Source organism: Serratia sp. KG1D (assembly GCF_037150675.1).
Classification (GTDB): domain Bacteria; phylum Pseudomonadota; class Gammaproteobacteria; order Enterobacterales; family Enterobacteriaceae; genus Serratia; species Serratia nematodiphila.
On sequence record NZ_JBAGIH010000001.1, the window covers coordinates 800036 to 1250858 of the forward strand.

Consider the following 450823-nt stretch of genomic DNA (forward strand, 5'->3'; position numbering starts at 1 on the left):
CTATGCGGCGGGCAGTGCGCTGGGGCGGGATATTCAGGGGGTAGTGACGGAGCGTCAAAGCTGGGGCGTACCGGTGGACCGCGACAGCCTGTTGGCGGGCGTCATCGATAGCGTGTCGGGGCGTTTGCAGCTGCCGCCGGATGAACTGAATGCGCTGACGGCGCAGGCGGATGCCACCGCCATGGCCGCGCGTGAGAAACGCGTTAACGAACAGCGGCGGCGTGATGAAGATTACCTGGCGCAGTTCAGTCAACAAAAGGGCGTAAAGCAGTCGGCGATGGGCTTTTGGTATCGGGTGGATTACGCCGGGGAGGGCGCGCAGGCGCCAACGGCGGTGGTCGATGTGGTCGTGAAGGAGACGTTGACCGACGGCACGGTGATCCAGGATATGGAACTGAGCGGCAAGGTGCTGTCGCAACCGCTGTCCGAGTATCCGCCGCTGTTCAGGGAGGCGATAAGCCATCTGCACAACCACGGTTCGCTGACGATGGTCGTGCCGCCGGCGCTGGCCTACGGCGAAACCGGCTATCCGCCGAAAGTGCCACCTAACGCCACCATGATTTATGAATTACGCATCGACAACAGTCAGGCGCCGGCAAAGGGCGCCCAGGCGGTTAAACGGGAAGCCGGAACGGCGGGAGGGCAGGGATGAACACGATGATAAAAATCGCGCTATTTGATGAAAACCGTTACTTCAGCGCCGGTTGGCAGGAGGCCTTGGCGCTGCACTTCAGCACTTATGGCAAGCGCACGCTGTTACTGGATGCGCAGCAGGTTCACGAAGCCGATTTGGTGTTCTGCTATTTTCCTCCCGGCGTGCAAAGCTGTTTTTGTCACTTCTTTGAGGCGCAGACCGCAGGGCGCAAAACGCTGTATTTCTCGTTGCGAATGCCGGAGGGGCGGTATAAACGCACCGTCGGCACCCGCTGCTCGCTGGAGGCCGGCGTCATTTACCACGATACGCCGCTGGTATCGGCATTGTATCAGGTGAGCGCCGAACTGGAGCGGCGCAGCAAATGGCCGAACCGGCCGGGTTGTGGCAGGAACTGCATATGCCAGCACCGTGGCCTGACGCTGCGCGAACAGGAGATCATGCGCTGTATGACGCGCGAGATGGGGGTGACGCAAATCGCCCGAATGCTGGACATCAGCGTGAAAACCGTCAGCAACCACAAGATGAGCGTGATGCGCAAAATGGGATTCCGGCGTAATGCCGAACTTTACGGTTGGCTGCGGCACAGCGCTCGTCCCGGGGCAGTGGGGCCTCGCGCGGGCATTCAGGTGGGCGTTGCGGCAGGAAAGGATCGCTATTGAAACGGCGCCGGCCAAGTCAGACCGGCCGGCGCCTTTAGTGCCTCGCCGTGGCGATCAGTTACAGGCCACGACCTTGATCGCCAGCCCGCCCTGTGAGGTTTCGCGGTATTTGGCGTTCATGTCTTTGCCGGTTTCGTACATGGTTTCGATCACCTTATCCAGACAAACCCGCGGCTCGCTGGTGCGGCGCATCGCCATGCGCGCGGCATTGACTGCCTTGACGGCGGAAATGGCGTTGCGTTCGATGCAAGGCACCTGTACCTGGCCGGCGAGCGGATCGCAGGTCAGCCCCAAATGGTGCTCCATGGCGATCTCCGCCGCGATGCACACCTGCGCCGGGCTGCCGCCCAGCAGCTCGGTCAACCCGGCCGCCGCCATCGAACAGGCGACGCCCACTTCCCCCTGACAGCCCACTTCGGCGCCGGAGATCGAGGCGTTCATCTTGTACAGCGCGCCAATCACGCCGGACGCCAGGAAGTAGCGGGTGTAGGAGTTGGCGTTCACCGGGCGGATGAACTTGTCGTAGTAGGCCAGCACCGCAGGGATGATGCCGCAGGCGCCGTTGGTCGGGGCGGTAACCACGCGGCCACCGGCGGCGTTTTCTTCGTTGACCGCCAGCGCGAACATGTTGATCCAATCGACCACGTTCATCGGGTCGATATTGTTCTTGTCTCCGGTCACCAGAATGCGGCGCAGCGCGGCGGCGCGGCGCGGCACTTTCATCGGGCCGGGCAGCAAGCCTTCGGTGTTGATGCCGCGTTCGATACCGGCGCTCATCACCTGCCAGACGTCGGCGAAGTGTGCGTCGATATCCGCTTTGCTGCGCAGCGCCAGTTCGTTCTGCATCACCAGGCCGGACAACGACAGCCCGGTCTCTTTGCAATGCTGCTGCAGATCGTGCGCCGATTTGAATGGGTAAGGCACCGGCGTTGCGCCCTCGGCGGACTGGCCGAAGTGCTCTTCGTCGACGATGAAACCGCCGCCGATCGAGTAATAGGTTTTGCTGTGCAGCAAGCGTTCATCGGCGAAGGCGCGGATGCGCATGCCGTTTTCGTGCAGCGGCAGGTTATCGCTGTGGAAATTCATGCCGCCGTGCAGCGGGAAATCCACCTCGTGATGGCCGTTGGCCAGCGGCAGGCGGCCGCGTTGTTCGACGTCGCGGATAAAGCCCGGAATGCTGTCGATGTCCACGTCGTGCGGCAGGTTGCCGGCCAGGCCCATGATAATGGCGATATCGGTGTGGTGGCCTTTACCGGTCAACGACAGCGAACCGTACACGTCGACCACCACGCGGGTGGTGTCCTGCAGCTGCTGGTGGGCGATCAGATCGTCGACGAACTGTTTGCCGGCTTTCATCGGGCCAACGGTGTGGGAGCTGGATGGGCCGATGCCAATTTTGAAAATATCGAAAACGCTGACCATGGTCTCGCCTCCTTCTTCAGGTTTCAGGCGGTGAATACGGGAAATGGGGGAGTGCGGGAGGGCCGGCGCGCAGCGGCGCCGGCCGGACGTGATTAGCCGAGCAGGCTGAACACGATAGCAGAGATGGCGATCAGACCCATCACAACCACAAACACGTTGCTGATGTGGCCGCTGTACTTGCGCATGGCAGGCACTTTACGGATGGCGTACATCGGCATCAGGAACAGCAGCATGGCGATGATTGGGCCACCCAGGGTTTCGATCATGCCCAGGATGCTCGGGTTCAGGGTGGCGACGATCCAGGTGGTCACCAGCATGAAGATAGCGGTCATGCGGTTCAGCTTGGCGGTGCTGACGGTTTTGCCGCGGCTCTTCATCGACTTGGCGACCAGGCCGTTGAAGCCTTCACGGGCGCCCAGGTAGTGGCCCAGGAACGATTTGGTGATGGCGACGAAGGCGATAACCGGCGCGATGTACTCGATCATCGGGTTGTTAAAGTGGTTAGCCAGGTAAGACAGAATCGAGATATTCTGCGCCTTGGCTTCCGCCAGGTTTTCCGGCGTCAGGCTCAGCACGCAGCTGAACACGAAGAACATCACGGTCAGCACCATCATGATGTGTGCGTAAGCCAGAATGCGGGAGCATTTCTTCTCGGCGTCTGCGCCGTACTCTTCGCGTTTGGCGACGGCGAAGGCGGAGATGATCGGCGAGTGGTTGAAGGAGAACACCATCACCGGGATCGCCAGCCACAGGGTCATGATCAGGCCGTGACCCATGCCGGTACCGCTGCCGGACAGCGACACGTTTTCGAAGATGGCGCCGGTCCAGTTAGGGATCAGATACACCGCCAGCAGCATCAGCACCGCCACAAACGGGAACACCAGGATGCTCATGGTTTTCACGATGGCCTGCTCACCGAAGCGCACGATGGTCATCAGGCCGACGATCAGGATCAGCGACAGGATGGCGCGCGGCGGCGACGTCATGCCCAACTGGTGGGTGATGAAGCTGTCGACGGTGTTGGTGATCGCCACGCTGTAAACCAACAGAATCGGGTAGATGGCGAAGAAGTACAGCAGGGTAATCAGCTTACCGGCGGTGATGCCGAAGTGCTCTTCTACCACGGCGGTGATGTCTTCACCGGGATTTTTGCCGGACAGAACGAAACGGCACAGGCCGCGGTGGGCAAAGAAGGTCATCGGGAAAGCGATGATGGCCATGATGATCAAAGGAATCAAACCGCCGATGCCGGCGTTGATGGGCAAGAACAGGACGCCTGCGCCGATGGCGGTGCCGTACAGGCCCAACATCCACATGGTATCCGTTTTACGCCAGGTACTGCTGGAGCCCGAAGCCGCAGAGGCAATTGTGCCGGTCTGTGTAGTGTCCATAAATATCTCCGAAGTGAACACGAATTTAAAATTAAAAGGCAAAACTTAAGGTTAAACCGTCAAACGTCCTATTCAGGCAACGCTTGCGGTAAGAATCAGGTGTTGCTTGCGGGGATGTTTTGGCGTCCCCCTGGTTGTTTATTGCGTTCATTACCAAGGCACAGCGCCGGGTAATTCACTAAAGACTTTTCACCGTCGCGGGCGATAAAAGTCGTTACCGCTGCCGACAGGTCTTTGCCTGTCGATTTTTGTTGGCGGCAAGATAACGATTTACAGTAGAAACAACCGTGATCCTGCTCTCAAATGCGCAATATGTGCAGTTATCAGCTTTTTTATCGATTTTTCGCGCATTTGTTGCACATTTGTGTAAGATTTTGTGCTGAGAACGCTCTCATGAAAGTTTCTGCGATTATGCGGCTTGTACAATAATTAGCCGGATAAAGCGCTGTGCTCAGCAGCAAGCCGAGCAATATATTTTATGCGTGGTTTTGGATCTAGCGAAAAACCCGGATTAAGCAGTTTTAGTGATGTAGATCACATTATGTTTTTAAGGTAAATAACGTTTATCTTTTTGTTTTTATTTTGTTTTTCTTGAAAAGCACCGCTAGTAACGAAGGGAAATTAATTACGTTGTTAGCGGATAAAAATGCGTAACCATTCATCATATAAATAACAGATACCTAACAGGTATTGGCGAGATTTGCTGCAATCGCGTAAACCGCCGTTTATTTAAACTTCCTGGCCTTTGGCTCGATTTATCATATAAAAGCCATAAATAGCCGTTAATTCACCCAACCGACTGCGTGGTTAGCCTGCGAAAAAATAATCACGCGGGTGAGCTGTTGCATTTTATTAACCTGATGTTGCGTGCGGATAAGCGAAAAACGCGAATTGATTGCGCATTATTTGTTCATTTTTCGGCGGGGAAAGAGGGATATCGAAGCGGCGCGCCGCCGGTTTCGACGGCGCTGAAGGCGGATTAATAGCGGGTAGCGATGGCGTTATCGTTGAAGAACGCCATGAAGTCGGCGTCCGGCTGGCGATCGGTGATCACCCGATCGAACTGCGTCAGCGGGCCGATGCAGGCCGGCTTGGTTTTGCCGAACTTGCTGTGATCTGCCACCAGGATCTTTTGCTGCGCCATCGCCATGGCGCGATGCTTCATCTCCAGCTCGTCGAAGTTGAAGCAGGTGGCGCCGTGCTGCAGGCTGAGGCCGGCGGCGGAGATAAAGGCGATGTTCGGGCAGATGTGATCGAGCTCGTTGCGGCCGCCGACGCTGGAAAAGATGTAGTTGTTCGGCTTGAACTCGCCGCCGCACAGCACCACCTTGCAGTTCGGTTTGTCCTGCAGCGCCAGGAAGGTGTTCAGCGAATGACACACGGCGGTGAAAGCCAACTCGTCGGCGATGGCGTCGATGATCGCCGGCGTGGTGGTGCCGCAGTCGAAAAACACCGTGTCGTTTTCATTGATCAGCGGCGCCGCCAGCAGGCCGATGCGCCGTTTCTCCGTTACCTGTTTGGCTTTTTGATCGGAAACGAAGTAGTTGGTCACGCCATTGCTGCGCGGATCGGTCACCACGTAGCCGCCGAGCAACACCACGGCCGCCGGTTCGGCGCTCAGATCGCGGCGAATGGTCATCTCCGAGACCCCCAGCAGCACGGCGGCTTCTTTCAGGTGGATCTTGTCAGCGCGTTTTAACGCCTGAACTAGCCGGTTGATACGTTCTTCGCGCCGCGTTTCCATAGATCCGTCTTCCCACAGGTAGTAGAGATAAAAGGCGAGCCGGCATTTCCGGCGCTAAACAGAACGATGCGGGGCAATATCGGGCCGCATCAACCGCCCGTATTGTCCCGCATCGGAGTGTATTGGCTATGCCCCTCAGGGCATGCCGACGATCAGTAGCTGCCAGCCGCCGCCTGCGCGCCGGATACGATGGCAACGCCGGAGCTGGTGCCGATACGCGTGGCGCCGGCGTTGATCATCTTCTCGGCGGTGGCGCGATCGCGCACGGCGCCGGAAGCTTTCACGCCCATTTCGCTGCCCACGGTCTCGCGCATCAGTTTGACGTGCTCTTCCCGAGCGCCGCCGGTGCTGAAGCCGGTGGAGGTTTTCACGAAGGCGACATCGAGTTCGCGACACATTTCACAAACCTGGACGATCTGCGCATCGCTGAGCAGGCAGGTTTCCAATATTACCTTCAACGGGATCGCCGCGCAAACCTCGCGCACGGCGGCGATGTCGGCTTTCACTTCGTCCAGCAGGCCGCTCTTCAGCCAGCCGACGTTGATCACCATGTCGATCTCTTGCGCGCCAGCGGCGATCGCCGCTTTGGCTTCAAAGGCTTTGGCGACGGTCAGGCCGGCGCCCAGCGGGAAACCGATCACCGAGCAGACTTTCACCGTGCTTTCCTGCAGCAGCTGGGCCGCCAGCGGCACGTAGCCGGAGTTGACGCATACCGCATAGAAGTTGTGCTGCTGCGCTTCTTCGCACAGTTTGGCGATCTGCATTTCGGTGGCGTCCATGGCCAGCAGGGTGTGGTCAACATAGCTGGCGTAATCGATGTTTTCGGTGGTCATCGCGGTTCCTTAGTGAAGTTGAGAAAAGAGCATGGATAGGTAATGTGAAAATAATAACATTGCAATATCGATAAACCTAGCGGGATTTGAAAAATGTCGACGAGATCATAGTTACTTCACTGTTATGCGTATAACTTATGGAAGAATGATTTGTTATTTAAATAACATTTTCAGTGGCCGCTCGCGGCCTGCGCGGGCGAAACGTCGAGGGAAAAAAGATGAAGATCAACATCGACCTGGCTCCTGAAGCTTTCGGGACGTATCGGCAGGAACTGTTCCGCAACGCGGATTTCGCGGTGAGCGCGCATCGCTGCGCAGAACGCGGGCCGATGCTGACGCTGGCGAACTGCCGTGGCGCGCTGACGGTTTTGCCGTATCAGGGCCTCGCGATCTGGGACGCCGAGTTTGACGGTCATTCGCTGAAATCGGGCCGCCGCAGCGTGCGGGGCGCCGGAAGAAAGCACGCTGACGACGCCGCGTTCTGTCCCGCCTGGCCGAGTCACGACGGCGCGCCGCTCCAGATGCAACGCGTGTGGCTGCAGCTGGCGGGCGATGAGCTGACGTTGCACGGTGAAGGCGAGCGGCTGGGCGGGCGTTGGCGCATCGGCCCGGCGCTGCGTCTGGCGGCCCAGAGCGCGCAGTTCGCCATAGAGATGAAGGTTACCAACCTGGCCGATCGGCCGCAGCCGCTGCGCTATGTGTGCCGCCTCAACTACGATTGCATTCCCGACGCGGTGTTCCGCCAGAACCTGCCGACGCCGGCGCTGTTGGGAGAGGCGCTCGGGCAGGAACTGCTGTGCTCCGACGATCTGACGCGCTACGTGGATCAGGCCGAGTTCTTTATGCTGGCGCCGCAAGGCCGCCGCTATGTGACGCGTTTTGCCACCGGGCAATTCAACTATGGCCTGCGGCGCATCGCTGTCCAGGGCAACAGGCGGCTGCTTGCTTTTATCCAGCCGGCAAACTGCCGGCCTAATGCGCCGGAAGGGGAGGCGGGAGTGATGCTGGGAGCGGGAAAAACGCGGGCATTTTGCGTGACCACCGGCGTGGTGTGAAAGCAGGGGCGGTAACGCCCCTGTCATGTTATGCGGTTATTCTTTCACCCAGCCGCGGCGAATGGCGAAGGCAAACAGAAAGCGATACAGACGCGACAGCCTGTCGGCGAGGACATCGCCGAACAGATTCCATACCAGCTGAGCGAACAGACAGCCGACCAGGCCGAGCAGGAAACCGCCGACCATATCCAGCGGCCAGTGCACGCCGAGGTAAACGCGTGACCAGGCGATGCCGACGGCGACAATCATCAGCAGCGCGCCGGACCAGACCCGGTGCCAGAACAGGAACGCCAGCGCAAAGGTAAAGATGGCGGTGCCGTGATCGCTGGGGAACGAACTGTCCGGCACGTGCGCCAGGAAGGTATAACCCACGCCGGCGACGAACGGGCGCTCATGCGGCAGCAGCGCGCCGATAGCGGAGGCGGCAAGCATGGCGAACAGCAGCGCGATCGTGGTTTTCGCCACCACTTCGCGCTGCGAAACCAGTTGGCTGCGCGGCCCCCACAGCCACAGGCCGACGATCAGCAGCGGCACGATAATGATAAGATCGCGCGCCAGAAAGGTGGCGAAATCGATCATCCATTCGGGAGATGCCGGGGTCGCATTGATCCAGGCGAAAAGAACATGGTTTAACTGCTCCATAACCGTTACCTCATCTTGCGGCGCCAATAGCCGCTAACTATCCAATAAATTGCCAACTGGCTTAACCAAACCCACCAACCTGCCCACAGGTTATGGGTAAGAAAATGTGCGCCGCGCATGATCTGACCAAAGCCCATCAACATGCCGAGCGCAATACCGCCGCACCAGCAGCACCAGGCCAGGCGCGGGCGCTGCGGATAAAACAGGAAAAACAACGCCATGACCGCGAAACCGCTCGAGGCGTGCCCGCCGGGGAAACAGCGACCGGGGCCCGGCAGGGCCGGTACCGCGCCGAACAACGGGAAGGACATCGCCTTGCCACCGTACTCGATCAGATCCCACGGACAGGAGTGCGCGCTGGTGGCCTTGAGAATGCCCACCACCAGCGGGCCGATGCCGAGAAGCAGCATGCTGACAATCAGGCGCGCGCTGCGGCGATAGATGCCCCAAAACAGCGTCAGCACCGCGCCCACGATCACTATCTGCTTCAACAGACGGTGATTGATCAGATCCAGCCAGTAATTGTTTTGCCACGGGAAATGCCCGCTGGCGGCATCGTACCAATAGTTGCTGATCGCCCAGTCCAGCTGTTCGTTGCGGGAGAGCCACAGGAACACCAAACCGCTGATCAGCAGGCCAAAAACTTGCCAACGGTAAAAGGATGTCGGCAGGGAGTAAAGGGCGGTTGTCTTAATTTGCTGTGCCGTTGAGGATTGATTTAATGACGATTCTGGATTCACGCGCAGGCTCGGTGACAGTATTGAATAGCGCCACTGTAATAATTCTGTCTTAAGAAAACCTTAGTCCGCCGGCAAGAAAACCCTATCTGATACACCCGGTTGTGCGCAGGTCATCACTTGTTTATCTCGTCTTAATCGGCGGTTTTTTCTGGTGTATTGCTCCGGTTAACGGGGAATACCAGTCGATTGTCACTATTTATAACCTATTGTAAAGAAGATTAAACCTGTGGCGAGCTTGGCGGTAGTGTATTAGTTTATAGGCGGATTATTTGACAAAAAGTGTAGGGATAAAACATGAACAAGGCATCCGTTGTATTTTCCGGCCTGCTGATGGCCGTTTCCGCCAGCGCCATGGCGGCCACCTCTGGCGACGATGCGGATATCAGCAAACAGCCGCTGGAAAAGGTCGCGCCTTATCCGAAAGCCGAGAAGGGCATGAACCGCCAGGTGATCTACCTGCCGAAGCAAGAGCACGAAGAGAACTATAAGGTAGAGCTGCTGATCGGCAAGACGCTGGAAGTGGACTGCAACCGCCATATGATTGGCGGCACGCTGGAGACCAAAACCCTGTCCGGCTGGGGCTACGACTACCTGGTGCTGGAGAAGCTGTCCGAGCCGGCCTCGACCATGATGGCCTGCCCGGATAACACCAAGAGCAAGCAATTCATCGCCGCCAACCTGGGCGACGCCGCGATGCAGCGTTACAACAGCCGCCTGCCGATCGTGGTGTATGCGCCGAAAGACGCGGAAGTGAAATACCGCATCTGGAAAGCCGAAGACACCGTAAGCCAGGCTGAATCAAAGTAATCCGCGATTAGCGCTGTGAATACATGATCTTGTACAAAACCGTTTGAAGAGCATTTTGCGATGATATGCGGCTCTGCAGGCGGTTTTTTATTTTCAGGCAGGAAAGCCGGGCGCTTAGCCAAATTTTTTCAACCGACAGAGGGAAAATGGAAAGTGACTCAAGCTAACAAGGTTAACATCCTTGGTTTAAGGGCATTTTTTTAATTCTCACTCGTAATATCCTCATTTTTATCTCCCTTCATCTTTGATTATATTATTGTGAATTGCAATTATTTCGGCAATAACAAACCGTGTTGGTTACATAAATAAAAATATTCTTATTAATCATTTTATTGTTGTTTTATTGATTTTATTTAATGGCGAAGGAATGGAAATTAATTACTGTGCTGCTAGATTCATCAATGTAATTAGCTCCACGGCAATTACATTGTTCGCTAATTAATATCTAAAAAACTTACGAGGATATTCCAATGGCTGATTGTAAATGCAATGAACAAGATCCGCACGGTCAAAATGAACATGTTGCTGATTTTACTGCGGTTGGATTTTCGCAAAAAACACCGGCGCCGGTACCTGTAGACCTTAAGCAGCAGGGCGTGTTGGCGCTTAAACTTTCGGTTTGCGTTGGGGCCAGTTATAACCCTGCAAACAACCAAATTTGTTTTACCATTCCTATCTACGGTGACTTTTGCGTTTCTTCGCCGATTCCAATTCCCATTGGTGGGCAGCTTAAAGTGTGCGCAGAGACCTGTGGTTCCTTTATTCCTACGGGATTGAAGGCCACTATTTATCTGAACGGTTCCGTTCTGTTCTCTGTCGTTCTTTTTGGCGCTTGCTAATGTAAAAAGAAAAGCAAGGCACCGTAGGTGTCTTGCTTTTTTTGATATTAAGATATTGATAAGGCCGTTGTTGAGTTCAGCCCCACTTGCTAATTAATACAGTTACTCCGCTCTCATTCCTTCTGAAATCAAACCTTGGGAAATCATTGTCTGATAGCCGACCACCCGACACTAAACGTTAAGAGAAACGATGTTTCAGGAAGGAGCGGACGCGGCGCTGTACGCCGTCAGTTGAGGTGTTGCTGCCATCTGATGGTGGTCCCGCGGGCGGTGGAGTGCAGGCAACAAAAAACCCGATTTCCTCACTACAATAATAAAATCAATAAGTTAGTTGTTTATTAAGGGTTTTTTACCCTGGTTAAGGGTGAGGAAATGCGGGCATTGCCAACCTATGCCGCCACTTTGTCGCCACTTGGCATCGTCGCCAGAGGATTAAATTGCAGGGTGGTTTCGAGGTGTTCCGGCGCAAGGTGAGCATAGCGCATCGTCATCTTAATATCATGATGGCCGAGGATACGTTGCAACACCAGAATGTTGCCGCCTGACATCATAAAGTGCGCCGCAAAAGTATGGCGTAGCACATGGGTTAGCTGGCCTTTGGGCAACTGAATGCTGGTGTTTTCGAGTGCGGCCATAAAGCGGAAATAGCATTCGCTGAAAAGTCTGTCCTCACCCCGTGCTACCAACTTCTTATACAGTGTTTTGCTGATAGGCACGCTGCGGTTCTTTTTGCCTTTTGTACGAATGAAAGTGATCTTATGCGGTGTTATCTGTGACCGGGTGAGATTTTCCGCTTCTCGCCAGCGTGCGCCGGTGCTGAGACATACCTCTACCACAAGCGGCAAATCAGTATCGCCTTTGCTGCAGGCTGCTAATAGCTCCGTGATTTGTGCGTGGGTAAGCCACGCCATTTCCTTTTCTGCGACAGTAAACTTACGCATGTTCTCTAGCGGATTGGGTTGGTTCCATTCGCCTAACCGCGCTAGCTCGCTGAACATGCCGCTTAGGTAACTTTGTTCAAGATTAACGGTGACTGGTTCTGCACCGTTCTTCCACTTCTCGGAAAAGTAGATTTCACCGGACAGACGCTTATCGCAGTAATGCGCGAAGTCTTTTGCGGTGAAGGTAGCAGCAGGGGGATCGCCCAAGGCCTCAATGACAAGGCATAGTTTTTTGTAAGTGCGTTCACCCGCGGTGAGGGATTGACCGTGTAGGTTATACCAAAGTTTGGCAACCTCACTTAGCTTACGGCGATCAATTGCTTCGCCTAACCACGGCTTATTATCCACCTGCTCCATAGTGAAGCGCTCAAATGCTAAGGCTTCACCTTTGGTTGCGAACTGCTTACGTAGCCTGCGGCCTTCGCGGCCAGCAGGGTAGCACTCGCATAACCACTTACCGGATGATTGTTTACGTACTGCCATCGTAGTCCTCCTAAATTGAGGCTACACTTTTACTGTATGTAAACACAGTGGTAAATGTGTGATTTATAAAATAAAAGCATTATTAATTTACTTTTCTTCATCTTCATCTTCATCTTCATCGAGATTGTTGGCTTTTTTATTCTTAATTTCAACCTGTTCAGATTTTGGTGATTTCTCTGTGGTTTCATCAGGAATTGTTTCTTTATAACTCGGAGGTGGGAAAGCGAGGCTTTCAAATAACGCTTTATCTCTTTGAGAGCCAAAACCGCCACTTTCAAGTAAATCTTTATATTTTTGAGATGCAAGACCAGTGCTTTCAAGTAGTTCTTTATATCTTTGAGAGCCAAAACCGCCACTTTCAAGTAAGTCTTTATACTTTTGAGATGCGAGACCAGTGCTTTCGAGTAGTTCTTTATATCTTTGAGAACCGAAGCCACTACTTTCAAGTAAGTCTTTATACTTTTGAGAGTTAAACACGCTGTTTGCAATTTGTTCGTTATATTCCTGGATTTTATTTTTCTTCTGTATCAATGGCTTGATGGTTTTTCTTTCAGGTTCTGAAATATTTATAGCATTGTTTAAAATGATGGTTTCTTTTTCTTCATCTGGAACTTCAATTAAGTTAAGCTTGCCTATTGCAGATAATATAATGGGTTTTACTATCCCAGACAGTCTAACCAACTCATCGAGATCGTTTTTTGTGAATGATTTGTTATGAGCAACTTTGCATCTTAAAATATATAACTCACTCCAGTTTTTTTCTAATTCGTTTTCATCCAGATTTATATGTTCTTTAAAATACCGCTCCCAGTTTGATTTTGGCAGCATTTCAATGATTGATTGAATGTCATCAGTTGTTTTAGAGTTGTGTATTTTTTTGAAAATTGATTGGACGTCATGTTTGGTATATTTTGAAAATAGAATAATACTCAGGTCAATAAAGTCAGTTCCGGCAAGATAATTACTGTCTGACTCGTTAGTGTTTCTTTGAAATTTAGAGTTTAGTTCGCTTGGTATTGTTTCTTTAATCCACCCAAGACCTGCATTTACTAAACAAAATTGTGTTAGGCACTTACGCATCAAATTTTCTATATCTTTAATGATAAGGTATGCTTTCTCTGAGTAGTGTGTATCAATATCATCCCATATTATTTGAGGGGGAGTTCCTAGAACGCTCTTGAAATGATGTATAAGTAAGTTTCGTAAACTTGAAAGCCTCTCAATATTATCTATATTTCCTTCGACTATCATATGAAAGCATTTGTGATTGGCACTAGAGGCTTTCAATGTTGAAATTTTAAGTGAAAATTCAGTGTTTAGATATTTTAATTTTGAACCTGATATGATGATGTTACTATCAGATTGTAATAAGTGAGTGAATGATTTTTTATCTTTGCAAAGATTTGACTTACTTGCTTGCGTAATGAGAATTTCTACTTTCATGTGGCCTCATTAGATTGGTTTTATTTGTGAGACGACTTTTGCAATAAATTGCACATCATTCATGTTACATTCAAAACCGATCTTCCCATTGTCAATTTTTAACTTATTATTGGGGGTTTTTATAATATCTCTTAGGCTAACGGCATCATCAAATTTCACAAGCCATTTACCATCATTAAATTTATCAAAATCTAAATTAACTATATAAATAATATTGCCATCGAGTATGGCTTGCGCATTTTTCACATCAGACGGTAATAAAGCTTTATCAAAAGAGTGGTAATTGGAATCGTATAATATTCCATCAAGAAGTTTTTTCCGTGGAATATCTACAATATCTAAATACTTGCTATCAAACATTGAGCCTTCACCAGAGGCAAGCCAACGAAGGGCTACTCCAGTTTCAATTGCACATTGTATAACCCATTCAGCAGGAAAAATGTCGCGCATATAGCGAGTAGCAAGCGTACTTTTCGATACGCCCAAATGGTCGCAAAGTGCCTGTCTTGTACTGAAGCCATAAGCCTCTATGAGGCGTTCTATTACTTCCCGCCCTCCAGTTTTGAAATCCATAAAGTTCTTCCGATCGAACAAAGCAGTCTGACAGATTCCCGTTACGATCTTAAGGTTTGTCTTGAAGTTCTATTTGGGAACCTTCACGAGTAATCACAATTAACGACGGCTCACCACAAGCCGATGAAGAGGAATGTTGCACCATGCGACCTAACATTTCAATCACTCTGATCACACCTCACGTCACTATAGAACGCTACAGCGAACTCACTGGTTTGGCTGAGGATACTATCAATGACATGTTGGCCGATGGGCGTTTACCCCGTCACCGTCTGCGTAAAGACAAAAAGCGTGAAAAAGTCATGATCAACATCGCACAGTTGACTGTTGACGCTCTCTCAAATTGCGATATTGCCGCTGCATAGTTCGATTTTGCGATAGGGGGAGGGAAACCGCTATGTTTGATTACCAAACGTCTAACCGTGTAGAAATTGAACAAACAAGAAAGCCAACACCAGGAAGCACCAGCCCGCCCCGCGCGGGCTTTTTCATGCCCGCAATCTGGCCGCCTGTGCGCCATTCTGAGCCGCTTTCCAGCCCGGCAACAATCACACGCGAATAAATCCGATCACCGCAGCAGAGTGCCGCCAGCGCGGCAGAAACCCCACGAAATAAACATCTTGCCCACGAAAACGGCACTACACCGCACCCGCCTGCGCAATTTGGATCAGGAAATTTTTTCAGTTCTGATTTTCTACAAAACACCCCGCCGGGCCGCGCCACGCCTGGGGCTTTGCGAGCAATCCCAAACTGAAAAGAATTTCAGTGTTTTTCAGTTTTCGGATCGTGCGGCGTTATGGGTGTAAATCACAATGCATTGAAAAATATAAAATAAATTGAATTACGTGGATCGCGGATAATTTGGAATGGATCGCGGGGAAAAGTCGCCAAAACGTGGCAGGTCAGACGCCGCAAGGGGTTTGAGGGCATGATGTTGCTTTGGTAAAACTGAAATCCAGATGATGAGAGTTATGCGGTAAAGCTAAACTAGCGTTAGTCTGTGGCTTGGTCATACTTTAGCAGTGGGCATGTTTCAGTAGTGAAAGCTCAGTAATCTAATGGTATGGTTAGTAACGCAGTTCTACACACGTAATGATTTTAGAATTATTAAATTTATATAATAAAAGGAGTTTTTATGGCCTCGAAAAGAATAGTCGTTTTCAATCATAAAGGTGGTGTCAGTAAAACCACATCAGTTTATAACATTGGTTGGATGTTAGCAGGAAATAAACGAGTATTATTGGTAGATGGTGATCCTCAATGCAATCTATCGAGTTTAATACTCGGAGATGCTTTTGAAGAATATTATTTAAATGAGTGTACTAAACTACAAAATATCAAAGATGGTGTTGAATCAGCATTCAAAGCAAAACCTAAGTTGATAGAACCGGTTACTTGTATGTCTCCACCAAGAGCACCGAATTTATTCTTGCTAGCTGGACATGCTGACCTATCTGCAAATGACGCACCATTAACTTTTGCTCAGACAGCAGGAAATGCAATATCTACACTACAAAACTTACCAGGTGCATTTCATAATCTAATTAAACTTACTGAAGAAAAGTATAATATAGATTATACCATAATTGATTTGAACCCAAGTTTAAGTGCAATTAACCAGAACCTGTTTTTAAATTCAGATGCATTTATCGTCCCGACGAATCCAGATCCATTCTCCATTATGGCTTTGGAAACTTTAAGAGAGACCCTACCAAGATGGATGAAGTGGAAAAGAGAAAATTTAAATATTTTTTCTGACAGCGCATATCCATTAAGTAATTCTGAGCCTAAGTTCTTAGGTACTTTAATTCAGAGATTCAATATCAGAAAGGGACGTGCTGCGAGGCCTTACAGAGACAATATTGATGAAATAAAAAGAAAGGTAAGTGAGGATTTAATACCCGCGTTCGATATGGTTGGTATGACACTTGCTGCTGATGAATACCCGCAACATTTAATTGAAAGTGGCTATTGTTTATCTGAAATTCCGGATTTCCAAGGTCTACTTCCAAAATCGTTTAATGCGGAGGTTCCTGTCTTTGCTCTGAGAGATGAGGATATTCAGGAAACGGGGCCGGTGCTAGAACAAATGTCTACCAAACGGGATCTATTCCAAAAAACTTTCAGTGAAATTACTCAGGAATTAGAAGGGCTGTTGAGAAATGTATAATGCTTTTTTGAACTTCAAGAAAAACTTGGAAGAATCAAAAGCCTTAGCAGTTTTATATAATTATTTGGATGAGGCTGTCAAAGGGCCTGTCTCTTATGAGGATTTACTTAGAGCTCAAGTCGTTTATAGTGTTAGCGCTTTTGATAAGTTATTGCATGATTTAATATTGATTGGGTTGGTTGATATCTATATGGGGAGACGACAACCTACTGATAAATATTTGGGGGAGGCATTAACAATTAATACTGTAAATAAAATGACAGCAGCGACATTACCCCCAGCAGAGTTTCATTTTAAGGAGGCAATGCTTTCTAAATTAAGAATAGTGTCTTATCAAGATCCTGGCAAGATTTCTGATGGCTTAGCATATATATGGAAAGAGAGCCATAAATGGGTTAAAGTTGCCGATAAAATGAATATGAGTGATAGAGATGTGAAAACTCAATTACGATTGATTGCCGATAGAAGAAATTCAATTGTGCATGAAGCTGATGTTCACCCAGTAACACATACTAAAAACTCTATTGATGCCGTCACTTCAAATGAAGTGACTGGGTTCTTAGAAAGATGCGGCGAAGCTATTTATGATTTAGTTAAATAATAAATTTATTCGCGAATGTTATTTTATTTAATAACCCTCCATCCTATATGGGGGGTTATTCATGCCCTGGTTTTTTCCTATATGCAACATCCATGCAAAATATATTAAAAAGGAAGTAGAACATAGCTACTACACCTATAATTAAAGCGATGTTTTTTCCATTTTCAAAACGGGCACTGATGTTTTTTAATAGTTCTTCAGTTAAATTCGGAGTTGAACTTATATAGTCATTAAGTAATGATGCCGCTGCATAAGCTCCACATGCGGAGAAAAAAATTATACCAACGATTATTGTAATCACTTTCTCTATATAACTCAGGTAGAAGGCCGGATCTTTGTAGGCTAAAGTCAGCATACCGAGAGCCGCAGCCCCACCAACTCCTAGAAAGTATCTAATCAAGTCAATTGATATCATTGTTTCCTCATTGAATGGCTGTCGCCATTTTGTCGCCACTTGTAAGAAAAAGGGGCTACGTTTTCACGTAACCCCTTGTTTTATTTGGTGGGGCTGGGGGGGGATTTGAACCCCCGTCCGAAATTACTACAAGTTCGGAATGTCTCATACAAATAATTTGGGGTGATGCAAAAGTTCGGTATGAGTCACAGAATATCAGTGGTAGATGACTCTCTCTACTTGGGGTTAGCGGGAACACAAAGTCGGCAGCCTTCATTCGTCAGTAGGACTAAAGTATTGTCACTGATCTAGCGCCCGGTTCAATTTTCCTCACTCATGCATCTGTCCATTACCGCTTTTTACAGCTAAAAGCCAACTACCGTATAATTTTAGGCCGAACTAAAAATCTAAAGCAGTGTGCAAAAATTGGGTCAAGAAATCCTCCTTTTGCATTTTTGTTAAGGACGAGTACATGTTACTAGAGAGGTAAGGGGGGAGGCAACAGGTTGATCATAAAGCAGGTTGTTGAAGTTGTGTCGCCACTTTATCGCCATAGGATAATCGCCACTCTTGTAGCTACTTGTTTAGTAATGATATTTTTTAAAGGCAACAAAAAACCCGATAATCTTGAACCTAAAAGGCGGGATTATCGGGCTCCACAAAATGGGGACATCAAAGAAAAGCAGTGGCACTAATTCAGACTGCGGCCCCCAACGAAAGTTCTGGCCGGCGACAAAAAAATCAAAATATTTTTATCGCCGATCCATCTCTCCCGCTAATCGATCAGCCGAGTATGCCCGGCCATAGCACTACGATGAGCGAACCCGCCAGCGTTAACAGCACGTTAGCGATGGCGTAGGTGCCGGCGTAGCCCAACGCCGGGATGTTGCTGCGCGCGGTATCGCTGATGATCTCCATCGCCGGCGCGCAGGTGCGGGCGCCCATGATGGCGCCGAACAGCAGGGCGCGGTTCATGCGCAGCACGTAGGCGCCGAACAGGAAGCAGATAATCACCGGCACCAGGCTGACGATCAGCCCGGCGATCAGCATCTGGCCGCCGACCGCGCCCAGGCTGTGGCCGATGCCGGCACCGGCGCTCAGACCCACGCCCGCCATAAACACCATCAGGCCGAACTCTTTCACCATGTTCAGCGCGCCCTGCGGAATGTAGCCGAAGGTCGGGTGGTTGGCGCGCAGGAAGCCGAGCATGATGCCGGACATCAGCAGGCCGGCGGCGTTGCCGATGCCGAACGAGAAGTTGCTGAACTGAATGGTGATCTGGCCGATCAGCAGGCCGATGATGAAGAAGGCGCAGAACGCCAGCAGATCGGTCACCTGGCTGTGGATAGAGATAAAGCCAATCTTCTCCGCCACGCTCTTCACCCGGCGCGCGTCGCCGCTCACCTGCAGCACGTCGCCCTTGTTGAGCACGATGCTGTCGTCGATTGGCATTTCGATCTGGCTGCGGATCACGCGGTTGAGGAAGCAACCGTGGTCGGTCAGCTTCAGCTGGCTCAGGCGTTTGTTCACCGCGTTGCTGTTCTTCACTACGATCTCTTCGGTCACGATACGCATGTCGAGCAGATCGCGGTCGAACACTTCCTTACCGTTGCGGAAGCTCGGATCCAGCCGCGCGTGGGCGTCCGGATAACCGACCAGCGAGATCTCGTCGCCCACCTGCAGCACCGCGTCACCGTCCGGGTTGGCCAGAATGCCGTTGCGGCGGATGCGTTCGATGTAGCAGCCGGTCTGGCGGTAGATGCCCAGTTCGCGCAGGTTCTTGCCGTCGGCCCAGGCCACCAGCTCGGGGCCGACGCGGTAGGCGCGGATCACCGGCAGGTAGACCTTGCGCTGGCTGTCGGTGTCCAGGCCGCGTTCGCGAGCGATTTGCTGGGCGGAGGTGGACAGATCCTGGTGCTGCAGTTTTGGCAGGTAGCGCGCGCCGAAAATCAGGCTGACCAGACCGATCAGGTAGGTGAGGGCATAGCCGAGGCTCAGATGATCCTGCGCCGCCAGCAGCGCCGGGCCGTTGACGATGGTGTTGCGCAGCGTATCGCCGGCGCCCACCAGCACCGGCGTCGAGGTCATCGAGCCGGCCAGCATGCCGGCGGTCAGGCCGATGTCCCAGTGGAACAGCTTGCCGAGGCCGATGGCGATCACCATGGCCGAACCGACCATCACCAGCGCCAGCATCAGGTAATTCTTGCCGTCGCGGAAGAAAATCGAGAAAAAGTTAGGCCCGGCTTCCACCCCGACGCAGAAAATAAACAGCATGAAGCCGAGATTCAGCGCCTCGGTGTTAATGGCGAAGTGTTGCTGGCCGAGCAGCAGAGAAACCACTAAAACGCCAATGGAATTACCGAGTTGGACGGAGCCCAGACGGAGTTTACCGAGGCACAGCCCCAGTGCGAGTACCACGAACAGTAACAGAATGTAGTTACCGTTTAACAAACTAGCGACGTTTATGTTCACGGAGGATAACTTATTGTTTACCAGTAAGTGCTTGATATAGATAACTATAAGAGATAAATTCAGCCTTAAAACGACATCATAAATCACCACCAGCGTAAGGCGAAGCGAACCATCGTTCGGCGGCGTTCATTCTAGACGCTATGACCGATGACAGCCAGCACAGAAAGCTGATTTCCTGCGCCGCCGGGCGCATTTAACTCTCTTTTGACCAAGGAAAAAATTCGGTTCAGCGTCACCGCACGGGTGACCGAGCCGATTTCTATTGATGCGGTAATTGGGCGGGGGAGAATTCGCATGACGAGTTATAGATATTGGCTGGGCATTCTCAGCTGTTTTCTGTTGTTCAGCCTGGTGTTTCTCGGCCAGCAAACCGGCCTGTTCGGCAGCACGGATCATGAGCACCACGGTGAAACCGGCCTGCTGCTGTTTGTGATCCCCGGCGCGATCGCCAGCTATTTGTCGAGCCGCAAGCGGCTGCTTTGCCCGTTGCTTGGCGCGCTGTATGCATTGCCGCTGTGCCTGCTGATCCGCCACTTCTGGCTGACGCCGTCCTCGTCGTTTTGGCAGGAACTGGCTTACGCCACCAGCGCGGTGTTCTGGTGCGTGTTCGGCGCGATGCTGATGCTGTTCGCCCTCGGTTTGTTGCACACGCTTCAGCAGTTGCACCGGCGGCAGCGGCAATAAAAAAAGGCGCATAAAGCGCCTTTTTGCCGTTCAAAAACTTACTGGAACAGGTTCAGGTGTTCTTTGGCGTAAGCTTCGAAATCGGTGCAGCCACCGATGTGCTTCTCATCCAGGAAGATCTGCGGCACGGTTTCAACCGGTTTGCCGACGGTTTTTTCCAGATCGGCCTTGGTGATGCCTTCCGCGTGGATGTCAACATAACGGAAGTTGAAATCGTCGCGTTCTTCAGTCAGTTTTTCCGCCAGTTCTTTAGCGCGGACACAATAAGGACAGCCAGGACGCCCGAAGATTACTGCAAACATGCAACGCTCCTTAATTGGATTTTCGATAAATTATTCGCGATTGCAACGACATCCCGTCACCGAAAAAGTCATTACCTGCGTCAGATGGCGCCTACTATGCCCGTTGAGGCGGTGAAAAAAAAGCAGGAATTACCTGTTAATCTGATTCATGTAACCAATTAGTCTGCCGGGGCTGTCACCGTCGGCGGGAATTCACTACACTGGGGGCAGACCTTCTGGAGAGGAAAAATATGCGTTCATTCGGTGACTTACCGCGCCCGGTGCTGGTGTTGGAAGGGCTGGGCATCGTGATGCTGGTGCTGGCCTACCTCAGCATTCACGGCCACCTGCAACTGCCGGGCTGGCTGGCGTCGCAGCAGGCGGCGGTCGGCATGATTTTCCTCGGCGTGGCGCTGATGGTGCCGGCGGCGGCGTTTCTGGTATGGCGCGTGGTGCAGGGCTTCGGGCCGCTGATGCGCGGCGGCTTGCCGCCGGAAAACGATCGCCGCAAACCGCAAGATGCAGACGCATCGAAAGATAATCAGGATCGCGATCCGCGCGCCTGAGTGCCGCGGCCGCTAACTCGCCTGCCGGGCAGGCGTTGGCTTTTGGGGTGACGAGTGAAAATTGCCATTCTTTCTCGCGACGGATCGCTCTATTCGTGCAAGCGGCTGCGTGAAGCGGCGGAAGATCGCGGGCACAGTATCGATATCATCGATCCGCTCTCCTGCTATATGAACATCAATCCGGCGGCGCCGACCATTCATTATCGCGGCCGTCAGCTGGAACGTTACGATGCGGTGATCCCGCGCATCGGCTCTGCCATTACCTTTTACGGCACGGCGGTGCTGCGCCAGTTCGAGCTGCTCGGCAGCTACCCGCTAAACGAATCCGTGGCCATTACCCGCGCCCGCGACAAGCTGCGTTCGCTGCAGCTGCTGGCGCGGCAGGGCATCGATCTGCCGATCACCGGTTTTGCCCATTCGCCGGACGACACAGGCGATCTGATCGAGCTGGTCGGCGGCGCGCCGCTGGTGGTCAAACTGGTGGAAGGCACGCAGGGCATCGGCGTGGTGCTGGCGGAAACCCGTCAGGCGGCGGAAAGCGTGATCGACGCCTTTCGCGGCCTGAACGCCCACATCCTGGTGCAGGAGTACGTGCGCGAGGCGCAGGGGTGCGATGTGCGCTGTCTGGTGGTGGGGGGCCGAGTGGTGGCCGCCATCGAGCGGCAGGCCAGGCCCGGCGAGTTTCGTTCCAACCTGCACCGCGGCGGCACCGCCCGCAAAGTGACCATCACCGCCAGGGAGCGGGCGATTGCGGTCAAAGCGGCGAACACGCTGGGGCTGGACGTGGCCGGGGTGGATATCCTGCGCGCCGAGCGCGGCCCGCTGGTGATGGAGGTCAACGCCTCACCGGGGCTGGAAGGGGTGGAAACCACTACCGGGCTGGACATTGCCGGCATGATGATCGAATACATCGAGCAGCGCGGCCGGCCGGGGTTCCGCCTGAAATCGGGCGGCTGACGGTACGCGCGTTGCGCTTTTCCCGCCGAGCAATATCTTAATTAGTGAATTAAGCCGCATTGATCGTGGCGTATCGGGTGAATATTCCGTAAGCTATGCGCCTTTTCGCGTTTTGAATATTGTGAGGCTGGTTATTATGGATTCACTCATTGTCCCCGATTTGGCGCTGTTGCGGCGCTGGCTGGATCAGTCGGGCATTTCTTTCTTTGAGTGCGATTCCTGCCAGGCGCTGCACCTGCCGCACATGCAGAACTTCGACGGTGTGTTCGACGCCAAGATAGATCTGGTGGACAACGTCATTCTGTTCTCCGCGTTGGCCGAGGTGAAGCCGACCGCGCTGATCCCGCTGGTGGCGGACCTGAGCCAGATCAACGCCAGCTCGCTGACCATCAAGGCGTTTGTCGACATTCAGGACGACAACCTGCCGAAGCTGATCGTCTGCCAGTCGCTGAGCGTGGCGGTCGGCATCACCTACGAGCAGTTCACCCACTTCATGCAGCAGGGCGAAGAGCAGGTCTCGATGGTGATCCTCGAGGCGCGGGCGAACGATCTGCTGTTTATGGGGGACGAAGAAGAGATCCCCGCTGGCGCCGTGCGTCAGCCGATGCTGCACTGACCCTCGCCATACCTTAAGCATGCCGTCGCTCCGGCGGCATGCTGCCGTGACTCCCCTCCGCAATAAAATATTCTGCACTTTGGCCTTTGCCGCCCGATCTTTCTCGCCTTTTGTGCCGTTAATGGCGTATCACATAGAGAAAACTGCATAAAAAATCGATAAAAGGCGTTTTTTACCCTGGGGGCTGGCGGGTTGCGATGGCAGCGGCTATGCTGCTGATTCTGCAAAGGGCTTGCGATTTCCCTTGTGACCACGCGAGCAGGGCAGTGAAAAAGGCGCATGCAATCATATGCATAGCCATTCAATTCGCGGTTGCAACGATTGCGCTCAATCAGGAAAGGTTTTGTATCGCTGCAGATACAAGTTCAATTCTATGATTCACCCTGTTTTGGAGGAAGTTACGGATGGTCACCCAACGTAAAAAGTGGTTATCGGGTGTGGTTGCCGGCCTGTTGATGGCCGCGTCCGTCAATGCGTCAGCCGAAGAGAAAACGCTGCACGTGTATAACTGGTCCGATTATATCGCGCCGGACACTTTGGCTAATTTCCAGAAAGAAACCGGCATCAAAGTGGTGTACGACGTCTTCGACTCCAACGAAGTGTTGGAAGGCAAACTGATGGCGGGCAGCACCGGTTATGATCTGGTGGTTCCTTCATCCAACTTCCTCGAACGCCAGTCGCAGGCCGGCATCTTCGAACCGCTCGACAAGAGCAAAATGCCCAACTACAAGAATCTCGATCCCGAGATGCTGAAGCTGGTTGCACACAACGATAAAGACAACAAATACGGCATCCCATACCTGATGGTGACCACCGGCATCGGCTATAACGTCGACAAGGTGAAGGCGGCATTGGGCAAAGACGCGCCTGTCGACAGTTGGGATCTGATCCTCAAGCCGGAAAACCTCGAGAAGCTGAAAAGCTGCGGCGTCTCCTTCCTCGATGCGCCGAGCGAGGTTTACGCCACCGTGCTGCACTACCTGGGCAAGGATCCCAACAGCACCAATGCGGCGGACTACACCGGCGCGGCCAACGATCTGCTGCTGAAACTGCGGCCGAACATTCGTTACTTCCACTCTTCTCAGTACATCAACGACCTGGCTAACGGTGATATCTGCGTGGCGATCGGCTGGTCCGGCGACGTGATGCAGGCGGCCAACCGCGCCAAAGAGGCGAAGAACGGCGTGAACGTAGCCTACGCGATCCCGAAAGAGGGGGCGCTGACCTACTTTGACATGTTCGCCATGCCGGAGGACGCCAAGAACAAAGACGCCGCGTACCAGTTCCTGAACTTCCTGATGAAACCTGACGTGATGGCGGGCATAAGCAATTATGTCTATTACGCCAATGCGGTGAAAGACTCCACGCCGCTGGTGAACGCCGAAGTGCGCGAGAACCCGAACGTCTATCCGCCGGCCGATCTGCGCGCCAAGCTGTTCACGCTCAACGTGCAGTCGCCGAAGCTGGACCGTGTCATTACCCGCGCATGGACTAAAGTTAAAAGCGGGAAGTGATGATGGGGGGGATCCCCCCATCGTCGGTAAACCGGCAGGCGGGCGCTCCCCGCCTGCATTGCCGTTTTGGGCCACGGCGCTCGCCGTGGTTTTGTGCCGCTTTACGCCGGAGAGCACCCCGATTGAACGACGCCATCCCTCGTCCTCAAGCCAAGTCGCAGAAGGTCTTCACCCCTCTGCTGGAAATCCGTAACCTCACCAAAACCTTCGACGGACAGAATGCGGTCGAAGACGTCAGCCTCACCATCTACAAGGGCGAGATCTTTGCGCTGCTTGGCCCATCCGGCTGCGGCAAGTCCACCTTGCTGCGCATGCTGGCCGGCTTTGAACAGCCGACGGAAGGGCAGATCGTGCTCGACGGGCAGGATATGTCGCACGTGCCGCCGTACCAGCGGCCGATCAACATGATGTTTCAGTCGTACGCGCTGTTTCCGCACATGACCGTGGAGCAAAACATCGCGTTCGGCCTGAAGCAGGACAAAATGCCGCGGGCGGAGATCGCCGAACGGGTGGCGGAAATGCTGGCGCTGGTGCACATGCAGGAGTACGCCAAACGCAAACCGCACCAGCTTTCCGGCGGCCAGCGGCAGCGGGTGGCATTGGCACGCAGCCTGGCCAAGCGGCCGAAGTTGCTGCTGCTGGATGAACCGATGGGCGCGCTGGACAAGAAGCTGCGCGATCGCATGCAGCTGGAAGTGACCGACATTCTCGAGCGCGTCGGCGTGACCTGCGTGATGGTGACGCACGATCAGGAGGAGGCGATGACCATGGCGGGGCGTATCGCCATCATGAACCGCGGCAAGTTCGTGCAGATCGGCGAGCCGGAAGAGATCTACGAGCATCCGAACAGCCGCTTCAGCGCCGAATTTATCGGTTCGGTCAACGTCTTCGACTGCGTGCTGCAAGAGCGCCACGACGATGCGCTGATCCTGCAAAGCCCCGGGTTGCGCCATGCGATCAAGGTGGATCCGGACGCCTCGGTGGTGGACGGCGTGCCGATCCAGGTGGCGCTGCGGCCGGAAAAGATCCTGCTGTGCGAACGGGTGCCGGAAGACGGCTGCAACTTTGCGGTGGGGGAAGTGGCGCACATTTCCTACCTGGGCGATCTGTCTATCTACCACGTGAAGCTGCACAGCGGGCAGATTATCAGCGCCCAGCTGCAAAACGGCCATCGTTTCCGCAAGGGGATGCCCACCTGGGGCGATGAAGTGCGTCTGTGCTGGGAAACCGACAGCTGTGTCGTGTTGACGGTGTAGTGGCGCTGGTAAGGAGTAACCCGTATGACCCTGCTTTCTGAACGCACGCCGGAACCGCCGGCCAAAACGCCCGCCACCCTCAAGGTCCTGTTCCATCGCCTGCTGATGGCTCACGGCCGCAAGCTGGTGATCGCATTGCCGTATTTATGGCTGACGCTGCTGTTTATGCTGCCGTTCCTGATCGTGTTCAAGATCAGCCTGGCGGAGCTGGCGTTGGCGGTGCCGCCCTACACCGAGCTGATGAGCTGGGTGGACGGCAAGCTGAACATTGCGCTCAACTTCGCCAACTATCTGCAGCTGACCGACGATCCGTTGTATATCGATGCCTACCTGCAGTCGCTGCGCGTGGCGGCGGTTTCGACGCTGTGTTGCCTGATCATCGGCTATCCGTTGGCCTGGGCGGTGGCGCACAGCAAGGCGTCGACCCGCAACATTCTGCTGTTGCTGGTGATCCTGCCTTCCTGGACTTCGTTCCTGATCCGCGTCTACGCCTGGATGGGGATCCTGAAAAACAACGGCACGCTGAATAACTTTCTGATGTGGCTAGGGGTGATCGATCAACCTCTGGTGATCCTGCACACCAACCTGGCGGTGTATATCGGCATCGTTTATTCCTATCTGCCGTTTATGGTGCTGCCGATTTACACGGCGCTGATCCGGCTGGATTACTCGCTGGTGGAGGCGTCGCTGGATCTGGGCGCCCGGCCGCTGAAAACCTTCTTCAGCGTGATCGTGCCGCTGACGCGCGGCGGCATCATCGCCGGTTCGATGCTGGTGTTCATTCCGGCAGTGGGGGAGTTCGTGATCCCGGAACTGCTCGGCGGGCCGGACAGCATCATGATCGGCCGCGTGCTGTGGCAGGAGTTCTTCAATAACCGCGACTGGCCGGTGGCCTCGGCGGTCGCCACCATCATGCTGCTGTTGCTGATCGTGCCAATTTTGTGGTTCCACAAACACCAGAACAAGGAAATAGGGGGGCAGGAATGAACAACTTGCCGGTAGTGCGTTCACCGTGGCGCATCGCCATCCTGACTGTCGGCTTTACCTTCCTGTATGCGCCGATGCTGATGCTGGTGATCTACTCCTTCAACAGCTCCAAGCTGGTGACGGTGTGGGCCGGCTGGTCCATGCGCTGGTATAGCGAACTGTTCCACGATTCGGCGATGATCAGCGCGGTGGGGCTCAGCCTGACCATCGCCGCCGCCTCCGCCACCGCCGCGGTGGTACTGGGGGCCATCGCCGCCGTGGTGATGGTGCGATTCGGCCGCTTTCGCGGTTCGACCGGCTTCGCGTTTATGCTGACCGCGCCGCTGGTGATGCCGGACGTGATCACCGGCCTGTCGCTGCTGCTGCTGTTCGTGGCGATGGGGCATGCCTTCGGCTGGCCGTCGGAACGTGGCATGTTCACTATCTGGCTGGCGCATGTCACCTTCTGTACCGCTTATGTGGCGGTGGTCATCAGCTCGCGTCTGCGCGAGGTGGAGCGCTCGATTGAAGAGGCGGCGATGGATCTGGGGGCGCCGCCGCTGAAGGTGTTCTTCGTCATCACCTTGCCGATGATTGCGCCGGCGCTGATCTCCGGCTGGATGCTGGCGTTTACCCTGTCGCTGGACGATCTGGTGATCGCCAGCTTCGTCTCCGGCCCGGGCGCCACCACGCTGCCGATGCTGGTGTTCTCCAGCGTGCGGATGGGGGTGAACCCGGAAATTAACGCGTTGGCCAGCCTGATCCTGCTGGTGGTGGGCATCCTCGGCCTGATCGCCTGGTGGTTTATGGCGCGCTCGGAAAAACAACGATCGCGTGAATTGCAGCGGGCGGCCCGTAGCTGAATCGTAACAAACCTGCTATTTTTGCAATCAATAAGTATTGCGACTAACTACCTGACTTTACATGCGCCACCTGTATAGGTGGCGCGTCGTAGCGGAACACGGATATGTCAGACATGCTGAAAAGCGGGCAGGGAATGGGATCGACTTCGGATGCGCCGGTGCCGGTGATGGTGGCGGGCACCGCCATGGTGGCGATCAAGTGTATCAGCGTGCTGCTGCTGCTGGGTGAGCTGGGCGTCGACGGCGCGCAGGAGTTCGTCAACACCAGCGCGCAGGCGTGGGATTCCACCTTTATCTTTCTGGCCGGCCTGATGCTGCTGTGCCTGCAAATCAGCTGCGGCTTTGCGGTGATGCGCGGCCGCAATTGGGGGCGCTGGGGCTATGTGGCCTGCCAGTGCATCGTGGTGCTTTACCTGCTGTTGGCCACCATCGGCAGCGTCTTCCCAGAGGTGTTCACCGTGGAGGGGGAAACCAGCGGCCAAATCTTGCACGTTCTGATCCTGCAAAAGATCCCCGACGTGGTGATCCTGGCGTTGCTGTTCGTTCCTGCCGCCAGCCGCCGCTTCTTCACCGCGCGCAAGTGAGATTTTAGGCGCGCGGAGTGGTAAACTCTGCGCCCTTAATTCGTCATCCTGAACTTCACGGTAATCTTCATGCATTGCGCTTTGTATACGGCGGGCACCTGCCGTTCCTGTCAGTGGCTGGAAAAGCCCTATCCGCAGCAACTGGCCGACAAACAGCATCACCTGCAATCGCTGCTGGCCGGGCGCGACGTCGCGCAGTGGCTGCAGCCGGTGGCGGGGGAACTGAGCGCATTTCGCAATAAAGCCAAGATGGTGGTCAGCGGCAGCGTGGAGCGACCGCTGCTCGGCATGCTGCACCGCGACGGCACGCCGGTCGATCTGAGCGACTGCCCGCTGTACCCCGCCGGTTTTGCGCCGATGTTTGCGGTGCTGAAAAGCTTTATCGCCCGCGCCGGCCTGACGCCGTATAACGTGGCGCGCAAACGCGGCGAGCTGAAATACCTGCTGCTGACCGAAAGCACGCTCGACGGCGGCGTGATGCTGCGTTTCGTGCTGCGCTCGGAAACCAAACTGGCACAGCTGCGCGCCGCGCTGCCATGGCTGCAGCAGCAGCTGCCGCAGCTCAGGGTGATCTCCGCCAATATTCAACCGGTGCATATGGCGATCATGGAAGGGGAGCGCGAGATCGCGCTGACCGAACAGCAGGCGCTGGAGGAACAGTTCAATCAGGTGCCGCTGTTCATCCGCCCGCAAAGCTTCTTTCAGACCAACCCGCAGGTGGCCGCCGAACTGTATGCCACCGCCCGCGACTGGGTGCGCGCGCTGGGTATCGACAGCATGTGGGATCTGTTCTGCGGCGTCGGCGGTTTCGGCCTGCACTGCGCGCAGCCGCAGACGCGCCTGACCGGCATCGAAATCAGCGCGGAGGCGATCGCCTGTGCGCGCCAGTCGGCGCAGCGGTTAGGGTTGTTGCAGGTAGATTTTCAGGCGCTCGATTCCACCCGCTTCGCCACCGCCGAAGGCCAGGTGCCGCAGCTGGTGCTGGTCAATCCGCCGCGGCGCGGCATCGGCCAGGCGCTGTGCGACTATTTGAGCCGGATGGCGCCGGACTATATTCTTTATTCGAGCTGCAACGCCGAGAGCATGGCGAAAGATATCGAGATGTTGCCGGGGTATCGCATCGAACGGGTGCAGCTGTTCGACATGTTCCCGCATACCTCGCACTACGAAGTGCTGACGCTGCTGGTGCGGCGTTAAAGGCGCTTTTTGGCAGCCGTGTAAGCCGCTGAACGTTCGCGTTTGCCCACAGACAGGACCAGAACCACGATCTCCGTTTCCATGACGCGATATACCAAACGAAAGCCTGAGGCTCTGAGTTTGATTTTGTAGCAATCAGGCAAACCGGCGAGTTTGTTGGCGGGGATGTGGGGATTAACCAGCACCGATGCCAGCTTTTTTTTGAACTGTTCCCGGATCACCGGGGACAGTTTTTTAAATTCCTTCAGCGCATGTTCTTCGAATTCAAGCTTATAAGTCATCCAAATTGACCTTAATGCGTTTGCCGTTCATCCGTGAACGAACGATTTCAGCGAGTTCGATATCTTCCAGGTACTCCGCGATCGCCTCCCAGGTTTCCGGAGAGACGTAATATCCCGAAATCTTACCGTTGGTCAGGACGGCGACCGGTTGCCCTTGTGCCTCTTTAAGGGCGGCGTTGGGCGATTTCTTAAAATCGCTGATGCTGACTGCCGAGTCGGCAAGAATGGGTTGAACCGTCATGATGTTATCCTTGATGCTAAATTCAGTATCAAATTTAGCACTAACCGGATGGGGTGGCAATTAGATGGAGCCGCCGAAGGAGGGCGACTCCACACGCGGACTTACTGCGGGAACCACTTGTCGTTGATGGCTTTGTAGGTGCCGTCGGCCTTGATGGCGTCCAGCGCGGCGTTCAGCTTGGCCAGCAGCGCCTGGTTGTCTGGGCGCACCGCGATGCCGAGACCGGTGCCGAAGTATTGCGCATCGGTGATGTGCTCGCCCACCGGCGCCAGCTGCGGGTTGGTTTTCAGCCATTCGTTCACCACGGCGGTGTCGCCGAACACGCCGTCGATGCGGCCGTTTTTCAGCTCCAGAATGGCGTTCTGGTAGCTGTCGTAAGAAACGGTGTTAATCTCCGGATGCTTGTCCTGCATGTATTTCTGGTGGGTGGTGCCGTTTTCCATGCCGAGCTTTTTGCCTTTCAGATCCGCCAGCGAGCTGAACTTGCCTTTTTGCGCGATCACGATCGCCGAGTTGGCGTAGTAAGGCTGGGTGAAAGCGACCTGTTTGCTGCGCTCCGGCGTGATATCCATGCCGGAAATCACCGCATCGTATTTCTTGAATTTCAGCGCGGCGATCAGGCTGTCGAACGCCTGGTTGGTGAAGGTGCACTGCGCCTGCATTTGCTTGCACAGCGCGTTGGCCAGATCGATATCGAAGCCGACGATCTGGTTGTTGGCGTCGAGCGATTCGAACGGTGGGTAGGTGGCGGAGGCGGCGAAGCGGATGGTTTCGGCCGCGGTGGCGTTAAAGGTCATCCCGGCTAACATCGTCGCGGCAAGCAGCAGTTTTTTCATGCGTAGAGCTCCTGTCTGGATCCTGAAAGTGATTATTCGCTATCGTTTGTTTTTACTGGTAATCGCCAGAGGTTTTTGCGCGAATGCCTGTTGTTAACCCTGCCATTGAGTGAATTAAAATGCAATATAAATGATTAAGTATTGCCTTGAGGATAAAAAAAGCCCCGCACAATGGCGGGGCTTATGGGGGCGGCGGCCTCAGTTGCGACGCTCAAACGCCAGCGCGCGACGCTCCACCAGGCGCATCAGCAGCGTCAGCAGGCCGTTGACGCACAGGTACACCAGGCCGGCGGCGCCGAACACCATCACGTCGTAGGTGCGGCCGTACATCAGCTGGCTGTAGCCCATCACTTCCATCAGCGTGATGGTATAGGCCAGCGAGGTGCTTTTGAACACCAGCACCACTTCGTTGGAGTAAGACGACAGCGCGCGCTTGAAGGCGAACGGCAGCAGAATGCGCAGCGTCTGCCGGCGCGACATGCCAAGCGCTTCGCACGATTGCCACTGCCCGGCGGGAATGGCGCGCACCGCGCCGTAGAACAACTGCGTGGTGTAGGCCGCGCTGTTCAGCGCCAGCGCTATCATCGCACACAGCCAGGGCTGCGACAGCAGGTTCCACAGCCAAGGGTAGTCGCGGATCGCCGGGAACTGGCCGGGGCCGTAGTAGATCAGGAAGATCTGCACCAGCAGCGGCGTGCCGGTGAACAGCGTCACATAGGCCTTGACCAGCGGCGTCAGGATCGGCGTTTTCAGCGTCAGGATCACCGTCAGCAGCAGCGACAGCACCAGCGCGACGATCAGCGCGGCGACGGTCAGCGTCAGGCTGGTGTGCAACCCTTTGAGGATCTCCGGCAAATATTCAATCATCAGGCCGGCCCCCGCTCAAAGCGCGTGGCGCGCAGCTCAATGCGTTTGATGACGTATTGGCTGAACAGCGTCACCAGCAGGTAGATGGCCGCGGCGATCACATACCAGGTAAAAGGCTCCTGGGTGCGGGTAGCGATGCTCTTGGTTTGCAGCATCAGATCGTTCACGCTGATCAGCGACACCAGCGCGGTGTCTTTCAACAGCACCAGCCACTGATTGCCGAGGCCGGGCAGGGCGTGGCGCCACATCTGCGGCATGATCAGGCGAAAGAAGATCGCCGCCTTACTCAGTCCAAGCGCCTGACCGGATTCCCACTGCCCCTGCGGCACCGCTTTGAGCGCGCCGCGCAGCGTCTGCGAGGCGTAGGCGGAATAGAGCAGGGCCAGAGCGATCACCCCGCACAGGAACGGGCTGACTTCGAAATTGTCGATCGCCAACTGAATCGGCAGCTGGAACAGACCGAGGTTGAGGGTAAAGCCGTCGGAGAGCATCAGCAGCAGCTGCGACGAGCCGAAATAGATAAACAGCACCACCAAGATTTCTGGCAGGCCGCGCAACACGGTCACCCAGGCGGTGCCGAGCCAGCTGACCGCTTTCCAGCGGGACGATTCCCATACGGCGAACAGCATCGCCAGAATCAGCCCGAGGATCAGGGCGCAAACGGCAAGGCCGACGGTCATGCCGGCGGCGCTTGCTAAAGGTTGTAATTCATTCATTTGGGCGTATTACTGCTGGAACCATTTTTTGTAGATGGTTTCATAGGTCCCATCCTGCTTGATCTTGTCCAGAGCGGCGTTGAACTTGCCCTGCAGATCGGTGTTCTTCTGGCGCACCGCGATGCCAAGGCCGGTGCCGAAGTAGTCTTTGTCGGTCACTTTGGCGCCCACTGCCGCCAGCGCGTCATTCTGCTTCAGCCACTCGTTGACCACCGCGGTATCGCCGAACACCGCATCAACGCGGCCGTTCTTCAGATCCAAAATGGCGTTCTGGTAGCTGTCGTAAGGCACGGTGGTGATTTCCGGGTGCTTGTCGGTCAGGTATTTCTGGTGGGTGGTGCCGTTTTGCACGCCGACTTTCTTGCCTTTCAGCGCCGCCACGTCAGCGATTTTTCCTTTCTGCGCGATGAACAGCGCCGAGTTATCGTAGTAAGGCTTGGTGAACAGCACCTGCTTCTCACGCTCCGGCGTAATGTCCATACCGGCCATCACCGCATCGAAACGCTTGAACTTCAGGCTTGGGATCAGGCTGTCGAACGCCTGGTTGGTGAAGGTACACTCGGCCTGCATTTCTTTGCACAGCGCGTTGGCCAGATCGACATCAAAACCCTGAATCTTGTTGCCGGCGTCAATAAATTCAAACGGAGGATAGGAGGCTTCGGTAGCGAAACGGATGGTTTCGGCTGCGGAGGCGGAAACGCTGATGCCGGCCAGAACGGCGGCGATTATTAGTTTTTTCATCGCAAACTCCCCAAATTACAGCAAGTTAATTGTTAGTGTGATAAGTAGTTGGCAAACTCGGTGGTCCGCGGCTGCGTGAAGTGGCTGCTGTCGCCTTGCTCCACTACGTGGCCGTTTTCCATGTACACCACGCGGCTGGCGGTTTTGCGCGCCACTTCCACTTCGTGGGTGACGATCACCTGCGTGATGCCGGTGCCGGCCAGTTCGCGAATGATGCTGACGATCTGGGCGGTAATTTCCGGATCCAGCGCTGCGGTCGGTTCATCGAACAGCAATACCTGCGGCTCCATCATCAGGGCGCGGGCGATCGCCACGCGCTGCTGCTGGCCACCGGAAAGGTGCAGCGGGAAGCGATCGGCGAAGTCGGTCAGGCGCAGACGCTTGAGCAGCTTGTCGGCGCGCTCCATCGCCTGAGCCTTGGTCAGACCCAGTACGCGGCAAGGTGCCTCGATCAGGTTCTGAACCACGGTGAGGTGAGGCCACAGGTTGTATTGCTGGAACACCATGCCGACGTTTTGGCGCAGTTCGCGAATGGCTTTCTCGCCCGGCGCTTGCCTGAAGTCGAATTGGTTGCCGGCGATCTGCAGTTGGCCCGAACGCGGCATTTCCAGCAGGTTCAGCACCCGCAGCAATGAACTTTTCCCGGCGCCGCTTGGGCCAAGCAGCACCAGGGTTTCCCCGGCTGGACATTCCAGCGTGATGTCAAACAGCGCCTGGTGAGCGCCGTAATAGCAATTGATACCGTTAAGTTGAATACTCATGCGCCAGAATTGAATAGACATTGATGCCGCAAATGTTAACTTCCACAGAATACTTATGCAATCTTTGTGCGTTAAAATTTATGAGTGTGCGGCGGGACAGTAAAAGATTAGCACAAGATACCGCGACTCAAGCCGAGGGAGGGGATTTGTGGCGCAGGCTGTGAGATCGGTAGCGAAATTTTTTCTATTGGACGAAATTCGAGCGGTAGACGGGCGGCGGGATGACCGACGCGGCCAGCCCGCGTCGGCCGGGGGAAGCGGGTTACTGGTTTTCCAGCACCTGGCGTACGCTGCCGTTGGTGGCGTGCGCAGGAACATTCAGGTAGCGAATATCATCAACCACCCAGCAGGTGCCTTCGCGCACCATTAGCACTTCGTCCTGCCAGTTCACGGTGCTGTTGGCGTCTTTCTGGTAGCTCAGGTCAACGCGCAGCGGGATGTTCTTCGCATCGGTGTTGGGAATGGTCGAGGCGCTGGCGACGGATGCGCTGCTTGGCCCCTGCGCATTGCCGGAGAACAGATCGCCGGTAATCTGATGCTTGCCCGGGTTTTGAGCAGTGCTGACCAGATCCTGATACAGCACTTTGCTCAGATAAGGCTGCAGCTGCGCCAGGCGGTTGCTGTCCGGCAGGCCGGCGCCCTGCTGGATGCGCAGGTCATAGAACTTTTGCGCGACCGTATCCGGGCCGCCTTCCACACAGCTGCCGCTGCGGGTGCCGATATCCTTGTATGCCGGTTCCACCGTGGTACAGGCACTCAGCAACAGCGCTAAGGGTAAAACAGCCGCAATCGTTTTTGTTTTCATCTTATTACCTTATGTGAAAGTCTCTACCATGAAGACCGATAGCTTACAGTATAAATGCGTTTTTTGGCCTTGCATTCGTACTGCGTGCCATTGATTAAGCGAACATAATGTCAATCTTCTGGTCATAGATACGTTGAATTAATCAAACAAGGAGTTCTGATGCAGCTTTCAACTACCCCGACCCTGGAAGGGTTTACCATCACTGAATACTGCGGCGTCGTCACCGGCGAAGCGATTCTCGGCGCCAACATTTTTCGTGATTTCTTCGCTGGCGTGCGCGATATCGTCGGCGGCCGTTCGGGCGCTTACGAGAAAGAGCTGCGCAAGGCGCGCCTGATCGCGTTCGAAGAACTGGAAGATCAGGCGAAAGAGCTGGGCGCCAACGCGGTGGTCGGCATTGATATCGATTATGAAACCGTTGGCAAAGACGGCAGCATGCTGATGGTGACCGTCAGCGGCACCGCGGTGAAAGTCAGCCGCTAATCCCATGCCTTAACGCCCTGGCTCACGCCGGGGCGTTTTTACTTTGTCGGCGGGTGGCTTCCGTGGCGACTATTGCTTAACGTTAACGTTAGATCAAATCACCAAACCACAGGGAGGATAAGTGAAAATTTGGCCAGGGATCATCGCCGCCGCGCTGTTGGCTGGGTGCCAAAATCCGCAGCAGGACACGCTCGTCGATCGCGGCGCTTACCAGCTCGAAACCTTGCATCAGGCGCAGGGCGCCGATCGGCGCATTCGCTTTCTGGTGATGCACTACACGGCGGAAGATTTCCATTCATCGCTGAAAACGCTGACCGATGAACACGTCAGCGCGCACTATCTGTTGCCGGCGCATCCGCAGCGTGAACACGGCAAACCGACGGTGTACCGGCTGGTGCCGGAAGCGATGCGCGCCTGGCATGCCGGCGCCAGCGGCTGGCGAGGGCGCAGCAATCTCAACGACACCTCGATCGGCATCGAAATCGTCAACAAGGGGTTCACCCGCAGCATGCTGTTCACCCACTGGCAGCCCTACACGGCGGAGCAGATCGCCGTGCTGATTCCGCTGAGCCGCGACATCATCCAACGCTATGGCATCCAGCCGCAGGACGTGGTGGGGCACAGCGACATTGCGCCGCAGCGCAAACAGGATCCCGGCCCGCTGTTCCCCTGGCGGCAACTGGCGCAGGCCGGCATCGGCGCCTGGCCGGACGAGGCAGACGTGCAGCGACTGCTGGCGGGGCGCGACAGACAGGCGCCGGTGCCGCTGGCGCCGCTGCTCGAAAAGCTGGCGCGTTATGGCTACGCGGTTGATTCGTCATGGGATGCGCGGCAGCAGCGCAATGTGCTGGCGGCGTTTCAGATGCATTTCCGGCCCGACGATGTTCGCGGTGAGCCGGATGCAGAGAGTGAGGCGATTATCGATGCGCTGCTGGTGAAGTACGGCGCGTGGCGTTGATTACAGGCCGTGCAGTTTGCCGTGATCTTTCAGCCAGCGGGCGGTGCGCGCGATGCCTTCTTCCAGCGAGACGATCGGCTGATAGCCCAGCTCTTGCTGCGCGCGGGTGGTATCGAGCGTGAGGTCGAAGTTGAGTTTGGCGACGCCGTAGTGGGTCAACACCGGCTCCTTTTCACTTTTGCTGCCCAGGCGCTCCATGCCGCGCGCCATCATGTCGAGCATCGGGTAGGGGACGGAGCGGATGCGGCACTTCATGCCCAGATCGTCGATCAGCTGCTGCACCACGGTGCGAAGCGGGCGCGGCTGCTGGTTGGTGATGTTGTAGGCGCGGCCGGACGGCGTGTCTTCTTTTAGCGTCGCCAGCCACATGGCGTGCACCGCATTCTCTAGGTAAGTCATGTCCACCATCGCCGCGCCGCCGCGCGGCAGCAGCAGGTTGCCGTAGCGTTTGATCATCTGCAGCAGCCGCGGCAGCATCACCTTGTCGTGCGGCCCGAACAATCCCTGCGGGCGCAGAATGGTGAAATGGGTCTGCGGATTGGACAGCGCCAACTGCTGGATCACCTGCTCGCCGGCGGCCTTGCTGCGCGCGAACTCATTGGCGTAGCGCTGCGGGCGGAAGTCTTCGGTTACGTTGCGGTGATGGTGGTAATCGAAATAGATCGCCGGGGAAGAGATGTGAATGAACTGCGCCACGCCATAGGCCGCCGCCCATTCACCAAGGCGGCGAGTGGCGCGCACGTTGGCCAGCTCGAAGGCTTCTTCGGTGCCCCAGGGCGAGGTAAAGCTGGAGCAGTGCCACAGCACGTCGACATCCGCCAGCATCGCCTTGGCCTGCGAAGAGATCAGATTGGTGAGATCGGCATGAATGAACTCCGCGCCCATTTTTTCCAGCAGGCCGCCCATCGCCTGGTTGCGGCCGGTGGCGCGCACTTTGATGCCCTGACGGCGCAGATATTCAACGGCGTTACGGCCTAACCCACTGGTGGCACCGGTGACCAATACCTTCATAACGGACTCTATTCTCACCCAAAATCGGAATACCGGCGGGCGCTTGCGGCGCTCCCAGCAAATAAGATGCCATTCTTCCGTGATTTCGTGCGCTATGCAATCGGAAAGCCCCGAAGCACAGCGGCAAACTGTGCGGTTGATCGACAAATGAGCGCCGTTCAGCGCTGTTGGCGGTCCAGGTTCTCGGCAAGCTCGGCGATGCGCTTCGCCATGCCGCGAAAAATAAACAGATGCGCGGGCATCATGGCGAACCAATACAGCAGCCCGCTGAAGCCGGCCGGGTGCCACCAGGCGCGCACGTCCAGCGTGCGGCGATCGCCGCGATCGGTGATGGTGAAGCTCAGCCGCCCCAGGCCGGGCGCCTTCATGCCGAACAGCAGCGCCAGCTGCCGCAGCGGCTTCAGGGTAATCACTTTCCAGCCGTCGATCTCGTCACCCAGCGCCAGGGCCGCGCGCGCCGGGCGGCCATAGACCACGCCGTTGCCGATCATGTCGTCCATGCGGGCGCGGATCCGCCACAGGATATTGGCGTAGAAATAGCCTTCTTCGCCTCCCAACTGCTGCACCGTTTGCCACAGGGCCTGGCTGGAGGCGGCGGTGTCCAGCGCGCAACCGGCCTGTTTGGGGTAGTAGCCGTAGCCAGGGCGCCAGCGAGCCCGCGCCGCCGGATCGTAGCCCCAGTCGGCGGAGTCGACCACTTCCAGTTCGCGCTGCAGCGTGGCGGTGACCGCCTGATCAAAAGTGTGCAGACGCTGCGGGATCAAGGCTTGCAGCGGCCGGCCGTCGGCGGGCAGATCGTGCTTCAACCCCTGGATCAACGCGCGGGCGATCGGCGTCGGCACCGAGGTGATCAGGCTGATGAACCACACCGAAATCAGCCGCGTCGGCAAGGGGATCGGGATCAGCCAGCGCCGTTTGCCGCTGATGGCGATAAAGCGTTGGAACATGTCCTGATAGCTGAGGTATTCCGGCCCGGCGACATCGAAGATGCGGTGTTCCTGCGCCGGATGCGCCAGCAGATCGGCCAGATAAACCAGCAGGTTCTCCAGCGCCACCGGCGACGATTTCGAACGCACCCAGCGCGGCGGTGTCAGCACCGGCAGGTTATAGACCATGTCGCGCATCACTTCGAACGCTGCCGAGCCGGGGCCAACGATGATGCCGGCGCGCAGCTCGGTGACCGGTACGCCGCTTTGGCGCAGGATCTCGCCGGTCAGGCGGCGGGCCACCAGGTGCGGCGAACTGTCGTCGTTCGGCTGCAGCGCGCCAAGGAAGATCACCTGCCTGACGCCGGCATTGCGCAGCGCGTCGCGCAGATTTTCCGCCGCCTGGCGCTCCTTTTCGATAAAGTCGTCGCCGTCGCCCATCGCGTGCACCAGATAGTACAGCGTATCGATTTCCCACAGCGCCGCGCTCAGGGTGTCCGGGCGGTACAGATCGACATACAGGCAGTTGACCTGCGGCCAGTTCTGCTCCTGCAGCCACTCGATGCGCCGCGCGGCGGCGGTAATCTGGTGCCCCTGTTCGATCAGGTGCGGGATCAGGTTCTGGCCTATATAGCCGCTGGCTCCAAGAACCAGTACGCGTTGGGGTATCATCGGGCCGCCTTGTGCGGTGAAAGAGTCGCAGAACGACAGGATGCCAAATTCAGGGTTTAAATGCACTTTTTGTATGGGTATAAGCCGGTTGCATCCGCCGCGACGCAGGTTCACACTACGCGCCCCTTATCGAACGAAGACCGGATGTCATGAAGCTCAATGTGATTTGTTACGCCCTGCTGGGCCTGGCGCTGATCGCCAGTTTGTTCTCGCCGCATCCGGTGTGGATGGGGTTGCTGCTGGCGAACCTGCTGACGTTTCTGATCTACGGCGGCGATAAGCTGGCGGCGCGCAAAGGGTGGCGACGGGTGCCGGAGACGACGCTGTTGCTGTTCGGCGCGCTGGGCGGGTGGTTGGGTGCATTGCTGGCGCAGCAGCTGTTTCGCCACAAAACCCAGAAACAGCCGTTTAAAACCTGGTTCATCCTCAGCGTCGCGCTCAACCTGGCGGCGGTGCTGGGGCTGTGGTACTGGGTTTACGGCCGCTGGATTTTCTGATTGCGGGGCGCGGCCTGCGCCCCAAGCGATCAGGCGTGCTGCTGAAGAAACTCCCGCCACAGTTCGACCACCCGCTGCAGATCCTGACGGCTGACGTCGAGGTGGGTCAGAATGCGCGTCAGCGGGCCACTGCTGATCAGCACGCCGCGTTCGCGCATCCACGGACCGAATTTGGCCGCCAGCGCCGGTGGTTGGCGCAGGTACAGCACGTTGGTCTGCGCGCCGGGAGCGGCGATCTCCACGCCGATCTGCCGCAGCTGTTGCTCCAGCCAGGCCGCGTTGTCATGGTCTTCGCGCAGCCGCGCAACGTTATGCTCCAGCGCGTAGAGGCCGGCCGCCGCCAGGATGCCGGCCTGACGCAGCCCGCCGCCGGTCATCTTACGCCAGCGCAGCGCACGCTGAATGAAGGCCTCGCTGCCGCACAGCAGCGATCCGACCGGCGCGCCCAACCCTTTCGACAGGCAAATGGTGAAGGTGTCGCAGTATTGCACGATCTCTTTCAGCGGCAGGTTCAGCGCCACGGCGGCGTTGAAGATGCGCGCGCCGTCGATATGCAGCGCCAGCTGCCGCTCGCGGGTAAACTGCCACGCCTGCTGCAGGTAGGCCTGCGGCAAGACTCTGCCGCTGATGGTGTTTTCCAGGCTCAGCAGCCGGGTGCGGGCGAAGTGGATGTCGTCGGGTTTGATGGCGGCGGCGAGCTTGTCCAGCGGCAACGTGCCGTCGGCGTCGGCCTCGATCGGCTGCGGCTGAATGCTGCCCAGCACCGCTGCGCCGCCGGCTTCGTATTTGTAGTTGTGCGCCTGCTGACCGACCAGGTATTCATCGCCGCGCTGGCAGTGGCTCAGCAGCGCCACCAGGTTGGCCTGGGTGCCGCTGGGCAGAAACAATGCCGCTTCTTTGCCTGACAGGCGCACCGCCTCGGCCTCCAGCGCGTTGACCGTCGGGTCATCGCCGTAGACGTCGTCGCCGACCTCTGCCTGAGCCATCGCCTGGCGCATGGCGGCGCTGGGGCGGGTAACGGTGTCGCTGCGTAGATCGATAAGCATAGGGTTCCTGGAATGTAAGGGAGAGGAAAAGGGTACATGGCATCATATACCCTTTATTTTACCGGGGCAGCTTGCTTAACGCAGCCAGTTGGTTTTCGCCAGTTCAACCACTTCGTCGCCGCGGCCGTTGATGATGGCGCGCAGCATGTACAGGCTGAAGCCTTTCGCCTGTTCGAACTTGATCTGCGGCGGCATCGCCAGCTCTTGCTTGGCGGTGACCACGTCCAGCAGCGCCGGGCCGGGATGCGCCAACATCTCCTGCAGCGCGCCGTCCAGATCGGAGGCTTTTTCCACGCGGATGCCCTTGATGCCGGCGGCGTTGGCGATCGCCGCGAAGTCCGGATTATGCAGGTCGGTGCCGTCGGTCAGGTAGCCGCCGGCCTTCATCTCCATCGCCACGAATCCCAGCACGCTGTTGTTGAACACCACGATTTTCACCGGCAGCTTGAGCTGCGCCAGCGACAGGAAATCCCCCATCAGCATGGTGAAGCCGCCGTCGCCGCACATGGCGATCACCTGTTTATCCGGCGCGGTGGCCTGAGCGCCGATCGCCTGCGGCATGGCGTTGGCCATCGAACCGTGGTTGAACGAACCGAGCAGGCGGCGCTTGCCGTTCATTTTCACGTAGCGGGCGGCCCACACCGTCGGCGTGCCGACGTCGCAGGTGAAGATGGCGTCGTCGCTGGCGTACTGGCTGAGCTGCTGCGCCAGATACTGCGGGTGGATCGGCTGGTCGTCGTTGGCGGTCGCCAGCCCGTCGAGATCCTTGCGCGCGTTGCGGTAATGTTCCAGCGCCTTGTCGAGGAACGCCCGGTCGCGCTTCGGTTCCAGCTGCGGCAGCAGGGCGGTGAGGGTGGTGTGGATATCGCCCACCAGCGCCATATTGACCGGGCAGTGCGCGCCGATGCTGCCGGGGTTGATGTCGATCTGAATGATGTTGGCGTTGGTGGGGTAGAACGCGCGATAGGGGAACTGGGTGCCGAGCAGCACCAGCGTGTCGGCGTTCATCATCGCGTGGTAGCCGGAGGAGAAGCCGATTAGCCCGGTCATGCCGACGCTGTAGGGGTTATCCCATTCGATATGCTCTTTGCCGCGCAGCGCGTGCACCACCGGCGCCTGCAGCAGCTCGGCCAGCTTGACTACTTCATCATGCGCGCCGGCGCAGCCGCTGCCGCACATCAGGGTGATGTTCTTCGCCTTGTTCAGTGTTTCCGCCAGCTTGTTCAACTCGCTCATCGGCGGCTGCACCAGCGGCAGCGCCGGGGTATGCCAGGTCAGGGTCGCGTCTTCCGGCGCCATGCGCAGCGCCACGTCGCCCGGCAAGACCACCACCGAGACGCCGCGATTGAGGATCGCCTTGCGCATGGCGATCTCCAGCACGCGCGGCAGCTGTTCCGGGTTGGAGACCAGCTCGCAATAGTGGCTGCATTCGCGGAACAGCTCCTGCGGATGGGTTTCCTGGAAGTAGCCGCTGCCGATTTCGCTGGAAGGGATGTGTGCGGCGATCGCCAGCACCGGCACATGGTTGCGGTGGCAGTCGAACAGGCCGTTGATCAGGTGCAGGTTGCCGGGGCCGCAGGAACCGGCGCACACCGCCAACTGGCCGGTAAGCTGGGCTTCGGCGCCGGCGGCGAAGGCGGCCACCTCTTCATGGCGGGTGCCCAGCCATTCGATGGTGCCCATGCGGTGCAGGCTGTCGCTAAGGCCGTTGAGCGAATCGCCGGTCACGCCCCAAATGCGTTTTACGCCGGCTTGATCCAGCGTTTTGGCGATCAGTGTGGCTACGGTTTGCTTCATGGTTCCCCCAAACAAGGTTTGAAAAACGATGTGGACTCGATCCGGTGAGTGGCAGCAGAACAACTGCAAGCATAGCTTACCGGCTGTGGACGAGATGCGGTCAGGAAGGGTAAAGAGCGTAGGACGGGGAAAAGTGTAACCGGGCTGGCCGCGGGGAGCTTGCCGATAAATGCCCCATCGCGGCGATGGGGCCAGGGGATCACGCCAGCGTGACGTCGCCCTGCAGCTGGCAACTGCAGGCCAGCACGTAGCCTTGCGCTATCTCTTCCGCGCTCAGCGTCATGGTGCTGGTGGTGGTGTAGTCGCCCTCGAGGATGCGGGTTTTGCACGAGCCGCACACCCCGGCGCGGCAGGCGGCGTTGACCGGCAGGGCGTGGGCCTCCATCGCCGCCAGCAGCGTGCTGCCAACCGGTACGCGGAATTCGCGCAGCGGGCGCGCGGCGCGCAGCGTCAGCCCTTCGGTGGCGTCGGCCTGCGCCGTCGGCGTGTGGAACTGCTCTTTATGGAAACGCTCGGCCGGCACGCCGAGCCGGCGGCACAGCTGCTCCACCTGATCCATGTAGGGCGCAGGGCCGCAGGTCATCACCGTGCGTTCGGCGATATCCGGCGCCGCCTGCCGCAGCGTCTGTTCATCGATGCGGCCGCTGAGGTAGCCGGGCTGCAGATCCTGCTCGGCCATCAGCGTCAGGCGCAGCTGCGGATGGGCGGCGCACAGCGCGCGCCATTGATCGGCGAAGATCGTGTCGGCGGGAGTGCGCACGTTAACGATCGCGACGATATCGCAGGCCGGACGGTTGGCGGTCAGCCAGCGGCACATCGAGACGATCGGCGTCACGCCGCAGCCGGCGGCCAGCATCAGATAACGATCGGCCGGGTGGCGCTCGCAGCTGAATTCGCCCTGCGCGTCGGACAGCCACAGCGTGTTGCCGGGCTTGACCTCTTGCGTCAGCCAACGCGATCCCACGCCGTCCGGCAGGCAGCGCACGCTGATGCTGAGAAAGCGGCTCTGGCCGGGCGAGGAGGAGAGCGTATAGGCGCGCAGTGTCTCCTCGCTGTTGCGGATGCTGACCAGCGCAAACTGGCCGGCCTGGTAAGGATAAAAAACGTCGCAGATCAGGTTCAGCGTCCAGACGTCGGCGGTTTCACGCTGGATGGAATGCACCTGCATGCGATTCGGGCAAAGCGGAGTGGGTTGAGTCATCGGGGCACCTCAAAAAGCAAAGGGGCCGGCGCAGGCGGCCCCATAACGTAACGGCATCAGGCGAGCAGCGCGGTGATATCCTGCTCGACGGTAGTGATCGGGCGCAGGCCGAATTTCTCGTTGAGGATCGCCATCAGGTTGTCGGTCAGGAAGCCCGGCGCGGTCGGGCCGGTGACGATGTTTTTCACCCCCAGCGACAGCAGCGTCAGCAGAATGACGATCGCCTTCTGTTCAAACCACGACAGCACCAGACTGAGCGGCAGCTCGTTGACGCTGCAGCCGAGCGTGTCCGCCAGCTTGACCGCCAGCATGATGGCGGAGTAGGCGTCGTTGCACTGGCCGACGTCCAGCAGGCGCGGCAACCCCTCCAGCGTGCCGAAGTCCAGCTTGTTGAAACGGTACTTGCCGCAGGCCAGCGTCATGATCAGGCAGTCTTGCGGCACGCTGCGGGCGAAGTCGGTGAAGTAGCTGCGCTCGTCGCGGCTGCCATCGCAGCCGCCGACCAGGAAGACGTGGCGCAGTTTTTTCTGCGATACCAGGTCGATGACCGTGTCGGCGGCGTTCAGCAACGTCTGGCGGCCGAAGCCGACGGTGATCAGGTGTTCGATCTCGGTGTAAGGGAAGCCGTTCATGCCCTGTGCCTGGCGGATCACGGCGCCGAAGTCGTCGCCTTCCAGATGGTTGACGCCCGGCCAGCCGACGATGCTGCGGGTCCAGATACGATCGCCGTAGTTGCCGACGTTAGGATCGATGATGCAGTTGGAGGTCATCACGATCGGGCCGGGGAATTTGGCGAATTCCGTCTGCTGGTTTTGCCAGCCGCTACCGTAGTTGCCCACCAGGTGCTTGAATTTTTTCAGTTCCGGATAGCCGTGCGCCGGCAGCATTTCACCGTGGGTGTAAACGTTGACGTTTTGCCCTTCGGTTTGCTCGAGCAGCATGCGCAGATCTTTGAGATCGTGGCCGGAAATCAGAATGGCTTTCCCGGCCACCGGGCGCACGTTGACCGCGCTGGGCTGCGGATCGCCGTAGGCCTGGGTTTCGCCGCGATCGAGGATCGCCATCACGTTGAAGTTCATCTTGCCGATGCCCATGGCGTTGTTCAGCAGGGTGTCGACGTCGCGCGGCCGGGTGCCGAGCCAGGCCATAAAGGCGTGGTAGTCGGCATAGAGTTGCTCGTCGAACTGGCCGAGCACGTGCGCGTGTTCCATATAGGCCGCCGCGCCTTTCAGGCCATACAGGCACAGCAGGCGCAAACCGTGTACGTCGTCGCCGACCTCGGCCTTGTCGCTGTTGAGGGCAAACTGCGCCGCCTGTTGCAGCAGCGCAGGCATATCGTCACCGGCCAGCTGCAGGGCCGCCATCGGGTGATCGACGCGCACGCCGGCATCCAGCAACCGGCAACGGGCGGCCAGCGAGTCGCGCAGCAGCAGAGTTTCCCGCGCGTAGCCGATGATGCGCTGGGAATCGAAGTTGACGTTGGTCAGGGTGGAGAAGAAGGCGCGCGGGGCGAAGCTGTCGATCTCGTGGTCGACGATGCCCAGCGAACGCGCCTGCAGCGCCCAGGCGGAGAGGCCCTGCAGCGCCGCCACCAGCAGATCCTGCAGGTCGGAGGTTTCCGCCGTTTTGCCGCACATGCCCTGAGCATACGCGCAGCCGTTGCCTGCCGGGGTACGGATGGTTTGTTCACATTGCACACAGAACATAGTCGCTTCCTTTTATTTTAAAGTTGCATTTGTAATGCTTGTTTAAAAGCATAGATCGGCGATCGGGGTTGCAAAAGGCTTTTGTGCGACTACTGCGGGCAAGTTTGATTTAGCGCAATTTTGCCGTGCGGATGGGAATTATTACGCTTTGGGGGCCGGGCGGCCCCCAGGGGAAAGGATCAGGAGAACAGGGCGATCAGCACCGGCGCCAGCAGGCTCAGCAGGAAGCCGTGCACGATGGCGGGGGGCACCATGTCCAGTCCGCCGCTGCGCTGCAGCACCGGCAAGGTGAAGTCCATCGAGGTGGCGCCGCACAGGCCGAGGGCGGTGGAGCGGCTGCGGCGCACCAGCGTCGGGATCAGCATGATCGCCACCAGCTCGCGCGCCAGATCGTTGAAGAACGCGGCGCTGCCCATCACCGGGCCATAGGCGTCGGTGATCAGAATGCCGGACAGCGAGTACCAGCCGAAGCCGGAGGCCATCGCCAGCCCGGCCTTGACCGGCAACCCCAGCAGCTGCGCCGCCAGCGCGCCGCCGGCCAGCGACGCGACGGTCACCACCAACGCCACCAGCGTGCCGCGGCGGTTGAGCACGATCTGGCGCAGCGTCATGCCGCTGTTGCGCAGCTGAATGCCGACCAGCAACAGCAGGAAGATCAGCGCATATTCGCTGCCTTTATGGGCGAACTGCAGCCATTGCCACTGCGTCAGGCCGAGCAGGAAGCCGCCGAGCACCACGCCGCACAGCTTGAGCGACTCCAGCGCCATGTGCACGCGCGAAGGCAGCTTTTCCTGTTTATGGCTGCTGCGCCACGGCATGCGCCGCTCCAGCAGCGCCAGCAACAGCAGGTTGGCGCAGAGAATGCAGAAGAAGAACACCGCGCTGTACTGGAAGATCAGCACCAGGTTGCTGCTGAGATCTTCCATGAATGCCAGGCTGATACCCATGAAAAACAGGATCACGTACACCATCCAGCTGAGCAGCCGGTTGATCAGCACCAGCAGCGGGCGATGGCGTAAGGGAATGAGGTAACCGACAATCAGCGGTAACAGAATAATCAACAGTCCTGAGTACATGGTGCAGCTTGTGTCCTTGAGTTTTGAAGCGCGCCGAACGCCGACGAGGAGCACACGCTAACCAAAAGCCCGGCCGGAGTAAAGCGGCAGATTTGACGTTGGCCGCTTGACCTGCAAGGGGTTTTTTGACCATGCTCTGTGAAGGTCACCTCATTGAAGAGGCGACGGCGCGCACGGGAGGCGGCGGATGTTCTTGGAGCGTATCGAAATTGTAGGTTTTCGCGGCATTAACCGGCTGTCGCTGATGCTGGACGACAACACGCTGTTGCTCGGCGAAAATGCCTGGGGTAAATCCAGCCTGCTGGATGCGCTGACGCTGCTGCTGGCACCGGAGCAGAAACTGTATCGGTTTGAAGCGCACGACTTCCATTTCCCTCCCGGTGAGGAGGCGGCCAAAGAGCGCCACCTGCAGGTGGTGTTCACCTTCTGCGAAAAAGACATCGGCCATGCGCACCTGCCGCGCTATCGCCACCTGACGCCGCTGTGGGTCAAGGGCGAAGATGGCCTGAGCCGCATTCATTTCCGCTGCGAGGGCGAGCTGGCCGACGACGGCACGGTGTGCACCTGGCGCGGTTTTCTCGACGCTGACGGCAACGCCTTTCAACTGCACCATATCGAACAGCTGGCCCACGCCATTATCCGCATCCATCCGGTATTGCGCCTGCGCGACGCGCGCTTTATTCGCCGCCTGCGCCCCAGCAGCCTCGGCGATGAACGCAAACCCGATACCCAGGCGCTGGCGCAGCAGTTGGATCAGCTGACGCGCGAGCTGGTGCGCAATCCGCAGAAGTTGACCAACGGTGAGCTGCGTCAGGGGCTGGCGGCGATGCAGCAGCTGCTGGAGCACTATTTCGCCGAGCAGAGTTCACAGGTGACGCGGCCGCGCCGCCGCGGCGGCGAACCGGAGCAGGACGCCTGGCGCGCGCTGGACGGCATCAACCGCATGGTGGCCGAGCCGAACAGCCGCAGCATGCGCCTGATCCTGCTGGGCATGTTTTCCACCCTGCTGCAGGCCAAGGGCGACGTCAAGCTGGATCCCCATGCCCGGCCGCTGCTGCTGGTGGAGGACCCGGAAACTCGCCTGCATCCGATCATGCTGTCGGTGGCCTGGGGGCTGCTCAATCAGCTGCCGCTGCAGCGCATCACCACCACCAACTCCAGCGAACTGGTGTCGCTGGTGCCGGTGGAGCACGTCTGCCGGCTGGTGCGCGAGTCGGGGCGGGTTGCGACCTACCGTCTCGGGCCGCGCGGGCTGAGCGCCGAAGACGGGCGGCGCATCGCGTTTCACATCCGTTTCAATCGGCCGTCGTCGCTGTTCGCCCGCTGCTGGCTGCTGGTGGAAGGCGAGACCGAAGTGTGGCTGCTGAACGAGCTGGCGCGCCAGTGCGGCTACCATTTCGAGGCGGAAGGGGTGAGGGTCATCGAATTCGCCCAGTGCGGCCTGAAGCCGCTGCTGCGCTTCGCCCGCCGTATGGGTATCGAGTGGCATGCGTTGGTGGACGGCGACGAGGCGGGCAAAAAGTACGCCAATACCGTGCGCAGCCTGCTGGACAATCATGAAGACAACGAACGCGATCGGCTGACCGCGCTGCCGGCGCCGGACATGGAGCACTTCATGTTCCGTGAAGGGTTCGGCCCGGTTTATCACCGAATGGCGTCGGTGCCGCTCAACGCGCAGATGCCGGTGCGCAAGGTGATCCTGAAAGCGGTTCACCACTCGTCGAAGCCGGATCTGGCGATTGAGGTCGCGATGCAGGCCGGCGAATGGGGCACGGACTCGGTGCCGCCGCTGCTGAAGAAAATGTTCTCACGGGTAATCTGGCTGGCGCGCGGCCGGGCGGACTGACGGCCCGCCGGGCGTTATCGGGCGCAGAAATGCGCCGCCAATCCCTGTTCCAGTTCGTCCAGCAACTGATAGCGGCGGCGATACTCGGCGCGCTTCTTGCTGGCAATCTCTTCGATCGGCTTGCGGGCGATGCGCTCGGGCAGCAGGAAATAGCCGCTGTCGAGCGGTTTGGCGCCCATCGACAGCCAGAACTGATCGTAATCGGCGTGCAGTTGGTCCTTCTTCTTGCTCTGGTAACGCCAGTTTTGATAGATATGGGTGGCATTGCCGACGGCTACGATCCGGCGGATGCCGAGATGCCGAGCCAGCGTGCAAACGCCTTCCAGCACCAGTCGTTTAGGGAACAGACCGTGACACTCCTTGGTGGTGTGCTGGATCTCGGCGTGCGGCACCTCATGGTTCGCGCCCTGCAGGCCGCCGATGAACAGCGTCGGCTGCTGCTGATAATGCATCAGCGCAAAGGTGATTTCCGCCAGCATCACGCCGTTGGCGTTGCGCAGCAGCAACGTGGCTTCCCCTTCCTTATTCAGTTTGTCGATCGCCGCCAGTTCCAGCGAGATCGGCGCTTCGTTTTTGCCCATCGCGCGGGCCAGCACGAAAGGCTGTGGGCCGAGGTGGCCGAGACGCATCTTCAGCGGCATGCGCTGCACGATGAGATCGTAATGATCGCGCAGGGCGAACAAGCATTCGATCTTGCTCATGTTGGCCGCCAGGTAGGGGCGATGCAGCTTGCACGGCAGGTTCGGCTGCGCGTTCAGGATCTCTTCCAGCAGCGGGTTGCTGGCCAGGGTACTGAGCAGGCCGCTGGTGGTGCGCCAGTTGAGCAGCGAACGGCCGAGAAACTTCAGGCGAAACGAGGTTTTTTTCCAGGCGTTGCTTGGCGCCTTTTCGCCATTGATCAGCGCCGTCATCAGTTGCCAGCCGTTAAGCGGCCGGGGGGAGGCGAGTGGGTAGCTGAGCTGTGACATGATGAAATCCTTGGCTGTGTTGAATGGCGATATTTCATCAAGGTTTCACTAAACGGGAGTTCAATGCTGAACTGTAACCAGGCGTGTCTCCACATTGTGTTGAGCTAAGGTTTAGTTATTCCCTACGTTGCATGCTAATTTAGCTCCGCCGCCGCAATGGGCGGTGGATATTCACAAGCACAGGCAGGTCCATTTTGACAGGGTTTAAAGGACATAAACGCCGCTGGATACTCGTTCTGGCGGTGATTGCGGCGCTTGCCGCGGCGGCCGTTTGGCACTTTCGCCATCCGGCGCCAACCGATTTCAAAACGGTGAAGGTCACCCAGCGCGATCTGCAGCAGAACGTGTTGGCGACCGGCCAGCTGGACGCGGTGCGCAAGGTTGACGTCGGCGCGCAGGTCAGCGGGCAGTTGGAAAAACTGTATGTCGAGATCGGCGACAAGGTGAAAAAAGGCCAGTTGCTGGGGGTTATCGATCCGCAACAGGCGCAGAACAGCATCCGCGAAGGCGAGGCGACGCTGCGCGAACTGCATGCGCAGCTGCTGCAGGCGCAGGCGGAACAGCAGCTGGCGGCGGTCACGCTGCAGCGCAACCAGGCGCTGGCCAGGCTGCAGGCGGTGTCGCGTCAGGATTTGGATCAGGCGGCGACGCAGCTGGCGGTGAAGAAGGCGCAGGTGGGCACCATCAATGCGCAGATCGCGCGGAATCAGGCCAGCCTGGACACCGCCAAGATCAACCTGGCCTACACCCGCATCGAAGCGCCGATGGATGGCGACGTGGTGCAGATCACCACGCTGCAGGGCCAGACGGTGATCGCGGCGCAGCAGGCGCCGAACATTCTGACGCTGGCGGATCTCGGCACCATGCTGGTGAAGGCGCAGGTCTCGGAGGCCGACGTCATTAACCTCAAGCCGGGTCAGAAGGCCTGGTTCACGGTGCTGGGCGATCCGACCCGGCGCTTCGACGGCGTGCTGAAAGACATCCAGCCGACGCCGGAAAAGGTCAACAACGCCATCTTCTATTACGCGCGTTTCGAAGTGCCCAACCCGGAAAGGTTGCTGCGCTTGCAAATGACGGCGCAGGTGCATATTCAGCTGGCCGGCGTTCAGCAGGCGCTGGTGATCCCGCTGGCGGCGCTGGGCGATCAGATCGCCGACAATCGCTACCACGTCTCGGTGTTGAAACAGGGCAAGGAAGAGAAGCGCGAGGTGGCCATCGGCCTGCGCAACAATATCGACGTGCAGATCCTCCGCGGGCTTGAGGCGGGTGATGAGGTGATCGTCAGCCGCGGCGGCGTGGAGGCCGGCTGATGGCGGCGCTGTTGCAGCTGAGCGGCATTCGCCGCAGCTACCGTTCCGGCGAGCAGACGGTCGAGGTGCTGAAGGGGATCAGCCTGAGCATCGATGCCGGTGAAATGGTGGCGATCATGGGGGCCTCCGGCTCCGGCAAATCGACGCTGATGAACATTCTCGGCTGTCTGGACAAGCCGAGCGCCGGCGTGTATCGGGTGGCCGGGCAAGATGTGGCGACGCTGAGCGACGATGCGCTGGCGCAGCTGCGGCGTGAGCATTTCGGCTTTATCTTTCAACGCTACCATCTGCTGCCGCACCTGAGCGCGGCGCACAACGTCGAGGTGCCGGCGGTGTACGCCGGGCTGGGCAAAGCGGCGCGGCGCGAACGGGCGGAGGCGCTGTTGAGGCGGTTGGGGCTGGGGGAGCGCGTCAACTATCGGCCGAGCCAGCTTTCCGGCGGCCAGCAGCAGCGCGTCAGTATCGCCCGCGCGTTGATGAACGGCGGGCAGGTGATCCTGGCGGATGAGCCGACCGGCGCGCTCGACAGCCATTCCGGCGAAGAGGTGATGGCGATCCTCAAACAGCTGTGCGCCCAGGGGCACACGGTGATCCTGGTGACTCACGATCCGGCGGTGGCGCGCCAGGCGGAGCGAATCATCGAAATCCGCGACGGCGAGATCATCGCCGACTCGCGCCCGGCGCCGCCGGAGAGTGTGCAGGCCAAGCCGCTGGCGCTGGCCGCAACGGCGCCTTCCTGGCGGCAGATGGGCGGCCGTTTCCGCGAAGCGCTGATCATGGCCTGGCGCGCGATGGCGGCCAACAAGATGCGCACCGCGCTGACCATGCTCGGCATCATTATCGGCATCGCCTCGGTGGTGTCGATCCTGGTGATCGGCGACGCCGCCAAGCAGATGGTGCTGGCGGACATCAAATCCATCGGCACCAATACCGTCGATATCTATCCCGGCAAGGATTTCGGCGACGACGATCCGACCTATCGGCAATCGTTGAAATACGGCGATCTCGACGCGCTGCGCGAACAGCCGTACATCAGCGCGCTGTCGCCGAGCATCAGCAGCAGCATGCGGCTGCGCCTGGGCAACGTTGATGCGGCGGCCAACGTCAACGGCGTCAGCGAGCAGTTCTTCCGCGTGTACGGCATGAGCTTTACCCAGGGCGTCGGCATCGATCCGATGCAGGTGCAGTCGCAGGCGCAAACGGTGGTGATCGACGCCAATACCCAACGGCGGCTGTTCCCGCACCAGAAGAACGTGGTGGGGGAAGTTATCCTGGTGGGCAACATGCCGGCGACGGTGGTCGGCGTGGCCAAGGAGAAGCAGTCGATGTTCGGCAGCAGCAAGACGCTGAACGTGTGGGTGCCGTACAGCACCATGGCCAACCGGCTGATGGGCAACAGCTATTTCGACTCGATCACCGTGCGCATCCGTGACGGTTACGACAGCAAGGAAGCGGAGCAGCAACTGTCGCGCCTGTTGACGCTGCGTCACGGCAAGAAGGACTTTTTCACCTATAACATGGACAGTCTGGTGCAAACCGCGGAGAAAACCACCCGCACGCTGCAGCTGTTCCTGACGCTGGTGGCGGTGATTTCGCTGGTGGTCGGCGGCATCGGCGTGATGAACATCATGCTGGTGTCGGTGACCGAGCGCACGCGCGAGATCGGCATCCGCATGGCGGTGGGCGCCCGTTCCGGCGACGTGTTGCAGCAGTTCTTGATCGAGGCGGTGTTGGTCTGCCTGGTGGGGGGCGCGCTGGGGATTACGCTGTCGTTCGCCATTGGCCTGGCGGTGCAGTTGGTATTGCCGGGCTGGCAGATCAGCTTCCCGCCGGCGGCGTTGCTGAGCGCGTTCCTCTGTTCCACCGGCATCGGCGTGGTGTTCGGCTATCTGCCGGCGCGCAATGCCGCGCGGCTGAATCCGATCGATGCGCTGGCGCGCGAGTAAGTAAAAGGCATAAAAAATGCCAGTCACACGGCGGCTGGCATTTTTATCGCAGTCAGGGTCAATGCAGCGCGACGCTGCTGGAGGCGTTCAGGACAGCGCCTCGCTTTCCACCGGCACAATCAGACTGGCATGGTTCCCTTTTGGCCCTTGATGCACGTCGAAGCTGACCTGCTGGCCTGCCTTCAACGTTCTGTAACCATCCATCTTGATGGTGGAATAATGCGCGAAAATATCTTCGCCACCGCCGGCTGGGCAGATGAAGCCAAAGCCTTTGGCGTTGTTAAACCATTTAACAGTACCCGTCTCCATGCTTTTACATCCCTCGCAACGCTATTTTAAGTGAGATGAATAACTGAATTCGCACCCGCCGTGGGCGGGTAGCAGGGTGGACAAGGGGTGGTTAAAAGACCACCAGCCACGAATTTACACTCTAGAGCAAATGATCGGGGCGTCAAGGGATCGGCTTTTGTCGGCGGGGAGCAGTTCACCAAAGTTTGAAGCAGGTAACGCTATTGCCACGATTCAGTCACAATTGGCCCGTTTTTTTGCGCACGTTACAGTGCGGCGGGACGATGGCGAAGATGATAAAATAGTAACTATCCCCACTTTGAATAACCGAAACCTGTCCCCATATCAGAGGGCAGAGCAGAGAAGATGAGCAGCGATGGGCAATAACAACGACTGGCTAAATTTTGAACACTTGGCCGAAGAAAAACAAATCGATGCGGTAAAACCGCCGTCTATGTATAAAGTTATACTTAACAACGACGATTACACACCGATGGAATTTGTGATTGACGTTCTGCAAAAGTTCTTTTCTTATGATATTGAACGCGCAACGCAACTGATGCTCACGGTCCACTATCAAGGCAAGGCGATCTGTGGTGTTTTCACCGCCGAGGTGGCGGAAACCAAAGTCGTCCATGTGAACCGGTACGCAAGGGAGAACGAGCATCCGTTGCTTTGTACGCTGGAAAAAGCCTGAATAAGGCAATCTATTGGGGAGGTGCTTATGCTCAATCAAGAACTGGAACTCAGTCTCAACATGGCTTTCGCCAGGGCGCGTGAGCACAGACACGAGTTTATGACCGTGGAGCACCTGTTGCTGGCGTTGCTGAGCAACCCTGCCGCGCGAGAAGCGCTCGAGGCATGTACGGTGGATCTGGCCGCGTTGCGCCAGGAGCTGGAAGCCTTCATCGAACAAACCACACCGACGCTGCCCGCCGGCGAAGAAGAGCGCGACACTCAGCCGACGCTCAGCTTCCAGCGCGTGCTGCAGCGCGCGGTCTTCCATGTGCAATCTTCCGGCCGCAGCGAAGTGTCCGGCGCCAACGTGTTGGTGGCCATCTTCAGCGAGCAGGAGTCGCAGGCGGCCTATCTGCTGCGCAAGCACGACGTCAGCCGTCTCGACGTGGTGAACTTCATTTCACATGGCACGCGTAAAGACGAGCCGGGCCAAGCGCCGAATGCGGAAAACCCGGTGAACGAAGAGCAGTCCGGAGGGGAAGACCGTATGGAAAACTTCACCACCAACCTCAATCAGTTGGCCCGTGTGGGCGGCATCGATCCGTTGATCGGCCGCGATCGTGAGCTGGAGCGCGCGATTCAGGTGCTGTGCCGCCGTCGTAAAAACAACCCGCTGCTGGTCGGCGAATCCGGCGTGGGCAAGACCGCCATCGCCGAAGGCCTGGCCTGGCGCATCGTGCAGGGCGACGTGCCGGAAGTGATGGCGGACTGCACGCTGTATTCGCTGGATATCGGTTCACTGCTGGCCGGCACCAAATACCGCGGCGACTTCGAGAAGCGCTTCAAGGCGCTGCTCAAACAGCTGGAACAGGATCAGAACAGCATCCTGTTCATCGATGAAATTCACACCATCATCGGCGCCGGTGCGGCTTCCGGTGGGCAAGTGGATGCCGCCAACCTGATCAAACCGCTGCTGTCGAGCGGCAAGATCCGGGTGATCGGCTCGACCACCTACCAGGAGTTCAGCAACATCTTCGAAAAGGATCGCGCTTTGGCGCGCCGCTTCCAGAAGATCGATATCACCGAACCGACGGCGGAAGAGACCGTTCAGATCATCAACGGCCTGAAGGCCAAGTATGAAGCGCACCACGACGTGCGTTATACCGCCAAAGCGATCCGCGCCGCGGTGGAGCTGTCGGTGAAATACATCAACGATCGTCATCTGCCGGACAAGGCGATCGACGTGATCGACGAGGCGGGCGCCCGCAGCCGGTTGATGCCGGCCAGCAAGCGCAAGAAAACCGTCAACGTGGCCGATATCGAATCCGTGGTGGCGCGCATCGCGCGCATCCCGGAGAAAACCGTGTCGGCCAGCGATCGCGACGTGCTGAGAAACCTGGGCGATCGCTTGAAGATGCTGGTATTCGGCCAGGATCAGGCGATCGAGGCGCTGACCGAAGCGATCAAGATGAGCCGCGCCGGCCTGGGCCACGAGCGCAAGCCGGTCGGTTCCTTCCTGTTCGCCGGGCCGACCGGGGTCGGCAAAACCGAGGTCACCGTACAGTTGGCCAAGGCGATGGATATCGAGCTGCTGCGTTTCGACATGTCCGAGTACATGGAGCGGCATACCGTCAGCCGCCTGATCGGCGCGCCTCCGGGCTACGTCGGTTACGATCAGGGCGGGCTGCTGACCGATGCGGTGATCAAGCATCCGCATGCGGTGGTGCTGCTCGATGAGATCGAGAAAGCGCATCCGGACGTGTTCAACCTGCTGCTGCAGGTGATGGACAACGGCACGCTGACCGATAACAACGGCCGCAAGGCGGATTTCCGCAATGTGATCCTGGTGATGACCACCAACGCCGGGGTGCGGGAAACCGAACGCAAGTCGATCGGTCTGGTGCAGCAGGACAACAGCACCGACGCGATGGAAGAGATCAAGAAGGTGTTTACGCCGGAGTTCCGCAACCGTCTGGACAACATCATCTGGTTCAACCATCTGTCTACCGAGGTGATCCAGCAGGTGGTCGACAAGTTTATCGTCGAACTGCAGGCGCAGCTGGATGCGAAGGGCGTCTCGCTGGAAGTGAGCGACGAAGCGCGCGATTGGCTGTCGGTGAAGGGTTACGACCGTGCGATGGGCGCTCGTCCGATGGCGCGCGTCATGCAGGAGAACCTGAAGAAACCGCTGGCCAACGAGTTGCTGTTCGGCTCGCTGGTGGACGGCGGTTCCGTGAAGGTCGAGCTGGACAAGGACAAGAAACAGCTGACCTACCACTTCCTCAGCGCCGCCAAGCGCAAAGCGGACGAGGGCGCGGTGCACTAAGGCCGCCTTCAGGCAAAGAAAAAGCGATGCTTCGGCATCGCTTTTTTTATGGGTGAGATTCACCGTATAACAGAAACGAGTGAGCCCTCTCAGTTTACCTGCGCACCTGCAACCCGTTGTGTAACGTCGCTGCGGGGGTAAACGGAAAGGGCTCCCGAGGGATTACATCCTCGATGCCGCCAGCGTGTGGCGCGCGGTGAGCCGATTAACGGCTACGGAAGACAATGCGGCCTTTGCTCAGGTCGTACGGGGTCAGCTCTACAGTGACTTTGTCGCCCGTCAGGATGCGGATATAGTTTTTACGCATTTTACCGGAGATGTGTGCGGTTACCACGTGCCCGTTTTCCAATTCAACGCGGAACATGGTGTTCGGCAGCGTATCAAGAACGGTGCCCTGCATTTCAATATTGTCTTCTTTGGCCATCGAATCCTCTAGGTCTAACTACCTTAGTTTTTAACCGGCAAGATAATGCCGAAAAACCCCCATTATGTAAAGATGTGTCGGTGAACATTGCACCGTTTCCACCAATTAGTTTGCTGGGCAGGGCGGTTCAACCGGCTGTGGGGATATGACTTGCGGCGCCCAGCACGCCGGTGCCAAAGGCCGCCGTTGAAGGGTGCTGAGCTGCTGCAAAAATTGACGGCGCGGAATTTCACGCGCGCCAAGGCGGGCAGTGTGAGCGTTCAGCACCTGGCAGTCAATCAATTCCCCGCCATAAGCGGCAAAATGGCGGCAAAAGGCCATCAATGCGCATTTTGAGGCGTTGGTGACGCGGCTGAACATCGATTCGCCGCAGAACAACGCGCCTTGCGCCACGCCGTACATGCCGCCGACCAGTTGATCATCCTGCCATACCTCCACCGAGTGCGCGTAGCCGAGGCGATGAAGATGTTGATAGGCGCGCTGTACCTCCGGGCCGATCCAGGTGCCTTCATCCGGCCGGTGGGCGCAGGCGGCGATCACTGAGGCGAAGTCGTGATTAAGCGTGATGCGAAACGGATCGTGGCGCAGAAAGCGTTTCAGGCTGCGGTTGAGATGAAACTCGGCCGGGAACAGCACCGCACGCGGATCGGGTGACCACCACAGAATCGCTTCCCCCGGCGAATACCAGGGGAAGATGCCGCGCTCGTAGGCTGCCAGCAGCCGCGGCGCCGTCAGGTCGCCGCCGATCGCCAGCAGGCCGTTGGGATCGCGCAGGGCGCCCTCAGGCGAGGGAAACGCCAGCGACTGAGGGGAAAGCTTAACGATGCGCATACAGGGTTTCTGCGTCCTCTACGGGCCGATTACGGCGCCAGGTTGCTGATACGGTTGCGAAAGCGGGCATAGCGGCCCTGCTGGCGCATTAGGGCGGCGTGATCGCCCTGTTCGACAATTTGGCCGTCATCCATTACGCAAATGCGATCGAGATGCTCCAGGCCGTACAGGCGGTGCGTCACCAGGATCAGCGTCTTGCCCTGACAATGCCGGCGCAGCAGCGCCAGGATCTGCTGCTCGGTCTCGGCGTCCAGCCCTTCGGTCGGTTCGTCAAGCAACAGCAGCGGGGCAGGGTGCAGCAGCGCGCGGGCGATGCCCAGCCGGCGCTGTTCACCGCCGGACAGCTGCCGGCCGCCTTCGCCCAGCCAGGCGTTCAGCCCGCCGTCGCTGTCCAGCAATTTGCCGAGCCCCACCTGCTGCAACACCTCGCTCAGGCGAGCGTCGTCGGCATCCGGTGCGGCCAGCCGCAGGTTTTCCCGCAGCGTATCGCTGAAGATATGCACTCGCTGGCTGACGACCGTGGTCATTCGACGCAGCGTGGTTTCATCATAATCTTCCAGCGGTTCGCCGTTGAGCAGAATTTTTCCGCCGTCGGTGCGCCAGGCTCGGGTCAGCAGCTGCAGCAGGGTGGACTTGCCGCAGCCGGTGCGGCCGAGCAAGGCGATGTGTTCGCCGGCCGCGACCTCGAGCGTGACGTCGCGCAGTACCGGCTGCGGCTGATCGGGGTAGGTGAAACTCAACTGCCGCAGGCTGAGCTGAGCCCGGTCGGCGGCCGCCGGACCGGTGGCAGGGAAGGAGACTTCCGGCTGGCGATCGATGATCTGTTTGACCCGCGTGGCGGAGGCGATCACCTGGCCGAGGTGCTGGAAGGCGCCGGCCACCGGCATCAGCGCTTCGAACGACGCCAGCGCGGCGAAGACAAACAGCGCGATCAGCGCGCCGGGTTGGGTATCGCCGCCGATGCCGGCGGCGGTCAGCCACAGCAGCAGCGTCACCGTCAGCCCGCTGGCGAGGATCATCAGCGCCTGCGCCTTGCCGCTCAGCGAGGCTTGCTGCCACTGGCGGCGTTGCCACAGCTGTTCGGTGGCGTTCAGCGTCTGGCGGAAGTCGTTGACGGCGCCGAACACCACCAGCTCCGCCTGCCCCTGCAGCCAGGCGGTCAGGTCGGTGCGGTATTGGCCGCGCAGTGCGGTGAGTTGCCCGCCGATCGGTTTGCCGGCGCGATAGAACACCGGCGGCACCAGCAGCAACAGCAGCAACAGTATGCCGCCCAGCGTCAGGGCGAGCGCAGGATCCAGCCAGCTCAGGCCGTAGGTGACCACCAGGATCACCACCGCCGCGCTGATCAGCGGCGAGATCACCCGCAGATAAAGGTGATCCAGCGTGTCCACGTCCGCCACCAGGCGATTGAGCAGGTCGGCCTGGCGGAAACGGGCGATGCCGCCCGGCGTCAGCGGCAGGATCTTGCTGAAGGTGAACACCCGCAGGTGCGACAGCACGCGGAAGGTGGCGTCGTGGCTGACCACGCGCTCGGCGTAGCGCCCGGCGGTGCGGAAGATCGCCGCGCCGCGCACGCCGGCGGCCGGCAACATATAGTTGAAGGTCAGCAGGCCCGCCAATCCGGCCAGCGAAGAGGCGGCCAGGAACCAGCCGGAGAGCGCCAGCAGGCCGATGCTGGCCAGCAGGGTGACGATCGCCAACAGGATGCCCAGGCTAATCAGCAGGCTATGGCGGCGATACAACGCCAAAAACGGCAGCAAAACGCGCATGATTAAAGCTCCCCGCGGCGGTGGGCGATAAGAGTGGCGAACAGGCCCGGCTGGGCGCTGAGGGTGGCGTAATCGCCCTGTTGCACGATGCGCCCGTTATCCATCACCCAAATCTGATCGTAGTCTTCGGTATCTTCCAACTGGTGCGTCACCAGCAGGGTGGTTTGCTGATGCGAAGCGGCATTCAACGCCTGCATCACCCGTTGTTCGCTATGGGCATCGAGGCTGGCGGCCGGTTCATCCAGCAGCAGCAAGCGGCGCGGGCCGATCAGCGCCCGGGCGACCGCCACGCGCTGCGCCTGGCCGACCGACAGGCGGGCGGCGTTATCGCCCACTTCGGTGTCGAGCCCCTGCGGCAGATACGGTAACAGTTCGCTGACGTAGGCGAGCTCCACCGCCTGCTGCAGCTGCGCTTCGTCGGCCTGCGGGCAGCCCAGCAGAATATTGGCGCGCAAGGTTTGCGCCGGCAGGTGCGGGTTTTGCCCTACCCAGCTCAACTGTTGCCTCCAGTTTTCTGCGGACAGTTCACGCAGCTCGACGCCGTTGACGGTCAACGACCCACGGTAGGGCAGAAAGCCGAGCAGCAGATTGAGCAGCGAACTTTTGCCGGCGCCGCTCAGCCCGACCAGCGCCACGCGCTGTTGCGGTTGCAGGGTGAAACTCAGCGGCCCGGCCAGCAGCACGCCGTTCGGCGACAGGATTTCCAACGCGTTCGCCTGCAGCGTCAGCGGTTGATCGGCGGGCAGCTGCCGCGTGCCGTTGCCCATCTGCTCGCCTTCGGCGCTGAGGAAGGTTTCCAGCGCTTCCGCCGCGCCGACCGCCTGCGCCTTGGCATGGTAGAAGGTGCCGAGATCGCGCAGCGGTTGGAAGAACTCCGGCGCCAGAATCAGCACCAGAAAACCGGAAAACAGCGTTACGCCGAGGCCGTAGCTGCCGAAATTGAGTTCGCCGAGGTAGGAAAAACCGAAGTACACCGCCACCACGGCGATGGAGATCGACGCGAAGAACTCCAGCACGCCGGAGGAGAGGAAGGCCATGCGCAGCACTTCCATGGTACGGCTGCGGAAGTCTTCGGAGGACTTAGCGATCTGCGCGGTTTCGGCCTGCGCGCGGTCGAACAGCCGCAGGGTATCCAGGCCGCGCAGGCGGTCGAGGAAGTTGCCGCTCAATCGCGCCAGTGCCACGAAGTTGCGGCGGTTGGCGTCGGCGGCCCCCATACCGACCAGCGCCATGAACAGCGGGATCAGCGGCGCGGTCGCCAACAGAATCAAACCGGCGGCCCAATTGATCGGGAAAACGGCGATCAGGATCAGCAGCGGGATGAAGACCGCCAGATACATCTGCGGCAGATAGCGCGAGTAATAGTCCTGCATATCCTCGATCTGCTCGACGATGATGCTGGCCCAACTGCCCGCCGGTTTGCCCTGGATCCAGGCCGGGCCGAGCTGCTGCAGCTTATCCAGCACCTGCTGGCGCATGCGCTGACGGATCACCTGGCCACACTGGAAACCGACCCGCTCCCGCAGCCAGCTCAACAGCGCCCGCAATGCGAACGCGGCGGCCAGCCAGATAAACGAAGGGAGCAGCTGTTCGCGTGGGGTATGCTCGATGATCAGGGCGTGCAGCAGGCTGGCCAGCAGCCACGCCTGCGCCACGATCAGCAGGCCGCTGAACAGCCCCAACAGCATGGAAAGGCGCAGCCAACGCTGCGCCAACGAACTCTGGGTTTTAAGCCAACGGGTTAACTGTTGCTGTCTGGTTTTTTTCATCAGATATGCGTCTGCGTCGCCGGTGCCCGTTTGTTACAGGCTGGGTTAACGTACTGTTAAATAATAGTGTTTGGCGCAATCGGCGACAAACAAGCGAGGCCCCATGTTACCTCGTCACCCGGCAGACTGAAAATAATAAAGCGGCCAAATGTGGCTATAACAGACGCGTTACCGACTATTTGACTTCCTCACTTGCGGCCTCGGCCTCCAGAGCGGCGCGCACCGACGCTCGCTCCGCGATCCGCGCCACATAATGCTGGAGCGGCGGCCACTCGCTCAGCGAAATCTCGAAGCGCGCCATCCAGCGCAACACGGTAAACAGATAAGCGTCAGCGACGCTAAAATGTGCTCCCAACAGATAGGTTTGTTGTGCCAAAACTTGCGCGAGATAACCCAATCGCCGCCTCAACTTGTCGCGCAGCAACGCCTTGGCGCCGTCGGGCAGGGCGTCATTGAACAAAGGGGCGGCACCGGCATGGATCTCGCTGGTGATGAAATTAAGCCATTCCTGCAGCCGTACCCGCTCAAAGGCCGTCGGTGGCGGCGCCAGCTGGCTTTCTGGGCGCAGGTCGGCGAGGTATTGAACGATGGCGGGGCCTTCGGTGATCACGTTGCCGTCGTCCAGCAGCAGGGCGGCGACGTAACCTTTGGGGTTGATGCAATAGAAATCCTCACCGTCGGCGCAGCGCTTGCTGCGATTGTTCACCCTGATCAGGGTGAAGGGGAGCGCTAATTCGCGCAGGACGATATGTGGGGCAAGCGAGCAGGCATCGGGAGCAAAATACAGCTTCATGCTATTTCCTTGTGGGTCAATGAGAACGCTTGCCACAGCATGCCGACGCGGGCACCGGCGGAAAAATGGAAATTTCAGAAAGCCGCTATTAGCTCAGCGACTGGCCTGAGCTTGCTCCTGTTCTCGCAGGTAACTCAGCAGGGTTTGGACGGGGGGCTGGGCCGCCGCATCGGATGAGCACGCGAGGCCGAAACGGCGATAAATCGGCGCAACGAGCGGCAGAGCGCAAACCCCGAGCGCGTCGGGCGGGATCACGGACGCGGGCATCAGCGCAACGCCCGTGCCCTCCCTGACCAGCGTCAACGCCGTTTGCCAATCGCTGACGGTGGCACGGATATCGGCCAGCGCCAAACCTGACTGCTGCGCCAATCGTTGCGCATTCACATCACACCCGCCGGTCGCCAGGATAAAAGGCAGCCGGAACAGGGCATCCAGCGCCACCGGCCGCCGCGCTCGCGCCAGCGAGTGCGCGCTGGGCACGACCGCCAGCCAGGCATCCTCTCCCAAAGGGAAGCACAGCCGCTCCGGCGCCGGATTGAGCACCACGCCGATGTCTGCCGTTGCCGATGTTAACCAGCTCTCCACTTCGTGGTCGGTGCCCTCGAGCGTAATCAACTCAATGTTGGGGTACAGACGGCGAAATTTGCGCAGCAGCGGCGGTAACAGCTTGCTGAATGCCGACGGGAAACTGGCCAGGCGTATTTTGCCCGCGTGCGCGTTGCCGGCTTGTTGCGCGCACTGCTGAATGGCTCGCAGTGCTTCCAACATCGTGCGGGCATGGGCGACGATCTGTAGGCCGCTTTGGGTCAAGACGACATTGTGCGGTTGGCGAACCAAAAGCCGGGTGCTCAGCATTGTCTCCAGTTGAGCGATGGCCTGGCTGGCGGCAGACTGCGTCATACCGCAGAGCGCGGCAGCCTGAGTGATGGTGCCGCTGTCGGCGACGGCAACCAGCAGGCGCCAGTGAAGAAGATTATGCATCGGCGTGCATCCTCTTGAGGAGCGAAGACAAAAAAAGCGGCCCGAGAGCCGCTTTTTGCTGATGACGAGAAAGTCTTAGCAGACTTCTGCGCCGGCGATGCCGTCTAGGTAACGTTCTGCGTCCAGCGCCGCCATACAGCCGGTGCCGGCGGAAGTGATCGCCTGGCGGTAGACGTGATCCATCACGTCGCCTGCGGCGAAGACGCCGGGGATAGTGGTTTGGGTCGCATTGCCGTGAATGCCGGACTGTACCTTGATGTAGCCGTTTTCCAGCTCCAGCTGGCCGCCGAAGATGCCGGTGTTCGGGCTGTGGCCGATAGCGATGAACACGCCGGCCAGTTCCAGTTCACGGGTTTCGTTTTCCGCTTTGGTGCTGCGGATGCGCACGCCGGTCACGCCCATTTCATCGCCCAGCACTTCGTCCAGCGTATGGTCGGTGTGCAGCACGATGTTGCCGCTTTTCACTTTTTCCATCAGCCGGTCGATCAGGATCTTCTCCGAGCGGAAGCTGTCGCGACGGTGGATCAGGTGAACCTCGGCGGCGATGTTGGACAGGTACAGCGCTTCTTCAACGGCGGTGTTGCCGCCGCCGACCACCGCGACTTTCTGGTTGCGGTAGAAGAAACCGTCGCAGGTCGCGCAGGCGGAAACGCCTTTGCCCTTGAAGGCGTCTTCGGAAGGCAGGCCAAGGTAGCGGGCGGAGGCGCCGGTCGCGATGATCAGCGCGTCGCAGCTGTATTCGCCACTGTCGCCGAACAGGCGGAACGGACGCTGCTGCAGATCGACGCTGTTGATATGATCGAAGACAATTTCAGTCTGGAACTTCTCCGCGTGCTCGCGCATGCGCTCCATCAGCGCCGGGCCGGTCAGGCCTTCGGCGTCGCCCGGCCAGTTTTCCACTTCGGTGGTGGTGGTCAGCTGGCCGCCTTGCTCCAGACCGGTGATCAGCACCGGATTCAGGTTGGCGCGCGCCGCGTAGACGGCGGCGGTGTAACCGGCCGGGCCGGAGCCCAGAATCAGTAATTTGCTATGTTTAGCCGTGCCCATGAATAACCTCTTTATTCCACAATGGCGGACAATGAAGCCGATTGTAGGGAAAATGGCGCAGTAAAAAAAGCGCCGGGCGACGTTGTTAACGATTTGTATGATAGTTGTCGCCTATTAATGCACCCGCTGTCGGCAAATCGTACGCCGAACGCAGAAATTTACCTTATCAAAGCCGCATTCGGCCGCTGAATCGCCAACCGCGCAAAAACGGCGCATTCTGCGACTTCAGCCGCTCCCCGCCGGGGTTTATCTGCCAGCGATTCATAACCAAAAATGGGATGCAGACTTTTCGTGACGGTACGTTGTTCTGATTTTGCTTCTTTTACTTTGACAATCCGCTGCGCATTTGCGAAAACATCATAGGAAGAAGAAATTATCCCCGTAACACCAGCAAATCGTACGTATTTGCGCCGCGAGGCGGCAATGCGCGATGGGTGTGCGGAGCAGAGCGCGCAAGCGTTTGCTGATTTTTTCTCGACCTAAACGTCGTTACCTGCATCGCGCGGGGTTGGACAGACAGGCTGCGCGGCGTGGAATGATGGTAGTGAAGAAGCATATGACAGGCATCGGGTCTTCGCTTGGAACGAACCCTTACACATTGACGTTGGCTAGGGTGTGGCAAGTGCACGGAAGAAAATAAGAGAGACAATAATAATGGCAGACAACAAGAAACGCCCGGGTAAAGATCTTGACCGTATCGACCGCAACATCCTGAATGAGCTGCAGAAGGATGGGCGTATTTCGAACGTCGAGCTTTCGAAGCGCGTGGGGTTATCCCCGACACCATGTTTGGAACGCGTGCGCCGTCTCGAGCGCCAGGGTTTCATTCATGGCTATACCGCATTGCTTAACCCGCATTATCTGGATGCGTCCCTGCTGGTTTTCGTGGAGATCACGCTGAACCGCGGCGCGCCGGATGTGTTTGAGCAATTCAACTCGGCAGTGCAGAAGCTTGAAGAGATTCAGGAGTGTCATCTGGTTTCCGGCGATTTCGACTACCTGTTGAAAACCCGCGTACCGGACATGTCGGCTTACCGCAAATTGCTGGGCGAAACCTTGCTGCGTTTGCCGGGGGTTAACGACACCCGTACCTACGTAGTGATGGAAGAAGTGAAACAGAGTAACCGTCTGGTTATCAAAACACGGTAAGGTGCAGGTGCAAAACCTGATTAAATTGGTTACACTCCTGTTTATTCATACAGTTTCGGCGCCGGGGCAGTTTCTCGGCGCTGTTGCTATGTCAGCTAACAGGAACCTGGAGAGCCTTTCTTGAGCCAGGAATATACAGAAGATAAAGAAGTTACCCTGAAAAGACTCAGCAGTGGCCGGCGTTTGCTGGAAGCTGTGCTTATCGTGGTAGCGATTTTTGCCGTTTACCTCATGGCTGCGTTGGTCAGTTTCAATCCGTCTGACCCAAGCTGGTCGCAGACCGCGTGGCATGAGCCGATTCACAATCTGGGCGGCGGTGTCGGGGCCTGGTTGGCCGATACGCTGTTCTTCACCTTCGGGGTGCTCGCCTACGCGATACCGCCGATCATGCTGCTCCTGTGCTGGGCGGCTTATCGCCAACGCAGCAACAGAGACTACATCGACTATTTCGCGCTTTCCCTGCGCCTGATCGGCACCCTGGCGTTAGTGCTCACCTCCTGCGGGCTGGCGGCGCTGAACGTCGACGATCTCTATTACTTCGCTTCCGGCGGCGTGATCGGCAGCCTGCTGAGCAACGCCATGTTGCCGTGGTTCAACGGCATCGGCGCTACGCTGGCGCTGCTGTGCGTATGGGCGGCGGGGTTGACGCTGTTTACCGGCTGGTCCTGGCTGGTGATCGCCGAGAAGATCGGCGGGGCGGTGCTGGGCGTCGCGACGGTGATGACCAATCGCTCACGTCGCGAAGAGCGTTATTTTGAGGATGACGAGCGTTACGTCGACGACGAGCCTGAGCAGGCAGGGAAGGGCGCCGCCGTAGCGGTTGCCGCGACCGCCGCCGGAGCCGCGGCCGCCGATGACGACGTGCTGTTCTCCGCGCCTTCGGTCACCGAAAGCGCCAAAGCGGCGGCGGAAGACGCCGCCGATCCGTTGCTCAGCGGCCTGCGCGCCGACGATGGCGAGCTTGAAGCAGAAGCCGCATCCATCGCGCCGGCGGCTTCGCCTGCACCGGCGGTGAAGGCAGAGATCCACGAGCCCGTTGCCGCGCCGATCGCCACACAGGCGCCGTCGGTGACGGTGGCGCCGGCCGCGCCGGCCTCTGTCAATCAGCACCCGGTGAGCGCCCCGGCGCAAGACGCTACGCCGCCGCTGTATTCCTTCGAGATCCCGGAAGAAACGCCTGCGCCTAAGGCGACGCGTCCTGTCGATCCTTATCAGGATGACGATGAGCCGCGCCTCGGCAACTGGCAAGAGCCGGCCGCGCCGCAGCCGCCGGCGCGTTCTCCCTTTGATTTTACCGCCGCACAGCGTGACAGCGTCGACATCGGCAGTTCGAGCGGTTTCAGCGCCACCGGCGCCAAACCGCAGCCGGATACGGCGGCAGCCGCTGCTGCTGCAGGTGCCGCGGCGGCGACCTTTATGCCGGCCTTTACGGCGACCAGCGACGACAATCCGCAGGTTAAGCAGGGCATCGGCCCTGAACTGCCGCGGCCGAATCCGGTGCGCATCCCGACCCGTCGCGAACTGGCTTCCTACGGCATCAAGCTGCCTTCGCAGCGTGCGGCCGAACAGGAGCAGCGCCAGACAGAGGCGGAGCCTCAGCAGCCGGCGGCGGTGAACCCGCAGGAAGAAGAGGCGCTACAGGAAGCCGCGCTGCGTCAGGCGTTTGCCGAGCAGCAAAGCCAGCGCTATGGCGAAAGCTACGCGCCTGAGCAACAAGATGACGAGAGCGCATTGCAGGAAGCCGAGCTGAGCAAGGCGTTTGCCGAGCAGCAGCACCAACGCTACGGCGAAGGCTATCAACAGGACGACGAAGAGGCGCAGCAAGAGGCCGCGCTGCGCCAGGCGTTTGCCGAGCAGCAGCAGGCGCGCTACGGCCAGCAAGCATCTGCTCCGCAGGTGCCGGCCGCCAGCCCGATCGATACCCGCAATGCTTTCAGCTTCTCGCCGATGGCGGATCTGGTGGACGATGGCCCGAGCGAGCCAATGTTCACGCTGTCCCCGCAGCTTGAAGAGCGCATTGAACAGCAAAGCGAGCAAGAGGACGATGTGCCGTTCGGTCAGTTTGAGCCTGTGGCGCCTGCGGCTCAACCTCAGCAATCGCATCAGCCGCCTCAACAATACCAACAGCCGCAGCAACAGCAGCATCAACAGCCGTCGCAGCAGCAATATCAGCAGCCGCAGCAACAGCAATATCAACAGCCGTCGCAGCAGCAGCCTCAGCAAGCTCAGGCAGAGCAACATCCTGCGATGGACAGCCTGATTCACCCGTTCCTGATGCGCAACGATCAGCCGCTGCAGAAGCCGACCACGCCGCTGCCGACGCTGGATCTGTTGACCGAAGCGCCGAAAGAGGTGGAGCCGGTCGATTCCTTCGCGCTGGAACAGAAGGCGCGCCTGGTGGAGGCCAGCCTGGCCGATTACCGAGTGAAAGCCGACGTGGTGGACATCCTGCCGGGGCCGGTCATCACCCGCTTCGAGCTGGATCTGGCGCCGGGCGTTAAAGCGGCGCGCATTTCCAACCTGTCGCGCGATCTGGCGCGCTCGCTGTCGACTTCGGCGGTGCGCGTGGTGGAAGTGATCCCCGGCAAGCCTTATGTCGGTCTGGAGCTGCCGAACGCCAAACGGCAAACGGTGTATCTGCGTGAAGTGCTGGATTGCCCGGCTTTCCGTGACAATCCGTCGCCGCTGTCCATCGTATTGGGTAAAGACATCTCCGGCGAACCGGTCGTGGCCGATCTGGGCAAAATGCCGCACTTGCTGGTCGCCGGTACCACTGGTTCCGGTAAGTCGGTCGGGGTCAACGCCATGATCCTGAGCATCTTGTATAAGGCCACGCCGAAAGAAGTGCGCTTTATCATGATCGACCCGAAAATGCTGGAACTGTCGGTTTACGAAGGCATTCCACACCTGTTGACCGACGTGGTCACCGACATGAAAGACGCCGCCAACGCGCTGCGCTGGTGCGTGGGTGAAATGGAACGCCGCTACAAGCTGATGTCTGCCCTGGGCGTGCGTAACCTGGCCGGCTACAACGAGCGCGTTGATCAGGCCGAAGCGATGGGGCGTCCGATCCCGGATCCATTCTGGAAGCCGACCGACAGCATGGACATCACGCCGCCGGTGCTGGAGAAAGAGCCGTACATCGTGGTGATGGTCGACGAATTCGCCGATCTGATCATGACGGTGGGCAAGAAGGTCGAAGAGTTGATCGCTCGCCTGGCGCAGAAAGCGCGTGCGGCGGGCATCCATCTGGTGCTGGCGACCCAGCGTCCGTCGGTGGATGTGATCACGGGTCTTATCAAGGCCAACATCCCGACGCGTATCGCCTTTACCGTGTCGAGCAAGATCGACTCTCGCACCATCCTCGATCAGGGGGGCGCCGAGTCCTTGCTGGGCATGGGGGACATGCTTTATCTGGCGCCGAACTCCTCGATCCCGGTGCGCGTACATGGCGCATTCGTGCGCGATCAGGAAGTGCATGCGGTGGTCAAGGATTGGAAAGCGCGCGAGCGGCCCCAATATAAAGAGGGCATTCTCAGCGGCGGTGAAGACGGCGAGGGCGGTGCCGGCGGCGGTATGGACGGTGACGAAGAGCTGGATCCGCTGTTTGACCAGGCGGTGGATTTCGTGGTGGATAAACGCCGCGCCTCCATCTCCGGCGTACAGCGCCAGTTCCGTATCGGCTACAACCGCGCGGCGCGCATCATCGAACAGATGGAGGCGCAGGGCATCGTCAGTGAGCAGGGGCATAACGGCAACCGCGAGGTGCTGGCGCCGCCGCGGCACGATTGATGGTCGTTTAGCCATTGCAATTCAATAAGAAAGGGCCGCTTAAGCGGCCCTTGTGCAAAGAAGCGTAAACCCGTTTCTTCTCGGAACATTGGCCTACCGGCCGATCGCCGGCTTCAGGTAAAGTAACGGGAGTAAAGGGTTGATTGACCCGCACGGCGTCGCCCTGCGGTTAACGCATTTCATAAGGTATCTGGAATAATGAAAAAACTGTTAGTTGCCTGCTGTCTGCTCTCGGGATTCGCTTCTACCTCCGTGCTGGCCGATGCCGCACAGGATCTGCAAAGTCGCCTGGCGAAGGTGAACAGTTTCCACGCCAGCTTCTCGCAAACCGTGACCAGCGCCGAAGGCGCCGCGGTGCAACAGGGTGAAGGCGAGCTGTGGGTGAAGCGGCCGAACCTGTTCAACTGGCACATGACCTCACCCGATGAGAGCGTGCTGGTCTCCGATGGCCAAACCCTGTGGTTTTACAACCCGTTCGTCGAGCAGGTGACGGCGACCTGGTTGAAGAACGCCACCGGCAATACGCCGTTTATGCTGATCACCCGCAATAATGCCAGCGACTGGAAACAGTACAACGTGAAGCAAAAGGGCGATGATTTTGAATTAACGCCGAAATCCGCCAGCGGCAACCTGAAGCAATTCGCCATCAGCGTGACCAACAGCGGCACCATCCGCAGCTTCGCCGCGGTGGAGCAGGATGGCCAGCGTAGTGCTTATACGCTGAAAAGCCAGCAGAACGTCGCCGCCGATCCGGCCAAATTCAAATTTACCCCGCCGAAGGGGGTGACGCTGGACGACCAGCGCCAGTGAGGTGCAAGTGAGTAATAATCTGTCGCTCGATTTTTCCCAGAACGAGTTCCAGCCGTTGGCCGCGCGCATGCGGCCGACCACGCTGGCGCAGTATATCGGCCAGCAACACCTGCTGGCCGCCGGCAAGCCGCTGCCGCGCGCCATTGAGGCCGGGCAACTGCACTCGATGATTTTATGGGGGCCGCCGGGCACCGGGAAGACGACGCTGGCAGAGCTGATCGGCCGTTATGGCCAGGCGGATGTCGAACGGATCTCCGCCGTGACCTCCGGCATCAAGGAGATCCGCGAGGCGATTGAGCGGGCGCGGCAAAACCGCGACGCCGGCCGCCGCACCATCCTGTTCGTCGACGAAGTGCACCGCTTTAACAAAAGCCAGCAGGACGCTTTCCTGCCACATATCGAAGACGGCACCATCACCTTTATCGGCGCCACCACCGAAAACCCGTCGTTCGAACTGAACTCGGCGCTGTTGTCCCGCGCCCGCGTTTACCTGCTGAAGGCGCTGACCGCCGAAGATATCGGCCAGGTGCTGGATCAGGCGATGAGCGACAAGGCGCGCGGCTTTGGCAATCAGAACGTCGAGCTGCCCGCGGAAACGCGCCGCCTGCTGTCGGAGTTGGTGGGCGGCGATGCGCGCCGGGCGCTGAACAGCCTGGAAATGATGGCGGACATGGCGGAGATCGATGCCAAAGGCGTGCGGGTGCTGACGCCGCAGCTGCTGAAAGAGGTGTCGGGCGAGCGCAGCGCGCGCTTCGACAACAAGGGCGATCGTTATTACGACCTGATTTCCGCGCTGCATAAATCAGTGCGCGGTTCGGCGCCGGACGCCGCGCTGTACTGGTATGCGCGCATCATTACCGCCGGCGGCGATCCGCTCTATGTGGCGCGCCGTCTGTTGGCGATTGCCTCTGAAGACGTGGGCAACGCCGATCCGCGCGGCATGCAGGTGGCGATCGCCGCCTGGGATTGCTTCACCCGCGTGGGGCCGGCCGAGGGCGAACGCGCCATCGCGCAGGCGATTGTTTACCTGGCCTGCGCGCCGAAAAGCAATGCGGTTTACACCGCGTTCAAGGCCGCCATGCGCGATGCCAAAGAGCAGGCCGATTATGACGTGCCGGAGCACCTGCGCAACGCGCCGACCAAGCTGATGAAGGAGATGGGGCTGGGGGCGGAATACCGTTACGCCCACGACGAACCCAACGCCTACGCCGCCGGCGAGAACTATTTCCCGCCCGAAATGGCCCATACGCGCTACTACCAACCGACCTCGCGCGGGCTGGAAGGGAAAATCGGCGAAAAGTTGGCATGGCTGGCTGAGCAGGATCAAAATAGCCCGACAAAACGCTACCGCTAGCGTGGCCGTTGCGGTAAGGTTAGCGGGTATCACTCTTCTTTTATGCGGCTATAAATCAGCCGCATAGAACAACAACACTTCTTTCAATAACAACAAGCACAGGATTAGCATGCTCGATCCCAATCTGCTGCGTAATGAGCTAGACGCAGTCGCCGTCAAACTGGCTCGCCGAGGTTTTAAACTCGATCTGGATCTGCTGCGTTCGCAGGAAGAACGCCGCAAAGTTCTGCAGGTAGAAACTGAAACGCTGCAAGCGGAACGCAACTCCCGATCGAAATCCATCGGCGCGGCCAAAGCGCGTGGGGAAGACATCGAGCCGCTGCGTCGCGAAGTGAACGAGCTGGGTGACAAGCTGGATGCCGCCAAGGCGGCGCTGGATGCGCTGCAGAGCGAGATCCGCGATTACGCTCTGACGCTGCCTAACCTGCCGGACGACGCGGTGCCGGATGGTAAAGACGACAGCGAAAACCTGGAAGTCACCCGCTGGGGTGAACCGCGCCAATACGACTTCGCGGTGCGTGATCATGTCGATCTGGGCGAAATGGCCGGCGGGCTGGATTTTGCCGCCGCAGTTAAGCTGACCGGTTCACGCTTCGTGGTGATGAAAGGGCAAATCGCCCGCATGCACCGCGCGCTGTCCCAGTTCATGCTGGATCTGCACACCGAGCAGCATGGCTATCTGGAGGCCTACGTGCCTTATCTGGTCAACCACGCCACGCTGTATGGCACCGGCCAGCTGCCGAAGTTCGGCGAAGATCTGTTCCATACCCGCCCGCTGGAAGAAGAAGCCGACAGCAGCAACTACGCGTTGATCCCAACGGCGGAAGTGCCGCTGACCAACCTGGTGCGCGACGAGATCGTGGAAGAGGAATCTCTGCCGCTGAAGATGACCGCACACACGCCATGCTTCCGTGCGGAAGCCGGTTCTTACGGCCGCGACACCCGAGGTTTGATCCGTATGCACCAGTTCGACAAGGTTGAAATGGTGCAGATCGTCCGTCCGGAAGATTCGATGGATGCCCTGGAAGAGCTGACCGGCCACGCGGAAAAAGTGCTGCAGTTGCTGAACCTGCCTTACCGCAAGGTGCTGCTGTGCACCGGCGACATGGGCTTCGGCGCGTGCAAGACTTACGATCTGGAAGTGTGGCTGCCGGCGCAGAACACCTACCGCGAGATCTCGTCCTGCTCCAACATGTGGGACTTCCAGGCGCGTCGCATGCAGGCGCGCTGCCGCAGCAAGGCCGACAAGAAACCGCGTCTGGTTCACACGCTGAACGGTTCCGGCCTGGCGGTCGGCCGTACGCTGGTGGCGGTGCTGGAAAACTACCAGCAGGCCGACGGCCGCATTCAGGTGCCTGAAGTGCTGCGTCCTTATATGGGCGGCCTGGAATACATCGGTTAAACGGCAAAGCATTTGAAAAAAGCGCCTGCGGGCGCTTTTTTTATGTCGGAAATTCAGTCTGTCGCCAGCGCGTAGGCTTGTTTAATGTAGTCCGCCAGGTGCTTGCTTTTCACTTCGGCGGGCGAGTGAAGCTTGATGTGCCGCCGATATTGGCCGTTGCCTTCAAGTTGCTGATAGCGATCTTCCAGTCGGTGCCCTTGGCCGAATTCCACCGTGACGTGATTGCGGTAGGCGAAAACGCCGCAGAAAAATTGAGTATGCGAGAACATGATGCCGCCGTATTTGACCGATTCGGTGACGCCACTGCCGCTCGCCGCGGCGACCCGGCGCACCTGTTGTACGATCTCCAGCAGCTCGCCGTGCGTGCTGCCGATGTCCGCCAGCAAGGTCTCGACCGCCGCATTATTTGCCTGACTCATCTTGCTTCTCCGTCGTGAAATCCGCTCTGCGCTGAGCATAACGCTTTTTCGGTCGTTTGGTCGGAAACAAATCGTGCGCTGGAATGATAAGAGGCGATTGACTTTTTTATCGCCAGTGGCATGATGCGCGCACTCTCATTGCGCGTTCGGTCACAATTTCACTATGTCCGCATACTCCCGCCCAGTGCTCCTGTTGCTCTGCGGCCTGTTGTTGCTCACGGTATCCATTGCCGTTTTGAATACGTTAGTGCCTCTTTGGTTAACCCATGCTCAGCTGTCGACCTGGCAAGTGGGAATGGTCAGCTCCTCCTATTTCAGCGGCAACCTGTTGGGCACGTTGGTGGCGGGCAAACTGATCCAGCGCGTCGGCTTCACCCGCAGCTACCATCTCTCCTGTTTGTTGTTCGCCGCCGCGACCGCCGGCATGGTGCTGTCGATCGATTTCTGGAGCTGGCTGGGCTGGCGCTTCTTCGCCGGCGTCGGTTGCGCCTGGATTTGGGTGATTGTGGAAAGCGCGCTGCTGCGCAGCGGTAATCTCAGCAACCGCGGCCAGCTGCTGGCGGCCTATATGATTGTCTATTACCTCGGGACGGTGACCGGCCAATTGCTGTTGAGCATGACCTCGACCGAATTGCTGCACGTGGTGCCGTGGGTGACCGCCATCGTGATCAGCGCCATGCTGCCGATGCTGTTCGCGCGGGTCAACCGCCATGAAGACGAGCCGCAGCAGGCGGCGGTGTGGTCGATGCTGAGACGCCGCAGCGCGCGCCTCGGCATCAACGGCTGCATCATCTCCGGCATCGTGCTCGGTTCGCTGTACGGCCTGATGCCGCTGTATCTCTCCCATCAGGGCATGAGCGATGCCAACGTCGGCTACTGGATGGCGCTGCTGGTCAGCTCCGGCATCGTCGGCCAATGGCCAGTCGGGCGCCTGGCCGATCGTTACGGGCGCCTGCTGGTGCTGCGCATTCAGGTGTTCGTGGTGATCCTCGCCAGCGTGGCGATGCTCGGCAACTACGCCATGGCGCCTTCGCTGTTCATCCTCGGCTGCGCCGGCTTTACCCTGTATCCGGTGGCGATGTCCTGGGCCTGTGAGAAGGCGATGCCGCACGAGCTGGTGGCGATGAACCAGGCGCTGCTGATGAGTTACACCATCGGCAGCCTGCTGGGCCCATCGATGACGGCGCTGCTGATGCAGAACTACTCTGACCGCGTGCTGTTCGTGATGATCGCCGCCGTGGCGCTGGTTTACCTGCTGATGCTGCTGAAGAAGCAGAAACCGGATCGCCACCATACGCCGTTCGCCGCCGCCTGAGCATAAAAAAACCGGCCATGAGCCGGTTTTTTCTTGTGGCGCGCGCCAATCAGTAGATCACTTTGTGGCCGTAGCTTTCCAGGATGCCTTTGACGCGATCCATGGTCTCGGCCTTCGGCGGATGAACGCCGTCCAGCTTGTACTCTTCCCCCATCGCCACCCATTTGTGCTTGCCCAGTTCGTGGTAGGGCAGCAGCTCGATTTTCTCGATGTTGGTCATGTCTTTGGTGAACTCGCCCAACAGATGCGCCGATTTGTCGTCGTCTGACCAACCCGGCACCACCACGTAGCGGATCCAGGTGCGCTGGTTGCGTTTCGCCAGGTAGCGGGCGAATTCCAGCGTGCGATGGTTGGAGACGCCGACCAGATTCTGATGGATCTCATCGTTCATCTGTTTCAGATCCAGCATCACCAGATCGGTGGTGTCCAGCAGCTCGTCGATCACCGGATCGTAGCGGCGCACGAAGCCGTTGGTATCCAGGCAGGTATTGATGCCTTCGGCATGGCAGGCGCGGAACCAGTCGCGCACGAATTCAGCCTGCAGGATCGCTTCGCCGCCGGATGCGGTCACGCCGCCGCCGGAAGCGTTCATGAAGTGGCGGTAGGCCACCGCGTCTTTCATCAGCTCTTCGACGGTCACTTCTTTGCCGCCGTGGGTATCCCAGGTGTCGCGGTTATGGCAATAGAGGCAGCGCATCAGGCAGCCCTGGAAGAAGACGATAAAGCGGATCCCTGGCCCGTCGACGGTGCCGCAGGATTCGAAGGAGTGGATGCGACCAGTTACTGACATTGCGGGGTTTTCTCCAATATTGACTGTCAAACGCAGTCTAAAAATAGGCGCGTGGCCGCCGGCCAGGTATCTGCGATGCAGTGGCGGAGTGAGCCCGCCACCGGGGGTAATGATGCCTGTCGGCCGGTCAGTTGCCGGATAACTGTTTTGCCGGCTATCCATTCAGTATAGATGTCCGGCAAAACAGACTCGTACAGAGTCAGGGGAGAGCGGTGGGAGAAAAGGGCCGGCAGAACCGGCCCTGACGTTGCTACCGAGCGGTTTCCCGCCCGGCTGGCGCATTACATCGTTTGAGTGAAGGTACGAGTAATGACGTCCTGCTGTTGCTCTTTGGTCAGCGAGTTGAAGCGCACGGCGTAACCGGAGACGCGGATGGTCAGCTGAGGGTATTTCTCAGGGTTTTCCATCGCGTCCAGCAGCATTTCGCGGTTCATTACGTTGACGTTCAGGTGCTGGCCGCCTTCGATGGAGGCTTCATGGTGGAAGTAACCATCCATCAGGCCCGCCAGGTTGGCTTTACGCACGTCGTCGTCTTTACCCAGCGCGTTAGGCACGATGGAGAAGGTGTAGGAGATCCCGTCTTTCGCGTAGGCAAACGGCAGTTTGGCTACCGAGGTCAGGGAGGCTACTGCGCCTTTCTGGTCGCGGCCGTGCATCGGGTTGGCGCCTGGGCCGAATGGTGCGCCGGCGCGGCGGCCATCCGGGGTGTTACCGGTTTTCTTACCGTACACCACGTTGGAGGTGATGGTCAGTACGGACTGGGTCGGTACCGCGTTGCGGTAGGTGCGCAGTTTCTGAATTTTCTTCATGAAACGCTCAACCAGGTCGCAGGCGATGTCATCGACGCGGGCGTCGTTGTTACCGAACTGCGGATACTCGCCTTCCACTTTGAAGTCGATAGCCAGGCCGTCTTCGTCGCGAATGGTGGTGACTTTCGCGTACTTGATGGCGGACAGGGAGTCGGCCGCCACGGACAGACCGGCGATGCCGCAAGCCATGGTGCGATAAACGTCACGGTCATGCAGCGCCATCAGCGCAGCTTCGTAGCTGTACTTGTCGTGCATGTAGTGAATGATGTTCAGCGCGGTCACGTACTGCTTGGCCAGCCAATCCATAAAGTGGTCCATGCGCGCCATGACTTTGTCATAGTCCAGCACTTCGTCCATCATCGGCGCTTCTTTCGGGCCGACCTGCAGTTTCAGTTTTTCGTCAACGCCGCCGTTGATGGCGTACAGCATGGTTTTCGCCAGGTTGGCGCGGGCGCCGAAGAACTGCATTTGTTTGCCGACGATCATCGGGCTGACGCAGCAAGCGATGGCATAGTCATCGTTGTTGAAGTCAGGGCGCATCAGGTCGTCGTTTTCGTACTGTACGGAAGAGGTGTCGATGGACACTTTCGCCGCGAATTTCTTGAAGTTCAGCGGCAGCTTCTCAGACCACAGGATGGTCATGTTCGGTTCCGGAGACGGCCCCATGGTGTACAGGGTATTCAGGAAGCGGAAGCTGTTTTTGGTGACCAGGGTACGGCCGTCGACGCCCATACCGGCCAGGGACTCAGTCGCCCAGATTGGGTCGCCGGAGAACAGCTCATCGTACTCAGGGGTACGCAGGAAGCGCACCATACGCAGTTTCATCACCAGGTGGTCGATCAGCTCCTGCGCTTGTTCTTCGGTCAGTTTGCCCGCCTTGATGTCGCGCTCGATGAACACGTCGAGGAAGGTGGACACGCGGCCGAAGGACATGGCGGCGCCGTTCTGGGATTTCACCGCGGCCAGGTAGCCGAAGTAGGTCCACTGCACCGCTTCTTGCGCGCTGGTGGCTGGGCCGGAGATGTCGTAACCGTATTTGGCGGCCATCTCTTTGATCTGAGCCAGAGCGCGATGCTGTTCAGCGATCTCTTCGCGCAGCTGGATGGTCATTTCCAGATCTTCGCCGTTTTCCAGTTTTTCCTGCAGCGATTTGAACTGGTTCAGCTTGTCGGCCATCAGGAAGTCGATACCGTACAGCGCCACGCGGCGGTAGTCGCCGATGATGCGGCCGCGGCCGTAGGCGTCCGGCAGACCGGTCAGCACGCCGGATTTACGGCAGTTCAGGATGTCTTTGGTGTAAACGTCGAATACGCCCTGGTTGTGGGTTTTGCGGTATTCGGTGAACACTTTTTTCAGCTGCGGATCCAGTTCGCGGCCGTACACTTTGCACGAACCTTCGACCATTTTGATGCCGCCGAACGGGATCAGCGCGCGTTTCAGAGGGGCGTCGGTCTGCAGACCCACGATGGTTTCCAGCTCTTTGGCGATGTAACCCGCGTCGTGAGAAACGATGGTTGAAGCAACGTTGGTGTCGAAATCAACCGGCGCATGAGTGCGGTTTTCCAGTTTGATCCCTTCCATAACCTTGTCCCACAAGGTGGTGGTGGCTTGAGTAGCGCCAGCCAGGAAGGATTCGTCACCCTCATAAGGCGTGTAGTTTTTCTGGATGAAGTCACGAACGTTGACTTCATTCTGCCAGTCACCCTTGCTGAAACCTTCCCAAGCGTTGGCTAATTTCTCGTTAAGTTCGGTCATTGTACACCTACCTTTGATTGTGGATTTCTAACTCTGCGCGCGGTTACTCACAGCTTAGTGCTGCTCGCGGCCCCCGCGCAGATAAATTACCCAGTAAGTCAACCCAACCAGCAGACCACCGCCGATGATGTTACCGAGGGTGACCGGAATCAGGTTGTCGATGATGAAGTTGCTTACTGTCAGATGAGCGAATTGCTCAGGTACCGCCCCTACGGCTTGCCAGAATTCCGGCGTGGCGAAGTGTTTGACCACGATGCCCATAGGGATCATAAACATGTTGGCGATGCTGTGCTCGAAACCGCTGGCGACAAACATCCCGACCGGCAGCACCATGGCGAGCATCTTGTCGGTCAGGGTGCGGCCGGAGTAGCTCATCCAGACCGCCAGGCAGACCATCAGGTTGGCCAGAATGCCGAGGCACACGGCTTCGATGAAGGTGTGATGCAGCTTGTGGTCTGCGGTTTGCAGAACATTCAGGCCCCACTGGCCGTTGGCGACCATATACTCGCCGGAGAACCAGATCAGCGCCACGAAGAACAGCGCGCCGACCAGGTTGCCGAGATAAACGTTCAGCCAGTTGGCGCCCAGCTGGCCCCAGCTGATGCGGCCGCTGGCCTTGGCGATGACGATAAGCACGGTAGAGGTGAACAGGTCGGCGCCCGACACCACCACCAGCATTAACCCGAGAGAGAAGCAGATGCCGCCGACCAGTTTCGCCAGCCCGAAAGGCACGCCGGCGGTGCCGGTGGTCGCCGTGATGTAGAAGACGAATGCGATGGAAATGAAGACACCGGCGGTGATCGCCAAATAAAACGTTTTCAGCGGATGTTTGGTGGCTTTATACACGCCGGCATCTTCAGCGATTTTCGCCGTTGCCGCAGGTAAAATCAGATCGAAGGGGCTGTCAGTTTTCAAACTAACTCTCGCTCTTAAGGGTTAAAACAACGCAATGAGATACTAGCAAAGCAGTATAGGGGAAAATTTGATTTGGATCATAAGGCGGGGAAGTAGAGCGGTGAAATGACGTGTTTTTTGTGTGGTTTTTATAGTTAATTTATTGATTTTTAATAAAAAACAATTTTTTAATGTTTGCAAATTTTTTTGAATCCACCGAGTGGTCGGCGTGGAGTAAAGTTAAATTTTTAGGCGTTTTGTCGCCGCGCGGCGCTGAAAGTTTAATTATCGGTTAATTATTATTTCACCGTCCGGCAACAATTGACGGTTTATTTATTTTTATGATCGTTTAACCACCTATTTCCCGGCGAAAAAATAAAACCGAATGCGTTGAAATAAACCGCAAAATTGAAAACGCCGCAACGGAGTGCGGCGTTTGGCAACAGGGGTACTCCCAAAGTGGCAGTATCCCCTGATGATGCTTAGGCCTTGGCCCAGTGGCGGCGTTTGGCCGCCTGCAGTTTCTCGTAAGCCGCCAGCAGCGCCTGATGGGCCGGCAGCGCCTTCAGATCGGCATCGACGGCGAACAGCCCGTTGAAGCGCTCTTCACCGCTGATGGCGGCGGAGGCGGCGTCGACCGCTTCCTGGCCGTACATCTTCACGAACGCGGTATAGTACTGCGCCGCTTCGCGTTCAGGCTCCTGCGCCAGCAGCAGCAGCGTTTGCAGGCAGCGGTAGTAGTTGCTGCGCGCCGGGCTCAGCACCGAGGCGTTGAAGTCCTGCGTCCATTCGGTCCAGATCAGCGCCTGATCCAGATCGCCGCCCGCCAGCGCCAGCATCGACTTCAGCTCGCCCACGCGCAGGGTATACCAGGCGTTGTCTTTGCCGCTGGCAATGCCAAGCAGTTCGCGTACGCGGGTGAAATCGTCCAGCCCTTCGTCGTCCAACTGTTCGATCAGCGCCAGGTATTCTTCCGGCTCCCACTCGCTGCCCGGCAGCGCCAGCAGCGTATCGCGCAGGTGCGCACCCATGCTGTTGTTAGCCAGCAGCAGGTCTTCCGCCGGGTAGATATCGGACATGCCCGGCACGATGATGCGGCAAGCGTAGACGCCCAGGTGCTCGTAGTCGGCGATGTACACTTCCGCGTCTTCCTTGTCGAAGATGCTCATCAGGGTGGCGAACTCTTCCTGCGTGCTGCCGCTGAAGTTCCAGTCAACGAACGGATAGTCCGCGTCCTGCTTGAACAGATCCCAGGAGATCAGGCCGCTGGAGTCGATGAAGTGCGTTTCCAGGTTGGTGTGTTCCGCCACTTCTTCGTCATCGAAGGTCGGCGCGGTGAACACGTCGAGATCTTTCAGGCTGCGGCCCTGCAGCAGTTCGGTTACCGTGCGCTCCAGCGCCACGCCGAAGTCCGGGTGCGCGCCGAATGAAGCGAAGCAGGTGCCGTTGGTCGGGTTGAACAGCACCACGCAGATCACCGGGTAGTTGCCGCCCAGCGAGGCGTCATAGGAGAGGATCGGGAAACCTTCCTCTTCCAACTTGGCGATGGCTTCCACCACGCCTGGGTAGCGGTTCAGCACCTCGTCCGGGATCGCCGGCAGGCTGATGGATTCGGCGATGATGCGGTTTTTCACATAACGCTCGAACACTTCCGACAGGCCCTGCACGCGCGCTTCGTTGGCGGTGTTGCCGGCGGACATGCCGTTGGAAACATACAGGTTGCCGATGATATTCATCGGGATGTACACGGTTTGCTGGTCGGACTGACGGGTAAACGGCAGTGCACACACGCCGCGATCGGCGTTGCCGGACTGCAGATCGACCAGATCGCTGGCGCTCAGCTCTTGCTGCGGATCGTAGAAGGCGTGCAGACGTTCGTCGAGGATGCCGGCCGGCAGCGCGTCGTCTTCAGGGATCGGGAACCATTTCTCATTCGGATAGTGCACGAAGTCGCCTTCGGCGATCTGCTTGCCCAGATAGAAATCGGCGAAGAAGTAGTTGGTGGACAGGCGCTCGAAATATTCACCCAGCGCGGAGGCCAGCGCGGCTTTTTTGCTGGCGCCTTTGCCGTTGGTGAAGCACAGCGGGCAATCGCGATCGCGGATGTGCACCGACCACACGTGCGGCACCGGGTTCAGCCAGGAGGCTTCTTCGATGTTGAAACCGAGATCGCTCAGCTTCTGCTGGAAACGGGAGATGGAGTCTTCCAGGGCGGCGTCTTTACCGGGGATAAAAGTTTGCGTCATTGTCTTCACTTTTTGCGCGTACTAAAAACGCGCAATGATACGGGGTTTTACGCTGGAGCTCCACGTATTCCTAAAGCGGTGGCAAAGTCACAGTTTTTTTAAGGATAAAGACCATAATTCAGCAAGTTATCTGTCACGGAGAAATCTAATGAAATCAGTGAAACTCAGCGCGTTAACCCTCTTGTTGACCGGTGTCAGCGCCTCGGCGCTGGCGCTGCCCAACATCACCCTGCTGGCGACCGGCGGCACTATCGCCGGCGGCGGCGATTCGGCGACGAAATCCAACTATACCGCGGGCAAGCTTGGCGTCGAGGCGTTGGTCGATGCGGTGCCGGCGCTGAAGGATATCGCCAACGTGCAGGGGGAGCAGGTGGTGAACATCGGCTCGCAGGACATGAACGATCAGGTCTGGCTGACGCTGGCGAAGAAAATTGACGCCGACTGCGGCAAAACCGACGGCTTCGTCATCACTCACGGCACCGATACGCTGGAAGAGACGGCCTATTTCCTTGATTTGACGGTGAAATGCGACAAGCCGGTGGTGTTGGTGGGGGCGATGCGGCCGGCGACGGCGATGAGCGCCGACGGTCCGTTCAACCTGTATAACGCGGTGGTGACGGCGGCGGATCCGCAATCGGCCAACCGCGGGGTGCTGGTGGCGATGAACGACACCGTGCTGGACGCGCGTGACGTCACCAAGACCAATACCACCGCCGTGCAGACCTTCCAGTCGCCAAACTACGGCCCGCTGGGGTATATCCACAACGGCAAGATCGATTACCAGCGCTCGCCGCAGCGTAAGCATACCCGGGAGACGCCGTTCGACGTCAGCAAGCTGAACGAGCTGCCGAAGGTCGGCATCGTCTACAACTACGCCAACGCCTCCGATGCGCCGGCCAAGGCGCTGATCGCCGAAGGCTATCAGGGCATCGTCAGCGCCGGGGTCGGCAACGGCAACCTGTATAAAACCGTGTTCGACACCCTGGCGACGGCGGCGCACAACGGCGTGGCGGTGGTGCGTTCTTCGCGCGTGCCGACCGGCGCCACCACCGAGGATGCGGAAGTGGACGACGCCAAGTACGGCTTCGTGGCCGCCGGCACGCTGAATCCGCAAAAGGCGCGCATTCTGCTGCAGCTGGCGCTGACGCAAACCAAAGACGCGAAGCAGATCCAGCAGATGTTTAATCAGTACTGATCGTTTCCTCTCCTGCGGGGACCATCCGGGCTCCCGCAGCCATCTTGGCTGAATACAGCATAAAACACCGCGTTAACCCGCTGAATTTCCCCATGTCACAGGGTTTTATCGTCCAAACAATCGCGACGGCCGCAGAGCCTGTCATCACCCGGCACGGCCGTTTGCCGCCGACGGGCGAATAAGCGTTGCAGCCATGGGGCGTGAGTGATAAAACCGATGGGTTGGTTAACGCGAGCGTTAACTTCGGGCGTCTTTTCGACAGGTCGCTTTTCTGCGGCGAACAGTGAATGTGGTGAGGGGAAATGACTCAGGTTTATAATTTTAGCTCTGGCCCGGCGATGCTGCCGGTGGAAGTGTTGCGTCGTGCGGAACAGGAACTGTGCAACTGGCACGGCCTGGGAACGTCTGTGATGGAGATCAGTCACCGCAGCAAAGAATTCATCGCCGTTGCCGAGCAGGCGGAACAGGATCTGCGCGATCTGCTGAAAGTCCCCTCCAACTATAAAGTGCTGTTTTGCCACGGCGGCGCCCGCGCGCAGTTCGCAGCGCTGCCGCTGAACCTGCTGGGCGACAAGGCCACCGCCGACTATATCGACGGCGGCTATTGGGCGCACAGCGCCATCAAGGAGGCGGAAAAGTATTGCACCCCGAACGTCATCGACGTGAAAACCCGCATCGACGGCCTGAGCGGCATCAAGCCGATGAAAGAGTGGCAGCTGAGCAACGACGCGGCTTACGTGCATTATTGCCCGAATGAAACCATCGACGGCGTGGCCATCGATGAAACGCCGGACTTCGGCGACAAAGTGGTGATCGGCGATTACTCCTCGACCATTCTGTCCCGCCCGCTCGACGTCAGCCGCTTCGGCGTGATTTACGCCGGCGCGCAGAAAAATATCGGCCCGGCCGGCCTGACGCTGGTGATCGTGCGCGACGATCTGCTGGGCAAGGCGCGCAAAGAAGTGCCGTCTATCCTCGATTACACCGTGCTGGCCGAGAACGACTCGATGTTCAACACCCCGCCAACCTTCGCCTGGTACTTGTCCGGGCTGGTGTTCAAATGGCTGAAAGAGCAGGGCGGCCTGGTGGAGATGCAAAAACGCAATCAGGCCAAGGCCGAGCTGCTGTACGCGACCATCGATAAATCCGACTTCTACCGCAGCCAGGTTGCCATCGCCAACCGTTCCTGGATGAACGTGCCGTTCCAGCTGGCCGATGCGGCGCTGGACAAGGTGTTCCTCAGCGAAGCCGAGGCCATCGGCCTGCAGGCGCTGAAAGGCCACCGGGTAGTTGGCGGCATGCGTGCTTCTATTTACAATGCCATGCCGCTGGCCGGCGTGCAGGCGCTGACCGACTTCATGGCCGACTTCGAACGTCGTCACGGTTGATTCCGTCAGCCCGCCAGGCGCGGGCTGCTCAGGCTGTTGTCCTTTTGCATTAAAGCGGCTCCGGCATTATTCCGGAGCCGTTTCGTTTATCAGAATTGGAGAGTTTTGTTCACATGGTGGATTCCCTGACGTTACAACCGGTCGCCCTGGTCAATGGCACCGTCAACTTACCCGGCTCGAAGAGCGTTTCTAACCGCGCTCTGCTGCTGGCGGCGCTGGCGGAGGGAACGACCCGGCTGACCAACCTGCTGGACAGCGACGACGTGCGTCATATGCTGAATGCGCTGCAGGCGTTGGGTGTGAACTACCGGCTTTCCGCCGACCGCACCGTGTGTGAAGTGACCGGCGTGGCCGGGCCGTTGGTGGCCAACCAACCGCTGGAACTGTTCCTCGGCAATGCCGGCACCGCGATGCGCCCACTGGCGGCGGCGCTGTGCCTCGGTGAAGGCGACGTGGTGCTGACCGGGGAACCCCGCATGAAAGAACGCCCGATCGGCCATCTGGTGGACGCGTTGCGCCAGGGCGGGGCGCAGATTGATTACCTCGAACAGACCGATTACCCGCCGATTCGCCTGCGCGGCGGTTTCCTGGGCGGCGACGTCACCGTTGACGGCAGCGTCTCCAGCCAGTTCCTGACCGCGTTGCTGATGACCGCGCCCCTGGCGCCGCAGGATACGCAGATCCACATCAAGGGCGAGCTGGTTTCCAAGCCGTACATCGATATTACGCTGCATCTGATGCGCACCTTCGGCGTATCGGTGAGCCACGACAACTACCGGGTATTCCATATCCAGGGGCGCCAGACGTATATCGCGCCGGGCGATTACCTGGTTGAGGGCGACGCTTCTTCCGCCTCTTACTTCCTGGCGGCGGCGGCGATCAAGGGCGGCACCGTGCGCGTGACCGGCATCGGTCGCAAAAGCGTGCAGGGCGACACCAAGTTTGCCGACGTGCTGGAGAAAATGGGCGCGCGCATCACCTGGGGCGACGATTTCATCGAGTGCAGCCGCGGTGAACTGCGCGGCATCGACATGGACATGAACCACATTCCCGACGCGGCGATGACCATCGCCACCGCAGCGCTGTTCGCAGAGGGGCCGACCACCATCCGCAATATCTACAACTGGCGGGTGAAGGAGACCGACCGTCTGGCGGCGATGGCCACCGAGCTGCGTAAAGTGGGGGCGGAAGTGGACGAAGGCGAAGACTACATTCACGTCGTGCCGCCGGCCAAACTGCAGTTCGCCGAGATCGGCACCTACAACGATCACCGCATGGCAATGTGCTTCTCGCTGGTGGCGCTGTCGGATACGCCGGTCACCATTCTCGATCCGAAATGCACCGCGAAGACCTTCCCGGATTATTTCGAACAGCTGGCGCGCATCAGCCAGCCGGCGTAACCCGTCAAATCGTTTATTTTAAGGCCCCTTTGCGGGCCTTTATCGTTTTTAACCTTTGGCGACCGGCGTTTCTTCTATACTTTTTCGCGGTTGTGCGCTTATTTTCAACAACCGGATAGTTCCAGGGTAACAGATCGCCGTAGGGCAGCGTATAATACGCCACCGTATTTGCCCCTGATTGGGCAGGTGACAGAGCTCACGGGCTTCGAGTCGAAGCACGCCGTGTCTCTGTGAGGTTTTCTACCTGAAGGAGAGAGAAATGACGGCTACAGCCCCGGTGATAACCGTTGATGGACCAAGTGGCGCGGGCAAAGGCACGCTGTGTAAAGCGTTGGCCGAGTCCCTTGGTTGGCGTTTGCTGGACTCCGGCGCGATCTATCGCGTGCTGGCGCTGGCGGCGTTGCATCATCAGGTGGATATCACTTCTGAGGAAGCGCTGGTTCCGCTGGCCGCACATCTCGATGTTCGCTTCGTTGCCCAGGACGGCAAGCTGCAGGTGATTTTGGAAGGTGAGGACGTCAGTAATGAGATCCGCACCGAAACCGTCGGCAACACCGCGTCGCAAGCTGCGGCGTTTCCGCGCGTGCGCGAGGCGTTGCTGCGCCGCCAGCGCGCATTCCGCGAGGCGCCCGGCCTGATTGCCGATGGCCGCGACATGGGCACGGTGGTGTTCCCTGACGCGCCGGTCAAGATTTTCCTCGACGCCAGCTCGGAGGAGCGCGCGCACCGCCGCATGCTGCAGTTGCAGGAGAAAGGCTTTAATGTTAACTTTGAACGTCTTTTAGCCGAGATAAAGGAACGGGACGACCGTGACCGTAATCGGCCTATCGCGCCTCTGGTGCCCGCTTCTGACGCCCTCGTGCTGGATTCTACCAGCATGTCGATCGAAGAAGTGATCCGGCAGGCGTTGACGTATGCACAGAAAGTGTTGGCGTTGCCGCAGCAATAAGCGCGGCGGCGCTATTGGCTTTTTGTCATATTTGTCATAGCGGTATCGCAATATATCGGGTAAAATTTTATCCCTGTAACCTTAAACCCTGTCGGCATGGAGCCAATGGCGGGGTATGTGAAACAACCCCATTCGGCGGGACGCTAAATGGACGTTAAACTAAAGAACCCTGAAGATTAACAACATGACTGAATCTTTCGCTCAACTCTTTGAAGAATCCTTAAAAGAAATCGAAACCCGCCCGGGTTCCATCGTTCGTGGCGTCGTTGTTGCTATCGACAAAGATATCGTACTGGTTGACGCCGGTCTGAAATCTGAGTCTGCCATCCCGGCTGAGCAATTCAAAAACGCCCAGGGCGAGCTGGAAATCCAGGTTGGTGACGAAGTTGACGTTGCTCTGGATGCTGTTGAAGACGGCTTCGGTGAAACCCTGCTGTCCCGTGAGAAAGCTAAGCGTCACGAAGCTTGGATCACGCTGGAAAAAGCCTACGAAGAAGCTGAGACTGTAACCGGTGTTATCAACGGCAAAGTGAAGGGTGGCTTCACCGTCGAGCTGAACGGCATCCGCGCGTTCCTGCCAGGTTCCCTGGTTGACGTGCGTCCGGTACGTGACACTCTGCACCTGGAAGGCAAAGAGCTTGAGTTCAAAGTCATCAAGCTGGATCAGAAGCGCAACAACGTTGTCGTTTCTCGCCGTGCGGTTATCGAATCCGAGAACAGCGCTGAGCGCGATCAACTGCTGGAAAACCTGCAGGAAGGCATGGAAGTTAAAGGTATCGTTAAGAACCTCACTGACTACGGTGCATTCGTTGATCTGGGCGGCGTAGACGGCCTGCTGCACATCACTGACATGGCTTGGAAACGCGTTAAGCACCCAAGCGAAATCGTCAATGTTGGCGATGAAATCACTGTTAAAGTGCTGAAGTTCGACCGCGAGCGTACTCGTGTATCCCTGGGCCTGAAACAGCTGGGCGAAGATCCATGGGTTGCTATCGCGAAACGTTACCCAGAAGGCACCAAGCTGACTGGCCGTGTAACCAACCTGACTGATTACGGCTGCTTCGTAGAAATCGAAGAAGGCGTTGAAGGTCTGGTACACGTTTCTGAAATGGATTGGACCAACAAAAACATCCATCCGTCCAAAGTTGTTAACGTGGGCGACGTAGTGGAAGTGATGGTTCTGGACATCGATGAAGAACGTCGTCGTATCTCCCTGGGCCTGAAGCAGTGCAAATCCAACCCATGGCAGCAGTTCGCAGAAACCCACAACAAGGGCGACCGCGTTGAAGGTAAAATCAAGTCTATCACTGACTTCGGTATCTTCATTGGCCTGGACGGCGGCATCGACGGCCTGGTTCACCTGTCTGACATCTCCTGGAACGTTGCAGGCGAAGAAGCAGTACGTGAATACAAGAAAGGCGACGAAATCGCTGCGGTTGTTCTGCAAGTTGACGCAGAGCGCGAGCGTATCTCCCTGGGCGTGAAGCAACTGGCTGAAGACCCGTTCAATAACTACCTGTCTATGAACAAGAAAGGTGCTATTGTTACTGGTAAAGTCACTGCAGTTGACGCCAAAGGTGCTACAGTTGAATTGGCAGGCGGCGTAGAAGGTTACCTGCGTGCATCTGAAGCCTCTCGCGACCGCATTGAAGATGCAACTCTGGTTCTGAACGTAGGTGACGAAGTTGAAGCTAAATTCACCGGCGTTGACCGTAAGAACCGCGTTGTAAGCCTGTCCGTACGTGCTAAGGACGAAGCTGACGAGAAAGACGCCATCGCAACTGTTAACAACAAACAGGAAGAAGGCAACTTCTCTAACGCAATGGCTGAAGCTTTCAAAGCGGCTAAAGGCGAGTAATGACGGGGGGCGGTCGCTGACCGCCCCGATACGGTAGTTTAGCTGCAAAGCTTGGAGGTACTATGACCAAGTCTGAACTTATTGAAAGACTTGCTGGCCAGCAATCTCATATTCCGGCGAAGGCCGTTGAGGATGCAGTGAAAGAGATGCTTGAGCACATGGCCGCTACGCTGGCCGAGGGCGAACGCATTGAGATCCGCGGATTCGGCAGTTTTTCTCTTCACTACCGTGCCCCGCGTGTAGGCCGCAACCCGAAAACCGGTGACAAAGTCGAGCTGGACGGCAAGTACGTTCCTCACTTCAAACCAGGCAAAGAGTTGCGTGACCGCGCCAATATCTATGGCTAGTCGCTGACTGATCATAGCGTTGTTGCTTGTAAAGAATATAAAACGGTGCCTGTAAGGCGCCGTTTTTTTTCGCCTGCGATTCTCCACGATACGCTTGTGAATTGCGTACTGCGCCGCATTTGCGGTGTAGTTGCTGCATAAACCTCTCTTACCCTGGCGCGCTCGCCGCATTCTCGCTAAAGCCCGCTGGTCGCGGCATGCCGCTTGACTCATCCTGTTTGCCTGCCGTAACGCGCTTGTGCGCGTGGCGGGTGCGATGGGAGAAGAACGATCAAAATTTCGCTGGATCTGGCGATATTCGCCGTTATCTGCGGCATCCTGCCGCTGCTGATTTTACCGCAGTTGCCAGAACTATGGCTGCTGTGGCCGATGCTGTTTGTCGGCTGCTTGCTGTTGCGCGCGCGTTGGCCATTCTGCCGCTATTTGGCCTGCCTGGGATTGGGATTCATATGGGCGGTTTTCAACGCCGGCAGCCTGATCGGGCAAATGGAGCGCTTAACTCGCATGCCGGACGTGACGGCGGTGGTGCTGGTGAGCAGCGTCGCGCTGGAGCCCGCCGCCAGTAAACAGACGCTGATGCGCATCGAGCGGGTCGACGGTCATTGGTTGGCGCCTGCGCTGGCGTTTACCACGACGTGGGCTCCAGAACGGCAGCGGCTGTGCGCCGGGCAGCGTTGGCAATTGAAACTGCGCCTGCGGCCGGTACATGGCAAGCTCAATGAAGGCGGATTTGACAGCCAACGTTGGGCGATCGCCCAGCGCCAGCCGTTGACGGGGCGGGTCAGGCAGGCTCGTTTGCTGGATGGCGATTGCGGGCTGCGCCAGCGCATCATCAGCCATGCGGAAACCAACATCGGTGCATTGCGTTACAAGGCGGTATTGCTGGCGCTGGCGTTTGGGGAACGAACCGCGCTGGAGCAGGCTTTGCGCACGCTGATGCTGAAAACCGGCATCGCTCACCTGATGGCCATTTCAGGGTTGCATGTGGCGATGGTCGCCATTTTGTTCTGGGCCGCGTTGCGAGCGCTGCAGTTTTTTCTGCCCGCCCATTTGATTGGCTATCGCTTTCCATTGGTCGCAGGCTGGGTGGCGACGCTGATCTATGTTTGGTTGGTGGGCGCCCAACCGCCGGCGGTGCGTACCGCGTTGGCGATGACGCTGTGGATGCTGCTGCGCTTGCGCGGCGTTCATTGTTCTTCCTGGCAAGTGTGGCTGTGGTGTATCGGGCTGATTTTGCTGTGCGATCCGTTGGCGGTTTTGTCAGACAGTTTTTGGCTGTCGGTGCTGGCGGTGGGGTGTTTGATTTTTTGGTTTGAATGGGCGCCGCTCAGCGAGCGATTTCGCTCGGCCTGGTATTGGGCGCCGGTACGCTGGCTGCATATTCAGCTGGGCATGACGTTGTTGCTGGTGCCGATGCAGGTCACGCTGTTTTTAGGTCTGACGCTGACCTCGCTGCCCGCCAATCTTTGGGCTGTGCCCATCGTCTCATTGGTGACGGTGCCGTTGATTTTGCTGGCGGTGATCGGCGGCGCCTTCCCCTCGCTAAGTTACGGGCTTTGGTGGTTGGCAGATTTCACGTTGAGCGGGGTGTTTGTGCCGCTGCATTATCTGCAACGCGGTTGGGTGGATTTGGGGGCCGCCTCGCTGCTGGCCAGCATAGCGGGATGGCTTATCGTTATCTGCTGGCGCTTTCATTGGTGGTGGCGCTATGCGCCGGGGCTGGCGGCGGTGGCGATATGCTGCGTGTTGTGGCGTGGCAAAGCGCCGGACTATCGCTGGCGCGTCGATATGCTTGATGTCGGGCACGGGTTGGCGGTGGTTATCGAGCAAAACGGCAAGGGGATACTGTACGATACCGGCGATCGTTGGCCCGCGAGCAGCGCCGCCGAACGGCATATCTTACCGATGTTGAACTGGCGGAATATTGAACTGGAGCAGATCATTATCAGCCATATTCACCTCGATCATATCGGCGGGCTGCCGGTGATGCGGCGGGCATTTCCTCAGGCGACGGTGCGCAGCCCGATACGCGGGGAAGGACACTTGCCCTGCGTCGCCGGTGAGCGTTGGCGCTGGCAATCGCTGCAATTCGAGGTGCTGTGGCCACCGAAAACGCGCAAAAGGCCGGTCAATGACGACTCCTGCGTGATCCGCATCGACGATGGGCAATTCAGTCTGCTGCTCACTGGCGATGCGGAAAAGCAGGCGGAGGCGCAGCTGTTACGGTTGCGGCGCGATCGCTTGGCGGCAACGGTGTTGCAGGTGGGGCATCACGGCAGCAAGACGTCCTCGACGCCGCCGTTTCTGCGCGCGATCAATCCCGAAGTGGCGCTGGCCTCCGCATCGCGTTACAACAAATGGCGATTGCCGGCGCGGAAAGTGGTCGCCAGATACCGGGCAAATGGCATCCAATGGCGCGATACGACGCGCTCCGGTCAGTTATCGGTACTTTTTTTCGACAACGATTGGCAAATTAAAGGCTTTCGCGAACAATTAATGCCCCGTTGGTACCATCAGCGGTTTGGCGTAGAGGGTGATAATGAGTAAAATAGGCCGCTATTTCTTCCGATGCTGGTATTTGCATGATGAATGATAAAGATCTCTCGACCTGGCAGACGTTCCGTCGACTCTGGCCGATGATCACTCCTTTTAAGACCGGGCTGATTGTGGCCGCCATTGCGTTGATTATGAACGCAGCGGGGGACACGCTGATGCTGTCTCTGCTTAAACCGCTATTGGACGATGGGTTTGGAAAAACCGACAGCAGCGTGCTGGTATGGATGCCGTTGGCGGTGATTGCGCTGATGTTGATGCGCGGCGTGACCAGTTTTGTTTCAAGCTACTGCATTTCCTGGGTTTCCGGCATGGTGGTGATGCAAATGCGCCGCCGCCTGTTTGGCCACATGATGAGAATGCCGGTGGCCTTCTTCGATCAGCAGTCCACCGGGACTTTGCTGTCGCGCATTACCTATGATTCCGAGCAGGTAGCTTCCTCCTCTTCCAGCGCGCTGGTGACCGTGGTGCGTGAAGGAGCCTCGATCATTGGCCTGTTCATCATGATGTTCTACTACAGCTGGCAACTGTCGGTGATCCTGATCGTGCTGGCGCCGATCGTCTCCATCGCCATTCGCCTGGTGTCCAAGCGTTTTCGCAACATCAGCAAGAACATGCAGAACACCATGGGGCAGGTCACCACCAGCGCCGAGCAGATGCTGAAAGGCCATAAAGAAGTGCTGATCTTCGGCGGCCAGCAGGTGGAAACCGAGCGCTTTAACTCGGTGAGCAACCGCATGCGCCAACAGGGCATGAAACTGGTCTCCGCGTCTTCCATTTCCGATCCGATCATTCAGCTGATCGCTTCGCTGGCCCTGGCGTTCGTGCTGTTTGCCGCCAGCTTCCCAAGCGTGATGGAAACCCTGACCGCCGGCACCATTACCGTGGTGTTCTCGTCGATGATCGCGCTGATGCGTCCGCTGAAGTCGCTGACCAACGTCAATGCCCAGTTCCAGCGAGGGATGGCGGCCTGTCAGACGCTGTTCTCCATTTTGGATATGGAACAGGAAAAAGACACCGGCACCCGCGAAGTGAAGCGTGCGAAAGGCGATATCGAATTCCGCAACGTCACCTTCTACTACCCGGCCAAAGAAACGCCGGCGCTGCGTGATATCAACCTGAAAATCGCCGAAGGCAAGACCGTCGCGTTGGTGGGCCGTTCCGGTTCGGGTAAATCCACCATCGCCAACCTGCTGACGCGCTTCTACGATATTCAGGAAGGCGAAATCCTGATGGATGGCCACGATCTGCGTGAATATACCCTGGCCTCGCTGCGCAATCAGGTGGCCCTGGTTTCGCAAAACGTGCACCTGTTCAACGACACCATCGCCAACAACATCGCCTATGCGCGTGAGAGCGAATACAGCCGCGAGCAGATTGAGAAAGCGGCGGAAATGGCGTACGCGATGGACTTCATCAACAAGATGGAAAACGGTCTGGATACGGTGATCGGTGAAAACGGCGTGATGCTGTCCGGCGGCCAACGTCAGCGCATTGCCATCGCGCGTGCTTTGCTGCGCGATTGCCCGATCCTGATCCTGGATGAGGCGACGTCTGCGCTGGATACCGAATCCGAGCGTGCCATTCAGGCCGCGCTGGACGAGTTGCAGAAAGACCGCACTTCACTGGTGATCGCGCACCGTCTGTCGACCATTGAGAAGGCGGACGAGATCCTGGTGGTGGAGGACGGCCGCATCGTTGAACGCGGTGAACACGCCGAGTTGCTTGAGCGGCAGGGCGCCTATGCGCAGCTGCACCGCATGCAGTTTGGTCAATAATGATTGAGCGCATCTGGTCCGGCGGTTCGTTGCTTTATCTGGCGCTATTGCCGCTCTCGTGGCTCTATGGCTTGTTCAGTTGGCTGATCCGTCTCAGTTACCGCTGCGGCCTGCGTAAAAGTTGGCGTTCGCCGGTGCCGGTAGTGGTGGTGGGTAACCTCACCGCCGGCGGCAACGGCAAAACGCCGATGGTGATTTGGCTGGTGGAACACCTGCAACAACGGGGCTATCGCGTTGGCGTGGTGTCACGCGGCTACGGCGGCAAGTCGGCGGTTTATCCGCTGGTGCTCGGTCAGAATACGTCGACCCGCGTGGCGGGCGATGAGCCGGTGCTGATTTATCAACGTACCGGTGCGCCTGTGGCGATCGCGCCCAAGCGAGCCGAGGCGGTGCAGGCCCTGCTGCAACAACAGCCGCTGGATGTGATCATCACCGACGACGGCTTGCAGCACTACGCTTTACAGCGTGACTTCGAGCTGGTGGTCATCGACGGCGTGCGTCGTTTCGGTAACGGCTGGTGGTTGCCGGCCGGGCCGATGCGCGAGCGCGCTGCGCGGCTTGGCAGCGTCGATGCGCGCGTCGCCAATGGCGGCGTGGCGCAGGCCGGGGAAATTGCCATGCGCCTGCAGGCGCGTGATGCGGTGAACCTGCTGAGCGGTGAACGTCGCCCGGCGGCCGAGCTGTCGCGCGTGGTGGCGATGGCGGGTATCGGCCATCCGCCGCGTTTCTTCGCGACGTTGGAAAAGTTGAACGTCGAAGTCGTGCAGGAAGTGGCGTTTGCCGATCATCAGGAATATCAGCAGGAACAGCTGGCGGCGTTGGTTAATGCAGATCAAACGCTGTTGATGACGGAGAAGGACGCGGTGAAGTGTCGCGCCTTTGCCCAGCCCAATTGGTGGTATCTACCGGTTGATGCGGTGCTACCGTCCGCTCAGGCTGAGCAACTGCTGCAGGATATCGAGTCCCTGCTGACTAAGTAATCTCAGGATGCCAGCGTGGCAAGCCCCAGGGCTTGCGCGCAGGCTTCCAGCGAACGCTGCTGGGTTTGCTGATATAGCGCCAGCTCGTCGATCACCTCACTGCCCAACGCTTGTTCAAACGCTGCCCGGCTGGAAGCGGCATTGTACTGCGCGTGGCGGCTGTCACCCAGATTTGACTGGAAAATCCCCGCTGCGCTGACCGGCAGAAAATCTTCATACACCAGAGGCTGGAAGCGAACGTGTTCTTTCTCGATCAGTTGTTCCAGGGTGCTGTGCTTGTCCAGCGACTCTTTGGCCGCCAGGCCGCATTCGGTCGGGAAATAGCGGAACCAGGCCAGCTGTTGCTCACGCAGCGTGGCGTAATCATCCGGAAACGCCCGGAAGTTTTCCTCCAGCAGTTGATAGTAGCGCTCGGCATTCTTCTCGCTCGGCGGCGCCTGTAACGCATCGTTGGTCGCCTGCAGCAAACGGTCGTAAAGTTCGCGTCCTTTAGGCGTTAGCGCCACGCCGCGTTGTTCGATCTCGCCGAAGCGCGCGGTATGGTGACCGGCGATGGCGTGGCCGTCGTGCTCAACGAAATCGACGCTTTCTTCCAACGCTTTGAAGCTGGTTTGGCGCAGCAGGATCGCGCGGCGGCGGCGCGGCGGGCCCTCGATGACCGCTTTGGGCGTAATACCGCGGCCGGGCATCGCTTGCTGAACGCGATCGATATCTAGCGTACGTGGTGTCAGATGGTTGATATGCGGCCCTTTAAACGCCACCACGTCGGCGATCAGGCGATGCTGATCGTGCAGCTGCCGGTATTCTTCGGCGCTGACCGTCGCCTGGTTATGCCAGCGGAAAGTTTCCAGCGCTTGTTCGACAAATTCTTGCGCCTGCACTTCATTCAGCCCGCCTTGCGCTTCCTGCAGCGCCATCAGCTCCAGCGCGCGATCGGTAAAGATACGGCGGCGCGCCAGCAAGCGCTCGGCCAGCGCACGCAGCGCGGGATCTTCTATCAGTTCCAGGCGCAGCAGGGAGGTGAACACGCGGAAAGGACTGATCTGCAGCGCGTCTTCGTGTATGGCGCGAAAAGCGGTGGAGTGCACCGGAACGCCCGCCACCGACAGGTCATAGTAACCGACCGGCGCCATGCCCATCACCCGGAACAGGCGGCGCAGGGTGGCGAGTTCGTCCGCCGTGCCGACCCGGATCGCGCCGTGGCGCTCCATGGCCAGGCGTTCGATCTCGCCGGTGATTTGCAGTTGATGAGCCAGTGCGGCATCTTCGCGTAGAACCTGCCGGTTGGTTTCCGCCACCAGCTCCAGCAGATCGCCGTACAGCGGTACCTCTTTTTGATACATGTCCGACATCGCGTGAGAGAATCTGGCGCGGATTTCATTAGGTGAAACGAACTGCTGGGCGGTCATGCGCATAGCTCCTTGATTCAGCATAATCTGAAAAATCGTGTTTTTAGCGGCAAAAGTGCTGGTGAAAAAGCCGTCTGCCTTGTTTTCCCCTCAAGTTTAGCCATCTGATTTGGGATTTGTTATAGCGGCGTCAAGCATATTAGAGTTTTATGCGTTAGCTCTCATTTGCAGCGCTCAGACGGGAAAATGATGCCCCGGTGAGGAGAGGAACGCGCTGGAGCGGCTGCGGTGAGCGTTAAATTAAGTCATGTATATTCATGGGGATAAAAATAAATTCGGCGCAATGATGAATTTATTGCAATAAACCTCTTGTGCATTCACCATTTTTATGAGTAAATGCAAGTCGGCCTGTAACCCAGACCTATTTATGTTCGAGTTTAGAGTTAAGCAGTTCCTCCAAAAACGTTATCATCCGATTCCGCTTCAAAGACGAACCTTCTAAGTACCTCCCATAAGTAATGTTTCTGAAATGGCCGCAATTGCCTCTTATGGCAGGTTCTGTAAATATATTTAAAGGTAAAAGTAATGTCTAAGAAGACGGGTCAAGTTAAGTGGTTCAACGAAAGCAAAGGTTTTGGTTTCATTGAGCAGCACGACGGCGGCAAAGATGTATTCGTACACTTCTCCGCAATCATGACCGACGGTTTCAAGACCCTGGCTGAAGGCCAGCGCGTCGAGTACACCATCCAGGACAGCCCGCGCGGGCCGGCTGCCGCCAACGTAGTTGCTCTGTAAGAAGACAGGGAACGCGTATAAAGAGATCTTAATACAACCATGGTGACGCTTCAGCGCTGAGTCATGCGGAAGATATTAAGTTCAACAAGCCCGCCTTAGTGCGGGTTTTTTATTTTTTTGCTCACGAGAGGTTTGTTACGAAAAACTTTAGGATGGGCTGGTAGCGTCCAGACAATATAAAAAATGACGTTGTCAAGGATGCTCAAGTAAAAGGATATAAGTTATGTTTAAAAATACTGTGTTAAAAATGGGTCGTGTGAAATGGTTTAATCAGGCCGAAGGCTATGGTTTTATTTCACCGGTAGATGGCAGCGACGAAATCTATGTCAACCGCAACGCTATCGCCAACACCAAAAATAAGTCGTTGAACGAAGGTCAGAACGTTGAGTTCTCGATCTATCGCAGCTCGCATGGGCTGTCCGCGGCAGACGTTATCGCGTTCTGATCGCATCCTCCTTCCTCGCCAGTGCCGGTGTCGCCACCCGCAAGCACTGGCGAAGATAAATCCCGCGATATCCACTATTATCAGGCCATTGCCTACTCGCCACGGATATCAGGATGACCACCCCGACCATTTCCCTTACCGCCGCTCGCGCACTGCACCTTGCCGCCCAGGGGCTGCTTTCTCCGCTTAAACGCCAGGCTCGGCCCGATGATGTCGTGAGCGCGATCCAGCGCATGGGGCTGTTACAAATCGATACCATTAGCGTCGTCGCCCGCAGCCCGTATCTGGTGCTGTTCAGCCGTTTGGGGGCCTATCAGCCGGAGTGGCTGGAGCAGGCGCTCGCCGGCCGCAAGTTGTTCGAGTATTGGGCGCACGAGGCCTGTTTCCTGCCGATCGAGGATTTTGGTCTGTTGCGGCATCGCATGCTGGCGCCGCATGATATGGGCTGGAAATACTCGGCCGACTGGGTGCAGCAGCACCAGGCGGCGATGGACAACCTGCTGCGGCATATCGAACAACAGGGGCCGGTACGTTCCGCCGATTTCAGCGCCGAGAAGAAAGGCAACAGCGGGTGGTGGGACTGGAAACCGGAGAAACGGCACCTGGAGATCCTGTTTACCGCCGGCAAGCTGATGGTGGCCGAGCGTCGCAACTTCCACCGGGTTTACGATCTAACCGAAAGGCTGCTGCCGGCCTGGGACGATGCGCGTCATGCGCTGCCTGCGGAGCGGGCGCGACGGCAGATGTTGCATCGCACCTGCCGCTATCTGGGCATTTTCCGCGCCGAGTGGTTGGCGGATTATTATCGGCTGAAACGCGTGGCGCCAAAAGCCTTGCTGGCAGAGCTGCAGGCGCAGGGGGAAATTTCGCCGGTGCAGGTAGAGGGGCTGGAAGGGCAGTTCTATGTGCATGAATCACTGGCGGAACTGCTGCCGCTGGCGGAGCAGGGCAAACTGAAATCGACGGTCACCAGCCTGCTGTCGCCTTTTGATCCGGTGGTGTGGGATCGCCGCCGGGCGCTCGAACTGTTCAACTTTGACTATCGGCTGGAGTGTTACACGCCGAAAGAAAAACGTCGCTATGGTTACTTCACGTTGCCGGTGCTGCATCGGGGCGAACTGGTGGGGCGGATTGACGCCAAGGCGCACCGTCGCCAGGGCATCTTCGAGATCATCAGTTTCCATGCGGAGCCGCAGGTGCGCTTCGGCAAACAGCGAACGCAGGACATCCGGCAGGCCATCGCGCGCACGGCCAAATGGCACGGTGCGCAACGCGTCGCGCTGGGCGACATTCCGGCCGCGTTGGCCGCGGAATGGGGTGCCGGCTGGGAAGTGGGATAACGAGCGACGCCGTCGGTGGGGTAAAACGAAGTGAAGCGTCGCTCGTTACAAAGGGGCTCAGTGGCTGAAGTTAGCGAACAGAGCGATGATTTTATGCAGACGTTTGATCATGTATCACGGCTTTCTTTTGTGATTTGTGTCACAAAATTCTACGCCGGGATGCGCCGCAGTTCAAGCTGTCGCGCTGACGCAGTGAGGAAATATCGGCACCTTGGCGCCGCCGATGATTAACCTGAGGCCGGGCGTTATGCTATCCTCACTGCCTTTCCCAGATGACCTATCCCCTAGCGGAGGATGCATGGACCACCGTTTACTCGAAATCGTTGCCTGCCCGGTATGCAACGGCAAACTCTATTTCAATAAAGAAAACCAGGAACTGGTGTGCAAAGCGGACGGGTTGGCTTACCCGCTGCGCGACGGCATTCCGGTGCTGTTGGAAAATGAAGCGCGTGCGCTGTCGCTGGATGAGAAGCACGCATGAGTTTTATCGCTATTATTCCCGCCCGCTACGCCTCAACCCGTTTGCCGGGCAAACCGCTGGCCGATATTCACGGCAAGCCGATGGTGGTGCATGTGATGGAGCGCGCCCGTGAGTCCGGCGCCAGCCGCGTCATCGTGGCGACCGATCATCCTGAAGTCGCCAAAGCGGTGGAAGCCGCCGGCGGCGAAGTGTGCATGACCAGCCCGGATCACCATTCCGGCACCGAGCGTTTGGCGGAAGTGATCGCGCACTACGGCTTTGCCGACGACCAGATCATCGTTAACGTGCAGGGCGATGAGCCGCTGATCCCACCCGTTATCGTGCGGCAGGTGGCGGAAAACCTGGCGGGCAGCCAGGCCGGCATGGCGACGTTGGCGGTGCCGATCGAGAGCGCCGAAGAGGCTTTCAACCCCAATGCGGTGAAGGTGGTGATGGACGCGCAGGGCTACGCGCTCTATTTCTCACGCGCCACCATTCCGTGGGATCGCGAGCGTTTCGCCGCGTCGAAAGAGAGCATCGGCGACAGCCTGCTGCGTCATATCGGCATCTACGCATACCGCGCGGGCTTCGTGCGCCGCTACGTCAGCTGGGCGCCGAGCCAACTGGAGCAGATCGAGCTGTTGGAACAGCTGCGCGTGCTGTGGTACGGTGAAAAGATCCACGTGGCGGTCGCGAAAGCGATCCCGAGCGTGGGGGTCGATACGCCGGAAGACCTCCAGCGCGTGCGCGACAGCATTCAACCCTGAGCCTGATTTCGTCGGCGCGCCGCGCAACGCGCCGACGATGCAATACCCCCATTATTGATCCCCGTTTTGTTGATCTGCGTTGAAGAATTTTTCCGCTCGCCGTTCGATGATGTTACGCATCCCCCCTAATTAGCCTGAGGTGAATGCCTTATGGAGCAGTTACGCGCCGAACTGAGCATTGTGCTGGGTGAGTCCATCAGCCGGCTGGAGCGGGTGAGCGAACAGCCTTATGCGCATATGTATTCGCTGTACGATCGGCAGGGCAACGCGATCCCGCTGATGGCGAAAAGCTTTATCTGTCGGGGCATCGCCCAGCAGGAGGCGTACAAGCTGTCGATGCTGGCGCGCGACGGGGATATTCGCCTGCCTACGGTGTATGGTGTGGTGTGTACCCACCAGGCGCCGTATACGGAAATCCTGCTGATCGAGCGCCTGCGCGGCGTGTCGGCTGAGGCGCCGACGCGCTCGCCGGATCGCTGGAATATGCTGATGGAGCAGATCGTTGACGGGATATTGGCCTGGCACCGCATCGACAGCCACGGCAGTGTCGGCAGCGTTGACAGCACGCAGGAGAATGATTGGTTTTGCTGGTATCAACAGCGGGTCGAAGTGCTGTGGGCGACGGTGGTCAATCTCACCACCCCGCAGTTGACCATGGCGGATCGGCGTTTGCTGTACCGCACGCGCGAAGCGCTGACCCATTTCTTCGTCGGCTTCGATGATCCCTGTGTTCTGGTGCATGGTAACTTATCGCTGCGCAACATGCTGAAAGATCCCAAAAGCGATCAACTGCTGGCGATGCTCAATCCCGGCGTAGTGCTGTGGGCGCCGCGTGAATACGATCTTTTCCGCCTCTGCGAGGCGGGCATGCCCAGCCAGCTGCTGTTCAGCTATCTGCAGCGGGCGCCGGTCGCCGACGCTTTCCTGGCGCGGCGCTGGCTATATGTGGTGTGGGAAGCGGTAGGGCGTTTGATCCATACCGGCAAGCTGGAGCGGCGGCCGTTCGACTATGCATCGCAACAGCTGCTGCCCTGGCTGGCCGGTTGAACGAGCTTTACTCTGCGCCGGCGCTATCTGCGCCCTTCAGCCATTGCCACAGACTACCCAGCGTTTCATACCAGGCGCGCTCGGTATGGCCGAGGAACATTGACGACGGTGTGGCGCGATCCCAGATATTCAGCGGCGAGTCGATCGCCAACTGGTTGGCCGGCGCCGGGATCGGGTGCAGCCCCTTAGCCTTGAAGAAACGCATGGCGCGCGGCAGATGGTTGGCGGAGGTCACCAGAATGAACGGTTGCTCGCCGACCAATTTGGCGACCTGAGCGGCCTCTTGCTCGGTATCGCGCGGTTCCCCCAAGATCACCATATCACTGCGCGGCACGCCCAGGCTTTCGGCCACCAGCGCCGCAGTGGCGGCGTTGCTTTGCATGGGGCCGGCGGACGCGCCGGTGAACACCATCCTGGCGCCGGGATGTGCAAGGTAGAGCCGCACGCCTTCCGTCACGCGCGGCAAACTGTTGCCGAGCAGGTTTGAACTGGGCGCCCAATCGGGATTGTAGGTATAACCTCCGCCCAACACGACGATGTAGCTGACCGGATCGTTACCGCGATAAGTCTGGTATTCGGCTTCGATCGGCCGCAGCAGTCGGTCGGCCACCGGTTGCAGGCTGAAAAGCAGTAAAAACAACCAGCTCAGCGTGAAAATCGTCTTACCGCTTTTTTGCCAGCGGGTGAACCACAGCAGCAGCAGCGCCAGCCCCATCAGCAGCATCAACAGCGGCAGTGGCATCAGCAGGGCGCCAAAGAACTTTTTCAGGTTGAACAGCATCGAAAATCAGATCCTTTTGGGTGAAAAAGCGGCATCCAGGTATAAACAGGCCGCAAGAAGATACATTCTAAGTCAGTCTGTGCCAAAATAGCAGGTTTGAATGGGCGTGCGCTTTGCCGCCGACAAGAATGAGATCAGCGGAGCCGTTGTCCATGCAGGATCGCAATTTTGACGATATTGCTGAAAAATTTGCGCGTAATATTTACGGCACCACGAAAGGAAAAATCCGCCAGGCGGTGGTTTGGCAGGATCTGACCGGGCTGCTGGCGCAGTTGCCGCAGCGGCCGCTGCGCATTCTCGACGCCGGGGGCGGTGAAGGCCATATGGCCTGCCAACTGGCAGAATTAGGACATCAGGTGTTGTTGTGCGATCTTTCTGGTGAGATGATCCAGCGCGCCGCGCTGCTGGCGGAGCAGAAAGGTGTGAGCCAGAACATGCAATTCGTACAAAGTTCTGCGCAGGATATCGCTCAACATTTGGAACAGCCGGTTGATCTGATATTGTTTCATGCAGTGCTTGAATGGATCGCCGAGCCCGAAGCGGCGCTGCAGGCGTTGTATGACTGCCTGACGCCGGGCGGCGCGCTGTCGCTGATGTTCTTCAACGCCAACGGCCTCTTGATGCGCAACGTGGTGTTGGGTAATTTCCAACTGGTGGATCCCGAGGTCAGACGGCGCCGCAAGCGTTCGCTGTCGCCGCAATATCCGCACGATCCGCTATTGGTCTACGGTTGGTTGGAACAACTGGGCATGCGCATCGGCGGCAAAACCGGCGTGCGGGTGTTCCACGACTATCTGCAGAGCAGACAGCTGCAAACACAAAAATTTGAAGAGTTACTGGCGCTTGAACAGCACTATTGCCGGCAGGAGCCGTACGTGAGTTTGGGGCGCTATATTCACGTCATGGCGCATAAACCAAACCTGAAGGACGAACTATGAGTGAATTTTCCCAGACAGTACCCGAACTGGTCGCCTGGGCACGGAAAAATGATTTCTCTATTTCGCTCCCTACGGAGCGTCTCGCATTTCTGCTCGCCATCGCCACCCTGAACGGCGAACGACTGGACGGCGAGATGAGCGAAGGTGAGCTGGTTGATGCATTTCGCCATGTCAGCAAGGGTTTTGAACAGACGCATGAAACGGTGGCGATGCGTGCCAACAATGCGATTAACGACATGGTGCGCCAGCGCCTGTTGAACCGTTTTACCAGCGAGCTGGCGGACGGCAACGCGATTTACCGCCTGACGCCGCTGGGTATCGGCATTACCGATTACTATATTCGCCAACGCGAATTCTCCACGCTGCGTTTGTCGATGCAGCTGTCTATCGTGGCGCAGGAACTCAAACGCGCCGCCGATGCCGCCGACGAGGGCGGCGACGATTTCCATTGGCACCGCAACGTGTTCGCGCCGTTGAAATATTCGGTGGCGGAAATCTTCGACAGCATCGACATGACCCAACGCGTGATGGATGAGCAGCAGCAGAGCGTGAAGAACGACATCGCGGCGCTGCTGAGCAAAGATTGGCGGGCGGCGATCTCCAGCTGCGAGATGCTGCTGTCGGAAACCTCGGGCACCCTGCGCGAGCTGCAGGATACGCTGGATGCGGCGGGCGATAAGCTGCAGGCCAACCTGCTGCGCATCCAGGACGCAACCCTCGGCAACGTGGAGCTGGGTTTCGTCGATAAGCTGGTGTTCGATCTGCAAAGCAAGCTGGATCGCATCATCAGCTGGGGGCAGCAGGCGATCGACCTGTGGATCGGCTACGATCGCCACGTGCATAAATTTATCCGTACCGCTATCGATATGGACAAAAACCGCGTGTTCGCCCAGCGCCTGCGCCAGTCGGTGCAAACCTACTTCGACCACCCATGGGCGCTGACCCATGCCAATGCCGATCGTCTGCTGGACATGCGCGACGAAGAACTGGCGCTGCGCAGCGATGAAGTGACCGGGGAACTGCCACCGGATCTGGAGTTCGAAGAGTTCAGCGAGATTCGCGAACAGCTGGCGGCGATGATCGAAGAGGCGCTGAAGGTGTACCAGGAACAGCAGATGCCGCTCAACCTTGCGGCGGTGATGCGCGATTATCTGGCGCAATATCCGCGTGCGCGTCATTTCGACGTGGCACGTTTAGTGGTCGACCAGGCAGTGCGCCTCGGTGTGGCTGAAGCAGATTTCTCAGGGTTGCCGGCGGAATGGCAGGCAATCAATGATTACGGAGCCAAGGTCCAGGCCCATGTCATCGACAAATATTGAACAAGTAATGCCAGTCAAGCTGGCCAAGGCGCTGTCCAACTCGCTGTTTCCGGCATTGGATAGCCAACTGCGCGCGGGTCGTCACATCGGTATCGATGAGCTGGACAACCACGCCTTTTTAATGGATTTCCAGGATGAGCTGGAAGAATTTTACAACCGTTACAGCGTCGAGCTGATTCGGGCGCCGGAAGGTTTCTTCTATTTGCGCCCGCGCTCCACCACGCTGATCCCGCGTTCGGTGCTGTCCGAGCTGGATATGATGGTGGGTAAGATCTTGTGCTACCTGTATCTCAGCCCCGAGCGCCTGGCGCACGAGGGCATTTTCAGCCATCAGGAGCTGTACGACGAGCTGCTGAGCCTGGCCGATGAGAACAAGCTGCTGAAGTTCGTCAACCAGCGTTCTACCGGTTCGGATCTCGATCGGCAGAAGCTGCACGAAAAGGTGCGCACCTCGCTGAACCGTCTGCGCCGCCTCGGCATGGTCTATTTCATGGGCAATGACAGCAGCAAGTTCCGCATTACCGAGGCGGTGTTCCGCTTCGGCGCCGACGTGCGCAGCGGCGACGATCCGCGTGAAGCGCAGCTGCGCATGATTCGCGACGGCGAGGCGATGCCGGTTGAAACCAGCCTGTCGCTGAACGATGAGAATGACGCTGAGGATCAGCAGGTTGATAACGCTCCTGACGGTGCAGAGGATGAACAGGAATGATTGAACGCGGTAAATTTCGCTCGTTGACGCTGGTTAACTGGAACGGCTTCTTCGCCCGCACCTTTGATCTGGATGAGCTGGTGACCACGCTGTCCGGCGGTAACGGGGCGGGGAAATCCACCACCATGGCGGCCTTCGTCACCGCACTGATCCCCGACCTGACGCTGCTGCACTTCCGTAACACCACCGAAGCGGGCGCCACCAGCGGCTCGCGCGACAAAGGCCTGCACGGCAAGCTGCGCGCCGGCGTGTGTTACTCCACCCTTGACGTCGTCAATTCACGCCACCAGCGCGTGGTGGTAGGCGTGCGTCTGCAGCAGGTGGCGGGGCGCGACCGCAAGGTCGATATCAAACCGTTCACCATTCAGGGGCTGCCGACCGCGGTACAGCCGACTGAATTGCTGACCCAGACCGTGGGTGAGCGCCAGGCGCGCGTGCTGTCGCTGCAAGAGTTGAAAGAGCGCGTGGAAGAGATGGAGGGCGTGCAGTTCAAGCAGTTCAACTCCATCACCGATTACCACTCGCTGATGTTCGATCTGGGCGTGATCCCGAAACGCCTGCGTTCGTCCGCCGATCGCAGCAAGTTCTACCGTCTGATTGAGGCGTCGCTGTACGGCGGCATCTCCAGCGCCATCACCCGCTCGCTGCGCGATTACCTGTTGCCGGAGAACAGCGGCGTACGCAAGGCGTTCCAGGACATGGAAGCGGCGCTGCGCGAGAACCGCATGACGCTGGAAGCGATCCGCGTCACCCAGTCAGATCGCGACCTGTTCAAGCATCTGATCTCCGAGGCCACCTCCTATGTGGCGGCGGACTATATGCGTCATGCCAATGAACGCCGAATCCATCTGGACGGTGCGCTGGCGCTGCGCAGCGATCTGTTGGGCAGCCGCAAGCAGCTGGCCGCCGAACAGTATCGCCATGTGGAAATGGCGCGCGAGCTGAGCGAACAGAGCGGCGCCGAATCCGATCTGGAAACCGATTACCAGGCCGCCAGCGACCACCTGAATCTGGTGCAGACGGCCATGCGTCAGCAGGAGAAGATCGAACGCTATGAAGCCGATCTGGAAGAGCTGACTTACCGTCTGGAAGAGCAGAACGAAGTGGTGGCCGAGGCGAGTGAGCAACAGGCCGAAAACGAAGCGCGCGCCGAAGCGGCCGAGCTGGAAGTGGATGAGCTGAAGAGCCAGCTGGCCGACTACCAGCAGGCGCTCGATGTGCAACAGACCCGCGCCATTCAGTACCAGCAGGCGCTGCAGGCGTTGGAGCGCGCACGCGCGCTGTGCCAACTGCCGGACCTGACCGCCGATAATGCCGAACAGTGGCTGGATACCTTCCAGGCCCGCGAGCAGGAAGCGACCGAAGCGCTGCTGATGCTGGAACAGAAGCTGAGCGTGGCCGACGCCGCGCACGGCCAGTTCGAGCAGGCCTATCAGCTGGTGGGTAAAATCGCCGGCCAGGTCAGCCGCAGCGAAGCCTGGCAGTGCGCGCGCGAATTGCTGCGCGACTGGCCTTCGCAGCAACACCTCGCCGAGCGCGTTCAGCCGCTGCGTCTGCGCCTGAGCGAACTGGAACAGCGCCTGCGCTCGCAGCAGGACGCCGAGCGCCTGCTGCAAGAATTTTGCAAACGCCATGGTCAGGAGTACCAGCCGGACGATCTCGACATGCTGCAGCAGGAGCTGGAAGAGCGCCTGGAAGCGCTGTCGCAGAACGTCAGCGAAGCCGGCGAACGCCGCATGGAGATGCGCCAGGAGCTGGAGCAGATCCAGCAGCGCATCCGTGAGCTGACGGCGCGCGCCCCGGTGTGGCTGGCGGCGCAGGACGCCCTGAGCCAGCTCAGCGATCAGAGCGGAGAGCCGCTGGAAAACAGCCAGCAGGTGACCGAATACATGCAGCAGCTGCTGGAGCGCGAGCGTGAAACCACCGTCGAGCGCGACGAAGTGGCGGCCCGCAAGCGCGAAGTGGAAGCGCAGATCGAACGTCTCAGCCAGCCGGGCGGCGCGGAAGATCAACGCCTGGTCACTTTGGCCGAACGTTTCGGCGGCGTGCTGCTGTCGGAAATTTACGATGACGTCACCATCGACGACGCACCTTACTTCTCGGCGCTGTACGGCCCTTCGCGCCACGCCATCGTGGTGCCGGATCTGTCGCTGGTGCGCGAGATGCTGGAAGGGCTGGAAGATTGCCCGGAAGACCTTTACCTGATCGAAGGGGATCCGCAGTCGTTTGATGACAGCGTGTTCGCCGTCGAAGAACAGGACAAAGCGGTGGTGGTGAAAATCGCCGATCGCCAGTGGCGTTATTCCCGCTACCCGGAAGTGCCGTTGTTCGGCCGCGCGGCGCGCGAAAACCGCCTGGAAGTGCTGCATGCCGAGCGTGAAACGCTGGCGGAGCGCTATGCCACGCTGTCGTTCGACGTGCAGAAAACTCAGCGCTCGCACCAGGCTTTCAGCCGCTTTATCGGCACCCATCTGGCGGTGGCGTTCGACGCCGATCCGGAAGCGGAGATCCGCGGCCTGAACGCCCGTCGCGGCGAGATCGAGCGTGCGCTGAACAATCACGAAGCGCAGAATCAGCAGCAGCGCCAGCAGTACGATCAGGCCAAAGAGGGCATTTCCGCGCTCAACCGCCTGATGCCGCTGGTGTCGTTGCTGAACGATGAAACGTTGCAGGATCGCGTCGACGAGATCCGCGAAGAGCTGGAAGAAGCGCAGGACGCCGCGCGCCACATTCAACAGCACGGGGTGTCACTGACCAAACTGGAGCCGCTGCTGTCGGTGCTGCAGAGCGATCCGCAGCAGCATGAACAGCTGCAGCAGGACTACGCGCAGGCGCAAAGCGTGCAGCGTCAGGCCAAACAGCAGGCGTTCGCGTTGACAGAAGTGGTGCAGCGTCGCGCACACTTCAGCTATACCGACTCCGCTGGCATGCAGAATGCCAACAACGATCTCAACGACAAGCTGCGCCAGCGTCTGGAACAGGCGGAAGCCGAACGCGCCCGCGCCCGTGAGCAGCTGCGTCAATATCAAACCCAGTTCACCCAATACAGCCAGGTGCTGGCCTCGCTGAAAAGCTCGTATGACGCCAAGCGCGACATGCTGAAAGAGTTGAGCCAGGAGCTGGTGGATATCGGCGTGCAGGCCGACGCCAACGCCGAAGCGCGCGCGCGTCAGCGCCGCGACGAGCTGCATGCGGCGCTGAGCAACAACCGCGCTCGCCGCAATCAGCTGGAGAAACAGCTGACCTTCTGCGAAGCCGAAATGGATGGCCTGCAGAAGAAACTGCGCAAGCTGGAACGCGACTACCATCAGCTGCGCGAGCAGGTGGTGACCGCCAAGGCGGGCTGGTGCGCGGTGATGCGCCTGGTGAAAGACAACGGCGTGGAACGCCGTCTGCATCGCCGCGAGCTGGCGTATATGGATGGGGACGAGCTGCGCTCGATGTCGGATAAGGCGCTCGGCGCGCTGCGTCTGGCGGTGGCGGACAACGAACACCTGCGCGACGTGCTGCGTCTGTCGGAAGATCCGAAGCGGCCGGAGCGTAAGATTCAGTTCTATATCGCGGTGTACCAACACCTGCGCGAGCGTATCCGCCAGGACATCATCCGCACCGACGATCCGGTCGAGGCCATCGAGCAGATGGAGATTGAGCTGGGCCGTCTGACCGAAGAACTGACCGCGCGCGAGCAGAAGCTGGCGATCAGTTCGAAAAGCGTGGCCAACATCATTCGAAAAACCATTCAGCGTGAGCAGAACCGCATTCGCATGCTGAACCAGGGGTTGCAGGCCGTGGCTTTCGGCCAGGTGAAGAGCGTCCGTCTGAACGTCAATGTGCGCGAAGCGCATGCCACTCTGCTGGACGTGCTCTCCGAGCAGCAGGAACAGCATCAGGATCTGTTCAACAGCAACCGCCTGACCTTCTCCGAAGCGCTGGCCAAGCTGTATCAGCGCCTGAATCCGCAGATCGACATGGGGCAGCGCACGCCACAGACCATTGGCGAGGAGTTGCTGGACTACCGCAACTACCTGGAAATGGAAGTTGAGGTGTACCGTGGTTCCGACGGCTGGCTGCGTGCGGAAAGCGGCGCGTTGTCTACCGGTGAAGCCATCGGTACCGGGATGTCAATCCTGGTGATGGTGGTGCAGAGCTGGGAAGAAGAGTCCCGCCGCCTGCGCGGTAAAGATATCTCGCCGTGTCGCCTGCTGTTCCTCGATGAAGCGGCGCGTCTGGATGCCAAGTCGATCGCCACGCTGTTCGAACTGTGCGATCGTCTGGAGATGCAGCTGATCATCGCGGCGCCGGAAAACATCAGTCCGGAGAAGGGCACCACCTATAAACTGGTGCGTAAGGTGTTCCAGAACCACGAGCATGTGCACGTGGTGGGGCTGCGCGGTTTCGCTGGCGAGCCGCCGGCGCTGGGCACTGCGCCGGTTGAGACGCCGTAACGCAGAAAAACGCCCTAAAAATCCGAAAATAGCCGCCGCAGGGTGGCTATTTTTTTGTGCGCGTGGATGATAGTCCTGCTTTTTTATCCGTTGAAAAGCGGTTAGTTTAATCAGATAAACAGTAATTCGACGTCCTCAGGGCGAAACGGCCTTTCTGTTTGTATACTGAAACTATATGCAATTTTTGACGTTTTTTTTGTGAGCATACAGGGGGCAAGGGATGTTGCTTAAAAAGGGAAACTCTCTACGACGTTTGGCGCTGAGTGGCGCTATCGCCTGTAGTCTTGTGTCGTCGTTTTCCGCCTTGGCCACCGTAACGGCGTTACCGGTGGCATCAGCAGGCATGTCCGTTGCGCAGAGTCGTTCTGAACTGCTGGCCGCGTTGCCGCGCGGTATGGATCTGCACTACCTTTCCACGCTGGCGCCGCTGTATGCGGCGAATCATATGCAGCCGATGTGGCAGGATCGCGAGGCCGTTCAGCAATTTCAACAGCAGCTGGCCGAACTGGCGATGTCCGGCGTACAGCCGCAGTTCACCCAGTGGGTGAAGATGTTGACCGATCCGGCGCTCAGTGAAGCGGGCCGCGATGCGGTGTTGTCCGATGCGATGCTGGGCTATTTGCAGTTTGTATCCGCCATCGGCGCCAACGGCAACAACTGGCTGTACAGCAATATTCCTTACAAGCTTGGTTTGCCACCCACGGCGGTGATCAATCAATGGCAGCTGGCGGTGCGCCAGGCGCGAACCCTGAGCTACGTGAATTCGCTTGCGCCGCAGCATCCGCAATACGCCAAGATGCATCAGGCGCTGCGTGACATGCTGGCGGACAACCGCCCCTGGCCGCAGGTGGGCAGGGGCCCGAGCCTGCGCCCAGGCCAAATGAGCAACGATATCCCGGCGCTGCGTGAGATCCTGACGCGCACCGGCATGCTGGCCGCCTCGGCGCCGGAAGCGGAGCCGGAACCGGCGGTGGTTTCGGCGAAGAGCAATGAACCCGACGACGGCGGGCTGACGGTAGACGAAGAGAAAAGCCGCGTGACGGTCAGCCCATCGGCGGCGCCGGTGACGGAGTTGACCGCGGAACAGACGCCGCCGCAGATCGGCAGCGTGGTGAGCGACAACCTCTATACCAACGAGCTGGTGGAGGGCGTCAAGCGTTTCCAGAAATGGCAGGGGTTGACGGCGGACGGCGTGATCGGCGTGCGCACCCGCGAGTGGCTCAACGTGTCACCGAAAACCCGCGCCGCGCTGTTGGCGCTGAATATCCAGCGCTTGCGCATCTTGCCGGGGCATGTCGGCACCGGCATTATGGTGAACATTCCCAACTACTCGCTGACCTACTATCAGAACGGCAACGAAGTGTTGTCCTCCCGCGTTATCGTCGGGCGGCCGAGCCGTAAGACGCCGTTGATGAGCAGCGCGTTAAACAACGTGGTGGTCAACCCGCCTTGGAACGTGCCGACTACGCTGGTGCGTGAGGATATCGTGCCGAAGGCGATGCGCGACGGTAACTATTTCCAGAAACACGGCTATACCGTGCTGTCAGGCTGGAGCAACGATGCGGAAGTGATCAACCCGGCGATGATCGACTGGAGCATGGTTTCTGCGCGCAACTTCCCGTATCGCGTCCGTCAGGCGCCGGGGGCCACCAACTCGCTGGGGCGTTTCAAGTTCAATATGCCGAGCTCGGATGCCATCTACCTGCACGATACCCCGAACCACAGCCTGTTCCAGAAAGACATCCGCGCGCTCAGCTCCGGCTGCGTGCGGGTGAACAAGGCTTCCGATTTGGCGAATATGCTGCTGCAGGATGCCGGCTGGAACAATAGCCGCGTTTCCTCCACGCTGAAAGAAGGCAATACCACTTATGTGAATATTCGCCAGCGTATTCCCGTAAAACTGTATTATCTAACCGCCTGGGTTTCGGATGATGGCCAACCGCAATTCCGTACAGATATTTACAATTATGATAATACGGTGAGATCGGGCGCACAAATTTTGGCTCAGGCCAAAAAATTAATGCAGTAAATGCAGTAATTATAAATAAATAACGGTCAGAATGTTTGGCTATACCGCAGGCCCTCGTAGGCGGGGGCCTGTAAACCTAGGCGTATCGCGGGTTGACTCAGCATACGCAGGCGGTTATGGTTCGGACAGTGCGCTGCTTTGTGCATTTATTTTGACATTCTTGCCGGGTTTAACAGAGTCATGGACAAAATTGATCATCATCGCCGTAAATGGCTGGCGCTAGGTGGCGCCGCTATGGGCATAGCGCTGCTTCCAGGGCAGGCATTTGCCAGTCTTTCCACCGCTCGACCGCGTATTTTAGTGCTGAATAACCTGAATACCGGTGAATCTATTAAAGCCGAGTTCTTTGACGGCAAAGGCTACAATAAAGAAGAGTTGGTTCGGCTAAATCATCTGTTCCGCGATTATCGCGCCAACAAGGTTAAATCGATCGATCCCAGCTTGTTTGATCACCTCTATCGCCTGCAGGGGCTGCTGGGTACCAGCAAGCCGGTGCAGCTGATCTCCGGTTACCGTTCCGTAGATACCAATAACGAATTGCGCGCGCACAGCCGTGGTGTGGCCAAGCACAGCTACCATACCAAGGGCCAGGCGATGGATTTCCATATTGAAGGTATCCAATTGAGTAATATCCGTAAAGCGGCGTTAAAAATGCGCGCTGGTGGTGTAGGATATTACCCACGTAGCAACTTCGTGCACATCGATACCGGCCCGGTTCGGAGCTGGTAATCGCGGTGCCCTCAGTGAATAACGCCGCTCCTTGCGGAGGCGGTGTTATTGTCGTTGGAGCCTTATGAAATACCATCTTATTCCCGTTACCGCCTTTAGCCAGAATTGCAGCCTGATCTGGTGTGAAAACACGCAGCAGGCGGCGTTGGTCGATCCCGGCGGCGAAGCGGAAAAAATCAAAGCGGAAGTGGCGAAACAGGGTGTGACAATCACGCAGATTTTGCTGACGCACGGCCATTTGGATCACGTCGGTGCGGCGGCGGAGCTGGCGGAACATTATCAGGTGCCGATTTACGGCCCGGATAAAGAGGACGCTTTTTGGCTGGATGGTTTGCCGGCGCAGAGCCGGATGTTCGGGCTGGAAGAGTGTGCGCCGCTGACCCCGACCCGTTGGTTGTCGGAAGGCGATGAGATGCAGGTGGGCGAGATGACGCTCAAGGTGTTGCATTGCCCTGGGCACACACCGGGCCACATCGTCTTTATCAATGAGCAGGCGCGTTTGGCGCTGGTGGGTGACGTGCTGTTTAACGGCGGCGTGGGACGCAGCGACTTCCCGCGCGGTGATCATCAGGCGCTGATCGCCTCTATTCGCACCAAGCTGCTGCCATTGGGCGACGATATGCGCTTTATTCCCGGCCACGGCCCGATGTCGACCTTTGGCCACGAGCGCCAGACCAATCCGTTCCTGCGCGAAGAGCCGGCGGTGTGGTAACGATTATTTCCCGGCCGAAATAATCAAGGGCGCATAGAGCGCCCTTTTTTTATGATTTATGACCTGCGTCGATGCTTTTAGAGCACGGCGACGATGGCTTCACACAGCGGCGCCATATTGTCCGGCGTCATGCCGGCCACGTTCACCCGGCCCGAGTTTACGGCGTATACGCCGAACTCTTCACGCAGACGCAGCACCTGTTCTTTGGTCAGGCCGCTGAATGAGAACATGCCGTTCTGCTGGATGATAAAGCTGAAGTCCTGTTGTGCGCCTTTCTCCTGCAGGGTGTTCACGAACAGCTGACGCATGCGGTGAATGCGCTGGCGCATGTCGGTCAGCTCCTGCTCCCACATCGCGCGCAGGGCGTCGTTGCCCAGAATGGTGGCGACAACGGCCGCGCCGTGCGACGGCGGGTTAGAGTAGTTGGCACGAATGGCCGCCTTCACCTGGCTGAAGGCGCGATCGGCGGTTTCGGCATCGGCAGCTACAATGGTGCAAGCGCCGACGCGCTCATTGTACAGGCCGAAGTTTTTCGAGTAGGAGCTGGCGACGATCAGCTCTTGATGTTTGGCGGCGAAAATACGCAGACCCTGCGCATCCTCTTCCAGACCGTTGGCGAAGCCCTGGTAGGCGAAGTCGAACAGCGGCAACCAGCCATTGGCGGCGGAAAGCTCAGCCAGCTGTGCCCACTGTTCCGCCGTTGGATCGATACCGGTCGGGTTATGGCAGCAGCCGTGGAACAGCACGACATCACCGGCCTGAGCCTGTTTCAGGCTGTTCAGCAGGCCGTCAAAATCCAGCGCGTGGTTGGCAGCGTCGTAGTAGGCGTACTCCAGCACTTCCAGACCAACGGCGCTAAAGACGTTCTTGTGGTTCGGCCAGCTTGGGTTGCTGATCCAGATGCGCTTGGCGCTGGTCTGGTTGGCGATAAAGTCTGCCGCCACGCGCAGGCCGCCGGTGCCGCCTGGCGTCTGTGCGGTGCGCGCGCGACGATCGGTGACGATCGGGCTCTCTTTACCGAACAGCAGCTCTTGCGTGCAGCTGGCAAACGCCGGGATGCCTTCAATGCCGAGATAGTTTTTGGTGGTCTCGTTTTCCAGCAGATACTGTTCAGCTTTTTTTACGCTGGTCAGCACCGGGGTTTTGCCGGTTTCATCTTTATAAACGCCAATGCCTAAATTGATTTTATTCGGGCGGGCGTCGGCGCGGAAAATGTCGGTCAGGCCCAGGATCGGGTCGGCGGGTGCGGCGGTGATTTTTTCAAACATGTCAGGTGCTTCCAAATCTCGGAGTTAAGCAGACAGAAGCATCAGGGTAGCGCCAGTTATCGGCTTTGCCAACCGTTTGCGATAAAAACACCGCGATCTTGTGAACGGGAAGGATTCGACAGAAAAAATGAGGGATAAGGGGAAATCTGCAGGATAAAACGTTACCGGCAGACACAAATAAAAACAGGGCCGAAGCCCTGTTTTTTAACTTAGCCGACGGTGAACCGCCGTTAAGCGAGACAACTTAGAACTGGTATACCAGACCAACAGCTACGATATCGTCGGTAGCGGTGCCGGTTGCTTTGGTGAACTCGTTGTCATCCAGCAGGTTGATTTTGTAATCAACGTAGGTGGACATGTTCTTGTTGAAGTAATAGGTGGTACCAACAGAAACATATTTAACCAGATCCTGGTCAGAACCCACGCCTGGGACGTTCAGGTTTTTACCTTTAGATTGCAGGTAAGACACTTCTGGACGCAGACCGAAGTCGAACTGGTACTGAGCAGTCACTTCGAAGTTCTGAGTTTTGCTCGCGAAGCCGCCGCACTTGTCATCGGTAGCTGCACAGCCTGCACCGAAGTTACCGCCGCCGAACGGAGTCATGTTACGGGTTTCTGCGTACATCGCCGCCAGGTAAACGTTGTTGGCGTCGTATTTCGCACCCACGGTCCATGCGTCAGCCTTGTCGCCACGCTCGTTGGAACGCAGTTTTTGGTCGTCGGTACGGTTAGAGGATGCGTATGCAGCGCCGAAGCTTACGCCTTCGCCGATGTCATAAGTAGAGGAGATGCCCCAGCCGTCGCCGTTTTGTTTCTTGACGTTACGGCCGTCGTTCTGGTTTTTGCCCTGGTACTGAACGGCGAAGTTCAGACCGTCAACCAGACCGAAGAAGTTGTTGTTACGATAGGTCGCAACGCCGTTGGTACGGCCGGTCATGAAGTTGTCGGTGTAGGTGTAAGTATCGCCACCGAACTCTGGCAGCATATCGGTCCAGCCTTCCACGTCGTACAGTACGCCGTAGTTACGGCCGTAGTCGAAGGAGCCGTAGTCAGCGAATTTCAGACCCGCGAAGCCCAGACGGGTTTTGGTGCCTTCGGTGCCCTGAGATTCGGAGTGGTTAGCCTGGACGTTGTATTCCCACTGGCCGTAACCGGTCAGTTGGTCAGTAATCTGAGTTTCACCTTTGAAGCCGAAACGAACATAGGTCTGATCGCCGTCATTACCTTTGTCGTCGGAGAAGTAGTGCAGACCGTCAACTTTGCCGTACAGATCCAGCTTGTTGCCGTCTTTGTTGTAGATTTCAGCTGCGTTTGCTGCACCAGCAGCCAACAGAGCCGGGATAACCACTGCAAGAATGTTGCGCTTCATCATTATTACCCTCATTGGTGTTATTCGGACACCTTTGCCACTGCCGCCAATAATTCCTTGGGAACTATTGTTGATAGATTGGTGTCGTCCTGTGTCTGAACGCAGTGTTCCATTCACAGGCGGGTTAATCTAGGACGAAAATGATACCAATGTCGCAATGAGGTTGCAAAAGGAAAGTATGTGTAACCAAATGTAATTTTTCGGGAACTTTGTGACGTGCGTCAATATTAAAAAATGCGAAAGGCCAGCGAGGCTGGCCTTTGTTTTGTAACGAAATCGTTTAAAAAACGTGAGATCGTATAAATTAGAAGCTTGCGTTACGTGGGGTGCGTGGGAACGGGATCACATCGCGCACGTTTTGCACGCCGGTGACATAGGCGATTAAACGTTCAAAGCCCAGGCCGAAACCGGAGTGCGGCACGGTGCCGTAACGACGCAGATCGCGATACCACCAGTAGTCTTCCTTATTCAGGCCCATCTCTTCCAGACGCTGATCGAGCACGTCGAGACGTTCTTCACGCTGAGAACCCCCGATGATTTCACCGATGCCCGGCGCCAGCACGTCCATGGCCGCGACGGTTTTGCCGTCTTCGTTCATGCGCATATAGAACGCTTTGATGTCTTTCGGGTAGTTTTTCACCACTACCGGCGCCTGGAAGTGTTTCTCCGCCAGATAACGCTCATGTTCGGAAGAGAGATCGATACCCCAGGAGACCGGGTTTTCGAAGGTTTGGCCAGAGGCCAGCAGGATCTCAATGGCGTCGGTGTAGTCTACCTGGGCGAAATCGGAAGAGACGAAGCGCTCCAGACGCGCGATAGCGTCTTTATCCACGCGCTCGGCGAAGAATTTCAGATCGTCTGCACGTTCATCCAGCACCGCCTGGAACACATACTTCAGCATGCTTTCGGCCAGGCCGGCGACATCGTCCAGCGTCGCGAAGGCCACTTCCGGCTCGATCATCCAGAATTCAGCCAGATGGCGGCTGGTGTTGGAGTTTTCAGCGCGGAAAGTTGGGCCGAAGGTGTATACCTTGGACAGCGCACAGGCGTAGGTTTCGCCGTTCAGCTGGCCGGAAACGGTGAGGAAGGCTTCCTTACCGAAGAAGTCCTGGCTGAAATCGACCGCGCCCTTGTCGGTGCGCGGCAGGTTTTCCAGATCCAGCGTGGACACGCGGAACATCTCGCCGGCGCCTTCGGTGTCGGAGGCGGTGATCAGCGGGGTAGATACCCAGAAATAGCCATTTTCATGGAAGAAGCGGTGGATCGCCTGCGCCAGGGTATGACGCACGCGCGCCACGGCGCCGATCAGGTTGGTGCGCGGGCGCAGGTGGGCCACTTCGCGCAGGTATTCGATGCTGTGACGTTTGGCCGCCATCGGGTAAGTATCCGGATCGTCGACCCAGCCGACCACTTTGATCGCGGTGGCCTGCAGCTCGAAGCTCTGGCCTTCGCCCGGTGAGGCGACGACCTTGCCGGTAACTTCAACCGAACAGCCGGTGGTCAGGTGCAGCACTTCATCTTGATAATTCGGCAGAGAATTATTAACGACGGCCTGTAACGGATCAAAGCAGGAACCGTCATAGACGGCCAGGAAGGAGATACCAGCTTTTGAATCTCTCCGGGTACGTACCCAGCCGCGTACGGTGACTTCACTGTCAACCGCAGCACGACCTTGCAGTACGTCGACTACAGGCACTACGCTCATAGATTTCTCTCTTTAATAATTTGGTTTAGAAATAGCTTACAACCCAAGAATATGGGGGTAATGGCTATGTTACTTGCCGCGGTGCAGAGCACAAGTAGAAATCATCGGATTGGCGCAACATTTATCGCGGCTGACTGAAAAGAGGGCGTTCGGGATAAAAACAAAAAAGCCGGCGCGTGAACCGGGCCGGCTTTCTCTCTTTATATAAAGAAGGCTCAGCTGGCTTTCTTCACCAGCGGCAGATCGAAGGCCTTGCGCAGGGCCCTGACGAACGCCTGATCCTGGCAGATGGTCTTGCCGGGGCTGTCGGAGAGTTTGGCCACCGGCTTGCCTTTGCACTCGACCAGCTTGATCACGATATTTAACGGCTTAACGCCGGGAATATCGCAGGTCAGGCGCGTGCCGATGCCGAAGCCGAGATTAATGCGCTGATAGAAATGGCGATAGAGCGCCAGCGCTTTTTCCAGATCCAAGTTGTCCGAGAACACCAGCGTTTTGCTCAGTGGGTCGATGCCCAGTTTCTGATAGTGGGCAATGGCCTTTTCACCCCACTCGACGGGATCGCCCGAATCGTGGCGAAGCCCCTGATAACGCTCGGCGAACTGCGGGCCGAAGTCGCGCAGGAAGGCATCCATGGTGATGCAGTCGGTGAGCGCGATGCCAAGCTGGTCCGGATATTCATCCAGCCAGGCCTGCAATGCGGCGCGCTGGCTGTTGGCCAGCACCGGGCTTATCTGCTGATGCGCCTGGAACCACTCATGCGCCTGCGTGCCGACCGGCGCCAGACCCAGCTGGTGCGCCAGATCGTAATTGCTGGTGCCCGACAGGTACGGGAATTCGGCCTGCAAGGTGCTGACGATGGCCTGTTGCACGCCCTGAGAGAAACGGCGGCGGGTGCCGAAGTCCATCAACTTGAAGCGCGAAAGATCCAGATCGCCCGCCAGCGTCTTGAACTGCGCCAGCTTGGTTTGCAGATGCGCCACCGCCTGTTCCGGCGTCGCCAGCGGCGAGCGCCGGCGGTGCACCACTTCGCTGATCACCGCCAGCAATGGGACTTCCCACATGATCACTTCACGCCAGGGGCCGGCGATGCGGATTTGCAGCTTGCCGTCGCGGTTGTCGATGGTGACCTGCTGCGGATCGTAGCGGAACGTTCGCAGCCAGTTCAGGTAATCTTGACGGAAGAAGGGCAGGCCCGAAAGATAAGCGAATTCGGCGTCGGTTAGCGCCAGCCGGCTCATCAGCGCCACCTGCGCGCGGATCTCGTCGGCATATTCGCCTAGCAGTTCGTCGCCGCGGCAGCGGAATTCCGCCGCCACGCTGATCGCGGGATAGCGATGGAACACTGCTTGCTGCATATGAAGCTTATAAGCATCGGTATCAAGCAGTGATGTCAAAATCGGGGAAGCGTATTGAGTCATAGCGCGTTACAGCATCCTCGTCAGGCGCGTGTCCAAATCCGGATAATCATAAAAGTGGGGGTGGAGTATACCCGGATTATCCTGTTATTGAAGCTGCATCACACCATAAATCACCGAAGCGGGTCGAGGATTAAACGTGCCTTTATGGCAGCCGGATAGCGGCGGGGAGGAAAAAAAGCCAGATATGCCTGTAAGGTGAATGACTTAGCCTAATTAGTCATAAAAATTATAATGTTAATTATTTTAAACAGCGAATCAGATAAAGCCGGCCTGGGTATGCACGCTGACCCGATCCTTGCCGTTCTTTTTGCAAAAGTAGAGCGCTTCGTCCGCCTGTTTGATCGCCGCCTGCAGCGCGGTGAACGCGCTGACTGGCGCAATGCCGCAGCTGGTGGTGAAACGCACTTGCCGTCCGTCGGCCAGATGTAGCGTCAGGCGATGAGTACGGGCGCGCAATTGCTCCATGATGTCCCGCGCGTTGTCCAACGAACAGTTGCCCAGCAGCACCGCGAACTCTTCGCCGCCATAGCGGCAGAAGATGTCGCTGGCGCGGAACGCGCGTTGCAGCAGGTGGCCGAAGGCCACCAGCGCCCGGTCGCCCACGTCGTGGCCGTAGCTGTCGTTGAGTTGTTTGAAATTATCGATGTCGATCAGGCAAAAGGCCTGTGGGTAGCTGGCGTTGCCCAGCAGTTGACATTCAAGGAAGAATTTACGGCGGTTGTAGATATTGGTGAGCGGATCGAGGAAGGAAGAGGCCTCGAGCTCTTTAATCAGCAGTTGTTTCTCGCTCTCCAGCGAGACCTTGTCCAGCTGGTATTGCCTGAGCTGCTGAATGGCGTCGCTGATGGCGATCAATTCCTGGCTGTAGAAGGCGTCGTTGCGATCGATATTCATCTCACCGCGCGACAGCCGCACGATATTGTTGTGAGTCTTGGTCAGCCAGCGGTTGATGCTGGTGCAGAACACCAACGCCGGCAAAATGAACAGCAAAACCACCAGGCCGGCGAGTGCGATCATGCCGTAAATGGTCGTCTGGCTGTCGTAAATCTTGTGGCGCGAGGCGAGGGTTTCCAATTCGAAACTGCGTTGATACAGCGCCTGCGAAAGCCCGCTCACATCGTCGACATAGCGCGAAATAAGCGCTGTGGGATAGGGCTTATGGGTATCGATAGCGGTATACAGCCCATTGGTAATCTGCTGGAGGCGTTCAGCGGACACCTGGGCGAGCAACGCATTGACGATGTTGGTGATTTGTCCATCGTCGTAGTTGATCTTCATGAAGATCAATCGGGTGCTCAGCGCGTTCAGCACGCCGGTTAGCTGAATGGACTTCAGATAGGCGTCTTTGCGAACGAGCTGGCTGACGTTGACGTCGATAATCTGATCGCTCAATTCCGTCAATGACATATTTAGCCGGTTATTGAGGCGGATGGCCTCGAGAAACATAAAGGAGTCGGTATCCACCATCCGGGTATCGTAGGTGTAGCGGTAATAACTCTTGCTGGTTTGCGAGATGTAATAGGCGCTATTGATGTTGAACAGATTGGCGTTGGTGTTATTGACCTGCGAAAGCTGCAGGTTGTCATTATCCAGCAGCTGTTCCATTAAAGCGATCATCGACAGCGCGGCGATTTTTTGCCGAACCCCGAGCTGTCTGGCGACCTCATCGTCCAGATGTTCGCGGATCCGGGTGATTCTCTCACGCGCCACCCGATCGGCGGCCAAACATTGCGCACGGGTGATTTGCGGATCGATCAGGCTCAATCGTTTGAGGCGATGAGCCAGCAACGCAGCCTGAAAAGCTTCGGAAATTTCTTTGGCGCGATCAATTTTGTACAGGTTTAGCTGGTTGTCGCGGTAGTCGGTATGGGCTTCGAGCAGCTCATCGACGATGAACAGAGAGAAGGAAGTCATCAGGCACAGGGTAAAAAAATAGATTGCGTATTTAATTTTCATAGTGCGAGTCATCCCTGAGCCTGATGCCGCAATTATACCACCATGCCGTCGGTGTCGCCTCAACTATGCCGGCGCGCCGCGATGGCGATTTTTTAGCATTAAATGCTGATTTTTATTTGGCCATTGGTCACCCGCACTGCCGCCTGCCGGGCGATTTATGATTTGCCTCTGATTTCTCTCTCCTGGTCGCCCTGCGGCTCTGGGCTTTTCGGCCAGCTGTGATACAGTTTATTCACAATTCAGGCTCACCGCGCGCCGCAGGGGAACATACCGGCTGCGGTACGAAGGAGAAGAGCGGCCTGGCACCTATAACTCACTGAGACGTTTAAGGGTTTTTATGACACAACAGCCACAGGCAAAATACCGCCACGATTATCGCGCGCCCGATTACACCACGACCGATATCGATTTGGACTTCAGTCTGGACGCGGAAACCACGCGCGTGACCGCCGTCAGCAAAATCAAACGTCAGGGGGCGGCCGGCGCACCGCTGGTGCTGGATGGCGAAGATTTGACGCTGGTGAGCATTCAGGTGGACGGCCAACCGTGGAACGCCTACCGTCAGCAGGATAACCAGCTGATCATCGAAGAGTTGCCGGCACAATTCACTCTTACCATTGTCAACGATATTCACCCGGCGAAGAACACCGCGCTGGAAGGGCTGTACCTGTCCGGCGATGCGCTGTGCACGCAATGCGAAGCCGAAGGCTTCCACCACATTACCTATTACCAGGATCGCCCGGACGTGCTGGCGCGCTTTACCACCCGCATCGTGGCCGACAAGACGCGCTATCCGTTCCTGCTGTCGAACGGCAACCGCATCGGCCAGGGCGAATTGGCCGATGGCCGCCACTGGGTGCAATGGCAGGATCCGTTCCCGAAACCTTGCTACCTGTTCGCGCTGGTGGCGGGGGATTTCGACGTGCTGCGCGACAGCTTCACCACCCGTTCCGGCCGTAAGGTCGCACTGGAGCTGTTCGTCGATCGCGGCAACCTGGATCGCGCCGACTGGGCAATGACTTCGTTGAAGAACTCGATGAAGTGGGACGAGACCCGCTTCGGCCTGGAATATGATCTCGACATTTATATGATTGTGGCGGTCGATTTCTTCAATATGGGCGCGATGGAGAACAAAGGGTTAAATATCTTTAACTCCAAATATGTGCTGGCGAAGGCGGAAACCGCGACCGACAAGGATTACCTGAACATCGAAGCGGTGATCGGCCACGAATACTTCCACAACTGGACCGGTAACCGCGTGACCTGCCGCGACTGGTTCCAGCTCAGTCTGAAAGAGGGGCTGACGGTGTTCCGCGATCAGGAATTCAGTTCCGATCTGGGATCGCGTTCGGTCAACCGCATCGACAATGTGCGCGTGATGCGCGGCGCGCAGTTTGCCGAAGACGCCAGCCCGATGGCGCACGCCATCCGCCCGGACAAAGTCATCGAGATGAACAACTTCTACACCCTCACGGTGTATGAAAAGGGTTCCGAGGTGATCCGCATGATGCATACCCTGTTGGGGGAGGAGAACTTCCAGAAAGGGATGCAGCTCTATTTCGAACGCCACGACGGCAGCGCCGCTACCTGCGACGATTTCGTGCAGGCGATGGAGGATGCGTCTAACGTCGATCTGTCGCGCTTCCGCCGTTGGTATAGCCAGTCCGGCACGCCGCTGTTGACGGTGCGCGACGAGTACGATGCGGAAACTCAGCAATATCGCCTGCATGTCAGCCAGAAAACTGCGCCGACTGCCGATCAGCCGGAGAAGTTGCCGCTGCATATTCCGCTGGATATCGAACTGTACGACAGCGAAGGCAATGTCATTCCATTGCAAAAAGGCGGCCTGCCGGTCAACAACGTGCTGAACGTCACCGAAGCGGAGCAGACCTTCGTGTTCGACGGCGTGGCGCACAAGCCGGTACCGTCGCTGCTGCGCGAATTCTCCGCGCCGGTGAAACTGGACTATCCGTACAGCGATCAGCAACTGACCTTCCTGATGCAGCACGCACGCAATGAATTTGCACGTTGGGATGCGGCACAGAGCCTGCTGGCGACCTATATCAAGCTGAACGTGGCGCGGCACCAGCAGAAGCAGCCACTGTCGCTGCCGCTGCACGTGGCCGATGCGTTCCGTGCGGTGCTGCTGGACGAAAAACTGGATCCGGCGCTGGCGGCGCAGATCCTGACGCTGCCGTCGGAGAACGAAATCGCCGAGCTGTTTGCCACTATCGATCCGGAAGCGATCGCCGCGGTGCACGAAGCGATCGTACGCTGCCTGGCGCGGGAGTTGGCCGAAGAGTGGCTGGCGGTGTATCACGCCAACAAGACCGACGGCTACCGCGTGGAGCATGCCGAGATCGCCAAGCGCGCCTTGCGCAATGTGTGCCTGGGCTATCTGGCGTTCGGCGAAGATGAGGCGCTGGCGGACCAGCTGGTGAACGAACAGTATCGCCAGGCGGACAACATGACCGACTCGCTGGCGGCGCTGTCTGCCGCGGTCGCGGCCCAGCTGCCGTGCCGCGATGCGCTGCTGGCGGCGTTCGACGAGCGCTGGCATCAGGATGGCCTGGTGATGGACAAATGGTTCGTGCTGCAGGGCGGCAGCCCGGCGGCAGACGTGTTGAGCAAGGTGCGCGCGCTGTTGCAACACCGCTCGTTCAGCCTGAGCAACCCGAACCGCACCCGTTCGCTGATCGGCGGCTTCGCTTCCGGCAACCCGGCGGCGTTCCATGCCGCGGACGGCAGCGGCTATCAGTTCCTGGTGGAGATCCTCAGCGATCTCAACCAGCGCAACCCGCAGATCGCCGCGCGCCTGATCGAACCGCTGATTCGCCTGAAGCGTTACGATGCCGGCCGCCAGGCGCTGATGCGTAAGGCGCTGGAACAGCTGAAAGGGTTGGAAAACCTGTCCGGCGATCTGTACGAGAAGATCAGCAAGGCGCTCGACGCCTGATTTTTTCGCGCTAGAGACATCAAGGGACGGCCTGGGCCGTCCCTTTTTCATTCATTCAATTCGCCGCCCGGCGCGCGGCGTCCGTCGCGGCAGGCGGCGATAACACCCGTTCCAGCACTTCGGCCTCCAGTTCCGCCAGCCTGGCCGAGCCTTTGCGGCGCGGCCGCGGCAGATCGATGCTCAGATCCAGCCCGATATGCCCCTCTTCAATCAGGATCACCCGATCCGCCAGCGCGATGGCTTCGCTGACGTCATGTGTGACCAGCAGTACGGTAAAACCGTGTTGTAGCCACAGCGTCTCTATCAGACCTTGCATCTCGATGCGCGTCAGGGCATCCAGCGCCCCGAGCGGTTCGTCCAGCAGCAGCAGGCGGGGGCGGTGGATCAGCGCGCGCGCCAGGGCGACCCGCTGTTTTTGTCCGCCGGACAGCGCCGCCGGCCAATCGCGGGCGCGATCCGCCAAACCGACCGCTTCCAGGGCTTGCAACGCCGCGTCGCGCCACTGGCCGCGCAGCCCCAGACCCACGTTATCGATCACCGTTTTCCATGGCAGCAGGCGCGCATCCTGAAACATCAACCGGGTATCCTCTTTAGCGGCGGCGAGCGGCGCGTTGCCGCTGAGCAAAGCGCCGCTGCTGGCCTGTTCCAGGCCGGCCAACAGGCGCAGCAGGGTGCTCTTGCCGCAGCCGCTGCGGCCAACCACCGCCACGAACTGCCCGGCGGAAATGCGCAGCTGAATATTGTCCAGCACCGTGCGGTTGCCGTAACGTTTGCCGATAGACTCCAGCGTCACCGGCGTGCCTTGCGCAAGGCGAGCGGGAAGGGTCATAGCGCTTCTCCCTGTTTCAGTTGATAGGCCGGATGCCAGCGCAACCAGACGCGCTCCAGCAGCTGCGCGCCCACGTCCGCCAGCTTGCCGAGCAGGGCGTACAGCACGATCGCCACCACCACCACGTCGGTTTGCAGAAATTCACGCGCGTTCATCGCCAGGTAGCCGATGCCCGAATTGGCCGAGATGGTTTCGGCGACGATCAGCGTCAGCCACATGAAGCCGAGAGCGAAACGCACGCCGACCATAATCGACGGCAGCGCGCCCGGCAGCACCACCTGTGTAAACAGGCGAAAACCGCTCAGGCCGTAGCTGCGGGCCATCTCCAACAGGCCGCGATCGATGTTTTTGATGCCGTGATAGGTATTGAGATAAATCGGGAACAGCGTACCGAGCGCCACCAGAAAGATCTTGGCGGATTCATCGATGCCGAACCACAGGATCACCAACGGGATCAGCGCCAGATGCGGCACGTTGCGGATCATTTGCACCGAGCTGTCCAGCAGGCGTTCGCCCCAGCGCGACAGCCCGGTAATAAAGCCGAGTATCAGTCCGATGCTGCCGCCGATGGCGAAGCCTAACAACGCGCGCTGGCTGCTGATGCTCAGGTGCTGCCACAGTTCGCCGCTTTGGCTCAGGCGCCAGAAGGCGGCCAGCACCGCACTCGGCGCCGGCAAAATGCGGTTGGACAGCCAGCCGGTTTCGACGGCGATTTGCCAGATGATCACCAGCGCCAGCGGCAGCGTCCAGGGGGCCAGCCGATACAGGATGCGTTGTACGTTATTTGCCATCGGGGCGCTCCTCAGCTCTGCGATACTTTTTGCGGAACATAGATGTTGGCCACCACTTCGCCCTGCGGACGCACCGGCTGAAGGCGAGCGGGCGTTTCCTCCTGCGCTAGATCGAGGTGCGGGAACAGCAGTTCGCCGACGCGGTAGGCCTCTTCCAGATGCGGATAGCCGGAGAGAATAAAGGTGTCGATGCCCAGATCGGCATATTCCTGCATGCGCGCCGCGACCGTCGGGCCATCGCCCACCAGCGCGGTGCCGGCGCCGCCGCGCACCAGGCCGATGCCGGCCCACAGGTTCGGGCTGATCTCCAGGTTATCCTTTTTGCCGCCGTGCAGCGCCGCCATGCGCCGTTGGCCGACGGAGTCGAAGCGCGCAAAGGCCTGCTGCGCGTTGGCGATGGTTTCCTCATCGAGGTGGGCGATCAGCCGGTCAGCGGCGCGCCAGGCTTCTTCGGTGGTTTCCCGCACGATGACGTGCAGCCGGATGCCGAAACGCACCTGGCGGCCTTTCGCCGCCGCTTTGGCGCGCACCTCTTCGATCTTCGCCTTAACCTGCGCCGGCGGCTCTCCCCAGGTGAGATACATTTCTACCTGCTCGGCGGCCAGATCCTGCGCGGCGGCGGAGGATCCGCCGAAATAGAGCGGCGGGCGCGGCTGTTGCACCGGCGGGAACAGCAGTTTGGCGCCTTTCACCTGAATATGCTTGCCGTGGAAATCGACGGTTTCCCCTTCCAGCACCCGGCGCCAGATGTGGGTGAACTCGGTTGAGGCTTCGTAGCGTTCTTCATGGCTAAGGTGCAGCCCCTCGGCCGCCAGCTCTTCCGGATCGCCGCCGGTGACCAGATTGAACAGCGCGCGCCCGTTGGACAGGCGATCCAGCGTCGCCGCCTGGCGCGCCGCCAGCGTAGGGGAGATGATGCCCGGCCGCAGCGCGACCAAAAATTTCAGCCGCTGGGTGACCGGGATCAGCGAGGCGGCCACCAGCCAGGAGTCTTCGCAGGAGCGGCCGGTGGGGATCAGCACGCCGCCGAATCCCAGCCGATCCGCCGCCTGGGCGATCTGCTGCAAGTAACCGTGATCGACGCTGCGCGCCCCTTGTGCGCTGCCAAGATAGTGGCCGTCGCCGTGGGTGGGTAAAAACCAGAAAACGTTCAGGCTCATCGTCAATGCTCTCCCGTATTTATTGCGCGCTAGGGCGCCAGATGCGTTGCGAGATGTCGACCTTCACCGGCACCAGCCGGTTGGTGTAAAACAGGTCGGCGGTTTGCTGCTGCGCGGCGATGGTATGCGCATCGAGCGGTGTGATGGCGGTCGGGGGGCGGTGATCCAGATAGCTGGCGATCACCGGTTCCGGCAGCCCCATGGCGTTGGCCAGCAAGGTCACGCTTTGCGCCCGGTCGCTGCGGGTGAGCGCATCGGCCTGGGTCAGCACCGTCAGGATCTGGCTGATAAAGGCGCCGTTGGCTTCGACATAAGGGCGCGCCGCCAGATAGAAGGAGCCGGTCTGGTTCAGATCGGTGCCGTCGCCGAGCACCCGCACGCCGCCCTGCAGCAGCGCGGCGGAATAATAAGGATCCCAGATCGCCCAGGCATCGACGTTGCCCTGTTGGAATGCGGCGCGCGCATCGGCGGGCGTCAGATAGGCGGGCTGGATATCCGTAAATTTCAGTCCGGCTTTTTGCAGCGATCGCAGCAGCAGGTTATGTGAGCTGGATCCTTTCTGGAACGCGACCTTATGGTCTTTCAGATCTGCGACGGTTTTGATCGGGCTGTTTTCCGGCACCAGGATCACTTCCGCCTTCGGTTTGGGCGGCTCAACGCCGACATACAGCAGATCGGCCCCGGCGGCCTGCGCGAAGATCGGCGGAATATCGCCGGTGCTGCCCAGATCGATGCTGCCGACGTTCAGGGCCTCCAGCATTTGCGGGCCGGCGGGAAACTCGATCCAACTGATGCGGGTGGCGGGGAAACGTTCCTCCAGCAGCCGGTGGCTCTTCGCCAGCACCAGACTGACCGATCCTTTTTGGTAGCCGATGCGGAACTGCGCCGGATCCTGAGCGACGGCGGCGTTGGCCCAAACCAGCGACAGCAGGCCGGTGAAGGCGGCGGCGCTCAGCCAACGCCGCAAAGCAATGCGTTGTTTCATTCAGGCTCTCCTTTTCCAGGCGTTTCAGGCGGTTTGACGCGCCGCCAGTGGCGAGGCGACGCGCAGCGCCGGCGGTTTGCGGCGGCCAAGTGCCAGATAGAAACTGGCCAGTGCCTCTTCCAGCCGGGCGGCCACGGCGTCGGTGAGCGTGGCGCCTTCGTCGGTCAGCTGGATCTGGCTGTCGTCGGCGAACACGCCGTGCAGCACCTCTTGCGCTTTCAGCGCCGCCAGTACCGGTTTCAACGCATAGTCCACCGCCAGCATGTGGCCGATCGAACCACCGGTCGCCAGCGGCAACACCACCTTATGATCCAGAGCGCGTTCCGGCAGCAGATCCAGCAGGGTTTTCAGCGCGCCGGAGAACGACGCTTTATAAACCGGCGTGGAAATCAGCAGGCCGTCGGCCTGCGCCAGCTGCTCGGCAAACGCCTTGATCGCCGGACTGTTGAAGTTGGCGTACAGCAGATCTTCGGCGTCAAAGTCGTGCAGGGTATAGGCCGTCACTTCCACCCCTTGCTGCCGCAGCCAGTTCTGACTCAGCGAGAGCAGCGCGGCGGAACGTGATGGGATGCGTGGGCTACCGGCCAGTGATATAACGCGCATTGCCACTCCTTATAACTAAAAGTTAGGTTTAATTAGAAAATCAATAGGAAGTGTTTTAAACCTACCAGCAACCCGGCGCGTTTTTTAAATCTCATTTTTTGATTTGGATATGCGCAAAAGCGGATTAGCGCCGATTTGGCGGTGAAGAGGGAAAACGATTGCGTAAAAACGGCTTTTTTTGCCTTTAATCAATTCCAATTAGGCGGGGGATACCGGATAATACGCCCCCGGTTTGCAACCGGGAAATCAGGAGAGTCCATGTACTACCCCCTCATCAGGAAAGCGTTGTTCCAGCTCGATCCGGAGCGCGCGCACGAAGTGACCTTTCGTCAGCTCAGCCGTATTACCGGCACCCCATTAGCGTTTCTTGTCCGTCAGTCCGTGCCGACCAAACCGGTCAACTGCATGGGGCTGTCGTTTAAAAACCCGCTGGGATTGGCCGCCGGTCTGGATAAAAACGGCGAATGCATCGATGCGTTCGGCGCGATGGGCTTCGGCCATGTGGAAGTCGGCACCGTGACGCCGCGTCCGCAACCGGGCAACGACAAGCCGCGCTTGTTCCGCGTGGTTGAGGCGGAAGGCCTGATTAACCGCATGGGGTTCAATAACCATGGCGTGGACAATCTGGTTGAAAACGTTAAGAAATCCCATTTCGGCGGCATTCTTGGGATCAATATCGGCAAGAATAAAGACACGCCGGTCGAGCAGGGCAAAGACGATTATTTGATCTGCATGGATAAAGTTTATCCGTATGCCGGATATATCGCGATTAACATCTCTTCACCGAATACGCCGGGGTTACGATCCTTACAGTATGGCGAAGCGCTGGACGATCTTTTGGCTGCGATTAAAAATAAGCAGCAGGAATTACATGCGCGTCATCACAAATATGTGCCGGTGGCGGTAAAGATCGCGCCGGATCTTTCAGAAGAAGAATTGATCCAAATTGCCGATAGCCTGGTGCGGCATAATATCGATGGCGTGATCGCCACCAATACCACGTTGGATCGAAAATTGATCCAGGGGTTGAATTACTGCGAACAAGCGGGCGGGTTAAGCGGGCGTCCGTTGCAATCACGCAGCACCGAAGTTATCCGTCGTCTCTCCACCGAACTGCAGGGGCGCCTGCCGATTATTGGCGTAGGCGGCATCGATTCGCTGACGGCGGCGCGCGAAAAAATGGAGGCCGGCGCGAGCCTGCTGCAAATTTATTCCGGATTTATCTATCACGGCCCGCGTTTGATTAAAGATATCGTTACCCATATCTAATATTTTTCCTCTCATTTTATTCCGGGGGTTTATTTCTGCCCCCGGCTCGTCTATATTTTGTTCGTTAGCTTAAATATCGTTCGCGGAATTATCCGATGTTTAAGCGATTTCATCGGTGATAAAATCGCCTTTTAGGGTGAGTGCGGCGTTGGCATAGGCAGCGAGAAGGATACGAAATGAAGATAAAACCTGACGATAATTGGCGTTGGTATTTTGATGCCGAACACGATCGGCTAATGCTGGATTTAGCTAATGGTATGATCTTTCGTTCACGTTTCCCGGCCAAAATGTTAACGCCGGACGCCTTTGATGAATGTGCTTTTTGCGTGGATGACGCCGCCCTTTATTTCACCTATGAAGAACAGTGCAAGCAGGTCAAGCTTAGCCATGAACAGCGCGCCGAGCTGGTGCTGAATGCGCTGGTCGCCTATCGCTTCCTGAAACCGCTGATGCCAAAGAGCTGGCATTTCTCGCAGCAGCATTACCCGCTGCAGCCGAAAAACGGCGAGCTGGCGGCGGTGAAAGTGATGGAGAGCGGCGCGGAAGCGCGCTTGCTGGTGGTGGAGGCCGGGGATAACGCCAGCCTGTGCCTGCTGGCGCAAAATCAGCTGACGGTCGCCGGCCGTACCATGGTCTTGGGCGACGCCATCAAGGTGATGCACGATCGGCTGAAGCCCTGCGCACAGGATGAAAGCGCCGCCCCGGCTTACGACAGGGCGGTATAAGGCGGTTTACGCCAGGGTCAAATCACTTTTCGGGATGCAGCTGCAGCACAGGATGGTGCCGTTGTCGCCCAGCGCGCTTTTCTTCAGGGGCGCGACTTCACCGTTCAGCAACGTAATGCGGCAACTGCCGCAAATCCCGGCGCGGCAGGAGTAAGGTACGCGGATGCCTTGCTGTTCCAACTGTTCGAGCAAGATCTGCTGGTTGTTGCCGGTAAACACCTTTCCTTCATATTCGATCGTGACGCTGTGCGCGCTGTCTTGCGGCACCTGCACGCTCTCCACCACTTTGCCTGCGCCATAAGGGCGCGGCGGCTTGGTCGACAGCACTTCCACCGTATCGCCCACGCGGATGATGCCGCTGTTGCGGGCGATCATATTCTGGCCGAAATCGATATCGCCGTTGTCGGCGGAGCGGAATTTTTGCAGCGTGCTGAGCGGTTCGCCGCTCGGGTGCTTGCGGCCGCGCTCGGTGCTGACGGTGGTGAGCACGCAGCGGCTGCAGGGTTTCACCAGATCGAACATCACGTCGCCGACGCGGATCACCTGCCAGCCGTCCTCGGCCCAGGCGGTGGCGCCGCTCACCACCAGATTGGGGCGGAACTGTTCCAGCTTGATGCTGCCGGGGCAACGCTGCTGCAGATCGTTAAACGAGGCCTGGTTAATCAGCAGATAAGGATAGCCGTCGGCAAACGTCAGTGGGATTTCGGGGTGCTTCTTCACCCGGCGGGTCAGCTCCGGCCCCAGCCAGCGCAGCTGCACGTCGCGCTGGAAATAGCCGCTTAGCCAGCGGTTGATCTCATCTGGCGCGATCAGCGCGGTGAAATGGTTGCCCCACACCTCGGTCGGCTGCGGCGCGGCGGCGAAGTCGCTGAAGCGAATGGCGGCGCTTTCGCCGTCCGGCGCGGTCAGGAATAGCCCGTCCGGCAACAGCGCCGGCGTGAACAACACCATCTGCGGGTATTGGCGCGCGGTAATAAAGGTGCCGTCCGGCTCGGTGATCATAAAGTTGCGGTCGAAGGCCAGACCGCTGCTGCCGACCTGGGCGTAGGAAAGCTGCAGGCCGCGCAGTGATTTAACCGGATGGACGTAGAGTCTGGAAAGCGTGATCACCCTTATCTCCGTGCGATGATTAAATAGAAGGGAGCAACTTTATGACAAGCGGTGCGGATTAGCTATAATGCGCAACAATTTTCTTTTTGGTGATAAGTACGATATGAACTCTCTGTTTGCCAGCACGGCGCGTGGATTGGAAGAACTGTTAAAAAGCGAGCTGGAAGCGCTTGGCGCTCACGACTGCAAAGTGGTGCAGGGCGGGGTACATTTTCAGGGTGACGATCGTCTTCTGTACCAAAGCCTGCTGTGGAGCCGCCTGGCTTCGCGCATTCTGTTGCCGCTGAACGAATTCCGCGTGCACAGCGATCTGGATCTGTACCTCGGGGTGCAGGCGATCGACTGGCCGAGCATTTTTGGCGTGGATAAAACCTTTGCCGTGCATTTCAGCGGCGTGAACGAAGAGATCCGCAACAGCCAGTATGGCGCGCTGAAGGTGAAAGACGCCATCGTCGACAGCTTTACCCGTAAACTCGACCAACGCCCGACGGTCGCCAAGCAGCAGCCGGACATTCGCGTTAACGTCTTCCTGCAACGCGATATGGCCAGCGTGGCGCTCGATCTGAGCGGCGAAGGCCTGCACCAGCGCGGCTACCGCGATCTCACCGGCCAGGCGCCGCTGAAGGAAAACCTGGCGGCCGCCATCGTGTTGCGTTCCGGCTGGCAGCCGGGCACGCCGATGCTTGATCCGATGTGCGGCTCCGGCACGCTGTTGATCGAAGCGGCGATGATCGCCGCCGATCGCGCGCCGGGCCTGCACCGTCAACACTGGGGCTTCAGCGCCTGGAATGGCCACAACGCCGACCTGTGGCGTGAAGTCACCACCGAAGCGCAGGTACGCGCGCGCCGCGGCCTGCAGGAAACCGCCTCTCGCTTCTTCGGCTCCGATATCGATCGCCGGGTGATTGAAATGGCGCGCGGCAACGCCCGCCGCGCCGGCGTCGCCGAGCTGATTACCTTCAACGTCGGCGACGTGGCGCGCTTGACCAACCCGCTGCCGGAAGGCCCGCACGGCACGGTGATCAGCAACCCGCCGTACGGCGAGCGTCTGGAAAGCGAACCGGCGCTGATCGCGCTGCACAATATGCTGGGCCGCGTGATGAAAAGCGCCTTCGGCGGTTGGCAGCTGTCGCTGTTCAGCGCCTCGCCGGAGCTGTTGAGCTGCCTGCAGCTGCGCGCCGAGCGCCAGTTCAAGGCGAAGAACGGCCCGCTGGAGTGCGTGCAGAAAAACTATCAGCTGGCGGCAAGCCCGGCCGGCACCGCTACCGGCGGCGTGCAGGTGGCGGAAGATTTCGCCAACCGTCTGCGCAAGAATTTGAAGAAGCTCGACAAGTGGGCGAAGCAGCAGGGCATTGAATGCTACCGCCTGTACGATGCCGATCTGCCAGAATATAACGTCGCGGTGGACCGTTACGGCAGCAAGGTGGTGGTGCAGGAATATGCGCCGCCGAAAACCGTCGATGCGCAGAAAGCCCGACAGCGCCTGTTCGATGTGATCAACGCGACGCTGGCGGTGCTGGAATTGCCGTCGAATCAGCTGATCCTGAAAACCCGCGAGCGGCAGAAGGGCAAAAACCAGTACGAGAAGCTGGCGCAGAAGGGCGAGTTCTTGCTGGTGGAAGAGTATAACGCCAAGCTGTGGGTCAACCTGACCGACTATCTCGATACCGGCCTGTTCCTCGATCACCGCATCGCGCGCCGTATGCTGGGCGAGATGAGCGGCGGCAAGGATTTCCTCAACCTGTTCGCCTATACCGGCACCGCCAGCGTGCACGCCGGGCTGGGCGGCGCGCGCAGCACCACCACGGTGGACATGTCGCGCACTTACCTGGAATGGGCGGAGAAGAACCTGCGCGCCAACGGCCTGACCGGCCGCCAGCATCGGCTGATCCAGGCCGACTGCCTGTCGTGGCTGAGCAATGCCAATGAACAGTTCGACGTGATCTTCATCGATCCGCCGACGTTCTCCAACTCCAAGCGGATGGAGAACACCTTTGACGTGCAGCGCGATCATCTGGCGCTGATGAAAGATTTGAAACGGTTGCTGCGCCGCAACGGGACCATCATGTTCTCGAACAACAAGCGCGGTTTCCAAATGGATATGGCAGGGCTGAGCGCGTTGGGTCTGGAGGCGAAAGAGATCACCGCCAAGACGCTGTCGCAGGATTTTGCCCGTAACCGTCAGATCCACAACTGCTGGCTGGTGACTCACGCCGGCGAAGGAAAATAATTACTATGTCGTTAATCAGCATGTCCGGCGCCTGGCTCTCTTTCAGCGATGCGCCACTGTTAGACAACACCGAAATTCATATTGAAGACAACGAGCGCGTGTGTCTGGTCGGGCGCAATGGCGCCGGCAAATCCACGCTGCTGAAGATCCTCGGCAAAGAGATCCCGCTGGACGACGGCCGGGTGATCTACGAACAGGATCTGATCGTGGCGCGTCTGCAACAGGATCCGCCGCGCAATATCGGCGGCAGCGTGTTCGACTTCGTGGCGGAAGGCGTTGCGGAGCAGGCAGAACACCTGAAGGCCTATCACGCGATCTCCCACCTGGTGGAAAGCGACCCGAGCGAGAAAAACCTGGCGCGCATGGCGCAAATCATGGAGATCCTCGATCACCAGGGGCTGTGGCAGCTCGACAGCCGCATCAGCGAAGTGCTGCTGCAGCTGGGGCTGAACGGCGACGCCGAGCTTTCCTCACTGTCCGGCGGCTGGCTGCGTAAAGCGGCGCTGGGCCGCGCGCTGGTGAGCTCGCCGCGCGTGTTGTTGCTCGACGAACCGACCAACCACCTGGACATCGAAACCATCGACTGGCTGGAAGGTTTCCTGAAAGAGTTCGACGGCAGCATCGTCTTCATCTCGCACGACCGTTCGTTTATCCGCAACATGGCGACGCGCATCGTCGATCTGGATCGCGGCAAGCTGGTTTCCTGGCCGGGCAACTACGATCTGTATCTGCAGAGCAAAGAAGAAGCGCTGCGGGTGGAAGAGCTGCAAAACGCCGAGTTCGACCGCAAGCTGGCGCAGGAAGAGGTCTGGATCCGTCAGGGCATCAAGGCGCGCCGCACCCGCAATGAAGGCCGCGTGCGCGCGCTGAAGGCGCTGCGCGTCGAGCGCTCGCAGCGCCGCGAAGTGATGGGCACCGCCAAGATGCAGGTGGAAGAGGCGACCCGCTCCGGCAAAATCGTGTTCGAGCTGGAAGACGTCAATTATCAGGTTGGCGAAAAGGTGCTGGTGCGCGGTTTCTCCGCCCAGGTGCAGCGCGGCGACAAGATTGCGCTGGTGGGGCCGAACGGCTGCGGCAAAACCACGCTGCTGAAACTGATGCTCGGTCAGCTGAAAGCCGACAGCGGCCGCGTGCACTGCGGCACCAAGCTGGAAGTGGCCTATTTCGACCAGCACCGCGCCGATCTCGATCCTGAGCGCACGGTGATGGACAACCTGGCGGAAGGCAAGCAGGAAGTGATGGTCAACGGCCGTCCTCGCCACGTATTGGGCTATCTGCAGGACTTCCTGTTCCACCCTAAACGCGCGATGACGCCGGTGAAGGCGCTGTCGGGCGGTGAGCGTAACCGCTTGCTGTTGGCTAAGCTGTTTCTGAAACCGAGCAATCTGTTGATCCTCGATGAACCAACCAACGATCTCGACGTCGAAACGCTGGAGCTGCTGGAAGAGCTGATCGACGGCTATCAGGGCACCGTGCTGCTGGTCAGCCACGATCGTCAGTTCGTTGACAACTCGGTGACCGAGTGCTGGATCTTCGAAGGCAACGGCGTGATCAATGCCTTCGTCGGCGGTTACTACGATGCGCATCATCAGCGCGCGACGGCGAAACCGATTCGTCAGGCGGCGCCGAGCGCGAGCAAACCGGCGGCGGAGAAAAAGGCCGAACAGCCGAAGAAAACGGCGGCCAAGCTGAGTTACAACCTGCTGCGTGAGCTGGAACAGTTGCCGCAGCGGCTCGAACAGCTGGAAGCGGAAATCGAAGCGCTGCAGGCGCAGATGAGCGACGCCGACTTCTTCACGCGGCCGCATAGCGAAACGCAAGAAGTGCTGACAGCGCTGGCTGATGCCGAGCAAGCGCTGGAACAGGCTTTCGCCCGTTGGGAAGAGCTGGAAGCGATGAAAAACGGCTGACCGTTGCGATGCCGCCCGCGCGCTGCTGCGGGCGGCATCGACGTGCCGGTGAGCGACGTTATTTAGGAGGAATATGGTGTGTTCCCACAACAATCATCAGCAGCATAGTCATTCCGCACCCTCGGCGGCGCAGCAGGATAACCTGATGCTGTGTCCGCAGTGCGACATGCTGGTGGCGCTGCCGCCGCTGGCCTATGGCAGCAAAGCGGTATGCCCGCGCTGCAAAACCACGCTCAGCGCCCGCTGGGACGAGCCGCGCAAGCGGCCGATCGGTTACGCGCTCAGCGCCTTGTTCATGCTGGTGCTGGCCAACATTTTCCCGTTTATCAACATGCGCGTCGCCGGCCTCGGCAACGAAATCCGGCTGATCCAAATCCCGGAAGTGATGGTGGCGGAAGACTACGCCAGCATGGCCACCTTGTTTATGGTGTTCGTGCAGCTGATCCCGGCGTTTTGCATGGTGGCGATTATCCTGCTGTGCGCCAGAGTGCGCTTGCCGCTGGGGCTCAAAGAGTGGATGGCTCGGGTGCTGTTCCAGTTCAAGACCTGGTGCATGGTGGAAATTTTCCTTGCCGGGGTGCTGGTCAGCTTCGTCAAGCTGATGGCCTACGGCGATATCGGCATCGGCAGTAGCTTCGTGCCTTACTGCCTGTTCTGCCTGCTGCAGGTGCGCGCCTTCCAGTGCGTGGATCGGCGCTGGCTGTGGCAGGATATCGAACCGGCGCCGCGACTGCATCGCCCGCTGACGGTGGGGCGCACCGGCATGCGCCAGGGCGTGCGCTCCTGCGCGTGCTGCACGGCGATCCTGCCGGCCGATCAGGTGCGCTGTCCGCGCTGTCACACCAAGGGCTACGTGCGGCGTCGTCACAGCCTGCAGTGGACGCTGGCGCTGCTGGTGACCTCTGTCATGCTGTATATTCCGGCCAACCTGATGCCGATCATGGTGACCGAGGCGCTGGGCAACAAGATGAACTCCACCATCATGGCGGGGGTGATCCTGCTGTGGGGGGACGGCTCTTATCCGGTGGCGATGGTGATTTTCATCGCCAGTATCATGGTGCCGTCGCTGAAAATGTTGGCGATCGGCTGGCTGTGCTGGGATGCGAACGGCAGGAAGAAACCGCGCGCCGACAGCGAGCGTATGCATCTGATTTATGAAGTGGTTGAATTCGTTGGCCGTTGGTCAATGATCGACGTGTTTGTGATCGCCGTGCTGTCGGCGCTGGTGCGAATGGGGCAGTTGATGAGCATTTATCCCGCGACGGGCGCCGTGCTGTTCGCGCTGGTGGTAATCCTCACCATGTTCGCCGCCATGACATTTGATCCCCGGCTGACCTGGGATCGCGCAAGTGAAACAATCAACAAGGAGCCGCAAGGTGACGGAAAATAATCATAGCGTCGCAGACGTTGAGAAGATCAAACGCTGGTCGCCGGTGTGGATCATTCCCATCGTGACCGCGCTGATCGGCGCCTGGATCCTGTTTTACCACTTCAGCCATCAGGGGCCGGTGGTGACGCTGGTGACCTCGACGGCGGAAGGGCTGGAAGCGGGTAAAACCAAAATCAAAAGCCGCAGCGTTGACGTCGGCGTGGTGGAAACCGTCACGTTGAGCGATGACCTGAGCAAGGTGATGGTGCAGGCTCGCCTCAATTCCGGCATGGAAAAATTGCTGCGCCAGGATTCCGCTTTCTGGGTGGTGAAGCCGCAGATCGGCCGTGAAGGCGTCTCCGGGCTGGGCACGCTGCTCTCCGGCGCCTATATCGAACTGCAGCCGGGCAACAAAGGCAAAGACGGCAAAGACAACTATCAGCTGCTCGATGCGCCGCCGCTGGCTTCCCCGGATGCCAAAGGGTTGCGCATCGTGCTGGACAGCGAGAAATCAGGCCAGCTCAACGCCGGCGATCCGGTGCTGTTCCGCGGTTATCGCGTCGGGTCGGTGGAAACCAGCTACTTCGATCCTAAAGAGCGCGCTATGCGCTATCAGCTGTTCATCACCGCGCCTTACGATCAGTTGGTCACCACCAACGTGCGCTTCTGGAAAGACAGCGGCGTGGCGTTTGACATGTCGGCGCAGGGCATGCGGGTGGAGATGGGCTCGTTGACCACGCTGTTCAGCGGCGGGGTCAGTTTTGACGTGCCGGACGGTTGGGATCGCGGCGATCAGGCGAAAGAGAAGGCGGAATATCAGCTGTTCGACAACCAGCGCAGCACGCAGGATTCGCTGTATACCGTGCATAAGGATTACCTGCTGTTCTTCTCCGACTCGGTACGCGGCCTGCAGCCGGGCGCGCCGGTCGAGTTCCGCGGCATCCGTCTGGGTACGGTGGCGCAGGTGCCGTTCTATAAAGACGGCATGGCGCAGCGTCTGGATAACGATTACCGCATTCCGGTGCTGATCCGCATCGAGCCGGATCGCTTCCAGAAACAGCTGGGCGGCAACTTCGATATTGAAGGGCACCTGAAAGATGCGGAGTCTCGCGGCATGCGCGCCTCGATGAAGTCCGCCAACCTGCTGACCGGTTCTCTGTACATCGATCTCGACTTCTATCCGCAGGAAAAACCGTGGAAAGGGCCGCGCGAGCTGTTCGGTTATCCGCTGATGCCGACCACCAGCGGCGGTCTGGCGCAGATCCAGCAGAAATTGATGCAGACGTTGGATAAGATTAATTCGATGCCGATCAATCCGATGATCAACGAAGCGACCAAGACGCTGGCGGAAAGTCAGAAAACCATGAAGTCGACGCAGCAGACCATGAAGTCGCTGAACGACATCATCGCCAGCAAAGAGATGCAGGCGCTGCCGCAGGACATGCAGAAAACGCTGCTGGAGCTGAACCGCAGCATGAAAGGGCTCCAGCCTGGTTCACCGGCTTACAACAAGATGGTGGGCGACATGCAGCGCCTCGATCAGGTATTGCGTGAGCTGCAACCGGTGCTGCGCACCCTGAATGAGAAGAGCAACGCGCTGGTGTTTGAAGCCGCCGGCAGCACTGACCCTCAGCCGAAGAAGGCCACGAAATGATGAAATGGATCCCGGTAGCCCTGGCGCTGTTGCTCAGCGCCTGCAGCAGTTCGCCACAGAAGACTTACTATCAGTTGCCGGCGCTGGGTGCGCCTGCTGCGGCCAGCAGCAGCGGCGCTTCCACGCGCCAGCTGTGGCTGGAACACGTGAGCGTGGCGGATTATCTGGCGCAGAGCGGCGTGGTGTATCAGACCAACGACGTACAGTATGTGATAGCCCAGAACAACCTGTGGGCCAGCCCGCTCGACCAGCAGCTGCAGCAAACGCTGGTCACCAACCTGAGCAGCTCGCTGCCGGGCTGGGTGGTCTCTTCACAGCCGATGAGCAGCGATCAGGATGTGCTGAACGTGACCATCAGCGGCTTCCACGGCCGTTTTGACGGCAAGGCGATCATTCGCGGCGAGTGGGTGCTGAATCGCCAGGGGCGTTTGATCAAACGGCCTTTCAGCCTGGAATTGAAACAGGGTGAAGACGGCTATGATGCCCTGGTGCGCACTCTGGCGCAGGGATGGCAGCAGGAAGCTCAGGCTATCGCAGCACAGATGGGCGGCATTTAGTCATAATTTGGTCTAAAATCGTCTAATCCCTGTCGGCGTGAAAATCCGTTTTTTTTCGCTGGCAGGGATTTATATTTCATTTCAAACAGTTAACCCCTTTCCCAGCAGATCAGCCACTTAGCACTTTCCTCGGGCGTAGCTCACAAATATGACATTGGCGTGAATTTTGCGCATTGATCTTCTCTTCTTTTAGCGCTATTGATTACTCGTGGCTGCGCAAAAAGCAGCCATTGTTTTCTTTCCACCAGACCAAAATGAGGGAAACGAGGCATGAAGAGACAGAAACGCGATCGTCTGGAAAGGGCGCATTCGAGAGGGTATCAGGCAGGTATTTTAGGGCGTTCCAGGGAACATTGTCCCTACCAATCATCGGTGGACGCCCGGTCTCAATGGCTGGGAGGTTGGCGAGAAGCCATGGAAGACAGGGCTGTGACCGCTTAAGCGGCTCCCTGTCAAATAAAAGGAATAACCTCCGCCCTTGGCGGAGGTTTTTGTTTGTGCCGTTTACTCGTCCTGCCAGCGTTTCAGTAGAATACTCGCATTCACGCCGCCAAAGCCGAAGCCGTTCGATAAGGCGTAGGTTATGCTCATCGGTTCAGCCCGTTTCGCGACCAGGTGTAAACCTGCCGCCGCCGGATCGGGATTGTCCAGATTCAGCGTCGCGGGGGCGATCTGATCGCGCAGCGCCAAGGCGGTAAAGATGGTTTCCAGCCCGCCGGCGGCGCCGAGCAGGTGCCCGGTGGCGGATTTTGTCGAGGTTACCGCGACGCTTCCTGTCGTGCCAAACAGGTGTTTGATGGCATTGATTTCGCCCAGATCGCCCACGGGCGTTGAGGTCGCGTGTGCGTTTAAATGCTGAACCTCTTCTGGGGCGACGTTCGCCTGCTTCAACGCGATTTTCATCGCCCGATAAGCACCGTTGCCGTCTTCGGCACCGGAGGTCATGTGGTAGGCGTCGGCGCTGGTGCCATAACCGACGATTTCCGCGAGCGGTGTGGCACCGCGCGCCCGCGCGTGTTCCAGCGTTTCAATCACCAGCATGCCGGCACCTTCCCCCATGACAAATCCGTCCCGCGCACTGTCGAAAGGCCGGGAAGCCTGCCTTGCCAACTCGGCCGGTACGGTGGACATAGCGCGCGCGGCGGCGAATCCGCCCAGGCTGACGGTGTCGATAGCGGCTTCGGTACCGCCGCACAGCGCGATATCGGCCTCATCATTGCGGATCAGACGCACAGCGTCGCCAATGGCTTGCACGCCGGCCGCACAGGCGGTGACCGGTGCGCCAATCGGGCCTTTGAAGTGATGCTTGATGGAAACATGGCCGGCCGCCAGATTGACCAGAAAAGAGGGGATGGTGAAGGGCGACAGGCGCTTGGCGCCGCGGTTGTCGGTGGTGCGTACCGCCTGGGCAATCGCCGGGAAGCCGCCAATGCCCGAGGCGATGACGGTGGCGGTGCGCTCTTGTTTTTCCTCCGTATCGGCTATCCAGCCGGCCTGACGAACGGCTTCATCCGCCGCCGCCATGGCAAACAGGATAAAGCGATCCATTTTCTTTTGGTCCTTGGGGGCGACGGAAGCGTCGGGGTTGAAGCCCGCTTCAGCATCCTGCGCCAGCGCCGGAACCTGACCTCCGACCTTGATCGGTAAATCTGCAACGATCTCGTCAGGCAAAGCCCGAATGCCGGACTCTCCTTTTAACAAACGTTGCCAGATGGTCTCCACGCCGCGCCCTAACGGTGAAACGGCGCCCATGCCGGTAATAACGATACGACGATTGCTCATGACTACTCCTTGGTAAGTTCGGATAAATCGGCGAGGCGCCGTTGCCGCATCAGTGCGGCGCGTTGATGTATGCCTTCATTTGCCGCAGGCCCTGGTGCCAGCGTAATAAACTGCGGCGGCACCTGCTGTTGGGTATCGACATTGACCAATTGGACCTGGATCGGCCGATCGGTGCGGCCGTCGACTAACAAGGCGCTGATGTCACCGTCGATCAAATGGCGATTGCCCCATTCTGAGAGAGCTGCCAGCACGGGGAGAAAATCGTTGCCGCGTTCGGTGAGCAGATACTGATAGCGAACCGGCCGCGTTTGATAACGTTGCTTATGCAGAATGCCGTGGGCTACCAAATCCTTCAGTCGCCGGGCCAGGAGAGTCGGTGACATCCCCAGACTTTGTTGGAATTCGTCGAATTTGGATAACCCCTGAAAGGCATCACGCAGGATCAGGATGCTCCACCATTCTCCGACACGATCTAATGAACGTGCGACGGGGCAAGGTGCATCGCTAAAGCGGGTTTTTTGCATATCGGCCCTTGGTTGGTACATTTATTGTAGTTACATGGGTGGCTATACTAGGTGATTTTAAGGGGCAAGAAAATAACCGGATGCAAAAAACACTATCGTGTCGATAGCTGGCTGTGGGGAGGGTGCGCTCAAACTGGCCTGTGGCTTTGACCGTTTCGGGTAGGAAAAGGGTAGAGACAGGAGGGATAAATCGGTTCGGTAGCGGGCGATTAAAGGAGGTGGGTAGTCTTTAAAAGGTAAGAGAAAGAAATGCCATCACGCTGGGCGTGATGGCATGCGAAGAGCATTAGCAAAGAAGACGATGGCCGCCCTCTCGTCTGCGTGATTAGAACGCAGTGGTATCCTTGAACAGACCCACTTTCAGATCGGTGGCGGTATAGATCACTTCGCCGTCAACCAGTACTTCGCCATCGGCGACGCCCATGATCAGCTTACGGGTGATGACGCGTTTGAAGTTAATACGGTAGGTCACTTTTTTCGCGGTTGGCAGCACCTGGCCGGTAAACTTGACTTCACCAACGCCCAGCGCGCGGCCTTTGCCTTCGCCACCCAGCCAACCGAGGTAGAAACCGACCAACTGCCACATCGCATCCAGGCCCAGACAGCCTGGCATGACCGGATCGCCGATAAAGTGGCAACCGAAGAACCATAGGTCCGGATTAATATCCAGCTCCGCTTCCACATAACCTTTGTTGTGAGTCCCGCCGTCTTCGGTCATCTTGACCACGCGGTCCATCATCAACATGTTACCTGCCGGCAACGGTGGGCCACCGGCGCCGAACAGCTCGCCACGGCCGGATGCTTCGAGGTCTTCTTTCGTATAGGAATCGCGTTTATCTACCATGTTCTCAGTAAGCCTTATTTTAATGAAGGACGCAGGTTAGCTAACACGTGTACGCTGAACAAGTCCGATCAGCCGTGGTTGAACCAGTTGAGCCAGCGCAGCGGCCACGGACGACGGCGTTCCTGCAGGCTCACCTGCGCAATCCGTTCCTGAATGGCCGCCAACAAATTCGGCTGTTGTTCGTCAGAGTAGAGGCAACCTGTGAGCAAAGGCAAGGCTTCCGCCGCGCTCTCTACCGCCCACAGATGGAACTGCCCCTCTCGCACCGCATCGACGATATCCTGGCGCAGACACAGATGGCGCACGTTGGTCACGGGCAATACGACACCCTGTTTGCCGGTCAGGCCGCGGCGTACGCAAACCTCGAAGAAGCCTTCGATCTTTTCGTTAACGCCACCTATCGGCTGTACGTTGCCGAATTGGTCGACGGAGCCGGTGACGGCGATCTGCTGGGTGATAGGTTGCTGTGACAGGGCGCTGACCAATGCGCATAGCTCAGCCAGCGAGGCGCTGTCACCATCCACTTCACCATAAGATTGCTCAAAGACGATGGAAGCGGAGAAGGGCAGCTGCTGATCAAGATCCAGTTCGGCGATCAGAAACGCCTGCATGATCATCATGCCTTTAGCGTGCAGGTTGCCGCCCAGTTCGGCTTTGCGCTCGACGTCGGTGAACTCGCCGTCGCCGAGATGCACAACGCAACTAATGCGCGACGGTTCGCCAAAGCTGCGTGGATGACCGGGATAATCCAGGACTGACAGACCGTTGATCTGTCCGACCACTTCACCCTCGGTCTCAATCAGGATCTGACCCAACTCAATCTCATCCTGCATACGCTCGGCCAGATAGCTTTCGCGCCATTCTCGGGCATTTAACGCCGCCTCGAACGCTTTGGCCGTAATGCGATCTTCTTCGGCATACAGTGCGGCTTCGGATAGCTGCTGGCCAAGCCAAACCGGCGAGAGTGGCAGAATGCCCTGATCGCCACTGTAACGCACCGCCTGGACGATCAGCGGCGGCCAGGCGTCGTTCGCCAGCATCGGCAATTGCTGGTCGGCAATCACGCCGTTGACGTAACCGCACCACTGCGCCATATCATCAACTTCAGTCAGCTGCAGATCGTCTTCGAATTCACCGTAGATCGCTTGTTCACTCAGTTCCGGCTCGATATCGTGAAAATCGGCCAGGCCGTGACGGTCGCCGACTACAATCAGCCGCAGATCCAGCGGCATCGGTGGAATGGCTACCGGCAGCGGGCGGGTTTCGTCTGGCGAAACCCAGTGGAACTGGCGCTGACCGATCATTTGCTTCAGCCGCAGCCACAGCAACGGCTGAGCAAGCAGCGCTCGCGCCGACAGAATCAGAATGCCGCCGTTGGCCTGGTGCACCAGACCCGGCTGCAGGGTAATGTCGCCATTGTGGATCCGTACGCAGCCAAACAGCTGTTCCGGTTCAATCCACTCCTGGAACAGACAAGCGCCGCCGGCGGCAAAAGGTTCATCGCCACGGCTGGCTGTCTCGACGCTGACCTTGCCATCCTGAATGACATAGTGGCTGCCGCGGCATGCCGTATTTTTCGGCAGCAGTGGTTTGACGGCGTGAGCGATCAGTTCCAGATACTCTCGCGTTTCTTGCGCTTTCAACAGCATGAAACGCGGTGGCGATTGGGGGTGGCAAAATAGCGTCAGGGCATTTTCCAGCCGAGGCTGAATGGCGGAAAAGGGCACGGGTGCCAACTGAGCGGCGGTATCAAATATCGCCTGATAAGGCGTTACGTCCGGCAATAAAGATTGCCATTCAAGTCGGTTATTGGTCAAAGTGTTAGATGCAATCGTTAAAAAGGGAAAGGGCGATTATACAAGAATAACGGCGGCTTGATACATGCGGAGTGCCAGTTGGCATCAGGGAGTTTGACATCGCGCGGTGACTGTGCAAAAAACAGTCTAAAAGACGGTTTAATTGCCGGGGAAATTCGGCGCAAAGCTGTTATGCTTATTTGAAGTTACGCGGTCACTGAAGAGCTCAAGATGAAATATCAGCAACTGGAAAATCTGGAGAGCGGTTGGAAATGGAAGTACCTGGTGAAAAAGCATCGGGAAGGGGAACTCATTACCCGCTACATTGAAAACAGCGCTGCTCAGGAGGCGGTTAACGAGCTGCTGAAGCTGGAAAATGAGCCGGTAAAGGTACTTGCATGGATTGCCGCTCATATGAATCCGGAACTGGATAACCGGATGAAACAAACGATCCGCGCCCGCCGCAAACGTCATTTTAACGCAGAACATCAGCATACGCGTAAAAAATCTATCGATCTGGAGTTTTTGGTTTGGCAACGATTGGCTGCCCTGGCGCGCCGCCGTGGCGTTACGCTGTCGGAAACCGTCGTGCAGCTTATCGAAGACGCTGAACGCAAAGAAAAGTATGCGAACCAGATGTCGTCGTTGAAAGAAGACTTGAAGGCGATTCTTGGCAAAGATCCCAAGTAAGCGCGTGAGAACGCCCCTATGGCGCCAGGCATTGAATGTTCTGGCAACAAGAGGACGAAAAAAAAACCCCGCATTGGCGGGGTTTTTTATTAGGCGAGTAAACTTAGCCCTGAGGCTGAGTTACAACGTCTTTGATACCTTTAACTTCGATCTCTACGCGACGATCTGGTGCCAGGCAAGCGATCTGAGCTTTGGTAGCGCGGCCAGATTTGTAGCCACAGGTGTTGCCTGTAACTGCATCTGCTTCACCCATACCACGTGCAGAGATTTTGTCTGACGGGATGCCTTTGGAGACCAGGTAGTCAACAACGCTCTGTGCGCGTTGTTCAGACAGTTTCTGGTTGTACTGGTCAGAACCAACTGCGTCGGTGTAACCCAGAACAACTACGGAGCCGTCTTTAGGATCCATGGAGCTCAGCTGGGTGTACAGCTGATCCAGAGCCTGCTGGCCTTCTGCTTTCAGAGTAGATTTGTTGAAGTTGAACAGCACGTCAGACTTCAGAGTGAAACGCTTGGTTTCAACAACTGGAGCTGGAGCCGGAGCTGGTGCTGGAGCAACTACGTCATCCTGACCGAAGCGGTAAGAAACGCCCAGGCTCAGCATGGTGTTGTCTGGACGTGCGCCAACGGTACCTGCGTCACCGATGTTGCTTACGAACTGGTAATCCAGGCGAGTAGCCCAGTTTTTGGTCAGTGCGTATTCAACACCAACAGCAGCCAGCGGAGAAACGCCGGTGTCGTGGTCGCTCAGACGCTGACCAGTACGGCCGTAGTTAGCTTTGGAGTCTGCACGCCATACCATACCACCCAGACGAGTGTAGATGTCCAGATCGTCAGCAATTGGGTAGCTCAGTTTAGCGGCCAGTTGAACGCCCTGCGCTTTGAAAGCACCGTTGTTCACGCTGCCTTTGTAAGGCATGCGGCCGAGCCAGTCATAGCCCAGCTCGAAGCCCAGGTATTGGTTTGCCTGGTAGCCCAGGAACGCGCCGGCACCCAGCTGATCTTTATGGGTTGGGCCGTTGCCGATACCGTTCTGGTAACCGTTGCCGTAGAAACCAGTGTCATGGTACTGGGACCAGCCCAGTTTAGCACCGGTGTACCAGGTGTTATCTTTTGGAGCGGCTTGCGCTACGGTAGCGAAACCTGCCAGTGCCACTGCTAATGCGATAGCTGTCTTTTTCATTTTGCGCCTCGTTATCATCCAAATAGGCAATGAGCTTTAAAGCTGTTTAAGCCCTTGGTTAAATTCCTTCGCCAAGGTTTAAGCCCTCGTTTGTTACTCGCCAGTTTTTCTGACGTTATAGAGCAACCTTGGCGATGTAAAGTCTACAACGTGGCGCGAAAGTTACAAGTGTGATGTGATAAGGCTCTAAAAAAAAACGCGGAATCGTACATATTTGCTAACATTCTTAGCCTAAAAAAGCGGCGATCCATCGAGCGTTTTTGCCTGCCAAACCGCAGCCGGACTCGCTTTTTGCCTTCCCCCGCAAAGGTTCCGCTTAGGGGGTGCGAAAATGATGGGAAAAATCCTAAATTTACTTAATGATACAAAGAAGAGTGAATTTTTAGGGTGGAACAGTGTCCGGGAGTCGGGCTAATGTCACGTTGAGGGCGCATGATAAACCCATAGGCATTACCCAATTCTGCCGCACGTCTTAATTTTAGACGATCCTCCTCCGTTAGCTCGGGCAACCAGCCGAGAACTACGCTGTAATTTCCCGTTTGCAGCGCTTTTTCCATAGCCTCGACCGTATTCACCGGGCTGATCTGGCTCAATTGCACCATTTTATCTACAGGCAGGCCGGATTGCTGCAGCCATTGCTTGCTTAATTTTTGCTGCGGCGTCAGCCACAGAAGCCAGCGAGACTGCTTGCCCAATTGCAGCAGCAGGGGCAACAGTAATTGGGCCACTGCGGGCTGGCGCTCGTTGTAAACAAGTTCACTGATCAAGCCATTCTCTTTGCCGATATCCGTGTTCTTCGCAACATTGCGCGTTGTATAAGAGCCATGGCCGAAATGAGGTTGGTAGAGTGATTGAGTACGCATAAAGTTCCCGCCCGTCGTGTTACTGTATGTTTGTACAGTATCTCTGATTTAGGATAAGATCAACCCAAATTTTCGTAGCGGCTCGCATAATTGCGATCATTTTTTGTACTGGCGGTTTTTGTGATTGGCAGGCGGGCGGATAGTGCGTATTTTTCTAATTAGTTGTTCACGTTACTTTTTTCATTGATGAGAGAAATAATACGGCCAGAACCTAAAAAGGAGGAACGCTATGAAAAGGATGTCGACGAGAAGGATCGCGCAGGCTAAAAATTGCTTTGCGGCGCTGGGCGCTATCACAACACGATCACAGTTTGGCGGCTATGGGCTGCTGGCTGAAGGGATAATGTTTGCGGTAGTAGCGGAAGGGGAATTGTACTTGCGGGCTACGGCGAGCATGGAACCGGCCTTTCGCGCCCGGGGCATGGTCAATATGGTCTATTCCAAGCGCGGTGTGCCCATCACGTTGCGCTATTACTGGGTTGACGAGTCGCTGTGGCGGGAACGCAACGAGCTGGTAGGGTTGGCCTGGCAGGCCATCAGGGAAGCGCGCCGAGAGCAGCGGCTCAAGGCCGGCGATCACGGCAGATTGAAGGCGTTGCCAAATATAGATGTCAACATGGAGCGCTTGCTATGGCGAGCGGGTATCCGCAATGCCTATGACCTGCGGCTGCATGGCGCCAAACGTAGCTATCTTCGCCTGCTGCAACAGCAGACCAATCTGGGGTTGCGCGTGCTGCTGTCGCTGGGCGGCGCGCTAGCCGGCTATCATCAGGCGGCATTGCCGACCGAATTGCGCAACGAACTGGTACGCTGGTTCGATCATACGATGGCTATGCGCCGCCATGGGCATGAGCCAGTAGTTCAGGGCCCATCGAGCGGGCCCTGAATAATTAGGTTGCCTTATTGATTTGGGTATGGAGTGCGGTGAGTTCCGGCAGCAGCTCGAGCATTAGCCCCACCTGCTGCAAAACCAACTGTTCTTTGCTTTCAGGTTCCGGAACGGCTGCGCGAATGCGCTCCGCCAGCTGTTCCAGCGCTTGCGCAATACGCTGGCTGTTCCGTTCTTCCTGATGCAAGGCGCCGTCCACGTAACACACGGCATCATTGAGCAGATCGAGTGTGGCAGGGGTATTCAACCGCTCGCGGTGCGCCCCCAACGCCGAGATATAACTCAGGAGAGTGTGGTTCAGGCAGAGCAGACGGAAGGCGGCTTCCTGCAACGCCTTGTCGGCCTTGGGATCGGCGGACATGTTGGAGATGACCGAAGCCAGTTCTGCATCGCTGTTGTGGGCATCTCGCCGCGCGATGCGGTAAGCGAGCCCGTTATCCTTACCCTGATGATATTGCACCAGAATGGCGTCCAGATAGCGACAGTTGGCATTCAGCGTTTTATCCACCACCGCCGGCAGCTGGCGGAATTTCCAGTCCGGCCAGATAAAGCTGACCGCCGCCCAGGCGATGGCGCAACCCAACAAGGTATCGTAAACGCGCGGGGCTGCTACTTCGAAACCTTCACCCAACAGGTTAAAGCACAGCAACACAAGCAGCGTGATGAACATCGTTGCATGGGCATACTGTACGGTGCGAAAAGCGAAGAACAGGACACCGGTGATGACGATCAACACCAGTTGTCCTTCTACGGAAGGCACGAAATAGAGGATTGGCAGGCCGATCAGGATACCGGCCAGAGTGCCGATGATGCGCAGCGCCAGGCGCCGGCGGGTCGCGTTGTAGTTCGGTTGGCAGACGAACAGGCTGGTCAACAGGATCCAGTAACCGTGTTGCATGCCGGTGAACTGGATGAAGGCGTAACCCACGCACAGCACTACCGACATGCGGATCGCATGGCGGAACAGGGCAGACTGCGGCGTCAAATGGCGGCTGATGCGCAGTCGGATGTCGCTCCAGCCGGTTAAGCGATCGTCGGCCAGGCTGTTCTCTTCCGCCTGCCCGCTGGCCAGCGTCTGCTCTGACTCGATATTGGCCAGCTGCGCATCGATCGCATGCAGGTTTTTCAGCAGGTGCGCCAGCGCTTTGGTTTGCTCTGAATTGCCCTGGGTTTCGGTTATGCGTGCCAAGGCCTCCTGAATGCGGCTGAAGGCTGGCTCAAAACGCGGGTTGTGCTGGTATTTTTGCCGCAGCAGGATCGATTGTGCCAGCTGGCGGCAGGCGCGCGCCTGCATGCTCAGCAAACGCTGGAAGCGAAATAAAATATCGCTGTGACGGAATTGCCGGCTGAGCGCGTGGTACTGAACATGGGAAGAGCTGGCGCGTTCGTGGATATCCTGCGCGACAAAATAGTAGTGCAAGGTGCGGCGGGTGCCGCGTTGGCCGCGATCGCCTTTCAGGCGCGTCAGCAGCGAGGCTTTGGTCTGGTTCAGCAACGCGACCAACGCGCTGTTGGCCATCGCGACATCCATCCATGGCAGGTCGGCGTCGCGTTCGGCGTCGGGATCGAACAGGTTGGCCTTGGCATCCAGATAGTTGGCCAGCTGCTCGTAGCAGCGCGCCAGGTTCTCTTGCAGCGGGCGGATAGGGAACAGCAGGTGGCCCGCCAGCGTCAGCAGGTTATACCACAGCGCGCCGATCACCAGCAGCAGCGGTTGCTGATACCAGGCATCGTACATGGCGGTGCCGAGCATGGTGTAAACCGCGATCAGCAGCGCGCCGAAGGCGATGGTGGCGTAACGTTGCCCTAAGGCGCCCAGCAGGATAAAACCGCAGGTTGAGGTGGTTAAGCCAAGGGCGAACAACCAGGGATAGGGAAACAGCAGCTCGATTGAAGCGGAGGCGACAAAGAAGCACACCAACGTGATCAGCAGGTTGCGTAACCTGCCGGCCAGGCGGTCGTCCAAATCGGTCAGTGCCGCTGCCACCACGCCCAGCGTCAGCGGGATAGTCAGCTTGGGAATGCCCAGCCACCAGGGAACGGCGGTGGTGCCGATCAGCGCAATAAGAATGCGCAGGTGGTACAGCAGATTGCTGTTGTAGGTATAACGACGTACTGCGGGTGCAAAAGAGAGCACAAAAAACTCCTCAAACGGAGAAAAAATTAACGCTGATGATAGTGGCGGCGAGCATTCTCAATACGCGCTTGCTGAGCCATTTCTACCGAGACGACGCGGCGCCCCACCGGCCACAGCGCGATGGCGGCTATTTTGAAATTGGCGATACCGACCGGAATGCCGATGATTGAAACGCATTGCACGATACCGGCGGCGATGTGCGACAGGCACAGCCACCAGCCGAACAGCACCAGCCAGATAATGTTGAGCAGTGAGCCGCCGGCGGAGAGCAGCGCATTGCTTTTCTCCGGGTACAGTTCATCGACATGTATCGCCTCGTTGCCGAACGGCACCAGCGACAGCTTGGTTATTTCCCAGCAGGAGCGAGTGAGCGGCAGCGTGATGACCAGCAGCACGCTGAACACCGTAGCAATGAGCCAGCCTAGCGTGGTGAAGAAACCGCCCAACACAAAATTAAGAATATTCAGTACAGTACGCATAGACGTCATTCTGCTCTAATGATAGCCAAACCGCGATGCGGGCGTATTCACGATAAAAACGCAAAATCTATTCTACCCTTTTTTTAGCGCTAGAGTGCCACTGCTTATCGCAGGTAAACTGGCAGATATCCGTTATTTACTCTCAACATAGTCATGGCGCGACGATATGGAACTTAAAGCGACATCGCTGGGGAAACACCTGGCTCAGCACCCTTATAACCGCGTGCGGTTGCTGCACGCCGGCGTTGAGGTGAGCGGGGAAAAACATGAATACCTGATCCCCTTCAATCAACTGATTCAGGTCAGGTGCAAGCGCGGCATCGTCTGGGGCGAGCTGGAATTTGAATTGCCGGACGAAAAAGTGGTGCGGCTGCACGGCACTGAATGGCAGGAAACGCAGCGTTTTTATCACTATCTGCAGCAGGCGTGGCAGCACTGGAGCGCCGAAATGAGTGAGGTCAGCGCCGGCGTGCTGCAACAGCAGGTGGCGCAGATTCAGCGCATAGAGCAGCAAGATAAATGGTTCAAAAAGTCTGAGCTGGGCAAGCTGCAGCAGCAAATTCGTGAGGCTTTCTCCGCGCTGCCGATGCCGGTAGCGCGCCTGGATGAATTCGATAACTGCCGGGCCGATTACCATCTGTGTCTGCAATGGCTGCAGCAGGGGCAACGCAGCGTTGAACAACGCAACCGGCAGTGGACCGATCGCATGCTGGAGCAACATCACGACTTCTTCCAGACCGTCGAGAGCTCGCCGCTCAACGACGCCCAGAGCCGGGCGGTGGTCAATGGCGAGGATTCCGTGCTGGTGTTGGCCGGCGCCGGCAGCGGCAAAACGTCGGTGCTGGTGGCGCGTGCCGGCTGGCTGCTGCGCCGTCAGGAGGCGGAGCCGGGGCAAATCTTGCTGTTGGCGTTCGGCCGCCAGGCCGCCGGCGAGATGAACGACCGCATCAAAGAACGTTTGGGCGATGTCGGCATTCAGGCCAAGACCTTCCATGCCTTGGCGCTGCAAATCATTCAACAAGGCAGCCGCAAAGCGCCGGCCATCAGCCGGTTGGAAACCGATGCCAACGCGCGCAAAGCGCTGCTGATTACCCATTGGCGCCAACAGTGCGCGGAGAAGAAAGCCCAGGCCAAGGGGTGGCGTCAATGGTTGACTGAGGAGCTGGAATGGGAAGTGCCGGAAGGCGACTTCTGGCAGGATAAACGCCTCGCGGATCGGCTGGCGGGCCGGCTCGAACGGTGGCTGGGGTTGATGCGCATGCACGGCGGCAGCCAGGCGGAAATGATCGAGCAGGCGGATGAAGAAATCCGCGATCTGTTTTCAAAACGCATCCGGCTGATGGCGCCGCTGCTGAAAGCCTGGAAAAGCGCCTTGAAAGAGGAAGGGGCGGTGGACTTCTCCGGCCTGATCCATCAGGCAGTCAACATTCTCGACAAGGGGCGCTTCGTCAGCCCGTGGAAACATATTCTGGTCGACGAATTTCAGGATATCTCACCGCAGCGTGCGTTATTGCTGGCGGCATTGCGCCGACAGAACAAGCAGACCTGCCTGTTTGCGGTGGGGGATGACTGGCAGGCGATTTATCGCTTCAGTGGCGCAGAGTTGACGTTAACCACGGCTTTTGCCACCCACTTCGGCGAAGGGGCGCAGTGCGCGCTGGACACGACTTATCGCTTCAACGAACGTATCGGCGAGGTGGCCAACCGGTTCGTGCAGCAGAATCCGCACCAGCTGAAAAAACCGCTCAACAGCCTGAGCAAGGGCAATAAAAAGTCGGTGGCGATCCTGCCGCACGAGCAGTTGGAACCCTTACTGGACAAGCTGAGCGGCTACGCCAAGCCGGATGAACGCATTCTGGTGCTGGCGCGTTACCATCATCTGAAACCGGAAGCGTTGGCGAAAGCGGCCACCCGCTGGCCTAAACTGAATCTGGAGTTTATGACCATCCACGCCAGCAAGGGGCAGCAGGCGGAATACGTCATCATTGCCGGTTTGCATGAGGGGCGTGACGGTTTCCCCGCCGTGGCGCGCGAGTCGGTGTTGGAAGAGGTGCTACTGCCGCGGCCGGAGGATTTCCCGGATGCCGAAGAACGCCGTCTGCTGTATGTCGCGTTAACTCGCGCTAAACATCAGGTATGGCTGTTGCAGGATCGTGAGCACCCTTCGGTATTCGTTGAACACCTGCAGGATCTTGGCGTACCGGTGCAGAAAAAACCGTGAGCTCGGGCCTGGCGGCAGCCAGGCCGTGAGGACTACTGCAGGCGGTCTTGCAGGTAGCGCTGATAGTCGGGAATAGCGATCTCCACCTCGCTTTTGAACAGCGGAGAATCGATCAGAAAGTCCGCGGTCGAGCGGTTGGTGGCCACCGGAATATTCCATACGGTCGCCAGCCGTAGCAGCGCCTTCACGTCCGGATCGTGCGGCACCGCGTTCAACGGATCCCAGAAGAAGATCAGCATGTCTATCTTGCCTTCCGCAATCAGTGCGCCAACCTGCTGATCGCCGCCCATCGGGCCACTCAGCATGCTGGTGACGGGAATGCCGCTGGCGCGCTGGATCAGGTTGCCGGTCGTACCGGTGGCGTAAAGCTGATGCTGCGTCAGAATAGCCTTGTGGCTTTCTACCCACTCCAACAGGGCCTGTTTGCGGTGATCGTGCGCCACCAGCGCAATGTGTTTGCGCGCGGCGATAGTGCGGGTAGTCAATTCCATCTCGGTGTCCTTCGCTAATCGGGGGGATGTGCGACAGATTACTGAAACTGTTTTTCACTGCCTAGCGTTTGCGCCTGAAAATGCGAAGAAAAGGCGCCTTTGCGGGGAAAGACGCCGGGAGGGATCAGCGAATCGGTTGTTTATTGGCCCAGCGCAGGAAGCGCTTCTGTGTTTCCTTGTCGGCCTGTTGGAACCAGTATTGCAACATCTGTTCCGACACGTTTTCACCTTTCAACGTCACCGTCGGGGCATTCAGCGGCGCGCCGGCCAACGCGGGGGTTGAGGGATTGCCTGCGTTCGCCTGCACAAAGGCCGGAACGGAGGCCGGGCGGTTCTGGCGGTTGTAATCGGTCATCACCTTTTCCAAATCGGTATTGAAGGTGACGCTGTCGGGATGCAGCGCATCATGCCGGAATGGCAAGGCGTTGCCGTCTTTATCGACCACCAGATAATTTAACGTTCTGTCAAAGCGTTGCGCATCACGATCGTTCTCGATGCGCGGCAGCTCGATCGCCACTTGGCTGATCTTTTGCGTATTGAAGCTGGCAACCAGCGGCAGGGAGGTATAGGCCTGTGTATGCTGGCCGGAACGTACGGTTTTGGTCACTTTAAACAGCAACTGGTGCTGCCCGCCATCCAGTTCAAGGCTGTCGGCACCTTTTAACAACGAACCTGTCATTTTCTTGCCGTCGACCACCAGCAGGTCGATGTCCGGGGAGAGTTTCAGGGTCGTAGCCGCGGCAGGCATACTGATGCTGAGCAACGCCGCAACCACCAGACCAAATTTCATCATTATCTCCTTATAAAGTGACGTAGCTCTAAGTGTTGAACACGGCATAGGTTGTGTCAAAATTTTTCAATCGGGTATTTTGTTTACATTTTTACATATTTTATCGCGATTAGACACGACCGTGCGCAGCTGAACCGCGACAGCCTCTGACCATAAGATTGCGGTGAAGTTTCCTTCGCATTAGCGTTTAACCGAGCGAATGCCGATCGGTTACACTCGAAATGGAAAGTGACGCAGTGATAAACGGGAGTTGAAGATGCAAGATCAAGAGATTGTTGAGCTGTTGCAGCAGGTGAAAACCATCGCGCTGGTCGGCGCCAGCGATAACCCATCTCGGCCCAGCTATGGTGTGATGGCATATCTGTTGGCACAAGGGTATCAGGTGATCCCGGTCAGCCCAAAACTGGCGGGGCAGACGCTGCTGGGGCAGCAGGTTTACCCTACGCTGGCCGCTATCCCACAGCCGGTGGATATGGTTGACGTGTTTCGCAATTCGGAGGCGGCTTACGGCGTGGCGCAAGAGGCGATAGCGATCGGCGCCAGGGCGCTGTGGTTGCAGATAGGGGTGATCAACGATCAGGCGGCAGCGCTGGCGCAACAGGCTGGGCTGCGCGTAGTGATGGATCGCTGCCCAAAAATAGAAATCCCGCGTTTAGGGCTGGAGCGCTAAATAAAAAAAGGGCCTGGCGCGATGCCGGGCCCTCTCGGGGTTTCTCAGGTCTTGGCGCGGTCAATTGCGCAAACGTGGCGCCTGTAACTGGTGACGGATGGATTCCGCCAGTTCATCCAGCGATGGCTGCTCGGGATGTGCTTCCTGGGGCTCGCCATCCAGCTGCGCTTCCGCCAGATAGGTGTGCACCGGTTGGCCTTCCTCGTCTTCCATCACCACGTGGTACCAAGGGGCGGAACGCAGTTCGTCGTTCGCCGCTATCTCGTCAGCTTTGGGTTGTTCTAAAGAGTATTCCGGGTCGATATCGATAACGACCCCCAAATACCCCAGCAGTTTATGCCTAACCTGTTGTCCGATACCGAATTTGCTGGCAATCATGATGACCTCCTGAGAAACAATGCCTTGCTCATATATGGGGGCAAGACAGCGCATTTCAAGTTACATCACCCGACAAGCGAAGCCTTTCAGATACAGCCCCTCAGGATACGTGGCGATCACCGGGTGATCGGCAGCCTGGCGGAACTGCTCTATAAATTGTACATCACGTCCGGCATCTACAGCGGCATCGGCCAAAATTTTCTGGAACAGGTCGGTCGGCATCAGGCCGGAGCAGGAGAAGCTGAGCAGAATGCCGCCTGGATTCAGCAACTGCAGCGCCAGCATGTTGATGTCTTTGTAGCCGCGGCAGGCGCTGGCCAGCTGATTCTTGTTCTCGACGAACTTAGGCGGATCCATGATGATCAGATCGAATTTTTCGCCTTGAGCGCGGTAGTTGCGCAGCAGCTGGAACACGTCATCGCGAACGAACTCCGCCTTGTTCAGATCCAGCTTGTTGAGTTCGACGTTCTGTTTGGCGATGTCCAGCGCCGCCTGCGAGGTATCCACGCTGATCACCTGCGCGCAGCCGCCCATCAGAGCGGAAACGGCGAAGGCGCCGGTGTAGGAGAAGCAGTTCAGCACTCGGCGGCCGGCAGAGTAGTTCCGCGCCGCCAGGCGGCTGTCGCGTTGGTCGAGGTAGAAACCGGTCTTGTGCCCTTGCTGAATGTCCACCAGCAGCTTCATGCCGTGCTCGGTAATAGGCAGGAGTTCCGGCGGCAGATCGCCCAGCACCGGACCCTGCGCCAGCGGCAGGCCTTCTTTTTTACGCACCGCAACGTCGGAGCGATCGTAAATCGAACATTCCGGGTAGCAATGCTGCAGGGCGGAAAGCAGGGCCGGGCGCTGGTATTCGGCACCGGCGGACAGCAGCTGCAGCACCAGGAAATTCTGGAAGCGATCGATAGTGATGCCCGGCAGGCCGTCGGACTCGCCGGCGATCAGGCGGTATCCGTCCAGACCGTCACGCTGCGCGACCCAGTCGCGCCAGCTTTGCGCTTGCTGCAGGCGGCGAATGAAGAAATCGATGTTAATCTCTTCATCCTGCTGGAAAGTCCAGACGCGTGCGCGGATCTGCGACTCGGGCGAATAGGCGCCGCGCGCCAGCCACTTGCCCTGGCTGTCGAGGATATCGATGGTTTCACCGGAGAGGGCTTTACCCTCAACGCGTTGAACGGCGCCGGAGAACACCCAAGGGTGGCGACGGAGTAAGGACTTTTCACGTCCTTTGGCGAGAAACAGGCGTACGGTCATAATTAATAATGCTGCCAGCTAGGATAGAAAGAGTGACACGGCGGTGCAAAGGCACGGCAATGCCATAATGAAAACTGAATTAAGGGGGCGATTATGACACAAGTTTGCATTGCTGCGTATGTGTATGGCGTGGTACAGGGGGTAGGGTTCCGCTATTCCACTCAGCGGCAGGCCGAGGCGTTGGGGGTGACCGGCTATGCGCGCAATCTCGATGACGGCAGCGTTCAGGTGGTGGCCTGCGGCACACAGGCGCAGGTGGATAAGCTGGTGGAGTGGTTGAAACAGGGCGGCCCGCGCAGCGCGCGCGTTGAACGCGTGCTGGTGGAACCGCAGGGGGTGGCCGATTACGCCGGGTTTGGCATTCGCTATTGAATGCTCGCCTGCAGCGGCGCTGCGGGCGGCGCGGTCAGATGCATTTCACCGGTTTCGGCAAGCCGGCGATTTTGGTGGCTTGTTTGGCCGGCCCTTTCGGAAACAGGCGATACAGATAGCGGCTGTTGCCTTTTTCTTCGCCGTATTTCTGCGCCATGGCTTTGACCAGCATGCGAATAGCCGGCGACGTATTGAATTCCTGATAGAAGTCGCGCACGAAGCGCACCACTTCCCAGTGTGCTTCGGTGAGCACGATCTCTTCCTGCGCGGCCAGCAGCGGCGCCAGGCCCTCATGCCAGTCGGCGCTGTTTTTCAGATAGCCCTGCGCGTCAGTGTCGATAACCTGACCTTCAAACTCCAACATACTGCCTCGATAACGGATAATTCGGAACGGCCGCCAGTTTAGCAAATTTTTTCGGCCGCCAAAAACAAAGCCCCGCCGGAGCGGGGCCTGGAAGGCATGCGTAACGCGCGATCAGTTGCTGCGGGCGAAGCCCAGAATGCTCAACAGGCTGATGAACATGTTGTAGAGCGACACGTACAGGCTAACGGTGGCGCGAATGTAGTTGGTCTCGCCGCCGTGAATGATGTTGCTGGTTTCCCACAGGATCGCGCCGGCGGAGAACAGGATGAACAGCGCGCTGATAGCCAGGTGCAGAGCAGGGATCTGCAGGAACAGGTTGGCGATCACCGCCACCAGCAGCACCACAAAACCGGCCATCATCATGCCGGACAGGAACGACATGTCTTTACGGGTGGTCAGCACATACGCCGAGCAGCAGAAGAACACTGCGGCGGTGCCGCCCAGCGCCAGCATGATCAGATCGCCCGCGCCGGCGTTCAGGAACGAACTGAGGATCGGGCCGAGGGCGTATCCCATGAAACCGGTCAGCGCGAAAGCCGCCAGAATGCCCGCCGGGCTGTTGGCCAGTTTATGGGTCAGGAACATCAGGCCGTAGAAACCGACCAGCATCAGCAGCAAGCCTGGTGCAGGCAGACCCAACATTGTACTGGCGGTCGCGGTCAGGGCTGAGAAAGCCAGGGTCAGGGATAACAGGAAATAGGTGTTGCGCAGGACTTTATGCGTGCTGAGCAGCGAGTCGCGCGAAGAAGATGAGACGACAATGCGGTCCATAATGCTCTCTCTTATCAGGCCATCACAAAATAATCCCGATGATAGGCAGCGCAAGGGCTTGATTAAAGTTTGTTTACCAATCTTTACCCTTAGTTATCATTATGGCAACAGCGGGGTGGGTGTTCGTTTGATCGCCGCTTGCTTTGCCTGCGGCGATTTTTCGCGCGGTTGAACGCGTTCGGGCTTTACAAGCGAATAAGGTCTGTTTATAGTGCGCGTCGTTGCGGAGGGGTGGCCGAGTGGCTGAAGGCAACGGTCTTGAAAACCGTCGACGGGAAACCGTTCCAGAGTTCGAATCTCTGCTCCTCCGCCATACATTCTGACCCCGTGCTCTCTGAGCACGGGGTTTTTTGCGTTTGCGTGCGGATAAACCGGGGCGCTTCTGCAGGAAACGCGATCGGCTATTGATAAGGGCCATGCGTCGGTGAGATTATGCACCTATCAAGGCTGGCCGCTCGGATGCCTGCTGTTGCCAGGCGTTACCGCTGCGACAAGCAACGTCGCCTTATCAATTTTGCTTAATGCTCTTATGGAGACAGAGATGAACTGGTATCAAGTCGCCTTATGGACCATGATCTTTTTGAAGTCCGGCGCTTTCCTGGTGTTCGTATGGTGGTGGATGTTCAAACGCGCGACCAAACCTTATGTCCGCCCGCAAGACGTCGTGGTGGACGATACGCCGTACGATGAGAACCTCACCATGGAAGAGGTGATGAAAAACCATGGCATCGTTCGCACGGATATGTCGGTAAAATAGTCCTCCCGCCTCCCCAACCGTTATCTGGGGCGTGTTTGCCAAGAGCGCGCCCCCTTGTGTTTCTTCGCTGTTTCTTTATGGCATTCTGCTTTCACGTTAACGGCATAACGTGATCGGGAAAAGCACGCCATGAACGATGTACGCATCCTGTCGCACTTTACGCATCGAAAAAACGCCGTTCTTAATGCCGAGAGAGATCATGGGGATTTCTTTGGTCAGCTCATCCGGCGCGTTATCGTCGGGGGCTTTGCTGATTTCTCGGTGGGTGGTCATGTAAAACCCGTGATCCAACCTCTTTATATCAAAGTTTATTTTTCTATCCAGGCTGTAGGTTTTTCCTCCCACGGTAATGTCCCCACGTTGAACGATCATGGCGCGATGCTCGTCATAGATGAATAAACTGCCCGTCACTTTTAGTTCCAGGTCATCGCCTGAAGCTAATCGTTTTTTTGTGATCGTATCGGCTTGGCAATTCATATGTACAGGTGCGTCGGGTGTGAAAACGCGAAGCAGGACAATGAAGAGAATCATTGCCAAAAATCCGATAATCAGTATTTTTGGGTTGCGCAATGCGGCCATTTATTTTCCATTGAGAATTTTGTAGGTAACACACTGGGTATATCGACCTTGCGAGCCGAGATAGCATACACCGAGGAAGGTGTTATAAATCAACGTATGTTTTTCGGAGGAAAAATAGATATCCGCCTTACTGGCTAGACAATCCACACCGCTGCCTTCTAATGCCTGGTTGACCATGCGCTTTTCCAGTTCGTCATCAATATGTTTATCTGCATCCAGAGAATATAAGGTGCAATTTTCTTTTTTTCCTAACGCAACTAAATTCTCCCGAGGTTGATCAGCAGGTTCGATAGGATAAAGCATCGCTACGATCAACAGAGGAATAAATACGCAGCAGACAGTGGCAACAGCGCTAACCTTTACCTTTTTCTGCGGCGGCACGTTGTGTGGTTCGGCAACAGGAGCCAGGGGAGAAAGCGGCTCTGAAGCATAAGAAGGCGGCGTTTCGCTGACGGTTACCTGCGGTGGCGGATAAATTTCAATCATAGCGGTGAAACAAAAACCGACTTTCGCCAGGGTCTTTATTGGAGAGGTTTCTCTACCCAGAAGCTTGAATGCTTTCCTTATTTCACTGACGGCCACATTTAGACTGATCGATGAGCCTGAAAAACCATACTCTTCCCATACCTTTTTTATCAACATCTCACGTTTCAATGGGATATTGGGGTGAGTCAGCATTTCAATTAACAGGCGTGAAGCCGGGTTGGATATCCGTATCGATGACTCATCATTATCAATGAGTTGGAGACGACACGCGTTTGCGTCATAGATCACGCAGAGGTCGATAATATATTTCATGTATTCAGGTTTTTATAATGATATAGGCTTCCAGTTCGCGGCTAGTATTTAGTGAAACTTCGGGTAGGTCAAGGTTCTGGGCGGAAAACATAAATAACCAAGGGCGTTTTTTTATTTTCTCGGCGAACGGAAAACGCAGTCCTTTGCCGTTTTTTATGTCATTTTTGGTGTTAAATCCTAAAAAAATTAGTTTTTACAGATTATAATAATTAAAATTTAGGTTAATAAAAATAATGTTCCTGTCGTTAATGATTTGATGCAGAATTATCTTAGTGTTTACGGCGCTTGTTTATGTGCCAATCGCTTATTGTTTGCTCCCGAACGGCAATGTGAGTTTTCCAAGGAAAACACAGGTATTTAGTGCAAAGTATCGACGTTGTCCTTGGCTATGGATGGAGTAAGTATGCTCAGTATCGGTATCGTATCTGAAAACATTTTCTTCAGAGAGGCGATAAAAAGAATATTGATGCCAAGGATTTTTCATAAAGATCACGTTATTGCCTACTATGACGATCTGCCTTTGGCTATGGGGCGAAATTGCCACGATATTCTGATCGTCGATGATGCGGTAAAAAGCATGTTGCGTTTCAGTATGGCTGTGGCGTTATTGTCTGCTGTTCATGGTGTAAAGATTTTTTTGACGACGGAAGAGAAGCGCCGTCTGTTATTTCGCTCTGTCTCGCATGATGTCGTCGTGCTCGATAAAAAAGGCAGTGTCCCCGGCATCAGTAAAGAGCTGTCTTTTCTGATGGATAATATCTCGCAGCGCCCTGCATTGAATGGAGGCGTTGCGAGTGGAGTGGGCCGCCATACGAAAAGTTGTCTGACGGAAAGTGAAGTGGAAACGCTCCATTTGCTTTCCTTCGGCTATACGGTGACTCAGGTTTCCAGGATTCTTGATAAAAGCGTAAAAACGGTCAGTACGCAGAAATGCAGTGCATTACGCAAAATGGGATTGAAGAATCGGGTGCACAACTTACTGGAAATCTCATCCGGTTTCTCGGAGGTTCCCTAGAGATTCGTTATTTTCATCGTTTTTATTGTCGGGTGATTAATAACGCTATTGCTTGATTTTATAAAAACAGGAATGTGTTCATCCTTTTGCCTCTGTATTACGGGGAGGGATTTCTTTATCCCGCCGGCAGCGGCTGATTTTTATTTATTCTCTTAAACCAAACTGTTATGGAGTTTTATCTCATGATGAAGAAGATGTTTTCTGTTGCAATCATGGCGGCTGCGGTCGCTGCGCCTACGGCTTTTGCTGAAGACAATTCCGCCGGTGGCATCATTAATTTTACCGGTGCCATTACCGACACCACCTGTACGATTAACGGCGGAAAAAGCGCGGATTTCACCGTTGCGCTGAGCCCGATCTCGGTGACCGACGCGGGTAACGCCGTTGGGCCAATCACCAAGAACAAGAAGTCCTTCTCGCTGACCTTCTCCGGCTGTTCGCCGGCGGCCGGCACTGCAGGCACCCCGCTGAAAATCTACTTCTCCTCCGCGGATAACATCTCCACCGACGGCAAATATTTGCTGAACAACTCGGTCAACGAGAACGACGCTTCCGTTGCGAAGAACGTGGGCTTCTCTCTGGCTGAAACCGGTTCTTCCACCCCGATCCAGCTGAACGTGCCTTATGTCACCGACATCATGGGCGATAAAGCGGCACCGGATTCAGAAACCCTGACGCTGGACGCGTACTACTACAAAACCAACGCCGAAGCGGCAAAAGTGGGCGCTCTGAGCTCCAACGTGACTTACACCATTTCTTACCTGTAATCGCGCTGAAAGCCAGGCCCTTGATGGGCCTGGCCACCCGGGGGAACGATGAAAAAATATATGATGATAGCGGCGCTGTTGCTCGGTTCCATTGGCGCGCAGGCCAATGTGGTGGTTAACGGTACGCGGGTGATCTACCCGGCAAACAACAAGGATGTGATTGTCCAACTGCTGAATAACGGTGCCGATCCCTCACTGGTTCAGGCCTGGATCGACGACGGCGACATCAATTCCACCCCGGAAACCGCCAACGTACCGTTTTTGCTATCGCCACCGGTGGTGAAAGTGAACGGCAACAGCGGGCAGCAGCTGCGCATTCAGAAAGTCGGCGCCGCGTTGGCGGCGGATCGTGAATCGGTGTTCTATCTCAACGTGCTGGATATCCCGCCGACGCCGGAAAACCTGCAGGGTACCAATACGCTGCAGCTGGCGATCAAATCGCGCATCAAGCTGTTCTACCGCCCGCAGGCCTTAACCCGCGGCGTAGAAAACGCATTGGAAAAACTGACGCTGCAAGCCAATGGCAAGGGGTTCAACGTCATCAACAACAGCCCGTATTTCATCACGGTAGCGAATATCGGCCAGGGTGAGGACAAGCATCTGCTGGTTGATTCGTTGATGGTTGCGCCGTTTTCCACCCAGTTTGCCTCCAGCAAACGATCGGTCAGTAAAAACGCGCGTTATGACCTGATGTATATCGACGATCTGGGGGCTTACAAGTCTAAAGCCATCACCGCACACTAACCTGAAAGAACAACAATGAAGCTGAATAAAAAAGTCCTCTCGCTGCTGACCGCCTCTTCATTCTTGTTGCCGGATACGGCCTGGGCGGTGACGTTCGATACTTCGCTGTTGGCCGGCGAATCGCGCGATTCCGATCTTTCGCGTTTTTACCTCAACAATGACATGCCTGCCGGCCGGCAGGAGATCGATGTGTATGTCAATCATGACTGGAAAGGGCGCTACACGCTGCTGTTTGGCACGCAACGCGACGATATTCAAATTGCCTACCAGGATGCGCAGCGGTTGGGCATCGATCTGAGTCAATTGCCGACACCTCAGGCGCCCCAGACGACGCTGTCGATCGCCTCGCTGGTACAGGGCGGGCGGTTCGATATGGACGTTGGCGCGCTGAGCCTGCGGTTGACGGTGCCGCAGGCGCGGGTCAACCGATCGGAAGCAGGGTACGTGGATCCGGCTTTCTGGAATCGTGGCATCTCCGCGTTGACGCTGGCCTACAACGCGACCTACTACCACGCCGAGGCGCGCGGCGAAGGCAATCGCAGCAACAATGACGATTTTTATACCGGGCTGGAGTCCGGGATCAATCTGGCCGGCTGGCAATTTCGCGACAGCAGCAGCTTTCGCCACGGCAGCGGGCGGGGGAGCCAGTGGCAGAACAACACGCGTTATCTGCAGCGCGGGTTCGCCGACATCAAATCCAACCTGACCGCCGGTGATTTTTATTCGCCGGGGGAGCTGTTCGACTCGGTACGCATTCGCGGGGTGGCGCTGGCGTCGGATATCAGCATGCGGCCCAACTCGCAGCAGGGTTTTTCACCGATTGTGCGTGGCGTGGCGCAATCCAACGCCCTGGTGAAAGTGGTGCAGAACGGCAACGTGATCTACCAGGAAAACGTGCCGCCGGGCGCCTTTACCCTCGACAGCATTCAGCCGACCGGTTCGGCGGGCGATCTGTGGGTGACGGTCAAAGAGGCTGACGGGCGCGAGCAGTCGTTCAGCGTGCCGTTTTCAGCCGTACCCAACATGTTGAAACAGGGTGTCAGCCAATACAGCGTACTGGCCGGCAAGGTAAACGAAAGCAATACCGATTACGGACCCGGCTTTGTACAGGGCACCCTGCAGTACGGTTTCAACAATCTGGTAACGGGTTATGCCGGCAGCATTTTGAGCGACGACTATCAGGCCTGGCTGCTCGGCAGCGGCTGGAACCTGCCGATAGGGGCGGTGTCCATTGATCTGACGCATGCCGATACTCGCCTGAAAAACCGCCGTGAAAGCGGGCAGAGCTTCCGTATCGCCTACAGTAAATTTCTCGATGTCACCGCGACCAACTTCACGCTGGCTGCCTATCGCTATTCCACCCGCGGTTACTACAGCTTTACCGACGCCATTTACTCCAATGACGGCTATCGCCAGCTGGAGCGTCAGTTTGATCGCTGGCGCGACGAGGAGGGCGTGTCCGAACTGGATATGAACACCTGGGATGCGCTGCGTTCGGCTCGGCCGAAAAATACCTTTACGCTCAACCTGAACCAGCGTCTTAACGAAGGATGGGGCACGCTGTTCTTCTCCGGCTCCCAGCGTGATTACTGGACGGCCAATGCGAAAAGCCGCGAATACCAGCTGGGGTACTCCAACAATCTGGGGCGCGTCAGCTACTCCGTTTCAGCCAGCCGGGTGCGCAATAGCCAGCGTGAGGAAGAGACGCGCTATTACCTGTCGTTCAGCCTGCCGCTGTCGGTGTTCGATAACAACGCCTACCTCAGCACCGGCCTGTCTGCGACAGACTCCCACTATCAGCAAAGCACGGTCAGCCTGAGCGGCAATGCGCTGGAGTCCAACCGCCTGAGCTACTCGCTGAGCGGCAGCAATCGCAGCGGCGGTGACAATATGGCCAGCGTCAATGCGGCCTATCGCGCCCGCGCCTCGACGCTGGGCGTCTCCTACAGCGAAGGCAACGATTATCGTCAGAGTGGCCTCAGTGCGCGCGGCAGCCTGGTGGCGATCCCCTGGCATCTGCTGGCGTCGAACGAGATCGGCAACACCATGACGGTGGTCGAGGCGCCGCAGGCCGAAGGGCTGATGGTCAACGGCGACGAAAGCATCGTGACCAATGCGCAGGGTTTGGCGCTGGTGCCTTATGCCACGCCGTACCGGCAAAACTCGGTCACGCTATCGGATACCGGCCACAGCAGCGGGGCGGAAATCAGCGGCAACGTCGCCAACCATGTGCCTTACTACGGCGCGGTCAGCTACCTGAAATTCGAGACCGATCAACGTCGGCCATTCCAGCTGCGGGCGCAGCGCGCCGATGGTGCGCCGCTGCCGTTCGGCGCCGAAGTGATGGATGAAAACGATCGGTCGGTAGGTTTTGTCGGCCAGGCCAGCGTGTTGTACCTGCGCGCCGAACAGCCGCCAACGGCGTTGACGGTGCAATTGCGCGACGGCAGTTGCCACATCGCCAAACCGACTCTGGCGCTGGATGCGTCGCCCGGCGTTTGCCGTTAATACAGGATAACCGAATCTATGATCAGGCTGATTTTTTTGCTGCTGCTGTCCGGGTTGTTCAGCGGCTATAGCTATGCTTCCTGCTATGGCAAGGGAGCGGAGTTTGCGTCCCCGATTTTTGTTGATCTCTCCGATAAGCTGAGCGCCAATATGCCGGTCTGGGAGGCGCAATATAATACCCAGTACACCGGCACATTTAACTGCAGCAAGTCCAAAAGCAACTTTTCCTACACCATCAAGCTTTCGCCGAAAGATTCGCAGGCCGCGATTTTCGGTTTTAACAACGGTCAACAGTGGATCCGAGCGGAAATCACCAACAAGATAAGCGACAGAACGTTGAGAGGGCGCGGGGAACACTCCGCGTCAGAGTTAAACTCGCCGATGACCATTCGTTATTCGCTGGTGCAAAAACCCAAGGATGGGCGGGTGGTGCCGGGCGATACCTTGATGCTCGATGACGTTTTACTGGTGAGCGATGTGACCGGTATCGGCATTCTGGAATTGCCGTTCTGGTTGTTGGAGCAAGTGGGGAAACTGCTCACCTGGTTGCTTACCGGCAACTGGCCTTATGACGATCGCGACATGTACGGCCAGCCGATGAACATCAAATACGCGCCGAAAACCACCACCTGTCGTTTCGACAATGCCGGCCTGACGGTCAGGTTGCCCAAAATGGGCGTGGCGCAGGTGCTGAATAACAATCAACCCGGCTACACGCCGTTCTCGCTGAACATCAGCTGCCAGAACATGCAGCAGGAAGGCATCGCCGATCGCGCCGTTGAGATGTTCCTGTCCAGCAATAACCTGCTGGCCTCCGACGCCAGCGTGTTGATCAATGCCAATGCGGGCGGTGCGCAAGGGGTGGGGCTGCGCCTGGTCAAGCGCGACATGCCGAGCTCGCCGGTGGTATTGTCGCCTTCCAACGTCGATCGCGGCAGCGCCACCTCGCTGTTTCATGTCGCCGCCGGCGGCAGCCTGAACAGTCATTTCATCATCGGCATGGGCGCTTATTATTACCCTTATCAGCGCGATGGCGTCACGCAGGGGGAACTCAACACCTCGGCCACGTTGAACATTATTTATCCCTGATGAATGGGGAGGCAAAAAAACCGGCAGCTGCCGGAGAGGGTTATTGATAAGTCATTGCGTTGGCGTGCAGCTTGTTATTGCCTACGATCGCGATGATTTTGTAGTAACGGGCACCGGTCTTGTCGGTTTTGTCTGCCAACATCTTTTCCGCATCGCTCAGATTCGCGGCACCGCTAACGGTAATCACTTGGCGCGGCGTCAGGGCGTCCGCCTGTTGACTATTGATTTGCGTTGCCGCGATTGTTGCGCCTGAAAAGACAAAAGCGCCCAGCAGCATCGTTTTAAACATGACGTTCTTCATGATGTTCTCCTCAATCGCAATACGCTTGTTCTTTGCTATGGTTGAATCTTTTTGTTTCGTTATGCTAAAGGATAAGCAGCGGGGTGCCGGCGCGGTAGTGCCTGAAAGCGTAATGCATCGTTTCCAAACTGGAAACGATAAGGAGGGGGCATGCAGGATTTGAACGATCTTCAACTGTTTGCTTTGGTGGTGAGACATGGCGGTTTCGCCGCCGCGGAGCGGGCGAGCGGCGAGGCCAAATCCAAACTCAGCAAACGCGTGGCTCGTCTGGAGGCGAGTTACGGTGCGCGGTTAATCGAACGTTCGACGCGCAGTTTCCGCGTCACGGATATTGGCCGCGATGTGTATCGGCAGTGTGAGGCGATTATCGAGCGATTGGAGGCGGCCGATGCCATTGTCGCCCGTGCGCGTGCCGAAGTGAGCGGCTGCCTGCGCATCAGTTCACCGCCCGGTTTGATGCAGTATTATAATTCCCATCTGCTGTTGGATTTTATGGCGCGTTATCCGGACGTGCGCGTGCAACTGTTGATCCATGAGCGCCATGTGGATCTGATCAATGAAAAGATCGATGTGGCGTTTCGCATTACGAGCCATTTCGACCAGGATCAATCATTGATTAAACGCGATCTTGGCGTGCGGCAACGCATTTTGGTCGCCGGCGCGCAGCTGGTGGAGAAAGCCGGCGGCTTGCCGCAGTCGTTCGAACAGCTGGCCAGTTTGCCGACGTTGTCGATGGGAGAATGGCTGGATCGCGATCGCTGGGAATTCGAGGACAATGCAGGCAATCAACGTACGTTCGTACATGTACCCCGGATGTGTTGCGGGGATTACAGTACGTTGCATAGTGCGGCGATTGCCGGGATCGGCGTAGCATTTTTGCCGATCCATTTGTGTGCCAACGAATTGCGGACGGGTCAACTGCTGCGCCTGCTGCCGCAGTGGCGTGCGCCGAACAGCATTGTTCACCTGGTGTTCACCAGCGGCAAAGGCCTGTTGCCGCCGGTGCGGGCATTTATCGATCACAGCGTCGCGGTATTCGCCGAAGCCAATCGCCGCCTTTCCATGATGCCGGTTGCCTAGCCGCTTATCATTGCCCATCCGGGTGTTCGAAAATATGCGCGCCGGCCCCTTGCCGGCCCAATATATCGTTCGGGTTGCGCAGCGGGCAGTCGGTGAGCGACAGGCAGCCGCAGCCGATGCAGCTGTCGAGATGGTCGCGCAGCACCGTTAGCCGTTGAATACGCTCATCCAGCGTTTTGCGCCAGGCGGAGGACAGCACTCCCCATTGTTCTGAGGTCAGCTTGCTGCCGATGGGGAAGCGGCTTAGTGCGGCGCGGATTTCTTCCAGCGGAAGGCCCGCGCGCTGCGCGATCTTGATCACCGCGATATAGCGTAATACCACCGACGGATAACGCCGCTGATTGCCGGCGTTGCGCGTCGCCTGAATCAACCCTTTACTCTCGTAGAAGTGCAGTGCGGATACCGCCACGCCGCTGCGTTTCACCACTTCCCCGACGGTCAATAGCCGATTGGCGTCAATCGGTTCATTTCTTGCCATTTTATCTTTCCTCAACTTGACCTCAAGTTAACCTGAGGTTTTATAGTTCAGCCTGCCGGGCTTGGCAACCGGCATCTCTCAAGACCTGCCCCCGTCTTATCGGGGAGAAGGATGGCTCGGCTGTAAAATCAGGAAGAAACCGTTATGCAACGCTTTATCAACACCGCTCTGGACAGTTATTGGCTTTGGCTGCTCGCACGTCTGTGCTTGATGGTGATTTTCATCTCGTCGGGGCTCGCCAAGCTGTTCGACATCGAAGGGAGCCTGGCGGAGATGCGCGCCGCCGGTTTGCATCCGGCCTGGCTGTTCAACCTGGCGTCGGCGTCGGTGCTGCTGACAGGTTCGGTATTGATCTTGCTGAACCGCTGGGTGTGGCTGGGCGCCGGCATGCTGTCGGCGTTCCTGATCCTGACTATCGCGATCGTACACACCTTCTGGAATATGTCCGCTCCCAACATGCAGATCTCCCTCTACTTCGCGCTGGAACACATCACGGTGATCGGCGGGCTGTGGGTGACGGCCATCGCCAGCCGTTTGCGTCAACGGCTGGCCAACACGCGTGAGGCTGCATGATGAAACGATATCTCATTATTGCCGCGCTGCTGGCGGCGCTCGCCGTCGCTGCGGTAGCGATGCGATCCACCGCGCGGCAAAGCGAAGGCGCGCCGGCCTATCCGCCGGTGAAAGTGGCGCTGGCGCCCGCCCTGCGTGAACAGGCTGCGCGCAGTTACGCCGGCGTAGGCGAGCTGGAGGCGGCCAGCCAGGTGGAAGTGGCGGCAGAGACCAGCGGCCGCATCACGCGCATCCTGTTCGAATCCGGCCAAACGGTACGGCAGGGGCAACTGCTGGTGCAGCTCAACGATGCGGTCGAGCAGGCTGAGCTGGTGCGCCTGCAGGCGCAGCTGCGCAATGCCGATCTGCTGCTGACGCGCATGCGCAAGCTGATGAACCTCAACGCCACCGCGCGGCAGCAGTTGGACGATGCGCTGGCTGAACGGGATATGGCGCTCGGTGCGGTGCAGGAAACGCAGGCCAAAATCGCGCAAAAGGCGATCCGCGCGCCGTTCTCCGGCGTCATCGGCATTCGTCGCGTGCATGAAGGGCAATACCTCAACGCCGCCGAGGCGGTGGCCAACCTGGTGGATGCCGATACGCTGCGCGTCAATTTCTCGCTGGACGAACAAAGCAGCGCCGGACTGGCGTTGGGGCAGGCGGTGTCGGTGCAGGTCGGCGCCTATCCCGAGCGCGCTTTCCCCGCCGTTATTACCGCTATCGACCCGATGATCGGCAAATCCCGCACCGTGCAGGTGCAGGCGACGTTGACTAACCGCCAGGGATTGCTGAAGGCCGGCATGTACGCGGGCATTCGCGTCACGCAGCAACAGCGCGTGGCGGTGCTGACGGTGCCGGAAACGGCGCTGACCTATACGGCGTACGGCGATACCGTGTTCGTCGCGCAACAGGGTGAAAAGGGCATGACGGTCAAGCGCGTCTCGGTCACCGTGGGCGAACGCAATGACGGGCGCGTCGAGATCGTCAGCGGCCTGCAGGAAGGCGAGCGGGTGGTGACCTCGGGCCAGCTCAAGCTGAGCGACGGCATGGCGGCCGAGCCGGTGGCGCAGGATGCTCTGAACGCCGCCCAGGCCGGTTCCTGAGGAGAGACCGATGACATTTACCGATCTGTTCGTGCGCCGGCCGGTGCTGGCGCTGGTGGTCAGCACCTTGATTCTGCTGTTCGGCGCGCTGGCGCTCAGCAAACTGCCGATCCGCCAATACCCGCTGCTGGAAAACTCTACCATCACCATCAGCACCGACTATCCCGGCGCGTCGTCCGAGCTGATGCAGGGCTTTGTTACGCAGCCGATCGCCCAGGCGGTGTCCTCCGTCGAGGGCGTTGACTACCTTTCTTCCTCCTCGGTGCAGGGGCGCAGCGTGGTGACGGTGCGCATGGCGCTGAACCGCGACTCCACCCAGGCGCTGACCGAAGTGATGGCCAAGGTCAACCAGGTGCGCTATAAGCTGCCGGAGCAGGCTTACGATCCGGTGATTGAGCGTTCCGCCGGTGAAGCTACCGCCGTGGCCTATGTCGGTTTTTCCAGTAAAACGCTGTCCACGCCGGCGCTGAGCGAATACCTGACGCGGGTGGTGGAACCGATGTTCACCACCATCGACGGCGTCGCCAAGGTTGAAGTGTTCGGCGGGCAAAAAATGGCGATGCGCCTGTGGCTGGACAGCGATCGGCTGGCCGGCCGCGGTCTGACCGCTGCCGACGTGGCCGATGCGGTGCGGCGCAACAACTACCAGGCGGCGCCGGGCAAGGTGAAAGGGCAGTATGTGGTTGCCAACGTGCGGGTGAATACCGATCTCACCAGCGTAGAGGAGTTTCGCAATCTGGTGGTGCGCAACGACGGCAACGGTCTGGTGCGCTTGAAAGACGTCGGCACCGTGGAGCTGGGCGCCGCAGCCACGGAAACCAGCGCCTTGATGGATGGCGAACCGGCGGTGTTCCTTGGCGTCTTCCCTACGCCGACTGGCAACCCGCTGGTGATCGTCGACGGCATTCGTCACCTGATGCCGGCGATCGACAAGATGCAGCCGCCGGGCGTGAAGATGGCGCTGGCGTTCGAGACCGCGCGCTTTATTCAGGCCTCGATCGATGAAGTGGTGCATACCCTGCTCGAAGCGCTGGCGATCGTTGTGGCGGTGATCTACCTGTGTCTGGGGTCGCTGCGCACCGTGTTGATCCCGGTGGTGACGATTCCGCTGTCGATACTTGGCGCCGCCGGGCTGATGCTGGCCTTCGGCTTCAGCGTCAATTTGCTGACGCTGCTGGCGATGGTCCTGGCGATCGGTTTGGTGGTGGACGACGCCATCGTGGTGGTGGAGAACGTGCATCGCCATATCGAAGAGGGGAAAACGCCGCTGGCGGCGGCGATGATCGGCGCACGCGAGGTGGCCGGGCCGGTGATCGCCATGACCCTGACGCTGGCCGCGGTCTATGCGCCGATCGGCCTGATGGGCGGGCTGACCGGCGCGCTGTTTCGCGAATTCGCGCTGACGCTGGCCGGGGCGGTGGTGGTGTCCGGCGTGGTGGCGCTGACGCTGTCGCCGGTGATGAGTTCACTCCTGCTGCCGGCCAAACAGAGCGAAGGGCGCGTGGCGCACGCCGCCGAGTGGTTCTTCGGCGGCCTGACGCGGCGCTATGCGCGCGCGCTGGATTTCTCGCTGCATCACCGTTGGCTGACCGGTACGCTGGCGCTGCTGGTGATGATCAGCCTGCCGCTATTGTACCTGATGCCGCAGCGCGAGCTGGCGCCGACCGAGGATCAGGCCATCGTACTGACCGCCATCAAGGCGCCGCAGCAGGCCAACCTGAACTATGTCGAACGCTTTGCCTACAAGCTGGACGAGGTTTACAACCGCATGCCGGAAACCGAAAGCCGCTGGATCATCAACGGCAGCGACGGCACGGCGTCCGGCATCGGCGGCATCAACCTGACGCTGTGGCAGGCGCGCCAGCGCTCGGCGTCGGCGGTGCAGGCCGATCTGCAACGGGCGGTGAACGATGTTGAAGGCACCAGCATTTTCGCCTTCCAGCTGCCCGCCTTGCCAGGCTCCACCGGGGGGCTGCCGGTGCAGATGGTGCTGCGTACGCCGCAGGACTACCCGCAGCTGTACCGCACCCTGGAGGAGGTGAAACAGAACGCCAGAAACAGCGGCCTGTTTATGGTGGTGGACAGCGATTTGGACTACAACAACCCGCTGGCGGAGGTGCACATCGATCGCGCCAAGGCCAACAGTCTGGGGATACGCATGAGCGACATCGGTGAATCGTTGGCGGTGCTGGTGGGAGAGAACTACCTCAACCGCTTCGGGATGGACGGGCGTGCTTATGACGTTATCCCGCAGAGCCTGCGCGAACAACGGCTGACGCCGCAGGCGCTGGCGCGGCAATATGTTCGCGCCCAGGACAATACGCTGGTGCCGCTCTCCACCGTGGTATCGGTGGCCGTTAAGGTCGAACCGAACAAGCTGACCCAGTTCAACCAGCAGAACGCCGCCACCCTGCAGGCGATTCCCGCGCCCGGCGTTTCGATGGGCGAAGCGGTGGCTTTCCTCGAACGGCAGGCCAATGCGCTGCCGGCCGAATTTAGCCACGACTGGCAGGGGGATTCGCGCCAATACACCCAGGAGGGCAGCGCGCTGGCGTTCGCGTTCCTGGCGGCGTTGGTGATCATTTACCTGGTGCTGGCGGCGCAGTACGAGAGCCTGAAAGATCCGCTGATTATCCTCATCACCGTGCCGCTGTCGATCTGCGGCGCCTTGCTGCCGCTGGCGCTGGGCTACGCCACGATGAATATCTATACCCAGGTCGGTCTGGTGACCCTGATCGGGCTCATCAGCAAGCACGGCATTCTGATGGTGGAGTTCGCCAACGAGCTGCAGATGCATCAGGGGCTGACGCGGCGCGCCGCGATTTTGCAGGCGGCGCAAATTCGTCTGCGGCCGGTTCTGATGACCACCGGGGCGATGGTGTTCGGTTTGATCCCGCTGCTGTTCGCCAGCGGCGCCGGGGCTGCCAGTCGCTTCGGCCTGGGGCTGGTGATCGTCTCCGGCATGCTGGTGGGCACGCTGTTTACCCTGTTTGTGTTGCCGACGGTGTATACGCTGTTGGCGCGCGATCACGCGGTAGCCTCACCTCGTCAGCGTGAGTTGGCCGCCGCGCAAAAGGCGCTGACGGAATAATCCGCCGGCGCCCGCGTGAAGAATAAACCCGCTTCGGCGGGTTTTTTCGTCAGTTTTTGCAGCCCATCAACTCCGGCAGAACGCCGGGTTTGCTCTTCAGCGAAGCCTGCACGTCGTCCGGCAGACCGGCCCAGATGATCAGGCCGGTGCGTTTCTCGATCTCGTCCACCGTCACGCGGAATTGGCAGAAATCGGCGCCCTTCGGCGTGTTCTGGTCGAACAGGAAGGCGGCATAGTGGTTCACCGCCGGGCTGTTGTTGATGAAAATCACCTTCCAGTAGGCGCTGGGGATGGTGTGCGCTTTCTGGGTGCCCGGCAGTTTGCCCATATCGCGCTCATACAGCGGCCCGGTCACGGTATAGACCGAGGAGATATCGGCGCGATCGATCAGCTTGCGTTCCTGATCTTCCAGCCGCGCCCAGGCGCCCTGGTTCAGATCGGACTTTTGCGGCGTGATGTTGGACAGGTAGTTCAACGATTCCCAGTCGGAGACGCCCGCCAGCGAGGCCAGCGGCGCCTGATGACCGCGATCGACCTTCAGCGCGGCGTTGGCGCCGGTGTAATCGGCGGGCGCCAACGTGTCCGCCGGGTTGAGCGCCGGATCGGTTTTCCAGTTGCGCGTCTTGCCGCTGGCCGGCGTGTCTTTGGTGATGTGATAGGCCACCCAGTTGGCGAACTTGGTGGTGCTGTTGTTGTTCAACGTATAAGCATGACGCACGATAGACACGTTGCTGCTGCCGCCGGTCGGGCAGCCGACCGCGCAGTTGTCGATGGATTCGAGCGTGTCGGCCGACGCCTGCGCGGCGAACAGCAGGGCGGCCAAGGCCAACATCTTGTTGTTAAAGCGCATATTCATATCCTCAATAAGTTAAAAAAGTACTGTATATATTTACAGTAAATTAAACTTATCGCAGTGAAACGAATACAACAATGCAACATATTCATGTTGTGAATGTGTCAGTCATGGCAAAACGAAACGGCATCCTGCGCATTGTTAGGCGGATCAAAAACGCCAAAATGTGCGTGAACAAAGGATCAACATCGGGTAGATCTCGAGGCGCCCGAGCAGCATGGCGGCGCACATCAGCCATTTTGCCGCATCATTTAGCGTGCCGAAACCCGCGGCGGTTTCCCCGTATCCCAGCCCCATATTATTGATGCAGGCGGCGACGGTGGCGAAGGCGGTGACCAGATCATAGCCCATTAGATTCAGCAGCCAGATAAACAGGCAGGTGAACAGCACGTAGAGAAAGAAAAAGCTCCAAACGGAGCGCAGCACCCGATCCTGGATCGGCGCATTACCGACCTTGATGGTATATATGGCGTTGGGATGCACCAGTTGATTGATCTCAAGCCGGCTTTGCTTGTACATGATCAGAAAACGCAGCGCTTTAATGCCGCCGCAGGTAGAGCCGACGCAGCCGCCGAAGAAACTCGCCGCCAGCAGCAGCATGATGGTATGGGACGGGATCTTGATGTAATCGGCGATCGCCAGGCCGTTGTCGGTCATCATAGAACTGGTGAGGAAAAAGCCATGTACGAAGGCGTCTTTGACGCTGTACATGCCCGAACGGTAAAGCTCGATACACACGATCGCGATGACGATGGACAGAATCAACAGGAAAAAGCGCAGCTCTGGGTTACGGTACAGCGGTTTCACGCTGCGGCGGCCGATGGCGACGAAATAGAGCGTGAAGTTCACCGCCGCCAGAATAGAGAAAATGCCGCCGACCATTTCCACCGCTGAGCTGTCGTAGTATCCCAGACTTTCATTGCGGGTGGAAAATCCGCCGAGTGAGACGGTAGAGATGCCGTGGCACAACGCATCGAACCACGGCATGCCCGCCAGGCGAAAGGCGACGGTGCAGGCCAACCCCAGTCCAAGGTAAATCAACCACAGATTTTTCGACGTATCGGCCAAGCGTGGCGTCAACCGTTCTTCTTTGAATGGGCCGGGCATTTCCGACTGATAAAGTTTGGCGCCGCCGATGCCCAGCAGCGGTAGCACGGCCACCGCCAACACGATAACCCCCAGACCGCCGATAAAATTAAGCTGCGAACGATAGTAGAGGAATGATTTGGGCACGCTGGAAACGTCGTTCAGCACCGAGGCGCCGGTGGTGGTGATGCCGGAGACACCTTCAAACATCGCGTCAACCAGCCGGACGTTCAGCGTGTCATCCAGCCACAGCGGCAGGGCGCTGATCGCGGAAAACAACAGCCAGAACATCACGATAATCAGAAAGCCGTCCTGGGTGCGCAACTGCACTTTTGACTGCCGGGTGCCGAGCCAGCCTAATCCGCCGAGCGTGGCGGCGAGCACCAGAGTATAGAAAAACGAGAAGGCGCTTTTTTCTTTATACAGCAGGCCCATCAACAGAGGCGGGATCATTGAAAGGCTGTAAAGAAGGACTAAAAAGCTGCAAAGATGAATAACGACCAGTATTTGTTTGGTTTTGACCATGCTGTTGCTCGGAGTGCCCGCCGACGATGCGTCAATTTTTTGAAGTGTATCAAGCATAAAACAGGCGATATAAAAATAACGTAAAAATTCATATCGCCGAATAAGCATGGCGTGGAGGGGCGGGGAGAACGCTATTCCAGCAGGTCGTTGACCGTGCGGCGAACGTAGTGCGTCATCTGCGCCAGATCGCCCGGTGACACCGGGCCGCCGCCGGCGCGCACCACCTGCTGTTCGATCTGGGCGATCTCTTGCTCGACCTTGTTGGCGATCTGCACTTTGACTATCTTGTCCACCGAAGACAGCAGCACCTTCAAGACGACTTTCAGCGCGATGTTTTCGCAGAACGAGTCGTAGTGATGAACCGGCGGCGGCGGGGCCGGAGCCGGCTCGGGCGCGCGCGGAGCCAGAGCCTTGAAGCTGTCTACATTTTCAATAATAAGATCCATGTCTCTTATTAGTTCATCAAAATCTTTAGACACTGACTTATTCCCTTCGCTGTGCGCAAAAAACAGAACGCCCGTCCTCGGGCTGAAAGCGGATGAGTGACGGGCAGAACGAATTCGGGCCTGGCCTTCAGACGCTGAATGGCCGGGGGAGGGGCATTCTAACCTTGCGGCGGGTCGGCAACAAGATGGGGCCGTGCGAATGCGCGGCCCTTTGGATCACGAGGCTGGAGGGCGCTTAACTTTTCAGCTTGGCGGTGATTTTGGCCACGTGTTCGCCCTGATAACGGGCAATGGTCAGCTCTTCGTTGCTCGGCTGCCGCGAACCGTCGGCGCCGGCGATGGTGGTGGCGCCATACGGGGTGCCGCCGCGCACCTGTGAAACGTCAAACAGCTCCTGCGTCGCATAGCCGATCGGCACGATGATGAAACCGTGGTGTGCCAGCGTGGTCCAGGTCGAACTGATGGTCTGTTCCTGGCCACCGCCGGTGCCGGTGGAGGAGAAGACGCTGCCTACCTTGCCGTACAGCGCGCCGGACGCCCACAGGCCGCCGGTCTGATCGAGGAAGGTGCGCATTTGCCCGGCCATATTGCCGAAGCGGGTCGGCGTACCGAAGATGATGCCGTCATAGTCCGCCAGCTCTTGCGGGGTGGCGACCGGCGCCTGTTGATGTTGTTTGCCCCCGGCCTTGGCGAAGGCCTCCGGCGTCATGGTTTCCGGCACGCGTTTAATCGTCACGTCCACGTTATCGACCCGATTCGCCCCTTCGGCCACCGCCTGCGCCAGGCGTTCGATGTGGCCGTACATTGAGTAATAAAGCACCAACAGTTTCGTCATGTTCCGTACTCCCGCTCAGATGATTAACAAAAACCCCTGATAAGCATAGAAGCGAATGACGAACTTGGCGTTGCGGCGTTACTTGATGCCGGCGATCGCCAGCAGGGCGCCAAAGGCGATCAGCAGCCCGCCAAAGGTACGATCGATGCCGCGGCGCAAACGTAAAAAGCGCGCATTGACGCCCGGTGCGGAAAATAGCAGCGCGACGGCGGCAAACCAGAAGATATGGACGGCGGCGATAAAAAGACCATAGCCGATTTGCACGCCGAGCGGGGTGTGCGGAGAAACCACCTGCATGAACAGGCTGACGATGAAGATGGTGGTTTTCGGGTTTAACGCGTTGGTGAAAAAACCGGTTTTCAAGGCGGCGAAATCGCTGATGGCCGCCGGCGCTGTTGTGGGGGCTGCGTCATGATGCGCCGCGTTGCGCAGCAGCGTAATGCCGAGGTAGATCAGGTAGGCGGCGCCGATGGCTTTAAGCAGGTTAAACAACCAGGGCGACTGTTGAATCAACACGCCGACGCCAATCAGCGTATAGCTGACATGGACCAGCACCCCGGCGCCAATGCCGCAGGCGGTCAAGACGCCGGCGCGGCGCGAAAGCAACAGGCTATTGCGCGAGACCATGGCAAAGTCCGGCCCCGGGCTTATCACGGCGAGTAAAGTAATGGTGACGACAGCGATGAGTTCAGTCATAGTTATCCTTGCGGTGTTTATCAATAGAGTGACTGATTTATAAGAGTAATTTTTCTCGGTGACAAACGATGAATAGTGACAATATCGGTGAGAAAAACTCACGCAAAACCGGCAGGCCGTTGCCGTTGGGCGGGCTGCGTTGCTTCGAGGCCGCCGCGCGGCTGGAAAGTTTTACGCAGGCGGCGCAGGGGCTGAATTTGACGCACGGCGCCGTCAGCCGGGCGGTGCGGGCGCTGGAAGAGGAACTTGGCGTGGCGTTGTTTGAGCGCCGCCATCGGCGGGTACTGCTCACGGCGGCGGGGCGCAAGCTGTTTCAGGCGACGCAGCAGGCTTTCGGCATTCTGGATCATACCGCGCTGGAACTGCGCCAGCAGGCGCTCGATGCGCCGCTGGTCTTGTCCTGTGAACCGACCTTGTTGATGCGTTGGCTGATCCCGCGTCTGCCGGCTTTTCAGCAGGCGCACCCGGATATCAACTTACAGCTGGTGGCCGGTGGCGGGCCGTTTTCGTTCCATGACGGCATTACGGCGGCGATCAGGCGCAATGACTTCGATTGGGGAAAGCAGGTGCATAGCCTGGCGCTGTTCAGTGAAAAGGTTGGGCCGGTGTGCCAACCCGAGGCGTTGGCAAGGATGACGATCGCCGAGGGCAGCCTGCGGAGTTTGCGGCCCGGCACTAAACTGCTGCATTCCGCCACCCGGCCGGATGCCTGGCGGCACTGGGCGCAGCAGCAGGGGATGACGTTGGCAGGGCATTCGGAGCAGCGCTTTGATCATTTCTATTTCAGCCTGCAGGCGGCGGTCGCCGGTCTTGGCATTGCGATCGGCCCGTGGTTGCAAGTGCGAGACGATCTGACCGCCGGTTTGTTGAGTGCGCCGTTCGGTTTTACGCCCGACGGCAGCGGCTATTATCTGCTGTCGCCGCAGGCGATCGTGCCGGGCAGCGCGTTGGCCCGGCTGGCCGAGTGGCTAACGCTCACGGCAGGCGCCTGAGTTTTTGCGCCAGCCGCTGTTCCTGCCAGCGGCTGAAGACGTTGCGCAGCAGCAGAGTGCGCACCGCCCGCATGATCAGCGCGAGGCTCATGCCGCCGATCGCCCACAGCGACCAGAGATAGTGCGGGTGGGTAAACCAATTAATGGCGAACAACATCACGCCAATCACGGCGAAACGCACCGCCATGCTCAGCAGTTTGCCTTCTGCCGCGACCTGGCGACGAATGCGCTGTTCGTCAGGCTCCTCCTCCTCCATTGTCTGTTGCGGCTGTGCGTTGAGATCGCGGACCTGCACGCCCAGCGCGGCGGCGATCGCGGTCAAGGTTTCCAGGCTGGCCTGTTCGCCGTTTTCAATCCGCTGTACGGTGCGGGTGCTGAGGCCGGCGATGGTCGCCAACTGCTCCTGCGACCAGCCTTTTTCCAGACGTAACGGCCTGATGCGGTACTTTTGCATGATGCACTCCCGAGTTCGCTGTCACTGTCATCCAGTGTAGGGGGCGCGGGGTGGCGGCGCCACGACAGCGGCACGACAGCGACGCGACATCCACCGCCGGCGCGGGCTGGCGGGCAGTCAGAAGGCGACGTTGCGGATAAAGCGCAGCGGGAGATCGCCGTGGTTGGCGTAAGCGTAACGTTGATCGCTGTTGAAGGTTTGCGCCGCGCCGGCGCTGAGCGTCAGCGTGCCTTGTTCCAGTTCCAACGTCAGGGTGCCGGCAATCACGTAGATCATTTCACTCCAGCCTTCGGCGTCCGGCGCCGAGTCATAGCGCTCGCCCGGCATCAGCGTCCATTCCCACAGCTCGGCCCGTTGGCGCGCCGGCACGCTGGCGGCGAACAGCGCCTGGCTGCCCGGCTGTGCGCCTTGCCAGGCCAACTCTCCCACCAGGTGGCTGCCGCGCGCTTCCGGCGCCTGAATCAGATCGGTAAAGGAAATCGCCAGGGCGGCGGCGATCTTGTCGAGCACCGCCAGGCTGACGTTGCGATCGCCGGCCTCGATGCCCGCCAGCATGCGGCGGCTGACGCCGGAAAGCTCGGCCAGCGCCATCTGGCTCAGGCCCGCCTGTTGGCGGTAGCCGCGCAGATTGCTGCTCAGGTACTGCAGCACTTTGGGGGGATCGGTTTTCGCGTTATGCGCCGTATTGCTCATCGCCGGACTTTATCTCATACTGGCAGGATCTGTGCATTATATTGCACTCAGCAGGAAGGGCAAGCCGGTGTCAGCAGCAAAAAAATCCTTTATTTCCGCCGTGGTTCCGCAGATCAGGCTGCCGGAAGCGGTGTTGATTTTCATCACTATGATCTGGGGCGGCACCTTTTTGGCGGTGCACCACGCGATGCAAGTCAGCGGGCCGTTCTTTTTTGTCGGCCTGCGTTTCGCCACCGCCACGCTGGCGTTGACGCTGTTTTCGCTGCGCGTGCTGCGCGGCCTGACCCTGTATGAACTGAAGGCGGGCGTGCTGATCGGGCTGGCGATCATGTTCGGCTACAGCATGCAAACTGTCGGCCTGCAGACCATCACCAGCAGCCAATCGGCGTTTATCACCGCCATGTACGTGCCGATCGTGCCGCTGTTGCAATGGCTGGTGCTGGGGCGGTTCCCCGGCATCATGTCGTGGATCGGTATTCTGCTGGCCTTTACCGGCCTGATGCTGCTGGCGGCGCCGAGCAGCACCGACATGACGCTGAGCCTCGGCGAAATTCTGACGCTGGCCGGCACGCTGGGCATGGCGGCAGAGATCATCCTCATCGGCGCTTTCGCCGGCAAGGTGAATATCCGCCGGGTGACCATCGTGCAGCTGGCGACCGCCTCGCTGGCCTCATTTTTGATGATGGCGCCGACCGGCGAGTCGCCGCCGCCGTATTCGGATTACCTGCTGTACAGCGCCATAGGGCTGGGGCTGGCCAGCGCGTTGATTCAGCTGACCATGAACTGGGCGCAGCGCAGCGTTTCACCCACGCGCGCTACGGTGATCTACGCCGGTGAACCGGTCTGGGCGGGCATCGTCGGGCGGCTCGCCGGTGAGCGTTTACCGGGCGTGGCGCTATTGGGGGGCGCGTTGATCGTGATTGGGGTGGTGGTCAGCGAGCTGCGCGTGCGGCGCAAGGATAAAGCGGCGGTGGCGACGGAAGCGGATTAGCCCAGAGGCGTAAAAAGAAAGGGGCGGAGAGAGCCGCCCCTTTTTGCATCACGCGATTTTCTTCTTGCGCAGAAACACGTAAGACAGGCCGAGCACGATGAACCACAGCGGGGTGACGATCAGCGCCTGGCGGGTGTCTTCGCGCAGCGACAGCAGCACCAGCACGAACACGAAGAACGCCATGCACACCCAGCACATCAGTTTGCCGGCAGGCATTTTGTAGATCGATTTCTGGTGCAGCGCCGGGCGTCGTTTACGGTAGACCAGGTACGAGCACAGAATGATGGTCCAGACGAACATGAACAGAATCGCCGATACGGTGGTCACCAGAGTGAAGACCGTCATCACGTTCGGGATCAGGTAAATCAGCACCACGCCGCCCAGCAGGCAGATACAGGAGAAGGTGAGGCCGTTGGCCGGTACCGCGCGCTTGGACAGGTTGGCGAACGATTTCGGCGCGTCGCCTTCCTGCGCCAGCCCGAACAGCATGCGGCTGGTGGAGAACACGCCGCTGTTGGCGGAGGAGGCGGCGGAGGTCAGCACCACGAAGTTGATTACGCTGGCCGCGGCCGGCAGGCCGATCAGCACGAACAGTTCAACGAACGGGCTCTTGTCAGGCACCACGGAGTTCCATGGCGTCACCGACATGATAACGATCAGGGCGAACACGTAGAACATGATGATGCGGATCGGAATCGAGTTGATGGCGCGCGGCAACGATTTCTCCGGATCCTTGGTTTCCGCGGCGGTGGTGCCCACCAGTTCAATGCCGACGAAGGCGAATACCGCGATCTGGAAGCCGGCGAAGAAGCCGCTGATGCCTTTCGGGAACATGCCGCCGTCATTCCACAGATGGGTGAATGAGGCCACGGTGCCGGTCGGCGACTGGAACTGCATGGCGATCATCACCAGCCCGGCGACAATCAGCCCAACGATGGCGACGATTTTAATCATCGCAAACCAAAACTCCATTTCGCCGAACATTTTCACTGTCGCCAGATTAAGGCCGAGCAGTAACAGCACGCACAGCAGTGAAGCGATCCACTGCGACAGCTCGGGGAACCAGAACTGAGCGTAGGCGGTGATCGCCACGACGTCGGCGATGCCGGTGACCACCCAGCAGAACCAGTAGGTCCAGCCGGTGAAGAAACCGGCCCACGGGCCGAGCAGATCCGCGGCGAAATCGCTGAACGATTTGTATTCCAGATTGGACAGCAGCAGCTCGCCCATGGCGCGCATCACGAAGAACAGCATAAAGCCGATGATCATGTACACGAAGATGATCGAGGGGCCGGCCAGGCTGATGGTTTTACCGGAGCCCATAAACAGACCGGTGCCGATGGCGCCGCCGATGGCGATCAGTTGAATATGTCGGTTAGTGAGGTTTCGCCGTAGATGATCTTCTGAAGCGGGCGTCGCGTCAGTCGCTATTTTAGAGTGATCTACCATCTGATGATGTCCTGTTTTACCTGTCATTAGTGAAGTCGTGAGCTCTGAAGTGGCTCTTTTTTATACATTTATCCGGTTGATCCGGCTTTAGTAAGGTAGTGCAATAACGCCACCTTTGTGCAACATGTTTACAACATTTATACGCGGGATAAAAGTCGATCACTCTTTACACGGAGGAGGCAAATCGGACGTTCAGGGAGCGGAAGATTACTCTTCAAAAGAGGGGATTAATAGACCTTATGCGGCTTATCTCGTTGATTAAACAAAGGGTTGTAAAATTCACATGAGAAAAAGTAATGAGTGTAAGCGTTTGACAGCGCCGCCGACGAGGAGGACAATTTACCGCGTTGGGTCGTTAGCTCAGTCGGTAGAGCCGTTGACTCTTAATCAATTGGTTGCAGGTTCGAACCCTGTACGACCCACCAACCAAATCAGCGTGTTACGCTCAGGCTTTTCTCTGCTTGTTTCCTCATTGCGCCGTTTTAAGCGCGCTTTTTGCAAAAAAATTCGCATTTTTCGACTGATGTTCAGAAAGGTGATCTGGCGCAAACTGCGGTGTCGCACCGCAGTTTATACGGCAAGAGAGGCTGTGCGCTGGCGCAACCTCGGCGGAGGGGAGAGCCATTTGCCCAAGAATCTTTCAGGTCAGGAAACGGGGAATAAATGCGCCGCCGACATCAAGAGCAGCGCCCAGACGGCGGCCGAGAGCGCGGCGGTGGCATAGACGCGCCGCACCGGCAGTTGCAGCATGCCGGCCATCAGCGGCACGGTGTAACGCATCACCGCCAGAAAACGCGAGGCGAACAGCAGCGGCAGCCCGCGCTTTTGCAAGGAACGTTGCGCTTTGCGCAGCGGAGCGTGAAAGCGTGCCGGCAGCCGGCGGCCAAGATCTCGGCGGTGCAGCCGTGCGCCGCAGTGGAACGACAAGATTGATCCCAACGCGGCGCCGAGGGCGATGGCCGCCCAAACCGCGCCGAGGGGCAGCGCATGCTTGCCTGCAACGATGCCCATCAGCAGCGTCACCGAGGCGGGCGGCAGGGCGGAAGACACCACGATCACCGACTTTCCCAGCGCGAACAGGAAAATCAGCAGCAGCAACATCTCCGGTTCCGGACTGTATTTGGCGATAATGTGCGTCAATTCATCCATTTAACACCTGCGAGCGAGAGGGCTGAGTGCCAGTGTCCCATCCGCAGGTTCAATAAGGGTTAAATAACGCGCCGCTATCCGGCGATCTCCGCGTCTTGCTTGCTCACGTCGGTGCGCCGGTTTCTGAGCGCCCACAACAGCGTGGCGCACAGCAGCGAAAAGGCGGCCAGCACCAACGGCCCGGCATGCGGGCTGTGAAAACGCTCTTCCGCCTCGGTGCGGATCAGCGGGGCTAAAAAGCTGAATGCGGCGCCAAGCGTGGTGCAAAAACCGATGCCGGCCGCCAGCGCCGGGCCGGTGAGCACCTGCGCGGGAAACGTCCAGAAAATCGGCTGTACCGCCAGGAAACTGACTGCGCAGCAGCTCAGGGCGACGATGGCGAGCAGAGGGCCGGCATAGGAAGACACCACCAACCCCAGCGCCGCCGCGACCATGCACCCGACGGCGATCGGTAATCTTCTGGCGGTGTTTCTGTCGGCATAGCGCGGCAGGAAATAGACGCCCAGCGCGGAGAACGCCCAGGGGATGGCGGCCACCAGCGAGGCCTTGAAGCCGAGATGGGTGCCCATCAGCGAGGCGACCTGCGACGGCAGGAAAAACATCAGGCCGTAGACGCCAATCTGCAGGGTGCCGTAGATCAACGCCAGATGCCAAACGGTGCCGCTGCTCATCGCCGCTTTGACGCTGCTGGTTTCGGTCTGCTGCTGTTCATCGGCCAATTGTGCCACCAGCGCCGTGCGTTCTTCCTCGGTCAGAAAGCGGGCCTGCCGTGGGCTATCGTCGAGATAGAAAAAGGCGAAGACGCCGAGGGCGACGGCCGGCAATCCTTCCAGCACGAACATCCAGAACCAGCCGGGCTTGCCCAACACGCCGTGCATCTCCAGCAATGCCCCCGATAGCGGTGAACCGAGCGTCAGCGCCGCCGGCACGCCGAGCACGAAAATGCCAATGACCGAGGCGCGCACCTTATTGGGAAAATAGATCGACGCCAGCAGCAGGATGCCGGGGTAAAAGCCGGCTTCGGCGATCCCCAGCAGAAACCGCAGGACGATAAATTGCTGTTCATTGGTCACCAGCCCGGTGCAGGCCGACAGCGCCCCCCACAGCGCGGTGGTGGCGCTGAGCCAGCGTTTGGCGCCCCAGCGGTTCATCAGCAGGTTGGCCGAGATGCCGAACAGCGCATAGGCGGCAAAAAATATTCCGGCGCCCAGGGCAAAGGCGGATTGCGACAGCGCGATATCGATGGCCATCGCGTCCTTGGCAAAGCCGACGTTAACCCTGTCGATAAAGGCGATGAAGTACATGGCGAACATCAAGGGCACCAGTCTGCGCCAGGTTTTGCGAATGGCGGCGTTGAGCGCAGGAACGGCATAGGTGGCGTGATTCACTGGCGGTAACCTCTCTTCTGAGAATGACAAGCGTCGGTCATAAGGACCGTCCTGGCGCCGTTGCCCTCAACACGACGGTAACAGCGGACTTTTTTCGCAAACCTCAAAGGTCTAATGGTCAGGCCTTTAGGGGCGAAAAAAACGCCGCGTATTGCGACGGCATATCGGTACAGACATCACCATGGTGAATGGTGTGTTGCTTTTTTGTTAATCAGACGTTCACACAGGGCCAGGGCGCGTTCAAGCGCTTTGATCGAGATCTGTGTGCGCTATCACCGAATTGGCAACCCGGTGTTAGAGCTGGAGTGTGGCGCTTTCATCTCGGGAGTGAGGACGATAAGGTGAGGCACGGCAAAACAGAATGCAGGAGCGCAACATGCTGAAGGTCATCGCTGAAGATTTTATCCACCCGGAACACATTGACACCGTTATGCCGTGGTATCGCGAGCTGGTGGAGAAAACCCGTCAAGAGCCGCTGTGCATCAGCTATGAACTGTGCATCGACCAGCAGGATCCCGGGCATTTTATTTTTATCGAAAGCTGGCCGGATCGCGCCGCCCTGGATGTGCATTGTCAGACCGAGCATTTCACCCGGCTGGTGCCGCAGATCAACCACTATCAGCGCAAGCCTTGCACCTTCCTGTTTATGCAGGCGTTCCCTGAAACAGGCGATAAATAGGCGAAAAAATCCCCGCAGGGGGCGGGGTCAATGGCTTCTCAACACTATCTTGTTGTGATTAAAAAGTAGGCTGATAATGATTTTCATTCTCTAAGAATGCTCTTAAATTAATCAATCTGGTGAATGATTCGCCGTCTGCTTTTCACTGGCGGTTTTAATGGCGCGCAGCATGCGGCGCCGTATCAACCCGCTCACCAGGCGAATCGCATACCAATAGGGGGTAAACCGCCGCCGGCTGGCGTCGTCGGGGCAGAAGATGCGCGTTTCCGTCACCAGACGACAGCGCCCACCCTCGGAGGGGCTCACGACATAACCCAGCGCCAGTTTGGCGACGCCGGGCTGCGCGAAGGCCAGAAACCCCGCCCCGTCGGCGACCTGCTCCAGGCCGTATTCAGCCTGCCAAAATCGGCCGATCAGGCCATAGACCAACGCGCTTTCATCCTGCTCAAGCAGGCAAAAGTTATGTAGGCCAAACGGCGGCGGGCTGGGTTTATTGCGTGGCATCAGGCGCGCGGGCAATTCGCGTAGCGCTATCATGCTGCGGAAAAAGCGATCGTGCCTGGGATCATAAGCGGCCACGGCCTCCAGGATCCGCGCCTGCGGTGCGGCGATGGCGATGGCATGCCGTTCCGAGAACTGGTATTGCCCAAGGTATTTATTCAGTAGCGTCATGCTTTGCATTCTCCCGCCATTCACTTTGCAGCAGGGCGAAACCGAATTCGTCGCCCCATGCGCCTTTGAAAAACACGTTTTGCCGCCAACAGGCCTCACGGCGAAAGCCCAGCTTACTGAACAACGCGGCGGCGCGAAGATTACGCGCGTCCACCACGGCGGTAATGCGGTGTTTCGCCAGCGGCCCGAACAGCAGGGCGATGACGGCGCTTAGCGCCTCGCGCGCTTGTCCTTGCCGTTGATGAACCGGATCGAAGGTCACGCCCAGTTCAGCCTGACGCCCTTCATCGAAAAAATGCACCGCGACATCGCCCAGCAACGCGCCGTCCTCGCGGCGCTCGATCGCCAGTTGAAACCAGCTGTCGTCACGGTTGAATTCGAGCTGCCGTTGCTGTGCGAAAAAGGCCTGTGCCTCGGCGGCGCTGTAGTCGCTCCAGCTTTGATAGCGCGCCACGTCAGGGTGGCTGCGGTAGGCGGTAAAGTGGGGCAGATCGTCGGCGGTGAACGGGCGCAGGATCAGTCTGGGGGTTTGTAGAGGCAAATGGCGCATTGTTTTTCCTTATCAGCGCATTAGGGCTACCGGCAGTGTAGCCCAGCGCCGACAGGCAGGCTGTGTAAAATGAGCGGTGGAGGACAAACGGGAAATGCCGGTTCAGGCGAACCGGCTGGGGCATTATCGATGGGCGGCAGCCTGACGCAGGCGCTCGACCGGGCCTTGTTGAAAATCGAATGAGGGGGCTTCTTGCCGCGCCAGCCCCTGACGCACGATGGCCTTAACCGCCTGGCTGGCGGCAAGATCTTTTCCGGCGATCTGCTCGGCGATGCGCAACGCTTCTTCCCGGGCCGAACTTGCGCTGATGCGGGAAATGGCGCCGTGTGACAACGCTTCCTGTGCGCCGACGGTTCTGCCGGTCAGCAGCCAGTCGAGCGCGACATAGGGGGAAATACGCGCCGGCAAGCGCGCGCACCCGCCTTGTGCGGCGACTAACCCGAGCCCGGTTTCGGGGAAGCTGAAGCGTGCGTTCTGGCCGGCGACGATCAGATCGCACGCCAGGGCCAGCTCAAATCCGCCCCCGTACGCGATGCCGTCAACGGCGGCGATGATCACCTTGGCGATCTGTGCATGGATCAGCCCGCCAAACCCCTCCGGCGTGACGATGGGCAGTTCACCCTGATGAAAGGCGTTGATATCCATGCCGGCGGAAAATACCGCCGGTTGACCGGCCAGGACGATCGCTCGCACCGAGTCATCGTTATCTGCCTGCCGCAGGTAGGTGCGGATCAGCTCGGCCATCTGCAGGTTGATGGCGTTCTTTTTTTCCGGCCGATTGAGAGTGATGACCGCAACCTGCTCGCCATGGCGTTCGTAAAGCACCGGCGGTGATTCACTCATCGCTGGCCTCCCCGCGGAAAAACAGCAGCGTCAGCAGCAGGGCGATGGCGCCGAGCGGCAGCGAAAACAGCGGCAGGTAATAGGCCGGCAGCGCGTAGAGCGCCAGGCCGCCCAGCATGCCGCCCGCCGCGATGCCGGCGTACAGCACCGAGCTGTTGAGCGATACGGTCAGCGCGCCAAAGCGTTTCGATAGCGACAACAGGTGATGCTGGATCGGCACCAGATACATCCAGCCGGTAATACCCCAGACCAGAAAGATGGCCAGTACCCACCAGGGGGAAGTGACATAGAAGGCCAGCAGAAACAGGGACAGCGTCTGGATCGCCACGGAAAACAGCAGCACGAACTTGCTGCCGAGGGCATCGGTTAACGCGCCGGAGGCAAAATTGCCGATCACCGCGCCAATGCCGAATACCAGCAGCGCGAGGGGCAGGATCGCCTGCGGGCCGAACTGGGTGTTTTTCAGCAACACGCTGACGTAGCTATAGACGATGTGTTCCGAGCAAACGGCAAAAAAGGTGATCAGTAGTGTGGTCAGCACCGCCTTTTGTTTCAGCGGGGCGAGCCGCTCTTTCAGCGAATGCTTGCCCGGTGGCGCAATGGCCCGCAGCGCCAGCGACAGGCCCAGCAGCGCAATTGCCCCCAGCAGGGCGATGAACAGGAAAATTTCACGCCAGCCGATCAGTTTGGCGAGAAAGGTGCCGAACGGAATACCGAGCGCAATAGCCAACGTCATGCCCCCATAGACGATGGAAATGGCCAGGCCGCGGCGTTTTTCCGCCACCAGCCCCACCGCGGCGGCGGCGGCCTGCGGCGTGTAACAAGCCGCCCCCAATGCCGCCAGCACTCTGCCGAACGAGATCTGCAGGTAGCTGGTGGCCCAGGCGCAGGCCAGGTTGCCGGCGATGAACAGCACCAGCGCCAACTGCAGGATATGCTTGCGGTTGACGTTGCCCAGCAGCCAGGCGGTGAGAGGGGCGAACAGCATATAAGCCAGCGCGAATACCGATATCAACTGCCCCGCTTGCGCGGGGCTGACGGCAAAGGTATCGGAAATGTCGCTGAGCACGCCGGCGACGATAAAGGCGTCGGTGCCGATGGCGAACGTGCCGGTCGCCATCAGACAGAGCGTGATCAGATGGCCGTTATAATCCGCTAACTTCATCCCGCCCTCCGCAGATCGTTCGCCGCCCAGACTCGTCCCAGCGCCGCCAGGAAGGTCTCCACGTCGGCATGGGAGTGCGCCGAGGTCGGCGTCACCCGCAGCCGCTCGCTGCCTGCGGGCACCGTCGGTGCATTGACCGGTTGCACGTAAATATCGTGCTCATCGAGCAGCACTTTACTGATGTGTTTGTTGCGGTGCGGATCGCCGACCAGCAGCGGCAGGATATGGCTGTCTGCCGACACCAGCGGGATACCGGCGGCGCGCAGGCCGGTTTTCAGGTGATCGACGATCGCCAGCAGGTGTTTGCGTTGGGTGTCATGCTCGAGGTTGTATTTAAAACTGGCCAGCGCGGCGGCCACCACCGGCGCCGGCGACGAGGTGCTGAAGACGAATGCCGGGGCCCAACTGCGCACCGCCTCCACCACCGAACGGGGCGCGGCGATATAGCCGCCCGCCGCACCGTAAGATTTGCCGAACCCGCCCTGAATAATGGTGATTTTATCCAGCAGGCCCAGTTGTTCGGCGTAGCCCAGCCCCCGTTCGCCATAGACGCCGGCGGAGTGGATCTCGTCGAGATAGGTCAGCGCCTGATACTGCTCCGCCAGCGCCACGATCTGCGCCAGGGGGGCGAAGTCACCGTCCATGGAATACAGCGACTCGAAAGCGATCAGCTTTGGCCGCGCCGGATCGGCGGCCTGCAGCAGCTCGGCGAGGTGTGCCACATCGTTGTGGCGGAAGATTTTTTTCTCCGCTTTGCTGTAGCGGATACCGTAAATCATTGAGGCGTGATTCAGCTCGTCGGAGAACACGATCAGATCGGGAATGGCGTCGCACAGGGTGGATAAGGTGGCGTCGTTGGCGCCGAAACCGGTGGTGAACAGCAGCGCCGACTCTTTGCCGTAGGCGCTGGCCAGCAGCGTTTCCAGCTCGCTGTGGTAGACCGAGGTGCCGGAAATGCTGCGGGCGCCGCAGGTGCCCAGCCCGACCCGATTAACCGCATCGGTGGTGGCCAGCAGCACTTTGGGGTGGTGGCTCATCGCCAGATAGTCGTTCGAGCACCAGACGTTGAGACGGCGCTCACCGTGATGGCCGTGGCTGGTGGCCCAGGGTTTGTCCTGCACGCCGCGTTCAAGGTTGAGGAACTCGCGAAAACGCCCCTGTTTTTTGGTTTCCGCCAGCTTTTCTTCAAGAATGTTCAGTACGCTCATCGTATGTTCCTTGTGTTAAACGGCTTTAAGGTTTAATGACAGCCCCTGACCGACGCCAACGCACATCGTCACCAATGCGTTGTTCGCCTGTTGGTCGCGTAATTCCAGCGCTGCCGACAGCACCAGACGCGCGCCGGACATCCCCAGCGGATGACCGAGTGCGATGGCGCCGCCGTTTGGGTTGACCCGCGCGTCGTTGGCGCCGATACGCCAGTGTTTCAGCGCCGCCAGAACCTGTGAGGCGAACGCTTCGTTAATCTCGATGATGTCGAAGTCGTTCATGGTGAAGCCGCCGCGCTGCAGCAAGCGCTCGGTGGAGGCGATCGGCCCCAGCCCCATCAGCGCCGGTTCCACGCCGGCGGCCGCGCTGTCGCCGATCTCCGCCAGCGGTTGCCACCCCTGGCGCTTCACGTAGCGACCGGAAGCCAATAGCAGCGCGGCGGCGCCGTCGTTGATGCCGGAAGCGTTGCCTGCCGTGACCGAACCGCCGGCGGAGAACGCCGGTTTCAGCGCCTGTAGCTGTTGCAGCGTGCTGAGCCGGGGAAATTCATCCTGCGCGAATGTGCGGGTCGTTTTACGATCGGCCGGCACGTCCACGGGCGTGATTTCCCGCGCCAGCCGGCCGCTTTCGATCGCCCGGCGGGCCTTCTGCTGCGAGGCCAGCGCGAACAGGTCCTGTTCCTCGCGTGAGATATGTTGCCGTTGGGCTACGTTTTCCGCCGTGATGCCCAGCGGATCGCTGCCGTAGCGCTCCGCCAGCCGCGGGTTGACAAAGCGCCACCCCAGCGTGGTGTCGTACAGCTTCACGCCTTTGTCGAACGGCGTTTCGCCTTTGCTCAGCACATAGGGCGCGCGGCTCATGCTTTCCACACCGCCGGCCAGAATCAGTTCGCTGAGGCCGCTGCGGATTTTCGCCGAGGCGTAGATCACCGCATCCAACCCGGAGGCGCAAAGGCGGTTGAGGGTGATGGCAGGCACCGACGGATCCAACCCGGAAAGCAGCGCCGCCATGCGGGCGACGTTGCGGTTGTCTTCGCCGGACTGGTTGGCGCAGCCCAGAACCACTTCGTCCAGATCGGCTTCCGCCGCCGGATGGCGCTGCAGCAGGCCGCGAATGATCGTCGCCGCCATGTCGTCGGGGCGGGTATGCGCCAGGCTGCCGCCATAGGCGCCGATCGCCGTGCGCGTGCCGTCGATCAGATAAACGCCGTCATCTTTAATGCTCATCATGGATCCTTAAGGCGTGGTCGTCAGCGCCGGTTGCGCGGCGTGCAGAAGGGTGTAATGCGGCGCATAGCGCGCCGCGTGCAGCAGCTGCGCCAGATTGCTCAGCGTCGTCCTGACGTTTTTCTCCCCCAGTTTGCCGAGCCAGTCGAAAATGCCGCCGGCGTAGTTAACGCCCGCGACGGCGGCGACATCGATGTCTTCCCGGCTGCAGACGCCGCTTTCCACCATGATCACCGACTCATTGATCAGGCTGCTGAGGACGCGGGCGACGATAAGCGCCGGAGAGTCCTTGATAAATTCAACCTGCGGGATTGCCGTGTGCAGCAGGCGTAAAAACAGCGCCTTATTGGCCGCAGAAGCGTGGCGGCTGTGCGCCGCCACCAGATACGTGGTGTCGGCGTAGTTCAGGGCGAGATCGACCACAAAGGCATCCGCTGCCGTCTGCTCGGCCAGTTGGCTCGCCGTGCGGCCATCGGTGATGCTGACGGTGAAAGCGTCATTGATCTGGACGGCCGCTCCCAGCCCCGGTAATGCCGGCCGTTGTTCCACGCGCAGCTGTGGCCACTGAAGCGCGGCTCGCTGCTGCAACAGGGTAAAAAAAGGATGCTCGCCGTAAACGCGCAGCGTCTCGACGTCTGCATTGTTGGCGGCCGTCACCGGCGGGGCGGTTTCTTCGGCGGCAAAATAGGAGCGGCCGTTCTTTTTCCCCAACAGACCGGCATCGACCAGTGAACGCTGCAGATGACCAGGGGTATAGCGCGGGTCGTATTGCATGTCCTGCCAGATTTGCCGGCTGACCTGATAGTTGATGTCTTGGCCGATAAAATCGGTCAGCTCGAGCGGCCCCATGCGGAAGCGCCCGCCAGCCTTGAGGGCGCGGTCGATCTGCGCCGCGCGCGCCACATGTTCTTCCAACAGGCGGAACCCTTCCAGGTAGTAGGGGCGGGCCATGCGATTGACGATGAACCCCGGCGTGGCCTGGCAGACGACATCGCGTTTCCCCAACGCCGCCACCAGTTGGCGGCAGCGTTCCGTGGTGGCGTGCGCGGTAAAGTAGGCCGGAATGATTTCAATCAGCTTCATCAGCGGCGCGGGGTTGAAAAAATGCAAACCGATAAAGCGTTCGCTGTGCGTTACCGCCGTTGCCAGCTTGTTGAGCGACAGTGAGGAGGTATTGGTGGCGATCAGCGTGTCGGGCTTGACCACTGCGGCGATGGCCGCCAGCACCTCAAGTTTGGTTTGTTCTTGCTCGGCGATGGTTTCTATCACCAGCTCGCTGTCGGCGATGGCCTCAAACACGGAAGTGAACATCAGATTGGCCAGCACCGCGTCTTTATCCCGCAGCGCGATCTTGCCCTGTTCGACTTTCTTATTCAGGTCTTGCGCGATATATTCGCGAGCTTGATTGAGGGTATTGCCGTTGCGATTATAAAGCATCGTGGGAATGCCTTTTTGCGCGAAAAGATAAGCGATGCCTCTGCCCATCGTTCCCGCGCCGATAATCGCAGCCGATTGAATTGCCGCATTACTTTCTGCCATAGAAAATCCCCGTCACTGTATGCCATGCGAAATTCGCAAATGCTTATTATCTCTTTGGATTTACGGCGGCACTGGGTGCCTGTCTGGAAAGTAATTGGTGGTGTCCTGGCTGTCTAACGGTAGAAATGACAGGTTTACGTGTCGAGGAGAGTATGCTATTCGCGTAGTTTTCCTGTTCGGCGTAATAAAAAGGCTTATTTTAAGGGGAATAGCTGTTTTCGTTATAGCGTTGGTATTTTTTATTATATGAAACGGCTACTGGCGCCGGGCGGCGATATTCTATAGTGAATCTGACCTATCGATAAATCGGCATCGCTATCTGGAGAACCTGCGTTATGGATACCCGCACTCAACGGCTCATGGCGGAGGTGATTGGCAGCCTGGCCGATCGCGAATGCTTTCTGACGCAGCTGGGGCCCTGCGCCGAGGCATTGGGGTTTGATTATTTCTCCTACATCGTGTTTTCCTGTTATCCGGCCAGCAGCCCCAAGATGCTGATCGAAGGGAATATTTCAACGAACTATCTCGAGGATTATCGGCGGCAGCGGGTATATTTGCAGGATCCGGTTATTGAGCGTGCTCACCATTCCACGCTGCAGTTTCAGTGGGACGAAAGCTTTTATCATGAGCGGCCGACGCTTTGGCGGCGTATGGCGCAATTCGGCTTGTGCGCCGGTTGGTCGCAGTCGGTCAAGGATTGCTATGGCAGGTTGGGGATCCTGACGTTTGCCGGTAAAGCGCTACCTGAGCAAACGCCGCAAGCGCGTGCCGCAAATGAAACTTTTTTCCTTTGGCTGGCGCAAACCGCCCATAAAACGCTGCGGGAGGCCTTGATATCGGTGAATGATGACGCGATAAAAGATGTGCTGACGCTGCGCGAAAAAGACATTTTACGCTGGAGCAGCGAAGGAAAAACGGCGGAAGAGATCGCGTTGTTGATGGGGGTGAGCGAGCGCACGATCAATTTCCACATCGGCAACTCGATTAAAAAGCTTTCTGTCGCCAATAAGACCGCCGCTACCGCCAAAGCGGTTTATTTACAGCTAATTTAATCTCGAGTAATAAATAATTAATCGCCTATCCGTTATCGGTGCAATGTTTATATTTTGTTAAATTAAAAACTATCCTTGTCAGTATTTACCCCTCGATCACAAAAGCGTGATAAAGCGATTCACCGCGCCCGTGCGCGGCAGTATTCTGTTGGCACCCGGTTTACATAGAAAGGATGTGATATGTACAAGACTATTTTAGTGCCGATCGATATTGAAGAGGATCTGTTGACCGAGCATGCGCTGAAGCATGTGGAATATTTGGCGAAGATGTCCGGCGCTAAAGTGCATTTCTTCCATGCGCTGCCGGATGCCTCGGCTTTTGTTACTGCCTATTCGTTCGGCCTCAAGGAGTTTGAGAATCAGGCGGAGGTGAAGGCGGTGGATAGACTGAAGAAAATCATGTCGGAAATCGATCTGCCGTTGGACCGCCTCAATTACACCGTCAGCTTCGGTTCTGCACGCGATCAGGTGTTGGAACTGGCGGAAGAGATCGACGCCGATCTGATCATCATCGGTTCGCGTCGCCCGAGCGTGAAAACCTATCTGCTGGGGTCCAATGCCGCCGCTATCGTTCGCCATGCCAATATTTCGGTGATGGTGGTCAGATAATTCATCTTAAACTCACCGTTTTCGGGCACGTTCTGCGGTTACCGACCGGCTGCAGAGCGTGCTTTGCGTTTTATTGCCATCCCAGTCTGAACTGCTACGATTTTAGCTGACGTTTTTATGCCAACCGGGCCACCGGCCTTGCGCATATTTTTCATTTCAGCCAGAAGAGGGGCAGCTATGCCATTAGAAGTCGATGGGATTATCAGAGGCGATCGGGGCAGTGAACCGAGCCGTTGGCAACATGCGTCAACCAAACCGCTTATCACGCTGACCTGGCATCACACCATTCCCTGGAACTGTTTGCGTAATGTCTGGAATGGTTTGGTGGCGGGGCAGCATTGGAACGCGCTGGACGAGTTTATGAACCTGATCGGTGTGCCAAACCGCGCCGCGGTGCTCAAACAGATCCAGAATAAAAACCTGCAGGATCGCGATGGATTACACACTCTGGTGACCTGGCAAGGATGGAATATCGTCGAGGGGCCAGGTAATGAGTATCGCGCGCAGGGGGACGATCCCGGTGAAAACTTCGACGGTTGGTCGGGTAAGGGGATGAGCACTAATCAGCAAGCGACGCTGCAGCAGGTCAACGTGTTGTATCAGGTGATGGCGCCGCTGGGAAGCCGTGCGCTGGACGCCGCCAGACAGGCGCCGCCCATTACTGCGGAAGAAGCAGACGTCTTGCAACGGACGATTAAACAGACCCGCCCAACGTTGCGAGGAAAGGAACCGATCCGGTGGCAAGAAGACATGTGGCATCAGGTGCAGCCGGGTAAAGAGGCGAAACACTTTGCACGCTGGGACACCAAACCGGTGTGGCGCAAGCGCCTGCACAGCGACATGGCTCAGGCTGGATAAGCCTCTCCCCGCGCCGGGTTGCTGGCGCGGGGCATAAATCCAGCGTTAATCGCACAGCGCCACTATTTCGTCGTACAACGCCTTGGGGATTTCCACGCCGTATTGCTCGCTCTGGTGCCGTTGCCGATAACGGCGTTCGCCGGGGATGCGGGCGCCTTGCGCCTGCATATCGGCAAACATCGCCTCCGCTCCGGCGAAATATTTCGCCTTATCCGCACCGAGAAAACGCTCGGGATCCAACGCGATGACCAGCTCACCACCGTAAGGCGACGAACCGGTGCCATCGTCATAGGCCAGCGATTCCTTGCTGGTCATATCGCCGATCAGCGGCCCTGCCAGCAATTCAACCATTGCCGCCAGCGCCGAGCCCTTATGCCCGCCGAAGGTCAGCATCGCGCCTTCCAACACGCTGGCGGCATCGGTGGACGGATTGCCTGCCTTATCAATGCCCCAGCCTTCAGGCAGCGGGGTGCCGGCGCGGCGGTGTAATTCGATTTCGCCGCGCGCCGCCGCGCTGGTGGCCATGTCGAACAAAAACGGCGGCCGATCCGGACGCGGCCAGCCGAAGGCGACGGGGTTGGTGCCGAAGAGCGGTCGCGAACCGCCGGCCGGCGTCACCCAGGCGTGGCTGGGCGTGCAGGCCAAGGCCACCAACCCCTGCTCGGTCAGCGGTTCGATATCGGCCCACAGCGCGGAGAAATGCACGCAGCGGTTGATCGCCAGCGCGGCGACACCGTTGGCGCGCACTTTCTCGATAAAGGCCGGCAGAGCGGTGCGGTAGGCCAGCAGGGAAAACGCGCCGCCGGCGTCGGCACGCAAGATGGCCGGCGCCTGGTCGAGCAACCTGGGCATCGCATCGGCAGAGACCTTGCCTGCCCGCAGCGATCGTACGCAGCCCAACAGCCGGTACAGCCCGTGAGAAGCGCAGCCGTCGCGTTCGCCCTGGGTGACATTTTGCGCCACCGCCTCGGCATGCGCCTGATTGAAACCGTTGCTGCGCAGCGTACGCAACGCCAGTTGATAAGCCTGTTCCAGCGACAGCACATGCATGGATGTCATTTCGATGTCCTCCCTGGGTTCATTCTTCTTCATCGCCGATAAAATTGGCCTGGGGTAAACAGGTATAGGCGCCCCAGTAGTAAATCGCCAGCGCAATCACCGCCATGGTGAGGGTGTCCCATGGATGAGCAATAGCGCCGATGCCGCCGAAGCTGCTGAGGTAGGAAAGCCCGATCACCAGCGCATAGAAGACGATCAGCCACAGCGAGGACCAAATTTGCTGTCGGAGACTAACGGCGTGGGTCGGCACCTGATTCTTGAACAGGATGTAGATGAAGAACATCAGGATCTGCAAGCCGAGCAGCCAGGAGACGGTGTCCCAGCCGGACCAGAAGACGATCAGCGCCGAAATGATAAACGACAGCGGGCCGAGCACGCAGAAACCGCGGACCCGGAACGGACGCGGCATATCGGGCGCATTGCGCCGCAGCCCGGCGGCGGTGACCGGGGCGATAGCGTAGCTCAGCACCAGTGCGGCGGACACCACGCCGATCAGTTTTTCCCAGGATGGGAACGGCAGCGTCCAGAATACCGAGAGAGCGAAGGTCAGCCACAGCGCCGGGCGAGGAATACCTGACTCGGCGTCCACTCGGGTGAACAGTTTGAAGAAGGTGCCGGCGCGCGCCCAACCGTAGATCACGCGGGGCGTGGCGTTCATATAGATATTGCCGGTGCCGCTCGGCGAAACGATCGCGTCGCTGACCACCAGAAACGCCAGCCATCCCATGCCCAGCGTGATGGCGATGTCGCGGAACGGCAGGGAGAACTGTTGGCTGATGCCGGCCCAGCCACCGCTCAGCATCTCGCTGGGGATACTGCCGAGAAACGCTATCTGCAGCAGCACATAGATGATGGTGGACAGCACCACCGACAGGATCAGCGCGATGGGAATGGTGCGCTGCGGCCGTTGCACCTCGCTGGCGACCGAAATGATCGGCGTCAGGCCGAGGTAGGCGAAGATGATGCCGCCGGCGGAAATGGCGGCCTCAACGCCGGCGGAACCGAAGGGAGCAAAGCCCTGGCTGTGCAGGTTTTCCGGTTTGAAAAAGCTGAACAACACCACGATCACCAACAGCGGCACCAGAAACTTCAGCACGCTGATCAGGTTATTGGATTTGGCGAAGGTTTTGACGCTGTAATAGTTGAGCGCGAAGAAAAAGCACAGCAGCGCCAGCTGCACCAGCCAGCCGATCGCGGTTGGATCGCCGGAACCCGGCTGACTGAGGAACGGGAACCAGGCGGCGGCGTACTGCCGGGCGGCGACGACTTCGATGGCGATCAGGCTGGAGAAGGCGATCAGCGTGATAAACCCCAGCAGATAACCCATCAGTTCGCCGTGCGAGAATACCGGATAGCGAATGATGCCGCCGGCGCGCGGCAGGGCGGCGCCCAGCTCGCAGTAGACGATGCCGAGCAGCAGCACCGCCAGGCCGCCGATCAGCCAGGAATAGATGCCGGCCGGGCCGGCGATGGAGGAGACATGGCTGGCGGCGAACAGCCAACCGGAGCCGAAGATGGCGCCCAGACCGATGAACGTCAGGTCGGTGAGCGTAAGCTGCTTCTTGAATTTGCCTTGGGTTGTCATGGTATTACCCTTTTGTTATTGAGTGGCAGGCAGATGCGGCCGGGCTAATTTGGGGCAGGTGAAACCAGGGGGGCTCGGGTGTAAACGCCGTTCACCAGCCGCAGCAGGTTGAGCGGGTTGGCGTCCTGCAGCGCCGGCGGCAACAGCGCCGCAGGGGTGTTTTGCAAACAAACCGGCCGCAGGAAACGCTCGATGGCCAGCGTGCCTACCGAGGTGCCGCGTGCATCGCTGGTGGCCGGGTAAGGGCCGCCGTGCACCATGGCGTCGCACACTTCCACCCCGGTCGGATACCCGTTGAACAGCACCCGACCGGCTTTGCGCGCCAACAGTGTCGTCAGCCCGACGGCCACATCGAGATCGTCGTCGTCCGCCAGCAGCGTGGCGGTCAACTGACCTTGCAATGCCGCCAGTGTCGCATGCAGCTGCGCTTCGTTATCCACCGCCACCAGGATGCTGACCGGGCCGAAGACCTCTTGTTGCAGCAGCGGGTCAGCCTGCAGCAACAGCGCCTCTTCCGCCTGATAAAGCTGCGCCGCCGCCCGAAGCGTGGGCGTTTCGCTTCGGCCTGCGAGACGCCGCATACCTGGATGGGCATCGAGGGCCGCCAGCCCGTGACGGTAGTGCTCCAGCGTGCCGGCATTCAGCATCGGCTGCGGCTCGGCGGCGTTGACCAGGGCGCTCATCGTTTCGGTTAACCGATCGAAGGCGGCGCCGCGCAGCGCGACGATCACGCCGGGCTTGGTGCAGAACTGACCGCAGCCGAGTGTGAAGGAAGAGACCAGTTCCTGCGCAATGCGCTGCCCGCGCCGCGCCAACGCCTTGGGCAGGATCACTACCGGATTGATGCTCGACATTTCTGCGAAGACCGGTATAGGTTGAGGGCGTTGCATCGCCAGATCGAAGAGCGCCCGGCCGCCTTGCAGCGAGCCGGTGAATCCCACTGCCTGAATCGCCGGATGTTGTACCAAATCGGCCCCCACGCGGTTGCCGAAGATCATGTTGAAGACGCCGGCGGGCATCCTTGTGCGTTCCCGAGCGCGCTCGATCGCCTGAGCGGTCAGCTCGGCGGTGATCATATGGCCGCTGTGCGCCTTGAACACGACCGGGCAGCCGGCGGCGAGCGCGGCGGCGGTATCACCGCCCGCGGTGGAAAACGCCAGCGGGAAGTTGCTGGCGCCGAAGACCGCCACCGGGCCGAGCGCCGTGCGGTATTGACGCAGATCGGGGCGCGGCAGGGGGGAACGCAGCGGCAGCGCGCAGTCGATGCGCACGCCCTCGACGTCGCCGCGCCGCAGCAGCGTGGCGAACAGCCGCATCTGGCCGCTGGTTCTGGCGCGTTCGCCGCTCAACCGCGCAGACGGCAAGGCCGATTCCTGCATGGCGAAGGTGAAGAAAACATCATCCAATGCGTCTAACTCTTCGGCGATGGCGTCGAGAAAGTTCGCGCGTTGTTCTGCACTGAGCTGTGAATAGGGCGCAAAGGCTGCTGCGGCGGCTTCTGCGGCGGCGGCGGTTTCTGCCGCCGTGGCCTGGTGGAAGCGGTAGCCGGTTGGCTGACCGTCGTCGGCGCGCAGGCTACACAGCGACGCTTCCCCTTCGGCGCGGCGTTGGCCGCCGATAAATTGTTGGCCGCTGATGGCGGCGTAGCGATCGTTGGGCATCGGTTCCCCCGGTGGATAAAGCATGACGCCCGGCATGGCCGGGCGATGAAGGCGTCACAGGCCGACGTTCGGCAGCGCAGGGCGGGTGGCCAGCGCTTTATCGATCACGGCGTTGATCTCGGTGAGCGTTTCTCCCTGCAGCGCCAGGCGCGGAGGGCGAGTGACAGCGCTGCCGCGGCCGACCCGCTGTTCGCAGAGTTTGATGCACTGCACCAGATCGGGGCGGGCATCGAGGTGCAGCAGTGGCATAAACCAGCTGTATAGCGCCAACGCTTCCTCATAGCGTCTTTCCTTCGCCAGCCGGAACAGGGTTTCCCCTTCGCGCGGGAAGGCATTGGACATGCCGGAGATCCAGCCTTGCGCGCCGACGGCGATGCTTTCCAGCACCACATCGTCCAACCCGGCGAACAGCACGAAGCGATCGCCGACTTCATTGCGCAGGTCGATAAAGCGGCGGGTATCGCCCGACGAGTCTTTGAAGCACACGATGTTCTCGCAGTCGACCAGCGAGGTCAGAATGTCGGGCGTGACGTCATTTTTGTAAATGGGAGGGTTGTTGTAGACCATTATCGGCAGATCGGTCGCGCCAGCGACGCTGCGGAAGTGCGCGGCGGTTTCGTGCGGTTTGGCGGAGTAGACCAGCGCCGGCATCACCATAATCCCGTCGACGCCGGCCTTTTGCGCTTCACGCGCCATGTTCTGCGCGAAGGCGGTGGTGAACTCGGCGATGCCGGCGATCACCGGCACTTTACCGCCGGCGGCGTCTTTCGCCACCTCGATCACCGCCAGCTTCTCCTGCACTGTCATCGAGGTATTTTCACCGACGGTGCCGCACACCACCAGGCCGGAGACGCCGTCGCGCACCAGGTTTTTGATCACCGTATGGGTGGCGTCGAGATCCAGAGAGAAATCGTTGCGAAATTGGGTCGTCACCGCCGGGAATACGCCGCTCCAGCTTAGAGTTTTATGGCTCATCGTGTTTGTCCTGTCGTCCGAAAGTGTTAATGAAAAGTGAATCTTTGGTAAGGCTCACCGACAGATTGACCGGTATTGCGCAGGGAGGCTTGACGCTTTTCGCCGATTGCCGCGACGAAATTGGCACAATCGCGGCGGAAAACGGGCGTGAAAAATCGGGCGTCGGTACGCCGTGAGAAGAGAGGGTTAACGGGGTAAATCAGCGCGTTAAGCGGAAAGCGTCAGGCGAAAATCGCGCGGCGTGGAGCCGGTCATCGCTTTGAACTGACGGCTGAAGGCGCTGTGATCGGTATAGCCGCACTGCAGCGCGATGTCCGTGATCGGCAGATCGCCGGCCAGGAGTTCCGTGGCCTTTTCCAGCCGCACTTTGTGGATCATCTGGCGCGGGGTGAGGTGGAAGATACGTTTGCAGTAGCGTTCGATCTGCGCCACCGATAACCCGGTCAGCGCCGTCAGCTCTTCAAGCGCGATCGGTCTGGCGTAGTGGCGGCGGATATGCACGTCGATCGCCGCCAGCCGCTGGTAGGCCGGGTGATTGGCTCTGGCCTCCTGCAGATCGTGAGAAATACCCGCCATACCGATGATTTTTCCCTGCGCGTCATACAGCGCCAGCTTTTGCGTCAGGCACCAGCCGGTTTCTCGGCCGTTGTACAGGTGCATTTCCAGCTGATCCTGGATCAGCACGCCGTGGCGCAATACCCGCAGATCCTGCTCGGTATAGCCGGATCCGAGCTGAGCGGGAAAAACGTCGGCGGAGGTTTTGCCCAGCAGCGGCGTGACGGTTTTGAAACCGCAGCGCCTGGCCAGCGTCAGGTTGGCCAGCAGGTAGCGAGCCTGGGCGTCTTTGATAAAGAACACCACGTTGGGGATCGCGTTCAGCAACGGCGCGATCAGCGCCAGCGTATTCAGCAGATCGCGCAGGTTGTTCGGGCGCTGCTGCGCCAGTCCGTCGCACAGGCGCGACAGATGTTCGACGGCAAAAACGTCCTCCTGCTCCGGCAGCCCCACAAGCGAAGGCGGCGAGAGAGAAACCGGAGGCGGATAGTCTGAAGTGGATCGCATAACAGTCCCTTTTCGGTCGTTAGCCGGAAAAACAGGCGAGCCAGGTTGGCGCTTTCGCATCAATATTAACTTTTTTGTAACGAAGCAAGCGCTATTTCCGGCGGGCTGCCAAATATGCGGATTGCCGCATACTTTTGCCGGACGGTGTTTGGCGGTTGCTTGAAAACTGCGGCGTTTCTCGCTACGCAAGGGTTTAGCATGAAAATAACGACATGATAAATAAGTCATTATTATGACAACCGTTAAACTCATACCCGCGACGCGTCAGGCCTGACGTTTGTCACTGTGCTGATTTCTTCATTCGCTGCGCCGAAACGCATCAAGCCGTCATGCTCACATTCGTTCAGGCTAATGCCATTGGTAACATCTCATTAACCCAGGAGACGCCGATGGCACTTTCTGCGCATATCACCGCTTTGCGGGCGATCGATTCTCATACCGGCGGAGAGCCGACCCGCCTGATCGTGGAAGGTTTTCCCGATCTCGGCGAGGGTAGCATGGCGGAACGGCGGGCGCGTTTCGCACAACATTATGATGATTGGCGCTGCGCGGTGATGCTCGAACCGCGTGGCAATGACGTGCTGGTGGGGGCGTTGCTGTGCCGCCCCTGCTCGCCACAGGCCACCGCCGGGGTGATCTTCTTTAACAACAGCGGCTATCTGGGCATGTGCGGACACGGCACTATCGGGCTGATCGCTTCGCTGGCTCATCTGGGGCGCATCCACGCCGGGCGCCACCTGATCGAGACCCCGGTCGGCCCGGTAAGCGCCACGCTGCATGATGACGGCAGCGTCACGGTGGAGAACGTGGCGGCTTATCGCTATCGCCGCCAGGTGCGGCTTGAGGTTGCCGGTCACGGGGCAGTGACGGGTGACATCGCCTGGGGGGGCAACTGGTTCTTCCTGATCGGCGAGTCACCGTTGCCCATCGATAAACACAATCTGGAGGCCTTGACCGCGTTCACCTGGGCGGTGCGGCAAACGCTGGAACAGGCGGGCATCCGCGGTGAAGACGGCGGAGCGATAGACCATATCGAACTGTTCGGTGACGATCCGCAGGCCGACAGCCGCAGCTTCGTGCTGTGCCCCGGCAAAGCCTATGACCGTTCTCCGTGCGGTACCGGCACCAGCGCCAAACTGGCGTGTCTGGCGGCGGACGGCAAACTGCCGCCGGACACGCAGTGGCGGCAGGCCAGCGTGATCGGCAGCGAATTCCAGGCCTATTATCGTTGGAACGGCGATCGCATTGCCCCCTTTATTCGCGGGCAGGCCTACGTGTGCGCCGATAGCCAACTGCTGCTCGACGAACGCGATCCCTTCGTCTGGGGGATACGCTGATGGGCGCCGAGCGGGGAGCCGATGTCATCGTGGTCGGTGCCGGTATCATCGGCGCCGCTTGCGCCTGGCGGCTGGCGCGGGAAGGGTATCGTGTCTCGGTGGTGGACGACCGCCGCGCCGGCGCCACCGCCGCCGGTATGGGGCATCTGGTTTGCATGGACGATAATCCTGCCGAGCTGGCGTTGAGCGCTTATTCGCTGCGGTTGTGGCGCGAAGTGACGGGGCGCATGCCGGAAGCCTGCGCCTGGCGTGGCTGCGGTACGCTGTGGTTGGCGGATCAAGCGGATGAAATGGCCATCGCCGAGCAAAAGCGGGCGCGGCTGGCGGAGCAGGGCGTGGCCGCGGAACTGCTGACGGCAGAGCAGATCGCCGTCATGGAGCCGATGCTGCGGCACGGCCTGGCCGGCGGACTGCGGGTGCCGGGCGATGGCATTCTGTATGCGCCGCTCGCGGCTCGCTGGCTGTTGGCCGACCGTGGTGCGGCAATTGACGTGGTGCATGGTGAAGCGACAGCGTTGGAAGAGGAAGCCGTGCGGCTGGCGGACGGCAGACGTCTGGCCGCGCCGGTGGTGGTCCTGGCCTGCGGCCTTAGGGCCAATAGCCTATTACCGCAGACTTTGCTTCACGCCAAGAAGGGCCAACTGGCGATCACCGATCGCTACCCGCCGCGGGTGCGGCATCAACTGGTGGAGCTGGGGTATGGCGCCAGCGCGCATGCCAGTAACGGCACGTCGGTGGCTTTCAATGTGCAGGCGCGGCCCACCGGACAATGGCTGATCGGCTCTTCCCGCCAGTTCGACGCCGTCGATTCGGCGTTGGACATGCCGCTGTTGGCGGCAATGCTTACGCGTGCGCAGCATTTCTTGCCCGCACTGGCGCAGATGAACATCATTCGCTGCTGGACCGGGTTGCGCGCCGCCTCTGCCGACGGGCTGCCGCTGTTGGGCGTGCATCCGCGGCATTCCTGGCTGTGGCTGGCTTTGGGGCATGAGGGATTGGGCGTCACGACTGCGCTCGGCAGCGCTGCGCTGATTACTGCGCAGATTGGCCGGCAAACGCCGGAGATTGACGATTCCCCGTATTTGGCTGCGCGGGCGTTTGCCGCCGAGGAGTTGCCTGTATGAATGAAAGACAAAATACGATCGCGTTGAGCATCGATGGAGAACACCGGCGGGTGCCGGTTGGTCTCAGCGTTGCTGCGGCGCTCAGCCTGTGCGGCGACGATCGTTGTCGGTTATCTGTTTCACACCAACCGCGGGCTCCCTTTTGTGGCATGGGCCTTTGTCAGGAGTGCCGGGTGACCATTAACGGCCTGCGTCGGCTGGCGTGCCAAACGCTGTGCCAAGCCGGCATGCGCATAGAGAGGAACGATGATGAGTAACTTCAATTGTGAGGTGCTGATCGTCGGTGCCGGGCCGGCCGGCATGGCGGCGGCGCTGGCCGCTGCGGAAAGTGGTGGCCAGGTGCGAATGATTGATGATAATCCGCATCCCGGCGGGCAAATCTGGCGCGACGGGATGCAGGTGGCTTTACCTGAAACGGCGAACCGCTATCGGCAGGCGGTGGCGGCGCGGGAAAATATTGCGCTGCAGTCTGGCTGCAAGCTGGTGGCGCAGTGTGGCGCTAACCGATTGGCATATGAAGACGCCGAGGGCTGCGGCGTGATTCGCTATCAAAAGCTGATTTTATGCAATGGCGCGCGTGAACTGTTGTTGCCGTTTCCCGGCTGGACGCTGCCGGGGGTGACCGGCGCCGGTGGTTTACAGGCGCAAATCAAGCAGGGGTTGGCGATCCGTGGCGAGCGAGTGGTGATCGCCGGCAGTGGTCCGCTGCTGTTGGCGGTGGCCGACAGCGTGAAACAGGCCGGCGGAGAGGTGGTCATGTTGGCGGAGCAGGCGCCGCTGTGGCGGTTGGCGGCTTTCGCCGGCGGCCTGTGGCGCTGGCCGGCCAAGCTGCGTCAGGCTTTCTCTCTGATGCCAAGCCATTATCGTGCCGGTAGCCGGGTGCTGGCGGCCTTGGGGCAAGAGCGCTTGGCGTCGGTGCGTGTCAATAACGGCGGGCGGGAAAGTACGGTGGCCTGCGACAGGCTGGCCTGCGGTTTTGGTCTGGTGGCGAACATTGAGCTGGCGATGCTGTTGGGGTGTCGGATAAAGCATGACGCCGTAGCGGTGAATCATTGGCAGCAAACCAGTCAGGTGCAAATTTTTGCTGCCGGGGAGTGTACCGGCATCGGCGGCAGTGAATTGGCGCTCACTGAAGGCGCCATTGCCGGTTATGCCGCCACCGGGCAGCGGGAAAAGGCAGAGCGCCTGGCGGCGCAGCGGCGGCGGTGGCGTCGTTTCGCCACGGCGGCGGCAAATGCCTTCGCACTCGATGAGCGCTTGAATTCGCTGGCCAATCCGCAAACGTTACTGTGCCGCTGCGAAGACGTTACGTTGGAACAGGTACGCCATCAGCCGGATTGGAACACGGCTAAGATGAGCAGCCGCTGTGGTATGGGGGCATGCCAGGGTAAAGTCTGCGCAACGGCGGCGAGGCAGCTTTTGGGCTGGCCTTTACCGTCGCCGCGTGTGCCTTTAACGCCGGTCAGGACGGAAACGCTGGTTGCGCTGGGGCTGAACCGATGTGATGACGATGGTTGAATGGGTTAGCGGCATCTCGCCCCAGGCAAACGCCGCCACATTACCATTGCGGCCAATAGTAGGTTTTCTCCCGCCAGCCTTTGCCGTACATACAGGCTTCGATGGTGGCGTCTCGGGCGGACTGATTGCGATCGGTCTGCACTGTTTTAATCGACGGCTCCTTGTCGTAGCGGTATCCCGATGGACAGTCTTTCTTATTCTTCTCGCAAGGAATGTATTTGTTTTCGTAGCTGAACTCCACGTCCCGCACCACGTCCGGGGGGAAGCGATCGTATCCGCGGCTGCGGCATTCGGCATATTCGGCATTCCGGGTACTCTCAACCGCGCCAGGCCTTTCCCATTGGGTGCAGGCGGTCAACATCAATAACGGCAAAACAATCAAACAACGGCAATTCTTCATGGTGTCCCTAACTCTTTCTCTATCCTGAGGCTCGCAGCCTAGGAATGTTCCTAACTGACGAGGTAGGAAAGTGTAATAAACTGGCGGAACAATTGGAAATGATAATGGTTATTGTTTAGGTGTGATTGAGGAAGTGCCGCGTTGAGAGAGGATGTGGCGCATTGAGGGCAGTCTGTAAGGATCCGCGACCTCACGGCGAGGGCTGGACGATGTGGCATTGATTTTATTCATTCTCTTTATGCCGCAATGATCTGACCGCAATTGCATCGTTTTAATGAGGGAAATAATATGCAAGCTAAGCATTTTCTTATCGGGTATGAATATTATTTTTATTTAGGATATTTACCCATACCAAGGATTTAATGCTCGGTATTAATACCTTATTTTTTTATTTCTGTTTTTTTATTGGGGTTTTATTTTCAGGTTTTTTCTGGGGAAGACTTTTTAGTTACAGGGAATTCATTTGCATTTTAAATTTGGATTTTTTAAATTCATTTTAGAGGAAGGATAACCGTACGCGACAGAGTCAAAAAAGGAGTTTATTTTGTCTGGGATAAAGAAAACGCCTGAAAGTCATGACGGTTTACCTTCACCATCAGAGGATTATGATACTTTTAAGCACCTCTCCGATGTTGGCGCCGTGTTGGGATATGGGCGAACCCGCTTTTATCAGTGGTGCCGTGGGCGCGGATTTCTAACCCCGATGAACGTTCCGTCCCATGAAATGATCAGCCTGGGATATATGGTGGCGGTGTTATCAGAGACCGGTCATACCCGGGTTTATGTCACGCAGGATGGTTTCAGTTACGTCAGTGGTGCTTTTGCGGCAGATATCCAACGTGGCATGATCAAGTTTTAAATCTGCAAGAATCGCCTTTATTTCAATGGCTTTAATGCAGAATCTTCTTATCCCTGCAGGTTCGTGAGAGGAGTGGGAAGTTATCCGATTTTTTCGTCTCTGCGGTATGAAGGCTACTGGAGACAGCTATTCTCTTGTTACGATAAGCATTATTTTCTTCAGGAGCCAAGGATGAAGCATTACGCCGCGTTGTTATTTGCCTCTGCACTGCTGACGGGGTGTGCGACTCAAGCCGTACCGCCGCAACAGGCTGAGTTGCCCCCCCCAAGCCGTCTGATGCTCTATCAGAATATCCCGGATACGCCTTACGCTACGGTGGTCGTGGTGCGCGACAGCGGAATGCTGGCGGGCAGCTGCCGCACTGGCGTCTATGTGAATGGGGAGTTTGCCGCTTCACTCGAGGCAAAAGAAAAAGCAGAGTTTCGCGTGCCGCCAGGCAATATTTCGGTCAGTATCGGGCAAGATATGATCGAGAACTCTCTATGTATTTGGCGTGAAACCAGCGGCAGCGTGCCGATGACGCTGCGCGCCGGTGAAAGCCGCTATCTGCGCATCGCCGGCGATCGGCAGCGAGGCTTCGTGTTGCAGGCAGGGCGGCCGTAACAGCCCAGGCAAGGGCGTTAACGCCCTTGCCACCATCCCCACAGCGTAATTAATAGCCACGCCGCCGCAATCCAGCACAATACCGCCGCACCCAGCGCTAACGACAGCCGCAGACTGTTAATCAGGAAATACAGCGAAATCAAATATACCAGGTAGGGCAATACCGCCCACATGCCGAAAATCAGCGTCGTTTTCAGTGCCGCAATTGAACGTTCGCTGCCGACAATGTAATGCGCAATCAGGGCGAAAGTGGGAAAGAGCGGGACTAAACCGGCGATATAATAGTTGCGCGTTTTGGCCAACAGGCCGATTAGAACCACGACCAGCGCGCCGATCAGCGCTTTGACAAGGATGCCCATAACGGTCTCGGGTGTGGGGGGGAAAGTCAACACACTGCCCGAAAGCGCGTGCAAGATCAATGGGGTGTGGCGTAGCGTGGTGAAAAGCAGACCCACAAGAAGTGCGGGTCTGGGGCGCAACGCTTACTGACGGTAAGCGTGCTTGATTTGCTGAATGCTGTTCTTGAAGATTTCTGCCTGAGTCGGATCTTCAATCTGCGCGATGAAACGTTCCATGTTGATGATGACTTTCCCGGCGTCGGCCTGGCCGATCGACTTCAAGATCAGCGTCAGCGTAGCTTTGAGGCAGGCAACCTCGGTCGCCAAGATTTCCGGGTTTGCAGACGTAGTGAAATCAACGTTGCTCATTTTCTCTCCTGATTTTTTGAGGCCGTAGCCTGATACAAGCTGCTTTGGCGCACCGCGCGCGGGCTAAAAAGTAGCCCCGGGCGCGGCGGCGAATTTAACTGGGCGCGGAGTATAGCATAGCATGAGTCTGTCATCTGCACCGGGCTTGCTCAGGTCTCGCGGGTGGGCAACGTTCGCTCGTTGCCTGTCTGAATCATCTACTCTCGGCAAGTTATTTCGAGGTGGTTAACAAGTATTTTTCCGGTACGTTATTGTTGAACAATCGGGGTTATTATAATTACTGGGGGCGGAGGCGCCGATTTTACCGGCGTTTGCCGGGAATAATAGTTTCGACCGAGGGTTGCCGGACCCACGTTGGCCGCGGATTTTGTTACGCCTTTAAATATCAAATGATTACAAACAGCCAACAGCCGTGTTAATATTATTCATGTCGTGATTGCTTACACAGATTTCTCCCTCGCGGCATGATTGTCGCGCTATCCTGTGTCAGACGCAGCGCGACGAAATTATTTTCGTCGCCCGATCTTTTCCGACGTGACGATTTATCGGCGGCATAGACGGCTAAAATTGAAAAATCAGCTCTGCTCCGCAAAGTTATTCGGAAGTATGTATTAATCTGTGTTCATTCTTGTCTGAAAAACAAGTAATATCTCTGGCGAAAACAGAGGCCGATTGCGTTACTCCCTTTTTTTGGAGATTTTTCCTTGATTAGCGTTCTTCTTGTTGATGACCACGAACTGGTGCGCGCAGGGATACGACGCATTCTTGAAGATATCAAAGGTATAAAAGTTGTCGGTGAGGCTCAGTGCGGTGAAGACGCCGTAAAATGGTGCCGCGGCAACGCTGTCGATATCGTGCTGATGGACATGAATATGCCGGGCATTGGTGGGCTGGAAGCCACGCGCAAGATTGTGCGTTATGCACCCGACGTCAAAGTCATCATGTTGACCATCCATACTGAAAACCCTTTGCCCGCGAAGGTGATGCAGGCGGGTGCCGCCGGTTACCTGAGCAAGGGCGCCGCGCCGCAGGAAGTGATTAACGCCTTGCGTTCCGTGCATGCCGGGCAGCGCTATATCGCGTCTGATATCGCACAGCAGATGGCCCTGAGTCAGTTGGAACCGCAGGCTGAAACGCCGTTCAGCTGCTTGTCTGAACGCGAGTTACAGATCATGTTGATGATCACCAAAGGCAAAAAAGTGAATGAGATCTCGGAACAACTGAGTCTCAGCCCGAAAACGGTGAACAGCTACCGTTACCGCATGTTCAGCAAACTGAATATCAGCGGCGACGTCGAATTGACTCACCTGGCCATCCGACATGGATTGTTCAATGCGGAGACGTTGTTAAGCAGTGAATGACCGTTTTGATGCCAAAGCCTTCCTGAGTACCGTCACCAGCCAGCCCGGCGTCTACCGTATGTATGACGCCACGGGTACGGTGATCTACGTCGGTAAAGCCAAAGACCTGAAAAAGCGTCTCGCCAGCTATTTTCGGCAGCAGGTCAGCAGCCGTAAAACCGAGACGCTGGTTAAAAATATCGCGCAAATAGACGTAACGGTTACCCACACCGAGACAGAAGCGCTGCTGTTGGAACATAACTACATTAAATTGTACCAACCGCGATATAATGTTCTTTTGCGAGACGATAAATCTTACCCGCTGATTTTTCTCAGTGCGGATACCCATCCCCGTTTGGCTGTGCATCGCGGCGCCAAACACGCCAAAGGCGAATATTTCGGGCCTTTCCCCAACTCTTACGCCGTGCGCGAGACGCTGGCGCTGCTGCAGAAGCTGTTCCCAATCCGCCAGTGCGAAAACAGCGTGTATCGCAACCGTTCGCGTCCGTGCCTGCAGTATCAGATCGGCCGCTGTCTGGGGCCTTGTGTTGCCGGGCTGGTGAGCGAAGAAGAGTACCGGCAGCAGGTGGACTACGTGCGGCTGTTTCTTTCTGGCAAAGATCAGCAGGTATTGCACCAGCTGATTGAGCGTATGGAAGAAGCCAGCAAACTGCTTAATTTCGAAGAAGCGGCGCGCATTCGCGATCAAATTCAGGCTGTGCGCCGCGTTACCGAACGGCAGTTCGTGTCGGGCGACAGCGACGATCTGGACGTGATCGGCGTGGCGTTCGATGCCGGTATGGCGTGCCTGCACGTGCTGTTCATCCGTCAGGGCAAGGTGCTGGGCAGCCGCAGCTATTTCCCTAAAGTGCCGGGCGGCACGGATATGGGTGAGGTGGTGCAGACCTTTGTCGGCCAGTTCTATCTGCAAGGCAGCCAGGCGCGTACGCTGCCCGGCGAGATCCTGCTGGATTTCAGCCTGCCGGAAAAAGACCTGCTTGCGGAATCGCTCTCCGAGTTGGCGGGGCGCAAGATCCAAATTCAAAGCAAACCGCGCGGCGATCGCGCCCGTTATCTGAAACTGGCGCGCACCAACGCGGCAACGGCGTTGACCACCAGGCTGTCGCAACAGTCGACGATCCATCAGCGGCTGGCGGAATTGGCCAAAGTGCTGAACCTGACGGAAATCAACCGTATGGAGTGCTTCGATATCAGCCATACCATGGGTGAGCAGACCGTGGCTTCGTGCGTGGTGTTCGACGGAAACGGCCCCGTGCGAGCGGAGTATCGGCGTTACAATATCAGCGGCATTACTCCTGGCGATGACTACGCGGCGATGACGCAGGTGCTGAAGCGCCGTTACGGCAAGGCGCTGGAAGAGAAAAAGATCCCGGATGTCATCTTCATCGACGGCGGTAAAGGGCAGCTCGGCATGGCGATCGACGTATTCAAATCGCTGAATGTTACCTGGGACAAGAATAAGCCGCTGTTGATCGGCATCGCCAAAGGCGCCGACCGCAAGGCAGGGTTAGAAACGTTGTTCTTCGTGCCGGAAGGTGAAGGGATTTCTCTGCCGCCGGATTCGCCGGCGCTGCATGTGATCCAACACATCCGCGACGATTCGCACAATCATGCCATTACCGGTCACCGGCAGAGAAGGGCGAAAGTCAGGAATACCAGCGCATTGGAGCTGATTGAAGGCGTAGGGCCGAAACGGCGCCAGGTGCTGTTGAAGTATATGGGCGGACTGCAACCTTTGTTGAACGCCAGCGTGGAGGAAATTGCAAAAGTGCCGGGTATTTCACAAGCATTGGCAGAAAAGATCTACAATGCATTGAAACACTGAGGGCAATGTAGCAACATACTCTTAATTTCCACTCTAGCCAGATAGTTACCGTAGCATTATGCAATTGAATATACCGACTTGGCTTACCCTGTTTCGCGTAGTTCTGATCCCATTCTTTGTGCTGGCGTTTTATCTGCCGTTCAACTGGGCTCCGATGGTTTGCGCCGTTATCTTTGTGTTTGCCGCCGTCACCGACTGGTTTGACGGCTTCCTGGCACGTCGCTGGAAACAAACGACGCGCTTCGGGGCGTTTTTGGATCCGGTCGCGGACAAAGTGATGGTGGCGGTGGCGCTGGTGCTGGTGGCGGAGCACTACCACAGCTGGTGGATCACGCTGCCGGCGGCCACCATGATCGCCCGTGAAATCATCATTTCGTCGCTGCGCGAGTGGATGGCGGAAATTGGCAAACGCAGCAGCGTGGCGGTGTCCTGGATCGGCAAAGTGAAAACCATGGCGCAGATGATGTCGCTGGTGGGCTTGCTGTGGCGGCCGGATCGTTCCGTAGAGTATGTGGCGATTGGCTTGTTGTATATCGCGGCGGTGCTGACTTTCTGGTCGATGTTCCAATATTTGAACGCGGCACGCAACGATTTGCTGGAACCGTGATCGATACGCTGCAAAAAGCGGCAAACGATCGTGGTGTGCCAACAATTTTATTGACTCATCACGTCAGGTAAGTAGAATGCATCGCATCAGACGACAACGATGAATTGCCGAAAGATAGCAAAGAAATCAGTCAGTTCTGGTAATGCGGGAATAGCTCAGTTGGTAGAGCGCAACCTTGCCAAGGTTGAGGTCGCGAGTTCGAGCCTCGTTTCCCGCTCCAAACATTAGCCTGTTGAATCTTCATGATTCGGCAGGTAAGAAAAAGGGGCTTTGGCCCCTTTTTCGTTTTGTCCTCCGGTAGCCGTCGTGCCCCCTTTTTCAATACGATTTCAATCATTTGATTGACTCTGCAACATTTTGCCGATTGTCATTCCAACTGCTTGCCTTTGATTTCAGGTAACAACAGGGTTATCAGTAGCACTGCGCCGCAGGAACATGCCTATAGCGGCGCCCAGGGCCGCTGCTTTGGCCCAGATAGCCGACCAATCCTGGAAATAAAGCACCGCTCCCGTGCCTGAAACTGTAGGGGAGTCTTTACCTGATGGTGCGTGCGTTCCGCTGATGGGGGCGCTCGGTCAGAAATGCCTGAAGGCAAGGTGAATATCAGCTGGCGCTGCCTGTCGCGGCCAATAAAATCTCTGCGCGGTCGACGATGGTACTCAGGATGGATTCATCGTATGGTAGCCAAAAGATCGGCGACTTGCCGCCCGATTTTGGGGTTGACGGTAATTCCGCCGGTGCGCCGGCGCGGGTGACTCGGCCCGTCGCCAGATGCAACGCATAGTCGGCGATGCGCAGATGATTTGTCTCTACGGTGAGCCTGCCTGCGGCGATGGGCTGGTGGAAAATGTGGCGTAGCGTTTCACGGCGCAGGTTAGCGATGTTAGAGGTTTCCGTCAGATAACTCAGGTGACGCGCCCGCTGTTGCGGCGAAGCGCCGGAGGCCAAGGCATCGCCCTCCGCTAACGCCGTGCGGCTGATTAGCAGATCTGCGGCGCGGCACATCTCCGAATACGTGATTGCCGGCAGAGCCTCGGGGGCGATACGCTCCCACTGCCCGTTGATTTGCCGATTGACCGTCAATGCACCTGACGCTCCCCAGCCATCGGCTCCAGGATAGAGTTTGGCATTCACGGCGAACAGCGCCTGATACTCACCGAAGCGGCGCGCAAGGCCCACGCCGCCGGCGTCGATATGCCATCCTTGCTGCCGGGCAAGGCCCAACAGTGGGCGAAGTGCCAGTAAATACCCGGAAAAATCGGCGGAGCGGAAGTAATACTCGCGGTAGGCCTGACGGAACGGCTGGGCGATGCGACGTGAGATAATGAATGTGCGCCACGCCTGCCGTTCACCTTCATCCGCCATCAACGGATGCCACAGCAGAATCTCGGCGTCATTCGGCAAGTCCAGGGGCTGCCCGTGAGCGTCCAGAGCGCCGTCCAGCGGCACAAATACGCGGTCGGGCTGGCCCGGGCAGCGAGCCAGCCAAATCAGAGAATGCGCTAACGGCGCGCCGGCCGGAGAGTTGTGCAACTGTGAATGCCAGTCATGATAGGTGAACTCACTGCCTAGCCACATACTGGCCTCGAGGCAAGATGCGAGCATGGCGGTTTGCCTTTTCCCGGCGGGCAGTTGGCCGCTTAATTTCAGCGCCATATCGGGGCGTTCGGCCAGGTTGCGTTCTGCGGGTTTTACATTGCGCCCCAGTTTCTTTTTAATCCCGGCATGACGAACCGACTCTAGCGTATAGCGCAGTGCCTTGACACCTTCCGGCGTGGGTGCCGCCTGAATTGAATGTCCCAGGGCGATGGCCAGTGCCTGAGAGGGCGCGGTCTTGGCCATGGTGGGCGCAACGGCAACCTGCGGCAATAGCTGTTCGATCAACGGACCGAACCAGCGCTCATCTCGCCACGCCGTAATGCGAGCCGCCCGGGCAATAATATGCGCGTCATCGACTGAGAAGGCGCAGTCGGCCTTATAGGGTAGCTCGGCCCGCCGGATGGCTTCGAGGTGCCTGAGCGCCTGTTCCAACGCGGTCCGGGCAAAATCCATATAGGCAGGCTCGTCGCTCAGAATCTGCATGTCGTTCCTGTCGTCGTAGAGCGACTGAGGTTGATAGTAGGCGGTTTGCGACTGGCAGAGCGTCAGGGCGCCGGCGAGGCTGAGGCGAGAGAGCACGGCGAACTCACTTAACACATACGGGTCCTGGGCGTGCTGCGTCATCACGGCCTGCTGCAGGCGCGAGCGAATCTCATCATCGGTATATCTGGTTAATACGTGGGCTTCGTAACGCCGTAACGCCCAGAAGGCCGGCTCCTTTTGTTGCGGGGCGCCCGTAGTCAGGATCCGGCGCAGCTCTGTGGCCAGTGTCGGCGATGGCGATGCCGTCAAGCCGGCAATGCAAAGTACCGCGTCTTCCCAACAAACAAGGTTGCGCAAAACGTCAATGGCGGTAGCGTTATCAAAGGCGGGAACCTTGCCTAACGTTTTGGTGTGTTGCCTGATATGGTACGCCAGCGTCCTGAACTCCGGATGCTCGACATCGTTCGCCAGACGGTGAATGTCCGCCCACAGTTTTCCAAGTTCTTGCGGGGGGAAAGGGCTGATGTCCGGCGGCTCACCCAACCGCGCTTTTAACTGAGCTAATAAGGTTGCGTGCGGCATGATGAAATCCTTTTTATCGTAGAGGCGATCGCAGGCTAACTGCACCGCCACATTTAATAAAGCGGCGGTGCGATAAAATGCCCTTCAACTTACCACAACGATTGGGATCAGACTGCGGTTTGAGATGCGGCGGGTACAGCAACCGCATCGATTTCGACCAGCACATCTTGTCGGAACAGAGTTTCTACGCCGATCAAGGCGCTGGCGGGTTCATGCCCTTTGAGCCAACGATCGCGGATCTTGCGAATTGTGGCCAACTGTTCGGGACGATAATTGCGCACGTACAGCGTCATTCTGACAATATTTTCGGGTGAACTGCCCGCATGCTGCAGCGTGTCGTTCAAATTCTTGAATGCCAATTCCAATTGCTTCTCCAGCCCTAAAGGAACTTTGTTGTCAGCGGTTACTGGGACATGGCCACTGAGAAACAGCAGACCACTCTGTGTTTGCGCAGCGCCGGAGACGCCGGGGATTTTCTGGCCTGGGGCCGTCAGCAGACGCAGCGATTGTGCGGGCTCCGGGGAGTTGGTGGATCTCGCTTTCAGCGCTGTCTGATCGCCGAAAGACAGAGTTTCGATAAACGCTTGTGTCATCATGGCCCAGCCAAAATGATGCACTACGTCGTTCAGAACGTGTTGCTGTTGCTGTGCGGTGAAAGCGGCCGTCGCGTCGCTGAGGATCACTGGCTCATAGCCCAGATCGTGTGCGGCGCGTAATGTGGACTCGATGCAGACGTGGGTGGCGTAACCGGCCAGGTACAGCCGGGTTATGCCTTGCCCGCGCAGATAGTTGTCCAAATCGGAGGCGGCGAATGCGCTGGCACCCGCACGCCCGCTGATGACAAACTCATTTGATCGCGGAGCGAATGGTGGATAGAACTGCCAGCCTTTATCCTGTTTTTGCCAGGTGCCGGCTTTGGGGATGGCGCCGCGTAGCCCAAATGGTTTGCGCCCGAGTTCACGGTAGTCTGGCGACAGTTGCAGCGTAGCGTGAATGACTGGCATCCCCGCCTGGCGAGCAGCCTCCAGGGCGCGTTTGCCCGCTTCCTGGGAACGGGCGAGCGATCGCTTGTCCTGGATCAAACCATGCAACTTACCTTGCGGATCCAGCCACTCATTGACGAACTCGATCATGACCAGCGCCGCACGCTCTTCTTTCGGCTGTTGTTGCGGTATTAAGTTAGTCGCAGCTGCTGCGGCTTGGCTTGCCGTTACAGCCATAGTAGAAAGCAAACATAGTCGCGAAAACAGACCGTTGGTAAATTTCAACATGTTGTATCCCTCATCAGTTAGTGGAGGAATAACTATATGGATGATGAACAGGAATGATAATGCCTTTATAATCAAAGTTACTGTGAATTAAGGGAATAATAAGAATGGATCCATTCAGTGATATCAGCACCTTTGTCAGAGCCGCCGAAGCCGGTAACTTCACGCGCGCTGCACGTGTGCTGCGTATTACGCCTTCTGCGGTGAGCAAGTCGGTGGCGCGTCTGGAAGCAGAACTTGGCGTGAAATTATTCCACCGCTCACCGCGGCAGATCACATTGACCGGCGATGGCGAAGTTTTCTTCGACGTTTGCCGGCACGGCATGACGGCCATTGAGGACGCACGCAGTCTGCTGGGTGGTAGCGCCCAACCGTGGCGCGGAAAACTGCGGATTTGTGTACCAGTGAGTTTTGGTCAATGCGTGGTTGCGCCGGCACTCAGCGAGTGGCTGGTTGCCCATCCGGGACTAGATATCGAGCTGACATTGACCGACCGACATGTTGACATGACGGCCGAACGTTTCGATCTGGCTGTTATGTTGGGCGAAGTGCCGGATTCTCGTCTGGTTGCGCGCGCTTTGCCGCCACATCGTTTCCTGACCGTTGCGGCGCCGGTTTATCTGCAGCAGCATGGTGCACCCAGTTTCCCCGGCGATCTTGGCGAACATGCTTGCCTACGCTATATCATGGCCAATAGCGGCCAGTTTCGTACCTGGACATTCTCCCGATCCGGGGAAGCATATCGCCACTTTCCTATCGGACCACTGGCCAGCGATCACGTCGCCGTGCTGCTGGCATTGGCTGAAGGTGGGCAGGGCATTCTTCAGGCGCCGCATTACGTTGTGGCACCGGCGTTAGCTGCAGGCAGGCTTGTCACCGTTCTGAACGAGTTTGACAGCGTTGGCGCGCCGTTGTCTGTTGTGTATGAAAAGGCGCGTCATGCTTCTGCCCGAAACAGACTGGCTGTTGATTTCTTACTCGAACTCGGTAGCCGGCTTTAGCCGGCTTGATGTATCGGCCGAACGATGCGGCAATCGCTGTCAGGGGCGAGGGATTGCGGTCAGGGAAAGCAGAAGGTGTGACGGGGCAGATAATCTGTCTCACCGTTGCCGGCGACTCTATGCGTGTGCATCGAAGATTACGCGATGTCCCCATGATGATGCTTTGCCCGGTACCCCATGATCATAAGCAAATGAAAAGCCGGGGAGGGCACGGGTAAGCGATTCCTGTCGAGAAAAAAGATCCGATTTGCCCGTGAATCCCTGAGCCAATGCATATAAAATCAACATTCCGCTTGCCTTTCCGTTGGCATTGTGAACAGTGCGCCCACAAAATAAGCAGTTGAAAGCGTTAGAGAACTTTTTGCTATTTCGGGGGGTTGCCAAGGTGGGGGGTTTAGTCCATAATGCAGTCCATCGATTCGGCGATAACGAAATAAATTACTTAAGAATCAGATGCTTAAGATAAGCAATTTCAACATCGCGATTGAAAAGAACAAAACGAAGTGGGTGAGTCACCGGCTTTGGCCTGAAAAGGCAAACAGAATAAAGGCGCGTTAACAAAGCGGTTATGTAGCGGATTGCAAATCCGTCCAGTCCGGTTCGACTCCGGAACGCGCCTCCAACTTTCCCGAGCCCGGGTGGTGAAATCGGTAGACACAAGGGATTTAAAATCCCTCGGCTTATGGCTGTGCGGGTTCAAGTCCCGCCCCGGGTACCAGGGAATAAAAATACCGAATAATCAAAGCAATAAGTAGTAATGTCGTAGACCGCCGAGAGGCGGTTTTTTTGTTTTTGTAATTCGCATTCCCCCCGCATTCCTTCCTGTCTTGTCATGCCTTATACCCATGGATTGTCATCCTGTTTGCAGGGAGCCCCGCAGGGCTCCGAAGTACAACTCATAAGAAACCGAACGCCGCAGCGAGGATCCAGCCGAAGACGCAGGAGACGCTGACGCCGATCAGGCCGGGCAGAATAAAGCTGTGGTTGATCACGAAGCGGCCGATGCGGGTGGTGCCGGAGCGATCGAACTGGATTGCCGCCAGATCGCTGGGGTAGGTTGGCAGAATGTAATAGCCGTAACAGGCCGGCGCCGAAGCGACGATATAGGCGGGGTTAACCCCGATCGCCAGCGCCACCGGCACCAGCGCCGCCAGTGCGGCGGCCTGCGAGTTGACGAATTTCGACACCAGCAGCAGGATCAGCGCATAGGCCCAAGGGTACTCTTTCACCAACACACCCAGTGTGGCCTCGATCTGCGCCAGGTGCGCGCCGAACATGGTTTCCGCCATCCAGGCGACGCCATACACCGCCACGATGGCGATCATGCCGGAACGGAACACCTCGTTTTTAGAGATAGACGCCGGGTTGGTGCGGGTAATGATAACGATCAACGCCCCGGCCATCAGCATGCACATCTGGATCACCAGAACCATGGAGAGCGGCTTGCCGCCGAAGCTGGGCCGCAGGCCGGAAAAGGCTCCCAGCACCGCCACCAGGGCGATGGTGGCGAGGAAAATCCACATGGCGATCCAGTTGCTGCGCGGCAATACCCGATCCAGCAGGGTAGCGGCGTCGCCGTAGACATAGCGATGGTTCTCCGGCACCGAGATGAACTTCTGGAACTCCGGGTCTTTGTCCAGGTCTTTGCCGCGGAACCAGCTGAAGATGCCGATCGCCAGAATGCCGCACAGCGTCGAAGGGATGGTGATAGACAGCAGATCGAGGAATTCCAGATGGCGGCCATTGAAGGTGTAGCTGCTGAGCATTGCCACCAGTGACACCACCGCCACCGAGACCGGGCTGGCGATAATGCCCATCTGCGCGCCGATCGAACTGGCCGCCATCGGCCGTTCCGGGCGGATATTATTTTTGATCGCCACGTCATAGATGATCGGCAAGATGGTGTACACCACATGGCCGGTGCCGCACAGGATAGTGAGAATACAGGTGACGAAGGGGGCGATGATCGAGACATAACGCGGGTTGCGCCGCAGCATCCGCTCGGCGATCTGCAGCATGACGTCCAACCCGCCTGAGGCCTGCAGGGTGGCGGAGGCCGCCACCACCGCGATGATCACCAGCATCACGTCTACCGGCGGTTTGCCGGGCTGCAGGTGAAAGCCAAACACCAGGATCATCAAACCGATACCGCCCAGTAACCCCAGCGCAATGCCGCCCTTACGCGCCCCATACAGCAGGCATGCCAATATAACCGCTAATTGCAGAAAGAAATCCATGATAGATACGCCTTAATAATGTTGAACTTAACTGCGTTCAGTTTCCGGCGGTGTTTACAGTAGAAAGTTGTTTTAAATCTAAAGGCGCTAAAAAATTGTGGTTATTAGCTCTAAAGAGTGATGACGGTCACGTTCAGAGAATCTGAAGAGCAGGCGGCTGACGACATCAGCACGAAAAAGCAAGTTAAGAGGTCAGACCTCTCCTATATAACCGGTTTACCACCAGAGGAGAGAGCAATGGATCCGACAAAAATGACCGGGCTGGCGTTATTACAGGCTGCGATGGCTGGCAAGATCCCACCGGCCTCGATCGCTGAAACCGTGCCCATGAAACCGGTCGCGGTGGAAGAGGGATATATTCGCATCGCGGCGCGGGCCGACGGGCGCCATCTGAATCCACTGGGGGGCGTACATGGCGGTTTCGCCGCCACGGTTTTGGACTCGGTGACCGGTTGCGCGGTGCACAGTACGCTGGGCGCGGGGATTGGCTATGGCACCGTCGATCTGCAGGTTAAAATGTTGCGCCCTGTGCCGAAAGAAACTGATCTGATCGCCGAGGGGCGTCTGGTCTATGCGGCGAAGAACGTCGCTTTCGCTGAAGGCACGCTCAAAACGGCGGAAGGGAAGCTGCTGGCTTCGGCAACCGCCACTTGTTTTATTATTCGCCCCACCGAACAAGCACCGCAATAACCTGCTTTTTTATCGGGCTTCGGGCTATCAACCCGGAGCCGGATGCATTTATCTTCGGCTGCATGCCTTGCTGCGCTACGATGGCAGGCGCGATACGCCATTGTGGTCTAGTATTCTTGGGTGAAAATTTATCGGGGTGATTATGCAGCCGTATAAAGAGGTTGAGTTTGATCATGAGCTTTGTCTGGCGATCGGCAAAGCCGTATTAGACGTGGTGGCGCAGGGGGAAGAAACCAGCGCTCCGGCGGTGATGAACGCGATTGAGCGGTCGGTGGCGCAGGGTCTGAATGACGACGAAACCGCCATCGCCGACGACGCCCTGGATGTGATGGCTCGTCTCATCCACGGCTTCAGATTCATTAATCTCGCGGGTGAAGAGGATACTCCCCATGCATTGGTTGAATTTCAAGCGCTACAAGAGTGACGTTGCCAAACAGGCCGTGCCGCCGCATTTGAATGCGGCTGAGTTTGCGCGGCATTACGCCGACAAGCCGCAAGCCGATACGGAAGAGTACCTTTCGTTGAGCGGGGAGATGTGCTGGGATGCGGTGGTGCTTTGCGCCCACCGTTCAGGCGCGCTCAGCAAGGCGAAATACAAGCAGCTGTGGCTGACGGTGTTCGATAAGCAATATAAACATTTCGTCAGCCCTGATGATACCGAGATCCGCACCATGGCGGATATGCTGCGCGCGCCGCAGGGATGTTTTATCGGTATATTTTCCATGCGCGACGCGGCGGCGCCCCGATTGCTGCATGCCATGATCGGCACCGGTGCGGGATTTGCCGCGGGCAATAAAAATCTTTGCATCGGCGTGGGCGGCGCGGTCGGTTGGGAAAATCTCAATCTGGCGCGCGATCTGCGCTGGCAGCCGGAAGGCGGTTTTTCACGCCAGGGCGACAACGAAGTGCTGCGCATTTTTTATCGGCCTTTCCCCGCCTGAACCACCGGCCGCAGGCTTTTTAGGATAAAAAACCGCCGCCCGGCGGTTTTTTGTTGCTTACTTAAACCCGCCGTTGCGTATGAACTCGAGACCGGCGGTGGTGATCCGCGTTTGGTGCGGATCGATATCATAGTTGTTCTCGTCGATGTCGCTCATCACATAGGCTTGTATCAGCCCCTTGGTTTTAAGATAGGCGAAGGGATCGGCGAAGGCGTGCGGGCTGGTGGCGTCCTGCTTCCACAGTTCGTAGGTTTTTTCATCCAGCGTGCCAGGGTGATTGGCGGCCAGGCGGGTCAGGATCTGATTGTAGAACTCATAGTCGGTCATGATGCGGTCCTCTTTATCGCGAGCGACAGTCTCGGAAAATGGCGTAACGTCTATCAATCATAGCCGAAGTTTCCCACCGCCTGCGGCGGCGTCGGGTTAGCCGCGTTGGCTTTCAATCCAGTGAAACAGACGTGAAATGTTGAAGGTGATATCGCCAATGTTGAAAAGCGCGCCGAGCCACAGGGTCAGCATCACCAGGATGCCGATGATGATGGGAAGGTTCATTTTGCTCATGATCATGTTCTTCATCAATAAAGAGTGTGCGGCAAAACGTACCACCAATCCTGATTGTCATAAAAATGCGCTGCGCATTATTTCTTTTGAAATCAAAGTAAAAAAGCCACCCAAACGGGTGGCTTTCAGCGGCGATCAGTCCAGCTTGGGGTGCTGGTCTATCAGGATCTGCTTTTTCTTTTCCAGCTCGGCGATCTGCGCGTTGATGTCCTCGACTTTCTGTTCGATGTTGTCGTAGGTCTCCTGCAGCAGTTCTTTCGCTTCGGTACGGTCAGAAGCGGCCGGTGTCGCGCCGCGCAGCGGCTTGTTGGCGGTCTCTTTCATGTACAGACCGGTGATAAGACCGATCACCGCCACAACCATCAGGTAGTAGGCCGGCATGTACAGGTTGCCGGTCGCTTCGACCAGCCAGGCAGCGACGGTCGGTGTCGCACCGGCGATCAGTACCGAAATGTTGAACGAAATCGCCAGCGCGCTGTAGCGGATGTGCGTCGGGAACATTGCCGGCAGAATCGAGGCCATTACCCCGGTGAAGGAGTTGAGCAGGACCGCCAGCACCAGCAGACCGACGAAGATCAGGCCGATGACGTTGCTGTTGATCAAAATGAAGCACGGGATCGCCAGCGCCAACAGGCCGATGCTGCCGCCGATGATAAACGGCTTACGACCGATACGGTCGCTGGTCAGGCCGATCACCGGCTGCACGAACAGCATGCCGATCATGATGGCGATGATGATCAGAACGCCGTGATCCTCCGAGTAGTGCAGGTTATGCGACAGGTAACTCGGCATGTAGGTCAACAGCATGTAATAGGTCACGTTGGTGGAAATCACGATACCGACGCACACCAGCAAACTTTTCCAGTGTTTGGCCGCGATCTCTTTGAACGAGGTTTTCGGCGGATTTTCGATGGCGTTGCGATCCTCTTTCTCCATCTTATCCACGTGCTGCTGGAACGCCGGGGTTTCTTCCAGCGCATGGCGCAGATAGAGACCGATCAGGCCCAGCGGGGCGGCGATGAAGAACGGAATGCGCCAGCCCCAGTCGAGGAAGTTGGCTTCGCCGACGATGCTGGAGATCAGCACCACTACGCCTGCGCCCATCACAAAGCCGGCGATGGAGCCGAAATCCAGCCAGCTTCCCATAAACCCGCGTTTGCGGTCCGGCGAGTATTCGGCGACGAAGATCGCCGCGCCGGAATATTCACCGCCGACGGAGAAGCCCTGCGCCAGTTTGGCCAGCAGCAGCAGGATCGGGGCCCAGATGCCGATCGACGCATAGGACGGGATCAGGCCGATACAGAAGGTGCTGACCGCCATGATGATAATGGTGACCGAGAGAACTTTTTGCCGGCCGAACTTGTCGCCCATAGCGCCGAAGAACAGGCCGCCGAGCGGACGCACCAGGAAGGGCACGGAGAAGGTCGCCAGCGCGGCGATCATTTGTACGCCGGGAGAGGCGCCGGGGAAGAAGACCTGGCCAAGCGCATAGGCGACAAAGCCGTATACGCCGAAGTCGAACCACTCCATCGCGTTGCCCAGGGCCGCCGCGGTGATCGCCTTCTTGAGTTTGCTGTCATCGATGATGGTGATGTCGTTAATGTGCATCGGTTTATGTCGTTTTTTTCTTAACTTCATATAATCATCCCTTAATGAATTATTCGTTGTTCGTGAAAGCGTCATCTCCGTTCACTGTTGTTTTCGAGTTATCAAATCGGCTAATCGAATCGCGATTCAAAACGATTCATTATCCACATTTAAGTTGAGATGTGGATCACAAAATATCGTCGTTTATGCCAAGGTTATGTCATTTAGGTGACTAATTATTTTGCATCTATAGCTTAACGTTATATCTTGCGGCGATCAAATTCAGCAGTTTAACTTAAGTATTTGCACCGATTTGGTGCGAGAATAGTCTAATAATTGTGCTATTTGACGGTTTTTCGTCTGATTGACGATGTTTCAAGTATAGAGAGTACGGGAGATAAAACAGGAAAAATTGATGTGTTCACCGCTAAAAAAACGCCTGGCCAACTGGCCAGGCAGTTTGGATTAGGGCGCCGACGAACCGCCGAACTCCAGATAGATTTTCGCCAGGTTCTGGTACTGCGCGAAGCGGTTTTCGTCTACCGCCAGTTCCGCCTGACGGCGTTGCTCCTGAGCGTTTAGCCAGTCGGTAATGGTGACGGCGCCCTGCCGGTAGCGCACCTCGTTCAGCCGCTCCGATTTGCGCGCCAGCGCCAATGAAGCGCGCAACTGCGTCTCCTGCGCCAGCAGCTGCGTACGCAATGACAGGGCGTTGTTCACATCGCCCATCGCCTTGTACAGCGCCTGTTTGAACGCCAGCACCTGCTGTTCATAGTCGTTGCGGGCGATCTTGATCTCCACGCCCATTTGCCGCCACTGCAGGAACGGCAGCGTCAGGCCGGCGCCGAGGCTGCCCGTCGGGTTGCGCAGGAATTCCAGCAGCGCGCTGCTGCTGGCGCCCAGCGAGCCGGTCAGGCTGAACGCGGGATAGTATTGCAGCCGTTTCTCGTCGACGTTGGCCAGGGCGGCGCGCAACCGCAGTTCTTTAGCGCTGAGATCCGGGCGGCGGCTCAAGACGCTGGCGGGAATGCCGGTGTTGATCTGCGGCATCGCCGCCGTCGGCAGGCGTGCGGGCGCGATGGCGGCCTGGCCCGAAGGCGCACCCAGCAGCACCGCCTGTTCGTTCAGCGCCTGTTGGCGTTCGTGCTGCAACGCCAGCAGTCGACTTTCCTGCGTCAGCAAGCTTTGCTCCGCGTTCACCACGTCCAGCGCCGAGATGCTGCCGGCCTGATAACGGGCGTTGGCCAGCCGTAGCGTCGTTTTGGCATAGGCGATGCTCGCCCGGCTGACGTCGATCTGCTGATTGAGGAAGCCGATGCGCCAGTAATTCGTGGCGGCGTCGGCCAGCAGCGTCAGGCGCGCCGTTTGCAGATCCTGCTCGGAAGCCTGGCTGGCCCACTCGGCGGCGTCGCGCTGGCGCGCCAGCTTGCCCCACAGATCGACCTCATAGCTGGTGGTGAGCGACGCGTTGCTGGTTTTATTCCACGCGGAGGACTCGGACAGCGGGCGATTAATGCTGCTGCCTAATGAGGCGCTGACGTCAGGCGCGGTGCTGATGCCGACGCGTTCCGCCTCGAGCCGCGCGCGGTAGACGCGCAGCACGGCGACGGCCAGATCGTTGTTGCTGGCCATCACCTGTTGCAGCCAGCGATCGAGCTCAGGATCGTGGAAATCACGCCAGTCGAACGGCGTCGGCGTGGCGTTTTCGGCGGTGTGCTGCCACCCTGCAGGATAGTTGATCTGCGGCGCCCGGTAGTCGCTTTTCAGGGCGTTGCCGCAGCCGGCGGTGAGCAGGGCGGCGAGGCTTAACGCCAGGGGAGAGATAATTTTCATGGGTTACTCGCTGGCCAATGAAACGACCGGATCCATCCTTGCCGCTTTACGGGCGGGGAGATAACCGAAGATCATGCCGATTAAGGTTGAACAGAAAAACGCCGTCGCGGCGGCTTGCCAGGAATAGATGGCGGTGAACATGCCGCCCGCCAGCGTGGTGAACAGCGAACCGGCGGCGAACGACAGCGCGATGCCCAAAATGCCGCCGATCAGACAGACCAGCACCGCCTCGATCATGAACTGTTGCATGATATCGCCGCGCCGCGCGCCGACCGCCATGCGCACGCCGATCTCGTGGGTGCGCTCGGTTACCGAGACCAGCATGATGTTCATCACGCCCAGGCTGCCGATCACCAGCGAGATCGAGGCCACCATCAGGATCAGCAGGCTGAGCGTCATCGAGGTGCGCTCGATCGATTTACGGAACTGATCGCGGTTGAACGTCATGAAATCCTTGACGCCATGGCGTTGGGTCAGCAACTGCGTGATGGCGCTGACGGCGGCTTCGCTGGCGACGTCGTCCTTCAGGCGCACGGTGATGCCGCCGAGCGTGGTCTTGCCGACCATACGGTACATCACCGTGCTGTAGGGCATCCAGACGCTGATGCGGTTAGGCGCATAGTTGCGTTCGCTTTTGGCGACGCCGACCACCCGCGCCGGCACCGAGCCGAGAAACACGATCTGGCCGAGCGGCTCGACGCCAAAATCGCCGAACAGCGCCTGGCGCGCGTTGTCGTCGATGATCACTTCCTGCAGCGCGTTGCGATCGTCGCGGAAGGTGGCGCCTTGCACCAGCGTGATGCCGTTGACGCGGAAATAGTCGCGCCCGACGCCGGTGATCGAGGCGGTGGCGGATTTGCTGCGAAAACGGATGCTGTCGGACGCGCTGACCTCCGGGCTGACGCTGTCGACGAAGCTTTGTTGCGCCAGGGCGTCGGCGTCGGCCGGCACCAGGGTGCGGATGCTGTCGATGGCGTCGTCGAAGAAGTCGCGCCCCGGATAGATGCTCACCACGTTGGTGCCGAGCCCCTTGATATTCTCCAGCGTGCGCTGCTTGGCGCCTTCGCCCAGCGCCACCACCGTAACCACGGCGGCGATGCCGAAGATAATCCCGGTCATGGTCAGCGCGGTGCGCAGGCGGTGGGCGTTCATCGCTTTTAGCGCCATGTGCAGCGATTCGCGGGTGCGGTCAATCAGGCTTTGCCAGCCGCTTTGCCGACTGCGGTTCGGCGGCGACAGCGCGGCGGCGGGCGCCGATTGGCGGCCGCTGTCAGCGATGATCTCGCCGTCTCGCAGCTCGATGACGCGGTGCGCATGCTGCGCCACGTTCATATCGTGGGTCACGATAACCACGGTGTGGCCGCGCTGATTCAGCTCGCTCAGGATCGCCAGCACTTCCTGGCCGGATTGGGTGTCCAGCGCGCCGGTCGGTTCGTCCGCCAGGATAATTTCGCCGCCGTTGATCAGCGAGCGGGCGATGCTGACGCGCTGCTGCTGGCCGCCGGAAAGCTGGCCGGGCTTGTGGTCTTCGCGACCCTCCAGGCCTAACCTCGCCAGCAGTTGCGCCGCCTGCAGCCGCCGCTGATCGCGCCGGGCGTTGGCGTAGATGGCCGGAATTTCGACGTTGCCCAGCGCGCTGAGATCGGGCATCAGGTGGTAACGCTGGAAGATAAAGCCGATATGCTCGCGGCGCAGGCGGGCCAGTTCGTCCGGCGACAGGTGGGCGGCGTTCTGGCCGCTGATGTAGTAGTCGCCGCGATCCGGCACGTCGAGGCAGCCCATGATGTTCATCAGCGTCGATTTGCCGGAACCCGAGGCGCCGATGATCGCCACCAGCTCGCCGGCGGCGATGGTCAAATCGATGTCTTTCAACACCGTCAGCGCCTGACCGCCGTTGGTGTAGGTTCGACTGATGCCTTTTAGCTCGATGATCGCGTTCACAGGAAAATGCCATCCTCAGCCGACTTGGCGGCGGGCTGCGACAGCACCACGGTTTCACCGGCTTTCAGGCCGCTGAGGATCTGAATATCGACGTTGTTGGTGATGCCGGTGGTCACTTCGCGCGTTTCCAGCCGCTGATCCTGAGTCAGCACCTGCACCTGCTGCACTTTTCCTTCGGTTTTATGCACCGCCTGGATCGGCACCAGCAGGGTGTTCTTCGCGTCGCCGAGCAGTAAGGAAACCTGCGCGGTCATGGCGATGCGCAGGCGGTTCTCCGGGTTGGGTACGTCCAGCAGCGCGTTGTAATAAACCGAGGCGTTCGAGGTGCCGGAACCAGACGCGGAGCTGGTGCCGGCGAGCGAGTCGTCTTTCATCACCGATTCCGGCGCCAGCTCGATGGTGCGCAGCGTGGCGTCGTACCGTTTATCCGGATCGGAGAAAATCGTGAAGTACGCCTTTTGCCCCGGTGAAATGCGGGTGATGTCGGCTTCGGAGATCTGCGCCTTGATGGTCATCATATCCAACCGCGCCAGCTTGACGATGGTCGGCGCGCTTTGGCTGGAGTTGACCGTTTGCCCCTGCTGCGTCACTACGGCGATGACGATGCCGTCCATCGGCGCGACCACGCGGGTATAGCCCAGATCGATTTTTTTCTTGTCGACTTCGATCTGCGATTGCACCAACTGCGCATTGAGCGCCTGCAGATCGGCGCGAGTGGTGGCGAGTGAGGCTTCGGCGGTTTCGAAGTCTTCCCGCGAACTGGCTTCGTCGTTCAGCATGCGGCGCTGGCGTTTGAAACGCGACTCCGCCTGTTTCAGCAAGGCCTGTTTGGCTAACATATTGGCTTTGACTACGTTCAGCGCCGCCTCGGCGTTGCGCAGATCGTTGCGCTGTTGCTGATCGTCGATGTCGGCGATCGGTTGCCCTTTGGTGACGCGATCGCCCAGCTTGACCTTCAGCGATTTGACTTCGCCGGAGACGCGGGCGCCGACGTTGACGCGTTCGATGGCATCCAGCCGCCCGGTGGCCAGCACGGCGTTTTCGATATCGCCCAGGCGGGCCGGCGCGGTAACGTAATCCTGCTGCGGCGGGCGTTGCCAAAATATGGCCAGCGCGACGGCGACGGCGATGAAAACGATGGCGGCGATCAACGCCAGACGGCGGGAGGGGAGTTTCAGTGATGACATACCCAGGTTTTCCATAACGATAAAAGCGGCGGTTCCAGTCTGCCATCATGGCAGCGCCAGCTTGAACTGGCGCTAAACGTGAGGCGCTTTCCCGCTGGAAAGGGGATAGTAAAGGCTTTCCCGCTAAAGATCACGGTGAGTTATTATCCGCCGGGTGTGCAACCGGCTGCGTTGGGCGTTATACTGGGTAAAAAACCAGTACTCATTCATCAGCAGGATAATACCACCGCCATGATGCCAAACCGCCTCGAGCTGGAACTCGACATTTATCAATACCCGGAGCACCTGCGCGCCTGCCTGGCACCGTTGCCCAAAGGCCCCGGCGTCTATATGTTCCACGGCGAGAGCGAAAGCCTGCCGCTTTACATCGGTAAAAGCGTCAATATACGCAGCCGGGTGATGGCGCATTTTCGCGCGCAGGAGGAGGCAAAAATGCTGCGCCAAACCCGGCGTATCAGCTTTGTCGAGACCGCCGGCGAGTTGGGGGCGCTGCTGCTGGAGGCGCAGTTGATCAAACAACAACAGCCGCTGTTCAACAAACGCCTGCGGCGCTCGAAGCAGCTGTGCGCGTTGCGTTTACAGGCTGATGCGGTGACGATTGCTCACGCCAAAGAGATCGACTTCGCCGTCACGCCCGATCTCTACGGGCTGTTTGCCAATCGCCACGCCGCGCTGGAAAAGCTGCGCGCCATCGCCGACGAGCATCGATTGTGTTACGGCAAGCTGGGGATCGACAAGCTGCCCGCCGGGCGAGCCTGTTTCCGTTACAGCCTGCGCAAGTGCGCCGGCGCCTGCTGTGGCCTGGAGTCGGCGCAGGAACATGCTCTGCGGCTCAGCGCGGCGCTTGAGCAGTTGCGCATCGCCTGTTGGCCGTTCGCCGGGCGTGTGGCGCTGGAGGAGCAGGGCGAGACGCTGCGTCAGTACCATGTGATCCACAATTGGTTTTATCTGGGCTCGGTCGGCAATCTGGCGCAGGCGCAGCGGCTCCAGAGTGCGGCCAGCCATTTTGATAGCGATGGCTACAAGATTTTGTGCAAGCCGCTCATGGCCGGCGATTATCGGATTATTGAGCTGCCGTAATGCCATAACGCTATCGATAACCTAAGACTTATCTGTAAATTCAGGGTATTATGCTGAAAAAGCTTGAGTCCATAATGTTGTTATGGATAATGGCGCCCCGAAGCGAAGGAACGCGCTATTAACTCAGTTGGCAGAGTGATTGGTTTTATAATGGCTTGTTTTGGCTTGAAAATTGATAGACGCGGGTTCGAGTCCTGCATAGCGCGCCAGCTTTCTTTCCTTCATCTCACCGCGCTTATCGTAAAGCGCACCCGGGTTGATTTGCACTATCGGCTCCTCGTTGGGATTTTCGGGTGTGCTTTACCGTAACCGCTGGCTTTCCTTCCTCTTTCTCTTTCGATCCTTTGCTAAACTGTAATCAGGCAGGCTTGCTGCCCGGCAACAGGAGGTCGATATGTCTCACTCCGAGCAACTGCAGGAGCTCTTGCAACGCGTCGCCGCCCTTGAGGCGAGAGAGAAAGCGCTCAGCGCCGCGTCCAACGCTTACCAGGCGATTATCACCACCATGTTGGGCAATATGGAGAAGACCGAGCGTGACCGGATCATCGCGATGATCGATCAGGCCCATGAAATCGCTTACGCCCGCGCCATTCAACGCAGCAACGAACCGCAAAAGCAAAAAATCAAACAGGCCGACGATGTGGCCCAGCGCATGTTCATGTTTGCGCAAGGCAAAGCCGCTCAGCCGCGCTGAAGCCGAACTATAACAGTTGCCGCCATTAAGTTGGCTAACTGATCTACCCGGCAAAACTGTACTTGTGTTACTTTTAGCGGTGAGATTTGATGGCAATGCTGTTTCCAGCATAAGGTTGTAACGATGGACGCGATTAAAAGCATCTTGGTTAAAGAGATTGAACAGATCAATCGGCGTGAAGGGCGGGACGGCAAGCCGCGCTTCAACAGCGAATTCGCCCGCACTCACCGCTATCTGTGCCTTGCCATGTTTGCCGGTTATTTCGCGGTGATCGCCGTGATGTATCAGGTGCCGTACATGGGGATGTATGCCTTCCTGGGCTTCACCGCTTTCGTGCTGTTCATGTTCGCCATGCTGCTGATCGAGATCCGGCCGGTGTACCGCTTCGAGGACATCGGGGTGCTGGATCTGCGAGTTTGCTACAACGGCGAGTGGTACTTCACCCGTGCGCTGTCGCCTTATGCGGTGCAGCAACTGCTGGATGAGCCCTCTATCGGCGCCGCGCTGAAACAGAAGATGCGGGTTATCATCGGTAACAAGGGCGAAATCGACTTCTACGACGTGTACGACATGGCCTACGGAAAAAAGCCGCAGGATGAAACACCTCAGCTGGCGGCGGCAAACTGAAAGGTTTCCGGCCGGCGGCTTGTCGATTATACTCAGCGTTTGAACGCGAAGCAGAATGAGGACCAAGCGATGAGTGATGATATTTTCGATTTTGATATCGATGCCGAACTGGCGAAAGCCGAAGAAAAAGCGGCGCAGAAGGTAAAAGAGGTCCCCGAGTTCCTCGAAGACGAAGCGGACTGCGAAGGCTGCAAGATCTGATTGCCTGACCCATAAAAAAAACCGCCGCGGCGGTTTTTTTTATGTCTGAGCGTCGCGCGGCGTCAATCCAGCACGAATCCCCAGATCAGGAACGCCGCCACCAGAATCAGGCAAAGCGCGGACACCGTCACCAGTATTTTCCCCAGAATGTCTTTTTCTTGTTCCTGCTGCGTCACGTTGAAATTATCCAATTAAAAGTCTATGGACCAAACCGGCGATGCTGAGATCGGCTGCCGCTACGCCCAGCGCCATGAGCATCATCACCGAAAGAAATCGAGTCTTGCCGTTCACATCCTTAATCCCTGTGGACGCCGCTGTTAGGTTTTTATATCAAAGGGATATCGTTCAGCGACGCGCTATTTCATGCATCATGATAGTGATTAAGAACGTTCTTAAGGCCAGAAGTTCCCTCATCGTGTAACGCCGCCCGCGGTAGCGTCAGTCGGTTACGATTCGGACGCCTATCTTGCTGACTTGATTGCCGTCCATTTCGGCAATGGTCCAGGTCAGGCCGTCCCATTCCACCTGGTCGCCGATCACCGGTTCACCGCCGATCAGCTGAATGACGAACTGCCCCAGCGTCTGCTGCTCGTCGACGTCGTCTTGCAGATTGAGACCATAAACCTGCGAGATGTCGCTTAAACGGGCGTCGGATTGCAGGATAAAGTCGCCGAAGAAGCGTTCGTCGAGCGTGACGGCCGGCGCCTGGCTGAACAGCTTGCCGAGGATCGGCAGATCGTGCTCATGGCCGATGACGCACAGAATATCGTTCTCCCGCAGCCGGGTACTGCCGCTAGGATGCAGCAACTCTTTGCCACGGAACAGGGCGGCGATGCGGGTATTGGGCGGCATTTTCAGCTCACGCAGCGCCGCGCCGACGCACCAGTTTTCCGCCGAAAGCTGATACACGAACTGTTCCCACTGGTTTTCCGGGTGCACGTCCAGCCCAACGCGGGAGATCGGCGTCAGCGCCGGCGGCACGATCACCTTGGCTTTTTTGGCGGCGAACGACAGTGTGGTGCCCTGCAGCAGCAGGGAGACCAGCACCACGAAGAACGCCACGTTGAAGAACAGCTGGGCGTTGGGCAGCCCGGCCATCATCGGGAACACCGCCAGGATCACCGGCACCGCGCCGCGCAGGCCGACCCAGGAAATAAAGCCGCGCTCGCGCAGGGTAAAGCTGCGGAACGGCAGCAGGCCGATAAACACCGACAGCGGGCGGGCGAACAGGATCATCCACAGCGACAGCAGCAGGGCAGGGATGGCGATCGGCAGCAGCTCGTGCGGGTTGAGCAGCAGCCCGAGCACCAGGAACATGCCGATCTGGCTGAGCCAGGCGAGGCCATCGAAGGTTTGTACGATGCCGTGACGGTTGCGGATCGGCCGGTTGCCCAGCAGCAGGCCGCACAGATACACCGCCAGAATGCCGCTGCCGTCCAGCGCGGTGGTCAGCGCGAAAATAAGAATACCGCCGCTTACCGCCAGCAGCGGATAGAGGCCGTCCGCCAGTTTGATGTGGTTGATCAGCGTCAGCAGCAGCCAGCCGCCGCCCAGACCGAAGACGATGCCCATGCCGAACTGCTGCATCAGATGCAGCGGGAAGGTCCAGCTCAGTGCGGTTTCCCCGGCGGCGATCATCGCAATCAGCGTGATGGTGAGAAACACCGCCATCGGATCGTTGCTGCCGGATTCGATCTCCAGCGTGGCGCTGACGCGTTCGTTCAAACCTTTGCCCCCCAAAAGAGAGAAGACCGCGGCGGCGTCGGTGGAACCGATGATGGCGCCGATCAGCAGCCCCTGCAGCAGATCGAGATTGAACAGCCAGGCGGCGGCCATGCCGGTCAGGCCGGCGGTGATCACTACGCCGACGGTGGCGAGAGAGAGTGCCGGCCACAGGGCGACGCGGAAAGAGCTGACCCGGGTACGCATGCCGCCGTCGAGCAGGATCACCGCCAACGCGAGGTTGCTGACCAGATAAGCGACCGGGTAATTGCTGAAGACGATGCCGCCGGGGCCATCGACGCCGGCCAACATGCCGATCGCCAGGAAGATCACCAGGATCGGAATGCCGAGCCGGGAAGAAAATGAGCTGAGCAGAATGCTTGCCCCCACCAGCACGGCACCGATGACGAACAAGCTGTTAATGGTGCTGGCATCCAAAATATTGCTCTCCTTAGACTGGGGGATAGGGGGCACTGCGCGTGTTTCGATGATAACGTGTTTAGTGGGTAAAACGCCAAGGCTGATTGCGAAAACAATCGATCAATTATTGCCCGTTGGTGCGATTAAACTAAGAAAGTGAGGGGAAGAGGGGAAATTCTGCCTTTTATCCAACATTATCAGGCTGCTGTATTTCGGTTTTGGCAACAATGCCGGGTTTGCACGGTGGGAAAAACCATTAAGCCCGCGCAGGCAGGCTTAATGGTTTGCAGGCGCGGTAGGATTAATGATCGAGCGATTCCAGCGCCCGTTTGATCAGCTCGGTGGCCAGCTTGCTTTCCGCTTCAGAAATGCCGTCGAGATTGAAGTTGGAAAGCTCAGCGACCAAAACGCTGCGTTCTTTGCCGCTGATCGAAGCGTCCAGCGCGGACAGCAACCTGCCGAGGATCTTCAGCAGGGTGGCGTTTTCCGCTACGGCTTCTTGAGCCGGGGTGTTCTTATCGGTCATTCAAAATCCTCTCTGTCGTGACGGAAGGGAGATGCAGCTAACGCCATCGAATAAATTAAACGATCGCGCAGCCCTTCGGGGGTGTTGAGCCCAATCACTACCGTAAGGCAGGGATCCGGATTTCTACTTATGCATTGCAGTTATAACGGCTAGGTTATCTATGCAGCCGTATCACTTTGCCCTAACGGGCGACGCCAGGCTGAGCAATGCGTGCTCTGCATGCAAACGACCAGTATAGGCTTTTTACGCGGCGGCAATATGACAGAAGCCCCCCTGCAAACAGGGGGCAAGGTTATTGTGGTTTGCCGGAGAACAGGAAGCGCAGCGCCGGAATGCGCTTGTGCAGTTCATATAGCGCGAAGGCCAGAGAGAACACAAACAGCAGGCCCAGCAAGAATCCCAACAGGTTGTTGCCGATATACGGCGTCACGAAAGCGCCATATATCAGGGTCAGCGGATGGTGCACCAGATATATAAACAGCGAGGCGTTGACCAGATAGGTGATGCGCGGAGAGTGATAATTCAGCAGGTTATGCCCGAAAGAGAACACGACGTTGGTCATCAGGATCCCCATTAGGGTTTTGATCACCACTTCCAGCTCGAACATATAGCTGCTGTGCGCCAACAGCTTTTGGTTCAGCATATATGCGATAAACAGCAGCAGCGAACCGAGCAGCGCCAGCGGCGAGCGGCGCAGAAAAATCTCCTTAAGCCACACATACTTAAACGCATAGGCGCCGAGGAGGAAGAACGGCAGGTAGAACATCGTCTCCATCACCACGAAATTGAACAGGCCGTTGGATAATAGCTGCGGGGCGAAAATTAAAATAATGCGGTGCGCGGCCGAGTAGCATACCGCATAAATAAAGAAATACAGTGAGATGTTTCCTAATCCACGCATTCTGTTTATTAGCATTGGAATATGTTCACGGGTTTGCCGCTTGATTTTACGGAACAGATAAAAACAGGCGCAGGTTAACAATGACAGCGTCAATAAGAACCACAGATGAGAAACCAATTCCCAAACTGTTACATTTATTTTCTGATAGAGAGAAAATTCATCCCAGCCGTTTAATTTGTCGGTGAAATATTTCAGCATGAAAAACTGCGGCACCGTGATCAGCGGGATGGAGCTCAACAGCGGGATCGCCACCCGCTCCAGCCTGACCTTCAGCCACTGGTGGCGCTCGTAGCGCTCGTAAAGCATGTAGGAGAAGTAGCCGGATATCACGAAGAACACCTGCATGCGGAAGGCGTGGATGAAGTCGTTCAGCACCGTGAGCGAGAAGGAGGGCGACGCGCTGTTCACCGCCCAGGCGTGGCTGGAATAAATGAGGGAGAGGTGAAACGGAATGCCGAGCAACATCAAATAGGCTCTGATGGAGTCGAGGAAAAACTCGCGCTGTTTGCTGCCTTTAGTCATAGATTACCGCTGGTGATTTAATCGGGTGCTCATTAACACGCTTAATAAGTCGTCAAACGTTAAATTGTTATCCGGAACCCTACTATAGCCCCCCGCATTTTTCCATAGCGTCTTGTTGCGCGGCTTGCTACGCTGGTGTTCCATCAGCTGCTTAAACAATGAGCCGTAAACATGAACCATCCATTTATCATGTTGTCGGAAAGCTGAGTAATCCATTAATATGGATTTAAATGCTTTGAGCACACGAATAGGGGGGGATGTGCTAGTTAATATATTATCCGGACAACCACGCGCCGCGAGCGTTCGTTGGTTAGGTGCGACCGTATTGTTCACGCTGTTCAGTTCGCCGGCTTGGGCCTTTTCTATTGATGATGTCGCCAAGCAGGCGCAGGATCTGGCGGCGAAAGGTTTCGAAGCCCCGAAGAGCAACCTTCCTTCTCAGTTCCGCGAGATGAAGTTCGCAGACTATCAGCAGATTCAGTTCAATCACGATAAAGCCTATTGGAGCAAGCTGAAAACCCCTTTCAAGCTTGAGTTTTATCATCAGGGGATGTACTTCGATACGCCGGTGAAAATCAACGAAGTCACCTCCACCAGCGTAAAACAGATCAAGTACAGCCCGGATTACTTCAACTTCGGTTCGGTCAAACACGACCCTGAATCGGTGAAAAACCTCGGCTTTGCCGGTTTTAAGGTGCTTTATCCGATCAACAGCGCCGACAAAAACGATGAGATCATGAGCCTGCTGGGCGCGAGCTATTTCCGCGTGGTGGGTAAAGGACAGGTTTACGGGCTTTCCGCTCGCGGCCTGGCTATCGACACCGCTTTGCCGTCCGGCGAAGAGTTCCCGCGTTTCCGCGAATTCTGGGTTGAGCGTCCGAAGCAGGGCGACAAGCACCTGGTGATCTATGCGCTGCTGGATTCCCCGCGCGCCACCGGCGCTTACCGTTTCACGGTGATCCCGGGCCGCGACACCACCGTGGACGTCGAGTCTAAAGTGTTCCTGCGCGACAAGGTGGGTAAACTGGGCCTGGCGCCGCTGACCAGCATGTACCTGTTCGGGCCGAACCAGCCGTCGCCGACGCTGAACTACCGCCCGGCGTTGCACGATTCCAACGGTCTGTCTATCCACGCCGGCAACGGCGAGTGGATCTGGCGTCCGCTGAACAATCCTAAACACCTGTCCGTCAGCACCTATACCGTCGAGAATCCGAAAGGCTTCGGTCTGCTGCAGCGCGGCCGCAACTTCAAGGATTACGAAGATCTGGACGATCGCTACGATCTGCGTCCGAGCGCCTGGATCGAACCGAAGGGCGACTGGGGCAAAGGCAAGGTCGAACTGGTGGAGATCCCGACGGCGGATGAAACCAACGACAACATCGTCGCGTTCTGGACGCCGGATACCTTGCCGGAAGCCAAAAAGCCGCTGACGCTGAGCTACCGTTTGAACTTCACCCGCGATGAAGACAAACTGCATTCGCAAGATATCGCCTATGTGGCCCGTACCATGCGTTCGACCGGCGACGTGAAGCAGTCCAACCTGATCCGCGAGCCAGACGGCAGCGTGGCCTTCCTGGTCGACTTCGTTGGCCCGGTGCTGAAAGGACTGGATGCCAATACCCCGGTCGCCTCTCAGATCAGCATCGGCGACAATGGTGAAATGGTAGAAAACAACGTCCGCTATAACCCAGTGACCAAAGGCTGGCGCCTGACGGTGCGTCTGAAAGTGAAAGACGACAAGAAGCCGGTAGAAATGCGTGCGGCGCTGGTCAATGGCGATAAGACTCTGTCGGAAACCTGGAGCTATCAGCTACCTGCCAATGAATAAGCCTACTCAACCCGCCCAGGATTATCTTGCGGCGCTGCCTCTGACCGCCGAGCGGTCGGAGGCGCTCAACCCTCAAACGGCGGATGACGCTCAGGCACTGGAGGCGCTCCATCGGCAGATGGGCGCCGCCGACGCCAACGTCAATAGCCTGTCGGCGGATGACGTGGCGCTGGCCTCGGTCAAACCGCGTATCGAAAACGCCTGGCCGGATGCGGTCAGCGATGACGACTTCGATACCGACGCCGAAGGGCGCGCCATTCTGAAGGCGACGCCGCCGATCAAACGCACCACCATGTTCCCGGAAGCCTGGCGCACCAACCCGGTGGCGCGCTTCTGGGATTCTCTGCTGGGGCGGTCGCCGCACAATCGGCACGCCACCAAAGAGGAGGCCGAGGCCGAGAACCGCTGGCGTACCGTCGGCTCCATGCGCCGCTATGTGCTGCTGGTGCTGATGCTGGTGCAAACCGGCATCGCCACCTGGTACATGAAAACCATCTTGCCTTACCAGGGCTGGGCGCTGATCGATCCTATCGCCATGCTGGATCAGGATCTGATGCAGTCGGTGTTGCAGCTGCTGCCGTATGTGCTGCAAACCGGCATTCTGATCCTGTTCGCCGTGCTGTTCTGCTGGGTCTCGGCCGGTTTCTGGACCGCGCTGATGGGCTTCCTGCAGCTGCTGATCGGCAAGGACAAATACAGCATTTCCTCCACCATCAAGGGCGATGAGCCGATCAACCCGGCGCACCGCACTGCGCTGATCATGCCGATCTGCAACGAAGACGTCGAACGCGTGTTCGCCGGCCTGCGTGCGACCTATGAGTCCGTCGCCGCGACCGGTCAGCTGGAACACTTCGATATCTACGTGCTGAGCGACAGCTACGATCCGGACATCTGCGTGGCCGAGCAAAAGGCGTGGATGGAGCTGTGCCGCGATGTCGATGGCCACGGCCGCATCTTCTATCGCCGCCGCCGCCGCCGCGTCAAACGCAAGAGCGGCAACATCGACGACTTCTGCCGTCGCTGGGGCGGTGAGTACAGCTACATGGTGATCCTGGATGCCGACAGCGTGATGAGCGGCGAATGCCTCACCGGGCTGGTGCGCCTGATGGAAGCCAACCCGAACGCCGGCATCATCCAATCGGCGCCGAAGGCGTCCGGTATGGATACCCTGTATGCGCGCGTGCAGCAGTTCGCCACCCGCGTTTACGGGCCGTTGTTCACCGCCGGCCTGCATTTCTGGCAGCTGGGCGAGTCGCACTACTGGGGGCACAACGCCATCATCCGAGTGAAGCCGTTTATCGAGCACTGTGCGCTGGCGCCGCTGCCGGGCGAGGGCTCTTTCGCCGGGTCTATCCTGTCGCACGACTTCGTTGAAGCGGCGCTGATGCGCCGCGCCGGCTGGGGCGTGTGGATCGCTTACGATCTGCCGGGCAGTTATGAAGAGCTGCCGCCAAACCTGCTGGACGAGCTGAAGCGCGACCGTCGCTGGTGTCACGGCAACCTGATGAACTTCCGCCTGTTCCTGGTGAAAGGCATGCACCCGGTGCACCGCGCGGTGTTCCTTACCGGTGTCATGTCCTACCTGTCGGCGCCGCTGTGGTTTATGTTCCTGGCGCTCTCCACCGCATTGCAGGTGGTGCATACGCTGATGGAGCCGCAATACTTCCTGCAGCCACGGCAGCTGTTCCCGGTCTGGCCGCAGTGGCGGCCCGAGCTGGCGATAGCGCTGTTCTCCACCACGCTGGTGCTGCTGTTCCTGCCGAAGTTGCTCAGTATTGTGCTGATCTGGGCCAAGGGCGCGAAAGAGTACGGCGGGGCGTTCCGCCTGTTCATTTCGATGCTGATGGAAATGTTGTTCTCGGTGCTGCTGGCGCCGGTGCGCATGCTGTTCCATACCGTGTTCGTGGTGAGCGCCTTCCTCGGTTGGGAAGTGGTGTGGAATTCGCCGCAGCGTGACGATGATGATACGCCGTGGGGAGAAGCGTTCCGCCGCCATGGCTCGCAGATGTTGCTGGGCCTGGTGTGGGCCGGCGGCATGGCGTGGCTGGATCTGCGCTTCCTGTGGTGGTTGGCGCCGATCGTGTTCTCGCTGATCCTGTCGCCGTTTGTGTCGGTGTTGTCGAGCCGCGCAACGCTGGGCATGAAAAGCAAACGCGCCAAGCTGTTCCTGATCCCGGAAGAGTACAATCCGCCGCGTGAGCTGTTGGCGACGGAAGAATATCTGCATCTCAACCGCAACCGCGCGCTGACCAACGGCTTTATGCATGCGGTGGTCAATCCATCCTTCAATGCGCTGGCGACGGCGTTGGCGACGGCGCGTCACCATCTGCGCGCGACGCTCGATCGCAATCGTGAGGAGCGGGTGAACGAAGCGCTGCAGTTGGGGCCTGAGAAGCTGGTGAAGGGCAAACGCCTGGAGCTGCTGAGCGATCCGGTCACGCTGGCTCGTTTGCATCAGCGCGTCTGGCTGTTGCCGGAAGGCGCCGCCTGGCGTGAGCATTATCAGCAGTTGCCGCACAACCCGCTGGCGCACCCTACGGGCCGGCGTTAATTGCTAATCGGCAACGCTCAGACGGGGAATGCGCATGGCGCATTCCCCGTTTTTTTACCTTTTGCTTACGTGCGCCGGTACCGGTGGAGAAAGGGAACTGTGATAGACTGCGGCCGATGCGTTGTTCACTCGCGAAACAACCCCCTTGCTCAGAGTCAATGTCGTGAAGCTCTCTTCCTATCTTCGGCTGGCCTGCGTGATGGCCGGTGTGATGATACTCACCGGCTGCGGCAGCATTATCAGCCGCACCGTGCCCGGTGCGGGGCATGGCCACCAGTACTATCCCGGCGTGCAGTGGGATCTGCGTGACACGCCCTGGCGTTACGTCACGGTGATAGACGTCCCGCTGTCGATGGTGGTGGACACCTTTATGCTGCCGTTTGATGCGCAGCATGGCCCCTACGAGTAATTTCGTTCAGCGGGTGGCGAACACCACCAGCTGATAGCCTTGCTGCCCGCAATGGAAAGGCGCCAGCGCCGTCATCCCCAACCCTTGCACGTGAGCGGCCAACGAATGCGGATTGTCGTCGTCGATAAACAACGCGCCCACGTCATAGTCATGGCAGGTATGCGCTTTGACCGCGGCGTAGAGGCGCTTCAGCACGCCTTTGCCGCGCCAGGCGGCGGCGAGGCAGACGGGGCCGTAGAGAAATACCCGCTGCTCACTCAGCGGCCGTCCGGCGAAGGATTGCGTGGCGAGCGTCACCAGCATCGCCTCCACCACCGGCGGGCGCGGTTGCACGTCGGCGGGCATCAGGCAAACAAACCCCGCCAGTTGGTTCTCCTGTTCGGCCACCCATATGCCGATGCCGCGGTTGATCGCCGCCAGCTGCGCCTCATTCATGCGCGATACGATAAATCCCTGCCGTTTTTGGCGCTCGTCGAGCGCTTCCGGCACGTTTTCCCCCTGTAGCTGCAAAATGGCGGGGTAGTCGGTAGGGCGTGCCCGGCGAATAATCATGCGGCCTCCTTGGCGATGAAAGCGTGGTGCGGGTTAACGTTCATCCCACTCATCGGCTGCGGCCTGGCCTTCTTCGGTATCCAGCGGCGGTTCGAGCTGAAAGTCGCCTTCCTCCCATTCGTACAGGGTGTTTTCATCTATCCATTCGGCGGTAATTTCCACCTCGTCGTAGTCACCGTCGAAGATCGCCTGCGCCGCCGCACCGCTGCGCAGCGTCAGACATTCTACCGCCTCTCCTTCTTCTTCGAAGAACTCCGCCTGCCACATCGTGTCGCCATCCTGCATCACGTACTTTTGCAGATTGAACTGCTGGGGCACCGGCGGTTCGTCACCGCTGCCGCCTTCGGCGGTGTCGATAAACTCTTCGCGTGCGGCCTCGATGGCTTCTTCCAGGGTTGCATACAGGCTCATGTTCGCCTCCGTTGACAATGAGAGTAAAGCGTCCGGCGCATTGCCGGCGCGGTGGGGGAAAACGTCAAAACTAATTGTTGTCTCACTGGCGCAGGATGCAAATTTTTTTGTTGTCCGCTTTGCGACGATGGTTGTCCGCAAAGCGGGAGAAGAGGAGGCGATGGCGGGAAATAATGACGCTATCGTTCACTCTGGCGTCAGGAGAAGCCCATGTTAATCGACCCTTCAAGCAAATACCGACCGTTCCCGCCGGTGGCGTTGCCGGACCGCCAATGGCCTGCGCGTACGCTGCGGCAGGCGCCGCGCTGGTGCTCCAGCGATCTGCGCGACGGCAACCAGGCGCTGGCGGAGCCGATGGATAACGCGCGCAAGCGCGAATTCTATCAATTGTTGTTGCAGTGTGGTTTCAAAGAGATCGAGGTGGCGTTCCCTTCGGCGTCGCAAACGGATTTCGACTTTGTACGCGCGCTGATCGACGAGCGGCTGATCCCGGACGACGTCACGATCCAGGTGCTGACGCAGTCGCGCGACGATCTGATCGATCGCACCTTCGAGGCGCTGCAGGGGGCGCCGCGGGCTATCGTGCATCTGTATAACGCCACGGCGCCGATGTTTCGCGACATCGTGTTCCGCCAGGATAAGGCGGCGACCGTGGCGCTGGCGGTGAACGGCGCGCGGCGCATTCGCCGGCAGTGCGAGGCGCAGCCCGATACCGCCTGGTGCTTCGAATATTCGCCGGAAACCTTCTGTTTTACTGAGTTAGAGTTTGCGCTGGAGATCTGCGAAGCGGTGGCGGAGGTTTGGCAGCCGGGGCCGCAGCGGCCGATGATCATCAACCTGCCGGCGACGGTGGAAGTGAGCACGCCCAACGTGTATGCCGATCAGATCGAATGGTTCTGCCGTCACTTCAGCCGTCGCGCCGATGTGGCGATCAGCGTGCATCCGCATAACGATCGCGGCACCGGCGTGGCCTGCGCGGAGCTGGCCTTGCTGGCCGGCGCCGATCGGGTCGAAGGCTGCCTGTTCGGCAACGGAGAGCGCACCGGCAACGTCGATCTGGTCACGCTGGCGTTGAATCTCTATACCCAGGGCGTGGCGCCGGGTCTCGACTTCAGCCGCCTGAAGCAGGTGGTGGAGGTGGTGGAACAGTGCAATCAGCTGCCGGTGCATCCTCGCCATCCTTATGCCGGCGAGTTGGTGTTTACCGCCTTCTCCGGTTCGCATCAGGATGCGATCAAGAAAGGTTTCGCCGCACAGCGGCAGCGGCAAGATGGCCGCTGGCAGGTGCCATACCTGCCGCTCGATCCCGCCGATGTCGGTTGCAGCTATGAGGCGGTGATCCGGGTCAACAGCCAGTCCGGCAAAAGCGGCGCCGCCTGGCTGTTGGAGCAGAATCATGGGCTGGCGTTGCCGCGCGGTTTGCAGATTGATTTCAGCCAGGTGGTGCAGCGCGCGACCGACGGCAGCGGCAAAGAAATGAGCGGCGCGCAGCTGTGGCGCTTATTCCGCGATACTTACGGGCTGGTGGAGCAGCCGCGTTTGCAGCTGTTAAGCTACCAGACGGAAAGCCATGGCGCAGAGGCATACAGCTTCAACGCGCGAGTTGCCTGCGAGGGAGAGCCGCTGCGCCTGCAGGGGGCCGGCAACGGTCTGCTGTCCAGCGCGGTGGATGCGCTGCGTCAGCGCTTCGGCTTGCCGCTGGCGATCGAGGATTACCACGAGCATACCTTGGGGCATCAGAGCGATAGCCGAGCGGTGGCTTATATTCGCTGTACGCTGCCGCAAGGTGAGGCGACTTATGGCGTTGGCATCGACGTCGACTCCGCCAGCGCCTCGCTGCAGGCGCTGTTCAACGTCGCCGGGCGCTGTCTGGCGCCAACGTCGGCGCAGTCCGGCTGAAATAGTCGCTGGGTGCTACTCCCAGCAGCCGGCGGAACATGGCGCTGAACGCGCTGGGGCTGTCATAGCCGAGATCCAGCGCCACTTCCAACACCGAGCGGCCGGTCGCCAGCGCGTTTAATGCCGCCAGCAAACGGGCGCGTCGCACCCAGTCGCTAAAATGCAGCCCGGTTTCTCGCAGGAAGCGTCGCGACAGGGTGCGTCCGCTGACGCTGAGATGAGCGGCAGCCTGTTCCAGCGTCCAGGGCTGCGCCAGCGTGGCCTGGATATGGCGGCACAGGGCGAGCAGCGAGGCTTCGCGAGGTTCCGGCAGGTGCAGCGGCAGGATCGGCAACATTCGCAACTCATCCAGAATCAGCTCCATCACGCGCTCATCGCGCCCGCCGCTGGGGTAGCCGGGCGCAATCTCCATCGCACAGATAATCAACTCGCGCAGCAGCGGGGAAACCTGCACTACCTGGCATTGGGCCGGCAGATCGGCGCGCGCCAACGGATCGACGAACAACGTCCTGGCCGCTACCTGGCCGGTGATACGCAGGCTGTGCACCACTTTCGCCGGCACCCAGACGCCGCGGCCGGGCGGCACCACCCAGCTGCCGAGCCGGGTCGTGACCTGCACCACGCCGCTCAGGCTGTGGATCAGCTGCGCGCAGTTATGGTAGTGGTCCGGCTCGCTGTCGCCGTGGCGATAATCCCTGGCTAACGGCCGGACAGGCCGATCGGGCGGCAGAACGTCGTGAAAAAACAGCATCGTAAGCAGGCTCCGCGCGGCAAAAGAGGGAGGACAGCATGCCATGCGTCGCTGTTTCACACCAGTCTGTGGCGCGGCACGGTAAAATGGTTTATAAAATTATATTATATGATTTTATAAACTGATGGAGAGGCAATGGATATTGATGCGATGCGCAAGGCGGCGGCGCAGGCCGGTGCGATGCTGCGTACCCTGGGCAACGAAGATCGGCTGCTGCTGCTGTGCCGGCTCAGTCAGGGCGAGATGGCGGTGAGCGAACTGGCGCAGGCGCTGGATATCCGCCAGCCGACGCTGTCCCAACAGCTTGGCGTGCTGCGCGAGGAGGGGTTGGTCTCCACCCGGCGAGCCGGCAAGCAGATTTACTATGCGGTGGCCGATGCCAAAGCGCTGGCGCTGCTCGCGACCCTGTATCAACTGTATTGCCCACAGCCGGAGAACCGCGATGACCATTGACTGGCAGCACTTCACGCCGTATTCCGCGTTGGCGGGCGGGGCCATTATCGGCGGCGCGGTAGCGCTGCTGCTGTTGTTCAACGGCCGGATCGCCGGTATCAGTGGCATTACCGGCGGTTTATTGAGCGCGGGCGGCCGGGAGCGGGGCTGGCGCGCCGCATTTATTGGCGGGTTGCTGCTCTCCCCCTGGCTATATGCTGCCGCTGCGGCGTTGCCATCCGGTGAGATCTCGGTTGGCAACGGCTGGCTGGCGGCCGCAGGGCTGTTGGTGGGCTTGGGCACTCGATTGGGCAGCGGTTGCACCAGCGGGCACGGCGTGTGCGGCGTCGCGCGGTTGGCGCCGCGTTCACTGGCCGCCACGGCGTTGTTTATGCTGCTGGGCTTTATGACCGTGTGGCTGATGCGCCACACGTTGGGGGGGTGAAAATGCTTAAAACGCTGTTGGCGCTGCTGAGCGGCGTGATTTTCGGTCTGGGGTTAATTATTGCCGGCATGGCCAATCCGGCCAAGGTATTGGCGTTTCTCGACGTTACCGGCACGTGGGATCCCTCGTTGGCGCTGGTGATGGCTGGGGCGATCGCGGTGGCGGCGCCGGCCTTCCTGTGGGCGCGGCGACGCGAGCGGAGCCTGTTGGGCGAGCCGCTGCAGATCCCGGCCGCCGGGCGTGTGGATCGCCGTTTGCTGGCGGGCAGCGCGCTGTTTGGCATCGGCTGGGGCATCGCGGGGATTTGCCCCGGCCCGGCCTGGGTGTTGGCGGGGGCGGAGATGCAGCGGGTGTGGCCGTTCCTGTTGGCGATGCTGGCGGGTATGGCGCTGTATGAAATTATCATGAGGCGGAGGCGTACATGTCGATAGCCAAAGCGGTGTTGCGCATCGCGCGCCCGACAGATCGGTTGCAAGAGATTGCCGCGCTGTATTGCCGTGGGCTGGGGTTCGAAAGGCTGGGCGAGTTTGTCGATCATCTGGGCTTTGACGGCATGATGATCGGGCATCCGCAGCATGCTTACCATCTGGAGTTCACGCAGCATCGTGGGGTGCAGGTTGGACAAGCGCCGACGCAGGATCACCTGCTGGTGTTTTATCTGCCGGATGAGAACGAATGGCGAGCCGCGTGTGAGCGGATGCGGGCGGCGGGGTTCTTGGCGGTCGCCGCCTATAACCCCTATTGGGATCGGGCGGGGCAAACCTTTGAAGATCCTGATGGCTACCGGGTGGTATTGCAACACCAGGCCTGGCAGGCATAAAAAAACCGGCGCATCGAGCGCCGGTTTGCGAGATAAAACGGTTTATCCGTCAGGCGCTGGTCGCCGGCTTTTGTGCGCTCTTGGACTGGGTATTTTCCAGCATGCGGCGAATCGGCACGATCAGCACGATAAGCACGGCGGCGCAGATCAGCAACGCGACTGAGCAGCGGGCGAACAGATCCGGCAGCATATCCAGTTGGTCGGCCTTGACGTGACCGCCGATCAGACCGGCCGCCAGGTTGCCCAACGCGCTGGCGCAGAACCACAGCCCCATCATCTGACCGCGCATTCTCTCCGGCGCCAGCAGCGTCATGGTGGCCAGCCCGATCGGGCTCAGGCATAGCTCACCCAGCGTCAGCATCAGGATACTGCCCACCAGCCACATCGGCGATACGCCGGCGCCGCCGTTGCTCAGCACATTCTGCGCGGCCAACATCATCAGGCCGAAACCGCCGGCGGCGCACAGGATACCGATCACGAACTTGGTGATGCTGCTCGGACGCACGTTATTGCGTGCCAGCGCAGGCCAGGCCCAGCTGAACACCGGCGCCAGCAGGATGATGAACAGGGCGTTGATCGACTGGAACCACACCGCCGGGATCTCGAAGCCGCCAATCATGCGATTGGTGTAATCGTTGGCGAACAGATTGAACGAGGTCGGTTTTTGCTCAAACGCCGACCAGAAGAACGCAGCGGAGATCAGCAGGATGAAGCACACCAGCAGGCGTGCGCGCTCTTTGCGGCTCAGGCCGGCAAAGGCGAACAGATAGATGAAGTACAGGGTGACCGACGCAGCGATCACGTACACCAGCACGCTGGCCACTTCGACCGGATTGATGACGATGGTGCCCTGAGCGATCAGCACGATGACGGCCACCAGGATGACCGCCAGCGCCAGCAACCAGGCGCCGACGCCTTTTTTCTTCGCTACCGGGCTGTTCCAGGTGGAGTCCAGGCCCACTTCGCGGTCATAGCGTTTCATCGCCGGGACGGCGAACACCCGGAAGATCACCAGCGCCACCAGCATTCCGATACCGCCGATGCCGAAGCCCCAGTGCCAGCCGTGTGACTTGATCAGCCAACCGGAGATCAGCGGAGCGATGAACGAGCCGATGTTGATGCCCATGTAGAACAGCGAGAAACCGCCATCGCGTCGCGCATCGCCTTTCTTGTAAAGCGTGCCGACCATCACCGAGATACAGGTCTTGAACAGGCCGGAACCGAGCACGATGAACATCAGGCCGATGAAGAACAGGTTGGTGCCCATCACCGCGGACAGGGCGATCGACAGGTGGCCGAGCGCGATCAGGATCGAACCGTACCAGACGGCCTTGCGTTGGCCGAGCCAGTTGTCCGCCAGCCAGCCGCCCGGCAGTGCCGCCAGGTACATGCTGCCGGCGAAGATGCCGACGATCGCCGACGCGTTCTCGCGCGCTAGACCCAGACCGCCGTCGTACACGGTGGCGGCCATAAACAGGATCAGCAGCGGACGGATGCCGTAGAACGAGAAACGCTCCCACATTTCGGTGAAGAACAGAGAACCCAGCGGATAGGGATGGCCGAAGAAGGTCCGGCTTTCTGACTTATTGACAGAGGATTGCATAACGATTTCCCAATAAAAGGCGCTGCAAGGCTGCAGCCCGTACTGTGGTATGTATGTGTATTTAATAAAGGCGATCCGCCCAATGCGGATTACCCGACAAACACCGTGGCTGCAACGCTGATAAACCGTGGAAAGCGTGCTGACCTTTTCTTCACTTGGCCGATGTTTCACATCTGGCGTGATATTATTTAACCATTTGATAACTGGTCGTTGGTTTTGTCTAGTACCTGTATCCCATTTTTTAGACGAAAAGTCGACAAGCATCTCCTTTTCTGGTTTTTCTGTTGGTTGTGACAGGAATATGATTGACAGCGGGTTTTATGCGCTGAAAGTTAATTAATTGTTGATAAACAAAGTGTTGAGATAAGAAAGCTCTGGGTGGGACGAAAATTCGCCGGCCCGAAGGAGGCATTATTAAAAGTGGGGGAAATGCGCCGTTGATCCGGCCAACGGAGGAAGCTGGCGATAAATGCAGCTATTGTTCTTCCTGCAGCGTGTCTTCCCGCAAATAGCCCGGCCGCCGTCGCAGACACCACCAGGAATAACCGGCGTTGAACAGCACCACTAAAGCGGTGACGGCGAAGACCGCGCGAAAACCGTAGCCGGCGGAGACCGCAGCGCCGAGCAGCGGACCGCTGACGTTGCCGACGTCGCGGAACGATTGGTTGTAGCTGAAGATTCGGCCGGCTACCTGATTGGTGCAGTTATAAATCAACAGCGTCTGTACCGCCGGCAGCAGCGCGCCGTCGGCCGCTCCCAGCAGAAAACGCAGTACCCCAAGCTGCCACGGCGTTTGCACGAACGCCATCGGGATCAGCAGCAGCACCGAGACGATCAGCATAAACACCAGAATGCGCTCCGGGCCGATGCGATCGCCCAGCTTGCCCAACCGTGGGGCGCTCATCAAGGCCGCGACGCCGGGCACCGAGGCAATCAGCCCGCTGATAAACGCCAGGTTATGGGTGGCGCCGGCCAGATCGCGCACATACAGCGTCAGGATCGGCGCAATCGAGCCGGTGGCGATCTGAATGATCATGGTGGTCACGAACAGGCTGAGCACCAGCTTCGGGTTCTTCAGCGAGGCGAACACCTGTTTTGCGTGCAACATGTCGCGCTTTTGCACCGGGGTGAATTGCTCTTTGACATACAGCAGCGTCAGCACAAAGCAGACGAACAGCACCGCGGCGGTGATATAAAACACCGGGCGCAGCCCGTACAGATCGGCCAACAGGCCACCGATCAGCGGGCCGATCAGCGCGCCGCCGCCGCCGCCGGTAGACAGGGTGCCGAGCGCCCAGCCGCTGCGGTTGCGCGGCACCTGGGTGGCGATCAGCGCGTTGGCGTTGGGGATGAACCCGCCGAGCAGCCCCAGCACCGCGCGCAGCGCGAGAAATTGCCAGACCGTTTGCGCCATGCCCATCAGCACCATGACGATCGCCATGCCCAGGGCGGAGCGCAGCAGCATCAGTTTACGGCCGCGTCGGTCGGCCAGGGCGCCCCAAAACGGCGCGGCGATAGCGGAAAACAGGAAGGTGATGCTGAACAGCAGACCGGACCACATGTTGAGCGCCTGATGGCCGGTTACGCCCAGCGTCTCTACGTACAGCGGAAGAAACGGCATCACCAGGCTGAAGGCGGCGCCGGTGAGAAAACACCCGACCCAGGCGACGAAAAGGTTGCGTTTCCAGTTAACGGGTTCTGCTGCCGAAGCCATAAATGTCCACTGCCGAAAGGTGACGCGCTTTGCCGGCGGCATGATGAAGGGGCAAAACGTGAAAGTTAGCCTGATAAGTATGCACCGCCTGCGTGGCAACGGCAAACCAGAGGACGGAAATAGGGTGAAAAATGAAATAAAGTTTTAAAAATGGTGTTTAAACCTTATTCCGCGCTTAGCGCGCGGAATTTACAGCGTTTTATAAGCCGGCCAGCGTCTCGAAACCGGCGGCGGTGGTGGTAGCGCTAAAGTCGATGACCTCGTAGTGGGCCACGGCGTTGAACGGATCTTCGGCCAGGATGGCGTCCAGCTGCGCACGCTCAATGCCCTTGGCCAGGATCACGCCGCCGGTGCGGGGATTCTTGCGGCCGGAAGCGACGAAGGTGCCGTCCTGAAAATATTTCTTAAGCCAGGCGATGTGCCCGTCAAGGTGGCTGTCGACGTCGGCGATCGGGCGATGGTAGGTCAGGCTGACAATGTACATAGCGGCTCCTGGGGTGTCGGCAAAGGCATTACCATCCCACCCTCGCCGGCGATTCTCAAGAGGCACGCAATAAAAAACCCGCCGGCGGCGGGTTGGTTTTATCAGTAAAGCGAAGGCTCGCCTTCCGGACGGGTCTTGAAGCGGCGATGCAGCCACATGTATTGGTCCGGCGCCATCAGGATCTCTTTTTCCACCACTTTATTCATGAAGGCGGCGGCGTCGAGTTCATTATCCAGCGGGAAGTTTTCCACTGCCGGCTGCATGATCAGCTCATACCCTTTGCCGTCCGGCAGGCGACGCGGGGTGAACGGAATGATCGCCGGTTTACCCATTCGCACCAGCACATAGCTGCCGGTGGTGGTGGCGGCTTTGTCCACGGCGAACAGCGGCACGAAAACGCTGCTGCGCGGGCCGTAGTCGTGATCCGGCGCATACCAGATGATATCGCCCTGTTTCAGGGCACGGATCATGCCTTTGACGTCCTTGCGATCCAGCATCGACTTGTTGGAACGCATGCGCCCCCAGGTTTGCAGCCAGTCCATCAGCTTGTTGTCGTGCGGGCGGTAAACGCCGATGCCCGGGTTGTGAATGCCGAAGATGCGCGCGCCCAGCTCCAGCGTCAAAAAGTGCAGGCCAATCAGCAGCACGCCTTGCTGGTTGTCGCGCGCTTTTTGGATATGCTCCAGGCCGCTGACCTTGAACCAGCGCTCGATGCGCCAGTTGGGCCAGAACCACGCCATGCCGGTTTCAAACAGCCCCATGCCGACCGATTCGAAATTCTTTACCACCAGCGCATCGCGTTCGGCCTGCGGCATGTCGGGAAAACAGAGCTCGAGGTTGCGTTGGGCGATAGCGACGCGCCGCTTGAGAAAGCGCATGGAAAATCGCCCAATCGAGGTGCCGAGCCAGTAGATGACGGGGTAAGGCAGCAACACCAGCAGATACAGCAAGCCGATGCCGACCCAGGTCAGCCAGTAGCGCGGGTGCAATAAGGAGCGATTGAAAGTAGGAACTTGAGTCATGGGTTCTCTGTTTGAATACGGTTGTTTAAGTGTAATGACAGCGTCATCGCACGGTCTGGCAGCCGGGTGAACTCGGCGGCAAGGTTCGTTTCTGCCGTTTGTTTGCGACTATTGTGGCATTTTTCTGGCGATCCGGGAAAACACAACGCATTAAAATCCCTTTTGGGGCGTTAAATATGCATCGAATGCCGAATTTTTCCACAATCTTTCCTGCCAAAGATAATGGCGATATTATTGTCGGTAATTATTTAGAGGGTAAATATGTTGGCATCATGGATCAGTGCGGGGCTGCTGGTGTTGGGGGCGGCGGTCGGCAGCGTCGGCGCACATCTGCAGATGAACGCGATATTGGCGCTTGCCGGCGTGATGATGGCGCTCGGTATGGTGGCCTCCGCGTTTACCGAAGGCGGCGGGCGCTGAACGGGGCGCTGCGCCAGGGCTGCGCGGCGGCGGTTTTTCGGGTATGATGTGCGCCGCGCGTGGGCCTGCTGGCTGCGCGCGGTAATCAGTCACCTCCCGAAAGACAGGAAAGTACACCATGCCAGTGTTACATAACCGAATTTCTAATGAGGAACTGAAGGCGCGCATGCTGGCGGAAACCGAGCCGCGCACCACAGTTTCTTTTTACAAATACTTCTCCATCGACGATCCCAAGGCGTTTCGCGACAGCCTGTACGTTCAGTTTGAAAAACTGAAGGTGTTTGGCCGCATCTACGTGGCGAAAGAGGGCATCAACGCGCAGATCAGCGTGCCGCAGCATAACTTCGACGCGTTCAAAGCCGCGCTGTTCGCCTCGCACCCGGCGCTGGATCAGGTACGCCTGAATATCGCGCTCGAAGACGACGGCAAATCCTTCTGGGTGCTGCGCCTCAAGGTGCGTGAGCGTATCGTGGCCGACGGCATCGATGACGAAAGTTTCGATCCGAGCAACGTCGGCGAGTATCTGCAGGCCGAGCGCGTCAATCAGATGATCGACGATCCGAATACGGTATTTGTCGATATGCGCAACCACTATGAGTACGAAGTCGGCCACTTCGAAAACGCCATCGAGGTGCCGTCGGATACCTTCCGCGATCAGCTGCCGATGGCGGTGGAGATGCTGCAGGACAGCAAAGACAAGAATATCGTCATGTACTGTACCGGCGGCATTCGCTGTGAAAAAGCCAGCGCCTATATGCTGCACAACGGTTTTAAAAACATCTACCACGTGGAAGGCGGGATCATCGAGTACACCCGCAAAGCGAAAGAACAGGGGTTGCCGCTGAAGTTTATCGGCAAAAACTTCGTGTTCGATGAGCGCATGGGCGAGCGCATCTCCGACGATGTGATCGCCAACTGCCACCAGTGCGGCGCGCCGTGCGATACCCATACCAACTGCAAGAACGACGGCTGCCATCTGCTGTTCATTCAGTGCCCGAGCTGCGCCGCCAAGTTTGAAGGATGCTGCAGCGAGATTTGCCGCGAAGAGCTGAAGCTGCCGCGCGAAGAACAGCGCGCGCGCCGTGCCGGCCGTGAAAATGGCGTCAAGATCTTCAATAAGTCGAAAGGCTTGCTGCAGACCACGATGCACATTCCGGCACCGGAAGAAGAAGGCCCAGCCCGCTGAGCCTGAGGAAATGAGAAGCCCGGCCGCCAAGCCGGGCTTTTTTTTATTTCTCGCGCACGCCTTCTACGGAGATGATCAGCTCAACGTCTTGCGACGCCGGGCCCAGATCGGTGGTGATGCCGAAATCTTTCAGCTTGATCTTGCCGTTGGCTTCAAAGCCGGCGCGGTAGCCGCCCCACGGATCGTTGCCCTGGCCAATCAGTTTGGCGTCCAGCGTAACCGGTTTGGTGACGCCGTTCAGCGTCAGGTTGCCGACCACCGCATAACCGTCGCCGTTTTTCTTCACTTCGGTGGATTCAAACTTGGCCTGCTTGTTCTTCTCCACGTTGAGGAATTCGGCGCTGCGCAGGTGCTTGTCGCGCTCGGCATGGTTGGTGTCGACGCTGGCGGTATTGATGGTCACGTTGACCTTGTCCTTCGAAGGATCTTTTTCGTCGAAGGTGAAGCCGCCGTCGAAGTCTTTAAAGCTGCCGTACAGCCAGCTGTAGCCCAGATGCTGGATGCGGAACTCGATAAAGGCGTGCTGGCCCTGTTTGTCGATCTTGTAGTCCGCCGCCAGTGCGGAACCGGCGCTCAGCAGCAGGGCGCCTGCGGTCAGGCCCAATACGGTCTTTTTCAACATAGCAATCTCCATAAATCCAAAGGTTAATCGGCGCTGCTACCCAGCATCCGTTTCAAAGTGACATCACGATCGATAAAGTGATGTTTAAGCGCGGCCAGCCCGTGCAGTACCGAGAGCACTACCACGGCCCAGGCCAGGTAAAGGTGTATGGCGCCGGCGGTGTCGGCTTGTTCCGCCATGCCGGTCACGGTGGCGGGCACGTCGAACCAGCCGAAGACGCTGATCGGTTGACCGTCGGCGGTGGAGATCAGATAGCCGCTGATCAGAATGCCGAACAGCACGGCGTACAGCGCCAGATGCGCGAGGATGGCGCTGACGCGAGTGAGGCGGCCATAGCTGGCCAGAGGTTTGGGCGGCGGTGAGACAAAGCGCCAGATCACGCGGATCACCATCACGATGAACAGCAGCGTGCCGATGCTTTTGTGGATCTCCGGCGCCTGGTGGTACCAGACGTCGTAATAGCCCAGCGTGACCATCCACAGGCCGAGCGCGAACATGCCGTACACCGTCAACGCCACCAGCCAGTGGATCAACACTGACACATGGCCGAAACGATCGGCGGTATTTTTCCAGAGCATCCTGTTTCCTTCGATTACCGATTGGCTGGCTGCAATAATTAAACTTTAGGAAACATAAAATCAATAATAAATTTAACTATGTTACTTCTTAGAAATATTAGTCAGTGAATTTGTTTGAGATGTTCGGGAACCTTCAGATAAATCGTTGAAGATGATATTGTTTCTCTCGCCCGGCGATTGTGCTAGTTGTTGAAAATTAGGCTTATTATCTATTAATGTCAGCTTTTGTCATTTTACGTAAACCTCGCGTGAGTTGCCCGGTGAGATTATTTGTTGGCAAAGGTTATGCCTATTTTTTGCGGCGCAGAGCAGGGCGGAAAGATTAACGTTGTCGAACGGTTTCGCTAAATCCCTGCGGTGCAGCGGCGGATTTTGCTACCATTAGCGCCAAGAGACGGCCCCATGAGGCCGGTTAACCCAGTGAAATAACAAGGAAACGTCATGGGCCGAACCCACGTGACCGACAGCAGCCTGCGTCTGGCCGTCCTGCTGGCGATGTTGGTGATCATTCTGGCCGGGGTGAAAGCCGCCGCCGACATCGTGGTGCCGTTTTTACTGGCGGTGTTTCTCGCCATGGTGCTGAACCCGCTGGTGGCGATGCTGGAACGCAAGCGGGTGCCGCGTATCGTCGGGGTGACGCTGCTGCTGACGGCGGTGATCGTGGTCGTGATGCTGTTTATCGGCATGTTGGGCGCTTCGCTCAATGAGTTCGCCCGCTCGCTGCCGCAGTATCGCGGCATGATGATCGAGAAGCTGCGCGAGCTGCAGCATTACGCCGATCGCTTCAATATCAGCCTCTCCAGCGAAGCGATGCTGCAGTATGTCGATCCCAGCGCGGCGATGAATCTGGTCACCCGCATGCTGGGGCACCTGTCTGGCGCCATGACCAACGTCTTCCTGCTGCTGATGACCGTGGTGTTTATGCTGTTCGAAGTGCAGCTGCTGCCTTACAAGCTGCAGCAGGCGCTGGATAAGCCGAACGAGGGGCTCGCCGCGATGCGGCGGGCGCTGGACGGCGTGACGCGCTATCTGGTGATTAAAACCATCATCAGCCTGGCCACCGGGGTGATCGTCTGGATCTTCCTGGCGGCGGTCGGCGTGCGCTTCGCCTTTATCTGGGGGCTGCTGGCGTTTCTGCTCAACTATATTCCCAATATCGGCTCGGTGTTGGCCGCCATTCCGCCGCTGATTCAGGCGCTGTTGTTCAACGGATTGGGGGATGCGCTGGTGGTGGCGGGCGGCTTTATCGCTGTCAACATGGTGATCGGTAATATCCTCGAACCGCGGGTGATGGGGCGCGGGCTGGGACTGTCGACGCTGGTGGTGTTCCTGTCGCTGATCTTTTGGGGCTGGCTGCTCGGCCCGGTGGGCATGTTGCTGTCGGTGCCACTGACGATCGTGGCGCGTATCGCGCTGGAGACCACCGAGGGCGGCTATCGGCTGGCGGTTATCCTGGGGGACGGCCGCCCGCCGCGCCAGCCTCCGGCGGCGCCGGAGTGAGGAAGATTTTGCCGCTCACGCCGGGTTGTGCGGCATGCTGCAGCGCCGCTGCGTACTGATGCAAAGGATAAATCGCGGCGGGTGGGCGCAGCGCCAACTGGCCGCGCCGCAGCAGCTGGAACAACTGATAAAACGCCATCTGCCATTGCGCCGGCGCCGCCTGTGCGTTCCATTTGCGCAGGTGGAACAGCGAAGCGCGCAGCTTTAACTCGTCCACCACGCGCCGCCAGTCTACCTGGCGGCCGCTCAGCAGGCCCAGCGCCACAAAATCGCCGCCGGAGCGTACCGCCCGCGCCAATTGCAATCCGTCTTCTCCACCGATGCAGTCGATGGCCGCACGGGCGCCAAAATTCGTCATTTCCACCAGCTGCGGCGCTTCGATAACGCGCCAGGCGCCGGCGGCCAGTAAAGCCTGACGATGAGCGGCGTTGCGCGCCACGACCGCCAGACGAATGCCGCGCAGCGCCGTCAGCTGCGCCAGCAGCAGGCTGACAGCGGAGCCGCCGCCGTTGAGCAGCAGTACGTCGCCGGCGTTGAGCGGCAGCCATTGGGTCAACAGCACCCAGCAGGTGAGCGGGTTGATATAGATTTGCGCTGCGCCAGCGTCGTCAATGTCGTCCGGCACCCAGATCACCCGATCCTCAGGCAGCGTGACGAAGGTTTGCCAACTGCCGTTACCCGCTACCGCCAGCGCGCGTCGGCTCGTTGAATGCCCATTCTGCGGATTGAGGATGATGCCTACGCCTTCATATCCCGGCACCTGCGGTAGGGCGGTGCGGTGCGCGTATTGGCCGTGGATTGGGATCAGATCGGAAGGGTTGATCGGGGCATAGCGCATCTGCAATAACCGCTGCCCGGGGCGCAGCAGCGGTCTGCTCATCTGCTGCAATTCCAGCACCTGGGTGGGATCGCCGAAGCGGCTGAAGCTCAATCGGGGAAATAACGGCGGCATGGCTTACATGACGAAGAAGAAATAGACATCCAACGCCAGCAGCACCAGCCACAGACAAAGGTAAAGCACCAGGTGCTCACGCACATTGTTGACGATAGCCGCCAGTATTCGGTTTAACATTTCAGCCGCCTGAAGAGAAGGACCCTTGATTATAGTCCTTTTCTCGGCGTCTTTTACAGCGCGCCGCGCGTGAGTGCTGGAAGAGCGGCGATAAAAAAGCCTGCGTTATCGCAGGCTTGATGTTATACCGCCAGCAGCGCCAGCGGCGTCGAATTGGTTGGCGCGCTCGGCGGGTAGAAATAGCGCAGCACGTTATACAGCGAGTAGAACTCCAGCCGGTTGCGCGCGTTGATCTTCTCCGTGATGTGACGCTTGTGCACGTACACCGTATGCGAGCTGATCTGCAGCTTTTTCGCGATGCGGTAGTTGGGCATTTCCGCCATCCAATATTTCATTACCGTCAGTTCCTGTGGGCTGAACAAGGAACGCTCTTCGCCGTCATCGGCCAGCGCCAGCGGATTTTCGCGCAGCGTGCGTAAGGTGAGCGGCAGAATGCTTTTATTGAACAGAAAGGCATTATCGGCAATGCGCATTGGCGCTTCGCTGTAAGGATAAGGTGTATCGAGATAGATAAACAGCAAGGCGGACTGGCTGGCTTCCATAAATGCCTGCAGCTGTGCGTCCGCTTCGTTATAGCGGCATTGGTTGCTGAGGTTCACCAGAATGTGGCTCGGCTGAAAGCTGGCCAACAGCGGCGTAGCGTATTCAATGCTGTGGCAGCACTTGATCGTCGTAATCCCACTATCAGCAAAGTAGCTGGCTATACCGACCCGGGTGAAGCAGCATTCGTCCACGACAAGTAGTTTCATGGTGACGTCCTTGTTGAAAGCCGATGGAGCATATCTTCTGTAAAATAGGACTTACACTGCAAGTGTTCAATTCGGAAATTCAAATGCTGAATGCAAGAAATTTCCGTTATCAGAATTTTTACTTGGTATTTAAAAGAGTTAGCAGGTTAATAAATTGTAACCGGCAGATTTCGCTGTCCAGGGCGCGACGGGAACGTGGACAGCGAAATCCTTCGCTTAGCTGAATCGCTTCAGACCAAAGCTGGAGAGGTCAACCGGCGGCGCTTTGTCCTGCGCGAACAGCGCGGCGATCTCGCCCAGTGCGCTGGCGAACTTGAAGCCGTGGCCGCTCAAGCCGCTGATGACCATCAGGCGATCGCAATCCGGCAGGGTATCGATAATAAAATCTTCGTCGGGGCTCATATCATAACTGCAGGCTTCGCCGTGTAAACATACGCCTACACCCGGCAAAAATTGCCGCAGGAAGGAGAAAACTTCCGTGCCGTCGCTGGCGTAGCTACCGAAGGGTTTGCGCTGTTCGGGAGCATCCATCGGCTGGCCGCCGTCGTGTTTGCCCACTTTCAGGCCATCGTTATCCGCCGGGAAGCCGTAATAGTGCGTGCCGTCCTGCGCTTCGACGGTAAAGGCCGGGAAGCGATTGTTCACGCTGTAGCGGCCGTCCGCCTGATGCCAGGAGAATACCTTGCGCAATGGCGCGATAGGCAGCTGCGGCAACAGCGCTTTCACCCAGGTGCCTGCGGTGACCACCGCTTTTCGCGCCGTGAAACGCCCTTCGCCGGTGACGATCTCAACACCGCCATCAATGGGGTTCACCGCGCTGACCGGGCAGTTGAACAGCTGGCTGCAGCCGGCCTCTTTCGCCAGTTTGATCAGGCTGGCAACCGCCAGTTCGGAGCGCAGGAAGCCGGCGTCCGGCTCGAAGACGCCGACGTAACCTTCCGGCGCGCGGAATTCCGGCCAGCGTTGAGCGATCTGTTCGGCGCTGAGGGTTTGCGCATTCAGGCGAAACTTTTGCGCGCTCTGCTGAGCATTGCGAATGAATTCGGAGTGCTGCGGCCCCAGGTTGAGCACGCCGCACGACTGGAACAGTTCTTCACCGGATTGTTGAATCAGCGCATTCCACAGCGCCTGTGCGCGCAGCACCAGCGGCACGTACTTTTCACCTTCGCCGTAAGCGTGACGAATGATGCGGGTATCGCCGTGATGGCTGCCGTTGCGATGTGGAGGAATGGCGCTGTCGATCATCAGCGCTTTCAAGCCGGCCCGGGTAGCGTAATACCCTGCCGCCGCGCCGACTGAACCGCTGCCCACCACGATCAAATCATATTCCACGTGCCCACCCTCTCTGATAGCAATTGCTTATCGCCCCATGATAAAAGGTTGGCGAGCGCAATGCACTGATTGAACGGTGAAAGGCAAAGAAAAAGGCGCCGGGAACGGTCACGGCGCCTTAGGGTTAGGGGACGATGAATCAATGTTTTCTGCGATCAAGATCCTGGTAATCCGTAGCTTCAATCTTGGCGATGCCGGCCTCTAAAATATTGATTAATTGACGGGCGACATCTGTAGTCAGCCAAAGCGTTCGGTCTACTTGGGCTTCTTCGGGCGTTTGGTCTAGTGAAGACAGGTAATGAAGGCGTATCATCATGGCGTCGTAAACGTCGACAGTACTGATATCCCAACCGACAAGCGGGTGCGTCTGAATTACTTCATCATTTCTGTCCATAAAGACCCCTTATTGAGTAGTAACTACCGTGAGTGACTAACGAGGATCAATGCGGCTCATCATCATGAGAGCAATTACAGTATACGCATCCGCTTTCATCGGTGGAGAGGGTTGTCACCGAAATTTGCAAAATAAATATTTATTTGAACAATTATTCTACAAATTTGTATGTGCAGCAGCGGATGAGCAGAGCGCAGCGCGTTATTCCGCGTCGGCAGGCGGCGATGCGCCATGCAGACATTTTTCCAGCTCTTCGGCCAAATGGGCGAAATGCTTTTGCGTTTCGGCATCGCGATTCTGGCTGTGCGATTCCAGCTTCAGGCTGTGGATCAGCCGTTGGTTGGCTTTGTCATCCAGGCTGAAGGCCAGATAAGAAAAAGCCACTTCCAGTACGTTCAAGCGCCTTTTCTGATCGGCTATCAGCGCCAGCAGTTCGCCAAACGTCATTGCGTCTTCGGATTTCACCTTGTCCGGGGCCATGCTTACTCCTTTGCGTTAAATACAGCGCTGAGGCGGATTTTGTTCCAGAGTAAGGGTAAGCGATGAATGGACAGGGCGCCAGAAACAAAAAAGCCGGAGAGCGACCCCCGGCAAAAACAGCATTGCAGTGTTATTCTGCGCTAAACCATTCGTCTGCGCTTTCCCAGGTTTCCTGAAGGATTTCCTCGATCAGATCCCGGTCGGTTTTGGCGCCCCCCAGCACGGAGAGCCCGTTGGCGCCGGCATAACGTACGTGCACGACGGCGTCTGGAAACTGGCGGTTGACCCGCTTGCCCAGTTCTCCGGTCAGCGCCTCAATGGCGCCCGCCGGCAGCGGCCGGGTTTTATCTATAGTGACTTCAACACGCATAATTGCCCCCGAAGCGATTCACTGTTTATTTATACAGTTAACCAAGTGCGGGGGCAAGAGGGCGAAGCAAAAATATCAGTCTTTCAGCGACCAGTTCAGGGTTTCACCCGCCAGGAAGGGGATCACGGATTCATTGCCGAGGGCGATCTCTTCCGGCTGGGTGGTTGGCACGCGCTGCAGTTCGATGAAGTCTTCGTTGAGCGGCAGGCCATAGAAGCGCGGGCCGTTGAGCGAGCAGAAGGCTTCAAAGTGCTCCAACGCGCCGAGTTGTTCGAACACGGCGGCGTAAGCCGGGATGGCATTCGGCGCGTTGAAGCAACCGGCGCAGCCACAGCTGGACTCTTTACGGTGCTTGAGGTGCGGCGCGGAGTCGGTGCCAAGGAAGAAGCGGTCCGAGCCGCTGGCCACCGCCTGACGCAGCGCCTCCTGGTGGACATTGCGCTTGAGGATCGGCAAGCAGAACAAGTGTGGGCGAATGCCACCGACCAGCATGTGGTTACGGTTGAACATCAGGTGCTGCGGCGTGATGGTGGCGCCGAGGAAACGATTGCCTGCCTGCACATATTGCGCCGCTTCCTTGGTGGTGATGTGCTCGAAGACGATCTTCAGCTCAGGGAAATGCTGGCGAATCGGTTCCATCACCTGTTCGATAAAGCGCGCCTCGCGGTCGAAGATATCGACGGCGGGATCGGTCACTTCGCCGTGGATCAGCAAAGGCATGCCGATTTTTTGCATCTGCTCGAACAACGGGTAAATGCCGGTCACGTCGCTGACGCCGTGGCTGGAGTTGGTGGTGGCGTTGGCCGGATACAGCTTGGCGGCAGTAAACACCCCTTGCTCGAAGCCGTTGACCAGTTCACTGGCCGCCAGGGAGTTGGTCAGGTAGCAGGTCATCAGCGGAGTGAAGTTGTGCCCCTGCGGGACCGCCGCCAGAATGCGATCGCGGTAGGCGCGCGCGGCGGCCACGGTCGTTACGGGCGGAACCAGGTTCGGCATCACGATCGCCCGGCCAAATACCTGACTGGTATAGGGCACCACCGTTTTCAGCATTTCATCGTCACGCAGGTGGATATGCCAGTCGTCTGGGCGGCGGATTTTCAGAACTTGAGGTTGTGCGGTCATCTAGCTAGGCTCCGGCGGTCAAATACGTCTAATGAAAAGCGAATAATGGGTTTATTCACGCCGGGGTGTAAGGATAAGCGGAAAGTGCCGCAGATGCATCTGTTTGTTGCCGACAAGTTGAAATCAATAGCGCGGCGGGCGCATAGTAACCGGGATTTCAACGATGCCGACGCCAATACCGTCGACCTTCATCAAGTGGAAAGGGAGAAAGCAATGGAAGTACGCGTTATCGCCACCCTGCAAGCGAAAGCGGGATTTGAAGCCGCCGTCAGCGAAGCGGTGCACGACATTATCGAGCCGAGCCGCCAGGAGTTGGGCAACCTGCAATATGACTTGCATCGCGATCTGGAAAAGCCGGGTGTTTTCGTGTTCTTTGAGCGTTGGGCCAGCAGCGAAGCGCTGGATAAGCATAATGAGACGGCGCATTTTCAGCAGTTCGTCAGCCGGCTTGACGGCAAGTTGGATGTTCTGGACATCAAAAAACTGAAGAAGATCGCCTGAGTATTTTACAGGCAAGAAAAAACCCGCCGATGGCGGGTTTTTTTAGGGGTGCAGATTAACTTATTCGTTAACCGGCTGCGGTTTGGTGGCCGGCGCGGTTGCCTGGCTCACCGCCGAATGGCCGCCTGCGGAGCCTTTGCCTTCGAAGTTGAAGGAAGGGCGCTGCCAGTCGCTGTGCTTGCGTTCTTCCGGCACATAGGCTGGTGCCGGCGCTTTGGTCATCGGTGCAGTGGCGATGTGTTTGTACAGCACGTTCTGCACGGCTTTCACCGGCGCCGGCTGCTGAGCAACCACTGGCGCAGGGGCTGTTTCCACCGGAGCGGCTTCCACGGCCGCCGCCGTAGGTGCAGCTTCTACCACTGGCGTTTCTTTCGCTGGCGTGGCTTCTACCGGCGCAGTTTCGACCACAGGCTCGTCCTCGACCGACTTAGCTTCAACTACAGGCTCTGCAGCAACGGTTTCAACTACCGGCTCGGCTTCCACTGCCGGGGCAGTCTCTTCCACTTTCGGCTCTTCAACCGCGGCTTCCGCCGGCGCCGGGGTTTCCTCGGCCGGGATAGCAACGACAGGCGCTACGGCTGCAGCTTCTTCCGTTACGGTGACGGCGGCAGTTTCAACGGCGGCTTCTGGTGCCGGTTCGTTGACGCTGGCCGCGGCATGGGTTTCTTCCACGGCAACGTTGTGTTGTTCAACCGCTGCGGCGACAACCGGCGCCTGCTCTACGGCTTCGGTCTGCACTTCGGCTTCTTCAACCTGAGCGACCGGGTAGCTTACCCAGACTTTGCCCGATGCCATTTCCGGCGAAGCGAACGCGCCCGCCAACGGCATTGGGGATTGCAGCGGGTAACGCTCATCGCGGTAACGACGGCGGCGCTGGCCGCTGACGCGCAGGTGACGCGGTGAACGACGGGAACGGCGCGGCATGCCTTCGCCGTTGCCGCGGCTTTCGCCCTGGGCATCGTCTTCCGGCTGTGCGGCAACGGTTTCCGGCAGCAGCTTGACGCTGTCGTCGGCGGTCGGCTGCGCGTCTTCGGCTTTCGATACCGGCGCTTTCGGCGCCAACAGCTCTTCCGCTGCGCGCTGCAGCTCTTCTTCGGCAGACAGGATACGCACTTTCTGCGTCAGCGTGCGGCGCTGACGGCGCTGCATGTTCTGCTGCTGACGTTCTTCCTGCTCTTCGTCGGTGCTCTCGACCGCTTCAACGCTTTCCAGCGCTTTCACTTCCTGCTGAGCCTGACGTTTCTCTTCCTGACGGCGACGCTGGCGTTCAGCGCGCTGCTCACGGCGTTGCTGCTGATCTTCGCGCGGTGCTTTAGCGCTTTCTTCCGTTGCGGTTTCCTCCGCTACCGGCGCGTTCTGCTGCTGCTGGTTGCGGCGGTTACGGCGCTGCTCATCGCGGGATTCACGCGACTCACGGCCTTCACGGTTTTCACGCGGTTCACGGTTGTCGCGGCCTTCACCGCGCTCTTTACGTTCGCCGCGTTCAGGACGATCGCCACGCTCACCGCGCTCTTTACGGCCGGTGCCTTGGCGGCGCTGACCGCGACGATCCTGACGACGGTTTTCACCGTTGCCTTCCGCTTTCGGCGTTTCGGCCGGTTTGGCTTCTTCGACGGCAGGTTGTTCTTCACCGGCGAACAGGCTCTTCAGACCACCGAACAGGCGGCCCAGGAAGCCCGGCTTGGCGGCGGCCGGCGCTGCGGCTTTCGCCTTGGCGGCGGCAGCGACAGGTTTGGCCACGGCGACGGGCTCTTCAGCCGGCGGCGGCGCATCGGCGGACAGCGAGAAGGAAGCCAGGGCCGGTTGCTCCGGACGCTTGCGTTCCATCGGCGCATCTTCCAGCGGGCGCTCCATGTCTTCTTCGTGCAGCTTCGGCAGCAGGTAGCTGAGGGTAGAGGTTTCCTCGCCCTTGCGCACGCGCAGCACCGAGTAGTGCGGGGTTTGCATCTGATCGTTCGGCACGATGACGGCTTTCACGCCGCCCTGGCGTTTTTCGATCGCGCTGACGGATTCGCGCTTTTCGTTCAGCAGGTACGAAGCGACCTGAACCGGCACGATAGCGTGAACTTCTTTGGTGTTTTCCTTCAGCGCTTCTTCTTCGATCAGGCGCAGAATGGACAGCGCCAGCGATTCGTTGTCGCGAATGGTGCCGGTGCCGTTACAGCGTGGGCACACGTGGTGGCTGGACTCGCCCAGCGACGGGCTGAGGCGCTGACGCGACATTTCCAGCAGGCCGAAGCGGGAGATGCGGCCGATTTGGATGCGCGCGCGGTCTTGGCGCACGGCGTCACGCAGGCGGTTTTCCACTTCGCGCTGGTGGCGTACCGGCGTCATGTCGATGAAGTCGATGACGATCAGGCCGCCGAGGTCGCGCAGGCGCAGCTGGCGAGCGATCTCGTCCGCCGCTTCCAGGTTGGTGTTGAACGCCGTCTCTTCGATGTCGCCGCCGCGGGTTGCGCGTGCGGAGTTGATGTCGATGGCGGTCAGCGCTTCGGTGCTGTCGATGACGATCGAGCCGCCGGACGGCAGGCGCACTTCGCGCTGGAAGGCGGATTCGATTTGCGATTCGATCTGATAGTGGCTGAACAGAGGAATTTCACCGCTGTACAGTTTGATTTTGCTGCTGAAATCCGGGCGACCCAGCGCAGCGATGTGCTCTTTGGCCAGATCGAGAATTTTCGGGTTGTCGATCAGGATTTCGCCGATGTCCGGGCGCAGGTAATCGCGGAAGGCGCGCACGATAACGTTGCTTTCCTGGTGGATCAGGAACGGCGCAGGGCGGCCTTCGGCGGCTTTTTTAATCGCTTCCCAGTGTTTCAGACGGAAGGAAAGATCCCACTGCAGCGCGTCGGCGGATTTGCCTACGCCCGCGGTGCGAACGATCAGGCCCATGCCGTCCGGCAGCTGCAGCGAAGAGAGCGCTTCTTTCAGCTCGGTGCGATCGTCACCCTCGATGCGGCGAGAAATACCGCCGGCGCGCGGGTTGTTCGGCATCAACACCAGATAGCTGCCCGCCAGGCTGATGAAGGTGGTCAAGGCGGCGCCTTTGTTTCCACGTTCTTCTTTGTCTACCTGAACAATGACTTCCTGGCCTTCGCGCAGCACATCTTTGATGTTCGGGCGACCATGGGAAGAGTAATTGCTAGGGAAGTATTCGCGGGCGATTTCTTTAAGGGGGAGGAAACCATGTCGTTCTGCGCCGTAATCCACGAACGCTGCTTCAAGACTTGGTTCAATGCGGGTGATTTTGCCTTTGTAAATATTCGCTTTTTTCTGCTCATGACCCGGACTTTCGATATCCAAATCATACAGCCGCTGTCCATCTACGAGGGCAACACGCAACTCTTCCTGCTGAGTTGCGTTAATCAACATTCTTTTCATCTTAACTTACTCGTTATTTTTACATTATCGACAAAGCTGCGGGCAAAATAACCTCATGGCCGGAGTTAAACCGAAAGCCCCGTGTCTTCTCGCAAAGTCGTCAACCTCACGGTTGTCGCCTGCATAGGGGCGCATTATCTCGGTAAGCCTGCTTTTCTTTGTGAAAGACAGCACTTTTACTAGGGGAATAGCCTCTGATTTACGTCGACAGATCTGATTCCATTTGCCGGCCAAGCTGCAACCCGCAGCCCGCTAATTGTTTGATTTCGCATTACGTCTTACGCCATTGCTGCGTTTTTGCGCGATCAGACAAATTTTATAATTCCACCGTTTTCCCTGTTTAACGAGAATCAACGCGGAAAGTGACTGCATTATTCCACTGCTGATGCCGTTATAGCAAGGTGACTTTTCCTTAACTGCGGAAGAAATCGCAAACGTTCAAATCGGCTTGCTGCCTTATTGTCCGCTGGGGTTTCGCCCGCCGTCAGAGAGACAGTTAAGCACAGAAAAAGATGTGGCGCTATTCACGCGCTCTATTTAGAATCCCGCACCATGAAAACGAACAATCCAGCAGTACAATTCATCACGATTTCCGACGACGAAGCCGGTCAGAGAATCGACAACTTTCTGCTCGCTCGCCTGAAAGGCGTGCCGAAGAGCATGATTTATCGCATCGTGCGTAAAGGTGAGGTGCGGGTCAATAAAGGGCGCATCAAGGTCGAATACAAATTGGCGGCCGGCGACGTGGTGCGCGTGCCGCCGGTGCGGGTGGCCGAGCGCGAAGAGACGCCGGTGTCGGCCAAGCTGGATAAGGTGGCGGCGCTGGCCGACTGCATTCTGTATGAAGATGACCACCTGCTGATCCTCAACAAGCCTTCCGGCACCGCGGTGCACGGCGGCAGCGGCCTGAGCTTCGGCGTGATTGAAGGGTTGCGGGCGCTGCGCCCGGAAGCCCGTTTCCTGGAGCTGGTGCATCGGCTTGATCGCGATACCTCCGGCGTGCTGTTGGTTGCCAAGAAGCGTTCCGCGCTGCGTTCGCTGCATGAGCAACTGCGGCTGAAGGGCATGCAGAAGGATTATCTGGCGCTGGTGCGCGGCCAGTGGCAATCGCACTGCAAGGCCGTACAGGCGCCGCTGCTGAAAAACATTCTGCAAAGCGGCGAACGTATCGTGCGCGTCAACAGCGAAGGCAAGCCTTCGGAAACCCGCTTCAAGGTGGAGGAGCGTTACGAATTCGCCACTCTGGTGAAGGCCAGCCCGATCACCGGGCGTACTCACCAGATCCGCGTGCACACTCTGCATGCCGGGCACCCGATCGCTTTTGACGATCGCTATGGCGATCGCGAGTTCGATCGTCAACTGGCGGGCAGCGGCCTGAAGCGGCTGTTCCTGCACGCTGCGGCGCTGCGCTTTGAGCATCCGGCCACCGGCGAAACGATGCGCATCGAAGCGCCGATGGACGAAGAACTGCGCCACTGCCTGCAGGTGCTGCGCCGGCAGGCGGCCAAGTAATCCACGTCACACCAGCGGGTTGATGCCTTCAGCCCGCAACATGTCCAACAGCGCGATCAACGGCAGGCCGATCAGGGCGTTCGGATCCCGGCCTTCCAGCCTGTCGAACAGCGCGATCCCCAATCCCTCGCTCTTGAAACTGCCTGCGCAGTTCAGCGGTTGCTCCAGACGCACATAGGCGGCTATCTCCGCTTCGCTTAGCGCGCGAAAATGCACGTGAAACGGCTCGCACAAGGCTTGCAGCTGCTTGCTGCGGCCGTTGTACAGCGCCAGGCCGGTATAGAAAGTTACGGCCTGGCCGCTGGCCTGCCGCAGCTGCGCGCGGGCGTTTTCCTCGGTATGGGGCTTGCCGGTGATGTTGCCATCGATCACACAGACCTGATCGGAGCCGATGATCAGATGCTCGGGATAGGCGAGGGCCAACGCCTGAGCCTTCGCCGCCGCCAGGCGCAGCACCAGCGCTTCGGCGCTTTCGCCGGGCAAGGGGGTTTCATCCACCTCCGGTGCGGCGCAGTCGAACGGCAGCCGCAGCTTCTCCAGCAGCGTTTTTCGATAGGGGGAGGTGGAGGCTAAAAGCAATCTCTGCATAATTTTTTTCGCAAACCGTAGCGTAAATGGGTACGGCATTTTAAACTGTCGGCCGCTGTGGAAGCGAATATTGGTGAAAGGAGCCGTTTTACGGCCTTTTTCTTTGACTCTATGTCGTTACAAAGTTAATATGCGCGCCCTATGCAAAAGGTAAAATTACCCTTGACCATTGATGCGGTACGTACCGCTCAGAAACGCCTGGACTATGCTGGTGTCTATGCGCCTGAGCAGGTTACTCGTGTTGCCGACTCCGTGGTCAGTGTGGACAGTGATGTCGAGGTGTCGTTGTCGTTCAATATCGACAATCAACGCCTCGCGGTGATAACAGGGCATGCGGACGTCACGGTAACGTTGATGTGCCAACGCTGTGGAGTCCCGTTCGAACATCAGGTTCACACAACATATTGTTTTAGCCCGGTCGTCAATGATGAGCAGGCTGAGGCATTACCGGAAGCGTACGAACCGATCGAAGTTGACGAGTTTGGCGAAGTCGATCTGTTGGCAATGATTGAAGACGAAATTATTCTTTCACTGCCTGTCGTTCCGGTACATGAATCTGAACACTGTGAAGTGTCCGAAGCGGACATGGTATTTGGCCAACTGCCTCCTGAGGCGGAGAAACCGAATCCGTTTGCCGTATTAGCCAGTTTAAAGCGTAAGTAATTGAGGAGTAAGGTCCATGGCCGTACAACAGAATAAACCAACCCGTTCCAAGCGTGGCATGCGTCGTTCTCACGATGCTCTGACCACGACTACTCTGTCTGTAGACAAAGTATCCGGTGAAACTCACCGTCGTCACCACATCACTGCCGACGGTTTCTACCGCGGTCGCAAGGTTATCGGCTAAGTAGCGATACCTTGACTCGTCTAACCCTGGCGTTAGATGCAATGGGCGGGGACTTCGGTCCCTGCGTCACAGTGCCTGCTTCGTTGCAGGCACTGGCCTCTAATTTACAGCTTCATCTCCTGCTGGTCGGCAATCCCGACGTCATCTCTCCCTTGCTTGCCCACGCCGATCCGGTTCTTCTGGAGCGTCTGCAAGTCGTGCCCGCCGAGTCCGTGATCGCCGGCGACGCCAAACCTTCACAAGCGATACGCGCCAGCCGCGGTACGTCGATGCGCATTGCGCTCGAGCAACTCAGCAGCGGAAACGCGCAGGGGTGCGTCAGCGCCGGCAATACCGGGGCGCTGATGGGATTGGCGAAGCTGTTGGTCAAGCCGCTGGAAGGCATCGAGCGCCCGGCGCTGATGACGGCGATCCCGAACCAGCAACGCAGCAAAACCGTGGTGCTGGATCTGGGCGCCAACGTTGAGTGCGACAGCACCATGCTGGTGCAGTTTGCCGTGATGGGCGCGGTGATGGCGGAAGAGGTGATCGGCATTGCGCAACCGCGGGTGGCGCTGCTGAATATTGGCGAAGAAGAGACCAAAGGCCTGGATAATATCCGCGAAGCGGCCGCTGTGCTAAAAAATACTCCGGCAATCAACTATATTGGTTACCTGGAAGGAAACGAACTGCTCACCGGCAAGACCGACGTGTTGGTTTGTGATGGCTTCGTGGGCAACGTCACCCTGAAAACCATGGAAGGGGTGGTCAGGGTGTTCTTATCGCTGCTGAAATCGTCCGGCGACGGAAACAAGCGAGCGTGGTGGCTGAAATTGTTGGGCCGTTGGTTGCAAAAACGGGTGGTTAAGCGGTTCGGCCACCTGAACCCCGACCAGTATAATGGCGCATGTCTGTTAGGATTGCGCAGCACCGTAGTCAAGAGCCACGGCGCTGCGAACCCTCACGCGTTTGCAGTCGCAATCGAACAGGCTGTGCAGGCGGTGCAGCGGCAAGTCCCGGAAAGGATTGCTGCGCGCCTTGAGGCTGTATTACCTAAGAGTGACTGATCGTACATGTATACAAAGATTCTCGGTACGGGGAGTTATTTGCCCGTACAAGTGCGCACCAATGCTGATTTGGAAAAAATGGTGGATACCTCTGACGAGTGGATCGTCACGCGTACCGGTATCCGCGAACGTCGCATCGCCGCCGCGGATGAAACCGTTGCGACGATGAGCTTCCAGGCCGCTGAGAACGCGCTGGAAATGGCAGGTGTGGCTAAAGAAGACATTGGGCTTATCATCGTGGCGACCACCACGACCACTCACGCGTTCCCGAGCGCGGCGTGCCTGGTGCAGCAAATGCTGGGCATCAAAGACTGCGCGGCGTTCGATCTGGCTGCGGCCTGCGCCGGCTTTACTTATGCGCTCAGCGTGGCCGATCAGTACGTGAAAAACGGCGCGGTCAAACATGCGCTGGTTATTGGCGCGGACGTCTTGTCGCGCACGCTGGATCCTGAAGATCGCGGCACCATCATTCTGTTTGGTGATGGCGCAGGGGCGGTGGTGCTGGGGGCGTCTGAAGAGCCGGGCATTCTGTCTACCCATCTGCATGCCGACGGCAGCTACGGCAACCTGCTGACGCTGCCTTACAAGGATCGTCAGAATCAAGACAAGCCGGCCTATGTCACCATGGCGGGCAACGAAGTCTTCAAGGTTGCGGTCACCGAGCTGGCGCGCATCGTCGACGAGACGCTGCAGGCCAACAACATGGATCGCAGCGAGCTGGATTGGCTGGTGCCGCACCAGGCCAACCTGCGCATCATCAGCGCAACGGCGAAAAAACTGGGCATGGGGATGGACAAAGTGGTGGTGACGCTCGATCGTCATGGCAACACCTCTGCCGCCTCGGTGCCTTCCGCACTGGACGAAGCCGTGCGCGACGGGCGAATTCAGCGTGGTCAACTGGTGCTGTTGGAAGCTTTCGGCGGCGGCTTTACCTGGGGCTCGGCGCTGGTTCGTTTCTGATTTGGACAGGAAGAAAAAATGACGCAATTTGCTTTTGTTTTCCCGGGCCAGGGGTCGCAGACCGTTGGCATGCTGGCCGAGTTGGCCGCACAGTTCCCGATCGTCGAAGAAACCTTCGGCGAGGCTTCTTCCTCCCTGGGTTACGACCTGTGGCAGCTGGTGCAGCAAGGTCCGGCGGAAGAACTGAACAAAACCTGGCAGACCCAACCGGCTCTGTTGGCCGCTTCGGTGGCGATTTTCCGCGTGTGGCAGCAGCAGGGCGGTAAAGCGCCTGCGCTGATGGCGGGCCACAGCCTGGGCGAGTACTCGGCGCTGGTCTGCGCCGGCGTGCTGGACTTCAAGGCGGCGATCCGTCTGGTCGAGCTGCGCGGCAAGCTGATGCAGGAAGCGGTGCCGGAAGGCACCGGCGCGATGTACGCCATCATCGGTCTGGACAACGACGCGATCGCCAAGGCGTGTGAAGAGTCCGCGCAGGGGCAGGTGGTTTCTCCGGTCAACTTCAACTCGCCGGGCCAGGTGGTCATCGCCGGCAACAAAGAAGCGGTTGAACGTGCGGGCGCCGCCTGTAAAGCCGCGGGCGCCAAACGTGCGCTGCCGCTGCCGGTGAGCGTGCCTTCGCACTGCGCGCTGATGAAACCGGCCGCCGACAAGCTGGCCGTGGCGCTGCGGGACATCACCTTCAACGCGCCTCAGGTGCCGGTGGTGAACAACGTCGACGTACGCACCGAAAACGATCCTGAAGCGATCCGCAGCGCGCTGGTGCGTCAGCTTTACAGCCCGGTGCGTTGGACCGAGAGCGTAGAATTTATCGCAGCACAGGGAGTGACGTCGCTGCTGGAAGTGGGGCCGGGCAAAGTGCTGACCGGTCTGACTAAACGTATTGTTGACACCCTGACGGCTGCGGCGGTGAACGACACCGCCAGCCTGTCGGCGGCGCTTGAACAATAAAGAGGAAAATGATGAGCTTCGAAGGTAAAATCGTTCTGGTCACCGGCGCGAGCCGCGGTATTGGCCGAGCCATTGCAGAAACGTTTGTGGCACGCGGCGCCAAAGTGATCGGCACCGCGACCAGCGAGAGCGGCGCTGAGGCGATCAGCGGCTACCTGGGCGCAAACGGCAAAGGGTTTATGTTGAACGTTGTTGATGCGCAATCTATCGACAGCGTGTTGGCATCGATTCGCGCCGAATTTGGCGAAATCGACATTTTAGTGAATAATGCCGGCATCACGCGTGATAACCTGCTGATGCGTATGAAGGATGATGAGTGGGAGGATATCCTCGACACCAACCTGACTTCCGTATTCCGCCTGTCAAAAGCGGTAATGCGCGCTATGATGAAAAAGCGGTTTGGCCGTATCATCACCATCGGTTCCGTTGTCGGTACCATGGGGAACGCAGGGCAGGCGAACTACGCGGCGGCTAAAGCCGGTCTGATTGGTTTTAGCAAATCTTTGGCACGTGAAGTTGCTTCGCGTGGCATTACGGTCAACGTCGTGGCACCTGGCTTTATTGAGACGGACATGACACGGGCGTTGACAGATGATCAACGCGCAGGCATTTTGTCATCAGTTCCAGCCAACCGGCTGGGCGATGCTAAAGAAATCGCCAGCGCTGTTGCATTTTTGGCCTCTGATGAGGCCGGCTATATCACCGGTGAAACGTTACATGTCAATGGCGGCATGTACATGATTTAAAAAATGCGAAAACCATTTGCGTTATTTGAGGCAAAAACCGCAAAATAGCGTAAAATCGTGGTTTGACCAGCCGGGATTTAGTTGCATCTTTTTCAGCATTTTATACACTACGAAAACCATCGCGAAAGCGAGTTTTGATAGGAAATTTAAGAGTATGAGCACTATCGAAGAACGCGTTAAGAAAATCATTGTTGAGCAACTGGGTGTTAAACAGGAAGAAGTTTTGAACAACGCTTCTTTCGTTGAAGATCTGGGCGCTGATTCTCTTGACACCGTTGAGCTGGTAATGGCACTGGAAGAAGAATTCGACACCGAGATTCCAGACGAAGAAGCTGAGAAGATCACTACTGTTCAGGCAGCTATTGATTTCATCAACGCTAGCCAGCAGTAAGAGAACATATCTAGGCGGTCGTTCGACCGCCTAAGTTTTTTCTATCCCTAGTGTCATATTTTTCCCTCCCTGGAGGACAAACGTGTCTAAGCGTCGAGTAGTTGTGACCGGACTGGGCATGTTGTCTCCTGTCGGCAATACGGTAGAGTCCACGTGGAACGCTCTTCTTGCCGGTCAGAGTGGCATCAGCCTGATCGACCATTTCGATACCACTGCCTATGCGACCAAGTTTGCTGGCCTGGTAAAGAATTTTAATTCTGAGGATTTCATCTCTCGCAAAGATGCGCGCAAGATGGACGCCTTTATCCAGTACGGTATCGCTGCCGGCATGCAAGCCATGCAGGATGCAGGTCTGGACATCACCGAGGCTAACGCCACCCGCATTGGAGCCGCGATCGGTTCCGGCATCGGCGGCCTGGGTTTGATTGAAGAAAACCACAGTTCACTGGTTAACGGTGGCCCACGGAAAATCAGTCCGTTCTTCGTGCCATCCACCATCGTGAATATGATTGCAGGCCACCTGACAATCATGTACGGCATGCGTGGTCCAAGCATCTCTATCGCCACCGCCTGTACTTCAGGTGTGCACAATATCGGCCATGCGGCGCGTATCATTGCCTACAATGATGCGGACGTGATGCTGGCCGGTGGGGCAGAGAAAGCCAGCACCCCATTGGGCGTCGGCGGCTTTGGCGCAGCGCGCGCCCTGTCCACCCGTAATGACAATCCGCAGGCGGCGAGCCGTCCGTGGGATAAAGACCGTGACGGCTTCGTGCTGGGCGACGGCGCTGGCATGATGGTGCTCGAAGAGTACGAACATGCGAAAAAACGCGGCGCGAAAATCTACGCCGAAGTGGTGGGCTTTGGGATGAGCAGCGATGCTTATCACATGACGTCACCACCGGAAAACGGCGCAGGCGCTGCGCTGGCGATGGAAAATGCCCTGCTTGACGCCGGTGTGACCCCGTCACAAATCGGTTACATCAACGCACATGGCACCTCTACGCCGGCGGGCGACCAGGCGGAAGCGCAGGCGGTGAAATCCGTGTTCGGCGCCGATGCAGAGCGTGTGCTGGTGAGCTCGACCAAATCGATGACCGGCCACCTGTTGGGTGCGGCAGGCGCGATCGAGTCCATCTTCACCGTGCTGGCGCTGCGCGATCAGGCGGTACCGCCAACCATCAACCTGGATAACCCGGATGAAGGTTGCGATCTGGACTTCGTGCCTCACGAAGCGCGCCAGGTCAGCGATATGGAGTACACCCTGTGTAACTCCTTCGGCTTCGGCGGCACCAACGGCTCGCTGATCTTCCGCCGAGTGTAACTCGCGCTGTCGAACGCTGATGAAAGCCCGGTTTTTTAACCGGGCTTTTTTACGCCTGGCGTCCGGCCGTCAGCAGGGCTGCGTATTGCCTCGCCGCCTGCTATTCTGCGAGCGTAATGAAATAACCCGGCAACAGGAGGAAGCATGTACTGGATTAACGGACAACGCCACGACGCGCTGGCGCCGAGCGATCGCGGCCTGCAGTTCGGCGATGGCTGTTTTACGACTGCCCGGGTTATCGACGGTAAAATCGAGCTTTTGCCCTGGCATCTGGAGCGGCTGAAGCAAGCGGCGCAGAGGCTGATGCTGCCCGCCACCGATTGGGCGGCTTTCGAGCGCGAGATGGCGCTGGCGGCCGAATCAATTCCGCTCGGCGTGGTCAAAGCGATACTGACGCGCGGCAGCGGTGGGCGGGGTTACAGCCCGACCGGGTGCGAGAACCCGACGCGCATTGTTGCCCGCAGCAGCTACCCTGCGCACTATTTGCAGTGGCGCGAGCAGGGCATTACGCTTGCGCTCAGCCCGGTGGCGCTGGCGCGCAATCCGCTGCTGGCGGGGTTGAAGCATTTGAACCGCCTGGAGCAGGTGCTGATCCGCGCGCATCTTGACCAGACGGGCGCCGACGAGGCGCTGGTGCTTGACACTGCCGGTATGCTGGTGGAATGCTGTGCGGCTAATTTGTTCTGGCGTAAGGGAAAAGCGGTATTTACCCCGGATCTGAGCCAGGCAGGCGTCGCGGGCCTGATGCGGCGGCGAGTGATCGCGCTGCTGGCGGGCTCGGAATACCGTCTGCATTGCGTCAGTGAACCGCTGGAGACGCTGGCCGATGCCGACGAAGTTCTGGTGAGCAATGCACTGATGCCGTTGCTGCCGGTAAACGCTGCACAATCATGGCGTTATGCTTCGCGTCAGCTGTATGATTTTTTGCGTCCACACTGTTAACCATGGCTAATTGATGAAGAAAAGAAAGCTGAAGGTCCTGTCTGTTATTGTTGTTCTGGCATTGGCGCTGCTGTTTTGGGGCTATCAGAAGATCGAACGCTTTGCCGATACGCCGCTGGCCATCCAGCAAGAGACCATCTTCAAACTGCCGGCCGGCACTGGCCGGGTAGCGCTCGAAGGGTTACTGGTGCGCGACAAATTGGTGCACAATGGCCGCTGGTTCCAGTGGCTGCTGAAGCTGGAGCCGGAGCTGGCGGAATTTAAAGCCGGTACCTACCGGTTCACGCCGGGCATGACGGTGCGTCAGATGCTGAAACTGTTGGCCAGCGGCAAAGAGGCACAGTTCACCGCACGCTTTATCGAAGGCTCACGCCTGCGTGACTGGCAGCAGGTGTTGCAGCAGTCCAAATACCTGAAACACACCCTGGCGGGCAAGAGCGAAGCGGAGATCGCCGCTGCGCTCGGCATTCCTGCGGGCGAAACCCCGGAAGGGCATTTGTACCCGGATACCTATCAGTATACCGCCGGCATGAGCGACATCGCGCTGCTCAAACGCGCGCACGTGCGCATGAACAAAGCGCTGCAGGCCGCCTGGGCCGGCCGCGACGCCAGCCTGCCGTACAAAACGCCGGAGGAGCTGCTGACCATGGCTTCGATCGTCGAGAAAGAGACCGCGGTGCCGGAAGAGCGCAGCAAGGTGGCGTCGGTGTTCGTCAACCGCTTGCGCATCGGCATGCGTCTGCAGACCGATCCGACGGTGATCTACGGCATGGGCGAAAGCTATAATGGCAACATCACGCGCAAGGATCTGGAGACGCCGACGCCTTACAACACCTATGTGATCGCCGGCCTGCCGCCAACGCCGATCGCCATGCCGGGTGAGGCCTCGTTGCAGGCGGCCGCCAATCCGGCCAAAACGCCATATCTCTATTTTGTCGCCGACGGCAAGGGTGGGCATACCTTCACCACCAATCTGGCGAGCCATAACCAGGCGGTGCGCGTGTACCGTCAGGCGTTAAAGGAAAAGAATGAAAAGTAAATTCGTTGTTATCGAAGGGCTGGAAGGCGCGGGCAAGACCACCGCGCGCGATACGGTGGTCAATGTGTTGCGCGAACACGGCGTCAGCGACATCGTCTTCACCCGTGAACCCGGCGGCACGCCGCTGGCGGAGAAACTGCGCGATCTGTTCAAGCGCGGCATCGACGGCGAATTGCCGACCATCAAGGCCGAAGTATTGATGCTGTACGCCGCGCGCGTGCAGCTGGTGGAAACCGTGATTAAACCGGCTCTGGCGCGCGGCGCCTGGGTGGTGGGCGATCGCCACGATCTCTCTTCACAGGCTTACCAGGGCGGTGGCCGTGGCGTAGATCCGCAGCTGATGGCCTCGCTGCGCGACACCGTGCTGGGGGATTTCCGCCCGGATCTGACGGTTTATCTCGATCTGCCGCCGCTGGTCGGCCTGCAACGCGCACAGGCGCGCGGCCAGCTGGATCGCATTGAACAGGAGGCGCTGCCGTTCTTCGAACGCACCCGCGCGCGCTATCTCGAGCTGGCGGCGCAGGATGAAACCATCGTCACCGTTAACGCTGCCCAGCCGCTGGAGCAGGTGACGGCGGCGATCCGCGACTGCGTCGGCCACTGGTTGCGGCAGCAGGAAGGCGCATAATGAACTGGTATCCGTGGCTGAATGGCCCTTATCGCCAGCTGATTGGGCAGTACGCCGAGGGCCGAGGCCATCATGCGCTGCTGCTGCACGCGGCGCCGGGCAACGGTGACGATGCGCTGACCTATGGCCTGAGCCGTTGGTTGATCTGCCAACAGCGCAACGGTGAAAAAAGCTGCGGCGAGTGTCACAGCTGTCGGCTGATGCTGGCGGGCAACCACCCGGATTATCACGTGCTGGCGCCGGAAAAGGGCAAGAGCAGCCTGGGCATCGAACCGATCCGCCAGGTGATTGAAACGCTGTATGCCCACGCGCAGCAGGGCGGCGCCAAGGTGATTTGGCTGCCGCAGGCGGAACAGCTGACCGAGGCGGCGGCCAACGCGCTGCTTAAAACGCTGGAAGAGCCGCCGGAGAAAACCTATTTCCTGCTGGGTTGCCGTGAGCCGTCGCGGCTGATGGCGACGCTGCGCAGCCGCTGCCTGTACTGGCATTTGGCCAGCCCGGAGGAGCAGCTCAGCCTGCAGTGGCTGGGCCGACAGGCGGCCGGCTCTCAGACGGACCGCCTCACGGCGCTGCGCCTGCACGACGGCGCGCCGCTGGCCGCCGAACAGCTGTTGCAGCCGCAGCAGTGGCAGCAGCGCAGCGCGCTGTGCGCCGCGTTGAGCGCCGCGCTGCCGCAGCGCGATATGCTGTCGCTGCTGCCGGTGCTGAACCATGAAGATGTCGCTGAGCGCCTGCACTGGCTGTGCGCGCTGCTGGTGGACGCCATGAAGTGGCAGCAAGGCGCGCATCACTATGTATTGAATCAGGATCAGCAACCGCTGGTGCATCAGCTGGCCAGCCTGCTGAGCAGCGCCTCGCTGCAGCAGATCGTGCAGCAGTGGCTGAACTGCCGTCACCAACTGCTCAGCGTGGTGGGCGTTAACCGCGAGCTGCTGCTGACCGAACAGTTACTTCGCTGGGAACAGATGCTCGGCGCCGCCGGCGATTCCCACCCTCACTCGCTGTAAAGTTAAAGAGTTAAAAATTATGTTGTTAGTCGATTCTCATTGCCACCTTGACAGTCTGGATTATCAGACGCTGCACCAGAATGTGGACGACGCGCTGGCCAAGGCCAAAGCGCGCGACGTCGGCTATGTGCTGGCGGTCGCCACCACGTTGCCGGGCTACCGTTCCATGACCGAACTGATCGGCGAGCGTAACGACGTGGCCTTCTCGTGCGGGGTGCATCCGCTCAATCTGGAAGAGGGCTATGATTACGCCGAGCTGCGTCGCCTGGCGGCGGCGAAGCAGGTGGTGGCGCTGGGGGAGACCGGGCTCGATTACTTCTACCAGAAGGATAATCTTGAGCTGCAACAGGACTCTTTCCGCGAGCATATCCGTATCGGCCGGGATCTGAACAAGCCGGTGATCGTCCACACCCGCGACGCGCGCGCGGACACGCTGGCGATCCTGCGTGAAGAGAATGCACAGGACTGCGGCGGCGTGCTGCACTGCTTCACCGAAGATCTGGCCACGGCCGAAGCCTTGCTGGATCTGGGCTTCTACATCTCTTTCTCCGGCATCGTGACCTTCCGCAATGCTGAACAGCTGCGCGAAGTGGCACGTTACGTGCCGCTGGATCGCATTCTGGTGGAAACCGACTCGCCTTACCTGGCGCCGGTGCCGCATCGCGGCAAAGAAAACCAACCCGCCTATGTGCGCGATGTGGCTGAATACATGGCGGTATTGAAGGGCGTTAGCCTGGAACAGCTGGCCGAAGCCACCACCGCCAACTTTTCACGCTTATTTCACCTCGATCTGTGATCTTTGACCTAGGCTATAGCTGTAGGTCATTGTCTGCGTAATTTTTTTTAAGCTCGTAATTAATCACTGAAACGGGTAAGGTTCCCTCCCGTTTCAAGGTGGTTGGTGCGCGTTTTTTGCTCTGTTTTGTCAAAAAAACGCCGGTTTATGCAAAGTTGCCGCGGCTCGATCATCGAAACGTGATTGTCATCAAACATTGCGCAGGCTATTTATTTTACTCTGCGTAATAAATTCAAGGGGTGCTCAGACACCCTGAATTGCAGGGGTTTTTCTCCCCCCCTTGCAGCGCGACGTATCGCGACAAGAAGTAGCAAAGCATTATTACTCAGGAGCACACTCAACTATGTTCAAGAACGCATTTGCAAACCTGCAAAAAGTAGGTAAATCGCTAATGCTGCCGGTGTCCGTGTTGCCTATCGCAGGTATCCTGCTGGGCGTCGGCTCCGCCAACTTTAGCTGGCTACCTGCGGTAGTCTCCCACGTGATGGCGGAAGCGGGCGGTTCGGTCTTCGCCAACATGCCGCTGATTTTCGCCATCGGCGTCGCCTTGGGCTTCACCAACAACGACGGCGTTTCCGCGCTGGCGGCGGTGGTGGCCTACGGCATCATGGTGAAAACCATGGCGGTGGTTGCGCCGCTGGTGCTGCACCTGCCGGCTGAAGAGATTGCGGCCAAACACCTGGCGGATACCGGCGTGCTCGGGGGGATTATCTCCGGCGCCATCGCGGCCTATATGTTCAACCGCTTCTTCCGCATTCAACTGCCGGAATACCTGGGCTTCTTTGCCGGTAAGCGTTTCGTGCCGATCATTTCCGGTCTGGCGGCGATCGTTCTGGGCGTAGTGCTGTCCTTCATCTGGCCGCCGATCGGTACGGCTATCCAGACCTTCTCGCAATGGGCGGCTTACCAGAACCCGGTTGTAGCCTTCGGCATTTACGGCGTGGTTGAGCGTGCTCTGGTGCCGTTCGGTCTGCACCACATCTGGAACGTACCGTTCCAAATGCAGATTGGTGAATTCACCAACGCGGCGGGCCAGGTGTTCCACGGTGACATCCCTCGCTATATGGCGGGTGACCCAACCGCGGGCAAACTGTCCGGCGGCTTCCTGTTCAAAATGTACGGTCTGCCTGCTGCGGCCATCGCCATCTGGCACTCGGCCAAGCCGGAAAACCGCGCGAAAGTCGGCGGCATCATGATCTCCGCCGCGTTGACCTCGTTCCTGACCGGTATCACCGAGCCGATCGAGTTCTCCTTCATGTTCGTCGCGCCGATCCTGTACGTGATCCACGCTATCCTGGCCGGTCTGGCGTTCCCAATCTGCATCCTGTTGGGCATGCGTGACGGCACCAGCTTCTCGCACGGCCTGATCGACTTTATCGTACTGAGCGGCAATAGCAGCAAAATCTGGCTGTTCCCAATCGTCGGCATCGTCTACGGTCTGGTGTACTACACCATCTTCCGCGTGCTGATCGCCAAGCTGGATCTGAAAACGCCGGGCCGTGAAGACACCGCTGCCGAGCAGTCTGCGCAGGGCGGTTCCGAAATGTCCGCGGCGCTGGTTCAGGCCTTCGGCGGCAAAGAAAACATCACTAACCTGGATGCTTGCATCACCCGTCTGCGCGTCAGCGTGGCCGACGTGTCCAAAGTTGACCAGGCGGGCCTGAAGAAACTGGGCGCAGCCGGCGTAGTCGTCGCTGGCTCCGGCGTGCAGGCCATCTTCGGCACCAAGTCCGACAACCTGAAAACCGATATGGACGAATACATCCGTAATCACTGATTCAGGCAGGGGAGTTACCAAGGGAGGCGAAAGCCTCCCTTTTTTATTGCCCGTCGTCAGGCGCCAAGGCGCTGATTTAGTTCAGCGAGAGAAGGGAGGAACCAGACCTGTTCGCCGCGATTGGCTTCACGCACAAAATCTTGTAGCGCGTTGCTTTGTGCCAGCCAGGAAGTGATATCGCCCAGCAGCGCCACGCGCAGGCGGTAGTTGATGAATTTCTGCAATACGGCGCCGGCCACGCCGCTCCTCAGCTGGAAGAAGGCGGCGTCGAGGCGGTTGACGGGGAGGGCAATCATCCCGGCCTCGTGTTCAAAGGCGGGCGCGATAAACAGGCTGACGTCGTTTTCGTCTTTCAACATCGGCCCGGCCTCGGCGAAAACCACCAGGCGCAGATCATGACTTTGCTGCACGGCGTAGCTCATCGGCGCTCCGGGGCTCAGGGTTTGGCGTGCTTTTGCAGGTAATGCTCGAACACCGCCAGCGTTTCGTCCGAGATATGGTGTTCAATCCCTTCGCTGTCCAGCTCGGCGGTTTCGCTCGGCACCCCGAGGCACATCAGCAGATCGACCACGATGCGGTGGCGGCGGCGCACCTTCTGCGCCAGCTGCTCGCCTTCCTCGGTTAAAAACACCCCGCGATAAGGGCGCGATTCCACCAGCCCAGCGCTTTTTAGCCGCGCGATATTTTTGATCGCCGTCGGGTGAGACACGCCGAAACGGCGCGCGATATCGGTGGTTCTGGCTTCGCGGGTGCTTTGCAGCAAATCGGCGATCAGCTCAACGTAATCTTCGATCAGCGCATTGGACTGCGCTTCGCGGGCGCGGCTAAAACGCAGGGCGTGCTCGGCCTCGTCCGGCATGTCGGTCAGGGCGGAGCGGTCGGCGTTATCTGGCGCGCGGGTAACCATAGCGTGGGGCGTCCTGTAAGCATAAAAATGGCGTCTCCCGGCAATGCGGGGAGTGTTGCCCTAAGTTAGTCCAAATAGCACACATTATCAATTCGATGCCACGCATTGTGGTAGTTAGAAATATCTCTACACAAAGCCCATGAATTTCGCCTGTTGCATAAAGTGTAGCCGATGCTACATTGTCAGCATGACCGGTGGAAAAATAACCAGTAAAAGATTGAGGGTAATTCATGCGTGACGCGGCAACCACCCCATCGTTAACCGAACGGACCAACATCGCGATTGGTGCCGCCCTTGCCGGACGCAAGCGCGGCGCCTTCACGCCGTTGCTGTTCGCCGGCCCGGCGGTGATTGCCTCTATCGCCTATATGGATCCCGGTAATTTCGCCACCAACATTCAGGCCGGGGCGAAATACGGCTACAGCCTGCTGTGGGTGGTGGTGATGGCCAACCTGATCGCCATGCTGTTCCAGGCGCTGTCGGCCAAACTGGGCATCGTCACCAACCGCAATCTGGCGGAGATGTGCCGCGACCAGTTCTCACGGCCGGTGGTGATCGGCATGTGGCTGCTCAGCGAAGTGGCGGCGATGGCCACCGATCTGGCGGAGTTTCTCGGCGGGGCGATCGCGCTGGCGCTGCTGTTCCACATGCCGCTGCTGGCGGGGATGGGGGTGACGGCGGTGATCACTTATGCGCTGTTGATGGTGGAAAAGAAAGGTTTCCGCCCGGTCGAGCTGATGATTGGCGGCCTGGTGGGCATCATCGCGCTGTGCTACCTGGTGGAGATGTTCATCGTGCCGGTGGACTGGCAGGCGGCCGGCCTCGGCATGGTGACGCCGCAGTTGCCGGATGCCCAGGCGCTGACCATCGCCGTCGGCATTATCGGCGCCACCGTGATGCCGCACGCCATTTTCCTGCACTCGGGATTGACTCAGCACCGCAGCCCCGCCAGCGACAACGGCGAGCGGCGCAAGCTGCTGCGTTTTTCCAATATTGAAGTGGTGATCGCGCTGGCGCTTGCCGGGCTGGTGAATATTGCGATGGTGATCATGGCCTCGAGCGCCTTCCACGCCGGTAACAGCGACGTGGCCGAAATCGGCACTGCCTACCATACGCTGACGCCACTGTTCGGCGCGGCGGCGGCCGGCATCTTCCTGGCTTCGCTGATCGCCTCCGGCATTTCCAGCTCGGTGGTGGGCACCATGGCCGGGCAGATGATCATGCAGGGCTTTGTCGGCTTCCGCATCCCGGTGTGGGTGCGCCGCCTGGTGACCATGGTGCCAGCGTTTATCGTGGTGGCGATGGGCGTCAACGCCACCGACGCGCTGGTCTACAGTCAGGTGATATTGAGCCTGGCGCTGCCGGCGCCGATGATCGCGCTGGTGATGTTCACCCGCCGCCGCGACATCATGGGCGAGTTCGCCAACGGCCGCTGGACCAGTCTGGCGGCGGTGGTCGGCACGGTGGTGATCGTGCTGCTCAACGTGGTGTTGCTGCTGCAGACTTTCGGCGTCGATATCCCAGGACTGGGGTGATCTTGCGGGCCGCGCGGGGCGCGGCCGCGTCGCTAAATTATAAATTCCCCACGCCGCCGTCCATTTGCAGCTCCGCGCCGACCATAAAGGCCGACTCGTCCGCCGCCAGAAACACCGCCGCTTTGGCCAGCTCCAGCGCGCTGCCCATGCGGCCGATCGGCACCAGCGCGCGGATATCGTCGCGCAAGGCCCGCTCGTCAGCTTCCGCCAACCCCAGTTTACCCAATGCCGGGGTTTCGGTCGGGCCGGGGCTGAGGCCGTTGACACGAATGCCGCGCGCGTGCAGCTCGCCGGAGAGCGTTCTGGCCAGCGATAACAAACCGGCTTTGCTGGCGGCGTAGGCGCTGCTCTGCGGCAGGCCGATATGAGCGCTGACCGAACCGCACAGGATCACCGAAGAAGGGTTGGCCAGCAGCGGCAGCAGCGCCTGGATCAGAAAGAACGGCCCCTTCAGGTTGATGTCCATCAGCCGCTGATAGCTTTGCTCATCCCACTCCTGCAGCGGGCGATGCGTGACGTCGCCGGCGTTAACGTACAGCACGTCCAGCCGCGGCCACCGCTGCTCCAACTGCTGCGCCAGCGCGCGCTGCTGTGGGATGTCGCCGGCGTCGCTCAGCAGCAACAGCGCCTTGCCCGCCAATGCCTGGCCCGCCGCGTCCAGGGCGCGTTGGCTGCGGCCGGTGATCGCAACCAAAGCGCCCTCGGCGATGAACTGGCGAGCGGTTTCCAGCCCGATGCCGCTGGTGCCGCCGGTAATCAATGCGTATTTGCCTTGCAGTCGTGACATAACCGATTCCTCTTTAGCGTCTGTTGCGGCATTATTTGCGCTATAGTTCCTTTTGCATAGTAGGCACCTTTTGGATACTAAAGGACGAGGAGGGATGAAATGACGGCGCAAGCGCCTTTAGCGGCGGAAAATAATTTGGCGGCGTTGCCGACGGCGGGCGAATCCTGTCCGATGGTGGACTTCGTCAATCTGGTGTCGGGCAAATGGGCGATACCGATCTTGTACCGGCTGATCATGATCGACGGCCCGGTGCGATTCAGCGAGCTGCAGCGGGCGGTGGCGCCCATTGCGCAGAAGGAGCTGACGCGCCAGCTGCGGCTGTTCGAACAGCGCGGCCTGGTGACGCGGCAGGTGTTTCCCGAAGTGCCGCCGCGGGTGGAGTATCAGGTCACCGCGCTGGGCAAATCGCTGCGGCCAACGCTGGACTCGCTGGCCGAGTGGATGCGTCGGCATGCGCCGCAGCTGATCGGCGGCTAGTCGCCGATGCCCGGCGGGTTGATGGTTGAACGCTCGACCTTTTCGTCGCCTTCGCCCCAGCGTTCCAGCACCTGCGCGTATTCGCCGCTGACGATCGCGCCATTGATCGCGGCGTTGACGGCGTTCACCAGCCCGTTGCCTTTTTTGGTGGTGACCGCGACATAGGCTACGCTGGGGCCGATGCCGACCATTTTGGTTTTGCCGGTCAGCGCCGCCTTGTAGGCGCCGGTGGAGTGGGGGCCGAAGAACGCATCGGCGCGCCCGGACTGAATGCTCAGGTTGGTGGCGGCGTCGTCGGTCACGTAGATCGGCTGTACCGGTGGCAGCCCGGCGGCGCGATTTTGCTTATCCCATCCCAGCAGAATGTTTTCCTGATTGGTGCCGGATCCGACGATAATCCGCAGACCGGCGACGTCCTGCGGCCGGTTGATCGCGGTGATGTGGCTGGTGGATTTGACGTAAAAGCCCAGCGTGTCTACCCGGTAGGTGGCGAAGTCGAATTTGGTTTTACGCTGTTTGGTGACGGCGATGTTGAAGATTGCCGCATCGTATTTGCCCGTGCTGATGCCCAGCGGCCAATCTTCCCAGGAGGTGGGCACCAGATTCAGCTCCAGTCCGAGGCTATCCGCCACCAGGCGGGCGATGTCCGGATCGCTGCCGATCAGCGTTTTATTGTCTTCGGCGAACAGCGCCAGCGGCGGGGAGTTCTCGAATGCCACCGCCACCGTCAGCTTGCCTGGCACTGCGAAGTGAAAGTTCGCCGGGATCAGCGCGATAGCGGCGGGATTCTTCTCTGCGTGTATCGGCTGTCGGTTAGCCTGCAGGTCGATACCGCCCGTCGTGGCCGCCTGCACGGCGGCGCTCAGCAACAGCGCGCACAGCGCCGAAATTCTCGGTAACATAACGCCCTCTATCCTTTGTTAATCATGGAGTTACTATTGGCGGCGGCGCCGGGCAAGTAAAGCAACAATAGTGAATAACCAAAGTGAAAAGATGCACAAGCGGGGGGGCCGGGCTGCGCGAATCTGCAGCACTCGACGTGGAAAGTGCGCAATCAGGTTGAAAGCAGTAGAATTTGTCACTCATACTGCGTACAGCTAATTGTGTAAAACAAGGAACGCCAGATGGCCGAAGAAACGATTTTCAGTAAAATTATCCGCCGCGAAATCCCTGCTGATGTGGTTTACCAGGATGAACTGGTGACCGCTTTCCGTGACATCTCCCCCCAGGCGCCCACCCATGTGCTGATCGTTCCCAACGTGCTGATCCCAACCGTCAACGACGTGACCGTGGAGCACGAAGCCGCGCTGGGCCGCATGATCACCGCCGCGGCGAAAATCGCCGAACAGGAAGGCATCGCCGAGGACGGCTACCGCCTGATCGTCAACTGCAACCGCCACGCCGGTCAGGAGGTCTATCATATTCATATGCACCTGGTCGGTGGCCGCTCGCTGGGGCCGCTGCTGTCACGTTAAGCGAGGAAATCATGCGCGGTAAAAAAACTCTGCGTGGTCTGATGGCGTTGGCGCTGCCCGCCGCGTTGTTGATGGGATGCAGCTCACCGCCCGGCATCGCGGTCAACCAAGGGCAGACGGTGGTGATGGATCCCTCGGTGCTGACCGCCGGTATTCTGGCCGACACGCCCTCTATTTCGAACGCTTCCGGGCGGGTGATGGCAACCTCGGTGCTCAATAACAGTCAGCCGACGCCGGTCACCGTACATTACCGTTTCTATTGGTACGACGCGCAGGGGCTGGATATTCGCCCCTTCGAGAAACCGCGTGAGATCGTGGTGGCGCCCGACTCGGACGCCAAAATCTACTCGATTAACGGCAATCTGGACGCTAAAAGCGCGCGTCTGTATCTGTACCTATAAGCGCTTGCCAGGTTTGGAGAAAAAGCATGAAAAAGTACGTCTTAGTGGCGCTGGCCGCATTAACCCTGAGCGGCTGTCTGTCGCGCCCGCCTGAGCCGGAACAACCGTTGCCGCCGGTCACCGTCGAGCCGGATCAGCCGACGCCGCCGATCGAGCAGCCGCAGCCGCCAACTACCGAGCCGGTGCCGCAGCCACCGAAAATCCAGCAGCTCGACTGGCTGGGCAGCGTTCAACCGCTGGTGGGGCAGATGTTGAAGGCCGATGGCGTCACGGCCGGCAGCGTGCTGCTGCTGGACAGCGTCAAGAACAACACCAACGGCTCGCTGCAGATGGGCAAAGCCACCGCGGCACTGTATAAGGCGTTGGCGTCGAACTCCACTTTCAGCGTGGTGCCGGAAGCGAAGCTGACCAGCGCCAGACAAACGCTGGGCCTGTCGGCGGATGACAGCTTCGGTTCGCGCAGCAAGGCGATTGGCCTGGCGCGCATCGTCGGCGCGCAGTACGTGTTGTACAGCGACGTCAGCGGCGACGTGAAGTCTCCGGCGTTGGATATGCAGCTGATGCTGGTGCAAACCGGCGAGATCGTCTGGTCGGGCAATGGCGCCGTTAAACGCTGAGGCCGCGCTGCGACGATTGATGGAAACCAGACTGCCGGCGGTGAATACCGCCGGTTGTCATTTCAGCCCGGTGCAGGGGCTGACCGGCGAGAGCTGGCGCATCGACGGCTCGGGCGTCACGCTGCTGGCGCGGCAACATAGCGCGGAGAAACGCGCGCTGGGCGTGAGCAGGCGGCGGGAGGCGCAGGTCCTGCGTCGCTGTGCGCCGGGGCTGGGGCCACGGGTTTTCGCACAGAATAATCAGTGGCTTATCCTCGAATGGCTTGAAGGTGACGTCGTCACAAATGCCGAATTTGACGCGCTGAATCAGCGCGGCGAGCTGGCGGCGATGGTGGCGACGCTGCATCGGCGGCCGCTCAGCGGTTACCGGCTGGATCTGCGGCGGCAATTCCTCCGCTACTGGCAGCAGCTGGATACGCGGCGTTTAACCCCCGCCTGGCTGCGCCTGCAGCGTCATTTTTTACGCAGCGCCTTGCCACGGCCGCTGCGCCTGGCGCCGCTGCACATGGATATCCATCCGGGCAATCTGCTCACCACCGGCGAAGAGCTGCGGCTGATCGACTGGGAGTATGCCGCCGACGGCGACATAGCGCTGGATATCGCCGCGCTGTTTCGCAGCAACGGCTGGTCGGCCGAACAGCAGCAGCGCTTTTTGCAGCATTACGCGCATCAGGGCTATCGCGACGTCGCCCGGTTGCAGGCGCAGGTGCGCCGTTGGCTGCCGTGGATGGATTATCTGATGCTGCTGTGGTTTGAAGTGCGCTGGCAGCAGAGCGGCGACGTTGAATTTTTGCGCTGGGGCGCTGCGGTGCGCCGGCGATTCTGTTTATCATCATCTGAATTCTGAACGAACAAAATGAAGTGAGGTGCCCGTGGGCCCAGTAATGCTAGATGTCGCCGGCTACGAGCTGGATGCAGAAGAACGCGAGATTTTGAAACACCCGCTGGTTGGCGGATTGATCCTGTTTACCCGTAACTTCCACGATGCGGAGCAACTGCGTGAGCTGGTGCGCCAGATCCGCGCCGCCTCGCACGATCGGCTGGTGGTGGCGGTAGACCAAGAGGGCGGGCGCGTGCAGCGCTTCCGCGAGGGTTTCACCCGTTTGCCGGCGGCGCAGTCGTTCGCCGCGTTGCACGATGCGCAGGAAGGCGGCCGTCTGGCGCAGGAGGCCGGCTGGCTGATGGCGGCGGAGATGATCGCGCAGGATATCGACATCAGCTTCGCGCCGGTGCTGGACATCGGCCACGGCAGCGCGGCGATCGGCGAGCGTTCGTTCCACAGCGATCCGCCGCAGGCGCTGGCGATGGCGGAGCGCTTCATCCTCGGCATGCACAGCGCCGGCATGAAAACCACCGGCAAACACTTCCCGGGGCACGGCGCCGTCAGCGCCGATTCGCACAAGGAAACCCCGCGCGATCCGCGGCCGCTAGCGCAGATCCGCGAGCACGACATGGCGATCTTCCGCGAGCTGATCAACCGCCAGCTGCTGGACGCCGTCATGCCGGCCCACGTCATCTATACTGAAGCGGATCCGCGTCCGGCCAGCGGCTCGCCTTACTGGCTGCAGCAGATCCTGCGTCAGGAGCTGGGCTTCGACGGCGTGATCTTCTCCGACGATCTGTCGATGGAAGGCGCCGCCATTATGGGCAGCTACGCCGAGCGCGGCCAGGCGGCGCTGGATGCCGGATGCGACATGATCCTGGTGTGCAACAACCGCGCCGGTGCGGTCAGCGTGTTGGATAACCTGTCCCCGGTCAAAGCAGAGAAGGTGAAGCGGTTATATCATCGCGGTCAGTTCACCCGTCAGGAACTGCGCGACTCCGAGCGCTGGCAGCAGGCGCACAAGGCGCTCAGCGCGTTGAGCGAGCGTTGGGAGGAGCACAAGCAGCGTTCGCAAGGGTGAATCCAGGTGCCGCATCGCGGCGCAGAGCGGAAATGATGAGGGCCGCGCCCGCGGCCCTTGGCTTGTTGCGAGGATCCACATGATTATCTATTTGCACGGCTTCGATTCCACCAGTCCCGGCAATCATGAAAAGGTATTACAGCTGCAGTTTATCGATCCGGACGTGCGCTTTATCAGCTACAGCACGCTGCATCCGCGTCACGACATGCAGCATCTGTTGAAGGAGGTGGACAAGGCGGTGCAGCAGGGCGGCGATGCGCACCCGTTGATCTGCGGGGTTGGCCTAGGCGGCTTCTGGGCGGAGCGCATCGGCTTCCTGTGCGGCATTCGCCAGGCGATGTTCAATCCCAACCTGTACCCGGAAGAGCACATGCACGGCAAGATAGACCGGCCGGAAGAGTATCGCGATATCGCCACCAAGTGCGTGGAGGATTTCCGCGAGAAAAACCGCGATCGCTGTCTGGTGGTGCTGTCGCGCCACGACGAGGTGCTGGATAACCGGCGCAGCGCCGAATTGCTGCATCACTACTACGAGATCGTGTGGGATGAACAGCAGACGCACAAGTTCAAAAACATCTCTCCGCATCTGCAGCGGCTCAAGGCGTTCAAGGCGCTGGGTTAACAGTTTCATAACGCTGCCGCGAGCCGCGCGCCCCGTTTTTCACCGGCGGAAAGTGCGGCTTTTTTGTACGCCAAAGCAAGATTCTGTGTGGCAATCGGCAAAATTTAAAACTGTGACTCAGCGCTAACTATTTGAATCACAATCCCCAAAAAATCCCCGCGTCCAGCCTTTAACCAAAAAAATTTGATGTACGTCAATTTTGGTATGACCAAATAACCTCACATGCTATTCTGGCTGCAGAGAGCCGATTTATTTTAAGCGAACCCTATGTATTCTAAGGATATTATTTATTTACCCTGGGATAACAAATGGTTCACATTTAGGGGGTTATTTTGACAACGCCAAAGAAGAAAATCGTTATTGTTGGCGGCGGCGCCGGTGGTCTGGAGCTGGCGACCAGCCTGGGCCATAAACTTGGCCGCAAGAACAAAGCCGAGATCACGTTGGTGGATCGCAACCACAGCCATTTGTGGAAACCGCTGTTGCACGAAGTGGCGACCGGTTCCCTCGATGACGGCGTAGATGCGCTCAGCTACCTGGCGCACGCGCGCAATCACCATTTCAGCTTCCAGCTGGGGTCGTTGACCAACATCAACCGTGAGACGCAAACGCTGCAGCTGGCGCAGATCTGCGACGAGCAGGGCGGCGAGCTGGTGCCGGCGCGCGAATTGCCGTACGACATTCTGGTGATGGCGCTGGGCAGCACCTCGAACGATTTCGGTACGCCAGGCGTGAAAGAGCACTGCATCTTCCTGGATAACCCCCATCAGGCACGTCGTTTCCACAACGAAATGCTCAACCTGTTCCTGAAGTTCTCGGCGCAGCCGGGGCAAAAAGAGCGGGTCAACATCGCTATCGTCGGCGGCGGTGCCACCGGCGTTGAACTGTCCGCCGAACTGCATAACGCGGTGAAGCAGTTGCACAGCTACGGCTTTGAAGGCCTGGACAACAGCGCGCTCAACGTGACGCTGGTGGAAGCCGGCGAGCGCATCCTGCCGGCGCTGCCGCCGCGTATTTCCGCCGCCGCGCACCAGGAGCTGATCAAACTGGGCGTGCGCGTGCTGACCAACACCATGGTGACCAGCGCCGATGCCAAAGGCCTGAACACCAAGGGCGGCGAGTTCATCGACGCCGATCTGATGGTGTGGGCGGCCGGCATCAAGGCGCCGGACTTTATGAAGGACATCGGCGGCCTGGAAACCAACCGCATCAACCAGCTGGTGGTGGAGCCGACGCTGCAGACCACTCGCGATCCGAACATCTTCGCCATCGGCGACTGCGCTTCCTGTCCGAAAGAGGGCGGCGGTTTCGTGCCGCCGCGCGCGCAGTCGGCGCACCAGATGGCTTCGCGTTGCGCCACCAATATTCTGGCGCTGATGAACGGCCAGACGCTGAAGCCTTACGTGTATAAAGATCACGGCTCGCTGGTGTCGCTGTCGCGCTTCAGCACCGTCGGCAGCCTGATGGGCAACCTGATGCGCGGTTCGATGATGGTGGAAGGGCGCATTGCGCGCTTCGTCTACATCTCGCTGTACCGCATGCATCAGGTCGCGTTGCATGGCTACATCAAAACCGGCCTGATGATGCTGGTGGGCGGCATTAACCGGGTGATCCGTCCGCGTCTGAAGATGCACTGATCCCGCCGTTGTCGACCAACCCGCGCGGGTTTTTTTATGGCGGCGCGAGGCGATCGGCGGCGGTTGCTTGATTCTTCAGCATAAGCTGTCGCCGATATGGGTAAAATTCTTAAGATTCCTCCTAAACAACGGGAAAACGGCCGTTTTCCCGCATTTTTGGTCCCCTTGTCTTATTGCGGGCCTTCAGATCATTGTGCAGACTTTACCTCGTTTACAGACGGCGCGTCGCGCACGCCGTAAACCGGGATACCGCCAGCCGCCCATGCGCAAAATAATAAGCGCGGTGCCAGCCGGTAACAGACCCCGGAAAAAATGCGTGGTAACACTTTCAGGAGGTTTCCTGTGAACAAGTCAATGTTAGCCGGTGTTGGAATTGGTATCGCTGCCGCTCTGGGGATTGCCGCGGTAGCCAGCCTGGACGTCTTTTCTGCCGGTCCGCAATATGCGCAGGTGCTCGCCGCCACACCGATTAAAGAAACCATCAAAACGCCGCGTCAGGAATGCCGCAACGTCACCGTCACGCACCGTGCACCGGTGCAGGATGAAAACCGCATCGCCGGCTCTGTGCTGGGCGCAGTGGCGGGCGGCGTGATTGGCCACCAGTTCGGCGGCGGTCGCGGGCGCGACGTGGCGACCGTGGTGGGCGCGCTGGGCGGCGGCTACGCCGGCAACCAGGTGCAAGGGGCGATGCAGAACAACGACGTCACCACCAGCGTTCAGCAGCGTTGCAAAACGGTCTACGACAAGTCCCAGAAAATGCTGGGCTATGACGTGACCTACAAGATCGGCAATCAGCAGGGCAAGATCCGCATGGATCACGATCCGGGCACGCAAATTCCGTTGGACAAAAACGGCCAGCTGGTGCTGAACAGAGCCTGATCGCCACATTCGAATTAAACCCGCGGGCAGTGTTAGTTCTGATCGTTTAACCCAGTTAAGCGAGCGGCGTTAACATTGACGCGGGTTTCTGTTTTCTGCCTGCCCAAAAGTTTGCGATCGTTCTAATGTCTGCGTGCGATATCGCTGGGCGAAACTTCAAAAAAGCCCCTGCGTTTGTTATATTATTGTGCAATTAAGCGGTGTTATCGGCGCCAATCGCCACACCGGCCAAACCCGAGTATTTCGTCTCGCAGAGATAACGACATGTTAGATTTTCGCTTTCCGACAGCGTTGCAAATGGTCCTTAGCGTCGCCGTAGCTGAGAAGCAGGGCATGCGTTCGACGAGCGCCACCCTCGCCGCCGCTCTGGAAGCCAACCCCAGCTTTATCCGCAAACTGATGGTGCCGCTGACCAAAGACGGCATCATCGTTTCCACCCTGGGCCGAAACGGCTCTATCCACCTTGGCCGCCCGGCGGAAGAGATCACCCTGCGGGACATCTATCTGGCGGTAATCGACGACAAGCGCATCTGGGCTTCCCGCCCTGAAGTGCCGGCTCGTTGCCTGGTGAGCGCCAACGCCTGCTGGTATTTCAAATCGGTGGTGAACGAGGCCGAGCAGGCTTCGCTCGCGGTGCTGGCGCGCCACACCGTGGCCGACTCGCTGGCCGAGCTGGAGCGGGGCGACAAGCGCGCCTGTGCGGAATACGCCGCCGCGCAAGAGGCTGAAGCCGCCGGTAAATAATGCCGGATGGAGCGCATAAAAAAGGTCGGGCATTGCCCGACCTTTTTGCATTTCAGGATGATGATTACGCCGTCTGCGGCTGCGCTTTGCGCGCCACCAGGCGCCGCAAGGTGACGTAGAACACCGGCGTCAGGAACAGCCCGAACAGGGTGACCCCCAGCATGCCGGAGAACACCGTGATGCCGGTGACGCCGCGCACTTCGGCGCCGGCGCCATGGCCAAGGATCAGCGGGATGGTGCCGGCGATGAAGGCGATGGAGGTCATCACGATCGGCCGCAGCCGCAGGCGGCAGGCCTCCAGCGCCGCTTCGACGATGCCTTTACCCTGCATTTCCAGTTCGCGGGCGAACTCGACGATCAGAATGGCGTTTTTGCAGGCCAGCCCCATCAGGACGACCAGCCCGACCTGAACGAACACGTTGTTGTCGCCGCCGGTCAACCACACGCCGAACAGCGCCGACAGCATGGTCATCGGCACGATCAGGATCACCGCCAGCGGCAGCGTCCAGCTTTCATACAGCGCCGCCAGCGCGAGGAACGCCAGCAGCACCGCGACCGGGAATACCACCAGCGCGGCGTTGCCCTGGGTCGATTGCTGGTAGCTCAGATCGGTCCACTGGATGTTCATGCCGTTTGGCAACAGCTTGCCGGCCATTTGCGTCAGCGCGCTCATCGCCTGGGTAGAGGAGAGGACGCGCGGATCGGCGTCGCCGATCAGGTCCGCCGCCGGGAAACCGTTGTAGCGGATCACCGGATCCGGGCCGTAGGTCGTGCCGATGCTGACCATACTGCCGATCGGCACCATTTCGCCTTTGTCGTTGCGGGTACGCAGGTTGGCGATGTCTTCCACGCTGTCGCGGAACTGGCCGTCGGCCTGCGCCATCACCTTCCAGGTGCGGCCGTAACGGTTAAAGTCGTTGATGTAAGACGAACCGAGGTAGGTCTGCAGCGTGCTGAACAGCGCATTGAGCGGCACCCCCTGGGCCTTGGCCTTGTCGCGATCGATTTTGGCGTCCAGCTGCGGCACGTTGGCCTGATAAGAGGAGATCGGGAAGCCCATGCCCGGCGTTTGCATAATGGCGCCGGACATCGTGTTGATCGCGGTCTGCAGCGCGCCGTAACCCAGTCCGCCGCGATCCTGCACGTACAGCGAATAGCCGGAACCCTGGCCGATGCCGAGGATCGGCGGCGGCATGATCGAGAAGGCGAACCCTTCCTGGATCTGCGAAATGCGCGCGTTGATCTCGGCGTTGATCTGCGCCGCGGTGCGGGTACGGGTGCTCAATGACTCCAGCGCGAAGAACACCGTGCCGGTATTCGGCGTATTGGTGAACTGCAGCGCGTTCAGGCCGGGGAAGGCCACCGCATCGGTGACGCCGTCCACGCTCAGGCCGATGGCGCTCATCTTGCGGATCACCGCATCGGTGCGCTCCAGCGAGGCGCCTTCCGGCATCTTCACGCCGCCAATCAGATACAGCTTGTCCTGCGTCGGGATAAAGCCGCCGGGCACGGTCTTGAACATCACCCCGGCGGCGGCCAGCAGCAGCAGGTAGACGACGAACACTGCGCCGCGTCGGCCCAGCACGCGGGATACCCCGTGCTGATAACGCTGCGAGCCGCTGGCGAAGAAGCGGTTGAACGGCCGGAACAGCCAGCCGAACAGCCGGTCGATCAGGCGCGACGGCAGATCTTTCGGCGCGCCGTGCGGCTTCAGCAAGCGCGCCGCCAGCGCCGGTGACAGGGTCAGCGAGTTGATGGCGGAGATCACCGTCGAGATGGCGATGGTGACGGCGAACTGTTTGTAGAACTGGCCGGTAACGCCGGAGAGGAACGCCATCGGCACAAACACCGCGCACAATACCACGGCGATGGCGATGATCGGGCCGGAGACCTCGCGCATCGCCTGGTGCGCCGCCGCTAGCGGCGACAGCCCCTCTTCGATGTTGCGCTCGACGTTCTCCACCACCACGATGGCGTCATCCACCACGATGCCGATCGCCAGCACCAGCCCGAACAGGCTGAGGGTGTTGAGCGAGAAGCCGAGCAGATACAGTGCGGCGAAGGTGCCGACCACGGAGATCGGCACCGCCAACAGCGGAATGATCGAGGCGCGCCAGGTCTGCAGGAACAGAATGACCACCAGCACCACCAGGATCACCGCTTCCAGCAGGGTGTCCACCACCGCGCGGATCGAATCACGCACGAACACCGTCGGATCGTACGGCGATTTCCAGCTCATGCCGTCCGGGAAGCGCGTCGCCAGCTCGGCCATTTTGCCGCGCACCGCGTCCGACAGCTCGATGGCGTTGGCGCCCGGCGACTGGAAGATGCCGATGCCGACCGCATCCTTGTTATTGAGCTGGGCGCGCAGCGCGTAGCTGCCGGAACCCATTTCGATGCGCGCCACGTCGCGCAGCCGCACGATCTCGCCGTTATCACCGCTCTTGAGAATGATGTTGCCGAACTCTTCTTCGGTTTGCAGGCGCCCCTGGGCGTTGATCGACAGCAGATAGTCGCTGCGCGTCGGCATCGGCTCCGCGCCGAGCTGGCCGGCGGAGACCTGCACGTTCTGCTCCTGCATGGCGCTCACCACGTCGGAGGCGGTCAGCCCGCGCGCGGCGACCTTGTTCGGATCGAGCCAGATGCGCATCGCGTATTCGCCGGCGCCAAAGATCTGCACCTGGCCGACGCCCGGCAGGCGGGCCAGCTCATCCTTGACCTTCAGGGTGGCGTAGTTGCGCAGGTACAGCGAGTCGTACTTGCCGGAAGGCGATACCAGATGCACCACCAGCGTCAGCGCCGGAGACTGTTTCTGGGTGGTGATGCCCTGGCGGCGCACGTCTTCCGGCAGGCGCGCTTCGGCCTGCGCCACGCGGTTTTGCACCTGCACCTGCGCCTGATCGGGATCGGTGCCCGGGCGGAAGGTGACGGTGGTCACCAGCACGCCGTCGGAACCGGCGACCGATTTCATGTACATCATGTTTTCGACGCCGTTGATCGCTTCTTCCAGCGGCGTGGCCACCGTTTCAGCGATCTCTTTCGGGTTGGCGCCCGGGTATTCTGCACGCACCTGCACGCTGGGCGGCACCACGTCCGGGTACTCGCTGATCGGCAGCAGCGGGATGGCTATCACCCCGGCGACAAAAATCAGTATCGACAGCACCGCGGCGAAGATCGGCCGGTCGATGAAAAAGCGGGAAAAGTCCATGGGTCAGAAGTCTCTGCTGGGAGCTTAGTTAAGCGTGGAGGCGATAGGGTTCATGGCGACGGCTTTCGCGTCGACCGGCATGCCCGGCATAAACACTTTCTGCATGCCGTCGACGATCACCCGATCGCCGTTTGCCAACCCTTTCTGCACGATGCGCAGTCCTTCGGCCATGCGGCCCACGTCAATGTCGCGGCGCTGCGCCTTGCCGTCTTTATCGACGATGTAAACGAACTTGCGGTTCTGGTCGGTCATCACCGCTTTGTCGTCGATCAGCATGGCGTTGAACTCGGCGCTGCCGGGCATCTGTACCCGGGCGAACAGCCCCGGCGTGAAGCGGCGATCGCGGTTGTCGAGCAGGGCGCGCATGCGGATGGTGCCGGTCCCGGCGTTCAGTTGGTTATCGGTGAAGTCCACCAGCCCCTGATGCGGAGTGCCGTCTTCGCCTACCAGGCCGACTTTCACCGGCAGGCGGGCATCGTGCCGGCCTTGCTGCTGATAGCGCAGGAAGGTGGCTTCATCCACGTCGAAATAGACGTAGACCTTGTCGAGCGACACCAGCGTCGTCAGCACGCTGGCGCTGTCGCCGGCGGTGACCAGGTTGCCGGCGGTGATCATCGCGCGGCTGGCGCGCCCGTCAATCGGCGCGGTAACGCGGGTAAAGTCGAGATTCAGCTGCGCCATATCGAGCTGGGCCTGCGCCGCCAGCACGTTGCTTTGCGCCTGCGCGGCGGACGACCGACGCTGCTCCCACACTTCCTGAGAGATGGCCTGAGTGCCGATCAGTTTCTCGGTGCGCGAGGATTCGCTGCGCGCCAGGGCGGCCTGGTTGCGCGCCCGCACCAGCTCTGCCTGCGCCTGTTCGCGCGCGGCGCGGTAGGTGCGATCGTCGATGGTGAACAGTACCTGGCCTTTTTTCACCTCGTCGCCTTCGGTGTAGTTGACCCGCTCGATGTAACCGGAGACCCGTGGGCGCAGTTGCACGCTCTGCACCGCCTCGACCCGGCCGTTGAAGGCATCCCACTGGCTGATCGGCTTGACCACCACGCTGGCGGCGCTGACCACCGGCGGCGGCGGCGGGGCATTGTGCGCGACGCTGTTGTCGCATCCGGCGAGCAGGGCGGCCAACAGCGCCACCCCGGAGAGCCGCTGGCCCAGAGCGACGGCGCGCGTGCGGCCGCCGGCGTTGAACGATGAGTTTGGTTGATTTGCCATTATTTTTATTCCGATAAGTAAGCGCGGTCAGGCCCCATACCCGGCCCTGTTCTCCGGGATTCGCCCCGCGCCGGCGTGCGGTGAGGGGGCGGCTGCGCCGTGCAGCGGCGCAACGTTAGGTTTTGAAACACATTGGTGTCACATTAATGTATCAATATCGGTTACATTAATTGGGTGGAGTATAGTGGCGGCTTTCCAGTAAATGCAATAATAAAAATTGCATTTAAAGCGAAACTGTTGCAACGTATGTGCATCGGGCAGAGGGTGACCCTGCCGAATGATGGGAGCATCTGCATGAACACTACGGGCTTTATTACCGATTTGAAGGCGTGGATCGACAACAATCTGGAAGAGAAACTGGATATCAACACCGTGGCGGACCGCGCGGGCTATTCCAAATGGCATCTGCAGCGCATGTTCAAACGCCAGACCGGCTACGCGCTGGGGGAGTATATCCGCATGCAAAAACTGAAAGTGTCGGCGGAGCGCCTGGCCAACAGCGGCGAGCCTATCGTCAGCGTGGCGATCTCACTCGGCTTCGACTCACAGCAGTCGTTCAACCGCAGCTTCAAACGCCAATTCGGCCAAACGCCGGGCGACTGGCGCCGCGCGCTGGCGCAGCCGGCGTCAATGGGGCGCACGCACCACTGAGCGGTTGGGGTGTGGGGATAAAAAAGCCTGAATTTGCGTTCGGGCTTTTTTGTATGGCGGTGAGGGAGGAATAGATTCGCTGCGCTTACCCTGCGGGCCGCCGTTGGCGGTCCAAAACGCGGGCGTTTTGTCGAACCCTGTCGAGGGTTCTCACCCTCCCGAACGGTGCGCTATGCATACGAAGAAGCCTGAACGTGAGTTCAGGCTTCTTCGTAGAATATGGCGGTGAGGGAGGGATAGATTCGCTGGCGCTTACCCTGCGGGCCGCCGTTGGCGGTCCAAAACGCGGGCGTTTTGTCGAACCCTGTCGAGGATTCTCACCCTCCCGGTCGGTGCGCTATGCATGCAAAAAAGCCTGAACTTTCGCTCAGGCTTTCTCGTTAGAATATGGCGGTGAGGGAGGGATAGATTCGCTGCGCTCACCCTGCGGGCCGCCGTTGGCGGTCCAAAACGCAGGCGTTTTGTCGAACCCTGTCGAGGGTTCTTACCCTCCCGGTCGGTGCGCTATGCATACAAAAAAGCCTGAACTTTCGCTCAGGCTTTCTCGTTAGAATATGGCGGTGAGGGAGGGATTCGAACCCTCGATACACTTTCGCGTATACACACTTTCCAGGCGTGCTCCTTCAGCCACTCGGACACCTCACCATATTTTTTTGTTGCGAAATCATCGCTGCAACGGGGCGCTACTATAGGGAGTGGGGCCGATCCGGTCAAGAATAATTTCTGTGTTTTTGTTCGTCCGCTCAAGCCGTGTTCACTTTGCTGAAAACTGCGGCGAACGACAGGGCAGAAGTCATGAAAAGGTGGGAAAATTAGAAGTAAGGTTCGTGGATAACCGGTGGAAATGGGAATTACGGGCGCGGGCTGTGGGCTTGATTCGCTGCGCTCACCCTACGGGCCGCCGTTGGCGGTCCAAAACGCAGGCGTTTTGTCGAACCCTGTCGAGGCTTCTCACCCCTCTCGGCGGTGCATCATGCAAAAAAAAAGCCTGGACGTTAATCCAGGCTTTCTCTTTGAATTTGGCGGTGAGAGAGGGGTTCGAACCCTCGATACACTTTCGCGTATACACACTTTCCAGGCGTGCTCCTTCAGCCACTCAGACACCTCACCGTTTTGTTGTCGAAAACGCTTTGCGCTGTCGACGGGCGCTAATGTAGGAGAATCTGATCTCAGCGTCAACCCTCTTATTTCATTCTCATGACTGTTTAGCCAAACTTGCAGCAATTTGCTGATTTACCGAACGATATTCCCACTCTTGGCCACCGGCGGGCAGGGCGGACTATGTTCAAAACGCGTGAAAGATGATTGTTTGACCTTTTTCTGTACGGGTAGCTCAATATATCGCCAATGAGATTAGTCTATTTGATGTTATATGCATTAATACTGGATTATTAGTCAAATGTGTCGCTAAATGGAATTATGTCGGCGCGGCGTTTTTGGCAAGGAACATCACGGCGCCGCGCAGATTGCCGGGAGACAGGCCGGCGATATCGCAGACAGGGACAGACTCATTACATAATAATGCAGTAGAGGTTCGTTTTGACTCCTTCAGATGCCATGCCGGCGCCGCAAGCGCGCCATGCCATTCCCCCCGGTGCGGGGGCGCTGTTCTTCATCCAGATCTTCGCCACACTGGGCTTCGCCGTGCTTTACTCCACGCTGGTGCTGTACGCCACCAAGCGATTGGGCTTCAACGAAAGCAGCGCCAACGCCATGATGGGCGTGTTCGGCGCCTTCAACTATGGTCTGCACATGTTCGGCGGCTACCTCGGCGGCCGTTTCCTCAGTAACCGCAACCTGTTCGTGCTGGGCATGGTGCTGCAGGTGATCGGCTGCGCGCTGATTGCCGTCGCGGGCGTGTGGGGGCTGTACTGGGGGCTGGCGATGTTCCTGACCGGCAGCGGCCTTAACGTGACCTGCATTAATATGATGCTCACCCAGCGTTTCAAACCGGATGATGACCGGCGCGAATCGGCATTCCTGTGGAACTACGCCGGCATGAACCTCGGGTTCTTCGTTGGCTTTACCGTGGCCGGGTATTTCCAACTGACGGAAAACTATCGCGCGCTGTTCCTGTTCGCCACGCTGGGCAATGCGGCGGCGATCATCGTCGCCGTCTGCCGCTGGCGGATTCTGGCGGATCTCAATACGCCGCTGCACGATGCCAGCCGCAGTCAATACCGTTGGCGCATGCTGGTCGGGCTGGCGGTGCTGGTGGCGCTGGTGCCGATTATCCGCGTGATGCTGACCCACGCCGAGTTCAGCGGCCATTTCGTGATCGTGCTCGGCGCGCTGATCTTCCTGATGCTGTGCGTGGTCACGCTGCGCCACCATCCGCGCGATGAGCGCCGCAGAATGGCGGCCTATCTGATCCTGGCGCTGGGGTCGCTGGTGTTCTGGGCGCTGTATCAGCTGGCGCCGATGGGGCTGATGCTGTTCTCCGAGCACAACATCAACCTGAACGTTTACGGCATTCAGGTGGCGCCGCAGTGGATCCAGAATATCAACACGCTGGTGATCGTGGTGGGCGGCCCGCTGCTGGCCTGGTGGTTCAACCGCCTGCGCGCCCGCGGTTGCAACATCGACATTCCGCTGCAGTTCTCCGGATCGCTGTTCTGCATCGGGCTCGGCATGCTGGTGCTGCCGCTGGGCATCAGCATGGCCGGCGGCGACGGGCTGGTGGCGTTTAAATGGATCGTCATCAGCTATGTGCTGCAAAGCGTCGGTGAATTGATGATCTCGCCGATCGGTTACGCGATGATCGGCAAGCTGGCGCCGCCGCGCTATCAGGGCGTGATGATGGGCTGCTGGATGATGGTGACCGGCGTCGCCTCGGTGCTGGCGGGCTACGTCTCCGGCCTGATGCCGGAAAACAGCGGCAGTACGCCGCTGCAAACCAATCCCGGCTACAGCGAAATCTTCAGCGCACTGGGCTGGGGGGCGACGGGCGTCGGCGTGGCGATGCTGATCCTCATTCCGCTGTTGCGGCGCCTTATCCGGCGCGACGGTCCGTCTGCCGCCTGATTTGGCGAGAATACACAGCAGCCCCACTGGTCGGGGCTGTTTTTATTTTGGGCTTTAACGCTTGCATCCGGCGGCGAATCGCGGAAGGCTGAAGGAAAACCAATAAAAACAAACCGGAGCCCGCAGTATGAACATCATCTATTACCACCCCTTGTTTAACGCCCAGGAATGGCTGACCGGCATCAAGCAACGCCTGCCGCAGGCCGAGATCCGCGAATGGCAGCGCGGCGACGAGCGGCCGGCGGATTACGCGCTGGTATGGCGCCCGCCGCACGAAATGTTAGCCAACCGCCGCGATCTGAAAGCGGTGTTCGCCCTCGGCGCCGGCGTCGACGCCATTCTCGATCAGGAGCGCAAACACCCCGGCACACTGCCCGCCGGCGTGCCGCTGCTGCGGCTGGAGGATACCGGTATGGCGCAGCAGATGCAGGAATATGCGCTGAGCTATGTGCTGCGCTATTTCCGCCGTTTCGACGAGTATCAGGCGTTGCAGCAGCGGCAGGAATGGCAACCGCTCGATCCCCACTCGCTGGATGATTTCACTATCGGCATCCTCGGCGCCGGCGTGCTGGGGCAGAGCGTGGCGCGCAAGCTGACCGAGTTTGGCTTCAGCGTACGCTGCTGGAGCCGCAGCGCCAAACAGCTCGACGGCGTGCAAAGCTTCGCCGGAGAGGCGCAGCGCGGCGCCTTTCTCGACGGCGTCAAACTGCTGATCAACCTGCTGCCCAATACGCCGGAGACCGTCGGCATTCTCAACCGCGAGCTGTTCGCGCAACTGCGGCCGGGCGCTTACCTCATCAACATCGCGCGCGGCGCGCATCTGCTGGAGGCCGATCTGCTGGCGGCGCTGGAGCAGGGGCAGCTGGCCGCCGCCACGCTGGATGTGTTCACCCGCGAGCCGCTGCCGCAGGATCACCCGTTCTGGCGTCATCCGCGTGTCACCATTACCCCGCATATTGCTGCCATCACGTTGCCGCAGCAGGCGATGGATCAGATCGCCGCCAACATCCGCGCGCTGGAGGCGGGGCATGCCCCGGCCGGCGTGGTCGACAGGCAACGGGGTTACTGAGCCTTCAGCCGCCGTTCGGTAACTGATAAGCTGTTATCGTCATCGCGCCTGCCCGTACCTTTGCGGGCGGGCCCTCTGGAAGGAGAAACAATGTACCCCGTTGATTTGCATATGCACACCGTCGCCAGCACCCACGCTTACAGCACGCTGCACGATTACATCGCCGAAGCCCAGCAGAAGGGCATCAAGCTGTTCGCCATCACCGATCACGGCCCGGACATGGCCGATGCGCCGCACTACTGGCACTTCATGAACATGCACGTGTGGCCGCGCCGGGTGAACGGCGTGGGCATTTTGCGCGGTATCGAAGCCAACATCAAAAACCTGCAGGGCGATATCGACTGCACCGGCCCGATGCTGACGGCCACCGACGTGATCATCGCCGGTTTCCATGAGCCGGTGTTTGCGCCGCAGGATAAAGCGTCCAATACTGAAGCGATGATCGCCGCGATGGCGCAGGGAGACGTGCATATCATCAGCCACCCCGGCAACCCGCGTTACCCGATCGACATTCCCGCCGTCGCGGCGGCGGCGGCCAAATACGAGGTGGCGCTGGAGCTGAATAACTCGTCGTTCACCCACTCCCGCAAGGGCAGCGAGGCCAATTGCCGGGCGATCGCCGCCGCGGTGCGCGACGCCGGCGGCTGGCTGGCGCTGGGTTCGGATTCGCACGTCGCTTTTTCACTGGGTAATTTCGAGCACTGCGAGCGCATCATCGAAGAGGTGGGCTTCCCGCAGGAGCGCATTCTCAACGTCAGCCCGCGCCGGTTGCTGGATTTTCTCGAGCGGCGCGGCAAGCCGGCGATTGCGGAATTGGCCGATTTGTGACATCGTCCCGGCAAAATTTTCCGTATTGTATAAGGCATTATCATGAATGAGTTTTCCATTGTCTGCCGCGTGCTGGGTACGCTGTTCTACCGCCAGCCGCAGGATCCGCTGCTGGTGCCGCTGTTCGCGCTGATCAAAGAGGGCAAGCTGCAACAGCACTGGCCGCTGGAGCAGGATGACCTGCTGAAGCGCCTGCAGCAGGGCTGCGACGTCAACCAGCTGGCGACCGACTTCAACGCGATGTTCGTCGGCAGCGAATGCAGCGTGTCGCCGTTCCGCTCCGACTATGTCGAAGGCGCCAGCGAAGCGGAAGTGCGCGCCTTCCTGCAGCAGCGCGGCATGCCGCTGGCGGAGGCGCCGGCCGACCATTTCGGCCAACTGCTGCTGGCCGCTTCCTGGCTGGAGGATCAGTCGCAGGAGGATGAAGCGCAGGCGCAGATCGCGCTGTTCGACGAGTTTCTGCTGCCGTGGTGCGGCCGCTTCCTCGGCAAAGTGGAAGCGCACGCCACCACCGGTTTCTACCGCACGCTGGCGCTGATGACCCGCGACGCCATCCAGGCGATGCGCGACGAGCTGGCGGAGTACGAGCAGGACGACGAAGCGGGCGACGAAGACGCGTAACGCCGCAGCCATCCAGGCGGGCCGCCCGGTCCGCCGATCCGCTAAACACAGGTTTGCATCCCCCAGACGTAAATTGACAAAAGATCCCCTAATCTGGCGGTTTACCGTCGGTTCGGCCGCGCCTGCGCGCCGCGCTTTTTCACGCAAGGGGTAGATGATGAAAAGTAACTGGATGCAGCAGATTCAAACGTTGATCGGGCAGAAGGCCGGCGCGATGGGCGGGGCGGAAGGCATCGGCAAGCTGCTGGCGCCCACGGCGCTGGGCGGTTTGGTCGGCGTGCTGTTGGCCAACAAATCCTCGCGCAAGCTGGTGGGCAAGTTCGGCAAGAATGCGCTGATTATCGGCGGCAGCGCGGCGGTGGGCGCGGTGCTGTGGAACAAGTATAAGCAGCGGGTGAAAGAGACCCATCAGGACGAACCGCAGTTCGGTTTGCAAACCACGCCGGTGGATCTGCGCGCCAAGCGTTTGGTGCAGGCGTTGGTGTTCGCCGCCAAGAGCGACGGCCATATCGATGCCGACGAGCAGCGCGCCATCGATCACAGCCTGTCGCAGCTGCAGGTGGGGGAAGAGGCGCAGGGCTGGGTGCAGGAGGCGCTCGATCAGCCGCTCAACCCGGAATTGATCGCCCGCAGCGTGCAAAATGAAGACGAGGCGCTGGAGGTTTACTACCTGAGCTGTCTGGTGATCGACGTCGATCACTTTATGGAGCGCGGCTACCTCGATGCGCTGGCGCAGGCGCTGAAGATCCCGGCGGACGTCAAGCAGGGCATCGAGAGCGACGTCAACGAGAAAAAGCGCGAGCTGGCGTAGCGCCGCTTGGCAAGCCGGGGGGAATCGTGTCACTCTTGCCGCAATCTATGTAAGCGGATGATTTAGCAATGATGACCCCACCGAAAGCGGAAAAACGTCCTTATCCCATCACCATCCACGGCGACACGCGCGTGGATGACTACTACTGGCTGCGCGACGACGAGCGCGCAGACCGCCAGGTGCTGGACTACTTGCAGGCGGAGAACGCCTACACCGATGCGATGCTGAAGCCGCAGCAGGCGCTGCGCGAAACCCTGTACGAAGAGATGGTGGCGCGCATTCCGCAGCAGGAACATTCGGTGCCTTACGTGCGCCACGGCTATCGCTATCAGACGCGCTACGAGCCGGGCAACGAATACGCGATTTATGTGCGCCAGCCGCAGGCCGAGAGCGAGCACTGGGAAGTGCTTATCGACGGCAACCAGCGCGCCGAGAACCACGAGTTTTACACCCTGGGCGGGCTGGACGTCAGCCCCGACAATCAGCGTCTGGGGGTGGCGGAGGATTTCCTGTCGCGCCGCCAGTATGACATTCGTTTCAAGAACCTGGCCGACGGCAGCTGGGCCGACGAAGTGCTGGAAAACACCTCCGGCAGCTTCGAGTGGGCCAACGACTCCTCGACGGTGTACTACGTGCGCAAGCACGCCAAGACGCTGTTGCCGTATCAGGTCTATCGCCACGTGGTGGGCAGCGATCCGCAACAGGATGAGCTGATTTACGAAGAGCTGGACGATACCTTTTACGTCGGGCTGGAGAAGACCACCTCCGAGCGTTTTATCCTGATCCACCTGAGCAGCACCACCACCTCGGAGATCCTGCTGCTGGACGCCGATCGTGCGGACGCCAAGCCGCAGCTGTTCGTGCCGCGCCGCAAGGATCACGAGTACGCCATCGATCACTATCACCAGCATTTCTATATTCGCTCCAATAAGGACGGCAAGAACTTCGGCCTGTACCAGAGCGAGCAGGCGGACGAAGCGCAGTGGCAGACGCTGATCGCCCCGCGCGCCGATGTGATGCTGGAGGGCTTCAGCCTGTTCCGTGATTGGCTGGTGGTGGAAGAGCGCAATGCCGGCCTGACGCTGCTGCGCCAGATCCACTGGCAGACGGACGAAGAGAAACGCATCGCCTTCGACGATCCGACCTACACCACCTGGCTGGCGTATAACCCGGATCCGGAAACCGCGCTGCTGCGCTACAGCTATTCGTCGATGACCACCCCGACCACGCTGTACGAACTGAACATGGACAGCGGTGAGCGGACGATGCTCAAACAGCAGGAAGTGAAGAACTTCACGCCGGAAAACTACCGCAGCGAGCGGGTGTGGGTGAAGGCGCGCGACGGCGTCGAGGTGCCGGTCTCGCTGGTGTATCGCCAGGACAGCTTCCAGCGCGGCGCCAACCCGCTGATGGTGTACGGCTACGGCTCTTACGGCAGCAGCATGGATCCGGCGTTCAGCGCCAGCCGCCTGAGCCTGCTGGATCGCGGTGTCGTGTTCGCGCTGGCGCACATTCGCGGCGGCGGTGAGCTGGGGCAGCTGTGGTATGAAGACGGCAAACTGTTCAACAAGCAGAACACCTTCAACGACTTTATCGACGTGACCGAAACGCTGATCGCCCAGGGGTACGGCGACGGCAAGCGGGTGTTCGCCATGGGCGGCAGCGCCGGCGGTCTGCTGATGGGCGCGGTGATCAACCAGGCGCCACAGCTGTTCCACGGCGTGGTGGCGCAGGTGCCGTTCGTCGATGTGGTGACCACCATGCTGGACGAGTCGATCCCGCTGACCACCGGCGAATACGACGAGTGGGGCAACCCGAACGAGCAGGCCTATTACGACTACATCAAACAGTACAGCCCGTACGATCAGGTGAAGGCGCAGGCATACCCGCATCTGCTGGTGACCACCGGCCTGCACGATTCGCAGGTGCAGTATTGGGAGCCGGCCAAGTGGGTGGCCAAGCTGCGCGAGCTGAAAACCGACGATCGGCAGCTGCTGCTGTATACCGACATGGATGCCGGCCACGGCGGCAAATCCGGCCGCTTCAAGGCCTATGAGGATATTGCGCTGGAGTACGCCTTCATTCTGGCGCTGGCGGAGTAACGGCAAACAGCGGGCGGCCTGCGCCGCCCGCTGTGCTAGCCAATCAGATAGTATTTCAGCGTGTGTTTCATGTCCGGGCTCAGATCGTCGATGGATTTCAGCATCCAGCGCAGATAGCCGGGATCTTCCTGGGCGATGCGATCGATTTCTTGCCCGCGATACTTGCCGAATTTGAACTTCTTCAGCAGCACCGGCTGTTCGGTGATCTGCACCATTTGCTCCGGCGTCCAGCCCGAATCCTTGATGATGCGCTGCAGCAGCGCGGCGGTGACGTAGCAGTCATACAGCGCGCGGTGCGGGTACAGCGTGGCGTCTGCCGGCAGTTGCACGTCCAGGTTCAGCGCGTAGCGCAGATACTGGTTGCCGTACTTGATGTCCGGATACAGCGTGCGCGCCAGCTTGAGGGTGCAGATCCAGGCGCCGTTCATCTCCGGCAACACCCCGCGATCAAAGGCGGCGTTGTGCGCCACATAGTAGGGGCTGCCCTGATAGCGGCCGATCGCCACCGCGATGCGCGGTTTGCCTTCCACCATCTGTTCGGTGATGTGATGAATAGCCATCGCGTCGAGGCTGATGGGGCGATCCGGGCTGACCAGGTCGCTCATCGGATTGGTTAACTGGCCGTCGAGCAGATCGAGGGAGGCCACTTCCACCACGCCGCCGTCCAGCCCGCAGGTCTCGGTATCTATTACGCGTAACGTCATGCTTTCCTCCGCGTTGCCGTCAGGCTTCAGCTTAACCGGCACAGGCGACCGTGCCAACCGTCGGAAGTCTTGCCGGCGATGATCAGCCCAGGAGCGTCATCCGGCGCGGCAACCAAAAGCGCTCCCGTTTCATCCCAGATGGCGCTGCGGCCTGCCGGGATCCTGCCGCCGGTCGGCGCCGCATGGTTGGCCATCAGCGTGACCATGCGGTAACGTCGGGCATAGCCTGCCAGCGCGGCGCTGTCTTTCGCGTAACCGGCTTCAGATACCAGCACGCCGGCAGCATAAATCTGCGCGCCCGCCTGTGCGGCGGCGCTCGCGTGGCCGGGCTCCGAAGTATCGGCGCAGATAGCCAGCGCGATGCGTTGCCGATGTATTTCCAGCAGCGTGCCGCCATTATCGGGCAAGAACCGTTGCTGTTCCGCGCCGTGCAGATGCTGCTTGGTATAGGGCGTCAATGCGCCATTGGGGTGAAAGATCAAGGCGGCGATATGCAGCGCCTGGCCGCTGCGTAAGGGCGCGCCGACGATGATCGTCATCTGATGCGATTGCGCCGCCGCAGCGAGCGGTTGCAGACGCGGATCGCCCAGCGTCAGCGCCAGTTCGGCTGCATCGGCCAGTTCATAGCCGCTTAGCGACAGTTCGGGAAACACCAGCAGCTGCACCTGCTGTTGGGCTGCCTGCGCGACAAATTCAAGGTGACGTTCAAGGTTGCAGGCGATATCGGCCGCAGCGGCGGGGTATTGGGCGGCGGCGAGGGTGAAGCAGGACATCGGCCATCTCTCCTGTGAGGCAATAAAAAACCCGCCTTGGCGGGTTTAATGACGGATGGAAGGACGCTTACTCACCAGACGGATGCGCTTTTTTGGCGCGTTTCTCCGCACGTTTCTCTGCTGGGGTTTTCAACGGCTTCTTCTTCGCATTTTTTTTGCTATCCATTCCCTTACTCATGATGGCCTCTCGTTACCTATGATTGGGTGGCTTGCTCAGCCATTAACCGCCTAAAGCCGGCAGGATGCAAGCGACAAAGTGCGAATTGCATTTAACTTGCTGTTTGCACGTGAAATTTTGTTTTTGGATGACCGGGTGATAAAAATAATTATTATGTTATAATATTACACTTTCAATGTTCGGAGAACGCAATGACTGTGATGGCATTACCGGATGCGCAGCAACTGCTGGCCATGCCGGATTCTGATTATATGAACTCGGTTCAACGGGCGTTTTTCCGTCAGCTGCTGCAGGATGAGCGGCAAAAGCTGCTGCTGCACATCGATGAGCTGAAAAAAGAGATCGATGGCGGCGAAGCGACGGGCGATGAGGCCGACAAGGCGGCGCGCGAAGAGGATTTGCGCCTGTTGTTCCGCCAGCTGGATCGCGAAAGCCGCCTGCTGCCGAAAATCGATGCGGCGCTGGCGCGCTTGCAGAACGGCGAATACGGCTACTGCCGGGAAACCGGCGAACCCATCGGGCTGGCGCGCCTGCTGCTGCGTCCGACGGCGGAACTGAGCATCGAGGCGAAAACCGCGCAGGAGATGCGTGAGCCGCATATGCGTAAAGGCGGGTAAGGTCTCAGCCGCCGAGCGTATCCACCAACAGATCGAGAAAGCGCCTGACGCGAGGTTCCAGCAGGCGCTTATTCGGATAGAGCGCCACAATCCTGACTTCTTCACCCGCCACGGCGCGCAACACCTGCCGCAGACGGCCGGCGGCCAAGTCCTCCGCAATCATAAACTCCGGCAGATACGCGATGCCCAACCCGGACAGAGCGGCGTCGCGTAACGCTTCCCCACTGTCCAGCCGCAGGCGGCCGCGCACCGGGGCCTTGACCCATTCGCCGCGCTCGTCGCGCAGCCGCCAGGGCTGTTTTTGGTTGCGGCTGCTGAACAGCAGAGCCTCATGCCCGGCGAGCGACTCGACGGTTTGCGGTTCGCCACGGGCGGCGAGGTAGGCGGGGGAGGCGCACAGCAGGGCGCGATACCTGGCGAGGGTTCTGGACACCAGCCGGGTATCCGGCACCGTGACGCCGATCCGCACCGCCAAATCAAATCCTTCTTCCACGATATCCGCCAGGCGATCGGAAAAACTGATCTCCACCTGCACCTCTGGCCAGGCGACGAGAAATTTCGGCACCAGCGGCAACAGGATCCGTCTGCCGAAGGCGGCGGGAGCGGTCAACCGCAGCACCCCGCGTGCGGTGCCTTTGTCGCCGGCCACGCTGGCCTCGGCGTCATCGACCGAAGCGAGGATCTGCAGACCGCGCCGATAAAACTCTCGCCCCTCGTCGGTCAGGCCAAGCGAACGCGTGGTGCGATGCAACAGCCGCACGCTCAGCCGCTGCTCCAGACGCGCGATGGCTTTGCCCGCCGCCGAGCGCGATAGCCCCATCGTCTGTCCGCCGGCGACAAAACTGCCGGCGTCGACGACGGCCATGAAAACCTGAATGTCATTGAGATTCGCCCGCAGCATGCCGCCCCCCGAGAGCCGGTGATAAGATAATTAATTTAAAATATTCAATTAATTAACTGCATAATGAATGTCGTTTCAGTGACGACGTCCATTCGCCAATCAAACGATTATAGTCGCCATGGAAACGATAAACGGTTGGAGAAGCAGCATGAAAAACGGCATCACGCACTACCATCACGGGGTCATTTGGGAAGAGGAGAATGGCGTGTCCCAAGGCATTCGCGTCAAAGACACCCTCTATATTTCGGGGCAGTTTTCCCATGATATGCAGGGTGAGTTTATCGGCGCGGGCGATATCGAACGGCAAACCCAGCAGACGTTGGACAACCTGGATCGGGTATTGGCGGGATTCGGCGCCGAACGTTCGAACCTGGCGTATGTGGAGATCTATCTGACTGACGTACAGGCGCATTTTGAACCCTGCGTTGCGTTGTTCAAGCGCTATGTCGGCGATCACCGGCCCGCTGGTTCGCTGATCGGCGTCACTGGGCTGGCTTCGCCCGAGCAGTTGGTGGAGATCAGCGCGATTGCGCACCTGAACTGATCGGGCCTGTGGGCGTTTTGCAAGCAGGTCGTTGTGATTTTGAGCAAACGCGCGCCGAGTTCCCGGCGCGCGTTCGAGTTTTCGGGTTTTACCGTTGACCTGCCGGGCGGCTTCCGCTTTGATGAAAGCATGACTCACAGAGAGACGGAAAGCGCCATGGAACAATTACGAGGTTTGTACCCGCCGTTAGCGGCATACGACAGCGGTTGGCTGGACACTGGGGATGGCCACCGGATCTACTGGGAGCTGAGCGGTAACCCGAACGGTAAGCCGGCGGTTTTCATTCACGGCGGGCCGGGCGGCGGCATCTCCCCGCATCATCGTCAGCTGTTCGATCCCGAACGCTACAAGGTGCTGCTGTTCGATCAGCGCGGCTGTGGCCGCTCCCGTCCGCATGCCAGCCTGGACAACAACACCACCTGGCATTTGGTGGCCGATATCGAGCGGCTGCGGGAAATGGCCGGCGTCGAACAATGGCTGGTGTTCGGCGGTTCCTGGGGCTCCACGCTGGCGCTTGCCTATGCGCAGACCCACCCGGAGCGCGTCAGTGAAATGGTGCTGCGCGGCATCTTCACCCTGCGCAAGCAGGAGCTGCATTGGTATTACCAGGACGGCGCTTCGCGCTTCTTCCCGGAAAAATGGGAGCGCGTGCTGTCCATCCTCTCGGATGACGAGCGCAAAGACGTGATTGCCGCCTACCGGCAGCGACTGACCTCGGCCGATCCGCAGGTGCAGCTTGAAGCGGCCAAGCTGTGGAGCGTGTGGGAAGGGGAGACGGTCACGCTGCTGCCGAGCCGCGAATCCGCTTCGTTCGGCGAGGATGATTTCGCGCTGGCGTTCGCCCGTATTGAAAACCACTACTTCACCCATCTGGGGTTCCTGGAAAGCGACGACCAACTGCTGCGCAACGTGCCGTTGATCCGCCATATTCCGGCGGTGATCGTCCACGGCCGTTATGACATGGCCTGCCAGGTGCAGAATGCCTGGGACCTGGCCAAGGCCTGGCCGGAGGCGGAGCTGCATATCGTGGAAGGGGCGGGACATTCGTATGATGAGCCGGGCATTTTGCACCAGTTGATGATCGCCACCGACCGGTTTGCCGGCAAGTGACGCAAAAAAACCCGCCGTAACGGCGGGTTTTTCTATTTAGCCTTCGGCTCGTACGGCAGGCGCGAAAACTTGTGGGATTCCGCGCGGTAGTGCGCCACGCGCTCGCGAAAATAGTCGCGCAGCGCTTCCGGTTGCTCGCGCTCCACCACTTCCGGGATCACCGGCATGTTGTAGCGCTCTTTGTACGCCACGCCTGAGGCGGCGAGATCCACATTCACCCTGTCCATTTCCTCTTTGGACAGCTCGGCCAGATTGTAACCCACGCTATGCTCCTTACTTACTTTGCCGCATTGAATCTGCGCAGAAGGTAATCCACCCGGCGGCGCTTGGCAAGCCCATTACGCCGTTGCCGGGAGCGATATTTATCCGAGAGTAATGCAATCTATTTATTCTTTTAAATAAGAATGATTCGTTTTTTGATTTAAATAAAAGATGAAAATAATTATCATGTGAATTCTCAATGTGGGTTTGATATTTTAATTTATTGATATTTATAATTTTTATAATTAATGTTTGCTTGGTGTGAATAATGTGTTTTTATTTCTACGGCAGCAAGGCATAATGCGCGGAAATTAAATTCATGACCTGCAAAATAAAAGGAATCATTATGCTGACGCAAGAAATGACTCAAAAGCTGAATGAGCAACTGAATCTGGAGTTCTACTCCGCCAACCTGTATCTGCAGATGAGCGCATGGTGCAGCGATAAAGGCTTTGAAGGCGCCGCCGCATTTCTTAAAGAGCATTCTCAGGAAGAGATGCAGCATATGCAACGTTTGTTCGACTATCTGAGCGACACCGGCTCTCTGCCGCTGCTGGGCACCATCGCCGCGCCGCCGGTGGCGTTTGAGTCGCTGGCGGACGTGTTCCAGCAGACCTACGAACACGAACAGCTGATCACTCGTCAGATCAACGAACTGGCGCACGCCGCCATGACCGCACACGATTACTCCACCTTCAACTTCCTGCAGTGGTACGTGGCGGAGCAGCATGAAGAAGAGAAATTGTTCAAATCCGTGCTGGACAAGCTGGCGCTGGTGGGGACCAGCGGCAAGGGCCTGTTCTTCATCGACAAAGATCTGAAGAAAATGGGCGCGATGGGCCAGGGCGGCAACGACCAGGCCTGATCTGCACCAGAGCATCGAAAAACCGCGCGCGGGCGAGCCTGATGCGCGGTTTTTTTTTACCCTGCGTTTATCGCGGTTATGCGGCGATACGTGCTGCCGGATCGCAAAATGCCAGTGATGCGCTCGACTTGCCGCAGCGTGGTCGTTATGATTTACCGCGATACGCTACAGGGATGGTAGAGTCAAAACAGCGGGTTAGCCGATACAACCCGTTTTTCTGTTTACCCGTGGCGCAATCATTGCGGTGGGTTGGGGCCGCTGATACATCGCCTTGGCTGTGGCCTTAACCCTTATGACCCTCTTTATTTTGTTAAGGGATACCACTGTGATCGGTAAAATTCGTTCCTCCTGTCGCCTGCTTTCCACCGTTTTCGTTCTGTTCGTCGGCCTGTCTTCGCAGCAAGCGCTGGCGCACGCCCACCTGAAAGTGGAAACGCCGAAGGCCGACGCCAGCGTCAGCCCGGCGCCGAAGGCGCTGACCCTCAGCTTCTCCGAAGGCATCGAGCCAAACTTCAGCGGCGTGAAAATCACCGGCCCGGACAACGCCGTGGTGAAAACCGGCAAGCTGCAGCTCGATCCGAACAACAACACCCAGGTCAACGTGCCGATTGAAGGCGAGCTGAGCGCGGGCAAATACAACGTCAGCTGGCATGTGGTGTCGGTCGACGGGCATAAAACCAAAGGCCAGTACAGCTTCACCGTAAACTGATCGTGACTCTGGCGACCCTGTTCGTTCTGTGTCGCTTGGTGCACTTTGCGGCGGTGATGCTGATGTTCGGCATCAGTCTGTTCACCGCCTTATTGTCACCGCAGCGCCTCTCCCCGATCCTCTCCCGCGATGTGCGTCCGCTGCTGTTTGCCGGCACCTGGATTGCCGGGCTTTCCGCCGTGGCGCTGCTGGCCATTCAGGCCGGGCAGATGGGCGACGGTTGGCAAGATGCCTGGCGGCTGGAGGTCTGGTGGGCGGTGCTCGGCACCACCTTCGGCGAAGTGTGGCGCTGGCATCTGGGCCTGTCGCTGCTGGCGATCCTGGGCCTGCCGCTGCCGGAACGGCCGCGCGCGCAGGCGTTGGCGCTGTGCTCAGCGCTGCTGCTGATGAGCCTGGCGTTCATCGGCCATGCGGCGATGCATGAAGGCGCGTTGGGCGCGCTGCACCGCGCCAACCATGCGGCGCACCTGCTGGCCGCCGGCTACTGGTTCGGCAGCCTGGCGCCGTTGCTGGTTTGCCTGCGTTACCTGCAGCCGCCGCAGTGGCGCAGCGATGCCATCACCACGCTGATCCGTTTCTCGCGCTGGGGGCACCTGGCGGTGGCGGCGGTGATCGTCACCGGCATCGTCAACAGCCTGATCATTCTCGGCGGTTGGCCGCTCAACCTCGGTTCGCCTTATCAGCGCCTGCTGCTGATCAAAACCGCGCTGGTGGCGCTGATGGTGATGGTGGCGCTGGCCAATCGCTACGCCATCGTGCCGGCGATGAGCCGCGTACCGGCGCTGGCGCAGCGCGGGGTGGTGCTGGCCTGCTGGCTCGAAGTCGGGCTGGGGATGGCGGTGCTGCTGCTGGTCAGTTTATTTGCAACCTATGCGCCGGTATGACATTTCAGCTTGCCGCAACCGGCCAAGCTGCGGGAAAATCGGCGCGAATAGCAACCTTAAGGCCATCACATGAAATCGGTATTACTCGGCATTACGCTGCTGGCAACCGCGACCGGCGCGCTGGCGGCAGACAAACTGGTGAACATCACCAAACTGGAGTACGGCAAACAGTGGGCGTTCACCAAGGAAGAAGTGACGCTGCAGTGCCGCAGCGGCGGCGCGCTGTTTGTGCTGAATAACAGCACTCTGATGCAATATCCGCTCAACGATGCGGCGGAGCAGCAGGTGAAGAAGGGCCATCAGCGCGCGCAGCCGCTGGAAGTGATCCTGCTGGACGACCCTGCCGAACCGGGGAAAAAAATGAGCATGGCGCCGTTTATCGAGCGCGCCGAGAAGCTGTGCGCTGACTAACCGCTTGTTTGCCAACGCCTTGCCCAGCGTGCGCAGATTGATGCGCATTTGCCGCATAGTTATTTCGTCACGAAACTATCACGCGGCCGCCGGGCGGCTGGCAAAACTGGCGCGGTAGGCTACTCTTAAAGTGCACGGCTGAACAAGCCCTGCATTAAATGCCAACTTTTAGCGCACGGCTCTCTCCCAAGAGCCATTTCCCTAGACCGAATATAGGAATCGTATTCGGTCTTTTTTTGTGTGATTGATTTATAAGAAAATTCCACTTAAGACGCCAATAAAATTCTGGTTTCTCTTTCCAGTCGTAACACCTCAGCCCGATCTCCGGCTCCACACACCACCCGCACCTATTGCTAATTTAGCCGCACCAAAAGTCATTACGTCATTTATGGCGTTGATAAGCTTCGGCCATTGTTCCAATCAACGGTTTAACGAGAGTGTCATTATGGGAAATATCCCGGCATCAGGCGCTATAAAAGGTAACCCGCAGTGAACGAGCAACTGAGTCAATTAAAGATGATGTTGCCCGGCTATCTCAATGCGTGGCGTGAGGGGGCCTTACCCTCTGACTGGGGGCTGGTGGCTAACCCTGAAGTGGTTGCCGCCCTGTTGGCGGAGTGGGAGGCGCTAAGCGAGTTGGCGTCTCGGTTCGAAACCGCCACTGAAGCCCCCTCCGAACCGGCCGCGTTTTGGCAGGCGCGCGCCGAGCTGATGGCGCAGCGCAATCGTGAGCTTATGGCCCAACTGGCGACGCCAGTCCGTTTGCCCGGCGCACGGGTGGCCTTTTTTGGCTATGTGAAAACGGCCGTGATGGACGCCAGGCAGGTTAAGGCGGCGATTCGCGATGCCGGTTTTATCGTTGCGGGCGGCGCCCCCAACGAGAACACGGCTTAACGCGGTTTCTTCTCAAATTTCTCGGCAAAAAAGAACCGCAGCAATTTATGGGTCCACAGCAGGATGGCGCCAACCACCACCAGCGAGACGACGAAATGCGACAGATTTTTAGGCGCGGCGTAGCCGTGGGTAAAGGAGACCCCCGCGCCGCTGAGCAGCAGGGTGGCGATCCAGAAGCCGAGCAGCAGGCATAAGGTACGAAACAGTTTAAACATGGTTATCACCAAAAATACGGAAAGCGCCGACCGAACGGAGAGGCTCAGCCGGAGCTTTGATTAATTAAAACCGCTTAGCGCGAACAGGTATTGCCGCCTTTACTGCTATTGTTATTGCAGCTGCTGCCGCTGTTTTTGTTGCCGCCTTTCCCCATGCCGATGTTGCCGCCGCCCTTGCTGCCCTCCTTGAAGCAGCCGCCGTTGAGCGCGCCCACCGCCAGGCCGCCAAGGCCGCCCAGAGAGCCGGTGATCACGCCGTTAACGCAATCCGGCGAGGTGTGCTTGCCGTAGAATCCCTGATTGGATGACCCGCCTCCGTTCTTGTTGCCGCCGTTGTTGTTGACGCGGCCATTGCTGCTGCGGTTGTCGCCAAAGTTACCGGCGCCGGCGATCAGGTGTAAGTGTTTGGTATCGATCTCTTGCATAAAATTCCCTCTTTATCGATTCAGTTAGATTCAGTAAAGCTTGCGCAAGCCAGCTGTTTTTAACAGAAAAAATAGCGGGGGTAATTACCGGTTCGGATAAGAACAGGGGGTTTATTTTGCGATATTTTCCAGACTGATAGAGTACCGAGGAATGATATTTGGGGCGTGTGGAACCGTAGCGCTATCTGTTCTCTTGAGCCGGTTAATTTGTTAGCATGGCGCCCCTGGATGACTATTGGTGCAGTACATTGAAAATTAAAGCGTTGTTATTTGTTGCGTTGGCCGCGCTGGCCGGCTGCAGCCAGGAGGGAACCTCGATGAATCAGCCCGCAAACGAGAAAGGCGGCCAAACGGAAGTGTTGCTGGTGAACAGCGCGCTGGTGGACTGCGTGGGCGTTGCCCCGATGAAGTGTATGCAGGTGCGCCGCTCCGCGCTGCAGCCGTGGGAGTTGTTCTATACCGGCATCGAGGGCTTCACCTTCGAACCGGGCTATCAGTATCGATTGAAAGTGCGCGTCACCCCGGTTGAGAACGTACCGGCCGATGCCTCATCGCTGCGTTACACGCTGATTGAGCAGTTGGAAAAGAACAAGGCGTGACTCTCGACAGGCCGGGTAATCGCAACCCGGCCTGCCATGATTATCCCTTTGCCATCATGACATGTCTCGGCGGCGGGCTTTCCGACTGGTCTGTTCACTGCGCTTGTTTTCGCACTTTCTTAAGTATATCGAGAAAATCAGGTATATTGTCCTTCGGTTTTTAGCTACCAAGAAAAAATTACTATGATTATCAAACCTAAAATTCGTGGTTTTATCTGCACCACCGCTCACCCGGCAGGCTGTGAAGCCAACGTCCGTGAGCAAATCGCCTACGTTAAGTCACGCGGCGAACTGAAAAACGGGCCTAAAAAGGTGCTGGTTATTGGTGCATCCACCGGTTACGGTCTGGCCTCGCGCATCAATGCCGCTTTCGGCAGCGGTGCGGCCACCATCGGCGTATTTTTCGAGAAGCCTGGCAGCGAAGGCAAAACCGGTTCCGCCGGTTGGTACAACTCCGCCGGTTTCGACAAGGCAGCTAAAGAAGAAGGCCTGTACGCGAAAAGCATCAACGGCGACGCATTTTCCAACGAGTGCCGTCAGACCGTGATCGATCTGATCAAAAAAGACCTGGGTCAGGTTGACCTGGTGGTTTACTCGCTGGCTTCACCGGTGCGTAAGATGCCGGAAACCGGCGAAGTGGTGCGTTCCGCACTGAAGCCGATCGGCGAGCCATACAAATCCGTCGCGCTGGACACTAACAAAGACGTGCTGGTTGAAGCCGTGGTCGAGCCGGCCAACGAGCAAGAAATCGCCGACACCGTGAAGGTGATGGGCGGCCAGGACTGGCAGCTGTGGATGGACGCGCTGGACGAAGCGGGCGTGCTGGCGGATAACGCGCAGTCGGTCGCTTACTCCTACATCGGTACCGATCTGACCTGGCCAATTTACTGGCACGGTACGCTGGGCAAGGCGAAAGAAGATCTGGATCGCGCGGCGCACGCCATCAACCAGAAGCTGCAGGCCAAAGGCGGCGCGGCTTACGTTGCGGTGCTCAAGTCGGTAGTGACTCAGGCTTCCTCCGCCATTCCGGTGATGCCGCTGTATATCTCCATCGTGTTCAAAATCATGAAGGAGCAGGGCATTCACGAAGGCTGCATCGAGCAGATCCAGCGTCTGTTCGCCACCAAGCTGTACAGCGGTGCGGCGCCGGACACCGATGAGAAGCACCGTCTGCGTCTGGATGACTGGGAACTGCGCGACGAAGTGCAGGAAACCTGTCGTGAAATCTGGCGGCAGCTGAACGACAACAACATCAACGAACTGACGGATTACCAGGGCTACAAGGCGGAATTCCTGCGCCTGTTCGGCTTCGGTCTGCAGGGCGTTGACTACGACGCCGATCTGAGCGGCGAAGCCAATTTCGATGTGATCGAGCTGGTCTAAGCGCGTCGAGCGGTCAAACAAGGTCGGGTTAGCCCGGCCTTTTTTATTGCCTGCGAATTATCGGGTGGCTAAGCGAAAATGTTTATTTCGGGTTAACAGAGGAACCGGGTGGTTAACATCGGCAGTCGGATGGTGAAATAACGGCGGTTATTAAACTAAAGAAAGTCATTTTTTATTTACCCTTGCCGCCGGCTGCGGGTATTTTATTTCCTTTAAGGAGAAAGCTATGACATGGCGTTATTGTGCCACGGTATCGTTGTTTTTGTTGAGCGGCTGCAGCGCGATCCAGCCAACGTCGACGTCCCCGGACTGGTCTCAGCCTCAGCCGGCCACGCGGGAACAGCGGCAACGCATCATGGCGGGTGAGTCTGCCTCGTCGGTATTGCATGAAGGTAATATCGGTATTGGCGGTACGTTAGATGGGTCGAAAATATTCGATCGTTAAACCGCTAAATATATTCAGCCAAATTAATGCGCGCATTCTGCCGATATTGTCGGAGGGTTTACCTTTCCTGCGTTATTCTGCCGTGGCTTGACCATTCATTGCGTTAGCAGACAATTCGTTTTCCTTATAGGGAACCGCCGGTTTATTTCGGCGTAATCAAAGGAGTTGCCCATGACGAAGAACATGGCCGCGATCTTTCTCTTGCTGTTGCCGCCGCTAAGCCAAAGCGCCGGCGCAGCGCGCTACGACAGGCCGTGCGAAGGAGTGTCGCCGGTGCTGTTTCAAAAGCGCCTGAAAGCGCTGGCGCAGGATCTGCGTCAGGAAATGAGCGAGGAAGCGCCGCCGACAGAGCGCGATGCGGAAGAGCTGGCGCGGTTGGCGGAGTGCGCTATCGAGCCCGGCAAAGCGCCCGTCACCGGCGGGCAGCGCGTCTCCCGTTCAGAGGAAAAGCCGACGGCATCGCCGAACGGTTGCTGAGCCGGCGTGTACGCAGAGTCAAGCGATGTAATGTCAAAGGAGTCATTGATGAAAAGGATCGTGTTGGCCGGCGTGGCCTTGTGTTGTTCCAGCTTCGCGCAGGCGCGGGTGGATCTGGAATACCATGCGGCGGCGCCGAAGGACAGTAAGGTCACCGAGGAGTACCAGAAAAAGCGCGACGCATTGCGCCACAAGGTGTGGAATGTCGATAACCTGACGCTGGCCAACGAGCAGGCGATTGCACGCGAACAGCAGCGCGAAGCCGCTGAGACCGCCGAGCGGCAGCAGCGGAACCTGGAACAGCAGCAGAAAAAGCAGCGTTGCCTGCGCAGACACTCGAAAGATCCTCATCCCGAGGCGAAGTGTTACATGCACAACTTCTAACCTTTAACGTCCGGGCGCTTTCTGCGCCCGACGTCGTTTAGGCCGGGCGGCAATGCTCTTTCAGCATGGCGATCGCGTCCGGTTTCAGCTGATACAGATAGACCGGCCGGCCGGTGGCGCCGTACAGAATACGGGTGCCGAGGATACCGCTTTCCGCCAGATAGATGAGGTACTTGCGGCAGGACACCCGCGAAATGCCAATGGCGTTGGCCAGATTATCGGTAGAGAATTCGCTGTCGTGCTGCTGTTCGATCCACTCGCACACCGTGCTCAGGGTGATGCTGGTCAGGCCCTTCGGCAGCTTTTTGCTCTCCTGGCCGCCGGGCTGGCGGCGCAACAGGCTGTCGACGTCGGCCTGCGAAAACTCGCGTTGCGCCAAGAGCTGTGACTGTTGCCGGTAGTGGCTCAGCGCCTCCTTGAAGCGGCTGAACTGGAACGGCTTGATCAGATAATCCACCACGCCGTAGTGCAGCGCTTTTTGCACCGTGTTCACGTCGCTGGCGGAGGAGATGATGATCACATCGGTCTTTTCGCCGAGCTCGCGCAGGCCGGGCAGCAGATCCAGCCCATTCTCCTGCTGCATGTAGATATCCAGCAACACCAGATCGATGCTGACGCTGGTATCGGCCAGCAGGGCGCGCGCCTGGCTCAGGGTCGCGACCGTCGCCTGGCAGTGAAAACCGCCGACCTGGCTCAGATAGTATTTGTTCAGCTCCGCCACCATCGGGTCGTCGTCGACAATCAGTACGTTAATCATGGGCTCTGCTCTTGGCCTGATAGGGAAGGTGCACGAAAAATTGGGTCAGCTCGCCCGGTTCGGATTCGAAATCGATGCTGCCGCCCAGTTTCTCCAGATGGCTGCGGATCAGCGCCAGGCCGATGCCGCGTCCCGTTCCCTTGGTAGAAAATCCGTGTTCGAAGATGCGCGCGCCGATCGCCGGATCGATGCCGGGGCCGTCGTCGCTGACGATACAGTGTAATTGATCGTCGTGATGATGGAAGCTCAGGCCGATCTCGTGGCCCTCAACGCCGTCGATGGCGTCGATGGCGTTTTCGATCAGGTTGCCGAGCACGCTGATCAGCACGTGGGTGGTTTCCGCATCGTCGGTTTCCGGCAGCAGGCTGGTTTCCCCGATGGTCAGTTCGATGCCGGCCTCGTGGGCGCGGCTGATCTTGCCGATGAAGAAGCCCGCCACCTCCGGCGAATGGATTTTGCGCAGCAGCGCGCCGATCTCTTCCTGATAGTTGCTGGCGGTGTTGATGATGTAGTTTTCCAACTGCTGATAGGCCTTCATATGCAGCATGCCGAGTATCACATGCAGCTTGTTCATAAATTCGTGCGATTGCACCCGCAGGGCGTCGGCGTAGTGCGCCATGCCGCTCAGCCGCTGCAGCAGGCGGCTGATCTCGGTCTTGTCGCGGAAGGTGGCGATGGCGCCGGTCACCTGGCCGTTGACGATCACCGGCACGGTATTGGTCAGCAGTTCGCTGCCGTTGAAGCTGATCTGCCGATCGCGCAGCGGTTCGCCGCTGGCCAGTACCTCCGCCAGATGCAGCTGCGCCGGCCAATGTTTGCTGGCGGCTTCCAGCAGCAGGTTTTCCACCGGCCCGCTCTGGCGCAGCAGGCGCTTGGCTTCGTCATTGACGATGGTGATGCGGGATTCATTATCGACCGCGATCACGCCTTCTTTAATCGATTGCAGCATGGCGTTGCGCTGTTCGAACAGGTTGGAGATTTCGTAAGGCTCGAAACCCAGCATGATGCGTTTGAGCGCAGAGACCAGGAAAAAGGTGCCCAGGCTGCCGACCAGGGCGGCGAAGGCGATGGTCCAATAGATGATCCATCGGCTTTCCGCCACCACCCGCTGCACGGTGTCCAGCGCGATGCCGAGCGCCACCACGCCGATTTGTTTTTTCTGATCGTCATACACCGGCACGAACACCCGCAGCGCCGGAGCCAGCGTGCCGCGGTTGATGGCGCTGTTGACGTTGCCTTGCAGCGCGGGCGCCAGATCGTCGCCGATAAAATGCTTGCCGATCAGCCAGGGTTTAGGGTGCGAATAGCGGATGCCCTGCATATCCACCACCACCACGAACAGCAGCTCGTTTTGATGGCGCACCTGCTCGGCGAAGCGCTGAATGGCGCCGCTGTGATCGCGCCGCTGCAGGCCGTCGATCACGGTGTTGGAGAGCGCCAGCGTGTTGGCGACGGCGATGGCTTTTTGCTGCAGCTGATCTTGCCCCTCGCGGCTCATCTGCACGAAAAACAGCGCGAACACCACCAGCAGCACCGAAGCGATGATGGCGGACACCATCAGCGTGATGGAGGTGCTCAGCTTGAGCGGCACCCGTTGTTTTGGCATGGCGGTTCTCCGAATGGCGATATCACGGCGTATTCTAGCGAGGAATGCGGCAAGCTGCAGTTACCGGCAGCAGGTTATAGCACGCTGCCGGGGTGCGGAGGGGTTATTTTAGTTACAAAAGCGGGTCACTGCTGGTGGTAGATCTCCAGCGCCTGTTGGCCGCTGGCGCCCTGGTGGATGATCGCCATCAGGGCGCGCACCACCTGCGAAGGATTACTGTGTTGATAGACGTTGCGGCCATAGACCATGCCGGAGGCGCCCTGGGCCATCAGCGCGGCGGATTTCTCCAGCACCGGGCCCAGCTCTCCCTTGCCGCCGCCGCGCACCAGCGTCGGGCAGCGCGCCGCTTCCACCACGCGGTGGAAATCTTCCACCCGATCGGTCGGATCGGCCTTGATGATGTCGGCGCCCAGCTCGCGCGCCAGCCGCACCAGCGGCACGATTTTCTCCACGTCACCCAGCGATCCGTAGGCGGCGCCCTGGCCGGCCGGGGCCATCACCAGCGGTTCGATCATCAGCGGCATGGCGTAGCGATCGCAGGCGTGGCGCAGGCGGCCGATGTTTTCTACGCACTGGCGGAAAATACCGGGTTCATCCGGGATCATATAGAGGTTGACCACCACCGCGGCGGCGTCCATTTGCAGCGCGGCCAGGATCGGCGCTTCCGGGTTGTGCAGCACCGCCCACATTTCGCGGTGGCGTGCGGCGTTATAGGCGTTGCCGACGTCGGTGCGCATCACCAGCGCCGGTTTTTCGCGCTGCGGCGCGCGCTGCAGCAGATCCGCCTGCCCGTAGTTGACCTGAATCGCGTCGGGGCGCGCGGCGATCAGGTTGCCCATCACCCGTTCGATATCTTCCAGCCCGATTAAAAAATCCGGTTCGTTGGCGATGCCGTGATCGATCGCCACATCCAGGCACTTGCCGTTGTTGAACAGGCGGTTCATCCGCACCTTACTGCTGAGCTGCATGTCAGGTCCTCCTGAGATAGGGATATGTCCATTATTGCCGAGTAAGGATGGTCAGGAAACGCGGAAACCGCAAACTGCGCGCCCGCTCGCAGTTTTTGCCGGCGCACGAAAGGGGAACGCTCGCGGGCGGCTTTCATTTCATTTGTTAGATCCGTGTCATGTTTTTGTTAATAAGCCATTCCAAAACGCATGTTTCGCTTGTTTGGGTTAAAAAGTTTCAATAGTCTAAATTATGAAATAAACATTTAAAAAAGCGGCGAAGACGCGGCTTGCTCCACCAGGGGTTTATTTCAATTGATTGTTTTTAATCTATTTTGAGATATCGATCACCATTTTGTTCACGGCCTTAATACGGCGATAACGCGGTAATTTCGCCGTATCAAAGGGATAACACCGACCGTATTGTTGTTTGAATGTAAAAAATATTTTTCATTAGCTGTCAACCAACAGACCTCTTCATTCTAACGATTAAAGGGTAACGAACATGAAGCTGAAGAAATTGATCGCCGCCTCGGTACTGATGTGCATGCTGCCGGCCAGCGTGTTGGCGAAAGACATCAAGATCGGCGTTTCCATGGCTTACTTCGATGACAACTTCCTCACCATTCTGCGCCAGTCGATGCAAAGCAAAATGAAGGCCGACGGCAACGTCAGCGGCCAGTTCGAAGACGCCAAGGGCGACATCGCGCAGCAAATTCAACAAATCGAAAACTTCGTCAGCCAGGGCGTCGACGCCATCATCCTCAACCCGGTGGATACCCAGGGCGTCAAGCCGATGATCAAACTGGCCGAGAACGCCAAGATCCCGCTGGTGTTCGTCAACCGCAAGCCGGAAGTGACGCTCCCGGCCGGCATGGCCTACGTCGGCTCCGATTCCAAGCTGGCCGGCAAACTGCAGATGGAAGCGTTGGCCAAGCTGATGAACGGCAAGGGCAACGTGATGATCCTGATGGGGGAACTGTCGAATGAATCGACCCGCGACCGCACCCGCGGCGTGGAAGAGGTGGCGGCCAACTATCCCGGTATCAAGATTATCGATAAGCAAACCGCCAAGTGGACGCGTAAAGATGCGGTGGATATCACCACTGACTGGGTGCTGACCGGCCAGCAGATCGACGCTATCGCTTCCAACAACGACGAAATGGCCATCGGCGCCATCCTGGCGCTCAAGCAGGCTAAAAAGTCCGGCGTGCGGGTGGCCGGCGTGGATGGCACGCCCGATGCGCTGGAATTCATCAGAAAAGGCGATCTGGCGCTGAGCGTGTTCCAGGACGCCAAAGGCCAGGGCGAGGGTGCGGTGCAGACCGCCGTTCAACTGGTGAAAGGCGAGAAAGTGGAGAGCAACGTGCTGATCCCTTACCAGCTGATCACCCAGGCCAATTACCAGCAATTCGCCGATAAAAACAAGAAATAAGCCTTGAAGCCCGCCGCGGGCGCCGGTGTGGGGCGAGCGCGGCGGAAAACGTGGGTCAGTGCGGAGGTAAGCGGTATGTACCCTTATGTTCTTGAGGCCGAAGGCATCAGCAAGCAGTTCCCCGGCGTCAAAGCGCTGGATAAGGTCTCGATTAAAATCAAACCCGGCAGCGTGCACGCGCTGATGGGGGAAAACGGCGCAGGCAAATCGACGCTGATGAAATGCCTGATCGGCATCTACCACCCGGATGAAGGCTCGATAAAAATCAAAGGCCGGCCGGTCACCTTCAGCGACACGCTGCAGGCGCTGCATTCGGGCATTTCCATGATCCACCAGGAGCTGAACCTGGTGCCTTATATGACGGTAGCGGAAAACATCTGGCTGGGGCGCGAGCCGGCGCGGCTGGGGTTCGTCAACCACGAGCAGCTGAACGAGAACACCCGCGAGCTGCTGGCGCGGCTGAACATCAAACTGCAGCCGGACACGCTGGTGGGCGAACTGAGCATCGCCAACCAGCAGATGGTGGAGATCGCCAAGGCGGTGTCCTACAACGCTGACGTATTGATCATGGACGAACCGACCTCAGCGCTGACCGAAGGTGAAGTGGTGCACCTGTTCGCCATCATCCGCGAACTGCGCGAGCAGGGCAAAGGCATCATCTATATCAGCCACAAGATGGACGAGATCTTCGCCATCACCGACGAAGTGAGCATTTTCCGCGACGGCACTTTCATCGCCTGCGACAAAACCGAAAATCTGACCAAACAGTCGCTGATCACCATGATGGTGGGGCGTGAACTGACGCAGATGTTCCCCAAATTCAACAACAACATCGGCGAGGAAGTGCTGCGGGTGGCGGGGCTGCGCCGCAGCGGCTGGTTCCACGACGTGTCGTTCAGCGTCAAACGCGGCGAGATCCTCGGCGTCGCCGGGCTGGTGGGCGCCGGGCGCAGCGAAGTGATGGAAAGCCTGTTCGGCATGCACCCGGCGGACGGCGGCGAGATCTTTATCGAGGGCCAGGCGGTGAAGGTCGATTCCCCGGCGAAGGCGATCGAGAGCGGGTTGGCCTTCCTCACCGAAGACCGCAAAAAATCCGGCCTGTTTTTGGTGCTGTCGGTGGTCGAGAACATGAGCATCGTCAACCTGTCGGAATACATCGGCAAGAACGGTTTCGTCAGCCACGTGCAGATGGCCAAAGACTGCATGGATCAGATCAAAAAGCTCAACATCAAAACGCCGACCATGGATCAGATCATCAATAACCTCAGCGGCGGCAACCAACAGAAGGTGCTGATTGCGCGCTGGCTGCTGGCGCAGCCGAAAATCCTGATCCTCGACGAACCGACGCGCGGCATCGACGTGGGAGCCAAAGCGGAAATCTACCGCCTGATCAGCGAGCTGGCCAACCGCGGCGTCGCCATCATTCTGGTCTCCTCCGAGCTGCCGGAGATCCTCGGCATGAGCGACCGGGTGATGGTGATGCACGGCGGCCGCATCACCGGCATGTTGGACAAAGACGACGCGGACCAGGAAAAGATCCTGGCGCTGGCCTCAGAATAACGAAGGGTGAACATCATGAGTAACGTAAAGATTGAGAAGCCGCTCTCCGCCGATTCAACGAGCAAGGGAACGCTGTTCTCCGGGCTGAGCGGCAAAATGCCGAAGGATACCGGCATCTTCATCGTGATGCTCGGCATCGCGCTGGTCTTCGAAATCCTCGGCTGGTACATGCGCGATCAGTCGTTCCTGCTGAACCCGAACCGCCTGCTGCTGATCGTGCTGCAGGTGGCGATCATCGGCATCATCGCGGTGGGCGTCACCCAGGTGATCATCACCACCGGCATCGATCTCTCCTCAGGTTCGCTGATTGCGCTGACTGCGGTGGTGGCGGCCAGCCTGGCGCAGACCTCGGACAGCATTTCGCCGATGTACCCGGGGCTGCTCGATCTGCCGGCGGCGATCCCGATCGGCGCGGGGATTGGGGTGGGCATTGTCTGCGGCTTTATCAATGGCTTCCTGATCACCCGCACCGGCATTCCGCCGTTCATCGCCACGCTGGGGATGATGGTATCGGCGCGCGGTCTGGCGCAGTACTACACCAAGGGTAACCCGGTCAGCTTCCTGTCGGACGGCTTCACGTCAATCGGCCAGGGCGCGATGCCGGTGATCATCTTCCTGGTGATTGCGGTGATCTTCCATATCGCGCTCAAACACACCCGCTATGGCAAATACATCTACGCCATCGGCGGCAACATGACCTCGGCGCGGGTGTCCGGCATCAACGTCAACAAATATCTGGTGACGGTTTACACCATCGCCGGCGGGTTGGCGGGACTGGCGGGCGTGGTGCTGGCGGCGCGCGTCAGCAGCGGCCAGTCGAGCATGGGCATGTCCTATGAGCTGGACGCCATCGCCGCGGCGGTGATCGGCGGCAGCAGCCTGATGGGCGGCGTCGGGCGCATTACCGGCACGCTGATCGGCGCGGTGATCCTCGGCCTTATCAAAAGCGGCTTCACCTTTATCGGCGTCGATTCTTACATTCAGGACATCATCAAAGGCGTGATTATCGTCGCCGCCGTGTCGATCGACATGCGTCGCAACCGCAAGAAACACTGATTGCCGTGAATTGCCGCCGGCGCCAGGGTTGGCCGGCGGTGTTTTTTTACCGGGGGGGCACATCATGAATTACCTGAAAGGGCTGTGGCTGGCGGTGGCGCTGTGTGCGTCCACCCCGGCATTGGCGCAAACCATCGGCGTATCGATGGCCTATTTCGACCAGAACTTCCTCACCATTATCCGCCAGGCGATCGACAAGGAGGCCAAGGCGCGCGGCATTACCGTGCAGTTCGAGGACGCGCGCGGCGACGTCGGCCGCCAGACCGACCAGGTGCAGAGTTTTATCAGCGCCGGGGTGGACGCGATTATCGTCGATCCGGTCAACTCGGCCAGCACGCCGGTAATGACCAAAATGGTGCAGGCCGCCGGCGTGCCGCTGGTGTACGTGAACCGCACGCCGGGCGACGCCAAACTGCCTCAGGGCGTGGTGTTCGTCGGCTCCGACGAGCGGGAGTCCGGCACGCTGCAAATGGAGGAATTGGCGCGGCTGGCCAACTATCAGGGCAACGTGGCGGTGATGATCGGCAACCTGACCGACGCCGGCGCTCTGCAGCGCACCAAAGACGTGGAGCAGGTGGTGGCCAAATACCCGAACATGAAGGTGGTGCAGAAGCAGAGCGCCAACTATTCACGCAGTGAAGGCATGGATCTGATGATGAACTGGCTGACCAACGGCGAAGCGATAGACATCGTCGCCGCCAACAACGACGAGATGGCGATCGGCGCGATCATGGCGCTGCAGCAGGCGGGCAAGGCGGACAAGAAAGTGCTGATCGGCGGCATCGACGCCACGCCGGACGGCCTCAAGGCGCTGGCCTTCGGCAAGATGCAGGTCACGGTGTTCCAGGACGCGATCGGCCAGGGCAAGGCCTCGGTCGAGGTGGCGCAGCGCATGATCAACGGCGAAAAGCTTGAGCCGTATTACTGGATCCCATTCGAGCTGGTGACGCCGGCCAATCAGGAGAAATACGCGGCCAAACCGTGAGTTCGCCGTCGGATCCGCGTTGCCGGGGCGCTGATTGCAGCGCCTTTTTATTGCGCCAATTGCATGTCCGCTTGCGGCCAGCGCGGCGTCGAACCTTGCGTCACACTGAGGCTCTTTTACGGTGTGAGGATAAGAGATGAACGCATTAAACGGTAAGGTGGCGGTGATTAGCGGCGCCAGTTCAGGGATCGGCAAAGCGGCGGCGCTGTTGTTCGCCCGGCAGGGGGCGACGCTGGTGTTGGGCGCCCGGCGCGCGCCGCTGTTGGCCGAGCTGGTGGAGGACATTCGGCGCGAGGGCGGCCGGGCATTGGCGGTGGCGGGTGACGTGCGCGACGAAGCCTTCGCCGAACGGCTGACGGCGACGGCGGTCGACGAATTCGGCGGCCTGGATATCGCCTTCAACAACGCCGGCACGTTGGGGCCGCTGGGGCCGTCGCTGGCGCTCAGCGCGTCAGAATGGCGCGAGGTGCTGGAAACTAACCTGTCCAGCGCCTATTACGGCGCCAGGCATCAAATTCCCGCCATGCTGGCGCGCGGCGCGGGCTCGGTGATCTTCACCTCCACGTTCGTCGGCCACACTGCGGCGTTTCCCGGCACGGCGGCCTATGCGGCCGGCAAATCGGGGCTGATCGGCCTGACGCAGGCGCTGGCGGTGGAGTTTGGCGGGCGCGGCATTCGGGTGAACGCGCTGCTGCCGGGAGGCACCGATACGGCGATGGGGCGGCAGATGAGCAATACCCCGGAAGCCTTGGCGCAGGTGGCCGACCTGCACGCGCTGAAGCGGCTGGCGATGCCGGAGGAGATCGCGCAGGCGGCGCTGTATTTGGCGTCTGACGCTTCCTCGTTTGTCACCGGCACCGCGATGCTGGTGGACGGCGGCGTGTCCATTCAGCGCGGCTGAGGTTGGCATGGCCCGTGGTTAGGCGCCACGGGCATACGGGAGAGCGTTACCAGCCTTTGACGGCGTCGCCCTTGTAGATGTCGGCGGCGCTGGCCGCCACTTCGTCGGTCTGATAGGCCTTGACCAGATCCTTCACTTTCTCGCTGTCTTTGTTGTCGATGCGGCTGGCGAAGATGTTGACGTACGGCGAGTTTTTGTCTTCGACAAACAGCCCGTCCTTGGCCGGCGACAGGCCGATCTGGCTGGAATAGTTGGTGTTGATGATCGCCAGCGTCACCTGTTGGTCGTCCAGCGCGCGCGGCAGCTGCGGCGCTTCAATCTCGACGATCTTCAGCTTTTTCGGGTTGCTGACGATATCCAGCGCGGTCGGCAGCAGGCCGACGCCCTCTTTCAGGGTGATCAGCCCCTGTTTTTGCAACAGCAGCAGCGAGCGGCCCAGGTTGGTCGGATCGTTCGGCACCGCCACCTGCGCGCCGTCCGGCAGCTGGCTGAGTGCGGTTATCTTCTTCGAATAGCCGGCGATCGGGTAGACGAAGGTGTTGCCCACCGCCGCCAGCTTGTAGCCGCGCTCCTGCATCTGCTTGTCCAGATACGGTTTGTGCTGGAAGGCGTTGACGTCCAGATCGCCGTTGTTCAGCGCTTCGTTCGGCAGCACGTAGTCGTTGAAGGTCACCACCTCCACGTCCAGATCATATTTCTGCTTGGCGACCTTTTGCACCACCGCCCACAGCGACTGATCGATGCCGGCGCTGATGCCGACCTTGATGTGGTGATCGTCCTGTGCGGTTGGGCCGCAGGCGGTCAGCAGCAGCGTGCCGGCGGCGGCCAGCGCCAGGGTGAGGTTTTTCAGCGTAAATGTCATTTTCCCAGGGTCCTTGTCAACATTGCCTGCTAATTTTGGCGGGCAGAATAGTGGCAGTGACTGTAGGTAATCGCTGGGCTAAAACAAAATACTGATTCACTATGACTCATAGCGATTAGCTATGAGCGGCCGCGGCCCGGTGCGGAGCGGATTGTTTTGACGGCGAATCGGCGGGCTTATTATGATAGCCGTTGGCCTGCGAGGGCAGACTGGGTACTGAAACGAAGGAAAAGACAATGCGATTGAACACTTGGAGCAAGGCGCTGCTGCCGCTGGTGGTGTTGGCCTGCGTCTCGGCGACTCAGGTTCGGGCGGCGGAAAGCGATACCGGGCCGATCCCCAAACAGCTGCTGGGCAACTGGCGCGTCAGCAAGATCGTGCCGACCCAGACCACCGGCTGCTGGGATCAACAGCAGGCGCAGAGCCTGATCGGCGGTAAAATCAGCTACAAAGCGGACGCGTTCAGTTGGAACGGCACGGCGCTGAAAAGCGAAGGGGCCACCGTCAGCACCGTAGAAGCGCAGGAGTTTGTCGAGGACAATGCCGGCAGCAGCTCCTACATCGATTTCCCGATGCTGGGCATCAGCACGCCGTCGGTCGAGCGCGTGGCCATTCAGCACGCGGATACCGCCATCAAAGGCATCACCGATCAGGGCACCGATGGGGTGCCCGGCGATAACGTGCTGGTGAAAGATGCCAACACGCTGATCCTGTCGTTGTGCAACGTCTGGTTTGAGGCGCAGCGCGAGAAATAATTTTTTGCCTTCAGCCCCGGCGACGGGGCTCTTTCCCACTGCATCACCTCCCGCCACGAGCGCCATTTCTGAACTAAAATTAATCATAACGATATGACCCCGGCGTGATATCGGAGCCTCGGCTCAACCGAGTCCATGACAGGAGGCGCTATGTGTTACCACCATATTGTCATCGCCACCGATCTGAGCGATGACGGCAAACGGCTGGTCGAAAAGGGGGCGTTGCTGGCGGAGGCGCTGCAGGCCAAACTCTCGCTGATCTATGTGGACGTCCACTACGACACCTACCACGCGGCGATCGGCTTTTCGGAGCGCAGTTATGACGGCGTGCCGTTCGAAGAGAAGATCCGCAAAGAGCTGGAACCCACCACGCAAAACGTCAATTACCCGATCGCGGAAGTGATTATCGGGCGCGGCGGCTTCGTTGACGAACTGCGCACGGCGGTCGTGGACAAGAACATCGATCTTCTGGTGTTCGGCCATCACCACGATCTGTGGAGCAACCTGTTTTCTTCTACCCGCAACGCCATCAACCAGCTGAATATCGACGTGCTGGTGATCCCGATCCGTTCGTAAGCGCGATTTGCCGGCGATCATTCTTCATCCATTCACTCCGCGCCGCGGCGCGGAGTTTTCTCGAGGCAAAAATTTGCCTTGTTTGCTTGCATAATATATAAGTGAATACTAATGTGTTTGTATGAACGAAAATGACATCTTCAAGGCGTTGGCCGATCCGACCCGCCGCAGCATCTTCGACAAACTCGCTGTCGCCAGCATGAACGCCAGTGCGTTGCGCGAAGGGCTGCCCATCAGCCAGTCGGCGATGTCGCAACACCTGGCGGTGCTGCGTAACGCCGGACTGGTACGCGAGACGAGGCAGGGTCGCTGCGTCAATTACCAGGTCGACCCGGAAGGGCTGGCGCAGATCGCCCAGTGGCTGGCGAAGTACCGCGCCTACTGGCCGGCGCGCATCGACGCGCTGCAAACTTTGCTGAAGGACATGGATCAATGAACAAACAGGCTGAGCGGCCGCCGCGCGACCGGCTGGTGTTGGAATATTCGCTCGAGGCGCCGCCGGAAAAAGTGTGGCGGGCGCTCAGCGTTCCCGAATTGCGCGAGCAGTGGCTCCCGACGGGGGATCTGGCGCAGGCCGAGCCGCTGGCCGCCACGCCGGGTGAGGCGGTGAGCTATCGCCTGCGCGATGACCAACCGCCGTTTCTCGAAAGCGTCGTCACCCTGCAGATCGTGCCGGACGCCGGCGGCGGCAGCCTGCTGCGGATTATCCACCAGCTCGATGCCGCCAACGATGGCCCGCCGACGGTGATGCGCGCCGCCTGACGCGTTAAACACATTTCTCTTTGTTGCCAACCCAGGAGTTCACCGATGCGTGAGAAGATGATGCTCGTCCCGATGGTGGTGGAACAGACCAGCCGGGGAGAACGTTCCTTTGATATTTATTCGCGTCTGCTGCGCGATCGGATCGTGTTCCTTAACGGCGAAGTCAACGACGACGTGGCCGAAATGCTGTGCGCCCAGCTGCTGTTTCTGGAGGCGGAAAACCCGGAAAAACCCATCCATCTTTATATCAACTCGCCGGGCGGGGTGATCACCAGCGGGCTGGCGATTTACGACACCATGCAGTATATCCGCGCCCCGGTGCATACGCTGTGCATGGGCACCGCGCGCTCGATGGGCTCGTTTCTGCTGATGGCCGGCGAATCGGGGCACCGCATGGCGCTGCCTAATGCCAGCCTGCACGTGCACCAGCCGTTGGGCGGCTTTCAGGGGCAGGCCTCCGACATCTTGATCCACGCCGAAGAGATGAAGCGCACCAAAGACACGGTGATTCGGTTGTATGCCCAACATTGCGGCCTAAATTATGAAGAGGTGGAGCGGGTGTTGGATCGCGATCGCTTTATGACCGCCGACGAAGCGGCGGCCTGGGGTCTGATCGATCGGGTGCTGCGGGCGCGCTAAAGGGTTCAAGAGTGCGTGGCGGATGGTGGCGTTTGCCAAACCCGTTCAAGTCCGAATTCGACCATCGCGAAATAGAGGCTAAAATAGCGCTCCGCCATGATGAAGAACGAACTGTTGAGTTCGATCACCACATTATTGGTGGTGGTCAGCAGGCCGGATTTTTCCGCCGCCTGCAGAATGCGGTTCACGTGCGCGCGTGAGACGGAGCAGGACTTGGCGATTTTCGCCGAGGAGAGCAGCAGAAAGGGGGAGTCCTGTCGGATGCTTTCGATAAACAACATCAACAGCACCATGTGGCCGGCATCTTTGCTGATAAACAGCGCGGATTGCGGCACCAGGTCGATCAGGTAGACCTCCTTGAGCATCAGTTGCCCGTAGGCGGCGAAAAAGGTGGACAGAAAGTCGGGCGCCGCCAGCAGCGCCGCGATGGGCATCTGTGGCGCCAGCGCCTGGTAAGGGCGCGCCATTGAGGCGATCAGCGCCTGGGTTTCCGCCAGCGCGTGCGGCGTAGGCTTATAGCGTAACTGGCGTTTGTCATGCTCGCAGGGTTTGACCTCCAGCCGGCGCCCGACCCGTAAAAAGAACAGAAAGGAATCCAGGGAATTCTCGCTGATCATATTCTTCCCTTTGAAAAAGGCTTTGATGTCTTTCAGCGCGGCGGCGGGCTGGTGGTAATAAATGGACAGGATGGTGGAGCAGATGATGAACCGGCTGTTCCTGAAAATGATTTTGTAAAACAGCGGATGCTTCTTGTAGGTCTCCCTCAATAATTCCCCGTGTTTGACGATGGCGGCGTGGAACGCCGGTGACTGCCTGATGATGTTGGCCTGTTTCTCCAGGTGAAACTGTAGCTGGAATCTGCTTAGACTCATTTTCCCTATTTCCTGTACTTAAAAAATGTGCTGCTTTTTATCGTTATGGGTTTGCTGTGTATGACTTGACGATCTGCTGGCCCTGGTCGTTGATGAGGGTGGTCTGAACGGTGGCCCGAGAGGGGAGCGCGGATGCCGAAACGCCGTCGAGGTGATAATCCCGCGAGCTGAATGGCGCGGTCATCATGTCGCTTTCTTGTCGCACCGGGTAATCGCGCCTGTTGGTGTGCACGGCGATGTGCGCGAACGAGAGATAAAACGCCGATCGGTTTTGACAGCGCAGCAGATAACCGTTCGGCGATTTTTGCAGCGTGAATGAGACGGCCCCGGCCGCGTTTTCGGCTTTCCCCTGCAGCGCTCTGGGCCGGTAGAAGATCTTCATCTGGGTGTTCATCGCCAGCGTCACGCGCGACGCCAGCGGCGGCGTGGCCGGCCGGCTGGGCGGGATCTCATACAGGTTAAGCCAGAACACCGACTCCCGGTCGGCGGGCAGGTTCGCGCCGGCAAACAGGATCCTAAGCCCCTTCAGCGCCGAAGGCGGCAGGGCGAACACGCTGGGCAGGGTGACAAACGGCGCGCGGGACAGTTCGGGGGCGGCGTTGACGTCACCGTTATCGACCCAGGTTTGCGCCACGATCGGGTAGCCGTTGGTGTTGAGCAGCATCAGGGTTTTTTCCGTCTCGCCTTCGTGGAAAATCACCCGCGTGGCGGAGGCGATGATGCCCGCCTGCGCACCGATGGAAGCCAGTGCCAGCAGCAGGGCGCATCCCATCGTCAGATATTTCTTTCTCATCATTGAACCTTAACCCAAACGTAGGCCCTGGCGTCCACCTTGCCGGCGGTGACGGTTTGCCCGGGCAGCCGGGCGAGCGTGGCGGTGAGCTGGGTGGTGTAGTGGGTAAACCCCGCTGCGGTGCTGCCGCCGCCGCTGGCGCCGTTGAGCACCGGGTACCAGCCGGCGTCGCTGCCCTGCGGGCATTGCCCGGCGCTGCAACGCGCCCAGCCGACAAAGTTCATCGGCGCGCCGTTGCCGGCGTTGGCGAGCGCGATACCCACGCCGGTAGCGACGCTGCTGTCGGTGCCGTAGCCGCTGGAGAGCAGGTAACTCACGCCGCCGTTGGCGCTGACCAACCCGAGCCGCTGCGCCGCGACATAGCTTTCATACGGCACCTGCAGGCCGAGGGCGGTATTGTTGCTGCTGACGCCGGACACGGCGGCGTTGTCACATTCGATATTGAGGGTGAACTGCGCCTGTGAGGTTTGCCCGGCGGTCAACTGGCTGACGGAAATGGTCGGCAGGATCACCAGCGGCGTGACGTTGCGCGCCACGCAGGTGGCGGTATAGGTCAATGAGGAGATCGGTGCGGTGCCCATGCCCATCGCGTTCCAGCGCCCGGTGCCCCAGGTGGCGTAGTTGGTGGCGGAATCGCTGCCGATAGGATCCGAAGCGATGCCGGGCCCCTGAAAGGTGACATAGCCGTTCGGCTGCGTGCAGGTATAGTTCGAATTGCCGGTGGTCGACGCCATGCCCACCAGTGGGTTGCCGGCGCTGTAGCCGCAGTAGTTGCTGGCGCCCGCGCCCGGCAGCGAGCTGATGCGGATCAGATCGGCGCGGATGGCGCTGAAGTCTTTCACCCGGATCTGGATTTTGTTGCCGACGGTGGCGTAGCGGGTAATCGGCGCCGACTGCCAGTAACGGGTAAAAACCTTGCCGGAATCCAGGTGGGTCAAACGGATGCCGACGTAAGGGAAGTAGGTGGCGTAATAGTTGGGGTTGCCGTCCCTGGCGCCCAGATCGAAATAGCCGCCGACGCGATCGTCGCCGTTGGTGGCGAAGACTTCATAAATTTGCCCAACATCGCCGGCATCGCATTCATACAGCACCTTGTTGGGATCGGGATAACGGGTGCCGGAGGTCAGATCGAACACGCTGGTGCCGAGCGGCGTGCCGACGGGCTGCAGATAGGTGCTGGTCAGGTTGACCCGGCCCAGCGCCGTGCCCACCCCGCAAGGATCGCAGCCGGAGTCGATCCAAGGGGCGACACGCGTGCATTGCGCCAGCGCCGCGGGCGCGCCGAACAGCGACAGGGCGAACAGCGCCGGGGCGGCGACCAGATAAGAAATGCGTTTCATTGTCTCTCCTGAGATAAGTTAAACGGGCTAACGGCACGGGGCGCTGAGCCGCTGAATCGGGCTGTCTTCCGCGGCGGGCAGGCGATAATGCAGCGTGCACTGCTGGCCGGGCGCGTCGCCCCAGTTCAGCGTCAGCGTGCCGGCATTCCGGTCGCTGCGCAGATATACCTGATTGGCCTGGCCAACCATGCCCACGCTGTTGCCTGCCGCGTCAAGGACGTTGGCGCCCATCGGGATCGGTGCGTTATCGGGCCGCTGTGCGGTGATCAGCAGCGCCTGGCCGCGCACGGTGTTGAAGCGCAGGCGCACCGTGGCACCGGCATAAGGAGCCACGCGCCGCTGGCCGTCTTCCAGTTCCGCTTTGTCGTTCATGCCCTCGGGGTTCAGCGCGACGGTGTTGTAGTGATAGGGCACCAGCGACGGAGCCAGCGCATAGCCGAAGCGATCGACGCGCGCGCCCTGGCCGTCCATCACCCGTGCGCCGCTGGCGCCGGGCGCTTCGATCAGGGCGAAGGTGTCGCCGACATACGGCCCTAATGTCACGCCGCCGCGGTGCGCCACCACCGCGCCCTGCAGCGACAGGGAGCCTTGTCGGTACTGGCGCGCGGTGGAGAACGAGCCGGTGACGTTGGCGTAAGGCAGGCGGGTTTGCAGGTTGCCGCCCCAGACGCTTTGTTGGCGATCGTCGTCGGTGGTGAAGTTCAGGCCGTAACTGACCGGCTGTTCGTCGCCGACGCTGCCCGACAGCGCAGCCTGATAGTTGCCGCCCTGACCCTGGCTGTGGTTGGCCAGCAGCGAGACGCTGGGGGCTGATGATGAACGCCCGAGCGGGAAGCTCAGCGACAGGGCGGTGACGGTCTGCGCGTTCTGCGCCAGCGGCGCGCTGTAGACGTTATCCAGCGGCCCGTAGCCGCGGTAGTCGCCGTTGCTGTAGCCCAGGCTGCGGGTGCGGGTGACGGAAAGGTTAAGCGCCACGCCGTTGCCGAAGGTTTTCCCCCAGCCCAGCTGGAGCTGATTGTCGCGGCCGCGCTGATCGCGGTAGTCCTGAGTCGAGCCGGACATCGTCAGGCTGCCGAACGCGCCCATGCCCTGATTGACGGCCACCTCGAAACGCGAACGCTGGCGGTAGGAGTCGGACTGCCAGTTTTGGCCGGTAACGGCGGCGCGCCGCACGCCGAGCACGTCGCTGAGATCGCGAAAGCCTTCGGTAGAGTAGCGGTAGCCGGCGATGGATAGCGTGGTGTCCGTCGGGCTGAAGGTTCGGCTGTAAGAGAGGTGCAGCATCCAGCCGGAGGCGCCGCCGTCCGGCAGGCTGGCGTGGGAATAGGTGGTATCCATGCCGAAGGCGCCCAGCCAGCTGCTGTACACGCCGCCCAGCATCATCGCCTGATAGCCGTCCGCCAGCTGATTGCCGAGGTTGAAGGTCAGGGCGTTGGTCAGGCCGTGCTGCCAGGTCACTTCGCTGAACAGATCGTTGTCGCCGACGTAGCGGGAACGGCCGACGATGGCGGAGTAGCGCGACTGGCCGGGGCGAATGGATTCCGGCACCGCGGCGAACGGCACGGTGAAGGTGCTGACGCTGCCGTCGGCTTCGGTCACCACCACGGTCAGATCGCCGGCGTAGTTGGTGGCGTACAGATCGTTGATGGCGAACGGCCCCGGCGCCACGGTGGTTTCGTACAGCGTGCTTTTACCCTGCAGCACCGTCACGCGCGCGTTGCTTTTCGCCACGCCGCGCACCACCGGCGCATAGCCGCGCTGTGAATCCGGCAGCATGCGATCGTCCGAGCTGAGCTGAATGCCGCGAAAGCCCAGGCCGGAGAAGAAGTGCCCGTCGGTAAAGCCTTCGCCCAACAGCATTTCGCTGCGCCAGGGCAGGATTGCGCGCTGCACGTAGCGGCGGCTGGTGTCCAGGTGACCGCCGAACTCCCGATCGTAGCGGTAGCTGGACTGCTGGCGGTAGCGCCAGAGCCCGAGGTTGAACCCGCCGTTCAGGTTGGCGTAGGTCGAATCGAGATCGCGGGTTTGCCCCTGCCGGTAGCTGACGTGGTACTGGTTGAGGTTGTAATTGACGAAGGCCATTGATTCGCCGCTGTCCAGGCTGGCGGGATTGACGCTGCCGCGCGGCCGGCCGTTCAACAGCGCCTGCGGAATGCTGAGATCCAGCCGCAGCCGCGAGATATCGGCGTTCACCATGATGTCCTTCAGATCCCGGCCGGGCAGCAGGCATGCCGTTTCGGCCGCCGGCGGATTTTTCAGCCCGAAGCGCGTCAGCTGCGGCCGATCGAAACAGGGCAGCACCTGTTTGCCTGCGCGCACGAAGCGAATTTGATCGCGCTCGAGAAACTGGCCGTTGAGGTACAGATCGATCTGATAGCTGCCGGGGGCGACGGCGTCCTGCTGGTTGAACTGGCTCAGGGCGCTGTTGCTCAGCACGCTGCCGCGCAGCAGCGCGGGATCGAAGGTGTAGCCATCGGCGGCGGCGCAGCCCAGCGGCAGCGCCAGCAGCGCGCAACACCAGCGTGCGGGAAGCGGCGTCGCCTTGCGAGCATCGAACATGAAAACCTCCCTGTCTGGTTTCAGCGCGCGACGTTCAGGGTGCGTGTGATTTCCACCCCATAGTCATTGATGACGCGCAGCGCGATCTGCCGCACCTCACCGTTCACCGGCCAGCTGGCCTGCGAAAACGGCGGGATCAGGTCCGCCTGCGGGATCACGGTGCGTTTTGCGCCGCTCAGGATCGCGGCCTGGCTGACGTTGGCGTAGTAGCCGGTCGGGTTATCGACGCGCAGCGCGTTGCCGACCTGGCGCAGGTTGAGCTTATCGATGACGTGGTTGGCGTCGCCGGCCAGCCCGGCCGGGCGATAGAACACCTTCAGCCGGTTGGTGACCACCAGCAGCAGTTTGTTCTTGTCGCTGTCCGTCTGACGCACGGCGGGGACCTGCAGGAAGTTGAGGTAGAACAGCGATTCGCGATCGCGCGCCAGCGGTTGGCCGACGAACGACAGCCGCACCATTTGCCCGCTGTGCGGATCCATGCGGAAGATTTGCGGCGAGGCGACAAAGGGCGCATCGGCGTTTTCCGGCGTGGACTGCGGGTTGTTGATGTCGAGCCAGATCTGCATCAGCGCCGGGGCGCCGTCATCGTTGGTGAACTGCAGCGTTTTCTCCCGCGCCTCGGCGGGGTAGATCACGCGGTTGCCGAGCAGCGTTACGCTGGCCAAGGCGTGGGTGGCGGCAAAACTCATCAGGCAAAGCGACAGGGCGGCCCATCGGCGGGCGGAACGGGATATCTGCGGCATAAACGTGAACCGATAAAGAAGCGAGTCATTCAGCGCCGTCCGCTAAGGAACGGCGCTGGCATCAACAGGTATGGCGCCTGACGCCGGCTTATTTGTAGCTAATGGCGAACTGGGCGGTGGCGATCACCGAACCGGCCGCCACGCCGGTGTCTTCCGCGTAGTAGCGGGCCACCAGGTTCTGCGAGGTGGAAGTGGCGTCTTTCGCCAGCGTCATCGCCGACGTGGTGACGGTCGAACCGCTGGCGAACGACAGCGGCGTGGTGGCGTCGCTGTCCAGCAGTTGAATGGACACCTTGGCCGCATCGCCCGCGTTGCCCAGATTGCCGTTGGTGGTCGGGTTGTTGCCCGCCAACACGGTTTTGATCGCCGTATCGTTGGTCGCCGCCGCACAGCCCGTGACGTTAACGGTAAAGGTGGTGTCGCCGGCGGTGGCGCCTTTGGTGGCGAGCTGGCTGGCGGCGACGGTCGGCAGTAATACGACCGGGTTGGATTGGTTGCCGTTAATATTCACCGAACAGGTTTGCGTGCTGACTTCGCCTTTGAATTGCACGGTATTGGACGAGGCGGCCGCACAGGCGCCGGAGAGAGCCAGCATGGATAATGCGACTAATTTAACATTCATGTGAAATACCCTTTAATTAACTTTAGAGAAAAGCTTTCCTGACAGTAATAAATTACTGACGTGCGTTTGTTGATTAATCATGTTGCGCAATTGTTTTTTAAACGCGTCGGCAAACATGGATTTTCATCCTAACAAACTAAGAATTTTCCCTATAGGTGTTTTCCGCATGGTAATAAGTTGGTGGTGCGGGTTGTTACATTTATTTTCATTTTTTCTTATATCATACAAAATGGAAAATAGATCTATATCATTGCGTTGCGTTTTTATTGGATCGTCGGTTTTTGTTTATGAAATAATTTGAAACATTCATGCCTTTTTTGCGTATTAATCAAAGTGCTGGCTGTTGCGTGATTATTTGAAAAACATGTTATCAAGTTGTTTTATATCGGTGTGCTTTGCAGGCGAATTACCCCAAAAAAGAGCAGCGACAAGGCGCCTGAGGTGTGGAAGCATACTTTCACGCTGATAAGGAGAATTAAAGTGAGAGTGATTTATATCGACGGTTCGCCGCTGTGCTGTTTGGGGATGAAAACATTATTGGGAGAAGGAGTGATAACCTTATCCTCGCCCAATATTAATATTATTAAAAATATAAGCCCTGCGCCTGATTTAATTATCATGGATTTTCCCCATGAAATTTATCGGTTCGAAGCGTATTTGCGATTTATTCACGCCTCACGTGCTGAATATGAAGGCGTCCGGATACTGTTCTTCGTCGATAAGACTTCGCCGCTGATCCTGGCATTTATCGCGGCGGCGCAGCCGGATGCGATTTTGCACAAACGGGAAGCGCTGCGAGTGGTGTGGGAAACCTGCGCGGCGCTAGTCCGCCGTGAAGAGGCGGGCGAACGGCGCGTGGTGAGGCGGCATCGGGCGGCGGCGATCACGCCCGGCGAGGCGGCGGTGCTGTGTGAAACGGCCCGTACGGAAGATATCCGCCTGACCGCGCGGCGGCTGAATTTGCACCCGAAAACCGTTTATTCGCACCTCAACAATGCCGGCAAGAAGTTCGGCATCCGCAATCGGGTGGAATTGCTGAAGATGATTGCGCTGCTGTAGCGCGCCGTTAACGGGCCTGGCCGATGGCCAGTCGCCATTGCGTCATTTCGTCGGCGCCCGGCCCGGCCGCCAGCGCCAGGCTTTGCGGCGGCAGAGCTTCGCCGGTCACGGCATCTACCACGAGCAGGGTGGCGGGGTGGCCGGTCACGCGGTCAACCACGCGCAGTGGCGGCCCGGCCAGCTCGGACAGATTCCATTTGTCGCCAATCTGAATCATCGCCATCACCAGCAGCCCGAGATCTTTTCCCTTCTCCGTCGGCAGATACTCGTAGCGAGCGGGGCGCGTTTGGTATTGCCGCTTTTCGATAAGGCCGTGGCTTTCCAGGGCCTTGAGCCGGTCGGCCAGCGTATTGTTGGTGATGCCGGTCGAGTGGCGCAGATCGTCATAGCGCGAGAGCCCCAGCAATAGATCGCGCATGAGAATCGCGCCCCAGCGATCGCCCAGTGCTGACAGCACGTGCGCCACCGAGCACGTCATGCCTTCAAACCCTTTTGCTTTCACGTTGCCTTACCTCCGCTTGCCGCCTGATTGCCGAGAATTTTATCGCCTCGGCTTGATAACTTCAATAATTGGAGTTATTACTCTTATTATTGGAGTTTATGATTAACAGCGGCTGATGGCCTGAACGCCGGCCGGAAAGCCTAGGAGACAACGCGATGCCACTGTGGCAAATTTACCACCCGGAGCCGGCCTTCAGCGCCGCCGATAAACGCGCAATCGCACAGAAGATCACCGCCCTGTATCAGGACTTTTTGCCGCGTTTTTACGTCAACGTCTTTTTCCACGCGCTGCCGCCCGGTACGGCGTATCTCGGCGGCGAAGCGGCCGATGATTTCGTGCGGGTGACCATCGACCATATCGCGCGCGCCATGGACAACGACGCAGAGCAGCAGCAATTCCTGGCGGCCTGCACCCGCATCCTGCAACCCTACATCGCCGCACGCGGGCTGCGTTGGGAGCTGCACGTGGACGAAACGCCGTTCTCGCTGTGGACCATTGACGGATTGAAACCGCCGGCGCCGGGAACGGCGGCGGGGGAGAAGTGGCGCAGCGAGAATCGGCCTTCGGTGTGGGAGGGAAGTTGATGGGGGAGCGGCGGCGGCAAAACGCTATTCGCCACCGCGAACCGTTATCAGCGCTTAGCCTTTTCGCTTAAAGACCTTCTGCCGCAGCCAGTGTTTGATCTGGCCCCAATACTCTTTGCCCAGCAAGGCGATGGCAATGACAAACAAGGTTTCGCCGACCACGACAAGCGTAGAGACAACGACAATCTTGTAGGGGATGTCGAGGAACGGAATGACAGGAAATGCCAGCCAATACAGCAGAACTACGATAAGCATGGCAACCCCGGCTTTCTTCCTCCCGCTCAGGTTCTTGCTGCGTGCCAGCAGGCTGGGCAACTTGCGCAGCCAGTTTTCAAGATCGTCAATCAGGGTATAAACGACAGGAATAACCAGCAGGCTCAGCACGGTGGAGGTGATCAATCCTCCGATGACGGCCACCGCCATCGGGCTGCGGAAGCTGGGATCGGCACTGCCGAAACCCAGAGCCACAGGCAACATGCCTGCTCCCATCGCTAACGTCGTCATGATGACGGGGCGGGAACGTTTGTGGCAGGCATCAATCAGCGCCTCCGTTCGGCTCATGGGTTTATTGAGCACTTCGCCATTCGGGCCGTAATGGCCGCGCCGTGACTCGATCGCATAATCGACCAGCAGTATCGAGTTTTTGGTCGCAATCCCCATCAACATGATTAACCCGATCAGGGATGACATCGTGAACGACTGGCCCGCCAGCAGTAACCCGACGAATGCGCCGCCCAATGACAGCGGGAGCGCAGCCAGAATGGTGATCGGTTGGAAGAAGTCTTTGAACAGCAGAACCAGCACGATATAGATGGCCAGGATACCGGCGACCATAGCTGTGCCGAAACCGGCAAACAGTTCCTTCATCATTTCGTCATCACCCTGCACAACCTGGTGCACGCCGACCGGCAGATTCTGGATTGACGGCAGCTTCGCCACCTGAGCGGCCAGATCCCCGAGTTGGGTGCCCGATAGTTCTACGTCAAGGGTCACGCTGCGTGTGCGATTGATGCGATTGATCTGGGCCGGCCCACTGCCTTGCTCAATGTTGACGATCTGATTGAGCAGCACCGGGCCTCTGGCGCCGGGTACGGTCAAACGTTCAAGTAATCCCATATCCTCACGGATATCTTTTGACAGCTTGACGACGATCGGGATCTGGCGCTGCTCCACGTTAAATTTAGACAGAAACTGATCGTAGTCGCCTACGGTTGCAATACGCAAAGTATCGGCAATAGCGACGCCCGATACCCCCAGATCGGCCGCTTTGGCGAAATTGGGTTGCAGGAGGATTTCGCTGCGCGCCAGCCCGGCACTGGAGGTAATGTTACCGAGGCCGGGGAGCTGCCGCAGATCACTTAATACTGAATCGGCCGCCTTAGCCAGCAGCTGAGGATCATCACCGGCCAACACCAACTGGTATTTTTCACCTGAGCCGCCAAACCCCACTTTGCTGCGAACCCCCGGAAGTGCTGCCATTGCCGTGCGTATCTCGCCTTCGATGACCTGCTTCTTCGGGCGCGCTTTACGCACATCCAACAACACCGTCAGCGTTGCCATGCGAACGTCGGTTTTCCCATCGGAAGCCATGACATCGCCGCCCGTTGCACCGCCACCGATGGTGGTATAGATGTTACGGATATACGGGATAGGGGCCAGGCGATGCCGAGCGAGTTCTGCCATGGCCTGGGTTTGTTCCAGCGTGCTCCCAGGCGGCAGTTCCAACGTCACCTGCGTCTGGGAGTTGTCATCTGCAGGGAAAAAACCCTGGGGCAGCAGAGGAATAAGCATCAGAGAGCCGATAAAGAACCCGCCGGCCAGCGCCAGGGTGAGCCCGCGGTGCCGCAGTGTCCACCGGCAGGCGCGCAGGTAGATCGCCATCCAGAAAGGATCGCGCTGAGGGCGCACATGCGGTTTCATCAGGTAGGCGGCCATCATTGGCGTCAGCAAGCGCGCCACAACCAGCGAGGCAAATACCGCCAGCGCCGCCGTCCATCCAAACTGCGTGAAGAATCTTCCGGCAACGCCGGACATGAAGGCCGTCGGCAGGAAAACGGCGATCAAGGCAAATGTTGTGGCGACGACGGCCAGGCCGATTTCCGATGCGGCATCCATCGCGGCCTGGTACGGCGGTTTACCCATGCCGATGTGGCGTTCGATGTTCTCCACTTCGACGATGGCATCATCCACCAACAGGCCAATCACCAGCGACAGCGCCAGCAGCGTGACGATACTGAGCGAAAAGCCCATCATGTCCATACCGATGAAGGCCGGTAAAATCGACAGGGGCAAAGCCGCCGCCGAGATCAACGTCGCGCGGATATCGCGCAGAAACATGAAGACCACCAGGATAGCGAGAATGGCGCCTTCATAAATCATGTGCATGGAGGCGTCGAACTCCTCTTGCACAGGCCGGACAAAGTCGAAGACCTGCGTGATGTGCAAATCAGGCCGCTCCGTGCGCAATTGCGCCAGAACTTTTTCAACCTTGTTGCCGACCTCGACTTCACCGGCGCCTTTGGCGCGCGTGATCTCAAAGCCCACCACCTTCTTGCCGTTGAGGAGCGCAAGTGCACTGCGTTCCGCAATGGTGTCTTTCAGCGTCGCCACGTCGTCCAGGCGAAAACGTTGCCCGCCGGGCAACGACAGTTCGACTGCGGCTAATTCATCCACGTTCTTGACACGGGCGACCAAACGCAGCGGTTGTTTTCCCCGCCCCAGATCGACTCGCCCGCCTGTCGCGTCCATCTGTACATCACGCAACTGACGGGAAACCTCGGCGGCGGTGGCGCCAATCGCCTCCAGTTTGACCGGATCGAGTTCGACTTGGATCTCGCGGTTCACGCCGCCCACACGGGTGACCGACCCTACGCCGGCGACGCCTCTCAGACGCCGCGACAGGGTATTGTCCACAAACCAGGACAGTTCATTCTCATCCATCTTGCTGGCGCTGATGGAAAAGGCCAGAATAGGTTTGCCCGTGATGTTGAGCTTGCGAACGATAGGATCACGTAAATCCGTCGGCAACTCGGTGCGAATGCTTTGCACGGCTGACCGGACTTCATCCACCGCTTCCTGAACGGGTTTTTCCAGACGAAACTCCGCTGAGATATCGACCAGCCCGTCCTGGATCGTGGTGCGCAGATTCTTCAATCCCTGCACCGAAGAGACGGTGTCCTCCAGCTTGCGCGCCACCTCCGTTTCGAGTTGGGGCGGCGCAGCGCCCGGAAGCGAAGCGGACACGGTCACCGTGGGCACATCCATGTCCGGGAAGCTCTGGATCTTCATCAACTCGAAAGAATAAAAGCCGGCAACGCTCAAGATGACAAAGAGCAAGATAGACGGAATGGGGTTGCGAATGGACCAGGTAGAGATATTCATGATGGGCCTCTTAGCGCGGTTCCGATGAGTGGGAAGCCTCGGCCGTGTTGGCCAACTGGACTTTATCGCCCTCATTGAGGAACACGCCGCCGCTGGCGACGATGCGTTCCGCGCCTTGAAGACCGGACAGGATCTCCTGCTGGTCATGCACCAGACGGCCTACCGCGACTTTAAGCGAATGTGCACGCATCTCGTCATCTACGGTGAACACCAGGTGAAAACCGTCGCGCGCCACGACGGCGGATTGCGGCACGGTCAGCCCTTGCCGATCGCCTATCGTAATCGTACCGCTGGCATACGTGCCGGGCCGAATGGGAGAGGCGTTCTTCGCTGTCGATGGGAGGATGTCCACATAGGCAATCCCGCGGCGCGAGGTCGCATTGACCGTCGGTGCCGCCAGGCGCACGACGCCTTCCCAGGTGTTACCGCCAGGTGAGGCGATCTGCGCTTTTTGCCCCGGTTGGATTTGTTCCAGCTGCTGCGCCGACAATTCCGCCCGCCATTCAAATTTTCCCTGGCGGATCAGGCGAAACATTTCGGTGCTTTGCATAGGAACTGAACCGATCGTGGCCGAACGAGCTGAAATGATGCCGTCGTCGGGGGCGCGCAATATCGTCTGGTCCAGTCGCAACTGCTGAGCCGCCATGCGTGCTTTCGCCGACTCCAGACGCGCCTGCGCCGTCTTTTCCTGGGTTAACAGTTTCTGGATATCCTGCTCGCTCAGGCTGCCGACACCGCGCAACAACCGCGCTCGTTTTCCATCCGCTTGCGCATTCAGAGTGACCGCTTTCGCTTCGTTGAGATCGGCTTTCGCCAGCAGCCAGTCGTTCATCACGGAATCGCGTGTAAATTCCGCCAGAGGTTGTCCCTGGCGTACCATATCCCCCTCCTGCACCAACAGTTTTTGCACGCGCAGCCCATTGGCTTCCGGGCTGATGATCGCCTCTTGCCAGGCTGCAATCGAACCATTAGCCGTGACGGTGCGGGAAACGGACAGCCTTGCCGGCGTTGTCAGGGTCACTGTCAGCATCGGTTTATCTGCCGGTGGGGCGACCTTGTCCGCCGGCGCATCGCAGGCCGATAAGGCGACAATTGGCATCACCAGCACGGTTGTACGAAGTGTCTGTAAAGACCAAAAGCGGGGACGCGTGTTTTGAACTATCAGTTGTGTCATAGGGAGAACCCATAAGGTAATTATCTGTCGGGCCTGTCGCCAGCGGCGCGGCAATGTATTGTTCTGTATTGAATTTCAAACGAATACGGTGCTGTTCTGCAGCGGTTCAATCTGGCATTGAACCCTTGATCGCTCTGACGAAGTGAACAAACGCCGTATCCACTTCCGCACTGTGGATCGCACGCGGTTATGATGCTCATGCGGTTCAGCCTGCCAATCCGCCTCGCTTTCGCCGGGGTCGGTGTCTACGCTCGATAGATCCAACGTCCGGGGAGCAGAATGCTGGGTCGTGTGGCGGTTGATCTCGCTTCCATCGGGTTCGGCTTTGCCACGCTCGGCGACTTCCTTCTGACCAGATTGGGACGCCCGGCGAGGGGGCGTTTGTATCGCCCGTTCGAAGGATTCAGGCAATGGCGCGCTTTGGGTAGAGAACGCGTGTTGTCGCCGGCAGGTACGCGATGCGTAATAGAGGGCCGCAGCCTCTGCCGCAGCCAGTTTGCGAGCGTCATTCCATAACGTTTGAGCGCACTCCAAATTGGCACGCGCAATCGACGTTTGTGTTCCGCGTACATGCTCTACGTGACTGGGTTTGCCAGCCGGAGCGCGCAAGCGCCGGGCGCCGGATTCATTTCGGGCGGAGGGCCATGCATTCCACACAGACACGTGTGCCGAGTCAGACGGGGCGGCCCGCCATGTTGCTGGAACATGCTGGGTTCTTGACAGACGGTCTGATGCAGGCGAGGTTACGCACCCACAGAGGAGCAAAGACACACTGAGAATAAAGAAACGAATGTGAGTCGGCGGAGCCTTGGATAGGCCCGTCTCCGCAGCATTTTTAGTTTTGAAACGGGTAGCATGATTGTCGTGTCTTTTTAATGCGTGAGTACACACTCATTATTTAATTAAAAAAAAGAAGCTAGATGGCCGTATGAGCGCCAGGAAGCTCAATGGCCCGCACCATGGCTTCATAACCTGCGCGTTTGTAAATATCCAGCAGGTGCGGTTTTTGAACGGCCATATCGATAACGCCATTGGCCATTACCGTGCAGATCATGCCCTGAAACTCGCTCGACTGCGCTAAATCCAGCCCCTGGACTAACGGAATACCCAGCTGGGAAATATCACCGAACCGTACGCTTCTTTCCCTCTGTGCAGGGGATAACTTGCCGGAGACCATCAATTTGTTCCCTGTCGCATACGCGGCGGGATTGGCGAGCGCCCAGTCAATGTAGGCATCCCAGGCGAGCTGCATTTGATCTTTACCCGGCATAACGCCCTGCAAGCTTTGCGTCAGCAGGCGCTCCATTTCATCAAGCAGGTAGTCGCAGACTGCGCTCAGCAGTACGTCCTTATTTTCAAAGTAGCGGAACAGCGTGCCCTCCGAGACGCCAGCTTTCCTGGCGATGGCCGATGTGGGCGCCGCTAATCCTTGTTCGGCAAAAATGTCGGTGGCGGCCTGCAAGAGCGCCTGCTGCTTTTCTTCACTGCGGGGACGGGCCACTTTGAGGCTCCTTTAATAAGTGAGTAAACACTCATTATAAGGCCGCAACGGAAGATGACAAGCTTTTTCCTGTAGGACGAGGGATCAACACGAGAGCCGTTTTTCGTGCTGCGATGCGGATAATGCCGTCATGAAGGACGCAATAAAACGTACGGCGAAGATCGTTCAGTGGGAAACATGAGACCGTGATGCTCTGTATCCAGACCGTCAAAACACAGAACCGAAAAACAAAAAATCCACGCCGAAGCGTGGATTTTTCCGTTTCCGGCAGCGGAGAGAAACGCTGCAGGGAAGGGGTTAGACGTTGAACAAGAAGTTCATCACGTCGCCGTCTTTGACGATGTAGTCTTTACCTTCGGAGCGCATTTTGCCGGCTTCTTTGGCGCCTTGCTCACCCTTGTAGGTGATGAAGTCGTCATAGGAGATGGTTTGCGCGCGGATAAAGCCTTTCTCGAAGTCGGTGTGGATCTTGCCGGCCGCCTGCGGGGCGGTGGCGCCGACCGGGATGGTCCAGGCGCGCACTTCTTTCACGCCGGCGGTGAAGTAGGTCTGCAGGTTCAGCAGCTCGTAACCGGCGCGGATCACGCGGTTCAGGCCCGGCTCTTCCAGGCCCAGCTCGGCCATGAACTCGTCGCGCTCTTCGTCTTCCAGCTCGGCGATGTCGGATTCCACGGCGGCGCACACGGCGACCACCACGGAGCCTTCGGCGTCGGCGATTTTACGCACGGTGTCCAGGTACGGGTTGTTCTCGAAGCCGTCTTCGTTGACGTTGGCGATGTACATGGTCGGCTTCAGCGTCAGGAAGCTCAGGTATTTGATCGCCGCCTTGTCTTCTGCGGTCAGATCCAGCGCGCGCAGCATGCCGGCGTTTTCCAGGTGCGGCAGGCATTTCTCCAGCGCCGCCAGCTCGGCCTTGGCGTCTTTGTCGCCGCCTTTGGCTTTTTTCTGCACGCGGTGGATAGCGCGTTCGCAGGTGTCCAGGTCAGACAGCGCCAGCTCGGTGTTGATGACGTCGATATCTTCGGCCGGATCGACCTTGTTGTTGACGTGGATGATGTTGTCGTTCTCGAAGCAGCGCACCACGTGGCCGATGGCTTCGGTTTCGCGGATGTTGGTCAGGAACTGGTTGCCCAGGCCTTCACCCTTGGACGCACCCTTCACCAGGCCGGCGATGTCGACGAATTCCATGGTGGTCGGCAGAATGCGCTGCGGTTTGACGATCTCGGCCAGCTTATCCAGACGCGGATCGGGCATCGGCACCACACCGGTGTTCGGTTCAATGGTGCAGAACGGGAAGTTGGCTGCTTCAATGCCCGCTTTGGTCAACGCGTTGAACAGGGTGGATTTGCCTACGTTAGGCAGGCCGACGATACCGCATTTGAATCCCATGTTGTAATCACCTTAAATATCTTAACTATCAGCCGGTTAGGTTTAACCGACTGCATAAAGGGCAAAATAATGCCGCCATTATACACGTAATGGGCGTTTATCTCGATCAGACTTGCTTGGCCGGGGCGAACGCAGCGCGGACGGCCGGTTTTTATTTGAGATTTGGATCACATTTACCCATACTGGCCATTCCGATTAACCGACAGGAAACGCGCCGGATGTATTTCTTGCCTACGCCACCCTGAGCTGTGCCCGCCTGCACTCTGCCGCCCCTTGCGGCTCCCCATACCCGCTACGCGGGGAGATGATGTCATCTGTCATAAGTGAATAATGCATGTTTAATCTGAGTAACGTCAGGATCGCGGACGTTAAAAATGAAGTCCTGGCGGGCTTTGTGGTGGCGGTTTCGATGATCCCCGAGGCGGTCGGCTTTTCGCTGGTCGCCGGTCTTTCGCCAATTGTCGGCTTGCATACCGCGTTTATTATCGGCCTGGTCACGGCGCTGTTCGGCGGCAAACCGGGCATGGTTTCCGGCGCCGCCGGCTCCATTGTGGTGGTGCTGATGAGCCTGGCGGCGCAGTACGGCATGGGTTACGTGCTGTGGGCCACGCTGTTTGCCGGGGCGATTCAAATCCTGATCGGCGCCTTCCGGCTGGGCAAGTTCATTCGTCTGGTGCCGCTGCCGGCGATCCACGGCTTCGTCAACGGCCTGGCGATCGTCATCATGCTGGCGCAGCTGAAGATGATCGCCGGGCAGGGGCCGCTGATGTACGGCCTGGTGGCGCTGGCGATTGCGGTGGTGGTGCTGTTCCCGCGCCTGACCAAGGCCATTCCGTCTTCGCTGGCGGCGCTGCTGGTGGTCTCGGCGTTGGCGATCGGCCTCAACCTGCACACGCTACGGGTGGGCGATCTGGCGGACATTTCCGGCGCGCTGCCGCACTTTAGTCTGCCGACGGCGCCGTTTACCCTGGAGATGGTGCGGGTGGTGCTGCCCTATGCGGTGGTGATCGCCCTGGTCGGTTTGATTGAATCGCTGCTGACCATGACGGTGCTGGATGAAATGGGCGGCAAGAAGGGCAACGGCAATCGCGAGAGTATCGCGCAGGGCGCCGGTAACGCGGTATGCGGCCTGTTCGGCTGCTTCGCCGGCTGCGCGATGATCGGCCAGTCGATCATCAACTTCACCTCGGGCGGGCGCGGGCGCATCTCCGGTACGGTGGGCGCCATCCTGCTGATTCTGTTCGTGGTCAGCCTGTCGCGCTATATCGGCCTGCTGCCGGTGGCGGCGCTGGCCGGGGTGATGCTGGTGGTGTGTTACAACACCTTCGAGTGGAGCTCGCTGCGCCGCTTGCGCCGCATGCCGAAAGCCGACGCGCTGGTAATGATCGTCGTCACGCTGATCACCATCTTTACCGATCTGGCGGTGGCGGTGATCAGCGGGGTGATTATCTCGGCGCTGGTGTTCGCCTGGCAGCAGGCGCGCATCCGCGTGCGCCAGCGGCAGGTGACGGGCGACGTGGCGGTGTATCAACTGGATGGCCCGCTGTTCTTCGGCTCCGCCGCCGCTTTCGCCGAGCTGTTCGATCCGCAGAACGATCCGCAGAGCGTGGTGCTGGATTTTGCCGGCACCCGGGTGATGGATTCCAGCGGCGTGGAGGCGATCGATAAGCTGACGGCGCGTTATCTGGCGGCGGGGAAAAGCATTCGTCTGCGCCACCTGAGCGCTGACTGCGTGCGCCTGCTCAAACGCGCCGGGCCGTTCTGCAGCCATGAGCTGGACGATCCGCAGTATTACGTGGCGGAAGAGGGCTTCACCTCCGATGAGCGCCGGGTGGGCGAGGAAACCTTCAACCCGCGCGGCTAAAAGCAAGCAGCGGGCAGGGCGCCCGCTGCGGCAAGGATCAGGCCTGCGCCTTGAAGCTGTGCAGGCGCTGAACGGTTTTTTCCAGCCCGTCCTTCATCAGCATTTCGGTGCAGCGCAGCGACTCGTCGATCGCTTCGTCAATCATCTTCTGTTCGCTGGCCGGCGGCTTGCCGAGCACGAAGCCCACCACCTTGTTCTTGTCGCCCGGATGGCCGATGCCGATGCGCAGGCGATAGAAGTTCGGGTTGTTGCCGAACTTGTTTTGGATGTCTTTCAGGCCGTTGTGGCCACCGTTGCCGCCGCCGAGCTTGATTTTGGCCACGCCGGGCGGCAGATCCAGCTCGTCGTGCGCCACCAGGATCTCGCTGGGTTCGATGCGGTAGAAGTTGGCCATCGCCAGCACCGCTTTGCCGCTCAGGTTCATGAAGGTGGTCGGCACCAGCAGGCGCACGTCGTTGCCCGCCAGGTTCAAACGGGCGGTGTAGCCGAAGAACTTGCTCTCTTCTTTTAACTGCTGATTGTGGCGCTGGGCCAGCAGATCGACGTACCAGGCGCCGGCGTTGTGGCGTGTCTGGGCGTATTCCGCGCCCGGGTTGGCGAGACCGACTATCAATTTAATACTGCTCACTGGGAGATTCGCTATGATCAGGGTAATGGAAAGGGCCTTAGTCTACCTGTCGGGGCGATGAATGACAAAACCCGATCTCTGCCGTCACCCTGGGTAAGAAAGATGAATGATTCATTAGCTTAATAATTCAATTTGTCCGCTAATTTTCAGCACTGTGTTAAGAAGTGTCAATAATTCTTTACCATTTGTGATCGCCTCCGCAATCCCCTTGCCGCAACAGGGACTATACTTAACTTATCAAAGTGGGTTAACAAGTTGCAGCGTTATCCCGGTTGGCACATGGCAATCATGGAGGTGGCATATGAAACGTAGAAGCGCGGACAGAGTGGGCAACTTTTTTATGGGGCTGGGGCTGGTCGTGATGATCGGCGGCGTCGGATACTCAATTATTGCTGAAGTATCCCAGTTCAATCTGCCGCAATTTTTCGCCCACGGCGCCATCATGAGCATCTTCGTCGGCGCGCTGTTGTGGCTGGTGGGCGCACGTATCGGCGGCCGCGAACAGGTGGCGGATCGCTACTGGTGGGTAAAACACTTTGATAAACGGTGCCGCAACGATCAACATCGTTCGTCGCATTGATTAAAAAAGCAGAAGGGAAGCAAGAGCGGGGCAAGGGAACATCTGCCGTGCATTAAGGTTTGAGGTCATGTCGGACTACAAGTAGAAAACCCGTTGTTGCTCGCGCACCAACGGGTTTTTCTTTTCTGCTGTCGGGCTCGCTATCTTTCCGGCGCAGTGGGCGCCGCACCGGAAAGACGACGAAATTAATGCTCGAACATCGCAGAGATCGACTCTTCGTTGCTGATGCGGCGGATGGCTTCAGCCAGCATGCCGGACAGGGTCAGAGTGCGAACGTTTTTCAGTGCCTTGATTTCCGGCGACAGCGGAATGGTGTCGCAGACGATCACTTCATCAATCACCGAGTTCTTGATGTTGTCCACGGCGTTGCCGGAGAAGATCGGGTGCGTCGCGTAGGCGAATACGCGCTTGGCACCGCGTTCTTTCAACGCTTCAGCCGCTTTACACAAGGTGCCGCCGGTGTCGATCATGTCGTCGACCAGCACGCAGTCGCGGCCTGCCACGTCACCGATGATGTGCATCACCTGAGAAACGTTCGCGCGCGGGCGGCGTTTGTCGATGATGGCCATGTCGGTGTCGTTCAGCAGTTTGGCGATGGCGCGGGCGCGCACGACGCCGCCGATGTCCGGGGAAACCACGATCGGGTTTTCCAGGTTCTGCTGCAGCATGTCTTCCAGCAGGATCGGGCTGCCGAACACGTTGTCTACCGGTACGTCGAAGAAGCCTTGAATCTGCTCAGCATGCAGATCCACCGTCAGAACGCGGTCAACCCCTACGCTGGAGAGGAAATCGGCAACCACCTTGGCGGTGATTGGCACACGCGCGGAACGCACGCGGCGATCCTGGCGGGCATAGCCGAAGTAAGGGATAACGGCGGTAATACGACCTGCGGAGGCGCGACGCAGGGCGTCGACCATCACAACCAGTTCCATCAGGTTGTCGTTGGTCGGGGCACAGGTGGACTGGATGATGAAAATATCACCGCCGCGTACATTTTCGTTGATTTGCACGCTCACTTCGCCGTCGCTAAAACGACCTACAGCGGCGTCACCAAGGCTGGTGTACAAACGGTTGGCAATACGTTGTGCTAGTTCCGGGGTGGCGTTACCAGCAAAAAGCTTCATATCAGGCACGAGAAGAACCTCAGGCTTGCGTCCAGAGAAGATATTGTCATACGACATCGCCAAGGGGCAGTCGGCGACGCCGGCGCAATATACATACGGGTATGTAAAACTAAAATTGAGACCGCAGGCAGCGCAGGGATAACAGGGCCAGGTGTGCATGACCCTGCGCAGCGAAACGTTGAGCTACGACTCAAACCGCCCGGAACGAATGCGATGTAGTGGGGAGACGTTAACGCCGCGCGCTACAAAACCACACAACCACTCCGGGGCTTGATTTAACACCTGACGGGCGGCGATTTCTGTGTCGAATTCAGCAAACACACAAGCACCTGTGCCAGTCAGGCGTGACGGGGCGTATTCTAACAGCCATGAAAGAAGCTGTTCAACCTCGCGAAAACGTTTTCTTGCGATCGGTTCGCAATCATTTGCGTACGGCGCCTGCAACAGCTCACTTAAGGAGCGAACCGGGGTGTCCCTTTTCAATTCGGCGTCGCCGAAGATAACCGGCGTCGGGATGCCGACGCCGGGATGCGCCACCAGATACCATTTTTCCTGCGGCTCGGCCGGCTGCAGGCGCTCGCCGATGCCTTCGGCGAAGGCGGCGTGGCCGCGCACGAACACCGGCACGTCGGCGCCAAGGCTGAGCCCCAGCTCTGCCAGTTGGTCGTCGTCAAGGCCGCAGCGCCACAGTTCGTTCAGCGCCACCAGCACGGTGGCGGCGTTGGAGGAGCCGCCGCCCAAACCGCCGCCCATCGGCAGGCGCTTGTCGATGCTGATGTCGGCGCCGCGCGGTGCGGTCTGCAGACCCTGTTCATCACAATAGCGCTGCAGCAGGCGGGCGGCGCGCACGATCAGGTTCTGCTCGTCCGGCACGCCGTCGACCGGCGTCAGCAGGTTAATGCGATCGTCCTGGCGCGGGTCAATGGTCAGGGTGTCGCCGTAGTCCAAAAACTGGAACAGCGTCTGCAGCAGGTGATAGCCGTCTTCACGACGGCCGGTGATGTACAGAAACAGGTTGAGCTTCGCGGGGGAGGGCCACTGGCGGATCATTTGAGCGTCCAGTTATCCATTTTCAGTTTGATGCGTTGGTCGCCCTGCTGCAGCTCCAGACGGTTCGGCAGCGTCGGCTGCACCTCGGTGCTGTAGCTCTGGTAATCCACCTTCCAGGTTTGACCGCCTTGCTGGTAGGTCAGTTTGCTCAGGCGATATTGGTCATCCAGCGCAAAATCGCTGGCTTCGCCCGGCAGGCCGACCATCCACTGGCGCAGGTTGTTCAGCGGGATCGCCATCCCGGTCAGCTTGCGGATCATCTCTTCCGGGTTGTCGCTGACGTAGCGTTTGCCCTGGTTGTCGGTCAGCTGCACCACGTTTTTCTGTACGTTGAGATCCATTTCCGTGCTGCCCAGCGGGTTAGTCAGCAGCAGGCGGTAGCGCTCCGGCGAAAACTGCTGCCAGAAGAAGCGGGCATAGACTTTTTTCTGATCAGACAAGTAGGCGAAGGAGCCGCGGGTCTGATAGGTGCTAAGCTGCTGCACCGCCTGCTCATGGGCGCGCCACTGCGGTGAGGTCGGGCTGGTGGCCGGGCCGGTTGGCTTGGTGGTGGTACAGGCGGCCAGCACCAGGCTGGCCAGCGGGATCAGACGGAGCAAACTAACTTTGCGTATTGGCATAACTTTTTCTTGTCCTTTTGTCCTTGCGGGCATGCGCGACGAAACCCGGATTCAGCGCTCACGCTAACGGGGCGGCGGCGGCGCGTCAATTTTTTGCTGCATCGCGTTGAATCTTGCCGCGTTTACCGGCGTAGTGCCAACGCGGCGCGCGCGTCGGGGTTGCCATTAAGCGTAACACAATCGCCTGAAGGCGGGGGAGGCGCTCCCGATAAGCGGTGCAGAGTTGCGCAAACGCCGCCGTTATGTGCGCCGAATAGCGTGCGCGTCTTCGCAAACTGCGCTAAAATTTAAACCATCAGCCTTCCCTTTGACTATTTATCCCGCTGTATTTATTACTTATTCATTAATTGATGTCGTCTATGACAGCGATTGAACGGAAGATGCGGTTGTTACTTTTATTGATCCCGCGCATCAAGTAGAATGCCGTTCAACGAGAACCCGTACCAACAGAAGTATTACTCGAAGCAATGACCCTGCTGGCGTTAGGTATAAATCACAAAACCGCTCCGGTTTCTCTGCGTGAAAGGGTGACCTTCTCGCCAGAGTCCATCGATGAGGCGCTGACCAGCTTGCTCCAACAACCGTTGGTGCAGGGCGGCGTCGTGTTGTCCACCTGCAACCGTACCGAGCTGTACCTCAGCGTAGAGCAGCAGGAGCACATGCACGAACAACTGGTCGCCTGGCTGTGCGCCTACCACAACCTGCGTCCGGAAGAGGTGAAGAAAAGCCTCTACTGGCATCAAGGCAACGACGCGGTCAGCCATCTGATGCGGGTGGCCAGCGGGTTGGACTCGCTGGTGCTGGGCGAACCGCAAATCCTCGGCCAGGTGAAAAAGGCCTTCGCCGAGTCACAACGCGGTCAGTCGCTGTCCGGCGAGCTGGAGCGCCTGTTCCAGAAATCCTTCTCCGTCGCCAAGCGCGTGCGCACCGAAACCGAAATCGGCGCCAGCGCGGTCTCCGTGGCTTTCGCCGCCTGTACGCTGGCGCGGCAGATCTTCGAATCGCTGGCCGATCTCAACGTCTTGCTGGTGGGCGCCGGTGAAACCATCGAGCTGGTGGCGCGCCACCTGCGCGAGCACAAAGTGCGGCATATGATCATCGCTAACCGCACCCGCGAGCGCGCGCAATTGCTGGCGGAGGAAGTCGGCGCGGAAGTGATCACCCTGCCGGAGATCGACGAGCGTCTGGCGGACGCCGACATCATTATCAGTTCCACCGCCAGCCCGCTGCCGATCATCGGCAAGGGGATGGTGGAGCGCGCGCTGAAGGCGCGCCGCAACCAGCCGATGCTGTTGGTGGATATCGCCGTACCGCGCGATATCGAGCCGGAGGTCGGCAAGCTGGCCAACGCCTATCTGTACAGCGTGGACGATCTGCACGCCATCATTCAAAGCAACCTGGCGCAGCGCAAAGCGGCGGCGGTGCAGGCGGAATCGATCGTGCAGCAGGAAAGCACCAACTTCATGGCCTGGCTGCGTTCGCAGGGCGCGGTGGAAACCATCCGCGACTACCGTTCGCAGGCCGACCAGATCCGCGCAGAGATGGAGGCCAAAGCGCTGGCCGCCATCGCGCAGGGCGCCAACGTGGAGCAGGTTATTCACGAGCTGGCCCATAAACTGACCAACCGTCTTATTCATGCCCCTACCAAATCCCTCCAGCAGGCCGCCGGCGACGGCGACGTGGAGCGGTTGCAGTTATTACGCGACAGCCTCGGGCTGGATCAGCATTAGTTTTCTCTATTAACAGGGTTTATTACCACGCATGAAGCCTTCTATTGTTGCCAAACTGGAAGCGTTACAAGAGCGCCATGAAGAAGTGCAGGCGCTGCTCGGCGATGCCGGCGTCATCGCCGACCAAGACCGGTTCCGCGCGCTGTCGCGAGAATACGCGCAGCTGACCGACGTCAGCCGCTGCTTCCTGGAATGGCGTCAGGTGCAGGAGGATCTGGAGACGGCGGAAATGATGCTGGACGATCCGGAAATGCGCGAGATGGCGCAGGAAGAGCTGAAACAGGCGCGGGCGAGCAGCGAAGCGCTGGAACAGCAGCTGCAGGTCTTGCTGCTGCCGAAAGATCCGGATGATGAGCGCAGCTGCTTCCTCGAAGTGCGCGCCGGCACCGGCGGCGATGAGGCGGCGATCTTCGCCGGCGATCTGTTCCGCATGTACAGCCGTTACGCCGAAGGCCGCCGCTGGCGCGTCGAGGTGATGAGCGCCAACGAAGGCGAACACGGCGGCTTCAAAGAAGTGATCGCCAAAGTTTCCGGCGACGGCGTGTACGGCCAGCTGAAGTTTGAATCCGGCGGCCACCGCGTGCAGCGCGTGCCGGAAACCGAATCCCAGGGGCGCATCCACACCTCCGCCTGCACCGTGGCGGTGATGCCGGAAGTGCCGGAAGCCGAGCTGCCGGACATCAACCCGGGCGATCTGAAAATCGACACCTTCCGTTCCTCCGGCGCCGGCGGCCAGCACGTTAACACCACCGATTCGGCGATCCGCATCACTCACCTGCCGACCGGCATCGTGGTGGAGTGCCAGGACGAACGTTCACAGCACAAAAACAAAGCCAAGGCGATGTCGGTGCTGGGCGCGCGCATTCGCGCCGCCGAGATGGCCAAGCGCCAGCAGGCCGAGGCGTCCACTCGCCGCAACCTGCTGGGCAGCGGCGATCGTTCCGACCGTAACCGCACCTACAACTTCCCGCAGGGGCGGGTGACCGACCACCGCATCAACCTGACGCTCTACCGCCTGGACGAGGTGATGGAAGGCAAACTGGACATGCTGATCCAGCCGATCGTGCAGGAGTATCAGGCCGATCAGCTGGCGGCGCTGTCCGCCGAGCAAGAGTGATGGAGTATCAACACTGGCTGAAAGCCGCCGCCGCGCGTTTGACCCACAGCGACAGCGCCCGGCGCGACGCGGAAATCCTGTTGGGTTTCGTGACCGGCAGGGCCAGAACCTTCCTGATGGCGTTCGGGGAAACCGTGCTGACGCCGCCGCAGCAACAGCAGCTGGAGACGCTGCTGGCGCGCCGCGAACGCGGTGAGCCGGTGGCCTATCTGGTGGGCGAGCGCGAGTTTTGGTCGCTGCCGCTGTCGGTCTCGCCCGCGACGCTGATCCCGCGCCCGGATACCGAATGCCTGGTGGAGCTGGCGTTGGCGCGCCTGCCGCCGCAACCCTGCCACTTCCTCGATCTCGGCACCGGCACCGGCGCCATTGCGCTGGCGCTGGCCAGCGAGCGCCCGGATTGTTCGGCTATCGGCGTCGATGTGCAGCCGGAGGCGGTTGCGCTGGCGCAGCACAATGCGCACAAGCTGAAGATCGACAACGTCCGATTTTTACAGGGCAGCTGGTTTGCGCCAGTCGCGGGGCAACGTTTCGCGCTGATCGCCAGCAATCCGCCCTATATCGATGCCGCCGATCCGCATTTGTCGCAGGGCGACGTGCGCTTCGAGCCGGGCAGTGCGCTGGTCGCCGCCGAGCATGGTTTGGCGGATCTGGCCGCCATCGTGCGCCAGGCGCCGCACTATCTGCAGCCGCAGGGCTGGCTGCTGTTGGAACATGGCTGGCAGCAGGGTGAGAGCGTGCGCGCGCTGCTGCAGGCCGCCGGATTTTCCGCTGTCGCCACCCACCGTGATTACGGCGACAACGACCGCGTGACGCTCGGCCAATGGCCGGGATAAGCGCCCCTCATAATAACGACGCCCGGGCCATTTAAGGGAGCACCATGACTGCATACACCGCGTTGAAACATTTCCATTTGCTGACGGTCGCCATCAGTATTACCTTGTTTGTGCTGCGTTTCTTTTGGCAGTGGCGCCGTTCGCCGATCATGGGTCGCCGCTGGGTCAAGATAGCGCCGCACCTGAATGACACGCTGCTGTTCGTCAGCGGCATCGCGCTGGTGGTGACGTTCGGGTTTTATCCGCTGCTGGGTATGGACTCATGGCTGACCGAGAAGCTGTTTGGCGTTATTATCTATATCCTGCTTGGCTACGTCGCATTGGGCAAGAAGACCAAAAGTCAGCGGCTGCGAACCGTGGCGTTCGTGCTGGCGTTGGGCTGCCTGTACCTGATAATTAAACTTGCCACGACGAAAATACCGTTTCTGATGGGATACCTATGAGTAGCATTGCTGATTTTGAATTTAACACCTCGCCGCTGAGCGAAGGGGTGATCCTGGTGTCGCAGTCGGTGCGGCGCGATTTCCCGGCTGCCGACGTGGAGCGCAAGCTGCAACAGCTGGTGGACGAAGCGCGCGCGGTGGTGCCGGCCGATATCACTCAGGAGCAGCAACTGGATGCGCTCATTGAACTGTTCTACAAGACCTGGGGATTCGGCGGCGCCAGCGGCGTGTACCGCCTGTCGGACGCCATCTGGCTGGACAAGGTGCTGGAGGGGCGGCAGGGCACGCCGGTTTCGCTCGGCACCATCTTCCTGCACATCGCCAACGCGCTGGATCTGCCGCTGCTGCCGGTGATTTTCCCCACTCAGCTGATCCTGCGCGCCGATTGGCTGGATGAAGAGCTGTGGCTGATCAACCCGCTGAACGGCGAAACCCTGAGCGAGCACCAGCTGGAAGTGTGGATCAAGGGCAACCTGGGGCTGGGCGCCGAGCTGGAAGACGACGATCTCGACGAATCCGAGAATATCATGGTGGTGCGCAAGATGCTGGATACGTTGAAGGCCGCCCTGATGGAAGAAAAGCAGCTGGAAATGGCGCTGCGCACCAGCGAAACGGTGCTGTGCTTCGATCCGGAAGATCCGTACGAGATCCGCGACCGTGGGCTGATTTACGCCCAGCTGGAGTGCAACCATATCGCGATTTCCGATCTCAACTATTTTGTCGAGCAGTGCCCTGAAGACCCGGTCAGCGAAGTGATCAAAGTGCAGATCCATTCGATTGAACCGAAACAGGTGACGCTGCATTAATTCAATGACTCCGTGCAGTTTGCAAGGCGACGGTTACAACCTTAACAAAGGCGAAAGCATGAAACAGAAAGTGGTTAGCATTGGCGACATCGACGTAGCAAACGATCTGCCGTTTGTGCTGTTTGGCGGTATGAACGTGCTGGAATCGCGCGACCTGGCGATGAGCATCTGCGAGCACTACGTCACCGTGACGCAAAAACTGGGCATTCCTTACATATTCAAAGCCTCTTTCGACAAGGCCAACCGTTCTTCCATTCACTCGTACCGCGGTCCGGGCCTGGAAGAAGGGATGAAGATCTTCGAAGAGCTGAAAAAAACCTTCGGCGTGAAAATCATCACCGACGTGCACGAAGCGGCACAGGCGCAGCCGGTTTCTGAAGTGGTTGACGTGATCCAGCTGCCGGCCTTCCTGGCGCGTCAGACCGATCTGGTGGAAGCGATGGCGAAAACCGGCGCGGTGATCAACGTCAAGAAGCCGCAGTTTGTCAGCCCGGGGCAGATGGGCAACATCGTCGACAAGTTCAAAGAGGGCGGCAACGACCAGGTGATCCTGTGCGATCGCGGCAGCAACTTTGGCTATGACAACCTGGTGGTCGACATGCTGGGCATCAACGTGATGAAGAACGTGACTGGCGGCCATCCGGTGATCTTCGACGTGACCCACGCGTTGCAGACCCGCGATCCGTTCGGCGCCGCGTCCGGCGGCCGTCGTGCTCAGGTGGCCGAGCTGGCGCGTGCCGGCATGGCGGTTGGCCTGGCAGGGCTGTTCCTCGAAGCGCACCCGGATCCTAACAACGCCAAGTGCGACGGGCCGTCCGCGCTACCGTTGGACAAGCTGGAACCGTTCCTGGCGCAGATGAAAGCCATCGACGACCTGGTGAAGAGCTTCCCGGAGCTGGATACCAGCAACTAAGCGCTCATCGCCAAAAAAAAGCCCGACGCGTCGGGCTTTTTTACGTTCAGGCGCCGGTGGCCGCCAGCGCTTCCGGCAGCGTCGGGTAGAACTGCAAGCGGCCCTCGATCGGCTGCACCCGCGCGCGCGCCAGGGTTTTCAGCGGCTGGAACGGCACGTCGGTGATCACCAGCTTTTTATCCGCCGGCAGCACGTCGATAAAGCGCCGCAGGGCGTTCAGGCCGCCGGCGTCGAGCACTGGCACCGCATCCCACTGCAGCACGATCGTCCGGTAATCCTCGCTGCGTGCCAGCAGTTCGCTAAAGATACGCTCGGCGGCGGCGAAGAACAGCGGGCCATTCACTCGCAGCACCAGGCGGCCATCGTCGGCGCTCAGCTCGCTCAACCGCGTCATGCGGGCGATGCGGCGCATAAACAGCAGCGACGCCAACACGATGCCCACGGTAATGGCGATCACCATGTCGAACAGCACCGTCAGCGACATGCACAGCAGCAGCACCAGAATGTCGTCCTTCGGCGCCCGGCGCAGCAGGTAAATCACTTTGTGCGCCTCGCTCATGTTCCAGGCGACCATCAACAGCAGCGCCGCCATCGCCGCCAGCGGCAGATAAGAGAGCCACGGCGCCAGAACCAGCAGCGCCAACAGCACCAGCAGCGCGTGGATGATGGCGGAAACCGGCGAGGTGGCGCCGGCGCGCACGTTGGCGGCCGATCGGGCAATCGCAGCGGTCGCGGTGATGCCGCCGAAGAACGGCGCGATGATGTTGCCCGCACCCTGGCCGATTAATTCGCTGTTCGAGTTATGCTTCTTGCCGGTCATGCCGTCGAGCACCACCGCGCACAGCAGCGATTCGATCGCCCCGAGCATCGCCATCGAAAACGCCGCCGGCAACAGGGCGGAAACGGTTTGCCAACTCAGAGTGAACGGTTGCCCGCCGCCGCCCGGCAGATCCCAGGGCAGCAACAGCTGCGGCAGGATCGGCGGAATGCCCTGGCCGCTGCTGCCATCGGCCAGCAGGTAGCTGAAGCGGGAGCCGATGGTCGCCACCGGGTGGTCAAACAGCGTCAGCAGCCCCATCAACGCGGTGCCCGCCAGCAGCGCCGGCAGGTGCCCGGGCACCCGCAGGCCGAGTTTGGGCCAGAAGATCAAAATCAGCAGCGTCACGGCGCCGATCAGGGTATCGCCGATATCCAGCGTCGGCAGCGCCTGCAGCAGGGCATACAGCTTGCCGACGTAATTTTCCGGCGTGTGCGTCAGCTGCAGGCCGAAGAAGTCCTTGATCTGCATGGTGGCGATGGTGATGGCGATGCCGGAGGTAAAGCCGAGCGTCACCGGCAGCGGAATGTACTCGATCAGCCTGCCAAAGCGCGCGAGCCCCATCAGCAGCAGAAATACCCCGGAGATCAGCGTGGCGACCAGCAGGCCGGCCAGGCCGAACTGCTGCGAGACCGGATAGAGGATCACCACGAAGGCGGCGGTGGGGCCGGAGACGCTGTAGCGCGAACCGCCGCTGACGGCGATGACGATGCCGGCGATGGCGGCGGTATACAGACCATACTGCGGCGGCACGCCGCTGGCGATCGCCAACGCCATCGCCAGCGGAATGGCGATAATACCGACCGTGACTCCGGCGATAGCGTCTTTCAACAACCGCGCCAGGTTATAAGGTTCCCGCCAGCAGGCGTCTATCAGCGCGCTGAAGGGGCGAATTTTGTTTATTTCATGCGTTTTCATCTACGGTGCGTACCAAATCTTCAAAAGTGAAAGGAATGGCGGGCCCGATGAGGTCCGTCTTGTCACGTGACAGATACCATACGCCTTTTGTTCAGCGGATTACCAGACCTGTATCAATTTGGCGCAGGAAATCAGAGAGTTGCCCTTTTGTTCGGCGCTAAATTTCGATAATAGAGAAGTCAGCCGCAGATTCTGCGGCTGACAAGAAAAGTGACAGTCAAGGTTTTAACGGTTATTACAGCGTGGGCAGGGATAAGCCGAGAAAGTGGGCTAAAGTACTCACCAGCAGCTGGTGATCTTCCTTCTGCGGCGCGCCGGAAATGCTGATGCTGCCGACGCAGCCGAGGCCGGTCAGGGTGAGCGGGAAGGCGCCGCCGTGCACCGAATAGTCACGCACGCTCAGCCCGTAACGCTCCTCCAGCGACGTTTGCCGCTGCTGCAGGCGCAGGCCGATGGCGTAAGAGCTTTTGTGAAAATGGTTCACCAGATTGCGCTTGCGCCGCACCCAGTCGGCAATGTCCGGCGTTGCCCCCGGCATGGCGTAATAAAACAGCGTCTGCCCGGCCAGTTGGATCTCGATGGCGATGCTCAGGCCGCGCCGCTCGGCGGCGGTTTTCAGCGCCGCGCCCAGTTCCCAGGCGGTGGCGGCGTCAAAATGGGTAAAGGCCAGCGTCGCTTCCTGTTCGCTGAGCGCTTGCAGTTCATCGTCGATATTCATGCGGTTCTCCCCCGATAACACAACGCACAGAGTAGCCTGAAGCGGGCGTCGTGAGATAGACGGCTTGGCGATAAGATAGAACTGCTACTCTATTAATAGACTGTGTATCCCTATGGATTTCAAATTGCAGCTAGGCGCCCAGCGATCGCATCCCCAGGAGCTTACTCAGGTAAGTGACTGGGGTGAGAGCGTGCAGGTAACAACGCTGCGGTTTGAAAGACGACGGGTATAAATGGCCGCCGCCGAAGCGGAGACGACAGGGATGCGTTATTCAACGTCTGCACATTACCCCCTGGCGATCCCGAGGAGCGCGCTGACTATTTATGACTTACATTGCGTCCATTTCTACCCTTTACAGCGACGCCTGCATCACCTACGCGACGTTGTCGATAAGCTATTTCCTTCTCAGCAAGAATGCCCCTTTTTCTTATCAATCCGCACTGTGGAAGCGCGTTGTTTTCGGCCTGCTGGCCGGGGTGGCGGTGCTGTATTTGAGCCAGGATCGGCTGGAGCTGACCGATAAGGTGCATTACAGCTTTGCGATGATCCCGATGATATTGGTGACTTTCTTCGGCGGCGGCGTCAGCGGGCTGGTGAGTTTTCTGTTCGCCATGACGCTGACCGGCGGTTTCACCGTCGATAACCTGTTCATCGCCTCGATCGTCGCGCCGCTGCTGCTGTCGCGCGTGTGGCTGAAAAAATCCCACCGGACGTTTTACCTGACGATCGGCATCATCGCGCTGTATCGCATCGCGGTGGTGTGGCTGCTGGTGGACATGAGCGGGCTGTGGCCGGATGTGTTGCTGTACCAGGCGGTTTCCGCGCTCTGTCTGGCGATTTGCTATCATGCGCTGAATTTCAAAGAGCGCCATATCTACGCCTATTTCGCGATGCGCGCGCGCGCCACCACCGACAGCCTGACCCACATCAACAACCGCGCCAGCGTCGATTATCAGCTGATGCTGCAGCGTGCCGAGCGCCGCCCGTGCGGGCTGATGATCCTCGATTTGGATAACTTCAAAAGCATCAACGATACCTACGGCCATCCGGCCGGTGACGTGCTGCTGGCCAGCGTCGGCCGGCTGCTGCAAAACAGCGTGCGCAATGAGGACTTCGTCGGGCGCTACGGCGGCGAGGAGTTTATGGTGATCACCGCCAGCTACGATCCGCAGGTCATCGGCGGGGTGGCGGAGCGCATTCGCAGCGCGGTTGAAAGCTCGACGTTCTTGCTGAATGCGCACGACGAAGCGCACATCACGCTGTCGATCGGCGTGTCGCTGTATCTGCCGGGCATGACGCTGGACAAGGCGATCGCCATGACCGACGAGGCCTTGTATGAGGCGAAGCGCAGCGGCAAAAACCGGGTGGTGACCAGCCGCGTGATGCAGCTGGCGCCGCTGGGCGCCGGTTTCCCGCGCGAATAAGCCGCCCCCGCCGCCACGGCGGGGGCATTGGCTCAGACCGCCAGCGTGTGTTCGCGGAAGGCGTTCAGCAGCTCTTCGGTGAACGTCAGGCGTTTTTGGCGATCGGCCAGATCGAGCGTGAACTTCAGCTTGCTCGGGCCGTCCAGGCGGTAAACCTGCGGATTGCCCTGCAACAGGCCGATCAGATAACCCGGATCGACGCGGTTGTTGTCGCCGAACTCGATAAAGCCGCCGCGCTCGTTGCTCTCGATGCGTTTGATCCCCAGTTTCTGCGCATGCAGGCGCAGCGCCGCGCACTGCAACAGGTTGCGCGCCGCATCCGGCAACTGGCCGAAGCGATCGATCAGCTCGACCTTCAGCTCGTCAAGCTCACCGTCGTTCTTCGCGCTGGCGATGCGCTTATACAGTGACAGGCGGGTATTGACGTCGGGAATGAAATCTTCCGGCAGCAGCGCCGGCATGCGCAACTCTACCTCGGTCTGGTTGCTGGTGAGATCTTCCAGCGACGGTTCACGGCCGTTTTTCAACGCGTCGACGGCGCTTTCCAGCAGCTCCATATAGAGCGAGAAGCCGACGGTGGTCATCTGGCCGCTCTGGTCTTCGCCCAGCAGTTCGCCGGCGCCGCGGATCTCCAGATCGTGGGTCGCCAGCGCGAAACCGGCGCCGAGATCTTCCAGCGACGCGATGGCCTCGAGCCGTTTATGAGCGTCGGTGCCCATGGCTTTCGGGTTTGGCGTCAACAGATAGGCGTAAGCCTGATGGTGCGAACGCCCGACGCGGCCGCGCAGTTGGTGCAGCTGCGCCAGGCCGAAGCGATCGGCCCGCTCGATGATGATGGTGTTGGCGCTGGGGATATCGATGCCGGTTTCGATGATGGTGGTGCACACCAGCACGTTGAAGCGCTGGTGGTGGAAATCGTTCATCACCCGTTCCAGATCGCGTTCGCGCATCTGACCGTGACCGATGGCGATGCGCGCCTCCGGCACCAGCTCAGCCAGGCGTTGCGCCGCTTTCTCGATGTTTTCCACGTCGTTGTAGAGGTAGTAAACCTGGCCGCCGCGCAGCACTTCGCGCAGGATCGCCTCGCGCACCACCAAACTGTCGTATTCGCGCACGAAGGTCTTCACCGCCAGCCGGCGCGCCGGCGGAGTGGCGATGATCGACAGATCACGCATGCCGCTCATCGCCATGTTCAGCGTACGCGGGATCGGCGTGGCGGTCAGCGTCAGGATATCGACGTCGGCGCGCATCGCTTTGATGCGCTCCTTGTGGCGCACGCCAAAGCGGTGCTCTTCATCGACGATCAGCAGCCCCAAATCCTTCCAGCGCAGATCGCTCTGCAGCAGTTTGTGCGTGCCGATGATGATGTCCACTTTGCCCTCGGCCGCGTCGTCCAGCACCTGCTGCTGCTCTTTGGCGCTGCGGAAGCGCGACATCATCTCGATGCGGATCGGCCAGGTGGCGAAGCGATCGCGGAAGTTGTCGAAGTGCTGTTGCGCCAGCAGGGTGGTCGGCACCAGCACCGCCACCTGCTTGCCGTTTTCCACCGCCAGGAAGGCGGCGCGCATCGCCACTTCGGTTTTGCCGAAGCCGACGTCGCCGCATACCAGGCGGTCCATCGCCAGCGGCTGGCACATGTCGCTCAGCACCGCATTGATCGCCTGTTCCTGATCCGGCGTGGTTTCGAATGGGAAGGTCTGGCAGAACAGCTGGTATTGTTCGCGGTTATGCTTGAAGGCGAAACCGGCCTTGGCGGCGCGCTGGGCGTAAATATCCAGCAGCTCCGCCGCCACGTCGCGCACCCGTTCGGCCGCTTTTTGCCGCGCGCGCGTCCAGGCGTCGCCGCCCAGCTTGTGCAGCGGGGCGTTTTCATCCGCGCCGCCGGCGTAACGGCTGATCAGGTGCAGCGATGAGACCGGCACGTACAGCTTGTCCTCACCGGCGTAGGAGAGGATCAGGTATTCAGCCTTGATGCCGCCGGCTTCCAGCGTGGTCAGGCCGACATAGCGGCCAACGCCGTGCTCCAGATGCACCACCGGCTGGCCGGGATGCAGCTCCGCCAGGTTGCGGATCAGGGTATCGGTGTTGATGGTGCGCCGGTTGTCCTGCCGGCGGCGACTGACGCGTTCGCCGAGCAGATCGCTTTCGCAGATCAGTGCACGCTGGCGCAGGCCGTCGAGGAAACCGTGTTCGGCGGCGCCGACCATCATGTAACGGCCCGCGGTTTCCGCCTGATCGAGACGCTGGATCAGCGCCGGCGCCAGCTTGATGCGGCCGAGCAGATCCTGCAGCGTTTCACGCCGCCCCTCGCTCTCGACGGAGAAAATCACGCTGCCGTCGAAGCCTTCGATAAAGCGGCGCAGATTATCCAGCGGGGATTTATGCTGCGCCTGCACTGCCAGATCGGGCAGGGCATGGTAATCCAGATTGGTATTGCCGGCCTTGACCGGCAGCTCATCGGTTTTCAGCGCGATGCGCGGCCAGGCTTTCAGCTCGCCGAACAGCGCGTCAACGCGCAGCCACAGCGTATCCGGCGCCAGCAGCGGGCGCATCGGATCGACGCGGCGGCTTTCGTAACGCTGGTTGACGTCCTGCCAAAAGCGCTCGGCGGCGCTCTCCAGATCGCCGGTATTGACGATCAGCGTATTGGCCGGCAGGTAGCTGAACAGCGACGGCAGCGGCTGGCTGAAGAACAGCGGCTGCCAGTATTCGATACCGGCGGGCCAGGCGCTTTTGCTGACCTGCTGATAGATGTGCTCGGCGTCGCGACGCACCTCAAACTGCTCGCGCCACTGGCTGCGGAACAGCTCGATGGCGTTCTTGTCGGTGGGGAACTCGTGGGCCGGCAACAGATTGATGGCCTCGACTTCGCTCAGCGTGCGCTGGGTATCGACGTCGAAGATGCGCAGGCTGTCGATTTCGTCATCGAAGAAGTCGATGCGGTAAGGCTCATCGCTGCCCATCGGGTAAAGATCGAGCAATGCGCCGCGGGTGGCGAATTCGCCGTGCTCCATCACCTGATCGACGCTGCGGTAACCGGCCTGTTCCAGCTGCGCGCGCAGCTTATCGCGCGACAGGCGCTGGCCTTTCTTCATCACCAGCGCGTGGCCGTGCAGGAATTCGTGCGGGCAGACGCGCTGCATCAGGGTGTTGACCGGCAGAATGATCACGCCGCGCGCCATGGTCGGCAGGTGATACAGGCTCGACAAACGATCCGAGATGATTTCCTGATGCGGCGAGAAGCTGTCGTACGGCAGGGTTTCCCAGTCGGACAGTGTGGTCACCATCTGATCGGTGAACTGCTGGATCTCGTCGCGCAGCCGCAGGGCGTTTTGCATATCCGGCGCGATCAGCATCACCGGGCCAGGGTGGCGCTCGACGATCTCGGCGCACTCCACGGCGCAGGCCGCGCCGGTCAGTTGCCCCAGCTGGCGCAGATCGCCCGCGCGATCGGGCAGAGAATAACGAGGGGATGAAGAACGGTTACGGCTATCGGAAGTGCTCATTCAGGTATCTTTAATCAATGTGTTAGAGGGCGTCCCGGCACGGATAACCCAGTGCTTTTATGCTGTTTATAGTAGCCCAGCGGCCGGCAAACTGACACAGTAAAAAGCGCTGTCCATCGCTTTTTTGCCGGTTATTTAACCGGTTAACGCCGTCGATTTTTTGCAGCGACGGGTAAATCTTGCGCTAATCTGCCGCCACCGCTCTCGTCTGCGCCACGCAATAAAAGGCCGTCGGGTGTTCCCTAAACGAGGGAGAGCCTTTATTATCCATGATCACTTTGCTTAAGCCACGGCTATCAAACGGATTTCATGTATCAACCTGTCGCGTTATTCATTGGCCTGCGCTACATGCGCGGGCGAGCCTCAGACCGCTTCGGGCGGTTTGTTTCCTGGCTTTCCACCATCGGCATTACGCTGGGGGTGATGGCGTTGGTCACCGTGCTGTCGGTGATGAACGGATTCGAAAAGGATCTGGAAAACAACATTCTCGGCCTGATGCCGCAGGCGTTGGTCACCAGTCCGCAAGGATCGGTCAACCCGCAGCAGCTGCCGGCCTCCGAGGTGCAGAAGCTGCAGGGCGTCACGCGCGTCGCGCCGCTGACCACCGGTGACGTGGTGCTGCAAAGCGCCCGCAGCGTGGCGGTCGGGGTGATGCTCGGCGTCAATCCCGACGAGGCCGATCCGCTGACCCCATATCTGGTCAACGTCAAGCAACAGCAGCTGCAGCCGGGCCAGTACAACATCATCATCGGCGAACAGCTGGCGGGGCAACTTGGCGTCAAGCGCGGCGATTCGCTGCGCGTGATGGTGCCGAGCGCCAGCCAGTTCACGCCAATGGGCCGCATTCCCAGCCAACGCCTGTTCACTCTCATCGGCACCTTCCACGCCAACAGCGAGGTGGACGGCTATCAGCTGCTGGTCAACCAACAGGACGCTTCGCGCCTGATGCGCTACCCGGCCGGCAACATCACCGGCTGGCGCATGTTCCTGCAACAGCCGCTGACGGTCGATACCCTCAGCCAACAGGCGCTGCCGGCGGGCACCGTCTGGAAAGACTGGCGCGATCGCAAAGGCGAGCTGTTCCAGGCGGTGCGTATGGAGAAGAACATGATGGGGCTGCTGCTCAGTCTGATCGTGGCGGTGGCGGCGTTTAACATCATTACCTCGCTCGGCCTGCTGGTGATGGAGAAGCAGGGCGAGGTCGCCATTCTGCAGACCCAGGGGCTGACCCGCCGCCAGATCATGTCGGTATTTATGGTGCAGGGCGCCAGCGCCGGCATCATCGGTTCGCTGCTCGGCACGCTGCTCGGCGTGCTGCTGGCCACCAACCTGAATAACCTGATGCCTATCCTCGGCGCCTTGATCGACGGCGCTTCGCTGCCGGTGGCGGTCGATCCGCTGCAGGTGACGATCATCGCCGTGGTGGCGATGGCGGTTTCCCTGTTGTCCACGCTCTATCCTTCATGGCGCGCTGCCGCCGTACAACCCGCTGAGGCTTTACGTTATGAGTAACCATCTTTTGCTGCAGTGTGACAACCTGTGCAAGACCTATCAGGAAGGCAATCTGCACACCGACGTGCTGCGCAATGTCAGCTTTGCCATGCAGCAGGGCGAGATGATGGCGATCGTCGGCAGCTCGGGTTCCGGCAAGAGCACCCTGTTGCACCTGCTGGGCGGGCTGGACTCGCCGACCTCCGGCGAGGTGATCTTCAAGGGTGAATCGCTGAACGCCATGTCTTCGGCGGCCAAGGCCGAGCTGCGCAACCGCCAGCTGGGCTTCATCTACCAGTTCCACCATCTGTTGCCGGACTTCACCGCGCTGGAAAACGCCGCCATGCCGCTCTTGATCGGCGGCGCCAAGCCGGCGCAGGCGCAGGAGAAGGCGCGGGAGATGCTGGCGGCGGTCGGGCTGGAAAAACGCAGCAAGCACCGCCCGTCCGAGCTCTCCGGCGGCGAACGTCAGCGCGTGGCGATCGCGCGCGCGTTGGTCAACAACCCGGCGTTGGTGCTGGCGGACGAACCGACCGGTAACCTGGATAAACGCACCGCGGACAGCATCTTCGATCTGCTGGGCGAGCTGAACGTGCGCCAGGGCACCGCTTTCCTGGTGGTGACGCACGATCTGCAGCTGGCCAAGCGCCTGAGCCGCCAGCTGGAAATGGCCGACGGCCACCTGCAGGCGCAGCTGACCCTGATGGGGGCCGAGTAATGGCGGGAGCCTCACTGTCCTTCCTGACGGCCCTGCGTTTCAGCCGCGGCCGTAAACGCGGCGGCATGGTGTCGCTGATCTCGGTCATCTCCACCATCGGCATCGCGCTGGGGGTGGCGGTGCTGATCGTCGGGCTGAGCGCGATGAACGGTTTTGAGCGCGAGCTGAAGAACCGCATTCTGGCGGTGGTGCCGCACGGCGAGCTTGAGCCGGTCAATCAGCCGTTCAGCGGCTGGCCGTCGATTCTGCAGCGGGTGGAAAAGGTGCCGGGTATCTTGGCCGCCGCGCCGTACATCAATTTCACCGGCCTGATGGAAAACGGCGCGCAGCTGCGCGCGGTGGAAGTCAAAGGCGTGGATCCGCAGCAGGAGAGCCGGCTGAGCGCGCTGCCGCAGTATGTGCAGGGCGACGCCTGGGCCAACTTCAAGCCCGGCGAGCAGCAGGTGATCCTCGGCAAGGGCGTGGCCGACGCACTGGGCGTTAAACAGGGCGCCTATGTGACGGTGATGATCCCCAACAGCGACCCGGAAATGAAGCTGCTGCAGCCGAAGCGCATTCGCCTGCATGTGACCGGCATTTTGCAGCTCAGCGGCCAGCTCGATCACAGCCTGGCGCTGGTGCCGCTGGCCGACGCGCAGCAGTATCTCGACATGGGTGACAGCGTCACGGGTATCGCGCTCAAGATGAACGACGTGTTCGCCGCCAATAAACTGGTGCGCGACGCCGGCGAAGTGACCAATTCTTATATCTACATCAAAAGCTGGATCGGCAAGTACGGCTACATGTACCGCGACATCCAGATGATCCGCGCCATCATGTATCTGGCGATGGTGCTGGTGATCGGCGTGGCCTGCTTCAACATCGTCTCCACGCTGGTGATGGCGGTGAAAGACAAAAGCGCCGACATCGCGGTGCTGCGCACCCTGGGCGCTAAAGACGGCTTTATCCGCGCCATCTTCATCTGGTACGGGCTGTTGGCCGGGCTGCTGGGCAGCCTGAGCGGCGTGGTGATCGGGGTGATCGCCTCGCTGCAGCTGACTAACATTATCCGCGGCATCGAGAAACTGGTCGGTCATTCCTTCCTGTCGGGCGATATCTACTTCATCGACTTCCTGCCTTCCGAGCTGCACTGGCTGGACGTGCTGATCGTGCTGGCGACCGCCATTGTGCTGAGCCTGTTGGCCAGTTGGTATCCGGCGAGGCGCGCAAGCCGCATCGATCCGGCGCGGGTGCTGAGCGGACAATAACACCAACGGGGAGGCAGCGATGCCGCCCCGTTTTTTTAGCCTGGGGATGGGTTATGTACTACGGTTTCGATATGGGCGGCACCAAGATTGAGCTGGGGGTGTTCGACGACAACCTGCAGCGCATTTGGCAAAAGCGAGTGCCGACGCCACGTGAAGACTACCGGCAACTGCTGGCCACGCTGTGCGATCTGACCCTTGAGGCGGATGCGTTTTGCGGCCGGCGCGGCAGCGTCGGCATCGGCATACCGGGCCTGCCCAATGACGATGATGGCACGCTGTTTACCGCCAACGTGCCGGCGGCGATGGGGCGTCCGCTGCCGCGCGATCTGGCGGCGCTGATCGGGCGCGAGGTGCGCGTCGATAACGACGCCAACTGCTTTGCACTGTCGGAAGCCTGGGACGACGAGTTCCGCCGCTACCCGACGGTGCTGGGCATCATCCTCGGCACCGGCGTGGGCGGCGGCCTGATCGTCGATGGCAAGACGGTGCCTGGGCGCAACTATATCGCCGGCGAGTTCGGCCATTTGCGCCTGCCGGTGGACGCGCTCGAGGTGCTGGGGCGTGATGTGCCTCGCGTTGCCTGCGGGTGCGGCCATCAGGGTTGCATTGAAAATTACATATCGGGCCGCGGTTTCGAATGGATGTACGCCCATTTCTATGGCCGGCGCTTGCCTGCCATCGAGATCATTGCCCATTATCAGGCAGGTGAGCCGCAGGCGGTGGCTCACGTCGACCGCTTTATGGACGTGCTGGCGATCTGCCTGGGTAACCTGCTGACGGTGCTGGATCCGCATCTGGTGGTGATCGGCGGCGGGCTGTCGAATTTCGACGCCATTTACCAGGCGTTGCCGCAGCGGCTGCCGGCGCACCTGCTGCGGGTGGCCCGGCTGCCGCGCATCGAGAAGGCGCGCTATGGCGACGCCGGCGGCGTGCGCGGCGCGGCGTTCCTCAATTTGGCGCGCCCAACGTAATGGGCGTTGAGGCCGGGCGTGAATGTATGCAGCCAACAACGCCGCAACGTCCAGTAAGAAGGGTAAACAGGGAAAAGTAAGGAGAGAGTTAATGTACACTCGCCATCGGCTGTGTCAGTTTCGCAAGAGTAAGCATGTGCTGCATCAGCGCTTTCGTTCACGCATTTTTCATCGTGACACCATGGCGGCGGCCGAGCTGAAAAAGCCGTTTGTGGTGGTGTTGACCGGGGCCGGCATTTCGGCCGAGTCGGGCATTCGCACCTTCCGCGCCGCGGATGGGCTGTGGGAAGAGCACCGGGTGGAGGACGTCGCCACGCCGGAAGGTTTTCAGCGCGATCCGGCGCTGGTGCAGGCGTTTTACAATGAACGCCGCCGCCAGCTGCAGACGGAGGAGATCGCCCCGAACGCCGCACACCGCGCGTTGGCGGATTTGGAAGAGTGGTTGGGAGACAACTTCCTGCTGGTCACGCAAAACATTGATAACCTGCATGAGCGCGCCGGCAGCAAGCGGGTGCTGCACATGCACGGCGAACTGCTGAAGGTGCGTTGCACCCAGTCGGGGCAGGTGTTCGAATGGCCCGGCGATCTCAGCGTTGACGATCGTTGCCATTGCTGCCAGTTCCCGGCGCCGCTACGGCCGCACGTGGTGTGGTTCGGTGAGATGCCGCTGGGCATGGATGACATCTACCAGGCGCTGAGCAAGGCCGATTTCTTCGTCGCCATCGGCACCTCCGGCCATGTCTACCCGGCGGCCGGCTTCGTGCATGAGGCGCGGCTGGGCGGCGCTTACGCCATGGAGCTGAACCTGGAACCGAGCCAGGTAGAGAGCCAGTTCGATGAGAAACACTACGGTCTGGCCAGCGAAGTGGTGCCGCGTTTTGTGCACAAGTTCCTGGTGGGCAAGGTGGCGCGGGCCGACCGGCCCTGAGAAAGGCATCAGGGCGCAATGCGCGCCCTGATGGGATGGCGGGCGTATTAGCGCCCGGCTTTCAGCTTTTGGAAGTAGCTTTCGTACAGCGTGCTGGCGTCGCCGACGTCGTTTTGCCACTCGCCGTGCTCAATCACCGCCTTATCCGGGTAGAGTGACTTGTCGTTGGCGATCTCCGGCGACAGCAGCTTCTTCGCCGCCAGGTTCGGCGTCGGGTAACCGATGGTCTCCGCCACCTGCACCGCGATTTCCGGCCGCAGCAGGAAGTCGATCAGCTTCAGCGCCCCTTCGACGTTGCGCGCGTTGGCCGGAATGGCCAGGCTGTCCATCCAGAAGATCCCGCCTTCCTTCGGCCAGACGATCTCAAGCGGCGTGCCGGCCTGGCGCGCCACAAAGGCCGAGCCGTTCCACACCATGCCGACGTTGACTTCCCCTTCCATAAACGGGTTGCCCGGGTTGTCGGAGTTGAAGGCCAGCACGTTCGGCATCAATTTCTGCAGCTCGTGGTAGGCGGCTTCGATCTCTTTCGGGTCAGTGGTGTTGCCGGAATAGCCCAGCTTGAGCAGCGCCATCTGGAACACTTCGCGCGCGTCGTCGGTCAGCAGCAGGCGGCCTTTGTACTGCGGTTGCCACAGATCGGCCCAGGCGGTGACGGTGGACGGATCCTGCGCGTCGCTGTTGACGCCGATGGCGGTAGCGCCCCAGATGTAAGGGATGGAGTAGTCGTTGTTGGGATCGAACGGCTTGTTCAGCAGGGTGGGATCGAGATCCTTGAAGTGGCTGAGCTTGCTCTTGTCGATTTTTTGCAGCATGCCTTCCTTGCTCATCTTGGCGATGAAGTAGGTGGAGGGCACCACCAGATCGTACGCGCCGTCCTTGTAGGTCTTCAGCTTGGCGTACATGCTTTCGTTGGATTCATAGGTGGAATAGATCACCTTGATGCCGGTTTCTTTGGTGAACTGCTCCAGCAGCCCCGGCGGGACGTATTCAGTCCAGTTATAGAAATACAGCGTTTTGCCGTCAGAGGCGTTTGCAGAGCAGAAACTCAGCGCCATCATCCCGGCTGCGAGCAGATGTGACCACTTTTTCATGCAGCGTATCCTTCAGCAGTAGTGAGCCGAACCCGTATGGGCTGCCGTTTTCGGCCGCGCCATACCCCAGAAAGGGGCCATTATAGGGGCCGGGGCGGGGTGGGTAAAGGCGGTTATCCCGCTGGCAAATCAAGGGGTTCAGCGCCTTAAAGCGCATCACAATTTGTGTGTCTCGCGCTGGACAGGCGGTGAAGCGCGTGCGAAACAATAATTTTGGCGAATAAACGAGGGCAGCGATGAATTTCAAACAGGTCTTCAGCCAGGCTGAGCTCAGCAAGACGGATCTGACGATTTTGCACTGCATTCTCGACAACCCGGACGCCTGCATCGACGACGGCATCCGTGCGGTGTCCGCACGCTGCTACAGTTCCCCCTCGACGCTGGTGCGGCTGGCTAAAAAGCTGGGCTTTCGCGGCTATCTCGAACTGGTCTATTTCATCAAATTCAACCTGACGATGGCGCCGGCTTACCAGGCGGAACGCGCTACGTCGGCGGCACCGCCGGCCCAGCAGGCGCAGTTTCTCGATCTGCTCGACAACGGCAAGATCCTGATCCACGGCAGCGGTTTTTCGCAGCTGGTGGCTCAATATATGTACAACAAGTTTATGACGCTGGGTGTAGACAGTTATCTGTCGCTGTGGCCGGATTTCGACATTCTTGACCGTGAGACGCGCTTTCGCTTCGACATGGTGATCGTGATTTCAAAGTCGGGCAACAGCGGCTCGGCGCTGAGCTGGAGCGAGGCGGTGAAGCGTAACCGCATTCTGCTGGCGGCCTTCTGCGGCGACGGCGGCAGCCCGCTGGCGCAGCAGGCCGACATGACCTTTCTGTTTGAGGACCGGCAAAAATACGATCACGATATCTACTATCCCAACCCGTTTTTCGGCCACTGTCTGTTGGGATTCGAGAATGTGATCACCGCCTGGTTTGAACGTCGCGGCCGCTGACGGCCGCACCGTTTAGCGCCAGTGCCCGGCATACGCGCGGTGGGCCTGCAGGTACTCCTCTACCAGCGTTTTTGCCAGCGAGTAGGAGTTGACCAGCGGGTGCACCATCAGCGCCTTGATGGCCAGTTGGCGGTTGCCGGTCAGGATCGCCGCCACCGCCAGCCGTTCGTACTCTTTCACCTGCGAAATCAGGTTTTTCTGGGTGTCGGGAATATCGCGCATTTTGACCGGCTGAATGCCGGCGCTGCTCAATTCGCAGCTGATTTCGATCACGTCATCCGGGTGCAGAAAATCGAGCGTGTCGCGGTTTTGCATCGACACCACCACGCGTTTTTGCCGGCCGCTGTTGACCGCCTCCAGAATGTCGATCGCCACCCCGGCATAGCCGCCGCTGTCCGGCTGCTCGATAAACTGTTGCAGCGTCAGCATCTCGCGCGTTTTCACCTTGCCCTGGTTGGACTCGCGCTGCATGTAGGAGTTTTCGCGCTGCAGATAATGGCTGAAATAGACAGAGAAGGCGTGTTCCAACTGGTGGGGGATGTCCAGCTCGCCTAACTCTGACAGCATTTGGCGGTTGATCGCCGCGATTTGTTCGCCGCGGGTCTCGCCGCCCGCGACGATGGCGGCGATCGCCTGCTCACGATAGTAGTAATAATAGAGATACTCGTTGAGCATCAAATTGTCCGACAGCGCCACCAACTCCGGCGAGAAGTATTTCATGCAGGTATCACGATACAGGCGCGGATCCGCCAGCAACCGTTCCGTGACCGGTTCGCCGTTGACGCGCGCATTGCGGAACCAGGAAAGATGGTTGAGGCCGAAGCAGTCGACGCTCAGTTGGTCTTCGCGGCAGCCTAGCAGCTCGGCCAGTTCGCGGATAAACTCGCTGGGGGCGTCGCAGATGCCATAGACCCGGCGCTGGAAGCCGGATTTGATGATCGCCTCGGTCACCATGCCGGAAGGATTGGTGAAGTTGAACAGGACCGCGTCCGGTGAGGAAACCTGTTCGATCAGGCGGCAATAGTCGAGGATCGCCGGAATCGAACGCATCGCCATGGCGAAGCCGCCGGCGCCGGTGGTTTCTTGCCCGAGCAACTGGTGATTGAGCGCGATGCGTTCGTCATGGATGCGGCCTTCCTCGCCGCCGATGCGCAGGGTGGTGATGATGTAGTCGGCGCCTTGCAGCGCCTGGCGCGGATCGCTGCTGAGGCTGAAAGCAATGTCGCCGCGAATGCGCTGGAATACGCCCTGCGCGAGGGCGCCGTAGATCGCCAGATGGCGCTCATCGGTATCCATAAACACCACTTCGGTAATGCCGATGCGATGGGCGTTATAGGCGATGGATTTGGCGAGGAACGGGGAACGCACGCCGCCGCCGCCGAGAACGGTTAATTTCATTCGATATCTCCCATTAATAAAGCGTTAGAGTGCCGCTAAATATTTTTCTACCTGATTTTTGACCTTGCCGACCGTGACGCCGTAAATCACCTGCACTTCACGGCGATTCTTCACTACGCCTTTGGCGCCGGTGCTTTTTAACGCGGCTTCATCCACCCGCGTCATATCCTTTAATTCCACCCGCAGTCGGGTAAAACAGTTATCGACGGAAATAATGTTTTCCTTGCCGCCCAGCGCGTGAATAATGATGCCGCTCGGCTCGTCCGGGGTATTTTTGCGGTTCCGGTAATCCTGTTTGGAATAGAGTCTGACGTCCTGATCATCTTCACGGCCCGGCGTCTTCAGATTGAGCTTCAGCACCAGCGTTTTGAACACCAGGTAATACACCGCAAACTGCACCAGGCCGATGACCACGTACAGCGGCCAGCGGGTGAGGGAAACCGGCAGCGGCAGGTTATAGGCCAGGAACTCGACCAGCCCGCTGGCGCCCCAGGGGCGCACCTGGAACAGGTTGCAGACCACCTGCGACAGCGCGGTCAACACGGCGTGGATCACCCACAGCAGCGGAGAGATAAACAGGAAGGTGAACTCTATCGGCTCGGTGATGCCGACCAGGATCGAGGTGGTGATGGCCGGGATTAGAATCGCCTTGGCCAGCATTTTCTTTTCCGGCTTGGCGGTGTGATAGAAAGCCAATGCCGCGCCCGACAGGCCGAAGATGGTCACCATCCCTTGCTGCGAGAAGCGCAGCGCTTCGTTCATCAGCGGCGAGATGCTCGGGTCGCGCATATAGGCCAGGAAAATCGCCTGCGAGCCGGAGACGGTCTGGCCGTCCTGCACGATCGAACCGCCGATGCTGGTGAGCTGGAACGGCGACCAGATAAAGTGGTGCAGCCCGGTGGGGATCAGGAATTTCTCAAAGAAGCCGTAGACGAATACCCCGAGCGAGCCGGCGCTTTTCATAAAGCCGGTCAGCGCGATCAGGCCCTGTGAGATCGCCGGCCACAGGTAGCTGAAGGCGACGGCGTACAGCATGATGATCGGCGTCATGGCAATCAGCACCAGCTTGGCGCCGCCGTAGACCGAGAACACGCCGTTGAGTTCGACGTTGCACAGGCGGTTATGCACCCAGGCGATGGTGACGCCGAGGATAAGACCGAGGAAAATGCCCATATCCACCACGGTAAAACCCAGCAACTCCGTCTGCCCGGTGCCGTAATATTCGCCGTTGATCTTGGCCGCGACATGGCCGCTGAATTGCAGATAAGAAGAATTGGCGCCGAGGAACATGATAAAGCACATCACGGCGACCAGCGCCGCTTCGCTTTTCTTGTCTTTGGCCAGGCCGTAGGTAATGCCGATGCAGAAAATCAGCCCGAGGTTGCCGAATAATGGCCAGAAGGTATCGCCGATCATTTTACCGATAGAGAAGACGGCGGAATGTTCATTGATTAATGTGGCATTGGTGAGAATAGAACTGAGCGCCAGGATCAGACCGATTACCGGCAGGAAAAATATCGGCCCCATCATGGCTTTGGAGAAAAGCTGCAGCTTGCTTAAGATATTATCGATAATACCTTTCATGGCAGTTCCTTTTTATATTTTAATGGATGACGACGTTGCTGAATAAACTCCCTGGAAGCGAGAAAAAAATAAGGCACCTTGCCTGAGTTCAGTTATAGGGGGAAGTTTTCGCCGCTGCAATCGGCGGGGCGGAAATAGGCACCGATGGTCAGGGAGTGACAACCGGTGCCGGTTGTGAAGGGGATCACAACCGGGCACCGCAGCGCCCGGCGGGAAGGGTTACTCGGCCTTGGGCGAGCGATCGCGCATCACCCACTGGCTGGCGATCACCAGCACCAGCGACAGCAGCAGCAAAATGGTGGCCAGCGCGTTGACCTCCGGCGAGACGCCGACTTTCACCATCGAGTAGATCTTCAGCGGCAAAATCTCGTAGCTCGGCCCGGTGACGAAGGAGGAGACCACCACGTCGTCCATCGACAGGGTGAAGCTCAGCAGCCAACCGGCCGCCACCGCCGGCATCGCCAGCGGCAGGATGATTTTGCGCAGGATGGTGAACTCGCTTGCGCCGAGATCGCGCGCGGCTTCCAGCATCTTCACGTCGAAGCCTTTCAGGCGCGCGTAGACGGTCACCACCACGAACGGCAGGCAGAAGGTGATGTGCGAGAACAGCAACGACCAGAAGCCGAGCGAAATGCCCAGCAGCATGAACAGCACCAGCAGCGAGATGGCCATCACGATGTCCGGCGACATCATCACCACGAACAGCATGCCGCCGACAAACGGTTTGCCGCGGAAGCGGTAGCGGTACAGCGCCACCGCGGTCAGCGAGCCGATCAGCGTGGCGAAGGTGGCGGAGAGCACCGCCATGGTCAGCGAGTGCCCCGCGGCCTGCAGCAGGCTGTCGTTATTCAGCAGGGTGCTGTACCACTTGGCGGTAAACCCTTGCCAATTAATGCCGAAGCGCGAGGCGTTGAAGGAGTTGACGATCAGGATGACGATCGGGATATACAGATAGGCGTATACCAGCGTCATAAAGCCGCCGCGCAGCAGACGTCCGATCATGCCAGATCCTCCTTCTTGTTCAGCAGGCGTGCGGCCCGGTAATAAACCAGCAGCAACAGCCCCATCACCAGCGTCAGGCAGATGCTGGTGGCCGCGCCGAACGGCCAGTCGCGGATATTGAGGAACTGGCTTTTAATCACGTTGCCGATCAGCAGGTTTTTGGCGCCGCCCATCAGATCGGCGACGAAAAACAGCCCCATCGCCGGCAGCACCACCAGCAGGCAGCCGGCGATAATGCCCGGCATGGTCAGCGGCACGATGATGCGGATAAAGGTTTGCAGCTTGCTGGCGCCGAGGTCGCGCGCCGCCTCCAGGCAGGACTTATCGAGCTTTTCGATGCTGGAGTAGAGCGGCATCACCATAAACGGCAACAGGATATACACCAGGCCGAGGACGACCGCTTCCGAGGTGTACATGATGCGCAGCGGCTTGTCGATGACGCCGATCCACAGCAGCGCGTCGTTGAGATAGCCGCGGGTGCTGAGAAACAGCTTCAGGCCGTAGATGCGGATCAGCGAGTTGGTCCAGAAGGGCACGATCAGCAGAAACAGCAGCAGCGGCCGCACTTTCTGCGGCAAGCGCGCCAGGATAAAGGCGAACGGATAGCCGATCGCCAGGCAGCACAGGGTGGCGATCAGCGCCATGTTCAGCGAGTGCAGCAGCACCTGGGCGTACAACGGATCGAACAAGCGCCGGTAGTTGTCCAGCGTGAACACCATCTGCACCAGGTTGGCGTCGTCGCGGGTCAGGAAGCTGGCGCCGATGATCATCAGGTTCGGCATGAACACGAACAGCAACAGCCAGGCGACGACGCCGACGATCACCACATTCTGGAAGACTTTACGCGATTTCTTCATCGGCCAGCACCACCTCCCAGCTTTCAACCCAGGTTACCGCCATCTTCTGATTGAGCGAGTGATCGACGTCCGGATCGTCTTCGTTGAAGAACTCGCTGACCATCACCATTTTGCCGCTCTCCAGCTCGACCACCGATTCCAGCGTCATGCCTTTGTAGTTGCGCTCGCGCACGTAGCCGATCAGCCCGTCGTGCTGCGCGCTGTCGTTCACTTCTTCCACCCGCAGATCCTCCGGGCGCAGCAGCACCTTCAGCTTTTGGCCCGGTTCCACCGGCAGATCGGCGTAGATGTCGCACTCGCGGCCCTCGACGTTGGCGCGCACCCGCTGCGGATCGAGGCGTTGCAGGACCACCGCGTCGAAAATGTTGATCTCGCCGATGAAGCTGGCGACGAACAGGTTCTTCGGCTCTTCGTAGATCTCACGCGGCGTGCCGTCCTGCTCAATGCGGCCTTCGCGCATCACCACGATGCGATCCGACATGGTGAGCGCTTCTTCCTGATCGTGGGTGACGAACACGAAGGTGATGCCCAGTTTGCGCTGCAGCGCTTTCAGTTCGTTCTGCATCTGCTTGCGCAGCTTGTAGTCCAGCGCCGACAGCGATTCGTCCAGCAGCAGCACCTTCGGCTTGTTGACCACCGCGCGGGCGATGGCCACGCGCTGCTGTTGGCCGCCGGAGAGCTGGCCCGGCCGCCGCTTGGCAAAGTCGTCCAGCTGCACCATGCGCAGCGCCTCTTCGACGCGCGGCGTCAGTTCCGCCGCCGGCACCTTTTGCATGCGCAGGCCGAAGGCGACGTTGTCGAACACCGACATGTGCGGAAACAGAGCGTAGCTTTGAAACACGGTGTTGACGTGGCGATGTTCGGCCGGAATGGCGGTGATGTCCTGGCCGTCGAGCACGATGCGGCCCACATCGGCGTCTTCCAGACCGGCGATCAGGCGCAGCACCGTGGTTTTGCCACAGCCGGAGGGGCCGAGAATGGTGAGGAATTCGCCGTGGTTAATCGTCAGATCCAGATCGGCAATGATGGTTTTGCCATCGAACGCTTTGCTCAGGGCATGCAGTTCAACAAGGGGAGTCGGAGAGGATGTCTCAGTCATTTATCGTATTACTCTATCCCGTGGGCTAATGCAGATAGAACCGCAACTGGAAAAGACTGCCGGAGCTTGCGGGATACCCGCTGATCAAATGAAGCTCAAACCAGTTACGCCAATGGAAATTTTTCGAGCGCGCATGATAGACGCTGAATGCCGGAATTGAAAGCCGATCCGGCCCAGATGCCGCGTTTTTCATCATGATAGCGACAAATGACCCTGTGATGACAGCATTATTCCCCTCAGAAATCATCACAAAGATTAATGATATTGGCGAATTCTGGTTAAAAATGACCTGACGCAATATTTGATCCTGATCGGTTCCGCATAATGAAACGCGATATTCTGAGGGGCCGCTACCATGGACAAATTACTTGACCGCTTTTTCAACTACGTCTCTTTCGACACCCAGTCCAAAGCGAACGTAAAGCATGTGCCGAGCACCGACGGGCAGTTGAAGCTGGCGCGTGCATTGCAGCAGGAAATGATCGCGCTCGGCTTCGAGCGGGTGTCGCTCAGCGAACACGGCTGCGTGATGGGCACCTGGCCGGGTAACGTCGCCTGGCCGGTGCCGGCGGTCGGTTTCATCGCCCATCTGGATACTTCGCCGGATTTCAGCGGCAAGCACGTCAATCCGCAGATCGTCGAGAACTATCGCGGCGGCGACATTGCGCTCGGCATCGGCGATGAGGTGCTGTCGCCGGTGATGTTCCCGATCCTGCACCAGATGCTGGGGCAGACGCTGATCACCACCGACGGCAAAACGCTGCTGGGCGCCGACGACAAGGCGGGCATCGCCGAGATCCTCACCGCCATGGTGCGCCTGCGCGCGCGCAAGATCCCGCACGGCGACATCCGCGTGGCCTTCACTCCGGACGAGGAGGTGGGCAAGGGGGCGCAGCTGTTCGACGTGGCGGCCTTCAATGCGGAATGGGCCTACACGGTGGACGGCGGCGGCGTCGGCGAGCTGGAGTGCGAAAACTTCAACGCCGCCTCGGTGACGATCAAAATCCTCGGCAACAGCGTACACCCCGGCAGCGCCAAGGGGGTGATGGTCAACGCGCTGTCGCTGGCGACCCGCATTCATCTGGCGCTGCCGGCGGACGAAGCGCCGGAGACCACCGAAGGCTACCAGGGCTTTTATCATCTCAGCAGCATCAAGGGCAGCGTGGAGCGCGCCGAAATGCACTACATTCTGCGCGACTTCGAGCGCGAAGGGTTCGAGGCGCGCAAGCGTAAGATGGTGGACATCGCTCGCGAGATCGGCAAAGGCCTGCCGCGCGATTGCTATATCGAAGTCAGCATCGAAGACAGCTATTACAACATGCGCGAACAGGTGGCGGAGCACCCGCACGTGATCGCTCTGGCGCAGCAGGCGATGCGCGATTGCGACATCGAACCGGTGATGAAGCCGATCCGCGGCGGCACCGACGGCGCGCAGCTGTCGTTCCGCGGCCTGCCGTGCCCGAACCTGTTCACCGGCGGCTACAACTACCACGGCAAGCACGAGTTCGTGACGCTGGAAGGCATGGAGCAAGCGGTGGCGGTGATCATGCGCATCGCGGCGCTGGCCGCCGAGCGGGCGCGGTAAACACCTTCGTTCCCCGGCCGGCTTGGCCGGCCCGACTATGCTTTTCTGATCCGCCCGGCGGGGCCCAGCGCGCCCGCCGTTATCTTCTTCTGTTCTCTTTATGGTTCCCAGTCTCATGGTTGTTTCGTTCACCACACAACCCGCGGTGAGGGAATCCCATTATCCTTCGAGATAAAATGCTGTTTATGCATACAGTGTGGCTGTGTGCTTAACCGGTTTTACAGCTTCGGTGCGGTGAGCCCAGTCGCCAGGGGATGCTGGGGGAATGAGCGCTGTTAACCGCCATCAAACAGGACGTAAGAGGGTAACAATCATGGCAGAAGAAAAGAAAAATGCTCAGGTGATTAACGGCGTTAACGACGATATTACCGAACTGAAATCGCTGTCTACGCTGCGCCAGCGCGTGGTCAGCGACGGTGAAATCGTCTCCAAATCGGCCAATGGTTTTCGGCTGGCAAATGGCAATACCGGCGTGATGCTGCGTAATGATGGCCGCGATTTTTACGCGCTGGCGACGCCGGGCGGCCAAGCGCTTAACGGGCAGTGGAACACCTTGCGCCCGTTCTCATTCAATTTGGCGTCTGGCCGGGTTGCGATGCGCAATGGAGTGGATATTTCCGGCGGTGCGGTGGTGTCGCACAACGCGGGTATCTCCACCTCGACCACCGGCCCGACTCCGCTTATCAATGGTCAGGTTTATGATGCGGCTGCCATGCATACTAATTTTACCAGCGGCAACGTCACTACGGTGATGTTAATGGGCTCGCGGATTGTCGCTGGTAAAGAAAATTATGGATTGCTCTCTTATCGAGACTGGCAGGGTAACTGGAACGAACTGCAGGTAAGGCCCAACGCCGAGCTTTCTGTAGGGCAATTGACTAAACGCAACCCCGATGGATGGATTTGGGCTGCTGGTAACCGTAGTGTTGACAATGATAAGGGACGTATTACCAATGGATTGCATTTGCAGGGGCGATACGACCTGTATGCCAACCTTTATCATCATGAATTTGTCGGCTCTCACCATTCGCTGGTGCTGAATGTCGCCAACGGTGGTGGGCAAGGCTGGTACGAATTCCGTAATGATGGTAACGCCTACACCAACGGCGCCTGGCACAGCAGCTCCGATGCCCGCATGAAAACGGACATCACCCAAATTGCCGGTGCATTGGACAAGCTGGCCAATATTGGCGGCTACACCTACCTCAAACAGGGCGTGCCGGAGGCCGGGGTGATCGCTCAGGAAGTGGAGAGCGTATTGCCGCAGTCGGTGACCCAAACCGAATTGAAACTTAATGACGGTAGCGTGCTGAAAGATGCGCGGGGCATCAATATCAACGGCGTGGTGGCGTTGCTGGTTGAAGCGCTTAAGGAAGAGCGAGCGGCCCGAGAAACGCTGGAATCGCGGTTGGCAGCGTTGGAAAAAGCGATTACGTGCGCCTGAGTAATAACAATTTTTGTGGGTAGCGCAGAGTATTAACCGATAGTGCTGCTGGCGATAAGCACTTAAGAATTTACTCTGCTGCCACATCAACGAAATAAAAGGACTGGCATATGAGTGGCGGAGATGGAAAAGACAGCCGTGGCCCAACTGGTGGAATTAAAGGGGGGGCTTCAGACCAGGGACCCAATGTAGGGCACGGTGGATCTATGGATATAAATATTCCTGGCATGGGGGATGTGCATATCGATGGAGTACATGGTTTAAATCCCGGTAAAGATAACAGTACCAACTGGGATGATGGTAAAGGGAACGGTAATGGCGGCAGGGACAGTAGCAGCAGTGGAGATTCCCAGGGGGCAGCGATACGGCGGCAGGTTAACGCTATCAAAAATGACCCTAAAGTTAATAATATACTGAAAGATTTACAAAAAAAGGTACGTGCGGTTACAACTTATGCAAAGGTAGCTTTGAAAAGTGTTGAGGCTGACGGAAAAATACAGGTGCAGGTTGGTGAAATTCGTACAACCGATGAAGCCGCCGTCAGCAAGGCTATTACCTCTGTCTCACAAGTTAAAAATGTACTTGGCGTGGGGTTGCCTGCTCAAGGCGGGATCGTGTTCGCCGGTAATATCGATACCCATCATAGAATCGGTAATTATCAGAACATACCCAACGGCAACAATAACGGCAACAATTCTGCCGCAGAGGATAAGGCGTCATTAGCCACCTATTCCGAGGTGCTTAATGGAAAAATCCCACCGGGTTTCTGGCTTGATAATAATAGGGTGATGACTGAAATTACGGAGCAATATGAAATCAACGGCGGCGGCAAAGGGAGCGATCGCACAGGTTACCGGCAACGTAATGTCGAAGTGCCTTCTTTGACATCGGCCTATCAACAATTTAAGCAGGTAGAACGAGAAGTGGCCGAAGAGGCCCGAAAGGCGGAAGAGGCTCGCAGAGCCGAAGAAGCTCGTAAGGCCGAAGAGGCTCGCAAAGCCGAGGAAGCCCGAAAGGCGGAAGATGCACGCAAGGTAGAAGCAGCCAGAAAAGCGTTGTTCGCCAAAGCGGGTATTATGGACGCTCCGGCGTATACGCCGGAAAAGCTAAAAGCGGCCAATGCGGCGTTGGCGGCAGCAGGTGCCATGGTGCTCAACCGTGCGCCCGCGATGCTGCAGACGTCGGTAATCGGGCAAGGCGTGATGACGACCACGAGCGAACTGGCCGGCTGGGCAGCGAGCGCGTCGTGGCGGGCAGCCTACGAAATTGGCAGTATACGCGCCGGCACTGTGGTCGCTGCCGGATCGGTGCTGGGGGCTTTTGCCCTTGGTTTCTACCCGACGGAGGTCGGTGCAGGGAGCGACCGGGTACCCGGGCGGGATGTCAATCTGTTTGCCCTCCAGGCGAGCCTGGCGGCAGCGGGCCGGGCGACCATCCAGCCCGGCATGACCTCGGTCGATTTGCCGGTGCGCGGGTTTATCACCACCGACGACGACGGGAGACAGAGCGTCAATTTCGTCAGGACAGGCGTCGGCGGCGTATCGCCGAGTGTGCCGGTATTCAGACCCGTTCGCGATGAGCTGACAGGGCTGGACAAAATCACGCTGCCAGCGGTGGTGGGCGCACCGGCCAGAACGATACTGATCAACCCGGTGCCGACTGGGCCGGCCGCGCCGGCGCATACCGGCAACGGCTCACCGGGGCCTAAATCGCCAGTGCATACCGGCACCGGCATCAGGCAGGCGGACAGCATCGTGGTCACCACCTTCCCGGCGGATGTGGTGCAGGATCTGCAAGATTTTATCCTGTGGCAGCCGGATGCGACGGAGATTGGTGTAGAGGCCATCTATGTGATGGTGAGCAAGCCCTATGGTGAAACCAATGCCAGGGGCAAATACAGCGGTCGTGAATACAACACCAATAAAGCTGGAGGCCCCATTCAGAATCTGGATTGGAAAGGGGCCAGCATCGACCGTGCCGGCGTGGATAAGGTGAAGCTGCATACTGGGCGTTTTACAGAGTCAGACGCTAACAAAGTGATGATCGGCCGCCTGGAAAAAATCTTGAAGGGAGAACTGCCTCCCACCGATACTGACAGGCGATTTTATACACATGAGATCAGGGAATTGGAGCGTTATCGCAATTTGGGTATTAGAGATGGATCGGTGCCAGATAATCAAGGAGAAGTGTGGAATAATACGCATACTGCGACGTTGGAAGATTATCAATTAGGCAACAGCGAGGCTTTGCTCTATACGCAGGAGGCTTTAGACGCTGCTGAACAACAAGAGTTGAGGATGCTAAAATGATTGATTTAGAACGCTTGGCAAAAGAAGAAAAAATTTCTGACGTCATTGCCTTTTTGGTGAGAAATGAGGATGGGTTTGGTTATCCCCAAATGGATCGATTCTTTAGTCGCCATAATTTTACAGTAATTGGGAATGGTGAATTCAGACGGGTGTTCGAACAGTTACGTCAGAATGGCGTTATTGAATGGGGTGACAAAATGCTTGTTAAAAAAGGCCCCAACTGGAAAGAGCCGAAATTTGTAACCGAGAAAAAATACGGTATCGAATAGCTATATTTATGCTCTGATTAGTGCATTTTTAACCCCCAGCAAACGAAATTTTGTTGGGGGTTTTCTTTTTTGGCTGGTGGGGGCGCCATAACCTGAGCCTTGTGCCGGGTGGCTAAAGTAGCGGCGCCCGCTCTTTTCGTCGCCTGGGCTAACGTGCGGATACCATAGTTAAAACGGGACGCTTGCGATCGGCATAATCGCTTGCCGTAACAAGGCGTTGCTCATAGTGTGGAAGCCTATTCCCCACGCATAAGGACCGCATGATGAGCACCGAATACCGCATCGCCGGCTCGTATTTGACGCAGTTCGTTCAGGCGATTTGGCGCCAGGCCGGCAGCACGGCGCGCGAAGCCGAGCTGGTGGCCGATCACCTGGTGCAGGCCAATCTGGCCGGGCACGACTCGCACGGCGTCGGCATGATCCCCAGTTACATGGCATCGTTGGCGCAGGGGCAATTGCAGCTCAATCAACATGCCGAGGTGGTGCGCGACGCCGGCGCGGTGCTGACGCTCGACGGCGCGCGCGGCTTCGGCCAGGTGGTGGCCAGCGAAGCGATGGCGCTGGGCATTGAACGCGCCGGCAAGCTGGGCCTGGCGGCGGTGGCGCTGCACAACGCGCACCATATCGGCCGCATCGGCCATTGGGCGGAGCAGTGCGCCCGCGCCGGTTTTATCTCGATTCACTTCGTCAACGTGGTGGGCGATCCGATGGTGGCGCCGTTCGGCGGCAGCGATCGCCGCTTCGGCACCAATCCGTTCTGCGCCATTTTCCCGCGGCCGGGCCGCACGCCGCTGCTGTTGGATTTCGCCACCAGCGGCATCGCCTTCGGCAAGACTCGGGTGGCCTATAACAAAGGCTTGTCGGTGGCGGCGGGCTATCTGATCGACGAACACGGGCAACCCACCACCGAACCGAAGGTGATGCATGAAGCGCCGTTCGGGTCATTGTTGCCGTTCGGTTTGCACAAAGGCTATGCGCTGGCGGCGATGTGCGAGATCCTCGGCGGCGCGCTCTCCGGCGGCCGCACCACCCACGACGCCACGCTGAAAGCCGACAGCGACGCCATCTTCAACTGCATGACGACCCTGATCCTCGATCCTCAGGCCTTCGACGCCCCGCAAATGCAGGCCGAGGCCGAAGCGTTCATCGGCTGGGTGAAGGCGTCGCCGCCGAGCGGCGAACAGCCGATCGCGGTGCCGGGAGAATGGGAAGAGGCCAACCGCGCGGCGCGGCTGGAGCAGGGCATACCGATAGACGCCAATACCTGGCGGCAGATTTGCGCGGCGGCGGAGCAGGCGGGCATGGCGAATGAAGCGCTGGCCGGTTTTCGCGCGCAGGCGCGGCAAGCATAAAAAAAGCCACCCGATAGGGTGGCTTGTTCGCGTACTCGTAATCAGTCGTTAAAGTACCAATAGCCGCTGTTGACCAGCGCGGTCAGCAGCGCCAGGAACGACGGATCGTCCACCGCGTCGCCGAGCAGGGCGGCGTCAACGCTGAAGTGCTGGCACAGGGCGTCTGCGGCCTGCAGCTGGTCGGTGTCGATCAGCTCACCGTTGACGAAGCAGCGATCGCCGACGCGCAGCACGCGCAATCCGCCCAGGCGCTGCAGCGCTTCACCCTGTTGCAGCAGTTCGTAGATTTCCCCGGCCTGATACGGCGGCTCCGGCGGCGCCAGATCCAGCTCGTGGCGCGACTGGGAGATAAACTCGCCGAACCAGTGCTGGAAGTGTTCCGGCTGTTGCACCAGATCCAGCATCATCTGCCGTAAGGCGTCCACTTCCTGCGGCAGGATCTCCGCCGGGTGTTCGCGCAGTTTAACGTCCGGATCGCCGTAGCGTTTGCTGCCCAGCTCGCGCGCCAGCACGTAATCGGCGAAGCCGCTCACCAGCTCGCGGCCGTTTGGCGCGCGGAAGCCCACCGAGTAGTTGAGCGCGTTTTCCAGCGCGTAGCCTTCATGCGGGAAGCCCGGCGGAATATAGAGAATGTCGCCCGGCTCCATCTCTTCGTCGATGATGGCGTCGAACGGTTCGACCTGCAGCAGATCCGGGTGCGGGCAGTGCTGTTTCAGCGGCGTTTTTTCCCCGACGCGCCAACGGCGGCGGCCGGTGCCCTGAATGATGAACACGTCGTACTGATCGAGGTGCGGGCCGACGCCGCCGCCCGGCACCGAGAAGGAGATCATCAGGTCATCCATCCGCCAGTCCGGCAGTTGGCGGAACGGGCGCATCAGCGCGGCGGAAGGCTCATGCCAGTGATCTACCGCCTGCACCAGCAGCGACCAGTTGTTTTCGCTCAGGTGGTCGAAGCTCTCGAAGGGGCCGTGCGCAACCTGCCAACGGCCGTCCTGGTGGCTGACCAGACGGCTGTCCACTTCGTTTTCCATCGCCAGCCCGGCCAGCTCATCCGGGGAGATCGGATCGATAAAGTTTTTGAAGCCGCGCTTCAGAATCACCGGACGCTTTTGCCAATAACGTTGCAAAAAATCGTTCCAGTCCAGATCTAATTGATAATCCATGTTCTATTCCAGGATAGGGGAGTGAGCCTGAGTGCGATTATAACGGAAGTTTGGCCCCGTGGATCGGGGCCGCAGCGGCATAATTTACTCGTTGTGGTGGGTGTCGTGCTGGCGGGCGAAGGTGACCTGCATGCGCGCGCCGCCGAGCGGGCTGTCGCTGATGACGATTTCGCCGTCGTATTGCTCGATGATCTCCGCCGCCACCGACAGGCCAAGGCCCTGGCCGGGGCGCAGGGTATCCACCCGCTGGCCGCGCTGGAAAATCAGCTGGCGCTTGCTTTCCGGGATGCCCGGGCCGTCGTCGTCGATAACGATGGTGAGGTTTTTCTCGGAGTGCAGCGAGGTGATCTCCACGAACTCCAGGCAGTATTTGCAGGCGTTTTCCAACACGTTGCCCATCACTTCCATAAAATCGTTCTTCTCGCCCATAAAGGTCACTTCCGGCGAGATGTCCAGCGTGATCGCCACCCCTTTGCGCTGGTAAACCTTGTTCAGCGCCACCACCAGGCTGTCGAGCAGCGCCGGCACCGAGTGGATCTCGCGCGTCAACACCGTCTGGCCGGAGTTGATGCTGGCTCGGTGCAGGTAGTAACCGATCTGCTGCGAGATGCGCCCGATCTGATCCAGCATGATCGGCTCGGCTTCTTCGATGGTGGTTTGCTTGCCGCTGCGCAGCGAGCGCAGGGTGCTTTGCAGCACCGCCAGCGGCGTTTTCAGGCTGTGGGTCAGATCCGACAGGGTGGTGCGATATTTGGTGTAGCGCTGGCGCTCGTTGCGCACCAGAATGTTCAGATTGCGCACCAGCCCGCGCAGCTCGCTGGGCGGATTTTCGTCGAGCTGATCGCGCTCGCCGTTCTCCAGCTCGCCCACCTGATTGACCAGCGCCTTGATCGGCCGCAGGCTCCAGTAGGCCGCCAGCCACAGCAGCGGCACCACCAGCAGCAGGTTGGCCAACAGCACGTAGCTGAACCACTCCCACACCACGTCGGATCGCTGCAGCTCCTGCGGAATGCTGTCGACCACCACGATGGTCAGCGCCGGCAGGCGAGGCGTGGCGGCATAGGTGTTGACCGCCACCGAGTGGGTCAGCGCGTTCTGATCGGTATCGTCATAATTCTTCAGCTGATCCTGCGCTTTGGGGTTATCCCCCAGCACTTCGCTACTGATGCGGGTATCGGTGTCAATTTCGTAGAAGCCGGACTCCTGCAGCCATTCTTTGTTGATCAGCTTCTCGAGTTCCGGCACCTTGCGCTGGCTCCACAGCAGGTTGCCTTTATCGTCGTAGATAAATACCAGCGTCGGGAAGTTGAGATCGAGATCGGGGGGAATGGCGATGGTGAGCTTGTTGTCTTTCCACTGCGCCAGGCTGAAGAACAGGTTGCTCTCGCCGCGCAGCAGACGGAAGGCGGTTTTGTCGAAGCTGACGATATAGCCGACGACCGCCACCAAACCGTAAGAGAGCGACAGCGCCAGGATCACCCCGGCGGTCGCCATCAGGAAGCGGGCACGCAGCGAAAACGGTTTTTTATTCTTGTTGAACATCATGTTCACTTCGCGTCAAAACGATAGCCCTGGCCACGTACCGTGGTGATCACTTCATGCGGGTATTCCGCCTGCACTTTCTTGCGCAAACGGCCCATCAGCACGTCGATGGTGTGGCTTTCACGCAGTTCGGCGTCCGGGTAGAGCTGCAGCATCAACGAATCCTTGCTCACCACCTTGCCGGCGTTGCGGATCAGGGTCTCGATGATGGTGTATTCAAAGGCGGTCAGCTTGATCTGTTGATCGTTGACGCTCAGTTCGCGGCGCGACAGATCGATCTGGAACGGCGGCAGCACGATCACTTGCGAAGCCAGGCCGCTGTTGCGGCGCATCAGCGCCTGCATGCGGGCGATCACTTCTTCCAGGTGGAACGGCTTGGTGACATAGTCGTCGGCGCCGGCTTCCAGCACCGCCACTTTGTCCTGCCAGCTTTCGCGGGCGGTCAGCACCAGGATCGGCAGCTTGGTCTGATGGGCGCGCCAGCGGCGGATCAGGCTCAGGCCGTCCTCACCCGGCAGGCCGAGATCGACGATGGCGATATCCGGCGCGTGTTCCTGCAGGAAATAATCGGCTTCCTTGGCGTCTTCGGCCGCGTCGACCTGATGGCCCATCTCGCGCATCTGAACGGAAAGGTGGTGACGCAGCAAACCATTATCTTCAACAACCAGTACTCGCATGGCGAACTCCTGTGACTATGCGGGTGAACGTCCTGTCACCCACGCGATAAAAGGGAACACGCTCTGCGGCGTGTCAGGGAATAACGCGGCCACCTGAACCATTTTGACAAAAAGTGCTGAGGCTATGGTAGGTATAACCCGCCCGGCTCGCAAGAGAGCCGAAGCAATGTATTAAAATAAGCGTTATCAATTTGTTCGCCGACATTATCGACAAGCTCTGATAAACGTCGGATAAACAGCGGCGGGGCAACATTAAACGCAACTTAAACGCCCCGGGCATTGCCCGCGAAAGGGAAGTGTGAGCCGGGGCGCTTGATAAGCTTTAAAGGTACTAATAAGGTATTATTGAGGCAACGGTACATTTTCTCAGGAGCGACGGATGAAGCAGTTAACCCAGGCAGAACGCATAGCGGGCGCACTTTACGGACAGATGCTGGGCGACGCGCTCGGCATGCCTTCCGAGCTGTGGCCGCGCGAGCGGGTTAAGCGCCATTTCGGCTGGATAGACGGCTTTCTCGATGGGCCGGCGGAGAACACCGCCGCCTGTTACTTCAAAGCCGGGCAATATACCGACGATACCGCGATGGCGTTAGCGCTGGCCGATGCGCTGCGGGAAGCGGAAGGCGAGGTGGTGCCGGAACTGATCGCCCGCAACGTGATCCGCTGGGTGGACAGTTTTGACGCCTTCAACAAGAACATTCTCGGCCCCAGTTCCAAACTGGCGTTGAGCGAGCAGAAAGCGGGCACGCCGATCGCCGAGTTGGAAAACAACGGCATCACCAATGGCGCGGCGATGCGCATTTCGCCTTTGGGCTGCGTGCTGCCGTCCGCGCCGCTGGAGGATTTCTGCCAGCAGGTGTGGCTGGCCTCCAGCCCGACGCACAAATCCGACATCGCCGTCGCCGGTGCGGTGGCGATCGCCTGGGCCGTCGCGCGAGCGGTGGAGGGCGCGGACTGGGCCTCGATTCGTCTGGCGCTGCCGGGCGTGGCGGAGTATGCCCAGCGCCGGCAGGAGACGACGTTCAGCCCCTCGCTGGCGGCGCGCATCGAGTTGGCGTTTCAGGTGGTGGATGAGGCCGCCGATCCCGAGCAGGCCTCTGAGCGGATATATCAACTGATCGGCGCCGGGGTGAGCACCATCGAGTCGGTGCCGGCGGCGCTGGCGATGGTGCAGCTGGCGCAAACCGATCCTACCCGTTGCGCGGTGCTGTGCGCCAACCTGGGCGGCGATACTGACACCATCGGCGCGATGGCCACCGCTGTCTGCGGTGCGCTGCACGGTGCAGAAGCGATCGAACCCGGATTGCTGGCGGAGTTAAAACGGGTGAATCCGCTGGACGTTGAGGCGTATGCCCAGGCGTTCGTGCGTTTTCGCCGCCGCCGACAGGGCGAGGCGTAACGGATCAGCTTTCGCTGGTAAACTCATACATGTCGCTGCGGCAGAAGCTTTCGCTGTATTCGACAGGCTTCTTGCGGTGGTCGAACAGCGTCTGGCGCACGATCAGCAGCGGCATCGGTTCTGATAGCTGCAGCGTCCGGCGGATATCGTCGTCGGCCATCGCCGCGCTGACCTGGCTGCGCAGCGAGCCCATCTCCACATTATTGCGCCGGAAGTAATCGTAGAGCGAGATGCCAATCTCGTCGATGTTGGCAATCGCCGCCACCACCACGTAGGACACCGCCACCGACATCGGCCGCCGATCGATAAAGTGAATGCGTTTGAGTTGGTAGATCGGCGCTCCAACCGCCAGCTGGAGCCTTTCCGCCAGTTCGGCGCTGGCCGGCACCCGCTCGCGGCTGATCCATTGCGTGTCCGGCTGACGCCCCTGTTGCGCCGCCTCGCGCGAGAACCCTTTGATGTCCGCTAAGGAATAGCGCAGCTTCGGCGCGGGCCGTTGCGGCTGGATGAAGGTGCCGTAGCCGCGTGAACGGCCAATGATGCCGTCTTGCTCAAGGCAGGCCAGCGCTTTGCGCACCGTGATGCGCGAGATGCCGAGTTGTTCGGTGAACAGGCGCTCGCTAGGCAGGAAATCCCCCGCGCTCAGCAATCCTTGCTCGATAGCCTGGCGCACCGAGGCGTTAAAGCGCAGATACAACGGCATCGCGCCCGCGCTGGCCAGATCCTGCAGCAGTTTTTCCAGCAGACGCTGGTTGATCTCCTTGCTCATAGCTGACGGAAGTCCTGTAGCCGCAATGCGATGGCTTATTTAAGGGGATTTCGCCGGGCAGCGCAACTGCCGCCGCCGCTGGGAGAAATGAGGTAGAGTAGTGTGCTATCGCCCCAGGCTCGGAGAAACAGACTGCCCATGAGTGACACCCCACGACACGCGGACGACGCGGCAATCCTGGCAGCCTTCACCCAGCAGCGTCAGCAGGGGCTGACCCGACGTTCGGCGCTGCACCAGGCCCTGTTGCGGCTCATCACCGCCGGGGAACTGCCGTGGCGGGCGAAGCTGCCGCCGAGCCGCGCGTTGGCGGCCCGGCTGGCGGTGGCGCGTGACACGGTGGAACAGACTTACGCGCGGCTGGAGGCGGAGGGGTTCATCAGCCGAACGGTGGGGCGCGGCAGCTTTGTGCGTTATCGCTGCGATACGCTGCTCGGCCGTGAACTGCTGGCGACGCAGGCAGGCCAGGAGGCGCGGCTGGCGGAACGCGAGTTAAGCGATCGCGGCCGGGCGTTGCTGGCGGTCAGCCATACGCCGCACACCAGCCGCCAGGCCTCGTTGACGCCCTCGCTGGCGGATCTGCGGGCGTTTCCCATCGATTCATGGCTGCAGTGGGAAAAGCAGGCGCTGCGGCGGCACGGCGAGCGGCTGTTGGGTTATGCCGATCCGCAGGGCTTGCCGGAGCTGCGTGCGGAGATCGCGCACTATTTGCAGCGGGAGCGGGGCGTCAAGGCGACGGCGGAGCAGGTGATCGTGGTCACCAGCTCTCAGCAGGCGCTGGCGCTGTGCACGCAGGTGCTGTTCGATCCCGGCGATGCGGTATTCGTCGAAGAGCCGGGTTACCAGGGGGCGAAAAAACTGGTGCAGTCGGCGGGGCTGCAGGCGCGGCCGATCGGCATTGATGAGCAGGGGCTGGACGTCGGGCAACTGATGCAGGCTTCGGGCGGCGGGCGGGGCGTTTACATCACGCCGTCCCATCACTACCCGCTGGGGTACTCGCTGAGCCTCGAGCGGCGTCTGGCGCTGTTGCAGTGGGCCCAGCGTCGGCGGGCCTGGATCATCGAAGACGATTATGACGCCGAGTTCAACTACGATCGACAAACCAAGGCGGCGCTGCAGGGGCTGGACAGCGGCGGGCGCACGCTGTACATCGGCACCTTCAGCAAGACGCTGTTTCCGGGGCTGCGCATCGGCTTCATGATTGCGCCGCCGCAGCTGGTGCGGCCATTGGTCGCCGCCAGGCAGTTTCAGGACGGCTACACCTCGGCGCTGGCGCAGATGACGCTGTTCCACTGCCTGCACGAGGGCGGCTACGCCGAGCATCTGCGCAATATGCGCACGCTTTACAAGGCGCGGCTGGATGTGCTGTACGATGCGGTGCAACGCCATCTCGCACCCTGGACGCGCCCGGCCTTGCCGCAGGGTGGGCTGCAGCTGGTTTGCCCGTTGGCGGATGCGGCGACGGAGCGGCGGCTGGTGGCGGCGGCGGCCGAACGGGGCATCCGGCTGTACGGCTTGGCGGACTTCTACACCGGCGCGCCGCAGCGAGGGGCGCTGGTGCTCGGTTTCTCGGCCTACACGCCGGACGAGATCGTGCGTTTTATCGCCACGCTGGCGCAGGTGTTCAACGCGCTGCCGCGGGAAAACGGCGGTTAAAATTGGTCTGCTCGCCGTTTTGAATTGGTCCGTATTACGCCGTCGCTGCGCGGTGTATTCTGCCGCTATTCGGTTATTTCCCTAATGGAAATAATATCTTAACCCGTGAGGCGCTATGAACCCATCAAATCGTGAAGTGACCATCCGCAGAATCAATGGCGACGACAGAGCGCAATGGTTGGCGTTGTGGCAGGGCTATCTCGACTTTTACCGCGCCGAGGTGGCGCCGCAGGTGACCGATCGCACCTTCGAACGCTTGGGGCAGGATGAACAGGTGTACGGGCTGGTGGCGGAGGATGCCGACGGCCGGCTGCTGGGGCTGATGAACCTGGTATTCCATCCGTCCACCTGGAGCGTGGTGGGCTATTGTTATATCGAAGATCTCTATGTGTCCCCGCAGGCGCGCGGCCATAAAGTGTCGGAAAAACTGTTCGAACAGGCGTATCGGCTGGCGGAGGCGCGCGGCAGCGATCGGGTCTATTGGATGACCCAGGAGTACAACGCGCCGGCGCGTTCGCTGTACGACAAAATCGGCAGAAGAAGCTCGTTTATCGTGTATACCCGTTAACCGCAGGAGGCGCGTATGGCAATGAATCGTTATGGTCAGCCGATTGGCGAACCGATGCCGGATTGGCAGCCGGCTCGCCGCCCGGGCGGCGCAACGCTCGGCGGGCGTTTCTGTTCACTGGCGCCGCTCGATCCGCAACGGGATTACGCCGCGCTGTATGACGCTTTCCAGCTGGCGCCGGACGGCCGCGACTGGACCTATCTGTCTATCGAACGGCCCGACACGCCGGCGGCGATGTTGCAGCACCTGGAGACGCTGCAGGCCAACCCGACGCTGGTCAATCTGACGGTGTTCGACGCCGCCAGCGACGCGCCGGTGGGGACGGTGGCGCTGATGCGCATCGACGAGGCCAACGGCGTGCTGGAGATCGGCCACGTCAGCTGGTCGCCGTTGATGAAACAGCGCTCCAGCGCCACCGAAGCCATTGCGCTGCTGCTGCGTTATGCCTTCGACACGCTGGGCTATCGCCGCTGCGAGTGGAAGTGCGACAGCCATAACGCGCCATCGCGCCAGGCCGCGCTGCGCTTCGGCTTCCGTTACGAGGGCAACTTCCGCTTTGCGGTGATCGTCAAGGGGCGCAGCCGGGATACCGACTGGTTCGCCATCACCATTGACCGTTGGCCGGCGGTGCGGCAGGCGTTGGCGCGTTGGCTGAGTGCGGACAACTTCGATGCGCAGGGGCGGCAGATAGCCCGGCTGCAGGTGTTGCGCGGCGAATAATAAGCAAAAAGGCGGCCCGTGGGCCGCCTTGTCGTTGTGGGTCTAACGCGCTTACTTCAGCTCGTCGACCATGGTGGTGGCGCGGCCGATATAGTTGGCCGGGGTCATCGCCTTCAGACGGGTTTTCTCTTCTTCCGGCAGCGCCAGGCCATCGATGAACGCCTGCATGCCGGCGGCGTCCACGCGCTTGCCGCGGGTCAGCTCTTTCAATTTCTCGTAAGGCTTTTCGATGCCGTAGCGGCGCATCACGGTCTGGATCGGCTCGGCCAGCACTTCCCAGTTGTGATCCAGTTCGTCCAGCAGGTGCGCCTGGTTGACTTCCAGCTTGCTGATGCCCTTCAGGGTGGCCTGATAGGCGATCAGCGCGTAACCCAGGCCCACGCCCAGGTTACGCAGCACGGTGGAGTCGGTCAGGTCGCGCTGCCAGCGGGAAACCGGCAGTTTGCCCGCCAGGTGGCCCAGCACGGCGTTGGCCAGCCCCAAGTTGCCTTCGGAGTTTTCGAAGTCGATCGGGTTGACCTTGTGCGGCATGGTGGAAGAACCGATTTCGCCGGCGATGGTCTTCTGCTTGAAGTGGTTCAGGGCGATGTAGCCCCAGATGTCGCGGTCGAAGTCGATCAGAATGGTGTTGAAACGCGCTACGCAGTCGAACAGTTCGGCGATGTAGTCATGCGGTTCGATCTGGGTGGTGTACGGGTTCCAGGTGATGCCGAGCGAGGTGACGAACGCTTCGCTGAACTGATGCCAGTCCACTTCCGGGTAGGCGACGATGTGGGCGTTGTAGTTGCCGACCGCACCGTTGATTTTACCCATGATCTCCACGCGCTCCAGTTGGCGGTACTGGCGCTCCATGCGGTAAGCCACGTTGGCGAACTCTTTACCGACGGTTGACGGGGTCGCCGGCTGGCCGTGGGTGCGCGACAGCAGCGGGATATCGCGGTATTCCTGCGCCAGCCCTTTCAGCGCGTCGATGATCTTGCGCCAGTAAGGCAGCACCACGTCCTGACGGGCGCTTTGCAGCATCAGCGCGTGCGACAGGTTGTTGATGTCTTCGGAGGTGCAGGCGAAGTGGATGAACTCGGACACCGCGTGCAGCGCAGGCACCGCCGCCACTTTTTCCTTCAGGAAATACTCGACCGCTTTCACGTCGTGGTTGGTGGTGCGCTCGATGGTTTTGATGCGCTGTGCGTCTTCTTCATTGAATTCCGCGACGATTTTGTCGAGGAAAGCGTTTGCGTCGGCGTCAAAAGCGGGAACTTCCTTGATTTCTGCGCAGGCGGCCAGTTTTTGCAGCCAACGTACTTCAACCTGTACGCGGAATTTCAGCAGACCGTATTCGCTGAAAATGGGGCGCAGTGCGCTGACTTTATCACCGTAGCGTCCATCAACGGGGGAAACGGCGGTCAGTGAGGATAATTCCATCGGTAGCAACTCCTGGGATCGATTAACAATGAGCAACGATATTTTGCGCCTGCTTGAACAGACGATTACGGGAAAACATTAACTGCAGGCGGCTGCCGCCGACCTGTTGCCACAGCACGGCGGCGCGAATGCCGGCCAGCAGCGTGGCGCGAACCTTGGCCTGCACCTGTGGGTTCTGCAGGATGGCCGGCGAGCCGGTCACCTGGATGCGCGGCCCGAGCGGGCTGACCACGTCGACGTAAATGCCGGCCAGCGCGCTGATGATGGTGTCCGATTCAAGATCGAAGTGCGCCAGCTGGCGCTCGAGCTGGCCGAGGCGTTCGCCGAGCGTGTTCATCGCCTGTTTGTTGGCGTTGAGCTTGCGCTCCAGCACCATCAGGCTGATGGTGTAGCGGGTCAGTTCCGCGCCCGGCCCTTTGTTGTTGGCATTCAGCACGCCCATCAGGGTTTCGAGGCCGACCATCAAATTGCGTTCTTCGCCGCCGAACACCGCCAGCGTGGAGGGCGGATCCATTTGCAGCAGGCTTTTCAGCGAGGTCTGAAACGCTTCGCGGTTGCATTGCCCTTCATGGGCCAACTGCTGAACCAAACGCGCCGACTGGCTGATGCCCGCCATGGCCAGCGTGATGTCATAATAATTCTTCGCCACGATGACTCCTGTAAACGCGGTGAACGGTACATGGCTTACTGCATAAGGTTGTGTGTATCGCAGGGGTAACGGCGGCGGCCGCGAACGGTAACGATCGGGCGTGGCTGTAACAACGATGACAACGAATGCCGCGGATCATGCCACAAAATCGAGGGTAAACCCAGCGTCTAATACGTCTGCGGTGAGGCGGAGGTGCCGTGCGGCGCAGAACTGCGCAAATAGGCGACGAAAATCGCCGGCGCGGCGGCGCGAACTTATTGTTGCTGCGGCAAATAAAGTGCGGCGGCTGCATCTATACTGCCAACGTGAACCCTCAAATAAAGACCTTTATATGCACGTAAAAAACAAGCAGCCACTGCCGGCGGTGACGCTGGCGGCCATCGGCGTGGTGTACGGCGATATCGGCACCAGCCCGCTGTATACCCTGCGCGAATGCCTGACGGCGGAGGAGGGCATCACCCTGACGCCGGCCTCGATTTACGGCTTTTTATCGCTGATTTTCTGGCTGCTGACGCTGGTGGTGTCGATTAAATACATTTGTTTCGTGATGCGCGCCGACAACGACGGCGAGGGAGGCATTCTGACGCTGATGTCGCTGGCGATCCGCAAGCTGGATGCGCGCTGGGTGCCGGCGGCGGTGCTGATCGGGCTGGTGGGCGGCAGCTTCTTTTACGGCGATGGGGTGATCACCCCGGCCATTTCGGTGCTCTCGGCCATCGAGGGGCTGCAGATTATCGCCCCCGAGCTGGACAGCTTTATCGTACCGCTGTCGCTGCTGGTGCTGACCGCATTGTTCGCGATCCAAAAACGCGGCACCGGCAGCGTCGGCAAACTGTTCGCCCCGGCGATGGTTATCTGGTTCCTGACGCTGGCGCTGCTGGGCCTCGGCGGCATTTTGCATCACCCCGGCGTGCTGCGGGCGCTGAACCCTTACTGGGCGGTGAATTTCTTCCTCGAATACAAGGCCGTGTCGTTCTTTGCGCTGGGCATGGTGGTGCTGTCGGTCACCGGCGCTGAAGCGCTGTACGCCGATATGGGCCACTTCGGTAAAAAACCGATCCGCCTGGCGTGGTTTACGCTGGTGGCGCCGGCGCTGGTGCTGAACTACTTCGGCCAGGGGGCGCTGCTGTTGGCCAACCCGGCGGCGATCAATAACCCGTTCTTCCTGCTGGCGCCGACCTGGGCGCTGATCCCGCTGCTGGTGATCGCTACGCTGGCGACGGTGATCGCCTCGCAGGCGGTTATCTCCGGCGTGTTCTCGCTGACGCGGCAGGCGGTGCGGCTGGGTTACCTGCCGCCGATGCGCATCATCTATACCTCCGATCAGGAGTCCGGGCAGATCTACATTCCGGTGGTGAACTGGCTGCTGTTCGCGGCGGTGCTGATCGTGATCGTCAGCTTCAAACACTCCAGCAACCTGGCCTCGGCCTACGGCATCGTGGTAACCGGCACCATGCTGCTGTCGTCGATTCTGCTGAGCATCGTGGCGGTGAAAAACTGGGGCTGGCCGCGCTATCTGGGCGGGCTGATGCTGCTGGTCATGCTGTGCATCGACGTGCCGCTGTTCGGCGCCAACCTGATCAAGCTGGCGACCGGCGGCTGGCTGCCGGTGGCGCTCGGGCTAATCATTCTGCTGATCATGCTGACCTGGAAGACCGAGCGTTCGCGCCTGATCCGCCGATTGCGCGACAATCAGGAAGGGCTGAGCGCGCTGATCGAGTCGCTGGAGAAGGCGCCGCCGAAGCGGGTGCCGGGCACCGCGGTGTTTATGGAGCGCACGCCGCATGCGGTGCCGCTGGTGCTGTTGCATAACCTGAAGCACAACAAGGTGCTGCACGAGCGCGTGGTGCTGCTGACCATCGTCACCACCGACATGCCGTACGTGCACAACGTGCAGCGGGTGGCGATCGAACAGCTGTCGGCGAGTTTCTGGCGGGTGGTGGCGAGCTACGGCTGGCGCGAGACGCCCAACGTGACGGACATTCTTTACCGCTGCGGGCTGGAGGGGATGAGCTTCACCATGAACGAGACCTCGTTCTTCATGTCGCGCGATACGCTGGTGCTGGGCAAACGGCCCTGGTATCTGCGCGTGCGCGGCAAGGTGTTCCAGCTGTTGCAGCGCAACGCGCTGCGGGCGCCGGACCTGTTCGAAATCCCGCCGAACCGGGTGATCGAGCTGGGGGCGCAGGTGGAATTTTGAATAAAAAAACGCTGCGGTAAACGCAGCGTTTTTCTTGGGCGGCAGGCGAATTACGCCAGGCGCTGTTCGATGATGCCGCCGCCGAGGCAGATTTCGCCCTGGTAGAATACCGCCGACTGACCGGGGGTGACGGCGGAGACCGGCTCGTCGAAACGCACTTCGATGCGTTCGTCGTCGAGCGGGGTCACGGTGCAAGGGATATCCTGCTGGCGATAGCGGGTCTTCACCGTGCAGCGGAACGGGCCGCTCAGCGGCAGACGATCCACCCAGTGCAGCTGCTGCGCGATCAGGCCTACGGACATCAGGCGCGGGTGATCGTGCCCCTGCGCGACGACCAGCACGTTGTTGGCCACGTCTTTATCCACCACGTACCACGGATCTTCGCTGCTGTCTTTCAGGCCGCCGATGCCCAGCCCTTTGCGCTGGCCCAGGGTGTGATACATCAGACCCTGGTGTTCGCCGACGGTCTGGCCGTCAACGCTGACGATCGGGCCCGGCTGGGCCGGCAGGTAGCGGCCGAGGAAGTCGCGGAACTTGCGCTCGCCGATAAAGCAGATGCCGGTAGAGTCTTTCTTCTTGGCGGTGACCAGCTCCAGTTGCTCGGCGATGCGGCGCACCTCCGGCTTCTCCAGCTCGCCGACCGGGAACAGGCTCTGCGCCACCTGCTCGTGGCTCAGGGTATAGAGGAAGTAGCTCTGATCTTTGTTGCCGTCGACGCCGCGCAGCAGGCGGCTTTTGCCGCCCACGTCCTGGCGGCGCACGTAGTGGCCGGTGGCGATGAAATCGGCCCCCAGATCTTCGGCGGCGAACTCCAGGAAGGCTTTGAATTTGATCTCTTTATTGCACAGGATGTCCGGGTTCGGCGTGCGGCCGGCCTTGTACTCCTCCAGGAACAGCTCAAACACGTTGTCCCAGTATTCCGCCGCAAAGTTCACCGTGTGCAGTTCGATGCCCAGCTTGTCGCAGACCGCTTGCGCGTCGGCCAGATCGGTCGCGGCGGAGCAGTACTCTTCGTCGTCGTCTTCTTCCCAGTTCTTCATGAACAGCCCAGCGACCTGATAGCCCTGTTGCTGTAACAGATAGGCGGTAACGGAAGAGTCGACGCCGCCGGACATACCGACGATTACTTTTTTCTGGCTGTTGTCTGACATGGGGATCTCACGAACTTGAACACGAACCGTGCTGATAAAAACAAGCGCAGGATTTTACCACGTTGGCCGCGCCGGCGCACTGTTCATCTTGTGCTGCCCGGCGCCCTTAATGCGGCCAGGCGAAGCTGCCGACCAGCGACAGCGGGTAGCGCTCCGGCTGCTGATAGCTGCGAATGCTCTCCGCCACCAGCGCGGAACGCAGGTTGGGCGCCTGCAAAATCTCGTCGGCGCTCAGCCACAGGCAGCGATCGATGTCGCTGTCGTGCGGCTCGGTCGGCAGCGGCTGTTCCAGCTCGATGACGAAGCAGAAGCGCAGAAACGGCGTGCGATCCGGCGCGATCCATTGGTGCAGGCGCAGGAACGCCTGCGGTGTGGCGCGGATGCCGGTCTCTTCCCACAGCTCGCGCTCGGCGGCCTGCACCAGCGTCTCGTCGGCCTCCAGATGGCCGGCCGGCTGATTCCACAGCGCTTTGCCGTTGATGGTTTCTTCGACAATTAAAAATTTGCCGGCGGCGTGCACCACGCAGGCGACGGTGACGTGCGGTTTGAACATGCGGTCTCCTTACAGCGGTTTGTCGATGCGCCGGTAGATATCGTCCAGCTCGGCGATGCGGGTGCGGTAACTTTGCAGCAGGCAGGCGGTGTCACCGCCGCACCGCTGGCGCTTGGTCAGCCAGGCTTGCTGGCTGTCCTGCATCGCGCCGCGCGCGCCCATGGCGAACAGGCCGCGCAGAAATTGATATTTGGTGGCCATTTGCACGTCCAGATCGTTCAGCGTGCGGTTGGCGCAGATGGCGCGTTCATCGCTGCCTGCCGCCTTGGCGCAGTCGAAGCTGGCGGCAGGGGCGGCGAACGGGGCCGCCAGAGCGGCGAGCAGCAGCGCGATCGGAACGTGTTTCATGGCGCCTCCATCAGTTATCGGTCTACAGGGAATCGATGGTTTTCCATTCACCGGGCTGCAGTGAACCCAGCGAAAGATTACCCATACTGTAGCGAATCAGGCGCAGGGTAGGGAACCCGATATGCGCCGTCATGCGGCGCACCTGGCGGTTTCGCCCTTCGAACAGGGTGATTTTCAGCCAGCTGGTGGGGATGGATTTACGCTCGCGGATCGGCGGATTGCGCGGCCACAGCCACTGCGGCTCGGCCACCAATTCCACCCCGGCGGGCAGCGTGGGCCCGTCTTTCAGCGTGACGCCGCTGCGCAGCGGCGCCAAATCACTCTCCTGCGGCGCGCCCTCGACCTGCACATAGTAAATTTTGCCGGTGCGTTTGCCAGGCTGGGTGAGCTGCGCCTGCAGCTGGCCGTCGTTGGTCAGCACCAGCAGCCCCTCGCTGTCGCGATCCAGGCGCCCGGCGGCGTAAACGTCGGGGAAGGGGATGTACTCTTTCAGCGTGGCGCGGCCGGCTTCGTCGGTGAACTGCGGCAGCACGTCGAAGGGCTTGTTGAATAACACAATGCGGCGCGGCCCCTTCGGCGCGGCGGATTTGGCGGCATTCGGCTTGCTGAATCGTTTAACGTTGTGATTTCTAACAGAGAATTTTTTCATAACGGTTGAGATTACGGATGATAAGCGCATTATAACCGAATCCGTTTCGGATTGGCGCGGACCGAATATTCAAGTAGTATCTACACGCATCTTACAAAGCATTAACAAAATTGCGCTTGAAGGAGAGGTTGATGGAAAGCAAAGTAGTTGTTCCGGCAGAAGGTAAAAAAATCACGGTTGACGCCCAGGGTAAACTGGTTGTTCCTCATAACCCGATCATTCCGTTCATCGAAGGCGACGGCATCGGCGTTGACGTGACTCCTGCCATGATCCACGTGGTTGATGCGGCCGTTAAAAAGGCTTACCACGGCGAACGTAAAATCTCCTGGATGGAAATCTACACCGGCGAAAAATCTACCCACGTTTACGGTAAAGACGTGTGGCTGCCGGACGAAACTCTGGACCTGATCCGCGACTACCGCGTCGCCATCAAAGGCCCCCTGACCACCCCGGTCGGCGGCGGCATCCGTTCTCTGAACGTGGCCCTGCGCCAGCAGCTGGACCTGTACGTGTGCCTGCGCCCGGTGCGTTACTACCAGGGCACCCCAAGCCCGGTGAAACAGCCTGAGCTGACCGACATGGTGATCTTCCGCGAAAACGCCGAAGACATCTACGCCGGCATCGAGTGGAAAGCCGGCTCCGCCGAAGCGGACAAAGTGATCAAATTCCTGCGCGACGAAATGGGCGTGAAGAAAATCCGCTTCCCGGAGCAGTGCGGTATCGGCGTGAAGCCATGCTCCGAAGAAGGGACCAAGCGTCTGGTGCGTGCGGCGATCGAATACGCCATCACCAACGACCGTGACTCCGTGACCCTGGTTCACAAAGGCAACATCATGAAGTTCACCGAAGGTGCCTTCAAGGATTGGGGCTATGAGCTGGCGCGCGAAGAGTTCGGCGGCGAGCTGATCGACGGCGGCCCATGGCTGAAGATCAAGAACCCGAACACCGGCAAAGAGATCGTGGTTAAAGACGTGATCGCCGACGCCTTCCTGCAGCAGATCCTGCTGCGCCCGGCGGAATACGACGTGATCGCCTGTATGAACCTGAACGGCGATTACATCTCCGACGCCCTGGCGGCCCAGGTCGGCGGCATCGGCATCGCGCCGGGCGCCAACATCGGCTCCGACTGCGCCCTGTTCGAAGCGACTCACGGCACCGCGCCGAAGTACGCCGGCCAGGACAAAGTGAACCCAGGCTCCATCATCCTGTCTGCAGAGATGATGCTGCGCCACATGGGCTGGTTCGAAGCGGCTGACCTGATTGTTAAGGGCATGGAAGGCGCCATCGCCGCCAAGACCGTGACCTATGACTTCGAACGCCTGATGGAAGGCGCTAAACTGCTGAAATGTTCAGAGTTTGGCGACGCTATCGTTAAACACATGTAATGGTGTTAAAGCGTTAAATGAGAACGGGAGCCTTAGGGCTCCCGTTTTTTTTACGGTTCAAATATGTGTGAGGTATCGGACAAGATCACTGAGTGGCGTTAGCCGATTCACGCACCACCAGCACCGGGCAATTGGCGTGGCGGACGACGGCGGTGGCATTGGAGCCGAGGAGATAAGTGATGGCAGAAGGGCGGTTGGAACCCATCACGATAATCTCCGCGTTGAGCGCATTGGCGAGCTCCAGGATCTGATCTTTGGGATCGCCGACGGCAACGTGCGTGGTCACTCTATCTTCAGGCACGCTGAATTCTTTGGCCGCTTTTGCCAGCCCCTCGGTTGCTACCGCAATGATTTCGTCTTTGGTTTCTATCGCCGCCGTGGCGGCAAAGCCGAAAGCGGCATAGGTGGCGCGCGACGGGATCACCGCCAGGAAATGGACGTGGGAGTCTTCGAGCCTGGCGAGCGCGTTGACATGCGGGATGACCTGCTGTGTTAACTCCGGCTCGGTAATATCCACGGGAACCAAAATAGTTTTGTACATACTCCCTCCTTATCGTTTTCAAAAAACTCCACTTTTTGGATTATAGCTGCTTGACGCAGGGAAAGGGGAGATCCAGGTGGCAGAACTAAAGAAATTGGCCGCCAACAATCGGAGATAATCGCTACCTTGGTTATAGAGTATAAACAGAGAATATCAGATGGACTAAGGGATAAACAGCAAGAAAAACCAAATAATTATTTTATTCAATGGGTTATGAGTGCGTCTGGATAGTCAATACGAAAACCGTTTTGCTAAATTAGCAATACTAATCGAAAGTCTGCTACTGGACGATTAGTCTAACACTCTACTACCTGGGGGGGAGGTTTACCTGGACGTTAGAGGCATAAAAGGTGCTAATTTGCTGAAATGTTCAGAGCTTCGTGGTGCTACCTTTAGGCATATTTAATACGTTCGGTTTTTTAATGGAAGACAAATCTCAGCGTGTTCGTCTTGATGCATATTTAATAATCATTGACATAATTCCGTAAGGTGACTTGTTAATGATTCGGAAAAATAATGTACCTGAATATAGGCATTTTTCGGTTGTATTATTTTAACGTTTTTATGATTTTTATTCGTATTGAGGAATCTATTTTTAGGTCAAAATAGACTATCGATTTTCTATGGGTTATGGCTTGCCGATATGGTTTCTATGGCTTTTTTTTGATATAAGTATAGATGATTATGCAGGAACTTAACCCACCATGTTTTTACATTTTCTAATAATACCTAATTGGACTGTTTTGTTTGAAATAATTTGATGGTTTAGTGTTATAGATAATAGTTGCCTTTAACATACATTTTTAATGACGATCAAGAGGTGCATAATGAATTCTAGTTTGATACTTTACAGATATAATACTGCTCTGGATAGAGGCAGAAAAACAGTACAATTATCAATTGCAATAATGACTATTTGGATGGCGTTATGTGTATTCGTTTTTAAAATTGTTGATCTTTCATTCAATAAAGGTGACTTAAACGCCAGTATTCATGTTGACTTTGACTGGGATGTGTTTTCTTCATGGGGGATCGTGATATTTATTACATTGATTGGTGCCGTGTTCCATGGATTCCATGCGTCTAATGCTGAATTAAAAAATGCGAATGCAATAATAGACGACTTATTTATATCCGAAGATAAAGATACGGACAAAAAGTTAACCAGTCTGAACAATATCGCCAGCGAGCTTGAGCGTTATTGTATCAAAGCATCTGCGCTGAATTTGATTTCATTTATGCTTATTTTCTTCAGTTTCCTTCATGGTTATCTATCAATTGGGGAGATAATTCAAGGAATTAGAGAGAGTAATTACCTGGCTTTGATAGTCGTGTCTGTATTTATATTGGCTTTTGTTGCATATTATCATGATGTGATTGTTCTGCTTAAAAACCGAAAACGAAAGCGTAACAAAGAAAAGGTATGAATTATTGAGAATTTCAGTATGTTGATTGTTAATGGGGATTAATGTGCCTTATCGTTATATACATGTTTTTTAATTTTTTCAAAATGGAGAGTGTATTTGACATGTGAGGAAAATATGCGTTTAACCTTAAGGGAGAGGGCTGTTTCATCGAAACTCTCGTCTTCTACGCTGACGGCTGCTTTTTATGAGTCTTACATCACTTTTCGATTGTGAATATTGAGCTGCTATTGTTATTGTTTTTCAACTGACAACATCCATAAGGACAGGGATATGAAAAGAACGCATTCAGGCTATAAAACCGGCGTTGCCACAGTATTGGCGGCGATGACCGCGCCGGCATTAACGGGGTGCGCCAAGAGCACGGCCCCCAGCCAAACCGATCCGGTAAATAAAGAGGTTGACGATCTTTTCACCAACCTTGGCGACCCAAAGAAGCCGGCGCCGGGAAAAGATAAAGAACACTATATCGCCCAGTTGCAGGCCGCGATTCAAAGCCATTTGAAAGATGCCGAAGCCTACTCAGGCAAGCGTTGCACATTGAGCATCAAGCTGGCGCCGGACGGTATGCTGATCAGCATTCGGGCTGAACAAGGGGAACCGGAACTTTGCCAGGCCGCGATCAAAGCAATCGCCAATGCGCGTCTGCCTAAGCCGCCAACGGCCGCGGTTTACGAAGCGGTCAAAAGCAGCACGTTGGAATTTCGCCCGCAGTGAATAAACAACGCTGTTTCCGTGCAACGCTATCCCGGTCAAGGCCGGGATTTTTTATTGCCGTCACCCTGCGTTAATGGGTGAAAATCACTAAAGCCCTTGATGAATGGTGACGATAACCCTTAAAACTCCTGATTATAAAAGAGTGGCCATGCGTTTTTTCTGGGTCAACATCGGTGGCAGCGTCGCGGAAGTTTTGAAGGGCGAATTCCTATGGGCGCCGCAATATGGAATAAATAAGACTGGGAACATGTTTAAACCTGCCGGGTGGGAAACGGTCAAAAAAGTCAAAGAGGGTGACCTGATTTTTTGCCACAAAGGTAGGAAGATTATCGGCGTGGCGACAGTGGTACGCGATGCTTACTCTGCACCGCGGCCTGAGCATCGGGTCGCGGGACCGCCGCATATTGCGGGTACCCAAGTCGATTTGGAACTGACGCGTCTTGAACTCCCTATTGATGTTTCCCTTTTTAATCAGGCGTTCATACGCATGCACAACCAGGCTTGCCTTCCGCGCGTTTTTAATAAGAAAGGCGGATGCACCGAAAACTATATGTGCGAGATCCCCGCGCCGGCAGCCGCGTTGATCGCCGGTTTTATCTCGGAAAATCTCTCTATCAACCTCCATGCGGATACCGTCGAAATCACCAGAGAGGTCGGTGGTGAGCAAGAAAGGGTGATTCAGGCGCGGATTGGGCATGGTCCCTATCGCGATAAAATGTTTAAGCGGTGGGGAAATCGGTGCGCCGTCACGGGGATTGCTGAGCCGTCCATTCTCATTGCCTCTCACATCGTTGCCTGGTCGATTGCGACCCCAGAAGAGAAAGTGGATCCGCACAATGGTCTGCCGTTAATCCCCAATCTGGACAAGCTGTTCGATCGCGGCACGATTAGTTTTGCCGATGATGGACGTCTGCTGTATCCACAGACGAAGAGCAGCTTGTTAGATGAGTTAAAGATCCCGCTGGATGCGAACATTAGCGGGTTGTCTGAAAAGAACAGAGCTTACCTGCGGCGGCATCGAGCGAGATGGGGTTTTGAAGTAGAACCCTGATGCAGGTTTGCAAATCAGGACCGGGGCTCTTACCGATACATCATCGCGCTCACGCGCTCGCTTCGGTCTTTAAAACCGTTGCTGCGCATCGTGACCACATAGTAGCGATAGTGATGTTTCTGTGCGTATTCGCGCACCAGATCTTCGGCGAACAGGCCGCTGAAGGTGACGGTGGTGACGAACGTCAGCCCTTTCACTTCGTAGGTGCTGATCTCTTGCGGGGTGCCGATATACGGCGGCGGGAACACGGTTTTGTGGAACTGGCAGCCCGCCAGCAGCAGGGTAAACAGCAGGGCGGCGGGTATTTGCGGTATGCTCATCGGGAAAAGCTTTCCTTCCTTGGCGTGTGTTTTAGTAACTCTATAATAGGATTACAAAATTCGGCGGGGATGTAAAAATTATCCCGCTTCGGTTGCCGTTTCGTTGAAGCGGTGTCGCCGTATCCATCAGCATGAGGATTAAAACATGTTTGTTCGCCAGGCCACTGACAGCGATGTCGCAGCCCTGATCGCCCTCGACAGCGTCGCCGAACACGAACCGCAGCGTGCGGCGCAGATCCGCGCCTGGTGCGGGCAGGGGGATTGCTATCTTGCCGAGGAACAGGACGTGGTGATGGGATACGGTGTGCTGCACTATCACTTCTTCGGCTGCGGCTTTATCGAGATGCTGATGGTCGGCGAGCGCTATCGCCGCCGGGGCGTCGGGCAGGCGTTGATTACGGCATTGAAGTCCCATTGCCGACACCCGAAGCTGTTCTCTTCCACCAATCGTTCCAACCTGCCGATGCAGCGGCGGCTGCTGAACGCCGGATTTGTCGCCAGCGGCCAGATTGACAATCTCGATGACGGCGATCCGGAGCAGGTCTTTTTTATCCCGCTGCGCTAATACAACCGGACATCGACCGCCTGCTGTTGCAGCCAGGTGCTGACGTAGCCATAAGCGGCATAGAAGGCCAGCAGCGCGAAGATCAGCACCGAAAGCGAGGCCAAAAATTTGACGTCGCCGTGCTTCGAAAGCTGGTAAGCGCAAGAGATAAGGGCCAGCAGGCACAGCAGGGTGAAGGCGAGGGCCAGCGTGGCGTAGAAAATAAGCATAACGAAACCCGTTCTTCCTTGTGAGCCTGGCAAGGATACCACAGACAAAAAAAGGGGCCCAAACGGGCCCCTGCGTGATTCGCTGCGGGAGGTTTACTCCACCGCGTCGGGATGGTTTTTGCCTTCCTCGATAAATTCTTCGTCGATCTCTTCGATGTTCTCCTCGCTGTCGCGGCCGGACAGGATGTTCCAGCAGGCGATGAACAGCGCGGCGATCAAGGGGCCGATGACGAAGCCGTTGATGCCGTAGATCTCCATGCCGCCCAGGGTGGAGATCAGGATCAGGTAGTCCGGCATTTTGGTGTCTTTGCCCACCAGCAGCGGGCGCAGGATGTTGTCCACCAGGCCGATCACCACCACGAAGAACACCACCAGGAAGATGCCTTTCCACAGCATGCCGGTGGCGAAGAAGTAGATCACCGCCGGCACCCAGATGATGGCGGAGCCCACGGCCGGGATGATCGACAGGAATGCCATCAGCGCGCCCCACAGCAGGCTGCCGTCGATGCCGGTAAAGTAAAACGCCAGCCCGCCGAGCGCGCCTTGCACCACGGCGACCACCACCGTGCCCTTGACGGTGGCGCGGGAAACGGCGGCGAACTTCACGAACAGGTGGTGTTTCACGTGCTGGGAGAGCGGCAGCGCTTCGAGCGCCAGGTTCACCAGATAGGGGCCGTCTTTCAGCAGGAAGAACAGCAGATAGAGCATCACGCCGAAGCCGACGACGAAGTTGAAGGTGCCCTTGCCGATCAGGAACACGCTGCCCGCCAGATATTGCCCGCCCTTGAGTGCCACCTCGGAAAGCTGCTTTTGGATCTCGGCGGCGCTGTTGAGGTTATGCTCCGCCAGGAAGCGCTGCGCCCAGCCGGGCAGGTGGCGCATAAAGTCCGCCAGCATGGTCGGCAATTGGCTGTTGTTGGTCTGCAGCTTGGTGTAGATCACGTTGAATTCCATCGCCAGCGACGAGGCGATGATCGCCAACGGCGTGAACACGATCAGGCAAATCAGCGCCACCGTCAGCAGCGACACCACGCCGTTGCGTTCGCCGACGTACTGCTTCAACTTCTTTTTCACCGGATGGAAAATCACCGCCAGAATAACCGCCCACAGCACCGAGGAGTAATAAGGCCCCAGCACGTCGAGAAAAGCGGCGGTAACGATGAACAGGATCAGAATAAAGAATCCCTTGGAAATGCCTTTAGACATCATAGTCGTCCCTCAAAAGATGAATTTTCAGCATAGATGAACTGAATGAAAACAACACTATCATCACCTTTGCTTAACCGGTAGGGGATTTTTAGTGGCGTATTCCATAGGGTTATTAAGGGAAAGGCGGGCGCCGCACGGTGAACAGGCGGCGGCGTGAGAAAAGAAAGAGGGCTAAATAATTAACAAAATTTATCGATTGTGTTTCATTTTGTGAGCCGCGCTTGCCGCCTGCGCCAGGCTTTCCTAGTTTTTAGGAGGGCGGCCGTTCGCCCGATACCACGAAGGAGAATGCAAATGACTGAACACAAACGACTTGCCGTTATCGAAAAGGTGCTGCTGATCGCTTTCGCCGGCGTGCTGGTTTATCTTGCCGCGACCGGCGCCTTGTCATTATCGGGTCTGGACCATCACTGGCCTTATCCTTCGCGCTGAGCGTGATTGATCTCACCACGCAGACCCGATAACGATAACTAGCGGCTGTACCCTACGACACTGGATCCCCAGAATAAATCACCCGTCATTCGCCTCGTTCTTTGGCGCGCAGGGCGGTGACGCTCTCTCCGCCGACGCCCCAGTTGTCGGTGGCTACCTCGTCAATCACCACGAAAGTGGTGTGGCGTGGCTTATTCAGCACCCGCTCCAGCAGCGTGGTGGCTCCTTCGATCAGCATGCGCTTTTGCGCGGCGCTGACCCCTTCGTCGGTCACTTTAATGTTGACGTATGGCATGGCGTTTCTCCCCGGTTTCACCAGACGCCGGCGGTGGCGCCGCCGTCAACCGCGAGCGCCGCGCCGGTAACGAAATTGGCATCGGTCAGATACAGCACCGCATCGACGATGTCCTGCGGCTGGCCGACGCGGCCGGTTGGCGCCAGTTGCCGCATCTGCGCCAGGCTCTGTTCATCATTTTGATGCATCGGCGTGGCGATGATGCCGGGCGCCACGGCGTTGACCATCACGTTGTGCGGCGCTAACTCCAATGCCAGCTCGCGCACGGCGTGGTTAAGGCCGCCTTTAATCAGCACCGGCAGCAAAGCGGGCACTTTGCTGTTGGGCTGCATGGCGATCGACGCGGTGATGGCGACGATGTGGCCGGCGCCGCGTTGCTGCATATGCCGGGCGGCGGCCTGCGCCGGGTAGAAGAAGCCTTTCAGATTGGTTGCCACCATCGCGTCGACCTCCTCCGGCGTATAGTCGGCGATCGGCTTGGCGATAAATATACCGGCGTTATTGATGAGAATATCTACCTGACCAAAAGCCTGTATCGCCAGGCTGAACAACCGTTCGGCGGTTTCCGGCAGCGCAATGTCTCCCGGCACCAGCAGCAGATTGGTCGGGCGGCCGAGTTTGTCCGCCGCCGCCTGCAGCCGTTCAAGCGAACGGGCGTTTGCTACAACCTGATAGCCGCGCGCCAGGTAGGCTTGCGCGATGGCGAAGCCCAAGCCGCTCGATGCGCCCGTGACGATGACCGTTTTTACTTTGCTCATTTTCTCTCCTCGACAGGATAGGGATTGATCGTACGTGAACGGTAATCCATACCTGATGATTGAAAAATGAGGGGGAAAGAACTTTAATTTATACCTTATGTAATGAATTGGCAGGGAGAGACATGCAACGCCATTTTGACGACGTTCAGGTGGGCAGCATTGAGCTGTTTTGCCTGACGGTAGAAACCGGCAGCTTCACCGCAGCGGCCAATGCCGCCGGGATAACCCCTGCGGCGGTCAGCCGTTCGGTCGCGCGCCTGGAGACGCGATTGCAGGCGAAGCTGTTTATCCGCACCACGCGCCAGATGCGCGTCACGGATGCCGGCCAGCGTTATTACCTGGAATGTCGCCGGGCGCTGAGCCAGCTGATGGAGGCCGAGGCGAGCATTTCCGGCGAACGGGACAAACCGGTGGGCACGCTCAGCATCAGCGCGCCGACGCTGTACGCGCATTTTAGGCTGTTGCCGCGTTTGCCCGAGTTTGCGCAACGCTATCCCGATCTCAAGCTGAATCTGCACGTCAGCAATCAGAATATCGATTTCTCCGAAGATAAATTCGACGTCGCCATTCGCGGCAGCGAGCTGAACGACTCCGGCCTGGTGGCGCGGCGTCTGGAGGAGGCTGAACTGATCGTGGTGGCGACGCCGGGCTATTTGCAACGCCACCCTGCGCCGCTCACGCCGGCGGATCTGGCCCGGCATGATTGCATTCAGTATGCGTTGCCCAGCACCGGCAGAAAAACCGCCTGGACGTTTAAGGTTCAGGGCGAAAACAGCAACGTGGATACTGCCGGGCGCTGGCTTTGCCAGGAAGATTACCTCGCTACGCTGACGCTGGTGAAAAGCGGCGCCGGACTGATGCAGGTGTATCGCTTTACCGTAGAACAAGAGTTGAGCAGCGGGGCGCTGGTCGAGGTATTGAAAGATTACGCCGGCGCCTCGCGTCCCTTCATCCTGCTTTACCCCTATGCGCGCTTTGTCCCGCTGAAGGTGCGGAAATTCATCGATTTCCTGACGGAAGCGTAGCCGCCAGCGCCAATACCGCTCCAGACACCGCCGCCGCCAGCACCAGCCACGCCGGGGCCGCCCAGCCGGCTGCGGCCACGATGGCGCTCAGCGCGACCGGGCCGATCACCTGGCCGAGGTAGTTTCCCTGCATCACCAGCCCGAGGCTCAGCGGCAGCAGCGTCGGTTCCGGCGTCGCCGCCGGCGTGGCGGCCAGAATGGTGGCGGGCAGTATGCCGGCGATGGCGCAGAACAGGAAACACAGCGGGATCAGCAAGCCGTTGGGCGTCATCGGCAGGAAAATGCCGACGCCGAAGACCCCGATCAACAGGCTGGTGGCGGCGAGCAGCGTTCTGGCGGGTAGCCCGCGCGACAGCAGCACGCCGGCGGCGAGGTTGCCGATGATGTTGGCCGCCACCGCCGCCGCGCTGATGCCGCCGGCGGCCGCCAGCGACAGGCCGATGCGCTGCATCAGAAAGATCGGCAAAAAGGTCATTACCGAGAAAAACTGCAGGTTGTAAGCGGTGAACATCAGCGCCAGCAACAGCGGCTGGCGCGCCCGCAGCATCGCGCCCAGCGCTTGTCGCAGCGGCAACGGCGGAACGTGCGCCTTGGCGGCGCGGCGGGACGTGGTCAGCGGCAGCAGCAGGGCGGCCAGCAGCGTCAACGCCGCACCGGCCTGCCAGCTCTGCTGCCAGTCGGCCAGATGCGGGCCGAAAAACAGTGAAATGGCGATGCCCGCCGGCATGAAGGTGCTCCAGATGCCGAACACCAGGTTGCGCTGCGCCGGGGCGACGATGCGGTTCAGCACCGCCGGCGAGGCAACCACCACGATCACGAAGCCGAGGCCTTCGACAAAGCGGCTGACGATCAGCCCGCTGAAGTCGTGCAGCGTGGCGCCGGCGAAGCTGGCGGCGCTGATGATCAGCAGCCCGAACGCCAGCAGGCGCCGGTCGCCCCAGCGGCGCACCAGCAGCCCGGCGGCGATGCCGCCGAACACTCCGACGAAGGGAAAGGCCGAAATGACCCAGCTGAGCGCCTCCAGCGAGCGGCCGAACTCGGCCTGCAGCGCCGGCAGCGCGATGGTGGCCTTGCCCACGTGCAGCGCTGCGGCGATGCCGGCGAACAGCACGTTGATGACGGCCAGCCAGGGCGTGGCGGCGGGGGAAATGCGGTCGATGGCGTCCGGTCTAATCGCAGTCATAACACTCTCCAGTGGCGGTAACGCCCTCACTATGCGTCTGCGCTACGACAGAAGTCGTTCAAATGCTGCGCTGTCACGTGGGGAAATTATTCATTTCGAGCTTTAATTTGCGCGCCTCGTTGTTTGGTGCGCCAGCGTGCCGCCCGGCGTGGACGCTCGCCCCCCTGCAGCGGTTTACTGTTCCGGCACGCAGCAGGCGTGTTGAATTCACTTTATAAGGAGCAGTGTATGTCAGAGATGATGAACGAGAGTCGGGCGCCGGCCATTGAATGGAGCTATGGCGGCCGGGGCGATGATATCAGCAGCAGCCTGAGCCTCGACACGGTTGAGGAGCAGCCGCAGGGTTTCTTGATGACGGTCGATCGGCCGGTGCAGATCTTTACAGAGGCGCTGTCGCCGATGATGGCCTTTGTCACGCTGTTGCGCCCGCTGTATGCCAAGACCAGCGCAGGCTTCCAGTATGTGCCGGTTTCCAACCCCTGGACCGACGTGCAGCGCCTGCCGGCCAGCGCGGGCTATCTGGGCGTGCAGGTCAACGCCGGGCTGTTCTTCCACGGCGCCAAGCCGACGCACTATAAAGATCGCGACGGCCAGATGAAACCGATCGACGGCGGCACTATTTTGCAGAACATCACCGTGCTGCATCAGGTGGCCCAGCCGCTGGGGCCTGGCGAAGGCGCGGTCTGAGCCGGCAGTGCTATCACGGGGCCGGACGCGGCCCCTTATCGCGCCTTGAAACCGTGCGCCGGTTGGGTAAAACTGGCTGTCTATTCAAGGAGAAGAGTATGTACAGCGACAACGAGAAAAAGTTTTATATCATCCTCAACCGCAATCACGAACCGGCCACGCTGTTTAACGCCTCCTGCCATCTGACGGCGGGCATCACCGATCTTATCGAGCAGCGCGAGTTTCACCACTATCCGAGCAGCCTCGACGGCGTCAGCGCCAATATGAGCCACTACCCGATCGTGATCCTGCAGGCTAAAAACAGCAGCCAGCTCAGCAACCTGCTCCTCAAATGCAAGGAGGAGGGCGTGCTGTCCAACTTCTTCACCACCACCATGCTGTCGCACTCCGCCGAGCAGCAGATCGCCGACACCGCCAATACCCCTTACGAGCAGTTGGATTTCGTGGCGGTGGCGCTCTACGGTGACACCGAGCAGCTTAAGCCGCTGACCAAGAAGTTCTCCGTCTACCGTTAATCGCGAACGGCATCACATCAGGGGCGGCAACGGCTATGATATTTTCCCATCAAATCGTTGATGGAGATGAACATGAGCGGCAAGAAAACCACCATGGCGGCCATCGCCAGAGAGGCGCGGGTCGGCATCGCCACCGTCGATAGGGTGATCAACCAACGCGCGTCGGTGCGGCCCGTCACCCAGCGCCGGGTGATTGAGGCGGCGAAAAAGTTGGGGTTCGCGCTGGAAAAGTCCCACTGCCTGTCGGCGGTGCTGGGCAGGCCGGAACGCCGCCTGAGAATGGGGTTCATCCTGCTGCGGCGCGAGCACTCTTTCTATGCGCAACTGGCTGATGAACTGATGGCGCAAGCGGCGCCGTATCATGAGCCGGGTCAGCCGCCGCAGTTCATTTTCCACTCTCTCAATGCCATCGGCGACACCGCAGCCGCCATTAGCCAATTGAGCCGCCAGGTGGAAGCGATCGGCGTGCTGGCGCTGGATCACCCCCTGATCCACTATGCCGTAGAAGAAGCCGCCCAGGCGGGCATCAACGTTTTCGCGCTGCTGTCGGATTTATCGGTGCCCAGCCGCGCCGGCTACATCGGTCTGGATAATCAAAAAGCGGGCCGCACCGCCGGTTGGGCGGTGGATCGTCTGTGCCGGCGGCAGGGTGACGTCGGCGTGATCATCGGCGACAACCGTTTTACGTGTCAGGAGGCCTGTGAGATCGGTTTTCGCTCCTACCTGCGTGAGCAGATGAGCGGCCAGCGTGTGCTGGAACCGGTGCGCAGCCTCGAGGACGCGGAAACGGCGCGCCGGGTCACGCGTGAACTGCTGGCGAACCACCCGGAACTGGCGGCGCTGTACGCGCCGAGCGGCGGTGTGGAAGGCATTATTCAGGCGTTGCGAGAGAGCGGCCGGCAGCATGACATTACGCTGGTGTGCCACGGCCCGGTGCAGGGCGGTGAAATGGCGCTGCTCGACGGCACGGTGGATCTGCTGCTGTGCCACCGCATTCCCGAATTGGCCGCCACGATCGTCGAGACGTTACTCGCCGCCGATGAACAACCGGGATTACGCCACATCATTAATCGCTTCGATGTGATCACCAAAGAAAACCTCTGACAGCCGATGAGTGGTGTTTGCCGAGGTCAGAGCGCAGCCAGGCTCCGCCTATATTTGATTAAAAACCATCAAATATTTTATCAAAAATAGCGCGATCTCTATCAAAAAATAAAATTTTCATTATTGATTGTTTTGGAATTTTCGTTTGATACTGCCGGCATTCCCTGCAAAAAAGGAGCCGTCGCCATGACTTTGCCTATCGCCAATGCGCCCTGCAGTTGGGGCGTGGATGATCCGAACAACCCCCATTTGCCGCCCTGCGCCACGGTTCTGCAAGAAGCGTCGGCGGCCGGCTACCGCAGCATCGAGCTGGGGCCGTGGGGCTATCTGCCGACGCAGTGCGAGGGGCTGTGCGCCGCGCTGGAGCAGCATCGCCTGTCGCTGGTGGCCGGCACGATTTTTGACGATCTGGTCAGCGAGGCCAACATGGAGCGCCTGCTGGATCTGACGCATCGGATTTGCCGCAACCTCTCGCGGGCGCCCAGGGCGGTGCCGACCGAGGGCGATCGCGCCGCGCCGCCGTTCCTGGTGATTATCGATTTCGGCAATCCGCAACGCGCCAGATTCGCCGGGCGTTCAGATTTAGCGCCGCGTTTGTCGCAGGCGGAGTGGCAGAGGATGATCGGGCACATTACGCGCATCAGCGAACTGGCCTGGCGGGAATACGGCGTGCGGCCGGTGGTGCATCCGCACGCCGGCGGCTGCATCGAGTTCGCCGACGAAATCGACCGGTTGGCGGCGGACATTCCGCATCACACCGCCGGATTGTGCCTGGATACCGGCCATCTGTATTACGCCGGGCTGGACCCGGCTGCCTGGCTGAGCAAGCACTTTGATCGCCTCGATTATCTGCACTTCAAAGACGTCGATCCGCAGGTGTTCCGCGAGGTGCTGGCGCGCGGCGTCGATTTCTTCACCGCCTGCGCCGAGGGCGTCATGTGCCCGTTGGGCAGCGGGGCGATCGATTATCCGCAGCTGCGTGCGCTGTTGGCCGAGCGCGGATACCGGGGCTGGATCACTATCGAGCAGGAGCGCGATCCGCGCAATGTGCAGGGTAGCCTGCAGGACGTCACCGCCAGCTTGCGCTACTTGCGCGGCCTCGGTTTTTAATCAGGAGAAACACGATGATCAACGGCAGCAAACCTTTGGCGAGATCGTTGCGCTGGGGCATGGTCGGCGGCGGCGGCACCAGCCAGATCGGTTACATCCACCGTTCGGCGGCCTTGCGCGACGGCGCGTTTACTCTGTTGGCCGGCGCGTTCGACATTGACGCCGAACGCGGGCGTGATTTTGGCCGGAGTCTGGGCGTGGCGGCGGCGCGCTGTTATGCGGATTATGCCGAGATGTTCCGCGCCGAAGCCGCGCGGGCGGACGGCATCGAAGCGGTCACGATCGCCACGCCGAACAACACCCATTACGCCATTTGCCGGGCGGCGCTGGAGGCGGGATTGCACGTGGTGTGCGAGAAGCCGCTGTGTTTCAGCGTCGAAGAGGCGCAGGCGCTGGCGGCGCTGTGCGAGCGGCAGCGCAAAGTCATCGGCGTGACCTACGGCTATGCCGGGCACCAGATGATTTTGCAGGCGCGGCAGATGATTGCCGATGGCCGGCTGGGGGAAATTCGGCTGGTGAATATGCAGTTCGCCCACGGCTTTCACGCCGCGGCGGTGGAGCAGGATAATCCCAGCACTCGCTGGCGGGTCGATCCGCGCTTTGTCGGCCCCAGCTATGTGCTGGGCGATCTGGCGACCCACACGCTGTTCCTGGCGGAAACCATGGCGCCGCAGCTGAAGATCCGGCGGCTGATCTGCAGCCGGCAAAGCTTTGTGCCGTCGCGCGCGCCGTTGGAGGACAACGCCTATGTGCTGATGGAGTATCACAACGGCGCCATCGGCTCCGTGTGGGCTTCGGCGGTCAACTGCGGTTCGATGCACGGCCAAAAGGTGCGAATTGTCGGTGAAAAGGCCAGCCTGGAGTGGTGGGATGAACAACCCAATCAGCTGCGCTTCGAAGTGCAGGGCGAGCCGGTGCGGATCCTGGAGCGCGGCATGCCGTATCTCGCCGCGTCGGCGCTGGCGGACGATCGCATCGGCGGCGGCCATGCGGAGGGGCTGTTTGAAGCCTGGTCGAATATCTACCGCCGCTTCGCGCTGGCGATGGACGCCACCGATCGGCGCGACGCGGCCTTCCTGGCCGACTTCTGGTACCCGGACGTGCAGGCCGGCGCGCTGGGCGTGAAGTGGGTGGCGCGCTGCGTGCAATCCGCCGAAACCGACGCCGGCTGGGTCGCCTTCGACTGAGCGCGCGATTCGCTCAGACGCTGGCGCCGTCGTAGGCATGGATCTGCAACGCATCCAGCACGACGTCCGGCACGCAGCGCAGATTGACGGCGCACATCGCGGCGCCGTCAGGCGCAGTGCCGTAGGCGAAGGGCTGGGCGCCGCAGGTCCGGCAAAACTGATGGCGGATCTTGTGCTGATTGAAGGTGTAGGTGCTGAGCCGGTCTTGGCCGCTGCTGAGCGTGAACGCGCTGATGGGAAAGAAAGACAGCAGCAGGCCTTTGCGGCGGCAAATCGAACAGTTGCAGCTGAGGGCTTCGGTGGGCAGTTCGGCGTCGACGGTGAAGGTGACGGCGCCGCAGTGGCAGCTTCCCTGGAATGATATGGCGATGATCCTGTAACAGGGGAGAGTGTTTGCCCAGTATAGTGCAATTTATCGTCATTCGGCCGTGCCGGGCCTGGTTTCCTTAGTAAATGCACGGTTTTCTGGTAGGTTAGAGGTTAACGTCATCAAAAGGAGATCGCGATGTTAGAACATTACTATCCGGCCAATATGGGCGCTGAACCGGTCACGGACGAACAGCACAAACGGCTGGTGGCGGTGCAGGCGGCGCTGGAACTGATCAAGGCCACGCTGTCGGATACCAACGACGGCAACGGCGTGGACTTCCAGCTTAAGGCGGCAGAAAAGCACATCGGCCCGATGGCCGACGCCATTCAGGAAGCCCTGAAGTAACGGTTCGCCGTCACGTCAACCGCCCGTCTCGGGCGGTTTTTTTTGCGCCGATTACTGCGATTTTTTTAGTGGCGCATTGCCTTTTTCCCGGCTGGTGCCGTGAACGGCGCGATCCTACTCTAGCGATCCGAGTCCTCATCAGGGTCATGCTCATGTTCCGCTTCAGCTTCTTTTCTTTCTTATTGCCGCGCTGCCGACGCGTCACCCAGTTGGCCGGCGCTGCGCTGTTGCTCTGCGGCGTTATGCAGGCGCAGGCCACGCAACGCATCGAGTTTTCACCGGACCCCGCCGGCGCCTACCCTGAGGGCATCGCCTGGAATGCACGCGCCGGTGCGTTCCTGATCTCCTCCCTGCGCGGCGGGCAGCTTGGCCTGGTCTACCCGGATGGCCGCTATCGGCGGTTTTCCACCGGCAAGGGGCTTATCACCACCTCCGGCATGCTGGTGGACGCCGAACGCAACCGGGTGCTGGTGTGCAACGAAGATGTAGGCGTGTCCCGCAACTCTGCCGCCGGCACGCGCAATCGCGTGGCGCAGGTGCTGGAGTTCAGTCTCGATACCGGCGTGCTGCAGCAGACGTACGACCTCTCATCGCTAAGCCATGGGCCGACGCTGGCCAACGATCTGACGCTCGACGCGCAGGGCAATATCTACGTCACCGACAGCTTCCAGCCGCAGATTTACAAGATTGATCGGGCAACGCGCCAGGTGTCGATTTTGGTGCGCTCAGCGCGTTTGATGCCGGCAGACGCACCCGCCGCTGCGCAGGGCACGCGGCCCTATCTCAATGGCGTCGTGTATCACCCGGATGGCTTCCTGATTGCGGCGGACTACACCCGCGGGCTGCTGTGGAAGGTGACGCTGGATAACGCGCCTGCGGTAAGTGCAATCAGGTTGCCGCAACGCTTAAAAGGGCCGGACGGGTTGCGGCTCAAAAACGCCCATGAATTGGTGATCGTACAGTCTTTTCCGGGTGAAAAGGGGAGCATGTCCGGTGACGTGACGCTGCTCTCCTCGACCGACGGCTGGGCGAGTGCGCGTATCGCCGCGGTCGCCGCACCGCCGGGATTGGATGGGCCGACCGGCGCCGCGCTGCGCGATGGCGAGGTGTGGGTCGTCAACTCCCGTTACCCCCGGCTGTTTGCCGACGTCGCTCAGGCGGAAAGTACCAAGACGTTCAGTATCGTCAAGGTGACGTTCGAACCGGCCGCAGCGGATGGCCGCTGATCGACGGCGATTGCCAACCGCGCCGGAATAGGATTAAATGCGCACTGACTGTATAAATAAACAGGTGTGCTGCGATGAGTCTGATGTTGAAGGGTGAAAAGATTGACCGTAACCGCTTTACCGGCGAAAAAATTGAAAACGGCAGCTTTATGCTGTGCGATTTTTCGGGCGCCGATTTGACCGGCACCGAGTTTATCGGCTGCCAGTTTTACGATCGCGACAGCCGACAGGGCGGTAATTTCAGCCGCGCGATCCTGAAAGACGCCAGCTTCAGAAGCTGCGATTTGTCGATGGCCGATTTCCGCCATGCCAGCGCGCTGGGGGTGGAGATCCGCGAATGCCGCGCGCAGGGCGCCGATTTTCGCGGCGCCAGCTTTATGAACATGATCACCAGCCGCACCTGGTTTTGCAGCGCCTATATCACCAAAAGCAACCTGAGCTATGCCAACTTCGCCAAGGTGGTGCTGGAGAAATGCGAGCTGTGGGAAAACCGCTGGCACGGGGCGCAGGTGCTCGGCGCCAGCTTCAGCGGCTCCGATCTGTCCGGCGGCGAATTCTCCGGTTTTGACTGGCGCGCCGCCGATGTCACCCAGTGCGATCTGAGCAACGCGGAACTGGGTGAGTTGGATTTACGCACCACCGATCTGCAGGGCGTTAAAATGGACAGTCACCAGGCCGCTCAACTGCTGGAGCGGCTGGGGATCGCGATCATCGGCTGAGTAACTGCCGCAGTCCCAGTGCGATGATCAAGGTGCCGCAGGCGCGATCGATCCAAGCCTTGCTGCGGCGGTAGGCGCCGGCGACAGGCGCGTGCGACAAGACCAGCGCCACCAGCCCGTACCACAAGCTGGCTATCACCGCGACCTCCAGCAGCATGGCGAGAAAAGTCGGTGTAGAAACATGGCTGGGCGCCGCTGATGAGAAGACGGCGGCGTAAAACGCAATGGATTTGGGGTTGGCGATGTTGGTGGCGATACCCTGTAGAAAGGCGGCGCGAAAACCGCTTTTTCCGGTGGCCGCTGGGGTGCCGGAAGAGGGCGCCGCCTGGGCGATAAGCCGATAGCCGAACCACATTAAATAGCCGGCGCCGGCGACTTTAATCGCCATAGCCAACCAGGGGAACAGGGCGAAAACCACGCCGATGCCAAGAAGGGCGCTGCTCGCCCAGAACAGATTGACCAGCACGATGCCGGCCACCAAGGCAAACGCCTCTGTCCGGCGTGCTGAAACGGCTTTGTGAGCGACAGCGACGAAATTGGGGCCGGGGATCACCACGCCGACAATATACACGGTGAAAACGGCGAGTACGGCGGACATATCGATCATGGAAGATTGCCTGTTACAACAAGAGTACCGTTAGTTTTATAACGAATCCCGCACAGAATCCACCCGACCGATCGCGCCGCCGCTCCGATGACGGCCGGGAAGAATTACGCATGCGGCACATTCCGGTGAATGTCTGGGACACCGAGGCGATGGCGCTCGTCGACCGTTTGCCGAGGGGGCAGGCGAGGGAACCGGCGCTGGGCTAAACTTAAGATGCATAAGAAACATGCGGCAAGGAGCGCCATCCTGTTTACGGATCTGACGAGGAGGGCCGCCATCATGGCTTACCGGCATATCGTTGTCGCCACGGATCTCAGCGAAGACGCCGAGTTCCTGCTGGGCAAGGGCGCCAGACTGGCCGCCGCGCTCAATGCCAAACTTTCCCTGATCTATATCGACATCCACCGCGCCGGCTATTACGTCGATCTGGGCGTGGGCGATTACAACTACACCGATCGCACCTTTTCGGAGCGGGTGAAGAATATGCTCAATGCGATCAAAGGGCAGTCGTCGTATCCGGTGGAAGAGGTGATCGTCAGCCGCGGCGCGTTGACGGAAGAGCTGAACCGGGTGGCGAAGGAAAAAGGGTTCGATCTGGTGATCTTCGGCCACCATCATGATGTCTGGAGCCGACTGGTCTCTTCGGCGCGTCAGGCGATCAACGAGCTGAACGTTGATCTGCTGGTTGTTCCCATCGAGAAAAAATAGTCGCGGCCGCCGACGGGCGGCTGCTTTTTTCATTCGCATCGCTCATCTCTGAGCGGCCATAACCGTCTATCCGCAATAATCCCGCTTGCTGATAATCTGCCAGGAAAATAGTGACTGGCCGCAATTTTGTTATCTCTATCAATATGTTGGCCAAAATCCGATAAAGATTAACTCAGCGCATTGAAATGACTCGTATACCTCCTTTTGGTTAATAAACCGCACGTTTTGACTGGCTCTCCGCGAAGAGGCGTCTTATCCTCGGGGTAATGAGATTTGTATGACTTATATAAATGCGTTCACATGGAGGAGGTCTCATGCGTTTTGACAATAAAGTCGTGGTTATCACCGGTGCGGGCAATGGCATGGGGGAAGCGGCGGCGCGGCGTTTCTCCGCCGAGGGCGCGATCGTGGTGCTGGCCGACTGGGCCAAGGAAGCGGTGGACAAGGTCGCCGCTTCGCTGCCGAAGGGCCGGGCGATGGCGGTGCATATCGATGTGTCCGATCACGTCGCGGTTGAAAAAATGATGAACGAGGTGGTGGCAAAACTGGGCCGCATCGACGTCCTGCTGAACAATGCCGGCGTGCACGTGGCGGGCAGCGTGCTGGAAACCAGCGTCGACGACTGGCGTCGCATCGCCGGGGTTGATATTGACGGCGTGGTGTTCTGCTCCAAATTCGCCTTGCCGCACCTGCTGAAGACCAAGGGCTGCATCGTCAATACCGCGTCGGTGTCCGGCCTGGGCGGTGACTGGGGCGCGGCCTATTACTGCGCGGCGAAAGGCGCGGTGGTCAACCTGACGCGCGCCATGGCGCTCGATCACGGCGGTGACGGCGTGCGCATCAACTCAGTCTGCCCGAGCCTGGTCAAAACCAACATGACCAACGGCTGGCCGCAGGAGATCCGCGATAAGTTCAATGAGCGCATCGCGCTGGGGCGCGCGGCGGAGCCGGAAGAAGTGGCGGCGGTGATGGCGTTCCTGGCCAGCGACGACGCCAGCTTTATCAATGGCGCCAATATTCCGGTCGATGGCGGGGCGACCGCCTCGGACGGCCAACCGAAGATCGTCTAAGCGTTAACGCACAGGCCCGGTCAGGATGACCGGGCCTGCTGTTTTAGACGCCGATGCGGTCGCGCAGCGTGTAGTAGGCCGCGCCGATGGCGGTGAACGGGATCTGCAGGTTGCGCCCGCCGAAGAACGGCAGGTGCGGCAGCTTGGCGAAGGCGTCGAAGCGTTCGGCGTCGCCGCGCATCAGCTCGGCGATCAGCTTGCCCGCCAGATGGGTGCAGGTCACGCCGTGGCCGCTGTAGCCCTGCATGTAGTACACGTTATTCTCCAGCCGGCCGAACTGCGGCATGCGCGACAGCGTCAGCAGGAAGTTGCCGGTCCAACGATAGTCGATACGCACCCCTTTCAGCTGCGGGAAGGTCTTCAGCAGCTTTGGCCGGATCAGGTTGTCGATGTCGTCCGGATCGCGCGCGCCGTACACCACGCCGCCGCCGTACAGCAGGCGATGATCGGCGGTGATGCGGTAGTAATCCAGCAGGTAATTGCAGTCTTCCACGCAGTAGTTCTGCGGGATCAGCGCCTGCGCGATCTCCGGCGCCAGCGGTTCGGTGGTCACCACCTGAGTGCCGCACGGCATGCTGCGTTTGGCCAGCCGCGGCTCCAGCTTATCGCCCAGGTAGGCGTTGCCGGCGACGATGACGAAGCGCGCCTTCACCTGGCCGTTGGCGGTGCTGATGAGCGCCGGTTCGCCGTGGCGGATGTTCGTCACCGCCGATTGCTCGAAGATGCGCCCGCCCTGCAGGCGAATCGCCTCGGCCTCGCCCAGCGCCAGATTGAGCGGATGGATGTGGCCGCCGCTGTGATCGAGCAGCGCGCCGACGTAGCGATCGCTGGCGACTTCCTGGCGCACCTGGTCCGCATCGAGCAGCTCGAGCTGGGTATTGCCGTAGCGCTCCCAGTTGCGCTTTTGCTCGATCAGCGCATGAAACTGCTTGTTGTTCAGCGCGGCGAAGATGCCGCCGGGGCGGTAGTCGCAGTCGATGGCGTAGCGGCTGATGCGGCTGCGAATGATCTCCGCGCCTTCAAACATCATGCTGCCGAGCAGGCGGGCGCTTTCCGCGCCGTAGCGCTCCTCGATCACATCAATGTCGCGGCTGTAAGAGTTGACCAACTGGCCGCCGTTGCGGCCGCTGGCGCCGAAACCGATGCGCGCCGCTTCCAGCACCACCACGTCGTAACCGGCTTCCACCAGGAACAGCGCGGAGGAAAGGCCGGTATAGCCGCCGCCGATCACGCAGACGTCGCATTCGATCGATTCATTCAGTTGCGGATAGGGCTGATGAGCGTTGGCCGTGGCCGCATAATAGCTTTTTACGTGTTCAGTCATGATGTAAGCCCTTATTCCAGCGAGATCCAGGTGGTTTTCAATTCGGTGAATTTGTCCAGCGCATGCAGCGATTTGTCGCGGCCGTTGCCGCTCTGCCTATAGCCGCCGAACGGCACGGTCATGTCGCCGTCGTTGTAGTTGTTGACGAACACCGTGCCGGCCTTCAGCTGGCGCGCCATGCGGTGCGCGCGCGCCAGATCGCGGGTCCAGACCGCGGCGCCGAGGCCGTAGTCGCTGTCGTTGGCCAGCTGCAGCGCCTGTTGCTCGTCGTCGAAGGCGGTCACCGCCAACACCGGGCCGAAGATTTCATCGCGCGCCACGCTCATGGCATTGTCCACCTGGGTGAGGATGGTCGGCCCCAGATAGCCGGCGTGGTCGCCCTGTGGATGGTCGCGCCCGTCGAGGAACAGTGCGGCGCCCTGGCTCAGCCCCCGCTCGATATAGCCGGCCACTTTCTCGCAGTGGCCGCTGTCGATCAGCGTGCCCATCACTGTGGCGGGATCGAGCGGGTCGCCGGGGATGAAGGCCGCCGCATGTTTGCGCAGCGCCTGCAGGAACGCTTGCTCAATGCTCGCTTCGACCAGCAGGCGAGTGCCGGCGATGCACACCTGCCCCTGATTGTAGAAGATGCCGGCGGCGGCGCTGCGGGCGGCCTGATCCAGATCCGGGCAGTCGGCGAAGACGATGTTGGCGCTTTTGCCGCCGGCCTCCAGCCAGACGCGTTTCATGTTCGATTCGCCGGCGTAAATCATCAGCTGTTTCGCCACCAGCGTAGAGCCGGTAAAGGTGAGGGCATCGACGTCGCGGTGCAGCGCCAGCGCCTTGCCGGCGTCGTGGCCATAGCCGGGCACCACGTTCAGCACGCCGTCCGGCAACCCGGCCTGTTGCGCCAGTTTGCCGAGCAGGATGGCGCTCAGCGGCGATTTTTCGGAGGGTTTGAGCACCACGCTGTTGCCGGCGGCCAGCGCCGGGCCGAGTTTCCAGCAGGCCAGCAGCAGCGGGAAGTTCCAGGGCACGATGGCGCCGACCACGCCGATCGGTTCGCGCTCGATCAGCGCCAGCGCATCGCGGCCGGTGGGGGCGATTTCGCCGTACACCTTATCGATCGCTTCGGCGTACCAGCGGATGCAGCGGATAGCGCCCGGCACGTCGTCGCGCAGGCTGTGGCGAATCGGTTTGCCGGTGTCCAGCGTTTCCAGCAGCGCCAGCTCTTCGTGATGCTGCTCCATCAGATCGGCGAAGCGCAGCAGCGTGGCTTTGCGTTGCGCCGGCGCGGCCTGCGCCCAGTCGCCGCGTTCAAAGGCGGCGCGCGCCGCGCTGACCGCCCGATCGATGTCGGCGGCTTCACCGCGCGCGACCTGCGCCAGCTCACGGCGGCCGGCGGGATCTTCCACGGCGAAACGCTTCCCCGCGGCGGCCGGCTGGTAGCGGCCGTCGATAAACAGCTGGTGCTCAATCTTCAGGGCCTGCGCCCGTTGTTGCCAATACTGCAAATGGTGAAAGTTCATGCCTGGCTCCGTTGATCAGAATGTCGTCGGCGTATGGGCGCTGATAATCCGGCAAATGCGCGCCGACGTGTTGCTGAAGCTGTGGGGAATGCCGGTATTGATGGCGTAGCTCTGCCCGGCCAGCAGGTGATAGCTCTGGCCGTTGACCTGCAGCACCACTTCGCCCTCCAGCAGCGTGCCGATCTCTTCCCCTTGGTGTTTGATGCGCTCGCCGGTGGTGGTGCCCGGTTCGTAGGTCTCGATCATCATTGCCAGCGTGCGGTTCGGATCGCCGTTGTGGATCAGCTTCATCGAAACGCCCTGGCTGCCGATTTCGATCAGATCGTCACTGCCTATCACGATCTGCGGTTCTGCCGGTTTTTCCGGCTCGGCGAAAAACGCCGACAGCGACAGACCGTATACCGTCAGCAGCTTTTGCAGCGTGCTGATGGCCGGGCTGACCTTATCTTGCTCGATAGTACTGATGGCGCTGTGGGTTAACCCAGACAGTTCGGCGACCCGGCGCTGCGACAACCCCAATTGTTGACGGATCTGCGACAGACGTTTTCCCGGTGCCAAGCTGACGTCGCTCATGGGCGTTTTTCCTTTTGATAGTTCCGACAGGCGGTGATGAAACCATCAAACAACAGGCGCGACAGGGCGTACTCGTCGCTGTTCCACTCCGGGTGCCACTGCACGCCGAGCGCGAAGGGCTGATCGCGCACGCTGATTGCCTCCACCAGTCCGTCGGCGGCGTGCGCCTCGATGCGAACGCTCGCGCCCAGGGTTTTGGCGCCCTGGCCGTGCAGCGAGTTCACCCAGAATCTGTTGCAATCCGGTATCAGTTGCGAAAGCAGCCCCCCTTCCTGAACGATGACTTCATGGGCGGGGGCGTATTGCTGTTCCAGCGGCAGGTCGTGATCTTCACGATGCTCCAGCAGCTCGGGCAGTTCGTACAGGCGGCGATGCAGGGTGCCTTGGGTGGCGACCACCATCTCCTGCATGCCGCGGCAAATGGCGAAAAGGGGAATGCGCCTGTCGAACGCCTGGCGGAGCAGCGCCAGGCTCAACGCGTCTCGGCCAGGATCGGCGTCAGGCTCATCGCCGTTTTCACCATAAAGGTGCGGCTGCACATTACTGGGGCTGCCCGGCAGCAAAATGCCGTCGAGGCGCGGCAACAGTTCCGCCAGCATTTCCGGCTCCGCCAGCGCGTGCGGCAGGGCGATCGGCAAGCCGCCGGCGGTGATAACGGCATTCAGGTACTTTTCTTGCAAGGTCTGTGTGAGGTGCCCGTTTAACCTATACCTGCACATGACGACGCCGATGACTGGTCTGTTAAATATATTGTCCATGCTATCCCCTTGGTACGTTCGAAATTATGAACGATAAGCTTCTCCACCGCCGATTTCGTTCAATATTCTATAAATCTAGCAGTCGATTGGGCAATATTCAAACCAAAAGTAACACTTGCAAAACAAATTTGTTTCATCTACGTTTCATTTGTGGGCATTATATTGAACAAAACGGTCAATAAACATCGACGACAGCAAAACACAAACGGCGGGTGAACCATGCAGACCAACATCGTAGAAGTGGAAAACTTTGTTCAGCACAGTGAAGAGAGACGAAGTAGCGCGTTCCAGCGCGAAGTGAAGAAGTACCTGGAACGTTATCCGTTAACCCAACATGTCGACGTACTGCTGACCGATCTGAACGGCAGCTTCCGCGGCAAACGCATCCCGGTCGGCGGCCTGAACAAACTGGAGAAGGGCTGTTATTTCCCCGCGTCGGTATTTGCGATGGATATTCTCGGCAACGTCGTAGAAGAGGCCGGGCTGGGGCAGGAGCTGGGCGAGCCGGATCACGTGTGCGTGCCGGTACCGGGCACGCTGACGCCGTCGGCGGCGGATCCGCAATATATCGCGCAGGTGCTGCTCACCATGCTGGATGAAGATGGCACTCCCTTTGACGTTGAACCGCGCAATGTGCTGAACCGAGTGTGGCAGCGTTTGCGTCAGCGCGGGCTTTCCCCCGTGGTAGCGGTAGAGTTGGAGTTCTATCTCATCGATCGTCAACGCGATGCGGAGGGCTATCTGCAGCCGCCTTGCGCGCCTGGAACTCAGGAGCGCAACACCCAAAGCCAGGTGTACTCCGTCGATAACCTGAACCATTTCGCCGATGTGCTGAGCGAAATCGACGAGCTGGCCCGTTTGCAGGGCATTCCGGCGGACGGCGCGGTGGCGGAAGCGTCGCCGGGGCAGTTCGAAGTCAACCTGCACCATACCGATGATGTGCTGCAGGCCTGCGACCATGCGCTGGCGCTGAAACGGTTGGTGCGCATGGTGGCCGAGAACCACAATATGCAGGCCACCTTTATGGCCAAGCCGTATGAGGAGCACGCCGGCAGCGGCATGCACGTGCACATCAGCATGCTGAATGCGCAAGGCGACAATGTGTTCGCCGACGACGACGGCGAAGATTCGGCGCTGCTGAAACAGGCGCTGGCGGGCATGATCGCCCTGATGCCGTCCTCGATGGCGCTGCTGGCGCCGAACGTCAACGCCTATCGCCGTTTCCAGCCCGGCATGTATGTGCCGACCCAGGCTTCCTGGGGGCATAACAACCGCACCGTGGCGCTGCGCATTCCCTGCGGCGATCGCGACAACCACCGCGTGGAGTATCGCGTGGCGGGCGCCGACGCTAACCCTTATCTGGTGATGGCGACCATTCTGGCCGGCATCGTCTACGGCCTGGAAACCGCATTGCCGCTGCCTGAGCCGGTGACCGGCAACGGGCTGGAGCAGGACGGGCTGCCGTTCCCAATCCGCCAGAGCGACGCGCTGTACGAGTTTGAACATCAGCCGGTGCTCAATGCATTGCTGGGCGAACGCTTCAGCCATGTCTACCTGGCCTGCAAAACCGACGAGCTGGTGCAGTTCGAGCGCCTGATCACCGAAACCGAAATCGAGTGGATGCTGAAAAACGCCTGATCCCGCTCACCTAACGACTACCGCGCGCGTCCGGCGCATTTCATCGGCTCTCCTGTGGCCGGTGAGGCTGCGCGCTGCGGTAAAGAATTTCTTCTATCACGGCGTACAGGACGCCGACGAGGAAATAACCATGACTCAGTCATCCCCATGCGCAGGCGTTTGCCTGTGCCGCACTGCCTACGGGCCGGTCGCCGGCCGCCCGACAGTGACCCCAAATCGTTTTTCCCGCCGCCTGAACAGCAGTTTCCCCGCGGCCTCTCTGAATGACATTGCACGGTTGACAGCAGAGGACCAAAAGGGGAACTGCCATGACGATTAAAGCCATCGACAGCGGCCCGGCGGGCAAACCACAGCTGCGCAAATCCCTCAAGCTGTGGCAGGTGGTGATGATGGGCCTGGCCTATCTGACCCCGATGACAGTGTTCGACACCTTCGGCATTGTCTCCGGCCTCACCGACGGCCATGTGCCGACCTCCTATTTGCTGGCGCTGGCCGGCGTGCTGTTCACCGCCATCAGCTACGGCAAACTGGTGCGCCAGTTTCCCACCGCCGGTTCCGCCTACACCTATGCGCAGAAGGCGATCAACCCGCACGTCGGTTTTCTGGTGGGGTGGTCGTCGCTGCTGGATTATCTGTTCCTGCCGATGATCAATACGCTGCTGGCGAAGATTTACCTGACCGCGCTGTTCCCGGAAGTGCCGCCCTGGGTGTGGGTGGTGGGCTTCGTTATCCTGATCACCGCCATCAACCTGAAAAGCGTCAATCTGGTGGCCAACTTCAATACCCTGTTCGTGCTGGCGCAGGTGGCGATCATTCTGGTATTTATCTACCTGGTGGTGCGCGGCCTGCACAACGGTGAGGGGATGGGCACGGTGTGGAGCCTGCGGCCGTTCCTCAGCGAGAATGCCCACCTGCTGCCGATCATTACCGGCGCGACTATCCTGTGCTTCTCGTTCCTCGGTTTTGACGCGGTCACCACGCTGTGCGAGGAGACGCCCGACGCCGCCAAGGTTATTCCGCGCGCCATCTTCCTGACTGCGCTGTACGGCGGGGTGATCTTTATTAGCGTTTCGTTCTTTATCCAGCTGTTTTTCCCGACCATTCAACGCTTTCACCAACCCGACGCCGCGCTGCCGGAGATCGCGCTGTACGTCGGCGGCAAGCTGTTCCAGTCGATTTTCCTGTGCGTGACCTTTATCAACACGTTGGCTTCCGGCCTGGCGTCGCACGCCAGCGTGTCGCGCCTGCTGTATGTGATGGGGCGTGACAACGTGTTCCCGGAGAAATTCTTCGGCTATATCCACCCCAAATGGCGTACGCCGGCGCTGAACGTACTGATGGTCGGGCTGGTGGCATTGTCGGCGCTGTCGTTCGATCTGGTGACCGCTACGGCGCTGATCAACTTTGGCGCGCTGGTGGCCTTTACCTTCGTTAACCTGTCGGTGATCAGCCACTTCTTTATTCGCGAAGGGCGCAACAAAAGCTGGAAGGATCGCTTCAACTTCCTGTTCCTGCCGCTGGTGGGGGCGTTGACGGTGGGGGTGCTGTGGCTGAACCTGGAGAAGAGCTCGCTGACCATGGGGCTTATCTGGGCGACGCTGGGTTTCGGCTATTTGGCCTGGCTGACCCGACGCTTTCGTCAGCCGCCGCCGCAGTTGGAGCGGCAACCGCAGCAATAAATTCACAGGCGGGAGTTTCCCGCCTTTCTTTTTGGCGCGTGCGGCAGTAGAGTGAAAAAACTGATAAAAAATAACCTATTGGACCTGCCTTATGCCCGCTTTGCCCTTGCGTACCCGCGCCACGTTGCTCGGTTTGTTGGCCATCGTGCTGTGGAGCAGCGTCGTCGGCCTGATCCGCAGCGTCAGCGAAGGGCTGGGGCCGATCGGCGGCGCGGCGATGATCTACAGCGTCAGCGCGGTGTTTTTGCTGGCGGCGCTCGGCGCGCCGAAATGGCGCAGCTTTCCGCGGCCTTATCTCATCGTCGGCAGCCTGCTGTTCGTCAGTTACGAGATCTGCCTGTCGCTGTCGCTCGGCTACGCCAATACCCGCCTGCAGGCGATAGAAGTGGGCATGATCAACTACCTGTGGCCCTGTTTCACCGTGCTGATGGCGTTGGCGCTTAACGGCCAAAGAGCGAAATGGTGGCTGCTGCCGGGGCTGCTGCTGTCGCTGTTCGGCATCGGTTGGATCATGAGCGGCGAGGGCGGCTGGTCGCCGGCGCAGATGCTGGCCAACGTGCGCAGCAACCCGCTCAGCTACGCGCTGGCCTTCAGCGGCGCGGTGATCTGGGCGCTGTATTGCAACCTGACCAAGAAGATCGCCCAGGGCAGCAACGGCGTGGTGCTGTTCATCGTGCTGACCGCGCTGGCGCTGTGGCTGAAGTATGCCTTCAGCGCGGAAAGCGGCATGCAGTTCAGCCTCGGCGTGACCGTAACGCTGCTGTGCGCCGGGGTGGCGATGGGGGCGGGGTATGCCGCCTGGAACGTCGGCATCTTGCACGGCAACATGACGCTGCTGGCCACCGTCTCCTATTTTACCCCGGTGCTGTCGGCGGTGTTCGCCGCGTTGGTGTTGCACACCTCGCTGACCGTCAATTTCTGGCAGGGCGTGGCGATGGTCACTCTCGGTTCGCTGATCTGTTGGCGGGCAACTCGCGGAAATTAACGGAAATTATCCGCTGTCGTCGCAATGTTGAACTAGAATTTAACTAGCCATGTTGCCTGAAGGAACGACGACGATGAGAAGCGACATTCAATTTATTCAACAGCCTGAAATCGACGTGCATCACTATGAGCGCGGCGATACCGTTCGCCTGACCACGGCGAATTTGCGACATGAATATCAGCTCGACGTTTATATTTTGCGTCGCGACGACAAGCTGATTTACGGCTCGGTCGTCGCGGCGGCGCCCAAGACCGATATTCCGGTCGCCAGTTGGGAGGTGAAAAACGGCGAAGAGGTGGCGTTCCGCCAGGAAAACATCGCCAAAGCGGTGCCAGCGGTGAACTGATTTCACGCTCCGCACTTTCTCCTGATTCTGATGAAGGCCGACGCTGGCGCGTCGGCTTTTTCTTTTCCAGGGCGTGATCACGCCCTGATGTCATTTGGCTCAAAAACTGCGCTAAAAAACGCGGTGCATGACAAAAATCACAGCGAATGTGAATTTGCATGAAACATAATTTGACAAATGTGAACGCAATCGATTACCTATTCGCGAAATGCGTAACTGGATCACAGATTCTTACAGTCAGTGGTTTCTATAATGCGCGCGTCATCCGAGTTTCTGTGTGAAGACAACGCCAGGTGTCGGCAGACTCATTGTCATCTTTTCTAAACGGGCAGGAAATGGCCCTTTAAGCATGTGGTAATAAAATGAAAAAAATAGCTCTCGCAGCAGGTGTACTGCTCGCAGCGTCTTACAGTGCATCATCAATGGCTGATAGCAAAGACAGTCAATATGTCTCCGACTGGTGGCACCAGAGCGTCAACGTGGTGGGCAGCTACCACACCCGTTTCGGGCCGCAGCTGAATAACGACGTGTATCTCGAATACGAAGCCTTCGCCAAGAAAGACTGGTTCGATTTCTACGGTTACGTTGACGTGCCGAAATTCTTCGGCGTAGGCAATACCCCGGATCGCGGCATCTGGGACAAAGGCTCCCCACTGTTTATGGAGATTGAACCACGTTTCTCCATCGACAAACTGACCGGCACCGATCTGAGCTTCGGTCCGTTCAAAGAGTGGTACTTCGCCAACAACTACATCTATGATCTGGGCCACAACGCCGACGGCCGTCAAAACACCTGGTACATGGGTCTGGGCACCGATATCGACACCGGTCTGCCGATGAGCCTGTCGATGAACATCTATGCCAAATACCAGTGGGAAAACTACCAGGCCGCCAACGAGAACAGCTGGGACGGTTACCGCTTCAAGGTGAAATACTTCGTGCCGCTGACCCAGGTGTGGGGCGGCAACCTGAGCTACATCGGCTTCACCAACTTTGACTTCGGCTCCGATCTGGGCAAGGACAGCCATTGGGTTGACGGCACCGGCAAACAGGTGCGCACCAGCAACTCTATCGCCTCCAGCCACATTTTGGCGCTGAACTACGATCACTGGCACTATTCTTTCGTGGCGCGTTATTTCCATAACGGCGGCCAGTGGCAGGATGGCGCGGATATCGGCACCCCGCAGGGCCCGATCAAGTCTACCGGTTGGGGTTATTACCTCGTGGTCGGCTATAACTTCTGATTTTCCGTGCTATCAGAAACAGAAAACCCCGCCTGGCGGGGTTTTTTTTCGTCATCACTGGGCTTGTTCAACCGGGAGATGCTTCACCGGCATAAACAGTCTGCCTTTGATCACGTGACATTCATTATTTATCCAACTAATGATTTGTTCACGGCTGACGCCTTCCGACTGCGCGTACTGATGAAGATCGCCGTTAAAGTGCCGAGTGATGTATTCCATGAGGGTCATTTGCACGTCTTTTGCTCCTGAACGCCCACCCGTTGCCAGCCTGGCCACCGCGGGAGGTTGAGGTTTCTCAGACAGCGAATGTAAATTATCGGCAACGAAATCTCAACATAAAGCACCAGATTGGGGCGACAGCGGCGGGAAAAAGAATCCCGCACGGAGAGGCGGGAAATGTTCGCTATTATCATTATGGATGATAAGAATAAGATTTGAGGTGCGACGAAAAAGAGCACGCTAACTCTTTTTTGTTACCTTCCCACGCTAGCGTAAGGCTTATTTTTCTTCAAGAAAAATCTGAGACAAGCATCGGCATTTTCGAGGCATTTTGCGTTAAAACAAGAGAGTGGCGCGAATGCCGTAAAACCGCACTGTCATCTCGGAGTTTTCCTTATACTTTGTCTGGAAAAGGCCAGCTATAGTCAACAGAGTCACCCACGCAGGAATACACAACATGAACAAACGTCGTACGACTCTCACGGTGTTGGCGCTGATTGCATCGCTGGGGTTGTCATCCGCCCCGGCCTTGGCCGACAAAGGCGGCAATGGTAACGGCAACGGGAACGGCCATGGCAACAGCGGCAATCACGGTAACCATGGCAACAACGGTAACAACGGCAATCACGGCAACAAAGGCAATAAAGATAAAGGCGGCTATAGGAACGACGATAATCTGGTATCAGTCAGCCTCTCGCGCGACCGCGCCCGTTCGCTGGCGCACAACTATGGCCTGACCGGCTACAGCTCGCTGCCACCGGGCATCGCCAAAAATCTGGCGCGCGGTAAACCGCTGCCGCCGGGCATCGCCAAAAAAGTGGTGCCTTACTCGATGCTGCGTGAGTTGCCGCAGTACCCGGGTTATGAGTGGCGTATCGCCGGCGACGATCTGGTGCTGGTCGCACTCAGCACCGCGATTGTGGCCTCCGTGATCAATGGCGTTTTCGACTAACGTTTGTCGAGCGTTATCGGGCCTCGCTGCGGCGGGGCCTTTTTATTTGCCAGCGCGGGGCGGACGTGGTGAACTTTGGGCCTTACGTTTTCACTGCATCATAAGGGAGGCGCCATGTTCAGGGCGTTATTGATAGCCTGCTGTTTGACCAGTTTTCCCGCGTTGGCAGACGGCGCCGCCGCCATCGGCGAGCTGGTGAACCAACGGCTGTCGTTGATGAAAGACGTGGCCGGTTACAAGGCGCAGCAGCATTTGCCGATCGAAGATCTGGCGCAGGAGGCGAAGGTGTTGGCCAGCGCGCAGGCGGAGGCGGGGCGTTTGGGGCTGGAGCCGGCGTCGGTGCGGCCTTTTATCGCCGCGCAGATGGACGCCGCCAAGGCGATTCAGTACCGCTATCGCGCCGACTGGTTGGCGAGCCCGGAAAGCGATTGGCAGCCACGCCCGTTGGCGCAGGTGCGCCCGCAGATCGCGCAACTGAGCAGCCAGATATTGCAACGGTTGGCGGAGCGGCTGCGTGCCGGCCCGCTCGGCGAGGCGGATCGGGCGGCGTTTATGGCGTCGGTGGATCAGGTGAATCTCAGCGACGCCGACAAACGGCGGCTGGCGGATGCGCTGCTGGCGGTCAAAACCGGCAGCGCACGCTGAACGTCAGTCGCGGCCGACGGTGCTGCGGCGGAAGGTCAGCATCCGGCTGCGGTTGGCGATGAGATCCACGTTGTAACCGCGGAAATAGAGGCAAAAGCGTTTTAACCACGGGCCGTCCTGGCACTCCACCAGCATGCGGCCCTGGCCGAGCGGGCTGAGCGTGCCGGTCTGCGCCGCCGGGCCGACGCCGATATGCACCCGATTGCCGCGAATTTCAAAGGCGGTGCGATAGTGCGGGTGGTACCACAGCCCCTGCACATGCTTCAGGCAGTCGCCGTTGGCCGTGACCGGCAGGAAACGGCGCGCCACATGCCCGACTTCGCCCTCGATCGCTTCACCGGTCCATTTCAATTTGATCGGCATATGGGCGGACAGCGACACCGCGTACCCATCCTCGCCCTGATACAGTGGTTCATCGCTGCCCAGATAGGCCAGGTTGCCGTCTTTGACCTCCAGCCAGTGCGGCTCCGCCAGGGTGGCGTAGAGGCCGTCGGGGATCGCGGCGCTGCGCTGCGGCAGCGGTTCGCCCAGCAGCGCGGCCATCACCTGCAGGGCCATACCGAAACTGTCGCAATCTTCTCGGTTGGCCACCAGCGCGACGCCGGCCTGACGGTCGGGCGCCAGCAGGAAATAGGTTTTGTAACCGGCGTGGGAACCGCCGTGGCCGAGCAAGCGGCGGCGGCCCAGCGGGGTTTGCGCCAGACCCAGGCCATAGGCGCTGAGCTGGCCCTGATTAAGGCGGCGCGGTGCGCCGAGTTGCGCCAGCACGCCCTGGCCGGGGCCTTCGTCCGCCAACAGCGTCTGCAGCCAGCGGGTGAGGGCGTTGAGGCTGCCGGTCAGGCTGCCGGAGGCGGAAAGGTGCAGGCCGGCGCTGGCGTGTTGCCAGCCCTGCGGCGCACGCCAGTAACCCGGCACCAACCCCGGCACCACGTCGAACCAGCTTTCCGGCGCCCGCATCTGCACCTGCAGCGGCCGGGCGATGTGCTGTTGCACCAGTTGGTCGAAATCATACCCTTTGCTGCGCAGCGCGGCTTCCAGCAGCCGATAGCCGGTATTGCTGTAGGCGATCTCGCTGCCGGCTTCGTAGTTCAATTTCTCCAGCCCCTCGACAAACTGCATCACCGGCTGCGCCTCGCTGACGGCGTGCAGCGAGATGCCCAGCAGGCCGAGCGTCTCGCGCACGTCGGGCAGGCCGCCGGTCATGTCCAGCGCCTGGCCGACGGTAACGTCCGCCAACGCGGGCTGCAGGGCGGGGAGCAGTTCACCCAGGCGTTGCTCCAGCCGAATGGCGCGCTCGGTGGCGTTCAGCGCCAGCGCGGCGAAGATATGCTTGGTCACTGAGGCATAACGCACCACGCTGTCGGCGGTGAAGGGGGTGTTCTGCGCCAGATCGGCCAGGCCGGCGCAGGCGGTGGCGCGGCGTTGTTGGGCGTCAAACAGGGTGATGGCGCCGCCGGGTTCGCCATGCCGTTGCCAGCCGGCCAGCAGTTGTTCGGCCAAGGCGCCGGCAGCGCGCCAGTTTAACGGTGTTACAGACATAGGGCCTCCAGAGAGTATTCGAAACGGGCCAGCTCGGCCACACGCCGCCCGGCGCTGAGCGCGGGCTTTTGGGCTGATTGTGGCGCAGTGCGTTTTTCGTCGGCCGCCGTTTTGTGCGCTGTTTGGACCAGTTAGCGGGGAATCACGCGAAACTTTGATATAGCGCGCAGATTGCTGCTGGCGTTGCGGTTAGAGGCAGGAGAAAAACAGGCGCCCGGCGGCGCCTATAAAGGGGGTTCAATTCAGTCTGGCGGCACCGTCCAACAGGCTTTCAATCATCTGCTTGAGCAGGCGCTGCAGCGAGGCGGCGCGCTGGGGCTCGAACGCGAAAGGATACTGTTCGGACATGTAGTTGACCTGCGCCAGTTCGAGCTGGATCGCATGCTGTTGCTGCTGCGGTTGACCATAGGCGCGGGTGATATAACCGCCCTTGAAGCGGCCATTCAGCACGTGGGTGTACTGCTGTTGCTGCTCGCAGCAGGCGACCAGCCGATCGCTCAGCGCCTGGGCGCAGCTTTCACCGCCGTTGGTGCCGAGATTGAGATCCGGCAGCTGGCCGTCGAACAGCCGCGGGATCACCGAGGCGATCGAGTGCGCGTCGAACAGCAGCGCATAGCCGTGGCGCGCTTTGAGGCGCGCCAGTTCGTTCTGCAACTGCTGATGATAAGGTTGCCAAATTTGCTGCAGGTAGACGGCGCGTTCTTCGTCCGTCGGCGCTTTGCCCGGCAGGAAGCTTGGGCGGCCGTCGAACAGCACGTCGGGATACAGACCGGTGGTGGCGGTGGTGTACAGCGGCTTGTCGTCCGCCGGGCGGTTCAAATCGATGACGAAGCGCGAATAGTTGCCGACCAGTACGCTGGCGCCCATCGCCCGGGCGAAGTCGTACAGCTGCGGAATGTGCCAGTCGGTATCGGGCAGCGGACGTGCATCGTCGGTCAGCCCGGCCTCGACCGCCGGCGTCAGTTGTGTGCCGGCGTGTGGGATGCTGATCAGCAGCGGCAGGCTGCCGGTCTGGAAGCTAAAAGGATCGCGAATGGTCATTGACGTACTTCTCCTCGGAAAATCACCGTACAGGGCAGCTGGCCGCCCAACCAATAAGCCAGTTCCGCCGGCCGCGACAGCGGCCAGTGAACGAAGTCCGCCACCTTGCCGGTTTCCAGCGTGCCGTGGCTGTGCTGCAGCCCCAGCGCTTTGGCGGCGTGAGTGGTGACGCCCGCGAGCGCTTCTTCCGGCGTCAGGCGGAACAGCGTGCAGGCCATGTTGATCATCAGGCGCAGCGACAGTGCCGGCGACGTGCCGGGGTTGGCGTCGCTGGCGATCGCCATCGCCACGTGGTGTTTGCGGAACAGCGCTACCGGCGGGCATTGGGTTTCACGCAGCAGGTAGTAAGCGCCCGGCAGCAGCACCGCCACGGTGCCGGCGTCGCCCATGGCGCGGGCGTCTTGCTCGGTAGCGTATTCGAGATGGTCGGCGGAGAGCGCGTGATGGCGCGCCGCCAGCGTGCTGCCGCCGAGGGCGGAGAGCTGTTCGGCGTGCAGTTTGACCGGCAGACCGGCGGCTTCGGCGGCGGCGAAGACGCGCTCCACCTGCGCCGGTGAGAACGCCAGATGCTCGCAGAAGGCGTCGACCGCATCCGCCAGACCGGCGGCCGCCGCCTGCGGGATGATGGTGTCACAGACCAGATTGATGTAGTCGTCGGCGCGGTTGGCGTATTCCGGCGGCAGCGCATGGGCCGCCAGACAGGTGGTTTTCACCTCGACCGGCAGCAGCTCGCCCAACTTGCGCGCCACCCGCAGCATTTTCAGTTCGCTCTCCGGGCTGAGGCCATAGCCGGATTTGATCTCCACGCAGGTGATGCCTTCCGCCAGCAGCGGCCGCAGGCGGAACAGCGCCTGCTCCAGCAGCAACGCTTCGTCGGCCTCGCGGGTGGCTTTCACGGTGGAGATGATGCCGCCGCCCTGCGCGGCGATGTCGGCGTAGCTTACGCCGTTCAGCCGCTGTTCGAACTCGCCGCTGCGGTTGCCGCCGAACACCAGGTGCGTGTGGCAGTCAACAAAGCCGGGGGTGATGATGCCGCCGTCGAATTTCACCGTTTCGTCCGCGATAAGATCGGGCGGCAGCGCCGCATGTTCGCCAATCCAGACAATCTTGCCGTCGCGTACGGCGATCGCGCCGTCGGTCAGGGTGTGATATTTACCGTCGCGCATGGTGACGATATCGGCGCCGTGCCACAGGCTGTCACAGTGGATCTCAGACGTCATTGCTTTCCTCCGCCGGAGCCGCAGCTCCCACATGGTTGTATATACAATTAAAAACAACCTAACGCATTCACCGGGATGTCACAAGAGGCGGGCGAGATTTTGTTATCAGGATGTGATCGACAGCGGAGATGCGGGCGCAGGGCGCGCCCGCCGGGGTTCAGACTTCGCTGGTGAAGCGGCCGAACAGCTGATAGCGGCTGCCGGGGTACAGCAACCGCGCCGAGGTGACCACGGTTTTGCCGGACCAGGTGCGGCGATGGATCAGCAGGCCGGGTTCGTGGTCCTCCAGCTGCAGCAGCTCGCGCTCGCGCCGGGTGGGGATCACCGCTTCGACGATGTGTTCGCCGGCGGTCAGCGGCGCGGCCTGCGTCAGGTAGGTGTAAGGGGTGACGCGGTCGAAATCCTGCTTCAGGTAATCCGGCGCCACCAGCGGGTTGACGCAGCGGTCTTCCACCTGCACCGGCACGTCGTTTTCGTAATGCACGATCTGGGAGTAGAACAGCCGTTGGCCGGGCTGAATGCCCAGCGCCGTCGCTTCTTCCTCGCTGGCCGGGCGGGCCTTCAGCTCGAGGATTTTACTGCCGTGGCGATGACCGCGCGCGGCGATCTCATCGGCGATGTTGTGCACTTCCAGCAGTGCGGTATGCGCCTTGGCTTCGGCGACGAAGGTGCCGACGCCCTGCATGCGGATCAAAAAACCTTCGCTGGTCAGCTCGCGCAGCGCGCGGTTGATGGTCATGCGGCTGACGCCCAGTTCCGCCACCAGTTCACTTTCGGAGGGCACGCGCTGGTGCGGTTGCCAATGCCCCGCACGGATTTGATTCACGATCGCCTGTTTGACCCGTTGGTAGATCGGGGCGGGGGCATCGCTCATTGCAGCCGCCAGTTGTAACACGGTCTGTTGTTCAGCCACGACGTTAACCTCGTCAAATAAAAAAATAATAACACCAGTTTACTGTTGATGTCGGCGTATGTATATGTATATACAACTAGTGGCCGTCGCGCCAGAAACTTGCCGGCGGCCGCCAAAAATTCCTGAATGCGCGCCATCGCCGCGCCTCATTCACCGTTACATCAACCGTGGAATACTGCCATGCCTGCTTATTTTGCCCCACGCGCTTTGCTCCCTGAGGGCTGGGCGCATAACGTCCGGCTGGACGTCGATGCGCAAGGTTACCTGACTCAAGTTACCGCCGACGCTGAACCGCAAGGCTGCACCCGGCTGCACGGCGACGCGGTGCCGGGCATGCCTAACCTGCACTCCCACGCTTTCCAGCGCGCGATGGCGGGGCTGGCGGAAGTGGCGGGCAACCCGCAGGACAGTTTCTGGACCTGGCGCGATCTGATGTACCGCCTGGTGCAGCGTCTGACGCCGGAGCAGGTGGAGGTGGTCGCCCGTCAACTGTATATCGAAATGCTCAAGGGCGGATACACCCAGGTGGCCGAATTCCACTACCTGCATCACGACGCCGACGGCAAGCCCTACGCCGATCGCGGTGAGATGACCGGCCGGCTCAGCGAGGCGGCACATCAGGCCGGCATCGGCATGACGATGCTGCCGGTGCTGTACAGCTACGCCGGTTTCGGCGCGCAGCCGGCCCAGCCGGGGCAGAAACGTTTTATCCAGGACACTGAAAGCTATCTGCACCAGCAGCAGGTGATTGCCCGCCAGCTGGCGGATCGTCCGTTGCAGAATCAGGGGCTGTGCTTCCACTCGCTGCGTGCGGTGGAGCTAGGGCAGATGCAGCAGATTTTGGCCGCGTCGGATCGCACCTTGCCGGTGCATATTCATATCGCCGAGCAGCAAAAAGAGGTGAACGATTGCCTGGCGTGGAGCGGGCAGCGCCCGGTGGCCTGGCTGTATGACCATCTGCCGGTGGATCAGCGCTGGTGTCTGGTGCACGCCACCCATCTGAATCGCGACGAGCTGGAAGCGCTGGCGCGCAGCCGCGCGGTGGCCGGCCTGTGTCTGACCACCGAAGCCAACCTCGGCGACGGTATTTTCCCCGGCGACGCGTACCTGCAGCAGCAGGGGCGCTGGGGCATCGGTTCCGACAGCCACGTTTCGCTCGACGTGGTGGAAGAGCTGCGCTGGTTTGAATACGGCCAGCGGCTGCGCGATCAGCGTCGCAATCGCCTGACGACGCCGGAACAGTCGGCGGTGGGGGATGTGCTGTACTCGCAGGCGCTGCAGGGCGGCGCGCAGGCGTGCGGCGCGCCGATCGGTCGGCTGCAGAGCGGCTATCGCGCCGACTGGCTGGTGCTGGACGGCGACGATCCGTATCTGGCGGCGGCGCCGGACGCCTCGATCCTTAACCGCTGGCTGTTCGCCGGCGGCAAAGAGCAAATTCGCGACGTATTCGTCGGCGGCCGGCAGGTGATCGAGCAGGGACGGCACGCGCTGCAGCAGCAGAGCAGCGCCGAGTTCCTGCAGGTGCTGAAAACCTTTCAGCAGGAGGCGTAATGAGCCTGACCCGTTTTAACTTCGCCGCGCTGCCGGTCAGCCCGTGGCGCAACGGCGGTGGGGAAACCCGCGAAATCGTCAGCTGGCCGCCGGGCGCGCAGGATTTTGACTGGCGCGCCAGCATCGCCACCATCGCGCAGGACGGGCCGTTTTCCGCCTTTGCTGGCATCGATCGTTCGATCACCCTGCTGGAAGGCGACGGCGTGCGGCTGTTCAGCGCTGGGCATATCGACCATCAGTTGGCGCGCGTCGGGGAGCCGTTCGCGTTTTCCGGCGACGTGGCGCTGGAAGCGACGCTGCTGGGCGGCGCCAGTCAGGATTTCAACATCATGACGCGCCGCGGCCGGCAGGCGGCCGAGGTGCGGCGCAGCACGGCGCCCGTCACCCTGCTACCCAACCGGGCAGGCGTGCTGTATGTGCTGAGCGGGGTCTGGTCGCTGCCGGGGGGCGGCGAACTGAGCGCGCGCGAGGGCGTCTGGTGGGCGGCGCAGGCGGTGAGCGGCGAGGTGAAGCCGCTGACGGCCGACGGCGCTATTCTGTGGGCGGACATCACAGCCTGCTAACGCGGAGTAGAGTCCTGCGCCTGGTTATGGGATTATTCACTTTTCCTCATTAATCATAAAGAAGGGCGCATGGCTTCGCTGAAAGACGTCGCAAAACTTGCCGGAGTCTCGTTGATGACGGTGTCCCGCGCCATCAATGAGCCCGGCAAGCTGCGGCCGGAAACCTATCGGCGCGTCAAACAGGCTATCGACCAGTTGGACTATGTGCCGGATCTGTCGGCGCGGCGTATTCGTGGTGACGGAAATCGCGTACAGACGCTCGGCGTGCTGGCGCTGGACACCGCCACGACGCCGTTCTCGGTGGACATGATCCTGTCGATTGAAAAAACCGCTCGCGAGCACGGCTGGAACAGCTTCGTCGTCAATCTGTTTGCCGACGACAACGCCGAACAGACCGTCGATCTGCTGCTGGCGCATCGCCCGGACGGCGTGATCTTCACCACCATGGGGCTGCGTCAGGTGGATGTGCCGGCCAAACTGTTGGACAAAAGGCTGGTGCTGGCCAACTGCGTCAGCCCGGCGCATGCGATCACCAGCTACATTCCTGATGACGAGCAAGGGCAGTATGACGCGATGCGCACGCTGATCGCCAAAGGCTATCGTACGCCGCTGTGCATACATTTACCGGCGGATACGCTGGCGGCGGGGCTGCGCCGCCGCGGTCTGGAGCGCGCCTGGCGCGAAGCTGGGCGCGATGTTGAACAGCTGCGGCAGTATCATCTCGATCTGAGCGGCGGCGATCAAGGCTATCGCGGCTGCGTCGCGCTGCTGGCGCGGCATTTCTCTGCCGGCCGGCGCGATTGCGATGTCGTGGTATGCGGGAACGATCGGATAGCCTTTCTGGTGTATCAGGTATTGCTGGCGCAAGGATGGCGGATACCGCAACAGGTGGCGGTGCTGGGCTACGACAACATGGTTGGCATCGGCGAGCTGTTCCTGCCGGCGTTGACGACGGTGCAATTGCCGCACTACGAGCTGGGCCGCCTTGCGGCGCTGCATGTGATCGAGCAGCGGGAACAGCGTGATACGGTGAAAGTGCCTTGCCCGCTGTTGGAGCGTGGTTCGCTGTAACCGCACCGGGTGCGTCGCTGCGCGCCCGGTGCTCATTTCCACTACCCCCAGATGCTAGCCAGCCGCCATCCTGTGATGGGCTCGAACTCAGCCCGTCCGCCCTCGGCAAACAGGCTGAGGCGGCGATCCCCCTCCGTCGGATAAATGCGGCTGGTCAGGCAGGCCAATCCCTGATTAACGAAAATCTCCAGCGATGAACGGTCGATAAAGATCCGCAGAGACAGGATGTCACCCTCCGGCAGCGGCACGCTGCGGCAGGTGCTCAGGGCGGGGTTTTCATGAAAACGTTCCAGTACCAGTCGGTGCGCCTGATTATCGACGAACAGCCGTGCCGCACTCCCGATGGCCAGCCCGTAACGCTCGGCGTCGTTGTCGGCCGGTCTCAATGTCAGAGTGAGTTCCTGCACATCGTTCGCCAGCGGCAAATGCTGATTGGTCAGCGTCTGCGCCAAAAACGAGTGCGACGCTCGGCGCAGCGCCGCCAGTTCACGCGCCGGGTTCATGCGAACGCTGCCGTCGGCGGCCAGCGTCAGCTCACGCGGCAGGGTGAGGGCGCCGGCCCAACGGTGCGCTTTGCTGGGCATCGGTGATTCCCACATATCCATCCAGGCAAACAGCAGCCGACGGCCGTCGGCGGCGGTGAAGGTCTGCGGCGCATAGAAATCGTGGCCGGCATCCAGCTCGCAGAAGGGTTGGGTCACCCTGAAGTCGCTGTCAGGTCGCCAGTGGCCGAGCAGATAGCCGCTCTGGAAGCGATTGCGGTAGCGGTAGCCCTGCGCCGCCAGGCCCTGCGGCGAGAACAGCAGCAGGTGTTGTTCCCCCAGCGGGAAGAAATCCGGGCATTCCCACATATACCCTTGATGCGCCGTTTGCGCGCCGGCCAGCACCCGATCGAAGCGCCAGGCGCGCAGGTCTGCAGAACGGTACAGGCGTACCTGGCCCAGGCCGTTTTCTTTAGCGCCGACCACCAGCCACCATTCGCCGTTCTCGCGCCAGACTTTCGGATCGCGGAAATGCTGAATGCCGTCCGGTGGGGCCAGCACCGGCCCGTGCTTGACGAAGCGTATGCCGTCTTCGCTGGTGGCCAGACATTGCACTTCCCGCACCTGGCTGTCGTCGCCGGGCTCGCCCAGCCACACGTGGCCGGTGTAAATCAGCGTCAGCACGCCGTTGTCATCCACGGCGCAGCCGGAAAAGCAACCGTCTTGGTCATAGGGCGCATCGGGTGCCAGGGCGATGGGCTGGTGCTGCCAGCGGATCAGATCGCGGCTGGTCGCGTGCCCCCAGTGCATGGGCCCCCAGTGTTCGTTATAGGGGTGATGCTGGAAGAACGCATGATAGACGCCGTCAATACAGATCAGGCCGTTGGGATCGTTGATCCAGCCGGCGGGCGGCGCGAGATGGAACTGCGGGTAGTAATCATCTCGGCGCTCTGCGCGCAGGGCCTCGACCGCATGGTCGGCTTGAGCTAAGGCAGTGTTCATTGGACAGACTCACTTGATTTAATGGCGGATGGAAAGGGCGCTGCCGTGGCGGAACGTTCGCCGCGCAGCAGGAAACAGGAAACAAGCGTCGTGGCGGCGACCGCACAGCCCATCAGCAGATAGGTGTCGGCAAAGCCGATGCGGTCATAACCGTAGCCCGCCAGCGGCGACAGGAAGCTGGCCATCACCTGGGTGATGAACTGAAAGCCCACCAGGTACAGCGTGGAGGAGAGGCGGCTGTCGAAGCGGCTGGCGATGTATTTGAAGATAGCGATCAGCAGGATCGGCAACTCTACGGCGTGCAGCAGTTTCATGGCGGAGATCATCAAGGCGCCGCTGACCAAGCCGGAGCCGAACATGCGCAGCGCCATCACGCTGCCCGCCAGCAACAGCCCCTGCTTGGCGCCGATGCGGTTCACCAGCAGCGGAGCCAGAAACATACCGCCGGCTTCGAGGAAGACCTGCAGCGAGTTGAGAAAACCGTACATCTCGTTGCCCTGTTCGCGTGACGCGAACTGTGAGGCGAAGTAGACCGAAAATTGTTGATCGAAAACGTTGTATACGCTGATGCCGAGCACAAACACCACCAACGCCCAGAAGCCCGGCATGCGCAGCAGCGCCAGCGCGTCCTGCAGCCGCAGGTTCTCCGGTTTGCCGAACGCCAGGCCGGCCATGGCGTTCGGCTTCAGCTCGCGCACCTGGCTGAGCAGCAACAGAAACACCACGGCGGCGGCGGAGGCCAGCCAGAAATTGATGTTCGGATCGATATTGAAGATAAAACCGGCCAGAAAGGTGGCGCTGGCCCAGCCGAGCGAGCCCCACATGCGGGCGCGGCCGAATTCGAAACCGCTGATGCGGCTGACGCGCTCGGTATAAGATTCCAGCGCGCCGATGCCGGCGAAGAAAGTGGCACCGATGAACAGCCCGCCGACCAACGCACCCAGCGGCAGGCTGCTCGCCAGCAGCGGGGCGTAAACGTAGATAAAGAACGGGCCGGTCAGCAGCAGCATCACGCCGAGAAACTGCAGCAGGTGCTTGCGCAGCCCAAGTTTGTCCTGAATAAAGCCGTACAGCGGCTGTGCGCACAGCGCCACCAGCGAGATAGCGGAGAAGATCAGGCCGGTCTCGGCGCCTTTCAGGCCGATCTTCTGATTCAGCCAGAGTGAGATCAGTGAAAAGCTGGAAGACCAGGTGAAGAAAAAGAAGAACAGCAGGCCGCTGAGCAGCACGTAATATTTTTTCGTTTCGCGGTTCATGGATAAGGTCCCGGTGAGTGAAATCAGCTTTATTGTTAACGTTAACTCGCGAAGGGATGAAGCTGTCCGATATCACACATGCGATGTTAATCACAAAGGTTAACGTTAACATTATTGATTTGTGATGTTTCTCACGCAGAGACGCGGATTAACGAGCGTGGTTACTCATCCTGCGGGGGGACATGAAACGGCGGCGATTGGCTGGCGGCCGCAAAGCGGGCGATCAAGAAATCCAACAGCAGGCGCACGCGCGGCGGCTGATAGGGCGAGCGGCGAAACACGGCGTAGATCCCGGCTTCATGCGGGGTGAAGTCGGGAAGAATGACTTTCAGACGCCCGCGGCGGATATCGTCCGCCGCATCCCAGATGGTTTTACGCGCGATGCCGTGCCCCGCTAAAGCCCACTGGCGCGCCAGCGCGCCGTCATTGGTCTCCCAGGCGCTCTCCAGCGGCACCGTGTGGCTCCAGGCCTGGCCGTCCAGGGAGAAATGGAACGTATTCAGCGGGCCGGCTGCGGTCACCAGTACGATAAAACGATGGCCGGTGAGATCGGCCGGCGTGCGCGGCTCGCCATATTGCGCCAGATACGCCGGAGAGGCGCACAGCACGCGTCGGCTGGCGGCCAGGCGCCGCGCGATGAGCGTTTCTTCGCGCGGCGCGCCGAAACGAATGGCGATATCCAGATCGTCCTGCAGCAGGTTGGATAGGGAGTCCGACAGTGTCAGCGCGATCTGCAGCCGGGGGTGTTCGGCGCAAAATTCTTCAATCCACTGATTGAGAAGGTTGCGCCCGAAATCGGCGGAGGCCGAGAGGCGAAGTTTACCGCACACGCCGCTTTGGCTGGCCTGCAGAGCCGCCTCGCCGTCGGCAATCGCCTGCAACGCGAGGGTGCAGTGTTGCAGATAAATGCGCCCTTCTTCAGTGAGACGCAGGCGGCGAGTGGTGCGATCGAAGAGTTTACTGTGCAGCGCCGCTTCCAGCTTGAACAACCGCGCGCTGGCGGCGGCGGGGGAAAGGCCGAGTTTGCGGCCGGCGGCAGAAAGGCTGCCCGATGCCGCCGCTTCGGCAAATAAACGCATGTCGCCCAGTCTGTCCGTTGCCATTTTTATCAATCTGGATTTGAAAATAATTCAAATGGTAGGCTAATTATCAATCCGTATGCAAGGTGAGACGCTGATGACTCTGCAATTGACCATGGGAGTTGTTGGTAATGAATGTTCACTCTGTTTCCACCGATAGCGATAATGCGCATGGCGCGCTGCCGCCGCTGAAAGCATTGCTGGCGCTGACGATGAGCAGCTTCATCGCGACCGCTAATGAGACTGTGCCGGCCGGCATGCTGCCGCAGATAGCCCGAGGCATGAGCATCAGCGAGGCGTGGGCGGGGCAAATGGTGACGTTGTGCGCGCTGGGCGCCGGGGCGGCGGCGATCCCGCTGACGTTGGCGCTGGGCGGGTGGCCGCGTCGCCGACTGCTGCTGTTGGCGATCGGCATCTTTTTGATCTGCAACGCGGTGACGGCGTTGTCACCCTGTTTTGGCGTGACGCTGGGGGCGCGCTTTTTGGTCGGCATCGCTACCGGGGTGACGTGGAGTCTGCTCGCGGGTTACGCGCGCCGTCTGGCCATCGTCTCATTGCAAGGGCGGGCGATGGCGATCGCCATGCTGGGGATCCCGCTGGCGTTGGCGTTGGGCGTACCGATGAGCGCCTGGCTTGGCGAACTGTTGGATTGGCGCTGGATTTTTGCCGTGCTGGCGAGCTTGAGCGCGTTGCTGCTAGTGTGGATCCGGCTGACGCTGCCCGAATTTTACGGTCGCCGAACGCCAGGCAATGCGCGTTTGCGTGAGGTTTTCTGTCTTCCCGGCGTGCGGCCTATCCTTGCCGTATTGGCGTGTTGGATCCTGGCTCATTACACGCTGTATACCTATCTTGCGCCCTATCTTGCCGCGCGCGGCCTGGCGGCCAGGGTGGATTTGGCGCTGTTGGCGTTCGGCATCGCCGCCGTTGCGGGCATTGCGCTGACCGGCTTATGGGTGGATCGCTGGCTGCGTGCGCTGGTGCTGTTCAGCCTGGCGGCCTTCGCGTTGGTGGCGCTGGCGTTTGGCGTGAACGGTTTGCCAGTCGGGGCGGTTTACGTTGGCATGGCGGCATGGGGATTGAGTTTCGGCGGTGCGCCGACGCTGTTGCAGACATCACTGGCGGATGCAGCGGGTGAGCATGCCGATCTCGCCCAGTCGCTGCTGGTCACTTTCTTTAATCTGGCTTTTGCCGTCAGCGGCGCGTTGGGCGGAATTCTGCTGGCAAACGTCGGCGCTAACGCCATCCCCTGGATGGTTTTTTCCCTGTTGCTGGTGGGGTGGAGCATTGCCTGGGGCAGTGCAAAGCGCGGCTTCAGCGCCGAACGCCGCGCCGCGGCGCGCTGAGGGGGCGGCGTCGCCCCCTGTAGCGAGATTAACGTTCGTTCAGCGAACGCAGGTGATCGTCACGGCGCAGCGTCATCAGCGCAAACAGGCTGACCACCGACGTGGCGACCACGTAGTAGGCGGGAATATCGATATTGCCGGTCTGTTTGATGAGGCCGGTGATAATCAATCCGGCAGAGCCGGAAAACACCGCATTGGAAAGTGAGTAAGCCAGCCCCAAACCGGTATAACGCACCCGGGTCGGGAACATCTCCGCCAGCATCGCCGGGCCGGGACCGGCCAGCAGGCCGACCACGGCGCCGGCGATCATCACCGCCAGCCCTTTGACCCACAGTGAACTTTGCGCATCCTGCAACAGGTGCAGCAGCGGAAAGGTGAACAGGATCACCGCCGTCACCGCCGTCAGCATCACCGTTTTTCGTCCCAGCCTGTCGCTGATGATGCCCGCCGGCAGAATGGTCAGGGCGAAACCGACGTTGGCCAGCACCGTCGCCACCAGCGCCTGTTGGAAGGTGGCGTGCAGCGAGGTTTGCAAATAGGAAGGCATCACCACCAGGAAGGTATAACCGGCGGCCGACCAACCCATCATGCGGCCGATGCCGATCAGAATGGTTTTCACCACGCCGCCCAGCTTCGCTTCCGGCGGTGGGGCGGCGTGTTCCGCACGTTGCTGCGCCTGGGTGAACGTGGGCGTTTCCTCGAGCTTGAGCCGCAGCCACAGCGCCACGGCGCCCATCGGCAGCGCCAGCAGGAAGGGAATACGCCAGCCCCAGTCATGCAACTGCTGTGCGCTGAGCAGCGCGGCCAGCAGCGCCACCAGTCCGGCCCCGGCCAGCAGGCCGAGCGCGACGGTCAGCGATTGCCAGGCGCCGAACAGCCCGCGCTTGCCCTTGGGAGCAAACTCGGTCATCAGTGATACCGCGCCGCCGAATTCGCCGCCGGCGAACAACCCCTGAAACATGCGCAGCAGCGTCAGCAGCAGCGGGGCGGCGACGCCGATCGAGGCGTAGGTCGGCATGACGCCGATCAGCGCGGTGGCCAGCGTCATCAGCAGCAGAACCGCAATCAGCGTCGGCCGGCGGCCGATGCGATCGCCGATGCGGCCGAAGATCACCGCGCCGATCGGTCGGCAGAAAAACGCCAGCGCAAAGGCGGCGTAGGTGAGGATCAGGCTGGTGATTTCATTTTCACCCTGCAGGGTGAAAAAATTGGCGGCGATGACGGTGGCCAGAAAACCGTATACCCCGAACTCATACCATTCGATAAAGTTGCCGACCGAGCCTGCCAGCAACGCCTGACGCGAGCGGCGCGCGTCGAGAGTCTGTTGAGTCATCCCCGTTCCCATACTTTTGAATTATTGTTCATCTGTTCTAAATTTATACGACAAAACAATCAATTGATTTCAGCTGGAACTGTGAGGCGCTCAGCGCATGCCGTCGATGCGCCACCATCCGGGGCACACATCGGTGAAAGCGTGCGATACCGGGCTCAGCTCCAGCAGATCGGCGTGGTCGAAGCTGCCGGTGGCCAGCGCCACCGTCGGTTCGTCGTCTACCGCTCCCAGCGTGCTGCCGCAGCGCGGGCAAAAGGCACGGCTGGAGTAGAGGGAGGAGCGGTACAGCGCGGGCATGCCGCCAGGGCCGTTCCACTCGACGGCCTGACGCGGGAATTCGACCCAACACAGCGTTGGCGCGCCGGAGTGGCGGCGGCAAAAATCGCAGGAACAGCTGTGCGGGTTGCCTGGCAGGGCGTGTGCCTGAAAGCGAATATGCCCGCACAGGCAGCCGCCGCTATAGCGTGGATTTTGCATGATTTCTCCGTCATCAGCGCGGGGGAAACGATGAAAATCACTATAGCCATATCGCGAAAAAATAACAGGCCTCCACAGGGCGATTACCAGAGCAACGGCGCTGGCTCACGGCCATTTTCGGCGTAGTACAGCGACGGCAGGAACTGCGCCAGATGACGTTGGGGCTGCTGCCGCCGGGCAGCGCGATCGACGAACGCATCGCGGCGGCGGTGGCGCTGGTGATGCCGGGATTGCTGCGCGGCGAAAACGCGGATTGCGCCGCATTGTGAGCCGCATTCATCTGTGGCATGTTAATTGTTCAATTTATGTCACTATTTTGCGATGCCCCCATGAATGCTGCTTACCCGTTCAAACAGGGCGATCTGTTCGCCTTGACCGTTTTTCTGGCCGTCGCCACCCATCGCAGCTTTCACGCGGCGGCGGTGGAGCTGGAGGTGACGCCGTCGGCGGTCAGCCACTCGATAAAAAACCTGGAACAGCGGCTTGGGGTGAGGTTGTTCAACCGCACCACGCGCAGCGTGGCGCCGACCGAAGCGGGTGAGCGTTTGGCGGCGCAGCTGCGCCCGGCGCTGTCGTCTATTTCGCAGGCGCTGCACGAAGTGGATGAATGGCGCGCCACGCCGAGCGGCACCGTGCGCATCAACGCCAGCGAAGGGGCAGTCAGGCTGGTATTGCGTCCGTTGCTGGCCGATTTCCTGCGCGAGTACCCCCATATCCATCTGGACATCGTCTGCGACGGCAAGCTGAGCGATATCGTCGCCGAGGGGTTTGATGCCGGCATTCGGCTGGCGGAAGCCGTACCGCAGGACATGATCGCGATGCGCGTCAGCCCGCCCGTACGTTTCGCCGCCATCGCCGCGCCCGGCTATTTCGCCGTCCATGGGCGCCCGGCGACGCCGCAGGATTTGCTGCGCCATAACTGCATCCGTTTTCGCTTCGACAGCGGCACGATTTACCGCTGGGAATTCGAACGCGATGGCGTGAGCGAGTCGATCGGCGTTACCGGCTCGCTGACGCTGACCGATCAGCCTCTGATGGTGGACGCCGCCATCGACGGTATCGGCATCGCTTTCGTTCCTGAGCATTTGGCGCTGGAAGCGCTGCTCGACGGGCGCCTGGAGCGCGCGCTGGACGCGTGGTGTCCGGCTTATCCGGGGCTGTGCCTCTACTACTCCGGCCATCGCCACGTGTCGGGCGCGCTGAAGGCGTTGATCGAGTATCTGCGCGCGGCGCAGTCCTGATGCGTTCGCGTTCTGCTTTTGGCTACGCCAATTAGTGAACCGCCTTCATCTCCACAGTGAGGTTCGCCTGCATTGTTGCGGCGTGGAGCCTGCCTTACGCTCATGAGGAGACGCCGGGCAACCGCCGGGCGCCACCCTGCTGCGAGGAGTTGATGATGGAAAAGAAGATGAAAGCGGTGGTTATGACCGGCGCCAATCGGCCCTGGGAAATCAGACAGGTACCGATGCCCCGGGCGGAACCGGGGCAGGTCCTGGTCAAAGTGCACGCCTCGGGCATGTGTTATACCGACGTATGGGCGACGCAAGGATATGGCGGCGATATTTATCCGCAAACGCCCGGCCATGAAGTGGTGGGGGAAGTGGTTGAGGTGGGGGCCGGCGTGCATACGCGGCAGATTGGCGATCGCGTCGGCACCACCTGGGTGCAATCGGCCTGCGGACGCTGCCCGTACTGCCGCGAGAATCGGCCGCTAACCGGGCAAACGGCGATGAACTGCCCGGCGCCGCGCACCACCGGTTTTGCCGCCCAGGGCGGCCACGCCGAGTATATCGCCATCGCCGCTGAAGGCACGGTGTTGCTGCCGGACGGGCTGTCTTACATCGACGCCGCGCCGATGATGTGTGCGGGGTATACCACCTGGAGCGGCCTGCGCGACGCGGCGCCGCTGCCGCATGAGACGGTGGCGGTGTTAGGCATTGGCGGGCTGGGGCACGTCGCGTTGCAACTGTCGAAAGCCTGCGGTTTCGATACCGTTGCCATCACCCATTCGCCGGACAAGCACGCGCTGGCGAAGCAACTGGGCGCCGATCGCATCGTCGCCTCCGGCCAGGCGCTGCGGGAGAACGGCGGCGCGGACATTCTGCTGGTGACCACCAATGACTTCGACGCCGCGCAGGAGGCGATGAGCGGCTTGCGGGTCGATGGCCGCGTGGTGCTGTGCGGGCTGGACTTCAGTAAACCGTTCGCGATCTCTTCCGAAGGTGTGCCGTTCCATATGATGCGTCAGCGGGTGATCGGATCGACCCACGGCGGGCAGCGCTACCTGAGTGAGGTGCTGAACCTGGCGGCGAAAGGCAAAGTGAAGCCGATGGTCGAGACTTTCACGCTGGATCAAGCCACGGAGGCTTATGAGCGGCTTGCCTCTGGCAACATGCGTTTTCGCGGCGTTTTCGTGCCGTCGGCGGCGTGAAAAAAGGGCCGAGGGTTCGGCCCTTGCAGACAGGTATGAAGGGCGCTGCGGCGCCCTGGTTGCTTTACAGCTTAGGCCCGGCCTTCACCAACTTTTCGCCCGCCGGGGTGACGGTATATTTGGCGAAGTTGTCGATAAAGCGCTGCGCCAGATCCTGCGCCTTCTCCTGCCACAGCGATTCGTCGGCGTAGGTTTTGCGCGGATCGAGGATCGACGGATCGACGCCCGGCAGTGCGGTCGGCACGTTCAGCCCGAAGATCGGCAGCGTGAAGGTCTCGGCCTGCTCAATGTCGCCATTCAAGATGGCGTCGATGATGCCGCGGGTATCTTTGATCGAGATGCGTTTGCCGCTGCCGTTCCAGCCGGTGTTCACCAGGTAAGCCTGGGCGCCGGCGGCCTCCATGCGCTTCACCAGCACTTCGGCGTACTGCGTCGGGTGCAGCGTCAGGAACGCGGCGCCGAAGCAGGCGGAGAAGGTCGGCGTCGGCGCGGTGATGCCGCGTTCGGTGCCGGCCAGCTTGGCGGTGAAGCCGGACAGGAAGTGGTATTGGGTCTGCTCCGGCGTCAGGCGCGATACCGGCGGCAGCACGCCGAAGGCGTCGGCGGTCAGGAAGATGATTTTGCGCGCGTGGCCGGCTTTGGACACCGGCTTGACGATGTTCTCGATGTGATAAATCGGGTAAGAGACGCGGGTGTTCTCGGTTTTGCTGGCGTCGTCGAAGTCGATGCTGCCGTCGGCCAGCACGGTGACGTTTTCGAGCAGCGCATCGCGGCGGATCGCCTGATAGATTTCCGGCTCCGCCTGCGGCGATAGCTTGATGGTTTTGGCGTAGCAGCCGCCTTCGAAGTTGAACACGCCGTCGTCATCCCAGCCGTGCTCGTCATCGCCGATCAGCTGACGCTTAGGATCGGTGGAGAGGGTGGTTTTGCCGGTGCCGGACAGGCCGAAGAATACCGCCACGTCGCCTTGCTCGCCGACGTTGGCCGAGCAGTGCATCGACGCGATGCCCTGCAGCGGCAGCAGATAGTTCATGATCGAGAACAGGCCTTTCTTCATTTCGCCGCCATACCAGGTGCCGCCGATCAGCTGCATGCGCTCGGTCAGGTTGAAAGCGACGAAGTTTTCTGAGTGCAGCCCTTGCTGCTGCCAGTCCGGGTTGGTGCATTTGGCGCCGTTCATCACCACGAAGTCCGGCTCGAAGTCAGCCAGCTCTTCGTCGCTCGGGCGGATAAACATGTTTTTCACGAAGTGCGCCTGCCAGGCCACCTCGGTGATGAAGCGCACTTTCAGACGCGTGTCGGCGTTGGCGCCGCAGAACGCGTCCACCACGAACAGACGCTTGCCGGAGAGCTGATTGCCCACCAGCGTCTTCAGATGCTGCCAGACTTCCGGCGAGAGCGGCTGGTTGTCGTTCTTGCCGGTGCCGTTGTCCGACCACCAGACGGTATCGCGCGTGGTGTCGTCGCGCACGATGTATTTGTCCTTCGGCGAACGGCCGGTAAATTCACCGGTCGCGACGTTGACCGCGCCCAGTTGGGTGAGGGTGCCGCGCTCCAGCGGCGGCAGGTCGGCGCGGGTCTCTTCGGCGAACAGCAATTCATAACTGGGGTTATAGACGATGTCGGCGGCCTGATGGATGCCGTAGCGAGCGAGGGTTTGTGGGGTAACAGCGCGTGAAGACATATTCTACTTCCTTATGAGTCATATTATGCCTCTTTCCCGTGCGGTGCCGCGCGCAGGATTGAGATTCGGATCAAGCTGACCGGATTCAGCTAATGCGTTTCCGGTTCTTTATTAATAAAACAGGGGGCTTTTTCGCCCTCCTATAGCATAGCAGCGAATTTAAGCCTGCTTACTTTAATTACAAAATGCTGACGATAATTAATTAAAACCAACCTTGGCGGAGGGTCACAATATTGAATTTCGCCGGCGTAATTTAGTTTTGCATTTTTATTTTTTATCATATTGTCAGGGCTGTCTACTTTTTTATTTCTTATTAGAAAAAGCGAACTCCACAATAGGATTTTTCGTAATCATTTGTTTTTGCTTGGCTATGTCAGAGTTTTTGCGCCAGGTGAATCTAACCGTACTGTACGCTTGTCAGCAGGGTGAATAATGAAACAGATAAATGCAGAACTGGCCTGTGATAAAAATACGGCATCGTCCGAATCCTCAGGGTTAATTAATCAACTTCGTCAAATGGATATCGGCGCGGTACCGATCGCCTTGTTTATCACGATTTGCGCGATCGTAGCGATTTCCGCCTACGTCAACTTCCTGCCGAAGAATATGATCGGCGGCCTGGCGGTGATAATGACGCTGGGTTTCGCGCTGGCGCAGTTGGGAAAAAGTATTCCCGTGCTGCGCGATATCGGCGGGCCGGCCATTCTGTGTTTGATGGTGCCGTCGGTGCTGGTCTATTTCAATGTCTTCCAGCCTAACGTCATGGGCACCGTCCATCTGCTGATGAAAGACGCCAACCTGCTCTATTTCGTCATCGCCAGTCTGGTGGTCGGCAGCATTCTCGGCATGAACCGGGTGATCCTGATCCAGGGGATGATTCGCATGTTCGTGCCGCTGGTGGTGGGCACGATCACGGCGGTGATCACCGGGCTGCTGGTGGGCAAGCTGTTCGGCTTTACCTTCTATCACACCTTCTTCTTTATCATCGTGCCGATCATCGGCGGCGGCATCGGCGAGGGGATTTTACCGCTGTCGCTGGCCTATTCGGCGATCCTGGGCTCGACGCCGGACGTCTATGTCGCGCAGCTGGCGCCGGCGGCGGTGCTGGGCAACATCTTCGCCATCGTGACCGCCGGGGTGCTGGCGCGCATCGGCATGCAGCGCAAGGCGCTGAGCGGCGACGGCATGCTGATCCGTTCGGCGCAGGAGAACGCGATGTTCGCCATCAAGGAGCAAGGCGGCAACGTCGATTTCCAACTGATGGGCGGCGGGCTGCTGGTGATCTGCGCCTTCTTTATCGTCGGCGGCCTGTTCGAACACATCGTGCATATTCCCGGCCCGGTGCTGATGATCCTGTTCGCGGTGCTGTGCAAGTACTGCCGGGTGATCCCGGCTTCGATGGAAACCGGCGCGCACAGTTTCTACAAGTTCGTCTCCACCGCGCTGGTGTGGCCGCTGATGATCGGTCTGGGCATGCTGTACGTGCCGCTGGAAAGCGTGGTGGCGGTGTTCTCGGTCGGTTATGTGGTGGTCTGCGGCTCGGTAGTGCTGTCGATGGGGCTGGTCAGTTTTCTGATTGCGCCTTACCTGAAGATGTTTCCGGTGGAAGCGGCGATTGTCACCTGTTGTCACAGTGGCCTGGGCGGCACCGGTGACGTGGCGATCCTGTCGGCGTCGAACCGCATGGGGCTGATGCCGTTCGCCCAAATCGCCACGCGCATCGGCGGCGCTTCCACGGTCATCGGCGCGACGCTGCTGCTTGGTTGGTTAGTCTGAGTCCAGAGTATCTTATGGATAACCGGGGTTGGATTGCCCCGGTTTTTTTATGCATTTTTTTTCGCTTATCGTGATAGTGCTGATTATTGCCTTGAAAATCATTCGTGTGGCGCAAATGCATAGCCGTACTTTATCTAAGAAAATTCTGTAATCGGTGAAAATGTGTCTATTCTTTTCTCTTAAGGGATTATCGTTCTCATTCAGAGTGCCGAGGGAAGGCGCCATCGCATTACCGATATCCCCGTATTGATTCAACACCGGGCCGCTGCCGTTCAGGCAATCCGCCAGTTGGGGCATCCCCCCGATTGAATTGACGAATATGGAGATAAGGTTATGTCATCAAGCAATGCTTCCGTTAAGGCCGAAGGCGTATTAGCCCTGCTGGGCGCTTATAAACCCGATGAAGACGACACCATTACCGTGCTTCATCCGTCGAAAACGTTCGAAAACGCCGGCCTGGAGCTGGTGCGCGGCGATCGCAGTTGGCACGACAAGGGCGTGACCGACACGCCGGTCTCTTTGACCTACAGCTTCTGGGAAAAGGCGCCGGGCAACATGTCGAGCATGAGCATCAGCGGCTTCAGCAGCTTTAACGCCGAACAGCGCGAGCAGGCTAAACTGTCGCTGCAGTCATGGTCAGACGTGGCTAACATCACCTTCACCGAAACCAGCAACACCGCCGCCGCCAACATCAAATTCGGCCTGTTCGACTACAGCTCGCGCGGCTCCTATGCCTTCGCGTATAACCCGGACACCTCGCCTTCGGTCGCCGGGCAGACCTGGTATAACGCCAAGAACCACACCTTCGTCAACAACCAGATCCATGAGAACGAGTACGGTCGCCAGACCTTCACCCATGAAATCGGCCATGCGTTGGGGCTGCAGCACCCGGGCGACTATAACGCCGCACCGGGCGTCAGCATCACCTACGCTAAAGACGCGACCTACTTTGAGGACAGCCGCGCGCACAGCCTGATGAGCTATTTCAGCGAAAGCAACACCGGGCAGGACTTTAAAGGCGCGTACTCTTCCGGGCCGTTGCTCAACGACATCACGGCGATCCAGCATTTCTACGGCGCCAACATGACCACCCGCACCGGCGATACGGTTTACGGTTTCAATTCCAACACCGATCGCGACTTCCTCACCGCCACCGGCGCGCAGGACAAAATAATCTTCACCGCCTGGGACGCCGGCGGCAACGACACCTTCGATTTCTCCGGCTTTGGCCAGAATCAGCGCATCAACCTGAATGAAAAGGCGTTCTCGGACGTCGGCGGCCTGAAAGGCAA

435 protein-coding genes, 8 tRNA genes, 3 other RNA genes and 2 pseudogenes (2 of these 448 cut by a window edge) are annotated in these 450823 nt (G+C 59.2%); 237 read left to right on the top strand and 211 right to left on the bottom strand.

Annotation, left to right across the window (positions count from 1 at the left end):
* Positions 1–652: the end of an FKBP-type peptidyl-prolyl cis-trans isomerase N-terminal domain-containing protein gene (locus tag WFM45_RS03900; RefSeq protein ID WP_336954692.1), read on the top strand. 737 nt of this gene lie to the left of the window's left edge; only the last 652 of its 1389 coding nucleotides appear in the window; its start codon lies off the left edge, out of view; its stop codon occupies positions 650–652.
* Complete coding sequence (locus tag WFM45_RS03905) at positions 649–1314, top strand: helix-turn-helix domain-containing protein (RefSeq protein WP_085336406.1); 666 nt, start codon at positions 649–651, stop codon at positions 1312–1314. The genes WFM45_RS03900 and WFM45_RS03905 overlap by 4 nt, the downstream gene beginning before the upstream one ends.
* 54 nt (positions 1315–1368) lie before the next feature.
* Here the strand turns inward: WFM45_RS03905 and WFM45_RS03910 are convergent, their stop codons facing one another.
* From WFM45_RS03910 to deoC, 4 genes are all read right to left on the bottom strand, one after another.
* Entirely contained in the window at positions 1369–2736 is a 1368-nt protein-coding gene (locus WFM45_RS03910) for an L-serine ammonia-lyase (RefSeq protein ID WP_074469397.1), read from the bottom strand.
* 92 nt (positions 2737–2828) lie between these two features.
* Positions 2829–4127, bottom strand: a complete 1299-nt coding sequence (locus WFM45_RS03915) for an HAAAP family serine/threonine permease (protein WP_004938697.1) — start codon at positions 4125–4127, stop codon at positions 2829–2831.
* Positions 4128–5106: 979 nt separating this feature from the next.
* Positions 5107–5871 carry a DNA-binding transcriptional repressor DeoR gene (gene deoR / locus WFM45_RS03920; RefSeq protein ID WP_033633478.1) on the bottom strand — a complete coding sequence of 255 codons (765 nt, stop codon included), beginning with the start codon at positions 5869–5871 and terminating at the stop codon, positions 5107–5109.
* Positions 5872–6023: 152 nt separating this feature from the next.
* A complete protein-coding gene (gene deoC, locus WFM45_RS03925; RefSeq protein ID WP_004938693.1) occupies positions 6024–6704 on the bottom strand; it encodes a deoxyribose-phosphate aldolase in 681 nt (226 codons plus the stop codon).
* Between the two features lie 218 nt (positions 6705–6922).
* Here deoC and WFM45_RS03930 point away from each other — a divergent pair, with 218 nt between their 5' ends.
* Positions 6923–7759: a hypothetical protein gene (locus tag WFM45_RS03930; RefSeq protein WP_085336405.1), complete on the top strand. Its 837-nt coding sequence runs from the start codon at positions 6923–6925 to the stop codon at positions 7757–7759.
* 36 nt (positions 7760–7795) lie between these two features.
* On the opposite strand, the gene ybjG is transcribed toward WFM45_RS03930, so the two are convergent.
* On the bottom strand, positions 7796–8401 hold the full coding sequence (gene ybjG / locus WFM45_RS03935; protein WP_015377285.1) for an undecaprenyl-diphosphate phosphatase: 606 nt from the start codon (positions 8399–8401) through the stop codon (positions 7796–7798).
* A gap of 5 nt (positions 8402–8406) precedes the next feature.
* The gene (locus tag WFM45_RS03940) at positions 8407–9141 is read right to left on the bottom strand and encodes a phosphatase PAP2 family protein (protein WP_033633475.1); all 735 of its coding nucleotides are present in this window, start codon (positions 9139–9141) and stop codon (positions 8407–8409) included.
* A 294-nt stretch (positions 9142–9435) separates the two neighbouring features.
* Here WFM45_RS03940 and eco point away from each other — a divergent pair, with 294 nt between their 5' ends.
* Positions 9436–9948 carry a serine protease inhibitor ecotin gene (gene eco, locus WFM45_RS03945; protein ID WP_033633474.1) on the top strand — a complete coding sequence of 171 codons (513 nt, stop codon included), beginning with the start codon at positions 9436–9438 and terminating at the stop codon, positions 9946–9948.
* A gap of 470 nt (positions 9949–10418) precedes the next feature.
* Positions 10419–10787, top strand: a complete 369-nt coding sequence (locus tag WFM45_RS03950) for a hypothetical protein (protein ID WP_072010115.1) — start codon at positions 10419–10421, stop codon at positions 10785–10787.
* A gap of 389 nt (positions 10788–11176) precedes the next feature.
* On the opposite strand, the gene WFM45_RS03955 is transcribed toward WFM45_RS03950, so the two are convergent.
* The 3 genes from WFM45_RS03955 to WFM45_RS03965 form a co-directional block, all read right to left on the bottom strand.
* Positions 11177–12211 carry a phage integrase gene (locus WFM45_RS03955; RefSeq protein WP_336954703.1) on the bottom strand — a complete coding sequence of 345 codons (1035 nt, stop codon included), beginning with the start codon at positions 12209–12211 and terminating at the stop codon, positions 11177–11179.
* Positions 12212–12298: 87 nt separating this feature from the next.
* Positions 12299–13654, bottom strand: coding sequence for a hypothetical protein (locus WFM45_RS03960; RefSeq protein ID WP_336954705.1), 1356 nt, complete (start codon positions 13652–13654; stop codon positions 12299–12301).
* Positions 13655–13663: 9 nt separating this feature from the next.
* Positions 13664–14227 (bottom strand): phage repressor protein CI, encoded by a 564-nt coding sequence (locus WFM45_RS03965; protein ID WP_336954708.1) that lies wholly within the window; start codon positions 14225–14227, stop codon positions 13664–13666.
* Positions 14228–14370: 143 nt separating this feature from the next.
* On the opposite strand from WFM45_RS03965, the gene WFM45_RS03970 reads away from it, so the two are divergent.
* The 4 genes from WFM45_RS03970 to WFM45_RS03985 all read left to right on the top strand — a co-directional run bounded on the left by WFM45_RS03970 (position 14371) and on the right by WFM45_RS03985 (position 16998).
* Positions 14371–14592 carry a hypothetical protein gene (locus tag WFM45_RS03970; RefSeq protein ID WP_004965108.1) on the top strand — a complete coding sequence of 74 codons (222 nt, stop codon included), beginning with the start codon at positions 14371–14373 and terminating at the stop codon, positions 14590–14592.
* 66 nt (positions 14593–14658) lie between these two features.
* Positions 14659–15033: a hypothetical protein gene (locus WFM45_RS03975; protein ID WP_336954711.1), complete on the top strand. Its 375-nt coding sequence runs from the start codon at positions 14659–14661 to the stop codon at positions 15031–15033.
* Positions 15034–15362: 329 nt separating this feature from the next.
* On the top strand, positions 15363–16397 hold the full coding sequence (locus tag WFM45_RS03980) for a ParA family protein (protein ID WP_336954713.1): 1035 nt from the start codon (positions 15363–15365) through the stop codon (positions 16395–16397).
* Complete coding sequence (locus WFM45_RS03985; RefSeq protein ID WP_139375461.1) at positions 16390–16998, top strand: HEPN domain-containing protein; 609 nt, start codon at positions 16390–16392, stop codon at positions 16996–16998. The genes WFM45_RS03980 and WFM45_RS03985 overlap by 8 nt, the downstream gene beginning before the upstream one ends.
* Positions 16999–17053: 55 nt before the next feature.
* Here WFM45_RS03985 and WFM45_RS03990 read toward each other — a convergent pair whose 3' ends face one another.
* Complete coding sequence (locus WFM45_RS03990; protein WP_079449456.1) at positions 17054–17413, bottom strand: hypothetical protein; 360 nt, start codon at positions 17411–17413, stop codon at positions 17054–17056.
* 762 nt (positions 17414–18175) lie between these two features.
* Positions 18176–19864 (bottom strand): aspartate:alanine antiporter, encoded by a 1689-nt coding sequence (locus WFM45_RS03995; protein WP_004938680.1) that lies wholly within the window; start codon positions 19862–19864, stop codon positions 18176–18178.
* 294 nt (positions 19865–20158) lie between these two features.
* On the opposite strand from WFM45_RS03995, the gene WFM45_RS04000 reads away from it, so the two are divergent.
* The gene (locus tag WFM45_RS04000; protein WP_015377289.1) at positions 20159–20548 is read left to right on the top strand and encodes an inner membrane protein YbjM; all 390 of its coding nucleotides are present in this window, start codon (positions 20159–20161) and stop codon (positions 20546–20548) included.
* A gap of 38 nt (positions 20549–20586) precedes the next feature.
* Here the strand turns inward: WFM45_RS04000 and WFM45_RS04005 are convergent, their stop codons facing one another.
* Entirely contained in the window at positions 20587–20850 is a 264-nt protein-coding gene (locus WFM45_RS04005) for a GrxA family glutaredoxin (protein ID WP_004938676.1), read from the bottom strand.
* Positions 20851–21080: 230 nt separating this feature from the next.
* On the opposite strand from WFM45_RS04005, the gene WFM45_RS04010 reads away from it, so the two are divergent.
* The 9 genes from WFM45_RS04010 (at position 21081) to rlmC (ending at position 29348) form a co-directional block, all read left to right on the top strand.
* On the top strand, positions 21081–21395 hold the full coding sequence (locus WFM45_RS04010; RefSeq protein WP_015377290.1) for a YbjC family protein: 315 nt from the start codon (positions 21081–21083) through the stop codon (positions 21393–21395).
* 54 nt (positions 21396–21449) lie between these two features.
* Complete coding sequence (rimK, locus tag WFM45_RS04015; protein ID WP_166729764.1) at positions 21450–22352, top strand: 30S ribosomal protein S6--L-glutamate ligase; 903 nt, start codon at positions 21450–21452, stop codon at positions 22350–22352.
* Between the two features lie 136 nt (positions 22353–22488).
* Positions 22489–22968 carry a YbjN domain-containing protein gene (locus WFM45_RS04020; protein WP_004938666.1) on the top strand — a complete coding sequence of 160 codons (480 nt, stop codon included), beginning with the start codon at positions 22489–22491 and terminating at the stop codon, positions 22966–22968.
* Between the two features lie 404 nt (positions 22969–23372).
* Positions 23373–24482 (top strand): spermidine/putrescine ABC transporter substrate-binding protein PotF, encoded by a 1110-nt coding sequence (gene potF / locus WFM45_RS04025; protein WP_336954721.1) that lies wholly within the window; start codon positions 23373–23375, stop codon positions 24480–24482.
* Between the two features lie 122 nt (positions 24483–24604).
* On the top strand, positions 24605–25738 hold the full coding sequence (gene potG, locus WFM45_RS04030) for a putrescine ABC transporter ATP-binding subunit PotG (RefSeq protein ID WP_049187444.1): 1134 nt from the start codon (positions 24605–24607) through the stop codon (positions 25736–25738).
* A 24-nt stretch (positions 25739–25762) separates the two neighbouring features.
* Positions 25763–26725, top strand: coding sequence for a putrescine ABC transporter permease PotH (gene potH, locus WFM45_RS04035; protein ID WP_048322679.1), 963 nt, complete (start codon positions 25763–25765; stop codon positions 26723–26725).
* Entirely contained in the window at positions 26722–27567 is an 846-nt protein-coding gene (gene potI / locus WFM45_RS04040) for a putrescine ABC transporter permease PotI (protein ID WP_336954725.1), read from the top strand. The genes potH and potI overlap by 4 nt, the downstream gene beginning before the upstream one ends.
* 104 nt (positions 27568–27671) lie before the next feature.
* The gene (locus WFM45_RS04045; RefSeq protein WP_048322681.1) at positions 27672–28151 is read left to right on the top strand and encodes a YbjO family protein; all 480 of its coding nucleotides are present in this window, start codon (positions 27672–27674) and stop codon (positions 28149–28151) included.
* A gap of 69 nt (positions 28152–28220) precedes the next feature.
* Positions 28221–29348, top strand: coding sequence for a 23S rRNA (uracil(747)-C(5))-methyltransferase RlmC (gene rlmC, locus WFM45_RS04050; protein WP_235363177.1), 1128 nt, complete (start codon positions 28221–28223; stop codon positions 29346–29348).
* Here rlmC and WFM45_RS04055 read toward each other — a convergent pair.
* The 8 genes from WFM45_RS04055 to WFM45_RS04090 form a co-directional block, all read right to left on the bottom strand.
* Entirely contained in the window at positions 29345–29629 is a 285-nt protein-coding gene (locus WFM45_RS04055) for a type II toxin-antitoxin system RelE family toxin (protein WP_015377296.1), read from the bottom strand. The genes rlmC and WFM45_RS04055 overlap by 4 nt on opposite strands.
* Positions 29619–29870, bottom strand: a complete 252-nt coding sequence (locus WFM45_RS04060; RefSeq protein ID WP_004928423.1) for a type II toxin-antitoxin system Phd/YefM family antitoxin — start codon at positions 29868–29870, stop codon at positions 29619–29621. The genes WFM45_RS04055 and WFM45_RS04060 overlap by 11 nt, the downstream gene beginning before the upstream one ends.
* Positions 29871–29971: 101 nt before the next feature.
* Complete coding sequence (gene artJ / locus WFM45_RS04065) at positions 29972–30706, bottom strand: arginine ABC transporter substrate-binding protein (protein WP_015377297.1); 735 nt, start codon at positions 30704–30706, stop codon at positions 29972–29974.
* Positions 30707–30904: 198 nt separating this feature from the next.
* Positions 30905–31573, bottom strand: coding sequence for an arginine ABC transporter permease ArtM (gene artM, locus WFM45_RS04070; protein ID WP_015377298.1), 669 nt, complete (start codon positions 31571–31573; stop codon positions 30905–30907).
* Positions 31573–32289, bottom strand: coding sequence for an arginine ABC transporter permease ArtQ (gene artQ, locus WFM45_RS04075; protein WP_004928413.1), 717 nt, complete (start codon positions 32287–32289; stop codon positions 31573–31575). Before artQ ends, artM begins: the two co-directional genes overlap by 1 nt.
* Positions 32290–32298: 9 nt before the next feature.
* Positions 32299–33030, bottom strand: coding sequence for an arginine ABC transporter substrate-binding protein (artJ, locus tag WFM45_RS04080; protein WP_004928409.1), 732 nt, complete (start codon positions 33028–33030; stop codon positions 32299–32301).
* A 32-nt stretch (positions 33031–33062) separates the two neighbouring features.
* Positions 33063–33791, bottom strand: a complete 729-nt coding sequence (gene artP / locus WFM45_RS04085; protein ID WP_004928406.1) for an arginine ABC transporter ATP-binding protein ArtP — start codon at positions 33789–33791, stop codon at positions 33063–33065.
* Positions 33792–34053: 262 nt separating this feature from the next.
* Positions 34054–34596: a lipoprotein gene (locus tag WFM45_RS04090; protein ID WP_015377301.1), complete on the bottom strand. Its 543-nt coding sequence runs from the start codon at positions 34594–34596 to the stop codon at positions 34054–34056.
* 159 nt (positions 34597–34755) lie between these two features.
* Between WFM45_RS04090 and WFM45_RS04095 the strand changes: the two genes are divergently transcribed.
* Positions 34756–35079 carry a heavy metal-binding domain-containing protein gene (locus WFM45_RS04095; RefSeq protein WP_004928400.1) on the top strand — a complete coding sequence of 108 codons (324 nt, stop codon included), beginning with the start codon at positions 34756–34758 and terminating at the stop codon, positions 35077–35079.
* A gap of 121 nt (positions 35080–35200) precedes the next feature.
* A complete protein-coding gene (locus tag WFM45_RS04100) occupies positions 35201–36037 on the top strand; it encodes an N-acetylmuramoyl-L-alanine amidase (protein WP_085336398.1) in 837 nt (278 codons plus the stop codon).
* Here WFM45_RS04100 and WFM45_RS04105 read toward each other — a convergent pair whose 3' ends face one another.
* Together WFM45_RS04105 and WFM45_RS04110 are read right to left on the bottom strand one after the other, a co-directional pair.
* On the bottom strand, positions 36038–37048 hold the full coding sequence (locus WFM45_RS04105; RefSeq protein WP_004928393.1) for an NAD-dependent epimerase/dehydratase family protein: 1011 nt from the start codon (positions 37046–37048) through the stop codon (positions 36038–36040).
* A 158-nt stretch (positions 37049–37206) separates the two neighbouring features.
* Positions 37207–38646 (bottom strand): DUF2867 domain-containing protein, encoded by a 1440-nt coding sequence (locus tag WFM45_RS04110; protein WP_033633466.1) that lies wholly within the window; start codon positions 38644–38646, stop codon positions 37207–37209.
* A 149-nt stretch (positions 38647–38795) separates the two neighbouring features.
* Here WFM45_RS04110 and WFM45_RS04115 point away from each other — a divergent pair, with 149 nt between their 5' ends.
* On the top strand, positions 38796–39143 hold the full coding sequence (locus WFM45_RS04115) for a DUF1294 domain-containing protein (RefSeq protein WP_004928387.1): 348 nt from the start codon (positions 38796–38798) through the stop codon (positions 39141–39143).
* Positions 39144–39172: 29 nt separating this feature from the next.
* Here the strand turns inward: WFM45_RS04115 and ltaE are convergent, their stop codons facing one another.
* From ltaE to WFM45_RS04140, 5 genes are all read right to left on the bottom strand, one after another.
* Positions 39173–40189: a low-specificity L-threonine aldolase gene (ltaE, locus tag WFM45_RS04120; protein ID WP_021504350.1), complete on the bottom strand. Its 1017-nt coding sequence runs from the start codon at positions 40187–40189 to the stop codon at positions 39173–39175.
* 75 nt (positions 40190–40264) lie between these two features.
* Positions 40265–41986 (bottom strand): ubiquinone-dependent pyruvate dehydrogenase, encoded by a 1722-nt coding sequence (poxB, locus tag WFM45_RS04125; RefSeq protein WP_025302253.1) that lies wholly within the window; start codon positions 41984–41986, stop codon positions 40265–40267.
* A gap of 199 nt (positions 41987–42185) precedes the next feature.
* The gene (gene hcr, locus WFM45_RS04130; RefSeq protein ID WP_085336395.1) at positions 42186–43187 is read right to left on the bottom strand and encodes an NADH oxidoreductase; all 1002 of its coding nucleotides are present in this window, start codon (positions 43185–43187) and stop codon (positions 42186–42188) included.
* 56 nt (positions 43188–43243) lie between these two features.
* Entirely contained in the window at positions 43244–44893 is a 1650-nt protein-coding gene (hcp, locus tag WFM45_RS04135; RefSeq protein ID WP_156865421.1) for a hydroxylamine reductase, read from the bottom strand.
* Positions 44894–45072: 179 nt separating this feature from the next.
* A complete protein-coding gene (locus WFM45_RS04140) occupies positions 45073–45969 on the bottom strand; it encodes a lysine exporter LysO family protein (protein ID WP_004928363.1) in 897 nt (298 codons plus the stop codon).
* A gap of 187 nt (positions 45970–46156) precedes the next feature.
* Between WFM45_RS04140 and WFM45_RS04145 the strand changes: the two genes are divergently transcribed.
* Positions 46157–47815, top strand: a complete 1659-nt coding sequence (locus tag WFM45_RS04145; RefSeq protein ID WP_033633462.1) for an ATP-dependent endonuclease — start codon at positions 46157–46159, stop codon at positions 47813–47815.
* A 14-nt stretch (positions 47816–47829) separates the two neighbouring features.
* Here the strand turns inward: WFM45_RS04145 and WFM45_RS04150 are convergent, their stop codons facing one another.
* Positions 47830–48783 carry a VirK/YbjX family protein gene (locus tag WFM45_RS04150; RefSeq protein WP_004928358.1) on the bottom strand — a complete coding sequence of 318 codons (954 nt, stop codon included), beginning with the start codon at positions 48781–48783 and terminating at the stop codon, positions 47830–47832.
* Between the two features lie 194 nt (positions 48784–48977).
* Between WFM45_RS04150 and macA the strand changes: the two genes are divergently transcribed.
* Positions 48978–50093 carry a macrolide transporter subunit MacA gene (gene macA, locus WFM45_RS04155; RefSeq protein ID WP_060559126.1) on the top strand — a complete coding sequence of 372 codons (1116 nt, stop codon included), beginning with the start codon at positions 48978–48980 and terminating at the stop codon, positions 50091–50093.
* Positions 50093–52039 carry a macrolide ABC transporter ATP-binding protein/permease MacB gene (gene macB, locus WFM45_RS04160; RefSeq protein WP_313257076.1) on the top strand — a complete coding sequence of 649 codons (1947 nt, stop codon included), beginning with the start codon at positions 50093–50095 and terminating at the stop codon, positions 52037–52039. Before macA ends, macB begins: the two co-directional genes overlap by 1 nt.
* Before the next feature lie 87 nt (positions 52040–52126).
* On the opposite strand, the gene cspD is transcribed toward macB, so the two are convergent.
* On the bottom strand, positions 52127–52348 hold the full coding sequence (cspD, locus tag WFM45_RS04165; protein ID WP_004928349.1) for a cold shock-like protein CspD: 222 nt from the start codon (positions 52346–52348) through the stop codon (positions 52127–52129).
* A gap of 355 nt (positions 52349–52703) precedes the next feature.
* Between cspD and clpS the strand changes: the two genes are divergently transcribed.
* Positions 52704–53024, top strand: coding sequence for an ATP-dependent Clp protease adapter ClpS (clpS, locus tag WFM45_RS04170; protein WP_004928347.1), 321 nt, complete (start codon positions 52704–52706; stop codon positions 53022–53024).
* Positions 53025–53051: 27 nt separating this feature from the next.
* The gene (gene clpA / locus WFM45_RS04175; RefSeq protein WP_004928343.1) at positions 53052–55331 is read left to right on the top strand and encodes an ATP-dependent Clp protease ATP-binding subunit ClpA; all 2280 of its coding nucleotides are present in this window, start codon (positions 53052–53054) and stop codon (positions 55329–55331) included.
* 205 nt (positions 55332–55536) lie between these two features.
* On the opposite strand, the gene infA is transcribed toward clpA, so the two are convergent.
* The 7 genes from infA to trxB form a co-directional block, all read right to left on the bottom strand.
* Positions 55537–55755 carry a translation initiation factor IF-1 gene (gene infA / locus WFM45_RS04180; protein ID WP_002211347.1) on the bottom strand — a complete coding sequence of 73 codons (219 nt, stop codon included), beginning with the start codon at positions 55753–55755 and terminating at the stop codon, positions 55537–55539.
* A gap of 105 nt (positions 55756–55860) precedes the next feature.
* Positions 55861–56586, bottom strand: coding sequence for a leucyl/phenylalanyl-tRNA--protein transferase (gene aat, locus WFM45_RS04185; protein ID WP_015377315.1), 726 nt, complete (start codon positions 56584–56586; stop codon positions 55861–55863).
* 29 nt (positions 56587–56615) lie between these two features.
* Positions 56616–58355: a heme ABC transporter ATP-binding protein/permease CydC gene (gene cydC / locus WFM45_RS04190; RefSeq protein ID WP_313257079.1), complete on the bottom strand. Its 1740-nt coding sequence runs from the start codon at positions 58353–58355 to the stop codon at positions 56616–56618.
* Positions 58356–58357: 2 nt separating this feature from the next.
* Positions 58358–60124: a heme ABC transporter permease/ATP-binding protein CydD gene (gene cydD, locus WFM45_RS04195; RefSeq protein WP_049187476.1), complete on the bottom strand. Its 1767-nt coding sequence runs from the start codon at positions 60122–60124 to the stop codon at positions 58358–58360.
* Positions 60125–60299: 175 nt separating this feature from the next.
* A complete protein-coding gene (gene gstA, locus WFM45_RS04200; protein WP_048322710.1) occupies positions 60300–60917 on the bottom strand; it encodes a glutathione transferase GstA in 618 nt (205 codons plus the stop codon).
* Between the two features lie 93 nt (positions 60918–61010).
* Entirely contained in the window at positions 61011–61898 is an 888-nt protein-coding gene (locus tag WFM45_RS04205) for a LysR family transcriptional regulator (RefSeq protein ID WP_049278194.1), read from the bottom strand.
* Between the two features lie 75 nt (positions 61899–61973).
* Positions 61974–62945, bottom strand: coding sequence for a thioredoxin-disulfide reductase (trxB, locus tag WFM45_RS04210; protein WP_004928321.1), 972 nt, complete (start codon positions 62943–62945; stop codon positions 61974–61976).
* A 654-nt stretch (positions 62946–63599) separates the two neighbouring features.
* Between trxB and lrp the strand changes: the two genes are divergently transcribed.
* From lrp to serS, 5 genes are all read left to right on the top strand, one after another.
* Complete coding sequence (gene lrp, locus WFM45_RS04215; RefSeq protein WP_004928318.1) at positions 63600–64094, top strand: leucine-responsive transcriptional regulator Lrp; 495 nt, start codon at positions 63600–63602, stop codon at positions 64092–64094.
* A gap of 120 nt (positions 64095–64214) precedes the next feature.
* Positions 64215–67886: a DNA translocase FtsK 4TM domain-containing protein gene (locus WFM45_RS04220; protein WP_336954756.1), complete on the top strand. Its 3672-nt coding sequence runs from the start codon at positions 64215–64217 to the stop codon at positions 67884–67886.
* A 198-nt stretch (positions 67887–68084) separates the two neighbouring features.
* Complete coding sequence (gene lolA / locus WFM45_RS04225; protein ID WP_015377319.1) at positions 68085–68696, top strand: outer membrane lipoprotein chaperone LolA; 612 nt, start codon at positions 68085–68087, stop codon at positions 68694–68696.
* Positions 68697–68763: 67 nt separating this feature from the next.
* Positions 68764–70050, top strand: a complete 1287-nt coding sequence (locus WFM45_RS04230; RefSeq protein ID WP_336955685.1) for a replication-associated recombination protein A — start codon at positions 68764–68766, stop codon at positions 70048–70050.
* A 109-nt stretch (positions 70051–70159) separates the two neighbouring features.
* Positions 70160–71452, top strand: a complete 1293-nt coding sequence (gene serS, locus WFM45_RS04235) for a serine--tRNA ligase (RefSeq protein ID WP_004928296.1) — start codon at positions 70160–70162, stop codon at positions 71450–71452.
* 53 nt (positions 71453–71505) lie between these two features.
* On the opposite strand, the gene WFM45_RS04240 is transcribed toward serS, so the two are convergent.
* The gene (locus WFM45_RS04240) at positions 71506–71871 is read right to left on the bottom strand and encodes a DUF1801 domain-containing protein (protein WP_085336388.1); all 366 of its coding nucleotides are present in this window, start codon (positions 71869–71871) and stop codon (positions 71506–71508) included.
* Positions 71872–72034: 163 nt separating this feature from the next.
* On the opposite strand from WFM45_RS04240, the gene WFM45_RS04245 reads away from it, so the two are divergent.
* Positions 72035–73186: an MFS transporter gene (locus tag WFM45_RS04245; protein WP_085336387.1), complete on the top strand. Its 1152-nt coding sequence runs from the start codon at positions 72035–72037 to the stop codon at positions 73184–73186.
* A 49-nt stretch (positions 73187–73235) separates the two neighbouring features.
* Here WFM45_RS04245 and pflA read toward each other — a convergent pair whose 3' ends face one another.
* The 4 genes from pflA to ycaO form a co-directional block, all read right to left on the bottom strand.
* Positions 73236–73976 (bottom strand): pyruvate formate lyase 1-activating protein, encoded by a 741-nt coding sequence (pflA, locus tag WFM45_RS04250; RefSeq protein ID WP_015377324.1) that lies wholly within the window; start codon positions 73974–73976, stop codon positions 73236–73238.
* Between the two features lie 281 nt (positions 73977–74257).
* Positions 74258–76540 carry a formate C-acetyltransferase gene (gene pflB / locus WFM45_RS04255; protein ID WP_033633448.1) on the bottom strand — a complete coding sequence of 761 codons (2283 nt, stop codon included), beginning with the start codon at positions 76538–76540 and terminating at the stop codon, positions 74258–74260.
* A gap of 54 nt (positions 76541–76594) precedes the next feature.
* Positions 76595–77455, bottom strand: coding sequence for a formate transporter FocA (focA, locus tag WFM45_RS04260; protein ID WP_004928284.1), 861 nt, complete (start codon positions 77453–77455; stop codon positions 76595–76597).
* Positions 77456–77916: 461 nt separating this feature from the next.
* The gene (gene ycaO / locus WFM45_RS04265; protein WP_004928282.1) at positions 77917–79680 is read right to left on the bottom strand and encodes a 30S ribosomal protein S12 methylthiotransferase accessory factor YcaO; all 1764 of its coding nucleotides are present in this window, start codon (positions 79678–79680) and stop codon (positions 77917–77919) included.
* A 148-nt stretch (positions 79681–79828) separates the two neighbouring features.
* On the opposite strand from ycaO, the gene ansB reads away from it, so the two are divergent.
* The 9 genes from ansB to lpxK all read left to right on the top strand — a co-directional run bounded on the left by ansB (position 79829) and on the right by lpxK (position 92128).
* The gene (gene ansB / locus WFM45_RS04270) at positions 79829–80875 is read left to right on the top strand and encodes an L-asparaginase 2 (RefSeq protein WP_021504333.1); all 1047 of its coding nucleotides are present in this window, start codon (positions 79829–79831) and stop codon (positions 80873–80875) included.
* Between the two features lie 302 nt (positions 80876–81177).
* Complete coding sequence (gene serC / locus WFM45_RS04275; RefSeq protein WP_241440472.1) at positions 81178–82263, top strand: 3-phosphoserine/phosphohydroxythreonine transaminase; 1086 nt, start codon at positions 81178–81180, stop codon at positions 82261–82263.
* A 113-nt stretch (positions 82264–82376) separates the two neighbouring features.
* A complete protein-coding gene (gene aroA / locus WFM45_RS04280; RefSeq protein WP_048322730.1) occupies positions 82377–83663 on the top strand; it encodes a 3-phosphoshikimate 1-carboxyvinyltransferase in 1287 nt (428 codons plus the stop codon).
* A gap of 259 nt (positions 83664–83922) precedes the next feature.
* The gene (gene cmk, locus WFM45_RS04285; RefSeq protein ID WP_004928270.1) at positions 83923–84612 is read left to right on the top strand and encodes a (d)CMP kinase; all 690 of its coding nucleotides are present in this window, start codon (positions 83923–83925) and stop codon (positions 84610–84612) included.
* 184 nt (positions 84613–84796) lie between these two features.
* Positions 84797–86470 (top strand): 30S ribosomal protein S1, encoded by a 1674-nt coding sequence (gene rpsA, locus WFM45_RS04290; protein WP_004928267.1) that lies wholly within the window; start codon positions 84797–84799, stop codon positions 86468–86470.
* 62 nt (positions 86471–86532) lie between these two features.
* Positions 86533–86817, top strand: a complete 285-nt coding sequence (ihfB, locus tag WFM45_RS04295; RefSeq protein WP_004928264.1) for an integration host factor subunit beta — start codon at positions 86533–86535, stop codon at positions 86815–86817.
* A 276-nt stretch (positions 86818–87093) separates the two neighbouring features.
* A complete protein-coding gene (locus tag WFM45_RS04300) occupies positions 87094–89364 on the top strand; it encodes a ComEC family protein (protein WP_336955687.1) in 2271 nt (756 codons plus the stop codon).
* A 35-nt stretch (positions 89365–89399) separates the two neighbouring features.
* Positions 89400–91148 carry a lipid A ABC transporter ATP-binding protein/permease MsbA gene (gene msbA / locus WFM45_RS04305; RefSeq protein ID WP_021504329.1) on the top strand — a complete coding sequence of 583 codons (1749 nt, stop codon included), beginning with the start codon at positions 89400–89402 and terminating at the stop codon, positions 91146–91148.
* On the top strand, positions 91148–92128 hold the full coding sequence (lpxK, locus tag WFM45_RS04310; protein WP_048322733.1) for a tetraacyldisaccharide 4'-kinase: 981 nt from the start codon (positions 91148–91150) through the stop codon (positions 92126–92128). The genes msbA and lpxK overlap by 1 nt, the downstream gene beginning before the upstream one ends.
* 2 nt (positions 92129–92130) lie before the next feature.
* Here the strand turns inward: lpxK and hglS are convergent, their stop codons facing one another.
* Positions 92131–93537 carry a 2-oxoadipate dioxygenase/decarboxylase HglS gene (hglS, locus tag WFM45_RS04315; protein ID WP_033633443.1) on the bottom strand — a complete coding sequence of 469 codons (1407 nt, stop codon included), beginning with the start codon at positions 93535–93537 and terminating at the stop codon, positions 92131–92133.
* Between the two features lie 525 nt (positions 93538–94062).
* Between hglS and cspE the strand changes: the two genes are divergently transcribed.
* From cspE to WFM45_RS04345, 6 genes are all read left to right on the top strand, one after another.
* On the top strand, positions 94063–94272 hold the full coding sequence (gene cspE / locus WFM45_RS04320; protein ID WP_004928244.1) for a transcription antiterminator/RNA stability regulator CspE: 210 nt from the start codon (positions 94063–94065) through the stop codon (positions 94270–94272).
* 223 nt (positions 94273–94495) lie between these two features.
* The gene (locus WFM45_RS04325) at positions 94496–94717 is read left to right on the top strand and encodes a cold-shock protein (RefSeq protein WP_004928241.1); all 222 of its coding nucleotides are present in this window, start codon (positions 94496–94498) and stop codon (positions 94715–94717) included.
* Positions 94718–94830: 113 nt separating this feature from the next.
* On the top strand, positions 94831–96057 hold the full coding sequence (locus WFM45_RS04330; RefSeq protein WP_049241142.1) for a winged helix-turn-helix domain-containing protein: 1227 nt from the start codon (positions 94831–94833) through the stop codon (positions 96055–96057).
* Positions 96058–96355: 298 nt separating this feature from the next.
* The gene (locus WFM45_RS04335; RefSeq protein WP_004928237.1) at positions 96356–96538 is read left to right on the top strand and encodes a Trm112 family protein; all 183 of its coding nucleotides are present in this window, start codon (positions 96356–96358) and stop codon (positions 96536–96538) included.
* Positions 96535–97284 (top strand): 3-deoxy-manno-octulosonate cytidylyltransferase, encoded by a 750-nt coding sequence (kdsB, locus tag WFM45_RS04340; RefSeq protein WP_004928235.1) that lies wholly within the window; start codon positions 96535–96537, stop codon positions 97282–97284. The genes WFM45_RS04335 and kdsB overlap by 4 nt, the downstream gene beginning before the upstream one ends.
* A gap of 150 nt (positions 97285–97434) precedes the next feature.
* The gene (locus tag WFM45_RS04345; protein ID WP_048322741.1) at positions 97435–98331 is read left to right on the top strand and encodes a YcbJ family phosphotransferase; all 897 of its coding nucleotides are present in this window, start codon (positions 97435–97437) and stop codon (positions 98329–98331) included.
* A gap of 7 nt (positions 98332–98338) precedes the next feature.
* Here the strand turns inward: WFM45_RS04345 and elyC are convergent, their stop codons facing one another.
* Positions 98339–99112 (bottom strand): envelope biogenesis factor ElyC, encoded by a 774-nt coding sequence (elyC, locus tag WFM45_RS04350; RefSeq protein WP_015377333.1) that lies wholly within the window; start codon positions 99110–99112, stop codon positions 98339–98341.
* 152 nt (positions 99113–99264) lie between these two features.
* On the opposite strand from elyC, the gene cmoM reads away from it, so the two are divergent.
* The 7 genes from cmoM (at position 99265) to WFM45_RS04385 (ending at position 109993) form a co-directional block, all read left to right on the top strand.
* Complete coding sequence (cmoM, locus tag WFM45_RS04355; RefSeq protein ID WP_004928230.1) at positions 99265–100050, top strand: tRNA uridine 5-oxyacetic acid(34) methyltransferase CmoM; 786 nt, start codon at positions 99265–99267, stop codon at positions 100048–100050.
* A complete protein-coding gene (gene mukF, locus WFM45_RS04360) occupies positions 100047–101369 on the top strand; it encodes a chromosome partition protein MukF (RefSeq protein ID WP_015377335.1) in 1323 nt (440 codons plus the stop codon). Before cmoM ends, mukF begins: the two co-directional genes overlap by 4 nt.
* Positions 101350–102078 carry a chromosome partition protein MukE gene (gene mukE / locus WFM45_RS04365; protein WP_004928226.1) on the top strand — a complete coding sequence of 243 codons (729 nt, stop codon included), beginning with the start codon at positions 101350–101352 and terminating at the stop codon, positions 102076–102078. Before mukF ends, mukE begins: the two co-directional genes overlap by 20 nt.
* Complete coding sequence (gene mukB / locus WFM45_RS04370; RefSeq protein ID WP_004928222.1) at positions 102075–106523, top strand: chromosome partition protein MukB; 4449 nt, start codon at positions 102075–102077, stop codon at positions 106521–106523. Before mukE ends, mukB begins: the two co-directional genes overlap by 4 nt.
* 220 nt (positions 106524–106743) lie before the next feature.
* Entirely contained in the window at positions 106744–108552 is a 1809-nt protein-coding gene (gene ldtD / locus WFM45_RS04375; RefSeq protein ID WP_250601992.1) for a L,D-transpeptidase, read from the top strand.
* Between the two features lie 180 nt (positions 108553–108732).
* Positions 108733–109281: a YcbK family protein gene (locus WFM45_RS04380; protein ID WP_004928217.1), complete on the top strand. Its 549-nt coding sequence runs from the start codon at positions 108733–108735 to the stop codon at positions 109279–109281.
* Positions 109282–109345: 64 nt separating this feature from the next.
* Complete coding sequence (locus tag WFM45_RS04385) at positions 109346–109993, top strand: MBL fold metallo-hydrolase (RefSeq protein ID WP_015377338.1); 648 nt, start codon at positions 109346–109348, stop codon at positions 109991–109993.
* A gap of 77 nt (positions 109994–110070) precedes the next feature.
* Here WFM45_RS04385 and WFM45_RS04390 read toward each other — a convergent pair whose 3' ends face one another.
* The 5 genes from WFM45_RS04390 to WFM45_RS04410 all read right to left on the bottom strand — a co-directional run bounded on the left by WFM45_RS04390 (position 110071) and on the right by WFM45_RS04410 (position 117712).
* A complete protein-coding gene (locus WFM45_RS04390; RefSeq protein WP_004928210.1) occupies positions 110071–111261 on the bottom strand; it encodes an amino acid aminotransferase in 1191 nt (396 codons plus the stop codon).
* Positions 111262–111505: 244 nt separating this feature from the next.
* Positions 111506–112633, bottom strand: a complete 1128-nt coding sequence (gene ompC / locus WFM45_RS04395; protein ID WP_015377340.1) for a porin OmpC — start codon at positions 112631–112633, stop codon at positions 111506–111508.
* 301 nt (positions 112634–112934) lie between these two features.
* Entirely contained in the window at positions 112935–114335 is a 1401-nt protein-coding gene (gene asnS / locus WFM45_RS04400; RefSeq protein WP_015377341.1) for an asparagine--tRNA ligase, read from the bottom strand.
* 215 nt (positions 114336–114550) lie between these two features.
* Positions 114551–115756, bottom strand: a complete 1206-nt coding sequence (gene pncB, locus WFM45_RS04405; protein WP_004928202.1) for a nicotinate phosphoribosyltransferase — start codon at positions 115754–115756, stop codon at positions 114551–114553.
* 255 nt (positions 115757–116011) lie between these two features.
* Complete coding sequence (locus WFM45_RS04410; RefSeq protein WP_103085720.1) at positions 116012–117712, bottom strand: GGDEF domain-containing protein; 1701 nt, start codon at positions 117710–117712, stop codon at positions 116012–116014.
* A 337-nt stretch (positions 117713–118049) separates the two neighbouring features.
* On the opposite strand from WFM45_RS04410, the gene pepN reads away from it, so the two are divergent.
* Positions 118050–120668, top strand: coding sequence for an aminopeptidase N (gene pepN, locus WFM45_RS04415; protein ID WP_336954786.1), 2619 nt, complete (start codon positions 118050–118052; stop codon positions 120666–120668).
* Positions 120669–120723: 55 nt separating this feature from the next.
* On the opposite strand, the gene ssuB is transcribed toward pepN, so the two are convergent.
* The 5 genes from ssuB to ssuE are packed head-to-tail and all read right to left on the bottom strand — an operon-like array spanning position 120724 to position 125036.
* Positions 120724–121497, bottom strand: a complete 774-nt coding sequence (ssuB, locus tag WFM45_RS04420; protein WP_015377344.1) for an aliphatic sulfonates ABC transporter ATP-binding protein — start codon at positions 121495–121497, stop codon at positions 120724–120726.
* Positions 121494–122288 carry an aliphatic sulfonate ABC transporter permease SsuC gene (gene ssuC / locus WFM45_RS04425; RefSeq protein ID WP_015377345.1) on the bottom strand — a complete coding sequence of 265 codons (795 nt, stop codon included), beginning with the start codon at positions 122286–122288 and terminating at the stop codon, positions 121494–121496. The genes ssuB and ssuC overlap by 4 nt, the downstream gene beginning before the upstream one ends.
* An 11-nt stretch (positions 122289–122299) precedes the next feature.
* Positions 122300–123448 carry an FMNH2-dependent alkanesulfonate monooxygenase gene (gene ssuD, locus WFM45_RS04430; protein ID WP_015377346.1) on the bottom strand — a complete coding sequence of 383 codons (1149 nt, stop codon included), beginning with the start codon at positions 123446–123448 and terminating at the stop codon, positions 122300–122302.
* 19 nt (positions 123449–123467) lie between these two features.
* Positions 123468–124433 carry a sulfonate ABC transporter substrate-binding protein gene (locus tag WFM45_RS04435; RefSeq protein WP_088381439.1) on the bottom strand — a complete coding sequence of 322 codons (966 nt, stop codon included), beginning with the start codon at positions 124431–124433 and terminating at the stop codon, positions 123468–123470.
* 24 nt (positions 124434–124457) lie between these two features.
* A complete protein-coding gene (gene ssuE / locus WFM45_RS04440; RefSeq protein WP_004928176.1) occupies positions 124458–125036 on the bottom strand; it encodes an NADPH-dependent FMN reductase in 579 nt (192 codons plus the stop codon).
* A gap of 258 nt (positions 125037–125294) precedes the next feature.
* Here ssuE and pyrD point away from each other — a divergent pair, with 258 nt between their 5' ends.
* Together pyrD and WFM45_RS04450 are read left to right on the top strand one after the other, a co-directional pair.
* Positions 125295–126305, top strand: a complete 1011-nt coding sequence (gene pyrD, locus WFM45_RS04445) for a quinone-dependent dihydroorotate dehydrogenase (RefSeq protein WP_015377348.1) — start codon at positions 125295–125297, stop codon at positions 126303–126305.
* A 176-nt stretch (positions 126306–126481) separates the two neighbouring features.
* Complete coding sequence (locus WFM45_RS04450) at positions 126482–127030, top strand: cell division protein ZapC (protein WP_004928171.1); 549 nt, start codon at positions 126482–126484, stop codon at positions 127028–127030.
* 6 nt (positions 127031–127036) lie between these two features.
* On the opposite strand, the gene WFM45_RS04455 is transcribed toward WFM45_RS04450, so the two are convergent.
* The gene (locus WFM45_RS04455) at positions 127037–128140 is read right to left on the bottom strand and encodes a YcbX family protein (protein ID WP_336954795.1); all 1104 of its coding nucleotides are present in this window, start codon (positions 128138–128140) and stop codon (positions 127037–127039) included.
* A 103-nt stretch (positions 128141–128243) separates the two neighbouring features.
* Between WFM45_RS04455 and rlmKL the strand changes: the two genes are divergently transcribed.
* The 6 genes from rlmKL (at position 128244) to rmf (ending at position 136301) form a co-directional block, all read left to right on the top strand.
* Positions 128244–130370, top strand: a complete 2127-nt coding sequence (rlmKL, locus tag WFM45_RS04460) for a bifunctional 23S rRNA (guanine(2069)-N(7))-methyltransferase RlmK/23S rRNA (guanine(2445)-N(2))-methyltransferase RlmL (RefSeq protein WP_121976464.1) — start codon at positions 128244–128246, stop codon at positions 130368–130370.
* Between the two features lie 5 nt (positions 130371–130375).
* Positions 130376–132280, top strand: coding sequence for an ABC transporter ATP-binding protein (locus WFM45_RS04465; RefSeq protein ID WP_015377351.1), 1905 nt, complete (start codon positions 130376–130378; stop codon positions 132278–132280).
* Positions 132281–132353: 73 nt separating this feature from the next.
* Positions 132354–133670 carry a membrane integrity-associated transporter subunit PqiA gene (gene pqiA, locus WFM45_RS04470; RefSeq protein ID WP_015377352.1) on the top strand — a complete coding sequence of 439 codons (1317 nt, stop codon included), beginning with the start codon at positions 132354–132356 and terminating at the stop codon, positions 133668–133670.
* Positions 133657–135303: an intermembrane transport protein PqiB gene (gene pqiB / locus WFM45_RS04475; RefSeq protein WP_049187516.1), complete on the top strand. Its 1647-nt coding sequence runs from the start codon at positions 133657–133659 to the stop codon at positions 135301–135303. Before pqiA ends, pqiB begins: the two co-directional genes overlap by 14 nt.
* Complete coding sequence (gene pqiC, locus WFM45_RS04480; protein ID WP_082996876.1) at positions 135300–135860, top strand: membrane integrity-associated transporter subunit PqiC; 561 nt, start codon at positions 135300–135302, stop codon at positions 135858–135860. The genes pqiB and pqiC overlap by 4 nt, the downstream gene beginning before the upstream one ends.
* A gap of 270 nt (positions 135861–136130) precedes the next feature.
* On the top strand, positions 136131–136301 hold the full coding sequence (gene rmf / locus WFM45_RS04485) for a ribosome modulation factor (RefSeq protein WP_004928150.1): 171 nt from the start codon (positions 136131–136133) through the stop codon (positions 136299–136301).
* Positions 136302–136364: 63 nt separating this feature from the next.
* On the opposite strand, the gene fabF (WFM45_RS04490) is transcribed toward rmf, so the two are convergent.
* The 4 genes from fabF (WFM45_RS04490) to WFM45_RS04505 form a co-directional block, all read right to left on the bottom strand.
* The gene (gene fabF / locus WFM45_RS04490; protein ID WP_336954803.1) at positions 136365–137642 is read right to left on the bottom strand and encodes a beta-ketoacyl-ACP synthase II; all 1278 of its coding nucleotides are present in this window, start codon (positions 137640–137642) and stop codon (positions 136365–136367) included.
* Between the two features lie 2 nt (positions 137643–137644).
* A complete protein-coding gene (locus WFM45_RS04495) occupies positions 137645–138166 on the bottom strand; it encodes a winged helix-turn-helix transcriptional regulator (RefSeq protein WP_033633685.1) in 522 nt (173 codons plus the stop codon).
* Between the two features lie 325 nt (positions 138167–138491).
* Positions 138492–139010: a bifunctional 3-hydroxydecanoyl-ACP dehydratase/trans-2-decenoyl-ACP isomerase gene (fabA, locus tag WFM45_RS04500; RefSeq protein ID WP_004928144.1), complete on the bottom strand. Its 519-nt coding sequence runs from the start codon at positions 139008–139010 to the stop codon at positions 138492–138494.
* A gap of 68 nt (positions 139011–139078) precedes the next feature.
* Complete coding sequence (locus WFM45_RS04505; protein ID WP_004928141.1) at positions 139079–140827, bottom strand: AAA family ATPase; 1749 nt, start codon at positions 140825–140827, stop codon at positions 139079–139081.
* Between the two features lie 210 nt (positions 140828–141037).
* On the opposite strand from WFM45_RS04505, the gene matP reads away from it, so the two are divergent.
* Complete coding sequence (gene matP / locus WFM45_RS04510) at positions 141038–141496, top strand: macrodomain Ter protein MatP (RefSeq protein WP_004928138.1); 459 nt, start codon at positions 141038–141040, stop codon at positions 141494–141496.
* 103 nt (positions 141497–141599) lie between these two features.
* Here matP and ompA read toward each other — a convergent pair whose 3' ends face one another.
* Positions 141600–142679, bottom strand: coding sequence for a porin OmpA (gene ompA / locus WFM45_RS04515; protein WP_015377358.1), 1080 nt, complete (start codon positions 142677–142679; stop codon positions 141600–141602).
* A gap of 356 nt (positions 142680–143035) precedes the next feature.
* A complete protein-coding gene (sulA, locus tag WFM45_RS04520) occupies positions 143036–143542 on the bottom strand; it encodes an SOS-induced cell division inhibitor SulA (RefSeq protein WP_033633427.1) in 507 nt (168 codons plus the stop codon).
* A 229-nt stretch (positions 143543–143771) separates the two neighbouring features.
* On the opposite strand from sulA, the gene WFM45_RS04525 reads away from it, so the two are divergent.
* Positions 143772–144428 (top strand): TfoX/Sxy family DNA transformation protein, encoded by a 657-nt coding sequence (locus WFM45_RS04525; protein ID WP_033633426.1) that lies wholly within the window; start codon positions 143772–143774, stop codon positions 144426–144428.
* Between the two features lie 4 nt (positions 144429–144432).
* On the opposite strand, the gene yccS is transcribed toward WFM45_RS04525, so the two are convergent.
* Positions 144433–146568, bottom strand: a complete 2136-nt coding sequence (gene yccS, locus WFM45_RS04530; protein ID WP_048322782.1) for a YccS family putative transporter — start codon at positions 146566–146568, stop codon at positions 144433–144435.
* A 26-nt stretch (positions 146569–146594) separates the two neighbouring features.
* A complete protein-coding gene (locus WFM45_RS04535) occupies positions 146595–147047 on the bottom strand; it encodes a YccF domain-containing protein (RefSeq protein ID WP_004928120.1) in 453 nt (150 codons plus the stop codon).
* Positions 147048–147213: 166 nt separating this feature from the next.
* On the opposite strand from WFM45_RS04535, the gene helD reads away from it, so the two are divergent.
* On the top strand, positions 147214–149268 hold the full coding sequence (gene helD, locus WFM45_RS04540) for a DNA helicase IV (RefSeq protein WP_131164400.1): 2055 nt from the start codon (positions 147214–147216) through the stop codon (positions 149266–149268).
* A 32-nt stretch (positions 149269–149300) separates the two neighbouring features.
* Here the strand turns inward: helD and WFM45_RS04545 are convergent, their stop codons facing one another.
* Both WFM45_RS04545 and WFM45_RS04550 read right to left on the bottom strand, forming a co-directional pair.
* Complete coding sequence (locus WFM45_RS04545; RefSeq protein ID WP_033633422.1) at positions 149301–149759, bottom strand: methylglyoxal synthase; 459 nt, start codon at positions 149757–149759, stop codon at positions 149301–149303.
* Positions 149760–149883: 124 nt separating this feature from the next.
* The gene (locus tag WFM45_RS04550) at positions 149884–150549 is read right to left on the bottom strand and encodes a DUF2057 family protein (protein WP_033633421.1); all 666 of its coding nucleotides are present in this window, start codon (positions 150547–150549) and stop codon (positions 149884–149886) included.
* 256 nt (positions 150550–150805) lie between these two features.
* Between WFM45_RS04550 and WFM45_RS04555 the strand changes: the two genes are divergently transcribed.
* On the top strand, positions 150806–151219 hold the full coding sequence (locus WFM45_RS04555) for a CoA-binding protein (protein WP_033633420.1): 414 nt from the start codon (positions 150806–150808) through the stop codon (positions 151217–151219).
* A gap of 60 nt (positions 151220–151279) precedes the next feature.
* Here WFM45_RS04555 and hspQ read toward each other — a convergent pair whose 3' ends face one another.
* Positions 151280–151597 carry a heat shock protein HspQ gene (gene hspQ, locus WFM45_RS04560; RefSeq protein WP_004928104.1) on the bottom strand — a complete coding sequence of 106 codons (318 nt, stop codon included), beginning with the start codon at positions 151595–151597 and terminating at the stop codon, positions 151280–151282.
* Positions 151598–151657: 60 nt separating this feature from the next.
* A complete protein-coding gene (gene rlmI, locus WFM45_RS04565; RefSeq protein ID WP_031300125.1) occupies positions 151658–152848 on the bottom strand; it encodes a 23S rRNA (cytosine(1962)-C(5))-methyltransferase RlmI in 1191 nt (396 codons plus the stop codon).
* Positions 152849–152941: 93 nt separating this feature from the next.
* On the opposite strand from rlmI, the gene yccX reads away from it, so the two are divergent.
* Positions 152942–153220 carry an acylphosphatase gene (gene yccX, locus WFM45_RS04570; protein WP_004928098.1) on the top strand — a complete coding sequence of 93 codons (279 nt, stop codon included), beginning with the start codon at positions 152942–152944 and terminating at the stop codon, positions 153218–153220.
* A 34-nt stretch (positions 153221–153254) separates the two neighbouring features.
* On the opposite strand, the gene tusE is transcribed toward yccX, so the two are convergent.
* Positions 153255–153584 (bottom strand): sulfurtransferase TusE, encoded by a 330-nt coding sequence (gene tusE, locus WFM45_RS04575; protein ID WP_004928095.1) that lies wholly within the window; start codon positions 153582–153584, stop codon positions 153255–153257.
* Between the two features lie 111 nt (positions 153585–153695).
* On the bottom strand, positions 153696–154355 hold the full coding sequence (yccA, locus tag WFM45_RS04580; protein WP_004928091.1) for an FtsH protease modulator YccA: 660 nt from the start codon (positions 154353–154355) through the stop codon (positions 153696–153698).
* Between the two features lie 225 nt (positions 154356–154580).
* Here yccA and WFM45_RS04585 point away from each other — a divergent pair.
* Together WFM45_RS04585 and WFM45_RS04590 are read left to right on the top strand one after the other, a co-directional pair.
* Positions 154581–154668: transfer RNA gene (locus WFM45_RS04585), tRNA-Ser, on the top strand.
* Between the two features lie 228 nt (positions 154669–154896).
* Positions 154897–155112 carry a hypothetical protein gene (locus tag WFM45_RS04590; RefSeq protein ID WP_016928277.1) on the top strand — a complete coding sequence of 72 codons (216 nt, stop codon included), beginning with the start codon at positions 154897–154899 and terminating at the stop codon, positions 155110–155112.
* Between the two features lie 96 nt (positions 155113–155208).
* On the opposite strand, the gene WFM45_RS04595 is transcribed toward WFM45_RS04590, so the two are convergent.
* Both WFM45_RS04595 and WFM45_RS04600 read right to left on the bottom strand, forming a co-directional pair.
* Positions 155209–155691, bottom strand: coding sequence for a hypothetical protein (locus tag WFM45_RS04595; RefSeq protein WP_336954821.1), 483 nt, complete (start codon positions 155689–155691; stop codon positions 155209–155211).
* Positions 155692–156489: a winged helix-turn-helix domain-containing protein gene (locus WFM45_RS04600; RefSeq protein WP_085336376.1), complete on the bottom strand. Its 798-nt coding sequence runs from the start codon at positions 156487–156489 to the stop codon at positions 155692–155694.
* Between the two features lie 403 nt (positions 156490–156892).
* On the opposite strand from WFM45_RS04600, the gene WFM45_RS04605 reads away from it, so the two are divergent.
* The 5 genes from WFM45_RS04605 (at position 156893) to WFM45_RS04625 (ending at position 162612) form a co-directional block, all read left to right on the top strand.
* Complete coding sequence (locus WFM45_RS04605; protein ID WP_085336375.1) at positions 156893–157504, top strand: response regulator transcription factor; 612 nt, start codon at positions 156893–156895, stop codon at positions 157502–157504.
* Positions 157505–157686: 182 nt separating this feature from the next.
* Positions 157687–158271, top strand: a complete 585-nt coding sequence (locus WFM45_RS04610; RefSeq protein ID WP_015377370.1) for a fimbrial protein — start codon at positions 157687–157689, stop codon at positions 158269–158271.
* A gap of 48 nt (positions 158272–158319) precedes the next feature.
* Positions 158320–159015 carry a fimbrial biogenesis chaperone gene (locus WFM45_RS04615; RefSeq protein ID WP_336954827.1) on the top strand — a complete coding sequence of 232 codons (696 nt, stop codon included), beginning with the start codon at positions 158320–158322 and terminating at the stop codon, positions 159013–159015.
* Positions 159016–159030: 15 nt separating this feature from the next.
* The gene (locus tag WFM45_RS04620; protein ID WP_336954829.1) at positions 159031–161523 is read left to right on the top strand and encodes a fimbria/pilus outer membrane usher protein; all 2493 of its coding nucleotides are present in this window, start codon (positions 159031–159033) and stop codon (positions 161521–161523) included.
* Positions 161524–161541: 18 nt separating this feature from the next.
* Positions 161542–162612: a fimbrial protein gene (locus WFM45_RS04625; protein ID WP_085336372.1), complete on the top strand. Its 1071-nt coding sequence runs from the start codon at positions 161542–161544 to the stop codon at positions 162610–162612.
* A 40-nt stretch (positions 162613–162652) separates the two neighbouring features.
* Here the strand turns inward: WFM45_RS04625 and WFM45_RS04630 are convergent, their stop codons facing one another.
* A complete protein-coding gene (locus WFM45_RS04630; protein ID WP_033633414.1) occupies positions 162653–162913 on the bottom strand; it encodes a DUF1471 domain-containing protein in 261 nt (86 codons plus the stop codon).
* A 150-nt stretch (positions 162914–163063) separates the two neighbouring features.
* On the opposite strand from WFM45_RS04630, the gene WFM45_RS04635 reads away from it, so the two are divergent.
* Positions 163064–163993, top strand: coding sequence for a LysR substrate-binding domain-containing protein (locus WFM45_RS04635; protein WP_033633413.1), 930 nt, complete (start codon positions 163064–163066; stop codon positions 163991–163993).
* A 7-nt stretch (positions 163994–164000) separates the two neighbouring features.
* Here WFM45_RS04635 and soxR read toward each other — a convergent pair whose 3' ends face one another.
* Positions 164001–164471 carry a redox-sensitive transcriptional activator SoxR gene (soxR, locus tag WFM45_RS04640; protein WP_033633412.1) on the bottom strand — a complete coding sequence of 157 codons (471 nt, stop codon included), beginning with the start codon at positions 164469–164471 and terminating at the stop codon, positions 164001–164003.
* 144 nt (positions 164472–164615) lie between these two features.
* On the opposite strand from soxR, the gene WFM45_RS04645 reads away from it, so the two are divergent.
* From WFM45_RS04645 to WFM45_RS04655, 3 genes are read left to right on the top strand one after another with little or no spacing between them, the layout of a single operon-like run.
* Positions 164616–165044 carry a DoxX family protein gene (locus WFM45_RS04645; protein ID WP_033633411.1) on the top strand — a complete coding sequence of 143 codons (429 nt, stop codon included), beginning with the start codon at positions 164616–164618 and terminating at the stop codon, positions 165042–165044.
* A complete protein-coding gene (locus WFM45_RS04650) occupies positions 165041–166126 on the top strand; it encodes an efflux RND transporter periplasmic adaptor subunit (RefSeq protein WP_336954835.1) in 1086 nt (361 codons plus the stop codon). Before WFM45_RS04645 ends, WFM45_RS04650 begins: the two co-directional genes overlap by 4 nt.
* A 10-nt stretch (positions 166127–166136) precedes the next feature.
* Positions 166137–169217 (top strand): MexW/MexI family multidrug efflux RND transporter permease subunit, encoded by a 3081-nt coding sequence (locus WFM45_RS04655; RefSeq protein ID WP_004928056.1) that lies wholly within the window; start codon positions 166137–166139, stop codon positions 169215–169217.
* Between the two features lie 49 nt (positions 169218–169266).
* Here WFM45_RS04655 and WFM45_RS04660 read toward each other — a convergent pair whose 3' ends face one another.
* The 5 genes from WFM45_RS04660 to WFM45_RS04680 all read right to left on the bottom strand — a co-directional run bounded on the left by WFM45_RS04660 (position 169267) and on the right by WFM45_RS04680 (position 173658).
* Positions 169267–170067: a DNA/RNA non-specific endonuclease gene (locus WFM45_RS04660; protein WP_015377376.1), complete on the bottom strand. Its 801-nt coding sequence runs from the start codon at positions 170065–170067 to the stop codon at positions 169267–169269.
* Between the two features lie 153 nt (positions 170068–170220).
* Positions 170221–171681: a TrkH family potassium uptake protein gene (locus WFM45_RS04665; RefSeq protein ID WP_336954839.1), complete on the bottom strand. Its 1461-nt coding sequence runs from the start codon at positions 171679–171681 to the stop codon at positions 170221–170223.
* 131 nt (positions 171682–171812) lie between these two features.
* Complete coding sequence (locus WFM45_RS04670; protein ID WP_004928047.1) at positions 171813–172127, bottom strand: hypothetical protein; 315 nt, start codon at positions 172125–172127, stop codon at positions 171813–171815.
* Between the two features lie 235 nt (positions 172128–172362).
* Complete coding sequence (gene wrbA / locus WFM45_RS04675) at positions 172363–172962, bottom strand: NAD(P)H:quinone oxidoreductase (protein WP_004928045.1); 600 nt, start codon at positions 172960–172962, stop codon at positions 172363–172365.
* Positions 172963–173040: 78 nt separating this feature from the next.
* A complete protein-coding gene (locus WFM45_RS04680; protein ID WP_033633409.1) occupies positions 173041–173658 on the bottom strand; it encodes a LysE family translocator in 618 nt (205 codons plus the stop codon).
* Positions 173659–173726: 68 nt separating this feature from the next.
* Here WFM45_RS04680 and WFM45_RS04685 point away from each other — a divergent pair, with 68 nt between their 5' ends.
* Positions 173727–174650, top strand: coding sequence for a LysR family transcriptional regulator (locus tag WFM45_RS04685; RefSeq protein ID WP_336954845.1), 924 nt, complete (start codon positions 173727–173729; stop codon positions 174648–174650).
* On the opposite strand, the gene WFM45_RS04690 is transcribed toward WFM45_RS04685, so the two are convergent.
* Both WFM45_RS04690 and WFM45_RS04695 read right to left on the bottom strand, forming a co-directional pair.
* Positions 174634–175104 (bottom strand): helix-turn-helix domain-containing protein, encoded by a 471-nt coding sequence (locus WFM45_RS04690; protein ID WP_048322812.1) that lies wholly within the window; start codon positions 175102–175104, stop codon positions 174634–174636. The genes WFM45_RS04685 and WFM45_RS04690 overlap by 17 nt on opposite strands.
* 117 nt (positions 175105–175221) lie before the next feature.
* The gene (locus WFM45_RS04695) at positions 175222–175797 is read right to left on the bottom strand and encodes a helix-turn-helix domain-containing protein (RefSeq protein WP_015377381.1); all 576 of its coding nucleotides are present in this window, start codon (positions 175795–175797) and stop codon (positions 175222–175224) included.
* Between the two features lie 67 nt (positions 175798–175864).
* On the opposite strand from WFM45_RS04695, the gene WFM45_RS04700 reads away from it, so the two are divergent.
* Positions 175865–176788, top strand: a complete 924-nt coding sequence (locus tag WFM45_RS04700) for a DMT family transporter (RefSeq protein ID WP_015377382.1) — start codon at positions 175865–175867, stop codon at positions 176786–176788.
* Positions 176789–176836: 48 nt separating this feature from the next.
* On the opposite strand, the gene cycA is transcribed toward WFM45_RS04700, so the two are convergent.
* Positions 176837–178237 carry a D-serine/D-alanine/glycine transporter gene (gene cycA / locus WFM45_RS04705; RefSeq protein WP_021504871.1) on the bottom strand — a complete coding sequence of 467 codons (1401 nt, stop codon included), beginning with the start codon at positions 178235–178237 and terminating at the stop codon, positions 176837–176839.
* A gap of 349 nt (positions 178238–178586) precedes the next feature.
* Here cycA and WFM45_RS04710 point away from each other — a divergent pair.
* Positions 178587–178662: transfer RNA gene (locus tag WFM45_RS04710), tRNA-Lys, on the top strand.
* A gap of 220 nt (positions 178663–178882) precedes the next feature.
* Here the strand turns inward: WFM45_RS04710 and WFM45_RS04715 are convergent.
* Both WFM45_RS04715 and WFM45_RS04720 read right to left on the bottom strand, forming a co-directional pair.
* On the bottom strand, positions 178883–179386 hold the full coding sequence (locus WFM45_RS04715; protein ID WP_336954849.1) for a DedA family protein: 504 nt from the start codon (positions 179384–179386) through the stop codon (positions 178883–178885).
* A 74-nt stretch (positions 179387–179460) separates the two neighbouring features.
* Entirely contained in the window at positions 179461–180699 is a 1239-nt protein-coding gene (locus tag WFM45_RS04720; RefSeq protein ID WP_443005620.1) for an MFS transporter, read from the bottom strand.
* 451 nt (positions 180700–181150) lie between these two features.
* Between WFM45_RS04720 and WFM45_RS04725 the strand changes: the two genes are divergently transcribed.
* The gene (locus tag WFM45_RS04725) at positions 181151–181453 is read left to right on the top strand and encodes a putative quinol monooxygenase (protein ID WP_015377386.1); all 303 of its coding nucleotides are present in this window, start codon (positions 181151–181153) and stop codon (positions 181451–181453) included.
* 111 nt (positions 181454–181564) lie between these two features.
* Here WFM45_RS04725 and WFM45_RS04730 read toward each other — a convergent pair whose 3' ends face one another.
* From WFM45_RS04730 to WFM45_RS04760, 7 genes are all read right to left on the bottom strand, one after another.
* Positions 181565–182125 (bottom strand): hypothetical protein, encoded by a 561-nt coding sequence (locus WFM45_RS04730; protein ID WP_156865456.1) that lies wholly within the window; start codon positions 182123–182125, stop codon positions 181565–181567.
* Complete coding sequence (locus WFM45_RS04735) at positions 182109–182675, bottom strand: GNAT family N-acetyltransferase (protein WP_336954851.1); 567 nt, start codon at positions 182673–182675, stop codon at positions 182109–182111. Before WFM45_RS04735 ends, WFM45_RS04730 begins: the two co-directional genes overlap by 17 nt.
* A 123-nt stretch (positions 182676–182798) precedes the next feature.
* The gene (locus WFM45_RS04740; protein ID WP_336954852.1) at positions 182799–183518 is read right to left on the bottom strand and encodes an enoyl-CoA hydratase/isomerase family protein; all 720 of its coding nucleotides are present in this window, start codon (positions 183516–183518) and stop codon (positions 182799–182801) included.
* Complete coding sequence (locus tag WFM45_RS04745; RefSeq protein ID WP_336954853.1) at positions 183511–184683, bottom strand: MFS transporter; 1173 nt, start codon at positions 184681–184683, stop codon at positions 183511–183513. Before WFM45_RS04745 ends, WFM45_RS04740 begins: the two co-directional genes overlap by 8 nt.
* Positions 184680–185891, bottom strand: a complete 1212-nt coding sequence (gene hemA / locus WFM45_RS04750; RefSeq protein WP_015377390.1) for a 5-aminolevulinate synthase — start codon at positions 185889–185891, stop codon at positions 184680–184682. Before hemA (WFM45_RS04750) ends, WFM45_RS04745 begins: the two co-directional genes overlap by 4 nt.
* A 15-nt stretch (positions 185892–185906) precedes the next feature.
* A complete protein-coding gene (locus WFM45_RS04755; RefSeq protein ID WP_336954854.1) occupies positions 185907–187118 on the bottom strand; it encodes an acetyl-CoA C-acyltransferase in 1212 nt (403 codons plus the stop codon).
* 9 nt (positions 187119–187127) lie between these two features.
* On the bottom strand, positions 187128–188657 hold the full coding sequence (locus tag WFM45_RS04760) for a 3-hydroxyacyl-CoA dehydrogenase NAD-binding domain-containing protein (RefSeq protein WP_033633399.1): 1530 nt from the start codon (positions 188655–188657) through the stop codon (positions 187128–187130).
* Between the two features lie 335 nt (positions 188658–188992).
* Here WFM45_RS04760 and WFM45_RS04765 point away from each other — a divergent pair, with 335 nt between their 5' ends.
* The 3 genes from WFM45_RS04765 to WFM45_RS04775 all read left to right on the top strand — a co-directional run bounded on the left by WFM45_RS04765 (position 188993) and on the right by WFM45_RS04775 (position 191176).
* Positions 188993–189709: a LuxR family transcriptional regulator gene (locus WFM45_RS04765; protein ID WP_004927994.1), complete on the top strand. Its 717-nt coding sequence runs from the start codon at positions 188993–188995 to the stop codon at positions 189707–189709.
* A 180-nt stretch (positions 189710–189889) separates the two neighbouring features.
* Positions 189890–190318: a universal stress protein gene (locus WFM45_RS04770; RefSeq protein ID WP_004927993.1), complete on the top strand. Its 429-nt coding sequence runs from the start codon at positions 189890–189892 to the stop codon at positions 190316–190318.
* A gap of 177 nt (positions 190319–190495) precedes the next feature.
* Positions 190496–191176 (top strand): hypothetical protein, encoded by a 681-nt coding sequence (locus tag WFM45_RS04775; protein ID WP_004927990.1) that lies wholly within the window; start codon positions 190496–190498, stop codon positions 191174–191176.
* Between the two features lie 45 nt (positions 191177–191221).
* Here the strand turns inward: WFM45_RS04775 and WFM45_RS04780 are convergent, their stop codons facing one another.
* From WFM45_RS04780 to WFM45_RS04795, 4 genes are read right to left on the bottom strand one after another with little or no spacing between them, the layout of a single operon-like run.
* Entirely contained in the window at positions 191222–192235 is a 1014-nt protein-coding gene (locus WFM45_RS04780) for an Ldh family oxidoreductase (RefSeq protein ID WP_336954855.1), read from the bottom strand.
* A gap of 19 nt (positions 192236–192254) precedes the next feature.
* Entirely contained in the window at positions 192255–193820 is a 1566-nt protein-coding gene (locus WFM45_RS04785; RefSeq protein WP_033633396.1) for an APC family permease, read from the bottom strand.
* A 44-nt stretch (positions 193821–193864) separates the two neighbouring features.
* Positions 193865–195481 carry an aldehyde dehydrogenase (NADP(+)) gene (locus WFM45_RS04790; protein ID WP_336955689.1) on the bottom strand — a complete coding sequence of 539 codons (1617 nt, stop codon included), beginning with the start codon at positions 195479–195481 and terminating at the stop codon, positions 193865–193867.
* A gap of 54 nt (positions 195482–195535) precedes the next feature.
* On the bottom strand, positions 195536–196456 hold the full coding sequence (locus tag WFM45_RS04795) for a dihydrodipicolinate synthase family protein (RefSeq protein ID WP_336954856.1): 921 nt from the start codon (positions 196454–196456) through the stop codon (positions 195536–195538).
* 29 nt (positions 196457–196485) lie between these two features.
* On the opposite strand from WFM45_RS04795, the gene WFM45_RS04800 reads away from it, so the two are divergent.
* On the top strand, positions 196486–196632 hold the full coding sequence (locus tag WFM45_RS04800; RefSeq protein ID WP_153303148.1) for a hypothetical protein: 147 nt from the start codon (positions 196486–196488) through the stop codon (positions 196630–196632).
* 31 nt (positions 196633–196663) lie between these two features.
* On the opposite strand, the gene WFM45_RS04805 is transcribed toward WFM45_RS04800, so the two are convergent.
* On the bottom strand, positions 196664–197518 hold the full coding sequence (locus WFM45_RS04805) for an AraC family transcriptional regulator (protein WP_031300114.1): 855 nt from the start codon (positions 197516–197518) through the stop codon (positions 196664–196666).
* A 389-nt stretch (positions 197519–197907) separates the two neighbouring features.
* On the opposite strand from WFM45_RS04805, the gene WFM45_RS04810 reads away from it, so the two are divergent.
* Genes WFM45_RS04810 through WFM45_RS04825 form a run of 4 tightly spaced genes read left to right on the top strand, consistent with a single transcriptional unit; the run spans position 197908 to position 201497 of the window.
* The gene (locus tag WFM45_RS04810) at positions 197908–198855 is read left to right on the top strand and encodes a 4-hydroxyproline epimerase (protein ID WP_033633393.1); all 948 of its coding nucleotides are present in this window, start codon (positions 197908–197910) and stop codon (positions 198853–198855) included.
* Positions 198855–199979, top strand: coding sequence for an NAD(P)/FAD-dependent oxidoreductase (locus WFM45_RS04815; protein WP_048322837.1), 1125 nt, complete (start codon positions 198855–198857; stop codon positions 199977–199979). The genes WFM45_RS04810 and WFM45_RS04815 overlap by 1 nt, the downstream gene beginning before the upstream one ends.
* On the top strand, positions 199976–200236 hold the full coding sequence (locus WFM45_RS04820; protein ID WP_072062300.1) for a (2Fe-2S)-binding protein: 261 nt from the start codon (positions 199976–199978) through the stop codon (positions 200234–200236). Before WFM45_RS04815 ends, WFM45_RS04820 begins: the two co-directional genes overlap by 4 nt.
* On the top strand, positions 200229–201497 hold the full coding sequence (locus tag WFM45_RS04825; protein ID WP_156865459.1) for an FAD-dependent oxidoreductase: 1269 nt from the start codon (positions 200229–200231) through the stop codon (positions 201495–201497). The genes WFM45_RS04820 and WFM45_RS04825 overlap by 8 nt, the downstream gene beginning before the upstream one ends.
* A 40-nt stretch (positions 201498–201537) precedes the next feature.
* On the opposite strand, the gene WFM45_RS04830 is transcribed toward WFM45_RS04825, so the two are convergent.
* Positions 201538–201897, bottom strand: a complete 360-nt coding sequence (locus tag WFM45_RS04830) for a hypothetical protein (RefSeq protein ID WP_004927961.1) — start codon at positions 201895–201897, stop codon at positions 201538–201540.
* Between the two features lie 544 nt (positions 201898–202441).
* Between WFM45_RS04830 and WFM45_RS04835 the strand changes: the two genes are divergently transcribed.
* On the top strand, positions 202442–202756 hold the full coding sequence (locus WFM45_RS04835; RefSeq protein ID WP_033633390.1) for a hypothetical protein: 315 nt from the start codon (positions 202442–202444) through the stop codon (positions 202754–202756).
* A gap of 171 nt (positions 202757–202927) precedes the next feature.
* Positions 202928–203359, top strand: coding sequence for a hypothetical protein (locus WFM45_RS04840; protein ID WP_028128013.1), 432 nt, complete (start codon positions 202928–202930; stop codon positions 203357–203359).
* A gap of 17 nt (positions 203360–203376) precedes the next feature.
* Here the strand turns inward: WFM45_RS04840 and WFM45_RS04845 are convergent, their stop codons facing one another.
* A complete protein-coding gene (locus WFM45_RS04845; RefSeq protein WP_004927953.1) occupies positions 203377–203718 on the bottom strand; it encodes a GlpM family protein in 342 nt (113 codons plus the stop codon).
* Positions 203719–203841: 123 nt separating this feature from the next.
* Positions 203842–204066 carry a DUF2594 family protein gene (locus WFM45_RS04850; protein WP_004927950.1) on the bottom strand — a complete coding sequence of 75 codons (225 nt, stop codon included), beginning with the start codon at positions 204064–204066 and terminating at the stop codon, positions 203842–203844.
* A 704-nt stretch (positions 204067–204770) separates the two neighbouring features.
* Between WFM45_RS04850 and uvrY the strand changes: the two genes are divergently transcribed.
* The 4 genes from uvrY (at position 204771) to WFM45_RS04870 (ending at position 208079) form a co-directional block, all read left to right on the top strand.
* Positions 204771–205427, top strand: a complete 657-nt coding sequence (uvrY, locus tag WFM45_RS04855) for a UvrY/SirA/GacA family response regulator transcription factor (protein ID WP_004927947.1) — start codon at positions 204771–204773, stop codon at positions 205425–205427.
* Positions 205420–207252, top strand: a complete 1833-nt coding sequence (uvrC, locus tag WFM45_RS04860; protein ID WP_015377403.1) for an excinuclease ABC subunit UvrC — start codon at positions 205420–205422, stop codon at positions 207250–207252. Before uvrY ends, uvrC begins: the two co-directional genes overlap by 8 nt.
* Before the next feature lie 58 nt (positions 207253–207310).
* On the top strand, positions 207311–207859 hold the full coding sequence (pgsA, locus tag WFM45_RS04865; protein ID WP_004927937.1) for a CDP-diacylglycerol--glycerol-3-phosphate 3-phosphatidyltransferase: 549 nt from the start codon (positions 207311–207313) through the stop codon (positions 207857–207859).
* A 144-nt stretch (positions 207860–208003) separates the two neighbouring features.
* Positions 208004–208079, top strand: a tRNA-Gly gene (locus WFM45_RS04870).
* Positions 208080–208226: 147 nt separating this feature from the next.
* Here WFM45_RS04870 and WFM45_RS04875 read toward each other — a convergent pair.
* The 3 genes and pseudogenes from WFM45_RS04875 to WFM45_RS04885 form a co-directional block, all read right to left on the bottom strand.
* A pseudogene (locus tag WFM45_RS04875) lies at positions 208227–208384 on the bottom strand (MFS transporter); the annotation flags it as partial.
* A 78-nt stretch (positions 208385–208462) separates the two neighbouring features.
* Positions 208463–210568 carry a DUF4132 domain-containing protein gene (locus WFM45_RS04880; RefSeq protein ID WP_336954857.1) on the bottom strand — a complete coding sequence of 702 codons (2106 nt, stop codon included), beginning with the start codon at positions 210566–210568 and terminating at the stop codon, positions 208463–208465.
* Positions 210569–210630: 62 nt separating this feature from the next.
* Positions 210631–211794, bottom strand: a complete 1164-nt coding sequence (locus tag WFM45_RS04885) for an isochorismatase family protein (RefSeq protein ID WP_336954858.1) — start codon at positions 211792–211794, stop codon at positions 210631–210633.
* Positions 211795–211898: 104 nt separating this feature from the next.
* Here WFM45_RS04885 and WFM45_RS04890 point away from each other — a divergent pair, with 104 nt between their 5' ends.
* The 3 genes from WFM45_RS04890 (at position 211899) to WFM45_RS04900 (ending at position 213510) form a co-directional block, all read left to right on the top strand.
* Entirely contained in the window at positions 211899–212792 is an 894-nt protein-coding gene (locus tag WFM45_RS04890; protein WP_336954859.1) for a LysR family transcriptional regulator, read from the top strand.
* A gap of 548 nt (positions 212793–213340) precedes the next feature.
* Positions 213341–213414: transfer RNA gene (locus WFM45_RS04895), tRNA-Cys, on the top strand.
* A gap of 10 nt (positions 213415–213424) precedes the next feature.
* Positions 213425–213510, top strand: a tRNA-Leu gene (locus WFM45_RS04900).
* A gap of 178 nt (positions 213511–213688) precedes the next feature.
* On the opposite strand, the gene WFM45_RS04905 is transcribed toward WFM45_RS04900, so the two are convergent.
* Positions 213689–215029, bottom strand: a complete 1341-nt coding sequence (locus WFM45_RS04905) for an anaerobic C4-dicarboxylate transporter (RefSeq protein ID WP_004927934.1) — start codon at positions 215027–215029, stop codon at positions 213689–213691.
* A gap of 237 nt (positions 215030–215266) precedes the next feature.
* Here WFM45_RS04905 and WFM45_RS04910 point away from each other — a divergent pair, with 237 nt between their 5' ends.
* From WFM45_RS04910 to WFM45_RS04920, 3 genes are all read left to right on the top strand, one after another.
* On the top strand, positions 215267–215719 hold the full coding sequence (locus WFM45_RS04910) for a PaaI family thioesterase (protein ID WP_004927931.1): 453 nt from the start codon (positions 215267–215269) through the stop codon (positions 215717–215719).
* Positions 215720–215861: 142 nt separating this feature from the next.
* The gene (locus WFM45_RS04915; protein ID WP_004927927.1) at positions 215862–216143 is read left to right on the top strand and encodes a hypothetical protein; all 282 of its coding nucleotides are present in this window, start codon (positions 215862–215864) and stop codon (positions 216141–216143) included.
* Positions 216109–216660 carry a hypothetical protein gene (locus WFM45_RS04920; protein ID WP_033633384.1) on the top strand — a complete coding sequence of 184 codons (552 nt, stop codon included), beginning with the start codon at positions 216109–216111 and terminating at the stop codon, positions 216658–216660. The genes WFM45_RS04915 and WFM45_RS04920 overlap by 35 nt, the downstream gene beginning before the upstream one ends.
* 57 nt (positions 216661–216717) lie before the next feature.
* Here the strand turns inward: WFM45_RS04920 and WFM45_RS04925 are convergent, their stop codons facing one another.
* The 6 genes from WFM45_RS04925 to WFM45_RS04950 all read right to left on the bottom strand — a co-directional run bounded on the left by WFM45_RS04925 (position 216718) and on the right by WFM45_RS04950 (position 223784).
* Positions 216718–216987 carry a hypothetical protein gene (locus WFM45_RS04925; protein ID WP_033633383.1) on the bottom strand — a complete coding sequence of 90 codons (270 nt, stop codon included), beginning with the start codon at positions 216985–216987 and terminating at the stop codon, positions 216718–216720.
* A 96-nt stretch (positions 216988–217083) separates the two neighbouring features.
* Positions 217084–217221: a hypothetical protein gene (locus WFM45_RS04930; protein WP_336954860.1), complete on the bottom strand. Its 138-nt coding sequence runs from the start codon at positions 217219–217221 to the stop codon at positions 217084–217086.
* A 135-nt stretch (positions 217222–217356) separates the two neighbouring features.
* Positions 217357–218859 (bottom strand): glycine betaine/L-proline transporter ProP, encoded by a 1503-nt coding sequence (gene proP, locus WFM45_RS04935; protein ID WP_015377406.1) that lies wholly within the window; start codon positions 218857–218859, stop codon positions 217357–217359.
* A gap of 414 nt (positions 218860–219273) precedes the next feature.
* Positions 219274–220641 carry a TolC family protein gene (locus WFM45_RS04940; protein ID WP_336954861.1) on the bottom strand — a complete coding sequence of 456 codons (1368 nt, stop codon included), beginning with the start codon at positions 220639–220641 and terminating at the stop codon, positions 219274–219276.
* A gap of 3 nt (positions 220642–220644) precedes the next feature.
* Entirely contained in the window at positions 220645–222582 is a 1938-nt protein-coding gene (locus WFM45_RS04945; RefSeq protein ID WP_336954862.1) for a MacB family efflux pump subunit, read from the bottom strand.
* Entirely contained in the window at positions 222579–223784 is a 1206-nt protein-coding gene (locus WFM45_RS04950) for an efflux RND transporter periplasmic adaptor subunit (RefSeq protein ID WP_079007609.1), read from the bottom strand. The genes WFM45_RS04945 and WFM45_RS04950 overlap by 4 nt, the downstream gene beginning before the upstream one ends.
* Positions 223785–224000: 216 nt before the next feature.
* Here WFM45_RS04950 and cho point away from each other — a divergent pair, with 216 nt between their 5' ends.
* From cho to WFM45_RS04975, 5 genes are all read left to right on the top strand, one after another.
* The gene (cho, locus tag WFM45_RS04955; protein ID WP_336954863.1) at positions 224001–224849 is read left to right on the top strand and encodes an excinuclease Cho; all 849 of its coding nucleotides are present in this window, start codon (positions 224001–224003) and stop codon (positions 224847–224849) included.
* A 112-nt stretch (positions 224850–224961) separates the two neighbouring features.
* Positions 224962–225058 (top strand) — tRNA-OTHER (locus WFM45_RS04960).
* Between the two features lie 185 nt (positions 225059–225243).
* Complete coding sequence (locus WFM45_RS04965; RefSeq protein ID WP_016928230.1) at positions 225244–225543, top strand: sigma-S stabilization anti-adapter protein IraP; 300 nt, start codon at positions 225244–225246, stop codon at positions 225541–225543.
* A 123-nt stretch (positions 225544–225666) separates the two neighbouring features.
* The gene (locus tag WFM45_RS04970) at positions 225667–226170 is read left to right on the top strand and encodes a YlaC family protein (protein ID WP_048322850.1); all 504 of its coding nucleotides are present in this window, start codon (positions 225667–225669) and stop codon (positions 226168–226170) included.
* Between the two features lie 69 nt (positions 226171–226239).
* Entirely contained in the window at positions 226240–226371 is a 132-nt protein-coding gene (locus WFM45_RS04975; RefSeq protein ID WP_015377413.1) for a hypothetical protein, read from the top strand.
* Positions 226372–226433: 62 nt separating this feature from the next.
* Here WFM45_RS04975 and WFM45_RS04980 read toward each other — a convergent pair whose 3' ends face one another.
* The 4 genes from WFM45_RS04980 to mdoC all read right to left on the bottom strand — a co-directional run bounded on the left by WFM45_RS04980 (position 226434) and on the right by mdoC (position 230462).
* Entirely contained in the window at positions 226434–226562 is a 129-nt protein-coding gene (locus tag WFM45_RS04980) for a hypothetical protein (RefSeq protein WP_016928228.1), read from the bottom strand.
* Positions 226563–226809: 247 nt separating this feature from the next.
* A complete protein-coding gene (locus tag WFM45_RS04985) occupies positions 226810–228531 on the bottom strand; it encodes a potassium/proton antiporter (protein ID WP_015377414.1) in 1722 nt (573 codons plus the stop codon).
* A 283-nt stretch (positions 228532–228814) separates the two neighbouring features.
* The gene (locus WFM45_RS04990) at positions 228815–229039 is read right to left on the bottom strand and encodes a hypothetical protein (protein WP_033633376.1); all 225 of its coding nucleotides are present in this window, start codon (positions 229037–229039) and stop codon (positions 228815–228817) included.
* 292 nt (positions 229040–229331) lie between these two features.
* Complete coding sequence (gene mdoC, locus WFM45_RS04995) at positions 229332–230462, bottom strand: glucans biosynthesis protein MdoC (protein ID WP_156865487.1); 1131 nt, start codon at positions 230460–230462, stop codon at positions 229332–229334.
* Between the two features lie 259 nt (positions 230463–230721).
* On the opposite strand from mdoC, the gene mdoG reads away from it, so the two are divergent.
* From mdoG to WFM45_RS05010, 3 genes are all read left to right on the top strand, one after another.
* A complete protein-coding gene (mdoG, locus tag WFM45_RS05000) occupies positions 230722–232290 on the top strand; it encodes a glucans biosynthesis protein MdoG (protein WP_004927882.1) in 1569 nt (522 codons plus the stop codon).
* Complete coding sequence (gene mdoH / locus WFM45_RS05005; protein WP_016928223.1) at positions 232283–234841, top strand: glucans biosynthesis glucosyltransferase MdoH; 2559 nt, start codon at positions 232283–232285, stop codon at positions 234839–234841. The genes mdoG and mdoH overlap by 8 nt, the downstream gene beginning before the upstream one ends.
* Before the next feature lie 163 nt (positions 234842–235004).
* The gene (locus WFM45_RS05010) at positions 235005–235250 is read left to right on the top strand and encodes a YceK/YidQ family lipoprotein (RefSeq protein WP_213929183.1); all 246 of its coding nucleotides are present in this window, start codon (positions 235005–235007) and stop codon (positions 235248–235250) included.
* Between the two features lie 6 nt (positions 235251–235256).
* Here the strand turns inward: WFM45_RS05010 and WFM45_RS05015 are convergent, their stop codons facing one another.
* Together WFM45_RS05015 and WFM45_RS05020 are read right to left on the bottom strand one after the other, a co-directional pair.
* Positions 235257–235802 (bottom strand): GNAT family N-acetyltransferase, encoded by a 546-nt coding sequence (locus WFM45_RS05015; protein WP_033633373.1) that lies wholly within the window; start codon positions 235800–235802, stop codon positions 235257–235259.
* 33 nt (positions 235803–235835) lie between these two features.
* The gene (locus WFM45_RS05020) at positions 235836–236213 is read right to left on the bottom strand and encodes a MysB family protein (protein ID WP_004927872.1); all 378 of its coding nucleotides are present in this window, start codon (positions 236211–236213) and stop codon (positions 235836–235838) included.
* A gap of 210 nt (positions 236214–236423) precedes the next feature.
* Between WFM45_RS05020 and leuA the strand changes: the two genes are divergently transcribed.
* Complete coding sequence (leuA, locus tag WFM45_RS05025) at positions 236424–238112, top strand: 2-isopropylmalate synthase (protein WP_336954864.1); 1689 nt, start codon at positions 236424–236426, stop codon at positions 238110–238112.
* Here the strand turns inward: leuA and WFM45_RS05030 are convergent.
* On the bottom strand, positions 238063–238863 hold the full coding sequence (locus WFM45_RS05030) for an AraC family transcriptional regulator (protein ID WP_033633370.1): 801 nt from the start codon (positions 238861–238863) through the stop codon (positions 238063–238065). The two genes, leuA and WFM45_RS05030, sit on opposite strands and share 50 nt — an antisense overlap.
* Positions 238864–238998: 135 nt before the next feature.
* Between WFM45_RS05030 and WFM45_RS05035 the strand changes: the two genes are divergently transcribed.
* From WFM45_RS05035 to WFM45_RS05050, 4 genes are read left to right on the top strand one after another with little or no spacing between them, the layout of a single operon-like run.
* Positions 238999–239316, top strand: a complete 318-nt coding sequence (locus WFM45_RS05035; protein ID WP_004927863.1) for an ArsR/SmtB family transcription factor — start codon at positions 238999–239001, stop codon at positions 239314–239316.
* Positions 239306–239740 carry a YeeE/YedE family protein gene (locus WFM45_RS05040; RefSeq protein ID WP_004927858.1) on the top strand — a complete coding sequence of 145 codons (435 nt, stop codon included), beginning with the start codon at positions 239306–239308 and terminating at the stop codon, positions 239738–239740. The genes WFM45_RS05035 and WFM45_RS05040 overlap by 11 nt, the downstream gene beginning before the upstream one ends.
* Before the next feature lie 2 nt (positions 239741–239742).
* The gene (locus WFM45_RS05045) at positions 239743–240171 is read left to right on the top strand and encodes a YeeE/YedE family protein (RefSeq protein WP_033633368.1); all 429 of its coding nucleotides are present in this window, start codon (positions 239743–239745) and stop codon (positions 240169–240171) included.
* Positions 240162–240560: a VOC family protein gene (locus WFM45_RS05050; protein ID WP_033633367.1), complete on the top strand. Its 399-nt coding sequence runs from the start codon at positions 240162–240164 to the stop codon at positions 240558–240560. The genes WFM45_RS05045 and WFM45_RS05050 overlap by 10 nt, the downstream gene beginning before the upstream one ends.
* A gap of 49 nt (positions 240561–240609) precedes the next feature.
* On the opposite strand, the gene WFM45_RS05055 is transcribed toward WFM45_RS05050, so the two are convergent.
* The 4 genes from WFM45_RS05055 to WFM45_RS05070 all read right to left on the bottom strand — a co-directional run bounded on the left by WFM45_RS05055 (position 240610) and on the right by WFM45_RS05070 (position 245383).
* The gene (locus WFM45_RS05055; protein ID WP_033633366.1) at positions 240610–242163 is read right to left on the bottom strand and encodes a peptide MFS transporter; all 1554 of its coding nucleotides are present in this window, start codon (positions 242161–242163) and stop codon (positions 240610–240612) included.
* A 475-nt stretch (positions 242164–242638) separates the two neighbouring features.
* Positions 242639–243877, bottom strand: a complete 1239-nt coding sequence (gene mdtG, locus WFM45_RS05060) for a multidrug efflux MFS transporter MdtG (protein ID WP_336954865.1) — start codon at positions 243875–243877, stop codon at positions 242639–242641.
* Between the two features lie 199 nt (positions 243878–244076).
* Positions 244077–244361 carry a YciI family protein gene (locus WFM45_RS05065; protein ID WP_048322868.1) on the bottom strand — a complete coding sequence of 95 codons (285 nt, stop codon included), beginning with the start codon at positions 244359–244361 and terminating at the stop codon, positions 244077–244079.
* A 101-nt stretch (positions 244362–244462) separates the two neighbouring features.
* Entirely contained in the window at positions 244463–245383 is a 921-nt protein-coding gene (locus tag WFM45_RS05070; protein WP_015377426.1) for a Kdo(2)-lipid IV(A) acyltransferase, read from the bottom strand.
* A 261-nt stretch (positions 245384–245644) separates the two neighbouring features.
* Here WFM45_RS05070 and WFM45_RS05075 point away from each other — a divergent pair, with 261 nt between their 5' ends.
* Together WFM45_RS05075 and trhO are read left to right on the top strand one after the other, a co-directional pair.
* The gene (locus WFM45_RS05075; RefSeq protein WP_015377427.1) at positions 245645–245803 is read left to right on the top strand and encodes a hypothetical protein; all 159 of its coding nucleotides are present in this window, start codon (positions 245645–245647) and stop codon (positions 245801–245803) included.
* A gap of 118 nt (positions 245804–245921) precedes the next feature.
* Complete coding sequence (gene trhO / locus WFM45_RS05080) at positions 245922–246989, top strand: oxygen-dependent tRNA uridine(34) hydroxylase TrhO (RefSeq protein WP_015377428.1); 1068 nt, start codon at positions 245922–245924, stop codon at positions 246987–246989.
* A gap of 43 nt (positions 246990–247032) precedes the next feature.
* On the opposite strand, the gene WFM45_RS05085 is transcribed toward trhO, so the two are convergent.
* Positions 247033–247611 carry a YceI family protein gene (locus tag WFM45_RS05085; RefSeq protein ID WP_015377429.1) on the bottom strand — a complete coding sequence of 193 codons (579 nt, stop codon included), beginning with the start codon at positions 247609–247611 and terminating at the stop codon, positions 247033–247035.
* Positions 247612–247634: 23 nt separating this feature from the next.
* Positions 247635–248189, bottom strand: a complete 555-nt coding sequence (locus WFM45_RS05090; RefSeq protein ID WP_004927830.1) for a cytochrome b — start codon at positions 248187–248189, stop codon at positions 247635–247637.
* Between the two features lie 441 nt (positions 248190–248630).
* On the opposite strand from WFM45_RS05090, the gene WFM45_RS05095 reads away from it, so the two are divergent.
* Positions 248631–249689 carry an AI-2E family transporter gene (locus WFM45_RS05095; RefSeq protein ID WP_033633363.1) on the top strand — a complete coding sequence of 353 codons (1059 nt, stop codon included), beginning with the start codon at positions 248631–248633 and terminating at the stop codon, positions 249687–249689.
* On the opposite strand, the gene WFM45_RS05100 is transcribed toward WFM45_RS05095, so the two are convergent.
* The 8 genes from WFM45_RS05100 to pyrC form a co-directional block, all read right to left on the bottom strand.
* Complete coding sequence (locus tag WFM45_RS05100) at positions 249637–250641, bottom strand: zinc-dependent alcohol dehydrogenase family protein (RefSeq protein ID WP_336954866.1); 1005 nt, start codon at positions 250639–250641, stop codon at positions 249637–249639. The genes WFM45_RS05095 and WFM45_RS05100 overlap by 53 nt on opposite strands.
* Before the next feature lie 3 nt (positions 250642–250644).
* Entirely contained in the window at positions 250645–250761 is a 117-nt protein-coding gene (locus WFM45_RS05105; protein ID WP_004927822.1) for a DUF2770 family protein, read from the bottom strand.
* Between the two features lie 122 nt (positions 250762–250883).
* Entirely contained in the window at positions 250884–251510 is a 627-nt protein-coding gene (locus tag WFM45_RS05110) for a LuxR C-terminal-related transcriptional regulator (RefSeq protein ID WP_033633361.1), read from the bottom strand.
* A 216-nt stretch (positions 251511–251726) separates the two neighbouring features.
* A complete protein-coding gene (gene solA / locus WFM45_RS05115; RefSeq protein WP_085058616.1) occupies positions 251727–252842 on the bottom strand; it encodes an N-methyl-L-tryptophan oxidase in 1116 nt (371 codons plus the stop codon).
* Between the two features lie 139 nt (positions 252843–252981).
* Complete coding sequence (gene bssS / locus WFM45_RS05120) at positions 252982–253236, bottom strand: biofilm formation regulator BssS (RefSeq protein WP_004927812.1); 255 nt, start codon at positions 253234–253236, stop codon at positions 252982–252984.
* 201 nt (positions 253237–253437) lie between these two features.
* Positions 253438–253716 (bottom strand): hypothetical protein, encoded by a 279-nt coding sequence (locus WFM45_RS05125; RefSeq protein ID WP_004927809.1) that lies wholly within the window; start codon positions 253714–253716, stop codon positions 253438–253440.
* Between the two features lie 130 nt (positions 253717–253846).
* The gene (dinI, locus tag WFM45_RS05130) at positions 253847–254086 is read right to left on the bottom strand and encodes a DNA damage-inducible protein I (RefSeq protein WP_015377444.1); all 240 of its coding nucleotides are present in this window, start codon (positions 254084–254086) and stop codon (positions 253847–253849) included.
* Positions 254087–254161: 75 nt separating this feature from the next.
* Positions 254162–255208 (bottom strand): dihydroorotase, encoded by a 1047-nt coding sequence (gene pyrC / locus WFM45_RS05135; RefSeq protein ID WP_004927803.1) that lies wholly within the window; start codon positions 255206–255208, stop codon positions 254162–254164.
* 213 nt (positions 255209–255421) lie between these two features.
* Here pyrC and WFM45_RS05140 point away from each other — a divergent pair, with 213 nt between their 5' ends.
* On the top strand, positions 255422–255709 hold the full coding sequence (locus WFM45_RS05140; RefSeq protein WP_015377446.1) for a putative quinol monooxygenase: 288 nt from the start codon (positions 255422–255424) through the stop codon (positions 255707–255709).
* 60 nt (positions 255710–255769) lie between these two features.
* Here WFM45_RS05140 and rne read toward each other — a convergent pair whose 3' ends face one another.
* Positions 255770–259090 carry a ribonuclease E gene (gene rne / locus WFM45_RS05145; RefSeq protein ID WP_336954867.1) on the bottom strand — a complete coding sequence of 1107 codons (3321 nt, stop codon included), beginning with the start codon at positions 259088–259090 and terminating at the stop codon, positions 255770–255772.
* A 552-nt stretch (positions 259091–259642) separates the two neighbouring features.
* Here rne and rluC point away from each other — a divergent pair.
* Positions 259643–260602: a 23S rRNA pseudouridine(955/2504/2580) synthase RluC gene (gene rluC / locus WFM45_RS05150; RefSeq protein ID WP_336954868.1), complete on the top strand. Its 960-nt coding sequence runs from the start codon at positions 259643–259645 to the stop codon at positions 260600–260602.
* Positions 260603–260608: 6 nt separating this feature from the next.
* Here the strand turns inward: rluC and WFM45_RS05155 are convergent, their stop codons facing one another.
* Complete coding sequence (locus tag WFM45_RS05155) at positions 260609–261190, bottom strand: Maf family protein (protein WP_336954869.1); 582 nt, start codon at positions 261188–261190, stop codon at positions 260609–260611.
* A 141-nt stretch (positions 261191–261331) separates the two neighbouring features.
* On the opposite strand from WFM45_RS05155, the gene yceD reads away from it, so the two are divergent.
* The 14 genes from yceD to ptsG all read left to right on the top strand — a co-directional run bounded on the left by yceD (position 261332) and on the right by ptsG (position 273641).
* A complete protein-coding gene (gene yceD, locus WFM45_RS05160) occupies positions 261332–261853 on the top strand; it encodes a 23S rRNA accumulation protein YceD (RefSeq protein WP_004927780.1) in 522 nt (173 codons plus the stop codon).
* 16 nt (positions 261854–261869) lie between these two features.
* Positions 261870–262037 (top strand): 50S ribosomal protein L32, encoded by a 168-nt coding sequence (gene rpmF / locus WFM45_RS05165; protein WP_004927778.1) that lies wholly within the window; start codon positions 261870–261872, stop codon positions 262035–262037.
* A gap of 11 nt (positions 262038–262048) precedes the next feature.
* On the top strand, positions 262049–263083 hold the full coding sequence (plsX, locus tag WFM45_RS05170) for a phosphate acyltransferase PlsX (protein WP_004928717.1): 1035 nt from the start codon (positions 262049–262051) through the stop codon (positions 263081–263083).
* Between the two features lie 6 nt (positions 263084–263089).
* Positions 263090–264043, top strand: coding sequence for a beta-ketoacyl-ACP synthase III (locus tag WFM45_RS05175; RefSeq protein WP_028128023.1), 954 nt, complete (start codon positions 263090–263092; stop codon positions 264041–264043).
* A gap of 18 nt (positions 264044–264061) precedes the next feature.
* A complete protein-coding gene (gene fabD / locus WFM45_RS05180; RefSeq protein WP_336954870.1) occupies positions 264062–264991 on the top strand; it encodes an ACP S-malonyltransferase in 930 nt (309 codons plus the stop codon).
* A gap of 11 nt (positions 264992–265002) precedes the next feature.
* Positions 265003–265737 (top strand): 3-oxoacyl-ACP reductase FabG, encoded by a 735-nt coding sequence (gene fabG / locus WFM45_RS05185; RefSeq protein WP_004928729.1) that lies wholly within the window; start codon positions 265003–265005, stop codon positions 265735–265737.
* Positions 265738–265891: 154 nt separating this feature from the next.
* Positions 265892–266128 carry an acyl carrier protein gene (gene acpP / locus WFM45_RS05190; protein WP_004719003.1) on the top strand — a complete coding sequence of 79 codons (237 nt, stop codon included), beginning with the start codon at positions 265892–265894 and terminating at the stop codon, positions 266126–266128.
* An 82-nt stretch (positions 266129–266210) separates the two neighbouring features.
* Positions 266211–267452 carry a beta-ketoacyl-ACP synthase II gene (gene fabF, locus WFM45_RS05195; RefSeq protein ID WP_004928734.1) on the top strand — a complete coding sequence of 414 codons (1242 nt, stop codon included), beginning with the start codon at positions 266211–266213 and terminating at the stop codon, positions 267450–267452.
* Between the two features lie 144 nt (positions 267453–267596).
* On the top strand, positions 267597–268394 hold the full coding sequence (gene pabC, locus WFM45_RS05200) for an aminodeoxychorismate lyase (protein WP_033633354.1): 798 nt from the start codon (positions 267597–267599) through the stop codon (positions 268392–268394).
* Positions 268395–268407: 13 nt separating this feature from the next.
* On the top strand, positions 268408–269433 hold the full coding sequence (gene mltG, locus WFM45_RS05205) for an endolytic transglycosylase MltG (RefSeq protein WP_082996849.1): 1026 nt from the start codon (positions 268408–268410) through the stop codon (positions 269431–269433).
* Positions 269423–270061 carry a dTMP kinase gene (gene tmk / locus WFM45_RS05210; protein ID WP_033633352.1) on the top strand — a complete coding sequence of 213 codons (639 nt, stop codon included), beginning with the start codon at positions 269423–269425 and terminating at the stop codon, positions 270059–270061. The genes mltG and tmk overlap by 11 nt, the downstream gene beginning before the upstream one ends.
* Positions 270061–271068, top strand: coding sequence for a DNA polymerase III subunit delta' (gene holB, locus WFM45_RS05215; RefSeq protein ID WP_311266307.1), 1008 nt, complete (start codon positions 270061–270063; stop codon positions 271066–271068). Before tmk ends, holB begins: the two co-directional genes overlap by 1 nt.
* Positions 271069–271087: 19 nt before the next feature.
* Positions 271088–271864 (top strand): metal-dependent hydrolase, encoded by a 777-nt coding sequence (locus tag WFM45_RS05220; RefSeq protein WP_048322894.1) that lies wholly within the window; start codon positions 271088–271090, stop codon positions 271862–271864.
* A gap of 343 nt (positions 271865–272207) precedes the next feature.
* Entirely contained in the window at positions 272208–273641 is a 1434-nt protein-coding gene (ptsG, locus tag WFM45_RS05225; protein ID WP_015377458.1) for a PTS glucose transporter subunit IIBC, read from the top strand.
* A 56-nt stretch (positions 273642–273697) separates the two neighbouring features.
* Here ptsG and WFM45_RS05230 read toward each other — a convergent pair whose 3' ends face one another.
* Both WFM45_RS05230 and mntR read right to left on the bottom strand, forming a co-directional pair.
* Positions 273698–274063, bottom strand: a complete 366-nt coding sequence (locus WFM45_RS05230) for a DUF4180 domain-containing protein (RefSeq protein WP_336954871.1) — start codon at positions 274061–274063, stop codon at positions 273698–273700.
* A gap of 14 nt (positions 274064–274077) precedes the next feature.
* Positions 274078–274548: a manganese-binding transcriptional regulator MntR gene (mntR, locus tag WFM45_RS05235; RefSeq protein WP_048322909.1), complete on the bottom strand. Its 471-nt coding sequence runs from the start codon at positions 274546–274548 to the stop codon at positions 274078–274080.
* Between the two features lie 230 nt (positions 274549–274778).
* Here mntR and WFM45_RS05240 point away from each other — a divergent pair, with 230 nt between their 5' ends.
* Positions 274779–276083 carry an Nramp family divalent metal transporter gene (locus WFM45_RS05240; RefSeq protein ID WP_060559212.1) on the top strand — a complete coding sequence of 435 codons (1305 nt, stop codon included), beginning with the start codon at positions 274779–274781 and terminating at the stop codon, positions 276081–276083.
* Positions 276084–276120: 37 nt separating this feature from the next.
* Here WFM45_RS05240 and WFM45_RS05245 read toward each other — a convergent pair whose 3' ends face one another.
* Positions 276121–276870 carry an SDR family oxidoreductase gene (locus tag WFM45_RS05245; protein ID WP_242141509.1) on the bottom strand — a complete coding sequence of 250 codons (750 nt, stop codon included), beginning with the start codon at positions 276868–276870 and terminating at the stop codon, positions 276121–276123.
* 99 nt (positions 276871–276969) lie between these two features.
* Here WFM45_RS05245 and WFM45_RS05250 point away from each other — a divergent pair, with 99 nt between their 5' ends.
* The gene (locus WFM45_RS05250) at positions 276970–277347 is read left to right on the top strand and encodes a winged helix-turn-helix transcriptional regulator (RefSeq protein ID WP_085336347.1); all 378 of its coding nucleotides are present in this window, start codon (positions 276970–276972) and stop codon (positions 277345–277347) included.
* On the opposite strand, the gene WFM45_RS05255 is transcribed toward WFM45_RS05250, so the two are convergent.
* Positions 277344–278249 carry a transporter substrate-binding domain-containing protein gene (locus tag WFM45_RS05255; RefSeq protein ID WP_160125366.1) on the bottom strand — a complete coding sequence of 302 codons (906 nt, stop codon included), beginning with the start codon at positions 278247–278249 and terminating at the stop codon, positions 277344–277346. The two genes, WFM45_RS05250 and WFM45_RS05255, sit on opposite strands and share 4 nt — an antisense overlap.
* 222 nt (positions 278250–278471) lie before the next feature.
* Between WFM45_RS05255 and hinT the strand changes: the two genes are divergently transcribed.
* The 9 genes from hinT to WFM45_RS05300 all read left to right on the top strand — a co-directional run bounded on the left by hinT (position 278472) and on the right by WFM45_RS05300 (position 285626).
* Positions 278472–278822, top strand: a complete 351-nt coding sequence (hinT, locus tag WFM45_RS05260) for a purine nucleoside phosphoramidase (RefSeq protein ID WP_004928776.1) — start codon at positions 278472–278474, stop codon at positions 278820–278822.
* An 11-nt stretch (positions 278823–278833) separates the two neighbouring features.
* The gene (locus WFM45_RS05265; RefSeq protein WP_015377465.1) at positions 278834–279223 is read left to right on the top strand and encodes a YcfL family protein; all 390 of its coding nucleotides are present in this window, start codon (positions 278834–278836) and stop codon (positions 279221–279223) included.
* Between the two features lie 26 nt (positions 279224–279249).
* Positions 279250–279840, top strand: a complete 591-nt coding sequence (gene lpoB / locus WFM45_RS05270; protein ID WP_033633345.1) for a penicillin-binding protein activator LpoB — start codon at positions 279250–279252, stop codon at positions 279838–279840.
* Positions 279821–280687, top strand: a complete 867-nt coding sequence (thiK, locus tag WFM45_RS05275) for a thiamine kinase (RefSeq protein ID WP_336954872.1) — start codon at positions 279821–279823, stop codon at positions 280685–280687. Before lpoB ends, thiK begins: the two co-directional genes overlap by 20 nt.
* 37 nt (positions 280688–280724) lie before the next feature.
* A complete protein-coding gene (gene nagZ, locus WFM45_RS05280) occupies positions 280725–281744 on the top strand; it encodes a beta-N-acetylhexosaminidase (protein WP_021504926.1) in 1020 nt (339 codons plus the stop codon).
* Between the two features lie 79 nt (positions 281745–281823).
* Positions 281824–282366 carry an alpha/beta hydrolase YcfP gene (ycfP, locus tag WFM45_RS05285; RefSeq protein WP_015377468.1) on the top strand — a complete coding sequence of 181 codons (543 nt, stop codon included), beginning with the start codon at positions 281824–281826 and terminating at the stop codon, positions 282364–282366.
* Positions 282367–282698: 332 nt separating this feature from the next.
* Positions 282699–284003: an NAD(P)/FAD-dependent oxidoreductase gene (locus WFM45_RS05290; RefSeq protein WP_004928794.1), complete on the top strand. Its 1305-nt coding sequence runs from the start codon at positions 282699–282701 to the stop codon at positions 284001–284003.
* Between the two features lie 342 nt (positions 284004–284345).
* Complete coding sequence (locus tag WFM45_RS05295; RefSeq protein WP_004928798.1) at positions 284346–284882, top strand: glycine zipper 2TM domain-containing protein; 537 nt, start codon at positions 284346–284348, stop codon at positions 284880–284882.
* Positions 284883–285146: 264 nt separating this feature from the next.
* Entirely contained in the window at positions 285147–285626 is a 480-nt protein-coding gene (locus tag WFM45_RS05300; RefSeq protein ID WP_033633343.1) for an RrF2 family transcriptional regulator, read from the top strand.
* Positions 285627–285690: 64 nt separating this feature from the next.
* On the opposite strand, the gene sdeB is transcribed toward WFM45_RS05300, so the two are convergent.
* Both sdeB and sdeA read right to left on the bottom strand, forming a co-directional pair.
* Positions 285691–288834: a multidrug efflux RND transporter permease subunit SdeB gene (gene sdeB, locus WFM45_RS05305; RefSeq protein ID WP_336954873.1), complete on the bottom strand. Its 3144-nt coding sequence runs from the start codon at positions 288832–288834 to the stop codon at positions 285691–285693.
* A 24-nt stretch (positions 288835–288858) separates the two neighbouring features.
* On the bottom strand, positions 288859–290046 hold the full coding sequence (sdeA, locus tag WFM45_RS05310) for a multidrug efflux RND transporter periplasmic adaptor subunit SdeA (protein ID WP_044031464.1): 1188 nt from the start codon (positions 290044–290046) through the stop codon (positions 288859–288861).
* A gap of 294 nt (positions 290047–290340) precedes the next feature.
* On the opposite strand from sdeA, the gene WFM45_RS05315 reads away from it, so the two are divergent.
* A complete protein-coding gene (locus WFM45_RS05315) occupies positions 290341–290697 on the top strand; it encodes a helix-turn-helix domain-containing protein (protein WP_004928813.1) in 357 nt (118 codons plus the stop codon).
* Positions 290698–290751: 54 nt separating this feature from the next.
* Here WFM45_RS05315 and WFM45_RS24635 read toward each other — a convergent pair.
* From WFM45_RS24635 to WFM45_RS05335, 5 genes are all read right to left on the bottom strand, one after another.
* Positions 290752–290871, bottom strand: a non-coding RNA gene (locus WFM45_RS24635) — RtT sRNA.
* Between the two features lie 46 nt (positions 290872–290917).
* Positions 290918–291038, bottom strand: a non-coding RNA gene (locus WFM45_RS05320) — RtT sRNA.
* 47 nt (positions 291039–291085) lie between these two features.
* Positions 291086–291205: non-coding RNA, RtT sRNA (locus WFM45_RS05325), on the bottom strand.
* Positions 291206–291252: 47 nt separating this feature from the next.
* A tRNA-Ser gene (locus WFM45_RS05330) sits at positions 291253–291342 on the bottom strand.
* Positions 291343–291717: 375 nt separating this feature from the next.
* Positions 291718–291807 (bottom strand) — tRNA-Ser (locus tag WFM45_RS05335).
* 447 nt (positions 291808–292254) lie between these two features.
* On the opposite strand from WFM45_RS05335, the gene WFM45_RS05340 reads away from it, so the two are divergent.
* The 6 genes from WFM45_RS05340 (at position 292255) to WFM45_RS05365 (ending at position 299152) form a co-directional block, all read left to right on the top strand.
* Positions 292255–293721: a peptide MFS transporter gene (locus WFM45_RS05340; protein ID WP_049202801.1), complete on the top strand. Its 1467-nt coding sequence runs from the start codon at positions 292255–292257 to the stop codon at positions 293719–293721.
* 127 nt (positions 293722–293848) lie between these two features.
* On the top strand, positions 293849–294790 hold the full coding sequence (gene ghrA, locus WFM45_RS05345; protein WP_336954874.1) for a glyoxylate/hydroxypyruvate reductase GhrA: 942 nt from the start codon (positions 293849–293851) through the stop codon (positions 294788–294790).
* Between the two features lie 90 nt (positions 294791–294880).
* A complete protein-coding gene (locus tag WFM45_RS05350; RefSeq protein ID WP_004928821.1) occupies positions 294881–295618 on the top strand; it encodes a phosphatase in 738 nt (245 codons plus the stop codon).
* Between the two features lie 42 nt (positions 295619–295660).
* Entirely contained in the window at positions 295661–296239 is a 579-nt protein-coding gene (locus tag WFM45_RS05355) for a TorD/DmsD family molecular chaperone (RefSeq protein WP_048322934.1), read from the top strand.
* Between the two features lie 157 nt (positions 296240–296396).
* On the top strand, positions 296397–297050 hold the full coding sequence (locus tag WFM45_RS05360; RefSeq protein WP_033645518.1) for a tellurite resistance TerB family protein: 654 nt from the start codon (positions 296397–296399) through the stop codon (positions 297048–297050).
* Positions 297051–297118: 68 nt separating this feature from the next.
* On the top strand, positions 297119–299152 hold the full coding sequence (locus WFM45_RS05365) for a S9 family peptidase (RefSeq protein ID WP_336954875.1): 2034 nt from the start codon (positions 297119–297121) through the stop codon (positions 299150–299152).
* A 35-nt stretch (positions 299153–299187) separates the two neighbouring features.
* Here WFM45_RS05365 and exoX read toward each other — a convergent pair whose 3' ends face one another.
* Together exoX and WFM45_RS05375 are read right to left on the bottom strand one after the other, a co-directional pair.
* A complete protein-coding gene (gene exoX / locus WFM45_RS05370) occupies positions 299188–299856 on the bottom strand; it encodes an exodeoxyribonuclease X (protein ID WP_004928833.1) in 669 nt (222 codons plus the stop codon).
* A 26-nt stretch (positions 299857–299882) separates the two neighbouring features.
* Positions 299883–300629: a carbon-nitrogen hydrolase family protein gene (locus WFM45_RS05375; protein ID WP_336954876.1), complete on the bottom strand. Its 747-nt coding sequence runs from the start codon at positions 300627–300629 to the stop codon at positions 299883–299885.
* Between the two features lie 369 nt (positions 300630–300998).
* On the opposite strand from WFM45_RS05375, the gene dksA reads away from it, so the two are divergent.
* Complete coding sequence (dksA, locus tag WFM45_RS05380) at positions 300999–301424, top strand: RNA polymerase-binding protein DksA (protein WP_004928840.1); 426 nt, start codon at positions 300999–301001, stop codon at positions 301422–301424.
* Positions 301425–301428: 4 nt separating this feature from the next.
* Here the strand turns inward: dksA and WFM45_RS05385 are convergent, their stop codons facing one another.
* On the bottom strand, positions 301429–302325 hold the full coding sequence (locus WFM45_RS05385; RefSeq protein WP_033633336.1) for a LysR family transcriptional regulator: 897 nt from the start codon (positions 302323–302325) through the stop codon (positions 301429–301431).
* Positions 302326–302473: 148 nt separating this feature from the next.
* Between WFM45_RS05385 and WFM45_RS05390 the strand changes: the two genes are divergently transcribed.
* Complete coding sequence (locus WFM45_RS05390) at positions 302474–302869, top strand: RidA family protein (RefSeq protein WP_004928846.1); 396 nt, start codon at positions 302474–302476, stop codon at positions 302867–302869.
* A 156-nt stretch (positions 302870–303025) separates the two neighbouring features.
* Positions 303026–303979, top strand: a complete 954-nt coding sequence (pip, locus tag WFM45_RS05395) for a prolyl aminopeptidase (RefSeq protein ID WP_004928848.1) — start codon at positions 303026–303028, stop codon at positions 303977–303979.
* Between the two features lie 32 nt (positions 303980–304011).
* Here pip and WFM45_RS05400 read toward each other — a convergent pair whose 3' ends face one another.
* Positions 304012–304242 (bottom strand): DNA polymerase III subunit theta, encoded by a 231-nt coding sequence (locus tag WFM45_RS05400; RefSeq protein WP_016928156.1) that lies wholly within the window; start codon positions 304240–304242, stop codon positions 304012–304014.
* A 344-nt stretch (positions 304243–304586) separates the two neighbouring features.
* Between WFM45_RS05400 and ftnA the strand changes: the two genes are divergently transcribed.
* From ftnA to WFM45_RS05425, 5 genes are all read left to right on the top strand, one after another.
* Complete coding sequence (gene ftnA, locus WFM45_RS05405) at positions 304587–305105, top strand: non-heme ferritin (RefSeq protein ID WP_015377481.1); 519 nt, start codon at positions 304587–304589, stop codon at positions 305103–305105.
* A gap of 292 nt (positions 305106–305397) precedes the next feature.
* Positions 305398–305814 (top strand): CopC domain-containing protein YobA, encoded by a 417-nt coding sequence (yobA, locus tag WFM45_RS05410; RefSeq protein ID WP_046686875.1) that lies wholly within the window; start codon positions 305398–305400, stop codon positions 305812–305814.
* A 2-nt stretch (positions 305815–305816) separates the two neighbouring features.
* The gene (gene copD, locus WFM45_RS05415; protein WP_048322945.1) at positions 305817–306698 is read left to right on the top strand and encodes a copper homeostasis membrane protein CopD; all 882 of its coding nucleotides are present in this window, start codon (positions 305817–305819) and stop codon (positions 306696–306698) included.
* A gap of 69 nt (positions 306699–306767) precedes the next feature.
* Positions 306768–307109: a YebY family protein gene (locus WFM45_RS05420; RefSeq protein ID WP_004940890.1), complete on the top strand. Its 342-nt coding sequence runs from the start codon at positions 306768–306770 to the stop codon at positions 307107–307109.
* Positions 307110–307598: 489 nt separating this feature from the next.
* Entirely contained in the window at positions 307599–308003 is a 405-nt protein-coding gene (locus WFM45_RS05425) for a hypothetical protein (RefSeq protein ID WP_049278662.1), read from the top strand.
* Here WFM45_RS05425 and WFM45_RS05430 read toward each other — a convergent pair.
* Entirely contained in the window at positions 308000–308218 is a 219-nt protein-coding gene (locus WFM45_RS05430; RefSeq protein ID WP_004940942.1) for a hypothetical protein, read from the bottom strand. The genes WFM45_RS05425 and WFM45_RS05430 overlap by 4 nt on opposite strands.
* Positions 308219–308292: 74 nt before the next feature.
* Positions 308293–308643, bottom strand: coding sequence for a hypothetical protein (locus WFM45_RS05435; RefSeq protein ID WP_336954877.1), 351 nt, complete (start codon positions 308641–308643; stop codon positions 308293–308295).
* Positions 308644–308891: 248 nt separating this feature from the next.
* Here WFM45_RS05435 and WFM45_RS05440 point away from each other — a divergent pair, with 248 nt between their 5' ends.
* From WFM45_RS05440 to WFM45_RS05460, 5 genes are all read left to right on the top strand, one after another.
* Positions 308892–309242, top strand: a complete 351-nt coding sequence (locus WFM45_RS05440; RefSeq protein WP_166729870.1) for a DUF4377 domain-containing protein — start codon at positions 308892–308894, stop codon at positions 309240–309242.
* A gap of 183 nt (positions 309243–309425) precedes the next feature.
* On the top strand, positions 309426–310625 hold the full coding sequence (gene fabV, locus WFM45_RS05445; protein WP_016928134.1) for an enoyl-ACP reductase FabV: 1200 nt from the start codon (positions 309426–309428) through the stop codon (positions 310623–310625).
* A 226-nt stretch (positions 310626–310851) separates the two neighbouring features.
* Positions 310852–311070 (top strand): hypothetical protein, encoded by a 219-nt coding sequence (locus tag WFM45_RS05450; protein ID WP_015377541.1) that lies wholly within the window; start codon positions 310852–310854, stop codon positions 311068–311070.
* Positions 311071–311241: 171 nt separating this feature from the next.
* Positions 311242–311547 carry a hypothetical protein gene (locus WFM45_RS05455; RefSeq protein WP_004940954.1) on the top strand — a complete coding sequence of 102 codons (306 nt, stop codon included), beginning with the start codon at positions 311242–311244 and terminating at the stop codon, positions 311545–311547.
* A 48-nt stretch (positions 311548–311595) separates the two neighbouring features.
* Positions 311596–311931 (top strand): hypothetical protein, encoded by a 336-nt coding sequence (locus WFM45_RS05460; RefSeq protein WP_004940957.1) that lies wholly within the window; start codon positions 311596–311598, stop codon positions 311929–311931.
* A 37-nt stretch (positions 311932–311968) separates the two neighbouring features.
* Here the strand turns inward: WFM45_RS05460 and dcuR are convergent, their stop codons facing one another.
* From dcuR to WFM45_RS05475, 3 genes are all read right to left on the bottom strand, one after another.
* Positions 311969–312688 carry a two-component system response regulator DcuR gene (dcuR, locus tag WFM45_RS05465; RefSeq protein WP_156865502.1) on the bottom strand — a complete coding sequence of 240 codons (720 nt, stop codon included), beginning with the start codon at positions 312686–312688 and terminating at the stop codon, positions 311969–311971.
* The gene (locus WFM45_RS05470) at positions 312681–314294 is read right to left on the bottom strand and encodes a sensor histidine kinase (RefSeq protein ID WP_336954878.1); all 1614 of its coding nucleotides are present in this window, start codon (positions 314292–314294) and stop codon (positions 312681–312683) included. Before WFM45_RS05470 ends, dcuR begins: the two co-directional genes overlap by 8 nt.
* Positions 314295–314419: 125 nt before the next feature.
* Entirely contained in the window at positions 314420–315262 is an 843-nt protein-coding gene (locus WFM45_RS05475; protein WP_015377543.1) for a class I fructose-bisphosphate aldolase, read from the bottom strand.
* Between the two features lie 484 nt (positions 315263–315746).
* Between WFM45_RS05475 and WFM45_RS05480 the strand changes: the two genes are divergently transcribed.
* The 5 genes from WFM45_RS05480 to WFM45_RS05500 all read left to right on the top strand — a co-directional run bounded on the left by WFM45_RS05480 (position 315747) and on the right by WFM45_RS05500 (position 321178).
* Positions 315747–316676: a sugar ABC transporter substrate-binding protein gene (locus tag WFM45_RS05480; RefSeq protein WP_004940971.1), complete on the top strand. Its 930-nt coding sequence runs from the start codon at positions 315747–315749 to the stop codon at positions 316674–316676.
* Positions 316677–316751: 75 nt separating this feature from the next.
* The gene (locus WFM45_RS05485; protein ID WP_336954879.1) at positions 316752–318236 is read left to right on the top strand and encodes a sugar ABC transporter ATP-binding protein; all 1485 of its coding nucleotides are present in this window, start codon (positions 316752–316754) and stop codon (positions 318234–318236) included.
* Between the two features lie 15 nt (positions 318237–318251).
* Positions 318252–319292, top strand: a complete 1041-nt coding sequence (locus WFM45_RS05490) for an ABC transporter permease (RefSeq protein ID WP_004940978.1) — start codon at positions 318252–318254, stop codon at positions 319290–319292.
* 64 nt (positions 319293–319356) lie between these two features.
* On the top strand, positions 319357–320277 hold the full coding sequence (locus WFM45_RS05495) for a sugar ABC transporter substrate-binding protein (RefSeq protein ID WP_336954880.1): 921 nt from the start codon (positions 319357–319359) through the stop codon (positions 320275–320277).
* Between the two features lie 136 nt (positions 320278–320413).
* Positions 320414–321178 (top strand): SDR family oxidoreductase, encoded by a 765-nt coding sequence (locus tag WFM45_RS05500; protein WP_085336336.1) that lies wholly within the window; start codon positions 320414–320416, stop codon positions 321176–321178.
* A 46-nt stretch (positions 321179–321224) separates the two neighbouring features.
* On the opposite strand, the gene metQ is transcribed toward WFM45_RS05500, so the two are convergent.
* Positions 321225–322040: a methionine ABC transporter substrate-binding lipoprotein MetQ gene (gene metQ, locus WFM45_RS05505; RefSeq protein WP_234722521.1), complete on the bottom strand. Its 816-nt coding sequence runs from the start codon at positions 322038–322040 to the stop codon at positions 321225–321227.
* Between the two features lie 236 nt (positions 322041–322276).
* On the opposite strand from metQ, the gene WFM45_RS05510 reads away from it, so the two are divergent.
* The 5 genes from WFM45_RS05510 (at position 322277) to WFM45_RS05530 (ending at position 324772) form a co-directional block, all read left to right on the top strand.
* Positions 322277–322795: a hypothetical protein gene (locus WFM45_RS05510; RefSeq protein WP_015377547.1), complete on the top strand. Its 519-nt coding sequence runs from the start codon at positions 322277–322279 to the stop codon at positions 322793–322795.
* A gap of 150 nt (positions 322796–322945) precedes the next feature.
* A complete protein-coding gene (locus WFM45_RS05515) occupies positions 322946–323371 on the top strand; it encodes a universal stress protein (RefSeq protein ID WP_015377548.1) in 426 nt (141 codons plus the stop codon).
* Between the two features lie 121 nt (positions 323372–323492).
* Positions 323493–323807: an ArsR/SmtB family transcription factor gene (locus WFM45_RS05520; protein WP_004941008.1), complete on the top strand. Its 315-nt coding sequence runs from the start codon at positions 323493–323495 to the stop codon at positions 323805–323807.
* Entirely contained in the window at positions 323804–324133 is a 330-nt protein-coding gene (locus WFM45_RS05525) for an SRPBCC family protein (protein ID WP_015377555.1), read from the top strand. Before WFM45_RS05520 ends, WFM45_RS05525 begins: the two co-directional genes overlap by 4 nt.
* A 45-nt stretch (positions 324134–324178) precedes the next feature.
* Positions 324179–324772, top strand: coding sequence for an ATP-dependent Clp protease proteolytic subunit (locus WFM45_RS05530; protein ID WP_336954881.1), 594 nt, complete (start codon positions 324179–324181; stop codon positions 324770–324772).
* A 5-nt stretch (positions 324773–324777) separates the two neighbouring features.
* Here the strand turns inward: WFM45_RS05530 and WFM45_RS05535 are convergent, their stop codons facing one another.
* From WFM45_RS05535 to WFM45_RS05560, 6 genes are all read right to left on the bottom strand, one after another.
* The gene (locus WFM45_RS05535) at positions 324778–325644 is read right to left on the bottom strand and encodes a hypothetical protein (protein ID WP_336954882.1); all 867 of its coding nucleotides are present in this window, start codon (positions 325642–325644) and stop codon (positions 324778–324780) included.
* A 43-nt stretch (positions 325645–325687) separates the two neighbouring features.
* Entirely contained in the window at positions 325688–326437 is a 750-nt protein-coding gene (locus tag WFM45_RS05540) for a fimbrial biogenesis chaperone (protein ID WP_336954883.1), read from the bottom strand.
* Positions 326437–327777: a fimbrial protein gene (locus WFM45_RS05545; RefSeq protein ID WP_060559337.1), complete on the bottom strand. Its 1341-nt coding sequence runs from the start codon at positions 327775–327777 to the stop codon at positions 326437–326439. The genes WFM45_RS05540 and WFM45_RS05545 overlap by 1 nt, the downstream gene beginning before the upstream one ends.
* 27 nt (positions 327778–327804) lie before the next feature.
* Positions 327805–330336 carry a fimbria/pilus outer membrane usher protein gene (locus WFM45_RS05550; protein WP_336954884.1) on the bottom strand — a complete coding sequence of 844 codons (2532 nt, stop codon included), beginning with the start codon at positions 330334–330336 and terminating at the stop codon, positions 327805–327807.
* A gap of 20 nt (positions 330337–330356) precedes the next feature.
* Positions 330357–331079 (bottom strand): fimbrial biogenesis chaperone, encoded by a 723-nt coding sequence (locus tag WFM45_RS05555; protein ID WP_082996831.1) that lies wholly within the window; start codon positions 331077–331079, stop codon positions 330357–330359.
* A gap of 88 nt (positions 331080–331167) precedes the next feature.
* Positions 331168–331701 (bottom strand): fimbrial protein, encoded by a 534-nt coding sequence (locus WFM45_RS05560; RefSeq protein ID WP_336954885.1) that lies wholly within the window; start codon positions 331699–331701, stop codon positions 331168–331170.
* Positions 331702–332142: 441 nt separating this feature from the next.
* Here WFM45_RS05560 and WFM45_RS05565 point away from each other — a divergent pair, with 441 nt between their 5' ends.
* Positions 332143–332760: a helix-turn-helix transcriptional regulator gene (locus WFM45_RS05565; RefSeq protein WP_336954886.1), complete on the top strand. Its 618-nt coding sequence runs from the start codon at positions 332143–332145 to the stop codon at positions 332758–332760.
* Positions 332761–332767: 7 nt separating this feature from the next.
* On the opposite strand, the gene WFM45_RS05570 is transcribed toward WFM45_RS05565, so the two are convergent.
* The gene (locus WFM45_RS05570) at positions 332768–333262 is read right to left on the bottom strand and encodes a winged helix-turn-helix transcriptional regulator (RefSeq protein WP_336954887.1); all 495 of its coding nucleotides are present in this window, start codon (positions 333260–333262) and stop codon (positions 332768–332770) included.
* 155 nt (positions 333263–333417) lie between these two features.
* Here WFM45_RS05570 and WFM45_RS05575 point away from each other — a divergent pair, with 155 nt between their 5' ends.
* Positions 333418–333846 carry a tautomerase family protein gene (locus WFM45_RS05575; protein ID WP_336954888.1) on the top strand — a complete coding sequence of 143 codons (429 nt, stop codon included), beginning with the start codon at positions 333418–333420 and terminating at the stop codon, positions 333844–333846.
* A 54-nt stretch (positions 333847–333900) separates the two neighbouring features.
* Here the strand turns inward: WFM45_RS05575 and WFM45_RS05580 are convergent, their stop codons facing one another.
* The 4 genes from WFM45_RS05580 to ychF all read right to left on the bottom strand — a co-directional run bounded on the left by WFM45_RS05580 (position 333901) and on the right by ychF (position 341291).
* The gene (locus WFM45_RS05580) at positions 333901–337227 is read right to left on the bottom strand and encodes an efflux RND transporter permease subunit (protein WP_336954889.1); all 3327 of its coding nucleotides are present in this window, start codon (positions 337225–337227) and stop codon (positions 333901–333903) included.
* Between the two features lie 10 nt (positions 337228–337237).
* Positions 337238–338401 carry an efflux RND transporter periplasmic adaptor subunit gene (locus WFM45_RS05585; RefSeq protein WP_250601937.1) on the bottom strand — a complete coding sequence of 388 codons (1164 nt, stop codon included), beginning with the start codon at positions 338399–338401 and terminating at the stop codon, positions 337238–337240.
* A 916-nt stretch (positions 338402–339317) separates the two neighbouring features.
* Positions 339318–339902 carry a TetR/AcrR family transcriptional regulator gene (locus WFM45_RS05590; RefSeq protein ID WP_103085668.1) on the bottom strand — a complete coding sequence of 195 codons (585 nt, stop codon included), beginning with the start codon at positions 339900–339902 and terminating at the stop codon, positions 339318–339320.
* Positions 339903–340199: 297 nt separating this feature from the next.
* A complete protein-coding gene (ychF, locus tag WFM45_RS05595; protein ID WP_033633304.1) occupies positions 340200–341291 on the bottom strand; it encodes a redox-regulated ATPase YchF in 1092 nt (363 codons plus the stop codon).
* A 334-nt stretch (positions 341292–341625) separates the two neighbouring features.
* Here ychF and WFM45_RS05600 point away from each other — a divergent pair, with 334 nt between their 5' ends.
* The gene (locus tag WFM45_RS05600) at positions 341626–343155 is read left to right on the top strand and encodes a SulP family inorganic anion transporter (protein ID WP_015377569.1); all 1530 of its coding nucleotides are present in this window, start codon (positions 341626–341628) and stop codon (positions 343153–343155) included.
* A gap of 37 nt (positions 343156–343192) precedes the next feature.
* On the opposite strand, the gene pth is transcribed toward WFM45_RS05600, so the two are convergent.
* Entirely contained in the window at positions 343193–343783 is a 591-nt protein-coding gene (pth, locus tag WFM45_RS05605) for an aminoacyl-tRNA hydrolase (RefSeq protein ID WP_021504829.1), read from the bottom strand.
* A 301-nt stretch (positions 343784–344084) separates the two neighbouring features.
* Here pth and ychH point away from each other — a divergent pair, with 301 nt between their 5' ends.
* Complete coding sequence (ychH, locus tag WFM45_RS05610; RefSeq protein ID WP_004941056.1) at positions 344085–344363, top strand: stress-induced protein YchH; 279 nt, start codon at positions 344085–344087, stop codon at positions 344361–344363.
* A gap of 185 nt (positions 344364–344548) precedes the next feature.
* On the opposite strand, the gene prs is transcribed toward ychH, so the two are convergent.
* From prs to lolB, 3 genes are all read right to left on the bottom strand, one after another.
* Positions 344549–345496, bottom strand: coding sequence for a ribose-phosphate diphosphokinase (prs, locus tag WFM45_RS05615; RefSeq protein ID WP_004941061.1), 948 nt, complete (start codon positions 345494–345496; stop codon positions 344549–344551).
* A gap of 174 nt (positions 345497–345670) precedes the next feature.
* Positions 345671–346537 (bottom strand): 4-(cytidine 5'-diphospho)-2-C-methyl-D-erythritol kinase, encoded by an 867-nt coding sequence (gene ispE / locus WFM45_RS05620; protein ID WP_015377571.1) that lies wholly within the window; start codon positions 346535–346537, stop codon positions 345671–345673.
* Complete coding sequence (gene lolB / locus WFM45_RS05625; RefSeq protein WP_004941069.1) at positions 346534–347157, bottom strand: lipoprotein insertase outer membrane protein LolB; 624 nt, start codon at positions 347155–347157, stop codon at positions 346534–346536. Before lolB ends, ispE begins: the two co-directional genes overlap by 4 nt.
* A gap of 467 nt (positions 347158–347624) precedes the next feature.
* On the opposite strand from lolB, the gene hemA (WFM45_RS05630) reads away from it, so the two are divergent.
* Genes hemA (WFM45_RS05630) through kdsA form a run of 6 tightly spaced genes read left to right on the top strand, consistent with a single transcriptional unit; the run spans position 347625 to position 352999 of the window.
* Positions 347625–348887 (top strand): glutamyl-tRNA reductase, encoded by a 1263-nt coding sequence (gene hemA, locus WFM45_RS05630; protein WP_004941072.1) that lies wholly within the window; start codon positions 347625–347627, stop codon positions 348885–348887.
* Between the two features lie 31 nt (positions 348888–348918).
* Positions 348919–350004: a peptide chain release factor 1 gene (prfA, locus tag WFM45_RS05635; RefSeq protein ID WP_015377573.1), complete on the top strand. Its 1086-nt coding sequence runs from the start codon at positions 348919–348921 to the stop codon at positions 350002–350004.
* A complete protein-coding gene (prmC, locus tag WFM45_RS05640; protein ID WP_060559350.1) occupies positions 350004–350837 on the top strand; it encodes a peptide chain release factor N(5)-glutamine methyltransferase in 834 nt (277 codons plus the stop codon). The genes prfA and prmC overlap by 1 nt, the downstream gene beginning before the upstream one ends.
* Before the next feature lie 44 nt (positions 350838–350881).
* Positions 350882–351280 carry a SirB2 family protein gene (locus WFM45_RS05645; protein ID WP_004941079.1) on the top strand — a complete coding sequence of 133 codons (399 nt, stop codon included), beginning with the start codon at positions 350882–350884 and terminating at the stop codon, positions 351278–351280.
* On the top strand, positions 351277–352086 hold the full coding sequence (gene sirB1, locus WFM45_RS05650) for an invasion regulator SirB1 (protein ID WP_015377575.1): 810 nt from the start codon (positions 351277–351279) through the stop codon (positions 352084–352086). Before WFM45_RS05645 ends, sirB1 begins: the two co-directional genes overlap by 4 nt.
* Positions 352087–352144: 58 nt before the next feature.
* Positions 352145–352999, top strand: a complete 855-nt coding sequence (gene kdsA / locus WFM45_RS05655) for a 3-deoxy-8-phosphooctulonate synthase (RefSeq protein WP_033633672.1) — start codon at positions 352145–352147, stop codon at positions 352997–352999.
* A gap of 46 nt (positions 353000–353045) precedes the next feature.
* Here kdsA and dauA read toward each other — a convergent pair whose 3' ends face one another.
* Together dauA and WFM45_RS05665 are read right to left on the bottom strand one after the other, a co-directional pair.
* The gene (gene dauA, locus WFM45_RS05660) at positions 353046–354734 is read right to left on the bottom strand and encodes a C4-dicarboxylic acid transporter DauA (protein ID WP_336954890.1); all 1689 of its coding nucleotides are present in this window, start codon (positions 354732–354734) and stop codon (positions 353046–353048) included.
* Between the two features lie 235 nt (positions 354735–354969).
* Positions 354970–355452 carry a heme-degrading domain-containing protein gene (locus WFM45_RS05665; RefSeq protein WP_048323000.1) on the bottom strand — a complete coding sequence of 161 codons (483 nt, stop codon included), beginning with the start codon at positions 355450–355452 and terminating at the stop codon, positions 354970–354972.
* A 323-nt stretch (positions 355453–355775) separates the two neighbouring features.
* Here WFM45_RS05665 and WFM45_RS05670 point away from each other — a divergent pair, with 323 nt between their 5' ends.
* A complete protein-coding gene (locus tag WFM45_RS05670; RefSeq protein ID WP_033633297.1) occupies positions 355776–356876 on the top strand; it encodes a GGDEF domain-containing protein in 1101 nt (366 codons plus the stop codon).
* A 32-nt stretch (positions 356877–356908) separates the two neighbouring features.
* On the opposite strand, the gene mfd is transcribed toward WFM45_RS05670, so the two are convergent.
* Positions 356909–360382, bottom strand: a complete 3474-nt coding sequence (gene mfd, locus WFM45_RS05675) for a transcription-repair coupling factor (RefSeq protein WP_336954891.1) — start codon at positions 360380–360382, stop codon at positions 356909–356911.
* A 309-nt stretch (positions 360383–360691) separates the two neighbouring features.
* Here mfd and lolC point away from each other — a divergent pair, with 309 nt between their 5' ends.
* The 5 genes from lolC to cobB all read left to right on the top strand — a co-directional run bounded on the left by lolC (position 360692) and on the right by cobB (position 365737).
* A complete protein-coding gene (gene lolC, locus WFM45_RS05680; protein ID WP_213929096.1) occupies positions 360692–361894 on the top strand; it encodes a lipoprotein-releasing ABC transporter permease subunit LolC in 1203 nt (400 codons plus the stop codon).
* Positions 361887–362591 carry a lipoprotein-releasing ABC transporter ATP-binding protein LolD gene (gene lolD / locus WFM45_RS05685; protein WP_004941120.1) on the top strand — a complete coding sequence of 235 codons (705 nt, stop codon included), beginning with the start codon at positions 361887–361889 and terminating at the stop codon, positions 362589–362591. The genes lolC and lolD overlap by 8 nt, the downstream gene beginning before the upstream one ends.
* Positions 362591–363838: a lipoprotein-releasing ABC transporter permease subunit LolE gene (lolE, locus tag WFM45_RS05690; RefSeq protein ID WP_015377581.1), complete on the top strand. Its 1248-nt coding sequence runs from the start codon at positions 362591–362593 to the stop codon at positions 363836–363838. Before lolD ends, lolE begins: the two co-directional genes overlap by 1 nt.
* Before the next feature lie 53 nt (positions 363839–363891).
* Positions 363892–364809: an N-acetylglucosamine kinase gene (gene nagK / locus WFM45_RS05695; RefSeq protein ID WP_033633294.1), complete on the top strand. Its 918-nt coding sequence runs from the start codon at positions 363892–363894 to the stop codon at positions 364807–364809.
* Between the two features lie 91 nt (positions 364810–364900).
* The gene (cobB, locus tag WFM45_RS05700; protein ID WP_033633293.1) at positions 364901–365737 is read left to right on the top strand and encodes a Sir2 family NAD+-dependent deacetylase; all 837 of its coding nucleotides are present in this window, start codon (positions 364901–364903) and stop codon (positions 365735–365737) included.
* A 47-nt stretch (positions 365738–365784) separates the two neighbouring features.
* On the opposite strand, the gene potD is transcribed toward cobB, so the two are convergent.
* On the bottom strand, positions 365785–366828 hold the full coding sequence (potD, locus tag WFM45_RS05705) for a spermidine/putrescine ABC transporter substrate-binding protein PotD (protein ID WP_033633291.1): 1044 nt from the start codon (positions 366826–366828) through the stop codon (positions 365785–365787).
* On the bottom strand, positions 366758–367075 hold the full coding sequence (locus tag WFM45_RS05710) for a hypothetical protein (RefSeq protein WP_134954151.1): 318 nt from the start codon (positions 367073–367075) through the stop codon (positions 366758–366760). The genes potD and WFM45_RS05710 overlap by 71 nt, the downstream gene beginning before the upstream one ends.
* Here WFM45_RS05710 and WFM45_RS05715 point away from each other — a divergent pair.
* The gene (locus WFM45_RS05715) at positions 367065–367775 is read left to right on the top strand and encodes a MurR/RpiR family transcriptional regulator (protein WP_004941137.1); all 711 of its coding nucleotides are present in this window, start codon (positions 367065–367067) and stop codon (positions 367773–367775) included. The genes WFM45_RS05710 and WFM45_RS05715 overlap by 11 nt on opposite strands.
* A gap of 12 nt (positions 367776–367787) precedes the next feature.
* Here the strand turns inward: WFM45_RS05715 and WFM45_RS05720 are convergent, their stop codons facing one another.
* From WFM45_RS05720 to WFM45_RS05745, 6 genes are all read right to left on the bottom strand, one after another.
* Complete coding sequence (locus tag WFM45_RS05720) at positions 367788–369173, bottom strand: family 4 glycosyl hydrolase (RefSeq protein ID WP_048323015.1); 1386 nt, start codon at positions 369171–369173, stop codon at positions 367788–367790.
* Between the two features lie 24 nt (positions 369174–369197).
* Complete coding sequence (locus WFM45_RS05725) at positions 369198–370757, bottom strand: PTS transporter subunit EIIC (protein WP_336954892.1); 1560 nt, start codon at positions 370755–370757, stop codon at positions 369198–369200.
* A 219-nt stretch (positions 370758–370976) separates the two neighbouring features.
* On the bottom strand, positions 370977–371759 hold the full coding sequence (gene potC / locus WFM45_RS05730; RefSeq protein ID WP_048323019.1) for a spermidine/putrescine ABC transporter permease PotC: 783 nt from the start codon (positions 371757–371759) through the stop codon (positions 370977–370979).
* A complete protein-coding gene (potB, locus tag WFM45_RS05735) occupies positions 371756–372616 on the bottom strand; it encodes a spermidine/putrescine ABC transporter permease PotB (protein WP_004941149.1) in 861 nt (286 codons plus the stop codon). Before potB ends, potC begins: the two co-directional genes overlap by 4 nt.
* Positions 372600–373715 (bottom strand): spermidine/putrescine ABC transporter ATP-binding protein PotA, encoded by a 1116-nt coding sequence (potA, locus tag WFM45_RS05740; RefSeq protein ID WP_015377589.1) that lies wholly within the window; start codon positions 373713–373715, stop codon positions 372600–372602. Before potA ends, potB begins: the two co-directional genes overlap by 17 nt.
* 25 nt (positions 373716–373740) lie before the next feature.
* Complete coding sequence (locus WFM45_RS05745) at positions 373741–374013, bottom strand: hypothetical protein (protein ID WP_126180994.1); 273 nt, start codon at positions 374011–374013, stop codon at positions 373741–373743.
* A 57-nt stretch (positions 374014–374070) separates the two neighbouring features.
* Between WFM45_RS05745 and pepT the strand changes: the two genes are divergently transcribed.
* The 5 genes from pepT (at position 374071) to WFM45_RS05770 (ending at position 380674) form a co-directional block, all read left to right on the top strand.
* On the top strand, positions 374071–375300 hold the full coding sequence (gene pepT, locus WFM45_RS05750; protein WP_015377590.1) for a peptidase T: 1230 nt from the start codon (positions 374071–374073) through the stop codon (positions 375298–375300).
* A 313-nt stretch (positions 375301–375613) separates the two neighbouring features.
* Positions 375614–376744 carry a tail fiber domain-containing protein gene (locus tag WFM45_RS05755; protein WP_044031421.1) on the top strand — a complete coding sequence of 377 codons (1131 nt, stop codon included), beginning with the start codon at positions 375614–375616 and terminating at the stop codon, positions 376742–376744.
* Between the two features lie 206 nt (positions 376745–376950).
* Complete coding sequence (locus tag WFM45_RS05760; RefSeq protein WP_243750859.1) at positions 376951–379053, top strand: S-type pyocin domain-containing protein; 2103 nt, start codon at positions 376951–376953, stop codon at positions 379051–379053.
* Positions 379050–379322, top strand: coding sequence for a hypothetical protein (locus WFM45_RS05765; protein ID WP_015377598.1), 273 nt, complete (start codon positions 379050–379052; stop codon positions 379320–379322). The genes WFM45_RS05760 and WFM45_RS05765 overlap by 4 nt, the downstream gene beginning before the upstream one ends.
* 263 nt (positions 379323–379585) lie before the next feature.
* On the top strand, positions 379586–380674 hold the full coding sequence (locus WFM45_RS05770) for a malate/lactate/ureidoglycolate dehydrogenase (RefSeq protein ID WP_103085836.1): 1089 nt from the start codon (positions 379586–379588) through the stop codon (positions 380672–380674).
* A gap of 41 nt (positions 380675–380715) precedes the next feature.
* Here the strand turns inward: WFM45_RS05770 and WFM45_RS05775 are convergent, their stop codons facing one another.
* From WFM45_RS05775 to phoP, 3 genes are all read right to left on the bottom strand, one after another.
* On the bottom strand, positions 380716–381837 hold the full coding sequence (locus WFM45_RS05775) for a ribosomal protein uL16 3-hydroxylase (protein WP_004941161.1): 1122 nt from the start codon (positions 381835–381837) through the stop codon (positions 380716–380718).
* Positions 381838–381921: 84 nt separating this feature from the next.
* The gene (gene phoQ / locus WFM45_RS05780; protein ID WP_033633668.1) at positions 381922–383379 is read right to left on the bottom strand and encodes a two-component system sensor histidine kinase PhoQ; all 1458 of its coding nucleotides are present in this window, start codon (positions 383377–383379) and stop codon (positions 381922–381924) included.
* A gap of 5 nt (positions 383380–383384) precedes the next feature.
* The gene (phoP, locus tag WFM45_RS05785; RefSeq protein WP_004941169.1) at positions 383385–384056 is read right to left on the bottom strand and encodes a two-component system response regulator PhoP; all 672 of its coding nucleotides are present in this window, start codon (positions 384054–384056) and stop codon (positions 383385–383387) included.
* Between the two features lie 379 nt (positions 384057–384435).
* Between phoP and WFM45_RS05790 the strand changes: the two genes are divergently transcribed.
* On the top strand, positions 384436–385455 hold the full coding sequence (locus WFM45_RS05790) for an ADP-ribosylglycohydrolase family protein (RefSeq protein WP_033645924.1): 1020 nt from the start codon (positions 384436–384438) through the stop codon (positions 385453–385455).
* A 4-nt stretch (positions 385456–385459) separates the two neighbouring features.
* On the opposite strand, the gene WFM45_RS05795 is transcribed toward WFM45_RS05790, so the two are convergent.
* Positions 385460–386224 (bottom strand): GntR family transcriptional regulator, encoded by a 765-nt coding sequence (locus WFM45_RS05795; protein WP_336954893.1) that lies wholly within the window; start codon positions 386222–386224, stop codon positions 385460–385462.
* Between the two features lie 138 nt (positions 386225–386362).
* Here WFM45_RS05795 and pdxR point away from each other — a divergent pair, with 138 nt between their 5' ends.
* From pdxR to WFM45_RS05810, 3 genes are all read left to right on the top strand, one after another.
* A complete protein-coding gene (pdxR, locus tag WFM45_RS05800) occupies positions 386363–387877 on the top strand; it encodes a MocR-like pyridoxine biosynthesis transcription factor PdxR (RefSeq protein ID WP_015377604.1) in 1515 nt (504 codons plus the stop codon).
* Positions 387878–387992: 115 nt separating this feature from the next.
* Entirely contained in the window at positions 387993–388445 is a 453-nt protein-coding gene (locus WFM45_RS05805) for a GNAT family N-acetyltransferase (RefSeq protein ID WP_336954894.1), read from the top strand.
* 15 nt (positions 388446–388460) lie between these two features.
* Positions 388461–389165, top strand: a complete 705-nt coding sequence (locus WFM45_RS05810) for a GNAT family N-acetyltransferase (protein WP_033633284.1) — start codon at positions 388461–388463, stop codon at positions 389163–389165.
* Between the two features lie 51 nt (positions 389166–389216).
* On the opposite strand, the gene purB is transcribed toward WFM45_RS05810, so the two are convergent.
* Entirely contained in the window at positions 389217–390587 is a 1371-nt protein-coding gene (gene purB, locus WFM45_RS05815; protein ID WP_004941193.1) for an adenylosuccinate lyase, read from the bottom strand.
* A 22-nt stretch (positions 390588–390609) separates the two neighbouring features.
* Positions 390610–391236, bottom strand: coding sequence for a high frequency lysogenization protein HflD (gene hflD, locus WFM45_RS05820; RefSeq protein WP_004941196.1), 627 nt, complete (start codon positions 391234–391236; stop codon positions 390610–390612).
* 331 nt (positions 391237–391567) lie between these two features.
* Here hflD and kup point away from each other — a divergent pair, with 331 nt between their 5' ends.
* On the top strand, positions 391568–393436 hold the full coding sequence (gene kup / locus WFM45_RS05825; RefSeq protein ID WP_015377607.1) for a low affinity potassium transporter Kup: 1869 nt from the start codon (positions 391568–391570) through the stop codon (positions 393434–393436).
* 50 nt (positions 393437–393486) lie between these two features.
* On the opposite strand, the gene mnmA is transcribed toward kup, so the two are convergent.
* The 4 genes from mnmA to rluE all read right to left on the bottom strand — a co-directional run bounded on the left by mnmA (position 393487) and on the right by rluE (position 396137).
* Entirely contained in the window at positions 393487–394587 is a 1101-nt protein-coding gene (gene mnmA, locus WFM45_RS05830; RefSeq protein WP_033633283.1) for a tRNA 2-thiouridine(34) synthase MnmA, read from the bottom strand.
* 106 nt (positions 394588–394693) lie between these two features.
* On the bottom strand, positions 394694–395140 hold the full coding sequence (locus WFM45_RS05835) for an NUDIX hydrolase (RefSeq protein WP_004941205.1): 447 nt from the start codon (positions 395138–395140) through the stop codon (positions 394694–394696).
* Between the two features lie 9 nt (positions 395141–395149).
* Positions 395150–395488 (bottom strand): lysozyme inhibitor LprI family protein, encoded by a 339-nt coding sequence (locus WFM45_RS05840; RefSeq protein WP_048323032.1) that lies wholly within the window; start codon positions 395486–395488, stop codon positions 395150–395152.
* A 22-nt stretch (positions 395489–395510) separates the two neighbouring features.
* Positions 395511–396137, bottom strand: a complete 627-nt coding sequence (gene rluE / locus WFM45_RS05845) for a 23S rRNA pseudouridine(2457) synthase RluE (protein WP_336954895.1) — start codon at positions 396135–396137, stop codon at positions 395511–395513.
* Between the two features lie 131 nt (positions 396138–396268).
* Between rluE and icd the strand changes: the two genes are divergently transcribed.
* Entirely contained in the window at positions 396269–397522 is a 1254-nt protein-coding gene (gene icd, locus WFM45_RS05850; protein WP_015377612.1) for an NADP-dependent isocitrate dehydrogenase, read from the top strand.
* Positions 397523–397607: 85 nt separating this feature from the next.
* On the opposite strand, the gene uspF is transcribed toward icd, so the two are convergent.
* Positions 397608–398063, bottom strand: coding sequence for a universal stress protein UspF (gene uspF / locus WFM45_RS05855; protein ID WP_311266335.1), 456 nt, complete (start codon positions 398061–398063; stop codon positions 397608–397610).
* Positions 398064–398890: 827 nt separating this feature from the next.
* On the opposite strand from uspF, the gene WFM45_RS05860 reads away from it, so the two are divergent.
* The 3 genes from WFM45_RS05860 (at position 398891) to WFM45_RS05870 (ending at position 401255) form a co-directional block, all read left to right on the top strand.
* Positions 398891–399490 (top strand): hypothetical protein, encoded by a 600-nt coding sequence (locus tag WFM45_RS05860; RefSeq protein ID WP_311266336.1) that lies wholly within the window; start codon positions 398891–398893, stop codon positions 399488–399490.
* Positions 399491–399814: 324 nt separating this feature from the next.
* Positions 399815–400204, top strand: a complete 390-nt coding sequence (gene tolA / locus WFM45_RS05865) for a cell envelope integrity protein TolA (RefSeq protein WP_336955693.1) — start codon at positions 399815–399817, stop codon at positions 400202–400204.
* A 148-nt stretch (positions 400205–400352) separates the two neighbouring features.
* Positions 400353–401255, top strand: a complete 903-nt coding sequence (locus WFM45_RS05870) for an HNH endonuclease (protein WP_336954896.1) — start codon at positions 400353–400355, stop codon at positions 401253–401255.
* Positions 401256–401284: 29 nt separating this feature from the next.
* On the opposite strand, the gene WFM45_RS05875 is transcribed toward WFM45_RS05870, so the two are convergent.
* Positions 401285–401575, bottom strand: a complete 291-nt coding sequence (locus WFM45_RS05875; protein WP_015377616.1) for a hypothetical protein — start codon at positions 401573–401575, stop codon at positions 401285–401287.
* A gap of 145 nt (positions 401576–401720) precedes the next feature.
* Here WFM45_RS05875 and WFM45_RS05880 point away from each other — a divergent pair, with 145 nt between their 5' ends.
* Entirely contained in the window at positions 401721–402140 is a 420-nt protein-coding gene (locus WFM45_RS05880) for a GNAT family N-acetyltransferase (RefSeq protein ID WP_103085656.1), read from the top strand.
* Here WFM45_RS05880 and WFM45_RS05885 read toward each other — a convergent pair.
* Complete coding sequence (locus tag WFM45_RS05885) at positions 402137–402349, bottom strand: hypothetical protein (RefSeq protein ID WP_085337015.1); 213 nt, start codon at positions 402347–402349, stop codon at positions 402137–402139. The two genes, WFM45_RS05880 and WFM45_RS05885, sit on opposite strands and share 4 nt — an antisense overlap.
* A 93-nt stretch (positions 402350–402442) precedes the next feature.
* Complete coding sequence (locus WFM45_RS05890; protein ID WP_016928057.1) at positions 402443–403558, bottom strand: AI-2E family transporter; 1116 nt, start codon at positions 403556–403558, stop codon at positions 402443–402445.
* A 294-nt stretch (positions 403559–403852) separates the two neighbouring features.
* Between WFM45_RS05890 and WFM45_RS05895 the strand changes: the two genes are divergently transcribed.
* Positions 403853–403990: a hypothetical protein gene (locus WFM45_RS05895; RefSeq protein WP_004941229.1), complete on the top strand. Its 138-nt coding sequence runs from the start codon at positions 403853–403855 to the stop codon at positions 403988–403990.
* 85 nt (positions 403991–404075) lie between these two features.
* On the opposite strand, the gene WFM45_RS05900 is transcribed toward WFM45_RS05895, so the two are convergent.
* Together WFM45_RS05900 and WFM45_RS05905 are read right to left on the bottom strand one after the other, a co-directional pair.
* Complete coding sequence (locus WFM45_RS05900) at positions 404076–404285, bottom strand: tautomerase family protein (protein WP_033633277.1); 210 nt, start codon at positions 404283–404285, stop codon at positions 404076–404078.
* A gap of 17 nt (positions 404286–404302) precedes the next feature.
* Positions 404303–405043: an SDR family NAD(P)-dependent oxidoreductase gene (locus tag WFM45_RS05905; RefSeq protein ID WP_103085655.1), complete on the bottom strand. Its 741-nt coding sequence runs from the start codon at positions 405041–405043 to the stop codon at positions 404303–404305.
* Positions 405044–405165: 122 nt separating this feature from the next.
* Here WFM45_RS05905 and WFM45_RS05910 point away from each other — a divergent pair, with 122 nt between their 5' ends.
* Positions 405166–406068 (top strand): LysR family transcriptional regulator, encoded by a 903-nt coding sequence (locus WFM45_RS05910; protein WP_103085654.1) that lies wholly within the window; start codon positions 405166–405168, stop codon positions 406066–406068.
* On the opposite strand, the gene WFM45_RS05915 is transcribed toward WFM45_RS05910, so the two are convergent.
* Positions 406043–407251, bottom strand: coding sequence for an MFS transporter (locus WFM45_RS05915; protein ID WP_103085653.1), 1209 nt, complete (start codon positions 407249–407251; stop codon positions 406043–406045). The two genes, WFM45_RS05910 and WFM45_RS05915, sit on opposite strands and share 26 nt — an antisense overlap.
* A 228-nt stretch (positions 407252–407479) precedes the next feature.
* Here WFM45_RS05915 and WFM45_RS05920 point away from each other — a divergent pair, with 228 nt between their 5' ends.
* The 5 genes from WFM45_RS05920 (at position 407480) to WFM45_RS05940 (ending at position 411854) form a co-directional block, all read left to right on the top strand.
* The gene (locus WFM45_RS05920; protein ID WP_015377624.1) at positions 407480–407938 is read left to right on the top strand and encodes a hypothetical protein; all 459 of its coding nucleotides are present in this window, start codon (positions 407480–407482) and stop codon (positions 407936–407938) included.
* Between the two features lie 98 nt (positions 407939–408036).
* A complete protein-coding gene (locus WFM45_RS05925) occupies positions 408037–408453 on the top strand; it encodes a DUF2000 domain-containing protein (RefSeq protein WP_336954897.1) in 417 nt (138 codons plus the stop codon).
* 72 nt (positions 408454–408525) lie between these two features.
* A complete protein-coding gene (locus WFM45_RS05930) occupies positions 408526–409557 on the top strand; it encodes a LacI family DNA-binding transcriptional regulator (protein WP_336954898.1) in 1032 nt (343 codons plus the stop codon).
* Positions 409558–409743: 186 nt separating this feature from the next.
* Positions 409744–410667 carry a TIM barrel protein gene (locus WFM45_RS05935; protein ID WP_336954899.1) on the top strand — a complete coding sequence of 308 codons (924 nt, stop codon included), beginning with the start codon at positions 409744–409746 and terminating at the stop codon, positions 410665–410667.
* Between the two features lie 14 nt (positions 410668–410681).
* Positions 410682–411854: a Gfo/Idh/MocA family protein gene (locus tag WFM45_RS05940; protein WP_336954900.1), complete on the top strand. Its 1173-nt coding sequence runs from the start codon at positions 410682–410684 to the stop codon at positions 411852–411854.
* Between the two features lie 13 nt (positions 411855–411867).
* Here WFM45_RS05940 and WFM45_RS05945 read toward each other — a convergent pair whose 3' ends face one another.
* The gene (locus tag WFM45_RS05945; protein WP_443005623.1) at positions 411868–412266 is read right to left on the bottom strand and encodes a GFA family protein; all 399 of its coding nucleotides are present in this window, start codon (positions 412264–412266) and stop codon (positions 411868–411870) included.
* 93 nt (positions 412267–412359) lie between these two features.
* Between WFM45_RS05945 and WFM45_RS05950 the strand changes: the two genes are divergently transcribed.
* The 3 genes from WFM45_RS05950 (at position 412360) to WFM45_RS05960 (ending at position 414514) form a co-directional block, all read left to right on the top strand.
* Positions 412360–412569 (top strand): hypothetical protein, encoded by a 210-nt coding sequence (locus WFM45_RS05950; protein WP_004941260.1) that lies wholly within the window; start codon positions 412360–412362, stop codon positions 412567–412569.
* A 152-nt stretch (positions 412570–412721) separates the two neighbouring features.
* Positions 412722–413795 carry an SMP-30/gluconolactonase/LRE family protein gene (locus WFM45_RS05955; protein ID WP_048324959.1) on the top strand — a complete coding sequence of 358 codons (1074 nt, stop codon included), beginning with the start codon at positions 412722–412724 and terminating at the stop codon, positions 413793–413795.
* A gap of 74 nt (positions 413796–413869) precedes the next feature.
* A complete protein-coding gene (locus WFM45_RS05960; RefSeq protein ID WP_015377630.1) occupies positions 413870–414514 on the top strand; it encodes a Qnr family pentapeptide repeat protein in 645 nt (214 codons plus the stop codon).
* On the opposite strand, the gene WFM45_RS05965 is transcribed toward WFM45_RS05960, so the two are convergent.
* The gene (locus tag WFM45_RS05965) at positions 414504–415121 is read right to left on the bottom strand and encodes a LysE family translocator (protein ID WP_015377631.1); all 618 of its coding nucleotides are present in this window, start codon (positions 415119–415121) and stop codon (positions 414504–414506) included. The two genes, WFM45_RS05960 and WFM45_RS05965, sit on opposite strands and share 11 nt — an antisense overlap.
* A 279-nt stretch (positions 415122–415400) precedes the next feature.
* Between WFM45_RS05965 and WFM45_RS05970 the strand changes: the two genes are divergently transcribed.
* Together WFM45_RS05970 and WFM45_RS05975 are read left to right on the top strand one after the other, a co-directional pair.
* Positions 415401–415829, top strand: a complete 429-nt coding sequence (locus WFM45_RS05970) for a universal stress protein (protein WP_033633267.1) — start codon at positions 415401–415403, stop codon at positions 415827–415829.
* A 314-nt stretch (positions 415830–416143) separates the two neighbouring features.
* A complete protein-coding gene (locus WFM45_RS05975; protein ID WP_135638102.1) occupies positions 416144–416899 on the top strand; it encodes an SDR family NAD(P)-dependent oxidoreductase in 756 nt (251 codons plus the stop codon).
* Positions 416900–416942: 43 nt separating this feature from the next.
* Here WFM45_RS05975 and WFM45_RS05980 read toward each other — a convergent pair whose 3' ends face one another.
* Genes WFM45_RS05980 through puuD form a run of 4 tightly spaced genes read right to left on the bottom strand, consistent with a single transcriptional unit; the run spans position 416943 to position 421062 of the window.
* Complete coding sequence (locus WFM45_RS05980; RefSeq protein ID WP_336954901.1) at positions 416943–418223, bottom strand: NAD(P)/FAD-dependent oxidoreductase; 1281 nt, start codon at positions 418221–418223, stop codon at positions 416943–416945.
* A gap of 11 nt (positions 418224–418234) precedes the next feature.
* Positions 418235–419731 (bottom strand): aldehyde dehydrogenase PuuC, encoded by a 1497-nt coding sequence (gene puuC, locus WFM45_RS05985; protein ID WP_336954902.1) that lies wholly within the window; start codon positions 419729–419731, stop codon positions 418235–418237.
* Positions 419732–419746: 15 nt separating this feature from the next.
* A complete protein-coding gene (puuR, locus tag WFM45_RS05990) occupies positions 419747–420304 on the bottom strand; it encodes an HTH-type transcriptional regulator PuuR (protein WP_033638246.1) in 558 nt (185 codons plus the stop codon).
* Positions 420301–421062 (bottom strand): gamma-glutamyl-gamma-aminobutyrate hydrolase, encoded by a 762-nt coding sequence (gene puuD / locus WFM45_RS05995; RefSeq protein WP_004941285.1) that lies wholly within the window; start codon positions 421060–421062, stop codon positions 420301–420303. Before puuD ends, puuR begins: the two co-directional genes overlap by 4 nt.
* A 219-nt stretch (positions 421063–421281) precedes the next feature.
* Here puuD and WFM45_RS06000 point away from each other — a divergent pair, with 219 nt between their 5' ends.
* The 5 genes from WFM45_RS06000 (at position 421282) to WFM45_RS06020 (ending at position 426954) form a co-directional block, all read left to right on the top strand.
* On the top strand, positions 421282–422700 hold the full coding sequence (locus tag WFM45_RS06000) for a glutamine synthetase family protein (RefSeq protein ID WP_015377637.1): 1419 nt from the start codon (positions 421282–421284) through the stop codon (positions 422698–422700).
* 308 nt (positions 422701–423008) lie between these two features.
* Complete coding sequence (locus tag WFM45_RS06005; protein ID WP_004941289.1) at positions 423009–424379, top strand: APC family permease; 1371 nt, start codon at positions 423009–423011, stop codon at positions 424377–424379.
* A gap of 91 nt (positions 424380–424470) precedes the next feature.
* Positions 424471–425364 carry an aromatic amino acid DMT transporter YddG gene (gene yddG / locus WFM45_RS06010; RefSeq protein ID WP_336954903.1) on the top strand — a complete coding sequence of 298 codons (894 nt, stop codon included), beginning with the start codon at positions 424471–424473 and terminating at the stop codon, positions 425362–425364.
* 73 nt (positions 425365–425437) lie between these two features.
* The gene (locus WFM45_RS06015) at positions 425438–425710 is read left to right on the top strand and encodes a hypothetical protein (protein WP_004941292.1); all 273 of its coding nucleotides are present in this window, start codon (positions 425438–425440) and stop codon (positions 425708–425710) included.
* Between the two features lie 362 nt (positions 425711–426072).
* On the top strand, positions 426073–426954 hold the full coding sequence (locus WFM45_RS06020) for a nucleoside-specific channel-forming protein Tsx (RefSeq protein ID WP_004941293.1): 882 nt from the start codon (positions 426073–426075) through the stop codon (positions 426952–426954).
* 54 nt (positions 426955–427008) lie between these two features.
* On the opposite strand, the gene WFM45_RS06025 is transcribed toward WFM45_RS06020, so the two are convergent.
* Positions 427009–427188, bottom strand: coding sequence for a hypothetical protein (locus tag WFM45_RS06025; RefSeq protein ID WP_031300509.1), 180 nt, complete (start codon positions 427186–427188; stop codon positions 427009–427011).
* A 442-nt stretch (positions 427189–427630) separates the two neighbouring features.
* On the opposite strand from WFM45_RS06025, the gene WFM45_RS06030 reads away from it, so the two are divergent.
* Positions 427631–428125: an anti-virulence regulator CigR family protein gene (locus WFM45_RS06030; RefSeq protein WP_103085645.1), complete on the top strand. Its 495-nt coding sequence runs from the start codon at positions 427631–427633 to the stop codon at positions 428123–428125.
* Between the two features lie 114 nt (positions 428126–428239).
* Positions 428240–428770 carry a chorismate mutase gene (locus tag WFM45_RS06035; protein ID WP_336954904.1) on the top strand — a complete coding sequence of 177 codons (531 nt, stop codon included), beginning with the start codon at positions 428240–428242 and terminating at the stop codon, positions 428768–428770.
* Positions 428771–428773: 3 nt separating this feature from the next.
* Here WFM45_RS06035 and WFM45_RS06040 read toward each other — a convergent pair whose 3' ends face one another.
* The 4 genes from WFM45_RS06040 to hutC all read right to left on the bottom strand — a co-directional run bounded on the left by WFM45_RS06040 (position 428774) and on the right by hutC (position 433483).
* Entirely contained in the window at positions 428774–430309 is a 1536-nt protein-coding gene (locus tag WFM45_RS06040) for a serine hydrolase domain-containing protein (RefSeq protein WP_103085643.1), read from the bottom strand.
* Between the two features lie 237 nt (positions 430310–430546).
* Positions 430547–431350 (bottom strand): N-formylglutamate deformylase, encoded by an 804-nt coding sequence (hutG, locus tag WFM45_RS06045; RefSeq protein ID WP_033633258.1) that lies wholly within the window; start codon positions 431348–431350, stop codon positions 430547–430549.
* Entirely contained in the window at positions 431347–432570 is a 1224-nt protein-coding gene (gene hutI, locus WFM45_RS06050; RefSeq protein WP_336954905.1) for an imidazolonepropionase, read from the bottom strand. The genes hutG and hutI overlap by 4 nt, the downstream gene beginning before the upstream one ends.
* Positions 432571–432727: 157 nt before the next feature.
* Positions 432728–433483 carry a histidine utilization repressor gene (hutC, locus tag WFM45_RS06055; RefSeq protein WP_033633256.1) on the bottom strand — a complete coding sequence of 252 codons (756 nt, stop codon included), beginning with the start codon at positions 433481–433483 and terminating at the stop codon, positions 432728–432730.
* Between the two features lie 180 nt (positions 433484–433663).
* On the opposite strand from hutC, the gene WFM45_RS06060 reads away from it, so the two are divergent.
* From WFM45_RS06060 to WFM45_RS06070, 3 genes are all read left to right on the top strand, one after another.
* A complete protein-coding gene (locus WFM45_RS06060; RefSeq protein WP_103085641.1) occupies positions 433664–435034 on the top strand; it encodes a formimidoylglutamate deiminase in 1371 nt (456 codons plus the stop codon).
* On the top strand, positions 435034–435597 hold the full coding sequence (locus WFM45_RS06065) for a HutD/Ves family protein (protein WP_048323086.1): 564 nt from the start codon (positions 435034–435036) through the stop codon (positions 435595–435597). Before WFM45_RS06060 ends, WFM45_RS06065 begins: the two co-directional genes overlap by 1 nt.
* Positions 435598–435666: 69 nt before the next feature.
* Positions 435667–436668 carry a LacI family DNA-binding transcriptional regulator gene (locus WFM45_RS06070; protein WP_336954906.1) on the top strand — a complete coding sequence of 334 codons (1002 nt, stop codon included), beginning with the start codon at positions 435667–435669 and terminating at the stop codon, positions 436666–436668.
* A 41-nt stretch (positions 436669–436709) separates the two neighbouring features.
* Here WFM45_RS06070 and WFM45_RS06075 read toward each other — a convergent pair whose 3' ends face one another.
* The 3 genes from WFM45_RS06075 to WFM45_RS06085 all read right to left on the bottom strand — a co-directional run bounded on the left by WFM45_RS06075 (position 436710) and on the right by WFM45_RS06085 (position 440511).
* Entirely contained in the window at positions 436710–438152 is a 1443-nt protein-coding gene (locus WFM45_RS06075; protein WP_336954907.1) for a glycoside hydrolase family 32 protein, read from the bottom strand.
* Positions 438149–439408, bottom strand: coding sequence for an MFS transporter (locus tag WFM45_RS06080; RefSeq protein ID WP_048323090.1), 1260 nt, complete (start codon positions 439406–439408; stop codon positions 438149–438151). The genes WFM45_RS06075 and WFM45_RS06080 overlap by 4 nt, the downstream gene beginning before the upstream one ends.
* Before the next feature lie 161 nt (positions 439409–439569).
* Entirely contained in the window at positions 439570–440511 is a 942-nt protein-coding gene (locus WFM45_RS06085; RefSeq protein WP_033633250.1) for a LysR family transcriptional regulator, read from the bottom strand.
* Positions 440512–440618: 107 nt separating this feature from the next.
* Here WFM45_RS06085 and WFM45_RS06090 point away from each other — a divergent pair, with 107 nt between their 5' ends.
* Positions 440619–441830: an MFS transporter gene (locus WFM45_RS06090; RefSeq protein WP_085337006.1), complete on the top strand. Its 1212-nt coding sequence runs from the start codon at positions 440619–440621 to the stop codon at positions 441828–441830.
* Positions 441831–441858: 28 nt separating this feature from the next.
* Here WFM45_RS06090 and WFM45_RS06095 read toward each other — a convergent pair whose 3' ends face one another.
* Both WFM45_RS06095 and WFM45_RS06100 read right to left on the bottom strand, forming a co-directional pair.
* Positions 441859–443163, bottom strand: coding sequence for an MFS transporter (locus tag WFM45_RS06095; protein ID WP_336954908.1), 1305 nt, complete (start codon positions 443161–443163; stop codon positions 441859–441861).
* A gap of 90 nt (positions 443164–443253) precedes the next feature.
* The gene (locus WFM45_RS06100; RefSeq protein ID WP_336954909.1) at positions 443254–443640 is read right to left on the bottom strand and encodes a GFA family protein; all 387 of its coding nucleotides are present in this window, start codon (positions 443638–443640) and stop codon (positions 443254–443256) included.
* 137 nt (positions 443641–443777) lie between these two features.
* Between WFM45_RS06100 and WFM45_RS06105 the strand changes: the two are divergent.
* The 3 genes and pseudogenes from WFM45_RS06105 to WFM45_RS06115 all read left to right on the top strand — a co-directional run.
* A pseudogene (locus tag WFM45_RS06105) lies at positions 443778–443909 on the top strand (TetR/AcrR family transcriptional regulator); the annotation flags it as partial.
* Positions 443910–443969: 60 nt separating this feature from the next.
* Positions 443970–444881 carry a LysR family transcriptional regulator gene (locus tag WFM45_RS06110; RefSeq protein WP_172574660.1) on the top strand — a complete coding sequence of 304 codons (912 nt, stop codon included), beginning with the start codon at positions 443970–443972 and terminating at the stop codon, positions 444879–444881.
* Positions 444882–445036: 155 nt separating this feature from the next.
* Complete coding sequence (locus tag WFM45_RS06115) at positions 445037–446071, top strand: alcohol dehydrogenase catalytic domain-containing protein (RefSeq protein WP_172575152.1); 1035 nt, start codon at positions 445037–445039, stop codon at positions 446069–446071.
* A 64-nt stretch (positions 446072–446135) separates the two neighbouring features.
* Here the strand turns inward: WFM45_RS06115 and pckA are convergent, their stop codons facing one another.
* The gene (gene pckA / locus WFM45_RS06120) at positions 446136–447755 is read right to left on the bottom strand and encodes a phosphoenolpyruvate carboxykinase (ATP) (protein WP_082997701.1); all 1620 of its coding nucleotides are present in this window, start codon (positions 447753–447755) and stop codon (positions 446136–446138) included.
* A 432-nt stretch (positions 447756–448187) separates the two neighbouring features.
* Between pckA and WFM45_RS06125 the strand changes: the two genes are divergently transcribed.
* Complete coding sequence (locus tag WFM45_RS06125) at positions 448188–449531, top strand: 2-hydroxycarboxylate transporter family protein (RefSeq protein WP_336954910.1); 1344 nt, start codon at positions 448188–448190, stop codon at positions 449529–449531.
* A gap of 333 nt (positions 449532–449864) precedes the next feature.
* Positions 449865–450823 carry the 5' portion of a serralysin family metalloprotease gene (locus WFM45_RS06130; protein ID WP_048323102.1) on the top strand. It continues 460 nt past the right edge of the window, so 959 of the gene's 1419 nt are visible here — the first part of the coding sequence; its start codon is at positions 449865–449867; the stop codon falls past the right edge of the window.

Excerpts from the sequence above, each read along its gene's own strand:
- WFM45_RS04060 (WP_004928423.1), bottom strand. The coding sequence starts at position 29,870 with ATGACGGTTCAACCCATTCTTGCCGACTCGGCAGTCAGCATCAGCGAT.
- WFM45_RS06005 (WP_004941289.1), top strand. The coding sequence starts at position 423,009 with ATGACGATTAAAGCCATCGACAGCGGCCCGGCGGGCAAACCACAGCTG.
- WFM45_RS04620 (WP_336954829.1), top strand. The coding sequence starts at position 159,031 with ATGAAGCTGAATAAAAAAGTCCTCTCGCTGCTGACCGCCTCTTCATTC.
- lolD (WP_004941120.1), top strand. The coding sequence starts at position 361,887 with ATGAGTAACCATCTTTTGCTGCAGTGTGACAACCTGTGCAAGACCTAT.
- mdoH (WP_016928223.1), top strand. The coding sequence starts at position 232,283 with ATGAATAAGCCTACTCAACCCGCCCAGGATTATCTTGCGGCGCTGCCT.
- WFM45_RS06035 (WP_336954904.1), top strand. The coding sequence starts at position 428,240 with ATGTTCAGGGCGTTATTGATAGCCTGCTGTTTGACCAGTTTTCCCGCG.
- WFM45_RS04760 (WP_033633399.1), bottom strand. The coding sequence starts at position 188,657 with ATGGCAGAAAGTAATGCGGCAATTCAATCGGCTGCGATTATCGGCGCG.
- puuD (WP_004941285.1), bottom strand. The coding sequence starts at position 421,062 with ATGGACAATATATTTAACAGACCAGTCATCGGCGTCGTCATGTGCAGG.
- WFM45_RS05880 (WP_103085656.1), top strand. The coding sequence starts at position 401,721 with ATGTTTGTTCGCCAGGCCACTGACAGCGATGTCGCAGCCCTGATCGCC.
- WFM45_RS05525 (WP_015377555.1), top strand. The coding sequence starts at position 323,804 with ATGAACAAACAGGCTGAGCGGCCGCCGCGCGACCGGCTGGTGTTGGAA.
- ssuD (WP_015377346.1), bottom strand. The coding sequence starts at position 123,448 with ATGAGCCTGAACGTTTTCTGGTTTTTACCCACCCACGGCGACGGCCAC.
- WFM45_RS04680 (WP_033633409.1), bottom strand. The coding sequence starts at position 173,658 with ATGACTGAACTCATCGCTGTCGTCACCATTACTTTACTCGCCGTGATA.
- WFM45_RS05715 (WP_004941137.1), top strand. The coding sequence starts at position 367,065 with ATGAATTTCAAACAGGTCTTCAGCCAGGCTGAGCTCAGCAAGACGGAT.
- WFM45_RS05450 (WP_015377541.1), top strand. The coding sequence starts at position 310,852 with ATGACATGGCGTTATTGTGCCACGGTATCGTTGTTTTTGTTGAGCGGC.
- WFM45_RS05350 (WP_004928821.1), top strand. The coding sequence starts at position 294,881 with ATGTACCCCGTTGATTTGCATATGCACACCGTCGCCAGCACCCACGCT.
- WFM45_RS04990 (WP_033633376.1), bottom strand. The coding sequence starts at position 229,039 with ATGACCGATAAGAACACCCCGGCTCAAGAAGCCGTAGCGGAAAACGCC.
- WFM45_RS05560 (WP_336954885.1), bottom strand. The coding sequence starts at position 331,701 with ATGAATGTTAAATTAGTCGCATTATCCATGCTGGCTCTCTCCGGCGCC.
- WFM45_RS04885 (WP_336954858.1), bottom strand. The coding sequence starts at position 211,794 with ATGTTGAAATTTACCAACGGTCTGTTTTCGCGACTATGTTTGCTTTCT.
- WFM45_RS05250 (WP_085336347.1), top strand. The coding sequence starts at position 276,970 with ATGACGGCGCAAGCGCCTTTAGCGGCGGAAAATAATTTGGCGGCGTTG.
- acpP (WP_004719003.1), top strand. The coding sequence starts at position 265,892 with ATGAGCACTATCGAAGAACGCGTTAAGAAAATCATTGTTGAGCAACTG.
- WFM45_RS05520 (WP_004941008.1), top strand. The coding sequence starts at position 323,493 with ATGAACGAAAATGACATCTTCAAGGCGTTGGCCGATCCGACCCGCCGC.
- WFM45_RS04435 (WP_088381439.1), bottom strand. The coding sequence starts at position 124,433 with ATGAAACAACGCATTGCTTTGCGGCGTTGGCTGAGCGCCGCCGCCTTC.
- kup (WP_015377607.1), top strand. The coding sequence starts at position 391,568 with ATGCACGTAAAAAACAAGCAGCCACTGCCGGCGGTGACGCTGGCGGCC.
- WFM45_RS04545 (WP_033633422.1), bottom strand. The coding sequence starts at position 149,759 with ATGGAATTGACTACCCGCACTATCGCCGCGCGCAAACACATTGCGCTG.
- WFM45_RS05600 (WP_015377569.1), top strand. The coding sequence starts at position 341,626 with ATGTTTAATCTGAGTAACGTCAGGATCGCGGACGTTAAAAATGAAGTC.
- WFM45_RS05105 (WP_004927822.1), bottom strand. The coding sequence starts at position 250,761 with ATGTTAAACCGAATACTGGCGGCTATCGTCAACAATGTGCGTGAGCAC.
- thiK (WP_336954872.1), top strand. The coding sequence starts at position 279,821 with ATGGCGCCGTTAAACGCTGAGGCCGCGCTGCGACGATTGATGGAAACC.
- WFM45_RS05805 (WP_336954894.1), top strand. The coding sequence starts at position 387,993 with ATGAACCCATCAAATCGTGAAGTGACCATCCGCAGAATCAATGGCGAC.
- WFM45_RS05550 (WP_336954884.1), bottom strand. The coding sequence starts at position 330,336 with ATGTTCGATGCTCGCAAGGCGACGCCGCTTCCCGCACGCTGGTGTTGC.
- ssuE (WP_004928176.1), bottom strand. The coding sequence starts at position 125,036 with ATGCGCGTTATATCACTGGCCGGTAGCCCACGCATCCCATCACGTTCC.
- WFM45_RS05015 (WP_033633373.1), bottom strand. The coding sequence starts at position 235,802 with ATGATTATTCGCCGGGCACGCCCTACCGACTACCCCGCCATTTTGCAG.
- cobB (WP_033633293.1), top strand. The coding sequence starts at position 364,901 with ATGTACACTCGCCATCGGCTGTGTCAGTTTCGCAAGAGTAAGCATGTG.
- WFM45_RS05155 (WP_336954869.1), bottom strand. The coding sequence starts at position 261,190 with ATGCAGAGATTGCTTTTAGCCTCCACCTCCCCCTATCGAAAAACGCTG.
- mfd (WP_336954891.1), bottom strand. The coding sequence starts at position 360,382 with ATGAGCACTTCCGATAGCCGTAACCGTTCTTCATCCCCTCGTTATTCT.
- puuC (WP_336954902.1), bottom strand. The coding sequence starts at position 419,731 with ATGAACTTTCACCATTTGCAGTATTGGCAACAACGGGCGCAGGCCCTG.
- WFM45_RS03970 (WP_004965108.1), top strand. The coding sequence starts at position 14,371 with ATGCGACCTAACATTTCAATCACTCTGATCACACCTCACGTCACTATA.
- ansB (WP_021504333.1), top strand. The coding sequence starts at position 79,829 with ATGAAATCAGTGAAACTCAGCGCGTTAACCCTCTTGTTGACCGGTGTC.
- WFM45_RS04605 (WP_085336375.1), top strand. The coding sequence starts at position 156,893 with ATGCTCAGTATCGGTATCGTATCTGAAAACATTTTCTTCAGAGAGGCG.
- WFM45_RS04970 (WP_048322850.1), top strand. The coding sequence starts at position 225,667 with ATGGACGCGATTAAAAGCATCTTGGTTAAAGAGATTGAACAGATCAAT.
- ycfP (WP_015377468.1), top strand. The coding sequence starts at position 281,824 with ATGATTATCTATTTGCACGGCTTCGATTCCACCAGTCCCGGCAATCAT.
- deoR (WP_033633478.1), bottom strand. The coding sequence starts at position 5,871 with ATGGAAACGCGGCGCGAAGAACGTATCAACCGGCTAGTTCAGGCGTTA.
- hemA (WP_004941072.1), top strand. The coding sequence starts at position 347,625 with ATGACCCTGCTGGCGTTAGGTATAAATCACAAAACCGCTCCGGTTTCT.
- WFM45_RS04550 (WP_033633421.1), bottom strand. The coding sequence starts at position 150,549 with ATGAAATTTGGTCTGGTGGTTGCGGCGTTGCTCAGCATCAGTATGCCT.
- prfA (WP_015377573.1), top strand. The coding sequence starts at position 348,919 with ATGAAGCCTTCTATTGTTGCCAAACTGGAAGCGTTACAAGAGCGCCAT.
- holB (WP_311266307.1), top strand. The coding sequence starts at position 270,061 with ATGAACTGGTATCCGTGGCTGAATGGCCCTTATCGCCAGCTGATTGGG.
- WFM45_RS05090 (WP_004927830.1), bottom strand. The coding sequence starts at position 248,189 with ATGCTCTGGAAAAATACCGCCGATCGTTTCGGCCATGTGTCAGTGTTG.
- fabF (WP_336954803.1), bottom strand. The coding sequence starts at position 137,642 with ATGAGCAATCGTCGTATCGTTATTACCGGCATGGGCGCCGTTTCACCG.
- WFM45_RS05645 (WP_004941079.1), top strand. The coding sequence starts at position 350,882 with ATGACTGCATACACCGCGTTGAAACATTTCCATTTGCTGACGGTCGCC.
- elyC (WP_015377333.1), bottom strand. The coding sequence starts at position 99,112 with ATGCTGTTCAACCTGAAAAAGTTCTTTGGCGCCCTGCTGATGCCACTG.
- WFM45_RS05960 (WP_015377630.1), top strand. The coding sequence starts at position 413,870 with ATGAGTCTGATGTTGAAGGGTGAAAAGATTGACCGTAACCGCTTTACC.
- WFM45_RS05870 (WP_336954896.1), top strand. The coding sequence starts at position 400,353 with ATGCGTTTTTTCTGGGTCAACATCGGTGGCAGCGTCGCGGAAGTTTTG.
- WFM45_RS04240 (WP_085336388.1), bottom strand. The coding sequence starts at position 71,871 with ATGAGTCAGGCAAATAATGCGGCGGTCGAGACCTTGCTGGCGGACATC.
- trxB (WP_004928321.1), bottom strand. The coding sequence starts at position 62,945 with ATGGGCACGGCTAAACATAGCAAATTACTGATTCTGGGCTCCGGCCCG.
- WFM45_RS05540 (WP_336954883.1), bottom strand. The coding sequence starts at position 326,437 with ATGAGAAAGAAATATCTGACGATGGGATGCGCCCTGCTGCTGGCACTG.
- pqiA (WP_015377352.1), top strand. The coding sequence starts at position 132,354 with ATGGTGTGTTCCCACAACAATCATCAGCAGCATAGTCATTCCGCACCC.
- proP (WP_015377406.1), bottom strand. The coding sequence starts at position 218,859 with ATGAAGTTAAGAAAAAAACGACATAAACCGATGCACATTAACGACATC.
- WFM45_RS05315 (WP_004928813.1), top strand. The coding sequence starts at position 290,341 with ATGAACACTACGGGCTTTATTACCGATTTGAAGGCGTGGATCGACAAC.
- WFM45_RS04800 (WP_153303148.1), top strand. The coding sequence starts at position 196,486 with ATGAAAAGTGAATCTTTGGTAAGGCTCACCGACAGATTGACCGGTATT.
- mdtG (WP_336954865.1), bottom strand. The coding sequence starts at position 243,877 with ATGGCTTCGGCAGCAGAACCCGTTAACTGGAAACGCAACCTTTTCGTC.
- ychH (WP_004941056.1), top strand. The coding sequence starts at position 344,085 with ATGAAACGTAGAAGCGCGGACAGAGTGGGCAACTTTTTTATGGGGCTG.
- WFM45_RS06015 (WP_004941292.1), top strand. The coding sequence starts at position 425,438 with ATGAGAAGCGACATTCAATTTATTCAACAGCCTGAAATCGACGTGCAT.
- WFM45_RS03960 (WP_336954705.1), bottom strand. The coding sequence starts at position 13,654 with ATGAAAGTAGAAATTCTCATTACGCAAGCAAGTAAGTCAAATCTTTGC.
- rne (WP_336954867.1), bottom strand. The coding sequence starts at position 259,090 with ATGAAAAGAATGTTGATTAACGCAACTCAGCAGGAAGAGTTGCGTGTT.
- hglS (WP_033633443.1), bottom strand. The coding sequence starts at position 93,537 with ATGACCGCCCAGCAGTTCGTTTCACCTAATGAAATCCGCGCCAGATTC.
- WFM45_RS05980 (WP_336954901.1), bottom strand. The coding sequence starts at position 418,223 with ATGACTGAACACGTAAAAAGCTATTATGCGGCCACGGCCAACGCTCAT.
- phoP (WP_004941169.1), bottom strand. The coding sequence starts at position 384,056 with ATGCGAGTACTGGTTGTTGAAGATAATGGTTTGCTGCGTCACCACCTT.
- lpoB (WP_033633345.1), top strand. The coding sequence starts at position 279,250 with ATGAAAAAGTACGTCTTAGTGGCGCTGGCCGCATTAACCCTGAGCGGC.
- macB (WP_313257076.1), top strand. The coding sequence starts at position 50,093 with ATGGCGGCGCTGTTGCAGCTGAGCGGCATTCGCCGCAGCTACCGTTCC.
- WFM45_RS05970 (WP_033633267.1), top strand. The coding sequence starts at position 415,401 with ATGGCTTACCGGCATATCGTTGTCGCCACGGATCTCAGCGAAGACGCC.
- WFM45_RS05075 (WP_015377427.1), top strand. The coding sequence starts at position 245,645 with ATGTTGGCATCATGGATCAGTGCGGGGCTGCTGGTGTTGGGGGCGGCG.
- WFM45_RS05905 (WP_103085655.1), bottom strand. The coding sequence starts at position 405,043 with ATGAGCAAAGTAAAAACGGTCATCGTCACGGGCGCATCGAGCGGCTTG.
- WFM45_RS04045 (WP_048322681.1), top strand. The coding sequence starts at position 27,672 with ATGTCAGACATGCTGAAAAGCGGGCAGGGAATGGGATCGACTTCGGAT.
- kdsA (WP_033633672.1), top strand. The coding sequence starts at position 352,145 with ATGAAACAGAAAGTGGTTAGCATTGGCGACATCGACGTAGCAAACGAT.
- WFM45_RS05100 (WP_336954866.1), bottom strand. The coding sequence starts at position 250,641 with ATGCCGCCGTTATTTCCCCGATTGAGCTTCAGCCGCTTCGGCGATCCC.
- WFM45_RS04805 (WP_031300114.1), bottom strand. The coding sequence starts at position 197,518 with ATGCGATCCACTTCAGACTATCCGCCTCCGGTTTCTCTCTCGCCGCCT.
- WFM45_RS03915 (WP_004938697.1), bottom strand. The coding sequence starts at position 4,127 with ATGGACACTACACAGACCGGCACAATTGCCTCTGCGGCTTCGGGCTCC.
- WFM45_RS04795 (WP_336954856.1), bottom strand. The coding sequence starts at position 196,456 with ATGAGCCATAAAACTCTAAGCTGGAGCGGCGTATTCCCGGCGGTGACG.
- WFM45_RS03965 (WP_336954708.1), bottom strand. The coding sequence starts at position 14,227 with ATGGATTTCAAAACTGGAGGGCGGGAAGTAATAGAACGCCTCATAGAG.
- artM (WP_015377298.1), bottom strand. The coding sequence starts at position 31,573 with ATGATTGAATATTTGCCGGAGATCCTCAAAGGGTTGCACACCAGCCTG.
- prmC (WP_060559350.1), top strand. The coding sequence starts at position 350,004 with ATGGAGTATCAACACTGGCTGAAAGCCGCCGCCGCGCGTTTGACCCAC.
- eco (WP_033633474.1), top strand. The coding sequence starts at position 9,436 with ATGAACAAGGCATCCGTTGTATTTTCCGGCCTGCTGATGGCCGTTTCC.
- pepT (WP_015377590.1), top strand. The coding sequence starts at position 374,071 with ATGGACAAATTACTTGACCGCTTTTTCAACTACGTCTCTTTCGACACC.
- WFM45_RS05580 (WP_336954889.1), bottom strand. The coding sequence starts at position 337,227 with ATGAATATCTCTACCTGGTCCATTCGCAACCCCATTCCGTCTATCTTG.
- fabD (WP_336954870.1), top strand. The coding sequence starts at position 264,062 with ATGACGCAATTTGCTTTTGTTTTCCCGGGCCAGGGGTCGCAGACCGTT.
- potA (WP_015377589.1), bottom strand. The coding sequence starts at position 373,715 with ATGACTGAGACATCCTCTCCGACTCCCCTTGTTGAACTGCATGCCCTG.
- ompC (WP_015377340.1), bottom strand. The coding sequence starts at position 112,633 with ATGATGAAGCGCAACATTCTTGCAGTGGTTATCCCGGCTCTGTTGGCT.
- WFM45_RS05255 (WP_160125366.1), bottom strand. The coding sequence starts at position 278,249 with ATGTTACCGAGAATTTCGGCGCTGTGCGCGCTGTTGCTGAGCGCCGCC.
- ychF (WP_033633304.1), bottom strand. The coding sequence starts at position 341,291 with ATGGGATTCAAATGCGGTATCGTCGGCCTGCCTAACGTAGGCAAATCC.
- sdeA (WP_044031464.1), bottom strand. The coding sequence starts at position 290,046 with ATGGCAAATCAACCAAACTCATCGTTCAACGCCGGCGGCCGCACGCGC.
- rluC (WP_336954868.1), top strand. The coding sequence starts at position 259,643 with ATGAAAACGAACAATCCAGCAGTACAATTCATCACGATTTCCGACGAC.
- WFM45_RS04785 (WP_033633396.1), bottom strand. The coding sequence starts at position 193,820 with ATGACAACCCAAGGCAAATTCAAGAAGCAGCTTACGCTCACCGACCTG.
- WFM45_RS04205 (WP_049278194.1), bottom strand. The coding sequence starts at position 61,898 with ATGCATAATCTTCTTCACTGGCGCCTGCTGGTTGCCGTCGCCGACAGC.
- metQ (WP_234722521.1), bottom strand. The coding sequence starts at position 322,040 with ATGACATTTACGCTGAAAAACCTCACCCTGGCGCTGGCCGCCGCCGGC.
- WFM45_RS03985 (WP_139375461.1), top strand. The coding sequence starts at position 16,390 with ATGTATAATGCTTTTTTGAACTTCAAGAAAAACTTGGAAGAATCAAAA.
- WFM45_RS05055 (WP_033633366.1), bottom strand. The coding sequence starts at position 242,163 with ATGCAATCCTCTGTCAATAAGTCAGAAAGCCGGACCTTCTTCGGCCAT.
- dcuR (WP_156865502.1), bottom strand. The coding sequence starts at position 312,688 with ATGATTAACGTACTGATTGTCGACGACGACCCGATGGTGGCGGAGCTG.
- WFM45_RS04790 (WP_336955689.1), bottom strand. The coding sequence starts at position 195,481 with ATGCCCAACGATCGCTACGCCGCCATCAGCGGCCAACAATTTATCGGC.
- WFM45_RS05670 (WP_033633297.1), top strand. The coding sequence starts at position 355,776 with ATGACTTACATTGCGTCCATTTCTACCCTTTACAGCGACGCCTGCATC.
- WFM45_RS05435 (WP_336954877.1), bottom strand. The coding sequence starts at position 308,643 with ATGCAAGAGATCGATACCAAACACTTACACCTGATCGCCGGCGCCGGT.
- yceD (WP_004927780.1), top strand. The coding sequence starts at position 261,332 with ATGCAAAAGGTAAAATTACCCTTGACCATTGATGCGGTACGTACCGCT.
- WFM45_RS05515 (WP_015377548.1), top strand. The coding sequence starts at position 322,946 with ATGTGTTACCACCATATTGTCATCGCCACCGATCTGAGCGATGACGGC.
- WFM45_RS04600 (WP_085336376.1), bottom strand. The coding sequence starts at position 156,489 with ATGAAATATATTATCGACCTCTGCGTGATCTATGACGCAAACGCGTGT.
- cmk (WP_004928270.1), top strand. The coding sequence starts at position 83,923 with ATGACGGCTACAGCCCCGGTGATAACCGTTGATGGACCAAGTGGCGCG.
- WFM45_RS05955 (WP_048324959.1), top strand. The coding sequence starts at position 412,722 with ATGTTCCGCTTCAGCTTCTTTTCTTTCTTATTGCCGCGCTGCCGACGC.
- WFM45_RS06125 (WP_336954910.1), top strand. The coding sequence starts at position 448,188 with ATGAAACAGATAAATGCAGAACTGGCCTGTGATAAAAATACGGCATCG.
- WFM45_RS04745 (WP_336954853.1), bottom strand. The coding sequence starts at position 184,683 with ATGAAGTTAGCGGATTATAACGGCCATCTGATCACGCTCTGTCTGATG.
- wrbA (WP_004928045.1), bottom strand. The coding sequence starts at position 172,962 with ATGACGAAACTGTTGGTGCTTTATTACTCAATGTACGGCCACATCGAA.
- WFM45_RS05125 (WP_004927809.1), bottom strand. The coding sequence starts at position 253,716 with ATGGCCCCGGACAAGGTGAAATCCGAAGACGCAATGACGTTTGGCGAA.
- WFM45_RS05300 (WP_033633343.1), top strand. The coding sequence starts at position 285,147 with ATGTTAGATTTTCGCTTTCCGACAGCGTTGCAAATGGTCCTTAGCGTC.
- WFM45_RS05040 (WP_004927858.1), top strand. The coding sequence starts at position 239,306 with ATGACCATTGACTGGCAGCACTTCACGCCGTATTCCGCGTTGGCGGGC.
- nagZ (WP_021504926.1), top strand. The coding sequence starts at position 280,725 with ATGCTAGATGTCGCCGGCTACGAGCTGGATGCAGAAGAACGCGAGATT.
- WFM45_RS04150 (WP_004928358.1), bottom strand. The coding sequence starts at position 48,783 with ATGTCACAGCTCAGCTACCCACTCGCCTCCCCCCGGCCGCTTAACGGC.
- hutI (WP_336954905.1), bottom strand. The coding sequence starts at position 432,570 with ATGACGTCTGAGATCCACTGTGACAGCCTGTGGCACGGCGCCGATATC.
- cycA (WP_021504871.1), bottom strand. The coding sequence starts at position 178,237 with ATGGTAGATCACTCTAAAATAGCGACTGACGCGACGCCCGCTTCAGAA.
- WFM45_RS06110 (WP_172574660.1), top strand. The coding sequence starts at position 443,970 with ATGAATGCTGCTTACCCGTTCAAACAGGGCGATCTGTTCGCCTTGACC.
- rluE (WP_336954895.1), bottom strand. The coding sequence starts at position 396,137 with ATGAAAAAATTCTCTGTTAGAAATCACAACGTTAAACGATTCAGCAAG.
- pncB (WP_004928202.1), bottom strand. The coding sequence starts at position 115,756 with ATGACTCAATACGCTTCCCCGATTTTGACATCACTGCTTGATACCGAT.
- sirB1 (WP_015377575.1), top strand. The coding sequence starts at position 351,277 with ATGAGTAGCATTGCTGATTTTGAATTTAACACCTCGCCGCTGAGCGAA.
- yccX (WP_004928098.1), top strand. The coding sequence starts at position 152,942 with ATGACACAAGTTTGCATTGCTGCGTATGTGTATGGCGTGGTACAGGGG.
- WFM45_RS05925 (WP_336954897.1), top strand. The coding sequence starts at position 408,037 with ATGTACAGCGACAACGAGAAAAAGTTTTATATCATCCTCAACCGCAAT.
- WFM45_RS04645 (WP_033633411.1), top strand. The coding sequence starts at position 164,616 with ATGCAACGCTTTATCAACACCGCTCTGGACAGTTATTGGCTTTGGCTG.
- phoQ (WP_033633668.1), bottom strand. The coding sequence starts at position 383,379 with ATGTTCAACAAGAATAAAAAACCGTTTTCGCTGCGTGCCCGCTTCCTG.
- WFM45_RS05070 (WP_015377426.1), bottom strand. The coding sequence starts at position 245,383 with ATGACTCAAGTTCCTACTTTCAATCGCTCCTTATTGCACCCGCGCTAC.
- rlmKL (WP_121976464.1), top strand. The coding sequence starts at position 128,244 with ATGAACTCTCTGTTTGCCAGCACGGCGCGTGGATTGGAAGAACTGTTA.
- WFM45_RS04950 (WP_079007609.1), bottom strand. The coding sequence starts at position 223,784 with ATGGAAAACCTGGGTATGTCATCACTGAAACTCCCCTCCCGCCGTCTG.
- rpmF (WP_004927778.1), top strand. The coding sequence starts at position 261,870 with ATGGCCGTACAACAGAATAAACCAACCCGTTCCAAGCGTGGCATGCGT.
- uspF (WP_311266335.1), bottom strand. The coding sequence starts at position 398,063 with ATGTACAAAACTATTTTGGTTCCCGTGGATATTACCGAGCCGGAGTTA.
- WFM45_RS05885 (WP_085337015.1), bottom strand. The coding sequence starts at position 402,349 with ATGCTTATTTTCTACGCCACGCTGGCCCTCGCCTTCACCCTGCTGTGC.
- WFM45_RS05460 (WP_004940957.1), top strand. The coding sequence starts at position 311,596 with ATGAAAAGGATCGTGTTGGCCGGCGTGGCCTTGTGTTGTTCCAGCTTC.
- WFM45_RS04090 (WP_015377301.1), bottom strand. The coding sequence starts at position 34,596 with ATGAAAACAAAAACGATTGCGGCTGTTTTACCCTTAGCGCTGTTGCTG.
- pepN (WP_336954786.1), top strand. The coding sequence starts at position 118,050 with ATGACACAACAGCCACAGGCAAAATACCGCCACGATTATCGCGCGCCC.
- WFM45_RS06115 (WP_172575152.1), top strand. The coding sequence starts at position 445,037 with ATGGAAAAGAAGATGAAAGCGGTGGTTATGACCGGCGCCAATCGGCCC.
- WFM45_RS05110 (WP_033633361.1), bottom strand. The coding sequence starts at position 251,510 with ATGAAACTACTTGTCGTGGACGAATGCTGCTTCACCCGGGTCGGTATA.
- soxR (WP_033633412.1), bottom strand. The coding sequence starts at position 164,471 with ATGGCAAGAAATGAACCGATTGACGCCAATCGGCTATTGACCGTCGGG.
- WFM45_RS04810 (WP_033633393.1), top strand. The coding sequence starts at position 197,908 with ATGGCACTTTCTGCGCATATCACCGCTTTGCGGGCGATCGATTCTCAT.
- cydC (WP_313257079.1), bottom strand. The coding sequence starts at position 58,355 with ATGCGCGTTTTGCTGCCGTTTTTGGCGTTGTATCGCCGCCATAGCCTG.
- gstA (WP_048322710.1), bottom strand. The coding sequence starts at position 60,917 with ATGAAGCTGTATTTTGCTCCCGATGCCTGCTCGCTTGCCCCACATATC.
- asnS (WP_015377341.1), bottom strand. The coding sequence starts at position 114,335 with ATGAGCGTAGTGCCTGTAGTCGACGTACTGCAAGGTCGTGCTGCGGTT.
- WFM45_RS05840 (WP_048323032.1), bottom strand. The coding sequence starts at position 395,488 with ATGAAACACGTTCCGATCGCGCTGCTGCTCGCCGCTCTGGCGGCCCCG.
- pdxR (WP_015377604.1), top strand. The coding sequence starts at position 386,363 with ATGAGTGACACCCCACGACACGCGGACGACGCGGCAATCCTGGCAGCC.
- WFM45_RS06080 (WP_048323090.1), bottom strand. The coding sequence starts at position 439,408 with ATGAACCGCGAAACGAAAAAATATTACGTGCTGCTCAGCGGCCTGCTG.
- WFM45_RS06040 (WP_103085643.1), bottom strand. The coding sequence starts at position 430,309 with ATGTCTGTAACACCGTTAAACTGGCGCGCTGCCGGCGCCTTGGCCGAA.
- WFM45_RS04735 (WP_336954851.1), bottom strand. The coding sequence starts at position 182,675 with ATGCGCCATTTGCCTCTACAAACCCCCAGACTGATCCTGCGCCCGTTC.
- ssuC (WP_015377345.1), bottom strand. The coding sequence starts at position 122,288 with ATGGCAAATAACGTACAACGCATCCTGTATCGGCTGGCCCCCTGGACG.
- hinT (WP_004928776.1), top strand. The coding sequence starts at position 278,472 with ATGGCCGAAGAAACGATTTTCAGTAAAATTATCCGCCGCGAAATCCCT.
- WFM45_RS04095 (WP_004928400.1), top strand. The coding sequence starts at position 34,756 with ATGCAGCTTTCAACTACCCCGACCCTGGAAGGGTTTACCATCACTGAA.
- WFM45_RS05245 (WP_242141509.1), bottom strand. The coding sequence starts at position 276,870 with ATGTCACGACTGCAAGGCAAATACGCATTGATTACCGGCGGCACCAGC.
- WFM45_RS06090 (WP_085337006.1), top strand. The coding sequence starts at position 440,619 with ATGAATGTTCACTCTGTTTCCACCGATAGCGATAATGCGCATGGCGCG.
- WFM45_RS05355 (WP_048322934.1), top strand. The coding sequence starts at position 295,661 with ATGAATGAGTTTTCCATTGTCTGCCGCGTGCTGGGTACGCTGTTCTAC.
- WFM45_RS05585 (WP_250601937.1), bottom strand. The coding sequence starts at position 338,401 with ATGACACAACTGATAGTTCAAAACACGCGTCCCCGCTTTTGGTCTTTA.
- WFM45_RS05095 (WP_033633363.1), top strand. The coding sequence starts at position 248,631 with ATGGGCCGAACCCACGTGACCGACAGCAGCCTGCGTCTGGCCGTCCTG.
- WFM45_RS05485 (WP_336954879.1), top strand. The coding sequence starts at position 316,752 with ATGTACCCTTATGTTCTTGAGGCCGAAGGCATCAGCAAGCAGTTCCCC.
- WFM45_RS05555 (WP_082996831.1), bottom strand. The coding sequence starts at position 331,079 with ATGCCGCAGATATCCCGTTCCGCCCGCCGATGGGCCGCCCTGTCGCTT.
- WFM45_RS04465 (WP_015377351.1), top strand. The coding sequence starts at position 130,376 with ATGTCGTTAATCAGCATGTCCGGCGCCTGGCTCTCTTTCAGCGATGCG.
- WFM45_RS04975 (WP_015377413.1), top strand. The coding sequence starts at position 226,240 with ATGAGTGATGATATTTTCGATTTTGATATCGATGCCGAACTGGCGAAA.
- WFM45_RS05480 (WP_004940971.1), top strand. The coding sequence starts at position 315,747 with ATGAAGCTGAAGAAATTGATCGCCGCCTCGGTACTGATGTGCATGCTG.
- WFM45_RS05385 (WP_033633336.1), bottom strand. The coding sequence starts at position 302,325 with ATGCTGCGGGCGAATCTCAATGACATTCAGGTTTTCATGGCCGTCGTC.
- rlmC (WP_235363177.1), top strand. The coding sequence starts at position 28,221 with ATGCATTGCGCTTTGTATACGGCGGGCACCTGCCGTTCCTGTCAGTGG.
- aat (WP_015377315.1), bottom strand. The coding sequence starts at position 56,586 with ATGCGCATCGTTAAGCTTTCCCCTCAGTCGCTGGCGTTTCCCTCGCCT.
- WFM45_RS04010 (WP_015377290.1), top strand. The coding sequence starts at position 21,081 with ATGCGTTCATTCGGTGACTTACCGCGCCCGGTGCTGGTGTTGGAAGGG.
- WFM45_RS04330 (WP_049241142.1), top strand. The coding sequence starts at position 94,831 with ATGACCACCCCGACCATTTCCCTTACCGCCGCTCGCGCACTGCACCTT.
- WFM45_RS06030 (WP_103085645.1), top strand. The coding sequence starts at position 427,631 with ATGAACAAACGTCGTACGACTCTCACGGTGTTGGCGCTGATTGCATCG.
- WFM45_RS04555 (WP_033633420.1), top strand. The coding sequence starts at position 150,806 with ATGCAAGATCAAGAGATTGTTGAGCTGTTGCAGCAGGTGAAAACCATC.
- WFM45_RS05665 (WP_048323000.1), bottom strand. The coding sequence starts at position 355,452 with ATGAATATCGACGATGAACTGCAAGCGCTCAGCGAACAGGAAGCGACG.
- WFM45_RS05360 (WP_033645518.1), top strand. The coding sequence starts at position 296,397 with ATGAAAAGTAACTGGATGCAGCAGATTCAAACGTTGATCGGGCAGAAG.
- WFM45_RS05965 (WP_015377631.1), bottom strand. The coding sequence starts at position 415,121 with ATGATCGATATGTCCGCCGTACTCGCCGTTTTCACCGTGTATATTGTC.
- WFM45_RS05795 (WP_336954893.1), bottom strand. The coding sequence starts at position 386,224 with ATGAGCAAGGAGATCAACCAGCGTCTGCTGGAAAAACTGCTGCAGGAT.
- WFM45_RS04535 (WP_004928120.1), bottom strand. The coding sequence starts at position 147,047 with ATGCGTACTGTACTGAATATTCTTAATTTTGTGTTGGGCGGTTTCTTC.
- ihfB (WP_004928264.1), top strand. The coding sequence starts at position 86,533 with ATGACCAAGTCTGAACTTATTGAAAGACTTGCTGGCCAGCAATCTCAT.
- WFM45_RS04380 (WP_004928217.1), top strand. The coding sequence starts at position 108,733 with ATGGACAAAATTGATCATCATCGCCGTAAATGGCTGGCGCTAGGTGGC.
- WFM45_RS06075 (WP_336954907.1), bottom strand. The coding sequence starts at position 438,152 with ATGAACACTGCCTTAGCTCAAGCCGACCATGCGGTCGAGGCCCTGCGC.
- WFM45_RS05975 (WP_135638102.1), top strand. The coding sequence starts at position 416,144 with ATGCGTTTTGACAATAAAGTCGTGGTTATCACCGGTGCGGGCAATGGC.
- WFM45_RS04725 (WP_015377386.1), top strand. The coding sequence starts at position 181,151 with ATGCTGAAGGTCATCGCTGAAGATTTTATCCACCCGGAACACATTGAC.
- WFM45_RS05035 (WP_004927863.1), top strand. The coding sequence starts at position 238,999 with ATGGATATTGATGCGATGCGCAAGGCGGCGGCGCAGGCCGGTGCGATG.
- WFM45_RS05545 (WP_060559337.1), bottom strand. The coding sequence starts at position 327,777 with ATGAAACGCATTTCTTATCTGGTCGCCGCCCCGGCGCTGTTCGCCCTG.
- WFM45_RS05720 (WP_048323015.1), bottom strand. The coding sequence starts at position 369,173 with ATGAAATTAACCGTTCTCGGCGGCGGCGGCGTGCGTTCCCCGTTCCTC.
- WFM45_RS04840 (WP_028128013.1), top strand. The coding sequence starts at position 202,928 with ATGAAGCATTACGCCGCGTTGTTATTTGCCTCTGCACTGCTGACGGGG.
- WFM45_RS05510 (WP_015377547.1), top strand. The coding sequence starts at position 322,277 with ATGCGATTGAACACTTGGAGCAAGGCGCTGCTGCCGCTGGTGGTGTTG.
- WFM45_RS05085 (WP_015377429.1), bottom strand. The coding sequence starts at position 247,611 with ATGTTGAAAAAGACCGTATTGGGCCTGACCGCAGGCGCCCTGCTGCTG.
- WFM45_RS05475 (WP_015377543.1), bottom strand. The coding sequence starts at position 315,262 with ATGCAGCTCAGCAGTAAGGTGCGGATGAACCGCCTGTTCAACAACGGC.
- artP (WP_004928406.1), bottom strand. The coding sequence starts at position 33,791 with ATGAGTATTCAACTTAACGGTATCAATTGCTATTACGGCGCTCACCAG.
- WFM45_RS04245 (WP_085336387.1), top strand. The coding sequence starts at position 72,035 with ATGTCCGCATACTCCCGCCCAGTGCTCCTGTTGCTCTGCGGCCTGTTG.
- WFM45_RS04385 (WP_015377338.1), top strand. The coding sequence starts at position 109,346 with ATGAAATACCATCTTATTCCCGTTACCGCCTTTAGCCAGAATTGCAGC.
- trhO (WP_015377428.1), top strand. The coding sequence starts at position 245,922 with ATGCCAGTGTTACATAACCGAATTTCTAATGAGGAACTGAAGGCGCGC.
- WFM45_RS04615 (WP_336954827.1), top strand. The coding sequence starts at position 158,320 with ATGAAAAAATATATGATGATAGCGGCGCTGTTGCTCGGTTCCATTGGC.
- WFM45_RS04660 (WP_015377376.1), bottom strand. The coding sequence starts at position 170,067 with ATGCGCTTTAACAACAAGATGTTGGCCTTGGCCGCCCTGCTGTTCGCC.
- pabC (WP_033633354.1), top strand. The coding sequence starts at position 267,597 with ATGTACTGGATTAACGGACAACGCCACGACGCGCTGGCGCCGAGCGAT.
- WFM45_RS05500 (WP_085336336.1), top strand. The coding sequence starts at position 320,414 with ATGAACGCATTAAACGGTAAGGTGGCGGTGATTAGCGGCGCCAGTTCA.
- WFM45_RS04755 (WP_336954854.1), bottom strand. The coding sequence starts at position 187,118 with ATGAGCATTAAAGATGACGGCGTTTATCTGATCGACGGCACGCGCACG.
- WFM45_RS04110 (WP_033633466.1), bottom strand. The coding sequence starts at position 38,646 with ATGATACCCCAACGCGTACTGGTTCTTGGAGCCAGCGGCTATATAGGC.
- WFM45_RS04140 (WP_004928363.1), bottom strand. The coding sequence starts at position 45,969 with ATGTACTCAGGACTGTTGATTATTCTGTTACCGCTGATTGTCGGTTAC.
- WFM45_RS03955 (WP_336954703.1), bottom strand. The coding sequence starts at position 12,211 with ATGGCAGTACGTAAACAATCATCCGGTAAGTGGTTATGCGAGTGCTAC.
- serS (WP_004928296.1), top strand. The coding sequence starts at position 70,160 with ATGCTCGATCCCAATCTGCTGCGTAATGAGCTAGACGCAGTCGCCGTC.
- WFM45_RS05895 (WP_004941229.1), top strand. The coding sequence starts at position 403,853 with ATGACTGAACACAAACGACTTGCCGTTATCGAAAAGGTGCTGCTGATC.
- tolA (WP_336955693.1), top strand. The coding sequence starts at position 399,815 with ATGACCGCGCCGGCATTAACGGGGTGCGCCAAGAGCACGGCCCCCAGC.
- WFM45_RS04715 (WP_336954849.1), bottom strand. The coding sequence starts at position 179,386 with ATGGATGAATTGACGCACATTATCGCCAAATACAGTCCGGAACCGGAG.
- ldtD (WP_250601992.1), top strand. The coding sequence starts at position 106,744 with ATGTTGCTTAAAAAGGGAAACTCTCTACGACGTTTGGCGCTGAGTGGC.
- WFM45_RS04910 (WP_004927931.1), top strand. The coding sequence starts at position 215,267 with ATGGATCCGACAAAAATGACCGGGCTGGCGTTATTACAGGCTGCGATG.
- nagK (WP_033633294.1), top strand. The coding sequence starts at position 363,892 with ATGTACTACGGTTTCGATATGGGCGGCACCAAGATTGAGCTGGGGGTG.
- potB (WP_004941149.1), bottom strand. The coding sequence starts at position 372,616 with ATGAAGAAATCGCGTAAAGTCTTCCAGAATGTGGTGATCGTCGGCGTC.
- WFM45_RS06020 (WP_004941293.1), top strand. The coding sequence starts at position 426,073 with ATGAAAAAAATAGCTCTCGCAGCAGGTGTACTGCTCGCAGCGTCTTAC.
- mukB (WP_004928222.1), top strand. The coding sequence starts at position 102,075 with ATGATTGAACGCGGTAAATTTCGCTCGTTGACGCTGGTTAACTGGAAC.
- WFM45_RS06065 (WP_048323086.1), top strand. The coding sequence starts at position 435,034 with ATGAGCCTGACCCGTTTTAACTTCGCCGCGCTGCCGGTCAGCCCGTGG.
- WFM45_RS05220 (WP_048322894.1), top strand. The coding sequence starts at position 271,088 with ATGTTGTTAGTCGATTCTCATTGCCACCTTGACAGTCTGGATTATCAG.
- WFM45_RS04525 (WP_033633426.1), top strand. The coding sequence starts at position 143,772 with ATGAAAAGGATGTCGACGAGAAGGATCGCGCAGGCTAAAAATTGCTTT.
- artQ (WP_004928413.1), bottom strand. The coding sequence starts at position 32,289 with ATGAATGAATTACAACCTTTAGCAAGCGCCGCCGGCATGACCGTCGGC.
- WFM45_RS04775 (WP_004927990.1), top strand. The coding sequence starts at position 190,496 with ATGCCATTAGAAGTCGATGGGATTATCAGAGGCGATCGGGGCAGTGAA.
- WFM45_RS04390 (WP_004928210.1), bottom strand. The coding sequence starts at position 111,261 with ATGTTTGAAAAAATCACCGCCGCACCCGCCGACCCGATCCTGGGCCTG.
- purB (WP_004941193.1), bottom strand. The coding sequence starts at position 390,587 with ATGGAATTATCCTCACTGACCGCCGTTTCCCCCGTTGATGGACGCTAC.
- hutG (WP_033633258.1), bottom strand. The coding sequence starts at position 431,350 with ATGACCATTCGCGATCCTTTTAGCTTCCAGACCGGCAGCCTGCCGCTG.
- hcr (WP_085336395.1), bottom strand. The coding sequence starts at position 43,187 with ATGACTCAACCCACTCCGCTTTGCCCGAATCGCATGCAGGTGCATTCC.
- WFM45_RS05860 (WP_311266336.1), top strand. The coding sequence starts at position 398,891 with ATGAATTCTAGTTTGATACTTTACAGATATAATACTGCTCTGGATAGA.
- WFM45_RS05340 (WP_049202801.1), top strand. The coding sequence starts at position 292,255 with ATGCCGGCGCCGCAAGCGCGCCATGCCATTCCCCCCGGTGCGGGGGCG.
- potC (WP_048323019.1), bottom strand. The coding sequence starts at position 371,759 with ATGATCGGACGTCTGCTGCGCGGCGGCTTTATGACGCTGGTATACGCC.
- WFM45_RS05725 (WP_336954892.1), bottom strand. The coding sequence starts at position 370,757 with ATGAAAGGTATTATCGATAATATCTTAAGCAAGCTGCAGCTTTTCTCC.
- WFM45_RS04850 (WP_004927950.1), bottom strand. The coding sequence starts at position 204,066 with ATGAGCAACGTTGATTTCACTACGTCTGCAAACCCGGAAATCTTGGCG.
- WFM45_RS05045 (WP_033633368.1), top strand. The coding sequence starts at position 239,743 with ATGCTTAAAACGCTGTTGGCGCTGCTGAGCGGCGTGATTTTCGGTCTG.
- WFM45_RS06070 (WP_336954906.1), top strand. The coding sequence starts at position 435,667 with ATGGCTTCGCTGAAAGACGTCGCAAAACTTGCCGGAGTCTCGTTGATG.
- WFM45_RS05915 (WP_103085653.1), bottom strand. The coding sequence starts at position 407,251 with ATGACTGCGATTAGACCGGACGCCATCGACCGCATTTCCCCCGCCGCC.
- yddG (WP_336954903.1), top strand. The coding sequence starts at position 424,471 with ATGCCCGCTTTGCCCTTGCGTACCCGCGCCACGTTGCTCGGTTTGTTG.
- icd (WP_015377612.1), top strand. The coding sequence starts at position 396,269 with ATGGAAAGCAAAGTAGTTGTTCCGGCAGAAGGTAAAAAAATCACGGTT.
- WFM45_RS04665 (WP_336954839.1), bottom strand. The coding sequence starts at position 171,681 with ATGGTCAAAACCAAACAAATACTGGTCGTTATTCATCTTTGCAGCTTT.
- WFM45_RS04845 (WP_004927953.1), bottom strand. The coding sequence starts at position 203,718 with ATGGGCATCCTTGTCAAAGCGCTGATCGGCGCGCTGGTCGTGGTTCTA.
- mnmA (WP_033633283.1), bottom strand. The coding sequence starts at position 394,587 with ATGTCAGACAACAGCCAGAAAAAAGTAATCGTCGGTATGTCCGGCGGC.
- mukE (WP_004928226.1), top strand. The coding sequence starts at position 101,350 with ATGTCATCGACAAATATTGAACAAGTAATGCCAGTCAAGCTGGCCAAG.
- ycaO (WP_004928282.1), bottom strand. The coding sequence starts at position 79,680 with ATGACGCAAACTTTTATCCCCGGTAAAGACGCCGCCCTGGAAGACTCC.
- helD (WP_131164400.1), top strand. The coding sequence starts at position 147,214 with ATGGAACTTAAAGCGACATCGCTGGGGAAACACCTGGCTCAGCACCCT.
- pckA (WP_082997701.1), bottom strand. The coding sequence starts at position 447,755 with ATGTCTTCACGCGCTGTTACCCCACAAACCCTCGCTCGCTACGGCATC.
- matP (WP_004928138.1), top strand. The coding sequence starts at position 141,038 with ATGAAATATCAGCAACTGGAAAATCTGGAGAGCGGTTGGAAATGGAAG.
- WFM45_RS04765 (WP_004927994.1), top strand. The coding sequence starts at position 188,993 with ATGGATACCCGCACTCAACGGCTCATGGCGGAGGTGATTGGCAGCCTG.
- hspQ (WP_004928104.1), bottom strand. The coding sequence starts at position 151,597 with ATGATTGCCAGCAAATTCGGTATCGGACAACAGGTTAGGCATAAACTG.
- WFM45_RS04230 (WP_336955685.1), top strand. The coding sequence starts at position 68,764 with ATGCGGCCGACCACGCTGGCGCAGTATATCGGCCAGCAACACCTGCTG.
- WFM45_RS04825 (WP_156865459.1), top strand. The coding sequence starts at position 200,229 with ATGAGTAACTTCAATTGTGAGGTGCTGATCGTCGGTGCCGGGCCGGCC.
- sulA (WP_033633427.1), bottom strand. The coding sequence starts at position 143,542 with ATGCGTACTCAATCACTCTACCAACCTCATTTCGGCCATGGCTCTTAT.
- WFM45_RS05490 (WP_004940978.1), top strand. The coding sequence starts at position 318,252 with ATGAGTAACGTAAAGATTGAGAAGCCGCTCTCCGCCGATTCAACGAGC.
- WFM45_RS04925 (WP_033633383.1), bottom strand. The coding sequence starts at position 216,987 with ATGACCGACTATGAGTTCTACAATCAGATCCTGACCCGCCTGGCCGCC.
- WFM45_RS04105 (WP_004928393.1), bottom strand. The coding sequence starts at position 37,048 with ATGAAGGTATTGGTCACCGGTGCCACCAGTGGGTTAGGCCGTAACGCC.
- WFM45_RS03905 (WP_085336406.1), top strand. The coding sequence starts at position 649 with ATGAACACGATGATAAAAATCGCGCTATTTGATGAAAACCGTTACTTC.
- WFM45_RS05455 (WP_004940954.1), top strand. The coding sequence starts at position 311,242 with ATGACGAAGAACATGGCCGCGATCTTTCTCTTGCTGTTGCCGCCGCTA.
- WFM45_RS05575 (WP_336954888.1), top strand. The coding sequence starts at position 333,418 with ATGCCACTGTGGCAAATTTACCACCCGGAGCCGGCCTTCAGCGCCGCC.
- tusE (WP_004928095.1), bottom strand. The coding sequence starts at position 153,584 with ATGTTGGAGTTTGAAGGTCAGGTTATCGACACTGACGCGCAGGGCTAT.
- rlmI (WP_031300125.1), bottom strand. The coding sequence starts at position 152,848 with ATGACCGTACGCCTGTTTCTCGCCAAAGGACGTGAAAAGTCCTTACTC.
- mntR (WP_048322909.1), bottom strand. The coding sequence starts at position 274,548 with ATGGTTACCCGCGCGCCAGATAACGCCGACCGCTCCGCCCTGACCGAC.
- WFM45_RS05375 (WP_336954876.1), bottom strand. The coding sequence starts at position 300,629 with ATGTCCTGCTTCACCCTCGCCGCCGCCCAATACCCCGCCGCTGCGGCC.
- fabG (WP_004928729.1), top strand. The coding sequence starts at position 265,003 with ATGAGCTTCGAAGGTAAAATCGTTCTGGTCACCGGCGCGAGCCGCGGT.
- WFM45_RS04820 (WP_072062300.1), top strand. The coding sequence starts at position 199,976 with ATGAATGAAAGACAAAATACGATCGCGTTGAGCATCGATGGAGAACAC.
- WFM45_RS04905 (WP_004927934.1), bottom strand. The coding sequence starts at position 215,029 with ATGGATTTCTTTCTGCAATTAGCGGTTATATTGGCATGCCTGCTGTAT.
- cspE (WP_004928244.1), top strand. The coding sequence starts at position 94,063 with ATGTCTAAGAAGACGGGTCAAGTTAAGTGGTTCAACGAAAGCAAAGGT.
- mdoC (WP_156865487.1), bottom strand. The coding sequence starts at position 230,462 with ATGACTAAAGGCAGCAAACAGCGCGAGTTTTTCCTCGACTCCATCAGA.
- WFM45_RS04650 (WP_336954835.1), top strand. The coding sequence starts at position 165,041 with ATGATGAAACGATATCTCATTATTGCCGCGCTGCTGGCGGCGCTCGCC.
- WFM45_RS04685 (WP_336954845.1), top strand. The coding sequence starts at position 173,727 with ATGAATAGTGACAATATCGGTGAGAAAAACTCACGCAAAACCGGCAGG.
- bssS (WP_004927812.1), bottom strand. The coding sequence starts at position 253,236 with ATGGACAGAAATGATGAAGTAATTCAGACGCACCCGCTTGTCGGTTGG.
- WFM45_RS04720 (WP_443005620.1), bottom strand. The coding sequence starts at position 180,699 with ATGTTCGCCATGTACTTCATCGCCTTTATCGACAGGGTTAACGTCGGC.
- lolE (WP_015377581.1), top strand. The coding sequence starts at position 362,591 with ATGGCGGGAGCCTCACTGTCCTTCCTGACGGCCCTGCGTTTCAGCCGC.
- WFM45_RS04005 (WP_004938676.1), bottom strand. The coding sequence starts at position 20,850 with ATGTTTGCAGTAATCTTCGGGCGTCCTGGCTGTCCTTATTGTGTCCGC.
- WFM45_RS03910 (WP_074469397.1), bottom strand. The coding sequence starts at position 2,736 with ATGGTCAGCGTTTTCGATATTTTCAAAATTGGCATCGGCCCATCCAGC.
- lrp (WP_004928318.1), top strand. The coding sequence starts at position 63,600 with ATGGCAGACAACAAGAAACGCCCGGGTAAAGATCTTGACCGTATCGAC.
- potD (WP_033633291.1), bottom strand. The coding sequence starts at position 366,828 with ATGAAAAAGTGGTCACATCTGCTCGCAGCCGGGATGATGGCGCTGAGT.
- WFM45_RS06060 (WP_103085641.1), top strand. The coding sequence starts at position 433,664 with ATGCCTGCTTATTTTGCCCCACGCGCTTTGCTCCCTGAGGGCTGGGCG.
- WFM45_RS05910 (WP_103085654.1), top strand. The coding sequence starts at position 405,166 with ATGCAACGCCATTTTGACGACGTTCAGGTGGGCAGCATTGAGCTGTTT.
- ybjG (WP_015377285.1), bottom strand. The coding sequence starts at position 8,401 with ATGGAGCAGTTAAACCATGTTCTTTTCGCCTGGATCAATGCGACCCCG.
- ltaE (WP_021504350.1), bottom strand. The coding sequence starts at position 40,189 with ATGCTTATCGATCTACGCAGCGACACCGTTACCCGCCCCAGCGCCGCC.
- WFM45_RS04920 (WP_033633384.1), top strand. The coding sequence starts at position 216,109 with ATGCATTGGTTGAATTTCAAGCGCTACAAGAGTGACGTTGCCAAACAG.
- WFM45_RS04450 (WP_004928171.1), top strand. The coding sequence starts at position 126,482 with ATGAAGATAAAACCTGACGATAATTGGCGTTGGTATTTTGATGCCGAA.
- msbA (WP_021504329.1), top strand. The coding sequence starts at position 89,400 with ATGATGAATGATAAAGATCTCTCGACCTGGCAGACGTTCCGTCGACTC.
- mukF (WP_015377335.1), top strand. The coding sequence starts at position 100,047 with ATGAGTGAATTTTCCCAGACAGTACCCGAACTGGTCGCCTGGGCACGG.
- WFM45_RS05065 (WP_048322868.1), bottom strand. The coding sequence starts at position 244,361 with ATGTACATTGTCAGCCTGACCTACCATCGCCCGATCGCCGACGTCGAC.
- lolC (WP_213929096.1), top strand. The coding sequence starts at position 360,692 with ATGTATCAACCTGTCGCGTTATTCATTGGCCTGCGCTACATGCGCGGG.
- WFM45_RS06095 (WP_336954908.1), bottom strand. The coding sequence starts at position 443,163 with ATGACTCAACAGACTCTCGACGCGCGCCGCTCGCGTCAGGCGTTGCTG.
- rmf (WP_004928150.1), top strand. The coding sequence starts at position 136,131 with ATGAAGAGACAGAAACGCGATCGTCTGGAAAGGGCGCATTCGAGAGGG.
- kdsB (WP_004928235.1), top strand. The coding sequence starts at position 96,535 with ATGAGTTTTATCGCTATTATTCCCGCCCGCTACGCCTCAACCCGTTTG.
- WFM45_RS06085 (WP_033633250.1), bottom strand. The coding sequence starts at position 440,511 with ATGGCAACGGACAGACTGGGCGACATGCGTTTATTTGCCGAAGCGGCG.
- WFM45_RS04780 (WP_336954855.1), bottom strand. The coding sequence starts at position 192,235 with ATGACATCCATGCATGTGCTGTCGCTGGAACAGGCTTATCAACTGGCG.
- dinI (WP_015377444.1), bottom strand. The coding sequence starts at position 254,086 with ATGCGTGTTGAAGTCACTATAGATAAAACCCGGCCGCTGCCGGCGGGC.
- pflB (WP_033633448.1), bottom strand. The coding sequence starts at position 76,540 with ATGACCGAACTTAACGAGAAATTAGCCAACGCTTGGGAAGGTTTCAGC.
- WFM45_RS03950 (WP_072010115.1), top strand. The coding sequence starts at position 10,419 with ATGGCTGATTGTAAATGCAATGAACAAGATCCGCACGGTCAAAATGAA.
- WFM45_RS05530 (WP_336954881.1), top strand. The coding sequence starts at position 324,179 with ATGCGTGAGAAGATGATGCTCGTCCCGATGGTGGTGGAACAGACCAGC.
- WFM45_RS04625 (WP_085336372.1), top strand. The coding sequence starts at position 161,542 with ATGATCAGGCTGATTTTTTTGCTGCTGCTGTCCGGGTTGTTCAGCGGC.
- WFM45_RS04630 (WP_033633414.1), bottom strand. The coding sequence starts at position 162,913 with ATGAAGAACGTCATGTTTAAAACGATGCTGCTGGGCGCTTTTGTCTTT.
- WFM45_RS05265 (WP_015377465.1), top strand. The coding sequence starts at position 278,834 with ATGCGCGGTAAAAAAACTCTGCGTGGTCTGATGGCGTTGGCGCTGCCC.
- WFM45_RS04655 (WP_004928056.1), top strand. The coding sequence starts at position 166,137 with ATGACATTTACCGATCTGTTCGTGCGCCGGCCGGTGCTGGCGCTGGTG.
- WFM45_RS06000 (WP_015377637.1), top strand. The coding sequence starts at position 421,282 with ATGCAGACCAACATCGTAGAAGTGGAAAACTTTGTTCAGCACAGTGAA.
- ompA (WP_015377358.1), bottom strand. The coding sequence starts at position 142,679 with ATGAAAAAGACAGCTATCGCATTAGCAGTGGCACTGGCAGGTTTCGCT.
- cho (WP_336954863.1), top strand. The coding sequence starts at position 224,001 with ATGATGCCAAACCGCCTCGAGCTGGAACTCGACATTTATCAATACCCG.
- artJ (WP_015377297.1), bottom strand. The coding sequence starts at position 30,706 with ATGAAAAAACTGCTGCTTGCCGCGACGATGTTAGCCGGGATGACCTTT.
- artJ (WP_004928409.1), bottom strand. The coding sequence starts at position 33,030 with ATGAAAAAACTAATAATCGCCGCCGTTCTGGCCGGCATCAGCGTTTCC.
- WFM45_RS05920 (WP_015377624.1), top strand. The coding sequence starts at position 407,480 with ATGTCAGAGATGATGAACGAGAGTCGGGCGCCGGCCATTGAATGGAGC.
- WFM45_RS05140 (WP_015377446.1), top strand. The coding sequence starts at position 255,422 with ATGGAAGTACGCGTTATCGCCACCCTGCAAGCGAAAGCGGGATTTGAA.
- WFM45_RS05030 (WP_033633370.1), bottom strand. The coding sequence starts at position 238,863 with ATGCTGTTTTTTCACGACGTTCTGCCGCCCGATCGGCCTGTCCGGCCG.
- cspD (WP_004928349.1), bottom strand. The coding sequence starts at position 52,348 with ATGGAGACGGGTACTGTTAAATGGTTTAACAACGCCAAAGGCTTTGGC.
- fabV (WP_016928134.1), top strand. The coding sequence starts at position 309,426 with ATGATTATCAAACCTAAAATTCGTGGTTTTATCTGCACCACCGCTCAC.
- WFM45_RS05765 (WP_015377598.1), top strand. The coding sequence starts at position 379,050 with ATGATTGATTTAGAACGCTTGGCAAAAGAAGAAAAAATTTCTGACGTC.
- pip (WP_004928848.1), top strand. The coding sequence starts at position 303,026 with ATGGAACAATTACGAGGTTTGTACCCGCCGTTAGCGGCATACGACAGC.
- mltG (WP_082996849.1), top strand. The coding sequence starts at position 268,408 with ATGAAGAAAAGAAAGCTGAAGGTCCTGTCTGTTATTGTTGTTCTGGCA.
- WFM45_RS05940 (WP_336954900.1), top strand. The coding sequence starts at position 410,682 with ATGATCAACGGCAGCAAACCTTTGGCGAGATCGTTGCGCTGGGGCATG.
- serC (WP_241440472.1), top strand. The coding sequence starts at position 81,178 with ATGACTCAGGTTTATAATTTTAGCTCTGGCCCGGCGATGCTGCCGGTG.
- deoC (WP_004938693.1), bottom strand. The coding sequence starts at position 6,704 with ATGACCACCGAAAACATCGATTACGCCAGCTATGTTGACCACACCCTG.
- WFM45_RS05470 (WP_336954878.1), bottom strand. The coding sequence starts at position 314,294 with ATGCCAAAACAACGGGTGCCGCTCAAGCTGAGCACCTCCATCACGCTG.
- WFM45_RS03980 (WP_336954713.1), top strand. The coding sequence starts at position 15,363 with ATGGCCTCGAAAAGAATAGTCGTTTTCAATCATAAAGGTGGTGTCAGT.
- hemA (WP_015377390.1), bottom strand. The coding sequence starts at position 185,891 with ATGAGCGTACTGAACATTCTTGAAGAAAAGCTGGCGGAAACCAAAAAA.
- WFM45_RS05175 (WP_028128023.1), top strand. The coding sequence starts at position 263,090 with ATGTATACAAAGATTCTCGGTACGGGGAGTTATTTGCCCGTACAAGTG.
- pgsA (WP_004927937.1), top strand. The coding sequence starts at position 207,311 with ATGCAATTGAATATACCGACTTGGCTTACCCTGTTTCGCGTAGTTCTG.
- WFM45_RS04495 (WP_033633685.1), bottom strand. The coding sequence starts at position 138,166 with ATGCAAAAAACCCGCTTTAGCGATGCACCTTGCCCCGTCGCACGTTCA.
- yobA (WP_046686875.1), top strand. The coding sequence starts at position 305,398 with ATGACCCTCTTTATTTTGTTAAGGGATACCACTGTGATCGGTAAAATT.
- WFM45_RS05420 (WP_004940890.1), top strand. The coding sequence starts at position 306,768 with ATGAAATCGGTATTACTCGGCATTACGCTGCTGGCAACCGCGACCGGC.
- WFM45_RS04965 (WP_016928230.1), top strand. The coding sequence starts at position 225,244 with ATGTCTCACTCCGAGCAACTGCAGGAGCTCTTGCAACGCGTCGCCGCC.
- ssuB (WP_015377344.1), bottom strand. The coding sequence starts at position 121,497 with ATGACCCTTCCCGCTCGCCTTGCGCAAGGCACGCCGGTGACGCTGGAG.
- WFM45_RS04915 (WP_004927927.1), top strand. The coding sequence starts at position 215,862 with ATGCAGCCGTATAAAGAGGTTGAGTTTGATCATGAGCTTTGTCTGGCG.
- lpxK (WP_048322733.1), top strand. The coding sequence starts at position 91,148 with ATGATTGAGCGCATCTGGTCCGGCGGTTCGTTGCTTTATCTGGCGCTA.
- WFM45_RS05950 (WP_004941260.1), top strand. The coding sequence starts at position 412,360 with ATGTTAGAACATTACTATCCGGCCAATATGGGCGCTGAACCGGTCACG.
- WFM45_RS05050 (WP_033633367.1), top strand. The coding sequence starts at position 240,162 with ATGTCGATAGCCAAAGCGGTGTTGCGCATCGCGCGCCCGACAGATCGG.
- WFM45_RS05875 (WP_015377616.1), bottom strand. The coding sequence starts at position 401,575 with ATGAGCATACCGCAAATACCCGCCGCCCTGCTGTTTACCCTGCTGCTG.
- WFM45_RS05430 (WP_004940942.1), bottom strand. The coding sequence starts at position 308,218 with ATGTTTAAACTGTTTCGTACCTTATGCCTGCTGCTCGGCTTCTGGATC.
- lolA (WP_015377319.1), top strand. The coding sequence starts at position 68,085 with ATGAAAAAACTGTTAGTTGCCTGCTGTCTGCTCTCGGGATTCGCTTCT.
- WFM45_RS04690 (WP_048322812.1), bottom strand. The coding sequence starts at position 175,104 with ATGCAAAAGTACCGCATCAGGCCGTTACGTCTGGAAAAAGGCTGGTCG.
- WFM45_RS04730 (WP_156865456.1), bottom strand. The coding sequence starts at position 182,125 with ATGACGCTACTGAATAAATACCTTGGGCAATACCAGTTCTCGGAACGG.
- WFM45_RS04610 (WP_015377370.1), top strand. The coding sequence starts at position 157,687 with ATGATGAAGAAGATGTTTTCTGTTGCAATCATGGCGGCTGCGGTCGCT.
- clpA (WP_004928343.1), top strand. The coding sequence starts at position 53,052 with ATGCTCAATCAAGAACTGGAACTCAGTCTCAACATGGCTTTCGCCAGG.
- WFM45_RS04345 (WP_048322741.1), top strand. The coding sequence starts at position 97,435 with ATGGAGCAGTTACGCGCCGAACTGAGCATTGTGCTGGGTGAGTCCATC.
- cmoM (WP_004928230.1), top strand. The coding sequence starts at position 99,265 with ATGCAGGATCGCAATTTTGACGATATTGCTGAAAAATTTGCGCGTAAT.
- WFM45_RS05790 (WP_033645924.1), top strand. The coding sequence starts at position 384,436 with ATGAAGCAGTTAACCCAGGCAGAACGCATAGCGGGCGCACTTTACGGA.
- WFM45_RS05890 (WP_016928057.1), bottom strand. The coding sequence starts at position 403,558 with ATGATGTCTAAAGGCATTTCCAAGGGATTCTTTATTCTGATCCTGTTC.
- WFM45_RS04000 (WP_015377289.1), top strand. The coding sequence starts at position 20,159 with ATGACGAGTTATAGATATTGGCTGGGCATTCTCAGCTGTTTTCTGTTG.
- ftnA (WP_015377481.1), top strand. The coding sequence starts at position 304,587 with ATGCTGACGCAAGAAATGACTCAAAAGCTGAATGAGCAACTGAATCTG.
- WFM45_RS04590 (WP_016928277.1), top strand. The coding sequence starts at position 154,897 with ATGAACTGGTATCAAGTCGCCTTATGGACCATGATCTTTTTGAAGTCC.
- poxB (WP_025302253.1), bottom strand. The coding sequence starts at position 41,986 with ATGAAGCAAACCGTAGCCACACTGATCGCCAAAACGCTGGATCAAGCC.
- WFM45_RS04325 (WP_004928241.1), top strand. The coding sequence starts at position 94,496 with ATGTTTAAAAATACTGTGTTAAAAATGGGTCGTGTGAAATGGTTTAAT.
- ptsG (WP_015377458.1), top strand. The coding sequence starts at position 272,208 with ATGTTCAAGAACGCATTTGCAAACCTGCAAAAAGTAGGTAAATCGCTA.
- clpS (WP_004928347.1), top strand. The coding sequence starts at position 52,704 with ATGGGCAATAACAACGACTGGCTAAATTTTGAACACTTGGCCGAAGAA.
- yccA (WP_004928091.1), bottom strand. The coding sequence starts at position 154,355 with ATGGACCGCATTGTCGTCTCATCTTCTTCGCGCGACTCGCTGCTCAGC.
- WFM45_RS03930 (WP_085336405.1), top strand. The coding sequence starts at position 6,923 with ATGAAGATCAACATCGACCTGGCTCCTGAAGCTTTCGGGACGTATCGG.
- WFM45_RS05835 (WP_004941205.1), bottom strand. The coding sequence starts at position 395,140 with ATGTTCAAACCGCACGTCACCGTCGCCTGCGTGGTGCACGCCGCCGGC.
- WFM45_RS04695 (WP_015377381.1), bottom strand. The coding sequence starts at position 175,797 with ATGAGCAATACGGCGCATAACGCGAAAACCGATCCCCCCAAAGTGCTG.
- WFM45_RS04410 (WP_103085720.1), bottom strand. The coding sequence starts at position 117,712 with ATGAAAATTAAATACGCAATCTATTTTTTTACCCTGTGCCTGATGACT.
- lolB (WP_004941069.1), bottom strand. The coding sequence starts at position 347,157 with ATGCCAATACGCAAAGTTAGTTTGCTCCGTCTGATCCCGCTGGCCAGC.
- WFM45_RS05240 (WP_060559212.1), top strand. The coding sequence starts at position 274,779 with ATGCGTGACGCGGCAACCACCCCATCGTTAACCGAACGGACCAACATC.
- WFM45_RS04635 (WP_033633413.1), top strand. The coding sequence starts at position 163,064 with ATGCAGGATTTGAACGATCTTCAACTGTTTGCTTTGGTGGTGAGACAT.
- pyrD (WP_015377348.1), top strand. The coding sequence starts at position 125,295 with ATGTACTACCCCCTCATCAGGAAAGCGTTGTTCCAGCTCGATCCGGAG.
- hcp (WP_156865421.1), bottom strand. The coding sequence starts at position 44,893 with ATGTTCTGTGTGCAATGTGAACAAACCATCCGTACCCCGGCAGGCAAC.
- leuA (WP_336954864.1), top strand. The coding sequence starts at position 236,424 with ATGTTAATCGACCCTTCAAGCAAATACCGACCGTTCCCGCCGGTGGCG.
- pflA (WP_015377324.1), bottom strand. The coding sequence starts at position 73,976 with ATGTCAGTAACTGGTCGCATCCACTCCTTCGAATCCTGCGGCACCGTC.
- infA (WP_002211347.1), bottom strand. The coding sequence starts at position 55,755 with ATGGCCAAAGAAGACAATATTGAAATGCAGGGCACCGTTCTTGATACG.
- WFM45_RS05930 (WP_336954898.1), top strand. The coding sequence starts at position 408,526 with ATGAGCGGCAAGAAAACCACCATGGCGGCCATCGCCAGAGAGGCGCGG.
- WFM45_RS04115 (WP_004928387.1), top strand. The coding sequence starts at position 38,796 with ATGAAGCTCAATGTGATTTGTTACGCCCTGCTGGGCCTGGCGCTGATC.
- WFM45_RS04020 (WP_004938666.1), top strand. The coding sequence starts at position 22,489 with ATGGATTCACTCATTGTCCCCGATTTGGCGCTGTTGCGGCGCTGGCTG.
- WFM45_RS05495 (WP_336954880.1), top strand. The coding sequence starts at position 319,357 with ATGAATTACCTGAAAGGGCTGTGGCTGGCGGTGGCGCTGTGTGCGTCC.
- WFM45_RS05755 (WP_044031421.1), top strand. The coding sequence starts at position 375,614 with ATGGCAGAAGAAAAGAAAAATGCTCAGGTGATTAACGGCGTTAACGAC.
- ghrA (WP_336954874.1), top strand. The coding sequence starts at position 293,849 with ATGAACATCATCTATTACCACCCCTTGTTTAACGCCCAGGAATGGCTG.
- tmk (WP_033633352.1), top strand. The coding sequence starts at position 269,423 with ATGAAAAGTAAATTCGTTGTTATCGAAGGGCTGGAAGGCGCGGGCAAG.
- WFM45_RS04670 (WP_004928047.1), bottom strand. The coding sequence starts at position 172,127 with ATGGATCTTATTATTGAAAATGTAGACAGCTTCAAGGCTCTGGCTCCG.
- WFM45_RS05775 (WP_004941161.1), bottom strand. The coding sequence starts at position 381,837 with ATGGATTATCAATTAGATCTGGACTGGAACGATTTTTTGCAACGTTAT.
- WFM45_RS05935 (WP_336954899.1), top strand. The coding sequence starts at position 409,744 with ATGACTTTGCCTATCGCCAATGCGCCCTGCAGTTGGGGCGTGGATGAT.
- potF (WP_336954721.1), top strand. The coding sequence starts at position 23,373 with ATGGTCACCCAACGTAAAAAGTGGTTATCGGGTGTGGTTGCCGGCCTG.
- WFM45_RS04335 (WP_004928237.1), top strand. The coding sequence starts at position 96,356 with ATGGACCACCGTTTACTCGAAATCGTTGCCTGCCCGGTATGCAACGGC.
- WFM45_RS05020 (WP_004927872.1), bottom strand. The coding sequence starts at position 236,213 with ATGAGCCTGTATGCAACCCTGGAAGAAGCCATCGAGGCCGCACGCGAA.
- ispE (WP_015377571.1), bottom strand. The coding sequence starts at position 346,537 with ATGATCCGCCAGTGGCCCTCCCCCGCGAAGCTCAACCTGTTTCTGTAC.
- WFM45_RS03990 (WP_079449456.1), bottom strand. The coding sequence starts at position 17,413 with ATGATATCAATTGACTTGATTAGATACTTTCTAGGAGTTGGTGGGGCT.
- WFM45_RS04930 (WP_336954860.1), bottom strand. The coding sequence starts at position 217,221 with ATGAGCAAAATGAACCTTCCCATCATCATCGGCATCCTGGTGATGCTG.
- potH (WP_048322679.1), top strand. The coding sequence starts at position 25,763 with ATGACCCTGCTTTCTGAACGCACGCCGGAACCGCCGGCCAAAACGCCC.
- WFM45_RS05230 (WP_336954871.1), bottom strand. The coding sequence starts at position 274,063 with ATGAGCTACGCCGTGCAGCAAAGTCATGATCTGCGCCTGGTGGTTTTC.
- rpsA (WP_004928267.1), top strand. The coding sequence starts at position 84,797 with ATGACTGAATCTTTCGCTCAACTCTTTGAAGAATCCTTAAAAGAAATC.
- WFM45_RS04890 (WP_336954859.1), top strand. The coding sequence starts at position 211,899 with ATGGATCCATTCAGTGATATCAGCACCTTTGTCAGAGCCGCCGAAGCC.
- WFM45_RS05810 (WP_033633284.1), top strand. The coding sequence starts at position 388,461 with ATGGCAATGAATCGTTATGGTCAGCCGATTGGCGAACCGATGCCGGAT.
- WFM45_RS04595 (WP_336954821.1), bottom strand. The coding sequence starts at position 155,691 with ATGGCCGCATTGCGCAACCCAAAAATACTGATTATCGGATTTTTGGCA.
- WFM45_RS04740 (WP_336954852.1), bottom strand. The coding sequence starts at position 183,518 with ATGAGTGAATCACCGCCGGTGCTTTACGAACGCCATGGCGAGCAGGTT.
- aroA (WP_048322730.1), top strand. The coding sequence starts at position 82,377 with ATGGTGGATTCCCTGACGTTACAACCGGTCGCCCTGGTCAATGGCACC.
- WFM45_RS04815 (WP_048322837.1), top strand. The coding sequence starts at position 198,855 with ATGGGCGCCGAGCGGGGAGCCGATGTCATCGTGGTCGGTGCCGGTATC.
- WFM45_RS04770 (WP_004927993.1), top strand. The coding sequence starts at position 189,890 with ATGTACAAGACTATTTTAGTGCCGATCGATATTGAAGAGGATCTGTTG.
- WFM45_RS05535 (WP_336954882.1), bottom strand. The coding sequence starts at position 325,644 with ATGAGTCTAAGCAGATTCCAGCTACAGTTTCACCTGGAGAAACAGGCC.
- puuR (WP_033638246.1), bottom strand. The coding sequence starts at position 420,304 with ATGAGCGACGTCAGCTTGGCACCGGGAAAACGTCTGTCGCAGATCCGT.
- cydD (WP_049187476.1), bottom strand. The coding sequence starts at position 60,124 with ATGAAAAAAACCAGACAGCAACAGTTAACCCGTTGGCTTAAAACCCAG.
- fabA (WP_004928144.1), bottom strand. The coding sequence starts at position 139,010 with ATGGTAGATAAACGCGATTCCTATACGAAAGAAGACCTCGAAGCATCC.
- WFM45_RS04830 (WP_004927961.1), bottom strand. The coding sequence starts at position 201,897 with ATGAAGAATTGCCGTTGTTTGATTGTTTTGCCGTTATTGATGTTGACC.
- WFM45_RS05770 (WP_103085836.1), top strand. The coding sequence starts at position 379,586 with ATGAGCACCGAATACCGCATCGCCGGCTCGTATTTGACGCAGTTCGTT.
- WFM45_RS04940 (WP_336954861.1), bottom strand. The coding sequence starts at position 220,641 with ATGAAAATTATCTCTCCCCTGGCGTTAAGCCTCGCCGCCCTGCTCACC.
- WFM45_RS05390 (WP_004928846.1), top strand. The coding sequence starts at position 302,474 with ATGAAAAACGGCATCACGCACTACCATCACGGGGTCATTTGGGAAGAG.
- pyrC (WP_004927803.1), bottom strand. The coding sequence starts at position 255,208 with ATGACCGCACAACCTCAAGTTCTGAAAATCCGCCGCCCAGACGACTGG.
- WFM45_RS04055 (WP_015377296.1), bottom strand. The coding sequence starts at position 29,629 with ATGACTTATAAGCTTGAATTCGAAGAACATGCGCTGAAGGAATTTAAA.
- WFM45_RS05365 (WP_336954875.1), top strand. The coding sequence starts at position 297,119 with ATGATGACCCCACCGAAAGCGGAAAAACGTCCTTATCCCATCACCATC.
- exoX (WP_004928833.1), bottom strand. The coding sequence starts at position 299,856 with ATGACGTTACGCGTAATAGATACCGAGACCTGCGGGCTGGACGGCGGC.
- dauA (WP_336954890.1), bottom strand. The coding sequence starts at position 354,734 with ATGAAAACGCATGAAATAAACAAAATTCGCCCCTTCAGCGCGCTGATA.
- pqiC (WP_082996876.1), top strand. The coding sequence starts at position 135,300 with ATGATGAAATGGATCCCGGTAGCCCTGGCGCTGTTGCTCAGCGCCTGC.
- WFM45_RS05900 (WP_033633277.1), bottom strand. The coding sequence starts at position 404,285 with ATGCCATACGTCAACATTAAAGTGACCGACGAAGGGGTCAGCGCCGCG.
- WFM45_RS05760 (WP_243750859.1), top strand. The coding sequence starts at position 376,951 with ATGGATATAAATATTCCTGGCATGGGGGATGTGCATATCGATGGAGTA.
- sdeB (WP_336954873.1), bottom strand. The coding sequence starts at position 288,834 with ATGGACTTTTCCCGCTTTTTCATCGACCGGCCGATCTTCGCCGCGGTG.
- dksA (WP_004928840.1), top strand. The coding sequence starts at position 300,999 with ATGACTGTGATGGCATTACCGGATGCGCAGCAACTGCTGGCCATGCCG.
- WFM45_RS06100 (WP_336954909.1), bottom strand. The coding sequence starts at position 443,640 with ATGCAAAATCCACGCTATAGCGGCGGCTGCCTGTGCGGGCATATTCGC.
- potI (WP_336954725.1), top strand. The coding sequence starts at position 26,722 with ATGAACAACTTGCCGGTAGTGCGTTCACCGTGGCGCATCGCCATCCTG.
- WFM45_RS04145 (WP_033633462.1), top strand. The coding sequence starts at position 46,157 with ATGTTCTTGGAGCGTATCGAAATTGTAGGTTTTCGCGGCATTAACCGG.